This window comes from Sphingomonas donggukensis, from assembly GCF_023674425.1.
Taxonomy (GTDB): Bacteria; Pseudomonadota; Alphaproteobacteria; order Sphingomonadales; family Sphingomonadaceae; genus Sphingomonas; species Sphingomonas donggukensis.
The window spans coordinates 617,455-1,073,454 of sequence record NZ_CP098401.1 but is presented as its reverse complement, the minus strand read 5'-3'; the positions used below and the strand labels follow the sequence as shown (position 1 = coordinate 1,073,454).

425 protein-coding genes, 9 tRNA genes and 1 pseudogene (2 of these 435 cut by a window edge) are annotated in these 456,000 nt (G+C 67.9%); 195 read left to right on the top strand and 240 right to left on the bottom strand.

The window, feature by feature from the left end:
- The 4 genes from M9980_RS05235 to hflX all read left to right on the top strand — a co-directional run.
- Positions 1–799, top strand: the 3' end of a protein-coding gene (locus M9980_RS05235; protein ID WP_250754172.1) for a sensor histidine kinase NtrY-like. 1,451 nt of this gene lie to the left of the window's left edge; only the last 799 of its 2,250 coding nucleotides appear in the window; its start codon lies beyond the left edge, outside the window; the stop codon is at positions 797–799.
- A complete protein-coding gene (ntrX, locus tag M9980_RS05230) occupies positions 796–2,172 on the top strand; it encodes a nitrogen assimilation response regulator NtrX (protein WP_250754169.1) in 1,377 nt (458 codons plus the stop codon). The genes M9980_RS05235 and ntrX overlap by 4 nt, the downstream gene beginning before the upstream one ends.
- Positions 2,173–2,301: 129 nt before the next feature.
- Complete coding sequence (hfq, locus tag M9980_RS05225) at positions 2,302–2,790, top strand: RNA chaperone Hfq (protein WP_250754166.1); 489 nt, start codon at positions 2,302–2,304, stop codon at positions 2,788–2,790.
- Between the two features lies 1 nt (position 2,791).
- Positions 2,792–4,090: a GTPase HflX gene (gene hflX, locus M9980_RS05220; protein ID WP_250754162.1), complete on the top strand. Its 1,299-nt coding sequence runs from the start codon at positions 2,792–2,794 to the stop codon at positions 4,088–4,090.
- Here the strand turns inward: hflX and mazG are convergent.
- The 10 genes from mazG to M9980_RS05170 all read right to left on the bottom strand — a co-directional run bounded on the left by mazG (position 4,077) and on the right by M9980_RS05170 (position 13,216).
- Positions 4,077–4,835 (bottom strand): nucleoside triphosphate pyrophosphohydrolase, encoded by a 759-nt coding sequence (gene mazG / locus M9980_RS05215; RefSeq protein WP_250754160.1) that lies wholly within the window; start codon positions 4,833–4,835, stop codon positions 4,077–4,079. The genes hflX and mazG overlap by 14 nt on opposite strands.
- A gap of 61 nt (positions 4,836–4,896) precedes the next feature.
- A complete protein-coding gene (locus M9980_RS05210; RefSeq protein WP_250754157.1) occupies positions 4,897–5,505 on the bottom strand; it encodes a retropepsin-like aspartic protease family protein in 609 nt (202 codons plus the stop codon).
- The gene (locus M9980_RS05205; protein WP_250754154.1) at positions 5,502–6,266 is read right to left on the bottom strand and encodes an MBL fold metallo-hydrolase; all 765 of its coding nucleotides are present in this window, start codon (positions 6,264–6,266) and stop codon (positions 5,502–5,504) included. Before M9980_RS05205 ends, M9980_RS05210 begins: the two co-directional genes overlap by 4 nt.
- Entirely contained in the window at positions 6,263–7,042 is a 780-nt protein-coding gene (locus M9980_RS05200) for a TatD family hydrolase (protein WP_250754151.1), read from the bottom strand. The genes M9980_RS05205 and M9980_RS05200 overlap by 4 nt, the downstream gene beginning before the upstream one ends.
- Positions 7,039–8,571 (bottom strand): methionine--tRNA ligase, encoded by a 1,533-nt coding sequence (metG, locus tag M9980_RS05195; RefSeq protein ID WP_250754148.1) that lies wholly within the window; start codon positions 8,569–8,571, stop codon positions 7,039–7,041. The genes M9980_RS05200 and metG overlap by 4 nt, the downstream gene beginning before the upstream one ends.
- An 18-nt stretch (positions 8,572–8,589) precedes the next feature.
- Positions 8,590–9,543, bottom strand: coding sequence for a DNA polymerase III subunit delta' (locus M9980_RS05190; RefSeq protein ID WP_250754145.1), 954 nt, complete (start codon positions 9,541–9,543; stop codon positions 8,590–8,592).
- Complete coding sequence (gene tmk / locus M9980_RS05185) at positions 9,540–10,166, bottom strand: dTMP kinase (RefSeq protein WP_250754142.1); 627 nt, start codon at positions 10,164–10,166, stop codon at positions 9,540–9,542. The genes M9980_RS05190 and tmk overlap by 4 nt, the downstream gene beginning before the upstream one ends.
- Positions 10,163–11,341, bottom strand: coding sequence for a D-alanyl-D-alanine carboxypeptidase family protein (locus M9980_RS05180; protein ID WP_250754140.1), 1,179 nt, complete (start codon positions 11,339–11,341; stop codon positions 10,163–10,165). Before M9980_RS05180 ends, tmk begins: the two co-directional genes overlap by 4 nt.
- 44 nt (positions 11,342–11,385) lie before the next feature.
- Entirely contained in the window at positions 11,386–12,204 is an 819-nt protein-coding gene (locus M9980_RS05175; RefSeq protein ID WP_250754137.1) for an SPOR domain-containing protein, read from the bottom strand.
- Positions 12,188–13,216 carry a lytic murein transglycosylase gene (locus tag M9980_RS05170; protein WP_422921385.1) on the bottom strand — a complete coding sequence of 343 codons (1,029 nt, stop codon included), beginning with the start codon at positions 13,214–13,216 and terminating at the stop codon, positions 12,188–12,190. The genes M9980_RS05175 and M9980_RS05170 overlap by 17 nt, the downstream gene beginning before the upstream one ends.
- 115 nt (positions 13,217–13,331) lie before the next feature.
- Between M9980_RS05170 and M9980_RS05165 the strand changes: the two genes are divergently transcribed.
- Positions 13,332–13,421 (top strand) — tRNA-Ser (locus M9980_RS05165).
- Positions 13,422–13,425: 4 nt separating this feature from the next.
- Here M9980_RS05165 and M9980_RS05160 read toward each other — a convergent pair.
- The 15 genes from M9980_RS05160 to rpsB form a co-directional block, all read right to left on the bottom strand.
- Positions 13,426–13,809, bottom strand: coding sequence for a hypothetical protein (locus M9980_RS05160; RefSeq protein WP_250754134.1), 384 nt, complete (start codon positions 13,807–13,809; stop codon positions 13,426–13,428).
- Between the two features lie 138 nt (positions 13,810–13,947).
- A complete protein-coding gene (locus M9980_RS05155; RefSeq protein WP_250754131.1) occupies positions 13,948–14,262 on the bottom strand; it encodes a PilZ domain-containing protein in 315 nt (104 codons plus the stop codon).
- A 77-nt stretch (positions 14,263–14,339) separates the two neighbouring features.
- Positions 14,340–14,570 carry a 50S ribosomal protein L31 gene (gene rpmE / locus M9980_RS05150; protein ID WP_250754129.1) on the bottom strand — a complete coding sequence of 77 codons (231 nt, stop codon included), beginning with the start codon at positions 14,568–14,570 and terminating at the stop codon, positions 14,340–14,342.
- Positions 14,571–14,663: 93 nt separating this feature from the next.
- Positions 14,664–15,146, bottom strand: a complete 483-nt coding sequence (gene fabZ / locus M9980_RS05145; RefSeq protein ID WP_250754126.1) for a 3-hydroxyacyl-ACP dehydratase FabZ — start codon at positions 15,144–15,146, stop codon at positions 14,664–14,666.
- Positions 15,143–15,757, bottom strand: a complete 615-nt coding sequence (locus M9980_RS05140; RefSeq protein ID WP_250754123.1) for an OmpH/Skp family outer membrane protein — start codon at positions 15,755–15,757, stop codon at positions 15,143–15,145. The genes fabZ and M9980_RS05140 overlap by 4 nt, the downstream gene beginning before the upstream one ends.
- Positions 15,757–18,477, bottom strand: a complete 2,721-nt coding sequence (gene bamA, locus M9980_RS05135; RefSeq protein ID WP_250754120.1) for an outer membrane protein assembly factor BamA — start codon at positions 18,475–18,477, stop codon at positions 15,757–15,759. Before bamA ends, M9980_RS05140 begins: the two co-directional genes overlap by 1 nt.
- A 91-nt stretch (positions 18,478–18,568) precedes the next feature.
- A complete protein-coding gene (locus tag M9980_RS05130; protein WP_250754118.1) occupies positions 18,569–19,702 on the bottom strand; it encodes a M50 family metallopeptidase in 1,134 nt (377 codons plus the stop codon).
- Entirely contained in the window at positions 19,699–20,868 is a 1,170-nt protein-coding gene (locus M9980_RS05125) for a 1-deoxy-D-xylulose-5-phosphate reductoisomerase (RefSeq protein ID WP_250754115.1), read from the bottom strand. The genes M9980_RS05130 and M9980_RS05125 overlap by 4 nt, the downstream gene beginning before the upstream one ends.
- Entirely contained in the window at positions 20,865–21,632 is a 768-nt protein-coding gene (locus M9980_RS05120) for a phosphatidate cytidylyltransferase (protein ID WP_250754112.1), read from the bottom strand. Before M9980_RS05120 ends, M9980_RS05125 begins: the two co-directional genes overlap by 4 nt.
- 4 nt (positions 21,633–21,636) lie before the next feature.
- Positions 21,637–22,305, bottom strand: coding sequence for a polyprenyl diphosphate synthase (gene uppS, locus M9980_RS05115; protein ID WP_250755072.1), 669 nt, complete (start codon positions 22,303–22,305; stop codon positions 21,637–21,639).
- 106 nt (positions 22,306–22,411) lie between these two features.
- The gene (gene frr, locus M9980_RS05110; protein WP_250754110.1) at positions 22,412–22,969 is read right to left on the bottom strand and encodes a ribosome recycling factor; all 558 of its coding nucleotides are present in this window, start codon (positions 22,967–22,969) and stop codon (positions 22,412–22,414) included.
- A gap of 12 nt (positions 22,970–22,981) precedes the next feature.
- On the bottom strand, positions 22,982–23,701 hold the full coding sequence (gene pyrH / locus M9980_RS05105) for a UMP kinase (protein ID WP_250754107.1): 720 nt from the start codon (positions 23,699–23,701) through the stop codon (positions 22,982–22,984).
- Positions 23,702–23,821: 120 nt separating this feature from the next.
- A complete protein-coding gene (locus M9980_RS05100; RefSeq protein ID WP_250754104.1) occupies positions 23,822–24,379 on the bottom strand; it encodes an aspartyl/asparaginyl beta-hydroxylase domain-containing protein in 558 nt (185 codons plus the stop codon).
- 185 nt (positions 24,380–24,564) lie between these two features.
- Positions 24,565–25,500 (bottom strand): translation elongation factor Ts, encoded by a 936-nt coding sequence (gene tsf / locus M9980_RS05095; RefSeq protein ID WP_250754102.1) that lies wholly within the window; start codon positions 25,498–25,500, stop codon positions 24,565–24,567.
- 85 nt (positions 25,501–25,585) lie between these two features.
- Positions 25,586–26,467: a 30S ribosomal protein S2 gene (rpsB, locus tag M9980_RS05090; protein ID WP_250754099.1), complete on the bottom strand. Its 882-nt coding sequence runs from the start codon at positions 26,465–26,467 to the stop codon at positions 25,586–25,588.
- Positions 26,468–26,771: 304 nt separating this feature from the next.
- Between rpsB and M9980_RS05085 the strand changes: the two genes are divergently transcribed.
- Complete coding sequence (locus tag M9980_RS05085; protein ID WP_250754097.1) at positions 26,772–26,993, top strand: hypothetical protein; 222 nt, start codon at positions 26,772–26,774, stop codon at positions 26,991–26,993.
- Here the strand turns inward: M9980_RS05085 and M9980_RS05080 are convergent.
- Positions 26,944–27,690 (bottom strand): CDP-alcohol phosphatidyltransferase family protein, encoded by a 747-nt coding sequence (locus M9980_RS05080; protein WP_250754094.1) that lies wholly within the window; start codon positions 27,688–27,690, stop codon positions 26,944–26,946. The genes M9980_RS05085 and M9980_RS05080 overlap by 50 nt on opposite strands.
- A gap of 82 nt (positions 27,691–27,772) precedes the next feature.
- Positions 27,773–28,504 carry a phosphatidylserine decarboxylase gene (locus tag M9980_RS05075; RefSeq protein ID WP_250754093.1) on the bottom strand — a complete coding sequence of 244 codons (732 nt, stop codon included), beginning with the start codon at positions 28,502–28,504 and terminating at the stop codon, positions 27,773–27,775.
- Positions 28,505–28,620: 116 nt separating this feature from the next.
- Here M9980_RS05075 and M9980_RS05070 point away from each other — a divergent pair, with 116 nt between their 5' ends.
- On the top strand, positions 28,621–29,844 hold the full coding sequence (locus tag M9980_RS05070) for an NADP-dependent isocitrate dehydrogenase (RefSeq protein ID WP_250754092.1): 1,224 nt from the start codon (positions 28,621–28,623) through the stop codon (positions 29,842–29,844).
- 60 nt (positions 29,845–29,904) lie between these two features.
- Here M9980_RS05070 and M9980_RS05065 read toward each other — a convergent pair whose 3' ends face one another.
- The gene (locus M9980_RS05065) at positions 29,905–31,116 is read right to left on the bottom strand and encodes an FAD-dependent oxidoreductase (RefSeq protein WP_250754091.1); all 1,212 of its coding nucleotides are present in this window, start codon (positions 31,114–31,116) and stop codon (positions 29,905–29,907) included.
- A 32-nt stretch (positions 31,117–31,148) separates the two neighbouring features.
- Here M9980_RS05065 and M9980_RS05060 point away from each other — a divergent pair, with 32 nt between their 5' ends.
- Positions 31,149–32,921 carry a cation:proton antiporter domain-containing protein gene (locus tag M9980_RS05060; protein WP_250754090.1) on the top strand — a complete coding sequence of 591 codons (1,773 nt, stop codon included), beginning with the start codon at positions 31,149–31,151 and terminating at the stop codon, positions 32,919–32,921.
- 99 nt (positions 32,922–33,020) lie between these two features.
- A complete protein-coding gene (locus M9980_RS05055) occupies positions 33,021–33,554 on the top strand; it encodes a hypothetical protein (protein WP_250754089.1) in 534 nt (177 codons plus the stop codon).
- A 22-nt stretch (positions 33,555–33,576) separates the two neighbouring features.
- Here the strand turns inward: M9980_RS05055 and alaS are convergent, their stop codons facing one another.
- Positions 33,577–36,222 carry an alanine--tRNA ligase gene (alaS, locus tag M9980_RS05050; protein WP_250754088.1) on the bottom strand — a complete coding sequence of 882 codons (2,646 nt, stop codon included), beginning with the start codon at positions 36,220–36,222 and terminating at the stop codon, positions 33,577–33,579.
- Between the two features lie 201 nt (positions 36,223–36,423).
- Positions 36,424–37,677, bottom strand: a complete 1,254-nt coding sequence (locus M9980_RS05045) for a M24 family metallopeptidase (RefSeq protein WP_250754087.1) — start codon at positions 37,675–37,677, stop codon at positions 36,424–36,426.
- Between the two features lie 77 nt (positions 37,678–37,754).
- On the opposite strand from M9980_RS05045, the gene M9980_RS05040 reads away from it, so the two are divergent.
- Positions 37,755–39,080 carry a dicarboxylate/amino acid:cation symporter gene (locus tag M9980_RS05040; protein WP_250754085.1) on the top strand — a complete coding sequence of 442 codons (1,326 nt, stop codon included), beginning with the start codon at positions 37,755–37,757 and terminating at the stop codon, positions 39,078–39,080.
- 16 nt (positions 39,081–39,096) lie between these two features.
- Here the strand turns inward: M9980_RS05040 and M9980_RS05035 are convergent, their stop codons facing one another.
- The 27 genes from M9980_RS05035 to thiE all read right to left on the bottom strand — a co-directional run bounded on the left by M9980_RS05035 (position 39,097) and on the right by thiE (position 65,175).
- The gene (locus tag M9980_RS05035; protein WP_250754082.1) at positions 39,097–39,723 is read right to left on the bottom strand and encodes a glutathione S-transferase family protein; all 627 of its coding nucleotides are present in this window, start codon (positions 39,721–39,723) and stop codon (positions 39,097–39,099) included.
- The gene (locus M9980_RS05030) at positions 39,720–40,673 is read right to left on the bottom strand and encodes a class I SAM-dependent methyltransferase (protein WP_250754079.1); all 954 of its coding nucleotides are present in this window, start codon (positions 40,671–40,673) and stop codon (positions 39,720–39,722) included. Before M9980_RS05030 ends, M9980_RS05035 begins: the two co-directional genes overlap by 4 nt.
- Before the next feature lie 160 nt (positions 40,674–40,833).
- The gene (gene recA, locus M9980_RS05025; protein ID WP_277998315.1) at positions 40,834–41,907 is read right to left on the bottom strand and encodes a recombinase RecA; all 1,074 of its coding nucleotides are present in this window, start codon (positions 41,905–41,907) and stop codon (positions 40,834–40,836) included.
- A gap of 102 nt (positions 41,908–42,009) precedes the next feature.
- On the bottom strand, positions 42,010–42,282 hold the full coding sequence (locus tag M9980_RS05020) for a DUF1467 family protein (protein WP_250754077.1): 273 nt from the start codon (positions 42,280–42,282) through the stop codon (positions 42,010–42,012).
- Between the two features lie 251 nt (positions 42,283–42,533).
- A complete protein-coding gene (locus tag M9980_RS05015) occupies positions 42,534–44,180 on the bottom strand; it encodes a ribonuclease J (protein WP_250754074.1) in 1,647 nt (548 codons plus the stop codon).
- Positions 44,181–44,289: 109 nt separating this feature from the next.
- Complete coding sequence (locus M9980_RS05010; protein ID WP_250754071.1) at positions 44,290–45,060, bottom strand: type III pantothenate kinase; 771 nt, start codon at positions 45,058–45,060, stop codon at positions 44,290–44,292.
- Positions 45,061–45,157: 97 nt separating this feature from the next.
- A complete protein-coding gene (locus M9980_RS05005) occupies positions 45,158–45,856 on the bottom strand; it encodes a biotin--[acetyl-CoA-carboxylase] ligase (RefSeq protein WP_250755070.1) in 699 nt (232 codons plus the stop codon).
- Entirely contained in the window at positions 45,856–47,298 is a 1,443-nt protein-coding gene (gene nuoN, locus M9980_RS05000) for an NADH-quinone oxidoreductase subunit NuoN (protein WP_250754068.1), read from the bottom strand. Before nuoN ends, M9980_RS05005 begins: the two co-directional genes overlap by 1 nt.
- Positions 47,298–48,854, bottom strand: coding sequence for an NADH-quinone oxidoreductase subunit M (locus M9980_RS04995; RefSeq protein ID WP_250754065.1), 1,557 nt, complete (start codon positions 48,852–48,854; stop codon positions 47,298–47,300). The genes nuoN and M9980_RS04995 overlap by 1 nt, the downstream gene beginning before the upstream one ends.
- A 142-nt stretch (positions 48,855–48,996) precedes the next feature.
- On the bottom strand, positions 48,997–51,057 hold the full coding sequence (gene nuoL, locus M9980_RS04990; RefSeq protein ID WP_250754062.1) for an NADH-quinone oxidoreductase subunit L: 2,061 nt from the start codon (positions 51,055–51,057) through the stop codon (positions 48,997–48,999).
- A 1-nt stretch (position 51,058) separates the two neighbouring features.
- Positions 51,059–51,364, bottom strand: coding sequence for an NADH-quinone oxidoreductase subunit NuoK (gene nuoK / locus M9980_RS04985; protein ID WP_250754061.1), 306 nt, complete (start codon positions 51,362–51,364; stop codon positions 51,059–51,061).
- Positions 51,361–51,975 carry an NADH-quinone oxidoreductase subunit J gene (locus tag M9980_RS04980; protein WP_250754059.1) on the bottom strand — a complete coding sequence of 205 codons (615 nt, stop codon included), beginning with the start codon at positions 51,973–51,975 and terminating at the stop codon, positions 51,361–51,363. Before M9980_RS04980 ends, nuoK begins: the two co-directional genes overlap by 4 nt.
- A 48-nt stretch (positions 51,976–52,023) precedes the next feature.
- Complete coding sequence (gene nuoI / locus M9980_RS04975; protein ID WP_250754058.1) at positions 52,024–52,509, bottom strand: NADH-quinone oxidoreductase subunit NuoI; 486 nt, start codon at positions 52,507–52,509, stop codon at positions 52,024–52,026.
- Positions 52,506–53,558 (bottom strand): NADH-quinone oxidoreductase subunit NuoH, encoded by a 1,053-nt coding sequence (nuoH, locus tag M9980_RS04970; RefSeq protein ID WP_250754056.1) that lies wholly within the window; start codon positions 53,556–53,558, stop codon positions 52,506–52,508. The genes nuoI and nuoH overlap by 4 nt, the downstream gene beginning before the upstream one ends.
- Positions 53,555–55,561 (bottom strand): NADH-quinone oxidoreductase subunit NuoG, encoded by a 2,007-nt coding sequence (nuoG, locus tag M9980_RS04965; RefSeq protein ID WP_250754054.1) that lies wholly within the window; start codon positions 55,559–55,561, stop codon positions 53,555–53,557. Before nuoG ends, nuoH begins: the two co-directional genes overlap by 4 nt.
- Positions 55,561–56,871: an NADH-quinone oxidoreductase subunit NuoF gene (nuoF, locus tag M9980_RS04960; protein ID WP_250754052.1), complete on the bottom strand. Its 1,311-nt coding sequence runs from the start codon at positions 56,869–56,871 to the stop codon at positions 55,561–55,563. The genes nuoG and nuoF overlap by 1 nt, the downstream gene beginning before the upstream one ends.
- Positions 56,868–57,029 (bottom strand): hypothetical protein, encoded by a 162-nt coding sequence (locus tag M9980_RS04955; RefSeq protein WP_250754051.1) that lies wholly within the window; start codon positions 57,027–57,029, stop codon positions 56,868–56,870. The genes nuoF and M9980_RS04955 overlap by 4 nt, the downstream gene beginning before the upstream one ends.
- Entirely contained in the window at positions 57,026–57,697 is a 672-nt protein-coding gene (locus tag M9980_RS04950; protein ID WP_250754050.1) for a complex I 24 kDa subunit family protein, read from the bottom strand. Before M9980_RS04950 ends, M9980_RS04955 begins: the two co-directional genes overlap by 4 nt.
- A 114-nt stretch (positions 57,698–57,811) precedes the next feature.
- Positions 57,812–59,047, bottom strand: coding sequence for an NADH-quinone oxidoreductase subunit D (locus tag M9980_RS04945; protein WP_250754048.1), 1,236 nt, complete (start codon positions 59,045–59,047; stop codon positions 57,812–57,814).
- Positions 59,044–59,874, bottom strand: coding sequence for an NADH-quinone oxidoreductase subunit C (locus M9980_RS04940; RefSeq protein WP_250754045.1), 831 nt, complete (start codon positions 59,872–59,874; stop codon positions 59,044–59,046). Before M9980_RS04940 ends, M9980_RS04945 begins: the two co-directional genes overlap by 4 nt.
- Positions 59,871–60,413: a NuoB/complex I 20 kDa subunit family protein gene (locus M9980_RS04935; protein WP_277998314.1), complete on the bottom strand. Its 543-nt coding sequence runs from the start codon at positions 60,411–60,413 to the stop codon at positions 59,871–59,873. Before M9980_RS04935 ends, M9980_RS04940 begins: the two co-directional genes overlap by 4 nt.
- Entirely contained in the window at positions 60,404–60,790 is a 387-nt protein-coding gene (gene ndhC / locus M9980_RS04930) for an NADH-quinone oxidoreductase subunit A (RefSeq protein ID WP_250754042.1), read from the bottom strand. The genes M9980_RS04935 and ndhC overlap by 10 nt, the downstream gene beginning before the upstream one ends.
- Before the next feature lie 255 nt (positions 60,791–61,045).
- The gene (locus M9980_RS04925; RefSeq protein ID WP_250754039.1) at positions 61,046–61,846 is read right to left on the bottom strand and encodes an inositol monophosphatase family protein; all 801 of its coding nucleotides are present in this window, start codon (positions 61,844–61,846) and stop codon (positions 61,046–61,048) included.
- A 222-nt stretch (positions 61,847–62,068) separates the two neighbouring features.
- Positions 62,069–62,632: an elongation factor P gene (gene efp / locus M9980_RS04920; RefSeq protein ID WP_250754036.1), complete on the bottom strand. Its 564-nt coding sequence runs from the start codon at positions 62,630–62,632 to the stop codon at positions 62,069–62,071.
- Positions 62,633–62,691: 59 nt separating this feature from the next.
- Positions 62,692–63,375 carry a M23 family metallopeptidase gene (locus M9980_RS04915; RefSeq protein WP_250754033.1) on the bottom strand — a complete coding sequence of 228 codons (684 nt, stop codon included), beginning with the start codon at positions 63,373–63,375 and terminating at the stop codon, positions 62,692–62,694.
- Complete coding sequence (locus tag M9980_RS04910; RefSeq protein WP_250754030.1) at positions 63,372–64,409, bottom strand: L,D-transpeptidase family protein; 1,038 nt, start codon at positions 64,407–64,409, stop codon at positions 63,372–63,374. Before M9980_RS04910 ends, M9980_RS04915 begins: the two co-directional genes overlap by 4 nt.
- Before the next feature lie 67 nt (positions 64,410–64,476).
- Complete coding sequence (thiE, locus tag M9980_RS04905) at positions 64,477–65,175, bottom strand: thiamine phosphate synthase (protein WP_250754028.1); 699 nt, start codon at positions 65,173–65,175, stop codon at positions 64,477–64,479.
- Positions 65,176–65,259: 84 nt separating this feature from the next.
- Here thiE and M9980_RS04900 point away from each other — a divergent pair, with 84 nt between their 5' ends.
- Positions 65,260–65,637, top strand: coding sequence for a hypothetical protein (locus M9980_RS04900; RefSeq protein ID WP_250754025.1), 378 nt, complete (start codon positions 65,260–65,262; stop codon positions 65,635–65,637).
- A gap of 4 nt (positions 65,638–65,641) precedes the next feature.
- Here the strand turns inward: M9980_RS04900 and M9980_RS04895 are convergent, their stop codons facing one another.
- From M9980_RS04895 to tkt, 5 genes are all read right to left on the bottom strand, one after another.
- A complete protein-coding gene (locus M9980_RS04895; RefSeq protein WP_250754023.1) occupies positions 65,642–66,550 on the bottom strand; it encodes a class I fructose-bisphosphate aldolase in 909 nt (302 codons plus the stop codon).
- A 276-nt stretch (positions 66,551–66,826) separates the two neighbouring features.
- Positions 66,827–68,017, bottom strand: coding sequence for a phosphoglycerate kinase (locus tag M9980_RS04890; RefSeq protein ID WP_250754020.1), 1,191 nt, complete (start codon positions 68,015–68,017; stop codon positions 66,827–66,829).
- The gene (locus M9980_RS04885; protein ID WP_250755068.1) at positions 68,014–68,466 is read right to left on the bottom strand and encodes an MOSC domain-containing protein; all 453 of its coding nucleotides are present in this window, start codon (positions 68,464–68,466) and stop codon (positions 68,014–68,016) included. The genes M9980_RS04890 and M9980_RS04885 overlap by 4 nt, the downstream gene beginning before the upstream one ends.
- Positions 68,467–68,628: 162 nt before the next feature.
- A complete protein-coding gene (gene gap, locus M9980_RS04880; RefSeq protein WP_250754017.1) occupies positions 68,629–69,639 on the bottom strand; it encodes a type I glyceraldehyde-3-phosphate dehydrogenase in 1,011 nt (336 codons plus the stop codon).
- Positions 69,636–71,630, bottom strand: a complete 1,995-nt coding sequence (tkt, locus tag M9980_RS04875) for a transketolase (protein ID WP_250754014.1) — start codon at positions 71,628–71,630, stop codon at positions 69,636–69,638. Before tkt ends, gap begins: the two co-directional genes overlap by 4 nt.
- A 132-nt stretch (positions 71,631–71,762) precedes the next feature.
- Here tkt and M9980_RS04870 point away from each other — a divergent pair, with 132 nt between their 5' ends.
- From M9980_RS04870 to M9980_RS04855, 4 genes are all read left to right on the top strand, one after another.
- Positions 71,763–71,951 (top strand): hypothetical protein, encoded by a 189-nt coding sequence (locus M9980_RS04870; protein ID WP_250754011.1) that lies wholly within the window; start codon positions 71,763–71,765, stop codon positions 71,949–71,951.
- The gene (locus M9980_RS04865) at positions 71,951–72,265 is read left to right on the top strand and encodes a cell division protein ZapA (protein WP_250754009.1); all 315 of its coding nucleotides are present in this window, start codon (positions 71,951–71,953) and stop codon (positions 72,263–72,265) included. Before M9980_RS04870 ends, M9980_RS04865 begins: the two co-directional genes overlap by 1 nt.
- A 196-nt stretch (positions 72,266–72,461) precedes the next feature.
- Complete coding sequence (locus M9980_RS04860) at positions 72,462–73,004, top strand: 5-formyltetrahydrofolate cyclo-ligase (RefSeq protein ID WP_250754006.1); 543 nt, start codon at positions 72,462–72,464, stop codon at positions 73,002–73,004.
- The gene (locus tag M9980_RS04855; RefSeq protein WP_250754003.1) at positions 73,001–73,207 is read left to right on the top strand and encodes a DUF2842 domain-containing protein; all 207 of its coding nucleotides are present in this window, start codon (positions 73,001–73,003) and stop codon (positions 73,205–73,207) included. Before M9980_RS04860 ends, M9980_RS04855 begins: the two co-directional genes overlap by 4 nt.
- 63 nt (positions 73,208–73,270) lie before the next feature.
- Here the strand turns inward: M9980_RS04855 and M9980_RS04850 are convergent.
- Positions 73,271–73,347 (bottom strand) — tRNA-Asp (locus tag M9980_RS04850).
- A gap of 67 nt (positions 73,348–73,414) precedes the next feature.
- Positions 73,415–74,575 carry an AI-2E family transporter gene (locus tag M9980_RS04845; RefSeq protein WP_250755066.1) on the bottom strand — a complete coding sequence of 387 codons (1,161 nt, stop codon included), beginning with the start codon at positions 74,573–74,575 and terminating at the stop codon, positions 73,415–73,417.
- An 80-nt stretch (positions 74,576–74,655) separates the two neighbouring features.
- On the opposite strand from M9980_RS04845, the gene glpK reads away from it, so the two are divergent.
- On the top strand, positions 74,656–76,158 hold the full coding sequence (glpK, locus tag M9980_RS04840; RefSeq protein ID WP_250754001.1) for a glycerol kinase GlpK: 1,503 nt from the start codon (positions 74,656–74,658) through the stop codon (positions 76,156–76,158).
- Here glpK and M9980_RS04835 read toward each other — a convergent pair.
- Positions 76,128–76,853, bottom strand: a complete 726-nt coding sequence (locus M9980_RS04835) for a Crp/Fnr family transcriptional regulator (protein ID WP_250753999.1) — start codon at positions 76,851–76,853, stop codon at positions 76,128–76,130. The two genes, glpK and M9980_RS04835, sit on opposite strands and share 31 nt — an antisense overlap.
- A 119-nt stretch (positions 76,854–76,972) precedes the next feature.
- Here M9980_RS04835 and gntA point away from each other — a divergent pair, with 119 nt between their 5' ends.
- Both gntA and M9980_RS04825 read left to right on the top strand, forming a co-directional pair.
- On the top strand, positions 76,973–77,668 hold the full coding sequence (gene gntA / locus M9980_RS04830) for a guanitoxin biosynthesis heme-dependent pre-guanitoxin N-hydroxylase GntA (RefSeq protein ID WP_250753997.1): 696 nt from the start codon (positions 76,973–76,975) through the stop codon (positions 77,666–77,668).
- The gene (locus M9980_RS04825) at positions 77,658–78,242 is read left to right on the top strand and encodes a DUF1989 domain-containing protein (RefSeq protein ID WP_250753995.1); all 585 of its coding nucleotides are present in this window, start codon (positions 77,658–77,660) and stop codon (positions 78,240–78,242) included. Before gntA ends, M9980_RS04825 begins: the two co-directional genes overlap by 11 nt.
- Before the next feature lie 95 nt (positions 78,243–78,337).
- On the opposite strand, the gene M9980_RS04820 is transcribed toward M9980_RS04825, so the two are convergent.
- Entirely contained in the window at positions 78,338–80,038 is a 1,701-nt protein-coding gene (locus tag M9980_RS04820; protein WP_250755065.1) for a class I adenylate-forming enzyme family protein, read from the bottom strand.
- 197 nt (positions 80,039–80,235) lie between these two features.
- On the opposite strand from M9980_RS04820, the gene M9980_RS04815 reads away from it, so the two are divergent.
- The 5 genes from M9980_RS04815 to M9980_RS04795 all read left to right on the top strand — a co-directional run bounded on the left by M9980_RS04815 (position 80,236) and on the right by M9980_RS04795 (position 87,164).
- A complete protein-coding gene (locus M9980_RS04815; RefSeq protein ID WP_250753993.1) occupies positions 80,236–81,456 on the top strand; it encodes a serine hydrolase domain-containing protein in 1,221 nt (406 codons plus the stop codon).
- 108 nt (positions 81,457–81,564) lie between these two features.
- A complete protein-coding gene (locus tag M9980_RS04810) occupies positions 81,565–83,592 on the top strand; it encodes a 3-hydroxyacyl-CoA dehydrogenase NAD-binding domain-containing protein (RefSeq protein ID WP_250753991.1) in 2,028 nt (675 codons plus the stop codon).
- Between the two features lie 120 nt (positions 83,593–83,712).
- Positions 83,713–84,897, top strand: coding sequence for an acyl-CoA dehydrogenase family protein (locus M9980_RS04805; protein WP_250753988.1), 1,185 nt, complete (start codon positions 83,713–83,715; stop codon positions 84,895–84,897).
- A 91-nt stretch (positions 84,898–84,988) separates the two neighbouring features.
- Complete coding sequence (locus M9980_RS04800) at positions 84,989–86,116, top strand: acyl-CoA dehydrogenase family protein (RefSeq protein ID WP_250753985.1); 1,128 nt, start codon at positions 84,989–84,991, stop codon at positions 86,114–86,116.
- A 148-nt stretch (positions 86,117–86,264) separates the two neighbouring features.
- Positions 86,265–87,164: an acyl-CoA thioesterase gene (locus tag M9980_RS04795; protein WP_250753982.1), complete on the top strand. Its 900-nt coding sequence runs from the start codon at positions 86,265–86,267 to the stop codon at positions 87,162–87,164.
- Here M9980_RS04795 and M9980_RS04790 read toward each other — a convergent pair.
- The 5 genes from M9980_RS04790 to M9980_RS04770 form a co-directional block, all read right to left on the bottom strand.
- Positions 87,161–87,952, bottom strand: coding sequence for an SDR family NAD(P)-dependent oxidoreductase (locus M9980_RS04790; RefSeq protein ID WP_250755064.1), 792 nt, complete (start codon positions 87,950–87,952; stop codon positions 87,161–87,163). The two genes, M9980_RS04795 and M9980_RS04790, sit on opposite strands and share 4 nt — an antisense overlap.
- A complete protein-coding gene (locus tag M9980_RS04785) occupies positions 87,949–88,716 on the bottom strand; it encodes an SDR family NAD(P)-dependent oxidoreductase (protein ID WP_250753979.1) in 768 nt (255 codons plus the stop codon). Before M9980_RS04785 ends, M9980_RS04790 begins: the two co-directional genes overlap by 4 nt.
- Positions 88,713–89,768, bottom strand: a complete 1,056-nt coding sequence (locus tag M9980_RS04780; RefSeq protein ID WP_250753977.1) for a phosphotransferase family protein — start codon at positions 89,766–89,768, stop codon at positions 88,713–88,715. The genes M9980_RS04785 and M9980_RS04780 overlap by 4 nt, the downstream gene beginning before the upstream one ends.
- Positions 89,765–90,847 carry a Zn-dependent alcohol dehydrogenase gene (locus M9980_RS04775; RefSeq protein WP_250753974.1) on the bottom strand — a complete coding sequence of 361 codons (1,083 nt, stop codon included), beginning with the start codon at positions 90,845–90,847 and terminating at the stop codon, positions 89,765–89,767. The genes M9980_RS04780 and M9980_RS04775 overlap by 4 nt, the downstream gene beginning before the upstream one ends.
- A gap of 95 nt (positions 90,848–90,942) precedes the next feature.
- Entirely contained in the window at positions 90,943–92,226 is a 1,284-nt protein-coding gene (locus M9980_RS04770; RefSeq protein ID WP_250753972.1) for an acyl-CoA dehydrogenase family protein, read from the bottom strand.
- A 160-nt stretch (positions 92,227–92,386) separates the two neighbouring features.
- On the opposite strand from M9980_RS04770, the gene M9980_RS04765 reads away from it, so the two are divergent.
- Positions 92,387–93,625 carry a TetR/AcrR family transcriptional regulator gene (locus M9980_RS04765; protein WP_250753969.1) on the top strand — a complete coding sequence of 413 codons (1,239 nt, stop codon included), beginning with the start codon at positions 92,387–92,389 and terminating at the stop codon, positions 93,623–93,625.
- A 64-nt stretch (positions 93,626–93,689) separates the two neighbouring features.
- On the top strand, positions 93,690–93,833 hold the full coding sequence (locus M9980_RS04760; RefSeq protein WP_250753967.1) for a hypothetical protein: 144 nt from the start codon (positions 93,690–93,692) through the stop codon (positions 93,831–93,833).
- A 10-nt stretch (positions 93,834–93,843) separates the two neighbouring features.
- Here M9980_RS04760 and M9980_RS04755 read toward each other — a convergent pair whose 3' ends face one another.
- The 3 genes from M9980_RS04755 to M9980_RS04745 all read right to left on the bottom strand — a co-directional run bounded on the left by M9980_RS04755 (position 93,844) and on the right by M9980_RS04745 (position 97,628).
- Positions 93,844–95,166 (bottom strand): spinster family MFS transporter, encoded by a 1,323-nt coding sequence (locus tag M9980_RS04755; protein ID WP_250753964.1) that lies wholly within the window; start codon positions 95,164–95,166, stop codon positions 93,844–93,846.
- A 22-nt stretch (positions 95,167–95,188) separates the two neighbouring features.
- Positions 95,189–96,259, bottom strand: a complete 1,071-nt coding sequence (locus tag M9980_RS04750; protein ID WP_250753961.1) for an acyl-CoA dehydrogenase family protein — start codon at positions 96,257–96,259, stop codon at positions 95,189–95,191.
- A 151-nt stretch (positions 96,260–96,410) separates the two neighbouring features.
- On the bottom strand, positions 96,411–97,628 hold the full coding sequence (locus tag M9980_RS04745) for an acyl-CoA dehydrogenase family protein (protein WP_250753958.1): 1,218 nt from the start codon (positions 97,626–97,628) through the stop codon (positions 96,411–96,413).
- A gap of 92 nt (positions 97,629–97,720) precedes the next feature.
- Here M9980_RS04745 and M9980_RS04740 point away from each other — a divergent pair, with 92 nt between their 5' ends.
- Together M9980_RS04740 and M9980_RS04735 are read left to right on the top strand one after the other, a co-directional pair.
- Positions 97,721–98,950, top strand: a complete 1,230-nt coding sequence (locus tag M9980_RS04740) for an MFS transporter (protein WP_250753955.1) — start codon at positions 97,721–97,723, stop codon at positions 98,948–98,950.
- Positions 98,947–99,639 carry a glutathione S-transferase N-terminal domain-containing protein gene (locus M9980_RS04735; RefSeq protein WP_250753952.1) on the top strand — a complete coding sequence of 231 codons (693 nt, stop codon included), beginning with the start codon at positions 98,947–98,949 and terminating at the stop codon, positions 99,637–99,639. Before M9980_RS04740 ends, M9980_RS04735 begins: the two co-directional genes overlap by 4 nt.
- Here the strand turns inward: M9980_RS04735 and M9980_RS04730 are convergent.
- Both M9980_RS04730 and M9980_RS04725 read right to left on the bottom strand, forming a co-directional pair.
- Positions 99,636–100,421 carry an SDR family NAD(P)-dependent oxidoreductase gene (locus M9980_RS04730; RefSeq protein WP_250753949.1) on the bottom strand — a complete coding sequence of 262 codons (786 nt, stop codon included), beginning with the start codon at positions 100,419–100,421 and terminating at the stop codon, positions 99,636–99,638. The two genes, M9980_RS04735 and M9980_RS04730, sit on opposite strands and share 4 nt — an antisense overlap.
- Positions 100,418–101,032: a glutathione S-transferase family protein gene (locus M9980_RS04725; RefSeq protein WP_250753946.1), complete on the bottom strand. Its 615-nt coding sequence runs from the start codon at positions 101,030–101,032 to the stop codon at positions 100,418–100,420. Before M9980_RS04725 ends, M9980_RS04730 begins: the two co-directional genes overlap by 4 nt.
- 86 nt (positions 101,033–101,118) lie before the next feature.
- On the opposite strand from M9980_RS04725, the gene M9980_RS04720 reads away from it, so the two are divergent.
- From M9980_RS04720 to M9980_RS04640, 17 genes are all read left to right on the top strand, one after another.
- A complete protein-coding gene (locus M9980_RS04720) occupies positions 101,119–102,639 on the top strand; it encodes a class I adenylate-forming enzyme family protein (RefSeq protein WP_250753943.1) in 1,521 nt (506 codons plus the stop codon).
- The gene (locus tag M9980_RS04715; protein ID WP_250753940.1) at positions 102,636–103,409 is read left to right on the top strand and encodes a thioesterase family protein; all 774 of its coding nucleotides are present in this window, start codon (positions 102,636–102,638) and stop codon (positions 103,407–103,409) included. Before M9980_RS04720 ends, M9980_RS04715 begins: the two co-directional genes overlap by 4 nt.
- A 118-nt stretch (positions 103,410–103,527) precedes the next feature.
- The gene (locus M9980_RS04710; RefSeq protein WP_250753937.1) at positions 103,528–104,229 is read left to right on the top strand and encodes an EF-hand domain-containing protein; all 702 of its coding nucleotides are present in this window, start codon (positions 103,528–103,530) and stop codon (positions 104,227–104,229) included.
- A 75-nt stretch (positions 104,230–104,304) separates the two neighbouring features.
- Positions 104,305–105,033 (top strand): response regulator, encoded by a 729-nt coding sequence (locus M9980_RS04705; protein ID WP_250753934.1) that lies wholly within the window; start codon positions 104,305–104,307, stop codon positions 105,031–105,033.
- 10 nt (positions 105,034–105,043) lie between these two features.
- Complete coding sequence (locus M9980_RS04700) at positions 105,044–106,381, top strand: sensor histidine kinase (protein ID WP_250753931.1); 1,338 nt, start codon at positions 105,044–105,046, stop codon at positions 106,379–106,381.
- 52 nt (positions 106,382–106,433) lie between these two features.
- A complete protein-coding gene (locus M9980_RS04695; protein ID WP_250753928.1) occupies positions 106,434–106,622 on the top strand; it encodes a hypothetical protein in 189 nt (62 codons plus the stop codon).
- A gap of 10 nt (positions 106,623–106,632) precedes the next feature.
- Positions 106,633–107,346, top strand: a complete 714-nt coding sequence (locus M9980_RS04690) for an endonuclease/exonuclease/phosphatase family protein (protein WP_250753925.1) — start codon at positions 106,633–106,635, stop codon at positions 107,344–107,346.
- A gap of 20 nt (positions 107,347–107,366) precedes the next feature.
- Positions 107,367–109,661 carry a patatin-like protein gene (locus M9980_RS04685; RefSeq protein WP_250753922.1) on the top strand — a complete coding sequence of 765 codons (2,295 nt, stop codon included), beginning with the start codon at positions 107,367–107,369 and terminating at the stop codon, positions 109,659–109,661.
- A 41-nt stretch (positions 109,662–109,702) separates the two neighbouring features.
- Entirely contained in the window at positions 109,703–110,068 is a 366-nt protein-coding gene (locus M9980_RS04680) for a LapA family protein (protein WP_250753917.1), read from the top strand.
- The gene (pyrF, locus tag M9980_RS04675; protein ID WP_250753915.1) at positions 110,065–110,739 is read left to right on the top strand and encodes an orotidine-5'-phosphate decarboxylase; all 675 of its coding nucleotides are present in this window, start codon (positions 110,065–110,067) and stop codon (positions 110,737–110,739) included. Before M9980_RS04680 ends, pyrF begins: the two co-directional genes overlap by 4 nt.
- 10 nt (positions 110,740–110,749) lie before the next feature.
- A complete protein-coding gene (locus M9980_RS04670; protein WP_250753912.1) occupies positions 110,750–111,259 on the top strand; it encodes a GNAT family N-acetyltransferase in 510 nt (169 codons plus the stop codon).
- 16 nt (positions 111,260–111,275) lie between these two features.
- Positions 111,276–111,914 (top strand): phosphoribosylanthranilate isomerase, encoded by a 639-nt coding sequence (locus tag M9980_RS04665; protein ID WP_250753909.1) that lies wholly within the window; start codon positions 111,276–111,278, stop codon positions 111,912–111,914.
- Complete coding sequence (gene trpB, locus M9980_RS04660) at positions 111,911–113,140, top strand: tryptophan synthase subunit beta (RefSeq protein WP_250753906.1); 1,230 nt, start codon at positions 111,911–111,913, stop codon at positions 113,138–113,140. Before M9980_RS04665 ends, trpB begins: the two co-directional genes overlap by 4 nt.
- A gap of 214 nt (positions 113,141–113,354) precedes the next feature.
- Positions 113,355–114,161 (top strand): tryptophan synthase subunit alpha, encoded by an 807-nt coding sequence (trpA, locus tag M9980_RS04655; RefSeq protein ID WP_250753903.1) that lies wholly within the window; start codon positions 113,355–113,357, stop codon positions 114,159–114,161.
- Positions 114,158–115,012, top strand: coding sequence for an acetyl-CoA carboxylase, carboxyltransferase subunit beta (accD, locus tag M9980_RS04650; RefSeq protein WP_250753900.1), 855 nt, complete (start codon positions 114,158–114,160; stop codon positions 115,010–115,012). The genes trpA and accD overlap by 4 nt, the downstream gene beginning before the upstream one ends.
- A gap of 123 nt (positions 115,013–115,135) precedes the next feature.
- The gene (locus M9980_RS04645) at positions 115,136–116,440 is read left to right on the top strand and encodes a bifunctional folylpolyglutamate synthase/dihydrofolate synthase (RefSeq protein ID WP_250753898.1); all 1,305 of its coding nucleotides are present in this window, start codon (positions 115,136–115,138) and stop codon (positions 116,438–116,440) included.
- A gap of 99 nt (positions 116,441–116,539) precedes the next feature.
- Positions 116,540–116,935, top strand: coding sequence for a DUF6628 family protein (locus M9980_RS04640; protein ID WP_250753896.1), 396 nt, complete (start codon positions 116,540–116,542; stop codon positions 116,933–116,935).
- On the opposite strand, the gene M9980_RS04635 is transcribed toward M9980_RS04640, so the two are convergent.
- The gene (locus M9980_RS04635) at positions 116,932–117,684 is read right to left on the bottom strand and encodes a tetratricopeptide repeat protein (protein WP_250753893.1); all 753 of its coding nucleotides are present in this window, start codon (positions 117,682–117,684) and stop codon (positions 116,932–116,934) included. The two genes, M9980_RS04640 and M9980_RS04635, sit on opposite strands and share 4 nt — an antisense overlap.
- Positions 117,681–119,024 carry an AmpG family muropeptide MFS transporter gene (locus M9980_RS04630; RefSeq protein ID WP_250753890.1) on the bottom strand — a complete coding sequence of 448 codons (1,344 nt, stop codon included), beginning with the start codon at positions 119,022–119,024 and terminating at the stop codon, positions 117,681–117,683. The genes M9980_RS04635 and M9980_RS04630 overlap by 4 nt, the downstream gene beginning before the upstream one ends.
- Positions 119,025–119,080: 56 nt before the next feature.
- On the opposite strand from M9980_RS04630, the gene M9980_RS04625 reads away from it, so the two are divergent.
- Positions 119,081–120,244, top strand: coding sequence for an aromatic ring-hydroxylating oxygenase subunit alpha (locus tag M9980_RS04625; RefSeq protein WP_250753887.1), 1,164 nt, complete (start codon positions 119,081–119,083; stop codon positions 120,242–120,244).
- Here M9980_RS04625 and M9980_RS04620 read toward each other — a convergent pair.
- Positions 120,219–120,650 (bottom strand): response regulator, encoded by a 432-nt coding sequence (locus M9980_RS04620; RefSeq protein ID WP_250753884.1) that lies wholly within the window; start codon positions 120,648–120,650, stop codon positions 120,219–120,221. The genes M9980_RS04625 and M9980_RS04620 overlap by 26 nt on opposite strands.
- A 106-nt stretch (positions 120,651–120,756) precedes the next feature.
- Here M9980_RS04620 and M9980_RS04615 point away from each other — a divergent pair, with 106 nt between their 5' ends.
- Both M9980_RS04615 and rsmD read left to right on the top strand, forming a co-directional pair.
- Positions 120,757–122,151 (top strand): pseudouridine synthase, encoded by a 1,395-nt coding sequence (locus tag M9980_RS04615; RefSeq protein WP_340689114.1) that lies wholly within the window; start codon positions 120,757–120,759, stop codon positions 122,149–122,151.
- Between the two features lie 11 nt (positions 122,152–122,162).
- Positions 122,163–122,702, top strand: a complete 540-nt coding sequence (gene rsmD / locus M9980_RS04610; RefSeq protein ID WP_250755062.1) for a 16S rRNA (guanine(966)-N(2))-methyltransferase RsmD — start codon at positions 122,163–122,165, stop codon at positions 122,700–122,702.
- 233 nt (positions 122,703–122,935) lie between these two features.
- Here the strand turns inward: rsmD and M9980_RS04605 are convergent, their stop codons facing one another.
- The 3 genes from M9980_RS04605 to M9980_RS04595 form a co-directional block, all read right to left on the bottom strand.
- Positions 122,936–124,231, bottom strand: coding sequence for an amidohydrolase (locus M9980_RS04605; protein ID WP_250753881.1), 1,296 nt, complete (start codon positions 124,229–124,231; stop codon positions 122,936–122,938).
- A 3-nt stretch (positions 124,232–124,234) separates the two neighbouring features.
- On the bottom strand, positions 124,235–125,515 hold the full coding sequence (locus tag M9980_RS04600) for an MFS transporter (protein WP_250753878.1): 1,281 nt from the start codon (positions 125,513–125,515) through the stop codon (positions 124,235–124,237).
- A 90-nt stretch (positions 125,516–125,605) separates the two neighbouring features.
- Positions 125,606–126,757 (bottom strand): pepsin/retropepsin-like aspartic protease family protein, encoded by a 1,152-nt coding sequence (locus M9980_RS04595; RefSeq protein WP_250753876.1) that lies wholly within the window; start codon positions 126,755–126,757, stop codon positions 125,606–125,608.
- Between the two features lie 59 nt (positions 126,758–126,816).
- On the opposite strand from M9980_RS04595, the gene M9980_RS04590 reads away from it, so the two are divergent.
- The 4 genes from M9980_RS04590 (at position 126,817) to M9980_RS04575 (ending at position 130,871) form a co-directional block, all read left to right on the top strand.
- The gene (locus tag M9980_RS04590) at positions 126,817–129,138 is read left to right on the top strand and encodes an ATP-dependent helicase (RefSeq protein ID WP_250753873.1); all 2,322 of its coding nucleotides are present in this window, start codon (positions 126,817–126,819) and stop codon (positions 129,136–129,138) included.
- A gap of 172 nt (positions 129,139–129,310) precedes the next feature.
- Positions 129,311–129,868, top strand: a complete 558-nt coding sequence (gene purN, locus M9980_RS04585; protein ID WP_250753871.1) for a phosphoribosylglycinamide formyltransferase — start codon at positions 129,311–129,313, stop codon at positions 129,866–129,868.
- On the top strand, positions 129,865–130,242 hold the full coding sequence (locus M9980_RS04580; RefSeq protein WP_250753869.1) for an MmcQ/YjbR family DNA-binding protein: 378 nt from the start codon (positions 129,865–129,867) through the stop codon (positions 130,240–130,242). The genes purN and M9980_RS04580 overlap by 4 nt, the downstream gene beginning before the upstream one ends.
- Positions 130,239–130,871, top strand: coding sequence for a hypothetical protein (locus M9980_RS04575; protein ID WP_250753866.1), 633 nt, complete (start codon positions 130,239–130,241; stop codon positions 130,869–130,871). Before M9980_RS04580 ends, M9980_RS04575 begins: the two co-directional genes overlap by 4 nt.
- 81 nt (positions 130,872–130,952) lie before the next feature.
- On the opposite strand, the gene ndk is transcribed toward M9980_RS04575, so the two are convergent.
- The 3 genes from ndk to M9980_RS04560 all read right to left on the bottom strand — a co-directional run bounded on the left by ndk (position 130,953) and on the right by M9980_RS04560 (position 133,367).
- Positions 130,953–131,375 carry a nucleoside-diphosphate kinase gene (gene ndk / locus M9980_RS04570; protein ID WP_250753863.1) on the bottom strand — a complete coding sequence of 141 codons (423 nt, stop codon included), beginning with the start codon at positions 131,373–131,375 and terminating at the stop codon, positions 130,953–130,955.
- A gap of 78 nt (positions 131,376–131,453) precedes the next feature.
- Entirely contained in the window at positions 131,454–131,894 is a 441-nt protein-coding gene (locus M9980_RS04565) for a DNA polymerase III subunit chi (RefSeq protein ID WP_250753860.1), read from the bottom strand.
- Complete coding sequence (locus M9980_RS04560; RefSeq protein ID WP_250753857.1) at positions 131,895–133,367, bottom strand: leucyl aminopeptidase; 1,473 nt, start codon at positions 133,365–133,367, stop codon at positions 131,895–131,897. It abuts the gene before it with no gap.
- Between the two features lie 151 nt (positions 133,368–133,518).
- Here M9980_RS04560 and M9980_RS04555 point away from each other — a divergent pair, with 151 nt between their 5' ends.
- From M9980_RS04555 to rsmA, 4 genes are all read left to right on the top strand, one after another.
- Complete coding sequence (locus M9980_RS04555; protein ID WP_250753854.1) at positions 133,519–135,762, top strand: LPS-assembly protein LptD; 2,244 nt, start codon at positions 133,519–133,521, stop codon at positions 135,760–135,762.
- An 80-nt stretch (positions 135,763–135,842) separates the two neighbouring features.
- Entirely contained in the window at positions 135,843–137,198 is a 1,356-nt protein-coding gene (locus M9980_RS04550) for a peptidylprolyl isomerase (RefSeq protein ID WP_250753851.1), read from the top strand.
- Positions 137,199–137,247: 49 nt separating this feature from the next.
- Positions 137,248–138,216, top strand: coding sequence for a 4-hydroxythreonine-4-phosphate dehydrogenase PdxA (pdxA, locus tag M9980_RS04545; RefSeq protein WP_250755061.1), 969 nt, complete (start codon positions 137,248–137,250; stop codon positions 138,214–138,216).
- A 5-nt stretch (positions 138,217–138,221) separates the two neighbouring features.
- Positions 138,222–139,037 carry a 16S rRNA (adenine(1518)-N(6)/adenine(1519)-N(6))-dimethyltransferase RsmA gene (rsmA, locus tag M9980_RS04540; RefSeq protein ID WP_250753848.1) on the top strand — a complete coding sequence of 272 codons (816 nt, stop codon included), beginning with the start codon at positions 138,222–138,224 and terminating at the stop codon, positions 139,035–139,037.
- A gap of 3 nt (positions 139,038–139,040) precedes the next feature.
- Here rsmA and M9980_RS04535 read toward each other — a convergent pair whose 3' ends face one another.
- The 4 genes from M9980_RS04535 to M9980_RS04520 form a co-directional block, all read right to left on the bottom strand.
- Complete coding sequence (locus M9980_RS04535; protein WP_250753845.1) at positions 139,041–139,547, bottom strand: tetratricopeptide repeat protein; 507 nt, start codon at positions 139,545–139,547, stop codon at positions 139,041–139,043.
- Between the two features lie 32 nt (positions 139,548–139,579).
- Positions 139,580–140,761, bottom strand: a complete 1,182-nt coding sequence (locus M9980_RS04530) for an RsmB/NOP family class I SAM-dependent RNA methyltransferase (RefSeq protein ID WP_250753842.1) — start codon at positions 140,759–140,761, stop codon at positions 139,580–139,582.
- A gap of 290 nt (positions 140,762–141,051) precedes the next feature.
- Complete coding sequence (guaB, locus tag M9980_RS04525; protein WP_250753838.1) at positions 141,052–142,512, bottom strand: IMP dehydrogenase; 1,461 nt, start codon at positions 142,510–142,512, stop codon at positions 141,052–141,054.
- Positions 142,513–142,747: 235 nt separating this feature from the next.
- The gene (locus M9980_RS04520) at positions 142,748–143,566 is read right to left on the bottom strand and encodes an HpcH/HpaI aldolase/citrate lyase family protein (protein ID WP_250753835.1); all 819 of its coding nucleotides are present in this window, start codon (positions 143,564–143,566) and stop codon (positions 142,748–142,750) included.
- Between the two features lie 50 nt (positions 143,567–143,616).
- Between M9980_RS04520 and M9980_RS04515 the strand changes: the two genes are divergently transcribed.
- The 3 genes from M9980_RS04515 (at position 143,617) to M9980_RS04505 (ending at position 145,541) form a co-directional block, all read left to right on the top strand.
- Complete coding sequence (locus M9980_RS04515; RefSeq protein WP_250753832.1) at positions 143,617–144,597, top strand: SPFH domain-containing protein; 981 nt, start codon at positions 143,617–143,619, stop codon at positions 144,595–144,597.
- Between the two features lie 4 nt (positions 144,598–144,601).
- Positions 144,602–145,066 carry an NfeD family protein gene (locus M9980_RS04510; RefSeq protein ID WP_250753829.1) on the top strand — a complete coding sequence of 155 codons (465 nt, stop codon included), beginning with the start codon at positions 144,602–144,604 and terminating at the stop codon, positions 145,064–145,066.
- A 67-nt stretch (positions 145,067–145,133) separates the two neighbouring features.
- Positions 145,134–145,541, top strand: coding sequence for a DUF3597 domain-containing protein (locus M9980_RS04505; protein WP_250753826.1), 408 nt, complete (start codon positions 145,134–145,136; stop codon positions 145,539–145,541).
- Between the two features lie 4 nt (positions 145,542–145,545).
- On the opposite strand, the gene M9980_RS04500 is transcribed toward M9980_RS04505, so the two are convergent.
- On the bottom strand, positions 145,546–145,989 hold the full coding sequence (locus tag M9980_RS04500; protein WP_250753823.1) for a hypothetical protein: 444 nt from the start codon (positions 145,987–145,989) through the stop codon (positions 145,546–145,548).
- Between the two features lie 49 nt (positions 145,990–146,038).
- Positions 146,039–147,643, bottom strand: coding sequence for a phosphoenolpyruvate carboxykinase (locus tag M9980_RS04495; protein WP_250753819.1), 1,605 nt, complete (start codon positions 147,641–147,643; stop codon positions 146,039–146,041).
- Between the two features lie 149 nt (positions 147,644–147,792).
- Between M9980_RS04495 and M9980_RS04490 the strand changes: the two genes are divergently transcribed.
- The 8 genes from M9980_RS04490 to M9980_RS04455 all read left to right on the top strand — a co-directional run bounded on the left by M9980_RS04490 (position 147,793) and on the right by M9980_RS04455 (position 153,887).
- The gene (locus tag M9980_RS04490) at positions 147,793–148,500 is read left to right on the top strand and encodes a response regulator transcription factor (RefSeq protein ID WP_250753817.1); all 708 of its coding nucleotides are present in this window, start codon (positions 147,793–147,795) and stop codon (positions 148,498–148,500) included.
- Entirely contained in the window at positions 148,500–150,062 is a 1,563-nt protein-coding gene (locus tag M9980_RS04485) for a sensor histidine kinase (protein ID WP_250753814.1), read from the top strand. The genes M9980_RS04490 and M9980_RS04485 overlap by 1 nt, the downstream gene beginning before the upstream one ends.
- A complete protein-coding gene (locus M9980_RS04480) occupies positions 150,059–150,496 on the top strand; it encodes an HPr kinase/phosphorylase (RefSeq protein WP_250755060.1) in 438 nt (145 codons plus the stop codon). Before M9980_RS04485 ends, M9980_RS04480 begins: the two co-directional genes overlap by 4 nt.
- Positions 150,497–150,528: 32 nt before the next feature.
- Positions 150,529–151,407 (top strand): RNase adapter RapZ, encoded by an 879-nt coding sequence (gene rapZ / locus M9980_RS04475; RefSeq protein ID WP_250755058.1) that lies wholly within the window; start codon positions 150,529–150,531, stop codon positions 151,405–151,407.
- Between the two features lie 23 nt (positions 151,408–151,430).
- Positions 151,431–151,838, top strand: coding sequence for a PTS sugar transporter subunit IIA (locus M9980_RS04470; protein WP_250755057.1), 408 nt, complete (start codon positions 151,431–151,433; stop codon positions 151,836–151,838).
- Entirely contained in the window at positions 151,835–152,104 is a 270-nt protein-coding gene (locus tag M9980_RS04465; RefSeq protein WP_250753812.1) for an HPr family phosphocarrier protein, read from the top strand. The genes M9980_RS04470 and M9980_RS04465 overlap by 4 nt, the downstream gene beginning before the upstream one ends.
- Before the next feature lie 234 nt (positions 152,105–152,338).
- The gene (locus M9980_RS04460; protein WP_250753809.1) at positions 152,339–153,136 is read left to right on the top strand and encodes a TrmH family RNA methyltransferase; all 798 of its coding nucleotides are present in this window, start codon (positions 152,339–152,341) and stop codon (positions 153,134–153,136) included.
- Between the two features lie 76 nt (positions 153,137–153,212).
- The gene (locus tag M9980_RS04455) at positions 153,213–153,887 is read left to right on the top strand and encodes an META domain-containing protein (RefSeq protein WP_250753806.1); all 675 of its coding nucleotides are present in this window, start codon (positions 153,213–153,215) and stop codon (positions 153,885–153,887) included.
- Between the two features lie 55 nt (positions 153,888–153,942).
- On the opposite strand, the gene M9980_RS04450 is transcribed toward M9980_RS04455, so the two are convergent.
- From M9980_RS04450 to recR, 3 genes are all read right to left on the bottom strand, one after another.
- The gene (locus M9980_RS04450; RefSeq protein WP_250753803.1) at positions 153,943–155,343 is read right to left on the bottom strand and encodes a DNA recombination protein RmuC; all 1,401 of its coding nucleotides are present in this window, start codon (positions 155,341–155,343) and stop codon (positions 153,943–153,945) included.
- A 108-nt stretch (positions 155,344–155,451) separates the two neighbouring features.
- The gene (def, locus tag M9980_RS04445) at positions 155,452–155,976 is read right to left on the bottom strand and encodes a peptide deformylase (RefSeq protein ID WP_250753800.1); all 525 of its coding nucleotides are present in this window, start codon (positions 155,974–155,976) and stop codon (positions 155,452–155,454) included.
- 43 nt (positions 155,977–156,019) lie between these two features.
- Positions 156,020–156,625 carry a recombination mediator RecR gene (gene recR, locus M9980_RS04440; RefSeq protein WP_250753798.1) on the bottom strand — a complete coding sequence of 202 codons (606 nt, stop codon included), beginning with the start codon at positions 156,623–156,625 and terminating at the stop codon, positions 156,020–156,022.
- Positions 156,626–156,679: 54 nt separating this feature from the next.
- On the opposite strand from recR, the gene fmt reads away from it, so the two are divergent.
- Positions 156,680–157,594 (top strand): methionyl-tRNA formyltransferase, encoded by a 915-nt coding sequence (gene fmt, locus M9980_RS04435; protein ID WP_250753795.1) that lies wholly within the window; start codon positions 156,680–156,682, stop codon positions 157,592–157,594.
- The gene (truA, locus tag M9980_RS04430) at positions 157,591–158,337 is read left to right on the top strand and encodes a tRNA pseudouridine(38-40) synthase TruA (RefSeq protein ID WP_250753792.1); all 747 of its coding nucleotides are present in this window, start codon (positions 157,591–157,593) and stop codon (positions 158,335–158,337) included. The genes fmt and truA overlap by 4 nt, the downstream gene beginning before the upstream one ends.
- Here truA and M9980_RS04425 read toward each other — a convergent pair.
- The 8 genes from M9980_RS04425 to M9980_RS04390 all read right to left on the bottom strand — a co-directional run bounded on the left by M9980_RS04425 (position 158,309) and on the right by M9980_RS04390 (position 167,942).
- On the bottom strand, positions 158,309–159,514 hold the full coding sequence (locus M9980_RS04425; protein WP_250753790.1) for a class I SAM-dependent RNA methyltransferase: 1,206 nt from the start codon (positions 159,512–159,514) through the stop codon (positions 158,309–158,311). The genes truA and M9980_RS04425 overlap by 29 nt on opposite strands.
- Complete coding sequence (locus tag M9980_RS04420; protein ID WP_250753787.1) at positions 159,505–160,878, bottom strand: NAD(P)H-hydrate dehydratase; 1,374 nt, start codon at positions 160,876–160,878, stop codon at positions 159,505–159,507. Before M9980_RS04420 ends, M9980_RS04425 begins: the two co-directional genes overlap by 10 nt.
- Positions 160,875–161,111 carry a hypothetical protein gene (locus M9980_RS04415; RefSeq protein ID WP_250753784.1) on the bottom strand — a complete coding sequence of 79 codons (237 nt, stop codon included), beginning with the start codon at positions 161,109–161,111 and terminating at the stop codon, positions 160,875–160,877. Before M9980_RS04415 ends, M9980_RS04420 begins: the two co-directional genes overlap by 4 nt.
- A 109-nt stretch (positions 161,112–161,220) precedes the next feature.
- Positions 161,221–162,942, bottom strand: a complete 1,722-nt coding sequence (ilvD, locus tag M9980_RS04410; RefSeq protein ID WP_250753782.1) for a dihydroxy-acid dehydratase — start codon at positions 162,940–162,942, stop codon at positions 161,221–161,223.
- Between the two features lie 73 nt (positions 162,943–163,015).
- Positions 163,016–163,741 (bottom strand): enoyl-CoA hydratase/isomerase family protein, encoded by a 726-nt coding sequence (locus tag M9980_RS04405; RefSeq protein WP_250753779.1) that lies wholly within the window; start codon positions 163,739–163,741, stop codon positions 163,016–163,018.
- Between the two features lie 124 nt (positions 163,742–163,865).
- Positions 163,866–164,696, bottom strand: coding sequence for a 4-(cytidine 5'-diphospho)-2-C-methyl-D-erythritol kinase (locus tag M9980_RS04400; protein ID WP_250753776.1), 831 nt, complete (start codon positions 164,694–164,696; stop codon positions 163,866–163,868).
- A 2-nt stretch (positions 164,697–164,698) separates the two neighbouring features.
- Positions 164,699–166,306 (bottom strand): tetratricopeptide repeat protein, encoded by a 1,608-nt coding sequence (locus M9980_RS04395; RefSeq protein ID WP_250753773.1) that lies wholly within the window; start codon positions 166,304–166,306, stop codon positions 164,699–164,701.
- A complete protein-coding gene (locus M9980_RS04390; protein ID WP_250753770.1) occupies positions 166,281–167,942 on the bottom strand; it encodes an electron transfer flavoprotein-ubiquinone oxidoreductase in 1,662 nt (553 codons plus the stop codon). Before M9980_RS04390 ends, M9980_RS04395 begins: the two co-directional genes overlap by 26 nt.
- A gap of 115 nt (positions 167,943–168,057) precedes the next feature.
- Between M9980_RS04390 and M9980_RS04385 the strand changes: the two genes are divergently transcribed.
- The 3 genes from M9980_RS04385 to moaB are packed head-to-tail and all read left to right on the top strand — an operon-like array spanning position 168,058 to position 171,121.
- Positions 168,058–168,765, top strand: a complete 708-nt coding sequence (locus M9980_RS04385; protein WP_250753768.1) for a uracil-DNA glycosylase — start codon at positions 168,058–168,060, stop codon at positions 168,763–168,765.
- Positions 168,765–170,588, top strand: coding sequence for a lytic transglycosylase domain-containing protein (locus tag M9980_RS04380; protein ID WP_250753765.1), 1,824 nt, complete (start codon positions 168,765–168,767; stop codon positions 170,586–170,588). The genes M9980_RS04385 and M9980_RS04380 overlap by 1 nt, the downstream gene beginning before the upstream one ends.
- 5 nt (positions 170,589–170,593) lie before the next feature.
- Positions 170,594–171,121, top strand: coding sequence for a molybdenum cofactor biosynthesis protein B (moaB, locus tag M9980_RS04375; protein WP_250753762.1), 528 nt, complete (start codon positions 170,594–170,596; stop codon positions 171,119–171,121).
- 1 nt (position 171,122) lies between these two features.
- Here moaB and M9980_RS04370 read toward each other — a convergent pair whose 3' ends face one another.
- Positions 171,123–171,638 (bottom strand): YbjN domain-containing protein, encoded by a 516-nt coding sequence (locus tag M9980_RS04370; RefSeq protein WP_250753759.1) that lies wholly within the window; start codon positions 171,636–171,638, stop codon positions 171,123–171,125.
- A 126-nt stretch (positions 171,639–171,764) separates the two neighbouring features.
- On the opposite strand from M9980_RS04370, the gene M9980_RS04365 reads away from it, so the two are divergent.
- Positions 171,765–172,841 (top strand): PA0069 family radical SAM protein, encoded by a 1,077-nt coding sequence (locus tag M9980_RS04365; RefSeq protein ID WP_250753757.1) that lies wholly within the window; start codon positions 171,765–171,767, stop codon positions 172,839–172,841.
- Here M9980_RS04365 and M9980_RS04360 read toward each other — a convergent pair.
- From M9980_RS04360 to M9980_RS04310, 11 genes are all read right to left on the bottom strand, one after another.
- Positions 172,804–173,361, bottom strand: a complete 558-nt coding sequence (locus tag M9980_RS04360) for a hypothetical protein (protein WP_250753754.1) — start codon at positions 173,359–173,361, stop codon at positions 172,804–172,806. The genes M9980_RS04365 and M9980_RS04360 overlap by 38 nt on opposite strands.
- Positions 173,362–173,379: 18 nt before the next feature.
- A complete protein-coding gene (gene rutA, locus M9980_RS04355; RefSeq protein ID WP_250753751.1) occupies positions 173,380–174,438 on the bottom strand; it encodes a pyrimidine utilization protein A in 1,059 nt (352 codons plus the stop codon).
- Between the two features lie 5 nt (positions 174,439–174,443).
- Positions 174,444–175,229 carry a pyrimidine utilization protein D gene (gene rutD, locus M9980_RS04350; protein WP_250753748.1) on the bottom strand — a complete coding sequence of 262 codons (786 nt, stop codon included), beginning with the start codon at positions 175,227–175,229 and terminating at the stop codon, positions 174,444–174,446.
- A complete protein-coding gene (gene rutC, locus M9980_RS04345) occupies positions 175,222–175,605 on the bottom strand; it encodes a pyrimidine utilization protein C (RefSeq protein WP_250753746.1) in 384 nt (127 codons plus the stop codon). Before rutC ends, rutD begins: the two co-directional genes overlap by 8 nt.
- A gap of 2 nt (positions 175,606–175,607) precedes the next feature.
- Positions 175,608–176,327, bottom strand: coding sequence for a pyrimidine utilization protein B (gene rutB / locus M9980_RS04340; RefSeq protein WP_250753743.1), 720 nt, complete (start codon positions 176,325–176,327; stop codon positions 175,608–175,610).
- Between the two features lie 89 nt (positions 176,328–176,416).
- The gene (locus tag M9980_RS04335) at positions 176,417–178,021 is read right to left on the bottom strand and encodes a long-chain fatty acid--CoA ligase (RefSeq protein WP_422921384.1); all 1,605 of its coding nucleotides are present in this window, start codon (positions 178,019–178,021) and stop codon (positions 176,417–176,419) included.
- A gap of 9 nt (positions 178,022–178,030) precedes the next feature.
- A complete protein-coding gene (dnaE, locus tag M9980_RS04330) occupies positions 178,031–181,504 on the bottom strand; it encodes a DNA polymerase III subunit alpha (RefSeq protein ID WP_250753741.1) in 3,474 nt (1,157 codons plus the stop codon).
- A gap of 61 nt (positions 181,505–181,565) precedes the next feature.
- Positions 181,566–182,045, bottom strand: coding sequence for a glutathione peroxidase (locus M9980_RS04325; protein WP_250753739.1), 480 nt, complete (start codon positions 182,043–182,045; stop codon positions 181,566–181,568).
- A complete protein-coding gene (locus M9980_RS04320; protein WP_250753737.1) occupies positions 182,042–182,770 on the bottom strand; it encodes an ABC transporter ATP-binding protein in 729 nt (242 codons plus the stop codon). Before M9980_RS04320 ends, M9980_RS04325 begins: the two co-directional genes overlap by 4 nt.
- Positions 182,763–184,013, bottom strand: a complete 1,251-nt coding sequence (locus tag M9980_RS04315) for a lipoprotein-releasing ABC transporter permease subunit (RefSeq protein ID WP_250753734.1) — start codon at positions 184,011–184,013, stop codon at positions 182,763–182,765. The genes M9980_RS04320 and M9980_RS04315 overlap by 8 nt, the downstream gene beginning before the upstream one ends.
- Positions 184,014–184,732: 719 nt before the next feature.
- Positions 184,733–187,159: a TonB-dependent receptor gene (locus tag M9980_RS04310; RefSeq protein ID WP_250753731.1), complete on the bottom strand. Its 2,427-nt coding sequence runs from the start codon at positions 187,157–187,159 to the stop codon at positions 184,733–184,735.
- 234 nt (positions 187,160–187,393) lie between these two features.
- Here M9980_RS04310 and M9980_RS04305 point away from each other — a divergent pair, with 234 nt between their 5' ends.
- Positions 187,394–189,376 (top strand): PAS domain-containing protein, encoded by a 1,983-nt coding sequence (locus M9980_RS04305; protein ID WP_250753729.1) that lies wholly within the window; start codon positions 187,394–187,396, stop codon positions 189,374–189,376.
- Between the two features lie 133 nt (positions 189,377–189,509).
- Here M9980_RS04305 and M9980_RS04300 read toward each other — a convergent pair whose 3' ends face one another.
- Together M9980_RS04300 and secG are read right to left on the bottom strand one after the other, a co-directional pair.
- The gene (locus M9980_RS04300; protein ID WP_250753727.1) at positions 189,510–191,144 is read right to left on the bottom strand and encodes a CTP synthase; all 1,635 of its coding nucleotides are present in this window, start codon (positions 191,142–191,144) and stop codon (positions 189,510–189,512) included.
- An 83-nt stretch (positions 191,145–191,227) separates the two neighbouring features.
- Positions 191,228–191,620, bottom strand: coding sequence for a preprotein translocase subunit SecG (secG, locus tag M9980_RS04295; protein ID WP_250753725.1), 393 nt, complete (start codon positions 191,618–191,620; stop codon positions 191,228–191,230).
- Between the two features lie 252 nt (positions 191,621–191,872).
- Between secG and M9980_RS04290 the strand changes: the two genes are divergently transcribed.
- The 8 genes from M9980_RS04290 to eda all read left to right on the top strand — a co-directional run bounded on the left by M9980_RS04290 (position 191,873) and on the right by eda (position 199,779).
- Positions 191,873–192,196 (top strand): MarR family transcriptional regulator, encoded by a 324-nt coding sequence (locus tag M9980_RS04290; protein WP_250755055.1) that lies wholly within the window; start codon positions 191,873–191,875, stop codon positions 192,194–192,196.
- On the top strand, positions 192,156–192,947 hold the full coding sequence (locus M9980_RS04285) for a C40 family peptidase (protein WP_250753723.1): 792 nt from the start codon (positions 192,156–192,158) through the stop codon (positions 192,945–192,947). The genes M9980_RS04290 and M9980_RS04285 overlap by 41 nt, the downstream gene beginning before the upstream one ends.
- Complete coding sequence (gene argC / locus M9980_RS04280) at positions 192,944–193,873, top strand: N-acetyl-gamma-glutamyl-phosphate reductase (RefSeq protein ID WP_250753721.1); 930 nt, start codon at positions 192,944–192,946, stop codon at positions 193,871–193,873. Before M9980_RS04285 ends, argC begins: the two co-directional genes overlap by 4 nt.
- 88 nt (positions 193,874–193,961) lie before the next feature.
- Positions 193,962–195,419, top strand: a complete 1,458-nt coding sequence (zwf, locus tag M9980_RS04275) for a glucose-6-phosphate dehydrogenase (protein ID WP_250753719.1) — start codon at positions 193,962–193,964, stop codon at positions 195,417–195,419.
- 138 nt (positions 195,420–195,557) lie between these two features.
- Complete coding sequence (gene pgl / locus M9980_RS04270; protein WP_250753717.1) at positions 195,558–196,265, top strand: 6-phosphogluconolactonase; 708 nt, start codon at positions 195,558–195,560, stop codon at positions 196,263–196,265.
- A 24-nt stretch (positions 196,266–196,289) separates the two neighbouring features.
- Positions 196,290–198,110, top strand: coding sequence for a phosphogluconate dehydratase (gene edd / locus M9980_RS04265; protein WP_250753715.1), 1,821 nt, complete (start codon positions 196,290–196,292; stop codon positions 198,108–198,110).
- A 95-nt stretch (positions 198,111–198,205) separates the two neighbouring features.
- Positions 198,206–199,174, top strand: a complete 969-nt coding sequence (gene glk / locus M9980_RS04260) for a glucokinase (RefSeq protein WP_250755054.1) — start codon at positions 198,206–198,208, stop codon at positions 199,172–199,174.
- Positions 199,171–199,779: a bifunctional 4-hydroxy-2-oxoglutarate aldolase/2-dehydro-3-deoxy-phosphogluconate aldolase gene (gene eda, locus M9980_RS04255; protein ID WP_250753713.1), complete on the top strand. Its 609-nt coding sequence runs from the start codon at positions 199,171–199,173 to the stop codon at positions 199,777–199,779. The genes glk and eda overlap by 4 nt, the downstream gene beginning before the upstream one ends.
- 180 nt (positions 199,780–199,959) lie before the next feature.
- On the opposite strand, the gene mltG is transcribed toward eda, so the two are convergent.
- The 7 genes from mltG to fabD all read right to left on the bottom strand — a co-directional run bounded on the left by mltG (position 199,960) and on the right by fabD (position 205,421).
- Positions 199,960–200,928 (bottom strand): endolytic transglycosylase MltG, encoded by a 969-nt coding sequence (gene mltG, locus M9980_RS04250; RefSeq protein WP_250753710.1) that lies wholly within the window; start codon positions 200,926–200,928, stop codon positions 199,960–199,962.
- Positions 200,929–201,014: 86 nt separating this feature from the next.
- The gene (gene fabF, locus M9980_RS04245; RefSeq protein WP_250753707.1) at positions 201,015–202,274 is read right to left on the bottom strand and encodes a beta-ketoacyl-ACP synthase II; all 1,260 of its coding nucleotides are present in this window, start codon (positions 202,272–202,274) and stop codon (positions 201,015–201,017) included.
- 150 nt (positions 202,275–202,424) lie between these two features.
- Entirely contained in the window at positions 202,425–202,661 is a 237-nt protein-coding gene (locus M9980_RS04240) for an acyl carrier protein (RefSeq protein ID WP_250753704.1), read from the bottom strand.
- Between the two features lie 84 nt (positions 202,662–202,745).
- On the bottom strand, positions 202,746–203,270 hold the full coding sequence (locus M9980_RS04235) for a hypothetical protein (protein ID WP_250753699.1): 525 nt from the start codon (positions 203,268–203,270) through the stop codon (positions 202,746–202,748).
- On the bottom strand, positions 203,267–204,007 hold the full coding sequence (gene fabG, locus M9980_RS04230) for a 3-oxoacyl-[acyl-carrier-protein] reductase (RefSeq protein WP_250753696.1): 741 nt from the start codon (positions 204,005–204,007) through the stop codon (positions 203,267–203,269). The genes M9980_RS04235 and fabG overlap by 4 nt, the downstream gene beginning before the upstream one ends.
- 29 nt (positions 204,008–204,036) lie before the next feature.
- Positions 204,037–204,444, bottom strand: coding sequence for a GxxExxY protein (locus M9980_RS04225; RefSeq protein ID WP_250753694.1), 408 nt, complete (start codon positions 204,442–204,444; stop codon positions 204,037–204,039).
- A 41-nt stretch (positions 204,445–204,485) separates the two neighbouring features.
- Complete coding sequence (gene fabD, locus M9980_RS04220) at positions 204,486–205,421, bottom strand: ACP S-malonyltransferase (RefSeq protein ID WP_250753693.1); 936 nt, start codon at positions 205,419–205,421, stop codon at positions 204,486–204,488.
- A 197-nt stretch (positions 205,422–205,618) separates the two neighbouring features.
- On the opposite strand from fabD, the gene M9980_RS04215 reads away from it, so the two are divergent.
- The 4 genes from M9980_RS04215 (at position 205,619) to rplI (ending at position 207,426) form a co-directional block, all read left to right on the top strand.
- Positions 205,619–206,008: an RcnB family protein gene (locus M9980_RS04215; protein WP_250753691.1), complete on the top strand. Its 390-nt coding sequence runs from the start codon at positions 205,619–205,621 to the stop codon at positions 206,006–206,008.
- A gap of 161 nt (positions 206,009–206,169) precedes the next feature.
- On the top strand, positions 206,170–206,592 hold the full coding sequence (gene rpsF, locus M9980_RS04210) for a 30S ribosomal protein S6 (protein WP_250753689.1): 423 nt from the start codon (positions 206,170–206,172) through the stop codon (positions 206,590–206,592).
- Positions 206,592–206,816: a 30S ribosomal protein S18 gene (rpsR, locus tag M9980_RS04205; RefSeq protein ID WP_250753687.1), complete on the top strand. Its 225-nt coding sequence runs from the start codon at positions 206,592–206,594 to the stop codon at positions 206,814–206,816. The genes rpsF and rpsR overlap by 1 nt, the downstream gene beginning before the upstream one ends.
- Before the next feature lie 10 nt (positions 206,817–206,826).
- Positions 206,827–207,426, top strand: coding sequence for a 50S ribosomal protein L9 (gene rplI / locus M9980_RS04200; protein WP_250753685.1), 600 nt, complete (start codon positions 206,827–206,829; stop codon positions 207,424–207,426).
- Positions 207,427–207,709: 283 nt separating this feature from the next.
- On the opposite strand, the gene mutL is transcribed toward rplI, so the two are convergent.
- Complete coding sequence (gene mutL, locus M9980_RS04195) at positions 207,710–209,485, bottom strand: DNA mismatch repair endonuclease MutL (RefSeq protein WP_250753683.1); 1,776 nt, start codon at positions 209,483–209,485, stop codon at positions 207,710–207,712.
- A gap of 147 nt (positions 209,486–209,632) precedes the next feature.
- Between mutL and M9980_RS04190 the strand changes: the two genes are divergently transcribed.
- The 6 genes from M9980_RS04190 to M9980_RS04165 all read left to right on the top strand — a co-directional run bounded on the left by M9980_RS04190 (position 209,633) and on the right by M9980_RS04165 (position 215,494).
- On the top strand, positions 209,633–210,676 hold the full coding sequence (locus M9980_RS04190) for a rod shape-determining protein (protein WP_250753682.1): 1,044 nt from the start codon (positions 209,633–209,635) through the stop codon (positions 210,674–210,676).
- 25 nt (positions 210,677–210,701) lie between these two features.
- Entirely contained in the window at positions 210,702–211,574 is an 873-nt protein-coding gene (locus tag M9980_RS04185; RefSeq protein ID WP_250753680.1) for a rod shape-determining protein MreC, read from the top strand.
- Positions 211,575–211,660: 86 nt separating this feature from the next.
- A complete protein-coding gene (locus tag M9980_RS04180) occupies positions 211,661–212,101 on the top strand; it encodes a rod shape-determining protein MreD (RefSeq protein ID WP_250753677.1) in 441 nt (146 codons plus the stop codon).
- Entirely contained in the window at positions 212,098–214,197 is a 2,100-nt protein-coding gene (gene mrdA / locus M9980_RS04175; protein ID WP_250753675.1) for a penicillin-binding protein 2, read from the top strand. The genes M9980_RS04180 and mrdA overlap by 4 nt, the downstream gene beginning before the upstream one ends.
- Positions 214,194–215,315, top strand: a complete 1,122-nt coding sequence (gene rodA, locus M9980_RS04170) for a rod shape-determining protein RodA (RefSeq protein WP_250753672.1) — start codon at positions 214,194–214,196, stop codon at positions 215,313–215,315. The genes mrdA and rodA overlap by 4 nt, the downstream gene beginning before the upstream one ends.
- A 103-nt stretch (positions 215,316–215,418) precedes the next feature.
- Positions 215,419–215,494 (top strand) — tRNA-Lys (locus tag M9980_RS04165).
- A 57-nt stretch (positions 215,495–215,551) separates the two neighbouring features.
- Here the strand turns inward: M9980_RS04165 and M9980_RS04160 are convergent.
- From M9980_RS04160 to M9980_RS04125, 8 genes are all read right to left on the bottom strand, one after another.
- The gene (locus M9980_RS04160) at positions 215,552–216,607 is read right to left on the bottom strand and encodes a site-specific integrase (protein WP_250753670.1); all 1,056 of its coding nucleotides are present in this window, start codon (positions 216,605–216,607) and stop codon (positions 215,552–215,554) included.
- A complete protein-coding gene (locus M9980_RS04155; RefSeq protein ID WP_250753668.1) occupies positions 216,591–216,791 on the bottom strand; it encodes a hypothetical protein in 201 nt (66 codons plus the stop codon). Before M9980_RS04155 ends, M9980_RS04160 begins: the two co-directional genes overlap by 17 nt.
- A 7-nt stretch (positions 216,792–216,798) precedes the next feature.
- Positions 216,799–217,128 (bottom strand): DUF2190 family protein, encoded by a 330-nt coding sequence (locus tag M9980_RS04150; protein WP_250753666.1) that lies wholly within the window; start codon positions 217,126–217,128, stop codon positions 216,799–216,801.
- Position 217,129: 1 nt separating this feature from the next.
- Complete coding sequence (locus M9980_RS04145; RefSeq protein WP_250753664.1) at positions 217,130–217,333, bottom strand: phage head-tail joining protein; 204 nt, start codon at positions 217,331–217,333, stop codon at positions 217,130–217,132.
- A gap of 1 nt (position 217,334) precedes the next feature.
- On the bottom strand, positions 217,335–219,086 hold the full coding sequence (locus tag M9980_RS04140) for a prohead protease/major capsid protein fusion protein (RefSeq protein ID WP_250753662.1): 1,752 nt from the start codon (positions 219,084–219,086) through the stop codon (positions 217,335–217,337).
- A complete protein-coding gene (locus M9980_RS04135) occupies positions 219,079–219,276 on the bottom strand; it encodes a hypothetical protein (protein ID WP_250753660.1) in 198 nt (65 codons plus the stop codon). Before M9980_RS04135 ends, M9980_RS04140 begins: the two co-directional genes overlap by 8 nt.
- A complete protein-coding gene (locus M9980_RS04130) occupies positions 219,269–220,444 on the bottom strand; it encodes a phage portal protein (RefSeq protein WP_250753658.1) in 1,176 nt (391 codons plus the stop codon). Before M9980_RS04130 ends, M9980_RS04135 begins: the two co-directional genes overlap by 8 nt.
- 115 nt (positions 220,445–220,559) lie before the next feature.
- Positions 220,560–221,144, bottom strand: coding sequence for a hypothetical protein (locus M9980_RS04125; RefSeq protein ID WP_250753656.1), 585 nt, complete (start codon positions 221,142–221,144; stop codon positions 220,560–220,562).
- A 415-nt stretch (positions 221,145–221,559) separates the two neighbouring features.
- Here M9980_RS04125 and M9980_RS04120 point away from each other — a divergent pair, with 415 nt between their 5' ends.
- Entirely contained in the window at positions 221,560–222,339 is a 780-nt protein-coding gene (locus M9980_RS04120) for a DUF4253 domain-containing protein (protein WP_250753653.1), read from the top strand.
- A 3-nt stretch (positions 222,340–222,342) separates the two neighbouring features.
- On the opposite strand, the gene M9980_RS04115 is transcribed toward M9980_RS04120, so the two are convergent.
- From M9980_RS04115 to M9980_RS04105, 3 genes are all read right to left on the bottom strand, one after another.
- Positions 222,343–224,115 carry a phage terminase large subunit family protein gene (locus tag M9980_RS04115; RefSeq protein ID WP_250753650.1) on the bottom strand — a complete coding sequence of 591 codons (1,773 nt, stop codon included), beginning with the start codon at positions 224,113–224,115 and terminating at the stop codon, positions 222,343–222,345.
- Entirely contained in the window at positions 224,102–224,554 is a 453-nt protein-coding gene (locus M9980_RS04110) for a terminase small subunit (protein ID WP_250753648.1), read from the bottom strand. Before M9980_RS04110 ends, M9980_RS04115 begins: the two co-directional genes overlap by 14 nt.
- A 394-nt stretch (positions 224,555–224,948) precedes the next feature.
- A complete protein-coding gene (locus M9980_RS04105; protein ID WP_250753645.1) occupies positions 224,949–227,111 on the bottom strand; it encodes a DUF5906 domain-containing protein in 2,163 nt (720 codons plus the stop codon).
- A gap of 465 nt (positions 227,112–227,576) precedes the next feature.
- Here M9980_RS04105 and M9980_RS04100 point away from each other — a divergent pair, with 465 nt between their 5' ends.
- The gene (locus tag M9980_RS04100) at positions 227,577–229,691 is read left to right on the top strand and encodes a TonB-dependent receptor (RefSeq protein WP_422921407.1); all 2,115 of its coding nucleotides are present in this window, start codon (positions 227,577–227,579) and stop codon (positions 229,689–229,691) included.
- A gap of 9 nt (positions 229,692–229,700) precedes the next feature.
- On the opposite strand, the gene M9980_RS04095 is transcribed toward M9980_RS04100, so the two are convergent.
- From M9980_RS04095 to M9980_RS04085, 3 genes are read right to left on the bottom strand one after another with little or no spacing between them, the layout of a single operon-like run.
- Positions 229,701–230,591 (bottom strand): DUF4886 domain-containing protein, encoded by an 891-nt coding sequence (locus M9980_RS04095; protein WP_250755053.1) that lies wholly within the window; start codon positions 230,589–230,591, stop codon positions 229,701–229,703.
- Between the two features lie 10 nt (positions 230,592–230,601).
- On the bottom strand, positions 230,602–233,700 hold the full coding sequence (locus tag M9980_RS04090) for a TonB-dependent receptor domain-containing protein (RefSeq protein ID WP_250753639.1): 3,099 nt from the start codon (positions 233,698–233,700) through the stop codon (positions 230,602–230,604).
- 28 nt (positions 233,701–233,728) lie between these two features.
- The gene (locus M9980_RS04085) at positions 233,729–235,078 is read right to left on the bottom strand and encodes a dicarboxylate/amino acid:cation symporter (protein WP_250753637.1); all 1,350 of its coding nucleotides are present in this window, start codon (positions 235,076–235,078) and stop codon (positions 233,729–233,731) included.
- A gap of 215 nt (positions 235,079–235,293) precedes the next feature.
- Between M9980_RS04085 and M9980_RS04080 the strand changes: the two genes are divergently transcribed.
- Genes M9980_RS04080 through M9980_RS04070 form a run of 3 tightly spaced genes read left to right on the top strand, consistent with a single transcriptional unit; the run spans position 235,294 to position 238,832 of the window.
- The gene (locus tag M9980_RS04080) at positions 235,294–237,060 is read left to right on the top strand and encodes a sensor histidine kinase (RefSeq protein ID WP_250753634.1); all 1,767 of its coding nucleotides are present in this window, start codon (positions 235,294–235,296) and stop codon (positions 237,058–237,060) included.
- Positions 237,057–238,376 carry a sigma-54-dependent transcriptional regulator gene (locus M9980_RS04075; RefSeq protein WP_250753631.1) on the top strand — a complete coding sequence of 440 codons (1,320 nt, stop codon included), beginning with the start codon at positions 237,057–237,059 and terminating at the stop codon, positions 238,374–238,376. Before M9980_RS04080 ends, M9980_RS04075 begins: the two co-directional genes overlap by 4 nt.
- A gap of 42 nt (positions 238,377–238,418) precedes the next feature.
- Complete coding sequence (locus tag M9980_RS04070; protein WP_250753628.1) at positions 238,419–238,832, top strand: acyl-CoA thioesterase; 414 nt, start codon at positions 238,419–238,421, stop codon at positions 238,830–238,832.
- On the opposite strand, the gene M9980_RS14295 is transcribed toward M9980_RS04070, so the two are convergent.
- From M9980_RS14295 to M9980_RS04045, 6 genes are read right to left on the bottom strand one after another with little or no spacing between them, the layout of a single operon-like run.
- The gene (locus M9980_RS14295) at positions 238,821–239,735 is read right to left on the bottom strand and encodes an amidohydrolase family protein (RefSeq protein ID WP_340689112.1); all 915 of its coding nucleotides are present in this window, start codon (positions 239,733–239,735) and stop codon (positions 238,821–238,823) included. The genes M9980_RS04070 and M9980_RS14295 overlap by 12 nt on opposite strands.
- 54 nt (positions 239,736–239,789) lie before the next feature.
- Positions 239,790–240,407 carry an amidohydrolase family protein gene (locus tag M9980_RS14290; RefSeq protein WP_340689111.1) on the bottom strand — a complete coding sequence of 206 codons (618 nt, stop codon included), beginning with the start codon at positions 240,405–240,407 and terminating at the stop codon, positions 239,790–239,792.
- A gap of 1 nt (position 240,408) precedes the next feature.
- A complete protein-coding gene (locus tag M9980_RS04060; protein WP_250753625.1) occupies positions 240,409–242,988 on the bottom strand; it encodes an HWE histidine kinase domain-containing protein in 2,580 nt (859 codons plus the stop codon).
- Positions 242,972–243,535: a biliverdin-producing heme oxygenase gene (locus M9980_RS04055; RefSeq protein WP_250753622.1), complete on the bottom strand. Its 564-nt coding sequence runs from the start codon at positions 243,533–243,535 to the stop codon at positions 242,972–242,974. The genes M9980_RS04060 and M9980_RS04055 overlap by 17 nt, the downstream gene beginning before the upstream one ends.
- Before the next feature lie 11 nt (positions 243,536–243,546).
- On the bottom strand, positions 243,547–244,365 hold the full coding sequence (gene fdhD / locus M9980_RS04050) for a formate dehydrogenase accessory sulfurtransferase FdhD (RefSeq protein WP_250753619.1): 819 nt from the start codon (positions 244,363–244,365) through the stop codon (positions 243,547–243,549).
- Positions 244,362–246,650, bottom strand: a complete 2,289-nt coding sequence (locus M9980_RS04045; RefSeq protein WP_250755052.1) for an FdhF/YdeP family oxidoreductase — start codon at positions 246,648–246,650, stop codon at positions 244,362–244,364. The genes fdhD and M9980_RS04045 overlap by 4 nt, the downstream gene beginning before the upstream one ends.
- 130 nt (positions 246,651–246,780) lie before the next feature.
- Between M9980_RS04045 and M9980_RS04040 the strand changes: the two genes are divergently transcribed.
- Complete coding sequence (locus M9980_RS04040; RefSeq protein WP_250753616.1) at positions 246,781–247,869, top strand: catalase family protein; 1,089 nt, start codon at positions 246,781–246,783, stop codon at positions 247,867–247,869.
- On the opposite strand, the gene mobA is transcribed toward M9980_RS04040, so the two are convergent.
- Positions 247,803–248,429 carry a molybdenum cofactor guanylyltransferase gene (mobA, locus tag M9980_RS04035; protein WP_250753613.1) on the bottom strand — a complete coding sequence of 209 codons (627 nt, stop codon included), beginning with the start codon at positions 248,427–248,429 and terminating at the stop codon, positions 247,803–247,805. The genes M9980_RS04040 and mobA overlap by 67 nt on opposite strands.
- A 155-nt stretch (positions 248,430–248,584) precedes the next feature.
- Here mobA and M9980_RS04030 point away from each other — a divergent pair, with 155 nt between their 5' ends.
- Genes M9980_RS04030 through M9980_RS04015 form a run of 4 tightly spaced genes read left to right on the top strand, consistent with a single transcriptional unit; the run spans position 248,585 to position 255,040 of the window.
- The gene (locus M9980_RS04030; RefSeq protein WP_250753610.1) at positions 248,585–249,154 is read left to right on the top strand and encodes a TetR/AcrR family transcriptional regulator; all 570 of its coding nucleotides are present in this window, start codon (positions 248,585–248,587) and stop codon (positions 249,152–249,154) included.
- A 57-nt stretch (positions 249,155–249,211) separates the two neighbouring features.
- Entirely contained in the window at positions 249,212–250,408 is a 1,197-nt protein-coding gene (locus tag M9980_RS04025) for an efflux RND transporter periplasmic adaptor subunit (RefSeq protein WP_250753607.1), read from the top strand.
- 5 nt (positions 250,409–250,413) lie between these two features.
- Complete coding sequence (locus M9980_RS04020; protein ID WP_250753604.1) at positions 250,414–253,614, top strand: multidrug efflux RND transporter permease subunit; 3,201 nt, start codon at positions 250,414–250,416, stop codon at positions 253,612–253,614.
- Positions 253,607–255,040 carry an efflux transporter outer membrane subunit gene (locus tag M9980_RS04015; protein WP_250753600.1) on the top strand — a complete coding sequence of 478 codons (1,434 nt, stop codon included), beginning with the start codon at positions 253,607–253,609 and terminating at the stop codon, positions 255,038–255,040. Before M9980_RS04020 ends, M9980_RS04015 begins: the two co-directional genes overlap by 8 nt.
- A gap of 4 nt (positions 255,041–255,044) precedes the next feature.
- Here M9980_RS04015 and M9980_RS04010 read toward each other — a convergent pair whose 3' ends face one another.
- Both M9980_RS04010 and M9980_RS04005 read right to left on the bottom strand, forming a co-directional pair.
- Positions 255,045–256,412 carry an MFS transporter gene (locus M9980_RS04010; RefSeq protein WP_250753597.1) on the bottom strand — a complete coding sequence of 456 codons (1,368 nt, stop codon included), beginning with the start codon at positions 256,410–256,412 and terminating at the stop codon, positions 255,045–255,047.
- Positions 256,413–256,451: 39 nt separating this feature from the next.
- The gene (locus tag M9980_RS04005) at positions 256,452–257,993 is read right to left on the bottom strand and encodes a sodium:solute symporter family transporter (RefSeq protein ID WP_250753594.1); all 1,542 of its coding nucleotides are present in this window, start codon (positions 257,991–257,993) and stop codon (positions 256,452–256,454) included.
- Positions 257,994–258,151: 158 nt separating this feature from the next.
- On the opposite strand from M9980_RS04005, the pseudogene M9980_RS04000 reads away from it, so the two are divergent.
- From M9980_RS04000 to M9980_RS03990, 3 genes and pseudogenes are all read left to right on the top strand, one after another.
- A pseudogene (locus M9980_RS04000) lies at positions 258,152–258,793 on the top strand (DUF47 domain-containing protein); the annotation flags it as partial.
- 13 nt (positions 258,794–258,806) lie between these two features.
- The gene (locus tag M9980_RS03995) at positions 258,807–259,814 is read left to right on the top strand and encodes an inorganic phosphate transporter (RefSeq protein WP_250753591.1); all 1,008 of its coding nucleotides are present in this window, start codon (positions 258,807–258,809) and stop codon (positions 259,812–259,814) included.
- 19 nt (positions 259,815–259,833) lie between these two features.
- A complete protein-coding gene (locus M9980_RS03990) occupies positions 259,834–260,358 on the top strand; it encodes a gamma carbonic anhydrase family protein (RefSeq protein WP_250753590.1) in 525 nt (174 codons plus the stop codon).
- A 134-nt stretch (positions 260,359–260,492) separates the two neighbouring features.
- Here the strand turns inward: M9980_RS03990 and M9980_RS03985 are convergent, their stop codons facing one another.
- Positions 260,493–263,069 carry a M1 family metallopeptidase gene (locus M9980_RS03985; protein ID WP_250753587.1) on the bottom strand — a complete coding sequence of 859 codons (2,577 nt, stop codon included), beginning with the start codon at positions 263,067–263,069 and terminating at the stop codon, positions 260,493–260,495.
- A gap of 137 nt (positions 263,070–263,206) precedes the next feature.
- Here M9980_RS03985 and M9980_RS03980 point away from each other — a divergent pair, with 137 nt between their 5' ends.
- Positions 263,207–264,166: an NAD(P)H-dependent flavin oxidoreductase gene (locus M9980_RS03980; RefSeq protein ID WP_250753584.1), complete on the top strand. Its 960-nt coding sequence runs from the start codon at positions 263,207–263,209 to the stop codon at positions 264,164–264,166.
- Positions 264,167–264,384: 218 nt separating this feature from the next.
- Here the strand turns inward: M9980_RS03980 and M9980_RS03975 are convergent, their stop codons facing one another.
- Positions 264,385–264,846 carry a DUF1465 family protein gene (locus M9980_RS03975; RefSeq protein ID WP_250753581.1) on the bottom strand — a complete coding sequence of 154 codons (462 nt, stop codon included), beginning with the start codon at positions 264,844–264,846 and terminating at the stop codon, positions 264,385–264,387.
- 117 nt (positions 264,847–264,963) lie between these two features.
- A complete protein-coding gene (locus tag M9980_RS03970) occupies positions 264,964–265,161 on the bottom strand; it encodes a YdcH family protein (RefSeq protein ID WP_250753578.1) in 198 nt (65 codons plus the stop codon).
- A gap of 135 nt (positions 265,162–265,296) precedes the next feature.
- On the opposite strand from M9980_RS03970, the gene M9980_RS03965 reads away from it, so the two are divergent.
- Positions 265,297–265,452, top strand: a complete 156-nt coding sequence (locus M9980_RS03965; RefSeq protein WP_250753576.1) for a YdcH family protein — start codon at positions 265,297–265,299, stop codon at positions 265,450–265,452.
- Between the two features lie 70 nt (positions 265,453–265,522).
- Here the strand turns inward: M9980_RS03965 and M9980_RS03960 are convergent, their stop codons facing one another.
- The gene (locus tag M9980_RS03960; RefSeq protein ID WP_250753573.1) at positions 265,523–265,891 is read right to left on the bottom strand and encodes a PilZ domain-containing protein; all 369 of its coding nucleotides are present in this window, start codon (positions 265,889–265,891) and stop codon (positions 265,523–265,525) included.
- Positions 265,892–265,999: 108 nt separating this feature from the next.
- Positions 266,000–266,467, bottom strand: a complete 468-nt coding sequence (gene dksA, locus M9980_RS03955; RefSeq protein ID WP_250753570.1) for an RNA polymerase-binding protein DksA — start codon at positions 266,465–266,467, stop codon at positions 266,000–266,002.
- Positions 266,468–266,949: 482 nt separating this feature from the next.
- Here dksA and M9980_RS03950 point away from each other — a divergent pair, with 482 nt between their 5' ends.
- Entirely contained in the window at positions 266,950–268,107 is a 1,158-nt protein-coding gene (locus M9980_RS03950; RefSeq protein ID WP_250753567.1) for a hypothetical protein, read from the top strand.
- Positions 268,108–268,183: 76 nt separating this feature from the next.
- On the opposite strand, the gene M9980_RS03945 is transcribed toward M9980_RS03950, so the two are convergent.
- Entirely contained in the window at positions 268,184–268,642 is a 459-nt protein-coding gene (locus M9980_RS03945) for a host attachment family protein (protein ID WP_250753564.1), read from the bottom strand.
- Positions 268,643–268,729: 87 nt separating this feature from the next.
- Here M9980_RS03945 and serS point away from each other — a divergent pair, with 87 nt between their 5' ends.
- The 9 genes from serS (at position 268,730) to M9980_RS03900 (ending at position 278,582) form a co-directional block, all read left to right on the top strand.
- Positions 268,730–270,004 (top strand): serine--tRNA ligase, encoded by a 1,275-nt coding sequence (gene serS, locus M9980_RS03940; protein WP_250753562.1) that lies wholly within the window; start codon positions 268,730–268,732, stop codon positions 270,002–270,004.
- Positions 270,004–270,768 (top strand): 5'/3'-nucleotidase SurE, encoded by a 765-nt coding sequence (gene surE / locus M9980_RS03935; protein WP_250753559.1) that lies wholly within the window; start codon positions 270,004–270,006, stop codon positions 270,766–270,768. Before serS ends, surE begins: the two co-directional genes overlap by 1 nt.
- A gap of 14 nt (positions 270,769–270,782) precedes the next feature.
- Entirely contained in the window at positions 270,783–271,862 is a 1,080-nt protein-coding gene (locus M9980_RS03930) for a peptidoglycan DD-metalloendopeptidase family protein (RefSeq protein ID WP_250753556.1), read from the top strand.
- Between the two features lie 19 nt (positions 271,863–271,881).
- Positions 271,882–272,886: a potassium channel family protein gene (locus M9980_RS03925; protein ID WP_250755051.1), complete on the top strand. Its 1,005-nt coding sequence runs from the start codon at positions 271,882–271,884 to the stop codon at positions 272,884–272,886.
- A complete protein-coding gene (locus tag M9980_RS03920; RefSeq protein WP_250753553.1) occupies positions 272,883–273,227 on the top strand; it encodes a DMT family protein in 345 nt (114 codons plus the stop codon). The genes M9980_RS03925 and M9980_RS03920 overlap by 4 nt, the downstream gene beginning before the upstream one ends.
- 210 nt (positions 273,228–273,437) lie before the next feature.
- On the top strand, positions 273,438–274,766 hold the full coding sequence (rimO, locus tag M9980_RS03915; RefSeq protein WP_250753551.1) for a 30S ribosomal protein S12 methylthiotransferase RimO: 1,329 nt from the start codon (positions 273,438–273,440) through the stop codon (positions 274,764–274,766).
- Positions 274,767–274,864: 98 nt separating this feature from the next.
- Positions 274,865–275,767, top strand: a complete 903-nt coding sequence (locus M9980_RS03910) for a hypothetical protein (protein WP_250753549.1) — start codon at positions 274,865–274,867, stop codon at positions 275,765–275,767.
- 38 nt (positions 275,768–275,805) lie between these two features.
- Positions 275,806–277,197, top strand: a complete 1,392-nt coding sequence (locus tag M9980_RS03905; RefSeq protein ID WP_250753546.1) for a serine hydrolase domain-containing protein — start codon at positions 275,806–275,808, stop codon at positions 277,195–277,197.
- On the top strand, positions 277,194–278,582 hold the full coding sequence (locus tag M9980_RS03900) for a leucyl aminopeptidase family protein (RefSeq protein WP_250753543.1): 1,389 nt from the start codon (positions 277,194–277,196) through the stop codon (positions 278,580–278,582). Before M9980_RS03905 ends, M9980_RS03900 begins: the two co-directional genes overlap by 4 nt.
- Positions 278,583–278,704: 122 nt before the next feature.
- On the opposite strand, the gene M9980_RS03895 is transcribed toward M9980_RS03900, so the two are convergent.
- Entirely contained in the window at positions 278,705–278,911 is a 207-nt protein-coding gene (locus M9980_RS03895; RefSeq protein ID WP_250753540.1) for a hypothetical protein, read from the bottom strand.
- A 48-nt stretch (positions 278,912–278,959) separates the two neighbouring features.
- On the bottom strand, positions 278,960–279,670 hold the full coding sequence (gene tpiA / locus M9980_RS03890) for a triose-phosphate isomerase (protein ID WP_422921405.1): 711 nt from the start codon (positions 279,668–279,670) through the stop codon (positions 278,960–278,962).
- A 164-nt stretch (positions 279,671–279,834) separates the two neighbouring features.
- Between tpiA and M9980_RS03885 the strand changes: the two genes are divergently transcribed.
- Together M9980_RS03885 and trpE are read left to right on the top strand one after the other, a co-directional pair.
- Entirely contained in the window at positions 279,835–281,775 is a 1,941-nt protein-coding gene (locus tag M9980_RS03885) for a peptidylprolyl isomerase (protein WP_250753534.1), read from the top strand.
- Between the two features lie 15 nt (positions 281,776–281,790).
- Entirely contained in the window at positions 281,791–283,266 is a 1,476-nt protein-coding gene (trpE, locus tag M9980_RS03880) for an anthranilate synthase component I (protein ID WP_250753531.1), read from the top strand.
- A gap of 164 nt (positions 283,267–283,430) precedes the next feature.
- Here the strand turns inward: trpE and M9980_RS03875 are convergent, their stop codons facing one another.
- Positions 283,431–283,823 carry a hypothetical protein gene (locus M9980_RS03875; RefSeq protein ID WP_250753528.1) on the bottom strand — a complete coding sequence of 131 codons (393 nt, stop codon included), beginning with the start codon at positions 283,821–283,823 and terminating at the stop codon, positions 283,431–283,433.
- 101 nt (positions 283,824–283,924) lie between these two features.
- Between M9980_RS03875 and M9980_RS03870 the strand changes: the two genes are divergently transcribed.
- Genes M9980_RS03870 through lexA form a run of 6 tightly spaced genes read left to right on the top strand, consistent with a single transcriptional unit; the run spans position 283,925 to position 288,664 of the window.
- On the top strand, positions 283,925–284,488 hold the full coding sequence (locus M9980_RS03870; protein WP_250753525.1) for an anthranilate synthase component II: 564 nt from the start codon (positions 283,925–283,927) through the stop codon (positions 284,486–284,488).
- Positions 284,485–285,480, top strand: a complete 996-nt coding sequence (gene trpD / locus M9980_RS03865) for an anthranilate phosphoribosyltransferase (RefSeq protein WP_250753522.1) — start codon at positions 284,485–284,487, stop codon at positions 285,478–285,480. Before M9980_RS03870 ends, trpD begins: the two co-directional genes overlap by 4 nt.
- Complete coding sequence (trpC, locus tag M9980_RS03860; RefSeq protein ID WP_250753519.1) at positions 285,477–286,253, top strand: indole-3-glycerol phosphate synthase TrpC; 777 nt, start codon at positions 285,477–285,479, stop codon at positions 286,251–286,253. Before trpD ends, trpC begins: the two co-directional genes overlap by 4 nt.
- A complete protein-coding gene (gene moaC, locus M9980_RS03855; RefSeq protein WP_250753515.1) occupies positions 286,250–286,717 on the top strand; it encodes a cyclic pyranopterin monophosphate synthase MoaC in 468 nt (155 codons plus the stop codon). The genes trpC and moaC overlap by 4 nt, the downstream gene beginning before the upstream one ends.
- A 22-nt stretch (positions 286,718–286,739) precedes the next feature.
- Positions 286,740–287,921: a molybdopterin molybdotransferase MoeA gene (locus tag M9980_RS03850; RefSeq protein WP_250753513.1), complete on the top strand. Its 1,182-nt coding sequence runs from the start codon at positions 286,740–286,742 to the stop codon at positions 287,919–287,921.
- Positions 287,922–287,977: 56 nt separating this feature from the next.
- Positions 287,978–288,664, top strand: a complete 687-nt coding sequence (lexA, locus tag M9980_RS03845) for a transcriptional repressor LexA (protein WP_250753510.1) — start codon at positions 287,978–287,980, stop codon at positions 288,662–288,664.
- Here lexA and M9980_RS03840 read toward each other — a convergent pair.
- Entirely contained in the window at positions 288,658–290,883 is a 2,226-nt protein-coding gene (locus M9980_RS03840) for a ComEC/Rec2 family competence protein (protein ID WP_250753508.1), read from the bottom strand. The two genes, lexA and M9980_RS03840, sit on opposite strands and share 7 nt — an antisense overlap.
- A gap of 116 nt (positions 290,884–290,999) precedes the next feature.
- Between M9980_RS03840 and gltX the strand changes: the two genes are divergently transcribed.
- The 3 genes from gltX to M9980_RS03825 are packed head-to-tail and all read left to right on the top strand — an operon-like array spanning position 291,000 to position 293,907.
- Positions 291,000–292,379, top strand: a complete 1,380-nt coding sequence (gene gltX / locus M9980_RS03835) for a glutamate--tRNA ligase (protein WP_250753506.1) — start codon at positions 291,000–291,002, stop codon at positions 292,377–292,379.
- 54 nt (positions 292,380–292,433) lie between these two features.
- Complete coding sequence (locus tag M9980_RS03830; protein ID WP_250753503.1) at positions 292,434–293,708, top strand: citrate synthase; 1,275 nt, start codon at positions 292,434–292,436, stop codon at positions 293,706–293,708.
- 1 nt (position 293,709) lies between these two features.
- Entirely contained in the window at positions 293,710–293,907 is a 198-nt protein-coding gene (locus M9980_RS03825; protein WP_250753500.1) for a hypothetical protein, read from the top strand.
- A gap of 2 nt (positions 293,908–293,909) precedes the next feature.
- Here M9980_RS03825 and M9980_RS03820 read toward each other — a convergent pair whose 3' ends face one another.
- The 5 genes from M9980_RS03820 to M9980_RS03800 form a co-directional block, all read right to left on the bottom strand.
- Positions 293,910–295,271, bottom strand: coding sequence for a sensor histidine kinase (locus M9980_RS03820; RefSeq protein ID WP_250753497.1), 1,362 nt, complete (start codon positions 295,269–295,271; stop codon positions 293,910–293,912).
- A complete protein-coding gene (locus M9980_RS03815) occupies positions 295,268–296,287 on the bottom strand; it encodes a DUF2336 domain-containing protein (protein WP_250753495.1) in 1,020 nt (339 codons plus the stop codon). Before M9980_RS03815 ends, M9980_RS03820 begins: the two co-directional genes overlap by 4 nt.
- Positions 296,288–296,422: 135 nt before the next feature.
- A complete protein-coding gene (locus M9980_RS03810) occupies positions 296,423–297,598 on the bottom strand; it encodes a hypothetical protein (protein WP_250753492.1) in 1,176 nt (391 codons plus the stop codon).
- A 2-nt stretch (positions 297,599–297,600) separates the two neighbouring features.
- A complete protein-coding gene (locus tag M9980_RS03805) occupies positions 297,601–298,797 on the bottom strand; it encodes an exo-beta-N-acetylmuramidase NamZ family protein (RefSeq protein ID WP_250753490.1) in 1,197 nt (398 codons plus the stop codon).
- Positions 298,794–299,231 carry a DOMON-like domain-containing protein gene (locus tag M9980_RS03800; protein ID WP_250753488.1) on the bottom strand — a complete coding sequence of 146 codons (438 nt, stop codon included), beginning with the start codon at positions 299,229–299,231 and terminating at the stop codon, positions 298,794–298,796. Before M9980_RS03800 ends, M9980_RS03805 begins: the two co-directional genes overlap by 4 nt.
- A 203-nt stretch (positions 299,232–299,434) precedes the next feature.
- On the opposite strand from M9980_RS03800, the gene tyrS reads away from it, so the two are divergent.
- Positions 299,435–300,664 (top strand): tyrosine--tRNA ligase, encoded by a 1,230-nt coding sequence (gene tyrS, locus M9980_RS03795; protein WP_250753486.1) that lies wholly within the window; start codon positions 299,435–299,437, stop codon positions 300,662–300,664.
- Between the two features lie 94 nt (positions 300,665–300,758).
- The gene (locus M9980_RS03790) at positions 300,759–301,070 is read left to right on the top strand and encodes a PilZ domain-containing protein (protein WP_250755050.1); all 312 of its coding nucleotides are present in this window, start codon (positions 300,759–300,761) and stop codon (positions 301,068–301,070) included.
- 8 nt (positions 301,071–301,078) lie between these two features.
- Here the strand turns inward: M9980_RS03790 and M9980_RS03785 are convergent, their stop codons facing one another.
- On the bottom strand, positions 301,079–301,789 hold the full coding sequence (locus M9980_RS03785) for a L,D-transpeptidase family protein (RefSeq protein WP_250753484.1): 711 nt from the start codon (positions 301,787–301,789) through the stop codon (positions 301,079–301,081).
- Positions 301,790–301,984: 195 nt separating this feature from the next.
- Between M9980_RS03785 and M9980_RS03780 the strand changes: the two genes are divergently transcribed.
- The 3 genes from M9980_RS03780 to M9980_RS03770 all read left to right on the top strand — a co-directional run bounded on the left by M9980_RS03780 (position 301,985) and on the right by M9980_RS03770 (position 306,151).
- Positions 301,985–302,683 (top strand): murein L,D-transpeptidase catalytic domain family protein, encoded by a 699-nt coding sequence (locus M9980_RS03780; protein WP_250753483.1) that lies wholly within the window; start codon positions 301,985–301,987, stop codon positions 302,681–302,683.
- A 32-nt stretch (positions 302,684–302,715) separates the two neighbouring features.
- Positions 302,716–304,773, top strand: a complete 2,058-nt coding sequence (locus M9980_RS03775) for an NAD(+) synthase (protein WP_250753481.1) — start codon at positions 302,716–302,718, stop codon at positions 304,771–304,773.
- A gap of 70 nt (positions 304,774–304,843) precedes the next feature.
- Positions 304,844–306,151: a pectate lyase family protein gene (locus M9980_RS03770; protein WP_250753479.1), complete on the top strand. Its 1,308-nt coding sequence runs from the start codon at positions 304,844–304,846 to the stop codon at positions 306,149–306,151.
- A 229-nt stretch (positions 306,152–306,380) separates the two neighbouring features.
- Here M9980_RS03770 and acs read toward each other — a convergent pair whose 3' ends face one another.
- From acs to M9980_RS03755, 3 genes are all read right to left on the bottom strand, one after another.
- A complete protein-coding gene (acs, locus tag M9980_RS03765; protein WP_250753477.1) occupies positions 306,381–308,312 on the bottom strand; it encodes an acetate--CoA ligase in 1,932 nt (643 codons plus the stop codon).
- A gap of 62 nt (positions 308,313–308,374) precedes the next feature.
- On the bottom strand, positions 308,375–309,784 hold the full coding sequence (locus M9980_RS03760; RefSeq protein ID WP_250753475.1) for a porin: 1,410 nt from the start codon (positions 309,782–309,784) through the stop codon (positions 308,375–308,377).
- Positions 309,785–309,896: 112 nt separating this feature from the next.
- Positions 309,897–310,853 (bottom strand): PQQ-dependent catabolism-associated beta-propeller protein, encoded by a 957-nt coding sequence (locus M9980_RS03755; RefSeq protein ID WP_250753473.1) that lies wholly within the window; start codon positions 310,851–310,853, stop codon positions 309,897–309,899.
- Positions 310,854–310,979: 126 nt separating this feature from the next.
- Here M9980_RS03755 and pedF point away from each other — a divergent pair, with 126 nt between their 5' ends.
- The 4 genes from pedF to M9980_RS03735 all read left to right on the top strand — a co-directional run bounded on the left by pedF (position 310,980) and on the right by M9980_RS03735 (position 314,942).
- Positions 310,980–311,432: a cytochrome c-550 PedF gene (gene pedF, locus M9980_RS03750; protein ID WP_250753471.1), complete on the top strand. Its 453-nt coding sequence runs from the start codon at positions 310,980–310,982 to the stop codon at positions 311,430–311,432.
- A gap of 14 nt (positions 311,433–311,446) precedes the next feature.
- Positions 311,447–312,292 carry a substrate-binding periplasmic protein gene (locus M9980_RS03745; RefSeq protein WP_250753469.1) on the top strand — a complete coding sequence of 282 codons (846 nt, stop codon included), beginning with the start codon at positions 311,447–311,449 and terminating at the stop codon, positions 312,290–312,292.
- 125 nt (positions 312,293–312,417) lie between these two features.
- Positions 312,418–314,202 carry a methanol/ethanol family PQQ-dependent dehydrogenase gene (locus M9980_RS03740; RefSeq protein WP_250753468.1) on the top strand — a complete coding sequence of 595 codons (1,785 nt, stop codon included), beginning with the start codon at positions 312,418–312,420 and terminating at the stop codon, positions 314,200–314,202.
- Between the two features lie 86 nt (positions 314,203–314,288).
- Positions 314,289–314,942 (top strand): response regulator, encoded by a 654-nt coding sequence (locus M9980_RS03735; protein ID WP_250753467.1) that lies wholly within the window; start codon positions 314,289–314,291, stop codon positions 314,940–314,942.
- A gap of 279 nt (positions 314,943–315,221) precedes the next feature.
- Here the strand turns inward: M9980_RS03735 and M9980_RS03730 are convergent, their stop codons facing one another.
- The 4 genes from M9980_RS03730 to adh all read right to left on the bottom strand — a co-directional run bounded on the left by M9980_RS03730 (position 315,222) and on the right by adh (position 320,642).
- Positions 315,222–317,465 (bottom strand): hybrid sensor histidine kinase/response regulator, encoded by a 2,244-nt coding sequence (locus tag M9980_RS03730; protein WP_250753466.1) that lies wholly within the window; start codon positions 317,463–317,465, stop codon positions 315,222–315,224.
- Positions 317,462–318,604 carry an FIST N-terminal domain-containing protein gene (locus M9980_RS03725; RefSeq protein ID WP_250753465.1) on the bottom strand — a complete coding sequence of 381 codons (1,143 nt, stop codon included), beginning with the start codon at positions 318,602–318,604 and terminating at the stop codon, positions 317,462–317,464. The genes M9980_RS03730 and M9980_RS03725 overlap by 4 nt, the downstream gene beginning before the upstream one ends.
- Before the next feature lie 39 nt (positions 318,605–318,643).
- Positions 318,644–319,033, bottom strand: coding sequence for a DUF779 domain-containing protein (locus M9980_RS03720; protein ID WP_250753464.1), 390 nt, complete (start codon positions 319,031–319,033; stop codon positions 318,644–318,646).
- 88 nt (positions 319,034–319,121) lie between these two features.
- Positions 319,122–320,642 carry an aldehyde dehydrogenase gene (gene adh / locus M9980_RS03715; protein WP_250753463.1) on the bottom strand — a complete coding sequence of 507 codons (1,521 nt, stop codon included), beginning with the start codon at positions 320,640–320,642 and terminating at the stop codon, positions 319,122–319,124.
- A 170-nt stretch (positions 320,643–320,812) separates the two neighbouring features.
- Here adh and M9980_RS03710 point away from each other — a divergent pair, with 170 nt between their 5' ends.
- Together M9980_RS03710 and M9980_RS03705 are read left to right on the top strand one after the other, a co-directional pair.
- Entirely contained in the window at positions 320,813–321,250 is a 438-nt protein-coding gene (locus tag M9980_RS03710) for a pseudoazurin (RefSeq protein ID WP_250753462.1), read from the top strand.
- Positions 321,247–321,549, top strand: coding sequence for an EthD family reductase (locus M9980_RS03705; protein WP_250753461.1), 303 nt, complete (start codon positions 321,247–321,249; stop codon positions 321,547–321,549). The genes M9980_RS03710 and M9980_RS03705 overlap by 4 nt, the downstream gene beginning before the upstream one ends.
- 186 nt (positions 321,550–321,735) lie before the next feature.
- On the opposite strand, the gene M9980_RS03700 is transcribed toward M9980_RS03705, so the two are convergent.
- Together M9980_RS03700 and M9980_RS03695 are read right to left on the bottom strand one after the other, a co-directional pair.
- The gene (locus M9980_RS03700; protein ID WP_250753460.1) at positions 321,736–323,805 is read right to left on the bottom strand and encodes a TonB-dependent receptor; all 2,070 of its coding nucleotides are present in this window, start codon (positions 323,803–323,805) and stop codon (positions 321,736–321,738) included.
- Positions 323,802–324,392, bottom strand: coding sequence for a rhodanese-like domain-containing protein (locus M9980_RS03695; protein WP_422921383.1), 591 nt, complete (start codon positions 324,390–324,392; stop codon positions 323,802–323,804). The genes M9980_RS03700 and M9980_RS03695 overlap by 4 nt, the downstream gene beginning before the upstream one ends.
- Before the next feature lie 37 nt (positions 324,393–324,429).
- Between M9980_RS03695 and M9980_RS03690 the strand changes: the two genes are divergently transcribed.
- Both M9980_RS03690 and M9980_RS03685 read left to right on the top strand, forming a co-directional pair.
- A complete protein-coding gene (locus M9980_RS03690) occupies positions 324,430–325,203 on the top strand; it encodes a quinoprotein dehydrogenase-associated SoxYZ-like carrier (RefSeq protein ID WP_250753458.1) in 774 nt (257 codons plus the stop codon).
- Positions 325,204–325,210: 7 nt separating this feature from the next.
- A complete protein-coding gene (locus M9980_RS03685) occupies positions 325,211–326,155 on the top strand; it encodes a quinoprotein relay system zinc metallohydrolase 1 (RefSeq protein WP_250753456.1) in 945 nt (314 codons plus the stop codon).
- A gap of 86 nt (positions 326,156–326,241) precedes the next feature.
- On the opposite strand, the gene M9980_RS03680 is transcribed toward M9980_RS03685, so the two are convergent.
- From M9980_RS03680 to M9980_RS03670, 3 genes are all read right to left on the bottom strand, one after another.
- A complete protein-coding gene (locus M9980_RS03680) occupies positions 326,242–328,671 on the bottom strand; it encodes a TonB-dependent receptor (RefSeq protein ID WP_250753453.1) in 2,430 nt (809 codons plus the stop codon).
- A gap of 86 nt (positions 328,672–328,757) precedes the next feature.
- Positions 328,758–329,447 (bottom strand): DUF1223 domain-containing protein, encoded by a 690-nt coding sequence (locus M9980_RS03675; RefSeq protein WP_250753451.1) that lies wholly within the window; start codon positions 329,445–329,447, stop codon positions 328,758–328,760.
- 149 nt (positions 329,448–329,596) lie between these two features.
- Positions 329,597–329,686 (bottom strand) — tRNA-Ser (locus M9980_RS03670).
- A gap of 154 nt (positions 329,687–329,840) precedes the next feature.
- Between M9980_RS03670 and hspQ the strand changes: the two genes are divergently transcribed.
- Positions 329,841–330,221 carry a heat shock protein HspQ gene (gene hspQ / locus M9980_RS03665; protein ID WP_250753449.1) on the top strand — a complete coding sequence of 127 codons (381 nt, stop codon included), beginning with the start codon at positions 329,841–329,843 and terminating at the stop codon, positions 330,219–330,221.
- Positions 330,222–330,476: 255 nt separating this feature from the next.
- Here the strand turns inward: hspQ and M9980_RS03660 are convergent, their stop codons facing one another.
- Entirely contained in the window at positions 330,477–333,260 is a 2,784-nt protein-coding gene (locus M9980_RS03660; RefSeq protein ID WP_250753447.1) for a TonB-dependent receptor plug domain-containing protein, read from the bottom strand.
- Between the two features lie 252 nt (positions 333,261–333,512).
- Here M9980_RS03660 and rplU point away from each other — a divergent pair, with 252 nt between their 5' ends.
- From rplU to M9980_RS03645, 3 genes are all read left to right on the top strand, one after another.
- Entirely contained in the window at positions 333,513–333,890 is a 378-nt protein-coding gene (gene rplU / locus M9980_RS03655; protein WP_250753445.1) for a 50S ribosomal protein L21, read from the top strand.
- Between the two features lie 31 nt (positions 333,891–333,921).
- Positions 333,922–334,191 carry a 50S ribosomal protein L27 gene (gene rpmA, locus M9980_RS03650; RefSeq protein ID WP_250753443.1) on the top strand — a complete coding sequence of 90 codons (270 nt, stop codon included), beginning with the start codon at positions 333,922–333,924 and terminating at the stop codon, positions 334,189–334,191.
- A gap of 172 nt (positions 334,192–334,363) precedes the next feature.
- Positions 334,364–334,912 carry a GNAT family N-acetyltransferase gene (locus M9980_RS03645; RefSeq protein WP_250753441.1) on the top strand — a complete coding sequence of 183 codons (549 nt, stop codon included), beginning with the start codon at positions 334,364–334,366 and terminating at the stop codon, positions 334,910–334,912.
- A gap of 19 nt (positions 334,913–334,931) precedes the next feature.
- Here the strand turns inward: M9980_RS03645 and M9980_RS03640 are convergent, their stop codons facing one another.
- On the bottom strand, positions 334,932–335,777 hold the full coding sequence (locus tag M9980_RS03640; RefSeq protein ID WP_250753440.1) for a metal-dependent hydrolase: 846 nt from the start codon (positions 335,775–335,777) through the stop codon (positions 334,932–334,934).
- 46 nt (positions 335,778–335,823) lie between these two features.
- On the opposite strand from M9980_RS03640, the gene M9980_RS03635 reads away from it, so the two are divergent.
- Positions 335,824–336,408: a TetR/AcrR family transcriptional regulator gene (locus M9980_RS03635; RefSeq protein ID WP_250753437.1), complete on the top strand. Its 585-nt coding sequence runs from the start codon at positions 335,824–335,826 to the stop codon at positions 336,406–336,408.
- Between the two features lie 17 nt (positions 336,409–336,425).
- On the opposite strand, the gene recG is transcribed toward M9980_RS03635, so the two are convergent.
- Positions 336,426–338,489 (bottom strand): ATP-dependent DNA helicase RecG, encoded by a 2,064-nt coding sequence (gene recG, locus M9980_RS03630; RefSeq protein WP_250753435.1) that lies wholly within the window; start codon positions 338,487–338,489, stop codon positions 336,426–336,428.
- A gap of 71 nt (positions 338,490–338,560) precedes the next feature.
- Here recG and M9980_RS03625 point away from each other — a divergent pair, with 71 nt between their 5' ends.
- The 3 genes from M9980_RS03625 (at position 338,561) to M9980_RS03615 (ending at position 343,017) form a co-directional block, all read left to right on the top strand.
- Positions 338,561–338,824, top strand: a complete 264-nt coding sequence (locus tag M9980_RS03625) for an FAD assembly factor SdhE (protein ID WP_250753433.1) — start codon at positions 338,561–338,563, stop codon at positions 338,822–338,824.
- A gap of 141 nt (positions 338,825–338,965) precedes the next feature.
- Positions 338,966–342,421, top strand: coding sequence for a transcription-repair coupling factor (gene mfd / locus M9980_RS03620; protein WP_250753430.1), 3,456 nt, complete (start codon positions 338,966–338,968; stop codon positions 342,419–342,421).
- Positions 342,422–342,498: 77 nt separating this feature from the next.
- Positions 342,499–343,017, top strand: a complete 519-nt coding sequence (locus M9980_RS03615; protein WP_250753428.1) for a GAF domain-containing protein — start codon at positions 342,499–342,501, stop codon at positions 343,015–343,017.
- On the opposite strand, the gene M9980_RS03610 is transcribed toward M9980_RS03615, so the two are convergent.
- Positions 343,014–344,564, bottom strand: coding sequence for an EAL domain-containing protein (locus M9980_RS03610; protein ID WP_250753425.1), 1,551 nt, complete (start codon positions 344,562–344,564; stop codon positions 343,014–343,016). The genes M9980_RS03615 and M9980_RS03610 overlap by 4 nt on opposite strands.
- Positions 344,565–344,610: 46 nt before the next feature.
- Between M9980_RS03610 and moaA the strand changes: the two genes are divergently transcribed.
- From moaA to M9980_RS03580, 6 genes are all read left to right on the top strand, one after another.
- Positions 344,611–345,603: a GTP 3',8-cyclase MoaA gene (gene moaA, locus M9980_RS03605; RefSeq protein ID WP_250753423.1), complete on the top strand. Its 993-nt coding sequence runs from the start codon at positions 344,611–344,613 to the stop codon at positions 345,601–345,603.
- A complete protein-coding gene (locus M9980_RS03600; protein ID WP_250753421.1) occupies positions 345,600–346,376 on the top strand; it encodes an NAD kinase in 777 nt (258 codons plus the stop codon). Before moaA ends, M9980_RS03600 begins: the two co-directional genes overlap by 4 nt.
- A gap of 131 nt (positions 346,377–346,507) precedes the next feature.
- Positions 346,508–346,582, top strand: a tRNA-Asn gene (locus M9980_RS03595).
- A 75-nt stretch (positions 346,583–346,657) separates the two neighbouring features.
- A complete protein-coding gene (locus M9980_RS03590) occupies positions 346,658–347,674 on the top strand; it encodes an adenosine deaminase (RefSeq protein WP_250753417.1) in 1,017 nt (338 codons plus the stop codon).
- On the top strand, positions 347,674–348,189 hold the full coding sequence (locus tag M9980_RS03585) for a phosphoribosyltransferase (RefSeq protein WP_250755049.1): 516 nt from the start codon (positions 347,674–347,676) through the stop codon (positions 348,187–348,189). The genes M9980_RS03590 and M9980_RS03585 overlap by 1 nt, the downstream gene beginning before the upstream one ends.
- 149 nt (positions 348,190–348,338) lie before the next feature.
- A complete protein-coding gene (locus M9980_RS03580; protein ID WP_250753414.1) occupies positions 348,339–348,938 on the top strand; it encodes a CC0125/CC1285 family lipoprotein in 600 nt (199 codons plus the stop codon).
- A gap of 69 nt (positions 348,939–349,007) precedes the next feature.
- Here M9980_RS03580 and secA read toward each other — a convergent pair whose 3' ends face one another.
- The 3 genes from secA to M9980_RS03565 form a co-directional block, all read right to left on the bottom strand.
- Positions 349,008–351,761 (bottom strand): preprotein translocase subunit SecA, encoded by a 2,754-nt coding sequence (secA, locus tag M9980_RS03575; RefSeq protein WP_250753411.1) that lies wholly within the window; start codon positions 351,759–351,761, stop codon positions 349,008–349,010.
- A 94-nt stretch (positions 351,762–351,855) separates the two neighbouring features.
- Entirely contained in the window at positions 351,856–352,104 is a 249-nt protein-coding gene (locus M9980_RS03570) for a hypothetical protein (RefSeq protein WP_250753408.1), read from the bottom strand.
- 107 nt (positions 352,105–352,211) lie between these two features.
- A complete protein-coding gene (locus M9980_RS03565) occupies positions 352,212–352,769 on the bottom strand; it encodes an energy transducer TonB (RefSeq protein WP_250753407.1) in 558 nt (185 codons plus the stop codon).
- Between the two features lie 93 nt (positions 352,770–352,862).
- Between M9980_RS03565 and argJ the strand changes: the two genes are divergently transcribed.
- Positions 352,863–354,086, top strand: a complete 1,224-nt coding sequence (gene argJ, locus M9980_RS03560) for a bifunctional glutamate N-acetyltransferase/amino-acid acetyltransferase ArgJ (RefSeq protein WP_250753405.1) — start codon at positions 352,863–352,865, stop codon at positions 354,084–354,086.
- A 106-nt stretch (positions 354,087–354,192) separates the two neighbouring features.
- Here the strand turns inward: argJ and M9980_RS03555 are convergent, their stop codons facing one another.
- From M9980_RS03555 to M9980_RS03500, 12 genes are all read right to left on the bottom strand, one after another.
- Positions 354,193–355,779, bottom strand: coding sequence for a methyl-accepting chemotaxis protein (locus M9980_RS03555; protein WP_250753403.1), 1,587 nt, complete (start codon positions 355,777–355,779; stop codon positions 354,193–354,195).
- 88 nt (positions 355,780–355,867) lie between these two features.
- Positions 355,868–356,191 carry a thioredoxin TrxA gene (gene trxA / locus M9980_RS03550; protein WP_250753401.1) on the bottom strand — a complete coding sequence of 108 codons (324 nt, stop codon included), beginning with the start codon at positions 356,189–356,191 and terminating at the stop codon, positions 355,868–355,870.
- Between the two features lie 51 nt (positions 356,192–356,242).
- Positions 356,243–359,650, bottom strand: a complete 3,408-nt coding sequence (gene addA / locus M9980_RS03545) for a double-strand break repair helicase AddA (RefSeq protein WP_250753399.1) — start codon at positions 359,648–359,650, stop codon at positions 356,243–356,245.
- The gene (gene addB / locus M9980_RS03540; RefSeq protein ID WP_250753397.1) at positions 359,637–362,567 is read right to left on the bottom strand and encodes a double-strand break repair protein AddB; all 2,931 of its coding nucleotides are present in this window, start codon (positions 362,565–362,567) and stop codon (positions 359,637–359,639) included. The genes addA and addB overlap by 14 nt, the downstream gene beginning before the upstream one ends.
- Complete coding sequence (locus tag M9980_RS03535; RefSeq protein WP_250753395.1) at positions 362,560–363,318, bottom strand: nucleotidyltransferase family protein; 759 nt, start codon at positions 363,316–363,318, stop codon at positions 362,560–362,562. Before M9980_RS03535 ends, addB begins: the two co-directional genes overlap by 8 nt.
- On the bottom strand, positions 363,315–364,292 hold the full coding sequence (locus M9980_RS03530) for an aminoglycoside phosphotransferase family protein (protein WP_250753393.1): 978 nt from the start codon (positions 364,290–364,292) through the stop codon (positions 363,315–363,317). The genes M9980_RS03535 and M9980_RS03530 overlap by 4 nt, the downstream gene beginning before the upstream one ends.
- The gene (gene tsaE / locus M9980_RS03525; protein ID WP_250753390.1) at positions 364,277–364,759 is read right to left on the bottom strand and encodes a tRNA (adenosine(37)-N6)-threonylcarbamoyltransferase complex ATPase subunit type 1 TsaE; all 483 of its coding nucleotides are present in this window, start codon (positions 364,757–364,759) and stop codon (positions 364,277–364,279) included. Before tsaE ends, M9980_RS03530 begins: the two co-directional genes overlap by 16 nt.
- The gene (locus M9980_RS03520) at positions 364,756–367,101 is read right to left on the bottom strand and encodes a sensor histidine kinase (RefSeq protein ID WP_250753387.1); all 2,346 of its coding nucleotides are present in this window, start codon (positions 367,099–367,101) and stop codon (positions 364,756–364,758) included. Before M9980_RS03520 ends, tsaE begins: the two co-directional genes overlap by 4 nt.
- A gap of 194 nt (positions 367,102–367,295) precedes the next feature.
- Complete coding sequence (gene ahcY, locus M9980_RS03515; protein ID WP_250753384.1) at positions 367,296–368,717, bottom strand: adenosylhomocysteinase; 1,422 nt, start codon at positions 368,715–368,717, stop codon at positions 367,296–367,298.
- Positions 368,718–368,921: 204 nt separating this feature from the next.
- Complete coding sequence (locus tag M9980_RS03510; protein WP_250753382.1) at positions 368,922–370,451, bottom strand: DUF4139 domain-containing protein; 1,530 nt, start codon at positions 370,449–370,451, stop codon at positions 368,922–368,924.
- On the bottom strand, positions 370,451–371,869 hold the full coding sequence (locus M9980_RS03505; RefSeq protein WP_422921382.1) for a DUF4139 domain-containing protein: 1,419 nt from the start codon (positions 371,867–371,869) through the stop codon (positions 370,451–370,453). Before M9980_RS03505 ends, M9980_RS03510 begins: the two co-directional genes overlap by 1 nt.
- 70 nt (positions 371,870–371,939) lie before the next feature.
- Positions 371,940–372,500, bottom strand: a complete 561-nt coding sequence (locus M9980_RS03500; protein WP_250753379.1) for a YqgE/AlgH family protein — start codon at positions 372,498–372,500, stop codon at positions 371,940–371,942.
- Between the two features lie 117 nt (positions 372,501–372,617).
- On the opposite strand from M9980_RS03500, the gene M9980_RS03495 reads away from it, so the two are divergent.
- The 4 genes from M9980_RS03495 (at position 372,618) to M9980_RS03480 (ending at position 375,700) form a co-directional block, all read left to right on the top strand.
- Complete coding sequence (locus M9980_RS03495; RefSeq protein WP_250753378.1) at positions 372,618–373,100, top strand: peroxiredoxin; 483 nt, start codon at positions 372,618–372,620, stop codon at positions 373,098–373,100.
- A 123-nt stretch (positions 373,101–373,223) separates the two neighbouring features.
- Positions 373,224–373,538, top strand: a complete 315-nt coding sequence (locus tag M9980_RS03490) for a hypothetical protein (protein ID WP_250753376.1) — start codon at positions 373,224–373,226, stop codon at positions 373,536–373,538.
- A 108-nt stretch (positions 373,539–373,646) separates the two neighbouring features.
- Positions 373,647–375,086, top strand: a complete 1,440-nt coding sequence (locus M9980_RS03485) for an AMP nucleosidase (protein WP_250753374.1) — start codon at positions 373,647–373,649, stop codon at positions 375,084–375,086.
- Between the two features lie 86 nt (positions 375,087–375,172).
- A complete protein-coding gene (locus tag M9980_RS03480; RefSeq protein ID WP_250753372.1) occupies positions 375,173–375,700 on the top strand; it encodes a hypothetical protein in 528 nt (175 codons plus the stop codon).
- A 304-nt stretch (positions 375,701–376,004) separates the two neighbouring features.
- Here the strand turns inward: M9980_RS03480 and M9980_RS03475 are convergent, their stop codons facing one another.
- The 3 genes from M9980_RS03475 to M9980_RS03465 form a co-directional block, all read right to left on the bottom strand.
- Entirely contained in the window at positions 376,005–377,831 is a 1,827-nt protein-coding gene (locus M9980_RS03475) for a M2 family metallopeptidase (protein ID WP_250753371.1), read from the bottom strand.
- Between the two features lie 62 nt (positions 377,832–377,893).
- Positions 377,894–378,664, bottom strand: a complete 771-nt coding sequence (locus M9980_RS03470; protein WP_250753369.1) for an alpha/beta fold hydrolase — start codon at positions 378,662–378,664, stop codon at positions 377,894–377,896.
- Positions 378,645–379,088, bottom strand: coding sequence for a GFA family protein (locus M9980_RS03465; RefSeq protein WP_250753366.1), 444 nt, complete (start codon positions 379,086–379,088; stop codon positions 378,645–378,647). Before M9980_RS03465 ends, M9980_RS03470 begins: the two co-directional genes overlap by 20 nt.
- An 83-nt stretch (positions 379,089–379,171) precedes the next feature.
- Here M9980_RS03465 and M9980_RS03460 point away from each other — a divergent pair, with 83 nt between their 5' ends.
- The 4 genes from M9980_RS03460 to M9980_RS03445 are packed head-to-tail and all read left to right on the top strand — an operon-like array spanning position 379,172 to position 383,534.
- On the top strand, positions 379,172–379,630 hold the full coding sequence (locus M9980_RS03460; RefSeq protein ID WP_250753364.1) for a MarR family winged helix-turn-helix transcriptional regulator: 459 nt from the start codon (positions 379,172–379,174) through the stop codon (positions 379,628–379,630).
- Positions 379,623–380,696, top strand: a complete 1,074-nt coding sequence (locus tag M9980_RS03455; RefSeq protein WP_250753336.1) for an HlyD family secretion protein — start codon at positions 379,623–379,625, stop codon at positions 380,694–380,696. Before M9980_RS03460 ends, M9980_RS03455 begins: the two co-directional genes overlap by 8 nt.
- Positions 380,697–380,698: 2 nt before the next feature.
- Positions 380,699–382,297 (top strand): DHA2 family efflux MFS transporter permease subunit, encoded by a 1,599-nt coding sequence (locus M9980_RS03450; RefSeq protein ID WP_340689110.1) that lies wholly within the window; start codon positions 380,699–380,701, stop codon positions 382,295–382,297.
- 49 nt (positions 382,298–382,346) lie between these two features.
- The gene (locus M9980_RS03445; protein ID WP_250753334.1) at positions 382,347–383,534 is read left to right on the top strand and encodes an acetyl-CoA C-acyltransferase; all 1,188 of its coding nucleotides are present in this window, start codon (positions 382,347–382,349) and stop codon (positions 383,532–383,534) included.
- Between the two features lie 166 nt (positions 383,535–383,700).
- On the opposite strand, the gene M9980_RS03440 is transcribed toward M9980_RS03445, so the two are convergent.
- Together M9980_RS03440 and M9980_RS03435 are read right to left on the bottom strand one after the other, a co-directional pair.
- A complete protein-coding gene (locus tag M9980_RS03440; RefSeq protein WP_250753332.1) occupies positions 383,701–384,171 on the bottom strand; it encodes a GNAT family N-acetyltransferase in 471 nt (156 codons plus the stop codon).
- Positions 384,168–384,656, bottom strand: coding sequence for an SH3 domain-containing protein (locus tag M9980_RS03435; RefSeq protein WP_250753329.1), 489 nt, complete (start codon positions 384,654–384,656; stop codon positions 384,168–384,170). Before M9980_RS03435 ends, M9980_RS03440 begins: the two co-directional genes overlap by 4 nt.
- Positions 384,657–384,753: 97 nt before the next feature.
- Between M9980_RS03435 and M9980_RS03430 the strand changes: the two genes are divergently transcribed.
- The gene (locus M9980_RS03430) at positions 384,754–385,752 is read left to right on the top strand and encodes a 2-hydroxyacid dehydrogenase (protein WP_250753327.1); all 999 of its coding nucleotides are present in this window, start codon (positions 384,754–384,756) and stop codon (positions 385,750–385,752) included.
- 19 nt (positions 385,753–385,771) lie between these two features.
- Here the strand turns inward: M9980_RS03430 and M9980_RS03425 are convergent, their stop codons facing one another.
- The 6 genes from M9980_RS03425 to M9980_RS03400 all read right to left on the bottom strand — a co-directional run bounded on the left by M9980_RS03425 (position 385,772) and on the right by M9980_RS03400 (position 391,721).
- Positions 385,772–386,038, bottom strand: a complete 267-nt coding sequence (locus M9980_RS03425; protein WP_250753326.1) for a PilZ domain-containing protein — start codon at positions 386,036–386,038, stop codon at positions 385,772–385,774.
- 147 nt (positions 386,039–386,185) lie between these two features.
- Positions 386,186–386,455: a hypothetical protein gene (locus M9980_RS03420; protein ID WP_250753325.1), complete on the bottom strand. Its 270-nt coding sequence runs from the start codon at positions 386,453–386,455 to the stop codon at positions 386,186–386,188.
- A gap of 117 nt (positions 386,456–386,572) precedes the next feature.
- Positions 386,573–387,976 carry an NAD(P)H-dependent flavin oxidoreductase gene (locus M9980_RS03415; protein ID WP_250753324.1) on the bottom strand — a complete coding sequence of 468 codons (1,404 nt, stop codon included), beginning with the start codon at positions 387,974–387,976 and terminating at the stop codon, positions 386,573–386,575.
- A 70-nt stretch (positions 387,977–388,046) separates the two neighbouring features.
- Positions 388,047–389,189: a glycosyltransferase gene (locus M9980_RS03410; RefSeq protein WP_250753323.1), complete on the bottom strand. Its 1,143-nt coding sequence runs from the start codon at positions 389,187–389,189 to the stop codon at positions 388,047–388,049.
- Positions 389,186–391,177, bottom strand: coding sequence for a potassium transporter Kup (locus M9980_RS03405; protein ID WP_422921381.1), 1,992 nt, complete (start codon positions 391,175–391,177; stop codon positions 389,186–389,188). The genes M9980_RS03410 and M9980_RS03405 overlap by 4 nt, the downstream gene beginning before the upstream one ends.
- A 55-nt stretch (positions 391,178–391,232) precedes the next feature.
- Positions 391,233–391,721, bottom strand: coding sequence for an Lrp/AsnC family transcriptional regulator (locus M9980_RS03400; protein ID WP_250753322.1), 489 nt, complete (start codon positions 391,719–391,721; stop codon positions 391,233–391,235).
- Between the two features lie 134 nt (positions 391,722–391,855).
- Here M9980_RS03400 and ald point away from each other — a divergent pair, with 134 nt between their 5' ends.
- A complete protein-coding gene (gene ald, locus M9980_RS03395; RefSeq protein ID WP_250753321.1) occupies positions 391,856–392,962 on the top strand; it encodes an alanine dehydrogenase in 1,107 nt (368 codons plus the stop codon).
- Positions 392,963–393,000: 38 nt separating this feature from the next.
- Positions 393,001–393,225, top strand: a complete 225-nt coding sequence (locus M9980_RS03390) for a DUF3072 domain-containing protein (RefSeq protein WP_250753320.1) — start codon at positions 393,001–393,003, stop codon at positions 393,223–393,225.
- A 21-nt stretch (positions 393,226–393,246) separates the two neighbouring features.
- Here the strand turns inward: M9980_RS03390 and M9980_RS03385 are convergent, their stop codons facing one another.
- From M9980_RS03385 to M9980_RS03350, 9 genes are all read right to left on the bottom strand, one after another.
- Positions 393,247–393,882: a tetratricopeptide repeat protein gene (locus M9980_RS03385; RefSeq protein WP_250753319.1), complete on the bottom strand. Its 636-nt coding sequence runs from the start codon at positions 393,880–393,882 to the stop codon at positions 393,247–393,249.
- Positions 393,882–394,289 (bottom strand): cytochrome c-type biogenesis protein, encoded by a 408-nt coding sequence (locus tag M9980_RS03380; protein ID WP_250753318.1) that lies wholly within the window; start codon positions 394,287–394,289, stop codon positions 393,882–393,884. Before M9980_RS03380 ends, M9980_RS03385 begins: the two co-directional genes overlap by 1 nt.
- Positions 394,286–394,813 (bottom strand): redoxin family protein, encoded by a 528-nt coding sequence (locus M9980_RS03375; RefSeq protein WP_250753316.1) that lies wholly within the window; start codon positions 394,811–394,813, stop codon positions 394,286–394,288. Before M9980_RS03375 ends, M9980_RS03380 begins: the two co-directional genes overlap by 4 nt.
- Positions 394,810–396,747 carry a heme lyase CcmF/NrfE family subunit gene (locus M9980_RS03370; RefSeq protein WP_250753314.1) on the bottom strand — a complete coding sequence of 646 codons (1,938 nt, stop codon included), beginning with the start codon at positions 396,745–396,747 and terminating at the stop codon, positions 394,810–394,812. Before M9980_RS03370 ends, M9980_RS03375 begins: the two co-directional genes overlap by 4 nt.
- A 217-nt stretch (positions 396,748–396,964) precedes the next feature.
- Entirely contained in the window at positions 396,965–397,399 is a 435-nt protein-coding gene (ccmE, locus tag M9980_RS03365) for a cytochrome c maturation protein CcmE (RefSeq protein ID WP_250753313.1), read from the bottom strand.
- Positions 397,396–397,524 carry a hypothetical protein gene (locus tag M9980_RS14265; RefSeq protein WP_277998313.1) on the bottom strand — a complete coding sequence of 43 codons (129 nt, stop codon included), beginning with the start codon at positions 397,522–397,524 and terminating at the stop codon, positions 397,396–397,398. The genes ccmE and M9980_RS14265 overlap by 4 nt, the downstream gene beginning before the upstream one ends.
- Entirely contained in the window at positions 397,521–398,243 is a 723-nt protein-coding gene (gene ccmC / locus M9980_RS03360) for a heme ABC transporter permease CcmC (protein ID WP_250753311.1), read from the bottom strand. Before ccmC ends, M9980_RS14265 begins: the two co-directional genes overlap by 4 nt.
- An 82-nt stretch (positions 398,244–398,325) precedes the next feature.
- A complete protein-coding gene (locus tag M9980_RS03355) occupies positions 398,326–399,378 on the bottom strand; it encodes a Leu/Phe/Val dehydrogenase (protein ID WP_250753309.1) in 1,053 nt (350 codons plus the stop codon).
- A gap of 99 nt (positions 399,379–399,477) precedes the next feature.
- Positions 399,478–399,554: transfer RNA gene (locus M9980_RS03350), tRNA-His, on the bottom strand.
- Between the two features lie 62 nt (positions 399,555–399,616).
- Between M9980_RS03350 and M9980_RS03345 the strand changes: the two genes are divergently transcribed.
- Positions 399,617–400,297, top strand: a complete 681-nt coding sequence (locus tag M9980_RS03345; protein WP_422921380.1) for a prolyl hydroxylase family protein — start codon at positions 399,617–399,619, stop codon at positions 400,295–400,297.
- Between the two features lie 124 nt (positions 400,298–400,421).
- Here M9980_RS03345 and M9980_RS03340 read toward each other — a convergent pair whose 3' ends face one another.
- From M9980_RS03340 to lon, 6 genes are all read right to left on the bottom strand, one after another.
- Entirely contained in the window at positions 400,422–403,130 is a 2,709-nt protein-coding gene (locus M9980_RS03340; protein ID WP_250753308.1) for a TonB-dependent receptor domain-containing protein, read from the bottom strand.
- Between the two features lie 75 nt (positions 403,131–403,205).
- The gene (locus tag M9980_RS03335; protein ID WP_250753306.1) at positions 403,206–404,801 is read right to left on the bottom strand and encodes a hypothetical protein; all 1,596 of its coding nucleotides are present in this window, start codon (positions 404,799–404,801) and stop codon (positions 403,206–403,208) included.
- A 202-nt stretch (positions 404,802–405,003) separates the two neighbouring features.
- Positions 405,004–405,396 (bottom strand): hypothetical protein, encoded by a 393-nt coding sequence (locus M9980_RS03330; RefSeq protein WP_250753305.1) that lies wholly within the window; start codon positions 405,394–405,396, stop codon positions 405,004–405,006.
- Between the two features lie 94 nt (positions 405,397–405,490).
- Positions 405,491–405,565: transfer RNA gene (locus M9980_RS03325), tRNA-Val, on the bottom strand.
- Positions 405,566–405,652: 87 nt separating this feature from the next.
- Positions 405,653–405,925, bottom strand: a complete 273-nt coding sequence (locus M9980_RS03320) for an HU family DNA-binding protein (protein ID WP_250753304.1) — start codon at positions 405,923–405,925, stop codon at positions 405,653–405,655.
- 146 nt (positions 405,926–406,071) lie between these two features.
- Positions 406,072–408,480 carry an endopeptidase La gene (gene lon, locus M9980_RS03315; protein ID WP_250753303.1) on the bottom strand — a complete coding sequence of 803 codons (2,409 nt, stop codon included), beginning with the start codon at positions 408,478–408,480 and terminating at the stop codon, positions 406,072–406,074.
- Positions 408,481–408,598: 118 nt separating this feature from the next.
- Between lon and M9980_RS03310 the strand changes: the two genes are divergently transcribed.
- Positions 408,599–410,302, top strand: a complete 1,704-nt coding sequence (locus M9980_RS03310; protein ID WP_250753302.1) for a M1 family metallopeptidase — start codon at positions 408,599–408,601, stop codon at positions 410,300–410,302.
- Between the two features lie 142 nt (positions 410,303–410,444).
- Here the strand turns inward: M9980_RS03310 and M9980_RS03305 are convergent, their stop codons facing one another.
- Positions 410,445–410,672, bottom strand: coding sequence for a hypothetical protein (locus M9980_RS03305; RefSeq protein ID WP_250753300.1), 228 nt, complete (start codon positions 410,670–410,672; stop codon positions 410,445–410,447).
- A 101-nt stretch (positions 410,673–410,773) separates the two neighbouring features.
- Here M9980_RS03305 and M9980_RS03300 point away from each other — a divergent pair.
- The 7 genes from M9980_RS03300 to M9980_RS03270 all read left to right on the top strand — a co-directional run bounded on the left by M9980_RS03300 (position 410,774) and on the right by M9980_RS03270 (position 417,454).
- Positions 410,774–410,858, top strand: a tRNA-Leu gene (locus M9980_RS03300).
- Between the two features lie 77 nt (positions 410,859–410,935).
- On the top strand, positions 410,936–412,552 hold the full coding sequence (gene tig / locus M9980_RS03295) for a trigger factor (RefSeq protein ID WP_250753298.1): 1,617 nt from the start codon (positions 410,936–410,938) through the stop codon (positions 412,550–412,552).
- Between the two features lie 189 nt (positions 412,553–412,741).
- Positions 412,742–413,668 (top strand): glycosyltransferase family 2 protein, encoded by a 927-nt coding sequence (locus tag M9980_RS03290; protein WP_250753297.1) that lies wholly within the window; start codon positions 412,742–412,744, stop codon positions 413,666–413,668.
- Between the two features lie 62 nt (positions 413,669–413,730).
- Positions 413,731–414,375, top strand: a complete 645-nt coding sequence (locus M9980_RS03285; RefSeq protein ID WP_277998312.1) for an ATP-dependent Clp protease proteolytic subunit — start codon at positions 413,731–413,733, stop codon at positions 414,373–414,375.
- A 106-nt stretch (positions 414,376–414,481) separates the two neighbouring features.
- Complete coding sequence (clpX, locus tag M9980_RS03280; RefSeq protein ID WP_250753294.1) at positions 414,482–415,753, top strand: ATP-dependent Clp protease ATP-binding subunit ClpX; 1,272 nt, start codon at positions 414,482–414,484, stop codon at positions 415,751–415,753.
- A 323-nt stretch (positions 415,754–416,076) separates the two neighbouring features.
- Complete coding sequence (locus tag M9980_RS03275) at positions 416,077–417,210, top strand: calcium:cation antiporter (RefSeq protein WP_250753291.1); 1,134 nt, start codon at positions 416,077–416,079, stop codon at positions 417,208–417,210.
- Between the two features lie 40 nt (positions 417,211–417,250).
- Positions 417,251–417,454 carry a hypothetical protein gene (locus M9980_RS03270; protein WP_250753288.1) on the top strand — a complete coding sequence of 68 codons (204 nt, stop codon included), beginning with the start codon at positions 417,251–417,253 and terminating at the stop codon, positions 417,452–417,454.
- Between the two features lie 17 nt (positions 417,455–417,471).
- Here M9980_RS03270 and M9980_RS03265 read toward each other — a convergent pair whose 3' ends face one another.
- From M9980_RS03265 to gatC, 5 genes are all read right to left on the bottom strand, one after another.
- Entirely contained in the window at positions 417,472–418,317 is an 846-nt protein-coding gene (locus tag M9980_RS03265) for a hypothetical protein (protein ID WP_250753286.1), read from the bottom strand.
- On the bottom strand, positions 418,314–418,934 hold the full coding sequence (locus tag M9980_RS03260; RefSeq protein ID WP_250753284.1) for a hypothetical protein: 621 nt from the start codon (positions 418,932–418,934) through the stop codon (positions 418,314–418,316). The genes M9980_RS03265 and M9980_RS03260 overlap by 4 nt, the downstream gene beginning before the upstream one ends.
- A gap of 101 nt (positions 418,935–419,035) precedes the next feature.
- Entirely contained in the window at positions 419,036–420,508 is a 1,473-nt protein-coding gene (gene gatB / locus M9980_RS03255; protein WP_250753281.1) for an Asp-tRNA(Asn)/Glu-tRNA(Gln) amidotransferase subunit GatB, read from the bottom strand.
- Positions 420,509–420,685: 177 nt separating this feature from the next.
- Positions 420,686–422,170 carry an Asp-tRNA(Asn)/Glu-tRNA(Gln) amidotransferase subunit GatA gene (gene gatA, locus M9980_RS03250; RefSeq protein WP_250753279.1) on the bottom strand — a complete coding sequence of 495 codons (1,485 nt, stop codon included), beginning with the start codon at positions 422,168–422,170 and terminating at the stop codon, positions 420,686–420,688.
- The gene (gatC, locus tag M9980_RS03245; RefSeq protein ID WP_250753276.1) at positions 422,170–422,457 is read right to left on the bottom strand and encodes an Asp-tRNA(Asn)/Glu-tRNA(Gln) amidotransferase subunit GatC; all 288 of its coding nucleotides are present in this window, start codon (positions 422,455–422,457) and stop codon (positions 422,170–422,172) included. The genes gatA and gatC overlap by 1 nt, the downstream gene beginning before the upstream one ends.
- A gap of 152 nt (positions 422,458–422,609) precedes the next feature.
- Between gatC and M9980_RS03240 the strand changes: the two genes are divergently transcribed.
- From M9980_RS03240 to M9980_RS03220, 5 genes are all read left to right on the top strand, one after another.
- The gene (locus M9980_RS03240) at positions 422,610–423,707 is read left to right on the top strand and encodes a DUF3089 domain-containing protein (protein ID WP_250753274.1); all 1,098 of its coding nucleotides are present in this window, start codon (positions 422,610–422,612) and stop codon (positions 423,705–423,707) included.
- Between the two features lie 100 nt (positions 423,708–423,807).
- A complete protein-coding gene (gene ruvX / locus M9980_RS03235; protein ID WP_250753272.1) occupies positions 423,808–424,275 on the top strand; it encodes a Holliday junction resolvase RuvX in 468 nt (155 codons plus the stop codon).
- A 55-nt stretch (positions 424,276–424,330) separates the two neighbouring features.
- A complete protein-coding gene (locus tag M9980_RS03230; protein WP_250753270.1) occupies positions 424,331–425,803 on the top strand; it encodes a S41 family peptidase in 1,473 nt (490 codons plus the stop codon).
- Between the two features lie 164 nt (positions 425,804–425,967).
- Positions 425,968–426,957, top strand: a complete 990-nt coding sequence (locus M9980_RS03225) for an aspartate carbamoyltransferase catalytic subunit (RefSeq protein ID WP_250753268.1) — start codon at positions 425,968–425,970, stop codon at positions 426,955–426,957.
- A complete protein-coding gene (locus M9980_RS03220; RefSeq protein ID WP_250753266.1) occupies positions 426,954–428,156 on the top strand; it encodes a dihydroorotase in 1,203 nt (400 codons plus the stop codon). The genes M9980_RS03225 and M9980_RS03220 overlap by 4 nt, the downstream gene beginning before the upstream one ends.
- A gap of 5 nt (positions 428,157–428,161) precedes the next feature.
- On the opposite strand, the gene M9980_RS03215 is transcribed toward M9980_RS03220, so the two are convergent.
- From M9980_RS03215 to M9980_RS03205, 3 genes are read right to left on the bottom strand one after another with little or no spacing between them, the layout of a single operon-like run.
- Positions 428,162–429,526 (bottom strand): SPOR domain-containing protein, encoded by a 1,365-nt coding sequence (locus M9980_RS03215; RefSeq protein WP_250753264.1) that lies wholly within the window; start codon positions 429,524–429,526, stop codon positions 428,162–428,164.
- Positions 429,523–430,077: a hypothetical protein gene (locus tag M9980_RS03210; RefSeq protein WP_250753262.1), complete on the bottom strand. Its 555-nt coding sequence runs from the start codon at positions 430,075–430,077 to the stop codon at positions 429,523–429,525. The genes M9980_RS03215 and M9980_RS03210 overlap by 4 nt, the downstream gene beginning before the upstream one ends.
- A gap of 15 nt (positions 430,078–430,092) precedes the next feature.
- Positions 430,093–430,806 carry a ParA family protein gene (locus M9980_RS03205; protein ID WP_250753259.1) on the bottom strand — a complete coding sequence of 238 codons (714 nt, stop codon included), beginning with the start codon at positions 430,804–430,806 and terminating at the stop codon, positions 430,093–430,095.
- A 190-nt stretch (positions 430,807–430,996) separates the two neighbouring features.
- Between M9980_RS03205 and M9980_RS03200 the strand changes: the two genes are divergently transcribed.
- Complete coding sequence (locus M9980_RS03200; RefSeq protein WP_250753256.1) at positions 430,997–431,938, top strand: SPOR domain-containing protein; 942 nt, start codon at positions 430,997–430,999, stop codon at positions 431,936–431,938.
- A gap of 4 nt (positions 431,939–431,942) precedes the next feature.
- Here M9980_RS03200 and M9980_RS03195 read toward each other — a convergent pair whose 3' ends face one another.
- Together M9980_RS03195 and serB are read right to left on the bottom strand one after the other, a co-directional pair.
- Positions 431,943–432,359 carry a hypothetical protein gene (locus M9980_RS03195; RefSeq protein ID WP_250753253.1) on the bottom strand — a complete coding sequence of 139 codons (417 nt, stop codon included), beginning with the start codon at positions 432,357–432,359 and terminating at the stop codon, positions 431,943–431,945.
- Positions 432,352–433,233 carry a phosphoserine phosphatase SerB gene (gene serB / locus M9980_RS03190; RefSeq protein ID WP_250753251.1) on the bottom strand — a complete coding sequence of 294 codons (882 nt, stop codon included), beginning with the start codon at positions 433,231–433,233 and terminating at the stop codon, positions 432,352–432,354. The genes M9980_RS03195 and serB overlap by 8 nt, the downstream gene beginning before the upstream one ends.
- Between serB and miaA the strand changes: the two genes are divergently transcribed.
- The 6 genes from miaA to M9980_RS03160 all read left to right on the top strand — a co-directional run bounded on the left by miaA (position 433,226) and on the right by M9980_RS03160 (position 439,694).
- Positions 433,226–434,158 (top strand): tRNA (adenosine(37)-N6)-dimethylallyltransferase MiaA, encoded by a 933-nt coding sequence (gene miaA / locus M9980_RS03185; RefSeq protein ID WP_250753248.1) that lies wholly within the window; start codon positions 433,226–433,228, stop codon positions 434,156–434,158. The genes serB and miaA overlap by 8 nt on opposite strands.
- An 83-nt stretch (positions 434,159–434,241) precedes the next feature.
- Positions 434,242–435,990 carry an acetolactate synthase 3 large subunit gene (locus tag M9980_RS03180; RefSeq protein WP_250753245.1) on the top strand — a complete coding sequence of 583 codons (1,749 nt, stop codon included), beginning with the start codon at positions 434,242–434,244 and terminating at the stop codon, positions 435,988–435,990.
- A gap of 141 nt (positions 435,991–436,131) precedes the next feature.
- Positions 436,132–436,647, top strand: a complete 516-nt coding sequence (gene ilvN / locus M9980_RS03175) for an acetolactate synthase small subunit (protein ID WP_250753242.1) — start codon at positions 436,132–436,134, stop codon at positions 436,645–436,647.
- 101 nt (positions 436,648–436,748) lie between these two features.
- Complete coding sequence (gene ilvC, locus M9980_RS03170) at positions 436,749–437,768, top strand: ketol-acid reductoisomerase (RefSeq protein ID WP_250753239.1); 1,020 nt, start codon at positions 436,749–436,751, stop codon at positions 437,766–437,768.
- A gap of 393 nt (positions 437,769–438,161) precedes the next feature.
- Positions 438,162–438,977 (top strand): hypothetical protein, encoded by an 816-nt coding sequence (locus M9980_RS03165; protein ID WP_250753236.1) that lies wholly within the window; start codon positions 438,162–438,164, stop codon positions 438,975–438,977.
- Positions 438,978–439,061: 84 nt separating this feature from the next.
- Entirely contained in the window at positions 439,062–439,694 is a 633-nt protein-coding gene (locus M9980_RS03160; protein ID WP_250753234.1) for a YceI family protein, read from the top strand.
- A gap of 3 nt (positions 439,695–439,697) precedes the next feature.
- On the opposite strand, the gene M9980_RS03155 is transcribed toward M9980_RS03160, so the two are convergent.
- Positions 439,698–440,090: a BLUF domain-containing protein gene (locus tag M9980_RS03155; protein ID WP_250753231.1), complete on the bottom strand. Its 393-nt coding sequence runs from the start codon at positions 440,088–440,090 to the stop codon at positions 439,698–439,700.
- Between the two features lie 321 nt (positions 440,091–440,411).
- Between M9980_RS03155 and leuA the strand changes: the two genes are divergently transcribed.
- Positions 440,412–442,073 (top strand): 2-isopropylmalate synthase, encoded by a 1,662-nt coding sequence (gene leuA / locus M9980_RS03150; protein ID WP_250753228.1) that lies wholly within the window; start codon positions 440,412–440,414, stop codon positions 442,071–442,073.
- 14 nt (positions 442,074–442,087) lie between these two features.
- On the opposite strand, the gene M9980_RS03145 is transcribed toward leuA, so the two are convergent.
- Both M9980_RS03145 and folE read right to left on the bottom strand, forming a co-directional pair.
- The gene (locus tag M9980_RS03145) at positions 442,088–442,456 is read right to left on the bottom strand and encodes a hypothetical protein (RefSeq protein WP_250753225.1); all 369 of its coding nucleotides are present in this window, start codon (positions 442,454–442,456) and stop codon (positions 442,088–442,090) included.
- 335 nt (positions 442,457–442,791) lie between these two features.
- Positions 442,792–443,415, bottom strand: a complete 624-nt coding sequence (folE, locus tag M9980_RS03140; protein WP_250753222.1) for a GTP cyclohydrolase I FolE — start codon at positions 443,413–443,415, stop codon at positions 442,792–442,794.
- Between the two features lie 229 nt (positions 443,416–443,644).
- On the opposite strand from folE, the gene M9980_RS03135 reads away from it, so the two are divergent.
- The 5 genes from M9980_RS03135 (at position 443,645) to M9980_RS03115 (ending at position 448,296) form a co-directional block, all read left to right on the top strand.
- The gene (locus M9980_RS03135) at positions 443,645–446,293 is read left to right on the top strand and encodes a TonB-dependent receptor (RefSeq protein WP_250753221.1); all 2,649 of its coding nucleotides are present in this window, start codon (positions 443,645–443,647) and stop codon (positions 446,291–446,293) included.
- Between the two features lie 152 nt (positions 446,294–446,445).
- Entirely contained in the window at positions 446,446–446,652 is a 207-nt protein-coding gene (locus tag M9980_RS03130; RefSeq protein WP_250753220.1) for a hypervirulence associated TUDOR domain-containing protein, read from the top strand.
- A 45-nt stretch (positions 446,653–446,697) separates the two neighbouring features.
- Positions 446,698–446,970, top strand: a complete 273-nt coding sequence (locus tag M9980_RS03125; RefSeq protein ID WP_250753219.1) for an SWIB/MDM2 domain-containing protein — start codon at positions 446,698–446,700, stop codon at positions 446,968–446,970.
- Between the two features lie 217 nt (positions 446,971–447,187).
- A complete protein-coding gene (locus tag M9980_RS03120) occupies positions 447,188–447,736 on the top strand; it encodes a hypothetical protein (RefSeq protein WP_250753218.1) in 549 nt (182 codons plus the stop codon).
- Between the two features lie 23 nt (positions 447,737–447,759).
- Positions 447,760–448,296, top strand: coding sequence for a DUF2846 domain-containing protein (locus M9980_RS03115; RefSeq protein WP_250753217.1), 537 nt, complete (start codon positions 447,760–447,762; stop codon positions 448,294–448,296).
- 199 nt (positions 448,297–448,495) lie between these two features.
- Here the strand turns inward: M9980_RS03115 and M9980_RS03110 are convergent, their stop codons facing one another.
- From M9980_RS03110 to M9980_RS03100, 3 genes are read right to left on the bottom strand one after another with little or no spacing between them, the layout of a single operon-like run.
- A complete protein-coding gene (locus tag M9980_RS03110; protein WP_250753216.1) occupies positions 448,496–449,821 on the bottom strand; it encodes an HlyD family type I secretion periplasmic adaptor subunit in 1,326 nt (441 codons plus the stop codon).
- A 14-nt stretch (positions 449,822–449,835) separates the two neighbouring features.
- Complete coding sequence (locus M9980_RS03105) at positions 449,836–451,581, bottom strand: type I secretion system permease/ATPase (protein ID WP_250753215.1); 1,746 nt, start codon at positions 451,579–451,581, stop codon at positions 449,836–449,838.
- The gene (locus M9980_RS03100; protein ID WP_250753213.1) at positions 451,578–453,212 is read right to left on the bottom strand and encodes a TolC family protein; all 1,635 of its coding nucleotides are present in this window, start codon (positions 453,210–453,212) and stop codon (positions 451,578–451,580) included. Before M9980_RS03100 ends, M9980_RS03105 begins: the two co-directional genes overlap by 4 nt.
- Positions 453,213–453,503: 291 nt before the next feature.
- On the opposite strand from M9980_RS03100, the gene M9980_RS03095 reads away from it, so the two are divergent.
- Both M9980_RS03095 and M9980_RS03090 read left to right on the top strand, forming a co-directional pair.
- A complete protein-coding gene (locus M9980_RS03095; RefSeq protein ID WP_250753211.1) occupies positions 453,504–454,298 on the top strand; it encodes a SapC family protein in 795 nt (264 codons plus the stop codon).
- A 104-nt stretch (positions 454,299–454,402) separates the two neighbouring features.
- Positions 454,403–454,479, top strand: a tRNA-Arg gene (locus M9980_RS03090).
- Between the two features lie 52 nt (positions 454,480–454,531).
- On the opposite strand, the gene M9980_RS03085 is transcribed toward M9980_RS03090, so the two are convergent.
- The 3 genes in view from M9980_RS03085 to grxC are tightly spaced (each overlapping or abutting the next) and all read right to left on the bottom strand, a layout consistent with a single transcriptional unit that may run on beyond the window.
- A complete protein-coding gene (locus M9980_RS03085) occupies positions 454,532–454,966 on the bottom strand; it encodes a DUF1178 family protein (RefSeq protein ID WP_250753210.1) in 435 nt (144 codons plus the stop codon).
- On the bottom strand, positions 454,963–455,787 hold the full coding sequence (locus tag M9980_RS03080; RefSeq protein WP_250753207.1) for a carbon-nitrogen hydrolase family protein: 825 nt from the start codon (positions 455,785–455,787) through the stop codon (positions 454,963–454,965). The genes M9980_RS03085 and M9980_RS03080 overlap by 4 nt, the downstream gene beginning before the upstream one ends.
- Positions 455,784–456,000, bottom strand: the 3' portion of a protein-coding gene (grxC, locus tag M9980_RS03075; protein WP_250753205.1) for a glutaredoxin 3. Its footprint extends 38 nt past the window's final position; 217 of the gene's 255 nt are visible here — the last part of the coding sequence; the start codon falls outside the window, past its right edge; its stop codon occupies positions 455,784–455,786. The genes M9980_RS03080 and grxC overlap by 4 nt, the downstream gene beginning before the upstream one ends.

The window sequence follows — 456,000 nt, the reverse complement described above, 5'->3', positions numbered from 1 at the left end:
CGACATTACCCAGCAGCTGCTCGACCAGCGTCGCGCCGCGTGGTCCGACGTCGCGCGCCGCATCGCGCACGAGATCAAGAACCCGCTGACCCCGATCCAGCTCGCCGCCGAACGCCTGCAGCGCCGCTATGGCAAGCTCGCGCCCGAGGGTGACACGACGTTCGGGCGGCTGACCGACACGATCGTCCGTCAGGTTGGCGACCTGCGCCGGATGGTCGACGAATTCTCGTCGTTCGCGCGGATGCCGAAACCGGTGTTTCGTGAGGAATCGCTGGTCGATCTCGCCCGGCAGGCGGTGTTCCTGCACGAAGTCGCCCACCCAGCGATCCGCTTCGCGCTCATCTTCCAGGATCCGCCGCCCAATCTGGTGTGCGACCGCCGCCAGATCGGCCAGGCGCTGACCAACCTCGTCAAGAACGCGGTCGAGGCGATCGAGGCGCGCACCGGCGACGCCGTTCCGGTCGGCGAGATTACGGTCGCGCTGACCGGCGACAACGGGCGCAGCGTCGGCGTCCAGATCGCCGACAATGGCATCGGCCTGCCCGTCGAGCGCGACCGCATCGTCGAACCCTATATGACCACGCGCAGCCGCGGCACGGGGCTCGGCCTCGCCATCGTCAAGAAGATCGTCGAGGAGCATTTCGGATCGATGCTGTTCGTCGATCGCCCCGGCGGGGGCACGGTGGTGACGCTGGCGTTCGATGCCGGTACGCTCGCGACCCTGGTCGATCGCGACGCGCCGGACGATGCCGCCGATCCCAGTCCTGCCATGCTTACTCGTACACGGACAACGCCATGAGCATCGATATCCTCGTCGTCGACGACGAATACGACATCCGCGAGCTGGTCGCGGGCGTCCTGGAGGACGAGGGCTATGAAACGCGCTCCGCCGCCGACAGCGATGCCGCGCTGGAGGCGATCGCCGCGCGGCGCCCGAGCCTCGTCCTGCTCGACGTGTGGCTGCAGGGTTCGCGGCTCGACGGGCTCGACCTGCTCGACGAGATCAAGAAGCGCGACCCGTCGATCCCGGTGCTGGTGATCTCCGGCCACGGCAACCTCGACACCGCGGTCGCCGCGATCCGTCGTGGGGCGTCCGACTTCATCGAAAAGCCGTTCGAGGCCGAGCGGCTGCTGCTGTTGGTCGAGCGCGCGACCGAGACCGAGCGGCTGAAGCGCGAGATCGCGTCGCTGCGCGCGACGGTCGGACGAGAGGACGATCTGACCGGCAATTCGGCGGCGATCAACATCGTCCGCGCCACGCTGAAGCGGGTCGCCTCGACCGGAAGTCGCGTGCTCATCACCGGCGGCAACGGCGCCGGCAAGGAAGTCGCGGCGCGGTTGCTCCACGGCTGGAGCGGGCGTGCGCAGGCGCCGTTCGTGATCGTCAGCGCGGCGCGGATGACGCCCGAACGCGTCGAGGAGGAATTGTTCGGGGTCGAGGAAGGGGGCGGGCTCGTCCGCTCCGGACTGCTCGAACAGGCGCATGGCGGCACGCTGTTCCTCGACGAGATCGCCGACATGCCGATAGCGACCCAGGCGCGCATCCTGCGCGTGCTTACGGATCAAAGCTTTACGCGGGTCGGCGGACAGCGCGTGGTAAAGGTCGACGTGCGCGTCGTCTCTGCCACCGCCCGCGACCTGCACGAGGAAATCGCCGAGGGCCGGTTCCGCGAAGACCTCTACTACCGGCTGAACGTCGTTCCGGTGGCCATCCCGCCGCTGACCGACCGGCGCGAGGATATTCCGGCGCTCGTCGAGCATTTCGTCGCGCATTACGCCTCCGAACGCCGCGTGCCGACGCCGGAAATCGCGCCCGATGCGATGGTTGCGCTGCAAAGCTACGAATGGCCGGGAAATGTCCGCCAGTTGCGCAACATCGTCGAGCGGACGGTCATCCTGGCGCCGGGCAACCGCATCGGACGCATCGACATCGACCTGCTGCCGCCCGAAGTGTTGGGGGCGACCGGGGACGGGGAAGGGCGGGGCGCCACCGCGATCATGGGTGCACCGCTGCGCGAGGCGCGCGAGAGCTTCGAGCGCGAGTACCTCCGCGTCCAGATCCGGCGGTTTTCGGGCAACATCAGTCGCACGGCGAGCTTCATAGGCATGGAACGCTCCGCGCTGCACCGGAAACTGAAGCTGCTGGGGATTACCGAGACGCGGGAGGACTGACGCGGTTCTGGACGTCACCCGCCCGCGTCCCTAGATTGGCGGCGCGCGGGCCGTGGTGGCGTGCGTATCGACGCCGCCTGAGCGGCGCACAGCGGGGCAAACCCCGCCAAGAGCAAAAGGATCGCCCGAATGGCCGACAAGCAGACTTCGCTCCAGGATCTGTTCCTGAATGCGCTGCGCAAATCCAAGACGCCGGTGACGATGTTCCTCGTGAAGGGCGTGAAGCTCCAGGGGATCGTCACCTGGTTCGACAATTTTTCGGTCCTGCTGCGCCGGGACGGCCAGTCGCAGCTGATCTACAAGCACGCCATTTCCACGATCATGCCGTCGGGCCCGCTCGACGTTGAGGGGATCGTCGATGCGATCGGAGAGCATCCCAGCAAGTCCCCCGGATTGCAGGAAATATTCCTGAGCGCCGTGCGTCGGCAGGATGAAACGGTGACGATGTTCCTGGTCAATGGCGTGATGTTGCAGGGCGGGATCGCCGCTTTCGATCTGTTCTGCATGCTGCTCCAGCGCGAGGGCATGTCGCAGCTGGTGTACAAACATGCTGTGTCTACGGTGCAGCCGGCCAATCCGCTGAACCTTGCCGAGGAACAGGCGCTAGGCGACGAGTGAGGTGACGACGCCCGTATCCGGCGGCTTCGACCGCGACGTCGAGGATTTCGCACGCGGCGCGCGGGCGATCGTCGTGCTGCCCGACCAGGGTGGCTCGGCTCGCGACAGCGATGCGCGCCTTGAGGAAACCGCCGGCCTGGCGCTCGCGATCGGGGTCGAGGTACGCCACAGGATCGCCTACCGCGTGCGTGCGCCGAAGCCCGCGACGCTGATCGGCAGCGGGCAGGTCGAGGCACTGGCCGCAATCGTGCGCGACGACGGTATCGGCCTGGCCGTGTTCGACGCCAGCCTGACGCCGGTGCAGCAGCGCAATCTGGAAACGCGGCTCGGTTGCAAGGTGATCGATCGCACCGGGCTGATCCTCGAAATCTTCGGCGAGCGCGCGCGAACGGCGGAGGGGCGGCTGCAGGTCGAACTCGCCCACCTCGACTATCAGGCCGGGCGACTGGTGCGCAGCTGGACCCATCTCGAGCGCCAGCGCGGCGGCTTCGGATTTTTGGGCGGCCCGGGCGAGACCCAGATCGAGGCCGACCGCCGGCTGATCCGCGATCGCATGGCCCGGCTGCGGCGCGAGCTGGAACAGGTCAGCCGCACGCGGGGCCTCCACCGCGACCGGCGCCAGCGCGCGCCTTGGCCGGTGATCGCCTTGGTTGGCTATACCAACGCCGGAAAGTCCACGCTTTTCAATCGCCTGACGGGAAGTGACGTCATGGCGGAAAACCTCTTGTTCGCGACGCTTGACCCGACGTTGCGGCAGATCGGCCTGCCCGGCATCGACAAAGCGATCCTGTCGGACACGGTGGGGTTCGTGTCCGAATTGCCGACGCAGCTCGTGGCCGCGTTCAAGGCGACGCTGGAAGAAGTGGTGTCGGCGGACCTGCTCGTCCACGTCCGCGACGTCGCTCACCCCGACAGCGCCGCCCAGCGCGCCGATGTCGAGGGCGTGCTGGCCGACATCGGCGTCGCCGAGTCGACGCCGCGGATCGAGGCTTGGAACAAGCTCGACCTGCTGATCGGCGATGCGCGCGAGGACCTGTTGGTCGAGGCCGAGCGCCGCGACGATGTGGTGGCGCTCTCCGCGCTGAGCGGGGAAGGGGTCGACGCGCTGATGCAGGCCGTCGCCGCACGGCTTACCGCCGAGCACCGACGCTACGCGATCACGCTCGACGCGGGCGACGGCGCCGCGGCAGCGTGGCTGCACGCGCATGGCGAGGTGCTGTCGCAGGAGAGCGATGCGGAAGCGATCGTCATCGACGTGCGGATGGCGCCGCGCGATTACGAGCGGTTCATGACGCGCTAGGGTCGGTCGCGGCGCGCTTGGCCCGGAGCCACAAGGCTTCCTTGGCCTCCAGCGGCAAACCCTCGAACGCGGCGCCGGCAACATCCTCCATCGTCCTGAAACGACGTTCGAATTTCTCGTTCGCGCCGCGCAGCGCCGCTTCGGGATCGACATCCAGCTTGCGCGCCCAGTTGACCACCGAGAACAGCAAGTCGCCGATTTCCTCCGCGCGGTGCGCGTCTGTCGCGGCAGCGTCGACTTCGGCCAGTTCCTCGTCGATCTTCGCACGGGCGCCGGCGGCGTCGGGCCAGTCGAAGCCGGTGCGCGCGGCGCGATTTTGCAACTTCTCCGCGCGCAGCAGTGCGGGCAGACCGAGCGCGACGCCGGCCAGTGCGCTTTTGTCGGACTTTTCGGCCCGCTCGGCGGCCTTGACGGTTTCCCACAGGTGATGGCCACCATCGGCGACGTCACCGAAGATGTGCGGGTGGCGGCGCTCCATCTTGTCGCTGATCGCCTCCACGACGTCGGGCAGCGCGAACGCACCGGCTTCCTCGGCCATGCGGCTGTGAAAGATCACCTGGAGCAGCAAGTCGCCGAGTTCGTCCTTCAGATCCGCCAGGTCGCCGCGCGCACAGGCGTCGGCGACCTCATAGGCTTCCTCGATCGTGTACGGGGCGATGCTCTCGAACGTCTGGACCGTGTCCCATTCGCAGCCCGTGTCCGGATCGCGTAGCCGCGCCATAATCGCGACGAGCCGATCCATCATGACAGGGGTGCCCCAAACGCACGATCTTCAAGACCGATAATACACATTATGTAAATAGTGGTCATGCCCGCGTCCGCTTTGGCTCTAGGATCAGCGTCTTCCCCTCTACCCGCCACGATCCCAGGCGCGACAGGAAATTCATGCCCAGCACATTGGTGTCGCCGAACGCCGGCGAGACGACGACGCCAAGATCGTGCGTGTCGAGCGACCCCAGCGTTACACGCCCGACCGACGCCCGCTGTGCGGTGATCGATCCGTTGGCCGTGTTGAGCATGACCGGAAATCCGCTGTCGCTCACCTCGATGCCGGCGGCTTTCGCCGTCGCCGGCGATACCGCCGTCAGCGTTGCGCCGCTGTCGATCAGCATCCGCTCGCTGTGGCCGTTCAGATCGACCCGCGCCCAGAAATGGCCATCCTCGCTCATCGCGATGCGGACGGTGTCGCCGACGACGGATTGCGATCCAAGGCCGATGCGATCGCCAAGCGCCGCCATCACCGGTGCGATCCGCTCCCGGTTCGAGATGACGAGGAAAGCCACCGCCGCAACCGCCGCCCAGCCGAGCAACGATCGCAACACGTCCCCGACCGATGGACGCCGCGCGACGAGCGCGGATCCCACCAGCACCAGCGCACCCAGCGTCCACAGCAATTGCGCGGTATCGTCGGTCAAACCACAACCTCCTGTCCGTCGTAGCCGGGCGCGATGCCGTCCGGTAGCGTCGCCGCAAGCGCACCATAGTCCATCGACTGGTCCATGTGGGTCAGCAGCGTGCGCCCGGCGCGTAACGCCTGCGCCCAGGCCACCGCCTGATCGAGCGTCGGGTGCGTCGGATGCGGCGCCCGGCGCAGCGCGTCGATGACCAGCACGTCGACATCCTCGTACAGGCTTTGCATCTCATCGCTCAAGATATTGAAATCCGTGGCATAGACAAGCGACTTGCCGCCCTGATCGAAGCGCAGCCCTGCGGAGGTGATCGATCCGTGCGGCTGATCGACGACGCGGATTCGAATGTCGCCGACGGTCAGGCAGTCGGGCAGAACCGCGCCATCGACCGTCGGCGGATAGCCGCCGTTGCCGGTAAAAGCATAGTCGAACCGCGTCCTCAGCGCCTCCAGCGTGGCCGCGCGGGCGTAGCCGACGACGGGCGAACGCCGGGCGTGGTAGATTTGGCGCAGGTCGTCGATGCCGTGGCAGTGATCGGCGTGGTCGTGGGTCCAGATGACGGCATCCACGTCGGCCACTTCGGCGCGCAGGAGTTGCTCGCGCAGATCGGGACCGGTGTCGACCAGGATGCGGGTCGTCGCGGTTTCGACGAGGACCGAGACGCGGGTGCGCCGGTTGCGCGGCTCGGTCGGATCGCACGCGCCCCAGTCGCCCCCGATCCGCGGCACGCCCGATGACGTCCCGCACCCGAGGATGCGCAGTTTCACGCGCGCGTCTTCGCGAACAGCGTGTGGAAATTCTCGCGGGTGCGGTCGGCCAGCATATCGGCATCCTCATCGCGCAGCTTTGCGAGGAACCGGCAGGTGTCGGCGACATAAGCGGGCTCGCCCGGCTTGCCACGATGCGGGACGGGGGCGAGGAACGGTGCGTCGGTTTCGATCAGCAACCGCTCGATCGGCAGGCGCGCCGCAGTCTCCTGCAAGTCGCGGGCGTTCTTGAACGTCACGATACCCGAGATCGAGATGTAGAAGCCCATGTCGAGCGCGGCATCGGCGAAGGCGCCGCTGGCAGTGAAACAGTGGATGACACCGGGATAGGCCCCCTTCCCCAACTCGTCCTTCAGGATCGCCAGCGTGTCTTCCTCGGCATCGCGGGTGTGGACGACGATCGGCAGGCCGGTTTCGCGACAGGCCGCCAGATGCGCGCGAAAGCTCGCTTGCTGGCGGGCGCGGTCGCTGTGGTCGTAATAATAGTCGAGTCCGCTCTCGCCGATGCCGACCACGCGCGGGTGCGCGGCGCGCTCGACCAGCTTGGCGGTGTCGATATGGGGATGCTCGTCGGCTTCGTGCGGGTGGATGCCGACGGTCGCCCAGACGTCGGGCTGGGTTTCGGCGGTGGCGAGCACGTCGTCCCACTCCCGCTCGCGTGTTGCGATGTTGAGCATGGCGACGACCCCACTCTCCCGCGCGCGCGCCAGAACGGCGGGCTGGTCCTCGGCCAAACCCTTGTAATTCAGATGGCAGTGGCTGTCGGCGAGCCTCATGCGGTGGCCAGTTCCAGCCGCGGGAATACCGGCGACGGTGGCGCGATCGTCACGCCGACGGCGCTCCAGGCGTCGGCCAGCGCGGCGTGATCGCGCGCCTGTGCCCCCAGGAAATCGAGGATCGTATCGCTCGCCGTCGGCACCACCGGGCGGATGACGATGGCGAGATCGCGGATCGCGCGGACCAGCGTTGCGAGCACGGCGTTCATCCGCTCCGGGTCGGTCTTGCGCAGCGCCCAGGGCGCCTGCACGTCGATATAGGCGTTGCAGGCGAAGACCCCGCGCATCCACGCCTCGATCGCCTGGCCGATCGCGAGGTCGCCGAAGTGGCTCACGAAGTCGGTGGCGGCTCCTGACACCTCGGCGAGCAGCGCCGCGTCGGCCCCCTCCCCGCGTCCGGCATCGGGAATGACACCGCCCAGATTCTTGGCGATGAAGGCGAGCGTGCGCTGCGCCAAATTGCCGAAGCTGTTCGACAGGTCGGCGTTGGCGCGGGTGACGATCGCCTCGTCGCTGAACGTGCCGTCCTGGCCGAAGCTCACGTCGCGCAGTAGGAAATAGCGCAGCGCATCGACGCCGTAGAGGCTGGCGAGCTCGATCGGATCGACGACGTTGCCGACCGATTTCGACATCTTCTCGCCGCGGTTGAGCAGGAAGCCGTGGCCGAACACCTGTTTCGGCAGCGGCAGCTTCGCCGACATCAGGAACGCAGGCCAGTACACCGCATGGAACCGCACGATATCCTTGCCGATCAGATGCAGGTCTGCCGGCCACCATTTTGAAAAAGCATCATTATCGTTCGGGTATCCGGCACCGGTGATGTAGTTGGTAAGCGCATCGACCCAAACGTACATCACATGCCCCGGACTGCCGGGCACCGGCACGCCCCAGTCGAAGCTGGTGCGCGATACGCTGAGGTCGGTCAGGCCGCCCTCGACGAAGCGCAGGATTTCGTTGCGGCGGCTGTCGGGCTGGATGAACTCGGGATGATCGCGGTAGAGCGCGAGCAGCGGTTCCTGATATTTCGACAGGCGGAAGAACCAGGTTTCCTCCGCGGTCCATTCGACCGGCGTCCCCTGCGGCGACAGCTTCTCGCCGTCCGCGCCCGCGACCAGTTCCTTCTCTTCGTAGAACGCTTCGTCGCGAACCGAATACCAGCCCTCGTATCGGTCGAGGTACAGGTCGCCGGCATCGGCAATCGCCTGCCAGAGCGCCTGGCTGGCGGCATAATGGTCGGCCTCGACCGTGCGGATGAAGCGATCGCACGAGATATTCAGGAGCGTCGCCATCTCCGCGAAATACCCCGACATTTCGTCGGCCAGCGCGCGCACCTCCACATCGCGCTCTCGCGCCGTCTTGACCATTTTCAGGCCATGTTCGTCGGTGCCGGTCTGGAAACGGACGTCACGGCCCGCCTGCCGCTGGAACCGCGCGATCGCGTCGGCGGCGATCATCTCATAGGCGTGGCCGATGTGCGGGCGGCCGTTGGGATAATGAATTGCGGTGGTGATGTAATAGGGGTCTGACATGCCCCGGCCCTACCGAAGTCAGCGCGACCGCGCCAGTCGCGCGACGAGGCTGCCCATCTCGAACGCGGTCGTCCCGGCATCGAGCGATTGCGCGATCGAGACGCGAGCAAGATCGGTCGCGGCGGCATAGGCATCGAGCGCGTCGCGGAGCGCCGGTCCGGTCATCACCTGCGCCCGCTCGGCGATGAAGGCGGGCACGCGTTCCAGGAATGCCTCGTAGCGCGCCTGCGCCGCCTTCAGGCCGAGCGCCTTCGAGAGGCGGACGCGCAGACGGTTGGTGGGGTCGCCATCGGTCGCGATCGCCGCCAGGTCGCCTTCGATCGCGGCAAGGTCGAGTCCGGCGAACCTCAGCGCCCGCCCCGGCGATCCCGCACCCGCCCGCACCAGCGCAGCGACTTCTGCCGCACTTGCCTGCGGCAATTGGTCGCGAAGCACGCCGGCAACCTCATGATCCGACAGCGGGTCGAACCGCAGCAGCCGGCACCGCGACCGGATCGTCGGCAGCAGCCGCCCGGGCGCGTGGCTGACGAGCAGGAAGATAGTGCCCGCGGGCGGCTCCTCGAGGTTCTTCAGCAGGGCGTTCGACGCGCCGGGACGCTCGACGTCGTCGATCGCGTCAATAATCACCACGCGCGCGTCGGACATCGACGGCTTGGTCGCGAACATCGCCTGCAGCCCGCGGATCGCGTCGATCTTGATCGAACGCGCCAACTCGCCCTCGGGCTTGTCGGCATCCTTGGGCACGCGGCGCAGCAGGCGGTAGTCGGGGTGCGATCCCGCCGCCAGCATCGCCGCGGTGCGTTCGCTCTCCCCTGCCCCGCGGGCGAGGATACGCGCGGCGGCGTCCTTGGCGAACTGCGCCTTGCCGACACCCTCCGGCCCCGCGATCAGCCAGGCGTGATGCAGCGCCCCGCCTGACAGGGCGGCGGCGAAGGCAGCCTGTGGGGCCTCGTTGCCGATCAGCGACGTCATGGCAGCAGGTCGGCGATCTCCGCCATCAGCCGCTCGGTTACGACGTCCGGGCCGGCACCGGCGTCGATGCGCCGGACGCGGTCGGGTTCGCGCTCTGCGATGGTGCGGAAGGCGGCGGCGACTTCGGCATGGAAATCTGGGCCGCGCTGGGCGAACCGGTCCCGGGCGCCGTCGTCGCGGGCATTGGCGCGGGCGTTGCCCTCGTCAGGACCGATCTCGAGCACCAGAGTCCGGTCGGGCAGCAGCCCCTTCGATCCGAAGCCGTGCAGCGCCAGGATCGCGGCGTCGTTGATTCCCTGCGCGCCCTGATAGGCCCGCGTCGAATCGACGAAGCGGTCGCAGATCACCCAGGTGCCAACCTCGATCGCCGGTCGGATGCGCTTTTCGACGTGATCGGCACGCGCGGCGGCGAACAGCAGCGCCTCGGCGTGCGAGCTCCACCGCGTCACCGCCCCGGTCATCAGCAGGTCGCGGATCGCCTCCGCCCCCTCACTGCCGCCGGGCTCGCGCGTCGTCACGACCTCGATACCGCGCGCGGCCAGCGCCTCGGCCAGCCGGGTCACCTGCGTGGACTTGCCTGCCCCTTCCCCGCCTTCCAGCGAAATGAAGCGGCCCGGCGTCACGCGCCGAACAGCGCCATCAGACCCGCCCAGGCGCGACCGAAGAAGCCGGCCTCCGCAACATCGGCCTCGGCGACCAGCGGCAGCGTCTGCGGGCTGCCGCCCTCGGTCGTCACGACCAGGTCGGCGATATGCTGGCCGGCCTTGATCGGCGCCTTGACGGGGCCGTCATAGACCAGCCGGGCGGTCATCTTGGGGTCGGTGCCGGCGGGGATGGTGATCGACAGAGCGTTCGGCGCGACCAGGCCGACCTCGCGCGCGTCGCCCAGCTGCACGTCGGCGGTGCCCACGCGCTTGCCCTTGGCGACGATCGGCTTGGCCTTCCACGCGCGGAAGCCCCAGTCCATGAAGCGGACCGATTCCTCGATCCGCTGGTTGAAGGTGTTCAGCCCGGCGACGACCATGACCAAGCGGCGGCCGTTCTGTTCAGCCGACCCGGTGAAGCCGTAGCCAGCTTCGTCGGTGTGCCCGGTCTTCAACCCGTCCGCCCCGGCCACGCGGCCCAGCAGCGGGTCGCGGTTGGCCTGGGTGATGTCGCTGCCCGAACCGAGCGTCTTCCCCCAGGTGAAGTCGCGGCGCGAATAGAACTTCTTGTACAGCTCCGGGTGCTGCTTGATGGTCGCGTCGGCCAGATGCGCCAGGTCGCGCGCGGTGACATAGGTCACGCCGCCGTCCGGCCAGCCGTTCGACGTGCCGAAGTGGCTGTTGGTGAGGCCCAGTTCCTTCGCCTTCTGGTTCATCAGGTTGACGAACGCTTCCTCGGTCCCCGCGATCTGTTCGGCGAGCACCACGCAGGCATCGTTCCCCGACAGCACGACGATGCCGTAGATCAGGTTCTCGACGCTCACCTGCTCGCCGGCGGACAGGAACATCGTCGATCCGGCGGCGGGGCCGTGCCATTTCTTCCACGTCTCAGGCCGCACCGTGACCATCTGGTCGAGCTTCAGATCGCCCTTCTTGATGAGGTCGAATGCGACATAGGCGGTCATCATCTTCGCCATCGATGCCGGCGGCATGCGGCGGTCGGCGTCCTTCGCGTACAGCACCGCGCCGGTCGACAGATCCTCCAGATAGGCGACGGGCGCCGCGGTCTGGAACGGCGGGGTCTGGGCGACGCCCGGGACTGTGGCGGCAAGGGCGGCGGCGAGCGCGACGGGTAGGATGAGGGTCTTGGTCATGCTGGGGTCCAAACGCTGAAACGAAACGAAAGTCGAGGGGATATTCAGTGTCCCGCCACCCGCTGGCGGCGCGAGTCCGGATATCCGGCGGCGACCGCGCGGGCACGGGCGCGGTCGGCACTCGCGACATCGGCGAAGGGGCCGATCTGGACGCGGAACAGCGCGCCCGCGGGAATGACGGTGCCGCCCAGCTGACGCGCGAGTGCCTGCGCGCGGGCGGCGTTCGATAGAGCCGCGACTTGGACGACATGGGCCCCAGAAACCGATTTTGCCGGAGCCACGACGACGGGCGCGGGCTTTGGCTTGGGCGCGGGGATCGGCGCCGGCTTGAGCGCCGCCTGCCGCGGCGCCGGCGCCTGCGACTTGACGGGTGGTGCAGGCGGCAGAGCGACCGCAGTCTGCGCAGCCAGCTTGCGGCGAAGCGGCACCAGCAGCACCTCGGGCGCGTTCGACCGGGCGCTCGCCGGCTGGAGGTTGCGGAGCTGCACGCTATCCTGCGGGGACGGCACGACGCGGCGGACGCGTACCGGCACCCGTTCGCTGGTCACGCCCAGCGTCGCACGCGCCGCCGGCGACAGCACGACGATCGCGCCGGTTCCGGGGCTGCCCGCGACTACCGCGACCAGTATCGTGCGCCCGCTGTCGAGCGCGGTCACCTCGGCGTAACCGCCTGCGTCCGCTGCATCGGTGACCGCGGCGAACCCTGGTACGTCGCCGACGCCGGCATAACCGACCACGTCATAGCGCACCTCGCCCGCCGTCACCTGCGACGAACCGCGCGGCCCCTCACCCGCCGGCGGCTCCTGCGCGGCAGCCGCCGTCGCCCACAGCGCGAGCAGGGCCAGGCTAGCGTGCGATTTCATCGGCCAGCAATCCCACCGAAAGCGCGTAGAAGTTCGAGCAATTGTAATCGAGGATCACCCGGTAATTGCCGGTGAGCAGATAGGCCGTGCGCCCGGGACCGTCGGGCTCGATCAGCGAGGCCAGCACAGAATCGCCCGGCCACCCCCTCCCCTGCGGCACGACGCCGCGGGCGCGCCATTCGGCCATCGTCCGCCAGCGGCTGTGGCGATCATGCACGCGCGGGCAGCGCGGGCTGGTGGTGCGCGCCTTCAGATCGCTGCGGTCGAACCGGGCGGGCAACGTCACCGCGAATCCCCACGGCTGGCCCGCGCGCCAGCCGGCGTTGACGAAATAATTGGCGATCGACGCCAGCGTGTCGGTTTCGTTCGACCAGATATCCGCGCGACCATCGCCGTCGCCATCGCGCGCCAGCCGGAGATACACCGACGGCAGGAACTGCGGATAGCCGAAGGCGCCCGCCCAGCTGCCCTTCAACCGGTCGCGTGGGACGCCGCGGTCGATCATCTTCAGCGTGGCGATGAATTCGTCGGTGAACAGCGCGCGGCGGCGCCCTTCATAGGCTAGGCTCGCCAAGCTGCGCGGCAGGTCGAAATTGCCGGTATAGGCGCCGTAGTTCGTCTCATGCCCCCAGATCGCGACCATGATCTCCTCGGGCACGCCGGTCTCCGCCTCGATCCGGGCGAGGCGCGCGCGCGTCCGTGCATAGGCGGCGCGGCCCCGCGCGATGCGGGCGGCATCGACGTGCTGGGCCTTGTACGGTGCGAAGTTCGGGATCGCCGCGGTCGGCGACGCCTCGGGCTGCTGCCGGTCGAGCTCGACGACGCGCGGATTGTAGGTCAGCGTCGGCGCCACCGCATCGAAGGTGCCGGGTCGCACGCCCTCGCTAAGCGCGCGTCCACGGATCGACTGCAGGAACGCCTGGAACCCGGCGTCGTCTTGCGCGCATGCCGACGATGTCGTCATCGCCAGCGCCCCGACCAGAACGCCCGCTCTCCAGAACCGCCACCGCATACGCACACACCCCTGCTACCCGCCCGTGATGCCACAGGCGGCGGGGCGCATGGAACCCCTGTCGTCCCGCCACTTGCACAAATGAGCGCGTCCGCTCTAAGCGGGCGCCACCAGCGGAGAGATGGCCGAGTGGTTTAAGGCAGCGGTCTTGAAAACCGCCGTGGGTGGAAGCTCACCGTGGGTTCGAATCCCACTCTCTCCGCCAAGGGTCAGTGAAGCGCCTTGCGGACGATCCGCGGGACGCCGCCGGCAAGGTCGAGACTGGTCGCGGCGCCCGTCATCCGGAATTCGAGCTTCGCATCGAGCGGCGACGCGCGGTAGCGGCCCCGGTCGAAGCGCAGCGCGCGAACGCTCGCGAACTGGAGTGGATCGTGCAGCACCGGATTCGCCCCGATGCGCTGCGTCACGGGCAACCGGTCGCGGGTCGTCAGGACGACTGCGGCGACGGGACGCGGCACCGAATAGACGAGCGGTGCGGCGAATCGCGTGATCGGCAGCGGGGTGCGCCCGACAGCCACCGGTACGGACAGCGCGATCGTCGGCCGGACCGCGATCGCAGCCGGCCCCGCGGCGGGCCCGGCAAGCGCGCCCATCACCATCACACTCGCAAGCGAAATCCCCGGCACACGCTGCTCCCCCAAGCGCGATCGATGGCGGCGAAGCTGTAACAATTGCGCAGGCGTTGCAATCCCCGTGCGCGCGAGGATTTTTTCAGCCGCGTCGAAGCGGCCTCAGCCAGCGACGAGTTCGGCGAACGCCAAGGGATCAAGCGGGTGGCGGAACTCGCAGCCCGCCTCGAAATCGTCGGACCAGCGCACGGTGGCCGCGACGGGGCCGATGCCCGGCAGGGTCAGCCAGATCATGCTGCCCTTCTTCATCGCCGAATAGGTCTGCAGCCGGGCGCCGTGGATTGACAGGTCGGTGACCTTGCACAGCGCGCGGTCGAGTCCGCCCCGCCCGACGCGCGCGTCGAGCGACACGGGTGCGCGGGGCACCCGTCGCCGACCGAGGCTCTCGGCCGGCTCGTATTCGGATGTGAACAACACGGGTTCGGCGGAGGTCAACATCCGCCCGGGGTACGCGACGTCGGTTAACGCCGCGTTATCCCAACCCCGCGACCGGCTTACTTCTTGCCGAGCGTCAGGCCGCCGAAACGCTTGTTGAAGCGTGCCACCTGGCCGCCGCTGTCGAGCATCTGGCCGCGACCGCCGGTCCACGCCGGGTGCGCCAGCGGATCGATGTCGAGCGTCATCAGGTCGCCCTCCTTGCCCCAGGTCGAACGCGTCTCGAACACGGTCCCGTCGGTCATCTGGACCTTGATCATGTGATAGTCGGGATGCGTATCGGTCTTCATGGCAATCACTCCGGAAATGGCGGCTGGTTCCGACCAGCCAAAACGAAGCGCGCCCCTACACAGGGACGCGCCGGAATACAAGGTCGGCGGTGGTCAGCCCTGCTTGGGCGGATCGGCGATCATCGCGGTGAATTCGCACTCGGTGGCGACATCGTCACCCAGCATCGCGCGCCCTGCGAACTTGCACACGCGCGACCGCTTTTGCACGAACTCGACTTCGAGGCGCAGCAGCACGCCCGGCTCGACCGGCTTGCGGAACTTCACGCCATCGATCGACATGAAATAGACGAGCTTGCCAGATCCGGCGAGGCCGAGGCTCTCGACCGCCAGCACGCCGGCAGCCTGCGCCAGCGCCTCGACCTGCAGGACGCCGGGCATGATCGGCCTTCCGGGGAAATGCCCCTGGAAGAACTCCTCATTCATCGACACCGCCTTGATCGCGACGATGCGCTGGTCGATCACGAGCTCTTCTACCCGGTCGACCAGCAGAATCGGATAGCGATGCGGCAGCGCCGCCATCACCCGCGCGATATCGAGCGGGCCGATGGAGGTCGCTGCTGCCGTCTCCTCGCTCATCGACCGCGGCGGGGCGTCGCGGGCGTGGTCGTGGCGGGGGCCGCCGGGGTGGTCGCTGCAGGCGCCGCAGGTGCGACGGTGCTGACGCTCGGCAGCTGGGCGTTCAGCTGGGCGAGCACGGCATCGGTGATCTCGGCAGCGGGGGCGTTGAAGAACGTGTTGTTCTTGTCCACCGCCAGCGTCGCGCCGCGCGACTGCGCGACCTGCGTGATGATCGGGCCGATCTTCTGGCCGATCTGCTGGCGGACATAGGCGACGTTGCGCTCGAACGTCTGCTGCTGGGTCGCCAGCTGTTGCTGCGCGGAACGCTGGCGCGTCTCGAACGCGGTGATGCGCGTCTGCAGAGCGGCGTCGGGCGTGCCCTTGGCGGCGTTGAGCGCGGTCTGGATCGCCTGACCCTCGGTCTGCAGCGGCGTGCCGAGCGACTGCGCGCTGGTCTGGAGCTGCTGGCGCTGGGTCTGGAGCTGGGTGTTCGCGGCCTTGCAGGCGGTGCATTCGCCAAACAGACGCTCGGTATCGACGACGGCGATCTTGGCGTCGGGCACCTGCTGCGCAGCGGCCGGAGCGACGGTCGCGAGAACGGCGACCGCCGAGAGAAGGTAAGTCTTCATCAGAACTGTGTCCCTACATTGAAAGTCAGAAGTTTCGTGTCGTCGCCGGTTTCGCTCAGCAGCGCCTTCGCCAAATCGATGCGCAGCGGGCCGAACGGCGAATTCCAGTTCACGCCGACACCGATCGACAGGCGCGGCTTGGCCGAATCGCCCACGAACCGCTCGAAGAAGGGTGACGTGTCCTGGGTGAACGGGGAATTTATCTGCGAGCCGACGCACGGTCCCCCGAACGTCGCCGAGGTCCCGACCGCGCAGGTGGTATAGGCGACGGTGGAATCCGAATTGTTCACCACGTACAGCTGGCGCCCCTGGTCGTCCTTCACGAAGGTCGTCAGCGGCAGCAGCGTCGGCGAGCCGTCCTTGTTGAAGCGCAGGCTGCCGTCGGCATTGCGCGCCTGCGGGAAGGCGAGCGTCGGCAGCGGGCGGGTCACTCCGAACAGCGCGCCGGCCTGGATGAAGATCGACGGACGCAGGCCCAGCTCGCGCGCACCGGCGCCGAGCGGCAGCTCGAGCTCCAGCTTGCCGAGGTAATAGGCCCGACCGCCCAGCGCATCGTCGACGATCTGGTTGCGGTCGGTGATCAGCGCCTGGTCGTTGGTCGAGGGATCGCCGGTGTACGAGATGCGCTGTACCCGCGGGCCGACGCCGCGGATGTCGAAGCCGCGGAACTGCGGCTCGCCCAGATAGAAGCGATCGGTGATGCGGACCTTGTCGATGCCGGGACCGCGGCTCTTTTCCAGGCTGTGGATATAGCCGCCCTCGGCGGTCGCCGAGAGGATGAAGCCGCGACCGATGCCCCAGTATTTGGCGGCATTGACGTTGCCGCGGATGTATTTGACGTCGCCGCCGAGGCCCGCGAAGTCGGCGCCCAGCGTCACGCGCTGGCCCGCCGAGGGCCGCAGGCGGCTGTTGAGGCTGTCGTAGCTCAGGCTGACGCCCAGCGAGGACGTCAGGCGATTGCCGATCGCGTCGCACAGATAGCGGCCCGCCTTCACCGGATCGCAGACGCCGTTGGTGAAGAAGGTCGCCTGGTCGAGCCCGACATCGTCCTGCGTCAGGCTGTAGCGGCCCGACAGCGTCAGATATTCGGTCAGCGGTACGCCGGTCGCCAGCTGGAAACCGGTCGACACCTGCGAATAGGTCGTCTGACGTTCCTGGCCGACGTAATTGAAATTATTGTAGTCGCGACGGAAGATCGTGCCGCCCAGCGCGATGTTCTTGTCGAACAGATAGGGCTCGGTGAAGCCCAGTTCGAGCGACTTCGAATAGGTCGAGTAGTTTACCGACGCGCGCAGATCCTGGCCCTTGCCGCGGAAATTGCGCTGGCGGACCGAGGCCTGGATGATGAACCGCTCGAGGCTCGAGAAGCCCGCCGACAGCGACAGCTCGCCGGTCGCCTTTTCCTCGACATTCGCCTGGAGGACGATGCGGTCGGGCGCCGAACCCGGCTTCTGCTCGATCTCGAACTTTTCCTGGAAATAGCCGAGCGAGTTGATGCGATCGGTCGACCGCTTCACCAGGAAGGTGTTGAACGCGTCACCCTCCGCCACGCGCATCTCGCGCCGGATCACCTTGTCCTGCGTCTGCGTGTTGCCGGTGATGTCGATCTTTTCGATGTAGGTGCGGTTCGCTTCCTTGATGCGGAAGTTGATCCCCATCGTCAGCGTTTCGCGGTCGCGCTGGAACTCGGGCTCGACCTCGGAGAAGGCGTAGCCGAAGAGGCCGGCGGCCTGCTGCAGCTGATCGACCGAATCCTCGACCTTCTTCGCGTCGTACCAGTCGTCCTTCTTCATCGGCAGCGACGCGGCGAGCGTCGTGTTGTTGAAGTCCCGGATCTCGCTGTCGACGGTGACGTCGCCGAACTTGTAGCGCGGCCCTTCCTCGACGACGTAGGTGATGATGAAGTCGCGCTTGTCGGGCGTCAGCTCGGCGACCGCGGAGATGACGCGGAAATCGGCATAGCCCTCCGTCAGATAGAACTGGCGCAGCTTCTGCTGATCGTATGCCAGCCGGTCCTGGTCGTAAGACGTGTTCGACGACAGGATCGTCAGCAGCCGCGCTTCCTTGGTCGCCATCTGCTTGCGCAGCTCGCCGTCGTCGAACACCTCGTTGCCGATAATGTTGATCTGGCGGACCTTGGACTTCGGCCCCTCGCGAATCTCGAAGATCACGTCGACGCGGTTCTGGTCCAGGCTGACCTGCTTGGGCTCCACCACCGCGGCGAACCGGCCCTGGCGGCGGTACAGCTCGATGATGCGCGCGACGTCGGCGCGCACCGCGGTGCGGGTGAAGATCTGCCGCGGCTTGAGCTTCAGCTCCTTCTCGATCTTGTCGTTCTTCAGCCGCTTGTTGCCCTCCAGCACCACGCGGTTGATGATCGGGTTCTCGCGGATGCGGATGACCAGGTCGCCGGTCTCGACGCCGGCGATCGAGACGTCGGCCAGCAGGTCGGACGCCAGCAGGTCCTTGATCGCCTGATCGACGCTTTCGTTGGTGTAGGCTTGGCCGACGCGCAGGCGCGTGTAGCTGAGCACGGTTTCCGGCTCGACGCGCTGAGAACCCTCGACACGGATCGACTTGATCGTGCGCTGCTCGAGGGGCGCCGCCGCAGGCGGTGCCGCGACCTGCGGTGCAGGCGGAGGGGTCTGCGCCTGGGCAGCGAGCGGCAGGCCGGCAAGGATCGTGCCGGTCATCAGTGCCGCGGCGGCACGCGCGGACATCGTCGAGGCCTTCATCGAGTTCACCAAATCCCACCCCAACGAAAATCAGAAACACTAATAAACACGCGGCCCACGCCCTGCCCCATGCGGGTCAGCCGATCAAGCCGGCGATGCCACGCCACAGCCCGAATGCGCCGAGATCGTTGATCGTCACCAGCAGCATCAGCGCCAGGATCGCCGCGAGCCCGCCGCGAAAAGCCCATTCCTGTGCCCGCACACCGAGCGGCCGGCGCCGCACCGCCTCGACCGCGTAGAACATCAGATGCCCCCCATCGAGGATCGGGACTGGCAACAGGTTGATGAACCCCAAGTTAATCGAGATCATCGCGATCAGCGAAACGAACTCGGGCCAGCCGAGCGACAGCTGCTGTCCGGACACCTGAGCGATCCGCAGCGGCCCGCCCATTTCCTTGACCGAACGGCGTCCGGTGATGACCTGGCCGATGGTGTCTACCATCATCGAAATGATTTCGCCCGTGCGCCGGACGCCGACCACGGGAGCTTCGACCAGCGACACCTTCGACCAGACCGGTTCAGCGGGCCCGATGCCGATGCGACCGATCTGATAGGCGTTGCCCCAGCGATCCGCTTGCTTGAGCGTGCCGATGGTCAGCGGCAACGTGTTCACGCTTCCGTCGCGGACCACGTTCAGCGCGACCCTCTCACCCGGGCGCAGCGCCGCGTACATCTTCAGCTCGTCGAACCGTTCGATGCCGGTGCCGCCGATGCTGGCGATACGATCGCCCGGGCGCACCCCGGCCTTTGCCGCGGCGCTGTTCGGCTCGATCGCGCCAACCACCGGCGGGGTCGTGCTCTGGCCATAGGCGAGCGCGAAGCCTGCGAGGATCAGTACCGCCAGCGCCAGATTGATGAACGGCCCGGCGGCGACGATAATCGCGCGCTGCCACAGCGGTTTCGCTTGAAAGGTGCGCGCGCGTTCGGCAGCGGGCAGTTGCAACCAGTCGGCGGTCGGCTGGCTCGCCGGGCTCATGTCGCCGGCGAACTTCACATATCCGCCGAGCGGCAGCCACCCGAACTTCCACCGCGTGCCGCGCCGGTCGGTGAAGCCCGCGATCTCGCGCCCGAAGCCGACCGAGAATTCGTCCGCCTTCACCCCGAACCAGCGCCCGGCAAGATAATGGCCAAGCTCGTGGATGAACACCAGCGGCCCCAGCAGCAGCAGGAACGCGATGACGGTCAGGGGAATTCCGGGAGCTTCGATCACGCACTCATCCTAGCGACGCCGCCCTCTACACGATCCGCCGCTATCCGTCGTGCCCCCGCATCGACATCCAGCACCGCATCCAGGCTGTCCGGCGAACCCGGATCATAGGCGTCCAGCGTATCGGCGACGATTGCGGCAATTTCGAGGAAGCCGATGCGCCCGCCCAGGAATGCGGCCACCGCGACCTCGTTCGCCGCGTTCAGGATCGCCGGGCGCGCACCGCCCGCGACCATCGCCTGCCGCGCGAGCCGGAGCGCCGGGAAACGATCCTCGTCCGCCGCCTCGAAATCGAGCCGTCCGATGCCGGCGAGGTCGAGCGGCCCGAGCGGCGTCGCCATCCGCTCCGGCCACGCCAGCGCATGCGCAATCGGCACGCGCATGTCGGGCGGGCCGAGCTGCGCCAGTATCGATCCGTCGACATATTCGACCATCGAATGGATCACGGACTGGCGATGGACGATCACCTCCAGCTGGTCGGGGAGCACCGCGAACAGGTGGCGCGCCTCGATCAGTTCGAGCCCCTTGTTCATCATCGTCGCCGAATCGACCGAGATTTTCGCGCCCATCGACCAATTGGGATGCGCGACCGCCTGCGCGGGCGTGATGCTGTGCATCCGATCGGTCGGCCAGTCGCGGAACGGCCCGCCGCTCGCGGTCAGGACGATGCGGCGGATGCGGTCGCGATTGGCAGGCTCCAGACACTGGAAGATCGCATTGTGTTCGGAATCGACCGGCAGCAACGTCGCGCCAGCGCGCGTCGCCGCCGCCGTCATGACGTCGCCGGCGGACACCAGCGCCTCCTTGTTGGCGAGCGCGACCGCCCTGCCACCCTCGAGTGCGGCCATGACCGGCTTAAGCCCCGCGCAGCCGACGATCGCCGCCATCGTCCAGTCGGCGCCCATCGCCGCAGCGTCGCACACCGCCTGCGTGCCGCCCGCGGCCTCGATACCGGTGCCGGCTAATGCCGCCTGCAGCGCGTCGAGGCAGCCTTCGTCGGCAACGACGGCGCGTTGCGCGCGCGTGCGGATCGCCGCCTTCGCCAGCCCCTCGACGTCGCAATTGGCGGTCAGCGCGAGCACGTCGAAGGCGTCCGGCTGCCGCTCGATCAGGTCGAGCGTCGATGTCCCGACCGATCCGGTCGCGCCCAGGATGGTGACGCGCTTCACGCCAGCCACAGCGTGGCCTCCACCATCGCCGCCGCGACGATCGCCACCGGCACGAGGCCGTCGAGCCGATCGAGCACGCCGCCGTGTCCGGGCAGCAGGTTGCTCGAATCCTTCACGCCCGCGCGGCGCTTCAGCCAGCTTTCGTAGAAGTCCCCGGCTTGCGCGACGACCGCCAGCACGGGGGTCGCCATCACGAACCCGAACGGCAGCCCGGCATGGGCGTGGAGCGCGAACGCCAGCAGCGTAGCGGCGATCGCCCCGCCGATCAGCCCGGCCCAGGTCTTTTTCGGGCTGATCGACGGCGCGATCTTGGGCCCGCCGATCAGCCGGCCCGAGAAATAGGCGCCGGTGTCGGTCGCCCACACCAGCGACATCGCCCACAGCGTCAGCAGCAGTCCGCCCGGCTGCTCGCGCATCAGCACCAGCGCGAACGCCGGCAGCCCGACATAGACCGCGCCCCAGCCCAGCCCCGGCTTGCGCGTCGTCGCCGCGATGAAGAAACCTGCACCGGCGATCAGTCCGATCACCAGCGGAATCGGCCCCGCCGCCAGCGGACACAGCACCGCCAGCGGCACCGACAGCGCGAATTGCGCAAGGCGCCGCTGCGTCGCGGTCGCGCCGTGCAAATCGGCCCATTCGCCCATCATCAAAATGCCCGCGACCACCGCCAGCAACCAGAAGCCGAGGCCGCCATACCACAGCGCCAGCCCGGCGAGGACCAGCAGCACGATCGCCACCGCAGTCTTGCGAGGAAGGTCGTTCACGGCGTCACAATCCCCCGAACCGGCGCTGGCGCCCGGCGAAGGCGACGAGCGCCGACTTCAGCGCATCCGCGTCGAAATCGGGCCACAGCGTGTCGACGAACAGCAGTTCGGCATAGGCCGCCTGCCACAGCAGGAAATTGGACAACCGCTGTTCGCCCGACGTGCGGATCAGCAGGTCGACCGGCGGCAGCGTGCCGCTCGGCAAGGCGGCCTCGAACGCGGCTTCGTCGATCGCGTCGGCAGCGATCTCGCCCGTGGCCACGCGCGTTGCCAGGATGCGGGCGGCGGCGGCGATTTCTGCCTGCGAGCCATAGTTGAGCGCAATCACCAGCGTTGGGCCCGGATTGCCCGCGGTGCGCGCGACCGCGGCGTCGATCATGTCGACAAGATCGGGCGCCAGCCGGCGATACTCGCCGATGACGGCCACCTTCACGCCCTCACGATCGAATTCGTCGATATCCTCCTGGATGAAGCGCCGCAGCAGCCCCATCAGGTCGCCGACCTCGTCCGCCGGGCGGCGCCAATTCTCCGACGAAAAGGCGTAGAGCGTCAGCACCTCGATGCCGAGCGTCCGGGCAGCGCGCGCCACGCGGCGCACCGCCTCCACGCCCTTGCGATGGCCGGCGATGCGCGGCAGCAGCCGGGCCTTCGCCCAGCGACCGTTGCCGTCCATGATGATCGCGACGTGGCGGGGCGTGGTCACAGGCCCGCGGCCTCGTGAGTGCCGCGCCGGCCATGCCCCCGGCACGGCCTGAACGACGCGAAGCGCCGTTCGCGCGTCACTTGCCCAGGATTTCCTTTTCCTTGGCAGCTGCCGCGGCGTCGATGTCGGCGATGGTGGCGTCGGTCAGCTTCTGGACCTCGGTTTCGTGGCGCTTGCGCTCGTCTTCGCCGAACACGCCCTTCTTCTCGTCGGTCTTCAGATTGTCCATGCCGTCGCGGCGGACGTTGCGCGCGGCGATGCGGGCGGCTTCGGCATATTTGCCCGACAGCTTGGCGAGCTCCTTGCGGCGCTCCTCGGTCAGGTCGGGGATCGGCAGGCGCAGCGTGGTGCCATCGACGATGGGATTGAGCCCCAGCCCCGCCGAACGGATCGCCTTGTCGACCGGGCCGACATTGGTCTTGTCCCACACCTGCACCGACAGCAGCCGCGGCTCGGGCGCCGAGACGGTCGCGACCTGGTTGATCGGCATGTGCGCGCCGTACACCTCGACCGTCACCGGATCGAGCAGGTTCACCGACGCACGGCCCGTGCGCAGGCCGACCAGATCGTGCTTCAGCGCCTCGACTGCGCCCGCCATGCGGCGCTCGAGGTCGGCCTTGTCGTAAGCTGCCACTGCAAGTCTCTCCTATGCGGCCTGAACGATCGTCGCGGTCGCCTGACCGCGCAGCACGCGGGCCAGGTTACCGCGCTCGCGGATGTTGAACACGACGATCGGAATATTGTTGTCACGGCACAAGGCCACCGCGCTCGCATCCATGACCTTCAGATTGTCCGACAGGACACGGTCGTAGGTCACTGTTTCGTAACGCGTCGCAGTCGGCACCTTCTTCGGATCGGCATCATAGACGCCATCGACCGACGTCCCCTTGAACAGGGCGTCGCACTTCATCTCGGCGGCACGCAGCGCAGCACCCGAATCGGTAGTAAAGAACGGCGATCCCACCCCGGCGGCAAAGATCACGATCCGCCCCTTTTCCAGATGACGCTCGGCACGGCGGCGGATGAAGGGTTCGCATACGCTCGCCATCGGGATCGCCGACTGGACCCGCGTCTCGACACCGATCTGCTCGAGCGCGTTCTGCACGGCGAGCGCATTCATAACGGTCGCGAGCATGCCCATATAGTCGCCGGTCGCCCGGTCCATGCCGCGCGCCGCGCCCGAGATGCCGCGAAAGATGTTGCCGCCGCCGACGACGACGCAGAGTTCATACCCCTGCGCGCGGACATCGGCGATCTCTGCAGCGACGCGGGCGATGACGTCGGGATCGATCGACAACCCCCCCTCGCCCATCAGCACCTCGCCCGACAGTTTCAGCAGGATGCGCTTGAATGCAGGCGTGTTCATGGGACGGGCAAAACTCGTTGCAACAGATACGGAAGGATTGGCGCGGACCCTAGTGGCCGCGCGGCGCCTTGCCAACCCATGCTTGGGGGATCGCGCGGCCATCCTCGTGCGAGTGGCGCGCTATTCGGCGGCGACCGCCGGGGTGCGATCCTGCGCGCCCTCATACACCTCGAAGATGAAGTGGATGCGGTCCTCGGTGCCGTCGTTCTGCGCGGCGTGCGGCGCGATGTTGTTTACTTCGTAGGCGCGCCCGCGCTCGAGATGCACGATCCTGCCGCCGGCTTCCAGCATGGCCAGCGGATTCGTCACCAGCGGCACGTGGATCTTGTGGGTGCGCAAGTTGGTGCCCAGCCCGTCGCGGTGGCGGTTGATGTGACTGCCCGCGCCCAGCCGCGCGAACATCGCCTTGGCATATTCGGGCGCGGTGAAGCCGTAAGGCCGGATCGCCTGTTCCATCACCGGCAGCAGCAGGCGCTTCCACACCTGCCACATCGGCTTGTCGTGGTGGTCCCAGGGCTCGAGGTCGGAGGGCACGAAGCGGAACAGGATGTGCCGGGTGTGATGAAAGCACGCGAAGTCGTTGTCCTTCTTCGCGTCCTCCGCCGCCCAGAATCGTTCCGGGATGTTCTCGACCGCCTCCAGCAGCCGGTCGATATCGACGGCGCCCAGATCCCGCACGGAACTCGGTTTCTCGACAACTAACGCCATCCCGCGGCCCTTCCCCTCTCGCTCGCCATAGCGGTCAGCAGCCTATGGCGGGATGCGGGGTCGCACAACCTCCGGATGCGAAACGGGCCGGGCTGTCGCGGCGACAGCCCGGCCCGTCCGGAACCTTCATGCCCGCGCGCGGGCAGTCAGGCGCCTCAATTCTTGATACCGGCGGTCGCGGCGACCTCGGCTGCGAAGTCGCTCTCTTCCTTCTCGATGCCTTCGCCGAGCTGGAAGCGGACATAATCGACCAGCGTGATCGTGGTGCCGGCGTCCTTGCCTGCCTTCGCGATGACGTCACCGACCGGCGTCTTGCCGTCCATGACGAATTCCTGGGTCAGCAGGGCGTTGGCCTTCTTGAACTTCTCGATCGGGCCGTTGAGGATCTTTTCGGCGACCTCGACCGACTTGCCGACGATCTTATCGGCATTCTTCTCGCGCAGGATCGCCGCCTCGCGCTCGACGACCTCGGGGTCGAGATCGTCGATCGACAGCGCCAGCGGGAAGGCGGCGGCGACATGCATCGCGATCTGCTTGCCCAGCGGTTCGAGCACGTCGACGCCGGCGTCCGATTCCAGCGCGACGAGCACGCCGATCTTGCCCAGGCCCGGTGCCGCGGCGTTGTGGACGTACGGGATCACCGCACCCTTCGACACCGATACCGACTTCGCGCGGCGCAGCACCTGGTTCTCGCCGATCGTGGCGATGTTGTTCACCAGCACGTCGCCGACGGTGCCGCCCTGCTGCATCGTCGCGCCCTTCAGCGCCTCGACGTCATCTCCCGTCTCGAGCGCGATTACGGTGACTTCGCGGACGAAAGCCTGGAAAATCTCGTTCTTGGCGACGAAGTCGGTCTGCGAATTCACCTCGACCGCGACGCCCTTGGTGCCCGCCACGGCGACGCCGACCAGACCTTCGGCGGCAGTGCGGCTGGACTTCTTGTCGGCAGCGGCCAGACCCTTGGTGCGCAGCCAGTCGACCGCGGCGTCAATGTCGCCGCCGGTCTCGGTCAGCGCCTTCTTGCAATCCATCATGCCTGCGCCGCTCTTTTCGCGCAGATCCTTGACCATCGCTGCCGTGATATCGGCCATGTCGAAATTCCTTCTCGTTTAATACGAACGCGGCGGGACAGGACGGTTCACGCCCTGCCCCGCCGATGTTTCAGTCCGGCGACACTTACGCGTCGATCTGGCGCTCGCCCTCGGCGGCTGCTTCCGGATGCGTCTCGGCGGCGGGCGCCTCGGCATCGCCGGTCGCGGCGACTTCGGCTGCCGGGGTGGCCGGAGCCTCCTCGACGATCGGGTCACGGCTCAGCGCTTCCTCGGCGGGCGGCGTGTCCATCGAGCCGACATCGACGCCGCGGCGCTGCTGCTGCTCCTGGTTGCCACGGGTCGCGGCGATCGCGATCGCCTCGCAGTACAGGCGGATGGCGCGCGAGGCGTCGTCGTTCGCCGGCACCGGGAAAGCGATGCCGTCCGGCGACACGTTCGAATCGAGGATCGCGACGACGGGGATGCCGAGCGTATTGGCTTCCTTGATCGCCAGCTCTTCCTTGTTCGCGTCGATCACGAACATGATGTCGGGAACGCCGCCCATGTCGCGGATGCCGCCCAGGCTGAGCTCGAGCTTGTCCTTCTCGCGGGTGAGCTGGAGGACTTCCTTCTTGGTCAGGCCGGCAGTGTCACCCGACAGCTGCTCCTCGAGGGTCTTCAGGCGCTTGATCGAGCCCGAAATCGTCTTCCAGTTGGTGAGCATGCCGCCCAGCCAGCGGTGGTTGACGAAGTGCTGGCCGGCGCGACGGGCCGACTCGGCGATCGGCTCCTGGGCCTGGCGCTTGGTGCCGACGAACAGCACCTTGCCGCCTGAGGCGACGGTCGAGCTGACGAATTCGAGAGCGCGCGCGAACAGCGGCACGGTCTGCGACAGGTCGAGGATGTGGATGCCGTTGCGGTCGCCGAAGATATACGGCTTCATCTTCGGGTTCCAGCGGTGCGTCTGGTGGCCGAAGTGTGCGCCCGATTCGAGCAATGCCTGCATGGAGACGACAGGTGCCGCCATAGGATAGATCCTTTCCGGTTAAGCCTCTGGGAAGCGATGACCAAGCGGGCGTCGAGACGCCGCCGGGCACCGGGTTATGTGCTTCCCATGCGGGGTTGAGGCGGCGCGCTTAGTCGAGCCGGGGGCGGATTGCAAGCCACACGTGCGCAACGATCGCTGCTTGACATACGGAACGGATATGGAACATACAGGGTTTAGGCAAGGAACACGCTCTCTTCAGACGCGGTTTTTGGAACCTTCGACGATTGTCGAGCGTCTGCGGCGGAGAGTTTCGGGCAAGCGGTACTCACTCGAGGAGCCTGTGATGGCGGTGATTTCTTTCCTGGTCTTCGGCGCAGCGTTCGCCGCTTCGGCATGGACGCTTTGGGCGACGGTCGCCCCGCAGGCGCCGCGCATCCGCGATCTGCTTGGGAATGGCCCTGTCGCGCTGCCAAGCCAGGCCGCCTATGCCCCGGCCCGCAGCGTGATGCGCGACGTCAGGGTGCGGCGTTCGTCGGCGCCGTCGCCGCAGCGCGCTGCCGCCTGATCCGCATATAGCTGCGGGCGCTGAACGGCAGGGTTAGCAGGTACAGGACGCAAACGACGCTGAGCGTCTGCCACGGCGCTGAAATCAGCGCGGCACAAATCGCGACCGCAACCACAATCGCTTCGAAGCGGATATTCCGGCGCAGCTTGAGCGACGACCAGCTGTAGGTGGCGACGCTCGACACCATCAGCACCGCGATCAGCGCCAGCCAAGGGCCGACCAGCCACGGTGAACGCAGCACGGGCTCTCCGGTGATGAACCACAAGTACAGCGGCAGCATCGCCAGCCCTGCGCCGGCGGGCGCCGGAATGCCGGTGAGAAAGCCCGCTGACTTGTGCGGCTGCTCGGACGTATCGATCTGGGCGTTGAATCGCGCCAGACGCAGCGCGCAGAACACCGCATAGACGAGCGCGCAGATCCAGCCGAGCCGGGGCGAGGTCTGCAGCGACCAGAGATAGACGACGATCGCCGGCGACACGCCGAAGTCGATGGCGTCGGCAAGCGAATCGAGCTCCGCACCGAACCGGCTTTCGCCGCGCAACAGCCGGGCGATGCGGCCATCGATGCCGTCGAGGACACCCGCCGCCATGATGAACGCCACCGCCCGCTCCCATTCTCCGCCGATGGCGTAGCGGATGGCGGTGAGGCCGAAGCAGAGCGCCAGCGCGGTGATCGCGTTAGGTGCGACGGCGCGCAACGGAATGCCGCGCGGCGACCTTCGCAACCGGCGCGGGCGTTTGAGACCGTTGCCCGCATCTATATCGCGCTCGGGCCCGAAATCACTGAGCAATGCCGATGGCCTTCTGCACGCCGGTCCGCCCGATCACGGTTTCGCCTGCAACGGCGCGCTGGCCGAGCGCGACCTGCGGCTCGGTCCCGTCGGGCAAATACACATCGACGCGGCTGCCGAAGCGGATCAGACCGATGCGCTGCCCCACTGCGACGATGTCGCCGACCTTGGTGAAAGTAACGATGCGGCGCGCGACCAGGCCGGCGATCTGGGTGAAGCCGACCTTGCGTCCGTCGCTGCCCTCGACGACGAAATGCTGGCGCTCGTTCTCGTCGCTCGCCTTGTCGAGGTCGGCGTTCAGGAACTTGCCGGAGATATAGACGACTTGGCGGATCGTGCCCGAGATCGGCGTGCGGTTGATGTGGACGTCGAACACCGACATGAAGATCGACACGCGGACGAGCGGCGCGTCGCCCAGCCCGTTCGGGCCGGCCATCTCAGGCGGTACCGGCACGCGCTCGATCATCGTGACCAGCCCGTCGGCGGGCGAAACCACCAGCCCCTCGCCCTGCGGCGTCACGCGCACCGGATCGCGGAAGAACGCGGCGACCCAGATTGTCACGCCCAGCAGCGGCCAGAACAGCACGTTCGAGATCAGCCAGGTGAGGAGCAGCGTGATGCCGGCGGCGATCAGGACGTATTTGCGACCTTCCGGGTGGACCCCGGGAAACCGCCACTTGACCGTCGAGGTTCCGACAGCGGGCTTTTCGAGAGATGTCATGCGCCAGTGCCTAGCCGGGGTGACCTGCCCTGACAACGCCGCGAACGGTTGATCGTTCACGTGGCGCCGCTTAGGAGCCTGCGGCAACCTCCCCAGATTCTCAAGGAACAGGCAGCATGGCGACCAAGATCAAGGTGAAGACGCCCGTCGTGGAAATCGATGGCGACGAGATGACGCGCATCATCTGGGAATGGATTCGCGAGCGCCTGATCAAGCCGTACCTCGACATCGAACTCGATTATTACGACCTCGGCGTCGAGAAGCGCGACGAGACCAACGACAAGATCACGGTCGATTCGGCCGAGGCGATCAAGAAGTATGGCGTGGGCGTTAAGTGCGCCACGATCACCCCCGACGAGGCGCGCGTCGAGGAATTCGGCCTGAAGGAGATGTGGAAGTCGCCGAACGGCACGATCCGCAACATCCTGGGCGGCGTGGTCTTCCGCGAGCCGATCGTCATCAAGAACGTGCCGCGCCTGATCCCGGGGTGGACCCACCCGATCGTCGTCGGCCGCCATGCCTTCGGCGACCAGTACAAGGCGACCGATTTCAAGGTGCCGGGTGCCGGCAAGCTGACCATGAAGTGGCAGGGCAACGACGGCCAGGTCATCGAGAAGGACGTGTTCGACTTCCCCGCCGCGGGCGTGGCGATGGGCATGTACAACCTCGACGAATCGATCCGCGACTTCGCCCGCGCCTCGCTCAACTATGGCCTCGGTCGCCAGTGGCCGGTGTATCTGTCGACCAAGAACACGATTCTGAAGGCCTATGACGGTCGCTTCAAGGACATCTTCGAGGAGGTGCACGAGGCCGAATTCAAGGACCAGTTCAAGGCCGCGAATATCGTCTATGAGCACCGCCTGATCGACGACATGGTCGCCAGCGCGCTGAAGTGGCACGGCGAATTCGTGTGGGCGTGCAAGAACTACGACGGCGACGTGCAGTCGGACCAGGTCGCCCAAGGCTTCGGCTCGCTCGGCCTGATGACGTCGGTGCTGATGACCCCGGACGGCAAGACCGTCGAGGCTGAGGCCGCACACGGCACCGTCACCCGCCACTTCCGCCAGCACCAGCAGGGCAAGGCGACCTCGACCAACCCGATCGCGTCGATTTTCGCGTGGACCGGTGGCCTGAAGTTCCGCGGCAAGTTCGACGACACGCCCGAGGTTACCCGCTTTGCCGAGACGCTGGAGCGCGTCTGCATCGAGACGGTCGAGAACGGCCAGATGACGAAGGACCTCGCGATCCTGATCGGCCCGGACCAGCCGTGGATGACGACTGAGCAGTTCTTCGAAGCGGTACGCGCCAATCTCGAGAAGGAAATGGGCAGCTGGCAGTAAGCCATCGAGGATAGCGCTTTTCCGGGGCCGTCGCGATCATGTGTCGCGGCGGCCCTTCGTTTATCGGGCGGCGGGTGAGCGGATATGCTCGCGGCGGACGCCTAAGCCGAGCACGCGCGCCGGGATCCGCTGCAGCAACGGTATCCGATCGAGGAGTCGCACCGGCCACGGCGCGCTATCCACCCGCCCGCCGAGCGCCGCGCCGATCACCCGCCGATGGACCGCGCGCTGCAGCCCCTGGATCACGCGCACCGCCAGCATCCGGCGCGCCCGAATCCGCGGAAGCAGCGGGTCAGGATCATCACCGCGCGCCATTGCGGCGGCCAGGATGTTCGCTGCGGCGACGGCATCCTGCACCGCCAGGTTGATGCCGACCCCGCCGACCGGCGACATGGCGTGCGCCGCATCGCCGATCGCAAGCAGGCCGGGCCGCGACCAGCGCGTCAGGCGATCGAGCGACACGCTCAAGAGCTTGATGTCGTCCCAGTCGCGCAAGGCGCCGATCCCCGCAGCCGTCACCGGCGCCGCGCGCGACACGGCCTCCCGAAACGCCGGGAGGCCACGTGCGCGGATGCGCTCGGCACTCCCCTTCCCGATCACGCGGGCACATTGAAAATACGCGCCGCGATCGATCGCCACGACCATCTCCCCGCTCGCGATATAGCCGCGCGTGGCGTTGCCGTCGGTCGGTGCTTTGGGGACGCGAAACCAGAAGACGTCGATCGGCGCGCCCAGATCTTCAAGCGGCAGCCCCGCCGCCGCGCGCAACTTTGAGGTTCGCCCGTCGGCGATGAGCGTCAGGCGTGCACGGATCGTCTCTCCGCTCGCCGTCGTGACCCCGGCAATCCGGCCTCCGTCGTCGATCAGGCCGATGGCTTCGACATTCATCCGCAGCTCGAACCCGGAATAACGCTGCGCCTGCGCCGCTACGAAGTTCAGGAAATCCCATTGCGGCATCATCGCGATGAACTTTCCGCGGCCCGGCAGGTGGCGGAAATCGGCGACGCGATAGGATGTCCCGGCGATGACGGCGCCCACGTCTTCGACCCGGTCGTGCGGCTGTTCGAGCAGGGCGTCGAGAAGCCCCAGCTCGTCGAACAGGTCGAGAGTGGAGGGATGGACGGTATCGCCGCGGAAATCGCGCAGGAAGTCGCCGTGCTTTTCCAGGGCGATCGTGCGCAATCCCGCCCGCGCGAACAGCAATCCCGCCATCATGCCCGCCGGCCCACCACCGGCGATGACGATATCCGCATCGGGTGCCGTTTGGGTCATGACAAATCCTTCCGCCTGCCCCTAATACACGCATGGCGCTCAATCTCGGCAATCATGGCTTTTCCGACGCACTCGTAATCCTGGGCGCGGCGGGGCTGGTTATTCCCGCCTTCGCGCGGTTCCGGATCAGCCCCGTCATCGGCTTCATCCTGGTCGGCATCCTCGTCGGTCCGGCGGGGCTCGGTACGCTCGTGCCGCAGGCGCCGTGGCTCTATTACCTGACCATCAGCGACCCGCATTCGATCGAGCCGTTCGCCGAATTCGGCATCATCCTCCTGCTGTTTTCGATTGGGCTCGAACTCTCGCTGAAGCGCCTGTGGGCGATGCGCCAGCTGGTGTTCGGGCTTGGCGCGTTCGAATTGCTCGGCTCCGCGGCGATCATCGGGGTCGGGCTGCACCTGCTGGGCCAGGCGTGGGCGGGGTCGATCGGGCTCGGCCTGGCGCTGGCGCTGTCATCGACTGCGCTGGTCCTGCCGCTGGTCGGGACGGCCAGCCGGGTCGGGCGGCCGGCGTTCGCGATGCTGTTGTTCGAGGATCTGGCCCTCGTCCCGATCATCTTCGCGCTGGGGGCGATGGCGCCGACCGCGAGCGCAGCGGGCCTGGGCGGCCTGTGGACGGTGCTGTTGCGCGGCATGATCGCGGTGGCGATCCTGTTCGCGGCAGGCCGTTTCGTCCTGCCGCGCCTGTTCGCGCAGGCCGCGCGGACCAAGAGCCCCGAATTGTTCCTGGCCGCCAGCCTGCTGGTCGTCATCGTCGCGAGCCTCATCACCACCGCCGCCGGCCTGTCGCCGATCGTCGGCGCGCTGCTCGCCGGGCTGCTGATCGCCGAAACCGAATATGCCCGAGAGGTCGAGGTGATGACCGAGCCGTTCAAGGGACTGGCGCTCGGCGTGTTCCTGCTGACGGTCGGCATGCAGCTCGACCTGCGGCTGGTCGCCGCCAACTGGCCGGGGCTGCTGGCGGCGATCGTCGGGGTGATGCTGGTAAAATCGGTCGTCACCACCGCGCTGCTGAAGGTCAACGGCACCCGCACCGGCACCGCGGCGGAGGCGGGCATCCTGATGTCGAGCCCGTCCGAAACGACTTTGATCGTGCTGGGCGTCGCGACGCAGGCCGGGCTGATCTTGACGACGACGTCAGCCTTCTGGACGACGGTGACGGCGATCGGCCTGACCATCACGCCGCTGCTCGCCAAGGCGGGACAGGGCATCGCGCGGCGGATCGACCGGCAGGAGCGCATCGCCGATCCGGAGGTCGACGCCGACCGCCCCGGCACCGTCATCATCGGCTTCGGTCGGGTCGGGCGCACCGTCGCCGACATGCTGAAGGTGCACGGCAAGACGTTCGTCGCGGTCGATGCCGATATCGACGGGGTGAACGCCGCGCGGCGCGATGGATATCCGGTGATCTTCGGCGATGTCGCGCGCAGCGAACTGGTCGACCGGCTGCGGCTGGGCCATGCCGATGCGCTGATCCTCACGATGGACGATCCGGTGCTCACCGTAAATCTCGCGCGACGGGTACGCGCCTGGGTACCAAGCTTGCCGATCATCGCCCGCGCCCGCGATGCGACCCACGCCGCAGAGCTTTACAAGGCCGGCGTCACCGATGCGGTGCCGGAGACGCTGGAAAGCTCGCTGCAATTGTCGGAGGCGGTGCTGGTCGATATCGGGGTCGCGATGGGGCCGGTCATCGCCTCGATCCACGAAAAGCGCGACGAAATGCGCCAGCAGATCAAGGCCGAGGCGAGCCTCGACCGCGAACCCAGAATACGGCGTTTGCGGCGGACAGACGAGGTTTCGTGACGCGGCGTTGGCGCTACAGTACTGATTAAGGTGGGAAACCCTATGTCGGCTTAGATCGTTGTTACGACAGCATTTCAGACCATTATTGGAGAGTTTCCGATGAAGTTTCTCGTACCTGCTCTTATCATCGCGGCGACTGCGGCTCCTGCAGCCGTCGCGCAAACGGGATCGGTTGAGGTCACCCCTGCTGCACCCGCGGTCGGTGCTACCGTGGTCGATACGACCGGTGCGACCGTGGGCACGATCGAGAGCATTTCCGGCGCCGTTGCGGTCATCAACACCGGTTCGGCCAAGGTCGGCTATCCGCTGGCGTCGATGACCCCCGGACCGAAGGGGCCGATCATCGCGTTGACGAAGGCCGCGCTGGAGGCGTCCTATGCCGAGCAGGCCGCGAAGGCACAGGCCGATCTTCAGGCGAAGCTGGTCGCCGGAACCGCGGTGCGCAGCCTGAACGGCGGCACCCAGGTCGGCACGATCAAGACTGCCGACGCGGAGTTCGTCACGCTGACCACCGCCAAGGGCGACGTGCGCCTGCCCAAGTCGGGCTTCTCGCTCGACGCGCAGGGCGTCATCATCGGCATGACCGCCGAGCAGTTCAATGCGGCGATCAGCGGAGCCGCTGCCGCCAAGTAAGCGCGAAGCGACGCTCGCTGCCTCAGGCGGCGAGCGTCGCCTTCACCGCAGCGAGCGCATCCGCTGCCTTGTCGCCGTCCGGGCCACCGCCCTGCGCCATATCGGGCCGACCGCCGCCGCCCTGCCCGCCGACAGCGGCGACCGCCGCTTTCACCAGATCGACCGCGCTGAAGCGTCCGACGATGTCCTCGGTAACGCCGACCGCCACCGTCGCGCGCCCGTCGTTGACCGCCACCAGCGCGGCGACGCCCGAACCGATCCGCGCTTTCGCCTCGTCGACCGCGCCGCGCAGGCCTTTTGCCTCGAACCCTTCGAGCACTTGGCCGACGAACGTGACGTCGCCAACCTGCTCCGGCCCGGCCCCCTCGCCTTTGCTGCCGCCGCCCATCGCCAGCGCCTTCTTCGCCTCTGCCAGCTCGCGCTCCAGCCGCTTGCGGTCCTCGACCAGCGCGGCGACGCGCGCCGGCACCTCGTCGGGGGAGGATTTGAGTGCCGCCGCCGCCTCGCGCAGTTTGGCGTCGCGATCGGCGAGATATTGGCGCGCGGCTTCGCCGGTTAGCGCCTCGACACGGCGGACGCCCGAGCTGACCGCGCTTTCGCCGACGATCTTGAGCAAGCCAATTTCGCCCAGCGCGCCGACATGGGTGCCGCCGCACAGCTCGACCGAATAGGTCTGGCCGGCATCCTCGGTGCCCATCGCCACGACGCGCACCTCGTCGCCGTATTTCTCGCCGAACAGCGCCATCGCGCCCATTGCGATCGCGTCGTCGGGGGTCATGATCCGGGTGGTGACGTCAGTGTTGGCACGCACCTGCGCGTTCACGTCGCTCTCGACCAGCGCCAGATCGCCCGGTGACATCGCCGAGGGATGCGACACGTCGAAGCGCAATCGCTCAGGCGCAACCAGCGATCCCTTCTGCGCGACATGGGTGCCCAGCCGCTCGCGCAGCGCCGCGTGGAGCAGGTGCGTGGCGGAATGGTTGGCGCGGATTGCGGCGCGGCGACCGCGATCGATCGCCAGCTTCACGGTATCGCCAACCTTCAGCGTGCCGCTGTCGATGGTCGCGACATGGCCGTGGAGCTTGCCGAGATGCTTCTGGGTGTCGGTGACGGTCGCGGTCACGCTGTCGCCGGCGATCGTGCCGGCGTCGCCCACCTGCCCACCGCTTTCGCCGTAGAACGGCGTCTGATTCACCAGCACCTCGACGGTGTCGCCCGCCGCCGCGCTCTCGACGCGCGCACCGTCCTTCACCAGCGCGACGACCTGCGCCTCACCGGTGTCGGCGGCATAGCCGGTGAATTCGGTCGCGCCGGCGTCCTCGACGATGTCGAACCACACGTCGTCCGACGCCTTGGCGCCGGAGCCCTTCCACGCGGCGCGCGCCGCCGCCTTCTGCTCGGCCATCGCCGCATCGAACCCGGCGCGATCGACGGAAATGCCCTGGGGACGCAGCGCGTCCTCGGTCAGATCATAGGGGAAGCCGAACGTGTCGTAGAGCTTGAACGCGGTCGCGCCGGGCAGCGTATCGCCCTCACCCATCGCCCCGGTCGCCTCGTCGAGCAGGCGCAGGCCGTTCGACAGCGTCTGACGAAACCGAGTTTCCTCCTGCAGCAATGTCGCCTCGATCACGGGCTGCGCGCGGACGAGTTCGGGATAGGCGCCACCCATTTCGGCGACCAGCGCGGGCACCATGCGGTGCATCAGCGGCTCCTTCGCCCCCAGCAGATGCGCGTGGCGCATCGCGCGGCGCATGATCCGGCGCAGGACGTAGCCGCGGCCCTCGTTGGCGGGCAGCACGCCGTCGGCGACCAGAAAACCGGACGTGCGGATATGGTCGGCGATCACGCGGTGGCTGGCCTGGGTGTCGCCGGTCGTCGTCGTGTGGGTCAGCGCGCCGCTCTCGGCGATCAGCGCCTTGAAGGTGTCGGTGTCGTAATTGTCGTGGACGCCCTGCAGCACCGCGGCAATGCGCTCCAACCCCATGCCGGTGTCGATCGACGGCTTCGGCAGCGCGCCGATCTGCACGTCGTTCTCCTGCACGAATTGCATGAAGACGAGGTTCCAGATCTCGACGAAGCGGTCACCGTCCTCATCCGGGCTGCCGGGAGGGCCACCGGGGATATGATCGCCGTGGTCGTAGAAGATTTCCGAACACGGCCCGCATGGCCCGTCGCTGCCCATCGCCCAGAAATTATCCTTGGTGGCGATGCGGATGATGCGATCCTCGGGCAGACCCGCAATCTTGCGCCACAGGTCGAACGCCTGATCGTCGGTGTGATAGACGGTCGCGGTCAGCCGGTCGGGGTTGAGACCCCACTCCTTCGTCAGCAGCGTCCACGCATGGGTGATCGCCTGCTCCTTGAAATAATCGCCGAAGCTGAAATTTCCGAGCATTTCGAAGAAGGTATGGTGCCGCGCGGTGTAACCGACATTGTCGAGATCATTGTGCTTGCCGCCTGCGCGGACGCATTTCTGGCTGCTCGTCGCAGTGCTGTAAGGGCGCGTTTCGAGGCCGGTGAAGACGTTCTTGAACGGCACCATGCCAGCATTCACGAACATCAGCGTCGGGTCGTTCTGCGGCACCAGCGGCGCGGACGGGACGATCTGGTGCCCGGCCTTGCCGAAATAATCGAGGAAGCTGCGGCGGATGTCGTTAGTCGAGGTCATGGCCGCGACTTAGGCGAGCGGGTGCCGATGCTCAAGCGGCAGCGGGCGCGCCCCCGAAAGTTCCGCGGATCGCCGTCATAGGAGAACTTTCTGCGTCGCTCGTCGGTCGGGCGTGTGCGAATAACGATCCGGAGCGGTGCGGAAGCCATACCCTCATCAGACACATGCCGCGCCATGTAGGACAGCGAAAAGTGGCGCGCGCTACCCCAGCGGCGCATCGAGCGAGGTCGGCGGGGTGCTGAAACACTTCGGCCCGGTCGCGGTCATGTGGAAGCAATCCTCCAGCCGCACCCCGAACTTGCCGGGCAGGTAGAGCCCCGGTTCGTTCGAGAAACACATGCCCGCGGCGAGGCGCGTGGTTTCGCCATGGACCAAATTGACGGGCTCGTGGCCGTCCATGCCGATGCCGTGCCCGGTGCGGTGCGACAGACCCGGCAGGCGATAGCGTGGCCCGTAGCCCTTCGCTTCATACGCCGCGCGTACCGCGTCATCGACAGAGCCTGCGGGAGCGCCGATCCGGGCCGCCGCGAAGGCGGTCGCCTGCCCGGCGCGAACGTCGTCCCACACCTTGCGGACTTCGCGCGACGCAGATCCCTTCACGAAGGTACGCGACACGTCGGATTGATAGCCCTGCACGGTGCAGCCGCAGTCCATCAGCACGACCGATCCCGGCTTCACCACCTGCGGCCTACGGCTGCCGTGCGGCAGGGCGGCGGCTTCGTCGATCAGCACCAGTGAGAATTCGGGGCTGCCGCCGAGCTTGCGCGTGGCCGCCGACATCAGCGCGCCGACGTCGGTGTTCGCCATACCGACCTCGACCCGCGGCCATGTCCAGCGATAGGCGGCGATGGTGACGTCGGTCGCCATCTGCATCAGCGCGATCTCGGCGGGCGTCTTGACCATGCGGCATCCGCGCACGACCGGGTTGGCCGAGACGAGCCGCGCCGCCGGCAGCGCGCGGCGCAGCCCATCGACCGCGAAATAGCGCACGGTTTCCTCGATCCCGACCGGGCGGGTGGCGAGCCCGCGTTGCTTCAGAAAGGCGGCGACCAGCGCGAGGGGATCCTCATCCTCCTGCCACACGCGCACTTCCGCGGCGACACCGAGCGATTCGCGGACTGAGGGTTCCTCGAAGAACGGCGTGATGATCAGGGCCTCGCCGTGCGCGGGCAGCACCGCCGCGGTCAGCCGCTCGCTGCGGCCCCAGCGGACGCCGGTGAAATAGGTGAGACTCGAGCCGGCCTCTACCAGCACCGCGCCGATGCCACTGGCGCGCATCAGCGCCTGCGCGCGGGCGATGCGAGCGGCGCGTTCGTCTGGCCCGATCGGCACGGCGCCGCGCGTCATGTCCTTCAGGTCGGACAGATCGGGTTCGGCGGCGCTGAGGAGGCCCGGCGTGGCGAGAAGCGGCAGCGCGCCGGCGGCGGCGAGCATAGTGCGGCGGGTCAGGATCATGGTTGCATTCGATACGGTGCTTGACCGCGCCGCCGCAATCCCCTTCCCTGTCCGCGACATCTGACCACGGAGCATTCATGGCCAAGCGGCTGACCTATTACATCATCGCGGCACTGGTGCTCGGCATCGTCGGCGGCCTGATCCTGAACACGATCTTCAGCGCGCAAGGGCCCGCGGGCGCGGAGACGTTGAAGAACATCGGCTATTATCTGTCGATCGTGACGACGGTGTTCCTGCGCCTCATCAAGATGATTATCGCACCCCTCGTCTTCTCGACCCTGGTCGTCGGCATTGCGCACATGGGCGACACCGCGGCGCTGGGGCGCGTGGGCCTGCGCTCCATCCTGTGGTTTGTCGGCGCCAGCCTGATGTCGCTGACGCTCGGCCTGATCCTCGTGAACCTGTTCCAGCCCGGCGTGGGCCTGAACATTGAAATCCCCGCCGCGACCGCCGCGAGCGGCGTCGACAAGGCGGCGTTCGACCTGAAGGTCTTCATCAGTCACGTATTCCCCGCGTCGGGAATCGAGGCGATGGCCAACAACGAGATCCTGCAGATCGTCATCTTTTCGATCTTCATCGGCGTCGCGATCACCGCGGTCGGCGAGAAGGCGGCGCCGCTGGTGAAGGGGATCGAGGCGCTGGTCCAGGTGATGCTGCAGGTGACGAACTACGTCATGCGGTTCGCCCCCTTCGCGGTGTTCGCGGCGGTGACGGCCACGGTCGCCGAGCGGGGGCCGGAGATCATCGGCAACCTCGGCTATTTCATGCTGACCTTCTACATCGGCATGGGGCTGCTGTGGTGCCTGCTGATCGGCGTCTGCTTCCTGATCGTCGGCAAGCGGACGGGACAGTTGGTGCGCTACATCCGCGATCCGTTGCTGCTGGCGTTCACCACCGCGTCGTCCGAGGCGGCGTATCCGCGCACGCTGGAGGCGCTCGACAAGTTCGGGGTGCCGCCGCGCATCGCCAGCTTCGTGCTGCCGCTCGGCTATTCGTTCAACCTCGACGGGTCGATGATCTACATGACGTTCGCGACGATGTTCATCGCGCAGGCGTATGGCATCGAGATGACGCTGGGGCATCAGATCACGATGCTGCTGATCCTGATGATCACGTCCAAGGGGATCGCCGGCGTGCCGCGCGCCAGCCTCGTGGTGATCGCGGGGACGCTGGCGTTCTTCGACATTCCCGAGGCGGGGTTGTTGCTGATCCTGGGCATCGACCACTTCCTCGACATGGGGCGGTCGGCGACCAATGTGGTCGGCAATGCGGTGGCGGCGACCGTCATTGCGAAGTGGGAGGGCGACCGGCTCGATCCGATCGAGTCACCCGATATCGTCACCGCTGCGGCGCCCAGCGGACATGGGCCGGCGCGGGCGGTCGACAGCTTCGACAAGGTGTGAGCGTCAGCGCGGCCCCTCACGCATAGGCGTAGGGGCCGCCGACCTCGAGCGCCTTGCGGTACGCGGGGAGCGCGTGGACTTTTTCCAGCCAGGCGATGGTCGCGGGGCGGCTGGCGTCGAGGCCGCCGCGGCTGCGTGCGGCCTCCAGCGGGAAGCTCATCATGACATCGGCGGCGGTCATGGTGTCGCCGGCGAACCACGGCCGCTTCGCGAGCTCGCTTTCGATCCAGTCGAGGTGGACGTCGATCATCGGCTGCACCCGCTTCATCGCGCGCTTGCCGAGGAACGGGATGCGGCCGAGCACCAGCTTTAGCAGCAGCGGCGGCATGAGCGACCCTTCGGCATAATGCAGGAAATGGCGGTAGCGCAGCAGGCCGTCGCGGTGGCCGGGCGCGCCGAGGCGCCCGTCGGCCTTTTCGACCAGATATTCGACGATCGCGCCGGTTTCGGCGATGGTGCGGTCGCCGTCGGTAATGACCGGCGACTTGCCGAGCGGGTGGACCTTGCGGAGTTCCGGGGGCGCGAGCATCGTCGCGGGATTCCGCTCGTAGCGTTTCACCTCATAGGGCAGGCCGAGCTCCTCAAGCAGCCACAGCACACGTTGCGACCGCGAGTTTTCGAGGTGGTGGACGATGATGGTCACGGGCGCTCTCCTGATTGGGCGGTTGCCGACCATATCCACGCGGCGGCGGGAAAGTCGATCGTGTCGCCGTTGCGACGCGCTTCGATGACGGCGCGCAGGCGGGCGAGCATGGCCGGGCGGTCGGCGGGGTCGGCGGCGCGCAAAATGGGTGCGGCGGGGCCGATGCGCTGAAAGAAACCGAGTGCGTCTGCGACAGGGTCTTCGCCCGCCCCGGCGCGGTAGGCGAAATCGACCGGCGTGGCCTGGGCGTCGCGCCAGCCCGCGGTCGCGAGGATGGCGGCGACATGATCTCGGGCGGCGAAGGCGAACGGGCCGGCGCCGGGGACCGGCGGCTGGCCCCCGACCGCGGCGGCGAGTTCGGCGGCGAAGGCGTTTAGGGACCAGTCGCGGAAGCAGGAGAAGACAAGGCGGGCATCGGGCGCCGCGGCGGCGTGGAAGGCGGTGAAGGCGGCGACGGGGTCGTCGAAGAACATGACGCCGTGGCGGGAAACGAACAGGTCGACCGGCGCGTGGCCTGCGGCGGCTTGAGTGGCGTCGGCGGTTTGGAAGTTGAGCCGCGCTGGGTCATCCATCCCGTGTTCCCGCGCAGGCGGGAGCCCAGAGCCACAGGCGGGGTGCTCCGTTACCCTAGGCTCCCGCCGGCGCGGGAGCACGGTGGCTGTCGAGACCTCTGTCGAAACATGATCAGCGCGCCACCGCGCAACCTCGACCAGTGCTTCCGACAGATCGATGCCGATGATGGTGGCGTCCGGGCGCGCTGTTGCGAGGGCGAGGCTGGTGGCGCCCGCACCGCAGCCGATGTCGAACGCGCGGAACGGGTGTGGTGGAGCGGCGGCGAGGATCGCGACGTCGAGGTGGCGGGACAGGTCGGCGAGGCTGCGATCGGTGCGGCGCCATTCGGCGGCCCAGACGTCGCCAACCGCGCCGGTCCAGTCGGTCGATGACGTCATGCCTCTCTCCTGCAATTTCTCGAAGTTTGTGCGTGTGTGGCAGAAATACGGGAATTGCGCTGGCCCCGAAACGCGAAAAGGCCCGCCTGTCTGGGCGGGCCTTTCCGGGAGCTTGCGACACATACCCTGCGCTGGGCGATGCGCCGCGAAACGATGAGGGTCAGAGATCGTCGTCCGCATCGGGGCCGGTCATCATCTCCTCGGCGACCTTTTCGGTGCGGGTGCGGATCGCATTTTCGAGGCGATCGGCGAGTTCGGTGTTTTCCTTGAGGAAAGTCTTGGCGTTCTCACGACCCTGGCCGATGCGGACGCTGTCGTAGCTGAACCAGGCGCCCGATTTCTCGACGAGCCCGGCCTTCACGCCGAGATCGAGGACTTCGCCGATCTTGGAGATACCCTCCCCGTACATGATGTCGAATTCGACCTGCTTGAACGGCGGCGCGACCTTGTTCTTCACGACCTTCACGCGGGTGGCGTTGCCGACGATATCCTCGCGGTCCTTGATCTGGCCGGTGCGACGGATGTCGAGACGGACCGAAGCGTAGAATTTCAGCGCGTTGCCGCCGGTGGTAGTTTCCGGATTGCCGTACATGACGCCGATCTTCATGCGCAGCTGGTTGATGAAGATGACCATGCAGCGCGAGCGGCTGATCGAGCCGGTCAGCTTGCGCAGCGACTGCGACATGAGCCGCGCCTGGAGGCCGACGTGGCTGTCGCCCATCTCCCCCTCGATCTCGGCACGCGGCACCAGCGCGGCGACCGAATCGACCACCAGCACGTCGATCGCGTTCGAGCGGACGAGGGTATCGACGATCTCGAGTGCCTGTTCGCCGGTGTCGGGCTGCGACACGATCAGTTCGTCGATGTTGACGCCCAGCTTCTTGGCATAGACCGGGTCGAGCGCATGTTCGGCGTCGACGAACGCGGCGGTGCCCCCGCCCTTCTGCGCCTCTGCAATGACGTGGAGCGCGAGCGTGGTCTTGCCCGACGATTCGGGGCCGTACACCTCGATCACGCGACCGCGCGGCAGGCCGCCGACGCCGAGTGCGATGTCGAGCCCGAGCGAGCCGGTCGAGATCGCCTCGACCTGCATCGTTTCCTTCGACCCCAGCTTCATTGCCGAGCCCTTGCCGAACGCACGGTCGATCTGTGCGAGCGCGGCGTCGAGCGCCTTCTGACGATCGGTGGTGGAGGTTGCCATGTTGCTGTCGATGACCTTCAGGTTCGCTGCCAATGTGGCCTCCATCGCTAGGGCATCACGCGCCCTGGTTCAACGCTTGTGGAGGCTCATGTACCGCATCTGTTCCATAGGAACAAGAGTGGAACATAAATTATTTCAGTCGACGCCCCAGCGGGTCCAGTCGAGCATGTCGGTGGTCACCCACCCGAACACGAAGTTGAGATAAAACAGCGCAAACAGGATCGTCGCGACGATCGTCACCCGCCACGCGGTGCGCCCGGCGAGAAAGATGTGGGGGGCGCTTTCCGCCTGGCCGGGGATTTTGGCGGTCCCGGCCTCGTCGGCGGTGCGGACGCCGAAGGGCAGGACGAGGAAGACCGAGAAGGCCCAGAACAGGATGTAGATGGCGAGCGCGGAGGTCCATTTCATGGCGACCGCGTTAGCTCGAATCGTGGGCGGGAAGGAAGGGCGTCGCGCGGGAAGGCGGAATCACCAGTCCGAAAAACCTACCGTTCGTGCCGAGCGAAGTCGAGGCGCATGCCTTGATCATGTACTTCGACTTCGCTCAGTACCAACGGTGCGGGGATGATCGCGTTGGAAGCCGCGGCCGCCTCGCGCCGCGTGGAGGCAATTCGGCCCCGGCCTTCGCCGGGGCACAGGTTGGCGTCAGCGGTTTGGCCTCACACTTCGACGAGCAGGACGTCCACGACCGGCTTCTTGCCGGTCCAGCGAGTGGCGACGCGGCGGACGGACAGGCGGATGGCTTCACGGATCTTGTCGCGGTCACGCCCGGCCTTGCCACCCTTCAGCGCGGCTTCGGCGGCATCGATGGCCTCGTCGATGAAGGGATCGCGCTCCTCCTCGACCGGAATGCCCTGCAACCGGACGTCGGGATCGCCGACCAGCGCACCCGCCTTGTTGATCGCGACCGCCACCGAAATCTGGCCGAACGCGGCAAGCTTGCGGCGTTCGTTCATCGTCGGACCGTCGGCGGGCAGGATCACGTCGCCGTCAATCGCAAGACGACCGACCGTCGCCTCGCCGATCTTCTGCGGGGTGCCCGGCGCCAGGCGGATGATGTCGCCGTCCTTTTGCAGCACGGCCCCCGGCACGCCGCTGTCGATGGCGAAGCGGGCGTGTTCGGACAAATGCCGCATCTCGCCGTGAACCGGCATCACCAACTGCGGGCGAATCCACTGGTACATCTGAAGCAGCTCGGGCCGGCCGGGATGGCCCGACACGTGGACGAAGGCCTGGCGATCGGTGACGATCTCCACCCCCATCGCCGCCAGGCGGTTCTGGATGTCGCCGATGGCGCGTTCGTTGCCGGGAATCTGCTTGGACGAGAAGACGACGGTGTCGCCGCGGTCGAGTTTGATCGGGTGCGTCCCCTCCGACACGCGGTTGAGCGCGGCGCGTGCCTCGCCCTGCCCGCCCGTCGCGACGATCAGCACTTCGTGGCGCGGAAGCCGCATCGCGGTGTCCCAGTCGACCGTCTCGGGGAAGCCCTTCAGATAGCCCGCCGCCTTTGCAACACGGGTGATGCGGTCGAGCGAGCGGCCCGCGACGACCAGCTTGCGACCGGTGTCCTTGGCAACCTCGCCCAGCGTCGCGAGGCGCGCGGCGTTAGAGGCGAAGGTGGTGACGAGCACGCGGCCCTTGGCGGCAGCGACGACCTCGTCGAGGCCGGCGCGGACGTCGGTTTCGCTGCCCGAGGCTTCGGGATTGAAGACGTTGGTCGAATCGCAGACGAGCGCGAAGATGCCCTGGTCGCCGACCGCGGTCAGTTCCGCGGCGGTGGAGGCCGAGCCGTGTAGCGGCGAATCGTCGATCTTCCAGTCGCCGGTGTGCAGGATCTTGCCGTATTTCGTATCGAGCAGGATCGCATTGCCCTCAGGAATCGAATGCGCGAGCGGCACGTAGCTGATGCCGAACGGCCCCAGCTTGAAGCTCTGGTCCTCCTTGATGATGCGCAGCTTCACCTGCTTGGTGATGCCCTCCTCGTCGAGCTTCTCGCGGATCAGGCCCGCGGTGAAGGGCGAGGCGTAGATCGGCACGCCGAGTTCGGCGGCAAGATACGGCAGCGCGCCGATATGATCCTCATGCCCGTGGGTGATGACGATGCCGAGCAGATCGTCGAGGCGATCCTCGATGAAACTGAGGTCGGGCAGCAGCACGTCGATGCCGGGATAGTCCGGATCGGCAAACGAGATGCCGCAATCGATCATCAGCCATTTGCCGTCGCACCCGTAGAGGTTGACGTTCATGCCGATTTCGCCCGAGCCGCCAAGCGCGACGAAGAGCAGTTCGTTGGTAGGTTTTGTCATTATGTCCTGTACTTGCTCGCGTGTTCCGGCCCTGTCCGGGTTGCCTCCAGGGGTGGAGGGGAAACGCGCTGGATGTGTGGAGGCACCGGCGGAGCGCCGGCGCTAGACATCATATATGGGCGCGTTCCCACAGAATCGCCAGCCCGGTCAGCGTGAGATCGTGTTCGACATGGTCGAAGACGGCGGTATGCGCCTCGAACAGGACCGCCAGACCGCCGGTGGCGAGGACGGTGACGGGGCGCCCGACCTCCGCCTTCATGCGCGCGACCAGCCCCTCGATCATGGCGACATAGCCCCAGAAGATGCCGATCTGCATCTGCTGCGTGGTGTTGCGGCCGATGACGCTGGTGTCGTCGGGCGCCTCGATGGCGATGCGCGGGAGCTTGGCGGCGGCGGTGACGAGCGCGTCGAGGCTGAGGTTGATGCCGGGCGCGATGATCCCGCCCTTGTAGGCGCCCGAATAGTCGATGACGTCGAATGTGGTGGCCGTGCCGAAATCGACGACGATCAGGTCGCCGGCGTACGCATCGTGCGCGGCGATGACGTTGAGTGCGCGGTCGGCGCCGAGGCTCTGCGGCTCGTCGACGTCGAGGGTGAGCGGCCAGCCCCCCTCACCCGCCACCAGCGATTCACTGGCGAAATATTTGGTGGCGAGCATGCGCAGGTTGTGGAGCGCGCGCGGGACGACAGTGGAGATGACGACGCCGGTGATGTCGGCGCGGTCGAGCCCCTCGAGCGTCAGCAGCTGGCTCAGCCAGACGACGTACTCGTCGGCGGTGCGCCTGGGGTCGGTCGCGATGCGCCAGCGCGCCCGGACCTCGCGCCCGTCCATCACCGCGAAGACGACATTGGTGTTGCCGGCGTCGATCGCGAGCAGCATGGATCTCAATCCTTCCGTTCGTGTCGAGCGTCGTCGAGACACGGTTGTGGCGCGCCCTGCTGCGGTTTCTCGACTGCGCTCGAAACGAACGGAGCGGTCACAGCAGGAACACGTCGCCGGCGTGGATGGCACGGCTGGTGCCGTCGGCCAAGCGCAGGATGAGCGCGCCGTCGCCGTCGAGCCGGTCGAAGAGGCCGTCGAGCGCGGTGCCGTCGGGCAGGCGGACGGTCAGCGCGGTGCCTGCCGGGTGGGCGCGCTCCTGCCAGCGGTGGCGCACGGGGGCGATCCCCTCCCCGCGCCAGCGCGCGAGCCATCGGGCGAAACCCTCGGCCAGCGTCTCGACCAGCACCGCCGGGTCGACGTGGATTGCGTGGTCGGCGAGGCTGGTCGTCGCGCGGTCGGCGAGCGCGGGATGATGCGCGACGTTGACGCCGAAGCCGATCGCAATCGCGTCGCCCTGCCGCTCGAGCAGGATGCCCGACAGCTTGGCGCCGGCCAGCAGCAGGTCGTTGGGCCATTTGATCCGGGCGTCGGCGCCGTGGACGGCAATCGCCTCCTGCAGCGCGACCGCGGCGACCAGCGCGAGGGTGGCGGCGGGCGGATCGGAGGGCCGGACGCGGACGAGCGTGGTGGCGTAGAGGTTGCCGGTCGGCGACACCCAGTCGCGGCCCTGCCGCCCGCGCCCCGCGGTCTGCGCCTCGGCACGCAGCCACATGCCCTCGGGCGCGCCGGTGGCGGCGAGCGCGAGGACATCGGCGTTGGTCGATCCCGTCGCGGCGACGGTGGCGACCTCGATCAGAACAGCGACCCTGCGGCTGCCGCCGTGACCGGTGCGAGCGGTGCGATGAGCAGGTAGCCGAGCGGCGAGATGAACAGCGCGGCAAGGCCGATCAGCGCATATTCGACGGCGCTGCCGCCGCCCTTCGCGATTTCGTTGGCGGGCGCGTCGAAGTACATCGTCTTGATGATCTTCAGATAATAATAGGCGCCGACCACCGATCCCACTGCCCCTGCGACCGCGAAGCCGAACAAGCCGGCATTGGTCGCCGCCCAGAACACCGCGAGCTTCGGCCAGAAGCCGAGCAGCGGCGGGATGCCGGCGAGCGAGAACATGAACATGGCGAGCGCCGCAGCCAGCGCGGGCCGCGTGCGCGACAGGCCCGACAGGCTCGCGATCGTCTCGATCGGCTGGCCGTTGCTCCCACGCATCTGGAGCACGACCAGGAAGCTGCCGAGCGTCATCACGACATAGACCGCCATGTAGCTGAGCACCGCGGCGGCGCCCTCCGGCGTGCCGGCGCCCAGGCCGATCAGCGCGAAGCCGATGTTGTTGATCGACGAATAGGCGAGCAGCCGCTTGACGTTGGTCTGGCCGATCGCCGCGACCGCACCGAAGAAGATCGACGCGAGACTGGCGAAGATCACGATCTGGCGCCAGTCGACCGTCGCCGGACCCATTGCCTCGATCGCGACACGCACCGCGAGCGCGACCGCGGCGACCTTTGGTGCGGAGGCGAAGAAGGTGGTGACTGGGGTCGGCGCGCCTTCGTACACGTCGGGCGTCCACATGTGGAACGGCACCGCCGAAATCTTGAAGGCGAGACCGGCGAACACGAACACCAGCCCGACGGTCAAGCCGGTCGACCGCTCGGCGGCGAAGGCCGCGGCGATCTGGTCAAAACCGGTCGAGCCCGAGAAGCCGTACACCAGGCTGATGCCGTAGAGGAGGATGCCGCTGGCAAGCGCGCCGAGCACGAAATATTTGAGGCCTGCCTCCGCCGAGCGGGTGTCGCGGCGCATGAAGCTGGCGAGAACGTAGGCGGCGAGGCTCTGGAGCTCGAGCCCGACGTAGAGCGACAGCATGTCGCCCGCCGACACCATCATGCCCATGCCTACTGCCGAAAGCAGCATCAGGACGGGGTATTCGGGGCGCAGATCATCGCCGCTGGTGCGTGCGAAGAAGCCGGGGGCGATAATGATCGAGACGGCGGTGGCGCCGTAGATCAGCATCTTGGCAAACCCGGCGAAGGCATCGGCGCGGTAAAGGCCGTCGAACGCGGTCGCGCCGCTGGTGGCGGGGCCGCCCAAGCTGATCGCGGCGCCGGCGAGGACGGCGACCGCGGTCCAGCTGACCGCGCGGGTCGAAGCCTGCCCGCCCCAGGCGGCGACGAGCATCAGCACCAGCGCGCCGATCGTCAGCACCAGTTCGGGCAGGATCATCAGGAGGTTGTCGGTCATCAGTGCGCCTCCGCGTGCGCGGCAGGAGCAGCATGATGGGCCGGCGCCGCGGCGGGATTGCCGCGCGTCGGGCGCGAGTCACCGACCGGCGTCGCGCGGTCGATCCGCGCGAGCAACAGGCCGACGTCGGCGCGCATCGGTTTCAGGAAGCTTTCGGGATAGACGCCCATCCACAGCACCACCGCGGCGATCGGCGCGAGCAGCGCGATCTCGCGCGCCGACACGTCCTTCATCGCGCGGACGTCGTCATGGACAATCTCCCCGAACGCAACGCGGCGGTAGAGGTAGAGCATGTACGCCGCGCCGAGGATGATGCCGGTGGTGCAGACGAGCGTGATCCAGGTCGAGACCTGATAGGTGCCGGCAAGGCTCAGGAACTCGCCGACAAAGCCCGACGTGCCCGGCAGGCCGATCGACGCCATCGTGAACAGCAGGAACAGGACGGCGTAGCGCGGCATGGTGATGCTGACGCCGCCGTAGCGGCTGATCTCTCGGGTATGCAGCCGGTCGTAGATCACGCCGACGCACAGGAAGAGCGCGCCCGAAACCAGGCCATGCGAGAGCATGACGGTCATCGCACCCTCAATCCCCTGGCGGTTGAAGGCGAACAGGCCGATCGTGACGATCGCCATGTGCGCGACCGAGGAATAGGCGATCAGCTTCTTCATGTCCGACTGCACCAGCGCGACGAGGCTGGTATAGACCACCGCGACCGCCGACAGGCCAAGCACGAGCCAGACCAGCGCCGACGACGCCTCCGGGAACATCGGCAGCGAGAAGCGCAGGAAGCCGTAGCCGCCGAGCTTCAGCAGCACGCCCGCCAGGATCACCGACCCCGCGGTCGGCGCCTGCACGTGCGCGTCGGGCAGCCAGGTGTGCACCGGCCACATCGGCATCTTGACTGCGAACGACGCGAAGAACGCTAGCCACAGCCAGTATTGCGCGTGGACCGGGAAATCGTGGTTCATCAGCTCGGGGATCGAAGTGGTGTTGGCGCCCAGCGGGCTTGCCATCCACAGCATCGCGATGAGCATCAGCATCGAGCCGAGTAGCGTGTACAGGAAGAACTTGTACGACGCGTAGATGCGGTTCGCACCGCCCCAGATGCCGATGATGAGGTACATCGGGATCAGGCCGGCTTCGAAGAACACGTAGAACAGCAGCAGATCCTGCGCCGCGAAGGTACCGATCATGAGCACTTCGGTCAGCAGGAACGCGGCCATATACTCGGGCACACGCTCCTTGATGGCGTCCCACGACGCGCCGATGCAGATCGGCATCAGGAACACGCTGAGCATGATGAGCATCAGCGCGAAGCCGTCGATGCCCAGCGCGTAGGCGAAGCGGCCGAACAGCGGCACATATTCGACGAACTGCCACTGCGCGGCCGAGCCGGCGGTGTCGAAATTCGCCCACAGCAGGACGCCGAGCGCGAAGTCGATCAACGTGGCGCCGAGCGCCAGCCAACGCGCGGTCGCGGCGTTCACGAACAGGCACGCGATCGCCGCGAACAGCGGCACCGCGAGCATGACGGTGAGGATGGGGAAACCGGTCATTATCGTTCCCCGCCACCAAAACCGTTCGGGCTGAGCTTGTCGAAGCCCTGCCCTTCTTCCTCTAACGCATCTTTGCGAGGCACAAAGAAGGACAGCCCTTCGACACGCTCAGGGCGAACGGTTGGGGTGCAAGATAATTGGCTCATCGCGTGATCGCCCAGGTGACGGCCGCGGTCAGGCCGAGCAGCATGACGAAGGCATAGGTGTAGAGATATCCGGTCTGGACACGGCCGGCGAGGCCGCTGCCGAAGTTGACGAGCGCCGCCGAGCCGTTGGGACCGAAGCGGTCGATCGTGCCCTCGTCACCCTTCTTCCAGAAGAAGCGACCGATCGCGAAGGCAGGCTTCACGAACACGACATGGTACAGCTCGTCGAAATACCATTTGTTGAGCAGGAAACGGTACATAACGTCGAACTGCGCGGCGAACTTCGCGGGGAATTCGGGGCTGCGGATGTACGTCAGCCACGCGACCAGCAGGCCGGTCAGCATGACTGCCGTCGCCGACAGTTTCACCCACAATGGCACGCTGTGCATCGCGTGCATCAGATGCTCGTCGAACGCGAGGCTGCCCTTCCAGAAGCCGGGTCCGCCCTCGGGCTGGATGAACCAGTGATTGAACGCGAAGCCGGCGAGCACCGCCCCGACCGACAGGATGATGAGCGGCAGGCGCATCGACCACGGGCTTTCGTGCGGGTGATAGCCCGCCGTGCCGTCGTGAAGCTCGTGCGCGCCCGGAGCATGGGCGTCGGGCGCATGGCCTGCATGTTCGTCCGATGGCGCGTCATGATCGTGATGCCCGTGCGCGTCGTGGACGGCGTGCTGGATGTGCTCGCTGTTGGCCCAGCGCGGCTTGCCCCAGAAGGTCAGGAACATCAGGCGCCACGAATAGAAGCTAGTGAGCAGCGCTGCGACCATGCCGACGATCGACGCGATCTGCCCGCCGCCGCCGGCGGCCCACGCCGCCTCGATGATGGCATCCTTCGAATGATAGCCGGCGAAGCCGCCGACCTCGTAGATGCCGACGCCGGTGATGGCGAGCGTGCCCATCAGCATCGCCCAGAACGTCACCGGGATGTGCTTCCGCAAGCCCCCGTAGAAGCGCATGTCCTGTTCGTGGTGCATCGCGTGGATGACCGAGCCGGCGCCCAGGAACAGCAGCGCCTTGAAGAAAGCGTGCGTGAACAGGTGGAACATGGCGGCACTGTACGCGCCAACGCCGGCGGCGAAGAACATGTAGCCGAGCTGAGAACACGTCGAATAGGCGATGACCCGCTTGATGTCGGTCTGCACCGTGCCGACGGTGGCTGCGAACAGGCAGGTCGCGGCGCCGATGAAGGTAACGAAGCCGAGCGCCGTCGGCGAGGTTTCGAACATCGGCGACAGGCGGCACACCATGAACACGCCGGCGGTCACCATCGTCGCGGCATGGATCAGCGCCGACACCGGGGTCGGGCCTTCCATCGCGTCAGGGAGCCAGGTGTGGAGGCCGAGCTGCGCCGACTTGCCCATCGCGCCGACGAACAGCAGCAGGCACAGCACGGTCATCGTGTCGAAGCGAGCGCCAAGGAAACCGATCGTGCTGCCGGCCATGCCGGGAGCCGCGGCAAGGATTTCGGGGATCGAGACGGTGCCGAATACCAGGTACGTGCCGAAGATGCCGAGCATGAAGCCCAGATCGCCGACGCGGTTGACGACGAACGCCTTGATCGCCGCGGCATTGGCCGACGGTTTGCGGAACCAGAAGCCGATGAGCAGGTAGCTGGCCAGGCCGACGCCTTCCCACCCGAAGAACATCTGGACCAGGTTGTCGGCGGTCACCAGCATCAGCATCGCGAAGGTGAACAGCGACAGATAGGCGAAGAACCGCGGCTGGTCCGGGTCCTCGGCCATATAGCCCCAGCTGTACAGGTGGACGAGCGCGGACACCGACGTGATGACGACGAGCATCACCGCGGTCAGTGTATCGACGCGCAGCGCCCAGTCGAACGACATCGTGCCCGACGTCACCCAGTTGAACACCGGGGCGACATGCGCGGTCTGCTCGTTGAAGAGGAAGCCGAGAAAGATCGGCCACGACAGCGCGCACGACGCGAACAGCGCGCCGGTGGTGACGAGCTTCGGCAGCGCCGTGCCGAACGCGCGGTTCGACAGTCCGGCCACGACCGCCGCCAGCAGCGGCAGGAACACGATCAGCTGGATCATGTCAGCCCTTCATTCGATTGACGTCGTCGACCGATATGGTCGCGCGGCCGCGGAAATAGATGACGAGGATGGCGAGCCCGATCGCCGCTTCACCCGCGGCGACGGTCAGGACGAACATCGCGAATACCTGTCCGACGAGGTCGCCGAGATAGGCCGAGAAGGCGACGAGGTTGATGTTCACCGCCAGCAGGATCAGCTCGATCGCCATCAGGATCAGGATCAGGTTCTTGCGGTTCGCGATCAGGCCGAACACCCCGAGTCCGAACAGGATGGCGGCGACGACCAGATAATGCGTGAGCCCGATCACAGCTCGACCCCCTGCCCCACGGCCACATCCTTCACGTTGCGGGTCGCATCCTTCGAGCGACGGTTGATCTGGCTGTGGATCGACTGTTTCTTGACGCCGCCACGCTCGCGGTGGGTCAGCACGATCGCACCGATCATCGCAACCAGCAGCACCAGACCGGCGCCCTCGAACACGAACAGGTAGCGGGTATAGAGCACACGGCCGAGCGCCTCGATGTTGGGCACGTCGGCAGCGATCGGCGCGGCCTTCGCGCCCAGCTCGACCCCGCCCGCACTCCACGCACCCGCCCCGATCACGATCTCCGCGGCGATAGCTACGGCCAGCGCGACACCCAGCGGCGCGTAGCGGACGAAGCCCGCACGCAGCTCGGTAAAGTCGATGTCGAGCATCATCACGACGAACAGGAACAGCACCGCGACCGCACCGACATAGACGATGACGAGCAGCATCGCGATGAATTCGGCGCCGCACAGCACCATCAGCCCGGCGGCGTTGAAGAACGCCAGGATCAGCCACAACACCGAGTGGACCGGGTTGCGCGACGAGATCGTCAGCCCGGCGGACAGGATGACGACGCCTGCGAACAGGTAGAAGGCAATGGCCTGGATCACAGGAAGTTCAGCCCCAGCGAAATCGGAAAGTTGGATCGCATCGCGCGCTTACCGGTACGGCGCATCGGCGGCAAGATTGGCCGCGATGGTGCGTTCCCAGCGGTCACCGTTCGCAAGCAGCTTGGCCTTGTCGTAGATCAGCTCCTCGCGCGTTTCGGTCGCGAATTCGAAGTTCGGCCCCTCGACGATGGCATCGACCGGGCACGCCTCTGCACATAGCCCGCAGTAGATGCACTTGGTCATGTCGATGTCGTAGCGCGTCGTGCGGCGGCTGCCGTCCTCGCGCGGTTCGGCCTCGATCGTGATGGCGAGCGCCGGGCACACCGCCTCGCACAGCTTGCACGCGATGCAGCGTTCCTCGCCGTTGGGATAGCGGCGCAACGCATGCTCGCCGCGGAAACGGGGCGAGATCGGGTTCTTCTCGAACGGATAGTTGATCGTCGCCTTGGGCTTGAAGAAATAGCGCAGGGTCAGCGCGTGGGCCTTGATGAACTCCCACAGCGTGAACGACCGGATGACCTGGGCGAGACTCATAGCGGCACCCGCTGGAGCATGAGATATCCCGAAACGAGGAACACGAAGAACAGCGAAAGCGGCAGGAAAACTTTCCACCCCAGGCGCATCAGCTGGTCATAGCGATAGCGCGGCACGGTCGCCTTCACCCAGCTGAACACGAAGAAGAAGAACAGGATCTTGCCGAACAGCCAGATGATGCCGGGAATGTCGAACCACGGGATCAGGTCGATGTTCAGCGGGGGCAGCCATCCACCCCAGAACAGGATGGCGTTGAGCGCGCACATCAGGATAACGTTGGCATATTCGCCGAGCCAGAATAGCGCGAACGCCATCGAGCTGTATTCGGTCTGGTAGCCCGCGACGAGCTCGCTCTCCGCCTCGGTCAGGTCGAACGGCGCGCGCTGCGTCTCGGCCATCGAGGAGATCAGGAACACGACCGCCATCGGGAACAGCAGCGGGTTGAAGCCGAAGCCGTTGAGCAGACCGAAGACATGCCCGGTCTGCGCGACGACGATCGCCGACAGGTTGAAGCTGCCCGCCCACAGCACGACCGAGATCAGGATGAACCCGATCGCGACTTCGTAGCTGACCATCTGCGCCGCGGCGCGGAGTGCGGAGAAGAACGGATATTTCGAGTTCGACGCCCAGCCCGCGATGATGATGCCGTACACGCCGAGGCTCGACGCCGCGAGGACGTAGAGCAGCCCGACGTTGATGTCGGCAACGACCGCGCCGGGGCTGAACGGCACCACCGCCCACACGATCAGCGCGACCGTGAAGGTGATGATCGGCGCGATCAGGAACAAACCCCGGTTGGCTGAGGACGGAATGATGGTTTCCTGGAGAAACACTTTCAACCCGTCGGCGAACGACTGGAGCAGGCCGAACGGCCCGACCACGTTCGGTCCGCGGCGCAGCGCCATCGCCGCCCAGATCTTGCGATCGGCGTAGATGATCATGGCGACGGCCAACATCAGCGGCAGCGCGATGACGAGGATGCCGACAATCGTCGCGGTCAGCCACGCCCCCTCGTAGGATAGCCCGAGATTCTGGAAGAACGCGGTCATTCCGCTGCCTCCGCAAAGTCCTCGCCGTGGATCAGTTCGGCCGAGCAGCGCTGCATCGTGGGCGAGGCCCGGCAGATCGAATTGGTCAGGTAGAAATCCTTGATCGGATAGACGACTTCGCCCGAAGCCTGCGTGCCGAGTTTCGGCACCGACCAATCGAGCGCGACCAAGCCTTCGTTCGCAAGCGCCGGAACATCGGCATACATCGCCGCGCGCAATTCATCGAAGCTGTCGAACGGGAGCGTGCGGCCGAGCTTGTCGCTGAGCGCCCGCAGGATCGCCCAGTCCTCACGCGCATCGCCCGGCGGGAACACTGCGCGGTCGCCACGCTGGACGCGGCCCTCCAGATTTACATACGTCCCCGGCTTCTCGGCATAGCTGGCGCCCGGCAGGATCACGTCGGCGTGGTGCGCGCCATTGTCGCCGTGGTGGCCGACGAACACCTTGAAGGCGTCACCGAACGCGGCGTGGTTCACTTCGTCCGCGCCCATGAAGAACACAAGTTTCGGCTGCGCGGCGACCAGATCGGCGATGCCGCCGGCGCTGGTGAAGCCGAGCAACAGGCTGCCCATGCGCGATGCCGAGAAGTGCAGGACGTTGTAGCCGTTCCAGCCTTCCCGGACGAGGCCAAGCGTCTCGACGAGGCCGAGGCTGGCACCCTGTGCGGTGTTGAGCGGGACGCCGCCGACGATGACCATTGGGAAGTTGGCGTCCTTGAACGCCTCCAGCACCGCCTCGGGCAGCTTGCCGAGCAGCGAAAGATCGTTGCCGAGCCATTCGACCTTGTAGGTCAGGTCGGTCTCCGGCCCGATCGCGAAGACCTTTGCGCCCTTCTTGACGGCCTTGCGGATGCGCGTGTTGACCAGCGCCGCTTCCCAGCGGACGTTGGTGCCGACCATCAGGATCGCGTCGGCCTGCTCGACCCCGGCGATCGTCGAGTTGAAATTGACCGCGGCGAGGCTGGACGTGTCGTAGCTCGCGCCGGTCTGACGCCCCTCGTGCAGCGACGAGCCGAGCGCGGTCAGCAGCGCCTTGGTCGCGTAGATCGTCTCGCAATCGAGCATGTCGCCGTGGACCGCGGCGACGCTCGATCCGGCGTCCGCCGCGACGGCGGCGATGGCGGAGAACGCCTCGTCCCACGACGCGGGCACCAGCTTGCCGTCCTTGCGGATATACGGCTTGTCGAGGCGACGGCGGACAAGGCCGTCGACCGCGTGGCGCGTCTTGTCGTGCGCCCACTCCTCGTTCACGTCCTCGTTGATCCGCGGCAGCGCGCGCAGCACCTGCCGCCCGCGGCTGTCGAGGCGGATGTTGGTGCCGACGGCGTCCATCACGTCGATCGCGAGCGTCTTCTTGAGCTCCCACGGGCGCGCTTCGAACGCATAGGGCTTCGACGTGAGCGCGCCGACCGGGCAGAGATCGACGACGTTGCCCGACAGCTCCGACTGCACCGCATTCTCGAGGTAGGAGGTGATCTGCATCGCCTCCCCGCGGTAGATCGCGCCGATATCCTCGACGCCGGCGACTTCCTCGGCAAAACGGATGCAGCGCGTGCACTGGATGCAGCGGGTCATGACCGTCTTGACGATCGGACCCATGTACTTCTCGGTCACCGCGCGCTTGTTTTCGGTGTAGCGCGAATGGCCGCGGCCATAGGCGACCGACTGGTCCTGCAGGTCGCATTCGCCGCCCTGATCGCAGATCGGGCAGTCGAGCGGATGGTTGATGAGCAGGAATTCCATCACGCCTTCACGCGCGGCCTTCACCATCGCGCTGTCGGTACGGATTTCCTGATTGTCGGCAGCAGGAAGCGCGCACGACGCCTGCGGCTTCGGCGGCCCGGGCTTCACCTCGACCAGGCACATCCGGCAATTGCCGGCGATGCTGAGGCGCTCGTGATAGCAGAAGCGCGGGATTTCCTTGCCGGCAGCCTCGCACGCCTGAAGCACGGTGGCGCCGGCGGGGACTTCGACCTCGATCCCGTCAACGGTCAGTTTAGGCATTATTCAGCCGCCTCTTGCATGGGCGAGAGATCGCCGCCGCCCTGGCGCTCGACGATGCGGCGCTCCATTTCGGGGCGGAAGTGTTTGATGAGGCCCTGGATCGGCCACGCCGCGGCGTCGCCCAATGCGCAGATGGTGTGGCCTTCGACCTGCTTGGTCACCTGGTACAGCGTGTCGATCTCGGAAATGTCGGCGTCGCCGGTGCGCATCCGTTCCATCACGCGCCACATCCAGCCGGTGCCTTCGCGGCACGGCGTGCACTGGCCGCAGCTTTCGTGCTTGTAGAAGTAGCTCAGGCGGCTGATCGCGCGGACGATGTCGGTCGACTTGTCCATGACGATGATCGCCGCGGTGCCGAGGCCGGAGCCGACCGCCTTCAGCCCGTCGAAGTCCATCGCGCAGTCGATAATCTGCGCGGCGGGGACGAGCGGGACCGACGAGCCGCCGGGAATGACGGCGAGAAGGTTGTTCCAACCGCCGCGGATGCCGCCGCAATGCTTTTCGATCAGTTCGCGGAAGGGGATGCTCATCGCTTCCTCGACCACGCAAGGGCGCTCGACGTGGCCGCTGATCTGGAAGAGCTTGGTGCCCTTGTTGTTCTCTGCGCCGAAGCTCGCGAACCATTCCGGCCCGCGGCGCAGGATCGTCGGAGCGACCGCGATCGATTCGACGTTGTTGACCGTCGTCGGGCAGCCGTAGAGGCCCGCGCCCGCGGGGAACGGCGGCTTCAGGCGCGGCTGGCCCTTCTTGCCCTCCAGCGATTCGAGCATCGCGGTCTCTTCGCCGCAGATATAGGCGCCGGCGCCGCGGTGGACGAAGACGTCGAAGTCATAGCCCGAGCCGCACGCGTTCTTGCCGATGAAGCCGCGGTCGTATGCCTCGGCGACGGCGGCGAACAGCGTCTCGGCCTCGCGGATATATTCGCCGCGGATGTAGATGTAGGCGGCACGCGCACGCATCGCGAAGCCGGCGACCAGCGCGCCCTCGATCAGCAGATGCGGATCGTGGCGGATGATCTCGCGGTCCTTGCACGAACCGGGTTCGGATTCGTCGGCGTTGATGACCAGGAAGTTCGGGCGGTCAGGGCGCGGCTCCTTCGGCATGAACGACCATTTCATGCCGGTCGGGAAGCCCGCCCCGCCGCGACCGCGCAGGCCGGACGCCTTGACGCGGTCGATGATCGTGTCCGCGCCGATCTCCAGCAGCGCCTTGGTATTGTCCCACGCCCCGCGCGCGATGGCGGCATCGACGCTCCACGGCTGGAAGCCGTAGAGGTTGGTGAAGATGCGGTCCTTGTCGGCGAGGCTCACTTGCGCCCTCCCAACAGCTTCTGCCCGCCCGCCAGCACGGCGATGACGATGGCGGCGCCGATCAGGACGCCGAGCAGCTTGAAGCTGAGCTTCAGGATCCAGCCTAGCACGACGATGGCGCCGATGATCGTCAGTATGGTGACGACGGTCTTGTTCATGCCGACCACTCCGGGCGGTAATCGTGGTTTTCCTGCACCATCGCAGTCAGCGTGGTCGGGCCGCCTTCGGGGCAGCTCGTCCGGCGACCGATCGTCGATCCCGCCGGCGGCGTCTCGCCGTTCGCCAGCGCGTGCAGCACGGCGGTGGTGCGGTCGTAGTCGAGGTCTTCGTAGTTATCGTCGTTGATCTGCACCATCGGCGCGTTGGCGCAGACGCCCAGGCACTCGACCTCGGTCAGGGTGAACAGGCCGTCGGGCGTGGTCTTGCCCTTGATGAGGCCGTGGTTCTTGCACGCCGCCAGCACCTCGTCCGACCCGCGCAGCATGCACGGCGTCGTGCCGCAGACCTGCACATGGTATTTGCCGACGGGGGCGAGGTTGAACATCGTGTAGAAGGTCGCGACCTCGTACACGCGCATGTACGGTACTCCGATCTCGCGCGCGACGAACTCGATCACCGGCACGGGGAGCCAGCCCTGCGTGTTCGTCTCCGCCCCGACCTGGCGCTGGGCAAGGTCGAGCAGCGGGATCGACGCAGACTGCTGGCGCCCGGCGGGGTAGCGCCCGACGATCTCGTTGCGCTTGGTCTGGTTTTCGTCCGTCCAGGCAAACGAACCCCAGCGTGCGCGGGTTTCGGCCTCGTCGGGGATGTGGGGGGCGTCAGCCATTCTTCTGATCCTTGGACGTTGGGCGCGCGTCCACAACTGCACCGCCCGACATCAGTCCCATCAAGACGCGAAGCCATTTCGGCATCCGTTGGCTAAACCGAATGAACGACATCATCACCGGTCACACTCCCCGAACACGATGTCGAGTGCGCCGAGGATCGCGGTCGTGTCGGCCAGCATGTGGCCGCGCGACATGAAGTCCATCGCTTGCAGATGGCTGAACGCGGTCGGGCGGATCTTGCAGCGGTACGGCTTGTTGCTGCCGTCGCTGACCACATACACGCCGAACTCGCCCTTGGGGCTCTCGGTCGCGACATATACTTCGCCGGCAGGGACGTGGAAGCCCTCGGTGTACAGCTTGAAGTGGTGGATGAGCGCCTCCATCGAGCGCTTCATCTCGCCGCGTTTGGGCGGGCCGACCTTGCGATCGGTGGTCATGATCGGGCCTTCGGGCATTTCGGCCAGGCACTGTTTCATGATCCGCGCCGACTGGCGGACTTCCTCGACACGCACCATGAAGCGGTCGTAGCAATCGCCGCGGGTGCCAACCGGCACGTCGAATTCCATGCGGTCGTAGACGTCGTACGGCTGCGACTTGCGCAAATCCCACGCGATACCCGAGCCGCGGATCATCGGGCCGGAGAAGCCCCATTTCACGGCGTCGTCACGCGATACGATGGCGATGTCGACGTTGCGCTGCTTGAAGATGCGATTTTCGGCGACCAGGCTGATCGCGTCCTCGAACAGGCGTGGCAGGCGCGTGTCGAGCCAGTCGCCGATGTCGGCGAGCAGCTTCAGCGGCGCATCCTGATGCACGCCGCCGACACGGAAATAGTTGGAGTGCATCCGCGCGCCCGACACACGCTCGAAGAAATTCATGCAGTCTTCGCGGATTTCGAACAGCCACAGGTTCGGCGTCATCGCGCCGACGTCCATGACGTGGCTGCCGAGGTTCAGCATGTGGTTCGAGATGCGGGTCAGCTCGGCGAAGAACACGCGGAGATACTGGGCGCGCAGCGGCACCTCGAGGTCGAGCAGCTTCTCGACCGCCAGCACGTAGCTGTGCTCCATGCACAGCGGCGAGCAGTAATCGAGCCGGTCGAAATACGGCAGCGCCTGCTGGTAGGTCTTGTACTCGATCAGCTTCTCGGTGCCGCGGTGGAGCAGGCCGACGTGCGGGTCGAGCCGCTCGACGATCTCCCCGTCCAGCTCCATGACGAGGCGCAGCACGCCATGCGCGGCCGGGTGCTGGGGACCGAAATTGATCGTGTAGTTCTGGATCTCGACGTCGCCCGGGGTCGGGTCGGTGGCGTCGAGGTCGCGGTCGATCTGGTCGAGATACTCGCTCACTGGTTCTGCCCCTTGCCCGGCACAACATCGGGACCGGCGGGCTTCTCGCCGGCGTGTGGCGAGGCCTTGCCGGCGCCGGACTGCGCGGTGGTTTTGGTCACCTTGGGCTTGTCCACCTGAGGGGTCTTGGCGGCGGCAGCGGCGGCGTCGGCCTTTTGCAGCTGGTCGGCGGTCACCGGCGACGGCGCGCCCTTTGCCTCGGGCTGCACGCCCTTCTCGTCGCCGGGCAGGATGTATTCGGCACCCTCCCATGGGCTCATGAAGTCGAAGTTGCGGAAATCCTGCGCAAGGCTGACCGTCTGATAGACGACGCGCTTCGCTTCCTCGGAATAGCGCAGCTCGACATAGCCGGAGAGCGGGAAATCCTTGCGCTGTGGATGGCCACGGAAGCCGTAGTCGGTCAGGATGCGGCGCAGGTCGGCGTTGCCGCTGAACAGCACGCCGTACATGTCGTACACCTCGCGCTCCAGCCAGCCGGCGACGGGCCAGATGCCGGTGACCGACGGGACGGGCTGCACCTCGTCGGTCAGCACGCGGACGCGGATGCGGTGGTTGCGGGTGAGGCTGAGCAGGCAATAGACGACGTCGAACCGCTCGGGCCGCGACGGATAGTCGACGCCGGCGATCTCCATCAGCTGCTGATAGGCAAGGCCGGGCGTGTCGCGGAGCGCGATCATCGCCTCGACCAAGCGGTCGCGGGCGATCGTCAGCGACACCTCGCCGACCAGATCGGTCGCCTCGACGAGCATGTCGCCGAGCGCAGCCTTCGCCGCGTCGATCGTGCCCGGATTGAGGTCGGGCGTGTAGCGGGGCGCGGGCGCCCTCATCGCTCAATCGTCCCGCTGCGGCGGATCTTCCGCTGGAGCTGCATGATGCCGTACAGCAAAGCCTCTGCGGTGGGAGGGCAGCCGGGCACGTAGATGTCGACCGGCACGATCCGGTCGCAACCGCGCACGACGCTGTAGCTGTAATGGTAATAGCCGCCGCCGTTGGCGCACGATCCCATCGAGATCACGTATTTCGGCTCGGACATCTGGTCGTACACGCGACGCAGCGCAGGGGCCATCTTGTTGCACAGCGTGCCGGCGACGATCATCACGTCCGACTGGCGTGGGCTCGCGCGCGGGGCGGCGCCGAAGCGTTCGAGGTCGTAGCGCGGCATGTTGACGTGAATCATCTCGACCGCGCAGCACGCGAGACCGAACGTCATCCACCAGAGCGAACCGGTGCGCGCCCACTGGAACAGCTCCTCGGTCGAGGTGACCAGAAAGCCCTTGTCGTTCAGCTCGCCGTTCAGGTCGTTGAAGAACGCCTGATCGGGGAGCGTGTTAGCCGCAGGGGGCGTCGTGGTGAGCTCTACTCCCAATCGAGTGCTCCCTTCTTCCAGGCATAGACGAGGCCGAGGGCGAGTTCGGCGATGAAGATCATCATCGAGAACCATGCGGTCCAGCTGGCGCTGCCGCCCAGCTTGAACACCGAAACCGCCCACGGATAGATGAACGCGGCTTCGAGATCGAAGACGATGAAGAGGATGGCGACGAGGTAGAAGCGCACGTCGAACTGGCTGCGCGAATCCTCGAACGCGGGGAAGCCGCACTCATATTCGGTCAGCTTCTCCGGCGTCGGCTTGTGCGCGCCGGTAAAGCGCGACGCGACCATCGGCAGGACGACGAACGCCCCCGACAGGACGAGCGCGATCCCGAGGAAAATCAGGATCGGCAGATAGTGCGACAGATCGACCAAAATGCGCTCTCGCAAGTGCGAACAAAAGGATGGCGGGGCTTTAGGACGGGGTGTCCGGAGGGGCAAGGGTCTGGGGCGTGAGAATGATTCTCAAATAGGGCCTGAATCTTCTCCGGAGGGAGAAGGATACCGAAGCTTGCCCGCCTGCTGGCTAGCGCAGGTTGGATGAGGGGAGGCGCTCTCGTGAGCGGACTGCCCTCACCCTTCCCACGACCTGCGGTCGCGGTAACCTCCCTCTCCGATGGGAGAGGGAGGTTACCGCAGCGAGGTCGCGACCAGCTTGTGGAGGCGCGAGTGGAGCAGGTCGTTGGCGGCCAGCACTTCGCCCTTTTCCAGCGCGCGGTCGGTGCCGCGGTAGTCGGTGATGAACCCACCGGCTTCCTTGACCAGCAGATAGCCCGCGGCGACGTCCCAGGGCTTCAGCCCGCTTTCCCAGAACGCATCGTACCGCCCCGCGGCGACCCAGGCGAGGTCGAGCGCGGCGGAGCCGAAGCGACGGATACCGGCGACTTCGGGCGCGACCGCGCCGAAGATGCGGCTCCACTGGGTGAAGTCGCCGTGGCCGAGGAACGGGATGCCGGTCGAAACGATGCAGTCGGCGAGGTCGCGGCGCGACGACACGCGCAGGCGATTGCCCTGCACCCAGGCGCCGCGGCCCTTCTCCGCCCAGAAGCCCTCGTCGGTCATCGGCTGGTACACCATGCCGTGGGTGATGCCGTTGACCGGATCATCGACCGCGATCGAGATGGCGAAGTGCGGGATGCCGTGGAGGAAGTTGGTGGTGCCGTCGAGCGGATCGACGATCCACCGCGGCTTCGACGGGTCGCCCTTGATCTCCCCGGCTTCCTCGACCAGCAGACCCCAGTCGGGACGCGCATTGCGCAGTTCCGCGACGATCGTCTCCTCGGCCTGCTTGTCGGCCATCGACACGAAGTCGGCCGGCCCCTTGCGGCTGACCTGGAGGTTCTGGACCTCGCCGAAGTCGCGACGCAGCCGCGGCGCCGCTTTTCGGACGGCGCGTTCCATGACGGTGATGAGGCCGGAGTGGGAAACCATGTCTCTTCCTACTAACCCCTCTCCCTGTGGGAGAGGGAGGGGCCCGCCGGCAGGGCCGGTGGGAGGGTGAGGGCAGAGCAGATCGAGACCTGCCCTCACCCTGCCCTCTCCCAGCGGGAGAGGGTTTTCAAATCAGCGCCGCGGGCAAAGCCCGCGTCGTCGGTCGGGCTTCGCCCGCCGACCGAGCGGCAGACTGTGCGAAATAGCCTTAGTTATTTCGTCTCAGTCTGCACGCTTCACATAAGTCTGCTCATACACGTCCACGACAATCCGCGTGCCCGCGCCGATGTGCGGCGGGACCATCACGCGGACGCCGTTTTCGAGCACGGCGGGCTTGTAGCTGGACGAGGCGGTCTGGCCCTTCACGACGGCGTCGGCCTCGACGATGGTCGCCTCGACCGTGTCGGGTAGCTGCACGCTGATCGCTTCCTCGTCGTACAGCTCCATGACCACGTCCATCCCGTCCTGCAGGAAGGCGGCGGCGTCGCCCAGCAGGTCGCGGGGCAGCGTCACTTGGTCGTAGGTTTCCTTGTCCATGAAGACCAGGCCGTCGCCCTCGGCGAACAGGAACTGGAAATCCTTGGTGTCGAGGCGGACGCGCTCGACCGTCTCCGCCGAGCGGAAGCGCACGTTGTTCTTGCGGCCGTCGCGCAGGTTCTTCAGCTCGACCTGCATATACGCCCCGCCCTTGCCCGGCTGGGTGTGCTGGATCTTCACCGCGCGCCAGATGCCGTTCTCGTACTCGATGATGTTGCCGGGACGGATGTCCACGCCGGAGATCTTCATGGGGCTTACCTGCTGGAAAGAGCGTTTGGGGGCCGTCGCGGCCTCCGAGGGCGTCGCCCTTAGCGTGCGGTCCCCGATCCGACAAGCAGCGGATAGGGATTGAGCGGCTCGCCCTGCCACCAGCGATCACCGACGCGCATGCGCGAGATGCCGAAATGCAGGTGGTAATTGCCCGGCCCCGCATTGCCGGTATCGCCGACAAACGCGATCTGCTGCCCCGCGGCGACCTTCGCGCCCTCACGCACAGCCGGCGCATAGGCGGCGAGGTGCGCGTAATAATACATCCAGCGCCGGTCGGGCGACCGCACGTACAGCGTGTGCCCGCCCGCTGCACTGTCGAACACCTTCTCGATCGTGCCCGCCGCCGCCGCGACCACGGGCGCGCCGCCTGACGCCATGATGTCGATGCCCTGGTGGGTGCGGGCACCTCCGGCACGCGACTGGCCCCAGGTGTCGGTGAGCGCGGCGAGCTTCACCCCCGCGACGGGAAGGGTCAGGCCGGTCGGCGTGATCGCGCGGGGCGCATTGGCGCGGGCGATCACGTCCTTCACGACGGTTTCGCCGCGGCTGTCGCTTTCGCTGTTCCCGGTAAAGCGGATCATCGAGCCCGCCGCGATGGCCAGCATCGCCACAAACGCCACCGTGAACCACCCGACCCTCCGCGCGCCACGGCGGATGCGCGAGCGCGGGCGGGGCGGCGCGGGTGGCGCCCCCTCCCCGACCGCGGGCGCAGGCTCGGTCACGCCTGGAACACCGCCTTCGTGCCCGGCTTCACCATCAGGGCCAGACGCGCGACGTCCCAGTTGGTCAGGCGGATGCAGCCGTTGCTTTCGCTGCGCCCGATGTTCTGCGGCTCGGCGGTGCCGTGGATGCCGTAGTGCGGCTTCGAGAGATCGAGCCAGACGACCCCGACCGGGTTGTTCGGCCCCGGCGGCAGCACGGCTTCCTTGGCGCCGGGCTTGGTATTGGCGATCAGATCCGGATCGAAGTTCCAGTCCGGATTGTACGCCGCACCCTTGATCGTCCACGTGCCGAGCGGCAGCGGGAATTTCGCGCTGCCCATCGTCGCGCTGAACTGGGCGACCAGCGTGTTCTGGGCGTCATAGACCTTCAGCACGCCCTCCGACTTGTCGACGACGATGTGGTCGGCGGCGGGCTGGGTCGCATCGACGTTGAGCATGTCGACGGTACTGCGCCACGTCGCGTCGTCGATCGTGTAGTTGCGCGAGGTCGGCAGCGCGTTCGGCACCACGACCTTCGTACCCGCGCTCAGCATCGTTTCGCGGCTGTTCAGGTCGACCAGCGTCTGCGGGGTCGTGTGGAACATCTCGGCCAGCTTCTCGAGCGGCGAGCGATAGCCGAGCGCGGGCAGCTTCGCCTGCTCCTCGTAATCCTTGGGGATGGGATTCAGATACGGTCCGGCCAGCATCGAGGGGGTCAGCGTGATGGTCTTGGTCGGGCGCCACTGGCGATACGGGTAGAGCGCGCGCATCGTTTCGGCATCGGGCTTGCCGGTGACGGTCAGCCCGCGGCTCTCCTGGAATCCACGCAGCGCCGCCTTCAGCGATTCGCCGCCGCGCCCATCGATGACCCCGGGGCCGAAGGCGAGCTTGTCGAGGATCACCTGGACGTGCATCGTCGAGCGGTCGAGCGCGGGTTGGGACTTGGTGGCGGTCGTCGGAGCGCCTTGCGCATCAGCTTGCGGCGCGCGCGCCATGCCGAGCACAGCCGTCGTCGCGATCAGGCCGGTCAGGCCGATGATGGTCCGTGTACGCATCGATGATCCCCTCTTACGCAAATACTGGACGGGATAACGACGCGGCGGGTGAAACGATCCGGCAGCGTTACGACAGGACCTCGGCAAAGGCGCGGACGGCGGCGACCTCGTCCCCGCCCCACACCGCGTTCGACACGGCGAGGAAATCGGCGCCCGCACGCACCAGCGGCGGCGCGTTCACCGGCGTAATGCCGCCGATCGCGACGCACGGGATCTCGAACAGCGCGCCCCACCACGCCATGATCGACGGGTCCGGGCGGTGCTCGGTCGGCTTGGTGGTGGTCGGGTAGAAGGCGCCGAACGCGACATAGTCGGCCCCCGCCTCCCCCGCTTCCATCGCCAGATGGCGGCTGTCGTGGCAGGTCACGCCAATCTGGGTGTCGGCACCGAGCACGTCGCGGGCCTCGCGCGGGTCGCCGTCGCCCTGGCCCAGGTGGACGCCATCGGCGCCGAGGCGCTTTGCCAGGCTGATGCTGTCGTTGACGATGAACGCGACGTCGGCGTCGGCGCAGATGCGCTGGAGCGGCTCGGCGAGCTTCGCCGCGGCGTGCTGGTCGACGTCCTTCACGCGGAACTGGAAGGCGGCGACCGGCCCGGCATCGAGCGCGGCGCGCAGGCGGTCGGGGAAGCCGCCCGTCACGTCGAGCGGAGAAATCAGGTAGAGCTGGCACGCGCGGCGATGGTGGCCGCTCTTGTCCTCACGCGCAAACTGCTGCGCGAAGTCGGGGTCGAGCGGGCCGAGGCCGTCTTCGGTATCGTCGATCATGCCGCGCCGCCTAGCGCGTCTGTCGCGCGGACGGAAGGTCGGCGTTCACGCGGGCGCAACCATCGCCGCGCGATACCGCCTGGCATGAAGACGCCCAGCATCCTCGCCGCCGCGCTCGCTCTCTCCGCCTGCGTCGCCACCGCCGAACCGCGCGCGATCGAGGGGCCGGTGCGGATGGGCCAGATAGCCTATGTGAACGGCCCGCGCGTGCGCCCAGAGAAACTGATCGAAGACAGCCGCTGCCCGATGAACGCGCGGTGCGTCTGGGCGGGCCGCGCGATCGTGCGCGCCGCGGTCACGACTGGATCGGGCACGCGACGCATCGACCTGACGCTCGGCAAGCCCGAGCGCGTCGCTGACGGCATGCTGACGCTCGTATCCATCACACCCGAGCGCGTGGCGGGCGCGCAGCCGAAGCCCGCGCCCTACCGTTTCGCGTTCGAATTCGCCGGCGGGCTATGAGCCCTTACTGCTCGCCCTTGTAGATGCCGACCAGCTTGTCGAGCATCGCCAGTGCGTCCTCGCGGCTGCGCTGGAAGGTGTTGCGGCCGATGATCGATCCGTTGCCGCCGCCGTCGCGGATGTCGATCGCGTCCTGATAGACCGCGTCGGCGCCCTTGGCCGCGCCGCCCGAGAACACGACGATGCGGCGGCCGTTGAAGCAGCTCTGGACGACGTGTTTCACCCGGTCGGACTGTTTCGAGAAATCGTGGCCCTCATACGCCTTTTTCGCGTCGGCCTGCTCGATGTGATCGCTCGGCAGCTTCACCTTGATGATGTGCGCGCCCATCAGCGCGGCCATGTGCGCGGCATAGGCGCCGACGTCGAGGGCGAGCTCGCCCGATTTGGGTAGCGCGCCGCCGCGCGGATAGGACCACAAAACTGTCGGAATGCCGACCGACTTGGCCTCCGCCGACAGCTCCTTGATCTCCTCCATCATGTCGAACACGTCGTCCGAGCCGGGATAGATGGTGAAGCCGATCGCCGCGCAGCCGAGACGCAGGGCGTCGTCGACCCCGCCGGTCAGCGCCTGGTTGGCGCCGGTCGCCCAGCTGTTCGACGAATTGCACTTGAGGATCGTCGGAATCTGCCCGGCGAAGGTGTCGGCCCCTGCTTCGAGCATGCCGAGCGGCGCGGCATAGGCGCTGAGGCCCGCGTCGATCGCCATCTGATAGTGATAGTGCGGGTCGTAGGCGGGCGCGTTGACCGCGAAGCTGCGCGCCGGGCCGTGTTCGAAGCCCTGGTCGACCGGCAGGATCACCAGCTTGCCGGTGCCGCCCAGACGCCCCTGCATCAGGATGCGCGCCAGATTGCCCTTCACGCCGGGATTGTCGGATTCATAGTTGGCGAGAATGGCCTTCACGGTCGGCGTCATGCGGGGCTCCCGGTGATCGGTATGCGAGGGTGCATACGTATGTTGCGGCGCTGTTAGCGGGGGATGTGGTGGGCGGCAACCGGGGGGCATTCGCCCCGTCCCCAAAAACCCGTTCGCTTCGAGTAGGGATCGAGCTTGTCGAGAGCCCGTATCGAGAGGGCTCTCCTGGGGCACCCACCTCTTGATACTGCATCTCGACAAGCTCGACGCCTACTCGAGGCAAACGGATTTGGTGAGAGGCTTGGGGTGAGGGGCTGGGCGGCGAGCCGGCGTCCCCTACCCCTTCAGCGCCGCGACGCCGGGCAGGTCCTTCCCTTCCATCCACTCCAGGAAGGCGCCGCCGGCGGTCGAAACGAAAGTGAAGCTGTCAGCCACATCCGCCTGGTTCAGCGCGGCGACGGTGTCGCCTCCGCCTGCAACCGACACCAGCCCGCCCTCCTTGGTCAGCGCCGCGGCGGTGCGGGCGAGCGCGACGGTGGCGGTGTCGAAGGGGGGCGTCTCGAATGCGCCGAGCGGGCCATTCCAGACCAACGTGCGGCAATTCTTCAGGACGTCGCCCAGCGCCTCGGTCGCTGCGGGGCCGACGTCGAGGATCATCTCGTCGGCAGCGACTTCGTGGACGTTGACGGTGCGGATTGGCGGGTTGGCCCTGAATTCCTTCGCGACGACGACGTCATACGGCAGGTGGACGGTGCAGCCGGCCTTGTCGGCAGCGTCGAGAATGTCCTCGGCGGTCTGGGCAAGGTCGTGCTCGCACAGGCTCTTGCCGACATCGACGCCGCGGGCGGCGAGGAAAGTGTTGGCCATGCCGCCGCCGATGATGAGGTGGTCGACCTTCGCCACCATCTGGCGCAGCACGTCGAGCTTCGACGACACCTTCGCGCCCCCGACGACCGCGGCGACCGGGTGTTCGGGGTTGCCGAGCGCCTTGTCGAGCGCGTCGAGCTCGGCCTCCATCGCGCGGCCCGCGAAGGCCGGCAGCGCGCGGGCGAGCCCCTCGGTCGAGGCGTGTGCGCGGTGGGCGGCGGAGAAGGCGTCGTTGACGTACAGGTCGCCGAGTTCCGACATCATCGCTGTGGTTTGCGCGTCGTTCTTCTCCTCGCCTGCGAGGAAGCGCGTGTTCTCCAGCACTGCGATGTCGCCGGGCTGGAGCGTGGCGACCGCTTCCGCTGCGCCGTCCCAATCGACGAAGCGTACCGGGCGGCCCAACACCGCCTCATACGGTTTCGTAACAATTGCCAGGCTCATCGACGGGTCGCGCTGGCCCTTGGGGCGGCCGAAATGCGCGAGGATCAGGACGATCGCGCCCTTGTCGGCGAGTTCGGCGACGGTCGCCAAAGTCGCGCGAAACCGCGTGTCGTCGGTGACCTTGCCGTCGGCCATCGGCACGTTCAGATCCTCGCGGACCAGCACGCGCTTGCCCGCCACATCGCCGATGTCGTCCAGAGTCCTGAAATCGCGGCTCATTCTTCGATCCTTATCGTGTCGCCGACGGCGATGACGCCGCCCGTTATCACCATCGTACAGGCGCCCCCACGCCAGTCCGGGGTCAGCGCGGCGCGCAACCCCTCGGCCAGCGCCTCCATCCGTTCGCACGGATCGGTTTCGCGAGTGACCTCCAGCACGACATCCGCCCCGATCCGCAAGCGCACGCCCGGCGTCTGCGGCAGGTCGAGCCCATCGACGAGCAGGTTCGCGCGGCGCTGTTCCCAAGGGATCGCGTGGCCGACTTCAACCATCGCCGCGTCCCAGTCGGCGCGCTCCATCAGGGTGATCTGGCGGCGATAGGGCTTGCCCTTCATCGCGCCGCGGAAGTCGCCGACGATGCCGCCCTCGAGCGTGACGTGCGCGCGCTCGAGGGTTTCCATCGGCGCCTTGGAGCGCGGATGGCGGGCGATGCCGGCGACGGTGGCCATCACGCCCCCAATCCGTTCGCCTCGAGTAGGGATCGAGCACAGTCGAGAGCCCGTGTCGAGAGGTTCTCGCTTGGGGCAGCCCCCTCTCGATACGTCATTTCGACAAGCTCGACGACTACTCGAGGCGAACGGTTTGGGAGGGGCACGGCTACCTCGCCAAGCCTAGATAAACTTCGCCATCGCCGCCGCGGTATCGACCATGCGGTTCGAGAAGCCCCATTCATTGTCGTACCAGCTGACGACGCGCACCAGCTTGCCGTCCAGGACCGCGGTTTCCAGGCTGTCGATGGTCGAGGACGCCGGCGTGTGGACGATGTCGATCGAGACGAGCGGTTCGTCGGAATAGACGAGAACGCCCTTCAGCGGGCCTTCCTCCGACGCTTTCTTCAGGATCGCGTTCACTTCCTCGACGGTGGTGTCGCGCTTGGGCGTGAAGGTCAGGTCGATCAGGCTGCCGTCCGGCACCGGCACGCGGATCGCAGATCCGTCGAGCTTGCCCTTCAGTTCTGGCAGCACTTCGCCGACCGCTCGGGCGGCGCCGGTGGTCGTCGGGATCATGCTCATCGCCGCAGCACGGGCGCGGCGCAGGTCGGGGTGGATCTGGTCGAGGATCTTCTGGTCGTTGGTATAGGCGTGGACGGTCGTCATCAGGCCGCGCTCGATGCCGACGGTATCGTTCAGCACCTTGGCGACCGGTGCGAGGCAGTTGGTCGTGCACGACGCGTTCGAGACGATGTCGTGCCCGGCCTCCAGCTTGTCGTTGTTGACGCCGTACACGACGGTCAGGTCGACGCCCTTGGCGGGGGCGGAGATCAGCACTTTCTTGGCGCCACCCGCGATGTGCTTCTGCGCGCTTTCACGATCGGTGAAGAAGCCGGTGCATTCCAGCACGATGTCGACGCCGTGCTGCCCGTGCGGCAGGTTGGCGGGATCGCGCTCGGCGGTGACGGCGATCTTCTTGCCGTCGATCACTAGGTCATTGCCCTCGGCGCTGACGGTGCCGGGGTATTTGCCGTGGACGCTGTCGCGGCTGAACAGCCACGCGTTCGACTTGGCGTCGGCAAGGTCGTTGATGGTGACGAGCTCCAGCCCGCAATCCGGGCGCTCCAGGATCGCGCGTGCCACGAGCCGCCCGATGCGGCCGAAGCCGTTGATCGCAACCTTCACCGTCATGCCGTCTGCTCCTTCAGCTTAGCGATGACCTGCGGCGCGATGGCGTCCGCGGTCAGTCCGAAATGTTCGTAGAGATCTTCCGCGGGCGCCGACGCACCGAACCGGTCGAGGCCGAAGCGCAGGCCCTGCACCATCGTGTAGCGTTCCCAGCCGATCGTCGTGCCCGCCTCGATCGAGACGCGCAGGATCTGGGAGGGGTCGGCGAACGGCAGGACGTCCTCGCGGTACGCGGTGTCCTGCGCGTCGAAGCGCGACCAGCACGGCATCGACACGACGTCGGCACCCACACCTTCGCTCTCAAGCCGGTCGGCGACCGCGACCGCGATCTCGACCTCCGACCCGCTGGCGATCAGGATGACGCGGCGGGGCGACGACGCGGCGCGCAGGCGGTAACCGCCCTTGGCCGCGAGCATTTCGCCAGTGCCGTCACGCTGTTGCGACAGGTTCTGGCGGCTGAGTGCCAGGAGCGACGGCCCGTCCTTGCGCGCGATCGCGCAAGCCCACGCCTCCGCCGTCTCGACCGAATCGCACGGACGCCACACGTCAAGGTTGGGGATCAGGCGCAGCGACATGACGTGCTCGACCGGCTGGTGGGTCGGGCCGTCCTCGCCGAGCCCGATGGAGTCGTGCGTCATCACGAACGCGACCCGCGCGCGCTGAAGCGCGGCCAGCCGGATCGCCGGGCGGGCGTAGTCGGAGAAGACCAGGAAGGTGCCGCCATAGGGCACGATGCCGCCGTGCAGCGCCATGCCGTTCATAGCAGCCGCCATGCCGAATTCGCGGATGCCGTAGTGGATATAGCGCCCGGCATAATCGCCGGCCGTGATCGTCTCTGTCGTCGCCTTCGTCTGCGTGTTGTTCGAGGGGGTGAGATCCGCCGATCCGCCGATCAGCGCCGGATAGGCGGCGGTCAGCTTTTCGAGCGCCAGTTCGCTCGACTTGCGCGTCGCGACCTTCGCCCCGCCCCGCCCGACATCGTCGAGCGCGATCCTGCCGAGTTCGGCGAGGTCGAAGTCGCCCGCCATGCGCGCGGTGAAATCGGCGCCCTTGGCGTCGCTTGCGAGCCGGTCCTGCCACGCAGCATGAGGTTCAGCCGCCTGTCGGCCCGCCGCGCGCCACGTCTCTGCAACGTCGTCGGGCACCGTGAACAGGGCGTCGTTCAGCCCAAGCGCGACGCGCGTAGCCGCGACTTCGTCCTTGCCGAGCGGAGAGCCGTGGACCTTGTGGCTGCCCTCCTTGTTCGGGGCGCCCTTGCCGATGATCGTGCGGCAACGGACCAGCGTCGGCTTGTCCTCGACACCGATCGCCGCGTCGAAGGCTGCGGCGATGCTGGCGGTATCGTGACCGTCGCATTCGACGACGTGCCAGCCGGTCGCTTCATAACGGGCGGGAATGTCCTCGCTGGTCGAGAGCGACGTCGCGCCGTCGATGGTGATGCGGTTGTCGTCCCACAGCACGATCAGCCGCCCGAGGCCCAGATGCCCGGCAAGACCGATCGCCTCGTGGTTGATGCCCTCCATCAGGCACCCGTCGCCGGCGACGACCCAGGTACGGTGATCGACCAGCGCGTCGCCGTATTCGGCATTCAGGTGCCGCTCCGCGATCGCCATGCCGACCGCCATCGCCAGCCCCTGCCCCAGCGGGCCGGTGGTGCATTCGACACCCGGCAGCAGGAAATTCTCGGGATGGCCGGCGCACGGGCTGGTCAGCTTCCGGAAATTGCGGATGTCGTCGAGCGTCGGCTGCGCATAGCCGGTCAGATACAGCAGGCTGTAGATCAGCATCGATCCATGCCCCGCCGACAGCACGAAGCGGTCCCGGTCGGGCCATTTGGGATCGGCGGGATCGTATTTCAGATATTTCGTGAACAGGACGGTAGCGACGTCGGCCATCCCCATCGGCATGCCGGGATGGCCGGAATTGGCGGCTTCCACCGCATCCATCGACAGCGCCCGGATGGCGTTGGCGAGCTGGGCGTCGGAGGCGGCCATGAATTCTCCTGCGGGTCGCGCGGCGAACAAGTGCCGCGCGGGCCTTTGCGCATCGTCGCCCGCTCCCGTCAACCGGCCCCGGCGGCGTCCGCACCGGCTTGTTCGGCACGAAGAAGGTGCTAAGCGAACGGCATGACCGAGCAAGCGCCTGAAAACGCACTGGAGCGGATCGACCGGGCGCTGGCCCGGATCGAGGCGGCAGCGACACGCAGCAGCGCGGCGACGTCCGCGTTGCAGGCCCGCCACGACCGGCTGCGCAGCCGGATCGGCCACGCCATCGCCGAACTCGATTCGTTGATCGCAGCCGAGGATGCCGACTGATGGCCGAAGTTACGCTGAGGATCGGCGGGCGCGCCCACACGGTCGCCTGCCGCGATGGCGGAGAGGCCGATCTGGAGGCGCTGGGCCGGCGGCTCGACGCGCATGCGCAGACCGCCTCGCGCGCTGCCGGCGGGCAGAGCGGGGAGCGCACCATGCTCTACATCGCCCTATTGCTGGCCGACGAACTGGCCGAGGCCGAGCGTGCGCCCGGGACCGGCCCGTCGTCCGCCGCGCTCGCCCGCATCGCCGAACGGCTCGAATCGATTGCCGCCGGCATCGAGGACGGCCTTGAGGATCACCGCGCGAGCGCCTAGATAGACAGGCGGCGGGCACTGCCCGGTACGAGCCTTTATTATCCCTGAGGCTATTCATCATCCAATGGGGGCTGTCCCTGCTAGGATCCTGGTCCAAAGCACATGGTTCCCACCTGACGTACCGTGCGTCAGTGGATAACCCGGCATACGGCCACGGCGGTCCCGCCACCGCTTCCCTTCCTGCAGGCGATCCGCGATGAGCGATGAAAAACGCATCCTGCGCGCCCGGATGCGCGCCGAGCGCGATGCCTTTGCGATGGCGAGCGACGCGGTGATCGCGGCGCCGCCCGAATTCCTGGACGCGCTGGCCGGCGCCCGCGTAGTCGCGTCGTACATCCCGATCGGCAGCGAGGCCGATCCGTCGGGGCTGGCGGCGGCGGCGCGGGCGGCGGGGTGCGTCGTCGCCCTGCCCCATGTCGTCGACCGCGCGACGCCGATGCGCTTCCTGGCGTGGGACGAGCGCGATCCGTTGCTTCCCGGGCCGTTCGGCCTGCGCCAGCCCGCCGACAGTGCGGCGGAGGTCGCGCCCGACATCATCCTGACGCCGCTGGTCGCGTTCGACGATGCGCTCAACCGGCTGGGGCAAGGTGCGGGGCATTACGACCGCGCCTTTGCCCGCTACCCCGATGCGTGGCGGCTGGGCGTCGCCTGGGCGATGCAGCGCCTGCTGATGCTGGAAACCGAAGCGTGGGACGTGCCGCTGCACGCGGTCGCCACCGAGAAGGGACTGATTCGATGACGCCGAGCTGGCGCAAGCCGGTCGGGATGCTGGGCATCCTGGCCTATGTCACGATCTGGGTGGTGGCGATCGCCAGCTTCAGCGGGGCGATCGGATCGCTGCCGGCGCTGGTCCAGCTGCCGATCTATCTGGTGGCGGGGATCGTGTGGATCTGTCCGCTGCGACCCGCGCTCCAGTGGATGGAAACCGGCCGCTGGCGCTGAGCCGCCGCGCGCGCACATCGACGATTTTCGGGAGGATTCCGCCCTTGCCGACCCTGCGGCAAGTGGCGCGAGTGACGGGGCTCGAACCCGCGACCTCCGGCGTGACAGGCCGGCGCTCTAACCAACTGAGCTACACCCGCTGACTTGCGGAGCGGCGCTGTTACGGCTCCGATCCGGGGGTGTCAACGACCCTTTTTGCGCGATGCATCATTCTTTTGCATCGCCGCGCCGAACGCGCAGTCGCGAGCCTTCGTCGGCCTGCGACACCAGCATCCCCCGCTCGAACAGGAAGCCCGCGACATCGGGGCGGCCGGCGGCGTCGAGCACGGTCTGGATGATGATGAGGAGCGGCACCGCCAGCAGTGCGCCGGGCGTTCCCCACACCCATCCCCAGAAGCTCAGCGAGATGAGGATCATGATCGGGTTGATCGTCAGGCGGTGGCCGACGACCAGCGGGGTGATCGCGTTCGCCTCCACCAGATGCGCGCCCGCCATGATCGCGGCGGGCAGCAGCGCCCACCAGATGTCCTGGAAGGTCATCAGCCCGCCGAGCGCCAGCAGCGCCGCCGCGAGGATCGGCCCGAGATAGGGCACATAGTTGAGCAGCGCGACCAGACCGCCCCACATCAGCGGCGTCGGCATGCCGATCGCCCACAGCAGGCCCGAGACGATGAGCCCGAGGCAGATGTTGATGAGCGTGATCGTGCCGAGATAGGCCGAGGTATCGTCGACGACGTCCTGGATGACGCGCGCGGTCGCCATCGCGCCGCCGAAGCTGGTCCGCCGCGTGATCGCCGCGCGCCGCGTGCGCGTCCACCCGGCGAGGAAGAAATAGATGACGAGGATCGCGAAGAACATCTCGATGAAGGCGGACGGCGCCGACGTCGCGAACAGCTCGACGATCGATCGCGGCGGGGCGACCGGCGCGGTCTGCTGACGCTGCGGCGCGTCGGCCATCTGGCGCAGCGTCTTGTTCACGAATTTCTCGAGGTTCGAATACAGATCGATGACCGGCGACAGGTTGTGCTGGATGGTGTCGATGCGGTCGGGCAGGATCCGCACCCATTGCCACGCCGGAACGACGATCGACGCGAGCGCCACGTTGACGGCGGCAAGGAACAGCAGCACGCACAGCAGCGCGGCGAGGCCCGACGGCACGCGGCGGCGCTCCAGCCACTCCAGCATCGGCACCATCGCGATGGCGATGACGATGGCGGCGGTGGTCGGCAGGAAGAAGCTCGCCCCTTGCTGCAACGCGAAGGGCATCGCCAGCAGCAACAGCGCACCCATGATGAGCGCGATCGCCGCGAGCAGGCGGTCGCGGCGCAGGCTGGGATCCTCGACCGGTGCCTGATCCTGTTCCGCCATCTCGTCCGCCACGCCCGTCTCCTTCGCCGCGCACCCTACGCGCATTCCCTGTCCGGGGAATAGCGGATAGTCTGATCCGTATGGGAGAGACTTTGCTGGTCATCGACGAGGGCACGACCTCGACCCGGGCGATGCTGTTCGCCCCCGACGGACGCGTGCTGGGCAGCCGATCGGCGCCGCTGACGCAATCCTATCCGCGGCCCGGCTGGGTCGAGCATGACGCTGCGGAAATCTGGGAACGGTCCGCCGCGTGCGCGCAGGCGATGGTGGAACTGGCCGGCGGTCCGGACCGGGTCGCCGCGATCGGCATCACCAATCAGCGCGAGACGGTGGTGTTCTGGGACCGGACGACCGGCGAACCGTTGGCGCCGGCGATCGTGTGGCAGGACCGGCGCACCGCCGACACGTGCCGAACCCTGCGCGACGCGGGCGAGGAAGCCGGCGTGCAGGCGCGCACCGGCCTGTTGCTCGACCCCTATTTCAGCGCGACCAAGATCGCCTGGGCGCGCGAGCACTGGCCGGCAGTGCGCGACGCTAACGACCGGCTGGCGGTGGGGACGGTCGAAAGCTGGCTGGTGTGGAAGCTGACCGGGGGGGAGAACCGCGGCGGGCTGCACGTCACCGACGCCACCAACGCGTCGCGCACGCTGTTGATGGGGCTTGGCAGCGGGCAGTGGGACGACGGGCTGCTCTCACTGTTCGACGTGCCGCGAAGCATTCTGCCCGAGATCGTCGATTGCGCAGGACCGATCGGTCGGACGACGCGCTTCGGCGGATCGATTCCCATCTGCGGCATGGCGGGGGACCAACAGGCGGCGACGATCGGACAGGCGTGCCTGACGCCCGGCGAGACCAAGGCGACGTTCGGCACCGGCGCGTTCGTGCTGACCCAGTACGGCCAGCAGTTGCCGCAATCGAAGAACCGCCTGCTCGCCACCGTCGCGTGGCAGTTGGGCGGCGTGCGCGCCTATGCGCTGGAGGGGTCGGTGTTCGTCGCCGGCAGCCTGATCCAGTGGCTGCGCGACGCGGTCGGCCTGATCGGCACCGCGGCGGAGACCGAAGCGCTGGCGCGCAGCGTCGCCGACAATGGCGGCGTTTACGTGGTGCCGGCACTGTCGGGGCTCGGCGCGCCGTGGTGGGAGCCCGACGCGCGGGGCAGCATCTCCGGCCTCAGCTTCGCCGCGACCCGTGCGCACATCGTTCGCGCCGCGCTCGAATCGATGGCGCATCAGGCCCATGACCTGAAGACTGCCTTTGCCGCCGATGGAGCGGACTGGTCGCTCCTCAGGATAGACGGCGGCATGGTCGCCAACGACTGGATGGCGCAGGACCTGGCCGACATACTGGACGTGACGGTCGAGCGACCGGCGATGGCGGAGACGACGGCGCTGGGCGCGGCGATGATGGCCGGGGTCGGCTGCGGCCTGTTCGCCGGGCTGGAGCAGGCAGCGGCGATGCGCGGGCCGGTGCAGCGTTTCACCCCCGCGGGCAATGCCGTGGCGCGCGGCAGGCGGCTGAACGGATGGCGCGACGCGGTCGCCCGCGTCCGCGATCAGTCCCCCTGCGACCCGTCGTCGAGATAAAGGTAGCCGCCCTCGAATTCGGCGACGCGCGCCAGGCCGGCGAAATCGTGGATGGTGACGCGGCGATGCGCGATCGTGACCAGCCCGTCGTTGCGCAGCCGGCCGATGGTGCGGTTCGCGTGCACACTGGTGAGGCCGCACGCCTCGCCGATGTCCTGCTGGGTCAGCGGGAAATCGAAGCTGCCGTCCTTGACCAGCCCCACCACGCGCAGCCGCTCGTGCAGCTCGCACAGCAGATGCGCGACGCGGCCGAGCGCGCTCAACCGTCCGATCCGGAAGATCCATTCGCGGTGCATCGCCGCGTCGAGCAGCGTGCTGAACCACAGCAGGCGAGCAAGGTGCGGGAATTCGACGACGATCCGGAACAGCCGGTCGTGCGGCACCGTCGCCACCCGGCACGCGCTGAGCGTCCCGACATCGTGGTCGAGCCGTTCCAGGGGGAAGCCGTGGAGATCGACGAAATCGCCCGGCACCTGCAACGCGACGATCTGACGCTGGCCGTCGCGCGAATCGACGTAGCGGCACATCCACCCCTCCAGCAGCAAGGTGCTGGCGCGCAGTCGTTCGCCCCGTTCGACGATGCGGGTGCGCGCGGGGATCGCTCGGACTTCGGTCGCGGCCCCTTCCAGCGCGCGCTTTTCGACGTCGCTCAGCTCGCCGCGGCGGCGGCCACACAGGAAAAGATCGGTCAGCATCGCGGCCCCTTCTACTCGTTTCTTCACGGACGGACAGCCACCGCGAAAAATCACGCTGATCTGGATCAGGCGCCGTGCCGGAAGCGCAACGATTAGCGTGTTGCCGGGTTGTGGGCAGCATGCAAACCGTCGAATTTTCCACCGACGAACCCGTCGTCGATGCCTTCCGCGATTTCGTCGCCGATGCCAGCTTTCCCTGTGTCGGGGCGAAGTCGGCGCTGTCACGCGGTAACATGCACTTCCTGGTGGCGCGCGACATCGCATCGGCGTGGGACGACATGCGCATCTATTCGGCGCTGTACCGCTTCGTGGGCGACTATCGCGCCGATCGCTCGCTGTTCCGCTCGTTCGTGTTGCTGTTCGAAACGGCGCCGACCTCGGGAGAGGAGGAATTCGAGCGCAACCTGTGGGCGCGGCTTCAGTCGCTCAGCGACAAGGACGACTGGCTGGGGCAGCGACCCGACCCGCGCGTCAGCGGCGATCCCGACGATCCGCATTTCTCGCTGAGCTTCGCGGGCGAGGCGTTCTTCGTCGTCGGGCTGCACCCCGCCGCCAGTCGCCCGGCGCGACGCTTCCGCGCGCCGGCGCTCGTCTTCAACCTGCACGACCAGTTCGAGCAGCTGCGCAGCGACGGGCGGTACGAAAAACTGCGCAGCTCTATCCTGACCCGCGACGTCGCGCTGGCGGGGTCGGAAAATCCGATGCTGGCGCGGCACGGCAGCGTGTCGGAAGCGCGCCAGTACAGCGGGCGTGCGGTCGGCGCCGACTGGCGCTGCCCCTTCTCCGGCCGCGGGAGCAACCGCGATGCGGCATGAGATTGCGCGCCGTTCCGGCGTCGGCTTCGAACTGCGCGAGGGGCAGACGCTGACCGTCTATGATCCGCGCGGGGAGCAGGTTGCGGACCTCCTTGCGTACAACCGCGCCGACATTCGCGAGGTGATTTCGTCCGGGCGGACGCTGGATTACGCCAGCAAGCTGTTCATCGGTGTCGGCGATCCGCTCTATTCGAACCGCAGCAACGTGATGCTCGACATCGTGTCCGACAGCGTCGGGCGCCACGACTTCCTGCTGACTCCGTGTTCGAAGGACACGTTCCGGATCATCTACGGCGACGATGCGCCGCACCACGGGTGCTTCGGCAACCTCGAACGCGCGTTGGCGCCGTGGGGGGTGGAGCCGGACATGATCCCGACCGCCTTCAATTGCTTCATGAACGTCTCGGTCGATTTCGAAACCGGCGCGCTCAGCGTCGATCCGCCGCGCAGCAAAGCGGGCGACCACATTGCGTTCGTGGCGCGGATGGACCTGATTATCGGCCTGACCGCGTGTTCGGCGCTGCAATCGAACAACGGCAGCTTCAAGCCGATCGAATATGAGATTTCGGGCTAGCCCCAGTTCGTGCTGAGCCTGTCGAAGCACGTGTCGTTCGAGACACGCACTTCGACAAGCTCAGTGCGAACGGTGTTGATGGCGGTGCGCGCCCTTCAGGCCGCCGCCCGGTCGGCGAACATCTCCTTCAGATCCTTTTTCAAGATCTTGCCGTTGGCATTGCGCGGCAGGGTTTCCTCCACGAAACGGATGGCGACCGGCACCTTGAAATTGGCTAGGCGCTCGCGAACCCAAGTCTGCAATTCGCCCTCGGTCGCCTCCGTGCCGGGTGACAGATGGACGACCGCGACCGGTTCCTCGCCGAGCGTGCGGTGCGGCACGCCGATCAGCGCGCAGTCGGTGACGGCGGGGTGCGCGTAGAGCACGTCCTCGACCTCGCTCGAATAGATGTTCTCGCCGCCGCGGATCACGATATCCTTGGCGCGATCGACGATGTAGCAGAACCCCTCGTCATCGACGCGCGCCAGGTCGCCTGTGCGGACCCAGCCGTCGATGAAGGTCGCCGCGGTCGCCTCCGGCTTGTTCCAATAGCCCTTCACGACCATCGGGCCGCGCGCCCAGAGTTCGCCGACCTCTCCCACCGGCATTTCGAACACGCCGTCGACGTCCATTATCTTCAGGTCGGCGGTGGCGACCGGCGTGCCGCAGCTGGTCGGGCGGTTGAGGTAATCCTCACCCCCGTTCATCGTCACGGTCGCGGTCGTCTCGGTCATACCCCATCCGTTGGAAGGCAGCGCGCCGAACTCCTGGTAGATACGCTTGACCAGCTCGGGCGCGGACGGCGCGCCGCCGTAGGCGATCATCTCCAGGCTCGACAGGTCGTAGTTGGCGCGGTCGGGATGCTCGAGCAACTGCCACGCGATCGTCGGCACGCCGCCGGTCACCGCCACCCGCTCACGCGCGATGATCTCCATCGCCGCGACCGGATCCCATTTGCGCATGAACACCAGCGTGTTGCCCGCCGCGATCGCGCCCATCATCGTCGCCGAACAGGCGGTGACGTGGAACAGCGGGATGACGGTCAGCATCGTCTTCGGCACCGGATCGGGGATCGGTTCGCCCCGGCGCAGCAGCATCCGCGCCGCGGCATAGCCCGACGACATGATGTTGGTGACGAAATTGCGGTGGGTGCCGAGCGCCCCCTTCGGCGCGCCGGTGGTGCCGCTGGTGTAGAAGATCGTCGCGTCGTCGTCCGGGTGGATGTCGGTCTGGGGGAACGGAATGTCGGGCAGCGATGCCCAGCTGTCGGGCGTGCCGATCAGATCCTCGATCGCCCCGGCCTTCCCCTCCAGCGGGATGCGGGCCCGCGCGACGAAGACCCGTTCCAGATCGGGCAGCGCGTCATAGCATTGCGCGAGGCGGGCATGGCGCTCGGCATCGACGAACAGCATCCGCGCACCCGAATCGCGCATGCCATATTCCAGCTCGCCACCGGTCCACCAGGCGTTGAGCGGCACCGCGATCGCGCCGAGCGCCACCGTTGCGAAGAAGATCACCGGCCATTCGGGCAGGTTCCGCATGGTCAGCGCGACGCGGTCGCCCTTCCCCACGCCCATCTCGCGCATCCGGGTGGCAAGATGCGCGACGGCGCGCACCGTCGCGTCGTAGCTGATCCGCTCGCCCTCATGGACTATGAACGCGCGGTCGCCGTGGCTGCGCCCGAACTGGATCAGCAGCGACAGATTGGGCGGCGCATTCTTCCACACCCGCGTCGGCACGCCGCCGACCGACACCGTATCCATTTCGAACCGCTCGCCGGGCGCACACAGCAGCGCCTTCGCCTGCTCCTGCGTCATCCTGGGCCATGCGGGATCGAGGGCGATCAGGGGTTTTTCGGCCAAGGCGCGCTCTCCAGTTGAATATTCGGTTTGGGCGCGGACGCCGGTTCCCGACACGGTTTAGTGTTGATTCGCGCGGCGCTCAAGGCGATAGAGACGCCGCACCCGCCGGGCGGGCCGCCGGTAATGTTTCGAAACAGGGGTATGGGCCAGCCATGACAATCGCGAAGCCCGAGGATCATGGCTTCGACGCCGGTCGCCTGGCCCGGATCGATGCCTTCCTCGACGCGAATTACGTCGCCAACGGCAAGCTGCCCAACGCGCAACTGCTGATCGGTCGCGACGACGCGATCGTCCACCTGTCGTCGATGGGCGCGGCGCGGGAAGGCGGCGCGGCGGTCGATGACGCCAGCCTGTTCCGCATCGCCAGCATGACCAAGCCGGTGACGTCGGTCGCGTTCATGCAATTGGTCGAGGAGGGTCGGGTCGCGCTCGACACCCCGGTCCACCACGTCGTCCCCGAACTGAAGGGCGTCGGCGTCTACAACGGCGGCGGTGCCGGCATGGCGTTCGCGACCAAGCCAACCGCCGAGCCTATGCGGATGATCGACCTGCTGCGGCACACGTCGGGGCTCACCTACGGGTTCCAGAACCGTTCGAACATCGACGCCGCCTACCGCGAGGGCAGGATCGAAAGCTGGCACGGCAACCTCGACCTCGACGGCTTCGCCGCGGCGCTGGGGAAGCTGCCGCTCGAGTTTTCACCCGGTGAGGCGTGGAACTACTCGGTATCGACCGACCTTCTCGGGCTGGTCGTGCAGCGTGTCGCCGAAATGCCGCTGGCCGAAGTATTCCGCACCCGCATCTTCGCGCCGCTCGGCATGCACGACACCTTCTTCGAAGTGCCCGCCGACAAGATCGATCGCCTGACCGACTGCTATACGCTGGCGCCCGGCAAAGGCCGCGTGATGTACGACCAGGGAGCGGCATCGGCGTGGAGCCGGGCGCCTAAGCTGGTCTCCGGCGGCGGCGGGCTGGTCTCGACCGCGCTCGACTATCATCGGTTCTGCCGGATGCTGCTGGATGGCGGCACGCTGGACGGCGCGCGCATCCTTTCGCGCAAGTCGGTCGCGCTGATGACGATGAATCACCTGCCCGGGAGCGCCGACCTTGCCAGCATGAGCCGGTCGATGTTTTCGGAAGCGACCAACGCCGGGGTCGGCTTCGGCCTCGGCTTCGCGGTCACCATCGACGTCGCGCCGACACTGGTACCGGGATCGGTCGGCGAATTCTACTGGGGCGGGCTGTTCTCGACCGCGTTCTTCATCGATCCCGTGGAGCGCATCATCATGATCTTCATGACGCAAATGTCGCCCAGCAACACCTATCCGATCCGCCGCGAACTGAAGACGATGATCTATTCGGCGCTGAATTGACCTAATTCCCACCGTTCGTTTCGAGCGCAGTCGAGAAACGTGACCGATGCCCCGCCACCCGTTTCTCGACTTCGCTTGAAACGAACGGATGAGTTTGAAAGGAAATCCATGACCAACCCCATCACCACCCGCAAGGACGGCAACGTCTTGGTCATCACGTCGAACAACCCGCCGGTCAACGCGCTCGGCGCCGCGGTGCGTCAGGGGCTCGAGGCCGGGATCAAGGAGGGCCTGGCCGACCCGCAGGTCGAGGCGATGGTCATCCGTTGCGAAGGGCGCACGTTCTTCGCGGGTGCCGACATCACCGAATTCGGCAAGGCGATGCAGGAACCGGGCCTGCCGACGGTCGTCGACCAGATCGAGGCATCGACCAAGCCGGTCATCGCCGCGATCCACGGCACGGCGCTGGGCGGCGGGTGCGAGGTGACCCTCGGCTGCCACTACCGGATTGCGGTACCATCGGCGAAGATCGGCACGCCCGAGGTGAAGCTCGGCCTGCTGCCCGGCGCCGGCGGCACACAGCGCCTGCCACGCATCGCCGGCGTGAAACTGGCGCTGGAGATGACCGCGAAGGGCGACCCCATTCCCGCCAAGGTCGCGCAGGGCGCGGGCCTAATCGACCGGCTCGCCGGCGAGGACAGCCTGGAAGCCGATGCCATCGCCTTCGCCCGCGAAGTGATCGGCAAGCCCCTGCCCCGTGCTTCCGAGAAGTCGGTCGAGGCCGATCCCGACGCGGTCGCTGCCTTCACCAAGGAAAATGCCCGCCGCTTCCGCGGGTTCGAGGCACCCGCCGCCAACATCGCCTGCGTCGAGAAGGCTGCATCCGGCGCGAGCTTCGAGGAAGGCATCGCGTTCGAGCGCGAGCAGTTCATGAAACTGATGTTCGGCGTCCAGTCCGCCGCCCAGCGCCATATCTTCTTCGCCGAGCGCAAGGCCGCGAAGATCGACGACGTTGCCGAGGACACGAAGCTGCGCGACATCCGCAAGGTCGGCGTGATCGGCGCCGGCACGATGGGCGGCGGCATCTCGATGAACTTCCTGTCGGCCGGCATTCCCGTCACGATCGTCGAGATGCAGCAGGAGGCGCTCGACCGCGGCACCGGCACCATCCGCAAGAACTACGAAGCCAGCGCCGCCAAGGGCCGCATGAAGCCAGAGCAGGTCGAGGCCGCGATGGGCGCGCTCACCCCGACGCTGAAGATGGAAGACCTCGCCGACTGCGATCTCGTGATCGAGGCAGTGTATGAGGAGATGGGCGTCAAGAAGGACATCTTCGGCAAGCTCGACGCGATCTGCAAGCCGGGCGCGATCCTGGCGTCGAACACCTCCTACCTCGACGTGAACGAGATCGCGGCGAGCACGAAGCGTCCCGAGGACGTGGTGGGCATGCACTTCTTCTCGCCGGCCAATGTCATGAAGCTGCTCGAGGTCGTGCGCGGCGACAAGACCGCGGGCGACGTGCTGGCGACCGTCATGGCGCTGGCGAAAAAGATCAGGAAGGTCGCGGTGGTCGCCGGCGTCTGCCACGGCTTCATCGGCAACCGTATGCTGATGCCGCGCCAGGTCGAGGCGATGAAGTTGCTGATGGAGGGCGCCACGCCCGAGCAGATCGACCGCGTGCATGTCGAATTCGGGATGCCGATGGGGCCATTCCAGATGAGCGATCTGGCCGGTGTGGACATCGGCTGGCACCGCGACCCGACTCGGATCGAAAGCATCCGCGACGCGCTCGCCGCCGAGAACCGCTGGGGTCAGAAGACCAAGGCCGGCTTCTACGACTATGACGACAAGCGGAATCCGTCGGCGTCCCCTCGCGTCGCAGAAATCATCGAGGACTTCCGCAAGAAGACCGGCACCGCGCAGCACGAGGTGACCGACCAGGAGATCGTCGAGCGCACGCTGTACCCGATGGTCAACGAAGGCGCGCTGATCCTGGAGGAAGGCAAGGCGCAGCGGGCGTCGGACATCGATGTCGTGTGGATCTACGGCTACGGCTGGCCGGTCTATCGCGGCGGGCCGATGTTCTGGGCTGATACCGAGGGCCTGCCGAAGATCGTGGCGGGACTCGAGAAGCACGGTTTTGCGGTGGCGAAGCTGCTGAAGGACAAGGCCGACAAGGGCGAGCGGTTCAATTGACGATGCGGGGAGGGTCGCCCCTCCCCCGTTCGTGCTGAGCGAAGTCGAAGCACATGCCCCAAACGCATTGCCCGTGACACGTCCTTCGACAAGCTCAGGACGAACGGTGGAGTAGTTAATATGACCCAAGACCTCGAAACCTTCCGCAGCGAAACCCGCGCCTGGCTGGAGGAAAACTGCCCGCCGTCGATGCGCGAGCCCGTCCGGTCGGAGAAGGACGCATGCTGGGGCGGGCGCGACCAGTCGATGCTGACCCCGGACCAGAAGCTGTGGATGGATCGCATGGCCGCGCGCGGCTGGACGGTGCCGGACTGGCCCAAGGCCTATGGCGGCGGTGGGCTGTCGGCGGCGGAAACGAAGATCCTGCGCGAAGAAATGGCGCGGATCCGCGCACGCAATCCGCTCAATTCCTTCGGCATCTCGATGCTCGGGCCGGCGCTGCTGAAATACGGGACCGAGGAGCAGAAGCTCGATCACCTCACCAAGATCGCGCGCGGCGAAATCCGCTGGTGCCAAGGCTATTCGGAACCCAACGCCGGCTCCGACCTCGCCGGGCTGGCGGCATCCGCCGAGGACAAGGGCGACCATTTCCTGGTCAACGGGCAGAAGGTCTGGACCAGCTACGCCGACAAGGCCGACTGGATTTTCTGCCTCGTCCGCACCGACAGGACGACGAAGCAAGGCGGCATCAGCTTCGTCCTGTTCGACATGGCGTCGGAAGGCGTGTCGACGAAGCCGATCCTGCTGATCTCGGGCTATTCGCCGTTCTGCGAAACCTTCATGGACAATGTGAAGGTGCCCAAGGCAAACCTGGTCCACGAACTCAACAAGGGTTGGGACGTCGCTAAATATCTGCTCGGGCATGAGCGCGAGATGATCTCCGGCATGGGGCTGTCGTCGCCCGGCGGCAATCCGCTGATCGACGGCGCGATCGCCGCTATCGGGCTCGATCACGACGGGCGGCTCGCCGATCCGCTGCTGCGTGCCAGCCTCGCGCTGTTCGAGGTGCGCAGCAAGGCGTTCGGGATGATGTCGGAGCGTTTCATCGACGAACTGAAGGCCGGACGCTCGCACCCCGCGCAGCCGAGCATGATGAAATACTACGGCACCGAACTGAACAAGGCGCGCCACGAACTCATCATGGCCGCTGGCGGGACGGACACGCTGGAGTGGGAAAGCGACGCCTCGAACGGCGGTGCCGCTGCGCGCGCGTGGCTGCGCACCAAGGCGAATTCGATCGAAGGCGGGACGAGCGAGGTGCAGCTGAACATCATCGCCAAGCGCATCCTGGAATTGCCGTCCTGACCGTCACCCCAGCGAAAGCTGGGGTCTCCCGCAACCTAGCGCGCCCTTGCGGCGCAAGATCCCAGCTTCCGCTGGGATGACGGAGTTACAAATGCCGCTATTCCTGAACGACGAACAGACGATGCTCCGGGATACCGCGAAGGAGTATGTCGCCGAGCACGCCCCGGTCGGCCACATGCGGCGCCTGCGCGATGCCAAGGATGCGACCGGTTTCGATCGGACGCTGTGGAAATCCTTTGCCGAGATGGGCTTCACCGGCATCCTGATCCCCGAGGCCGACGGAGGCCTGGGTCTTGGCCATGTCGAGGCAGGCGTCGTGCTGGAGGAGATCGGGCGCAATCTGACGCCCTCCCCCTTCCTCACGACCGCGGTCGCTGCGGTATCGGCGCTGGGCGGCACCGCGCACGCCGCGCGCTGGTTCCCCGGCATCCTTTCGGGCGACACCGTCGCGGCGCTGGCAATCGATGAAGGCCCCAAGCACCGCACCGACATCGCCCTGAAGGCCGAGCGCGCCGGCAACGGGTTCCGGTTGAGCGGCACCAAGCGGTTCGTGACCCACGGCCATGTCGCCGACCTGCTGATCGTGGCGGCCCGCACCGCCGGCGCAGCCGGCGAGAAGGACGGCGTGACGCTGTTCGCCGTCGAAGCGGGCGCCGCGGGGCTCGCCAACGATCCGCAGCGGCTGGCCGACAGCAGCTTCGCATCGCGACTGACCTTCGATGGCGTCGAGGTCGATGCAGATGCGGTGATCGGCGAGGTCGATGGCGGATGGAGTGGCCTCACCCGCCTGCTCGCAGCCGGCCGGACCGGCGCGTCGGCGGAAATGCTCGGCGTCGGCGGCGGGGCGATGGACATGACCGTCGCCTATCTCAAGGAGCGCAAGCAATTCGGCGTGCCGATCGGCAGCTTCCAGGCGCTCCAGCACCGCGCCGCGCATCTGTATTCCGAAATGGAGGTCGCGCGGGCCGCGACGCTGAAGGCGCAGCAACTGCTCGATGCGAGCGATCCCGGCGCGGATGCCGCGGTGTCGGTCGCAAAGGCGATGACCGGCCTCGCCACTACGCTGTCGGTGCAGGAGGGCATCCAGATGCACGGCGGTATCGGCATGACCGACGAATACGACATCGGCTTCTACATGAAGCGCGCGCGGGTGCTGGCGGAGATGTTCGGCGACACCAATTTCCACACGGACCAGCTGGCGCGCGCGGCGGGATATTGACGACTGAGTTCCTCCCCGTTCACGGGGAGGGGGACCGCGGCCGAAGGACGTGGTGGAGGGGGATCGCCCCACGCGCATCGCTGGAGGCACGCCCCCTCCACCATGCTGCGCATGGTCCCCCTCCCCGTGACCGGGGAGGAACTTAAGCATGACCGACCACAATCCCCCTGCCCGCGCCGAAACGCCCGAGGCGCTGACCGCGCAGCTCATCGCCCTGCTCGACGTCGAGGAAATCGACACCGACCTCTACCGCGGGGCGCGCCAGCCCGGCGGCGTCGGGCGCGTGTTCGGTGGGCAGGTGATCGCCCAGGCGCTCCAGGCCGCGCAGCGCAGCGTGCATGACAAGGCGGCGCACTCGCTCCACGCCTATTTCATGCGCCCCGGCGACGAGAATTTCCCGATCATCTACCGCGTGGTGCGCGATTTCGACGGCGGCAGCTTCGCGACGAGGCGCGTCATCGCGATGCAGCGCGGCAAGCCGATCCTGAACATGGCGGCATCGTTCCAGCGCGCCGAGGACGGGCTGCATCATCAGGACGCGATGCCCGAGGTGCCCGGCCCCGACGCCCTGAAATCCGAGCGCGACCTGCGGCTCGAACATATCGACGACATCCCCGAGAAGCTGCGCCCGTTCTTCCTGCGCGCGCGTCCGATCGAGATGCGCCCGGTCAGCCCGCGGTCGCTGACCCGGCCGACCGCCACCGACCCCGTCTGGCACAGCTGGTTCCGCGTCGTCGCGCCCCTGCCCGACGATGCCGCGATCCATCGCGCGATGCTGGCCTATGCATCCGACATGGCGCTGCTCGGCACGGCGATGCTGCCGCATGGCAAAAGCTGGCTGACCGACCGGATGCAGACCGCCAGCCTCGACCACGCCGTCTGGCTGCACGAGCCGTTCCGCGCCGACGACTGGCTGCTCTACACCACCGACAGTCCGTGGTCCGGGCACGCCCGCGGCTTCAATCGCGGGCGCATCTTCACGCGCGACGGACGCCTGGTCGCCAGCACCGCGCAGGAGGGGCTGATCCGCCTGCGCGACAAGGCCTAGACCGCGGTCTTGCCGTATTCCTGCTTCGTTACCGGGTGGCTCGAAGACAGGCCGCCATCGACCGCGATCGCCTGGCCGTTGACGTAGCTGGCGTCGTCGCTGGCCAGGAACGCGGCGACCTTCGCCAGTTCCTCCGGCTGGGCGCCGCGGCGCAGCGGGTTCAGGCGACCGATGCGGTCGACCTTTCCGGCCTCTCGCGCATAGTCGAACGTGGGCTTGGTCATGCCCGTCTCGGTCAAGCCGGGGCAGATGGCGTTCACGCGCACGTTGCTGCCCGACAATTGCTGCGCGGCGACCGCGGCCAGATTGATGACGCCGGCCTTCGAAGCCGAATAGGCGGGCGAGCCTGCCCCCGATCGGATGCCCGCGACGCTGGCCGTCAGCACGATCGCGCCGCCGCCGCGCTCGGCGATGCGCGGGGCGGCATGCTTGATGGCCAGGAACGGCCCGATCAGGTTGACCCGCAGCACGTCGGTGATGAGCGCGACGTCGGTGTCGAAGATGTTGGCCATCCCGCCCGAAATGCCGGCGTTGGCGAACATGATGTCCAGCCCGCCGTGCGTCGCGACGGCAAGGTCGACCGCGCGGACGACGTCCTCTTCGCAACCCGCGTCCATGCGAATCGCGGTGGCGCGGTCGCCGATTTCCTCGGCGATGCGATCGGCGCCATCGTTGATGTCGGCGCAGATCACGCGCCCGCCCTCGCTGGCGAACAGCCACGCCGCGGCGCGCCCGATGCCGGAGCCCGCGCCGGTCACGATGATCGACTTGCCCTTGAACCGCATCAGATCGTCACTCCCCCATCGATCACCATCGCCTGGCCCGTCATGAAGGCGCTGGCCGGGCTCGCGAGATAGACGACCGCACCCGCGATCTCGTCCGGCGTGCCGATGCGGCGCAGCGGCACGCGGGCGTTGGTCTCGCGCTCCCGCTCCGGGTCTTCCCACAGCGCGCGGGCGAAGTCGGTCTTCACCAGCCCCGGCGCGATGCAGTTGATGCGCACGCCGTGCGGCCCCAATTCCTGCGCCATGTTGCGGGCGAGCGCCATGTCGGCGGCCTTCGAAATGCCATAGGCGCCGAGCGTCGCCGTGCCGCGGATGCCGGCGATCGACGAGACGATCACGATCGACCCCTCCCCCCGCGCGATCATCTCGGGCGCGACCATCTGGATCAGCCAGTGGTTGGAGAGGATATTGTTGTCGAGAACCTTGCGGAACTGCGCATCCTCGATGCCCGCCATCGGCCCGTAATAGGGGTTGGACGCGGCGTTGCAGACCAGCACGTCGATCCACCCGAAGGCCGCGCGGGAGCGATCGACTAAGCTCTGGAGGCCGTCCTTGTCGGAGATGTTGGCCGCGACCGCGATCGCGGTGCCGTCCCCGTGCTCCGCGTTGATCGCGGCGGCGACCTCGTCGCACGGCTCCTGCTTTCGACTGGAGATCACGACTTTGGCACCATGCTCGGCCAAGGCCTCGGCGGACGCCTTGCCGATACCCTTCGATGAGCCGGTGACGATTGCGACCTTACCGGTCAGGTCGAACAGGTTTTTCACGCCGCCCCCGCCTTCTCTGCAAAGCTCCAGCTGGCCGAAGCCAATCGATACACCTGCGCCGCGGACCGCTCAGCCTGCGCGCTTGACGCCGTGCCCTCGACGATGCGCTTCTTGATGCCCTGGACGATGCCGGTCAGGCGGAACAGGTTGTAGGCGAAATACCAGTTGAGGTCGGGCACGCCGTCGCGACCGGTGCGAGCGCAGTAGCGCGCGACCATGTCCTCGATCGTCGGGATGCCGCTGTCGCCGCCCGCTACGCCCATCACGCCGGAGCGTCCTTCGGGCTGGGTTACCCAGCTCATCAGGAAATAGCTGAAGTCGGCGAGCGGATCGCCGAGTGTGGACAGCTCCCAGTCGAGCACTGCGATCACGCGCGGCGCGTCGTGCGCGAAGATCATGTTGTCGATGCGGTAGTCGCCGTGGACGATCGACGTGCGCGTCTGTTCGGGCAGTGTCGCGGGCAGCCATGCGATCAGCCGCTCGACCTCTGCCATATGCTCGGTCTCGGACGCGCGATACTGCTTCGTCCAGCGCGCGACCTGGCGTTCGAAGTAGTTGCCGGGCTTGCCGTAATCGCCGAGCCCCGCCGCGACATAGTCCGTGTTGTGCAGGTCGGCGAGCGTGTCGCACATCGCATCGTAGATGCCGGTGCGCTCCGCCGGCGCATAATCCGGCAGCGTGCCGTCCCACAGGTTGCGCCCATCGGCCAGGCCCATGACGTAGAACATGGCACCGATGACGCCTTCGTCGGTGCATAGGCCATAAGGCCGCGCGACCGGGAAGCCGGTGGGGTGCAGCCCGGCGATCAAGCGGTATTCGCGATCGACCGCGTGCGCCGACGGCAGCAGCGGGCCGAACGGCTTGCGGCGCAGCACATAGCTGCCAGAGGCGGCGTCGATGCGATAGGTCGGGTTCGACTGGCCGCCCGCGAACTTCGCGTAAGTGAGCGGCCCGGCGAAACCCGCGACGTTCGCCTCCATCCACGCGGTCAGCGCCGCGACGTCGAGGCGGTCCCTGCCCTCCGCGGCGATGGTCTGCGGCGCCTCGCTCATTCGAAGACGACGACCGATCGGGTCGCGTCGCCCTTGCGGAGTTCTTCGAAGGCGTGGTTGATCTGCGCAAGCGGGACGCGCTCGGCGATGATGCTGTCGAGATCGAGGAGCCCGCGCAGGTAGAAATCGACGAGCCGCGGAATGTCGACCGGGAAGCGGTTTGCGCCCATCAGCCCGCCCTGTAGTTTCTTTCCCGACAGCAGGTCGAGTGCGGAGAGCCCGACCTTCTCAGCGAGCGGCATCATGCCCAGGATGGTTGCGGTGCCGCCGCGGCGCAGCACCTTCACCGCGGTCGCCGCCGATTGCGGGCGCCCGACCGCCTCGATCGCGTGGTGGACGCCGCCCTTGGTCAGCGCGACGACTTCGTCGGCGGCGGTATCGCTCAGGGCGTCGATGCTGTGGGTGGCGCCGAGCTTCTCGGCGAGCGCGCGCTTTTCGGGCACCGGATCGATCGCGATGATCCGCCCCGCACCCGCGATCTTCGCGGCATTGACCGCGGCCAGCCCGATCCCGCCGCAGCCGACCACCGCGACCATCTCGCCGGGATCGAGGTCGCAGCAGTTGAACACCGCCCCCGCCCCCGTCGTCACCGCGCACCCGATCAGCGCTGCGCGGTCCATCGGCATTTCCCGGTCGATCGCGACGCAGGCGTGTTCGTGGACCAGCATCTGTTCGGCATAGGCGCTGAGATTCAGCATCTGCGCGACCGGCGTGTCGCCCAGCATCAGCCGCGGTACCTCACCCTTGCCGCGGCGCGTGTCGGCGCCCAGGCACAGGTACATGTTGCCGGTGACGCAGAATTCGCAGTGTCCGCAGAAGGCGCTGAGGCAGGTGACGACATGGTCGCCGACCTTCACCAAGCGCACTTCGCTGCCGACTGCCTCCACCACCCCCGCCGCCTCGTGGCCGGGGATCGTCGGCATCGCGTGCGGGTAGGCGCCATCGACGAAGTGCAGGTCGGACCGGCAGACGCCGACCGCGACGGTGCGGATCAGCACCTCGTGCGGGCCGGGGTTGGCGACCTGCACGTCCTCGATCGAGAGGGGCTGCTTCGCTTCGAAAAGAACGGCTGCTTTCATTTCACCTCTCTGTGCTCCCGCGAAGGCGGGAGCCTAGGGTTACAGGCGTAACCGCGCGCGGCTCTGGGCTTCCGCCTTCGCGGGAGCACGGGAAGCTAGCGACTAACCCCAACATCTCCGCTCGACAGCGCCTCGGCCTTCCAGTCGCCGTATTTGCCGAATTCGTTGCGGGCGATGGCGCGGTTGTGGACCTCGTCAGGACCATCGGCAAAGCGCAGCGTGCGCATCGCGGCCCAATCGTGCGCCAGGCGGAAGTCTTGGCTGACGCCGCCGCCGCCATGCGCCTGGATCGCGTCGTCGAGGATCTGGAGCGCCATCGTCGGCGCCGCGACCTTGATCATCGCGATTTCGAGCTGGGCGGACTTGTTGCCCGCCTTGTCCATCATGTCCGCGGCCTTCAGGCACAGCAGGCGCGTCATCTCGATATCGATGCGCGCCTTCGCGATCCGCTGTTCCCAGATCGAATGGTCGGCAATGCGCTTGCCGAAGGCAACGCGGCTGAGCAGACGCTTGGCCATCGCCTCGATCGCGGTTTCGGCGACGCCGATCGTGCGCATGCAGTGATGGATGCGCCCCGGCCCCAGGCGTCCCTGCGCGATCTCGAATCCGCGACCCTCGCCCAGCAGCACATTCTCGACCGGAACCCGCACATCCTTCAGCACGACTTCGCCGTGGCCGTGGGGCGCATGGTCATACCCATAAACCGAAAGCATGCGTTCGATGGTGACGCCCGGAGCATCCATCGGCACCAGAATCTGGCTCTGCTGGGCGTGGCGCTTGGCATCCGGATTGGTCTTGCCCATCACGATCGCGACCGCGCAGCGCGGGTCACCGACGCCCGACGACCACCATTTGCGCCCGTTGATGACATAATGGTCGCCGTCGCGGACCATCGACGTTTCGATATTGGTGGCGTCCGACGACGCGACCGCCGGCTCGGTCATCAGGAAGGCGGAGCGGATCTCGCCGTCCATCAGCGGCTTCAGCCAGCGATCCTTCTGCGCGCGGGTGCCGTAACGGTGGAACACCTCCATGTTGCCGGTGTCGGGCGCCGAGCAGTTGAAGCATTCGCTGGCCCAGCCGATCTTGCCCATTTCCTCGGCGCACAGCGCATATTCGAGGTTGGTGAGCTGCGTGCCCTCGAATTCGAAACTGCCGTCGACATGGGTCTGGCCCGAATGCGGCGGCATGAAGAAATTCCACAGGCCTTGAGCGCGGGCGAGTTTCTTCACGTCCTCGATCACCGGCAGCACCTTCCAGCGCTCGCCATCCTTCTGCTGGGCGTAATACTCGTCCTGCCGCGGCGCGATCTCGCGGTCGATGAAGGTCTTCACCCGGTCGCGGAAATAGGTCTCGCGCTCGCTCAGCGTGAAGTCCATGTCGGCATCCTCCCAGGTACGTGTTGCGGGGAGCGGGTTAGGCCATACCGATTTTTCGGTAAACCCCGCGAGGGTGATTCTTTCGCCTCGCTGCGTCGGATTGCGCGGGCGCGCCAAAAAGCCACTATGCCTTCGAAAATGCGGTGCTAGGATCGCCGGCATGAACGCCCCGGAGAGCAAGGGATCGGGCGACGCGGGGGGGACGAAGCGGTTTCGCGCGAAGCGTGACGCGATCCTTGCCGCCGCCGCCGAAGCGATCAACGACCAGAGCGCGAAGGGCATGACCTTCGCCGACGTGGCGAGCCGTGTCGGGCTGAACACCACCAGCGTCACCTATTATTTCCGCCGCAAGGAGGATCTGGCGTCCGCCTGTTTCGAGGATACGCTCGAACGGCTGCAGGCGATGCTGGACGAGGCGATGGCCGAGGCGACGCCGGAGGCGCGGGTCGCGCGCTATCTGGCGATCAATTTCGAGCGGCTCGCGCGCATCCAGCGCGGCGAGGAAAAGGCGTTTGCCGTCCTCAGCGACCTGCGCGCGATGGACGAGCCGATGAAGGGGCGCCTGCTCGCCGGGTGGCAGCGGGTGTTCCGCAACACCCGCGCGCTGTGGGGAGACCCGAGCGACCGCGCGACGAAGGACCTGAACGGCGCACGCGCGCACGTGCTGCTGGAAAACACTTTCTGGCTATCCGCATGGCTCAGCCGCTACGACCTCGACGAATTTCCGCGGGTCGAGGACCGGCTGATGGACGTGTTCCGATCGGGGCTCGCGGTCGACGGCGATGCGTGGGCACCGCACCTGCTCGACCTGGCCCACGACGAAAGCGAGCCGGGCCGCGCCGCGTTCCTGACCGCGGCGACGACGCTCATTAACGAGCTCGGCTATCGCGGCGCATCGGTGCAGAAAATCGCGAGCGAGCTGAACGTCACCAAAGGCAGTTTCTACCACCACCTCGACGCCAAGGACGAGCTGGTGACCGAATGCTATCGCCGCAGCTTCGACACCATCGCCAGCGCGCAGGCGGTCGCGCACGCGCGGGGCGGTACGCTGTGGGCGATGCTGTCGAACGTCATGGCGACGTTGCTCGACATCCAGTTTTCCGAGCGCGGGCCCCTGCTCCGCACCACCGCGCTGTCGGGCCTGCCGCCGCGTGATCGGCAGACGATGATCGACCGGTCGAACCGTATCGCCCGGCGTTTCGCCGGCATGATCTCCGACGGCGTGGCCGAGGGGTCGGTGCGCGCGGTCGATCCGCTGGTGGCTAGCCAGGCGCTGATGTCGCTCCAGAACGCCGCCTTCGACATGCGCAAATGGGCGAGCGCCATGCCGCGCGAGCGGGCGGTGCGTTACTATGCGTCCACACTGATGTACGGACTGTTCGACAACCGCGTGCTGTAGTCCGCGGACGATTTCTTAAGAGTTTCCCGGCTAGACTGATCGGCGCTAGGGGTCGGGGGCGCGTATGAAGCTGTTCCTTGTCGCGGCGATCGTCGTACTGGTCGCCGACATGTTCGCCAATCACGGCAGGATCGTCGCAACGATGATCCTGATGCTTATGGCGTTCGGTCACGTCGCGTCCGGCATGGCTGAGGCGCTGTTGCCCTGAAATGGGCCGGTCAGCCGCCGGCCTTCGCCGCCTCCTGCCGCTTCAGCAGCACGCCCGCGCGCCAATAGTGCCAGAGCGCCCACGGGGTCGCGAGCGCGAAGGACAACATCGCCCAGCGCAACGCCTGCGCATCGCCGAGCGAGGGCTTCAGCATATCGGAGATGACGCCGATCAACGTCGGCCCCAGCCCCAGCCCGACCAGGTTGATGACCAGCAGCGTGATCGCCGCCCACAGCGCCCGCATCCTGAGCGGCGCCTGGCCCTGGATCAGCGCGAAGGTCGGGCCGAGATAGGTCGAGATCAGCAGTAGCGACGCCCAATAGAGCGGCACCGCCACCCACGGATCGCTGGAGGCGTAGAACAAGAACGACAGCGGCAGGCCGACGCATTTCAGGCCGAACACCAGCCAGCTTTGCGCATGGATGCCCCAGCGCTTCGCCGCGCGGTTGGCGAGTATCCCGCCGACGACCGCCGACAGGGTCCCGCACAAGGCCCCGACCGGGGCGACGATCGAGGCGATCTGGAGCTTGTCGAGCCCAAGCGCCCGGATCAGGAAACTCGGCCCGAACGCGGCATGGCCATATCCAATCATTGAGGTGATGGTGACGCCCATCACCAGATGCACCGCGGCGCGGTTGGCGAACAGCGACCGGAACCCGTCGCCGAGGCTCGGCATCGTGCCGCGATCCTCGCCCTCCGCGACGATCTGCACGTCGGACAGGCCGCGCTTCGGCTCGGGCACCACCAGCTTGATGACGACCGCCAGCAGGATGCCGGGCAGACCGATGGTGAACATCGCGACCCGCCATCCATAGAGGTGTGCGACGAACCCGCCGATCATCGTCCCGAATGCTGTGCCGAGCACGACGCCGAGCGAATAGATGCCCATCGCGCCCGCACGCTTTTCCGCCGGATAGAGGTCGGCGATGATCGAATGGCTGGGCGGGCTCGACCCGGCCTCACCGATGCCGACGCCGATGCGGGCGAGCAGCAGCTGTATGAAATTCTGGGCTAGACCGCACACCGCGGTCATCGCGCTCCAGATCGTCAGCGCGACCGCGATGATGTTGATGCGGTTGCCCTTGTCCGCCAGCCGCGCGACCGGAAGGCCCAGCGTCGCGTAGAAGATCGCGAAGGCGAACCCGGCGAGCAACCCGAGCTGCGTGTCGCTCAGGTGCAGTTCGGCGCGGATATCCTCCTGCAGGATCGCCAGGATCTGACGGTCCATGTAGCTGAAGAAATAGGCCGTGGTCAGCAGCGCGAGCGTCAGCCCGCGACGCCGGTACTGGATCGCGTCGGCGAGCGGCGCCGACAACGTTGGCGTTGTCGTCATCGCTCGTCCTTTTGCACGTGTATCAATAGCCGTTCAGGCGGGCGAACCGCTCGCGGTGATAGGCGGCATTGCCCCACATCGTCTCCAGCATCGCCGACCGCTTGAGGAACAGCCCGGCATCATGCTCGTCGGTCATGCCAATGCCGCCGTGCAGCTGAACCATTTCGCGGCTGACCAGTTTCGCGACGTCGCCGGCAATCGCCTTGGCAAGGCTGGCGGCCTGATCGACGTCGGAGCGCCCGCTGTCGATCGCCTCGAGCGCGCCCTCGACCGCCGAGCGCATCAGCTCGAGCTCGGTGAACATCTTGGCCATGCGGTGCTGGAGCGCCTGGAAGCTGGAGAGCAGTTGCCCGAACTGGACGCGCGTCTTCAGATAGTCGTTGGTGATCGCGAATGCCGCCTCGGCAAGGCCCAGCATCTCCGCCGCCGTTGCCACAGCCGCGCGATCGGCGACCTTGGTGGCGAGGTCGGGGTCGCCGGCCAGCTTGTCGGCGGGTGCAGCGGCAAAGGTGATCGCGGCATGGCTGCGCGCATCAGCCATCGCCCGTGTCGAGCGCGTGACGCCCGTGTCGCCCGACACCAGATAGACGCCATCGGTGGCGGAGACGATGAAAAGCTGCGCGCTGTCGCCCTCCGCCACGAACGCCTTTGTACCGGTCAGCTTGCCGTCAGTCACGCTGGTCGCCACGCGGCCAGGCGCGAAATTCGGGCCCTCGTCGAACGCCACCGTTGCGACAACCTCGCCGCTGGCGATGCGCGGCAGCCACTCCGCCTTCTGCGCATCCGACCCGCCGAGCAGGATTGCCGACGTCGCCGCCGCCGTCGCGGCCAGCGGGCTGGCGACGAGGTTGCGGCCCATTTGTTCGAGCACCAGCCCGAGCGACAGATAGCCCATGCCGACGCCGCCATGCTCCTCGGGGATTAACACGCCCGCCCACCCCATCTCGGCCTGGGTCTTCCAGACTTCGGCATCGTAGCCCGCGGGGACCCCCGCGTTGCGGGTCTTGCGCCACGCCGTCACCGGCGCTTCGTTGTCCACCCACTCGCGCGCCAAGTCGCGGAGCATCGTCTGTTCTTCGGTCAGGACTGCCATCTGCATTCTCCTAGCGGCACCCCTCTTACCGTTCGTCCTGAATAACGCCCCGTATCGAAGGACGTGCCTCAAACGGGCCGCTCCTTCGATACGCCGCTTCGACTGCGCTCAGCGGCTACTCAGGACGAGCGGATAGGGATGGGCGCCGCGATTACTGGTGATCGAGCATCCCGAGGATGCGTTTCGCGATCACATTGTTCTGGATCTCGCTCGATCCGCCGTAGATCGACACCGCTTTTCCGAACAGCCAGCCACGGGTCGCGGCAATCTCGTCCTCCGCGAAGCCCTCGCCTTCCCAGCCGAGCCCCTGCATCCCGCGGATTTCCAGCGTCAGTTCGGCGCGCTCCTGGGTGATGCGGGCGCCGACGTTCTTCATGATCGAGGTCGCCGCGGACGGCCCCTGGTTCGACTTCGCCTCCAGCGCGGCGCGACGCAGGGTGAGCGCGAAGGCGCGGCTGTCCATTTCGTGGCGAACGATCCGCATGCGCAGGTCGGCATCGCCGACGCGGCCAGCCGCATCCTCGCCACGATACTCCTTGGCGAGCTTGCCGAGCGGTACGCCGCCGAACAACCGGCTCGCCGAGCCGCCGCCCGACAGGCTGCTGCGTTCGTGCTGGAGCAGGCGCTTGCCGATCGTCCAGCCCTCACCCTCCGCGCCGACACGGTCGGATTTCGGCACCTTCACATCGGTGAAGAACGTCTCGCAAAACGGCGACTGGCCGCTGATGAGGCGGATCGGCTTCACCTCGACGCCCGGATCCTTCATGTCGATCAGGACGAAGGTGATGCCCTCATGCTTCTTCGTCTTGTCGGTGCGCACGATCGCGAAGCATTTGTCGGCCCACTGCCCGCCGCTGGTCCACGTCTTCTGCCCGTTGACGAGATAATGGTCGCCCTTGTCCTCGGCGAAAGTCTGGAGCGAGGCGAGGTCGGAGCCCGCGCCCGGTTCGGAATAGCCCTGGCACCAGCGGATCTCACCACGCGCGATCGGCGGGATATGCTCCAGCTTCTGCTCCTCGGTGCCATATTCCAGCATCGTGGGGCCGAACATCATCACGCCCATACCGCCGATCGGGTTGGTGGCGCCGGCGCGGGCCAGTTCCTCGCCGAGCACCCGCGCCTCGGCCCGCGACAGGCCGCCGCCGCCATATTGCTTCGGCCAGGTCGGCACACCCCAGCCCTTGTCGCCCATCGCCTTGCGCCAGGCTTCCTCGTCGGGCGAGGGATCGGACGGGCCCTCGACCGCCGACATGGTGTTGTCGACACCCTTCAGCGCGGGCGGGAAATTCGCCGCGATCCAGTCGCGCGCTTCCTGGCGGAAAGCGTCCAACGGGTCGCTCCGGGTGTCCCGGTCGGCAAGCGTTGCCATGATCCTCTCCTCTTCACTTTCGAAGATGCGGTATGGACCCGGTGGCGTCAAGCGCGTTTGCCGGTTTTACGACGCTCCGATATTGAGCGGCGATGCCCCGCTTCGATCATCGTGCCGTCCCCATCGTCTTGGTCGCGGTCGTGATCGACGTGATCGGCTTCGGCATCGTCATGCCGGTACTGCCGACGCTGGTGACGGAGCTCGGCCATGTCGGCCTGACGCAGGCGACACGGATTTCGGGATGGATGCTGGCGGTGTTCGCGCTGGCGCAATTCTTTGCCGGGCCGGTGCTCGGCATGCTCGGCGACCGTTATGGCCGACGCCCTGTGCTGATCGCGTCGATGGTGGCGTTCGCGATCGACTATGCATTGATGGCCGCAGCACCGACGCTCGCCTGGCTGTTCGTCGGGCGCGCGATCGCCGGCGTGGCGGGCGCGACGTTCGGCCCGGCGGGCGCGGTCATCGCCGACGTCACGAGGCCCGAGCGCCGCGCCGCGACGTTCGGGCTGATGGGCGCGGCATTCGGCGTCGGCTTCATCCTGGGGCCGGCGATAGGCGGGCTGGTATCGACGCTCGGCCCGCGCACGCCGTTCCTGGTCGCCGGCGCGCTCGCCGCGATCAATGCGACCGTCATGTATTTCGCGCTGCCCGAGACGCTGGCGGAGGCCAACCGCCGCGCGTTCCGGCTGCGCGACGCCCATGTCGTCGGCGCGTTCCGCCCGCTGTTCGACGCCGGCAACGCCACCCCGCTACTGGTGGCATGGTTCCTGTGGCAGGTCGGCGGCGTGGTCTATCCCGCGGTGTGGAGCTTCTGGGCGGCGATCCGCTTCGGCTGGGACGCGACCGCGATCGGGTGGAGTCTCGCGTGGGTCGGGCTGCTGTCGGTCATCGTTCAGTTGGGCATGACCGATCGCGCGGTACGGGTATTGGGCGAGCGACGCGCCGCGATCGTGGGACTGGCCGCAGCTACCGCGTGCCTGGCTGCCTATGCTTTCACGACGCAAGGGTGGCAGGTCTATGCCTTCTTCCTGGTCGGCGCGTTCGGAGCGTTCGCGTGGCCGGCGCTCAACGGCCTGCTGTCCCGCATGGTCGACGCGACGCGGCAGGGCGGGTTGCAGGGCGGGATCGCGAGCATGAACAGCGTCGCGCAGATCATCGGCCCGCTGGTGGCGGCCCAATCGCTGGCGGCGGGCAGCACGCGCGGGTTCGACGGGGCGGCGTTTCTGGTCGCAGCGGCGCTGATGGGTAGCGCCACCCTTATCATCGCGTTCGCGACGCCCCATCTGCCAGCCCCCGACGCGCAAACGAAGGACACGGCATGATCGACCTCTATTACTGGCCCACCCCGAACGGCCACAAGATCACGCTGTTTCTGGAGGAAGCCGGGCTCGACTATGCGATCAGGCCGATCAACATCGGCGCCGGCGACCAGTTCGCACCCGAATTCCTGGCGTTCAGCCCGAACAACCGCATGCCGGCGATCATCGACCATGATCCCGCAGGCGGGGGAGCCCCCGTTAGCGTGTTCGAAAGCGGCGCGATCCTGCTGTACCTCGCCGAAAAGACCGGGCGCTTCGGCGGCTCAGACCTGCGCCAGCGCACCGACGTCCTCCAGTGGCTGATGTGGCAGATGGGCGGATTGGGTCCGATGCTGGGGCAGAACCATCACTTCACCCGGTACGCGCCGGAGCCGGTGCCCTATGCGATCGACCGCTATGTGACGGAAACCACGCGCCTGTACGGCGTGCTCGACCGGCAGCTTGCCGAGCGCGCGTTTATCACCGGCGACGACTACACGATCGCCGACATGGCCTGCTATCCGTGGATCATGCCGCACATCCAGGGGCAGGACTTCGGCGACTTTCCGAACCTCGCGCGCTGGCACGCAGCGATCAAGGCACGGCCCGCGACCGAACGCGCCTATGCCGTCGGCAAGGCGCTACGCAACGAGGGTGCGCCGATGAGCGACGCCGAAAAGAAAATCCTCTTCGGCCAGGGCGCCCGCCCCTAGCCCTCCCGTCCGGGCCGGCGGGCGAGCCCGACGTCGAGGTGCGCGCCCGCATCGAGCCGCCACGTCTCGCCGGTCACGACGCGCGCGTCGGGGTCGAGCAGCATCACGATTGGCCCGGCGATATCGTCGGCGTTCGCCGCCATCGCCATCGGGGTCGCGCCGGCGATGCGGGCGTTGAGCGCGGCGAAGCCCTCCGGCCCCAGCCGATCCTCGAACCAGCCGGTCCCGACATAGCCCGGCGCCACCGCATTAACGCGAATCTTCGGCGCCAGCACCCGCGCCAGACTCTGCGTCATGGTGATGAGCGCCCCCTTCGACGCGGCGTAGGCGACCGACGATCCATGCCCGTGCAGCCCCGCGACCGAGGCGACGTTGACGACCGCGCTCGCCGGCCCCTCTCGCATCGCCAGAGCACAGGCGCGGATCATCTGGAAAGCGGCGACGGTATTCAGCCGGTAGATGTCGACGAAATCCTCCGCCTGCAGCGCGTCGAGATCCTCATGATTGGCGAACTTCGTCCGGCCGGCGTTGTTGACCAGCAGGTCGATGCGCCCGAACGCATCGGTCGCCGCCTGCGCCAGCGCGCGGCAGGCGGCGTCGTCGGCGATGTCGGCCTGGACAGCGATCCCCCCGACCTCCGCCGCCAGCGCCTCGGCCGCGTCGCGGCTGCTGGCGTAGTTCACCACGCACTTCACGCCGCGCGCGGCGAGCCGGCGTACCACCGCCGCGCCGATACCGGTGCCGCCGCCGGTGACGATCGCGACCATCCCCTCCATGCTCATGCGGTCGCACTCGGTCGCGAGGATGCGCGCATATGCCAGTCCTTCAGATGCGGGGTCTCGTCGGTCAGCTTGATGCCGACGAAGGTCATGAAATCGATCGTGCAGAGCAGCACGACGTCGGCAATCGAGAAGCTATCCCCCGCCAGCCACTGCGTGTCGGCCAGCCGCGTATCGAACAGCGCGAGCGCCCGCGCGATGGCGGGGCGGTTGCTGTCGCCGAATTCGCGAAACTGCTGCGGCACGATCTTCGCGGTGAAGGGGTGCGCGTGGATCCACAGCATCGCCAGCGGATTGCCGAGCCGGAACTCGACGCGCCGCATCCACATGTCGACCCGCGCGATCTCGATCGGCGTGCGCCCGAACAGCGGCGGTTCGGGGTGGAGCGCGTCGAGGTAGCGGCAGATCGCGATGCTCTCGGTCAGCACTTCGCCGTCGTCCAGCACCAGCGCGGGTGTCTGGCCGAGCGGATTGACCGCCAGGAATTCGGGCGCCTTGTGCTCGCTCTTGGCGATCTGAACCGTCACGGTCGGCAGGACGATGCCCTTCTCCGCCGCGACGATCCGCACCCGCCGCGGGTTCGGCGCCGGCAGCGGCGTGTCGTAGAACAGCATGGGCGCAACCCTCTCCTCGCTTTTCGAACTTCGCGTATGGCATTTCGCTGGCTCGCCGCCTAGCTGTCCGATCGATGGAGACGCCGATGCCGACTGCCCCGCTGCCCACTGCTGATGCTATGCTGCACTCCGATTTCGCGACCCTGCCCGATCTGATCGCGGCGCATGCGCGGGAGCGGAGAGACAAGACCGCGCTGATCCACGGTGACGACACGCTCGACTATGCGACGCTCGACGCGCGGATGGATCGGTTCGCGGCGCGACTACAGGCGGACGGCGTGGCGCAAGGTGCGGCAATTGCGATCGTGGGGCCGGTATCGATCGCCTACGCCGTCGTGTTCCTCGGCGCCTTGCGCGCCGCATGCGTACCCACCCCGATCGCACCCTCGTCCACGCCCGAGCAGATCGCGGCGATGATCGCCGATTGCGGCGCGCCCGTTGTGTTCGCCGATGCCGGGATCGCAGACGCGGTGCCGCTTGCCGATCTAGCCGCGTGGCTGGCGCCGGAGGGTGCCTGCCCGGCTCCCGTCACGATCGCGCCCGGCGACCCCTTCAACATCATCTATTCCAGCGGCACCACCGGCACGCCCAAGGGCATCGTGCAGAGCCACGCGATGCGCTGGGCCCACATCGCCCGCAACGAAACCGCCGGGTTCGACACCGCGGTCACGATGATCTCGACGCCCCTCTATTCGAACACCACGCTCGTCAGCTTCCTGCCGACGCTCGCGTGGGGCGGGACGGTGGTGCTGCTCGGCAAGTTCGATGCGCGCGCCTTTCTCGAGGCAGCGGCAGCGCACCACGCGACCCATGCGATGCTGGTGCCAGTGCAATATGCGCGGATCATGGCGGTTCCGGACTTCGACATGTTCGACCTGTCGGCGTTCCGGCTGAAGACCTGCACTTCCGCGCCCTTCTCCGCAGCGTTGAAAGCCGAGGTCGTCGCGCGCTGGCCGGGGCTGCTGGTCGAATATTACGGCATGACCGAAGGCGGCGGCACCTGCCTGCTGATCGCCAACGCCTTTCCCGACAAGCTCCACACCGTCGGCAGGCCGATCGATGGCCACGACATTCGCCTGATCGACGACGACGGCCACGAAGTTGCGCCGGGCGAAATGGGCGAGGTCGTGGGCAGGTCGCCGGCGATGATGACCGGATACCATGGGCGCAGCGACGCCACGAGCGCGGCGGAGTGGTTTGATGCGGAGGGCAACCGCTACATCCGCCACGGTGACGTCGGGCGCTTCGACGCCGATGGCTTCCTGCAACTGCTCGACCGCAAGAAGGACGTCATCATTTCAGGCGGATTCAACATCTATCCGACCGATATCGAGGGGGTGCTGAACGCCCATCCGTCGGTCGCGGACGGCACCGTCGTCGGCGTGCCGAGCGCGGCGTGGGGCGAGACGCCGGTCGGCTTCTATGTTCCGGCTCCGGGTGGCGAGGACGCAGAAGCGATCCGCGCATACGTCAACGCCCGCGTCGGCAAGAACCAGCGGCTGAGCGCGCTGGAGGCGGTCGACGAGATGCCCCGCAACGCCATCGGCAAGGTGCTGAAGCGCGAGCTTCGCGACCGCTGGGTCGCCGCGCAGGGGGTGGCGGCATGACCGCGATCGCCGATATCCTGGCCGCCGCGACTCCGGTCGAGGGCGGGTTTCGCGTCGTCATCCCCGCCGACTGGTTGCAGGGGCGCACCGCTTACGGCGGGCTGTCGAGCGCGCTCGCGCTGCACGCGGCCAAGGCCAGCGACACCGACCTGCCGCCGCTCCGCTCCGCCCTGATCGCGTTCGTCGGGCCGCTGTCGGGCGAAGTGACCGTCACCGCGCAACGCCTCCGCCGCGGGCGCAACGCAGCCTTCGTCGAGGCGACGATCGTGTCCGACGCGGGCCTCGGCTATCGCGCGACCTTCGTCTTCATGTCGGACGTGCCCTCGCAGTTCGCGCATGACACCACGGTGCCGAACGACATGCCCCCGCCCGCCGCCGACGCGAAGCTCTACACCGGCCCGGCGGAGTTCTTCACCGGCAATTTCAATTTCCTCGACGTGAAGGAGGGGCTGCACGCGACCGAGTGGCTGCGCTGGGGGCGCCTGAGGGAGCGCGAAGGCCTCGACCCCGAAACCGCGCTGATCGCGGTCGCCGATGCCCTGCCCCCCGCCGCGCTGAAGCTGAACGGCGGCAAGCCCGCACCGGTCAGCTCGCTCACCTGGATCGTCAACGTGCTGACGCCGCGTCCCGAGACGCGCGACGGATGGTGGCTGCTCCACGCGACGACCGACCGCGCCGTCGGCGGCTATTCCAGCCAGCGGATGACCATCAGCAATGCCGACGGCGTACCGGTGGTCGATGCGATGCAGGGAGTCGCGGTGTTCGCCTGATTGCGACAAATCGCGACACTTTCGCGGTGACGTGACACACCGCCACGACAGGGGCGCAGCATAACCGCAGACGTGGCGGGTGCAGTTGCCCGCCGATCCTCTTCCGGAGTGTCCGCCGATGAAGCGTTTTCTGATCGCCGCCGCCCTGATGGGCACCACCGCCGTCGGCGGCTTTGCCTATGCTGCACAGACCCCGCCTGCCTCCAAGCCGCTGAAGGGCGACACCAACGCCGACGGCCAGATCAGCCGAGCGGAATTCATAGCGCAGGCGCAGGCCAAGTTCGCCGCGATGGACACCGACAAGAACGGCGCGATCAGCCGTGAAGAGCGCCGCGCGGCACACGCCGACCGCGGCGGGCGTCACGGCAAGCGTGGCGGCATGGGCGGCCCGTTCGAGCCGGTTGCCGGCCAGGACGCGCCTGCTCCCGCAGGTCGCCCCGGTGTCGGAAAGATGCTCGAGCGCCTCGACACCAACGCCGATGGCCGCATCACGCGCGCCGAATACGCCGCGCAGGCCGGCACCCGCTTCGCGCGAATGGATGCGAACGGCGACGGCACCGTCGACAAGACCGAAATGGCGGCGATGCGCGGCGGTGGCCGTGGCATGGCGCGCATCGATGCCGACGGTAACGGTACGCTGACCCGTGCCGAGTTCGACAAGCAGTCCGAAACCCGCTTTGCCCGGATCGATTCGAACGGCGATGGCGTGATCGATGCGGCGGAGCGCGCCGCGATCGGCAACGCCATGCGCCAGGGCCGCGGCGGAAAGCCGCCCCGCATGGCCCCCACCCCTCCGCCCGCAGCGCCTACCGGCGCCTGAGGCCGGATCGCCAGCGCCGGGCGAACCCTCCTCCCCGTTCCGGCGCTGGCGGCTTTGCTCAAGTGTGATAACGCGATGGATATGTCCGCAGACCATCCGCATGTGCTGCTCGTCGACGACGAGCGTTCGATCCGCGAGCCGCTCGCGCAGTATCTCACCAAGCAGGGATTCCGCGTCACCCAGGCGGGCGATGCGGAGGGCGCGCGGGCGCGGATGACGGCCTATGCCATCGACCTCGTTGTGCTCGACATCATGATGCCGGGCGAGGACGGGCTGTCGCTGTGCCGCCATATCCGCGCGACCAGCGAGACGCCGGTGATCCTGCTGACCGCCAAGAGTGAGGAAACCGACCGCATCGTCGGGCTGGAAATGGGCGCCGACGATTACGTCGTGAAGCCGTTTTCCCCGCGCGAACTCGCCGCCCGGATCAAGGTCGTGCTGCGCCGCATGGCCGCCGGCGGCACGCGCCAGCATGCCCCCGACAGCGGCAGCTTCGCCTTCTCGGGCTGGGTACTGAAGACCGGCGAGCGCACGCTGGTGGACCGCGAAGGCGTGTCGGTGCCGCTGTCGACCGGCGAATATAATCTCCTGCTGGCGCTCGTCACCCGCCCGCGCCAGGTGCTGACCCGCGACCAGCTGCTCGACCTGACGCAGGGCCGCGAAGCCGCTGCGTTCGACCGCGCGATCGACAACCAGGTCAGCCGCCTGCGGAAGAAGGTCGAGGCGGATGCCAAGGCGCCCGAGCTCATCAAGACGGTGTGGGGCGGCGGCTACACGCTGGCATCGGAAGTCACGCGCCTGTGAGGCTGCGGCCATGAAGATGTGGCGCGGCCCGACGAGCCTTGCCGGGCAGATCGCGCTGCTGGTCGCGATCGCGCTGTTCGTGGCGCAGGCGATCAACTTCGGCCTCGCGCTGCGCGACCGCGCCAACTTCCGCCTGGCCCAGGCGACCCGTCCCGTCGCGACCCGGATTGCCGATGCGCTGGAGCGCGAGGCGGGCGGTGGCCGTGCCATCCAGGCCGACCGCGGCTATGTCCGCCGCGTCACGCTGAACCCGGTCGCGCCCTATCTGACGCGCAAGCCCGAGGTAGCGGAAGCCCTGCGCGCGCAGCTCGCGGAGCTGAACATCCCCGCCGGACGCATCGACACCGGTCTGCGCCCCGTGTCCGACGAGGAGCCGCCCCGCCGCGCCAACGGGCGCCGCGGGGAGCGGCGCATCGCGACCGTCGTCATCGCCGTCGAACAGCCGGGCCGCGGCTGGCTGAGGGTGGTCGCGCCGTGGCCGGGCTGGGAGCAGCGCATCTTCTGGCGGCTCGTCGCGCAGACGCTGATCCTCTACGGCATCGTCCTGCTCGCGGTGCTGTGGATCGGGCGCCGCATCTCGCGCCCGTTGCGCGAACTCGCCACCGCCGCCCGCGCCTTCCGCCCCGGCGAAGCGGCGCAGCCCGTGCCCGAAAGCGGCCCGGACGACGTGCGCGCGGTCATTTCCGCCTACAACACGCTCGGCACCCGCGTGACCGCGATGCTGGACGAGAAGGACCGGATGCTGGGCGCGATCGGCCACGATCTGCGCACCCCGCTCGCCGCGCTGCGCGTTCGGATCGAATCGGTCGAGGACGATACCGACCGCACCCGCATGGCCGACATCATCGACGAGATGACGCACACACTGGAAGACATATTGTCACTCGCGCGCCTCGGCCGGTCGAGCGAGCCGCCGATCGAGGTCGATCTGGCCGCCTTGGTCGATGCGGTGATCGACGATTTCCGCGATCTCGGCCATGATATCGCCGCCGACGAACCCGCGCGCCTGCCGATGCGGCTGCGGCCCGCGCTGATCCGGCGGGCGGTCCGCAACCTGATCGAGAACGCGATCAAATATGCCGGCGCCGCCGAAGTCGTCGTCACCCCCCTGCCGAACGCCGCGCGGATCGAGGTGCTCGATCGCGGGCCGGGTATCCCGCAGGATCGCATCGCCTCGGTCTTCGACGCCTTCATCCGTGTCGAAACCTCCCGCAACCGCGATACCGGCGGCATCGGCCTGGGCCTCGCGCTCGCCCGCGCCATCGTCGAGGAAGCCGGTGGCACGATCCGCATCGCCAACCGCGACGGCAGCGGCCTTGCCGCGACGATCGAATTGCCGCGGCGGTGAGGCAACAAAGCGCCAGTGTGGCCGTTATCCGATCCGGTGAGGCTGGAGCACGATGATGACGTTCGAGGAACACGCGCCGGAAGGCCGGGCCGGCGAAGCCTTTGCGGAACAGGGCGTGGTGATGCTGGACGGCCCCAACGGCGTGGCCGTCTCGCTGACCCCCGACGCGGCGGAGGCGACCGCCCGCAACCTGCATGCAGCGGCGCAGGAAGCCCGCCGCCAGCGCAGCAACGACGGCTGATCCCCGCTCGATGACCAGGACGTCACGACCGATCAAGGTCGCAAGCTACAACATGCGCAAGGCGATCGGCACCGATCGCCGCCGCAACCCCGAACGCACGCTGGAGGTGCTGCGGGAAATCGATGCCGACGTCATCGCGCTACAGGAATGCGACCGCCGCTTCGGCCAGCGAGCCGGGGTCATCCCGCTCCACCTGCTCGACGAACATTCGCCGTGGAAGGCGGTGCCCTTCGGCGTGCGCGCGCAGAGCATGGGCTGGCACGGCAACGCCCTGCTGGTGCGCAAGGACGCCAGCGTCGGCGACCGCGACATGATCCACCTGCCGACGCTCGAACCCCGCGGCGCGGTGATGGCGGACGTCAGCGTGCGCGGCGTCACGCTGCGCGCGGTCGGCATGCACCTCGACCTGTCGGGCCTCTGGCGACGGCGGCAGGCGCACGCGATCCTGTCGCACGTCGCCGCCTGCCCGACGCCGCACCCATCGGTGCTGATGGGCGACCTCAACGAATGGTCGCGCCAGGCCGGGTGCCTGCGCGATTTCCAGCGCGATTACATCAGCGCCGATACCGGCCCGAGCTTCCATGCCCGCCGCCCGGTCGCACGGCTCGACCGCATTCTTGCCTCGCGCGATCTCAGGATCACCGACTGCGGCGTCCATTCCAGCCTTGCCGCGCGCACCGCATCCGACCATCTGCCGATCTGGGCGACACTCGAAATCGCCTGAGGGGGGAGACGGTCGCGGCCATGCGCGAGAAGGAATTGCGGCTGGCGCTGGTGTGCTACGGCGGGATCAGCCTGGCGGTGTACATGCACGGCATCACGTCGGAGATCTGGCGCCTCGCGCGTGCCAGCCGCGCGCATCACGACGATGCCGATCCCGACACGGGCAGCGTCGGGGTGTACCGTGCGCTGCTCGCCGAGATCGCCGAGACGACCGACACCAACGTCCGCGTCCTGATCGATATCGTCGCGGGCGCGAGCGCGGGCGGCATCAACGGCATCTTCCTGGCGCAGGCAATGGCCAGCGGCCAGTCGCTCGACCCGCTGACCGCGATGTGGCTCGACAACGCCGATATCGAGGCGCTGCTGGATGCAGAGGCCGCCCCCGACCGCTTCTCGAAGCTCTGGGCGACGCCGCTCGCGTGGATGGTGTCCGACCGCAACCAGATCGCCGGCACCGTCGAGCCGGAAACGCGCGAGGAAGTTGGGCGCAAGCTGCGCCAGTTCATCCGCGCCCGCTGGTTCGAGCCGCCGTTCGGCGGCAAGCGCCTGACCCACATGATCCTCGACGCGTTCGATGCGATGGCGAACGGGCCCAAGGGCAAGCGCCTGCTGCCCGACGGCCAGCCGCTCGACCTGTTCGTTACCGTCACCGATTTCCGCGGCCATCCGGAGCGATTGCGGCTGAATTCCCCGGCGGAAGTGGTCGAGACCGAGCATCGCCTGGTCTTCCCCTTCTCCGATCGCGGCCACGGCGCCGGCGGCATCGGCGAGCCGATCGAACTGGCGCTCGCCGCCCGGGCGACGTCGAGCTTTCCCGGCGCCTTCCCCCCGCTGAAGGTCGCCGAGATCGACGCGGTGGCGAAGGAGCGCAAGCTGCGCTGGCCGACCCGCGACGCCTTCCTCGAACGCATGCTCCCGCGGCACGCCGCGATCGGCGGTGCCGAGGATGCGGTGCTGATCGACGGCTCGGTTCTCGCCAACGCGCCCTTCCGCCCCGCCATCGACGCGCTGCGCGACCGCCCCGCCAGGCGCCAGATCGACCGCCGCTTCGTCTATGTCGATCCGGTTCCGGGCTATCAGTTCAACCTGGGCGTCGCCGCTGCCGAAGCGCCCGGATTCTTCCAGACCATCATCGGCGCGCTGAGCGAGTTGCCGCGCCAGCAGCCGATCCGCGACAATCTGGAGGCGATCGAGGCGCGGACCGAACGGATCGAGCGGTTGCAGTCGATCCTGGCCGGCCTGCGCGGCGAAGTGGAGGCGCAGGTGATGCGCCAGTTCGGCTATACGCTGTTCCTCGATTATCCGACGCCGGCGCGCATTTCGGCGTGGCGGCGCCGCGCGCAGGTCGCCGCGGCCAAGGAGGCGGGCTTCGCCTATTCGGCCTATGCCCGGCTGAAGCTGGCCGACGTCACCGACGTCACTGTGCGCCTGTTGCAGATGGCGGGCGGCGACCTGCGCGGCGACCGCGCGCGTCGGTTGCGCGACGCGGTGCGCGCGACGCTCACTGCCCGCGGCATCGTCGCCGGGCATGCCGCCGACGTCGCCCATACATCGCCGATGGTCATATTCCTGCGCGAACACGACCTCGGCTTCCGCATCCGCCGCCTGCGCATCCTGGCGCGGCGCCTGACCGAGATGGACGAGGGCGCCGACGACGCCGCGCTCGCACCGGTGCGCTCGGCGGTGTACGAATCGCTCGCCGCCTACCTCGACCTCCAGCGGAGCGACCGCCACCTCGCGCTGCGTGCCGAGGTGCGGCGCACGAAGGACGATGCCGGCCCGCTGCTCGACGCGCTCGCCGCGGCGATGGACCTGCCGCGCATCGATGCCGAGACCGATCGCCGCCTGTCGGACGGTCTCTCCGCCCTCCCCAAGGACCAGCGCCGCCCGCTGCTGCTCGCCTATCTCGGCTTCCCCTATTTCGACATCGCCACTTTGCCCCTGCTGCAAGGCGAGGGTCTCGACGAATTCGATCCGGTGAAGGTCGACCGCATCTCCCCCGACGATGCGACCGCGATCCGCGAAGGCGGCGCTGCGGCGACGCTGAAGGGCACGCAGTTCCACAATTTCGGCGCGTTCTTCAGCCGCGCCTACCGTGAGAACGACTATCTGTGGGGGCGACTGCACGGCACCGACCGGCTGATCGACATCGTGGCATCGACGATTCCCGCCGGCACCCGCCTGAAGCCTGGGCGAATCGCGCAGATCAAGCGCGCTGCCTTCCTCGCCATCCTCGATGCGGAGGAGCCGCGGCTGACCACGATCGCCACGCTGTTCCGGACGCTCAGGGCAGAGATCGGCGGACGGCGCGGCTAGAGGATTGGCAATCCGCGCGCGACGCGCATAAGCTGCACCTCATGCAGTTTCTGAAAACGTTGCTGATCGTCTTCACCGTCGCGCTCGGCGTGGCCTTTGCCTTCAACAACTGGGACGTCGTCCCCGTGCGGCTGTGGGGCGGGATGATCGTCGATATCAACCTGCCGCTGCTGATGCTGGTCTGCTTCCTCGCCGGCCTGGTCCCGACGTGGCTTTGGCATTATGCGGTGCGCTGGCGGCTGAAGCAGCGCCTGTCGTCGAGCGAGCGCGCGGTGCAGGACTTGCGCACCGTCGCCGTCGCGCCCGCCCCGATCGCGCCCGGCCTCATCACCCCCGGCGATGCCGAGCCGGTGCCGCCGCTTGCGCCCGCCCCCGCGCCGCCGCAGATCGACGATCCCCGTCCGTGAGCAGCCCGCTCTACGTCGCGCTGGACACCCCCGACCTTGCCCGCGCCAAGTCGATCGCCGCCCGCGTCCGCAACCATGTCGGCGGGATCAAGCTCGGCCTCGAATTCTTCATGGCCAACGGTCGCGCCGGGGTGCGCGAGATGGCCGACGTCGGCCTGCCGATCTTCCTCGACCTGAAGTTCCACGACATCCCGAACACCGTCGCCAAGGCGGTGCAGGCGCTGCGCGGGCTGGAGCCTGCGATCCTGACCGTCCACGCCGCGGGTGGCCGCGCGATGATGGAGGATGCCAAGGCGGCCGCGCCCGAGGGTACGAAGGTGGTCGCGGTGACGATGCTCACCAGCCTCGACGCCAGCGACCTCGCCTCGATCGGAGTCGGATCCGATCCGCACGATCAGGTGGTGCGGCTGGCCGAGCTGGCACGCGAATCGGGCATCGACGGCATCGTGTGTTCGGGAGAGGAAGTCGCCGCCGCGCGCAAGGTCTGGCGCGACGGCTTCTTCGTCGTGCCCGGCGTGCGTCCCGCCAACGGCTCCGCTGGCGACCAGAAACGTGTCGTCACCCCCCGCGCGGCGCTCGACGCCGGTGCCTCGATCCTGGTCGTCGGTCGCCCGATCACGCTGGCCGAAGATCCCGACATGGCCGCGCGCGCGATCGAGGCGACGCTGTAACTTCCGCGCGATGTCAGACCTGACGATCCGCCCAGCGGTCCGCGACGACCTCGCGCGACTGCACCCCGTGATCGAGCGGGCGTATCGCGGCGAAGCGGCGCGTGCAGGCTGGACGCATGAGGCCGATCTCGTTCCCGGCGCGCGTACCGATCTCGCCACGCTCGAAGCAATCGTCACCGATCCGCACGCGCGCTTGCTGGTCGCGTTCGATGGCACCGACCCGGTCGGCAGCGTCCATGTCGAGAGCCGCGGCGATGGCCTCGCCTATCGCGGCCTGCTGTCGGTCGATCCGCAGCGGCAGGCGGACGGCATCGGCAGCCGCCTGATCGCCGCCGCCGAAGCCTGCGCGCGCGACACCTTCGGCGCGAACGCCATCGAAATGACCGTCATCGACGTCCGCACCGCGCTGATCGCCTATTACGAGCGCCGCGGCTACGCGCTGACCGGTGAGCGTCGCGCTTTCCCGGTCGCGGTCGAGCCGCCGCTGCATCTGACGGTACTGGTAAAGCCCCTCCCCTGACGCCTATGGCGGTGCCATGCCCGTCAGCGCAAAAATATGCGGCCTATCGACCGAAGACACGCTCGGCGCCGCCATCGCCGGTGGCGCGAGCCACGTCGGCTTCGTATTCTTCGCCCCCTCCCCGCGCGACGTCGACCCGGCCCGCGCCGCCGCGCTGGTCGCGATGGTCCCCGACCATGTCCGTGCGGTCGGCGTGTTCGTCGATCCCGACGACGCGGCGGTCGAGCGCGCGGTAAGCGTCGCCGGGATCGATACGCTCCAGCTGCACAAGACCGCTCCCTCCCGCGTCGCTGCTTTACGCGCACGGTTCGGTATCGAAACCTGGGCGGCGGTGGCGGTGAAGACCCGCGCCGACCTCGACGCCGCGCGCAGCTACGCCGGCGCCGCCGACCGCATCCTATACGACGCCAAGACACCGGACGGCGCCGCGCTGCCCGGCGGCATGGGGGTGCGCTTCGACTGGAGCCTGCTCGATGGCTTCCGCCATCCGCTGCCGTGGGCACTCTCGGGCGGGCTCGATGCCGGCAATGTGGCGGAAGCCGTCCGCCGCACCGGTGCGACGCTGGTCGACGTCTCCTCGGGCGTCGAAAGCGCGCCGGGGGTCAAGGATGTGGACAAGATCGCCGCCTTCCTCCAATCGGTCGCGCAGCTATGACCACCCCAAATTCCTTCCGCGCGCAGCCTGATGATCGCGGCCATTTCGGCGAATACGGCGGGCGCTACGTCGCCGAGACGCTGATGCCGCTCGTGCTCGACCTCGATCGCGAATATCGCGCGGCGAAGGCGGACCCGGCATTCCGGGCGCAGTTCGACGACCTGCTCGAACATTATGTCGGTCGCCCGAGCCCGCTCTATTATGCCGAGCGGTTGACCGAGATGCTTCGCGAGAGCGCCCCCGAAGGCATGGGCGCAGAGGTCTGGTTCAAGCGCGACGAGTTGAACCACACCGGCGCGCACAAGATCAACAACTGCATCGGCCAGATCCTGCTCGCGATCCGCATGGGCAAGACGCGGATTATTGCCGAGACCGGCGCCGGCCAGCACGGCGTCGCGACCGCCACCGTCTGCGCGCGGTTCGGGCTGCCCTGCGTCATCTACATGGGCGCCAAGGACGTCGAGCGTCAGGCACCGAATGTCTTCCGCATGAAGCTGCTCGGCGCCGAAGTCCGCCCTGTGACCAGCGGCGCGCACACGCTGAAGGACGCGATGAACGAGGGGATGCGCGACTGGGTCGCGAACGTCCACGACACGTTCTACATCATCGGCACCGCCGCCGGCCCGCATCCCTACCCCGAGCTGGTCCGCGATTTCCAGAGCGTGATCGGGCGCGAGGCGCGCGCGCAGATGCTGGAGCGCACCGGCAAGCTTCCCGACCTGCTCGTCGCCGCGATCGGCGGGGGCAGCAACGCGATCGGCCTGTTCCACCCCTTCCTCGACGATGCCGACGTACAGATGCTCGGCGTCGAGGCGGCGGGCGAGGGTCTCGACAAGAAGCATGCGGCGAGCCTTGCCGGTGGCTTCCCCGGCGTTCTCCACGGCAACAAGACCTATCTGCTCCAGGACGACGACGGCCAGATCACTGAGGCACACTCGATCTCCGCCGGCCTCGACTATCCCGGCATCGGCCCGGAGCACGCGTGGCTGAAGGATATCGGCCGGGTCGAATATACCGCGATCACCGACACCGAGGCGCTCGACGCCTTCCAGCTGCTGTGCCGGACGGAAGGTATCATCCCCGCCCTCGAACCCAGCCACGCCATCGCCGCGGTCGCGAATCGCGCGCGGGAGATGCGGCGCGACCAGGTGATTCTGGCGAACCTGTGCGGGCGCGGCGACAAGGACATCTTCACCGTGGCCGACGCGCTGGGAGTGGCGATGTGATCTTAATCGCGCTGAAGTGGATGTGTTGGCTCGTCTTAGCTTGCGGCCTCTTCTTCATTTTTTGGAGCGTTTTACGCGAGTTCTCAGCACTGACTGGGACTGAGATTCTTGGACAATCGCTCGCATGGATAATTGCGCTTTGGACGGCAATTCCTATTGCAACTCTCATGCAGCGGAAGGTTGCTTGGCTCAGGCCGCGCGGCGTGCGCACCTTATGACCCGCCTCTCCACCGCTTTCGCCAAGGGCCGTCCCGCGCTCGTCACCTTCGTCACCGCGGGCGATCCGACTGTGGCCACCACGCCCGCCATCCTCGACGCGCTGGTCGCCGGGGGTGCCGATGTCATCGAACTCGGCATGCCGTTCACAGACCCGATGGCCGACGGCCCCGCGATCCAGGCGGCGAACCTGCGTAGTCTCGGCGGCGGCACCACCACCGCCGACATCCTGTCGATCGCCAAGGACTTTCGTGCCCGTCATCCGGACGTGCCGCTCGTCCTGATGGGCTACGCCAATCCGATGCTGCGCCGCGGGGCGGACTGGTTTGCCGATGCCTGTGCCGACGCCGGTGTCGACGGCGTGATCTGCGTCGACATCCCGCCCGAGGAGGACGATGCGTTCGGCCCTGCGCTCCGGGCCAAGGGCGTCGCCCCGATCCGCCTCGCCACCCCGACCACCGACGCCGCGCGCCTGCCGACGGTGCTCGATGGCGCCAGCGGGTTCCTCTACTACGTGTCGGTCGCCGGGATCACCGGTCTGCAACAGGCCGCGCAGTCCTCGATCGCCGAGGCCGTCGCCCGGCTGAAGGCCGCGACCGACCTGCCCGTCGCGGTCGGCTTCGGCATCCGTACCCCCGAACAGGCCGCTGCGGTCGCCGCGGTCGCGGACGGCGTCGTCGTCGGTTCCGCGATCGTCGACCTCGTCGCCATCCACGGCGCCGATGCCGCCGAGCCGGTGCGCGCCTATATCTCCACCCTCGCCGACGCCTGTCGGCACCCGAAGAACAAGGAAGCAGCAGCATGAGCTGGCTCGACCGCGTCCGCAACGCGATCCCCTTCGTCGCCAAGCGCGAGACGCCCGACAACCTGTGGCACAAGTGCAAGGGCTGCGGGCAGATGGTGTTCGTGAAGGAGCTGGAGGACAACCAGCACGTCTGCCCGAAATGCGATCACCACGACCGCATCGGGCCATCGCTGCGCTTCGACTATCATTTCGACGAGGATAGCTGGACCGTCCTCGACAGCCCGCGTGTCGCCGAGGATCCGTTGAAGTTCCGCGATTCCAAGCGCTACATCGACCGGCTCAAAGCCGCCCGCGTCGCCACCGGCGAACAGGACGCTTTCGTCAACGCGGTCGGCACCATCGACGGCAACCGCGCCGTCATCGGCGTGCAGGACTTCGCCTTCATGGGCGGATCAATGGGCCAGGCGGTCGGCGAGGCATTCGTCGCCGGCTGCGAAGCCGCGATCGCAGAGCGTGCGCCCTACATCGTCTTCACCGCCAGCGGCGGCGCGCGGATGCAGGAGGGCATCCTCAGCCTGATGCAGATGCCGCGCAGCACCGTCGCGATCGAGATGCTGCACGACGCCGGCCTGCCCTACATCGTGGTACTGACCGACCCGACGTCGGGCGGGGTCATGGCCGCTTATGCGATGCTCGGCGACGTGCAGATCGCCGAGCCCAATGCGACGCTCGCCTTCACCGGGCGCCGCGTGATCGAGAACACGATCCGCGAAAAGCTGCCCGACGATTTCCAGACGAGCGAATATTACCGCGACCACGGCCTGATCGACATGGTCACCCACCGCCGCGACCTGAAGGAAACGCTGGGTCGGCTGGTCGCGTATCTGACGCCGGTCAAGCAGGCGGCGTAGCAAGAAGAAGCCCTCTCCCCTTGGGGAGAGGGTTGGGAGAGGGGGGAGCCTCGCAGAGACCGACGCTCGCGGCACGACCCCTCGCCGAACCTCTCCCCCGGAGGGGGGAGGGAGTAAAGACAGATGGACCACGCCACCTCCACCTCCCCCGCCGTCCAGGCACAGCTCGATCGCCTGACGATGCTGTCGCCCGGTGCCGATATCCTCGGCCTGGCCCGCATCGCGCAGCTGCTGGCGCGGCTCGGCGATCCGCATCTGCGCCTTCCGCCGGTGTTCCACGTCGCCGGAACCAACGGCAAGGGATCAACCTGCGCGTTCCTGCGCAGCGCGCTGGAGGCGGAGGGCTACCGGGTCCACGCCTACACCTCGCCGCACCTCGTCCGCTTCAATGAGCGCATCCGGGTGGCCGGACAGCTGATCGAGGACGAACCGCTGGCCACCGTCATGGCCCGCGTGCTCGACGTGGCCGAGGGGATCGGCGCGAGTTTCTTCGAAGTCTCGACCGCTGCTGCGTTCCTGATGTTCTCCGAAGTTGCCGCCGACGCCTGCGTGATAGAGGTGGGCTTGGGCGGGCGGCTCGATGCGACCAACGTCGTCGTCGATCCCGCGGTCTGCGGCATCGCCCAGCTCGGCATCGATCATCAGAGCTTCCTCGGCGACACCGCCGTCGCCATCGCTCGCGAAAAGGCCGGCATCGCCAAGCCCGGCCGCCCGCTCGTGACCCTCGCCTACACCGACGACGTCGCCCGCGCGGTGGCCGAGGTCGCCGACACCGCGGGCGCCGCCTTGCATATCGAGGGTCGCGACTGGACCGCGCTGGTCAGCGATACGCTCGCCTACGCCGACGCGCGCGGATCGTTGGACACGCCGCTCCCTGCGCTGTCGGGCGGGCACCAGGCGCGCAACCTCGCGCTCGCCACCGCGATGCTGCGCCATCAGGACCGAGTGCCCGTTTCGTCCGCGGCGCTCGCGACCGCGGCGACGACGACCCGTTGGCCGGCGCGGATGCAGCGGCTGGGCGACGGCCCGTTGGTCGCGACGCTCGCGCCGGGCTCGCGAGTCTGGCTCGACGGCGGGCACAATCCCGCTGCCGCGGATGCGGTCGCCGATGCGCTGCGGCAGGTGCTTGGCGGCGCGCGCGCGCATCTGGTCGTCGGCATGCTCGCGAACAAGGATGCGGCGGGATTCCTCGCGCCCTTCGCCTCGCTCGCGGCATCGCTGACGGCGGTCCCGATCCCGGGCCATGACCACCACGCCCCCGACCATCTCGCCGAGATCGCCCGCGGCCTTGGCGTGCCGGCCACGACGGCTGCGGACGTTTCCGCCGCGCTGAGGCCGCTGGCGGATGCGCCGGTCGATATCGCCATTCTCGGCTCGCTGTATCTCGCGGGCGAAGTGCTCCGCGACAACGACGAACTGCCCGACTGACTCTTTATTGCGATTGACTATCAATAGCGATGTGGCACACTCTGCGGACCAGCCAGTGGAGTCCCCGGATGCCCGACAGCGCCCCTCTCGCCGATACACTTGCCGCCGTCCTGCCCCGGTTGCAGCCCGACGACGCTGCTGTTCGCCTGCCGCCAGATGGGCGCCCACGGCCTTGAGGACGCTAGCGCCGCCCACGCCTTCCTCATCGCATTAGGCAAGGATTTCCGCCGCCCGCTGGTCCTGCTGCGCACGCTCATGATGGAATTGTCCGCCGCCGCGACCCGCCCGATCCGGATCGCGCCGTGGTGCTGCTGTCGCATGACCGGCAGTGAAGCGGCGTTGATCGACGTGCTGGGCAGGAGCCTGTCGAACGAGCACGCCGCCCACCTGTTGCTAGCCGACATGCTTGGCGTCCGCCACGCCGGCGGCCCGCTCGCGACCGCGACGGCCCTCGCCATCGCCATCGCCGACCAGGGCATGCCGATCGGCGGCTAATCGTTCGCCCGCAACTCCGCGAGTTTGCGCGTCGCCCAGGCGTACATGTCGGCCTCTGCCGCGCGCTGCTGCCGGTCGAGCCGCTTCATCCGCGCCTCGACCTCCTCCAGCACGCGGCGCGCGCGGCCTTCATATCCCTGCTCCAGCAAAAGGCCCGCATAGCGGCAGCGCGCTTCCTCCCCGGGCAAGCGCGTGACCACATCGGCATAGATCTCCAGCGCCTCGTCCTCGCGGCCAAGATGATCGAAGATGCGTGCCCGCAGCATTGCGCGGCGATCGGTCTCGTTCTGCCCGGTCACCGGGGCAAGGTCGTCGAGCATCGCCAGCGCCGCTGCCGCATCGCCCGTCTCGAACAGCGAGCGGGCGAGCTTCGCCCGGGTCGCCGCGTCGCCGATCGTCGTCCGCGACAACGCCTCGCGATAGGCGGCCACCGCCTCGTCATGCCGCCCTAAATCGGCCAGCGCGTCGGCGACCCGCACCCGGTTGGCCACGGTATCGGACAGGTCGAGCGCATCGCGCGCCGCGCGCAACTCGCGCTCCGGATCGATCTTCGCAAGCGCCGCCGCCTTCACCGTGCGGACGTGACGGTTGCCCTGCATGCCCGGCAGCACTTCGACCACGAAATACGCGATCGCGCTGGCGACGGGCAGGAAGAACAGCGCCATGATCCACAGCTGGTTGCGGCGATTGCGGATGACATGGACGATGCAGGCGATCTGCATCGCGATCACCGCGGCATAGGCGATCAAGCGGCGCTCTCCGTCCGCGCGTCCCCCTCGCCCTCGACGCCCGCCGACCCGATCGATCGGTCGATCAGCCCGGATCGCAGCATCAGCCAGTATATCACGATCCCCGGCACGGCGAGGGCAGTGGTGATGAGGTAGAAGTCGACATAGCCAACCGCCTCGATCACCGCGCCCGCGGTTGTGCCGGTCAGGAACCGCCCGGCGATGGCGGCAGCGGCGGAGAGCAGGGCGAACTGCGTCGCGGTGAAGCGCAGGTTGCACAGTGCCGACAGGTACGCGACGATCGACACCCCGCCGACGCCGCTTGCGAAATTCTCGAACCCGATGGTCCACGCCAGCATCGGCATCGAATGGCCGACCGCTGCAAGTCCCGCGAAACTCAGGTTAGACACTGCCATCAGCACCAGCCCGACCATGACCGCGCGCTTCATGCCCATCTTGGCGTAGATCACCCCGCCGACGAAGATCCCGACCAGCAGCGCGATGAAGCCGACCCACACGTCGCCGGCCAGGATTTCGGGCTTGGTGAAGCCCAGCTGCACCAGCAGGTCGCGGATCATCAGATTGGCAAGCGTGTCGCCGATCTTGTGAACCAGCACGAACAGCAGCACGATGACCGCGCCTTCACGCTTGAAGAAATCGGCAAGCGGGGTCCAGAATGCCGCCGCCAACGCACCCACGCCGCGGATCGGTGCCGGCTCGTTGTGGCGCGCGGGCTCGCCCATGAACATCGACGCGATCGGCGCGGCGAACACCAGCGGGATGCAGGCGTAATAGCCCCAGCTCCAGCCCGACACATTGGCGACGCCGAGCGCGATCGAGGCGGCGAAGAACGCCCCCAGCCGCCAGCCATATTGCGACATGCCCGATCCGACACCCAGCTGGCGCGGCTCCAGCGTCTCGATCCGGTAGGCGTCGATGACGATGTCGAACGTCGCGCCGGCAAAGCCGAGCAAAAGCGCGCCGACAACCACGGGTTGCAGGCTCTGCGCCGGGTCCGCGGCGCCCATCACCACGATCGCTCCGGACGCCAGCAGCGCCGCGACCCACAGCCACGACCGCCGCTGGCCGATCGCCGACGACAGCAGCGGCACGCGCAACCGATCGATCAGCGGCGCCCAGATCCATTTGAAGCTGTAGATCAACAGTGCGAGCGCGAACGCCGACACCGATTTCTTCTCGATCCCCGCCTCGGCCAGCCGGTTGGTCAGCGTTGCGGCGAGCAGGGTGAACGGCGTGCCCGACGAAATTCCCAGGAACAGCGCGGTCAGCGGTGCCGGCTCCAGATACGGCTTCACCCCGTCCCACCAGCTCGCCGCGCCCGAATCCGTCACGCTCGTCATACTTGCTCCCCGCTCCCAGGCGCGCGAGACTAGCGGAAAAGCACGGGAGAGGAAGCATGAACGCACCGACGCAGGGCCAGCTCGCCCTCGCTGCGCGGCTGGCGGCAGGCGGCGAGGGCGAGCGCCACGCGATCGCGCATGTCGATGCGTCGGCCTACACCTCGCCCGAGCGCCATGCCGCCGAACGCGCGCGCATCTTCGACCGCGTGCCGCTGGTCATCGCGCCATCGGCATTGCTGCCGGACCGCAACATGGCGGTGCCGCATAACGGCTTCGGCAAGCCGCTGCTCGTCACGCGCGACAGCGATGGGAAAGCACACGTGTTCCTCAACGTCTGCCGCCACCGCGGCACCCGGCTGGTCGAGGGGCAGGACTGCGTGAAGGCCCCGCGGCTCGTCTGCCCGTATCATGCCTGGAGCTATGCCACCGACGGTCGCCTGGTCGGCGTGCCCCGTGCGGAGGTGTTCCCCGGACTCGACAAGGCCGACTATGGCTTGCGCGAGCTACCGTCGCGAGAAGTGGGCGGACTCATCTGGTTCGCCTTCGACGAGGCCGCCGATTTCTCCGAAGCGCAGGCGTTGGCCGGCGATTTCGCCGCGTTCGACCTCGCCGAGCACTACCTGTTCCGTCGCCGCACCCATGACGTCGCCGCAAACTGGAAGCTCGTCATGGACGCCTTCCTCGAAAGCTATCACGTCGCGCGCCTGCATGCGGGCACGATCGGCCCGTTCTTCAAGGACGGCGTGTCGACCGCCGACAGCATCGGCGTGCATCAGCGTTCTGCGGTCGGGCGCGCGGCGGACGACGCCGCGCTCGCCTCGACCGACTGGTCGGTGCTGCGCCGCGCGATCACCTTCACCTATCAGATGTTCCCCGGCACGGTCCTGATCGCCAGCCCGGACTACATCAACCTGATGGTCCTGATGCCGCAGTCCGAGGGCCGCGTGCTGGTCGACGATTTCATGCTGATCCCGCAGGCGCCCGCGACCGACAAGGCGCGCGACCATTGGGAGCGCAGCTGGGACCTGCTCGACGGCGGCGTGTTCGCCAGCGAGGATTTCCGCGCCGCCGCGCTCGGGCAACAGGGGCTGGCGTCCGGCGCGATCAACCGGGTGACGCTCGGCGGACTGGAGGCCGGCATCCGCACTTTCCACGACACGGTGGAAACGATGCTCTCCCCTGCGCCGCCTGCGATCAGGCCGGTTGCAGGAACAAGGTGAAGCTCGGCGGCAGGCGCTTGGGCACCTTGCCGTCCATCACTTTCTCCAGCGCCGCAATCGCCGCGAGCAGGTCGCGCTGCGGATAGGGCTTGCCAAGGCAGCCCGCCGCCAGCGACTGCGCTTCACCGGGGCATTGGCCGGTCACGAACACGACCTTGATCCCGCGGAGATGCGCGGCGCGCGCTACCTCGACCCCGCTGCCGTCCGACAGGTTGACGTCGACCAGCACCAAGTGGATGTCTTCGGCGCTTTCGATCGTCACCAGCGCGTCGGCGACGGTGTCGAACGTGCCGACGATCTCGAAGCCTTCGCTGCCCAGGAAGTGTTCGGTATCGAACGCGACCAGCGGCTCGTCCTCGACGACGAGGACGCGGCTGATGCGGCGCTCCTTCTTACCGAACAACATGATGCCCTCCCGGTCCCGGACGCGGGACGCCAGTGTAACGCGCCAAGTCGTTTCGGGACGCAAAGTTTTTTTGTCACGTGGGTGCGCGTCGTCTAAGGCGCCATCCGTGCACCGAACCGGATCAAAAGAGCCCGCGCGCCCGCCCGAGCAGCAGCGTATCGCCAAATTGCTGGCGCGCGCCGGCGTAGCGTCGCGGCGCGAGATCGAACGGATGATCGCCGAGGGGCGGGTCGCGCTGAACGGCGTGACGCTCGACACGCCGGCGACGATCCTGACGTCGCTGACGGGCGTCACCGTCGATGGCGTCGCGGTGCGCGCGGCGGAGGCGGCGCGGCTGTTCCTGTTCCACAAGCCCTCGGGCCTTCTCACCGCGGCCAACGACCCCGCCGGGCGCCCGACCATCTATGATCGCCTGCCCCCCGACCTGCCGCGGCTGATGCCGGTCGGGCGCCTCGATCTCGCGACCGAGGGGCTGTTGCTGATGACCACCGACGGCGAACTGAAGCGCCAGCTCGAACTGCCCGCGACCGGCGTCGAGCGCGCCTACCGCGCCCGTGCCTATGGCGCGGTCACCCAGGCCCAGCTCGAGGATCTGATGGACGGTGTCGAGGTGGAGGGCGTGCGCTACGGCCCGATCGACGCCAACCTCGAACGCCGCACCGGCGCCAACGTCTGGATCGAGATGGTGTTGACGGAGGGCAAGAACCGCGAAGTCCGCCGCGTGCTGGAACACCTTGGTCTTCGCGTCAGCCGGCTCATCCGCACCCGCTACGGCCCATTCATCCTTGGCGACATGCCGGTCGGTGCGATCGGAGAAGTCCGCAGCCACGATCTCGACGCCTTCCGCGCGAGACTGAAGGGCAACAAGGCCAAGGCGACCGACGATGCCCGCGCCAACCCGATCGCGGTCAGCGTAGGCGCGAAGCCGCGCCGCTCCGCTGTGCCCGCGCCGAACCCCGACGTGCCCGCCGCGCCGCGCCGCCCGGCGACCGAGCCCGAGGGTACGCGCCGTCTCCGCCCGCCCGTGCCGCGCAAGCGCGAGGTGCGCGAGGAACTCGATACCCGCCCGCAGCGCCCGAGCCGCGCCCGGCCCGACGGCACTGCCTGGACCGAGCGTCCGCCCGCCCCCCGCGACCGCGCCGCGCCGCCGGCCGATGCCGGGGGGCGTTCTGGCCGCACCGACCGCGCCCAGCGCTCCGAACGCCCGGCACGTCCCTCCCGCGACAGCCAGGCCGCCTATGCGGCTCGCCCATCGACAGCGCCACGCGGCGAACGCCCGGTCGCCGCCCGCCCGCCCCGCTCGGCGCACGCCCCGCGACCGGACGCCGACGCGCGCGAGGACATCACTACCCGTCCCCGCCGCGCGCGCGCCGGCCCGGTGACGGCCCGCTCCGACACCGACACCACACCCACCCCGCGGCCCAAGCGCGGCGCCGGCTGGGCGAAGGCCAGGCCGAAGCCCGGCGCGAAGCCCGGCAAGCCGAGGCGCCCGCGCTCGTGAAGCGTCAGGGTATGCGCATCATCGCCGGTCAGTGGCGCGGTCGCGCCATCGTCGCGCCGCCGGGCGACGCCACCCGCCCGACCGCCGACCGCACGCGCGAGGCGCTGTTCTCGATGCTGGTCAGCCGCCTCGGCAGCTTCGACGGGCTGGCGGTCGCCGATCTGTTCGCGGGCTCGGGCGCGCTGGGGCTGGAGGCGCTGTCGCGCGGCGCCGCGACCTGCCTGTTCGTCGAACAGGATCGCCCCGCGATCGACGCGCTCAAGGCCAATATCGCGACGCTCGGCGCCAAGGGGGCGGATGTGCGCGCGACGTCGGTGTTGGCGCTCGGCCCGGCGCAAAAGCCGCTCGACCTGGTGATGCTCGACCCGCCCTATGCCAGCGGCGCCGGCAACGTCGCCCTCGACAAGCTCGCCCGCCTCGGCTGGATCGGCCCGGCGACCTGGGTCAGCGTAGAAACGATGAAGGGCGAGGCGGTCGAGGTGGCGGGCTTCGCGGTCGATGCGGAACGCGTGTACGGGAAAGCGATGCTGACGTTGTTGAGGCTAGCGTAACAGCCCCTCTCCCATCGGGAGTTTGGGGTCGGCCATGCCCCCGGCATGGCCTGAACATCACGGGGTGATGTTCACCCCAAACTGGTTGCGCAGACTTGGCAGCTTGCTGCCTAGTCGTAGCTGGGTGAGGGGATCACCCTATCGAGAGCGCGTCCCCTCATCCAACTTCCGCTAGGCAGCAAGCTGCCAAGCTCCAGTATCCTTCTCCCTCCGGAGAAGGTTTTGGTTCCCCCCTACCCCAGCAAATCCAGCACCGCCGCGGTCATCGCCGTGGCCCCCGTCACCACCGCCGCCTCCGGATCGATCTTGAACAGCGGCGAGTGATGTGTCGGCACCGCCGGCCCGCCCCGCGCCGCCGCATCCAGCGCAGCCTTGGGCGTGCCCCCGACCGAGAAATAATAGCCCGGCACCTTCAGCTCGGGCTGGACCAGATACGCGAAGTCCTCCGCCCCCATCCCGTTCTGCTCGAACGGCAGCACCGCCGGCGCGCCCAATACCGTCGTCATCGTCGCGTTCAGCCGGCGGGCGAGCGCGGCGTCGTTGATCGTCGTCGGCGTGCCTTCGCTCACCGTCACGACCGGCAGCTTGTCGGCGGGCATCCCGTTCAGCCGCCCCACACCCTCGGCGACCCGCTTGATCCCGGCAAGCAGTTCGGCGCGGGTCTTTTCGTCATTGGCGCGCACCGTCACCTGCAACGCGGCGCGATCCGAGATGATGTTGTGCTTCGTCCCGGCATGGAACGACCCCACCGTGATGACGCCCGGCGCAAGCGGCGATTTCTCGCGGGAGATCAGGCCTTGCAGCGCGATGACGAGCTGGCTCGCCATATAGACGGGGTCCTTGCCGGCGTCCGGCGACGCCCCGTGCGCGCCGATACCGGGCACGACGATATCGACCGCGTCCGACGACGAATATTGAATGCCCTCCGATGCCGAAACCGTTCCCGTCGGCTGCTGCGCGTTGACGTGGAAGGCGAGCGCATAGTCGGGCTTCGGAAAGCGCGTATAGAGCCCGTCCTTCAGCATCGCCGCCGCGCCGCCGACCCGCTCCTCGGCGGGCTGGACGATCATCACGACCGTGCCCTTCCACCGGTCCTTCATCGCCGCCAGCCGCCGCGCGGTCGCGACCATCGCGGTGATGTGGGTGTCGTGGCCGCAGGCGTGCATCACCGGCTGCTCGACGCCGTCCACGCCGACCTGCCGCGCGACCGACATGTTGGGCAACCCCGATGCTTCCTTCAACGGCAGACCGTCCATGTCGGCGCGCAGCAGCACGGTCGGCCCGGCGCCGTTGCGCATGACCGCGACGACCCCGGTGCCGCCGACCCGCTCGGTCACGGTCGCCCCCGCCGCGCGCAATTCCTTCGCCATGCGGGCGGCGGTGGCGGTTTCCTTGAACGACAGCTCCGGGTTACGGTGGAACCAGTCCCACAGCTTACCCAGATCCTTCGCGTAATCCGCCCGGATCGCGGTTTCATAGGCGGGCGGCGCGACCGGCGACGCAGCGGCGAGCAACAGCGGCAGGATCATGGGTCAGACTCCCTCGAGGACCACCGGCGCGACCGGCTTCGGTTTCAGCAGCAACAGCGCGACCAGGCTCACCGCCGTCGCCGCGCTCAGGTACAGGCCGACCGGCGCCAGCCCGCCCTTCAGTGCCAGCCCCTGCGCGATCAGCGGGGTCAGCCCGCCGCCCAGCACCCCGGCGATGTTGAAGGTCATCGACGCGCCCGTGTAGCGCACCCGCGGCGGGAACAGCCCCGGCAACCACGCGCCGAGCGGGCCATAGACGAACCCCATCGCCAGCAGCGCCAGCGCCAGGAAAACGAACGCGCCGAACAGCGAATGCTCGACCAGCGGCGCAATCACGAACCCCAGCACGATCGTCGCGACACACCCGCCCGCCAGCACCCGCCGCTCGTCGAAATGCCGGTCGGCCAGCCATGCCGCGGCATAGATGCCGACCGCCATGAACAGGATCGCGCCCAGCTGCACGCCCAGGAACGCCTGCATCGAATAGCCGAGCGTCTTGGTCCCATACCCCAGCAGGAACGCCGTCCCGACATAATAGGTCGCGAAGCACGCGATCGCTCCGACCGGGCCACCGACCAGCATCCCGCCGTGGCTGCGCACCAGCTCCGCCAGCGGCACCTTCGGCGGCGGTGCCTGCCGCAGCGACTGCGCGAACTCGGGCGTCTCGGTCAGCTTCAGGCGGATATACAGGCCCACCGCCACCAGCAGCGCGCTGATCGCGAACGGCAGGCGCCAGCCCCAGTCGCGGAACTGCTCCGGCGTCAGCAGCACGCCCAGCAGCAGGAATAGCCCGTTGGCGGCGATGAAGCCCGCGGGCGCCCCCATCTGCGGCGCCGCGCCGAACCGCGCGCGCCAGCCCGGCGGCGCGTTCTCCACCGCCAGCAACGCCGCCCCGCCCCATTCGCCGCCCAGGCCGAAGCCCTGCCCGAACCGCAGCACGCACAGCGCGATCGGCGCGATCCATCCGGCGTCGTGGTAGGTCGGCAGGAATGCGACCAGCGTCGTCGAAACCCCCATCGTCAGCAGCGACGCGACCAGCGTCGACTTGCGCCCGATCCGGTCGCCGAAATGCCCGAAGAACGCCGCCCCCACCGGTCGCGCGAAGAACGCCACCGCCAGCGTCGCGAATGCGGCCATCTGAGCGAGGCCGGGATCCTGCGCGGGAAAGAACAGCTCCCCGAACACCAGGCTCGCCGCGGTCGCGTAGATGTAGAAATCGTAGAACTCGATCCCCGTGCCCACGAAACTCGCCAGCAGCACGCGGCGATGCGTCTGCGTGCTCATGCCGGCGTCCCGTTCGTCATCCTGCCCTCCCCGTCGTCACCGCACGATAGAGCAAGGCGACCAGTGGGCAAGCGCGCGCCGGCGCCGACGTCAAAGATAGTCGACAAGCTTCAGCGTGACGTCCCGCCGCTGGCCGCCACGCTCGGCGGTGAAGGCGACTTCGCTGCCGGCGGGGCCGTTGACGCGGCGGATCAGGTCGCTCCATGCGATCCCGCCGATCCGGTCCCCGACCATCAATCCCGCCGCGGCGGCGGGACTGCCGGTGCCGACATCCGCGATCGTGATCGTATCGCCTTTGCGGTCGAACCACAGCCCCGACATCGGATAGACCTCGGCGCGGGGCGGCAGGCCGTTGGGCGCAATCCACAGCGTGCGGCTTCTCACCTGCGTGGTCAGGTGCAGCCGACCGAGCACGCCCAGCCCGATGATGCCGTCGCCCTCGTGCAGCGGGCTGCCCGGCTTCTCCAGCGCGACGATCGGGCGGTGCAGCGTCATCGGCCCCAGGTGCAGATCCTTCACGCGCACCAGACGCATCGACACCGATCCGGGGCCGAAACCGCGGCCCTCCGTCGGCGCATAGGGCCGGTCCGCCGACCACAGTCCGCTCGTCTTCGCCGCGCGTCCATCCAGCCGGACTTGCCCCGGCATCCCGGTGTCGAGCATGAATTCGCCGGCAAATCCGTCGAGCGTCGCGTCGGCAAAGATCCGGTCGCCGTTGGTGAAGCTGCCCAGGAAACGCGATTTCAACTGGCGCAGGCCGGCAAAGTCCGGGCGCCCCTCCGGATAGGCGCGCCACTCGCCCTTCACGAAATCGAGATCGCTGTCGTAGGTCGTGAACAGGCCCGACCCGAAGCTTCCGACCGCATCCTTGCCGAGCCGCGCCTTCGTCCCGTTGAACGGCATGTTCGGGATCCGCAGACCGCTCGCGAAGGTGACGTCGCGCGCATCGTAGAGCGGATATTCCGCCACCCCGCCAATGCCCTTCACCAGCGCCCGCTTCCGGATCACGTCCAGTTTCAGCGTCCGCGCCAGATCGTCGTCGATCACGCTCAGCGTCGCGCCGGTATCGACGATGAAGAAATAGGGTCCGTGCGTCCCGATCTTCGCCGCCATCCACACCCGCGTCCCGTCGAGGGCGATCGAATTGCGGTAGATTCGCCCGGTCTGGGCGCGCAACGCGGCGGTGGGGAGCGCGGCCAGGGCGGCGGCACCGGCGAGCATGCTGCGGCGATCGACGATCATCGCACGATGCTAGGCGTGCGTGGTTGCCCTCGCAAGCCACGTTCCCTAGATGTTCGCCGATGACCGCGCCTGCCCCCTCGCAAGACGACCCGCCCTATCTCCGCGGCCTGAACGCGCCCCAGCGGGAGGCGGTGCTGACCACCGACGGCCCCGTGCTGGTCCTCGCCGGCGCCGGCACCGGCAAGACCGCGGCGCTCACCGCGCGGCTCGCGCACCTGCTCTACACACGCAAGGCCTACCCATCCGAAATCCTCAGCGTCACCTTCACCAACAAGGCGGCGAAGGAAATGCGCCACCGCGTCGGTGCACTGGTCGGCGACATGGTGGAGGGGATGCCGTGGCTCGGTACCTTCCACGCGATCGGCGCGAAGATGTTGCGTCGCCATGCCGAACTGGTCGGGCTGAAATCGAACTTCACCATTCTCGACACCGACGACCAGCTGCGCCTGCTCAAAAGCCTGATCCTCGCCGCCGATATCGACGAGAAGCGGTTTCCCGCGCGCAGCCTCGCCGGAATCATCGACGGGTGGAAGAACAAGGGGCTGACTCCCAAGGACATCGATGCCGGCGAGAGCGAGCTCTACGCCAACGGCCGCGGGCAGGAAATGTACCGCGCCTATCAGGACCGGTTGAAGGCGCTGAACGCCTGCGACTTCGGCGACCTGCTGCTCCACATGCTCACCATCCTGCGCGATCACCGCGACGTGCTGGAGCAGTATCAGCAGCGGTTCCGCTACATCATGGTCGACGAGTATCAGGACACCAACAGCGTCCAGTATCTCTGGCTGCGCCTGCTCGCGCAGGAACGCCGCAACATCGCCTGCGTCGGCGACGACGATCAGTCGATCTATTCGTGGCGCGGCGCCAAGGTAGAGAACATCCTGAAGTTCGAGCGCGACTTTCCGGGCGCAAAGGTCATCCGCCTCGAACAGAATTACCGCTCCACCCCGCATATCCTCGGTGCCGCATCGGGCGTCATCGCCAACAACGGTGGGCGCCTCGGCAAGACACTCTGGACCGACATCGACGTCGGCGAGAAGGTGAAGGTCGTCGGCGTCTGGGACGGGCCGGAGGAAGCCCGCCGCGTCGCGCAGGAGATCGAGGATCGCCGTCGCGACGGCACGCCGCTCGACGACATGGCGATCCTGGTGCGCGCCCAGCACCAGACCCGCGAGTTCGAGGATCGCTTCATCGCGACCGGCATCCCCTACCGCATCGTCGGCGGTTTCCGCTTCTACGAACGCGCCGAAATCCGCGACGCGCTCGCCTATCTTCGCGTGGTCGCGCAGCCCGCCGACGACCTCGCCTTCGAACGCATCGTCAACGTCCCCAAGCGCGGCCTCGGCGACAAGGCGATCGCGCGCATCCACCAGCTGTCGCGCGCGATGGGCGTGCCGATGAGCGAGGCGGCCGCCCGCATCCTCGATACCGACGAGCTGACCGGCGCGGCCAAGCGGTCGCTCGGCAACCTCGTCGGCGACTTCGCGCGCTGGCGGATGAAGGCCGACGAACTGCCCCATGCCGAACTCGCCCGCCAGCTGCTCGACGAAAGCGGCTATACCGCGATGCTCGAGGCCGATCGCTCGGCGGAGGCCGCGGGACGGCTCGAAAACCTCGGCGAACTCGTCCGCGCGATGGAGGAATACGACAGCCTCGGCGCGTTCCTCGAACACGTCAGCCTCGTCATGGAGAACGAGGGCCGCGACACGGGGGCGAAGGTCACCATCATGACCATCCATGCCGCCAAGGGGCTGGAATACGACACCGTGTTCCTGGTCGGATGGGAGGAAGGGCTGTTCCCCTCGCAACGCTCGCTTGACGAAGGCGGCGTCGCGAGTTTGGAGGAGGAGCGCCGCCTCGCTTATGTCGCGATTACCCGCGCCCGCCGACGCGCGATCATCCTCCACGCCGCCAACCGCCGCATCTACGGCCAGTGGAATTCCTCGATCCCGTCGCGCTTCGTCGGCGAATTGCCGGGCGAACATATCGACAGCGAGACCACGATGACCGGCGGCGCCAGCCTGTGGCAGGCCAACTGGAGCGAGCGCGCCGATCCCTTTGCCGATGTCGCGCGAGGCACCGGTCGCGGGCCGGGTTGGCAGCGCGCAGCGGGCGTGAGCGCGGGCGTCGACGTCAAGAACCCGGGCGGCGCCTACACCCCGCGTAGCTTCTCGCGCGAACCCTCGCGCGTGAAGGAAGCGACGCGCAGCGCTGTCAGCCTCGGCAACAAGGGGCGCGACGACCTCTCCCGCGGCCAGCGCGTGTTTCACGAAAAATTCGGCTACGGCCTGATCGCGGAGATCGAGGGCAACAAGCTGGAGATCGACTTCGAAACCTCGGGTCGAAAGCGCGTGATGGACAGTTTCGTCAGCGTGGCGTGAGCGTCGCGATTGCGCTGGTAAAGTTGGATTTCATCTGCCAGCGACAGGACATGACCTGCACGCGACCCGCTGCTGATCCCTTGGCGCGAGGGGCGCACGGGGGTGGAAAGTTTCGATACGACCCCATTCCGCGGAACCTTTCGAGTCGGACCAGCCCACGATCGGAGGCCGCATGAAGCACCGCGTCGGCGTTCTGATCTCGGGCCGCGGATCGAACATGGCGGCGCTGGTCGCCGCGGCACGCGATCCGGCCTGCCCCTATGAAGTCGCGGTCGTCGCTTCGGACAAGGCCGATGCTGCTGGCCTCGCCCATGCCGCCGCCAATGGCATCCCGGTGTTCGTCGGGCCGCCCGGAAAGATTGCGCGAGAGGCATCGTTCGACGCGATATTCCGCGCCAACGGCGTCGATACCATCGCGCTCGCCGGCTATATGCGGCTGCTGTCAGACGAATTCGTCGCGCGCTGGCGGGGGAGCATCGTCAACATCCACCCCTCGCTCCTGCCCGCCTACAAGGGGCTCGACACGCACGCCCGCGCGATCGCAGCGGGCGACGCGCATGGCGGCTGCTCGGTGCATGTCGTGACCGAGGAGCTCGATGGCGGCGCCGTGCTCGGCCAGGCGCGCGTACCGATCCTGCCCGGCGACACGCCCGACGCGCTCGCGGAACGGGTGCTCGCCGCCGAGCATTTGCTCTATCCCAAGGTCCTTGCGGAGTTCGTGACCCGATGAGCCCCGATTACAACGCCGATCTGGAGCGCCTGCGCGCGATCGCGCTGGCCTTGCCCGAAGCCGCCGAGCGCACCTCCCACGGCTCGCCCGGTTTCCATATCGAGGGCGGCAAGTTCTTCGCCTACATCTGGCACGACCACCACGGCGACGGCGAAACCGCCGTGATGGTGAAAACCAGCGGCGCGGACGAGATGGCCGACCTGATCGATCGCGACCCCGCGCTTTACTACAAGCCACCCTATCTCGGCCCATCGGGCTGGATCGCGATCCGCACCGATGCGCCCGGCACCGACTGGGATCACATCGCCGACCGCGTCGCGCAAAGCTGGGAAATGGTCGCGCCCCGGCGCCTGCTGGAGATGGGCGGGCGATGAGCACCGACACCCCGCAGGAAAAGGCAGAGGCTGCCGCCACCCGCCGCCGCTGGATCACGCTCGCCGAAGTCGTCGGCGTCGCCGGCGTGCTGATCGCCGCGCTGTCGCTCTACCTCGGCTGGTCCGACCGCCGCGAGGATGCCGCGGCGCGTCAGGCAGAACAGTCGAGGGACGCGCGCAAGGCCACCACCGCTCGCCTGGTCGGCACGGTCGAGCGCGGCGGCGACCGGGTGGCGCTCGCCGACCCCGCCCAGCCTGCGGTCGCCAGCATAGACGTCACCTTCCCCCGCGCACTCGGCATCGCCGCCGAGCAGACGATCGTGCCGCCGCGGATCGAGGCCGGGTGGATCGACGATGCGGTGCTGAAACTGACCGATGGCGGCGCCGATGCGGTGCGCGGGCGGATGCCGGTGCTGGTCGCCGCGACCATCGCGGAGGGCGATCGCCCCGCGGTCGATCGCGCGATCTACGATGTGGTGTTTTCGACCGAGGGCCACACCTTCGGCGGCCGCACGCTCAAGCTGGAAGGGGTCGTGTTCCGCGAGCGGGTCAGGGGCGACGCCACCGCCCGCCTCGACGCGCTCTGGGCGGTCGAGGCGAAACGGTTGGCGCGGGCAGTACGCCCATAATCCGTTCGTGCTGAGCGAAGTCGAAGCACAGCGTGAGACGCATGGCCTTCGACTTCGCTCAGGCCGAACGGGGGGTTCGGATCAGCCGACGATCTCTTCGGGCTTGAAGAAGTACGCGATCTCGATCGCGGCATTCTCGTCGCTGTCCGAACCGTGGACCGAATTGGCCTCGATCGACTCGGCGATTTCCTTGCGGATCGTGCCGGCGTCGGCATTCTCGGGGTTGGTCGCGCCCATGATGTCGCGGTTGCGCTGCATGGCGTTCTCGCCCTCCAGCACCTGCACGACGACCGGGCCGGAGATCATGAAGTCGACCAGGTCGTTGAAGAACGGACGCTCCTTGTGGACCGCGTAGAAGCCTTCGGCCTGCTCGCGGGTCATCTGGATGCGCTTGGACGCGACGACGCGCAGGCCGCCGTCCTCCAGCATCTTGGTGACCGCACCGGTCAGGTTGCGGCGGGTGGCATCGGGCTTGATGATCGAAAAGGTACGGTTCGCGGCCATGACGGTCACGGGCTCCTGTGTTTGAGGCTGTGGAAAAACTGGCCGCGCTCTAGGAGTGGGCGGCGGAATTGGCAACCGTCAGGCGGCCTGTGTCCAGCGCCCGTTCTCGTCCTGCTTCCAGTAGCGCCGCTCGACGCCTTCGCGCTCGGCCAGTGCCTTCCACGCGACCCGCGCCGCGCCGACGCTGTCCTCGTCGAAGAAGTGGAACGCCCGGTCGAACGTGAGAGCCTCGTCCCGCCACACCCCATCGACGATCGCGACGTTGCGCGCGGCGTTGGTCGCGGTGGCGGTGTCGGCGATCAACACCGGCTGCTCCGCGTCGCCCTCGCCGCCCGCCTGACCGTGCGGCAGGAAGCTTTCCGGCGTGTAGGTCCACAGGAACCGGTCGACCACGCTGCGCTGCCCGGCGTCGCCCGCCACGACCACCAGCCGCCCGCCGCCCTCCACCACCTTCTCGGCGATGCGCGGCAGCACTCGCTCCAGCGGCGAGGCGACGAGGTGATAGAAATCGACCTGCATTTACTTTTCGAGCGCGTCCCGCACGAACCGGTCGAGCAGGCGCACGCCGTAGCCGGTCGCGCCCTTGCCGTAATGCGTGCCGTCCTTGTCCGACCACACCATGCCGGCGATGTCGAGATGCGCCCAGCGCACGCCCTCGTCCACGAACCGCTTGATGAACTGCGCCGCGGTGATCGACCCGGCACCGCGCGGGCCGACGTTCTTCATGTCGGCGATCGGGCTGTCGATCAGCTTGTCATAGGCATCGGCGAGCGGGAAGCGCCACAATTTGTCGCCCGATGCGGCGCTGGCGTCGAGCAGGTCGCGCGCCAGATCCTCGTCGTTGGCGAACAGCCCGCCATATTCATTGCCCAGGCTGACGATCATCGCGCCGGTCAGCGTGGCGAGGTCGACGATCGTCGCCGGCTTGTGCGTCCGCTGGACCCAGGTGACCGCGTCGCACAACACCAGCCGCCCCTCGGCATCGGTGTTGATGACCTCGATCGTCTGCCCCGACATCGACGTCACGACGTCACCGGGCCGCGTCGCCGCGCCGTCGGGCATGTTCTCGACCAGCCCCATCACGCCGATGACGTTCGCCTTCGCCTTGCGCAGCGCGAGCGTCTTCATCGCGCCCGCGACCGCGCCGGCACCGCCCATGTCCCACTTCATGTCTTCCATGCCGGCGGCGGGCTTGATCGAGATACCGCCGGTGTCGAACGTCACGCCCTTGCCGACCAGCGCGGTCGGGGCGGCATCGCCGCCGCCGTTCCACTTCAGCGCCAGCAACCGCGCCTCGCGCCGCGACCCCTGGCTGACGCACAGCAGCGATCCCATGCCGAGTGCGGTCATCGCCGCTTCGTCGAGCACCTCGACGCTCAGCCCCAGTCCTTCGACCGACGCGGTCACGCGCTCGACGAAGCTCTCCGGATAGAGGATATTCGCCGGCTCGGTGACCAACGTGCGGGTCAGCTCCATGCCCTGGTTCACCGCGTCCTGGTCGGCCCAGCCCGCCTGCGCCGCATCCGACGCGCCGACGATCGTCACCGCGGTCAGCGACGGCTTCTTCTTGTCGGCCAGCGTGGTGCGATACACGTCATAGCGCCATCCGCGCTGGACGATCGCCGCGCCGAACCGCGCCACCGAGCCCGCCGCCACATCCACGTCGCCCAGGTCGATCGCCAGCGTCGCCGGCCCGCCGACCAAGTAGCGTGCGGTCACCGCGCCGCCGGCCTTCTCCCAGTCCGCCGCCTCGCCGCCGCCGACCCCCACCAGCGCGACGCGGTTGAGGCCATCGTCGTCGCCCGGCGCGTAGAATTCCGCGATCGACCCGGCTTCGCCCTCGAACGCCGCAGCCTTCGCCGCTTCGCCCACGAAGCCGGCGGCGCGCGTGCCGAGCGACGACAGGTCGGCGTCCGCCAGCGCGCCCTTCGCGACGGGCAGCAGGACGAGCGGGCAGTCGACGGGGACGGCGGCGGCGAAGGCGAGTTTCATGGGGTCGGGAATCCTGAGCGATTGAAGCTGTCATGTAGGGCGGCTTCACGCGAACCGCAAAGCACCGATCGGCGGATTGCCGCGCGGCCCGTCCGGTGCGATAGGGCTTCGATTGGGGGCCGCGAACGGCCGTGTGGAGACGCTTACGGCCGTGACGCGCAACGCCCTTCTGACGACCGGCGCGCTCGCACTCGCCCTAACCGCGCTGCCCGCCGCGGCGCAGGATCTGCAGGATCGTCCGGTGGCGCCGCCGCCGCCGTCCGAAACTCCGCTGCCGGCAGGCGACGAACAGGTCCAGTTCACGGCCGACAGCCTGGAATATGAATATAACGCCGACATCGTTACCGCGCGCGGCGACGTGCGCATGTACCGCGGCGGCGATCGGCTGCGCGCGGGCACGGTCACGTGGAACCGCAACACCGGAAAGGTCGTCGCGAACGGCGACATCGCCGTCACCAACCCGCAGGGCGACGTAGCCTATGGCGACAGCATCGAGCTGACCGATTCGCTGAAGGACGGCGTGATCGAGAACATGCTGGTCGTGCTGGAACAGGGCGGGCGCATCGCGGCGCGGCGCGGCACCCGCAACGACGGCGGCGTCATCACCGTGGAAGACGCCGCCTACACCGCCTGCGACGTCACCACCTCGGACGGTTGCCCCAAGGAGCCGTCGTGGAAGATCAGCGCAGTCACCGTCGTCTACGATCCCGAACTTGGCCGCATCAAGTACAAGGGTGCGCGGATTTCGCTGTTCGGCATTGCCACCATCCCCTTGCCGACATTTTCGCACCCGATCGGCGGGCGCAGCGCCAACGGCTTCCTGGCGCCTGAATTCCGCCTGAGCCGCGTCAACGGGCTAGAGATCGCGGCCCCTTATGTCTTCAGCTTCGGCGACAACCGCGACCTGACGATCACCCCGCGAGTCTTCACCGGGGCGTTGCCGATGCTGCAGGTCGGCTACCGCGAGCTCAACACGCTCGGCGCGTTCAGGATCGACGCCTACGGCACCTACAGCCGCAGGAGCGACGACCTGGGCGTCGCCGGATCGTCGGTGACGACGCAGAACGACTTCCGCGGCTACATCGACAGCGTCGGCCGGTATCAGCTGAGCCCCAAATGGAGCATCAGCGAATCGATCCGCCTCGCCAGCGACCGCACGTTCCTGCGCCGCTACGACATCTCGCGCGACACCCGGCTGCGCAGCACGGTGCGGGTCGAACGGATCGACGACGACAGCTATTTCTCGATCGCCGGCTGGTCGGTGCAGACGCTGCGCCTGACCGACAACCAGGGTCTGCAACCGATCGCCCTGCCCGAGATCGACTATCGCCGCCGGTTTGACGACGGCGTGCTCGGCGGGCGTTTCTCGCTCCAGCTCAACACGCTGGCGCTGACCCGGACCGAGGGGCAGGACACGCAGCGCGCGTTCGCGTCGGTGCAATGGGATCTGCGCCGCCTGACCCGCTGGGGGCAGGAAGTGACCTTCACCGCCTTTGCGCGCGGCGACCTCTACAACGCCAACGACACGCTCGCGACGACGGTCGCCAGCTACCGCGGGGACGAGGGGTTCCAGGCGCGCGCGATCGGCGCGGTCGCGGTCGATGTGAAATGGCCGTTCATCGGCAGTTTCCTCGGCGGCACGCAACGGATCACACCCCGCGTCCAGCTGGTCGCCAGCCCGCGGGTCGCCAACCTGTCGGTCCCGAACGAGGATGCGCGCGCGGTCGAGCTGGAGGATTCGAACCTCTTCGCGCTCAATCGCTTCCCTGGATACGACCGGTTCGAGGATTCGCCGCGCGTCACCTACGGCCTCGACTATGCGATCGACCTGCCGGGCCTGTCGATCGATGCCGTCGTCGGGCAAAGCTATCGGTTGAACACGCGGCCCACGATCCTGCCCGACGGCACCGGGCTGTCGGATCGCTTCTCCGACATCGTCGGGCGCACGACCGTCCGCTTCCGCGATTTCGTCAGCCTCACCCACCGCTATCGCCTGGACAAGGACGGGCTGGCGGTGCGCCGGAACGAGGTCGATGCGACGGTCGGCACGCGCGACACCTATGCGCTGATCGGCTACCTGCGGCTCAACCGCAACATCGGCTTCGCGCTGGAGGATCTGCAGGACCGCGAGGAAGCGCGTGTGGGCGGACGGGTGCAGGTCGCGCAGTTCTGGTCGGTGTTCGGATCGGCGACCGTCGACCTGACCGATCGGTCCGAAGACCCGCTGTCGATCAGCGACGGCTTCACCCCGATCCGCCACCGCCTCGGCGTCGCCTATGAGGACGACTGTCTGCGGCTTGGCCTGACCTGGAAGCGCGACTATGAGACGACGGGCGATGCGCGGCGGGGGAACAGCTATCTGCTGACGCTATCGCTCAAGAACCTCGGTCGCTAAGCCACGGTTCAGCCTGAATTGCGCTATATGGGCCCGGACGCGCGACGAATTGCGCATGGTTAGGATTGCTGACGAACGTGATGATGACCGGAAAAATGACGCGGCTGGCCCGCAATGGCGTGGCGTTGGCAGCGGTGGCGACGGCTGGCGTTCTGATGGCGCAGGCGACGCCGGGTGCGCCGCAGGTGCGTGATCCCTCGGGCCTGAACCTGCCCGCCAACCTCCAGATCTTCGGCAAGCAGGATCCCAACGTCCGTAAGCCGACCGCGATCGTCAACGACAGCGTCATCACCGGCACCGACGTCGACCAGCGCATGAACATGACGCTGGCGCTGAACAACATGAAGATCCCCGACGCCGAGCGCGATCAGGTGCGCCTGCAGGTGCTGCGCCAGCTGATCGACGAGACGCTGCAGATCCAGGAGGCCAAGGCCAACGAGATCGCCGTCACGACCGGCGAGATGGACCAGTCGTTCGACCGCATCGCCCGCAATTTCAAGCAGACCCCGGCGCAGTTCCGGGAATACCTCCGCTCGGTCGGGTCGTCGGACCGCTCGCTGCGCCGCCAGATCGAGGGCGAGCTGGCGTGGAACCGGCTGCTCCGCAAGAAGGTGACGCCTTTCGTCAACGTCGGCGACGAGGAGGTGAAGGCCATCCTCGACCGTCTGAAGGCGTCGCAGGGCACCGAAGAATATCACATCAAGGAAATCTACCTCTCCTCGACGCCCGAGCGGTCGGGCGAGGTCGTCGCCAACGCCCGCAAGATGATCGAGCAGATGCGCGGCGGCGCACCGTTCGAATATTTCGCGCGCAATTTCTCCGAAGCGTCGACCCGCGCGGTGGACGGCGATCTCGACTGGGTGAAGCTGGCTGTGCTGCCGCCCGAGCTGCAGGACGCGGCGAGCAAGATGGGCGTCGGCCAGATCGCCGGGCCGGTCGAGATCGCGGGCGGCTATTCGATCCTGTATCTGGTCGATAAGCGCCAGGTGCTGATGGCCGATCCGCGCGACGCGAAGCTCAGCCTGCGCCAGCTGACGGTGAAATTCCCCGCCGGCACCACCCAGGCCCAGGCATCGCAGCGCGCCGCCGCCTTTGCCAAGGCGACGCAGGCGATCAACGGCTGCGGCGGCGTGTCGAAGGTCGCGACGGACATCGGGGCCGAAGTCGTCGACAATGACTCGGTCACCATCCGTCAGTTGCCGCCGCAGCTTCAGGAAATCCTGATGAAGATGCAGATCGGCCAGTCGACCCCGCCGTTCGGTTCGCCCGAGGAAGGCGTGCGCGCGCTGGTGCTGTGCGGTCGCGACGATGCGCGGGTCGCCGGCCTGCCGTCGTCGGACGCGGTGCAGGCAAAGCTCGAGGAAGATCGCGTCAACCTGCGCGCCCAGCGCATGCTGCGCGACATCCGCCGCGACGCGGTGGTCGAGTATCGTTGATCGTGGATCGGGCGGTGTCGTGACCGGAATCGCCCCCCTCGCCATTTCGATGGGCGATCCTGCGGGAATCGGCCCGGAAACCATCGGCAAGGCCTGGTCGGCACGTGCCGCCCATGCCCTGCCGCCGTTCTTCGCGATCGGCGACATGCGCGCGATCGGGCGGGTATGGGACGGGCCGCTGGTCAGGGTCGACAGCCCGGGCGCTGTCGCGGGATGCTTCGACGACGCCCTTCCCGTCCTGTCGGTCGCCGACGCGGGCGAGATCACGCCCGGCGCTCCCGACGTCGATGGCGCGCGCTGCGCGATCGAGGCGCTGGAGCTGGCGGTCGGGATCACCCGCTCGGGCTCGGCGAGCGCGCTGGTGACCGGGCCGGTCGCAAAGGCGCAGCTGTACCGCATCGGCTTCACCCATCCCGGCCAGACCGAATTCGTCGCCGAACGCTGCGGCATCGCGCGCGAGAATGCGGTGATGATGCTCGCCGGGCCGACGCTGCGCGTGGTGCCGGTGACGACGCACATCCCGCTCAGCGCAGTCTCCGCGGCGCTGTCGATCGAGCTGATCGTCGCCAAGGCGCGGGTAACGGCGCGGGGGCTGGTCCGCGATTTCGCCATCGAACGCCCGCGCCTGGCATTTGCCGGGCTCAACCCCCACGCCGGGGAGGACGGCGAGATCGGGCGTGAGGAGATCGAGACCGTCGCCCCCGCCATCGCCGAACTCGTCGCCGAGGGCATCGACGCCGTCGGGCCGTTCGCCGCCGACAGCATGTTCCACGCCCGCGCCCGCGCCGGCTACGACGCCGCGATCTGCCTGTACCACGATCAGGCACTGATCCCGCTGAAGGCGCTGCATTTCGATGAGGGCGTCAACATGACGCTGGGCCTGCCGATCGTCCGCACGTCGCCCGACCACGGCACCGCATTCGGCATCGCGGGTCAGAATCTGGCCGACCCCAGCGCCATGATCCACGCGATCCGGCTGGCCGCCGACGCCGCCGCCCGCCGCGCGCTTGCCGGCTGAGCGCGGTGGTCGCCCTGCCCCCGCTGCGCGAAGTCGTTGCGCGCCACGGCCTGACCGCGTCGAAGGCGCTCGGCCAGAATTTCCTGTTCGACGGGCAGCTGCTCGCCCGCATCGCCGCGGTGCCTAGCGAGCTGACCGATGCCGAGGTGCTGGAAATCGGACCCGGTCCCGGCGGGCTGACCCGTGCCTTGCTGGCTGCCGGAGCGCGGGTCACCGCGATCGAACGCGACCGGCGCTGCATCCCGGCGCTCGAGGAACTGGGGGCGGCCTATCCGGGCCGGCTGCGGGTGATCGAAGGCGATGCGCTCGCCATCGACGCGCCGTCGCTGTTCGCGGGCAAGCCGCATATCGTCGCCAACCTGCCCTATAACGTCGGCACTGCGCTGCTGGTCGGCTGGCTGTCGGCGGACTGGTACCCGTGGTGGCAGAGCCTGACGCTGATGTTCCAGAAAGAGGTTGCCGACCGCATCGTCGCCGACGCGGGGGACGACGCCTATGGCCGCCTGGCGATCCTGGCGCAGTGGCGATCAACCGCGCGCATCGCCATGCCGGTCCATCGTTCCGCCTTCACGCCCCCGCCGAAGGTCATGTCGGCGGTGGTCCACATCGTTCCCGCCGACGCGCCCGTGGGGGTCCGGCTGGACCGGCTGGAAGCGGTGACGGGCGCCGCCTTCGGACAGCGGCGCAAGATGCTGCGACAGAGCCTGAAGGGCGTGCCGGGCGCGCTGGCGGCACTCGAAACGCTCGGCATCGACCCCGCCCGGCGCGCCGAGACGGTCAGCGTCGCCGATTTCGTCGCGGTCGCCCGCACACTCAGCTAGGCGTCAGTTCTTCGCGGTCGTCGGCGGCTCGACCGGGGACGCAGCGGCGGCGCGCACCGGCGGACCCTTCGCGATCACCGCGGCCAGTGTCGTGCCGTCGGCGCAGGTTTTCGGGCACAGTTTCTGGATGCGGGCGAGGTTCTCGCGGGCGCGGACGACTGCGCCCTTCTGCACCAGCGCCTCACCCTGCCCGCGCAGCGCAGCGACGTCGTTGGGCTCGAGCAGCAGCGCCTCGCGGTACAGGCGGATCGCCTTGCCGGGCAGCTCCTGCGTCCGTGCGATCTCGGCGAGCGTCAGGAAGGCGCCGCGGTTGCGGGGGTCGACGACCAGCGCCGTCTCGATCAGGTCGGTCGCGCCCTGCAGGTTGCCCGCCGCCCGCGCCGCCTTGCCCTTTTCGAGCAAGGCCAGGCTGCGTGCGTCGATCTGTTCGTCGGGTCGCTGGCCGCTCAAGGACGTCGAGAGGCTCAGCAGCGTCAAGCCGACCGCCGCGGTGACCGAGAGGTAACGCATCACAATCTCCCACCGGGATACCGCCACATCGGCTAGCATGGGCGCCGCAGCCGCGCGACAAAAAAGCCGTCTGTGCCGTCGGTTGCCGGGGTCAGCCGCGCGCCGCCGCCGTGGGCCGTGCCGACCGCGGGCGCCTCGACCGTCCAGTCCGGGTGCCGCGCGGCAAACGCCGCGACTTGCTCCGCACCCTCGGCATCGAGCAGCGAGCAGACGATATAGGTGATCGCCCCGCCCGGCTTCGTCAGCGTCGCGCCGAGATCGAGCAGCATCGCCTGCGTCGTGGTCAGCCGCTCGAGCCGCCCCGAACTCAGCCGCCACCGCGCCTCGGGATTGCGGCGCCACGTGCCGGTGCCTGAACAGGGCGCATCGATCAGTACGATGTCCGCGGCGTCCTTCAGGTCGGCGAGCGGTTTCGCCTCCTCGCCCGGATCGAGCAGGCGGCTCTCGACGATCGTCACGCCCGCGCGATCGGCGCGGGGCTGCATCCGCTGGAGGCGGGTGCGGTCTGTGTCGGTGGCGATGATGCGCCCGTCATTGGCCATCGCCGCGGCGAGCGCGAGCGTCTTGCCGCCGCCGCCTGCGCACAGGTCGATGACGGTCTGGCCGGCTCGCGCGTCGGCGACCGCGGTGACGATCTGGCTGCCGGCGTCCTGGATCTCGACCAGCCCACCCTCTGCGGCGGGCGAGCGTTCGACCGGGGTGTCGGCGGGTAGGCGCAGCGCGGCGGGGGCGCCGGCGACGGTCTCCGCGCCCTCGAACAGCTCCAGCGCATCGTCGCGCGTGCCCATCAGCGTGTTGACGCGGATGTCGAGCGGGGCGCGGTCGAGCAGCGCCGCCATCTGCACCTTGTCGAGGCCGGAACGCTGGAGCGCGTCGCGGAGCCATGCGGGAGCAAGGCCGGTCAGCGCGGGGACTTCGGTTTCCCCGACGGGGGCCGGGCCATAGGTGCTGCCGTCGAAGGTCTCGAGCAGCTCGGGGCGGACCTTGGCGACCGCGAGCATCGCGGCGCGGCCCGAGGTTGGACGTTCGCCGAGCAGGCGGATCGCCTCGTACACCAAAGCGCGGACGGCACGGCGGTCCTTCGACCCGGCATAGCGGCGCGCGGCGAAATAGCGGGCGATCAGCGTATCGGCAGCGGCCCCGCCATCCCGCGCGGCGACGATGATGGCGTCGAGCAGGTCGATCGCGGACTGGGTACGGGCGGCGGGCGTCACGCGGCCACCGGCGGGCGCGAATGTTGACGAAGTTGACGCCCGATTGCGGGGGTGTCGACAGGGCCGTGGCTTGAGACGGCGTGAAGAATGGTCATGCCTTCGCGTGGAGCAAATCGGCTCCAACATTACCAGTGAAATGCGCGTGGGCGTGGTTGGGGCGGCTTCCCCGGACCGTCATTCATCTCCCCTATCGTGCTCCCGCGCAGGCGGGAGCCTAGGGCCGCTAGCGCCGCGCCCCGTAACCCTGGAATCCCGCCTGCGCGAGAGCACGGCAGCAGCCAAGTTGGCCCCTACCCGTGGGTCGGATAGTTCGGCGCTTCGCGAGTGATCGTGACGTCGTGGACGTGGCTTTCGCGCAGGCCCGCGCCGGTGATGCGGACGAAGTTAGCGCGGGACTGGAGGTCGGGAATGGTCTTCGATCCAGTATAGCCCATCGCCGCCTTCACCCCGCCGACGAGCTGGTGGATGACTTCGCGGGCCGAGCCCTTGAAGGCGACCTGACCCTCGATCCCCTCGGGCACCAGTTTCAGTTGGTCCTTGATATCGCCCTGGAAATAGCGGTCGGCGGAGCCGCGGCCCATCGCGCCGACACTTCCCATCCCGCGGTAGGATTTGTACGCACGCCCTTGATATAGAAAGGTTTCGCCGGGCGCTTCCTCGGTGCCCGCGAGCAGCGATCCGATCATCGCGGTCGAGGCGCCGGCGGCCAGTGCCTTGGCGATGTCGCCCGAGGTGCGGATGCCGCCGTCGGCGATGACGGGGACGCCGGACTTCGCGGCTTCCTCGGCGGCGTTCAGCACCGCGGTCAGCTGGGGCACGCCGACGCCCGCGACGATGCGGGTGGTGCAGATCGAGCCCGGACCGATGCCGACCTTCACCCCGTCCGCCCCGGCGCCGACCAGCGCCTTCGTCGCCTCCGCCGTGGCGACGTTGCCGGCGACGACCTGGACGCGGTTGCTCAATTTCTTCACGCGCTCGACCGCGCGGGCGACGTCCTTGTTGTGGCCGTGGGCGGTGTCGATGACGATCAGGTCGACCTCGGCATCGATCAGCGCCTCGGTCCGTTCGAACCCGCCATCGCCGACGGTGGTGGCGGCGGCGACGCACAGGCGCCCGGCTTCGTCCTTGGTCGCGTTGGGATAGGTGACCGCCTTCTCGATATCCTTGACGGTGACGAGCCCCACGCAGTGATACTCCTCGTCGACCACCAGCAGCTTCTCGATCCGGCGCTGGTGGAGCAGGCGGCGGGCCTCCTCCTGGCTGACGCCGGCGCTGACGGTGGCGAGGTTCTCGTGCGTCATCAGCTCGCGGATCGGCTGGTTGGGGTTCTCGGCAAAGCGGACGTCGCGGTTGGTGAGGATGCCGACGAGCTTACCCGACGCTTCCGTCACCGGGATGCCGCTGATGCGGTGGCGCTCCATCAGCGCGCGCGCCTCGCGCAGCGGCGCGTCGGGGGTGATGGTGATCGGGTTGACGACCATGCCGCTTTCGAAACGCTTGACCAGCTTCGCGGCGGCGACCTGCTGCTCGACGGTCAGGTTGCGGTGGAGCACGCCGATGCCGCCCAGCTGCGCCATCATGATCGCCATCGCTTCCTCGGTCACGGTGTCCATCGCCGACGACAGGATCGGGATGTTGAGCGACAGCGTGCGCGATACGCGGGTGCGGGTGTCGGCCATCGACGGAAGCACCTCCGATTCCGCCGGCAGCAGGAGCACGTCGTCGAAGGTCAGGCCGAGGGGAATGTCCATGATGTCGCCGCGTCGTTGGATGTGGCGGGCCATGTAACCAAGGTGGCGGGTCGGCGCCAGTCCTTGGGGGCCGCTCTATAAGTGGGAAGAAGAAGGTCATGGTTCAGGGAAGGCGCGAAGGCGCGAAGATGTTGCGATCGTAATTCCGCGGAGCGGCCCAAAGTCGGCATGATGAAGGCGCTGCCGCGCCGATTGCGCGACCCCTTAGCGCCTTCGCGCCTTTCCTGAACCGTTTCTACTTACCCCCTACCCGCGCTAGCACGCCCCGTGCCTGATCGACGTGCATCGCCTCGATCATGCGGTCGCCGAAGCGTTCGGCGCCGCCGGTCGCGGCGGCGATGAGGGCGCGGGCGTCGGCGATTTCGGCCTCGGTCGGGCCGAACAGCGCGTTGCAGGGATCGACCTGGCTGGGGTGGATCAGCGTCTTTCCATCGAAGCCGAGCGCGCGGCCCTCGCGCGCTTCATCGGCGAAGCCTTCGCCGTCGTCGAGGCGGTTGTACACGCCGTCAAATGCCCAGCAATCGCCGTAGCGCGCCGCCAGCACCACCATCTGGAGGCTGAGCGCGAGGCTGGCGCGGGGCGCGTCGGGCGGCAGTTTGAGCGTAGCGCGGAGGTCGTTGGTGCCCGCGATCAGGCCCGCTACGTCGGGGATCGACGCGATCTGCGGCGCGGCGAGGACGCCGCACGGGGTTTCGATCATCGCGAGCAGCGGCTTTGTGGCGCGGGCGGCGACCGTGGCGACGTCGTCGGGCACCTCCGCCTTGGGCAGGATGACATAGTCCGCGCGCGACGCAGCGACCGCGGCGACGTCCGCATCATGCCACTCCGTACCGAGCATGTTCACGCGGATCGCGACCGGACGCCCGCCGAAGCCATCCGCCGCGGCGGCGACCGCGGCGGTGCGGGCGGTCGCCTTGTCGGCGGGCTTCACTGCGTCCTCCAGGTCGAGGAAGATCATGTCGGCAGCCAGCCCCCGCGCCTTCTCGATCGCCCGCGGGTTCGATGCGGGCAGGAACAAAAGGGAACGCGGGGCGAGCGATCGGGCTATCGTCATGCCGCGGTTATGCTACGCTTGGGCCACACAGGGGAGTGGGAATCGATACGATGGAACTGACCGCCGCAGCCTTTATCCTGGTGCTCGTCGTCCTGTATCTGTTCATGTCGATCAAGATCGTCCGGCAGGGCTATCAATATACGATCGAGCATTTCGGCCGCTTTACCAGCACCGCGGCGCCTGGATTCAATTTCTATCCGGCGTTCTTCTATCGCGTGGGCCGCAAGGTCAACATGATGGAGCAGGTGATCGACATTCCGGGCCAGGAGATCATCACCAAGGACAACGCGATGATCTCGACCGACGGGGTCGTGTTCTTCCAGGTGCTGGATGCGCCGAAGGCCGCATATGAGGTGAGCGACTTGTATGTCGCGCTGCTGCAGCTGACGACGACGAACCTGCGCACCGTCATGGGATCGATGGACCTCGACGAGACGCTCAGCAAGCGCGACGAGATCAATGCGCGGCTGTTGAACGTGGTCGATCATGCGACGACGCCGTGGGGCGTGAAGATCACCCGCGTCGAGATCAAGGACATCCGCCCGCCCGCCGACATCGTCAATGCGATGGGCCGGCAGATGAAGGCCGAGCGCGAGAAGCGCGCCAACATCCTGGAGGCGGAGGGCACGCGCGCGTCCGAGATCCTGCGCGCCGAGGGCCAGAAGCAGGCCCGCATTCTGGAAGCCGAGGGGCGCAAGGAATCCGCTTTCCGCGACTCCGAAGCGCGAGAGCGTGCTGCCGAGGCCGAGGCGAAGGCGACCGAGCTGGTGTCCGACGCGATCGCCAAGGGCAGCAGCCAGAGCCTCAACTATTTCATCGCGCAGAAATATGTCGAAGCAGTCGGCAAGTTCGCGACCAGCCCCAATGCGAAGACGATCCTGTTCCCGGTCGAAGCGACGCAGCTGATCGGGACGCTGGGTGGGATCGGCGAATTGGCGAAACAGGCGATGGGCGGCGATGCCCCCTCACCCGTTGCCGCCCCGCCACCAGTGCCACGGGTCAAGGGACCGTTCGAACAGTCGCAAGGGTAAGCGCGTGGGCTTCGACAATCTCGGCGCGTGGTGGCTGATCGCGGCGGTGGTCCTCGGGGTCGCCGAACTGCTGGTACCGGGAGTGTTCCTGATATTCCTGGCGGTGGCGGCGGGAATCACGGGGGCGTTCCTGTTGCTGTTTCCCGACATGCCGGTCGCGGCGCAGCTGCTGAGCTTTGCGGCGTGGTCGGGAATCGCGGTCTGGCTGGGGCGGACCTATTATCTCGGGCGCCCGGTCGAGAGCAGCGACCCTTTGCTCAACGACCGCGTGGCGCGGCTGCTGGGGGAGACGGTGACGGTCGTGCAGGCGATCAACGGCGGATCGGGGCGGGTCCATGTCGGCGACAGCGAATGGCTGGCGCGCGGGCCGGATGCGCCGGTCGGCGCGCGGGTGCGGATCGTCGGCGCGGACGGGTCGGCGCTGCGGGTCGAGCCGGTCGAGACGTTGGGCGACGGGCGCGGAGCCTAAGCCCGCGCGGAGTGTTTTCGTACCCGTCCGGGCAGCATCCTGCTGCTGCGCGCATGGAGTATGAGCGATGGGTATCTTCTCGAAAATCAAGGACGCGATCTTCGGTCACAAGCCGGCAGCCCCCGCCCCGGCACCCACTGCGCAGCCGAAGCCCGCTCAGGCGCCGACCCAGGGTGCGCCTGCAACGCCTGCGCCCGCTCCTGCGCCTGCCGCGCAGACCGTCGATATCGAACAGGTGCTGACCGACATGCAGCGGACGTCGGGGCGCGATCTCAACTGGCGGACGTCAATCGTCGACTTGATGAAGCTGGTGGGCATGGAATCGAGCCTCGCCGAGCGGAAGGAACTGGCGCAGGAACTCGGCTACACCGGCGCGCTGGACGGCAGTGCGGAGATGAACATCTGGCTGCGCAAGCGGGTGATGGCCGAACTGGCGAAGAACGGCGGCAAGGTGCCGGCGTCGATGCTCGACTGACGCTTCACGGGAGCGGCGCAAGGTCGGGCGGAACGAACGCTCGCCGCGCCGCGACCGAGAACAGCCGTTCGGGCGAATAGAAGCGCAGCAGCCAGTCGCGGCGACCCGTCGCTGACCCCAGCAAGGCGTTGACCCGGTCGGCAAGGCCACCGCTCGGCTGCGTCTTCAGGAAAGCCCGGACGCCTGCAACCGATGCGTGGGTGATCGTGTCGTGATAGCCCTGCGTGTCGTCGTTCACCCCGCCGACGCTGGCGTTGTAGGTGCGGATGGTATCGCCGATCCGCGCATCGACGTCGATGTCGGGACGCTCGGTCAGCAGATAGAGGCACGCGGCGAGATGCGCCTCGTGCGTCCATTCGGGGCGCGGGAGCGTGCGGGCGAGCAGCCTCTCCCCGACGCGGCGCACGGCGGCGTCGTCGGCGAAGGGGCGAAACGGCAGGTCGGACATCGGAAACGGGTCTTTCGCGGCAAAGCCCGATTCCGATGAACCGGGCGGGTCAGGCGGCTTCGGCGCGGGGTGCGGATTGTCGCACCCCCTCGTCCACGTGATCCGCGAATTGCGCGAAATTCTCTACGAACTGGCGGACCAGATCGGCGGCGGTTGCGTCATAGGCGGCGGTGTCCGCCCAGGTTGCGCGCGGGTCGAGGATCTTCGCATCGACGCCCGGCACCGCGACCGGCACCATGAAGCCGAAATTGGGGTCGCGACGGAACTCGGCGTCCTTCAGGCTGCCGTCGAGCGCGGCGTTCAGCAGCGCGCGGGTCACCTTGATCGGCATGCGGCTGCCGACGCCGTATTTGCCGCCGGTCCAGCCGGTGTTGACCAGCCAGCAATCGACCCCGCCCTTGGCGATGCGCTCCTTGAGCAGGTTGCCGTAGACGCTCGGGTGACGCGGCATGAACGGCGCGCCGAAGCACGTCGAGAAGGTCGCGTCGGGCTCGGTCACGCCGATCTCGGTCCCCGCCACGCGCGCTGTATAGCCCGAGAGGAAGTGATACATCGCCTGATCCGGCGTCAGCTTCGCGATCGGCGGGAGTACGCCGTAAGCGTCCGCGGTCAGGAAGATGATGTTGCGCGGCACGCCGCCCATGTTCTTTTCCGACGAATTCGGGATGAAATCGATCGGATAGGCACCGCGGCTGTTCTCCGCGAGGCTTGCGTCGTCGAGGTCGAGCTGGCGCGTGACCGGGTCCATGACCACGTTTTCGAGCACCGTGCCGAACCGCTTGGTGGTCGCGAAGATCTCGGGCTCGGCGTCTTCGGACAGGCGGATCATCTTGGCGTAGCAGCCGCCCTCGAAATTGAAGACCGCGGTGTCGGACCAGCCATGTTCGTCGTCGCCGATCAGCGTGCGCTTGGGATCGGCGCTGAGCGTCGTCTTGCCGGTACCGGAAAGCCCGAAGAACACCGCAGTCGAGCCGTCGGCGCCCATGTTGGCCGAGCAGTGCATCGGCATGACGCCGGTCGGGGGCAGCAGATAGTTGAGCAGGCCGAACACCGACTTCTTCATCTCACCCGCATAGCGCGTGCCGCCGATCAGGATCAGTTTCTCGGTCAGGTTGACGGCGATCACCGTCTCGCTGCGTGTGCCGTGGCGCGCGGGGTTCGCGCGGAAGCTCGGCAAGTCGATGATCGTGTAGTCGGGCACGAAACCGCGCAGCTCGGACTCCTCGGGCCGGACCAGCATCGTTCGGATGAACAGGTTGTGCCACGCGAGTTCGTTGATGACGCGCACGTTGACGCGGTGTTCCGGCTGCGACCCGCCGAACAGATCCTGCACCCACAGGTCTTCCTTGCGCTGCAACGCGGTCAGGAAATCGGCCTTCAGCGCGGCGAAATGCTCAGGCGTCATGCCCTTGTTGGTCTTGCCCCACCAGACCGTGTCCTCGGTCTCGGCATCGCGGACGATGAACTTGTCCTGCGCGGAGCGACCGGTGTGCGGACCGGTCTCGACGACCAGCGGGCCGTCTGAGGACAGCTTGCCCTCGTTGCGACGCAGCGCCGCATCGACCAGGCGCGCGGTCACCAGGTTCCAGTGGATATCTGCCCGCGTCTCGATGCCCTGCGACTCGAGGTTCGCGTCCGGAACACGATCACTCACGACTGTTCTCCCAAGATGCCGGCGCTAACGCGTCCGTGCATACGTATGTGGTTATTCTGCGCGCGCTTATCGGGCGCATCCCCAAGGGTCAAACGCTGCCACCGGTGTCACGGTTGAGCGGGGCCCAAGTTTCGACTAACCCCGCACGAATGACGGCAACGATCGCGCTCGTGGATGATGATCGCAACATCCTGACCTCGGTCTCGATCGCGCTCCAGACGGAGGGTTTCCTGACCCGCGTCTATTCGGACGGGGAAGTCGCGCTGAAGGCGCTGGTCGACAATCCCCCCGACCTGGCGGTGCTGGATATTAAGATGCCGCGGATGGACGGGCTGGAGCTGCTGCGCCGCCTGCGTGAGCGGAGCGCCGTACCGGTGATCTTTCTGACGTCGAAGGACGACGAGCTGGACGAGGCGCTGGGGCTCGCGATGGGGGCGGACGATTACATCGCCAAGCCGTTCAGCCAGCGTCTGCTGATAGCCCGCATCCGCGCGATCCTGCGCCGCGCGGAGGGCGCCCTGCCCGGTGGCAATGGCGAGGACGAGGCGCCGCAACAGCCGATCGAGCGCGGTCGGCTGACGATGGACCCGGCGCGCCACCGCGTGACCTGGGCCGGCGCGCCGGTGACGCTGACCGTCACCGAATTCATGATCCTGGAAACGCTGGCGCAGCGGCCCGGCATCGTGAAGACGCGCAACCAGCTGATGGATGCGGCGTATCAGGACGACATCTACGTCGACGATCGCACCATCGACAGCCACATCAAGCGCGTGCGCCGCAAGTTCCGCGAGGCCGATCCCGAATTCGACGCGATCGAGACGCTGTACGGCGCGGGTTACCGCTTTACCGACGAATAATGGATCCGCTCGACGCGCCGGACAGCGAACGCGACCTGAATCTGGTCTGGTCGGCGAAGGTATCGCTGACCCCGCGCATTCTGGCGGTGAACATCGTCGCGCTGCTGCTGCTGGCGGGCGGGTTCTTCTACCTCGACAGTTTCCGCAGCCGTATCCTCGACAGCCGTATCGCGCAGGCGAGCCGCGAGGCGCGGCTGATCGCCGACGCCATCCGCGCGACGCCCGCGGCACGCCACGACGCGCTGCTGATGGAATATGCCCGCGATACCGGCGCACGGCTTCGACTCTACGCTCCCGACGGACGGCTGACCGCGGATACGCGCGCGATGGGATCGCGCAACGCCGTGCTGCGCGATCCCGACAAGGAGGGGTGGCAGCAGGATTCGGCGCGGTTCCTCGACGGCGCGATCGACACCGTGGTCGGCGCGGTGCGACCGCCGCTCTACCGCGAGCGTCTGGGCGACCGCGGGCTGCAATGGCCCGATGTCCGCGCCGCGCTGGACCCGACGATCGCGCGGGCGAGCGTGTGGCGCGCGCCCGATCGCACCCCGGTCATCACCGCCGCGGCATCCTATGGCGACGGCATCGTCTTCACGACCGCGAACGCGATCGATATCACCAATACCGTCCGGATCGAGCGGTTTCGCCTGACCGTGGTGCTGGCGATCGTCGCGCTCCTCTCGGTGTTGCTGTCGCTTTTCCTGGCGCGCACGATCGTGAAGCCGCTGCGCCGGCTGGCGCGCGCGGCGGTGCGGGTGCGTCTGGGACGCGCACGCGAGGTCGTAGTGCCACGCCTGCCCGATCGCCGCGACGAGATCGGGCTGCTCGCCCGCGCGCTGTCGGACATGAGCGGCGCCCTGCGCGACCGCATCGACGCGACCGAGGCGTTCGCGGCCGATGTCACGCACGAGCTGAAGAACCCGCTGGCCTCGGTGCGCTCCGCGGTCGAGGGGCTGTCGCGCGTCACCGATCCCGCCTTGCGCGCGCAGCTGCTCGGCATCGTCCGCGACGACGTGCTGCGGCTCGACCGGCTCATCACCGACATTTCGGAAGCGTCGCGGCTCGACGCGCAACTCTCGCGCGCGAAATTCGAACCGGTGGACGTCGCCGCCATGATCGACGGGCTGCTCGAACAACGCCGCGCCCGCGGAATCGACCGCGGCGTCGCCATCGATTTCGACCGCGAACCCGGCGCGCTGGTGAGCGAGGGCGAGGGCACGCGGCTGGAGCGGGTGTTTGAAAACCTGATCGACAACGCCCTGTCCTTCTCCCCCGACAACGCCCGCGTCGCCATCGCCGCGGGACGCAGCGACGACATGCTGGTCGTGTCGGTCGAGGACGAGGGCCCGGGCGTGCCCGACGACGAGCGCGAATCGGTGTTCCGCCGCTTCCATTCGGTGCGCCCCGAAAGCGAGGCGTTCGGGCGGCATTCGGGCCTGGGCCTCGCGATTGCGCGGACCATCGTCGAGGGGCATGGGGGGCAGATCATGGTCGAATCACGCGAAGACATGTCGCGCGGCGCGCGCTTCGTCGTCCACCTGCCGCTGGGAGCACGCGACTGATGGCCGAGCTGTCGTCGGAAACCATCCATGCCAGCTGCGTCGCGATCGACGGCGTGGCGGTGCTGATCGAGGGGCGTTCGGGCGCCGGCAAGTCCGACCTTGCGCTGCGCCTGATGGATCGCGGCGCGGTGCTGGTCAGCGACGATTACACGCGGCTGGTACGCCAGGGGAAAACGCTGATCGCGCGCGCGCCCGACAATCTGGCCGGCAAGATCGAAGTGCGCGGCATCGGCATCGTCGAGATGCCGCACATCGACGACGTGCCGGTCGGCCTGATCGTAGCCATTGTAGAGGCGCCGCCGCGGATGCCGGGCGCGGGTCGGCTGCGGCGGCTGGCGGGAGTCGAGCTGCGCGAGATCGCCCTGCCCTCGCTGGAACCATCGGCCCCGATCAAGGTCGAGATCGCGCTGAAGCAGCGCCGCGCGGACGCGTGACGCCGGCGAAACCCATCCTGCTGGTCACCGGCATGTCAGGCGCGGGCAAATCGACCGCGCTGAGGACGCTGGAGGATCTCGGCTGGGAGACGGTCGACAATCTGCCGCTGCTGCTGCTCGACCGGCTGCTCGCGACCGCCCTGCCCGAGGGGATGGACGGCGACGACCGACCGCTCGCGATCGGCATCGGATCGAAGACGCGCGGGTTCGACGCGGCGCGGATCGTTTCGCGGATCAAGACGCTGCGCGACGACCACGGGCTGGATATCGGGGTGTTGTTTCTCGACTGCGCTGCATCCGAGCTCGAGCGCCGCTATTCGGAGACGCGGCGCCGCCACCCGCTGGCGATGGACCGACCGGCGAGCGACGGCATCGCCCGCGAACGCGACGTGCTGATGCCGCTGAGGGACTGGGCCAACCGCGTGATCGACACGACCGCGCTGACCGCCAACGAACTGACGCAGCAGATCCGCGCGACCTTTTCGGGCGCGGGCCTGGGTGAGCCGGTGCTGTCGGTCATGTCGTTCGGTTTTGCCCGCGGGCTGCCGCGCAACGCCGACCTGGTCTTCGACATGCGGTACCTGCGCAACCCGCATTGGGTGCCCAAGCTGCGGCCCGGCACCGGCCTCGATCCCGCGGTCGCTGAGTATATCGCCGGCGACCCCGCCTATGCCGAGTCGGTGGCAGCGATCGAAGGGCTGCTCGCGCTGTTGCTGCCGCGCTACAGGGCGGAGGGGAAATCGTACGTTACCGTCGCAATCGGCTGTACCGGCGGGAGACACCGGTCGGTCCACGTCGCCACGCGCATCGCCGCGCGGTTGCAACAGGAGGGATTTTCCCCCACGGTCACCCACCGCGATCTGGGCACGGCGCCGCAGGACTCGCTTGAGGATGTGCCGAAACCACGATGACTGCTCCGCACAAGAACGACGGCATGATCGGCCTGGTGCTGGTGACGCACGGGCGGCTCGCGGAGGAATTCGTGGTCGCAATGGAGCATGTCGTCGGCAAGCAGGACCGCATCGCCACGATCTGCATCGGCCCTGAGGACGACATGGAAAGCCGCCGCGCCGACATCGGCGCCGCGATCGCCACGGTTGACGAGGGCAGCGGCGTGATCGTGCTGACCGACCTGTTCGGCGGCACGCCCTCCAACCTCGCCATCTCGCTGATGAAGCCGGGCAAGGTCGAGGTGATCGCGGGCATCAACCTGCCGATGCTGATCCGCCTGGGCGGCGCGCGCAAGGCGATGAAGGTCGTCGATGCCGTCGCCGCGGCGCGCGACGCGGGGCGCAAATACATCTCGGTCGCGTCCGAAATGCTCGGCGTGGCCGCGGCATGAGCGTCGAGCGGACCGTTCAGATCGCCAATCGTCGCGGGCTTCATGCACGCGCGAGTGCCAAGTTCGTCACCCTCGCCTCCTCGCAGCCGACCGAGCTGACGGTGCGCAAGGATGGGTCTAGTGTCACGGGTACGTCGATCATGGGGCTGATGATGCTCGGCGCGGCGATGGGGGATCATATCGTGATCTCCGCCGAGGGCGAGCATGCTGAAAGCGCGGTGTCGGCGCTGGTTGATCTGGTCGAGGCGAAGTTCGGGGAGGACTGATCGTCGCGAGGCGCAGCAGCAAAGCTGCAGCGCCGAACAGCGACGATCCGGCCGGCGGCGCGCAGCGCCGACCGACGACGCGGGCTTCGCCCGCGGCGGTGCTCTTAGGAAACGTCGCTCCCCGTATCCGGACTTGGGCAAAGCCCAAGTCGTCGGTCGCGGCTTCAAGCCGCGCCGGCCGGGCGCGTCTTGAGCCTTGCGTTAGCCCTTGGCTAACGCCTAGGCCGACGCGCCATGCGCTCGATCACCGCCTTCTCCAATCCGCTCGTCAAGGCGACCCGCCTGCTCCGCGACAAGAAGCACCGCCGCGATGCCGGGCGGTTCCTGGCGGAGGGGCTGCGCATCCTGACCGAGGCGCGCGAGGCAGGACGGCTGCCGGAGACGCTGTTCTTCGTGCCCTCCGCCACCGATCGCCCGCTGGTGAACGCCCTCGTCACCGCAACCGAGGCCGCTGGTGGCGAGGCCATCGAGACGAATGCGGACATACTTTCCAAGCTGTCGGGCAAGGATAATCCCGGTTCCGTCATCGGGGTTTACGAGGAATTCCTCACCCCGCTTGCGAGCATCGACCGCGCCGCTGCGCAGCTGTGGCTGGTCGCCGAACGGCTGCGCGATCCAGGTAATCTGGGAACGATCCTTCGCACCGCCGACGCGGTGGGCGCTGGCGGGCTGATCCTGCTCGACGATTGCGTCGATCCCTTCTCGGTCGAGGCAGTGCGGGCGAGCATGGGGGCGTTGTTCACCGTGCCGGTCGCGCGCGCGACGTGGGAGGAATTCCGGATGTGGCTGCGGAGCGGGCCGGGCCAGCTCGTCGGCCTCAGCCTCGATACCGACGCCGACTACCGCGCCGCCGACTATGCCTCCCCCACCTTCCTGCTGACCGGCAACGAGGCACAGGGAATGCCCGACCACATGGCCGCGGAATGCGATCTGCTGGTCAAAATCCCGATGCTCGGCAAGGCCGACAGCCTGAACGCCGCGGTCGCGACCGCCGTGATGGCGTACGAGGTTCTTGCCCGCCACCGCGGTTGAAGGGCGCGGCTGAACGGCGAGGCAAGGATCGGTTCAGCCCGGCGTTCGTAGGGCGTCGTGTCGAAGGAGAGCCGTGATGAAGTCCGTCCTGCTGATCGTCCCCGCGCTGCTGGCCGCCGCGCCCGCCGCTGCCCAGCCCGCCGCCCCGTATCGCGCGATCGGGACCGAGCCGTTCTGGTCTCTGTCGATCGATCGCCGCACCATCACCTATCGCCCGGCGGAGGGCCGGTCGCTGACCGTCGCCAAGCCTCGCTCGATCGTCGGGATCAACGGCGAACTCTATCGCGCGCGCGGCATGACCGTGGACATCACCCACGTGCGGTGCAGCGACGGGATGAGCGACCGCACGTACCGCGACACCGTGCGGGTGACGATCGGACGGCGCACGCTGAACGGTTGCGGGGGCGGCGTGGTCGCCAACGACACGCTGATCGCCGACACCCGCTGGACGATCGCCGCGGTCGACGGGCGCCCGGTCCGCACCGATCGCCCCGCAACGATGGCGTTCACCGCCGACCGCATCCAGGGCCGCATCTGCAACAGCTTCAACTGCGCCTACCGGTTCGACCGCGGCACCCTGACCACCGACCGCATCGTGTCGACGCGGATGGCGTGCATCGGCCCGGCAGGCGCAGTGGAGGACGCGGTGTTCCGCGCCCTCGCCCAGCCGCTGAAAGTCCATCGCGGCAGCGCCGATACGCTCGTCCTGTCGAACGGGCGAGCGAGCGTCACATTGCGGCGCGCACGCTGATCGGTCGTCCGAACGACGCAGAAATGCCGCGCGTCCGCCCGGCCCGACCGGTTCGTCACTCCGCGGCGGCTTCGGCCGCTTCGGCGGCGGGGAGCAGCGCCACGTCGCCGACGGTTGGCTTCGCCAGCGCATCGACGGTGTCGACGCTGTCGATTTCCTTCGCGCCCGTGCCCACGCTCAGGTCGCGGAAACGGCGGGCGGAGACGAGGACGCGGCCTTCGAACGACGACACGAACTTGTTGTAATTCTCCACCGCGGAATTGAGACCGCCGCCGACGCGCTTCAGGTGCGTTGCCGCGGTCGCGAGGCGTTCGTGGAGTTCCTTGCCCAGCGCATCGACCGCGCGGGCGTCGTCGATCAGCTTTTCCTGGCGCCAGATGTTCGCGATCGTCTTGGCGATGGCGACGAGGTTCGTTGGCGTCGCGAGCAGCACGCGGCGCTCGATCGCCCATTCCCACAGCCGTGGATCCTGTTCGAGCGCGGCGAACAGGAAATGCTCGCCCGGAATATACATGACGACGTAATCGGCGGCGTCGCCGAACTTGTCCCAATAGCTTTTCGAGCCGAGTTGCTGCGCGTGGGTGCGCACCGATGCGGCATGGGCGCGCAGGCCCGCCGCGCGACCCTCATCGTCGGTCGCGTCGCTCGCGTCGAGGAAGGCGTTGAGCGAGCATTTCGCGTCGATCACCAGCTTCCGCCCGCCCGGCAGGCGCACGATCACGTCGGGGCGCAGGACGCCGTCGTCGGTGGCGACGACCACCTCCTGCTGGAAGTCCGCGAACGGCGACAGCCCGGCCTGCTCGAGCACGTTGCGCAAGCTCTGCTCGCCCCAGCGCCCGCGCGCCTTGGGGCTCGTGCGCAGCGCGTTGACGAGCCGTGCCGTCTCCTCGCGGACCTGGCCCTGGCCGACGCGGACGTTCTCGATCTGCTCGCGCAAGCCCGCATAGCTGTCGACACGGTCGCGCTCGACCTTCGCCAGCCCTTCCTCATACCGCTTGAGCGTCGTCTCGACGGGCGCCAGCAGCGCCTTCATCTTGGCCTCATTGGCCTCGCCCGCCTGGCCGAAGCGTTCCTGCGCGCGCTTGAGGAAACTCTCCTGCGCCGAATCGAGCACCTTTGCACCCAGGTCGCGGAATTGCGACGCCATGACTTCGCGGTCGGCCTTGAATTCGGCGAAGCGCGATTCGAATTCGGTAGCGCGGGTGCGGAGCTCGACCGCCTCGAGCCGGGCGGAATCGCGCTCCCGCGTGGTTTCCTCCAGTGCCTCGCGCAGCTCGGGCATTTCGCGTACGCGCTCGCTAGCGACGGCGAGTTCGGAAATTGCGCGCTTGAATTCGCTCTCCCGCGCATCGCGTTCGGCACGGGCCACCGCGACGCCGCGCCCCCCGAGTAGCCAGCCCACCCCGACGCCGATCACCAGCGCCAGGACGATCAGGAGGAAGGCGGTGGATTCCATAAGGGTACGCTCGCGTCGCTGGGAACAGACGGCGAACCTATCCGCCCCGGCGCCGCACGACAAGCGCGCGCGGCGGCAGGCCCCCGGGCTTTGCGACGGAGCGAGCGATCAGGCGGCGCGGCGCGCCTTCGTCACCTTCTTCACGATCATGTCGCGCTTCAGGCGGGAGATGTGATCGATGAACAACACGCCGTTCAGATGGTCGATCTCATGCTGCATGCAGGTCGCGAGCAGGCCATCCATCTCCGCCTCCTGCGCCTGCCCGTCGCGGTCGAGCCAGGTGACGCGGCAGCGCGCGGGGCGCTCGACCTCGGCATATTGCTCTGGGATCGACAGACAGCCTTCGTTGTATTTCGAGGTTTCGTCGCTGACCCAGGTGATTTCGGGATTCACATAGGCGCGCGGGTCGCGGATCGGCTCGCCACCCTCATCCTCGCCCTCCTGCAGATCGATCACGAGCACGCGCTGCGCCACCCCGACCTGAGTGGCGGCAAGACCGATGCCGCGGGCGTCGTACATCGTCTCGAACATGTCGTCGATCAGCGTGCGGACGGCGTCATCGACAGCGGCCACGGGGGCCGCGACCTCGCGCAGGCCGGCGTCGGGGATTTCGAGAATGTGCATCACGGTCATGGCGAAAGCGGCTACGCCCTCGCCCCGCGACAGGCAAGACGGTTCAGGTGGCGGACGCGAGCGGGCGGCGCGCGCGCAAAGCCTGCGCCAGCGTCCCCTCGTCGAGATAATCGAGCTCCCCGCCGACCGGCAGGCCGTGGGCAAGCTGGGTGACGCGCACCGGATACGCCTCGATCCGCTCGGCGACGTAATGCGCGGTCGTCTGACCCTCCAGCGTCGCGTTCATCGCCAACACGACCTCGTCAATGCCGCCGTCGGAGATACGGCGGACAAGCGTGTCGATGCCGAGATCCTCGGGCCGCACCCCCTCCAGCGCGGACAGCCGCCCGCCCAGCACATGGAAGCGCCCCGGAAACAGTCGCGCGCGGTCGAGCGCCCACAGGTCGGCGACTTCCTCGACCACGCATAGCGACCGCGCGTCGCGGCGCGGATCGGTGCAGATCGCACACGGATCCGACGTGTCGACATTCCCGCAGATGCTGCAGGTCGCCAGCCGCTCGTCGACCGCCGCCAGCGCCGAGAGCAACGGGGCGAGCGCCGACTCGCGGCGCTTCAGCAGGTGGAGTACCGCGCGACGCGCCGAACGGGGGCCAAGCCCCGGAAGCCGCGACAGCGCCAGCGACAATGCCTCGATCTCGGGGGATGCCATGCGGGAACAGATAGGGGGTTGCGCGGGCGGGCGCCAGCGTGTCGAAGCGAGCGCATGCGGATCGTCTTCATGGGAACGCCCGAATTCGCGGTACCGGCGCTCGACGCGCTGGTCACGGCCGGACACGACGTCGTCGCGGCGTACAGCCAGCCCCCCCGCCCCGGCGGGCGGCGAGGGCGGGCGCTGGTGCCGTCGTCGGTGCAGGCGCGCGCCGAGGCGCTGGGCATTGCGGTGCGGACGCCGGTGTCGCTGCGCGGGGCTGAGGCGCAGGCGGAGTTTGCCGCGTGGGACGCGGACGTCGCGGTCGTCGCTGCTTACGGCCTCATCCTGCCGCAGGCGGTGCTCGACATGCCGCGCTACGGATGCCTGAACATCCACGGATCGCTGTTGCCACGGTGGCGCGGGGCGGCGCCGATCCATCGCGCGATCCTGGCCGGCGACGCCGAGACCGGGGTCGGGATCATGCAGATGGAGGCCGGGCTGGATACCGGGCCGGTGCGCGCGGAGGCGCACACGCGGTGCTCGGGCAAGACCACAGGCGATCTGACGCGGGAACTCGCAGACATGGGTGCGGCGCTGATGGTGAGCGTGCTGGCCGATCTCGATGGCCACCCGCCGGTGCCGCAGCCGGCAGAGGGCGTTACCTATGCCGCCAAGATCGACAAGGCGGAGGCGCGGATCGACTTCACCCAGTCCGCCGAGCAGATCGACCGCCAGATCGACGCGTTTCACCCGGCGCCCGGCGCGTTCTTCGAACTGTCGGGCGAGCGCATCAAGATACTGCGCGCCGATATCGAGGAGATCGATCCGCAAGCGGCGGCCCCCGGCGTCGTGCTTGACGATCGCCTGCTCATCGCATGCGGCAGCGGCGCGATCCGCCCGCACCGCTTGCAACGCGCCGGACGTGGCGAGATGGGCGTGGACGAACTGCTTCACGGGTTTCCAATTCCGCGCGGCACCCGCCTGTGACTCGCTTTGCGCTGACCATCGAATATGACGGGCGCCCGTTCATGGGGTGGCAGCGTCAGAAGCACGGGGCCAGCGTGCAAGCGGCGATCGAGGCGGCGGCGGCGGCGATGACCGGGGAGGCGGTGGTCGTCCATGCCGCGGGACGCACCGACGCCGGCGTGCATGCGCGGGGGATGCGCGCGCACCTCGATATCGCCAGGCCGGTGACCGCGTTCCGGCTGATGGAGGCGCTGAACGCGCTGCTCCGCCCCGCGCCGGTTGCGATCCTCGATTGCGTGACGGTGCCGGACGATTTTCATGCGCGTTTCTCGTGTCTTGCGCGGCATTATGAATATCATATCGTTAATCGCCGCGCGCCACCGACGTGGGAGAAGGGGCTGGCGTGGCACGTCGCCCGTCCGCTCGATGCGGCGGCGATGGCGGCGGGGGCGGTGCATCTGGTCGGGCGGCATGATTTCACCACCTTTCGATCGGCGCATTGCCAGGCCGACAGTCCACTCCGTACGCTCGACCGGCTCGACGTCGTGCAGAGTGGCGACCGTATCGTCGTTTCGGCATCGGCGCGATCATTCCTGCATCATCAGGTGCGATCGATGGTCGGTTGCCTCGCGCTGGTCGGTGAGGGGAGGTGGACGCCCGATGACATGCGCGCCGCGCTCGAAGCGCGCGATCGCGACGCGCTCGGACTGAACGCGCCGCCCGACGGGCTCTACTTCATGGCTGCGGATTATCCGGCCGACTGAAGGCCGCGGCGAGTTCGACATGCGTCGACCAGATGAATTGCCCGACAGGCTGGACCCAATCGAGCCGGTAGCCGCCTTCACACAACAGCTTCGCATCACGCGCAAAGCTGCTGGGATTACAGGAAACATAAGCGATGCGCGGCACGCGGGCGGGCGCCAGGTTGACGATCTGGTCGCGCGCGCCCGCGCGGGGCGGGTCGAGGACGACGGCCTCGAACCGGTCGAGTTCGGCGGTGGTCAGCGGGCGACGGAACAGGTCGCGATGCTCGGCGAAGACCGCGCGCCCCGCCATCGACGCCGCCGACTTCAGCGCAAGGATCGCATCGCGCGCCGCCTCTCCAGCGTACACCTTGCCCGGCAGTGACAGCGCGAAAGTGCCGAGTCCGGCGAACAGGTCGGCGGTCAGCCGCGCCGGCCCGATCGCCTCACGCACCGCGGTGAGCAGCGCGGCTTCCCCATGCGCCGTCGCCTGGAGGAACGCCGCGGGCGGCACCGCCACCGGCACGCCGCCCAGCGTGATCGTCGCGGGTTCGGGCTCCCACCGCGTTTCATAGCCCAGCCCCTCGTCGATCGATACGCGGGCCAGTCGGTGCTTGATCGCGAACTCGGTCAGTGCCTCGGCGGCAGCAAGCGTGTCGTGGGCCGGCCCGCCGATAAGCAGATCGACGCCCTGGTCGATCGCGGCGAGGTGGATATCGGTCCGCCCCTTCGCCTTCAGGACGTTGGCCAGCATCACGCGCAGCGGCGCGACGAGCGCGAACAGTTCGGGCAGCAGGACGTGACATTCGGCGATGTCGACCAGCGCGTGGCTGCCGGATTCGCTGAAGCCCAGAATGACGCGCTTCCCCACCCGCTCTGCATGCAGGGTCGCACGACGGCGGCTGCGTGGTGGGGAGATCGTCGCGGGACGGATCGCCGCATCCAGCCCCTGCGCGTGCAGCGCGTCGCGAACCCGCTGCTCGACGAAATCGGAATAGCTCGCTTCATCAAGATGTTGAAGCTGACACCCACCGCACTGTGGGAAGTGCCGGCACGGTGGCGTCTGGTGGTGCGGACCGGGGGTGATAACGTCCCCGCTGACGGTGTCGCCGGGGGCGGTGAAGGCGACATGCCGACCGCCTTCGGTCACCCCGTCGCCCCGCGCGGCCACGCGCAGGATGGTTTCGCTCACAGACATTCCTCGATCGCCCCGCCGATATGGTCGATCAACCCATCGGCGATCAGCCCCGCTCCGGCAAGCGCCGCGGCGCGGGCATGGAGCCATACGGCCTCGCTGGCGGGGTCCGCAGCGCCCGCCGCACAGCGCGCCGCGACCAGCCCGGCGAGCACGTCGCCGGTGCCGGCGCTCGCCAGCCACGTCGGCGCCGCGGCAGAGACGGTAACGCGTCCGGCCGGGTCGGCGATGACGGTATCGGCGCCCTTGTGGACGATCGTGCACCCGATGCGCGCCGCAGCGGCGATCGTGCGGTCGATCTTGCTGCCCTGCCCCACACCGAACATGCGGTCGAATTCGCCGCTGTGGGGCGTGAGGATGGCGTGCTTGCCGCGCAGCCGGGTCGCGGCGTCGGCGCCGAGCAGGCTCAGCGCGTCCCCGTCGAGGACCAAAGGGCGTTCACAGGCCAGCGCGCGGTCGAGCAGGTCGCTGGCCGCGGCATCGCGACCGAGGCCGGGGCCACAGACGAGGGCGCCTATCCGCGGATCGCCGAACAGGTCGGCGTCGGTGGTGCGGTGGACGAGCGCGTCGGGCCCGCCGCGATCCTCGCCAGCCAGTACGACGTAGCCGGCACCCGCCGCCATCGCGGCGCGCGCCGCGAGCCGGCTGGCGCCCGGCATCGCGCCGCCCAGCACGGCGACCATACCGCGGGTGAACTTGTGCGCATCGCGGGGCGGCGGTTCCAGGCTTGGTCGGGCCAGCGTGTGCCAGTGGCTCGCGACCGGGACGCCGATGTCGGCGAGCAGGACATGCCCGCTCGCTCCCGCGCCGTCGCCCAACACGTGGCCAGGCTTCAGCGCTGCGAGCGCGACCGTCACGTCGGCGCCGGCGGCCTCCAGGTCGCTGCCGTCGTCCGTGGCGATGCCGGACGGCAGATCGATGGCGATGGTGATCGCGGCGCCCCTCCGCAGCCGGGCCAGCGCGCGCGCGACGTCGGCAGCAAGCGGACGGGAGACGCCGGTACCGAACAGGCCATCGACCAGCACGACACGGGGCGCGACGGTGTCGAGATCGGTGACCTCGCCCGTCCACGCCGCCCGCATCTCGGCGGCGACACCGGTGGGCGCGCCAAGGCCAGCGACAGTGACGTCATGACCGCGCTCCGCAAGCCAGCGTGCCACGACATAGGCGTCGCCGCCGTTGTTGCCGGGTCCAGCGAGGACCAGAATGGCGCGACCTGCCGCCAATCGCGCGACCTGCACGGCGACGGCGGCGCCGGCGCGCTCCATGACTTCGCGCTGCGATTGGCCGGACGCGAACGCCGCGGCCTCCGCCGCACGCATGGCCGCGGCGGTCACGATCGGGGCATGTTCGGGCACGCGCCTCATGGCGCCGCGGTCGGCGCGCCCCCTGCCGGCAATCGGTAGCGGACATCGGCGACGCTGATGTCGATCTGTCCGTTGTCGAGGCGCACGACCTGTGCCGGCACCGCGCCGTCGGCGGCGCGATAGCGACCATCGGCGCTTACCATCAGCCGGCGAAAACCGCCGTCCGGGTGGCGGATCGTCAGCAGCGTGCCGCCGTCTGCTCTGGTGCGCTCGATCGTGCAGTCGGTGGCCAATGGGGCGGCACCCACTGCGCACGCAACGCGCTCGGTCGGCGGGGCTGGCGTAGGTTGCTCGGCGGCCCCGCACCCCGAAAGCATCACCAGTACTCCGAGCGCCAGACCGTCAGATATCCGCATAGACATGGGTTTCCTGCGCCGCCCCGGGATGGGTGACCGCGCCGGCCCATGCCGGGCCGACGTTGCGGGCATAGCGCCACAAGGCACCCGACTGATAGTCGTTCAGCCGCGGCTGCCATCGTGTCTTGCGATCGGCGAGGACCGCGTCGTCGACCAGCAGGTCGATCGTGCCGCCATCAGCATCGATGCGGATGGCGTCGCCGTCCTCCACCAGTGCGATCGGGCCACCGTCCGTCGCTTCGGGCCCGACATGGCCGATGCAGAAGCCGCGAGTCGCGCCCGAAAAGCGCCCGTCGGTGACGAGCGCGACGCTTTCGCCCATGCCCTGGCCGTAGAGCGCCGCGGTCGTGGACAGCATCTCGCGCATGCCGGGGCCACCCTTCGGCCCCTCGTAGCGGATCACGATCACCGACCCCTCGGCGATGTCGCGCGCCTCGACCGCGGCGAAGGCGTCTTCCTCGCAGTCGAAGACACGCGCTGGCCCCTCGAACTGGAGTCGTGTCATCCCCGCGACCTTGACGATCGCGCCATCCGGCGCGAGGGAGCCGCGAAGGCCGACGACACCGCCAGTCGGGCTGATCGGCGCCTTCACGTCGTAGATGACCTTCTGATCCGGGTTCCAGGTGACCTGGTCGATGTTCTCGGCCAGCGTGCGCCCGGTGACCGTCAGGCAGTTGCCGTCGAGCAGGTCGTTCGCCAGCATCGTCTTCATCAGCATGTAGATGCCACCGGCCTCGTACATGTCCTTCGCCACATATTTGCCACCGGGTTTCAGGTCGGCGATGTAAGGTGTTGAACGGAATGCCTCGGCTACGTCGAACAGGTCGAATTCCAGCCCCGCCTCGTGCGCCATCGCCGGGAGGTGCAGCGCGGCGTTGGTCGAGCCGCCGGTCGCCGCGACGATCCGGGCGGCGTTGACGAAGGCGGCGCGGGTGCAGATGTCGCGCGGGCGAATATTGGCCGCGATCAGCTCCATCACCTGCGCCCCCGCCGCCGCGGCGATTTGTTCGCGCGTGGAGTAAGGCGCCGGCACCATGTTGCTGTTCGGCAACGACAATCCGATCGCTTCACCAACGCAGGCCATCGTGTTCGCGGTGAATTGCCCGCCGCACGCTCCGTCGCCGGGGCACGCTGCCTTTTCCAGTTCCTCGAGTTCACTCAACGGGCAGGCGCCGGCGGCATATTTGCCGACGACTTCGAACACGTCGACGACGGTCACGTCCTGCCCGCGGAAGCGGCCCGGCAGGATCGATCCGCCATAGACGAAGATCGACGGGATGTTCAGGCGCAGCATCGCCATCATCATGCCGGGCAGCGACTTGTCGCAGCCCGCGAAGCCCACCAGCGCGTCGTAGCAATGGCCGCGGACGCTGAGTTCGATCGAATCGGCGATGACTTCGCGGCTGACTAGCGAGGATTTCATCCCCTGGTGCCCCATCGCGATACCGTCGGTAACGGTGATGGTATTGAACCGGCGCGGCATCCCCCCGCCCGCCTCCACCCCGGCGCGCGCGGCGTTCGCCTGCGCGTCGAGCGTGGTGTTGCATGGGGCGCTGTCGTTCCCCGCCGACGCGAGCGCCACGAACGGCCGGGCGATCTCCTCCTCGCTCAGGCCCATCGCGTAATAATAGCTGCGGTGCGGGGCGCGCTCGGGGCCGACCGAGACATGGCGGCTGGGAAGGCGGGACTTGTCGAAACGGTTCGTCATGCGCTGCCTATGTCGTCAGACGCCCTGTGGACGCAAGAGTATTGCGCGCGGTGCCAGCGCATGATCGCGCATGTTACCGCGCCCGCGCGTGAAACGCCGCCAGCCGCGTGGCGAAATCCGGCGTTCCGAACAGCGCGTCGAAGTCGAGCGCAGCGTCGGCGCGGGCGGGGTCATTCAGCGTGCGTTTCAGGCTGCGCAGCGCGGTCGGAGCGTTTGCACCGATCGCGCCGGCGAGTTGGTCGGCCTCGTCCCCGGCGTGCGTCGCGCGAACGTCCGCCAGCCCGATGCGGTGTGCTTCGTCGGCGTCGATCGGCGCGGCGGTGAGCAGCATCCGTGCCGCCTGCCCGCGCCCCACCCGCGCGATGAGGCGGGCGACATCCTCCCCCGGATAGCCGATGCCGAGCTTTGCCGGCGTGGTGGCGAAGCGCGCGGAGTCGCCGGCGATGCACAGGTCGCTGGCGAGGACCAGCGCCACCGCCGCGCCGAAACACCCGCCATCGATCGCGGCGATTACCGGCATGGGGAGCGTTGCCACCGCATCGATCGCGGCGCGCATGCGGGTGCGAAAGGTGACGCGGGCAGCGGGATCGTCGATCAGCGCGGCCATTTCGGTCAGGTCGGCACCGGCGGAAAACAACGGCGCGGCGGAGCGGAGCACGACGACCGTCGCGTCGCTGTCGGTGAGGTCGCGGGCACCGGCGGTCAAGGCGTCCCAGCCCGCGCCCGAAAAACTGTTGCCGCTACCGCCGCGGTCGATGGTGATCGTCGCGACTTCGCCGGTGCGATCGACGCGGATCATCGCGGCACGAATGTGGCGGGGGATGGCGCGCGGGCAAACCACAGGCCATCGACGGACGGTTCGCTCCCGGCGCTCGATCCGCTGAGGTCGTTATCGCCGGCAAAGATGGGCGAAGCGTTACCGCTCACGTCAGCACCGTCTCGAGGTACCACCAGCCGGGATAGGCCGCGCCGATCGCGTGCGCACCGGCGGCGCGCGTCGCGGCGTCGGCGAACAGCGCGAAACAGGTCGCCCCCGATCCCGACATGCGAACGAGCGTCGTGCCGGCGAGCTGGTCGAGCGCATCGATGACTTCGCCGATGACCGGGGCGACGGATTTGGCCGGCACGGCGAGGTCGTTGCGCCCCTCCCGCGCGATCGTCGCGGCGTCGCCAGTCGGCAGAGGACCGCGGTCGATGCCGTCCCAGGCCGCGAACACATCGCGGGTCGACACCGCCACGCCCGGATTGACCAGCAGTACCGGCGTGCCGGCGAAACCATCGAGCGCGCTCAGCCGATCGCCGCGGCCGTCGCCGATGGCGGTAACCCCGGCGAGGCAGGCCGGGACGTCGGCACCCAGCGCCGAAGCAACCGCAGTCAGGCGCGCTTCGTCCGCGCCTGTCCTTGCGATGCGGGCACAGGCACGCAGCATCGCCGCGGCATCCGCCGATCCCCCGCCGATCCCGGACGCCACCGGCAGGCGCTTGTCGAGCGTCACTGCCAGCGGGGGCAGCGACGCCACCGACTCCGCAAAGGCGCGGCGCGCGCGCAGCACCAGATTGTCGCCCTCATGCATCAGGCCGCCGGCGAACGGGCCGGTCAGCGTGAAGCTCTCGGCCTCGGCAAGCGCGACAGTCAGCACATCGCCGTCGGCGACGAAGGCAAACAGCGTCTCCAAATCGTGATAGCCGTCCTCCCGCCGCCGCCGGACGTGAAGCGCAAGGTTCAACTTGGCGGGGGCAGCCTCCACGATCATCGTCAGCGCACCGGGCCGGTCGCGAGCTTGCCGGTCAGGCGCGCGCTGTCGTCGGCATCGGCATAGACCGCCGCCGCGCGCCAGGCATAGCGCGCCTCATACCGCCGCCCGATCGACCAATAGGCGTCGCCGAGATGTTCCTGGATATCGGTGTCGGCGGGCGCGGCGCGGGCGGCGCGTTCGAGCAGCGGCACACCCTTCGCGATATCGCCGGTGCGGACATAGGCCCAGCCGAGCGAATCGGTGATGTTGGCATCCTCCGGGTCCAGCCGGGATGCACGCTCCAGCAGCGCACGGGCCGCGGCGAGGTTCTCGCCACGCTCGATCTGCGCATAGCCGAGGTAGTTGAGCGCCACCGGCTCGTGCGGGGCGAGATCGACCGCGCGGCTCAGCATCGTCCGCGCTTCGTCCCACCGGCCCGCCTCGTCCAGCGCGCCGCCGCGCTGGAGGAACAGGGTCCAGTCCGGGGCAGCCGAGGCTCGCTCGATCGCGGTGGCATAGGCGGCGGCGGCCTCGTCAAATCGCCGCGCGGCCAGCAGCAGGTCGCCGAGCCGCTGAGCATCAGTCGCGCCGGCACCGGGCGCCGCCGCCAGCGTGCGTGCGGCGGCGAGAGCGTCGCCGCTTCGGCCCGCGCGATTGAGCACCGATATGCGCAGCGATACCGCGTCGTCGGCACTCGCCCCGGCGCGGTCGACCGCGTCGAGGACGGCGATGGCACGCGCCGGCGCGCCGTCGAGCGACAATGCGTTGGCGAGCGCCAGCCGGGCGCGGTCGTCGCGTGGGTCGATCTCCAGCGCGGCGCGCGCGAGCACAATCGCCAGCGACCGCGCCTCGCCATCGGCGATGTCGCCGGCCAGCCGGTCGTAGAGGCGGGCAATCCCGAAAGCGGCGTCGGGCTTTGCCGGCGACAGCCGGTCACGCGCACCGGCGAGGGTGCGATCGGTGCCTGCGAGCAGCGCGCGTGCCTCGGCCTTCCCCTGCCCGGCCAGCAATCGCGCGGCGGCGAGGCGGAAATCGACGCTCCCTGCGCTCGCGACCAGCAGAGAGCGGACCAGCGCCAGCCCGGCATCGATGCGACCGCCGGCGATCAGCAGCAGCGCGCGATTTTCGTCGTTGAACCGACGGGACAGCGGATTGCCGCCCTCTGCCACCAGGCCCGCCGCCGGGTCGGCATCGCCGCGACCGAAGGCGATCCAGGCGGTGAGCGCCGGCGCCAGGAAATCGAGCGTACCGGTCGCAAGCCTCGCGATCGCGGCATCGGCGGCGTCCCAGCGCCGCGCCTTCACCGCATCGGCAACCGCGATCAGCGCGGTGTCGGCCGGCGCGACCCCCGCCGCCACCAGCACCGCCGCTGACGCCCGCGCCAGCCGCATGTCACCGACCGCCAGCGCCTCGCGGTAGGCGCGCGCCGCCACGACCGCGTTGGCCGGATCGGCGGCGAGCGCCCGCGCATAGCCTGCCGCCGCGACGTCGGCGCGGCCATCCGCCCCCGCCGCGCGTGCCTTCACATACGCCGACAGCGGCGTGCCGACGTCGGCCAGCGCCGGTCCCGCAGTGAGGACGCCGGCGAGCGCCAGCGCGGCGCTACATGTTCGGGTAATTCGGTCCACCGCCACCCTCGGGCACCACCCAGTTGATGTTCTGCGTCGGATCCTTGATGTCGCAGGTCTTGCAATGGACGCAGTTCTGCGCGTTGATGACGAACTTCGGGTCGCCGGTCTCTTCGCCCACGATCTCGTACACGCCCGCCGGGCAATATCGCTGCGCCGGTTCGTCGAACATCGGCAAATCGTAGGCGACCGGAATGTCTGGATCGCGGAGCGTCAGGTGGACCGGCTGGTCCTCCTCGTGATTGGTGTTCGAGAGGAACACCGAAGACAGGCGGTCGAAGGTCAGCTTGCCGTCGGGTTTCGGATAGGCAATCGGCTGGACCATGTCCTTGCGCCACAGGCTTTCGTGGTCGGGCTTGTGGTGGAGGGTAAAGGGCAGTTTCAGCCCCCAGCTTTCCAGCCACATCGTCGCCCCGGCGAGGCCCGAGCCCACCATGTCGCCGAATTTCTTGACCAGCGGCACGACGTTGCGGACCACCGACAGTTCCTTGTGGACCCAGCTCGCCTCGAACGCCTCAGGATAGGCGGCAAGCTCGTCCTGCGCGCGGCCTGCCTGAACCGCGGCGAAGGCGGCATCGGCGGCCATCATCCCCGATTTCATCGCGGTGTGCGTGCCCTTGATCCGCGGCACGTTCAGGAAACCGGCGCTGTCGCCGATCAGCGCGGCGCCGGGAAAGGCGAGCTTCGGGATCGACTGCAACCCGCCGTCGCTGATCGCGCGGGCGCCGTAGGACACGCGCTTGCCGCCTTCCAGAATCTCGGCGATCGCAGGATGGGTCTTCCACCGCTGCATCTCCTGAAACGGCGAGAGATAGGGGTTGGTGTAGTTGAGCCACGTAACGAAGCCCAAGGCGACCTGACCGTTGGCCTGATGATACAGAAACCCGCCGCCGTTCGAGCCCGCGGTTTCGCTGAGCGGCCAGCCTTGCGTATGGATCACGCGGCCGGGGACATGCTTGTCGGGCGCGATGTCCCACAATTCCTTCACGCCCAGGCCGTACACCTGTGGGTCGCTGTCCTTCGCGAGGTCGAAGGTACGGATCATCTCCTTGGTCAGGTGGCCGCGCACGCCCTCTGCGAAGAAGGTATATTTGGCGTGGAGTTCGAGGCCCGGCTGATAATCGGGCTTATGCGTGCCGTCGCGGGCAACGCCCATGTCGCCGGTCGCGACGCCCTTCACCGCGCCGTTTTCGTCGAACAGCACCTCGGCGGCGGCGAAGCCGGGGAAGATCTCGACGCCCAGACCCTCGGCCTGCTCCGCCAGCCAGCGGCACAGATTGCCGAGGCTGCCGGTGTACGTCCCCTTGTTGTGCATGAAGCCCGGTGTCACGAAATGCGGGACTGCCGATTTCTTCGTCTTCGAAAGCAGCCAGTGCTGGTTGTCGGTGACGGGCACTTGCGCCAGAGGACAGCCCTGGTCGCGCCACTCTGGCAGCAGCTCGTCGAGCGCCTTCGGATCGATCACCGCGCCCGACAGGATATGGGCGCCGACCTCCGACCCCTTTTCCAGCACGCACACGCCGATCTCGGCGCCGGCGTCGTTCGCCAGCTGCTTCAGCCGGATCGCCGCCGACAGCCCCGCCGGCCCCGCGCCGACGATGACCACGTCATAAGGCATGGATTCGCGCTCGGACATTCACCGTCTCCCAAGGGCGGCAACCGTCTGTCGTCGCGCCGCCGCACCAACTCATCCCTTCAGCGGTTCGGGCAGATTGACGGCTGCGTCAAGGCGGGAGCTTAGTCGCCGGGCTATGGGGGCAGACCAACACACCGACTGGACCGCGCTGGCGGCGAGCACGCTGGAATGGTGGCGCGACGCCGGCGTCGACACGCTGGTGGAGGATGCGCCGCGCGACTGGCTGGCGCGGGCGGTGCCGATGGCCGCAACGCCGATCGCCGATGCCGTAGCGGAAGTGGCTGCGCCCGCCCTGCCCGACACGCTCGACGCCTTTGTCGCGTGGCGGCTGGGCGACGCGGCGCCCGAGGCCGGGCGCGGTGCCGTCATCGGACCGGAAGGCGACGTGTCGTCGGGCGTCATGGTGATCGTCGATTTTCCCGAGGGCGAAACGCTGCTGGACGGCGCAGCGGGGCGGCTGTTCGACCGGATGCTCGCCGCGATCGGGCGCGACCGTGCGTCGATCTATCTCGCATCCCTCACCACCGCGCGCCCGCTGACCGCGCGGATCGCGCCCGAGGCCGAGGCGCTGCTGGCGCCGCTGATCTACCATCATGTCGCGTTGGCGACACCGCGCATCCTGCTGACACTCGGCGCGGCGGCGAGCCGTGCGATGATCGGGACGGATGCCCATGAGGGGCAAGGAAATTTGCGGGCCGTTAACCTAAACGGGGCCAGTGTTCCCGTGGTCGCGAGCTACCATCCCCGTGCGCTGATCGAGCGCCCGGCGATGAAGGCAGCGGCCTGGAAGGATCTGCAATTGCTGATGGGGGGATTGCGCTGATGCGCTCCGCGTTCGTGCTCGCTTTGCTAGCCACTGCCGTGCCGGTGGCGGCCCATGCCGCAGACGGGGCGGCTCCGCCGACCGCCGCAACTCCTGCCACCGCCGACCCGGACCAGCGTTTCCCGACCAGTTCCGCCGCGCCGCGTGGTGACGGCATCCCCGACCAGCTCGATGGCGACCAGCGCGCGGCCTACCGTGGCGTCTTCGCCAGCATCCGGGCCGGCAATTGGACCGATGCGCAGTTGCAGCTCGATGCGATGAAGCCGGGGCCGCTCCACGCCCTCGCCCGTGCCGAGATGTTCACGGCCAAGGGCTCACCCAAGGTCGCGCTGGAGCCGCTGATGGCGGTGCTGACCGAGGCACCCGAACTGCCGCAGGCGGCGCAACTGGCCAAGCTCGCCAAGTCGCGCGGTGCCGAGATGCTGCCGAGTCTGCCCGCCGAACAGCGGCTGATCTGGTATGATGGCGCTCCCAACCGCCAGCGCGCCGCCGCGATCAAGAGCGACGCCGCCTCGGCGGACCTAGCCGTGCTGATGCAGCCGCTCATCAAGGATGACCGCGGTGCCGAGGCCGAGGCGCTGGTCGAGAGCAAGGCCGCTCTGCTGACGCCCGAGGCGCTGGTCGAATGGCGTCAGCGGGTCGCGTGGATCCATTATGTCGACGGGAACGACGCCTCGGCGCGCCGGGTAGCGGCGCTGGCGCAGGCCGGCAGTGGCGAATGGGCGGCGCAGGCCGATTGGGTCGCGGGCCTCTCGGCCTGGCGTGCCAAGGATTATGCAGGCGCAGGCGCATCCTTCGCCAGCGTCGCGCGCCGTGCGTCCGACGCCGACCTGCGCGCCGCGGGGCTCTACTGGGCGTCTCGCGCCGACATGGCGTCGGGCCGTCCCGATCTCGTGCAGGCGCGGTTGCAGAATGCCGCGCAATTCCCCGAGACCTTCTACGGCCAGCTTGCGCGTCAGCAGCTGGGGGTGACCACGCCGATCACGGCGGCGGGCGAAAAGACCGTGGCCGACGACTGGCGCGATCTGGCGCGCCGCCCCAACGTCCGCGTCGCCGCCGCGCTCGTCGAGATCGGCGAGACCGATCTGGCCGACGAGGTTCTCCGCCAGCAGGCGAAGATCGGCGACCGCAGCGAATTTCCGGCACTGACCCGCCTCGCCGGTCGGCTCGACCTGCCGGCGACGCAGCTGTGGCTGTCGCACAATTGCCCGCAAGGGGCGGCACCGACGATGGCATCGCGCTACCCGACGCCGAACTGGACGCCCGACGGCGGCTGGCGCGTCGACAAGGCGCTGGTGTACGCCCACACGCTCCAGGAATCGCGCTTCCGCATCGGCGTCGTCAGCCCGGCGGGCGCCTACGGCCTGATGCAGATCATGCCGGCCGCGGCGACCGACATCGCGCGCCAGCGCGGGCTGTCCGCGATCGACCGCACCGCGCTCACGCGCCCGTCCACCAACATCGAGGTCGGGCAAAGCTATCTCGAGAAGCTGCGCGATCAGCCGGCGACGGGCGGGCTGCTGCCGAAGGTTATCGCCGCCTACAATGCCGGGCCGCTGCCGGTCAGCGTGTGGAACGCCCGCGCCCGCGACGGCGGCGATCCGCTGCTGTATATCGAGAGCATTCCCTATTGGGAGACGCGCGGATACGTGATGACGGTGCTGCGCAACTACTGGATGTACGAAGGCCAGGCCGGCAAGGCATCGACCAGCCGCGCGGCGCTGTCGCAGGGGTTGTGGCCGAAATTCCCGGGGATGACCGGCGCCGGCGCGGTGCGGATGACGGTGTCCGGCATCGCCAACGCCATCACCCGCGCGAACTGACGAGCATGCCGATCGATGAGAGCATCGCGTTCCGCGCGGTGCGCATCGCGGTGCTGACCGTGTCGGACACGCGCGGCGCCGCCGACGATCGGTCGGGTGACACGCTGGTCGAGCGGCTGACCGCGGCGGGCCACGAACTCGCCGACCGCGCGATCCTGCGCGACGACACCGACGCGATCGTCGAACAGCTTGCCACATGGATCGACGATCCCGCGGTCGACTGCGTCATTACCACCGGCGGCACCGGCGTGACGGGCCGCGACGTGACGCCCGAGGCGCTGGAGGCGGTCGCCGACAAGATGATCCCCGGCTTCGGCGAGCTCTTCCGCTGGCTCAGCTACGCGACGATCGGCACCTCGACGATACAGTCGCGCGCCGCCGCCTGCGTCGCGCGCGGCACCTATATCTTCGCGCTGCCCGGATCGACCGGCGCGGTGAAGGACGCGTGGGACGGCATCCTCGCCAGCCAGCTCGACATCCGCCACCGCCCCTGCAATTTCGTCGAGCTGATGCCGCGCCTGACCGAACGATGAGCTATTTCTTTGCGGGTGCCGGCGCCGCCTTGCCCGCCGCCGCGCGCTTCTCGGTCAGGAACTTGTCGAGCTCGCTGTCCATCACCTGATACCAGTCGACCCAGTCGGCGAAATTCGCTTGTGTCAGCTTCCCGACCGAGGTCACGTCCATCGACATCGCCAGGTCGCCGTCGGTGTCGATCCGCAGCTTAAGAAACCGCTTGGCCGCGTTCCACTCGTTGACCAGCGCCAGCGTGTAGAGCGGATCCTTCTTGTACCAGGCGTAGAACTGGAACGACGGGCACGCCTTCGCCTTCTCGCACCCGTAGAATTCGATTGTGAACGGCGATCCGTTCGCCGCGCTGTTGATATAGGGCTCGCCCTTGTCGTTGGTCTTCAGCTCGGCCTTGAACCCCGCGGTCTTCATCGCTTCGGTCAGCGTCGCCGGGTCGGTCGCGTCGAACAATTTGTCCTGCGCCAGCGCCGGTTGCGCGACCGCCGCCGCCATCGCCGCCATGCCCGCAATCACCGCCCTCACCACCGTTCGCATCGCGCTTCCCCCCGAATGTTTGCAGGAGTTTGCCGCGCAATCCTGTCGCCGTCGACGGAAATCTCGCGATCAATCGTTCTTGCTGTGTTCTCGTCGTCCCATTACAATGCGGCGATGGCAACCGCCAAGCCCCGAGCCGTCCGCGGCGCGACCGAAAATCGCGAGAGCACGCGCTTCAACCTCCCCGAGCGCGCGGTCGATGGCGACTGGCTGGACGAGCGCGCGGCGCTGGACGAAGTGCCGCCACCGCTGCGCACCACGGTGACGGTCGAACAGCCGCGCACGATCATCGCGCGCAACCAGTCGCCCGACGTACCCTTCGACCGCTCGATTAATCCGTACCGCGGCTGCGAGCACGGCTGCATCTACTGTTTCGCGCGACCGAGCCACGCCTTCCACGACCTGTCGCCAGGGCTGGATTTCGAGACGAGGCTGTTCGCCAAGCCGAGCGCGCCCGACCTGCTGCGCGCCGAACTCGCGAAGCCGGGATATGTCTGCAAGCCGATCGCGTTCGGCACCAACACCGACCCCTATCAACCGATCGAGAGCGACTGGCGGATCACGCGGGCGTGTATCGAGGTGCTGGCCGAACACGACCACCCGATCACCATCACCACCAAGTCGGACCGCGTGACGCGCGACATCGATCTGCTCGCGCCGATGGCCGCCAGGGGACTGGCCGCCGTCATGGTATCGGTGACATCGCTCGACCCCCGCGTCGCGATGACGGTCGAACCGCGCGCGCCGACGCCTGAGCGGCGGCTGGCCGCGATCCGCAAGCTGGCCGATGCGGGCATCCCTGTGCACCTGTCGATATCGCCCGTCATCCCCGCGATCACCGACCACGAACTCGAACATCTGATCGAGCGCGGTGCGGAGGCCGGCGCCTATGCCGCATCCTTCATCCCGGTGCGCCTGCCGTGGGAAGTCGCCCCGCTGTTCGAGGCGTGGCTCGACACGCATTTCCCGGATCGCAAGGCCAAGGTGATGGCAACGATTGCGTCCCTGCGCGACGGCAAGCGCAACGACCCCAATTTCTTCACGCGCATGAAAGGCAGCGGCCCCTGGGCCGACCTACTCCGCACCCGCTTCCACATCGCCTGCCGCAAGCACGGTCTGAACGGCGAACGGCAGGTACTTCGGACCGATCTGTTCAGGGCACCAAGGGGGCTGCAGGGGGAATTGTTTTAGGCGGCATCATGTATTCGACGGTCGAGCGCAGACGATCGATGGTGGTTGCGGAGGACAGTTTCTTAAGCGTGGCCAAGGAAATACTTTGTGTTGAAGGAAGGGCGCTTTCTTCAACGACGTAGAATTCCCATTGTTCGGGATCGCGGTGATCGCAGTCCTTGTCCGATAGCGGATGCCAACCAAATACAAAAATCTCCGCATTTCGCCAAATGTGCGCGGTCCACGTCGAAGCCACCCAAGATCCGGTCTTTTGCTTGATCGAGAATCGGGGTGAAGACTTGCTGAAGCCATCCCTATGCCATGTCTGAAGGGCGGCAGACTGCTTAACCTGCATACGCAGGCCAGATTCTACGTGCCGTAGATCCGATGCTCCCCAGTCATCGCCGCAGGATACCCATTCCGGCTCAAGCGCGATGGCCACCATTTCCTCAACGAGTTCACCGCGGAGATCGTTGCGAATTAGAGGTTTGTCATACAGGCGCTTGTATAGTCGCGCGACCAACTCAGCCTGCTTCGTCATCGCGCGTGCCTAAGCCGCTCAAGCCCGGCTCTTCATCAACGGCTGAATGCGCGTCCCAAAATTCTCCACCCCCTCCAGGAAATCGTCGAACGTCAGCAGGACGCCGCCGGTGTTCGGCACCTCGGCCATCTCGTCGAGCATCCGCGCGACGCTTTCGTAGCTGCCGACCAGCGTGCCCATGTTGATGTTCACCGCGCCTTCCGGAGCGGCGAGCTGGCGGACGTTGGTAGTGGCGTTGACCTTGTCGGCGGCGCCCTGGTTGGCGAGCCACGCGATCGCCTCATGGTCGACGCCGTCGTTGTACGATTTCCACTTGGCGTGAGCCTCTTCGTCGGTTTCGGCGGCGATGATCATGACCAGAACGAAGACGCTGACGTCGCGCCCGGTCTTGGCGGTGGCGGCGGCCAGGCGTTCGTTGTTGAAGGCAAACGCGGTCGGGGTGTTCACGCCCTTCCCCAGACAGAAGGCGTAGTCCGCCCATTTGGCCGAGAAGGCGAGGCCCTCGTCCGACGAGCCCGCGCAGATGATCTTCATGTCGCCTTGTGGCTGCGGGCGGACGAGGCAGTCGTCCATCTGGTAATAGTCGCCCTTCAGGTCGCTACGCCCGGTTTCCCACAGGTCGCGCAGGATGTGGGCGTATTCGTCGAGCATCTTGTAGCGGTTGCGGAAATGCTCCTCACCCGGCCACATCCCCATCTGGCTGTATTCAGGCTTCTGCCAGCCGGTGATGAGGTTGAGGCCAAAGCGCCCGTGGCTGATCGAATCGATCGTGTTGCACATGCGCGCAGCAAAGGCGGGCGGGATGACGAGCGTCGGGCACGTCGCGTAGATCTTGATCTTTTCGGTCACCGCGGCGAGCCCGGCCATGAGCGTGAAGCTTTCGAGGCCATATTCCCAGAATTCGGTCTTACCCCCGAACCCGCGCAGCTTTATCATCGACAGCAGGAAGTCGAGGCCATGCTCCTCCGCCTTCTGCGCGATCGCCTTGTTCATGTCGAAGCTCGGCTTGTACTGCGGCGCGTTCTCCGAAATCAGCCAGCCGTTGTTGTTGATGGGAACGAAGACGCCGACTTGCATGGGGTTCAACTCCTGAGGAAATCGAGGACGATCGCGTTGAAGGTCACGGGATCGGTCACGTTGCAGGCGTGACCGCCCCACGGCATATGTTCCTGCGTGATGCGTGGATTCATCTCTCCAAGCGCTTGCGTACACATCCAGGGCACAAGCATGTCGTCGCCGGTAGAGAGGGCGAGGATCGACCCACGCAACGCGAGGATCTCCTTCGAAATGTCGAACGCAGCGAGCGCGGCAATCCGCTTCTCCATCGTCGCCACACCCGGAAACGCGGCGATCTGATGCGGGAGTTCGGCATCGAGTTCGGCGGTGTGGAAACTGATCCACTCGGCCGGGTAGAGGAAGATCGGCTGCGCGCGCAGGAACGCCTCGACGCCGGAATGGCGCAGCAGGTTCAGCCGGGCCTCGAAACAGCGCAGGAAATGCGGATCGGCCTTTGCCCAGCCGTTGACCACGACCAGCCGGTCGAGGCGCTCGGGCGCCTTTGCGGCCAGCGCGAGCCCAGCGACGCCACCCGCGGCGTGGCCGACGATGCTCGCCCTCTCCCAGCCGACGGCGCCCATCAGCGCGAGCATGTCGTCGGCGAAGTCATCGACCGAGACGGTATCGGGCAGCACGCGGTCGCTGCGTCCTGTTCCGCGGTGGTCGTACACCAGCACGCGGAAATGCTCGGCGAGCGCGGGCAGGTTCGGCATCCAATAGCTCGCTGACCCGCCGAGCCCCGACGAGAGGATCAGCGGCGGCGCATCCGCCGGCCCGTGCAGCTCGTAATAAAGGCCGGCGGCTTCAGCCAATGTGCGCGACCGAGGCGATCTCGACCAGGCAATCGGGCTTCACCAGATCGCATTTGATGCAGTAGCGCGCGGGCTTCGCGCCCGGGAAATACTCGGCATAGACCTGGTTGAAGGCGGCGTAATCGGCCAGGTCCTTCAAGAAGATGTGGTTCATCGCGACGTCGGCCATCGTCGCGCCGGCGGCCTCCAGCGTCGTCTTGATGACGTCTAGGACGTGGCGAGTCTGCGCCGCGGCGTCGCCGACGTGGAGGACGCTGCCGCCTTCTCCCAGCGCCAGCACGCCCGAGACGTAGACGGTGTTGCCCGCCTTCGCGCCCGCCGAATAGGGCGCGATCGGGGTGGGGAATTGCGGCGGGTTGATCGGTTCGAAGGGCATCGTCACTCCTTGGGAAGCTGGCCGAACGATCCGCAGAAATCTGCGGTCGTACTGACCCAGCCGAAGAACTTTTCGACGTTGTAGACGGTCGCGTCCTGCATCGCCGGGGGGCCGAGATGATGGGTGGCATCCTCCAGCATCACGCCGAAATATTCGAGGTGGAAGCCGTCGCGCAGCGTGCTTTCGACGCACACGTTGGTGGCGATGCCGACGAAGACGATGTTGCGGATGCCGCGGGCGCGCAGCGTGCTGTCGAGCTGCGAATTGAAGAAGGCCGAATAGCGAGTCTTGTGGAGCGTGATGTCGCCCGGCTGCGGCTTCAGCGCGTCGACCAGGTCGTAATCCCAGCCGCCGCGCGCGAGCAGCTGCCCGGCGAGTTCGGGGCGGCGGCGCATCGTCTTCAGCGCGTTCGATTTGTGCCAGTTGGGAGAGCCGGGGCCGCCCGCCTCCAGATAGTCCGCGTCCCAGCCGTTCTGGAGGTAGATTACCTGCACCCCGGCCTGCCGGGCTGTGTCGAGCACCGTCGCGATCTTGCCGATTGTGCCCGCCGCGCCCGAAATGTCGAAGCCGGCGAGGTCGACATACCCGCCGGGCGACGCATAGGCGTTCTGCATGTCGATGACGACGACCGCGGTTTCCTCAGGGCGAAGGCGCAGTGCCTCGGGCCGCGCGGGCAGGGTCACCCCCGCCTCCCCTGCCGTTCCGGTCGCGATCGTTTCCATGAGCCTCCGGTCGAGTAAACGACCATGCTGCCCCGGTGGGCTGGGCAACGCAAGGGGGTGCAGCCCCTTGGCGGAGGCGTCGCACCTGCTCAGGCTGCGGCCAGGCGGAAGTCCTTGTATTGCTGGCGGATCGCAGTCTTCAGCAGCTTGCCGGTCGCGGTGTGGGGGAGTTCATCGACGAACAGGATCTCGTCGGGCAACCACCATTTCGCGACGTGGTGCGTCAGGTGCTGGACGATCTCGTCTGGCGTCACCGCGCTGCCCGGCTTGCGCACCACCAGCAGGATCGGGCGCTCGTCCCATTTCGGGTGATACACGCCTATCGCCGCGGCCTCCGCCACGCCGGCACAGCCGACCGCGGCGTTTTCCAGTTCGACCGAACTGATCCACTCGCCGCCCGACTTGATGACGTCCTTGGCCCGATCGGTGATCTGCATCGTGCCGTCGGGGTGGAGCGCGGCGACGTCGCCGGTGTCGAACCATCCCTCCGCATCGGTCGCGTCGGCGTCGGCCTTGAAATAGCGTTTCACGACCCACGGGCCCCGGATCTGGAGCCGGCCAGAGGCGACGCCGTCGCGCGGCAGGACGGCGTCGGCGTCATCGACGATGCGCAGTTCCACTCCGAACGGTACGCGGCCCTGCTTCACGGTCACATCGACGCGCTCGTCGAAACTCAAATCGTCCCAGTCGGGGCTGGGCGCGCCCATCGTCCCGATCGGGGAGGTTTCGGTCATGCCCCAGGCGTGGTTGACGCGGACGCCCATCCGCATGATCCGCTCGATCATCGCGCGCGGAGCGGCCGATCCGCCGATGGTAACGACGCGAAGGTGCTTCGGCGCATCGCCGGTCGCGTCCATGTGCTGGAACATGCCGAGCCACACGGTCGGCACGCCGGCGGAGTGGGTCACCTTTTCCCGGTTCATCAGGTCGCACAGCACAGCGGGTTCGTTGACCGCGGAATAGACGATCTTCACGCCCGCCGCGGCACCGGCGAAGGGCAACCCCCAGGCGGCGGCGTGGAACATCGGCACGATCGCCATGACGACCGCGGTAGAATCGAGATCGAACACCGCGGGCTGCAATTCCGCCATCGCGTGGATCATCGTCGAACGGTGGGTGTAGAGCACCCCCTTCGGATTACCGGTCGTGCCGCTGGTGTAGCAGAGCATGCACGGCTCACGCTCCGGTCCCTCGACCCAAGCGTAATCGCCGTCCTCGGCGTCCAGCAGCGCGTCGAACGCGCCGTCGTCGAAGCAGACGAAATGCTCGATCGTGGTCCACTGCGGGCGCATCCGTTCGACGATCGACGCGAAGGCGGCGTCGTAGAACAGCACGCGGTCCTCGGCATGGTTGGCGATGAAGGCGAGTTGTTCGTCGAACAGCCGCGGGTTGATGGTGTGGATCACCCCGCCCATGCCGATCGCGCCATACCACGCGATCAGGTGCGCGACGTGGTTCATGCCGAGGGTGGCGATGCGGTCGCCCGGCTTCATCCCCATGCGCTCGAGCGCCTGCGCCAGCCGCCGCGCGTCGCGATGGACGCCGCCCCAGTCGGTCCGCGTCTCACGCCCGTCGGCCCATCTGGTCACGATCTCGCGCGTGGCATGCTCGCGGGCGGCGTGGTCGATCAGCCGCGGCACGCGCAGCTCCATGTCCTGCATCGTGCTCGGCGTCGCTTCTAGCATTTCCGGCATCACCCACTCCTATCCGGCGAGCGCCAGCCTCTCTTCCTGGGCCTTGAGCGCGCAATCGCGGATACCGTGCAAATTCTCGATGGCGACGGCAAGCTCGGAGTCGAGGCGGAAGTCGCGGCCGAGCAAAACCTCGGCCTCGCCGCCGTCGAACGCGGCGCGAATCCGCACCTCCCCGCGCCCGCCGCGGTGTTTGTGAAGAAGCGTTGCCAGCGCCGCGACGCTCGCGGAATCGTCGATAGAGGCGGTCAGCATCATGCGGGTCGTCGTCGCCAGTCCTTCGAGCGGCACGATTCGGCGAACGGTTACGCGCGCGGTATCCTCGCCGGAACGGCGATCGAGCTCGACCGTCAACAGCCCGCAGCCGCCTTCCTTCGACGCCTCCTCCAGCAGCGCCGCGACGTCGTCGTCGAAGCAGGTCGCCTGGACCTGACCCGACTGATCGCTCAGCGTCATCATCATGTACCGCTTGCCGCGCGCGGAGGTGCGCCAGCGCGCATCCTCGACCAGCGCGGCGACCATCGCGCCCGATCGTGCTCCCTCGGCCACCGGCACTTCGGGCAGAGTTGCGATCGAGCGTGCGCCCTGGCCGCGGGCAAGATGCGCGTAGCGATCGAGCGGGTGGCCGGAGAAGAAGAACCCGAACGCCTCCTTCTCCGCCTCGATCCGCTGCATCAGCGACCAGCGCGCGGTCTTCGGCAACTGGATAGCGGTGCGACCGGGCTCGGCCTCTCCGAAAAGGCCGCCCTGCCCGCTTACGCGGCTTTCCTGGGTGCGCGCGGCGACCGCGAGCAGGGTTTCGGCGGCGGCGAAGACCCCGGCGCGGTTGTGGTCGATCGAATCGAACGCGCCGGCGGCGGCCAGCGTCTCGACCTGGCGCTTGTTCACAACGCGCGGGTCGATGCGGCGTGCCATGTCGTCGAGTGACGTAAAGCCGCCGTTCGCCTCACGCTCGGCGACGACCTGCTCCATCGCGCGTTCGCCGACGCCCTTCAGCGCGCCGAGACCGTAGCGGACGGCGAAATCGTCGCCGGCGGTTTCGACCGAGAATTCGGCTTCACTGGCGTTCATGTCGGGCGGCAGGCACTGGACGCCCAGCCGTTTCATGTCGTCGACAAAGATCGCGAGCTTGTCGGTCTGGTGGATGTCGAAGCACATCGAGGCGGCGAAGAACTCGTGCGGGAAATGCGCCTTCAGCCAGGCGGTCTGGTAGGCGAGCAGCGCATAGGCGGCGGCGTGCGATTTGTTGAAGCCGTAGCCGGCAAACTTGTCGATCAAATCGAACAGGCTGTTCGCCTGCACCGCGCCGATGCCGTTGACGCTCGCGCAACCCTCGACGAAGCCGGCGCGCTGGGCGTCCATCTCCGCCTTGATCTTCTTGCCCATCGCGCGCCGCAGCATGTCGGCTCCGCCAAGTGAGTAGCCGGCCAGCACCTGCGCGGCCTGCATCACCTGTTCCTGGTAAACGAAGATGCCGTAGGTTTCGGCCAGGATCGGCTCCAGCAGCGCGTGCGGATAGACGATATCCTCGCGTCCGTTCTTGCGCGCGCCGAAGCTCGGAATGTTGTCCATCGGCCCGGGCCGGTAGAGCGAAACGAGCGCGATGATGTCGCCGAAATTCGACGGACGGACGGCACTCAGGGTGCGGCGCATGCCCTCCGATTCCAGCTGGAACACGCCGACCGTATCGCCGCGCTGGAGCAGTTCGTACACCGCCGGATCGTCCCAGCGCAGCGTATCGAGATCGATGTCGATGCCCCGCGCGGCGAGCATGTCGACCGCCTTCTTCAAAACGCTCAGCGTCTTGAGGCCGAGGAAGTCGAACTTCACCAGGCCCGCGTACTCGACATATTTCATGTCGAACTGGGTGACCGGCATGTCCGATCGCGGATCGCGATACAGCGGCACCAGTTCGGCGAGCGGTCGGTCGCCGATCACGACGCCCGCCGCGTGGGTCGAGGAATGGCGGGGCAACCCCTCCAGCTTCATCGCCAGGTCGAGCAGGTGGCGGACGTCGCTGTGGTTCTTGTACTCGGCGGCCAGCTCCGACACGCCGTTCAGCGCGCGGGTCAGCGTCCACGGATCGGTCGGGTGGTTGGGGATCAGCCCGGCGAGGCGGTTGATCTGGCCGTAGCCCATCTGGAGCACGCGCCCGGTATCCTTCAGCACCGCGCGCGCCTTCATCGTGCCGAAGGTGATGATCTGCGCGACCTTGTCGCTGCCGTAGCGTTCCTGGACGTAGCGGATGACTTCGCCGCGGCGGGTTTCGCAGAAATCGATGTCGAAATCGGGCATCGACACGCGTTCGGGGTTGAGGAAGCGTTCGAACAGCAACCCCAGCTTGAGCGGGTCGAGATCGGTGATCTTGAGCGCCCAGGCGACCGCAGAGCCCGCGCCCGATCCGCGCCCCGGACCGACCGGGATGTCATGATCCTTGGCCCAGGTGATGAAGTCGGCGACGATCAGGAAATAGCCCGGAAAGCCCATCTGGATGATAACGTCGAGCTCGAATTCCAGGCGGGTGCGGTAGGTCTCGATCGCGGCGTCGTCGGCGATGCCCGCCTTGTCGAGCCGTGCGGCGAGACCGACGCGCGCTTGGTCGCGCAGCATCGCGGCTTCGCCCGCGATATCGCCGGCCAGGCTCGGCAGGATCGGCTTGCGCTTGGGCGCCGCAACCGCGCAGCGCTGGGCGACGACCAGGGTATTGGTCAGCGCTTCGGGCAGATCCTCGAACAGGCGGCGCATCTCGGTCGCCGGCTTCATCCATGCGTCGGGCGAGCTGCGCGGGCGGTCGTCGCTGGTGACGTAGGTCGAATTGGCGATGCAAAGCATCGCGTCGTGCGCTTCGTGAAAACCGCCTTCGGAGAAGCAGCACGGGTTGGTCGCGATCAGCGGCAGATCGCGAGCGTAGGCGAGGTCGATCAGCTTCGCCTCGGCCCGGCCCTCGATGGCGTCGAGGCGGCGGGTAATCTCGACGTAGAGCCGCTCGGGGAACAACGCCTGCAACCGGTCGGCATAGGCCGCCGCCGCCTCGACCTGATCGTCGGCGAGCAGGCGAGCGAGCGCCCCCTCCCCGCCCGCGGTCAGCGCGAGCAGGCCATCGGTGTGGCCGGCGAGCGTCTCCAGCGTGACGTGCGCGTCCTCCTCAGGCGGTCGCCCGAGATGCGCCATCGACACCAGCGCGCAGAGATTGTCGTAGCCGGTGGTGTCCTGCGCATAGAGCGCCAACCAGTCGATCGGCGCGGATACGCCATCCGGCACCGGGCGCTTGACCGCCAGCAGCGTGCCGATCACCGGTTGCACGCCCGCGTCCTTGCACGCATCGCCGAACGCCATCGCTGCGTAGAGCCCGTTGCGATCGGTCAGCGCGACCGCGGGAAATCCGAGTTCCTTCGCGCGCTTCGCGATCGCCTTCGGATCGATCGCGCCCTCCAGCATGGTGTAGGACGAGAAGACACGAAGCGGGACGAAAGCGGAGTGCGACACTGCGCCAAGCTAGGCGCTATCGCGCGGATTCGGAAGGGCGGGCGGATCGCTTATCCACAGGTCAAAGCAGCTTTTCGATGTCGCTTTCGATATCCGCAGGCTTTGTGGTCGGGGCGTAGCGCCCGACGACGGCGCCGGCGCGATCGACCAGGAACTTCGTGAAATTCCACTTGATCGATTCGGACCCGAGCAGCCCCGGCGCGGCCTTTTTCAGGTGGCGGAACAGCGGTGCGGCGGCGTCGCCGTTGACGTCGACCTTCGCGAACACCGGGAAAGTGACGTCATAGGTCAGCGAACAGAAATTCGCGATCTCCGCCGCGTCGCCCGGCTCCTGCGCCCCGAACTGGTTGCAGGGAAAGCCCAACACCTCGAACCCGCGAGCGCCGTATTTCCGATGCAGCGCCTCCAGACCCTCATACTGCGGCGTAAACCCGCATTTCGACGCGGTGTTGACGATGAGGAGAACCTTGCCGGCGTAAGCGGACAGATCGACTTCGGTGCCGTCGGCGGCGGTAACGGGGATCGCGGTGAGGTCGGTCATTCCAGCACTCCCTCATGCAGACGTACCACGCGGTCCATTCGCGCGGCGAGGCGTTCGTTGTGGGTGGCGACGAGGGCGGCGGAGCCCTGGTGGCGGACGAGGCGGAGGAATTCGGCGAAGACGATGTCGGCGGTCGCCTCGTCCAGATTGCCGGTGGGTTCGTCGGCCAGCACCAATGCGGGCGTGTTGGCGAGCGCGCGGGCGACGGCGACGCGCTGTTGTTCGCCGCCGGACAACTGGCTCGGGCGATGACCGAGCCGCTGGCCGAGGCCGAGCGCCGTCAGCAGCGAGTTGGCGCGGTCGAGCGCGTCCTCCCGCGTGGCGCCGAGGATCAACTGCGGCAGGATCACATTCTCCGCCGCGGTGAAATCGGGGAGCAGGTGGTGGAACTGATAGACGAACCCCAGCTGGTCGCGGCGCGTCGCGGTGCGCCCGGCGCTATCGAGCTTCGCGGCCTCGGTTCCCTGGATACGGATCGAGCCGTCGAACCCACCCTCGAGCAGGCCGACCGCCTGGAGCAGGGTCGACTTGCCCGAGCCCGACGGGCCGAGCAGCGCGACGATCTCTCCAGCGCCGACCGTCAGGTCGATGCCGCGCAGGACGTCAATGGTTACGTCGCCCTGGGTGAAGCTGCGCTTCAGACCGGTGGTCTGGAGGACGGGCACGCCGTCGGACGCGGCGAAGCCGCGCCGCCCGATCTCGCCTTCGGCTTCGATATCAGTCATAGCGCAGCACCTGAACCGGATCGGTGTTCGCCGCCTTGAACGCCGGATACAGCGTCGCGAGGAAGCTGAACGCGAACGCCATCGCGGCGATGCCGGCGACCTCCAGCGGGTCGGTCTTGGCGGGCAGCTCGGTCAGGAAACGCATCGACGGATCCCAGATCTGCTGCCCGGTTACGTAGCCGAGGCCGCTCACCACCCCCTGCCGGAAATACAGCAGGACGAAGCCGAGGATCAGCCCCGCGCCGATGCCGACCGCGCCGATCGCGGTGCCGACGGTCATGAAGATGCGCATCAGCCCGCCGCGCGTCGCGCCCATCGTGCGCAGGATCGCGATGTCGCGGGTCTTCGCGCGGACCAGCATGATGAGCGACGACAGGATGTTGAACACCGACACCATGATGAGGATCGAGAGCACGGTGAAGGTGACGAGACGGTCGACCGACAAAGCCTCGAACAATTGCGCGTTCATCTGGCGCCAGTCGGTCACCTGCCCGCGCTCCCCCACCTTGCGAGCGAGCGGGGCGGCGACCAGCTCGACGCGGTCGGGATCGTCGGTGTCGAGTTCGATCATTCCGACCGAATCACCCATCAACAACAGCGTCTGGGCGTCCTCCATTGGCATCACTACGAACGCCTTGTCGTAGTCGTACACGCCGACTTCGAAGATCGCGCCGACGGTGTAGCTGACGATCCGCGGCACGGTGCCGAAGGGCGACGCCGGCCCCTGCGGACTGATGAGCGAAATCTCGCTGCCCTCGGTCGCGCCGAGCGCCTGGGCAAGGCGTGAGCCGATCGCGATGCGTCCGCTGTAAGGCTTCAGCGAGGCGAGCGACCCGACGACGACATTGCTGTTGAGCGTCGTATTCGCGCGGATATCGGCAACGCGCATGCCGCGCACCAGCACCGCCTCGACCCGACCGTTGTAGCCGGCCATCAGCGGCTGTTCGATCAACGGCGTCGCGGACACGACGCCGGGGGTCGCGCGGGCCTGCTCGACGACGGTGCGCCAGTCGCGCAGCTGCCCGCCATAGCCTTGCACCACGACATGGCCGTTCAGCCCGACGATCTTGTCGAAGAGTTCGGCGCGGAACCCGTTCATCACGCTCATCACCACGACGAGCGCGGCGACCCCGAGCATGACCGCGACCAGGCTGATCCCCGCGACCAGCGCGATGAACGCCTCCCCCCGACCGGGCAACAGATAGCGGCGGGCGATCATCCGCTCGTAACGCGACAATAGCATGAGTGGGCTGTAGGCAGCGCCAGAACACCCGGCAAGCGCCGTGTTGCACGAATCCCACAACCGCGGCCCAATCGTCGCAAGAGTGTCGCAAGACCCGTGACAACTTAAGGGTGCTGGCCTAACGCCAAGCTACTGAAACGCAGGCAATGGCCGTGGTTCGGGGAGGCCTTTCGGCCCCGTTCATCTGGGAGGGTGAACGTGTGGGCCGGGGTCGAAATCAAAGGGGGCTGACGAGTCACATCGTCACGCAGGCGGCCGGGTCGGAAACGATCCGGCCGTTTTCGTTCGGGCGAAGGAAATCTCAGATTTCCGATGCGCAAAGCGCATCGCCCGAACCGGCCGGCGGGTCGGCGGAAAGCCGAACCCGGCCGACGGCTTTGCCGGCGGCGTTATTGGAAATACCCGCTCGCCCTCACGCCATTTATGGAAGCGCGAACCTGCACCCCCGTTCGCACTGAGCTTGTCGAAGTGCTGCCCCTTTCTTCGTGACCCAAGCGCGTGGCACGAAGAAGTACAGCACTTCGACAAGCTCGGTGCGAACGGATGGACTCACTCACGCCGCCGGCAAAGCCGTCGGCCGGGTTCGGCCTGTCGCCGACCCGCCGGCCGGTCCCGTTTCCGCGCTGCGCGCTACGGCGCTCCCGCGCCTGAAACGCGACGCGACGCCGGAGCTTCCACACTACGGCGCCGCGTCCTGCCCCCCGCTCATCACACTGGCATCAGAAGGATTTCGCCAGCGTGAACCCGTATGTCCTCGGATCGCCCGGTTGGCCGACGATCAGCCCGGTCGGTCCGCTCTGCGTGGAAAGCAACTCGAAATACTGCTTGTCGAAGACGTTCCTGACCCACGCGAACGCATTGAGCCCGCGCGCGGTGTCGCGGTAGCCGGCGCGGACGTTCGACAGCGCATAGCCGTCGATGTCGGTGTAGAGCGAACGCGACGGGTTCGACGAGAATTTCGACCGGTAGCTGCCGTCATAGCCGAGGTAGAACTCCCCCGCCCCACCGAGCGCCCGCGCGGGCAGGTTCACCTCGCCCCCGAACGACAGCGACCAGCGAGAGATGCCCGGCAGCCACTGGCCGGAGATGTCGCACACCAGCGGGCTCAATCCCGGTGTGCCCGCCGGCGCCGGGGTCGCCCCGTTCAGCGCCGGATTGCCGCCGGACAATTCGGGCGGGCACGGCGCGTTGACGAATTTCACATAGGTCGCGTCGGTGTAGGCGCCGCTGGAATAGAGGCGCAGCCGGGCGCTCGGGCGATAACTGGCGTCCCATTCGAACCCGCGCGAGCGGACCTTGCCGGCGTTGGCGAGGTAGCCGCGGATGACGGTCAGCTGGCCGTTGTTCACGGTCGCCTGGTAATCGTCGATATCGGTCCAGAACCCGGCGAGGTTGAGCGTTACGCGGCGGTCGAGGAACTGCATCTTCGCCCCCACCTCATAATGGTTCACGCGCTCCGGCTTCACCGTCTGGGTCGTGAGGTCGACCCCGGTGTTGGCAGCATTCAGCGGCAGGCCCGACAGGTTGATGCCGCCCGATTTGAACGTCCTCGCGTAGGTTGCGTACAGGTGGATGTCAGGCTGAACATCGTAGGACAGGGTGACGTCGCCCGAGACGTTCCAGTCACTGAATTCGGGCGCATAGCTTTGCGGGGCGAGCACGCCCAGCTGGTCGGCGCTCAGCGTCGTGCTGCCCGCGCCATTGGTGACGACGGCCACATAAGACCCGCTCTTGCGATCATAGTTCAGGCGCAGGCCGGGATTCAGGCGCAGGCCGGGCGCGATCTGCCAGTTGAGCTTTCCGAACACGGCGAAGCTGGTGTTGTCGAAGCTGATCGTATTGCGACTGGTCAGGCCGTTCAGCACCGCCGGGTTGCACGCCGCCGTCGTCGCGGTCGCGCAGCCGCTGGAACCGGGGGCGACATTACCCGGATTGAGCAGGTAGCGGCTGGCGGCGGCGCCCTGCACCTGCGACCCCTGCGTGTCGATCGTCTGGTGGAACAGGAAAATGCCGGCGGTGTAGTCGAGCGTGTTGCTGCCGTTCGAGGCGATGCGGAGTTCCTGCGACACCTGTTTCTGCTGCGACGGGTTCTGCGACACGGTGGTGATCGACAGGCCGATGAAGTCGCGGTCGTTGGCGGGCAGCCAGTCCCAGTAGCGCCACGCCGTCACCGATGTCAGCGTCGCCGGCCCGACATCCCAGTTGGCGGTCAGCGAGGCGCCGCCGATTTCCTGACGCGAATTCAGCTCGGCATCGAGATCGGTCACGCGGTCGAACGGATCGAAGCTGGGCGGCGTATAGCCGAACGCAGCCGCCAGCGCCGCGTACTGCCGGTTGAGCGGGCGCTGGGTCGCACCGACGCGGGCGTAGAATTGCACGCAGCATTTCGGGTTCTGGAGATTGAAGTCGCCGGTCAGCTGCAGCTCAAGTGCGTCGCTTGCCTTCCACAGCAACTGCCCACGGACGCTATAATTCTCCAGCCGGTGGAGGTCGTCACCGGTGCGGACGTTCAGCACCGTACCCTTACGACTGGACAGCGAGGTCGACAGCCGTACCGCCAGCCTGTCGGTTGCGATCGGGGCGGAGGCCGATGCCTTCAGCTGGAGATAGTCGTAGTTGCCGACGCTTACCTCCCCGCGGAATTCGGGGGTGAAGCTGGGCTTGCGGGTCGAGATGTTGATCGCACCGGCGGTCGTATTCTTGCCGTAGAGCGTACCCTGCGGCCCGCGCAGTACCTCGACCCGCTCGACATCGACGAAATCGAACGTCGAGGCGCCGACCCGGCCTACATAAACTCCGTCGAGGTAGAAGCCGACGCCCTGTTCGATGCCGTCGTTGGTCAGCCCAAACGGCGCGCCGAGGCCGCGGATGTTGATCGCGGTGTTGCGCGGATTGCTCGAATAGAATTGCAGCGCGGGCTGGAGTTGCTGGAGGCGGTTGACGTTGAACGCGCCTGCCTGCGTCAGCGCCTCGCCACCGATCACCGAAATCGCGATCGGCACGTCCTGCGCGCTTTCCTCACGCCGGCGCGCGGTGACGAGGATGTCGCCGTCGGTCGCCCGCGTCTCAGGTGGCGTCGCGGGCGCGGGCGGAGGCGCGGGCGTCGTGGATTGCAGCAGGATCGCAAGCGGCAGCATCGGCGACATGTCAGCCTCCCTGAAGACCCGGCGATAATCCTACCATCTGGCTGGGATATGGGAGGAAGAAGCACTTACACCGCGCAAAGCCGCGCTTTCCGACGCGCGATTTCAATGGCTTGCCCAACCGCCCGACGCCGAAGCGTTGCGAATTCGCGGTCGCGCGGGGACGCGCAGGCAATGACGCGGTTTATCCGGCGTCGGCGTTGTCGGCGCGATCCCTCCCCTGCTATCGAACCCGGCATGACAGCTGCCCGCCCCGGTGACACCCGCTTGCACGACTTGTTCCACCAGATGGACGAGGGGTTCTGCATCATCCAGTTCATCGACAGCGACCACGGCCCGCTGAGCGATTACGTCCATATCGAGGCCAACGCAGCCTATGCCCTGAACGCCGGTATCCCCAACGTCGTCGGACAGAAAGTGCGCGAGATGGTGCCCGACGAGGCCGATTCGTGGGTGGCGCGCTACGGCGCGGTGATGCGTACCGGGGAGTCGATCCGGTTCGAGCAGGAGCTGGTCGCGACCGGGCGGTATCTCGAGCTGTCGGCATTCCGCGTCGGTGCGCCCGAAGACCGGCAGGTAGCGGTACTGTTCAAGGACATCACTGCGCGGCGCAAGGCCGAGGCCGCGCTGAACGACCTGAACGCTACGCTGGAGCGGCGCGTCGCAGTCGCCCTGGCCGAACGGCGTACACTGGCCGAGATCGTCGAGGGCACCAACGCCTTCGTCCAGGTCGCCGACCTCGATTATCGCTGGATCGCGATCAACCGCGCGGCATCGGACGAATTCGAGCGGCTGTTCGGCGTGCGCCCGTCGGTCGGCGCGTCGATGCTCGACCTGCTGCACGACCAGCCCGAGAATCGCGCCAAGGTTCACGCGGTGTGGTCGCGCGCGGTGGCTGGCGAGGAATTCGTCGAGGTCGGCGATTTCGTCGATATCGATGGCGGGCGCACGGCGTACGAGATGCGCTTCGGCGTCTTGCGCGATCCGGACGGCAGGCAGATCGGCGCCTATCAGTTCGTCTATGACGTGACCGAGCGGCTGCGCGAGCAGGAACGGTTGAAGGAAACCGAGGAGGCGCTGCGCCAGGCGCAGAAGATGGAGGCCGTCGGCCAGCTGACCGGTGGTCTGGCGCACGACTTCAACAATCTGCTGGCCGGGATTTCGGGCGCTTTCGAGATGATCGGCATGCGCCTGAAACAGGGTCGCACCGGCGACGTCGAACGCTATCTGGCAGCAGGGCAAGGCGCCGCCCGCCGCGCCGCCGCGCTCACCCACCGCCTGCTCGCCTTTTCGCGCCGGCAGACACTGTCGCCCAAGCCGATCGTCATCAACCGGCTGATGACCGAGCTGATCGAGCTGGTGCAGCGCACCGTCGGCCCGTCGATCCGGGTCGAAACCGCCGCCGCCAGCGGATTGTGGCCGACGCTGGTCGATGCCAACCAGCTGGAAAACGCGATCCTGAACCTGTGCATCAACGCGCGCGACGCGATGCCCGGCGGCGGGCACATCACGATCGAGACCGGCAACAAGTGGCTCGACCAGCGCACCGCGCAGGATCACGGGCTGGAGGCCGGTCAATATGTGACCATCTGCGTCAGCGACACAGGCACCGGCATCGACAAGGAGACGCTGGGCCGCGTGTTCGACCCGTTCTTCACGACCAAGCCGATGGGCGAGGGCACGGGCCTTGGCCTGTCGATGGTCTATGGCTTCGCCCGCCAGAGCAATGGCCACGTCCGCATCTATTCGGAGGTCGGCCAGGGCACGATGGTGTGCCTGTACCTGCCGCGCCATCTGGGCGAGGAAGCGGCCGAGGCGGACGCCGCGACGGCGATCGCGCTGTCCAGCGCCGGCGACGCGACCGTGCTGGTGATCGACGACGAACCGACCGTGCGCATGCTGGTCGTCGATGCGCTGACCGACCGCGGCTATGCCTGTATCGAGGCGGCGGACGGCGCGGCGGGGCTCAGGCTGCTGGAGACGCAGGGGCGGATCGACCTGCTCATCACCGACGTCGGCCTGCCCGGCGGGCTGAACGGGCGCCAGGTCGCCGACGCGGCACGCGCGATGCGGCCCGACCTGAGGGTGCTGTTCATCACCGGCTATGCCGAGAACGCCGTGCTGAATCACGGCCATATCGCGCCGGGGATGGAAGTGTTGACCAAGCCCTTCGCAGTCGACGACCTAGCGGGCCGGGTGGACCGGATTTTGCAGGGGTAGGACAGCGGGGGTCTGAGGCTGCCCCGCCGTTCGTTTCGAGCGAAGTCGCGAAACCGATACCCACGCTCGGGGCGCGTTTCCCGACTTCGCTCGAAACGAACGGAGGGGCGATGCGTCCGCGGGAACCTTGCCCCTAGACCAGCCGGCTCTGCCGCACCGCCGCTTCGATGAAGCTGGCGAACAGGGGATGCGGGTCGAACGGCTTGGACTTAAGCTCCGGGTGGAACTGGACGCCGACGAACCACGGATGATCGGGCCGCTCGACGATTTCGGGCAGCGTGCCGTCGGGCGACATGCCGGAAAAGCGCAGGCCGCCGGCCTCCAGCGCGTCGCGGTAGTGCACGTTCACCTCGTAGCGGTGGCGGTGGCGCTCGCTGATCTCGGTGCCGCCGTAGATGCCCGCAACGTGGCTGTTGCCGGCCAGCGTCGCGTCATAGGCGCCCAGCCGCATCGTGCCGCCCATGTCGCCGCCCTCCTCGCGCTTCTGCAAACCCTCGGCGGTCATCCATTCGGTGATGAGGCCGACGACCGGCTCGTCGGTCGGCCCGAATTCGGTGGTCGAGGCGGTGGCGATGCCGGCAGTGTTCCGCGCGCCTTCGATGCACGCCATCTGCATGCCGAGGCAGATGCCGAAATACGGCACGCGGCGTTCGCGCGCGAAGCGGACCGCGGAAATCTTGCCCTCTGACCCGCGCTCGCCGAAGCCGCCGGGGACGAGGATCGCGTGGCACGGCTCCAGCGCGATGGCGACGTCATCGGGGGCTTGCTCGAACATCTCGGCATCGAGCCAGCGAACGTGAACCTTCACGCGGTTGGCGAGCCCGCCGTGGACCAGCGCCTCGTGCAGCGACTTGTACGCATCCTGCAGGCCGACGTATTTGCCGACCACGCCGATCGTCACCTCGCCCTCGATATTGGTCTGGCGATCGATGATGTCGTCCCAGCGCGCGAGATCGGGCGAGCCGTCGTGCGGCAGGCCGAAGGTCTTGAGCACCGCGGCGTCCAGGCCCTCGGCATGATATTGCAACGGCACGCCGTAGATCGACTTGGCGTCGAGCGCAGGGATCACGGCCTCTGGCGCGACGTTGCAGAACAGCGCGATCTTGGCGCGCTCGCTGGCGGGCAGCGGGCGTTCGCACCGGCAGACGAGGACGTCGGGCTGGATGCCCAGCGCGGTCATGTCGCGGACGCTGTGCTGGGTCGGCTTGGTCTTCAATTCGCCCGCGGCGGCGATGTAGGGCACCAGGGTCAGGTGCACGAAACAGGTGTTGGCGCGACCGATGTCGTTCCGCAGCTGGCGAATCGCCTCCATGAACGGCAGCGATTCGATGTCGCCCACGGTGCCGCCGATCTCGCACAGCACGAAATCGAGGTCGTCGACTTCATTGCGAGCGAATTCCTTGATCGCGTCGGTGACGTGCGGGATCACCTGCACCGTGGCGCCCAGATAGTCGCCGCGACGCTCCTTGGTGATGATCGTCTGGTAGATGCGGCCCGAGGTGACGTTGTCGCTCTGGCGGCTCGGCACGCCGGTGAAGCGTTCGTAATGGCCGAGGTCCAGGTCGGTCTCCGCCCCGTCGTCGGTCACATAGACTTCGCCGTGCTGATACGGGCTCATCGTGCCCGGATCGACGTTCAGATAGGGATCGAACTTGCGGATGCGGACGCGGTAGCCGCGGGCCTGCAACAGGGCTGCGAGGGAGGCCGCCATGAGGCCCTTGCCGAGCGACGAGACCACGCCGCCGGTGATAAAGATATACCGCGTCATGGGAGGATGCGCCTAGCCTTGAACATGCGTAATGGGCAAGCGCAGAAACCCGCGCTCGCGATGAAACCCGGCGAAACCGGGATTTACTGCTGCAGGGGGACGCCGCTCTGGTTGGTGGCGGCGGCACCGTTGCCGGTGGCGGCGGCCTGTGCGGCGGCGGCCTTCAGCGCGTCCTGGCTGGCGTCGCCTGCTGCGTCCTGGTTGCGGGTCGCGGGCGCGCTGCGTGCCAGGCTGGTGTCGATCGTGGTGGACTTATGGTTCGCGGCGATGAAAGCCAGCGCGATCGACATGGCAACGAAGATGGTCGCGAGCACCGCGGTCGAGCGGGTCAGGAAATCGGCGGCACCGCGCGCCGACATCAGGCCCGACGGGCTGCCGCTGGACGTCAGCCCGCCACCTTCGGACCGCTGCATGAGGATCACCGTGACCAGCAGGGCGGCGATGATCGCCTGGACGACGAGCAGGAAGGTGAACATGGGCGAGGCGCAACCGAAGCAAGAGGATGTGGGATTTCGGGATGGGCACATAGGCGACGCGCCGCCCCCGATCAACCACCGCATCGCGGCCCGAACCGACCGTACAGAGCCAAACATTTCGCGTGCGCACTGAAACCCCTCGCCGGTCAGGGCGTTAATCAATGCGAAAGGCCGGCACGCCCGGCCCCTGCACATAGAAAAGTGGATCCCGGACACGTGAATGCTATCCCGGAAAAGTCCCTGTTCTCCTGGATGCATACGCTCGTCGATTACGTGCGTTCGGGCGAACCCGATCTGACCAACCGCCAGATGGCGCTGCTAATGGTCGTGTACCTCGATGCCGGCCCCCATACCGTGCGTGGCCTGGCCCGCGCGCTGAATGTCTCGAAACCGGTCGTCACCCGTGCCTTGAACAGACTGGGTGCTCTCGGCTATCTGCGCCGCCAGCGCGACGATGCCGATAAGCGGAACATTTTCGTCGCCCGCACGCCTAAGGGGGCAGACTTTCTTGCAGAATTCGGGCAGTTCCTCTCCGGTGACGGATCACCGGCCAAAGCCAGCACAGCCCACGCGTAAGCGTTTCGCGCTTACCGGTCACAGTCATGCCTATGACCCGCGCGTCGATGCCGCGCGTGGCGATCTGGCCGACCTGCGCCTCGCCGATCGCATCTTTGCGCCGCATTATGCGAAGGCGGTCGCCCGCAACGCGGTGACGCGCGCGCCGCTGCTCGCGGCACATGGCGGCGACCCCGTGTCAGAAGTGTTGCAGGGCGAGCGGTTCGACGTGCTCGAACTGTCGCACGGCTACGCCTGGGGCATGAACGCGGTCGACGGCGCGGTCGGGTTCGTGGCGATGGACGCGCTAGGCGCACCGTTCGACGCGACGCATGTCGTATGCGCGCCGAAGGCTGCGCTGCCGATGGGCAGCCGGCTGAGCGCCGGGCAGGCGGATGGCTTCGATGCTGCCGCGATCCGTCCGCTCGAAGCGCCGGCCAAGGATTATGTCGCGCTCGCCGAGAGTCTGGTCGGGACGCCCGTCGTTGCGGGTGGCCGGTCGAGCGCCGGGATCGACGGCGCTGGGCTGGTCAGCCTCGCGCTTTCGCTCGCCGGCATCCGTGCGCCGCGATTCGCCGATATTCAGGCTGACACTCTCGGTCATGCCGTCGATGCGGACGCGCCCGTGCTGCGCGGCGACCTGCTGTTCCACGGCGGCGACGTAGCGATCGCGATCGGTGAGTCGACCGCGATCCATGCCGGCGCGGAAACGGTTGCCCGCTCGGACATCGCCGCGCTCGGGCCGATCGACGTGCGGCGGCGGCTGCCGTGAGGCGCAGCGTCTTCATCGACGGCGGCGCGGGCACGACAGGCCTGGAAATCGTCGAGCGGCTGGCCGGACGCGCCGACATCGACCTGGTCACCCTCGCCGATGACCGGCGCAAGGATCCGGCGGCGCGGCGCGCGGCGCTGAACGATGCCGATTTCGTGATCCTGTGCCTGCCCGACGACGCCGCGCGCGAAAGCGTCGCGCTGATCGACAACGACCGCACGCGCGTGATCGATGCGTCCACCGCGCACCGCACTGCAGACGGCTGGGCCTATGGCTTCCCCGAGCTCGAGCCGAGCCAGGCCGGCATCATCGCGGAAGCGGCGCGCGTCACCAACCCCGGCTGCTACCCGACCGGCTTCCTCGCGCTCGTCCGCCCGCTGGTGCGCGCCGGGCTGATCCCGGTCGACTGGACGCTCAGCGTCAACGCCGTCTCGGGCTATTCGGGCGGCGGGCGGCAGATGATCGAGGCCTATGAGGGCGGCGGCGAGACGTCGGCGTGGCGCGGCTATGCGCTGGGGCTGGACCACAAGCACGTCGCCGAGATGCAGCGCCACGCCCGGCTCGAACATCCGCCGATCTTCACCCCCGCCGTCGTACAGACCCTGCGCGGGATGGTGGTCGAGGTGCCGCTGCCCCTTCACGCCATGCCGCGGCGCCCCGGGCTGGATGCGGTGCGCGAAACGCTGGCTGCCGCTTACGAGGGGAGCCGCATAGTGCGCGTGCTCGACGACGAGCCCGCGCTGATCCGCATCGAGGATGATGCCGGCACCGACCGGCTGACGCTGCGGGTGCTGGGCAATGCCGACCGCGGCCACGCGCGGCTGGTCGCGACGCTCGACAACCTTGGCAAGGGCGCCGCCGGTGCTGCGGTCCAGAACCTGAACGTCATGGCCGGCTTCGACCCCGCCGCCGGGCTGGTGCTCTAAACCCACGCTTCGCCGCCACCATACGTATGCACCTTGCCCCCGCGCCCCGCGCCGTTAGGTAGGGCGGCGACTGAGGCAGGGAGCGTTCATGACCGAAGCCGTTGGCAAGCTGCTGCTGTTCGGGGCGACCGGCGATCTGTCGCAGCGGATGCTGATTCCGTCGCTGTACGGCCTTCATGCCGATGGGCTGCTGCCGGCCGGGCTAACGATCACCGGCGCCGCGCGGTCGGAGCATGACGATGCGGGGTTTCGCGATTTCGCCCGCGCCGCGCTCGATGAATTCCTGCCCGCCGACCGCCACGACGCAGCCTCGATCGCCAGCTTCCTCGATCGCCTGCAATATCAGCCGCTCGACGCCTCGACGCTCGACGGGTTTCCGGCGCTCGCGGACAAGATCGGCGACGTGTCGGGCGGGCTCGCCATCTTCCTGTCGACCGCGCCGTTCCTGTTCGAACCGACGATCAAGGGGCTGCAATCGGTTGGGCTCGCCGGCGACACCGTGCGGATCGGCCTCGAAAAGCCGCTCGGCCACGACCTTGCCTCCAGCCGCGAGATCAACGACGCGGTCGCCGCCGCTTTCCCCGAGGACCGGACGTTCCGGATCGATCACTATCTGGGCAAGGAAACCGTCCAGAACATCCTGGCGCTGCGCTTCGGCAATTCGCTGTTCGAGCCGGTGTGGAACGCGCGCGGCATCGATCACGTCCAGATCACCATCGCCGAGACGGTGGGACTGGAAGATCGCGCGGGCTATTACGAAACCGCCGGCGCGCTGCGCGACATGGTGCAGAACCATATCCTGCAACTGCTGGCGCTGATCGCGATGGAGCCGCCCGCGCGCTTCGACGGCACCTCAATCCGCGACGAGAAGGTCAAGGTGCTGCGATCGTTGCGCCGGATCGAGGCCGCCGAGGTGCCGCACATGACCGTCACCGGCCAGTACGGAGCGGGTGCGGTGGGCGAGAAGATCGTCGGCAGCTACGCCGACGAACTGGGCAGGCCATCGACCACCGAGACGTTCGTGGCGATCAAGGCGCATGTCGACAATTGGCGGTGGCAGGGCGTGCCCTTCTACCTGCGCACCGGCAAGCGGCTGGCGGCGCGGCAAAGCGAGATCGCGATCCAGTTCAAGCCGGTGCCGCATTCGATCTTCGCCGATCGCGGCGGGCAGTTGCAGCCGAACACCTTGGTCATCCGCCTCCAGCCCGAGGAATATGTCCGCCTGCTGGTGATGGCCAAGCAGCCGGGCCTGGACCGCGAGGGCGTGCGGCTGCGCGAGGTGCCGCTCAACCTCAGCCTCGACACCGAATTCGCCGGCACGCGGCGGCGCATCGCCTATGAGCGATTGCTGCTGGACCTGATCGAGGGCGACCCCACTCTCTTCGTGCGCCGCGACGAGGTGGAGGCGCAGTGGCAATGGATCGACGCAATCCGCGCCGGCTGGGTCGCGAACGACGTGAAGCCGAAACCCTATCCAAGCGGAAGCTGGGGCCCGTCCGCGGGCATTGCGCTGACCGAACGCGACGGGGTGACGTGGACGGAATAGGGGAGCGACCTGCTCCTCCAGCCGTTCGTGCTGAGTAGGGGCTGAGCTTGTCGAAGACCCGTATCGAAGCATCCTTCGATACGCCATTTCGACAAGCTCAATGGCTACTCAGGACGAACGGGTTTGAAGGACGATTTGATGACGACCGAAATCGAATGGTGGGACTACGACGACGCAGCCGAGATGGCGGAGGCGGTCGCGGGTGACATCGGCTTCATCATCGACAGCGCGATCGATGCGCGCGGCGCGGCGGTGATCGCGCTGGCCGGCGGCAAGACGCCGCTGCCGATCTACGAGGCACTCGCCAAGGCCAAGGTCGACTGGAAGCGGGTGACGATCGTGCCGGGCGACGAGCGGCTGGTGCCGCTGGGCGACCCGCTGTCGAACGTCACCGCGATCGGCAAGGCGTTCCTGCCGAAGGGCGCCCGGGTGATCCCGCTCGTGTCGGCGTCGGCGCCCGACTACAAGGCGGCAGGCCGCGCGGCGGATGCGATCCTGCAGGACCTGCACTGGCCGCTCGACCTGTGCCTGCTCGGCGTCGGCGGCGACGGCCATGCCGCGTCGATCTTCCCCGGCCCCGACTACGACGAGGCGTTGAACGGTCCCAAGGAACGTCGCGCGCTCGGCGTCATGCCCGATCCGCTCCCCCCGGAAGCCCCGGTCGCGCGCGTGTCGCTGTCGCGCCAGTCGATCATCACCGCCCGCGCGCTGATGATCGCGGTGACTGGCGACGCGAAACGCCAGGTGATCGAGGATGCCACGAAGGAAGGCGCGTCGTCGCCCTATCCGATCGGGCGTATCCTGGCGGACGTGGAATTGCCGGTGGATATCCACTGGGCGCCGTGAGCGAATGGTTTGAGGAATGATCGCGTGACCCAGATCCACCCCGAAGTCGCCGCCGTCACCGACCGCATCATCGAGCGGTCGAAGAAGCGGCGCGCCGCCTACCTCGGCCTGATGGGATGCGAGCGCGAGAGCGGGGTGGATCGCCCGGTCTTGGGCTGCGCCAACCTCGCCCACGGATACGCCGGGACCGACGAGGACCGCGAGGCGATGAAGACCAACGCGGCGATGAACATCGGCATCATCACCGCGTACAACGACATGCTCTCGGCCCACGCGCCTTATTATCGCTACCCCGAACAGATGAAGGTCTGGGCGCGCGAGGTCGGCGCCACCGCGCAGGTGGCAGGCGGCGTGCCGGCGATGTGCGACGGCGTGACGCAGGGCTATCCCGGCATGGAGATGTCGCTGTTCAGCCGCGACACGATCGCGATGTCGACCGCGATCGGCCTCTCCCACGGTATGTTCGAGGGCGCGGCGCTGCTCGGCATTTGCGACAAGATCGTGCCCGGCCTGCTGATCGGCGCGCTGCGGTTCGGCCACCTGCCGATGGTGATGATCCCCGGCGGGCCGATGCGATCCGGCCTGCCGAACAAGGAAAAGGCCCGCGTTCGCGAACTCTATGCGGAGGGCAAGGCCAGCCGCGAGGAACTGCTCGACGCGGAGATCGCCGCCTATCACGGCAAGGGCACCTGCACCTTCTACGGCACCGCCAATTCGAACCAGATGATGGTCGAGGCGATGGGGCTGCACATGCCGTCCGCCGCCTTCGTCAATCCGGGCACGAAGCTGCGCCAGGAACTGACCCGCGCCGCCGTCCACCGGCTGGCCGCGATCGGTTGGGACGGTGACGATTACCGCCCGCTCGGCGAATGCGTGGATGAAAAGGCGATCGTCAACGCCGCTGTCGCCCTGTTGACGACGGGCGGCTCGACCAACCACCTGATCCACCTGCCCGCCATCGCGCGGTCTGCGGGCATATTGATCGACTGGGACGATTTTGACCGGCTTTCGCGGTCGGTGCCGCTGCTGGCGCGCGTCTATCCAAACGGGTCCGCCGACGTGAACGCGTTCGAGGATGCGGGCGGGCCGGCATTCGTGATCCGCGAATGCCTGCGCGGCGGGTACATGCACGGCGACATCCTGACTGTCAGCGGCGATTTCGCCGATTACGGGCGCAAGCCCGCGGTGGAGGGCGACGCAATCGTCTGGCGCGACGTGCCGGACACGCCGGGCGACGACAGCATCGTCCGCACCTTCGAAACGCCGTTTTCGGCCGAGGGCGGCTTCCGCATCCTCGCCGGCAATCTGGGGCGGGCATGCATCAAGGTGTCGGCAGTCGAGCGTGACCGCTGGATCATCCAGGCGCCGTGCCGCGTGTTCTCCGACCAGGTGCAGGTGCAGGCCGCTTTCAAGGCTGGCGAGCTCGACCGCGATGTCGTCGTCGTGGTCCGGTTCCAAGGCCCGCGCGCGAACGGCATGCCCGAATTGCACAAGCTGACACCTCCCTTGGGAGTCCTCCAGAACCGCGGCTTCCGCGTCGCGCTGGTGACTGACGGGCGCATGTCGGGGGCGAGCGGCAAGGTGCCGTGCGCAATCCACCTCAGCCCCGAGGCGCTGCACGAGGGGCCGATCGCGAAGCTGCGCGACGGCGACATCGTGCGGCTCGATTCGGAGGCCGGCGAGCTGATTGCCTTGGTCGACGCCGCCGAATGGGCGGCGCGCGAGGCCGCCGAGCCCCCGCCACCGGCGATGGGGACGGGCCGCGAGTTGTTCGCGATGATGCGCGGCGGCAGCTCGACCGCGGAGGAAGGCGCGTCGGCGATGTTGGCGATGGCGGGGCTGTAGCGGCGCAAACAGAAAACCCCGTTCGCCCTTGAGCTTGTCGAAGGGCGTGTTCCGGGGCACGTGCTTCGACAGGCTCAGCACGAACGGAGTGGATGGTGAAGCTAGTCGCAGTCGATATCGGCGGAACCCACGCCCGCTTCGCCATCGCCGAAGTCGCCGGCGGACGCGTCGTTGCGCTCGGCGAGCCGGTCACGCTCAAGACCGCCGAGCACGGCAGTCTCCAACTCGCCTGGGAGGCGTTCGCGGTGACGCAGGGCTGCACCCTGCCCCGCGCCGCCGGGATCGCCGTCGCCGCGCCGATCGGCGGCGACGTCATCAAGCTGAGCAACAACCCGTGGATCCTGCGCCCGGCGTTGATCGAGGAGCGGCTGAACGTCGACAGCTGGACGCTGGTCAACGACTTCGGTGCGATCGGCCACGCCGTCGCGCAGGTGCCCGACAGCGACTTCATCCACCTGTGCGGCCCCGAAGGCCCCCTGCCCGACCGCGGCATGATTACCGTGTGCGGACCCGGCACGGGCCTGGGCGTCGCGGGCGTGCTGCGCCATGCCGGCGGCTATCACGTGGTCGAGACCGAGGGCGGACACGTCGATTTCGCCCCGCTCGACAAGATCGAAGACGCGCTCCTTCAACATCTCCGCAAGACGTTTACGCGGGTGTCCGTCGAGCGGATCGTCGCCGGCCCAGCGATCGTGGCCATCTACGAGACATTGGCCGCGTTGCAGGGCACGCCCGTCGCGCGGATGGACGACAAGACGATCTGGGCGAAGGCGCTGGACGGCAGCGACAGCCTGGCAACCGCGGCGCTCGACCGGTTCTGCCTGGCGCTCGGCGCGGTCGCGGGCGACCTGGCGCTCAGCCACGGGCCGAAGGGCGTCGTGATCGCGGGCGGGCTCGGCTTGCGGCTGAAGGACCACCTGCTGCGCTCCGGCTTCGGCGAACGCTTCGTCGCCAAGGGGCGGTTCCGCAACCTGATGGCGGGCGTGCCCGTCAAACTCATCACCCATCCACAGCCCGGCCTGTACGGCGCCGCGGCAGCCTATGCCCAGGAGCACGACGCATGAGCGATATCGAAACCATCATGCGGACGAGCGCGGTCATCCCGGTGCTGGTCATCGACGACGCCGCCACCGCCCGCCCGCTGGCCGAGGCGCTGGTGAAAGGCGGGTTGCGGGTGCTCGAAGTGACGATGCGCACCCCCGCCGCACTCGACGCGATCCGCGAGATGAAACAGGTGCCGGGCGCGATCGTCGGCGCGGGCACGGTGGTGAGCGTCGAGCAGTTCGGCCAGGTAATGGACGCCGGCGCCGAGTTCATCGTCTCGCCGGGTCTCACTGAGACTTTGGGCCGCCCGATCGTCGAGAGTGGCGTGCCGTATTTGCCCGGCGTCGCCAACGCCGGCGACATCATGCGCGGCTACGACCTGGGCCTGCGCCACTTCAAATTCTTTCCAGCCGAAGCGAACGGCGGGCTGAAGGCGCTGAAATCGCTCGCCGCGCCGTTCTACGAAGCGAAATTCTGCCCGACCGGCGGCATCACCGCGGCATCGGCGCCGGAGTATCTTGGGTTCGGCCCGGTGCTGTGCGTGGGCGGAAGCTGGATCACCGGCGGGTCGCTGGCGGACGTCGAGGCGAAGGCGCGGGAAGCGGCGGGGCTCGCGCAATCATGATGTGGTGGTGGACAGTCGTCGCTTTTGCGGTGGCGACCTAATGCATTGTGCGCGGCGTGATAGATCTTCGGCAGAAGCGGTATGGCTGGGCGGTAGCCGGTTTCATCTGCGCAGGAGCAATCCTTCTGACGCCCGTTCAGACGCACGCGATCAAGATAGATCTTCCCGTCTCGGAGTAACCTACATCTCCCCCCGCGCGCGCCTGATCGCATACCATTTCTGTACGTTCGCATTATGCTGTTCCAGCGTGTCGGAGAACACGTGGCCTCCAGTCCCGTCCGCCACGAAATACAGCGCGTTCGACGGGGCGGGATCGAGCACAGCGTCGATGCTCGCGCGGCCCGGGTTGGCGATCGGACCGACTGGCAGGCCCGGCATGGCGTAGGTGTTGTACCCGTTCTTCGCCTGCAATTCCGAGCGCAGGATGCGGCGACCGAGCGGGCGGCCCTTCGTGATCGGATAGATGGTGGTCGGGTCGGCCTGGAGCGGCATGCCCCTGCGCAGACGGTTCGAATAGACCGCGGCGACGGTGCGGCGCTCCGCGGCCTTGCCGGTTTCCTTCTCGACGATCGAGGCGAGGATCAGCGCCTCCTGCGGCGTCTTCGCGACCGTCGTGGGTTTGCGCTTCGCCCACGCAGCGGCGAGGTAGCGGGTCATCGCCGCCTGCATCCGCGCCAGCACCGCCGCGCGGGTGTCGTCGCGTTCGTAGCTGTAGCTGTCGGGCAGGACGCTGCCCTCCGCGGGCACGGCAACCGCGCCGGTCAACTGCGGTGCCGCCATCAGCGCGTCGTGGACTATTACCGAGGGGCGCCCCTCCGGGATCGTCACGAAGCGCTGGAGCGTGCTGCCGCCCTGCAGCATCTTGAGGATGTCGGCCTGGCTCAGCCCTTCAGGGATGCGGTATTCGCCCGCACGGATCGGGGCGTCCCCGCCGAACAGCTTCGACAGGATCAGGAAGCGGCGGGCAGACGTGATCGCCCCCGCCTTCTCCAGCTCCGCCGCCGCCCCGGTCAGCGACGCGCCCTGCGGCACCACCACGCTGAGGTTCGCCGGCGCCGGCCCGCGCCCGCCCCAGCTCTGGACGATCGCGAACACGCCGGCGATCGCCAGCAAGGCCGCGACCAGTCCCAAACATCCGAGCTTGCGCATAGCCTATCGGTTCCCCGGCGAAGGCCGGGGTCCAGGTGCGGGCCGGCCGAGACTGGACCCCGGCCTGCGCCGGGGAACAGAAAGAATCAAACCGGCTTCATCACCAGCGAGGCGTTGGTGCCGCCGAAGCCGAACGAGTTGTTCAGCACCGCGCGGATCTTGCGCTCCTTGGCGACGTGCGGGACCAGGTCGACGCCCGCGCAGCTGTCGCTCGGGTTATCGAGGTTCAGCGTCGGCGGCGCGATCTGGTCGCGCATCGCCAGGATGCAGAAGATCGATTCGACCGCGCCGGCACCGCCGAGCAGGTGGCCGATCGCCGACTTAGTCGACGACATCGACAGCGTGTCGATGTTGCTGCCGAACAGCCGCCGCACCGCGCCCAGTTCCAGCTCGTCGCCGAGCGGGGTCGAGGTGCCATGGGCGTTGATATAGTCGATGTCCGACAGCTGGAGCCCGGACTTGCGCACCGCCATCTCCATCGACCGGAAGGCGCCCGAGCCCTCGGGGTGCGGCGCGGTGACGTGATAGGCATCGCCCGACAGGCCGTAGCCGACGACCTCGGCATAGATCTTCGCTCCGCGCTTCTTCGCGCGCTCATATTCCTCAAGCACCAGCACGCCGGCGCCCTCGCCCATCACGAAGCCGTCGCGGGCGACGTCATAGGGGCGGCTCGCCTTTTCGGGCGTGTCGTTGAAGCCGGTCGATAGTGCGCGTGCCTGGGCGAAGCCGGCGATGCCGATCGGACAGATCGTCGCCTCGGCGCCGCCCGCCAGCATAACGTCGGCATCGTCCATCGCGATCATGCGCGCGGCGTCGCCGATCGAGTGCGCCCCGGTCGAGCAGGCGGTCACGACCGCGTGGTTCGGCCCCATCAGCCCGTATTTGATGCTGACCTGACCCGAGATCAGGTTGATGAGCCGCCCGTGGACGAAGTGCGGAGAGACGCGGCGCGGGCCCTTTTCGTGGAGCACCAGCGATTCGGTCTCGATCCCCGGCAATCCGCCGATGCCCGACCCGATCGAGCAGCCGGCGCGAAACCGCTCCTCCTCGGTCATGTTGGTCAGGCCGGCATCCTCGATCGCCTGGCCGGCGGCATCGATGCCGTACACGATGAAGGGATCGACCTGGCGCTGGACCTTGTGGTCGACGCGCTTGCCGGGGTCGAAGCCATAGGCATGGTCGGCGGGCTTCACCTCGCAGGCGATGCGGCAGACATAGTCGCTGGCGTCGAAGCGGGTGATGTGCCCCGCCCCGGACTTTCCGGCGATGATGTTCTGCCACGCCGTCTCGACGTCGGCGCCCAGTGGGGTCACGAGGCCAAGTCCGGTCACGACTACGCGGCGCATAACAGTCTCCGTCTCTTCAATAACGCGGGCATTTCAATAACGGCGTCCGTCCCGAAAACGCCAACGGCTCCCAGCCCCTTGGTCCGGGACGGGGAGCCGCTGTCCAGCCGACGCCCGCGCGCGTGCGCGACCACCGGCCCGTCGGGCAGATCAGCCCTTGTGCTCGTCGATGTAGGTGATCGCATCCTTGACGGTGCCGATCTTCTCGGCCGCATCGTCGGGGATTTCGACACCGAATTCTTCCTCGAACGCCATCACCAGCTCGACGATGTCGAGGCTGTCGGCACCCAGATCGTCGATGAAGCTCGCATCCTCGGTGACCTTGTCGGCCTCGACGCCCAGATGCTCTACGACGATCTTCTTAACGCGGTCGGCGGTTTCGCTCATACCCATGGTCCTTCTAGTGAAAAGTGTCTTCCTGAACGCACCTAGAACGGGCATCCGCCGCGCGCAAGGGTGCGAGACGCCGCATCAGCGCCCGCGCGCCGCGAACAGCTTGGCCAGCCGCACGGCGTTGAACACATAGGCGCCGATCAGCCGGGAGCGGGCCGCATCGTCCTTGCCCCCCGCTGCCGCCATGACGTCCTTGGCGAACGCATCGGTCTGGGCATCGCGGCGTTGCGCCAGGATCGCATCGAGCGTCATGGGCGGCGTCTTGCGCAGCTTCGCGTTGATCGCGAGCACGTTGCTGCCGCGCTGTTGCAGCGCATTCGACAGGGTTTCGGTGGCGACGCTGGCGACCACGATCTCGGCAGCGCGGGCATCGCTGGTGCCGCTGCCGGGATTGCAGACCGTGGCCCGCTCGCGCAGTGCCTTCAGGCGCCGTTCGAGGTCGGCGGTGGGCTTCGCGCCGCTGACAACGCCTGCCAGCATCCCGCCCTGGATCGCCACCACGTCGGCGCGCGGCGTGCTCTTCAGCGCGCACTGGACGACGGTGGCATCGCCGCCGCCGGCGGATTGCGCGGTGAGCGCAGCAAGCAAGAAGATCATGTTCATAGCATCGCCATCCCACCATTCACGTGCAGGGTCTGCCCGGTGACGTACCCCGCCTCCTTCGACGCCAGATAGACGACCGCGGCGCCGATGTCGCCACCGTCGCCCAGATCGCCCGCGGGAATCTTCGTGAGCAGCGCGGTCTTCTGCGCCTCGGGCAGCACGTCGGTCATCGCCGATCGGATGAAGCCGGGCGCGACGCAATTGACGGTGATGCCGCGGCTGGCGAGCTCCTGCGCCAGCGCCTTCGACATGCCGACCAGGCCAGCCTTGGACGCGGCGTAATTCGCCTGCCCCGGATTGCCGGTCGCCCCGACGACCGAGGTGATCGACACGATCCGCCCGAACCGCGCCTTCATCATCGGGCGGGCGGCGGCGCGGCAGAGCCGGAACGCGGCTTCAAGGTTGACGCGGATCACCTGATCCCACTCGTCGTCCTTCATCCGCATGGCGAGGTTGTCGCGGGTGACCCCAGCGTTGTTGACGAGGATGTCGAGCTTGCCTCCCAGCGCCTCCACCGCCTGCGGCACCAGCGCATCGACCGCAGCGCCGTCGGACAGGTTGCACGGCACCGCGACATGGTCGCCGCCCAGGCTGGCGCGAAACGCCTCCAGCTTGTCCGCATTCGACCCCGACACCGCCAAGCGAGCCCCCTGCCCGACCAGCGCGTGCGCAATCGCTGAACCAATCCCCCCCGAAGCGCCAGTCACCAGCGCGGTCATGCCTGTCAGGTCGAACATGTGTGTCTCCGAAAACAGAAAAAAACGGTTCAGGGAAGGCGCGAAGGCGCAAAGCTGTTGTGCGTGTTCACGACGCGTCGCAAACCTTCCTTGAGTGTCTCGCCTCCAAAATTAATGAGCAGCCCGAGGGGCTGCTCCATCAGACGCAAGTACGTCAGCAATTGCTTGACGTGTACCCCCGTCAGGCGCTCGACCGATTTCACCTCGACGATCATCCTCGAGCCGACGATGAGGTCCACGCGAAAGGCTGCATCGAACCGCATGCCGTTGAAAGAAAAGTCGATCGGTTGCTGCCGCAAGACCTTGTGCCCACGCCGCCCGAGTTCGGCGGCGAGCAACGTCTCGTAAACGCTTTCGAGCAAGCCCGGCCCGATCTGACGGTGTAGCAATAGCGCGGCATCGACAACGTCGGATGCGATGGCCTCAAGCTCGTCCATCTTCGCGCCTTTGCGCCTTCCCTGAACCGTTTCTGCCTTATTCAAAGCCCTTTGAGCAGCGCCTCGATGTCGTCCATCGTCACCACGCTCGTCGTGGTCGCGTCCGGGGCGGAGCGTTTTACCATCGGGCCGAGCACCTTGCCGCCCAGTTCGACGAAATCGTGCACGCCCGCCCCGAACATCGCGATCACCGATTCGCGCCAGCGGACCATGCCCGTCACCTGTTCGACCAGCAGTGCCTTGATGACGTCCGGGTCGCTGGCCGGGGCTGCGGTGACGTTGGCGAATACGGGAACCAGCGGTGCGTGGAGCGCGACCCCCTCAAGCGCGGCGGCCATCGCATCCGCGGCGGGCTGCATCAGTGGGCAGTGGAACGGTGCCGACACCGGCAGGATGACAGCACGCTTGGCGCCCATCTCCTTGGCCAGCGGCACCGCACGCTCGACGGCGGCCTTCGCGCCCGAGATCACGACCTGCGACGGATCGTTGTCGTTGGCGACGGTGCAGACTTCGCCCTCCGCCGCGGCATCGGCGATCGCCTGCGCCTTGTCGCGGTCGGCGCCCAGGATCGCCGCCATCGCGCCTTCGCCGACCGGCACCGCCGCCTGCATCGCCCGACCGCGCAGCTTGAGCAGCCGGGCCGTGGTCGCCAGGTCGAGCGCGCCCGCGGCGCACAGCGCGGTATATTCGCCGAGCGAGTGGCCCGCGACGTAATCCGCCTTTTCGGACAGCCGCACGCCGCCTTCCCGCTCCAGCACGCGCAGCACGGCGATGGCATTCGCCATGATCGCTGGCTGGGCATTCTCGGTCAGCATCAGGTCGCTTTCCGGGCCTTCGGCCATCAGCGCCGACAGTTTCTGGCCGAGCGCGTCGTCGACCTCCTGGAACACCTCGCGCGCGTACGGGCTGGCGGCGGCGAGCGCACTGCCCATGCCGACCGACTGGCTGCCCTGCCCGGGGAAGATGAAAGCGCGCATCGATTGTCTCCGAATTCCGAAGCGGGCGGACTAGGCAGGGCGGCGCGCGGTGGCAAGCTGAACGGATCGTCAGCGTTGTCCGCCCGCCTGCGACAAACTGCGACCATTTCGTGCGGACCCGGGACGGGGCTGCGACGGTTGTGCCCCACATTCCGGATCGACGCCGACGTGGCGCCCGGATGAAGAGGAGAACACTCGTGAAGAAATTCCTGATCGCAGCCCTGGCCACCAGCATGATCGCCGGCCCGATCGTCGCCGCCGCGCCCGCCGCCGCACAGGCGCGCCATACCGAGACGGTGCGCTACAAGCAGAACGGCAACGTCGTGGTGAAGAAGACGACCGTGAAGCGCCAAAACGTGCGCCAGCCGGCCCGCGTCACCTATCGCAGCAACTGGCGCAAGGGTGAGCGCTTCAACCGCGCGCAGGCCCGCAACTATCGCCAGGTGAGCAACTGGCGTGCGTATCAGAACCGCCGCCTCTATGCGCCCCAGCGCGGGCAGCAGTGGGTCCAGTCGGGCAACGACGCGATCCTGATCACGGCGGCAACCGGCGTGATCGCCGCGGTCCTGGCCGGCGCGTTCAACTAAGGCGACCCTTGCCTTTCGGGTGAAAACCCGTATGGGCACGGACACAGTCGGGGCGGATGAGCATGTCTCCTCCGCCCCTTGGCTGTTTGAGACAGACGACAGCCGGAGGGGCGTCTCGCATGGTGCGGGCGTCAGCGATCGGCCAACAGTGAGAAGAAAGCATGGCTCTTTACGAGCACGTCTTCCTTGCGCGCCAGGATCTGGCACAGGCGCAGGTGGACGCACTGGCGGAAGCCGCCACCAAGATCGTCGAGGATCACAAGGGCAAGGTCGTCAAGACCGAGACCTGGGGCCTGCGCAGCCTGGCGTATCGCATCGCCAAGAACCGCAAGGCGCATTACGTGATGCTCGAGATCGACGCCCCCGGCGACGTCGTCGCCGAGCTGGAGCGCCAGACCCAGATCAACGAAGACGTCATCCGCTACATGACCGTCAAGGTCGACGAGCTCGAGCAGGGCCCGACTGTGATGATGCGCAAGCAGGAGCGCGACCGTGAGCGCCGCGGCGAGCGTGAAGGTGGCCGTGGCGACCGTCCGGATCGTGGCGATCGTCCCCGTCGTGACGCGCAAGAGGGAGCAGAGTAATGGCCCGCGCATTTTTCCGTCGCCGCAAGAGCTGCCCCTTCTCCGCGAAGGACGCACCCCGGATCGACTATAAGGACGTCCGCCTGCTCCAGGGCTTCGTGTCCGAGCGTGGCAAGATCGTCCCGTCGCGCATCACGAGCGTGAGCGCAAAGAAGCAGCGCGAGCTGGCCCAGGCCATCAAGCGCGCGCGTCATCTGGGCCTGCTGCCCTACATCGTTAAGTAAGGAGCGCCACATGGACGTCATTCTGCTTGAGCGCGTCGAGAAGCTCGGCGCCATCGGCGACGTGGTGAAGGTGAAGGACGGGTTCGCCCGCAACTTCCTCCTCCCCAACAAGAAGGCGATGCGCGCCAACGAGGCCAACAAGAAGGTCTTCGAGGCCAACCGCGCCCGCATCGAATCGGACAACGCCAACCGCCGCGGCGAGGCCGAGAAGGAAGCCAAGACCTTCGAGGACGCAACCGTTACCCTAATCCGTCAGGCATCGAACACCGGCCAGCTGTACGGCTCGGTCGCGGTGCGCGATCTGGTCGAGGCGCTGGTCGCCGACGGTCACAAGGTCACCAAGTCGCAGGTCGTGCTGAACAAGCCGATCAAGGCGATCGGCGTGTACGAAGTCAGCGTCGCGCTGCACCCCGAAGTGTCGGTGACCGTCAAGGTCAACGTCGCCCGCTCGCCCGAAGAGGCCGAGATGCAGGCATCCGGCGTCGACGTGATGGCGGCGATGTTCGAAAAGGACGAGGCCGGCTTCATCGAGGATTACGATCCCAACGCCGAGCCGGGCGCGACCGCCGAGGTCCAGTCGGACGCGGCACCGGAGCAGGCGGAGGGCTAACGCTCACCCGCCTGACCGCGAACGAAAAAAGGGCGCCGCCTGCATCCCGCAGGCGGCGCCCTTTTCATTGATCGGGCCGATGGGGGCGAGCCGCGATCAGGGGCAGGTCACGCACGCACCGACCACGGCGGCGAGCGGGATAAGTGCAAGAACGAGCGGGAAAATCTGTTTCATGACGCGGATCCGTTGTTTGAATGCGATAATGCGCGCCGCGGGAAAAGGTTGCATAAGGATGAACGGGTGGCGTCACGAGGACGTCGGGCCAGACACATTGCGTCTCAGGTCACTTCCGTCCGAACAGCTTCTCGATATCGCCGTGCGCCAGCTTCACCCAGGTCGGGCGCCCATGATTGCACTGGCCCGAGTGCGGGGTAACTTCCATCTCGCGGAGCAGCGCGTTCATTTCCGCGACCGACAGCACCCGCCCTGCCCTGACCGAGCCGTGGCAGGCCATCGTCGCGGCGACGTGGTCGAGGCGTTCCTTCAATGAAAGCGCTTCATCGAACGCGGCGAGTTCGTCGGCGAGGTCGGTGACGAGGCCGCTGACGTCGCCCGCCCCCAGCAGCGCCGGCGTCGCGCGGACCAGCATCGCGCGCGGACCGAAGCGTTCGAGGTCGAGGCCGAAGTCGGCGAGTTCGCCGATCCGCGCCTCCAACCGGTCGCACGCCGGTTCGTCGAGCTCGACGACTTCGGGGAGCAGCAGCGCTTGGGCGGCCACCCCGCCGTCGGCGACTGCGCGGCGCATGCGCTCCAGAACCAGGCGCTCGTGCGCGGCGTGCTGGTCGACCAGCACCAGGCCGTCGGCGGCCTCGGCGACGATATAGGTCTTGGCGACCTGGCCGCGCGCGACGCCGAGCGGATAGTCGTTGGCCTCAGGGGGCGGTGCCCACGCCGGCTCGGCGCGCGCCATCGGCGGCGGGGCGAAGCTCGGGCGGTGTTCGTGGAAGCTCGCATAGCCAGCACTCGCGGGACGCTCGAGCAGGTCGAGCCCGCCCCACGGTGTTTCGATCCGCGCCGGCACGGGCTCGGCCTGCCACGCGCCGAGCGCAGCACCGTTCGGGCGTTGCGCAGCGCGGTGACCGGCGGCGTCGAGGGCGCGGCGCAGGCCGCTGACGATCAGCCCGCGGACCAGCGCGGGGTCGCGGAAGCGGACTTCGGTCTTGGCCGGGTGGACGTTCACGTCGACCACGTCGGCGGGCACGTCGAGGAACAGCGCGACGACGGCATGGCGGTCGCGCGGCATCATCTCTGCATAGGCGCCGCGGATCGCGCCGATCAGCAGGCGGTCCTTCACCGGGCGCCCATTGACGAACAGATACTGGTGGTCGGCGATCCCGCGGTGGAAGGTCGGCAGCCCGGCGACCCCGCCCAGCCGCAATCCCTCGCGCTCGAAATCGATAGCGACGCTGTTGTCGGCCAGGTCGCGGTCGGTGAGCGCCGCGACCCGCGCGGGCCGCGATTCGTCGGTCTGCACGCCCAGGCCGCGGCGGCCGTCATGCTCCAGCATGAAGGCGATGTCGGGCCGCGCCATCGCCAGCCTTCGCACCACGTCGAGGCAGGCGGCATACTCCGCGCGCGGGCTGCGCAGGAACTTGCGGCGGGCGGGCACGCGCGCGAACAGCGATTCGACGCGGACGCGGGTGCCGGGGGGCAGTGCCGCCGGCCCCTCATGCTCGACTACGCCGTTATCGACCACGCGCTGCCACCCGTCGTGGCCGCGCACCCGGCTTTCGAGCGTCAGCCGCGCAACGCTCGCGATCGAGGGCAGCGCTTCGCCGCGAAAACCGAGCGTTTCGACCGCTTCGATCGCCTCGTCGGGCAGCTTGGAGGTAGCGTGCCGTTCCAGCGCGAGCGCCATGTCGGCGGGTGCCATGCCGCAGCCATCGTCGGTCACTTCGATCAGGTCGGCGCCGCCGGCGGCCAAACGCACGACGATCCGTGCCGCGCCTGCGTCGATCGCATTTTCGACCAGTTCCTTCACCGCGGACGCGGGGCGTTCCACCACCTCCCCGGCGGCGATCCGGTTGACGAGATGCTCTGGGAGGCGCCGTATTGACATGGGGCAAGCTGTAGCCCAAGCGGCGGCATCCCGCGACCCGTATCCGCATGCATCGGAGCTGGATTTTCCGGCTGCGGCGGATGCGGGCGTCTTTTTGTGCGAACTGCCGCGGCGGGCCTGCCCGCGGCCAAGAGAACGGAAGAATTGATGGTGTTCTCGCGTTTCTTCAAATTCATGTCCCACGACATGGCGATCGACCTCGGCACCGCCAACACGGTGGTCTATGTACGGGGCCGCGGTGTCGTGCTGAACGAGCCGTCGGTCGTCGCGATCGAGACGATCAACGGCGTCAAGAAGGTCCGCGCGGTCGGTGACGACGCCAAGCTGATGATGGGCAAGACCCCCGGCTCGATCGAGGCGATCCGCCCGCTGCGCGACGGCGTCATCGCCGACATCGACGTCGCCGAGGAGATGATCAAGCACTTCATCCGCAAGGTCCACGGCGGCCGCAAGTCGATGATGCGCTGGCCCCAGATCGTGATCTGCGTGCCCTCCGGCTCGACCAGCGTCGAGCGGCGCGCGATCCGCGATGCGGCATCGAACGCGGGCGCTAGCCAGGTCTTCCTGATCGAGGAGCCGATGGCCGCCGCGATCGGCGCCGACATGCCGGTGACCGAGCCGATCGGGTCGATGGTCGTCGACATCGGCGGCGGTACCACCGAAGTCGCGGTGCTGAGCTTGCGCGGCCTTGCCTATTCCACTTCGGTGCGGGTCGGCGGCGACAAGATGGACGAAGCGATCGTCAGCTACGTCCGCCGCAACCACAATCTGCTGATCGGCGAAGCCACCGCCGAGCGGATCAAGCAGGAAGTCGGTATCGCCAAGCCGCCCGCCGACGGCATCGGCCTGACGCTGCACATCAAGGGCCGCGATCTGGTGAACGGCGTGCCGAAGGAAATCCAGATCAACCAGGGCCAGATCGCCGAGGCGCTGAGCGAACCGGTCGGCACCATCGTCGAGGGCGTCCGCATCGCGCTCGAGAATACCGCGCCCGAGCTTGCCGCCGACATCGTCGACCAGGGCATCGTCCTGACCGGTGGCGGCGCGCTCCTGCAGGGCATCGACGAAGTGCTGCGCGACGAAACCGGCCTGCCGGTGACTGTCGCCGAGGATCCGCTGACCTGCGTCGCGCTCGGCACCGGTCGCGCGCTCGAGGATCCGCAGTTCCGCGGCGTCCTGATTTCGGTCTGACGAACCAGCAGGGGGAGGCGGGACGATGGCGCCGCCACTGTCACGGCGGACGGGGTTTTCCCGGCGCGCGCAATATGGCGTGTTCATCGGCTATGTCGCGGCGGCGTCGGGCGTCGTCGTCGGCCTGATCCTCGTCCTATTGTCGTCGTTCAATCCGCCGGCGTTCGCGGCTTTCCGTTCTGGGGTGGCGGAGATCACGACGCCGGTGTCGAGCGCGCTGGCGGGCCTGCGCCGCGCGGCGACCGTGCCCGGCGGGATCACCGACTATTTCGGCGGCGCCGACAAGATCAGGGCCTTGCGCAAGCAACTGGCCGACGAACATGCGATCGTGCTGCGTGCGCGCACCATCAACCAGGAAAACCGCCGCCTGCGCGCGCTGCTCAGGGTGCGTGACGTCGGCGGCGTGACGATCACGACGGCGCGGCTGGTGAGCTCGACCGCGGCGAGCACGCGCCGCTTCGCGACTCTGAACGCCGGCAACCGTCAGGGCGTCGAGCCCGGGCAGCCGGTGCGCGGGCCCGAGGGGCTGATCGGGCGCGTGCTGGAAACCGGCCCCAACGCGGCGCGCATCCTGCTGCTGTCCGATGCCGAGAGCATCGTGCCGGTGCGCCGCACCCGCGACGGCCTGCCCGCGATCGTGTCCGGGCGGGGCGACGGCCAGCTCGACGTGCGCGCGGCGAGTGCCGCCAATGCGCCGTTCCAGGCCGGCGACCTGTTCGTCACTTCGGGCACCGGCGGACTCTATCCCCCCGACATCCCGGTCGCGCGCGTCCTCGCCAATTCCCGCGACACCGCCATCGCGCGGATGCTCGCCAATCCCGATTCGCTCGATTTCGCGACCGTGCAGCAGCCGTTCCTGCCGCCGCTGCCGCGCCCCCAGCCGCCGGCGGCCAAGTGATCCCCCGCCCCCGCCCCCGCCCCCGCTCCCCGTTCGACGCTCCGCCGTCGCCACGGCGGCGCACGGTCATCGCCTCGCTGAGCATCATGACCGCATCGCTGCTGACGATCGTGCCGGTGGTCGCCAACGTGCCGTGGATGCCGCCGTTCGGGCTGCTGATGCTGCTGGCATGGCGACTGCGCGATGCCGAGGTGTTCCCGAGCTGGGGTCCGCTCGGCCTCGGGCTGTTCGACGATCTGCTGAGCGGCCAGCCGCTGGGCAGCGCGATGGCGTTGTGGACGATCACCTTCATCGTCATCGACATCATCGACAACCGCCTGGTGTGGCGCGATTTCCCGCATGACTGGGTGGTGGCGGGCGGCGCCGTCGCCTTCTGCCTGGTCGCGGCGAGGCTGGTCGCGAGCCCGCTTCGGGCGCATGTGGATACCGTGGTCCTAATCCAGATCATCGTGTCGGTCGCCCTCTACCCGCTCGCGGCACTCGTCTGCGCGCGGCTCGATGCGCGCAGGCGGCGATACCAGCGATGATCGGGACCGGCTCCCGCATCGCCACCGACGCGGCGCAGGGCTTCACCTTCACCCGCCGCGCGATGATGTTGTCGGGCCTCCAGATCGGGGTCGGCACGCTGCTTGCCGGGCGCATGGCCTGGCTGGCGGTAGCCGAGAACGAGCATTATTCGCTCATGTCGGAAAGCAACCGCGTCAACCTGACGCTGGTGCCGCCCCGGCGCGGCTGGATCGTCGACCGGCACGGCGCGCCGATCGCCAACAACCGCACCGATTTCCGCGTCGACCTAATCCCCGACCGGGTCGAGGACAAGGACCGGGTGGTCGGCATGCTGACGCAGATCCTGGCGCTGCCCCCCGACGAACGCGGACGGATCGACGCAGAGCTGAAGAAGTCCGCCGGCTTCCGCCCCGTGCAGGTCGCCGAGAACCTAGATTGGGACCGGTTCGCCGCGGTCAGCGTGCGGCTGCCCGAGCTGCCCGGCGTTGCGCCCACCCGCGGCTTTTCGCGCAACTATCCCGCCGGCGCCGCCGTCGCGCACCTGACCGGCTATGTCGGTGCGGCGACCGCCGAACAGTATAAGGAGACGCGCGACCCGCTGTACGTCACGCCGGGGTTCAAGTTCGGCAAGGACGGGCTGGAAAGGACGCTGGAGCCGCTGCTACGCGGCAAGCCCGGGGCGAAGCGGATCGAGGTCACCGCGCGCGGCAAGCTGGTTCGCGAACTCGAGACCCGACCCGATACGCCGGGGCGCACCGTCCGCCTGACGATCGATGCGGGGCTTCAGGAATATGCCGCGCGACGCCTCGGCACCAACTCGGGCTCTGCGGTCGTGTTCGACTGCTGGACCGGGGAAATCCTGGCGATGGTGTCGATGCCCGCCTACGACCCCAACAGCTTTTCGGACGGCATCAGCCACAACGAATGGAAGATGCTGTCGGAGGACGACCACGTCCCACTGATGAACAAAGTGCTGCAGGGCCTCTACCCGCCGGGATCGACCGTGAAACCGATGAACGGCCTGGCGCTGCTCGAAGCCGGGGTGAGCCCCGCGGAGCGCGTCTATTGCTCGGGTGCGATGCGCGTCGGCAACGGCATCTTCCACTGCCACAAGAGGCGCGGCCACGGCCCGCTCGACCTGCAGGGCGCGATCGCGCAAAGCTGCGACATCTATTTCTACGAGATGATCCGCCGCCTGGGCTACGACCGCGTCGCTCCCGTCGCGCGGGCGATGGGGCTCGGCCAGAAATTCGACCTGCCCTTCACCAGCCAGCGATACGGCACGGTCCCCGACAGCGCGTGGAAGCAGAAGAAATACAAGACCGGCTGGACCGTCGCCGATTCGCTCAACGCCTCGATCGGCCAGGGCTATGTGCTCGCCAACCCGCTGCAGATGGCGGTCATGGCGGCGCGGCTCGCATCGGGGCGGATGATCCAGCCGGCGCTGCTGTCCGCCCGCGTCGATCGCAGCCCCGCGGCGTTGCCGTTCAAGCCCGAGAATCTCGCCCTGGTTCGTCAGGCGATGGCGGCGGTGGTCAGCGGCGGCACCGGCGGCGCCTCTCGGTTGCAGGTACCGGGGATCGAGATGGCAGCAAAGACCGGCACCGCGCAGGTCCGCCGCATCACGATGGCCGAGCGGCGCAGCGGCGTGCTGTCGAACGGGCAGCTGCCCTTCAAGCTGCGCGACCACGCCCATTTCATCTGCTTCGCGCCCGCCGAAAACCCGCGCTACGCCGCCGCGATCGTGCTCGAACACAACGGCCATACCGTGCGTAATCTCGACACGCCGCTGACCGGGCGCGACATCATGACCTATCTGTTCGACCGCGACCGCGCGATGAAAAGCCTGGAGGAGGTCGAGCCGACATGGGGCGGCGACATCCGCACCCGCATGTCGGCGCAGCAAACCGCGTTCAACGCGGCGAACGCGCCCGCCGCGTCCTCTCCGCTGCCGCCCGAGGATGCGGCGGCAGAGGCGAGCAACGTCGTCGATGCCGCGATCGAGGCTTCGAACGCGACCACGCCCACGACGGGGGTTGCCGAGGGCCGCACCGCCGAATTGCCGCTGGAGGACGACGCGCCCGCCGGCAACGCCCAGTCGGGCGACGCGCGATGAAGGCGCCCGTCCGCGGCTTCGTCCCCGCGCCCCTCGCCCAGCTTCCGTGGAAGATCCTGTTCCTGGTGCTCGCGATCGGGGGCTTCGGCCTTGTCGTGCTCTTCTCCGCCGCCGGCGGCCATATGACGCCGTGGGCGCTGCCCCAGGCGGTCAAGTTCGCCGCGTTCCTCGGCCTTGCCGTGCTGATGTCGCGCGTGCCGACGTCGGTGTGGAAAAGCGCCGCGTTCCCGGCCTACGGGGTGCTGCTGGTGATGCTGGTGCTCGTCGAGCTGCTCGGCGCGGTGCGCGGCGGCAGCCAGCGGTGGCTCGACCTCGGCTTCATCCGCCTGCAACCCTCCGAACTGATGAAGCCCGCGATCGTGCTGGCGATGGCGCGTTTCTACGACATGCTGCCCCCGGCGGAGACCCGGCGCCTGCCGAGCCTGATCCCTGCGGGCGTCCTGATCGGCATGCCGTTCCTGCTGGTGATGACCCAGCCCGATCTCGGCACCGGGCTGATGATCGCGATGGGCGGCGTGACGATCATGTTCCTGGCGGGCGTGCCGCTGCGGCTGTTCATCGGCGGCGCGCTGCTGTTCGCGGTGTCGGTGCCGCTCGCGATCAACTACGTCCTCCACGATTACCAGCGCAACCGCATCCTCATCTTCCTCGACCCCGAAAGCGATCCGCTCGGCACCGGCTACCACATCAGCCAGTCGAAGATCGCGATCGGATCGGGCGGACTGACCGGCAAGGGCTTCCTGAACGGCAGCCAGAGCCATCTCGACTATCTGCCCGAGGGGCACACCGACTTCGCCTTTGCGACGATGGCGGAGGAATGGGGGCTGCTGGGCGGCTTCTTCATCATCGCGGCGTTCATGATCCTGATCCGCTGGGGCGTGATGGTCGGCGTGCGCGCGAGCGGACGGTTCGAGAGGCTGGCCGCCGCGGGCCTTGCCACCACCCTGTTCTTCTACGTCGCGATCAACCTGATGATGGTCATGGGCCTGGCGCCGGTGGTCGGCATCCCGCTGCCCCTGGTCAGTTTCGGTGGATCGGCGCAGATGACGACGCTGATCTGCCTCGGCATGTTGATGTCGATCGACCGCGGCAATCGACGCCATCCGGGCGGCTGGTAGCGTTTTTCTGCGAGAAAGGGGTTGCAATCCCTAGCGCCGATGGTACCGAGCGCCCTCCCGATCGCGGGCGCGGCCTTTACCGGCTGCACCATCCTCCGGTCATGGACGCATAGCTCAGTTGGTAGAGCAGCTGACTCTTAATCAGCGGGTCCTTGGTTCGAGCCCAAGTGCGTCCACCATTGTTTTTACTGGCTTTTTTCCGGCTTTCATCGGACTCGGTCAAAGCAGTTGGGCGTTCAGTTGGGAGTTTTCCTCCCCTCCAGCTTCCGAATTGCGCTCTCCGCTAGAGCCTGATCGCGCTTCATGTAATGCGCCACGATCGTCTCCGCGTCCTTCATGGAATGGCCCGTCAGAGAAGCGATTTCCGGCACCGTGCATCCCGCTATCGCCAGCCGGGTAACAGCCGTGCCGCGTAGATCGTGGAAGGTGACGCCGGACACGCCAGCCTTTTCGCACGCCTTGCGCCACGATGCCCGGAAGCCGGATTCGGTCCATGCCGTGCCGCCCTCGGTCGCGAGGATCGTCATGGGGCGCGGCTTGCCCTCGGGGATGCTCGCCAGTGCCGGCTTGGCGGCGTCCAGCGCCTCCCGGAGCGGTTCGCCAACCGGCACCACCACGCGCACGCCCGTCTTGCCCTGCACCACCCGGATATGGGAGCCGTCATAGGCGCTCCACGTAAGCCGTAGGAGGTCGCCTTGCCGCTGCCCGGTCCAGAGCGCCAGCGTGAGGGCGAGATGTAGATGTTTCGGGGCCTTGGCATAGAAGGCCGCCGCGTCGGCGTCGGTCCACGTCTTATCAGCACGCCCGGAGCGATAGAGCCGTCCGGGGCGCTCGCACGGGTTGAGCGGCACTAGGCCGCGATCGAAACTCCACGACAGGATGCGCGCCAGAACGCTGAAACGATAATCCGCTTGGCGGCGGGACGTGACGCCGATGCGGTCGCGCCAGTCGAGGAACACGCCACGCGAGCCGCGATCCAAAAGCGCGCTGATCGGGAAGTCCCCGAACTCCGCTTCAATCGCCTTGATGTGTTTCTTGTAATCGGCCCGCGTCTTTTCGGCGAGGTCGAGGAAATCCGATGCCCGCTGGAAACGGTCTAGCACAGACTGCAATTGCCCTTCCGGCGCGACACGGCGGGTAGCAACGGCGGCGTTGTAGGCCGCGTGAAACTCGGGGGAGCCGGGCGTGCCCTCAAGTCGCGGGCCGCCCTTCCAAGCATAATAATAGGTGACGCTGGAGCCGTCCGCGAGCCGCTTGGTAATGCGGTTGATGCCTTTAAGCCGAACGCGCATCGCGCTTTGCCTTCCACTGGTCCAACGGACTCATCTGATCGGAAATCGTTTCCTTAGACTGCACCAGAACGATTTTCCCGTCAGTGTCTATTTCGACACGCGCCACGTCCAAGCCCGCCGCCCGCACGGCTTTCACCGCACGAGTCAGATCGGCTTGCCGGAACGTGGCGCGCTTCGCTGTCATCGCGGCCTCAAAAGGCCCCGTTGAGGCGCACGGCAACGCTGGCGCTCGGGTTCGGGACGGCCTCGGTCGCCACGCCCAGCTTGGTGTTGCCGCCCGCCGTCTTGGTCACAACGCCGTTGGCACTGTCCCAATAAACGACATCGCCCTGTCCAATGGCGAGCGCCGCGACCTTGGGGAGCGTGAACACGCCCACCACGTCCAGCGCGAACGTATCGCCTATTTCCGCGTCCACGTTGGAGACGCCGACGATCGCACCCTTGATGACGACATCGCCCGACGCCACGGCGGCGGCGGCAACAATGTCTAGCGTGTCGCCACGCTGCACATAGTTTCGCATCTTACATTCCTTTCCGAAAAACGATGGTGTGAGGACGGCTGTGGCCCGCAATCTCCCGATCGCAGGCGGCTATTGCCGCCGCCATCTCACGATCCGAATTGAACTCGACGCGCTCGCCGTTCTGGTCGGTGAAGGCGCGCACGCCTTGCATCCGGGCCTCGAATAGCGACGCGCGCCATGCTTGGAGTTCGGCGAGCGTCGCCACGTTACAGCGCCTCGCCGGGGTTGCGGTAAGCGCCGCGCCAGTCGATCGCACCGGCCCCGAAATCAAGGACCACGCGCCACTCACGCCCGAGAACGTCCCACCCGTCGCGGGACGCCAGTTGCGGCCCCGGCGCGCTGGACAGATACCCATAGGCGAGCGTCGGCACTTGAGCCGGGTCCGCGAAAAGATACCACGCGCCTTCCGGCAAGCCCGGCTCCACGAGGAGCGTCAGCTTCCCGGAGAACGGGTTGGCATCGTCCACCTTCGCCGCCGCCAGCGCCGCAAGCAGTTGTTCGCCCTTGGTCTCCAGATCAGCCGCGACCACCAGATACTTGGGAGCCACGCTGATCCGGGTGACGCCATCGAGTCCGGTCTGCACGCGCATGGCGAGACGTGCCGCCGACAGTTCGTCCACGTCCGGGGCGGCGGCAATGCCAAGGTTGCCGTGGTCCGCATGGAACAGCGCCTTGCCATCGCTCATCGCCGGACCCGCTCCAGCGGTTTCCAGCAGCACCGACAACAGCAACTCGCGTTCCGTTGCCGCCGCCGCGTTACCGGCATTGCGGGCAAAGTCGCCAAGCACGCCGAAACGATCATTGATGAGAACTTGGCGGGTCAGCCCAAAGATGCTGGCATAGGTGTCCAGCTTGAACTTTTCGCCGCTCTCCGGGATGGTGACGTGCTTGATCTCGCCAGCTTCCGTCACCTTTTTCAGCGTCGGCAAACCACCCGTGCGGATGGCCGTCGCTTCGCGGAAATCGGGGAGGTTGCGCTGGACGCCGATGCTCTTGAGCGGCGACTCCGCTGCCCGATAAGACGCCAGCACGATGCGGGTGCCCGCGTCGTCCAGAGTGATCGGGAAATCGGACGTGGTGCCCATCGCGCGGGTGACAAGCGCGTCCGCGCCCATCGTCTGCACGCCGGACTCGCCGCTCCGCGTAAGGCACAACCGCATGTGGTCGTGCATCCCAAGGCCCATATACTGCCGTGCGCCATCGCTCGGCTCCGCGCCCGTGTAGGTCGCTGCCAAGGCTTCCGCCTGATAGCCGCGCACGATCGCCGGGTCCTCGCTGGAGCGGCCCACGATGATGACGGGGCGGCGGGCCTGCGATGCCTCCCAAGCCGACGCCCGCGCTTCCGTGACAGTCGCGCCACGGTCGATCAGTTCGTCCGCCTGTTCGGGCGTCATGCCTGCCGCTCGGCAGATGGTGCGGATTTCGGCCCGCGTGGTGACGGCCTCATCCGGCTCGGAAATCGTTTCCGGTTCCATAGTCGTATTGCTCCTGATTGTTGCGTTTTGGTCGGCGGGAACCGGAACAAGAGAGACCTCAAGGACCTCCCACTTCGTCATCGTTCGAGTTTTCTGGCCGTTGGCGGCGTCGCGGCCATCCTTCCAAGCGCTGGCGCGATAACCGACGCTAACGCCCGTGATGTCGCCACGCTCGATTGCCGCGAGCGCCAGCGGGTCGCTAATCCGCAAGGTGGCAACGATCGCGCCGCCCTCAAAGCGGACGGCCTCAACCCGGCCCTTCACGTCGCCGATTGAGGTTTGGCGATGCGCGTCCAGCACCGGCATGTTGGCGGCAAAGGACACATGGTCCGGGCCGATCGCCAGCGACTCCACGAAACCCGCCCGGCGCACGGGAGCGCCCGTGGACAGCGTGGCAGTCACGGTCGCGGTGCCGTCATCATGGCGCTGGAGGCTGGCAGGGCTGATCGTCGCGGGAAGGCGACGGGTAAGCAGATCAGACATATTCGTTCTCCTTCCGCTGGAGCGGGGAGACACGCCAAAACGTCTGCTTGTCGGTTTCCTCCACGGCCTCCAGCATCCCGCCCTCCCGGAGAACCGGGGCGAGCGGGCCTTGATGGATCGTGTTCACTACCGTCCGCTTGGAGGTCAGTTCCTCAATGCGGACACGGTATAGCGGGGGAACATTATGCACTTGGGGCCTCCTGACTGAACGTGAGGCCAAGGCGGGTTTCTCTCTCTCGGTCGGCAAGGATTTCCGCGTCTAGGCGGGCGATGTCCCACCCCAATTCGGCGGCGGCACGGCGGCGGGAGGTAAGGCCAAGCCGCAGCATTTCGGCAGTTGCTGCAACGTCCTTCGCGGGGTCGATCCACGGCCTTGCGGGCGCGATGAACTCGCACGCTCTTGCCTCAGCCAGATCGGCGATGTTCCCGGCGAGGTATTCGCGCGTTGCGAACGCCTCCCAAGCCGGTTTGAGGAATTGCGGGACGATCGTGGCGAACTGTGCCGCCTCAACGCGCATGGAGAACTCCACCATGCCACCGCGCAAGCTGCCATAGTTGGCATCCGCCAGATTGTTGGAGACAAGGTGGGTCGGCACGCCGAACCCGGCGCTGATCCGGTGCAGTTGATGGCGTAGGAACTCCGCCGCCTGTTGCGCCTGTTGTGGCGTCGCGAACTGGACGCGCCAGCCCGCCGGAAGCACCTTCAACGTGCCCGGCTCGAGTCCGCTCTCCAGCACGCTACCGCGCGACGTGCCGTCGAACGGGAAATCGGCGGCGGCATTATTCTCATCCGTCGCGATACCGGCGAACATCGCCGCGACCTTCACGCCCATGACAAGGGCGTTCTCGGTATCGGCAAGCGTGTCGGCGGCGTTGAGGACGGCAATGCCCCACGGCGCTCCGCGTATCTGTCCGGGAAAGTCCTGCCGCCACAACCGGGCGTAGCGGTCGCGTTCGATCCGCTCCGGGGCGGCGGCGGGGTCGCGACGAATATAGATGGCGGACTCGCGCCCGTCCATGAACTCCACGCCCTCTTTGATCGTGGTGCCGTTGTCGTGATCGGTCGCGATGACGCCACGCGGCACGCGGAGCCAAGTCCAATCAGGCTGGAGGATGGCAACGCCCTCGCCGGACACCACCATGTCGCGGGCAAGGCCGCCAGTCAGAGCGTCGAAGCTGCCGCCGCCCCACACGGCGCTCCCGGCATAGGCCGTCCACGCGGTAAGCAAGTCGGGATCATGCGGCGCGAAGCCCCACCCGGACCCGGCGAGCGCGGTTGCCCACGCATCGCAGCCGTTCCGATAATAGCCGTCGCTGGCATAGTGTTGTTCGCTCAACGCGATGACGTTGGACGGCACCGTCCGGCGGTCCCCTAGCGTGTTCCAGCCGGGCTCGTCCCGCCAGCGCGTGGCCGTGGGTTCGTATGCCCGCGTGCGGAGACGATCGGGAAACAGCCAAGAGCGGAGGCCCATGTCAGTTCGCCCCGATGCGCCCGTTCACCGCGCCGACAAGCGGCATCAGCAACGGTCCGAGATGCACAAGCATCGTGACGTGCGGGAGATAGTCCGGCTGGAAATCATTTCCGGGCAGCCGGCCCTCGCCGTCATACAGCACGGCGCGAACGGCAACCTTGCCGGTCTGATCGGACTTGCGAACGTCCACGCGAAGGACCCAGAGTTCGCCGCGCTCGATACCCTCCAGCGCCGCGATAATTGGGTGCATGACAGTCGCAGTGCGATCGGGGTCCGTGAACTCGGTCCAGCCGTAGCAAGCGAGCGATGCCGCCCGGATGACATCGCGGCCTTGAGCGCCAGCGTCCGAATTGAGCGCCGACAGGATCAGCCCGGCGGCAATGTCACAGCCGCGATAGACCGCGTGCTTGACCGCGCCGTCACCGATGACGTGAGAGTGCAGCAACCCGTCGCGATTGAATGTGCGAAAGCGCGCACTGCCCTTTTCCGCGTCGTCATGCGAATATCCCAAGAGTCGATGAGACTCTAGTCCACGTGCAACTGGCGAACTATACTTGTTGTTATTGACAATCGACTTGGTTGTCACTTTACTATCTCCCGAATATCGCGGCGACTCGGCCCGATACCAGGGATATAACAAACTATCCGCAGAGTCGATACGGTTTTTAACTTGACGACATTTTGCCGCCCCTGTAGGAGCGTGATTGCCAAGGCTCACGGGATTTTGGGCTTTGGTCTCTTCGTCGTCGTGTCAGATGGTTAGCCATTCCATCTGGCAGTTCGGGGGGTCGGGCTGGCGTATCGTCAACCAGCGTTTAGTCCGACGCTTCGCCGGGCGGGCGGGTTTGTTCACTCCTCGCCCGCCCGGCATCTTTCTCGTTGCCGCTGTAATGCGGGTCTGCAATTCTAAGCCGATGACGAGTCTTTCCCGACGATCGATGCTGGGCGGGTTGACAGCGACCGCATTGACTATCTCTGGCCGGAAGTTGCACGCTCAAGGCGTGGAACGCGATCTCAGTCACCTCACGCCCGAACAGCGCGCAACCCATCAAGCGATGCATGCGCGAATGATGGCGGCCCTAACCTATGAGCGCGTCACTGTGCCGGGTGCACAGGCGCTCTCAGCTTGGCAGAAACTCCGGGACGCCGGTCGTGGCTGGCCTGTGGTAGTCGGCGATGACGAGGGCCTCGAAAGGATCGCGGATCAATTCACCATGGGCGACCCGAAAGTTTCTGGCGTAGACATGCCGGGAATGGATTTGCGGTCGCCCGCTCAAATCCTCGAAATTGCCAACAAAATACAATTTCCGGCTGATCTCCGTAAATGGTCAGGTGCTTATCAGCCGGAAGATTTGCGTGCGCCGCTCGGCGAATGGCCAAAGGAAGTTGGCGACGCGGCCCCCGGCCTAACCATTGCAACCGATCTAGTATCGGGAAAAGTTCACGACAAAGTTCATATTCTCTTGGTTCCAGCTAAGTTTAGTTGGGAAGTGCCTGCTTATTTGAGATGGGGTGATTGGAATGCGTGTCCTCCACCCGAGTACCACGTTGCCGCGCTGAGAGAATGGCATCAAAGATTTGGAACTGAACTTGTTGCGATTAACGGCGATACGATGAACTTGAAGGCAACCAGCCGCCCGAAGAATCGCGATGACGCACTTGCTTTAGCCCGCGACCAATATGGCTACTGCCCTGATATTATCGACCAAGGCGTCGGTTCCATATCGGCTCTGGCGGCGACGTTGATGCAATCGGAGTGGTGGTATCTGTGGTGGGACTGAGATTCAGTGCCCGAGCCACGCCGAACGAATAACCGGCTTCACGGCGGGCGGGACAGCCCCGACGCTCGCTAGTTCTTCCTCCCGCCGGTCCAGATTAGCCGTAACCAGCGTGCGGGCGGCATAGGCATAGACCACGCAGTCCAGCGCCTCCGCTCGCATCCCCGGCTTGCGCTCAAACCGGCGCACCGGCTGGCCCCGGACATAGCGGACCACCCGCCGTTCGGACGCAAGCTGCTCATACCACACCGGCTCCAGCGAGTCGGAAAACCGGATAGTGCGACCACGCGCCAGCCGAGTGAGGATTTGTGCTTTCAGGCCGTCCACACCGATCAGGAACAGTTTGACGCCCTTGGCTTGTGACAGAGCGGCGGGAGGCCGCGTGCCCGCCACGCCCTTGCCCGCCATGATCTTGCGGCCAAAGCGCGGACGGCAAAACGCATAGACACGCTCGGTCCAGCCGCCATCGCCGGAGTCGATGATGGCCGAGTCCAGGCGGAGCGTTCCACCGCGCGGGTGCGGCCATGTGGTGCGCAACAAATCGTCCAGTTCCGCCCATGTCGTGTCATCCCCGGGGCTTCCCCAGATGACGACATGCCCCAAGATTAGCGCGGCGTCTCGCGACCACCCCACAAAGGTTGTCTCCAGTCGATCGTCCTGCACATCCACGCCCGCCGTCACGATCAGCACGTCCGGCGGCATATTCTCCAGCCCGAACGGCTCCGCCCTCGCCTGTAGCGCGGACTCATCCACCGCTTCCGACTCTTCCCGCCAGCCTTGGGCTAGGATCGTATTGACGAACACTTGCAGGGTGTCGGGACTGCCCTTGGCCGCCAGAAACTCCGCCGCCAGCCGGGACCAGCTTGCGTTCGCATGGGGACTGACAAGCGCGTTGATGCGAAAACCCGCGTGCCCCTTCACGTCCGGGCATGTCGCACGCCAGCGGCCCGCCGCCATCATCGCCGCCTTGAACCGTTCGGAAATCGTTTCCTCGCAATGCGGGCACCGGAAGGCGGCGGTTTCGGGCTTGTCCGGCTCCCACTCGATATGTTGCCACAATATCTCGGTGAACTCGCCGCACTCCGGGCACGGGACCTCAAAAATGCGCTGATCGCTCGTCGCGTAGGACCGCAGCACATTGGAGGTTTCCTCAAGCGTCGGCGTGCTGCCCATGACGATCTTGCGGTTGGAAAAGGACATCGTGCGGCGCTCCGCCAGCACCACGGGGTTGCCTTCCGGCCCCGGCTCCATTCCATCGGCCTCATCTATCAGCAGCACGCGGACGTTGTGCCGCCGCAGATTGCGCGGGGCCTTCGCCGCCACGATTTTCAAGCTGCCACCGGGGAAGCGCCGGGATAGGAGCGTGTTGCGCCCGCCTTCGTCGGCACTCAGCAGCCCGGACAGCGCGGGCGTGGCGTCAAATATCGGCTCGATGTCCGACACGGTATAGTCGCGGCAATCGGCCTCAGTAGGCAATAGCAGCAGGATCGGGGACGGTTCGTTCGCGACGTAGGAGCCGATCGTCGCGGTAAGCAGCGTGGACAGGCCGACGCGGACACTCTTTACCAACGTCACCCGTTCAATATCCGGGTCGCTAATCGCATCGGCAATGCCGCGCTGGAACTCCCATAGCCGGACCTCGCCGGGGAGCGCGGACACGTCCTCGGGAAGCTGGAGGTTGGACTCGATCCATTGGGACAGCGGCAATCGGGGCGGCGGTCGCAATGCCCCCAGCGCCCGTTCGCGGGTGCGCCACGTCGAGGGGCTAAAGGTCGTCATCGGCGAGTTCCTTCAATGCGTCGCGTATCTCCCGGTCGATCAGGGTGAGGTCGTGCGTCGTGAGATGCGCCAAGTGTTGCTGGAGCCGGGCGGGCATGGCGAGGAACCGGGCGCGGATGAGGCGACATATCTTGTCCCACATCATCTCGACCTCGCTCGCCGGGATGAGGTCGCGCCGGGCGGCGGCGTTCTGCATCTCCAGCTTGTCGGCGCGGGCACGCGCTTCCCGTTCGCGTTCGGCGGCGAGGCCGGGGCCGCCACGTCCCATCGCGTTCTCGCGAAGGGTCCCGCAATAAGCCCGAACAGAGTTTCTTAAATCGAACTGACCATCCTCGCCGCGTTCGATCGTGCCAGCAGTGCAGAGTTGCCGAATACGGTTTTCGGAAACGCCGACTAACGCCGAAAGCTGAGTAATGCCGATGCGCTGATCTATCGACATGGGCGATAATCCTTAAGTTGAACTGAGTTGAGGCAGGCAACCCGTTCTAATTTGACTTTAGTGATTGGAATGTCGCGGCTCCGCGTCCCCGCAACGGCCACCCCATGGGAAGGACCCGCCGTGTCCCGGTGTGCCCAGAGCCGTGTCCTAGGAAAACTCCGCGTAAGTGATTGAAAATACACGCGAGTCCTAGGTGCCACGGGTGTCCCACTGAGTAATTGCCTAAAGGCTTTTTTCCAGTAGGCCCGTCCGCAGTTGCTTTGACCGCCGATGTCCCCTGCGGAGTTACTACTAGGACTCCTAGGACTCCTAGGACACAAGGTATCAACGCACTGTAATACTGCGGTTTTTCGTGTCCTAGGCGTGTCCCAGCAAAGCCGATGTGTCCTAGCGATCATTGTTCGGCCTCCCAATCCACGGGAGCGCCAAGCCATGCCGCGAACCTATCCCGAGCCGTCGCGAGAACGGGCAGCGCATAGACCCATGTGCGATCGTGCCGCCCGCCGTGGCGCTTGCGGTCCAGTTCGGGCAGCATCTCCCGCAACCGCTTCCCGAACGTCGCTGAGTCCAGCGCCTCCCCGTCATACCGGCGGGAGCGGATGAACATGACATAGGCGTCTCGCAACGCCTCGCATCCGACCGTCTGCCCGCCGTCCTCCCACTCATCATCGGCGAAATGATTTCCGACCTCGCCGCGACTAAGGACCTCGAACCACCACCTATGCACCCCCCGCAAGCTGGCGAGTTTCTGATTCCGCAGCCCCTCGGTTTCGGGGGCCTTCCGCACGTTGAAGCCGGTTAGGTCGAACGTCTGGAGGTAGTGGAGCAAAGCGGCAGGCCCGGTGCCCTCCATTTCGGCCCATAGGGCACTGAAATAGGCGTCATCGCCCTTCCGGGCGTCCGTTACCTCAAACACCGCCCAGCGGCGTTCGTCATGGCTCGCTGGCACCACCCATTCCGCGTTGGCGGAGATGAACAAGCGCAACACGCTCCGCAGATTGATGGAGTCGATGCCCTTGCGTTCGATCTCCACGAACTCGGACGTAACGAGGTATTTCAGGACCTCCTCTGCCTTGCGATCTCCCGCCCACGATCCTTCCTGCACATGGAGCAACAGCGCGTTCTCCATGCGCCGGTTGAAGCGCCCCACGATATGCTCGGAATTGGCGACAGTCGGCGCGTGGCGACGCCCGATCATCCGCGCCAGATATTCGCCAATGGTATCCTTGCCCGCGCCCTTGGGGCCTCGCAGCACGAGCGCCACGCCCGGCTTCGCTTGGGGCCGCTGGACCATGTGCGCCAGCCATCCGATGACATAGCGGGCGTGGTCCGGGTCGCCAGCGCAGACGACATTGACGATATGGCGCACGAACAGCTTGCAAGAGCCGCTGGCGTCCGGCTCCACGTTCCAGCCGCGCCACAGATTGAGCGTGCCCGCTGGAGCGCCGCCGGGCGCGAACTCCACGCCGTTCGGGAATGTGCGCCGATCAGCATGGCGCATCCACCGCGCGGAAATCGGTTCCGATCGCTTTTCGGTAACGGCCACCCGATCATTCGCATAATAGGCGTGGAGGTCGCGTTCGGTGCTGAAATCGGTGCCGCCGTCCGCCCGCTCGGTTGCGATCAACGCTTTGCCCTGCACCATCGCTAGGGCGTGACGCTCATTCAGGCGGGCAATGTCATCGTCGGTATAGCTTTCCTCCCAGCCGTGCTCCTTGGCGAGATGGTAGAGCGTGCCGATGGCGACGGGCTTGCCGCTGGACTTGCCGAACGAGTCCCACACCCGGCGCTGATCGCGGGCGTCATATTTCCCGCTCGCACGGCTCCATTCGTCCCACACATCAAAGCCATGCTCGCCGCCCCGGCTTTCCGCGTGGAGCGCCATGCCGATTGGGCGCCAGCACGCTTCGCGATCGTCGCGAGCATCGGCTGGGATGGCGTCTAGCGCCGACCCGATGCGCTCCCAATCGGGGACGTGCGGCAAGTCCTCATCATCCGCGACCGGCTGGAATGGCGACGGGTCCGCCGCGCCGGGCCTGTATGGCTTGCCATCCTTCCCGATCGCGTCGGCGTCCAGTTCCTCGGCAAGGTCCAGCGCCGTGCCGTCGATCATCCGCACGTCTGGCGCGGGTCCGCCCTCAACGCGGCCATAGAAATAGGTTTGCGACAGCGCGAAGGACTCGCCCTGTAACGCGCCCTCCAGCGCACCGTTGAGACGGGCGCACAGGCGTTCCCGGTCCTCCGGGCTATGCGAGCGCGACAACGGGCACAGCACGCGCCAGCGGGGCTTGTCCGGGCGATGCGAGGGCGTCGTGTAGATGAGGCCCGCCAGCCCGGAAGCCTCCAGCAACGCGCCAGCATCGTCCACCGTGAACGTGCCCGCGTCGTGATCGCCCTCTACGCCGTCGATCGCCAGCACGTTCGCGTTGTGGCGGAGCGAGCCTTTCGCCGACACCACGTCCCCGAACGCGCCTAGCTTGATGAGGGGCAAGCCGTCCTTCCGGGACGCCACCCGGCGCGGGATGGCATCCGCGATCTCCGCCAGCGAACGGGACATTGCGCGCTTGGTGCGCCCGGTCGTGTCGGGGAACACAGTAAGGGGAAGCCGCCTTGCGAGCGGACTGCCCGCATGGTATCCAGATACCGGCTCGGGCGTCCTTCGGAACGGTGCGTCAGGGCTGGGATATAGAACATCTCTGACGCCGCCCCGAGGGCAATGCGGGGCGGCGTTTTCAGTTGGCGGTTCTCTCGTAAGCCTTTGATCTTGCATGGGCCATTTTCTTTCCAGTTGGGAAAAAAGCCGAGCAAAATCAAAGCCCCGTTAGGGACTCTTAATCAGCGGGTCCTTGGTTCGAGCCCAAGTGCGTCCACCACCGTTTCTTTCTGGCTCCTTCCGACGGCAGCGTTGCTGCGTGCCTCGGCTGTTCGCAGTTGCGGCAGACGGCACGCTGTGCGCGGCGAACGGCGCTTGTGATGTTGTAACATGCCGCGTATCCGGTGTCCGAAACCAAGGGACACCATGATGCATTCCAGACTGTTCGGCGCGAGCCTGATCGCGCTCGCATGTGCGACGCCTGCCTTCGCTCAATCGATGGCCCCCGCCCCCACCAGCGACATCGTCGTGACTGCGCCTGTGCGCACCAGCGAGGCCGACGTGCTGCAGGGCACGTCGATCGTGAAGGGCGAGGAGCTGACCCGCGACCTGCGTCCGACACTGGGCGAGACGCTGGCGCGGCAGCCAGGCGTGTCGGCGACCTCGTTCGGGCCGAGCGCCTCGCGCCCCGTCCTCCGCGGCTTCCAAGGCGAGCGCGTGCGCGTGTTGACCGACGGCATAGGGTCGATCGACGTGTCGAACACCAGCGTCGATCACGCGGTCATCATCGATCCTCTGCTGGCCGAGCGGGTCGAGGTGCTGCGCGGGCCGTCCGCGCTGCTGTTCGGGTCGTCGGCGGTCGGCGGCGTCGTCAACGTGATCGACACGCGCATTCCGCGCACGGTGCCGGCGGACGGCTACCGGCTGAACGGCATCGCCACCTACGGTTCCGCCGCCGACGAACGCTCGATCGGGGCCGCGGGCGACGTCGGGGTCACCGACAAGATCGTGCTGCACGCGGACGGATCCTATCTGAAGGCCGACGACCTGCGCACGGGGGGCGGCTACATCCTGTCGCGTCAGGCGCGCGCTGCCGCATTGTCGCAGGTCGGCCTGCCGCAAGGCGACGACCCGATCGACTTCGCCGCCAACGCGAATCTGCGCGGTCGCCTGCCCAACACCGCCGCCGAGACGTGGACCGCGGGGGTCGGCGGCGCGATCATCACCGACACCGGATCGCTTGGGCTGTCGTACAGCCATTACGACAGCCTCTACGGCGTACCGATCCGCTATGCGACCGCTGTCGGGGGGGAGCAGGAGGCGCCGCGCCTCGACATCGTGCAGAACCGCGTCGACCTGCGCGCCGAGGTGAAGACCGGCGGCACCATCCTCGATTCGATCCGCCTGCGCGCCGGCCATGCCAGCTACCGCCATTTCGAGCTCGATCCCGCGGGAGACATCGGCACCGCCTTCTACAACAAAGGCACCGAGGGCCGCCTGGAACTGGTCCAGGCGACGCGCGGTGGGTGGCAGGGCGCGTCGGGCGTCCAGTATTTCAACCGCGCGTTCGACGTGATCGGGGATGAGGCGTTCCTGCCGCGCAGCGAGACCAACCAGACGGGGCTCTTCACGCTGCAGCAATATGCCAGCGGGCGCCTCCGGGCGGAGGGCGGCCTGCGCTACGAGCTGACCGATCACGCCGCACGCACGATCGCCGGCGACGACCGCTTCTTTCGCGGCAAGCGCCATTTCGAGACGCTGTCGGGTTCGCTCGGAGCATCGTACGAAGTGACCGACGGCGTCCGCATCGGCCTGAACGGATCACGCACCGCGCGCGCGCCGTCCGCCGAGGAGCTGTTCGCCAACGGCCCGCACGCCGGCACCCAGGCCTACGAACTCGGCAGCCCCGATTTCCGTGTCGAGCGCGCATGGGGGCTGGAAGCGACGCTCCACGCGCACGGCGACGGATTCAGCTTCGATGCGTCTGCGTATCACAGCTGGTTCAGCAACTATATCTACGAGGCGCAGACCGGACAGGCCCCTTGCGAAGCCGCGGCACTGGCGGCGGGGCGCGACGGCGTCGACCTGCCCTGCTTCCAGTTTGCCCAGGCCGATGCGCGCTATTACGGGTTCGAGGCCGATGCATCGGTGAAGCTGGCGCAGATCGGCGGCTACCGGATCAATGCCGATGTCGTCGGCGACTATGTACACGCCACTATCAAGGGCGGCGGCCCGATCCCGCGCATCCCGCCGCTGCGCATCCTCGGCGGGATCGAGGCACAGGGCGACAAGCTGACCGCGCGCGCCGAGGTCGAGCATGCCTTCGCACAGGACCGCATCGCCGCGTTCGAGACGCCGACCAACGGCTTCACGCTGGTCAACGCATCGCTGTCGATCAAGCCGTTCGCCAGCGACCGGACGACGCTGTTGCTGAGCGCCAACAACATCTTCGACGTCGAGGCCCGACGTCATGCGAGCGTGCTGAAGGACTTCGCACCGCTCGCCGGTCGGGATTTACGCGCGACGCTGCGGTTCGGGTTGTAACAAGCCGGCTTAGCGCCCCCGCTCCGCCGCCAGCGTTTCCCAGGCAATGCGTTGCAGGGCGACCGCCTGCGCATCCGACAGGCCAAGCTCGTCCGCAGCCCGCTCGTTGGCGCCGAGCGTGCGCGGATCGACCCCGGTGACCTTGCCGAACACGACCAGCGCCTCGAGGTAATAGCCCGCGACGCTCGCGTGGTAGTGGTCGTAGGCCCACAGGTTCAGCTCGCCGAAGGTCACGCCGTCATAGGGGTTCGGGTCCGCCACGCGCGCCGCGAACGCGCGGTTCCAGGCGGCGCCGACCGGGATAACGCCGTCGATATCGCGGCTGGCGGCGCGGGCGCGGCGGCTGCCGGCGTAGAGATCGTCGGCCATCTTCGCGATCGGCGTGCCGGTCCACGGGCTGCCGGGGCGATAGACCTGATCGGCGCGGCTCCACGTCGCCATCACCTCGACCTGCACGCGCGGGTTGGCGCGGGTGAGCATCGCCGCCAGCGTACCGGCGTCGCGGACATGGCTAGCCGGGTCGCCGGGGCGCTCACGGCTGAAGGTCGACAGATCCTGCAGCACGACGACGTCCCACGGGCGGTCGATCACCGCGCGCCGCTCGGCAAGATGATAGCCCAGCGTCTTGCCGCCCTGCGTCTCCAGGCTGACCTGCCAGTTGAGGCCGGCCTGCTCGGCGAACAGCTTGAATAGCGCCGGCACCCCGCCATAGCCCGCGCCGTTCAGGTCGGTGACGCTGCCCGCGCGGTAGTTACGCACCGCCGAATGCGCGCCCTGCGTGAAGCTGTTGCCCACGAACAGGATCGTGCGCGCCGGCGCCACCGCTGCCGCGCGCGGTGCGGGTGCGACCTGCGCGGCGGCGGGGACGGCAGCGAACAGCGCGGCGGCGGCGAGCAACATCGTCTTCACGTCAGAACCTCTTGCTGATGCTGGCGTACAGGTAGCGGCCATAGGGGGTGTAGAGCGAGCCAAGATACCCATCGGCAGTGATCGGCGGCTGCTTGTCGAACAGGTTGCGCGCGCCAATGCGGACCCGAGTGTCGTCAAGCGCCCCGCCCTTGAACCGGTACTGACCGTACAGGTTCACGGTCGCCTGCCCCTCGACCACATAGGGCAAGCCGTTGACGTCGAGGAAATTGGTGTCGTTCACGTCCGCCGTGTAGTTCACGAAACCGCCGATCTGGAAGCGGTGATAGCTCCAGGTAAGCGACCCCGTCAGCCGCCATTTCGGGCGCCCGCGCTGCTCGATCAGGTCGCTGGCATCGGTCAGCGGCGTGGCGGCATTGATCTGGCCCGCGGCGCGCGCATCGAACAGCGCCTGCACGCCCGGAGGCGCCTCTCGGCTGAACTTGGTCAGGTGCGCCGCGTTCAGTGCGACGTCGAACTTTCCGAAACCGGTGCGCAGATTGTAGAGCAGCGACAGGTCGATGCCCTGGACGGTCTGCGGCAGAAGGTTCGTGAACTGATCGTTGATCTGCGTCACCACACCTGCCGTGGCGAGGCCGGTGCCCGCGAACACCGGCGTGTCGTCGGCGGTCGGTGCGGCGCGGATGACGTTGGGGTTCGACGATCCCTGCTGGCGCAGCAGATAATCGAGCACCAGCGCATTCTGCGGCCCGAACTGGCCGACAATACCGACCTGCTGGATCGACCAGTAGTCGGCGGTCAGCGTCAGACGCCCGTAGGCCGGGTCGCCGAAGTCCGGCTGCACGACAACGCCGAAGGTGTAGTTGGTGCTTTCCTCCGGCTTCAGATCGGGGTTGCCCGAGATGAAGATCGAATAGCTGGTGCCGCGCGAACAGGCGTTGAAATTCGCAATGCGCCGCGCGCGCAGATCGGCCTCGCAGCGCAGGAAATCGGTGTTCGATCCCAGCCGCGAATATTGCACGACGTTGGTCTGCTCGAGGTTCGGCGCGCGGAAGCCCTTCGAATAGGAGCCGCGGAAACGGAAGCCCTCGACGATATCGAGTGCCGCGGCCACCTTCGGCTTCGCGACCGAGCCGAAGTCGCTGTAATGCTCGTATCGGCCCGCCAGCTGCAAATCGAGGCGGTGGATGAAGGGCACGTCCATCTCCGGCGATACCACCGGCACCGCGAGCTCCCCGAACGCGGAGAACACGGTGCGGCGACCGCGGGTCGTCGGCGTCGGGCTGACCGCGGCGGTGTTCGACAGGTTGCGCTCGCCTGTCACCGAATCAACGAACTGGTTGGTGCCGTTCAGATTGTCGTCGCGGATATCGGCCTGCGTTTCGCGCCGCCCCTCGACGCCGAGCGCGATGCCGAGGTTGCCGCCGGGCAGCGACAGCAGGTCGTTGCGCGACACCTTGAAATCGGCAAGCGCGAGCGTGGTCTTCGACCGGCGTTTAAGGTCGAAGCTGAAGCTGTCGATCGCGCCCTGCGACGACGGCGTGCAGTCGCCGACGCTGGGCGTGGCCGAACAGCCGCCGCTGAAGGGATTGTACGCATCCGGCGTCGACAGGGCGAGATTGGCCTGCAGCTTGGTCATGTCGATCGCGTTCGACACGTCGGTCGCCTGCGCTTCGGAATACAGCAGCGCGGTGTCGAAATCGAAGCTGCCGATCTGTCCCTTCAGCCCGCCCAGGAACCGCGACTGCCAGTTGTCGACCGTCACCACCTGCTTGCCGGCATCGACGAAGCGGTAAGTCGACAGGCGTACCGGCAGGCCGGCGACGGGCACATTGGTCAGCCCGGCGATGCGATTGGGGTTGGCGGTCCCGTTGGCGAAAGTCACCGGCCCGAACGGGTTCCAGTAGTTCGATGCCGGGATCACGATCGCGTTCAGGTTGATCGTCGGCGGCTGGATGCGTGTCGTGTCGGCGCGATAATAGCCGATCTCGGTATAGGCGGTCAGCGTGTCGCTGAAGTCGTAATGCGCGGTGAGGAAGCCGTTGTAGCGGTTGATCGACGGCGTGACGGTCGTGCCGGGGCGCGTATCGAACCGTTCGGAGCGCAGCGTCGTCGCGGTCGCGCGCGTGCCGCTGCCCAAGCACGTCTCTGCATTGACGGTCTGGAGGCAGCCGGGGTTCAGCACCGACTGGGTATGGAACGCGCCCGCCGACGAGGTGAGCGCGGTGGTCCCGCGGCGGATCGTGCCGGGGCCGTTCACCACCGCCAGGTTCGCCCAGGGCGATTGGGTGGCGCGCCCGTCGGCGTTCAGGTTGCTCGCGAACCGTGGATCGTCGGCGAAATAGCTCAGCAGATTGTCGGTCGCGGTATAGGGCTGGTCCTCGGCCAGCTGCGCGGTGCGGCGGGTGTAGTCGAGGTACAGCGATACGTTGCCGCGCTTACTGGCGAAATCGGTGCCGATCAGTCCGGTCGCCTGGAACTCGCGGCGATGCGTGCCCTCCGCTCCGCCGTAGCGCAGGTCGATCTGCGCGCCGTCGTAGTTCGATTTGGTGACGGTGTTGACCACGCCCGCGACCGCATCCGCGCCGTAGATGGCCGCGGCGCCGTCGCGCAGGATCTCCAGCCGCTCGATGCCCGCGACCGGCAGAGCGTTGGAATTGTAGCCGAGCACCGGCACGTTGCCGTCGCCGGCCTGACTGGTCGGGTGCTGGACCAGACGCCGCCCGTTCAGCAGCACCAGCGTGTTGCCGACGCCCAGATTGCGCAGGTTGATCGAATTGACGTCGCCGCGCGCCGCGTTCGACGTCTGCGGGTTGTTCGATTCGTTGAACGTGACATCGCCCGCCTGCGGGATCGCGCGGAACAAATCGTCGCCCGATACGGCGCCGGTCGCGTCGATCTGGTTCGCGTCGATGACGGTCACGGGCAGCGCCGCGGTGGTGCTGGCGCCGCGGATCTGCGAGCCGACGACGACGATGTCGGGGCCGGCGGGCGCCGTGCTCTCGTCGGTCTGCGTCGATGCAGCGATGCCGGGCACCGCCTCTGGCGCGGGCGGTTGCGCCGGCACGTCCTGCGCCGCCGCGGCCTGTGCCCAGACCATCGCGAACAGCGCACTCCCGGCGCGCCAACCCAGCTTCGTCATTCCATTCTCCCCTTGCAGTGCCCGGCCGTCAGTTGACGGTCACGAGTGCGTCGTCTTCGTCGATGGTTTCGGCGTCGCTGACGCGGCGGTTGTCGAGCACGTCGGCCAGGCGGGCGCGATCGAGCTTGCCCTCCCACCGTGCGACGACGACCGCGGCGACCGCGTTGCCGATGAAATTGGTGAGGCTGCGGCACTCGCTCATGAAGCGGTCCACGCCCAAGATCAGCGCCATCCCCGCGACCGGCACAGACGGCACGATCGACAGCGTCGCGGCGAGCGTGATGAAGCCCGCGCCGGTGACCCCGGCGGCACCCTTTGAAGACAGCATCGCGACGCCCAGCAGCGCGGCCTGCTCGCCCCAGCTGAGCTCGATCCCCGTCGCCTGCGCGATGAACAGCGCGGCGAGCGTCATGTAGATGTTGGTGCCGTCCAGGTTGAACGAATAGCCCGTCGGCACGACCAGCCCGACGACGCCCTTGTCGCAGCCGGCGCGCTCCAGCTTGCCGATCAGGCTGGGGAGTGCGGCTTCGGACGAGGACGTGCCAAGCACCAGCAGGAGTTCGGCCTTCAGATAGGCGATGAGCTTCAGGATCGAGAAGCCGTGGAGCCGCGCGACGAGCCCCAGCACCCCGAGCACGAAGATCAGCGAGGTGAGGTAGAAGGTCGCGACCAGCGCGCCGAGGTTGACCAGACTCCCCGCGCCATATTTGCCGATGGTGAACGCCATCGCCCCGAACGCCCCGATCGGCGCCGCCTTCATCAGGATGCCGACCAGGCGGAACACGACGAGCGTGACGCGCTCGAGAAAATCGAGCACCGGTTCGGCAGGCTTGCCGACCAGGCTCAGCGACACGCCGAAAAGGATCGCGACGAACAGCGTCTGAAGGATCGAGCCGTCTGTCAGCGCGGACGGCATCGTCGTCGGGATGATCGCCATAAGGAAACCGGTGAGCGTCGTTTCGGCGGCCGCGTGGGTATAATCGGCGACCGCCCCAGCGTTCAGCGTCGCGGGATCGACGTTCATCCCCGCGCCTGGCCGCACGACATTGGCGACGATCAGCCCGACGATCAGCGCGAGCGTGGAGAAGAACAGGAAATACCCGAACGCCTTCGCCGCCACGCGACCCACCGCAGCAAGTTCGCGCATTCCGGCGATGCCGGTGACCACGGTCAGGAAGATGACCGGGGCGATGACCATCTTCACCAGCTTGATGAAGCCATCGCCCAGCGGCTTCAGCGCCTCGCCGGTCGTCGGCCAGAAATGGCCGAGCAGCACGCCCGCGACGATCGCGACCAGCACCTGGACGTAGAGGTGGCGATAGAAGGGCACGCGGCGCAGTGTGGCGGTATCCGGCGTGCGGTCGGTAGCGACGATCATACATCCCCTCGTGCGACATTGGCGTCGCCGCTTCTTCTGCCAGAAGCCGTTGGGGCGCATCCTAAATCAGCGTGACGATGCCAGCACCGCCGCTGCGAACATGACCTAACACATTGAAATATATGCGACCGAGTGCTCGGACCCTTGATAGTGCGAGTTATTCTGTGCGCAATTCCGCATCGACGCGGCGCAATTTGTGTGGAATTTCGCACAAGGTGACGATTCGACTTCCTTCCCGCCTTCGCTGGCTGGTTTTGGCCACGCTCGGGCTCGCGCTCGTCGCCGGGCTGGTCGCCGACCGCTGGGCGAGCGGACGGGCGCGCGCCGTCGCCGACGATGCCGCAGCCACTGCGGCACGATCGCACGTCGGAGTGTTGCAAAGCGAATTGCAGAAATTCCGCCTGCTGCCGCTCGTCCTGACCGAATATCCCGGCGTCGCGGCGGCCCTGGCGGGCGATGCCGAGGCGGCGCGTGCGCTCGACCGGACGTTCGAGCTGCTGGCGGCGCGCACCGATGCCGCCGATCTCTACGCGATCGATGCGAGCGGTCGCACGGTGGCCGCCAGCAACTGGCGCAAGCCGACCAGCTTCGTCGGCCAGAACTACGGTTTCCGGCCCTATTTCCAGGGCGCGATGCTGCGCGGGGCGTCGGAACTGTTCGCGCTCGGCACAGTCAGCGGACGCCCCGGCCTGTACCTGGCACGGCGCGTCGAACAGCGCGGGCGGGCGCTGGGCGTCATCGTCGTGAAAGTCGAGTTCGACGGGCTGGAGGCCGGCTGGGCACGCACCAGCGGCGCGAGCTTCGTGGTCGATCCGCGCGGCGTGATTCTGGTCACCAGCGAGCCCCGCTTGCGATTCCGCACGATCGGCCCCGTCGATCCGGCACTGGTCGCGACCGCGCGCCAGACGCTGCAGTTCGGGGCGGCACCCCCGGTCCCCGCCCCGATCACGATCGTCGGCAGGGCCGCGACCGCGACGCTTGGCGGCGACACCGCGCGCTACCGCCTGAGCAGCATGCCCGCGCCGCTGACGGGTGCGCGGCTGATCCACCTTGCCCCGCTCGAACCGCCGCTGGCCGCCGCGCGCATCGCCGCGGCCCTCGTCGCGCTCGCGCTGGTGCTGGTCGCCGGCATCGTCGCGGCGCTGCTTCTGCGCGCACGCGACACCCGCCGCTTGCAGGCCGAGGCGCGCGCCGCGTTGGAGGGCGAGGTGTCGCGCCGCACCGCCGAACTGCGCGACGCAAACGTCGCGCTGCGCCGCGAATCCGAGGAGCGGCTGATCGCCGACCGTCGTTATCGCGAGGCGCGCGAGGAACTGGCGCAGGCCAATCGACTGGGCACGCTGGGCCAGGTGACCGCCGGCGTCGCGCACGAGATCAACCAGCCGGTCGCCGCGATCCGCGCCTTTGCCGAAAACGGCGCGACGTTCCTCGACCGCGGCGCACCGCAGGACGCGCGCGACAATCTGCGCCAGATCGTCGCACTCGCCGACCGCATCGGCACGATCACGGGCGAGTTGCGCAGCTTCGCCCGGCGCCGGACCCGCGGCGGCGGCACCACGCGCGTCGGCGATGCGCTCGACGGCGCGCTGCTGCTGGTCGGTGAGCGCGGACGCGGCGTGATGCTCGGCGGCGACGCGCGCGATACGGTGGTGCGCGGCGACCGCATCCGGATCGAACAGATTCTGGTCAACCTGCTGCAGAACGCGCTCGACGCCACCGCGAGCCTGCCCCACGCGCGCGTCTCGATCGACGCGCGCCGCGACGGCGACCGGGTGACGATCGCGGTGACCGATACCGGCGCCGGCATCGATGCGGCGATCGCGGACCAGCTGTTCACGCCCTTCACCACCGGCAAGACCGACGGCCTCGGCCTCGGCCTCGCCATCGCGCGCGACATCGCCCGCGACCTGGGCGGCGAGCTTTCGCACCGTCCGACCGCGACCGGCGCGGCCTTCGACCTCGAACTGGCGGTGGCGCGATGACCGTGATTTTGGTCGAGGACGACGACGCGCTGCGCATCGCCACGGCGCAGGCGCTGACGCTCGCCGGCCTCCACGTCACCGCTTACGCCGATGCGCCGAGCGCGCTGGCCGCGATCACCCCGGCATTCGAAGGCGCGGTCGTGTCCGACATCCGCATGCCGCGCATGGACGGCCTGCAGCTCCTAGCCGCGCTCCGTGGGGTCGATGCCGATATCCCGGTCATCCTCGTCACCGGCCACGGCGACGTCGCGATGGCGGTTGCGGCGTTGCATGACGGCGCTGTCGATTTTCTGACCAAGCCCTTCGCGACCGACCATCTGGCGGCCAGCGTCACCCGCGCGATCGGGCGTCGCCGGCTGGTGCTCGAGAACCGCGGCCTGCGCGCCGCCGCCGCGGCCGCGGCGAACGACGACGCCGGCCCGCTGACCGGCGACAGCCCGGCGATGGAGCGGCTGCGCGCGACCGTCCGCCAGCTGGCCGAGGCCGACATCGACGTTCTGGTCGAGGGAGAAACCGGCACCGGCAAGGAGCTGGTCGCGCTGATGCTGCACCGCCTGGGGCCGCGCCGCGCCCGGCCGTTCATCGCCGTCAACTGCGGTGCCCTGCCCGAGGGGCTGGCGGAGATCGAGCTGTTCGGCCACGCCGCCGACAGTGTCGCCCACACCCGCCTGTCCCGCGACGGGCAGATCGCGGCATCGTCTGGCGGCACATTGCTGTTCGACGAGATCGACAGCATGGCGCCGGCGATGCAGGCGAAGCTGCTGCGCGTGATCGAGGAGCGCGAGGTGCTGCCGATCGGCGCCAACCGCCCGACGCCAATCGACCTGCGGGTGGTCGCGACGTGCAAGCGCGACCTGGGGGAGGCGGTCGCCGCCGGCAGCTTTCGCGCCGACCTCTATTACCGGCTTAACACGGTGCGCGTCCGCGTGCCGCCGCTGCGCGAGCGCGAGGGCGATACGCTGCATCTGTTCGCGCGCTTCGTCGAGGAGGCGAAGGCGCAGCTGGGCCGCGACGACTTCGCCCTGACCCCCGCGATCAGCCGTCGGCTCACCGATCACGACTGGCCGGGCAATGTGCGCGAGCTGCGCAATTTCGCGTTCCAGGTGGTGCTCGGCACGGTCGATGCCGTCCCCGCCCCGCTCGCCGACCTGCCCGCGCAGGTCGCCGCGTTCGAGGCCGCAGCGATCCGCACCGCGCTGGAGCGGGCGCAGGGACGCGTGCCAGTGGCGCTCGCCGAGCTCGGCATCCCGCGCAAGACCTTCTACGACAAGGTCGCGCGCCACGGCATCGACCTGGCGACGTTCAGGGTACGCTGACACCCATGTAAATAAGCGTTCCGGAAACGCGCGGTTTCGGCTATGATCGCCCCTGTGAGCACCGCGATTCCCCACAAGTTCGCCATCCCGATCGACGTCGCCGACATCGATTTCATGGGGCATGTGAACAATGCCAGCTACCTGAAGTGGGTTCAGGAGGCGGTGTTGAGCCATTGGCGCAGCCTAGCCCCGGTCGAGGCGGTCGCCGGGCATCTCTGGGTCGCACTGAAGCACGAAATCACTTATCGCCGCCCCGCCTTCCTCGACGACGACGTCATCGCGACCGTCATCCTCGAGAAGGTCCACGGCGCCAGCGCCTTCTACGAAACCGTGATCCGTCGCGGTGAAGAGGTGCTGGCCGAGGTGAAGTCGCGCTGGTGCTGCATCGATGCCGAGACGAAACGCCCGGCCCGGCTCGCGCGGTCGGTGATCGACCGATTCTTCTCAGCCGACTGACCGCGGCGGGCAGTTCGCGGGCGTGGGTCGCAGTAACGCACGCCCCGCCCGTGCCGCGGTTGCCTGCCCGCGCTCCAAGGCGACCTGTCCGTTGACCAGCAAGGCCTCCACCCCGACCGCAAGCCGCGCCGGATCGGCATAGGTCGCGCGGGGCGCATATGCCCGCGGATCGATCACGACAACGTCGGCGAAATACCCGCGGCGCAGATAGCCGCGGCGATCGATGCGGTAGATGTCGGCAGTGGCGCCGGTCGACTGGCGGATGAACGCCGGCAGGTCGATCACTTTCCGCTCCAGCACATAGCGGCGGTATTTCTCCGGGAAGGTCGCATATTGCCGCGGATGGCCGTCGGAGCCGTCGGATCCGGTCACCACCCATGTCTGACGCATGATGGCATCGACGTCGCGATCGGCCATGTTGAACGATGCGATCGCGGTGCCCTGAAATCCTGTCGTGCCGGTAGTCAGGATGCGCAGCGCCGCATCGACCGGGTCCAGCCCCCAGCCCTTCGCCACCGCGTCGAGGCGCCGACCGCTCCACGGCTGCCCCTTCGCGGTGAACAGGATCGCGCCCGCCCCGCCGCGCCTGCGCAGATTCTCGGTCAGTTCGGCGCGGACGCGCGCGGCGGTTTCGGCGCCCGTGATCCGGGCGAGCGCCGCGCGGTATCCGCCCGCCACCACCCATCCGGGCAGCAGCGCGGCGTCGAGCGACGAACCGGAGGCGAGGTATGGATATTGGTCGGCGGTCACTGCCTTCCCCGCCGCGCGCGCCCGCTCGATCGCGGCCACGATCGCGCCCCCCTGCCCCTGCACATCGACGCCCAGCGCTTTCAGATGCGCGAAATGCACCGGTGACCCGCTCTCGCGCCCGATCCGCAGCGCCTCCGCCACCGACGCGAGCACGCCGATCGTGTAGCTCGATTCGTCGCGCTGGTGCGTGTCGTACAGCCCGCCGCGCTACCCGACCTCGCGCGCCAGCGCGATGACCTCCTCGGTCGTGGCGTAGCTTTGCGGGGCGTAGAACAGCCCGGTCGAAAACCCGCTTGCACCGTCGCACATCGCGCCCGCGACCAATGCGCGCATCCGGCCCATCTCGATCGCGTCCGGCGCGCGGGCGGCGGCGCCGAGCACCCGTCCGCGCACCGCACCGAAGCCGACGAACGGCACCATATTTGTCCCGACTCCGCGCGCCACGACGGACTTCATGTCGCGGGCGACGTCCGGACTGCCATAGCCGTCGACGCCGACGACGATCGTGCTGACACCCTGCGCCAGCCACGGCGCGTTCGCGCGCGCCGCCGGATCGGGCGACCGGATGTAGCTGTCGGGATGGGTGTGCGCGTCGATGAAGCCGGGTGCGACGACGAGCCCCTGCGCGTTGATCACCCGGCGCGCGGGCGTGCGCCGCGGCGGGCCGACATAGGCGATGCGGCCGCCGACGATCTCGACGTCGCCGACGACCGCGCGGCGGGTGCTTCCATCGTAGAGGGTACCGCCGCGGATCGCGATGTCGACCACCGGTGGCGCGCTCGCCCCGACCGCCAGCCACGCCGCGACGATCGCCAAGCGACGCATGTCAGGCGACGGCGGCGTCGGGCAGGCCGAGCAGGTCGTGCATCGCCCGCGCGACATTCTCCAGGGTGTAGGGCTTCTGTACTACCATGCGCCCGCGGTGCGGATCGGGCAGTTGCGCCTGCTCGCCGTAACCGGTCGCGAACAGGAACGGAATGCCGAGTTCGTGCAACCGGTCGGCGACCGGGAAGCTGGTGTGATCGCCCAGATTGATGTCGAGCATCGCGACACTCGGGCGCGCGCCCTCGATGATGTCGAGTGCCGCATCGATCGACGCCGCGGTCGACACCGACGCCGCGCCAAGCCGCGTCGCGATATCCTCCGCATCCAGCGCGATGATCAGGCTGTCTTCGAGCAGCAGCACGTCCTGTCCGGCGAATACCGCATCAGGCGCCGGTGCGCTGTGGCCGACGCTGGACCGCGGGAAACGGACTGCCGGACCGGCTGCCACCTTGGCGTTCGAAACATGACGGCCCGGTATCCGGAACACCGCCTCCACCCCGTCCATCGCATAGTCGATCCGCGCGTCGCCTCCCAGATCATAGGGGACCGAGCGATCGATGATCGTGGTGCCGAAGCCCTTGCGCGTCGGCGCCACGACCGGCGGGCCGCCGGTTTCGCGCCAGCGGATCGTCAGGTCGCCGCCCTCGACCCGGTCCCAGCTGATCGTGACCTTTCCTTCCGGCACCGACAGGCTGCCGTATTTCGTCGAGTTGGTGACCAGTTCGTGGATCACCAGTGCCATCGTCGAATAGGCTTGGGGATTGAGCATCACCGGCTCGCCCTCCGACACCACCCGCTCATGTTCGTCGACGAAAGCCGCTGCTTCCGCGTCGATCAGCGCCTGCATCGGCGCCGGTCCCCAGTGATCGTCGGTGATCTGGTTGTGCGCCCGCGCGAGCGCATGGATGCGCCCGTCGACCATCTTCACGAAGTCCTTCACGACCTCATCCGATGGCTGCGACTGTCGGATCAGGCCGCGGATGAGGCCCAGGATGTTGCGGACGCGGTGGTTCAGCTCGGCGATCAGCACTTCCTGCCGCGCACCTGCCTGGCGCCGCTCGGCAGACGCTTCGTCGGCCAGGCGCAGCACCACTTCGATCAGGGTCGCGCGCAGCGTCTCGGCGACGCGCAGCTCGGACGGGGTGAACGGCTCGGACTTGCCCTCCACCAGCTCCTTCCACTCGGCAAAGCTTTCGCGCGGGGTCAGGCGCGGGCCGTTCGGGCCGTATTCGACCGGCTTGTGCGGGTCGCCGGCCCAGCGCACCGATCGCACCATCTCGGAACGGAACAGCACGACGTAGTCGCGCGGCGATCGCGAAATCGGGATGGCGAGCATCCCCGCCGCGTCGGCGGCGAAGTCCTTCGCCTCCGGCACGATCGAGGCGATGTGGTCGGTCGCGAAGACCTTTCCCGCCGCGGTCGCGTTCAGCGCGCGGACGATCTTGCGAAAGCCCTCGGTCGGGGGCGTCACCCCGGAAAACGCGTAATTGCCGGCCAGCCACACCGCTACGCCGTCCGCCGGGATCGCGTGGGTCAGGATGTCGCCCAGCCAGTCGGGATCCTTCAGCAGGGCGTCGTCCGAAGCGACCGCGCCCAGCAGCTGGTCGGAAATGTCGCGCGCGCGCCGCTCATATTCGACCGTCTCCTGCCGTTCGCGGCTTTCGAGGCGCATCGAGAACATCTGCGCGAATAGCTCGCTGACCGACCGCCGCTCGAACGACGGGCAGCGCGGCGCGTAATGGTGGCAGGCGAACAGCCCCCACAGTCTTCCATCGACGATGATCGACAGCGACATCGACGCGGCGACGCCCATGTTCTTCAGATATTCGATGTGGATCGGCGACACCGACCGCAGGATCGACAGCGACAGGTCGAGCGGGCGGCCCTGCTCGTCGCGCTCCGGTACGATGCGCACCGGATCGGCATCGACGTCGGTGATGATGCGCAACAGATTGCGCTTGTAGAGTTCGCGCGCCTGTACCGGGATGTCGCTGGCCGGATAACGCAGGCCCATGAAGCTGCCGATCCCGGCCTTCACCGCCTCGGCGACCACTTCGCCCGATCCGTCCTGCGCGAAGCGGTACACCATCACACGGTCGAACCCGATCAGCGCGCGGACCTGACGCGCACCTTCGCGGAAGAAGGCGGGCAAGTTGGCGCACTGGTCCAGTCGCGCGATCATCGACCGCATCGTGCCCGTGGCGTCGCCCTGCGCGCCGCTGGCGGGTTCGGCCTCGATCACCACCGATCCGCCGCTCATGTGGATGGCGACGTCGAACCGCGGCGATCCCGGTATCAGTTCACATGCGAAGATCCGCTCGACGGCGTCGGGGCTGCGCAGCATCGTCGTGCGGTTGCGCAGGTCGTGGATCACCTTGGCGTCGACGACATCCGCGAGAGGCGTGCCGATCAGCGCCTCTGGCGAAAGACCGATGAACTCGGCGACGTTCGCCGACGTCCGCGCGACGATCCAGTCGGCGGTCAGCGCGATCAGAAACCCGATCGGCTGGATCGCGCCCAGGATATGGATCGGTTCGCGGTCGCAGTTGGTCAGGTCGACCGGATCAGATGCTGCCTTCAAGATCGTCCGCCTTCAGATATGCCGTGCCGGCGTGCTCGAACGTCCGGAACACCGCGATCGCCGCCGCGACGGCATCGTCCCGATCTTCGGGATCCGGCAGATGGATGTCGAGCAATGCCAGCAAGTCGCGCCACAATTTCGAATCGACCGAACCCAGAAACCGCTGGGGAAGTTCCGCCGGCACCCCGCGCTTCAGCATCGCACCGCCCAGCCGCGATCCTTCGAGGACATAGACGCTGCCGAGGATCTGCGCGGTTCCCGCAATCGCCGGCGCGGCCAGCAATGGGGGCGCGGCCACGCCCAGCTCGGTAAGGTCGGCGCGCAGAGCCGCCGCGCGCGTGCGACGATCCCAGTCGGGCAGGACGCCGCGCACGCCCGCCGCCTCCAGCGCAGCCTCGACCGGCAGATGCGCCGCCGCCTGCGCGCGCAGGAACGCGGCGTACCCGCTGCGCGTGCCGAGGTCCGCGCGACCGAATGCCGCTTCCACGCGGTCGTGCCACGCGGCGGTCGCCGATTTCAGGTGCGTGCGGACGTCGAACACGGGCATGACGGGCGCAGCTAGGCCATTGCCACGGCAGCGTCGACTCGTTCCGGTGCCGGCAACGCATCGGCCAGCATCGAATCCGACCGTGCCAGCACCCGCAGCTCCAGGCCCGCCGCACGCGCGCGCTCCAGCGCCAGGGCGGTCGGCGCCGATATCGCGACCAGCATCGGGCACCCCGCCAGCACCGCTTTCTCGACCAGTTCGTAGGAGCAGCGCGAGGAAACGATCGCGAAGCCGCCGTCCCAGCGATACCCGGACCGCGCCATCGCCCCGATCAGCTTGTCGAGCGCATTGTGCCGCCCGACATCCTCGCGGACCAGCCGGATCGCGCCGCGGTCTGAACACAGCGCCGCGGCGTGGACGGCGCCGGTCGCGCGGCTGAGCGGCTGGTGATCGCGCAGGGCAGCGAGCGCCGCGAACACCGCGGCGTCATCGGCCTGCGTCCGCGCCCGTACCGGCGGCAGCGGGCGCATCGCCTGCTCCAGATTCTCGATCCCGCACAATCCGCATCCTGATTCCGACGTGCGGTGCCGCACGCGGCCGTGGATGCGCGCCGAGACCCGATCGGCCAGCGTCACGCGCAGGATCGTGCCGCCGGCGGTCGCATGGCGATCGATATCGACGATGTCCCTCGTTCCGTCGGCCAGCCGTTCGGACAGCACGAAACCGTGCGCGAGATCGTCGAGGTCGACCGGCGTCGCCATCAGCACGGCATAGCCGATGCCGTTCACCTCGATCGCGACCGGCACTTCCTCCGCGACCGCACGGGTCACGTCGCGGATCGTGCCGTCCGCGCCACGCTCCGCGAAGCCGCCCGCGCGCGCGCCGGTCACGCGACCAGCCGCACCGGGACGCTCTTGGCGGCGGGCACGTGGCTTTCATCGGCATGATGCTCGACCGGCATCAGCACGTTGCACTCGGGATAATAGGCGCCCAAGCATCCGCGCGGAATGTCGTAGGCGTGAACGATCAGCCCGTCGCGCCGCCGCGCGACCCCGTCGCCGGCATCGCTTTCCAGCGCGACGATCTGCCCCTCGGCCAGCTGCATCTCGGCCATGTCCGCGCGGTTGATGAAAAGCACGTCGCGGGTGCCCTTCACGCCGCGGAACCGGTCGTGATAGCCATAGACCGTCGTGTTGAACTGATCGTTCGAGCGCAACGTCATCAGCCGGAACCGCCGATCGGCATCCGCGAATCCCGTCGCCGACAATCCCTCAGGCGCCAGGAATTCGGCCTTGCCGCTCTTCGTCAGCCAGATGCGCTCGGCGGCCTTGTTGCCCTTCCAGAAGCCGCCGGGCGTGAACATCCGCGCGTTGAAATCGGGGAATATCTCCGGATACGTTTCCTCGATCGCGTCGCGGATCAGGGCGTAATCACCGACCCACGCATCCCAGTCGATCCGCGGATTCGGCGGCAGCAACCGCTTCGCCAGCGCGCCGACGATCGCCGGTTCGGACAGCAGGTGCGGGCTGGCCGGCGACGCCTTGCCGCGCGAACCGTGGATGCAGCTGGTCGAATCCTCGACCGACACCGCCTGCTCGCCCGACGCCTGCACATCGCGCTCGATCCGGCCGAGGCAGGGCAGCAGGTACGTCACGCGCCCTGCGAACAGGTGGTTGCGATTGAGCTTCGTCGCGATCTGCACCGACACGTCGAGCTTCGGCCACGCCGCCTCCATCGCCGCAGTCTCCGGCACCGCGCGCAGGAAATTGCCGCCCAGGCCGATCACCGCCTTCACCGATCCGTCGATCACACCGCGACACGTCTCGACGGTGTCCAATCCCTTTTCAGTCGGCGGATCGAAACCGAATTGGGCCTTCAGCTTCGCGACCGGGACCAGCTCGGTCTTCTCCGTGATGCCGACCGTGCGCTGCCCCTGCACGTTGGAATGGCCGCGCACCGGCGTCGGCCCCGCGCCGGGCTTGCCGATGTTGCCGCGCATCAGCAGCAGGTTGACGAGCATGCGGACGTTCTCGACGCCCTTCACATGCTGGGTCAGGCCCATGCCGTACACCGCCATCACCGCCCGCGCCTTGGCATAGCGCCGCGCCGCCGCCTCGATCTCGGCCAGCGGCACGCCCGCCTCGGCTTCGATCGCCGGCCACTCCGCACCGCGCACCTTGGCCACGAACGCGTCGAAGCCGTGGGTATGCTCGGCGATAAAGTCGTGGTCGAGCACTGCCGGGCTGCCCGCCGTCAGCGCGGCATCGTCCCACTCGACCAGATATTTGGCGATCCCCATCATCACCGCCAGGTCGCCGCCCGCCTTCACCTGGATGAACTGGGTGGCGATGTTCGATTCCTTCAGCAGCGTCATCTCGACCGGATTCTGCGGATCGGTGAACCGCTCCAGACCACGCTCGCGCAGGGGATTGACCGCGATCACCTCGCACCCGCGCTTGCGGGCGGAACGCAACGGGTGGAGCATCCGTGGTGCGTTCGACCCGATGTTGTGACCGAAGATCATGACGAGGTCGCACACCTCGAAATCGCGCAGCTGGGTGGTGCCCACCGGCACGCCGATCGCCGCCTTCAGCCCGACCGAAGTGGACTCGTGGCACATGTTCGAACTGTCGGGCAGGTTCTGGTTGCCGAACATCCGCGCCATCAGGCCGTACATGTACGAGGTTTCGAGGCTGGCGCGTCCCGAGGCGTAGAACACCACCGATTTCGGATCGAGCGGCTTCAGCGCCGCGGCGATGGTATCGAACGCCTCGTCCCACGCACACGCGACATAGCGGTCGGTCGCCGCATCGTAGCGTAGCGGGTGCGTCAGCCGGCCATGCTGCTCCAGCGCATAGTCGCTCCAGCTGCGCAGCTCGGTCAGCGTGTGCTTCGCGAAGAATTCGGGCGTGGTGCGATAGCCGGTCAGCTCCCACGCCGTCGCCTTGGCGCCCTCTTCGCAGAATTCGGCGGGGTGGTGGTCGGCGGGCTTCGGCCACGCGCAACTGACGCAGGCGAAGCCGTCCGGCTTGTTCTGGCGCACCAGCTCGCGCACCGCCTCCGGCGACACCCGCTCGCGCGGCAGGATTTCGGCGACCGAGCGCAGCGACCCCCATCCGCCCGCCGGCCCCTTGAACGGTGTCAGATCGGGGTTGTCGAACTGTTGCTTAGCCATCTCGGTCACGTCTCCCAGCGGCTAAACGCTACGCCCCTTACCCGGTTGCGTCCATTGCGGGTGTCGCGGAACGGCGGCGGTCGGCGCGGGTTGAGCGAGTGGAAACGCCCGCCTTGCTCAAGGAGTTAACATGGATCAGCCTATCCGCTATACGCCCGCGATCGAAACGCCCGCAGCCGATGAGGCGGAGACGATCCGCGGGCTGAACGAGCAGTTCAAGATCATCCTGGACACCACATCCGCCGACACCGGCCACGGCCTGCGCGCGGTGCATGCCAAGGGTCACGGCATCGCGCGCGGCACCTTCACGGTCGCCGACAACCTGCCGCCCGAGCTGGCGCAGGGCATGTTCGCGGAGCCGGGTGAGCACGAGGCGATCCTGCGCCTGTCGACCAACGCGGGCGACATCCTGGACGACTCGATTTCGCTGCCGCGCGGGCTCGCGCTCAAGATTTTGGACGTGAAGGGCGAGCGACTGCCGGGGTCGGAGGACGCCAGCACGCAGGATTTCGTCATGGTCAACGGCCCGGCGTTCGCCGCGCCCGACCCCAAAGCGTTCCTCGGCAATCTGAAACTGCTCGCCAAGACCACCGACAAGGCCGAGGGCGCGAAGAAGCTGGTGTCGGCGCTGGCCCGCGGCGCCGAAGCCGCGCTGGAGGCGGTCGGGGGCAAATCCTCGTTCCTCCAGACGCTCGGCGGCGCGAAGCCCGTGCATCCGCTCGGCGCGACCTATTACTCGCAGACGCCGTTCCGCTACGGCGACTATATCGCGAAATTCTCGCTGGTGCCGACGTCGGCGATCAAGGATTTCGCCGACGAGACGGTCAATGCGTCGGGTCGCCCCGATGCCATCCGCGAGGCGGTGAACGAGCTGCTGATCGAACAGGGCGGCACGTGGGAGTTGCGCGTGCAGCTCTGCACGAACCTGGAGGACATGCCGATCGAGGATGCCAGCGCCGTCTGGGACGAGGAGGCGAGCCCGTTCCGCACCGTCGGCACGCTGCGCGTCGAACCCCAGATCGGGTGGCAGCATGGCGTGACCGAGACGACCGACGACGCGTTGGCGTTCAGCCCGTGGCATGGGCTTGCCGCGCACCAGCCGCTCGGCGGAGTCAATCGCGCCCGCAAGTCTCCGTACGAATTCTCGGCGGATTATCGCGGGCGGGTCAACGGCTGCCCGATGCACGAGCCTTCGCGGCTGGAAGACGTCGGCGCCTGATCCGCGCTCGGCCAGTATTCGGCTAGTTCGGCCAGATCGGCGGGGGTGTTGACGTTCGCCAGCACCCCCGCCGTCGCCACCTCGACGGCGCCGACGTGACGCGCCCATCCCCACACCGATCGGTCCTCCGCCGTTGCGAGATAGGCGTCCAGCACCTCCGCCAGTGCGACGGGCCAATAGCCTAGCAGGGGCTGCCCGGCGGCGACCGCTGGTCGTTCGTGCAGCAACCGCGCCGCCACTTCATCCGGGAGCACGGGAATGTCGCAGGCGATCGTCAGCACCCCGGCCATGTGCTGTTCCGCGGCCAAGTGGAGCGCCGCGTTGATCGCTCCGAGCGGGCCGAGACCCGGCCTCGGGCGATCCGCAACGGACGCATAGCCACCGAATTCCCGCCCGCAGACGACGACCTGCGACGCCCATTTGCCGACCGCGCGTGCGGCATGTTCGATCAGCGGGCGCCCCGCCAGCACCGCCAGCGCCTTGTCGCTGCCGAAGCGTCGCCCTGCCCCGCCGGCGAGGACGGCACCCAGAATTCGGCGTGGTTCGAGTGGCAAGGTCATGCCTCTTGCTAGCCGCTTGTCATCAGCCGGTCACGGACGACCGACATGCTGCCGCTACCAAACCGCGATGCTGCACGTGCGAAGATTGCAATTGACCTGGATCACATCCAAAGATACCGGACGGTCGGTTTCAGCATGTCAAGGCCGCTTCCCCGATGATCCCGCCCTGCGGATATGAACGTCGCAAGGATCCCAAGAAGGTCCGCGCCGCGCTGCTCGATGCAGCCGCGGTGCTGATCTGCGACCAAGGTCTGGCGCGGATGACGGTCGATGCCGTCGCGCGCGCGGCGGGCGTGACCAAGGGCGGGCTGTTCCACCATTTCGCCTCTCGTCAGGAACTGATCGACGGCGTGCTGGATGAGATGATGGCGCATGCCGGGGAGACGCTGGCCGAACTGATGGCCGCCGATCCCGATCCGCATGGCCGCTTCACCCGCGCGCTGCTCGACGGCATTTTCGGCGATCACCGCATGAACGAGACGGTGTCGTCGCGCGCGCTGTGCCTCGCCATGCTGGCCGACCCCAACCTCCAGCAACGCTGGGCAGAATGGATCGCGCGTCAGGTCGCCGAACATGCCGCGACCGACGACAATGTTCCCTGCGCGATCGTGCGGCTGGCGACCGACGGCATCTGGCTGTCGTCGCTGCATCAGGGCGAAGGCCCGCCGCCGGTCGATGCCGAGGTCCGCGCCGCACTGACTGCAATGACCCGCGCGAGCCCCTGACCGCTCGCCACTCCCGACCACAAGACCTTCCACCGGCCGCCACCCCCGGAGATTTTCGTGACTAAAACCACCCGTCTGATCCGCGGCTCGCTCGCCGTGACGCTCTCCTTCCTCCTCGTCGGTTGCGGCGGGGGCGATGCCCAGCAGGGGGGCGGCGCCGGTGGCCCGCCGGGTGCCGGACCGCCGCCGCTCGTCGTCGCGATGACCGTCCAGGCGCAGGACGTACCGAACATCGTCGAGCTGCCCGGCCGCATCGAGGCAACCCGCACGTCCGAAGTCCGCGCCCGCGCCGACGGTATCGTCGAGCGCCGGCTGTATCAGGAGGGTACCGACGTCCGCGCCGGCCAGCCGCTGTTCCAGATCGACCGGCGCGACCTGCTGCAACAGGTGGCACAGGCCCGCGCCGCGGTCGCCCGGTCGGAGGCTGCGCGCAGCAACGCCGCCTCGGTCGTCCGCCGCTACACCCCGCTCATCAAGGAGCGCGCGGTCAGCGGCCAGGAATTCGACCAGGCCAACGCCAGCCTGCGATCCGAAACCGCCAACGTCGCCGACGCCCGCGCCGCCCTCGCCCGCGCGCAATTGCAACTGGGCTACACCACCGTCCGCGCGCCGATCGCCGGCCGGGCCGGGCGCGCGCAGGTGACCGAGGGGGCGCTGGTCAGCGCGACGCAGGCGACCCTGCTGACCACAATCGAGCAGGCCGGCTCGGTCTATGCCGTGTTCACCCAGTCGAACGCCGCGATCCTCGACATGCGCACCGCCGATCGCAGCGGCGGGGGCGAGATGGCCCCGCTGTCGCAGGTCGAGGTGCGCCTGCTGCTGGCCAACGGGCGCGAATACGGCCCGGTCGGGCGGCTCGATTTCGCCGACCAGACAGTCGACCCGCAGACCGGCAGCCAGGTGCTGCGCGCGGTGTTCCCCAACGGTGAGCGACTGCTCCTCCCCGGCCAGTTCGTGCGCGGGCGCATCGCCATCGGCACGAAGCGCGGCGGCATCGTCCTCCCCTCCCGCGCGGTGCAGATCGGCGACCGCGGCGCGACCGTGTTCGTGGTCGGCGCCGACGGCAGCGCGACACCCCGTCCGGTGCAGATCGCTGGGCAAGTCGCCGGCGGCTGGTCGATCAAGTCGGGCCTGAAACCCGGCGAACGCGTCATCACCGACGGCTGGCAAAAGGTGCAGCCAGGCATGAAGGTGCAGGTCAAGGGCGATCCCGCCCCCGCCGGCCAAGCCGGTGCGCCCAAGGGCGGGCAGTAAGCGTCATGGACAGTTTCTTCGTCCACCGCCCGGTCTTCGCCTGGGTCATCGCCGCCTTCGTCGCGCTGTTCGGCGCGATGGCGCTCATCAACCTGCCGATCGAGCAATACCCCAGCGTCGCGCCGCCATCGCTCACGCTCGCCTACAACTACAACGGCGCCGATGCCGAGACGATGGACAAGAACGTCACCGCGGTCATCGAGCGCGAGCTGAACGGCGTCGATAATTTCCTCTACATGTCGTCGAGCAGCCGCGCGAACGGCACGGGCGAGATCATCGTCACCTTCGAATCCGGCACCGACCTCGACGTCGCGCGGACGCAGGTGCAGGACAGGCTGAACCGCGCCGAGCCGCGCCTGCCCGAGGACGTGCGCCGCCTGGGCATCCAGATCGCCGACAATTCCGCGGGCTTCCTGGAGGTCATCACCATCCAGTCGAAAAGCGGCAGGACACCGGCACTCGAGCTCGGCGACTTCGCCTCAACCAAGGTCGTGAACGAGCTGCGCCGCGTGTCGGGCGTCGGCAATGCCCAGCTGTTCAGTTCCGAAAAGGCGATGCGGATCTGGCTCGATCCCGACAAGCTCGCTGGCTTCAACCTGTCGCCCTCCGACGCGCTCGCCGCGGTGCAGGAGCAGAACGGCCAGACCGCGGGCGGCGGCCTCGCCGACCAGCCGACTGCGCCCGGTGCCGACTTCAACGCGAAGATCGTGACACAAAACCGTTTCCAGACGCCCGAGCAATTCGCCAACATCATCATCCGCGCCAACCCGGACGGATCGACCGTGCGGCTGGGCGACGTGGCGCGGATCGAGATCGGCGCCGACAATTACCAGTTCAAATCGACGCTGGATGGTAAGGAAGTCGCCGGCATCGCCGTCCAGCTGGCCGCGGGCGCCAACGCCATCGCCACCCGCGATGCCGTCAGCGCGCGGATGAAGGAGCTGGAACGCACCTTCCCGCAGGATATCAAATGGGCGGTATCCTACGACACCACGCCGTTCATCTCGACCTCGATCGACAACGTCATCCGCACCCTGATCGAGGCGATGCTGCTCGTCTTTCTCGTCATGTTCGTGTTCCTGCAAAGCTGGCGCGCGACCGTGATCCCGGCGATCGTCGTGCCGATCGCGCTGGCGGGCGGGTGCCTGGGGCTGTGGGCGTTCGGCTTCTCGATCAACACGCTGTCGCTGTTCGCGATGGTGGTGGCGATCGGCATCCTCGTCGACGACGCGATCGTCGTGGTTGAGAATGTCGAGCGCATCATGGCCGAGGAAGGCCTGCCGCCCGCGCAGGCAACGATCAAGGCGATGGGCCAGATCCGCGGCGCGATCATCGGCATCACGCTGGTCCTGATCGCGGTGTTCATCCCGATGGCGTTCTTTCCGGGCTCGACCGGCGGAATCTACCGCCAGTTCTCGGTCACGCTGGCGGTGTCGATCTTTTTCTCGGCGGTGTTGGCGCTCACGCTGACGCCGGCACTGTGCGCGACGCTGTTGAAGCCGCACAAGCACGCGCCCGGCGAGGAACGCGTGCCGGCAGAGGGCTGGCGCGGCTATCCGCAGCGATTCTTCAACTGGTTCAACGATTATTTCGGCCGCGCAACCGATCGCTACATCGGCGGGGTCGGCGCGATGCTGTCGCGGCCGGTGCGCTGGCTCGCGGTGTTCGCGGCGATCTTCGCGGTCACGCTGCTGCTGTTCGGGCGCCTGCCCGGCGGGTTCTTGCCCGAGGAGGACCAAGGATACTACGTCATCAGCTACGACGCGCCGGTCGGCTCCACCGCCGACAAGACCGCGGTCGCAGTCAAACAGACCGAAGCGTTCCTGATGAAGCAGCCGCAATTCTCGCAAATGTTCTCGGTCATCGGCTTCAACTTCTTCGGACAGGGCCAGTCCGCCGCGCTCTCGTTCGTGATGTTGAAGCCCTATGAGGACCGCAAGGGCGCGGAGAATTCGGTGAACGCGGTCATCGGCGCGACGTTCGGCGCGACCGCGGGCATTCCCGGCGCGACGATCTTCGCTCTCAACCCGCCGGCGATCCAGGCGCTGGGCAACGCCACCGGCTTCTCGATGAAGATCGAGGACCGCGTCGGCAACGACCCCGCGGGGCTGCAGGCTGCGATGGGCGCGATCATGGCGGAGGCGGCGAAGAATCCGGTCCTCGCCGGCGTGCGTCCCGAGGGACAGGCGCCCTCGCCGCAGTTGTACGTCGATGTCGACCGGGTGCAGGCCCGGGCGCTCGGCCTCAGCATCGCCGACGTCAACGCGACGCTCGCGATCAGCTTCGGCTCGGCCTACGCCAACGACTTCTCGAACCAGGGCACGGTCCAGCGCGTCTATCTCCAGGCGGACGCCCCCAACCGCATGACCGAGGACGACGTACTGGCGCTCCGCGTCCGCAACGCCACCGGCCAGATGGTGCCCTTCTCCGCCTTCACCCGCGTGTCGTGGACCGCGGGCGCGACGCAGGTGCAGCGCTACAATGGCTACCCGGCGCTCACCATCTCGGGTCAGGCGGCACCAGGCGAAAGCTCGGGTGCGGCGCTGACCGCGATGGAGGAGATCGCCGACCGCGTGCTGAAGCCGAACTTCGGCTACGAATGGACCGGCACCGCGTTCGAGGAGAAGCAGGCCGGCGGCCAGATCGGGCTGCTGCTCGGCCTGTCGCTGGTCGTCGTCTTCCTGCTGCTCGCCGCGCTCTACAACAGCTGGGCGATCCCGCTGTCGGTGCTGCTGGTGGTGCCGTTCGGCGTGCTCGGCGCGGTCGTCTTCACGATGCTGCGCGGGCTGTCGGCGGACGTGTATTTCAACATCGGCCTCATCACGATCATCGGCCTGGCTGCGAAGAACGCGATCCTGATCGTTGAATTCGCGATCGACGACGAGGTCGGGGACCGGTCGCCCGCCGAGGCGACGCTGGAGGCATCGCGCCAGCGGCTGCGTCCGATCCTGATGACCAGCCTGGCGTTCATCCTCGGCATGGTGCCGCTGGTGATCGCCAGCGGCGCGGGCGCGGCCAGCCGCCATGCGGTCGGCACCGGCGTGATGGGCGGCATGATTACCGCCACCGCGTTCGGCATCTTCTTCACCCCCGTCTTCTACTTCGCCGCGCGCAAGTGGCTGTCGAGCAAGAAGCCCGATCTGCATCCCGAACGCCACGGCCCCGATGCGCCCGGGGCGCCGGAAGGAACCAAGGCTCATGCGTAAGTTCGCCATCCTCGCCGGCACCGCGGCGCTCGCCGGGTGCAACCTCGCGCCCACCTATCGCCCCCCGGTCGCGCCGATCGCGCCGACGTTTCCGGACGCCACCACCGGCGCGCGGGCGGCGGCCGACATCGGCTGGCGCGAGTTCTTCGGCGATGCGCGGTTGCAGGCGCTGATCGCCGCCGCGCTCGCCAACAACCGCGACCTCGCCCAGTCGGTCGCCCGCGTCGCGCAGGCCCGCGCGCAATACCGCATCCAGGACGGCGCGCGTTTGCCGCAGATCGACGTGCAGGCGGGCGCCTCGCGCACGCGCACGCCGCTCAACTCGCTCGCCTTCCCCAGCAGCGGCACCGGCACGGGCGACACCGACTCGCCGACGTCCTTCACGCTGAACCAGTTTTCGCTGGGCGTGGCTGTCACAAGCTTCGAACTCGATTTCTGGGGCCGCGTGCGCAACCTGTCGGAGGCTGCGCGCCGCGAATATCTCGCCACGGTCGAGGCGGAACGCGCGTTCCGCCTGTCGCTGGTCGGTCAGGTCGCCGCGACCTACCTTCAGATCCGCGCTGGCGAGGAGCAGATCGCGCTCGCCGAACGCACCGTCACCGGACGGCGCGAGGGCCTGCGCATCGCGCGCAAGCGGATGGACGCGGGCGTCACCTCGACCGTCGATTTCGACCAGGCCGCGCTGCTGGTGACGCAGGCAGAGACGGAGCTGGCCGAGCTGCGCCGCACCACCGCGCAGGCCGAAAACCTGCTGACGGTGCTGGTCGGCGGGCCGATCGCCACCACCCTGCCCGCTCCGCGCCCGCTGTCGGACCCGGCGATCTACGCCAATGTCGAGCCCGGCCTGCCCTCCGCACTACTCGTCAACCGGCCCGACATCCTTCAGGCCGAACAGCGGCTGCGCGCGGCCAACGCCAACATCGGCGCGGCGCGGGCGGCGTTCCTGCCGACGATTTCGCTGACCGGACTGCTCGGCTTCATATCGCCTGCGCTCGGCAGCCTGATCTCGGGTGACTCGCTGCAATATCGCGGTGCCGTCGATATCAACCAGCCGGTGCTCACCTGGGGTCGCGGCGCCGCCGGTTTGCGGCTGACAAAGGCCCAGCGCGACGAACTTGTCGCCGCGTATCAGCGCGCCGCGCAGGAGGGGTTCCGCGAAGTCGCCGACGCGCTGGTCGCGCGGCGTCGCTATGCCGAGCAGATCGCGGCACAGGGCCGCGCGGTCGATGCGCAGCGCCGCCTCACCCGCGTCGCGCGGCTGCGCTACGACAACGGCCTGTCGATCTACCTCGAGGTGCTGGATGCCGAGCGCAACCTGTTCACCGCCGAACAGCAGCTCCTGACCCTGCGCAGCGCGCAGTTGCAGAGCGAGGTGTCGCTCTACATCGCGCTCGGCGGCGGCCTCAAGGAAACCGCCGCCGGCTGATCGATCAATGCGGGGAGACGGGTGCGTCCTCCCCGCGCCGGTGGATGACCGCACGGGTGGCGGCGACCGCGAAGGCGGCGAGTAGCGCGTAGCAGACCGCCGGCACGATGAACGCGGTGATGTTGCTGGTCGCATCCGACACCGCGCCCGCCAACGGCGGGATCGCGGCGCCGCCGACGATCGCGAAGCACAGGAAGCCCGACGTCGCTTCTTCCGATGCCGTCGAGCGTTCCAGCGTCAGCGTGAAGATGACCGGGAACATGATTGAGTTGAACAGCCCGATCGACAGCGCGATGAAGCCCGCGCTGACCCCGCCGACGCTGAAGACGTACAGGCACATCGCGCACGCCACGCTGGCGAACACCGCCATCAGCTTTCCCGCGTCGAACCGCGCCAGCAGCGCCGACCCGATCAGCCGCCCGACCATCGCGCCGCCCCAGTAGAATGCGACCGCCTTGGCCGCCTCCTGAAGCGAGACCCCGGCGACGCCGTCGCCGCCCATGAACCAGCCGAGGATCGGCACGCCGAACGCCGCGTCGGACTGGCCCCAGACGGCGTCCGAATTGAGGAACAGCGCCATCTGCGTGCCGATCGCGACCTCCGCGCCGACGTAGAGGAAGATCGCGGCGCCGCCGAGCAGCGCCCAGCGTGAGGTAATCGCTTCGGAGAACGCCGCCGTGACGCCGCGCGTCGCACTGCCCGCCGGAGCCGGGGGTGCCGCTGCGGCAACCAGCTTGCGGGAGGCGTAGAAGAACAGGATCAGCAGCGCGATCAGCCCGGCGATCCAGAAGAACGCGCGGTCGATCCCGGCCAGCGCCCCGTCACGCACCGCATCGGTGACGACGGTGCCGGCCTTCACTTCCACCCCCTTCAGGAACAGATGCGCGCCGATGATGGGGCCGAGGAAGGTACCGAGGCTGTTGAACGCCTGGCTGAAGGTCAGGCGGAAGTGCGCGCGCTCGGGCGTGCCGAGTGCTGCCGCGAGCGGATTGGCCGCGACCTGGAGGATGGTGATGCCGCTGGCCGTCACGAACAGCCCGAGCAGGACGATGCCGTAGCGCGCAAGGTTCGCGGCGACAAGCATGATGAGGCACCCGGCCAGCACCGTCGCCAGCGCGATGATGACCGTCGGCACCGATTTGCGCCGCGCGAGCAGGGCGGCGGCGGGGAAGCTCATCACGCCGTACGCGATGAAGAACGCCGACGCACTCAGCTGTGCCTGCAAATTCGAGAGGTCGAAGATCCCCTTCATCGCCGCGACCAGCGGATCGATCAGCGACGTGATGAAGCCCCATGCGAAGAACAATGTGGTCACCGTCGCGAAAGCCGCGCCGCTGCTGCCGCCGGCGATGCCGGATCGTTGTTCGGTCATGCCTGTCCTTCTCCCTGACTTTTGCCGTCGTGTAACCGGTTACGCGGGCGCCGTCCCGCCCTTTTTGCCGCGCGGCACCGCGCAAATCAGCGCGGCGACCAGTGTCCCGATGCAGAGCTGATAGGGGAAGGCGAGGCCCTTCGCCATCAGGCCCATGAACGGCTGCATGGCGAGCACGGTCGCGAAGCCGCCGATCAGCGCGGCGATCACCGACGGCGTGCTCCCACGCGTCGTGAACACCGCGACGAAATAGACGCCGAGCAAGCCGGCATAGGCGAACACCATGACCTGCAACGCGAATTCGAGCAGCGGCGTGTCCGAATAGCGCTGCCAATAATAGCTGAGCGCCGCCATGCCGAACATCGCGACACCGACGATCCCCATGCCGATCCGCCCGGCGTGGACGAAATGCCGCTCGCTCGCCCCGCCGCGCGCCTCGCGAAACGGGCGGTAGAAATCGCTGACCATTACCGACGACATCGCGTTCAGCGCCGAATTGGTCGTCGCCACCGCCGCCGCCATCACCCCGATGGTGACCAGGCCGCGCAGGCCCGACGGCACCTCGGTCAGGATATAGTGGACGAATATCGTCACCTTCTCCCCCGCGAACGTCGCCGCCGCCTGGCTGGTCGCGCCGCCCATCAGGTCGGGGCGTTCGTAGAACACGTGGAGCAGTACGCCGATCGTCAGGAACATCGCGATCAGCGGGACGCTCGCCAGCTGCGACAGGATCAGCCCGCGCGCGCCGGTCTTCGCATCGGGGCACGCCAGCAGCCGCTGGGTGGTGTCCTGGTCCAGCCCGCTGTTGCCGACGTTCAGCAGGAACAGGCCGGTGAACACCGCGATGATGCCGAACGGCTTGGTCAGGTCGGCGGTGAAGTCGAACAGTTTCAGCTTGTCGACCCCCGCCGGGGTGGGCGAGATGCCGGCGATGATCTCCGCATTGGTCGCCGGGATCGACCACCGCAAGAAGATCAGCACCGCGATCGCCGAGCCGACGTAGATCACGAACTGGATCAGGTCGTTCCAGATGACCGATCGCAATCCGCCCACGAAAGTGAACAGGAACGCCGCGATCATCACCACGCCGGCCGCCGCGATGATGCTCTGTGCCGACACCCCGCCGGTCGTCACCATCGCCAGCGCGATCGCCGCGAGATAGACACGCGATCCGCCCGCCAGCACGCGCCCCACCAGGAACATGCCGCCCGCCCAGCGCATCGCCCGCACATCGAACCGCACGGCAAGCAGCTCGTACACCGTCGTCGCGCGCATCGCGTAGAAGCGCGGGATGAGGACATGCGCGACGAAGAACGCCGCCAGGATCGGGCTGACGACCGCGCCCAAATAGGTGTAATCGTTGCGGAAGCCATAGTCCGGCCCGCCGAGATAGGTCGCGGCGGATTGCGTCGCCGACAGCACCGATATCGCCGCCAGCCACGCCGGGATGCTGCCCCCGGCCAGGAAATAATCGCGCGTGTCGGTGGTGCGGACTCGGGAGAATGCCCACCCCCCGCCGACCATCGCCAGCAGATAGGCACCGACCACGATCCAGTCGAGCGCGGCGAATTGCAACGTCATTCCGGCTTCCCCCCGGCGGCCTTGTCGCGCGCCCGGGCGGCCTTCGTCCAGTGTCTTGTCACGGAACTGTCACGGCGCGCGTCCAACGAGGGATCGATTGTCGCGCACCCGTAACCGTTGTAACCGCCGCGCGACTCGACCCCTTAGGAGAAATGCCCATGCTGGGCTGGTTCCAGAAGTTGATGCCCAGCCAGGGGCGCTTCTTCGATCAATTCGAAGCGCATGCTGCCACCCTCGTCGCCGGCGCCGACGCCATGTCGCGCCTGTTTCACGGCCAGGGCGCGATCAGCGATCACATCGCGGAGATCGTGCGCCGCGAGCATGAGGCCGACGACATCACCCGCGACGTGCTGCAGGACGTGCGCCGCGTGTTCGTGACCCCGTTCGACCGCAGCGCCATCACCGACCTGATCGGCGTCATGGACGATTCGATCGACCAGATGAACCAGACCGCCAATTCGATCGCACTGTACGAGGTCACCCAGTTCGACCCGCAGATGGTGGCGATGAGCGAGGCGATCGTGGAGGCGGCGCACGTCACCGCCGAAGCGCTGCCGCTGCTGCGCAACCTGGCGCCCAACGCCGCCAAGCTGCACGACCTGACCGAGCGGCTGGTGCGGATCGAGGGCAAGGCCGACGACATGCACGACGCGGGGCTCCGCGCGCTGTATTCGCGGACGAAGGGCGATGCGATGGCCTTCATCGTCGGGCGCGAGATCTACAGCCATCTGGAACGCGTCTGCGACCGGTTCGAGGATGTCGCGAACGAGATCCAGGGTCTCGTGATCGATCACGCCTGACGCGCGCCCGGCCATGACCATCTCCTTCACCCTGCTGGTCTTCCTGATCGTCGTCGCGCTGCTGTTCGATTTCCTGAACGGCCTGCACGACGCGGCCAACTCGATCGCCACCGTCGTCGCCACCCGCGTGCTGTCGCCGGTTGTTGCCGTCGTCTGGGCGGCATTCTTCAACTTCACGGCCTATTTCGTGTTCGGCACCGCGGTGGCGAAGACGGTGGGATCGGGGATCGTGTCCGCCGACATCATCGATCCGCGCGTCATCTTCGGCGCGCTGGTCGGCGCGATCGCGTGGAACGTCATCACCTGGATCAAGGGCATTCCGTCGTCGTCAAGCCACGCGCTGGTCGGCGGACTGCTCGGTGCCACGATCACCAAGGCCGGGCTGGACCCGATCGTGTGGCCCGGCGTCATCAAGACGGTGGCCGCGATCTTCATCTCGCCCGCGATCGGCCTGATCCTCGCGCTGCTGCTCGTGCTCGTCGTCGCATGGACCAGCCTGAAGCTGACCCCGCTCGGCGTCGACAAGCGGTTCCGCAAGCTCCAGCTCGTGTCCGCGGCGATGTATTCGCTCGGGCACGGCGGCAACGACGCGCAGAAGACGATGGGGATCATCACCGCGCTGCTGTATTCGCAGGGCATGATCGAGGGGCAGTTCGCCGTTCCCTTCTGGGTCGCGATCGCTTGCTACGTCGCCATCGCGCTCGGCACGATGTCGGGCGGGTGGCGGATCGTCCACACGATGGGGTCGAAGATCACGCGGCTGACCCCGGCGCAGGGGTTCGCCGCGGAAACCGGCGGCGCCATCACGCTGTTCGGGGCGACCCACCTCGGCATCCCGGTATCGACCACCCACACCATCACCGGTGCGATCGTCGGCGTCGGCGCGGCGCGGCGGCTGACCGCGGTGCGCTGGGCCGTCGCCAGCAACATCGTCTTCGCCTGGTTCGTCACGATCCCGGCCGCGGCGGCGATGGCGGCGGGGGGATATTGGCTGGCGGAACTGATTCCGGGGCTGCGCTGATCTGGAGGAAACGACGCCGATGCCGCTCTACGAATTCGACGGCAAGGCACCCGTGCTAGGCACCGACGCCTGGGTCGCGCCGAGCGCCGACCTGATCGGCGACGTCCACCTGGGCGGTCAGGCGAGCGTGTGGTTCGGCTCGGTGATCCGCGGGGACAACACCCCGATCCTGATCGGCGGACGCAGCAACGTGCAGGAGGGCGCGGCGCTCCACAGCGACCCTGGCGCGCCGCTGACCGTCGGTGAGGACGTGACGGTCGGCCATCACGCGATCCTTCACGGCTGTATGGTCGGCGCACGATCGCTGATCGGCATGGGCGCGATCGTCCTCAACCGCGCGGTGATCGGCGAGGATTGCATCGTCGGCGCCGGCGCATTGGTGACCGAAGGCAAGATATTTCCCGCCGGCAGCCTGATCGTCGGCAGCCCCGCGCGGGCAGTGCGGACGCTCGACGACGCGGCGAAGGCGATGCTGCTGGCTTCGGCGCGCGTCTATGTGGCGAAGGCGCGTGAGTATGCGAACGGGCTGAAGCGCGTCGGCTGACTAGAATCCTCCCCGGCACGGGGAGGTGGCAGTGCAAAGCACTGACGGAGGGGGCTGTCCACCAGCACGCCACGTGCGGCCCGCCCCCTCCACCGCCTTTGACGACTCCCCTCCCCGTTCCGGGGAGGATCGCCTCACTCAGCCCATTTCGTCACCGCCGGGCGCAGCCGGTCGGCGAAGACCGCGCGGTTGCGGATCGAGTTGATCGTTCGGTCCGCCGGCCCGCGCGATCCCGCCGGCAGGGTCTGCGCGAACTTCTGGATCTTGCCGATCATCGCCGGGTCGTTCGAGCGCCCGCCCAGCTGCACGATGAAGCTCGAGCGCGAGCTCGTCTCCAGCAGCGGGTTGATCGTCGCCGCATTGGCGCTGGCGAAATCGAAGGCCATGTCGGGATGCCGCCCCGCCACCGCCGCCAGCAGGCTGATACGCTGCGGGTCGGTGAACTCGCTTGCCTTCACCAAATCGAGCGCGCGCTGCGCCAGCATCGGATCGTTCGCGCTGCCGAGCAGGCCGATATACTGGTTGCGGATCACCGGATTGTTCTCGGCGCGGGTCGCTTTCAGCAACGCCTCCCATTCGCCGATGCTCGCATTGGCGGCGAACGTGCGCAGGATCGGTGCGCGCACCGCCGGCGGGATCTTCGCCATGTCGCTGCCGAGATTGCCGACGTAGCGTCGCGACGCCGTCAGGACGCGCGGGTCGCCCGCCGCGCCCAGTGCCGCCACCAGCGTCTCGCGCAGATTGGTGTCGACCGCCGAATCGCCGCGCTTCGGCTCCAGCCCGACGCGGTCGAGCGCAGGCGCCAGCTGTGCCAGCGTCTTCGCCTTCAGCCTCTCGCCGAGCGGCGTGCCGTCGTACAGGTCGGCCAGCCGCGCCATCTGCCCGGTCACCATCGTCCACACCAGCGAATTGGACTGCGGCGACACAGCGTCCAGCGTCTCGAAATAGCGCGCCAGGTCCTGGTCGCCGCTATAGCCCAGCGCCATGTCGTCGCCGAGCGTGCCGAGCTGGTCGGCCACTGCCAACCGCCCGAAATCGCGAACGATCGCGCTATGGCCGGCGGCGTCGTAACGGACGCGGTAATATCCCGCCTTGCCCGGATTGACGACGAGCGTGCCGCAGCCGGCGACACTGCCCGCCTGCGCGGTCGCGCCCCGGATCTCCCTCGATGCGGCCACTCCGCCCAGCACCGACATGCCGACCGGCACCCGCCACGTCTGCGGCGTCTTCGACGCGGCATCCAGGCCGAAGCGCGTCTGGGTGAAGCGCGCGGTCGTCCGCCCGCCCGCACACGCGATGTTCGCGACACTGATCAGCGGCACGCCGCCCTGCAACGTGAAGTCGTGCATGAACGGCGCGACATCGCGGCCCGATGCGGCGGACACCTCGGCCCACAGCTGGTCGGTGACGGTGTTGTTGTACTTGTACTTGGCCATGTAGCGGCGGACGCCGTCGCGGAACTTCGTCTCGCCGACGGTGCTTTCCAGCATGCCGATGACGGCCTGCCCCTTCTGGTAGGTGATCGTGTCGAACGCCTCGCCGATCTGGTCGACGGTTTCGACCTTGCGGATCACGGGATGCGTCGCCGCGGTCGCGTCGAGGCGCAGCGCGGCCTCACGCTCGCTGCCGACATTGGCGTCGGCGTACTGCCACTGCGGATTGAGGTCGCTGGTGGCCTTGCCCTCCATCCAGCTCGCGAACCCCTCGTTCAGCCACAGATCGTCCCACCAGCGCATGGTGACGAGGTCGCCGAACCACTGGTGCGCCATCTCGTGCGCGACCACCGAATAGATGCGCTGCTGGTTGCTGACCGACGCGCGCTTGGCGTCGAACAGCAGCTCGGGCTCGAAATAGAAGATCGCGCCCCAATTCTCCATCGCGCCGAAGAATTGCGACGATCCCGGCCCCGCGATCATGTCCATCTTGGGCAGCGGATACGCGACGCCGAAGTAATTGTTGTAATAGCCGAGCAGATCCTTCGCCGCCTTCAGCGCGTAATCGCCCTGGTCGACCACGCCCTTGCGGGTGATGACGCCGATCTCGGTCTTGCCGGCCATGATCGTCTTGCGCTCGACTTCCCCCATGCCGAGGTACAGGAGGTAGCTCGACATGATCGGACTCTCGGCGAACGTGTAGAGCTGCTTGTCACCGGCCAGCTTCGTCACACGCGCGGGCATGTTCGAAAACGCCAGCTGCCCCTTCGGCGCGACCGCCGCGAGCGTGAACTTCGCCTTGAACGACGGCTCGTCCCACATCGGCGCGAAGCGGCGCGCGTCGGGCGCTTCGAACTGGGTGGCGAGCATCCGCTGCTTCTTGCCATCGGGATCGGCGTAATCGATCGCGAACAGCCCGGCGGCAGAGGTGTTGATCTTGCCCGACCAGCCGAACGCCAGCCGGTGGTTGCCGACGCTGGCGGCACGCGGCAGCGTGACCGTCAGCCGCTGGGTCGCGGCATCGGTCGCGACCTTCACCTGCTGGCCGTCGAAGGTCGCCAGCGTCACGTCGAGGTCGGCGGCGTTCAGCACGATCGTCCGCGTCGGCGCGGTCACGCGCACCAGGATCGTCTCGCTGCCGGAAAACGTCATCGCCTGCGCGTTCGGTTCGACGCGGATGTCGTAGCTGACCGGCACGACCGTGCGCGGCAATTGCCCCTGGGCGAGAGCGGGCGACGAGGCGGTGAGCATCAGGGCGGCAACGGCGAGCTTCTTCATGCAGCGACTCCAGTGACTTGATTGCCGCATGTCCTGCGCCCGGACACGGTTCGACGCAACCGCGACACACTCCGTCATGTCGCCAGCCGCACGCTACCTATGCTGGACAGCCATTTCGGTTGCGCTATGAAACCAACATGGCTCTCCCTCCGCTGTTCGACCGCCTGCGCCTGCCCGTGATCGGGTCGCCGCTGTTCATCATTTCCGGGCCCGATCTGGTGATCGCGCAGTGCAAGGCGGGGATCGTCGGGTCGTTCCCGGCGCTGAACGCACGGCCACAGGCGATGCTGGACGAATGGCTGCACCGCATCACCGAGGAACTGGCGGCGTGGAACCGCGACAATCCCGACCGGCCCGCCGCGCCGTTCGCGGTCAACCAGATCGTCCACAAATCGAACGACCGGCTGGAGGCCGATCTCGCCACCTGCGCCAAGTGGCAGGTGCCGATCGTCATCACGTCGCTCGGGGCGCGCGAGGATCTGAACACCGTCGTCCACGGCTGGGGCGGGATCACGCTGCACGACGTCATCACCGACGTGCATGCCCACAAGGCGATCGAGAAAGGCGCGGACGGGCTTATCGCGGTCTGCTCTGGCGCGGGCGGGCACGCCGGGCGGCTCAACCCCTTCGCCTTCGTCCAGGAAATCCGCGAATGGTTCGACGGCCCGCTGGCGCTGTCGGGCGCGATCGCCAACGGCGGCGCGGTGCTGGCGGCACAGGCGATGGGCGCGGACCTCGCCTATATCGGCTCGCCCTTCATTGCGACGGATGAAGCGAATGCCGTCGACGCCTATAAACAGGGCATCGTCGCAGGCCGCGCGAGCGACATCGTCTATTCGAACCTCTTCACCGGGGTCCACGGCAATTACCTGCGTAGCTCGATCGAGGCGGCGGGCATGGACCCCGACAACCTGCCCGAAGGCGACCTGAAGACGATGAACTTCGGCGGCAACGAAGGCAGCAAGGCCAAGGCGTGGAAGGACATCTGGGGATCGGGCCAGGGCATCGGCGCGGTGCACCAGGTCGAGCCGGTGGCGGCGCGCGTCGATCGGCTGGAGGCGGAATATCGCGCGGCGAAGGCGCGGGTGGCGGGGTAGGGCGAGTCGGCGCTAGCGCCGTCCAATCCAAAACCCGTTCGCCTCGAGTAGGGATCGAGCGTAGTCGAGAGCCCGTATCGAGAGGGCTCTCGTGTGGCACCCACCTCGCGATACGTCGTCTCGACAAGCTCGACGACTACTCGAGGCGAACGGATTGAGGGGGCTAACCGCGGCTAACAGCTAACCGCTAGCGGCAAGCGACTGACGGCTGCGCCCCCCTAAAACGCCATCTCCAGTCGGTCCATCATCGACCGCGCCGGGCTCTGCAGCATCCGCGGGGCCGATTGCGCGCGGTCGAACCGCGCGACCCGGCGGTGGAGGTCGATGCTCGCCCCGATCAGCAGGCGCGCGCCATCGGGCAGGTGGCTGATCACGTCCTCGTCGGTGGCGGGCGCATCGCCCAGGCGGCGCGACGGGTCGAGCGCGTCGGCGACGCGCAATTCGCCGTTCGCGATCGCGCGCTGGGTCAGCAGCCAGGCGATGACGTGCATCAGCCGCGTCGTCACCTTCATCGATTCGCACGAGAACACGACGCGCGCGAGCGAATCGAGGCCCGCGCGATCGTGGCGCCCCCCTTCGTCGAAATACCCCCGCGCCTCGTCCGCCAGCAGCATCGATTCGACATACAGCGAATCGATCAGGCGGCGGTGCAGCCGCGAATGTGTGTGCGCTGGTATCATGCTCGTCCCCTGAACCTCCGCATCGTGCCATGTCGGTGCAGGGCGGGCTAGGCAGCGATTTGTAAGAATCGACGACGAGTGTCCCGGTCCGGTGCAGCCGATCGATTCGTCAACACCTCAGGCGATGATGTCGGGCACCAGCAGATCCTCGAGCTGGGCGATTTCGTCCTTCAGCGCGAGCTTGCGCTTCTTCAGCCGCGCGATCTGCAACTGGTCGGGCGAAGTGCCGGCCATCAGCGCGGCGGTCGCGGCGTCGAGGTCGCGGTGCTCGGTGCGCAGATGCTCGATCCGTTGCCTAATCTCGGCTTCGTCCACACGTCCCCCGGCGGTGCGATCGGCCCGACGCCGATTTTCGCACGGCCCACCGATTGCATCCAAAGTCGGACGCGACAAGGGGGCGGAGACGTGTTCTACTCCGTGATCCCGCAACCACAGCAGGAGAACGCTTCCATGCAGACCGCGCATCAGTCGGCCCTCGAGGCCAAGCATGCCACGCTCGATGAGAAGATCGCCGCCGAACAGGGACGGCCCGCTCCCGATCAGGGAATCATCGCCGACCTCAAGAAGCGCAAGCTGCGCGTGAAGGAAGAATTGGCGATCGGTTGATCTGCCGGCACGGCCCGGTCGCACATCGGCCGGGCGTGCCTATCGCCGGCGAAGCGACGCCGGCTTTTTCTTATAGCGGCGACAGTTTGGGGCGGACCGCCGCGCGCGGACGCACGGCGACCGGCTTGCGCGCCAGCAGCGGATCGATTGCAGTGTCGAACGCGACCCCGACGCGGCCCTCCGCCACCCAGGCGATCGAGCCCGCGACCTCGCCGACTCCGCGCAATGCGATCGTCACGGCATCGCCGGTCGTCGCAGGTCCGGCATATTCGGCCATCAGCCCGCCCGCCGACAGGTTGCGCACGCGCACCTGCACCGGTGCCGACATCGCCGGCACCGTCAGCATCGCGGTGAGCATCAGGCTGTCGCGGGGTTTTCCACGCGCGCTGGCATCGCCGGCGGTGCCGATTGCAAACTGATCCCGGGGCGGCTGGTCCATCGCGGTTACGCTACTCGAAAGAGGTCGGTCGGTGCGCGCGACTAGACCATGCATCGTTTTCGAAAGCGTTAAGCACCCAGGCGGCGTCGGCGTGAAACCGCCGTACGCTCAGTCCTCGCGAGAGACGCGCTCGTTACGCTCGTGCCGCTCCTGCGCCTCGACCGTCATCGTCGCGATCGGCCGTGCTTCCAGGCGGCCGAGCGAGATCGGCTCGCCGGTCACTTCGCAATAGCCGTATTCGCCGTCATCGATGCGGCGCAGCGCGGCGTCGATCTTGGCGATCAGCTTGCGCTGGCGGTCGCGGGTGCGCAGCTCGATCGACCAGTCGGTCTCGCTGGTGGCGCGGTCGGCCAGGTCCGATTCCCGCAACGAATCGGTCTGGAGCTGGGACAGCGTGCCCGTCGCCTCGCGGTGGATCGCATCCTTCCAGGCGTTCAGCTTGCTGCGGAAATATTCCTGCTGTCGCAGGCTCATGAACGGCTCGTCGGCGCTCGGCCGATAGCCCTCGACACTGTCGTTTGCGGGAACAGGCCAGCTGCTCCCCGGAGTGCCCGAATCGTCAAGAACCGTTGCCATCCCCACTCTCCACACCGGTCTTTCCCGAGTGCATCGACGCGCTCCGGGAGACCGCCTTTACCCCGCGCCGCCTATACTTAAGGGCAATTCGTCGCACAAGCGGACGAATCCCCAAGGCCGCGGACCTGTGACATCGATGGCACAGCATGGATTTCCCGCAGGTGAACATCCGCCCTGTCGGCCCGGAATCACTGGATATACCTAGGCTTTGCCATCACGATTCTGTCCAACAATAGTACATTAACCATTACGCCCGGCACGGAGCCGGCGATTTCTGAATATTCGTACGCAAAATGATGGTTAACGAAGTTGCACTTAACGCTTTGTTCTGCCCTTTTACCTAGGAGCGCACAGCAAGTTCGATTTGGTCGACGGCGGCCAGCGCCAGAGGGAAGAGTGACAGCATGTCGGTACGGATGGCTCTCGCAAAATTGGCGGCGTGCGCGTGCGGCGGCGCCCTTATCGGTGGCGGCGCGGTGCACGTGGCCGACCAGGTCCAGGCCAAGCGCGACTTCGCAGCGAAGCCGATGATGGCCAAGCGCGCCGTCGTGAAGCGCCGCGTCGTGCGCAAGCCGGTCGCTGTCGCCCGCGCGCCCATCAATTGCGGCCCCGGGCTGACGAAAGGCGGCGTCGTCACGACCACCCACCGCGGCGGCGCGGGTCACGGCATGGGCGCAGGTCATGGCATGGGCGCAGGTCACGGCATGGGCCCGGGCGCTCGCGCCGGCGCCGATTATGCAGAGGGCGGTCACGCCGCGGGCAGCAGCACCAGCCGCAGCTATCGCACGGTCACCGTCGGCAGCGGCGCTTCGCGTCGCACCGTGCGCTGCATCATCACCCAGACCGTCACGACCACCACCGGCGGTGGGGTCGTCGTCGAGACGGCTCAGGGCGCCCCCCTGCCCCCGCCCTATGCGGGCCCGGGCGGCGAAATGGCCATCGTCGGCGGGGGCGGCGGCGGTGCCGCGGTCGTCGGGGGCGGCGGCTTCGGCGGTAGCGGCGGGTTCTTCGCCGGCGGCTTCTTCGGCGGCGGCAGCAGCAGCGGATCGAGCGGCGTCGTGATCTCGTCCACGTCGTCCAGCACCGGCGGGTCGACCTCGACCAGCGGCGGATCGACCTCGACGTCCTCGGGCGGTTCGGGCGGCTCGTCCACCTCGACCTCGACCGGTGGCGTGTCGAGCACCTCCTCGACCGGCGGGTCGTCGACCTCGACCTCGTCGGGCGGATCGTCGGGCAACGTGTCCTCGTCCTCGAGCGGCAACGTCTCGTCCTCGTCGAGCGGCAACGTCTCCTCTTCGTCGTCGTCCTCGACCTCGTCGTCGTCCAGCGGCAACGTGTCGTCCTCGACCTCGTCGTCGGGCAATGTCTCGTCGTCGACGTCCAGCTCGTCGAACGGCTCGTCCACCTCGACCTCGTCGTCGAGCTACGGCTCGTCGTCGAAGGGCTGGAGCTCGAGCGGCCACTGCAACTTCAAATGCGGCGGCTGGTCGTCGAACGGGTCGAGCGGGTCGAGCGGCAGTTCGTCGGGCCCCGGCCCGGCCCCTGTCCCTGCCCCGCCGATGCTGCTGCTGTTCGGTGGCGCCGCAGCTGCGCTGGTCGCCCGGCGGAAGCTGGCCGGCAAGAAGGCCCGCAAGGACTGACGGTCCACGCCAAAGCAAACAAGAAACGGCCCGGCCTCGCAAGAGACCGGGCCGTTTCTTATTCGACCGTCCGAGATCACTCGGCGGCGGTCAGCGCCTTTTCGATATCGGCGATCGGGTGACCGGTCAGATCCTTGGAGAGTTCGCCGAGCAGCCGGTCGCTGACTTCCTTGTGGTAATGCTTGCGCAGTTCGCCCAGCGTTCTGGGCGGCGCGATGATGATGAGCTTCTCGAAATCATTGTCGAGAGCGCGCTTCTTCAGCATCGCGGCGGTATCGGCGGCGAAGCGATCCTCCTCCTGCTGGTGAAAATCGACCTCGCCCATCGTGCCGCCGCCCGCCGCGAAGCCGCCGCCGCCGCGGGTCGATGCCGCCCGCCCCGCCTGGTCGGTCTTCTGCTCGCCGTCGCTGGGGTTCGACTGTTCCTCGGCATGTTCGACCTGAAGGTTGGGCGCCAGCCCGTCGCCCTCGTTCCGAAGCAGCAGCAGCTTGCGACCATCGGCGACGACGACAACGGCTTTGTGCGGGATCCGCATGATGTTCTCCTGTGGGTTGCCCCTCCCTAACGCCGCGAAGGCGGTGCGGGTTGCGCGGCCCCGGTGCGGGCGGCATAGCCCGGCCCCATGCACGACATCCGTTTCCTCCGCGACGATCCCGCCGCCTTCGACGCCGGGCTCGCCCACCGCGGCCTTGCTCCGCTCTCCGCAGACCTGCTCGCCATCGACGCGCGCAGCCGCGCCCTGACGACCGAGGCGCAGACCCTGCTCGCGCGCCGCAACGACGTGTCGAAGGCGATCGGCGCGGCCAAGGCCCGTCGCGACGATCCCACCGACCTGATGGCCGAGGTCGCCGATCTGAAGGAGCAATTGCCCAAGGTCGAGGCCGAGCAGAAGGCGGTGGCCGAAACCCTCTCCGCGCAGCTGGCGACCGTGCCGAACCTGCCGCTCGCCGACGTGCCGCAGGGCGCGGACGAGAACGACAATGTGCTGGTCGCCGAACACGGCACGCCGCCCGGCTTCGCCTTCACCCCCGCCGAGCATGACGCGATCGGGCCGGCGCTTGGGCTCGACTTCGATACCGGCGTGAAGCTCGCCGGCGCGCGGTTCGCGCTGCTGCGCGGGCACGCCGCACGGCTGCACGCCGCACTCGGCCAATTCATGCTGGCGACGCTGACCGCTGAGTTCGGCTATGAACAGGTCGTGCCGCCGCTGCTGGTGCGCGACGAGGTGATGTTCGGCACCGGCCAGCTGCCGAAGTTCGCCGACGACCTGTTCAGGACGACCGACGGTCGCTGGCTAATCCCGACGGCCGAGGTGTCGCTGACCAACATCGTCCGCGACAGCATTCTGCGCGAGGAGGAATTGCCGCTCCGCTTCACCGCGCTCACTCCGTGCTTCCGCTCCGAGGCCGGCGCCGCGGGCCGCGATACCCGCGGCTTCATCCGCCAGCATCAGTTCGAGAAGGCCGAGATGGTGTCGATCGTGACGCCCGATGCGTCCGAGGCCGAACACGAGCGGATGACCGCCGCTGCCGAAGCCGTGCTGATGAAGCTTGGCCTCGCGTTCCGCCGCATTAAGCTGTGCACCGGCGACATGGGCTTTTCCGCCGCGCGGACCTACGACCTCGAAGTGTGGCTGCCCGGGCAGCAACGGTACCGCGAGATTTCGTCCTGCTCGACCTGCACCGATTTCCAGGCGCGCCGCATGAACGCCCGCTATCGCCCCGCGGGCGAAAAGGGCACGCGCTTCGTCCACACCCTCAACGGCTCGGGCCTCGCGGTGGGGCGCACGCTCGTCGCCATTATCGAGAACTACCAGCAGGAGGGCGGCGCGGTCGCCATCCCCGAAGTATTGCGCCCCTGGATGGGCGGCGCCGAGGTGCTGGAGCCGACGCGCTGATGCGCATCCTCCTCACCAACGATGACGGCATCCACGCGCATGGCCTCAAGGTGCTGGAGGCGATCGCCCGCACCCTGAGCGACGACATCACCGTGGTCGCGCCGATCGAGGAACAGTCGGGCAAGGGCCGCTCGCTGACCCTCACCGAGCCGGTCCGCCTGCGCAATTTCGGCGAGAAACGCTGGGCGGTCACCGGCACGCCTACCGATGCGGTCATGTTCGCGCTCGCCGAGGTGATGAAGGATGCGAAGCCCGACCTGATCCTGTCGGGCGTCAACCGCGGCGCCAATCTGGGGGAGGACGTCAGCTATTCGGGCACCGTCGCGGCGGCGATGGAGGGGGCGCTGGCCGGCATCCGCTCGATCGCGCTCAGCCAGCGGTACGCGCTGTCGGCACCCGGCGAGCGCGTCAGCTTCGATGCGGCGGAGCAATGGGGCGAGCGCACATTGCGCCCGGTGCTCGACATGGACTGGGCGCCGCGCACGCTGGTCAACATCAATTTCCCGCCGGTTCCCGCCGCCGATGTCGCGGGCATCAAGGTCGTGGCGCAGGGCCTGCGCGACTATGGGCGGCTTCGCCTGGACAAGCGCACCGACCCGCGCGGATTCGACTATTTCTGGATGGGGCTGGGGCGCGTCCCCTTCTCGCCCGTGATCGATACCGATCTGGAAGCGATCGAGGCGGGGTACGTTACCGTCACCCCGTTGCATCTCGACCTGACGCACCGCGAATCGCTTGATAGGATGGCGGCAGCCTACGCATGAAGGGGGGCCTTGAGATGCGCGCTGGAATCCTGACGACGATCTGCGCCGCGACGGCGCTGGGCGGCTGTATCCCGAGTGTGGAGGGGCCGCGCTACGACACGCCGCCGCCGCCGCAGCGGGACGGCTACAGCTATCCCCAGGATTACGAGCGCCGCTCGCCCGCCGATGCCGGCGTCACCGCGCTGCCCGCGCCGCCGCCTGCATGGACCGCGCGACCCGTAACGCCCGATGCCCGCACCATTCCCGCCGGCGAATATGTCGTCCAGCCGGGCGACAGCCTGCGCGCCGTCGCCGAGCGCACGGGTGCTGGATCGGAGGCGATCGCGCGCGCCAACGGCCTGACCGCGCCGTTCGTGATCCGCAGCGGCCAGCGGCTGACGATCCCGGGTGGCCGCTATCACCTGGTCCGCAGCGGGGAGACCGGCATCGCCATCGCCCGCGCCTACGGCGTGGACTGGGGCCGGATCGTGACCGCCAACGCGCTCACCGATCCGTTCATCCTGCGCGTCGGCCAGCGCGTCGTCATCCCCGGCGACGCGACCCGCCCGCCGACCGCCGCCGAGCGCGCCGCCGCGTTCCGCCTCGACATCGACGACATCATCACCGGCAGCCAGCCGACCATCGCCGAGAACCAGCGCCCCGTCCGCCCCAGCCCCACGCCCGCCCGCCCGATCCCGTCGGTCGCGCAGATCGCGACGCCGCGCGGCGCGCCGGGCCGGTTCCTGTGGCCGGTCGCCAGCGGCCCGATCGTGCGGCGCTTCGGCCCCGGCGGATCGGGCGAGCGCAACAACGGCATCAAGATCGCGGTGCCGATCGGCACCCCGATCCTGGCGGCGACCGACGGCGTCGTTGCCTATGCCGGCAGCGAAGTGGCGGCGTTCGGCGGCCTCGTCATGCTCAGCCACGGCGGCGGGCTGACCACGGTGTACGGCCATGCCAGCCAGCTGCTCGTCACCCGCGGTCAGGCGGTGAAGCGCGGGCAGACCATCGCGCTGTCGGGCAATTCGGGCTTCGCCGACCGGCCCGAGGTGCATTTCGAGATCCGCCAGGGCCGCACCCCCGTCGATCCGCTCCCGCGCCTGCCGGCGCGATGAGCGTGCCCGCGTGAAGCACATGCCCCGCGGCACGCTGAAGCGCGCGTCGACGCTGCCGGTGTGGCTGTCGATCGGGTGGCGGGTGCTCGCCGTGCTCGGCCTCGTCGCGCTGGCGATCGGGGTGCACTGGTACGACCGCGCGGGACTGCGCGACAATTACGACGGCAATGTCAGCTTCCTCGATGTCGTCTATTTCACGATGATCTCGATCACGACGACCGGTTACGGCGACATCGCCCCAGTCAGCACGACGTCGCGGATGTTCGACGCGCTGATCGTCACGCCGATCCGGGTGTTCGTGGTGCTGCTGTTCATCGGCACCGCCTATAATTTCGTCCTTAAGCGCACATGGGAGAGGTGGCGCATGGCGCTGATCCAGCGGACCCTGACGGGCCATATCCTGATCGCCGGCTATGGCGAGACCGGCAGCGAGGCGGTCGACGAGCTGCTCGCCCGCGGTGAGGATGCCGGCACGATCGTCGTCATCGACGCCAACCCCGAATCGATCGCGCGCGCCAAGGCGTGCGGCTGCATCGTGCTGGAAGGCGACGCGACCCGCGACCAGACGCTGACCGACGCCGCGATCGAGCGCGCGCGGGCGGTGATCGTGACCGCGGGGCGCGACGACACCTCGATCCTCATCACCTTGACCGCGCGGCACCTGGCGCCGGACGTCCCGATCAGCATCGTCGTGCGCAACGAGGATAACGAGTTTCCGGCCCGCGCCGCCGGGGCGACCACCGTCATCAACCCGATCAGCTTCGCCGGGCTGCTGCTGGCCAGCGCCTGCACCGGCCCGCACCTGACCGACTATCTGACCGACCTCGCCTCGATCCGGGGCAAGGTGGCGCTCCACGAACGCCCGGTCGCGCCCGCCGAAATCGGCCAGCCGCTCGCTGCGATCACGACCGGGGTCGGCCTGCGCCTGTACCGCGACGGTGAGGCTTACGGCTTCGAACAGCCCCAGGCGGACGCGCTCCAGCCCGGCGATACCGTCGTGGAGATCGTGACGACGAAGCCATGATCGATCGCGTCGCCCCGGTCCTGATGCTCGTCGTGTCGAACATCTTCATGACCTTCGCCTGGTACGGCCACCTGAAGCACAAGTCGTCGGCGCTGTGGGCGGCGGTGCTGGTCAGCTGGGGCATCGCCTTCTTCGAATATTGCCTGGCGGTGCCGGCCAACCGGATGGGCAGCAACGTCTATTCCGCCGCTCAGCTGAAGGGCATGCAGGAAGTCATCACGCTGGCGGTGTTTGCGGGGTTCAGCGTGCTGTATCTGGGTCAGCGGATCACGGTGAACCACGGCATCGGCTTCGCGCTGATCGCGGTGGGGGCGTGGTTCATTTTCAGGGCGCCGGTGTAAAATAGCCCGCGGGTCTAAAACCAAAGCCGTTCGCCTCGAGTAGGGATCGAGCTTGTCGAGAGCCCGTATCGAGAGGGCGTCTCTTGGGGCGCCGACCTCTCGATACGTCGTCTCGACACGCTCGACGACCACTCGAGGCGAACGGTTTGGGCGGGGTAGCGGAGGCCAGCTAGGAATCCCGCCCCAAATCCCCTACATGCGCGCGCACTCATGGCCACTGTTCTCCCCTCCCCGCCGCGCGTCGGCATGGTTTCGCTCGGCTGTCCCAAGAACCTGGTCGACAGCGAACGCATCCTGACCCAGCTGCGCGCCGACGGGTATCAGATGTCGGCGGACTATGCCGGCGCCGACGTCGTGCTGGTCAACACCTGCGGTTTCCTCGACAGCGCCAAGGAAGAGTCGCTCGACGCGATCGGTGAGGCGATCAAGGAGAACGGGCGCGTCATCGTGACGGGCTGCTTCGGCAAGGAGGCCGAGGTCATCCGCGCCCGCTTCCCGAACGTGCTCGCGATCACGGGCGCTCACGAGTACGAGCAGGTGGTCGAGGCGGTGCACGAAGCCGCCCCCGCCGGCATCAGCCCTTATGTCGACCTGATCCCCGACGCGGGGCTGAAGCTGACGCCGCGCCACTACAGCTATTTGAAGATTTCGGAGGGCTGCAACCACCGCTGCGCCTTCTGCATCATCCCCAGCCTGCGCGGCGATCTCGTCAGCCGACGCCCCGACGCGATCCTGCGCGAGGCCGAGAAGCTGGTCGCTGCGGGCACGAAGGAACTGCTGGTCATCAGCCAGGACACCTCGGCTTACGGCGTCGATATCCGCGGCGACGTGCGGCAGTGGAAGGGGCGCGAGGTGCGCCCGCACATGACCGATCTGGCGCGCGAGCTGGGCCAGATCGCGCCTTGGGTCCGGCTCCACTACGTCTATCCCTACCCCCACGTCGACCAGGTCATCCCGCTGATGGCCGAGGGGCTGGTGCTGCCGTATCTCGACATTCCGTTCCAGCATGCGTCGCCGAATGTCTTGCGCGCGATGAAGCGCCCCGCCAACGACGCCAAGGTGCTAGCCCGCATCAAGGGCTGGCGAGAGATCGCGCCCGACATCACCATCCGCTCGACCTTCGTCGTGGGCTTCCCCGGCGAGACCGAGGATGATTTCCGATATCTGCTCGACTGGCTGGACGAGGCGCAGCTCGACCGCGTCGGGGCGTTCCGGTTCGAGCCTGTCGAGGGCGCCAGCGCCAACGCGCTGCCCGACCAGGTGCCCGAGGAGATCAAGGAAGAACGCTACGCCCGGATCATGGAAAAGACCGCGGCGATCAGCACTGCCAAGCTCGCGGCGAAGGTCGGGCGCACGATCGAGGTGATCGTCGACGCCGTCGACGAGGAGGGCGGCGCGACCGCGCGCAGCCAGGCCGACGCGCCCGAGATCGACGGCGAGGTCTTCCTGCGCGATGCCGGCGGGCTGAAGGTCGGCGACATCACGAAGGTGGTGGTCGAGGATGCCGACGAGCACGACCTGTACGGGGTGCCGGCCTGATACTACCACGGTTCGGGCTGAGCTTGTCGAAGCCCTGCCCTTCGTCTGCGAGGAAGAAAAGGACAGTGCTTCGACAAGCTCAGCACGAACGGGGATGGGTGTTCGTCCTTCTCGCCCCCCTCCTACTCGCCGCCTATGATCCCGGCCCGGTCGTCACCACCCGCGTCGATCCGCTGACCATCGACGACGACGACTTCGCGCGTCACCGCGATCCCGCGACATGGGCCGGGCTGACCGTCCGCCAGATCGACTTCACCGAGGAACGCGCGACGTGGCGGCTATACCGCATCGCCGATCCCGAACGTCCGCACGGCCCCTTGTGGTTCGTGCCCCACGACGATGAGAACGCCGGGTTCGAGGCGGCACTCGTCGCGCTCCGCCGATACGGCGGCACGATCGTCGCGGTCGATGGCGGCGGCGGGCGGCGTAACGGCAAGGTCGCGTTCGGGCGGTCGATCGACCCCAACCGCAACTTCCACGACGGCCTGCCGCGCTATGCCCGCGCCGTGCTGGCCGACGTCAATCGCGGCGCCTGGCCGATCATCGCGCTCCACACCAATTCGGCCGGCTATGACGCCAGCCGCTCGTCATGTCCGCCGCTCGGCGACACCTCGGGTGAGGGCGTGATCTCTATCCGCTTCTGCAACGCGGTACTGACGCCGAGCGCGTCGCAGATACGCGCTTATCCGTTCGACGACGACGACACCGTCGCCTTTGCTACCTACCGCGCGACGCAGGCACCCACGGATGCCTTTTGCCGCAATGCGATGGTCGCGGCGGACTGGAACGTGGTGCAGGAGCGGGTGGTCAATTCGGACGGATCGCTGTCGAACTTCGCCGTCCTCCACGACCTCGCCTATCTCAATTTCGAGACGCTGGAGATCGGCCTCGCGCCCCCCGCCCTCGCTGCGGCGCGCGACCGGCTGACGTGGATGATCGACCGCGCGATGGCGATGTGCGGGACGCGGCCGAAGGTTACCGGGCGCATCCGCTTCCGTTGAGTGTTGCACCGCCCGCGCCGCGGTGCTTTGCTCCCGCGATGCGCTCCATGTTCATCGCAGCCCTGCTGCTCTCGACGCCTGCCGCCGCGCAGGATCTCACCCCCGCCGAAACCGCGAAGATCGACGCCGTCGTCGGCGAGGCGCTGGCGAAATCGGGGGTACCCTCTGCCTCGATTGCGGTCGTGCGCGGCGGGCGCGTGGTGCTGGCGAAGGCGTATGGCAAGGCATCGGAGGCGATACCGGTCGCGCGACCCGACCTGCCCTACCAGATCGCCTCCATCTCCAAGCAGTTCACCGCCGCGGCGATCCTGCTGCTCGAGGATCAGGGCAAGTTGAGGCTGGACGACAAGGTCGCGAAATATGTGCCGGGCGTGACCGGCGGCGACACGATCACGATCCGCCAGCTGCTCGACCACACCTCCGGGCTGCAGGATTACTGGCCGCAGGACTACAGCTTTGCGGCGATGGCGAAACCGACCACGCCGCAGGGAATCGTCGATCGCTGGGCGAAGAAGCCGCTCGATTTCGCGCCGGGCACGCAATATCAATATTCGAACACCGCCTATGTCGTCGCCGGGCTGATCGTCGAAAAGGTGTCGGGCGAGCCGCTGATCGCTTTCCTGCAGAAGCGCATCTTCACGCCGCTCGGCATGACCAGCGTGATCGATCAGGACAAGGCTATCGGGGCAAGATTCCCGCAAGGCTACAAACGGTTCGCACTCGGCCCGGTGCGCGTCGAGACACCGGCTGCCGATGGCTGGCTGTACGCCGCGGGCGAATTGTCGATGACCGCAACCGACCTCGCCCGCTGGAACATCGCCCGGATGAACCGCGCGACCCTGTCCGCCGACGATTGGACGGCGCAGGAAACCACGACGAAGCTGAACGACGGCAGCGACACCGGCTATGGCCTGGGCGTCAGCGTCGGCCAGTTCGACGGGCGCCGGATGGTCGAACATTCGGGCGAGTCGGTCGGTTTCCTCAGTGAGAACATGGTGTTCCCGGACCAGAAGACGTCGGTCACGGTGCTGACCAACAGCTGGTTCAGCAACGCGTACCGCGTGATGGCGCAGGGCATCGCGCGCACCGTCCTGCCCCCCGCCGCGGCGACCGGCACGGAGGCGATCTTTGCGATCAAGGCGCGCAAGGTGTTCGACCAGTTGCGCGCCGGGACGCTCGACCGCGCGCTGCTGACCACCGACGCCAATTATTATTTCGATGCCACCGCGCAGGCCGATTACAAGTCCAGCCTGTCCGCGCTGGGCGAGCCAACCGCGTTCGCACCCGTCGGCCAGCCGCGGCTGCGCGGGGGCTATGTCGCCCGCGCCTACCGCGTGACCTACGGCGACCGCGCGCTGTCGATCTCGACCTTCGCCGAGCCGGGTGATGCCGGGCGGTTCGAGCAATTTCTGGTGGCGCCGATCCAATGACCGATTTCGCGAAACTGCTCGGCCCCGACCGCGGCCAGCTCGCGCGCACGCTCCACGTCGTCCACCCCGACGATTGGACGACATGGCTCGCCGGTCAGCCGCCGCGCGTCCGCACGATCGTCGCCGCGCAGAAACTGGCTGGCAAGGCTGGCGACAAGGCGATCCTGCCCGGCGACGCGGCGGAGGACTGGTCGGCGCTGCTGGTGTGCAACGACGCCCCTGATTCGCCGTGGCGGATCGCGTCGCAGGGGTCGGTGCTGCCCGAGGGGACATACCGCCTGGCCGGCGGCGAGCCCGGCGCGGCCATGCTCGGCTGGGTGCTCGGCCAGCACCGCTTCACCCGCTATCGCAAGAGCGACGATGCTCAAGGCCCGCGCATGCTGCTGACCGGCGAGCCCGGGCGGATCGACGAGATCGCCCGCGTCGCGCATGCCGTCGCCACCGTCCGCGACCTCGTCGACACGCCCGCTGCCGATCTCGGTCCGGAGGAGCTGGAGCAGGCCGTCCGCACACTCGGCGATGCGCACGGGGCGACGATCACGGTCACGAAGGGCCGAGAGCTCGAAACCGGCTATCCGATGATCCACGCCGTCGGCCAGGCCGCGGCCAAGGGGCGCGAGCCACGCCTGATCGAGCTGGAATGGGGCAACCCCGCCCACCCGCGAATCGCTATCGTCGGCAAGGGCGTGGTGTTCGATTCGGGTGGGCTCGACATCAAGCCTGCCGCCGGCATGCGCCTGATGAAGAAGGACATGGGCGGCGCGGCGCACGCGCTGGCGCTCGCTGGCCTCGTGCTGCAGGCAAAGCTGCCGGTGCGGCTCCACCTGCTGATCCCCGCGGTCGAGAATGCCATCGCCGGCAACGCCTTCCGCCCCGGCGACGTGCTGGCGTCGCGCAAGGGGCTGAGCGTCGAGAACACCAATACCGATGCCGAAGGGCGGCTGGTGCTGGGCGACGCGCTGACGAAGGCGGGCGAGAGCGATCCTGAACTGATCCTCGATTTCGCGACGCTGACCGGCGCGGCGCGAGTCGCGCTCGGGCCCGATCTGCCGCCGACCTTTTCGGATGACGAGGCGCTGATCGCCGACCTGCTCGCCGCCGCCGCCGCCGAGCACGACCCGCTGTGGCGGATGCCACTGTGGAGCGGCTACGACGACATGCTGAAATCCGACATCGCCGACATGGTCAACGCCCCCGACAGCGGCTTCGCCGGCGCAATCACCGCCGCGCTGTTCCTACGCCGGTTCGTTCCGAAGGGGGTGGCGTGGGCGCACATGGACGTGTTCGCCTGGCGCCCGGCGGCGAAAGCGGCACGACCCAAGGGCGGCGATGCGTATGGATTGCGAGCGAGCTGGCGGATGTTGAAGGATCGATACGGGCGATAGGCTGACCCTTACCTCTCCTCCGTTCGTTTCGAGCGGAGTCGAGAAACTGCGACATGCGCGCGGGTGAAGGTTTCTCGTTTACGTTCGAAACGAACGGACAGGACAAGCGGGAGGAGCGAAGCTCACGCCGTCGCCAGATGCGCCAATTCCCGGATCGACACCCCGTACACCGTGCAGATGTGATCCCTCAGCGCACGCTTCGCCGCCGCCATGTCGGCATAGGCGGCTTCCTCGTCCGCCTCCGCCGACAGGTTCACGACGAACCGGTCGGGCACCAGCGCCTCCCAGCTCGATGCGTGCTTGCCTGCGGCGGCGCGCACTGCGGCCACCAGTTCATGTCCCTCGTCTCGCATCGCAGCTGAACGACCGAACCGCGATCAGGCTCCCGCCGCACCGTCGATGATCGGCACGAATTTGGCGGCGGTCAGGCTGGCGCCGCCGACCAGCGCGCCATCGACGTTCTCCACCGCCAGGATCGCCGCGGCGTTCTCGCCCGTCACCGACCCGCCGTACAGGATGCGAATGCCGTCGGCCTTCTCGCCGATCATGTGGCGCATCTTGGCGCGGGCGATGGCGTGGATCGCGGAAATCTCGTCCAGCGTCGGCGTGCGCCCCGTCCCGATCGCCCAGCGCGGTTCGTAGGCGAGCGTCAGCCAACTGCCGTCGGCGTCGTCGGGCAGCGATTTCTCGACCTGCGCCTGCACGATGCGCTCGGCGCGGCCGGCGTCGCGCTCCGCCTCGGTCTCGCCGCAGCACAGGATGACGTCCAGCCCCTGCCGGTGCGCCGCCGCCGATTTCGCCCAGGCGTCGTGGCTCGTCTCGCCCTGGTCGCCGCGGCGCTCGCTGTGGCCGACGATCACGAAGCGCGCGCCAGCTTCCTTCACCTGCGCGGCGGACACGCAGCCGGTGTGCGCGCCCTTGTCGGCCTCGTGAACATCCTGCGCGCCGATCGCCAGCGCCGGCACCCGCTCGGCGGCGCGCTCGATCAGGGTAAAGGGCACGGCCACCGCCACGTCGACCCCAGGATGCGCCGCCGCCGCCGCAGCGATGCCGTCGAGCTCGGCCAGGCTCGCGCGATCGCCGTTCATCTTCCAGTTTCCTGCCACCAGCTTGCGCCGCACCACGTCGGTCTCCCCCGCATCGTTTCTCGCTCGCGCCTCGATAGCGCGGTCGGCGCGCGGCACAACCTTGATGACCGCGGCGCACGCCCCTAAAGCGGCGGCACTCCCCCTCGCGCCAATCAAGGGCACCGATGCTCAATTCCTTCCGCCGCGCCATCAATTCGACCGTGGGCAAGATCGTTGCCCTCGGCGTCCTCGTCGTGATCGCGCTGGCCTTTGCGGCGGGCGACATCACCAACCTGCGCGGCAACAACGCCGGCTCGCTGGGCGGCGCAGTGGCCGAGGTTGGCGAGACCAAGATAGGCGAGGCCGAGCTGCGCCAGCGCACGCAGACCGCTTACAGCGCGTACCAGCAGCAGCAGCCCGGCCTCGACATGGCGAGCTTCGTGACCCAGGGCGGGATGACCGCAGTGCTCGAACGCACGATCAACGGCATCGCGCTCCAGAAATTCGCCGAGAGCATCGGCATGTCCGCCAGCAAGCGCGCGGTGGACGGCGAGATCGCGGGCATCCCGGGCTTTGCCGGGGTCGATGGCAAGTTCAGCCAGGCCAATTACGACGCCGCGCTGCGCCAGCAGGGGCTGACCGACGCCGGCCTGCGCGCCGATATCGCCCGTGACATGCTGTCGCGCCAGCTGCTCGCCCCGACCGCCGGCGCGCGTCAGGTGTCGAGCCAGCTCGCGATGCCCTATGCCTCGCTGCTGCTCGAGCGACGCCAGGGCGCGATCGGCGTGATTCCGGTGACCGCGCTTGGCGTCGGCACGCCCCCGACCGATGCCGAGCTCCAGACCTTCTACACGCGCAACCGCGGTCGCTACATGGTGCCGGAGCGGCGCGCGGTCCGCTATGCGCTGGTGAAGGCCGCCGACGTCGCCGCGGGCGCCAAGGCGACAACCGCCGACATCGCCGCGGCCTACAATGCCAACAAGGCGCGCTTCGCCCCTTCGGAAAAGCGCAACCTGACGCAGGTCGTCGTCGCCAGCCAGCAGGCTGCGACTGCGCTGGCTGCCAAGGTGAAGGGCGGCTCCAGCCTGTCCGACGCCGCCCGCGCGATCGGGCTGGAGGCGAGCACCGCCACCGGCGTCGACAAGGCCGCCTTCACCGCGCAGAGCGCCACCGCCGTCGCCGACGCCGCCTTTGCCGCCACCGCCGGCACGATCGTCGGCCCGGTGCGCTCGCCGCTCGGCTGGCATGTCGTGAAGGTCGATCAGGTCACGCCGATCGCCGGCAAGACGCTGGCGCAGGCGACGCCCGAACTGACCACCGAAATCGAGAAGACCAAGGCGGCGCAGGCCATCGCCGACGTCCACGACCGGCTGGACAGCGCCGCGGCAGAGAATGCGACGTTCGACGAACTCGTATCGGACGCAAAGCTCGTCGCCCAGACCACCGCCCCGCTCGTCGCCAGCGGCATGGACCCCGACGCGCCGGCCAAGCCCGATCCGATCGTCGCCCGCCTGGCGCAGGCCGCGTTCATCGCCGAGGACGGCGACGCGCCGCAGCTGGTGCAGACCGACGCCGACGGCAGCTTCGCGGTCGTCGCCGTCGGGCGCGTCGTGCCCGCCGCCCCCCGCCCGCTCGCACAGATCCGCGCCACCGTCGCGCGCGATTTCGTTATCGACCGGAACCTGAAGGCGGCGCGCGCGCTGGCCGTGGCGGCGGTCAACAAGGTGAACGCCGGCACCCCGCTGTCGGCGGCGCTTGCCCAGACCAGCCTCAAGCTGCCGCCGGTCGAGACCAAGAGCCTCAGCCGCGCCGAACTGGCCGCCGGGGGCACTCAGGTGCCGCCGCCGCTCGCGCTGATGTTCTCGATGGCGGCGAAGAAGGCGAAGCTGCTCGAGGCGCCGAACCGTGGCGGCTGGTACATCGTTTATCTGGACGCCATCCAGAACGGCGATGCCAGCAAGCGCCCGGAAGTCATCGCGTCGACCCGCCAGGGCCTCGGCGGGGTCGTCGGGCGCGAGCTGAGCGAGCAGTTCGCCGCCGCCGTCCGCAAGCAGGTCGGCGTCCAGCGCAACGACGCCGCGGTGGCGAAGGTGCGCGCCGAGCTGGCGCCCACCAGCGCCAACTGACGCTCCGCTAGACCGATGATCCACGGCGTCGCCGAAGCCCGCGCCGCGAACGCCGCCGGGGTGCCTGCGCTCGTGTGGCGGGCGCAGGTCGCCGATACCGAGACGCCGGTCGCCGCCGCGCTGAAGCTGATCGAGCCCGGACGCGGCGACTTCCTGCTCGAATCGGTCGAGGGCGGGTCGGTACGCGGGCGCCACAGCCTTATCGGCCTCGCGCCCGACCTGATGTTCCGTGCCCGCGGCGACGTGGCGGAGGTCAACCGCGACTGGCTGACCGACCGTGACGCTTTCGCCCCCGCCGCGGCCCCAACGCTCTCGGCCCTGCGCGACCTGGTGGCGGGGTGCCGGATGGACGTGCCCGCCGCTCTGCCCCGCGCGCTCGCCTGCCTCGTCGGCTATTTCGGGTACGAGACCGTCGGCCTGGTCGAAACGCTCGATCGCCCGCCCGCCAACCCGCTCGATCTGCCCGACATGGTCTTCGTGCGCCCGACCGTAATCCTGGTGTTCGATCGCCTGGCCGACAGCCTGTTCCTGGTCGCGCCGGTCTGGCCGGACGGATCGGTCGGTGCCGCGATCGAGCGCCTCGACGCCACCGCCGCCCGCCTCGAATCGGCGCCGGTCCCGCCCCCGGTTCGCGCCGAACACGCGCCCGTGGCGCCGACGCCGGCGCTCGCTCCCGACGCCTACCGCGCGATGGTAACCGCGGCGAAGGAGTACATCGTCGCCGGCGACATCTTCCAGGTCGTGCTCGCCCAGCGCTTCACCACGCCGTTCACGCTGCCGCCGTTCGAACTCTACCGCTCGCTGCGCCGGATCAACCCGTCGCCGTTCCTCTACCACCTCGACCTGCCGGGCTTCGCGCTGACCGGGTCTAGCCCGGAAATCCTCGTGCGCGTCCGCGACGGCCAGGTCACGGTCCGCCCGATCGCCGGCACCCGCCCGCGCGGCGCTACCGCCAGCGAGGATGCCGCCAACCGCGACAGCCTGCTCGCCGATCCCAAGGAGCGCGCCGAGCACCTCATGCTCCTCGACCTCGGTCGCAACGACGTGGGGCGGGTGGCGACGGCGGGATCGGTGACCGTCACCGACAGCTACGGCGTCGAATTCTACAGCCATGTCATGCACATCGTGTCGAACGTCGTCGGCACGCTGCGCTCCGACGCCGACGCCCTCGACGCGCTGTTTGCAGGCTTCCCGGCGGGCACCGTCAGCGGCGCGCCCAAGGTTCGCGCGTGCCAGGTCATCGCCGAACTCGAACCCGAAACCCGCGGCGCCTATGCCGGTGGGGTGGGATACTTCTCCCCCGACGGCAGCATGGACAGCTGCATCGTGCTCCGCACCGCGGTGGTGAAGGACGGGGTGATGCATGTGCAGGCGGGTGCCGGCATCGTCGCCGACAGCGTACCCGAATACGAACAGCGCGAGTGCGAGGCGAAGGCGGGCGCGCTGATGGCTGCGGCCAAGGATGCGGTGGCAAGGGCAGGCCACCAATAACCCTCTCCCACCGGGAGAGGGTCAAGCCGCGCTAGCAGCGAGGGGTGAGGGCTAGGTCGAAACGGCCCGAAACTGCCGGGACGCCTCAATCGGGCCTTTTCGACCTAGCCCTCACCCGGACGACGCTTCGCGCGTCGACCCTCTCTCAAAGGGAGAGGATCAAATTACTGCGGCTCGACCACCCCATTTGCCTTCGCGCGCTTCTCCGCCGCCCAGGCCTCCGCCGCCTTCTGCGCGCAGCCGGTCTGGCCGTTCGTCCCGATCGGCGAGCAGCTGCCCGGCAGGACGCGACGGTTATCCTCCATCACGCGGTCGGTCTTCACCGCCCAGGACGTGCTCGGCGCATCCTGCTTGGGGATGTCGCGGAACTGCTTGGGGATGCGGTAAGGCTCGACCTCGGCTGGCGCGCACACGACGATCTCGCCGTCTGCCGACTTCGGGCACACCTCGCCCTTCTGGAGCGTGATGTTGCGAATCCGCTGCGGCGGTGCGGCATCCTGCGCGACAGCGACGGCGGGCAGCGCCAGCGCGGCGGTGACGATCAGCAAACGCAACATAAGCTCAAAACTCCAGAATACGGATCGTCCCGTCCCCACCCTAACGCACCAATTGCGGCGAATGTTGCGCGCGCGTGCGGCTCCGCTATGGCGGCGGGGACATGATCCTCGTCATCGACAATTACGACAGCTTCACCTGGAACCTCGTCCATTATCTGATGGAGCTTGGCGCCGAAGTCCGCGTCGAGCGCAACGACGCATTGTCCGCCGCGGAGGCACTGGCGACCGGCGCGCGCGGCATCCTGCTGTCGCCCGGCCCCTGCACTCCCAATGAAGCCGGCGTCAGCCTTGACATCGTAGCCGCCTGCGCCGCCAGCGCGACCCCGCTGCTCGGCGTGTGCCTTGGCCACCAGTCGATCGGCCAGCATTTCGGCGGCAAGGTCGTTCGCGGCGGCATGATGCACGGCAAGACCAGCGCGCTGACCCACGACGGCACCGGAATGTTCGAAGGGCTGCCGTCGCCCTTCATCGCCACCCGCTATCACAGCCTGATTGTGCAGGATGTGCCCGACTGCCTGATCGTCAACGCGACCGCGCCCGACGCGACCGTCATGGCCTTTCGCCACCGCGACCTGCCGATCCACGGCGTCCAGTTCCACCCGGAGAGCATCGCCACCGAACACGGCCACGCGCTGCTCGCCAATTTCGTGAAGCTGGCGGCATGACGTCGTTCGCCCCCCTGCCCGATCCGTCGACCCCGCTGTCGCATGAAAGCGCGCGGCAGGCATTCGCCGACGTGCTCGACGGACGCACCACGGAGGACGCGATCGCCGCGTTCCTGATCGGCCTGACAGAACGCGGTGAAACCAGCATCGAGATTGCCGAAGCCGCCCGTGCGCTGCGCGAACGCCTGATCCCGATCGTCGCGCCCGCGGGCACCATCGACGTGTGCGGCACCGGTGGCGACGGGCACCATACGCTCAACGTCTCGACCGCGGTCAGCCTGGTGGTTGCTGCCGCCGGCGTGCCGGTCGCCAAGCACGGCAACCGCGCCGCATCGTCGAAGGCGGGGGCCGCCGACACGCTCGAGGCGCTCGGTCTCGACATGGCGCGCGCGGGCGCGATGGCCGAAGCGACGCTCGCCGATCTCGGCATCTGTTTCCTGTTCGCGGGTAACCACCACCCGGCGATGCGCCGCATCCAGCCGATCCGCCAGCGGCTGGGCCGGCGCACGATCTTCAACCTGATGGGCCCGCTCGCCAACCCGGCCCACGTCACCCGCCAGCTGATCGGCATCGCCCGCCCCGATTACGCCCCGGTCTATGCCGAGGCGATGGCGAGCCTGGGGGCGGAGGGCGCCGCCGTCGTCTCGGGCGAGGAAGGGCTGGACGAGATATCGGGCGCGGGGCCGACCGTGGCGATCTGTGTCGGCGACGTCGATTTGCCGGCGCGCATCGTTCCGGAGGATGCCGGCCTGCCCCGCTCCCCGCTCGCCGACCTGCGCGGCGGCGACCCTGCCTACAACGCGCTGGCGCTGCGCCGCCTGCTGACCGGCGAACACGGCGCGTACCGCGACGCCGTGCTGCTCAACGCCGCCGCTGCCTTCGTCATCGCACGCACGACGCCCAACCTCACCGAAGGCGCCGCACTCGCCGCCGAAACCCTCGATGCCGGCAGGGCCAACGCCCTGCTCGATGCCTGGATCGCCTATTCATGACGATGCTCGACGAAATCCTCGCGGTGAAGCGGGGCGAAGTCGCCGCCCGCAAGCCCCACTCCAGCGTGTCAGCGCTAGACGCCCGCGCGCGCGACGTCTCCGCCCCGCGCGGTTTTCGCGCCGCGCTCGATGGCAGGCCAGGCCACGCCCTGATCGCAGAGATCAAGAAAGCATCACCGTCCAAGGGATTGATTCGCGAGGATTTCGACCCGCCCGCCCACGCCCGCGCCTATGCCGCCGGCGGTGCCGCATGCCTGTCGGTGCTGACCGACGAACGCTTCTTCCAGGGCGCCGATGGCTACCTGATCGCCGCCCGCGCCGCCTGCGACCTGCCGGTGATCCGCAAGGACTTCATGGTCGATCCGTGGCAGGTCGCCGAAGCCCGTGCGCTGGGTGCCGACGCCATCCTCATCATCGTCGCCGCGCTGGACGATGGCGCGATGGCGGAGATCGAGGTCGCGGCGATCGAGCGCGGCATGGACGTGTTGGTCGAAGTCCACGACGCCGACGAGCTCGACCGCGCGCTACGCCTTCGGTCACGGCTGATCGGGGTCAACAACCGTAACCTCAAGGACTTCACGGTCGATTTTGCGCGTACGTATGAACTCGTAGCGTCAGCCCCCGCCGATTGCACCTTCGTCGCCGAGAGCGGCCTACAGACCCGCGCCGATCTCGACGCGATGGCGGAACACGGGATCCGCTGTTTCCTGGTCGGCGAGTCGCTGATGCGACAGCCCGATCTCAAGGCGGCGACGCGGGCGCTGGTGGCATGAGCGACCTCACCCACCTCGACGCCGCCGGGGCCGCGCGCATGGTCGACGTCGGCGACAAGGCCGTGACAAAGCGCCACGCGGTCGCCTCCGGTCGCATCGCCATGTCCGCGGAGGCGGCGAGTGCGATTCGTACCGGCGCGGTGAAGAAAGGCGACGTCCTCGCCGTCGCACGCATCGCCGGGATCATGGCCGCCAAGCGCACCAGCGACCTGATCCCGCTCTGCCATCCGTTGCCGCTCACCAGCGTCACGCTCGACCTCGCGCTCGACGACGTCGGCGTCACCGTGACGGCGACCGCCGCGACGGACGGCAAGACCGGCGTGGAGATGGAGGCGCTGACCGCCGCCACCGTCGCGCTGCTGACGGTGTACGACATGGCCAAGGCCATCGACCGCGGCATGACGATCGAACACGTTCGCCTGATCGAGAAATCCGGCGGCAAATCAGGCGACTGGCGCGCCTGACCGCGGCGGAGTAGCGGGGCGCATGTCCCTGCTCCCCGTTACCGAAGCCCAATCCCGCCTGCTGGCACTCGCCCCGCCGATCGCCGGGGAAAGCGTGCCGCTAGCCGACGCCGCCGGACGCTGGGCCGCCTCCGACCTCGTTGCGCTCCGCACCCAGCCCGCTGCCGACCTGTCGGCGATGGACGGCTATGCTATTCGCTTCGCCGACCGCACCGCACCGATGCGCGTAATCGGCGAAAGCGCGGCGGGGCTGCCGTTCGCCAGCCCGGTCGCGCCTGGCGAGGCAGTGCGCATCTTCACCGGGGCACAGATGCCCGCGGGCGCCGACTGCGTTCTGGTGCAGGAGGAAGTCGCGCGCGACGGCGACACGCTCACGCTCGCCGGCGAAGGCCCGCGCGGGCCCGGCGGCAACGTCCGCCGCCGCGGGCTCGACTTCGCGCAGGGCGACGTTCTGGTCGCCGCGGGCGAGCGGCTGACCCCCGCCCGGCTGGCGCTGGCCGGGGTCGCGGGCCACGCCGCGCTCCCGGTTCGCCGGCCGATCCGCGTCGCCATCGCCGCCACCGGCGACGAACTCGTGCCGCCCGGCACGCCGCTCGCCGCGGGCCAGTTGCCCGAAAGCAATTCGCTGATGATCGCGGCCCTGATCGCCGACCAACCGGTCGAAATCGTGCCGCTCGGCATCCTCCCCGATCGGCTGGACGTGCTGACCGACGCCTTCGCCGCCGTCGATGCCGACATTCTCGTCACCACCGGCGGCGCCTCGGTCGGCGACCACGACCTCGTCCGGCCCGCCCTCGAATCAGCGGGAGCGGCGCTCGATTTCTGGCGGATCGCGCTGCGCCCGGGGAAGCCGATGATGGCCGGGCGGATGCGCGACACGGTGGTCCTCGGGTTGCCCGGCAATCCGGTGTCGGCGTTCGTTACATCGACGCTGTTCCTGCGCCCCCTTATTGCGGCGATGGCAGGCGCGACGCTCCCCTTCCCCGCCAAGCTTCAGGCGCGGCTGGGCGAGCGCCTGCCCGCCAATGGAGAGCGCACCGATTATCTCCGCGCCGTGCTGGTCGAAGGGCGCGTCCATGTTGCGGCAATCCAGGACAGCTCGATGCTGCGGACCCTCGCCCGGTCCACCTGCCTCGTCGTGCGCGCGCCACATGCCCCAAAGGCGGACAGCGGCGACGTCGTGGACATCCTCATGCTCGCTTGACAGGGCGTGGAACAATACATAAACGTTCGTCGTCTGTTCCCGGCGGAGGCCATCCCATGCTCACCAAGAAGCAGCACGAACTTATCTGCTTCATCGCCGATCGCCTGAACGAAACCGGGATTTCTCCGTCGTTCGAGGAGATGAAGGACGCGCTGGAGCTGAAGTCGAAGTCGGGCGTGCATCGGCTGATTTCCGCGCTGGTGGAGCGGGGCTTCCTGCGCCGCCTCGCGAACCGCGCCCGCGCGCTAGAAGTCATCAAGATGCCCGAGCGTGCCGAGCCGAAGAAGAAGGCCGAGGCGAGGCCCGCACAACCGTCAACTTTGTCAATATTCGCGGGCAAGGCGCCGCCGGCACCGGCCAACGATGTCATCGAAATCCCGCTTCACGGTCGCATCGCCGCGGGTATGCCGATCGAGGCGATGGAGGGCGCAACGATGCTTCCCGTCCCCGCGGCTTTGCTCGGATCGGGGGAACATTACGCGCTGGAGGTGTCGGGCGATTCGATGGTTGAGAAGGGTATCCTCGACGGCGACTATGCGCTCATCAAGCGGACCGAGACGGCACGCGACGGCGATATCGTCGTGGCGCTGATCGACGAGCATGAGGCGACGCTGAAGACCTTCCACCGCGAGGGCACGATGGTCCGCCTCGACCCCGCCAACCGCAACTATGACGCCCAGCGGTACGATTCGCGCAAGGTGCGGGTGCAGGGCAAACTCGCCGGGCTGCTGCGGCGCTATTGAGGGTCTGCGGCTGCGGACTGCCCGTCGCGTCTGTGCGCCATCTGCGTTCGTGAAGCGCGGACGTCCGGAGCGACCGCTGCGGGGTGCCCGTCGCGTGAGCGACTTTTGCGCGGGGGCCGGGGCGGCAGTGGCGGCATGATGGTCGCAGGGCGCACCCAAGGGTGGTCGCCGGCCTGACCCGCGACACTGACGATCCGGGGCGGGTCGAAACTTACGGTCACGCCGCCCGATGCCTTCAGATACCCGCGGTCGAGCTTCAGCCACGCCGGCTTGCAACCCCTTGGCAAGGTCCGATCGCTGACGACGATATCGACCTTGCGGCAGAGGCGGATAAGCGGCAGCGGCTCGACGAAATATCCGCTGCGAGTCGCGAGCACCGACGCCCGCCCGGCGAAGCGCATCAGGCACAGGTCGCTGTTGCAGCGCGCGCCGGCAATGTCGTCGATCGCCGGCAACTCTCCGTCCACCCCGCCGCCCTCCGCAAGCAGGTCGCGGACATAGTCGCCCGCCCGCTCCCGCAGCAGCGCCATGCCTCCATCGCGCGTGCGGATCGCCAGATGTCGCCCGTCTCCGGTCACGATCAGGTCGGGCGGCGGGGTGGCAAAGGCCCACACCGCCCCCACGACCAGCGGCAGGACGCCGGCGAACCGCACCCGCGTCCGCCACAGGGCGATCCAAAGCCCGCCGACCGCCATCAGCCCGAACGCCCCCCGCGGCATCGCCGGCAACGCCGCGACCGCACCGGGGGCATTGGCGGTGGTGTGGGCGATCCACAGCAGCAGCGCGAGCGTCCTGCCCGCCAGCCACCAGACCGGCGCGCCCAGCCCGACCGTGTCGAGCAACAGCGCCACCACCTCCAGCGGCATCACCACGAACGTCGTCAGCGGAATCGCGACGATGTTGGCCAGCGCGCCGTACGCGCCGGCCTTGTGGAAATGGAACAGCCCGATCGGCATCAGCGCCAGCTCGACGATCAGGCCCGTCGCCAGCAACGACGCGAGGCTGCGCAGCAGGCGTCGCCCCCCGCCCTCTTCGCGTGGGGCAAACCATCCGCGCACGACCACGCTTTCATGCAGCGCCACGATGGCGGTGACCGCGGCGAACGACAGCTGGAAGCTCGCGCCCACCACCGCCTGCGGCCAGATCAGCAGCACGACGAGCGCCCCCGCCGCCACCAGCCGCAACGTCACTGCCTCCCGCCCCAGCGCCAGTGCCGCCAGCACCAGCAGTGCGGCGATGCAGCTACGCACCGTCGGCACCTCGCTCCCGGTCAGCAGCGTGTAGCCGATCGCCGCCAGCGCCCCCGCCCCCGCCGCGACCAGTGGCAATCGCCAGTGCAGCGCCGCCCACGGACTAAGCGCCAGCAACCGCAGCACGATCAGCATCGTCGCGCCGACGACCGCGGTGATGTGCAGCCCGCTCACCGACAAAAGGTGAGCCAGCCCCGAGCGCCGCATCGCCTCCGCGTCGTCGTCGGGGATGCCACCCTGATCGCCGGTGGCGAGGCTCGCGGCGATCGCACCGCCGCCGCCCGGCACCCGCGACTGAATATGCGCCGACAACCGCGCGCGCAGGTCGCCGCCCGGCGCTTCCCCTGCGCGGACGATCGTGACCGGCGCGACGCCGCGCCCGGTCGCCCCCAATCCATCGAACCATGCGACGCGCGCGAAATCATAGGCTCCCGGCACCGCGGCGCCCGGTGGCGGCATCAGCCGCGCGCGCAGGCGGACCACCGCACCGCGTGTCAGCCCCGCGGGCACGTCCTTCGTCGCCAGATTGACCCGCACCCGCCCGGGCAGTCCGACCGCCCCGACCGGCGCCAGTCTCAGCCGCACCAGATCGCGCGCCGCCAGCGCGTCGATCCGCTCGACCCTTGCAGTGAATTCCGCGATTGCCGCGCGCGCGAGCACCGGCGCCGCCACCCGCTCCGCCCGCCACCACACCAACGCACAACCCAGCGCCGCCGCCAGCCCGGCGATCAGCAGCACCCGCCCCGCCCGTCCGCCGAGCGGAAACACGACACCCGCCACCGCGACCGCGATGCCGGCGAGGACAAACGCGGTCCACGCGGCGGCATCGGGCAGGACGAACCACGCGGCGATCCCGCCGCCCAGCATCACCGGGATCCACAGCACCAGCTGATCGCGCTCGGCTTCCAGCCACCCCTCGAGCGACGGCCAGCGCCACGCGCGCGGCGTTTGAAGCCGCGAAAGGTGCATGCTAGGGCGCGCGGCGGCTGGACTGGCCATGGATTCCGCAACTCTGGGAGCATCGCCGCTTGGGCGCAACACCTGCCTCTGGCACCAATTCCGACGGCGCCGCGACGCGCCCCGTCGTGACGCGTTTCGCGCCCTCGCCGACCGGCTATCTCCACATCGGCGGCGCGCGCACCGCGCTGTTCAATCTGCTGTTCGCCCGCCATCATGGCGGCAAGTTCCTGCTGCGGATCGAGGACACCGATCGTGCGCGCTCGACCCAAGGCGCGATCGACGCGATCCTGGACGGGATGCGCTGGCTCGGCCTCGACTGGGACGGTCGGGAAATCTACCAGTTCACCCGCGCCGACCGCCACGCCGCGGTGGCGATGGAGATGCTCCAGAAGGGCGCGGCGTACCGCTGCTACCTGACGCAGGACGAGCTCGCCGCGATGCGCGAGGAGGCGATGGCGGCGAAAAAGCCGCTGCGTATCCGTTCCCCGTGGCGCGATCGTTCGCCCGACGATCCGTCCGCACCGCATGTGATCCGCCTCAAGGCCCCGACGGACGCCGGGGCCATTGCGATCGACGATCTGGTCCAGGGCACCGTGGTCGTCCAGAACAGCGAGATCGACGATCTCGTGCTGCTCCGTTCGGACGGCACGCCGACCTATATGCTCGCGGTCGTAGTCGACGATCACGACATGGGCGTGACCCACGTCATCCGCGGCGACGATCATCTGAACAACGCGTTTCGCCAGTTGCCGATCTACCGCGCAATGGGCTGGCCCGAACCCACCTATGCGCATATCTCGCTGATTCACGGTTCGGACGGCGCGAAACTCTCGAAGCGACACGGCGCGATGGGCGTCGATGCGTACCGCGACGAACTGGGCATCCTGCCCGAGGCGCTGTTTAACTACCTCCTTCGCCTCGGCTGGGGCCACGGCGACGATGAGATCATCTCGCGCGAACAGGCGATCGAGTGGTTCGACCTCGACGGGGTCGGTAAATCACCATCTCGGTTCGATACGAAGAAGCTGGAGAACCTGAACGGTCATTACATCCGCGCCGCCGACGACGCGCGGCTAGCCGATCTGGCCGCCCTGCACCTAGGGTTCGAACCTTCGGTCGAGCAGCGCGAGCTGTTGCGACGCAGCATAGCGTCGTTGAAGCCGCGTGCGGCCAACATCCTCGATCTGGCGGACGCGGCAGGCTTCCTGTTTCGCACCCGCCCACTGGAAATGGACGAAGCCGCAGCCGCTCTGCTAGAGGGTGACGCACGGGCGCTGCTGACCCGGTTGCACGCCGCGCTTGACGCCGTCGGGCACTGGGATACGGAGGCTCTCGAAACGGCGGTCCGCGAGGTTGCCGAGGCGGCGGGCGTCAAGCTCGGCGCGGTCGCGCAGCCGCTGCGCGCCGCGCTCGTCGGCCGCAAGACCTCGCCCGGGATCTTCGACGTGCTCGATCTGCTCGGGCGCGACGAGAGCCTGAGCCGGATCGCCGACCAGATGGCCTGAGCCGGTCGCACAGCGATCGCGCCGCCGGGCGACACGAACGAAAGGACGCACTGCATGACCGACACCACCCTGAAGATCGGCGATGGCGATTATCCGGTGATGTCGGGCAGCGTCGGCCCGGATGTGGTCGACATCCGCAAGCTGTATGCGAAGACGGGGATGTTCACCTACGACCCCGGCTTCACCAGCACGGCTTCCTGCGAATCGGCGCTGACCTACATCGACGGCGACGAAGGCGTGCTGCTTCACCGGGGCTATCCGATCGGCGAGCTGGCCGAGAAGTCGTCGTTCATGGAAGTCAGCCATCTGCTACTGAACGGCGAGCTGCCGACCCAGGCCGAGCTCGACAAGTTCACCCACACAATCAGCCGCCACACGATGCTGCACGAACAGCTCGCGACCTTCTACCGCGGGTTCCGGCGCGACGCGCACCCGATGGCGATCATGTGCGGCGTCGTCGGTGCGCTCTCGGCCTTCTATCACGACTCGACAGACATCACCGATCCGCGGCAGCGCATGATCGCGTCGCACCGCCTGATCGCCAAGATGCCGACGATCGCGGCGATGGCCTACAAGTACAGCGTCGGCCAGCCGTTCCTCTATCCCGACAACAACCTCAGCTACACCGGCAATTTCCTGCGCATGACGTTCGGCGTGCCGGCGGAGGAATATGTCGTCGATCCGGTGATCGAGCGGGCGATGGACCGGATCTTCATCCTCCACGCAGATCACGAGCAGAACGCATCGACCTCGACCGTGCGCCTCGCGGGATCGTCGGGGGCCAACCCGTTCGCGTGCATCGCCGCGGGCATCGCCTGCCTGTGGGGGCCGGCGCACGGCGGCGCGAACGAAGCCGCGCTCAACATGCTGCGCGAGATCGGCACGCCCGACCGGATTCCGGAATATATCGCGCGCGCCAAGGACAAGAACGACCCGTTCCGCCTGATGGGTTTCGGCCACCGCGTGTACAAGAATTACGATCCGCGCGCGACGGTCATGCAGAAGACGGTGCGCGAGGTGTTCGCGGCGATGAACGTCAGCGACCCGGTGTTCGACGTCGCGCTCCAGCTCGAGGAAATGGCGCTCAACGACCCGTATTTCGTCGAGAAGAAGCTGTTCCCGAACGTCGATTTCTATTCGGGCGTGATCCTGTCGGCGATCGGTTTCCCGACGACGATGTTCACCGTGCTGTTCGCGCTTGCCCGCACGGTCGGCTGGGTCGCGCAGTGGAACGAGATGATTTCGGATCCGGAGCAGAAGATCGGGCGTCCGCGCCAGCTCTACACCGGCCCGACCGAGCGCGCCTACACGCCGATCGGCGACCGCTGACATGCTGCGCGGCGTCGTGATCGTCGTCGGGCTGCTGATGGCCGCGATGGGGCTGCTGTGGATCGGCCAGGGGCTCGGCTACGTCCGCTGGCCGGCGTCGAGCTTCATGATCGATCAGAGTCCCTGGGTCACGCGCGGCGCGATCCTGGCGGTCGTCGGACTGGTGGTGGTGATCGCGGGGCGGCGCATCCGCCGCTGAAGTCACCGCGCCGGCAGCGTGAAGACGAAGCGCGCGCCCTGCCCGGGCGCGCTGTCGACGACGATGTCGCCGCCCATCGCGCGGGCGAGCCGGCGCGAGATGTAGAGGCCAAGGCCGCTGCCGCCCGCCTCGCCCGGATCGACCCGCCCGAATTTCTCGAAGATCATCGCCTGGTCTTCCGCGGCGATCCCCTTGCCCTGATCGGCGACGATCACGCGCGCCTCCGCCCCGTCCTGCTCGGCGCGCACCCAGACCATCCCGCCCGACGGCGAATAGCGCACGGCGTTGCCGATCAGATTGACGAGTACCTGCAAGGCGCGGCGGAATTCGCCGGTGGCGGGGACGGCTTCCTCGGTCGCGGGCCGGTCGATGCGCACGTCGCCTTCGCTCGCCCGCACCCCGAGCAACCCCGCTGCCCGGCGCGCGATATCGGCGAGGTCGATGCCCTCCACCTCGACGCTGAAGTCGGCGCGTTCGACCGCTTCCAGATCGACCAGATCGTCGACCAGCCCGAGCAGGTGACGCCCGGCGGTAGCGATGTCGTCGGCGTAATCGGTATAGACGTCGGCCAGCGGCCCCTCGACCCGAGCGCTCATGCTGCTGGCGTTGGCGACGATGCGCTGCAGCGGCCCGCGCAGCGAGCGGTCGAGCTGCACGCCGAACCCGTCGGGAAAAGCGCCATCGTCTGGTAGGCTCGCTTCCACATCGAGCATCCGAACCGCGCCCGCGAACCCTGCAAACCGCCCGCGCCCGTCGGTGCGCGGATCGGCGGACAACCGCACCCGCCGCCCGGTGCCGCGCAATTCGGCCTCCTGCCGGTCGAAGCGCATCTGCGCCGCGACCGCGCCCAGGATCGGGAAATTACCGTCGCGGTCCTCGGCGAGCGCAAACAGCGACACCAAGGGCTGCCCCAGCATCGCCGCTGCGTCGAAACCGTAGCGATGCCCGGCATCCAGCGAGATATGCGTGATGCGCAGCGCCGAATCGCTTTCCCACAGCCAGTCCGCCTCGGTCCGCAGGAACTCACCGTCGCGGTGCGGGGCGGCGATCGCCGGGCGCCACGCCGGACGCGGACGCCAGCCGCCGGCCTCGATCACCGTGCCATCAGCCACCGGTTCGACCCGCACCTGCAGCTCCAGATCGTCCTCCCCGTCCGCCACCACGATCGTCCGTGCGACCGCAATGCCCAACCGTCGTGCCAGCCGGTCGAGCGCGGCGATCTCGGGTGCCGACACCGGCTCGCCGATACCGCCCCCGCCGGCATGCGCCAGCAGATCGAGGAAGCGTGGGTCGGCCTCGACCAGTCGCCCGTCGCGATCGGTCCGGGCGATGGCGGATTGCAGGCCGGGATCGAGCGCGTTCATGCGCGTCGCCCCCCGATATCGAGCGCCATCATCGCCGCGCGGAATTCGGGATGCAGCGTCATCGGCGCGATCGCCGCCCGCGCCTCGTCGCTCGCAACCGCCATGACTCCGTCGAGCATGTCGGCGAACGCCTCGACATCGCGGCGCGGGTCGGCCTCGCTCAACAGGAAGCCGATGCGCGCGATCAGGTCGCGCGGCAGGTCGAGCGCGCGCAGCGCCAGCCACAGCCGCTCGCCCGCCGGATCGATCACCATTTCGCGCGCCAGATCATAATCGAGCCCCAGTGCCCGTGCGAGCAGGGCGGTGAACAGCAACGGTCGCCGGTCGCGCAACGCCTCCTCGACCAGCGCCGGCAGTTCGGCGGGCTGCGCGTCGATCGCCTGCGCCAGCCGCATCGCCGCCGCTTCCAGCCGCTCGGCATCCCCCTCCGCGGCGATGTTGCGGAGCGCCGCCTCGGCAATCGCGCGGTCGGCGTTCGCAATGTCGCTGCGCCCGTCGCCCGCGATCCGCTCGCGAATCGTTGCGGCGACCCACCATACCAGCCGCGCATGCAGCGGGTGCGGCAGGCCGGTTCCGGTCGTCGCCCCGCCGTCGGCGGCACTCCGGCGTGCGCTTTCGCCGGTCAGTACCGCGGCGGCAGCGGCGGCGGCAACCCGGTCGCTGCTGCGCGCCAGGCGTGCAAGCAGGCTCGGCGCCGCGCCTTCGACCGCGGTGTCGAACGGCAGCGCGGCGGCAAGCAGTTCCAGCCGCACCCGGGCCAGGCACTCGCCTGCAAAATCGACATCGCGCAGCAATCCCGCAGCGATCAGCCGGTCGGCGACGGGCGCGTCGTCCCGCCGCAGCGCATCGGCAATCGCCGCGGCGCCCCTGGCGGTCAGCAACCGCGCGGCATGGTCGCGCAATTCGCCTTCGATCGAGGATGCCAGCTGCACGATCAGCGTGCCGAACGCCGCGCGCGTGCGATCGTCCAGCCGCGCGTCGGGCGCCACGAAGGCATCGTCGATCGCGGCGGCCATCGCCGTCCGCGCACGCAGATCGGCCCCCGCGGCGCGAGCGATCAACTCGCGCGCGCCGAAGGCTGGGCCTCCGCGGGACGTGTCGGATGGGTCCGGCATGGCCTCTCGACTACGGCAACTGCGGTTAAAGCGTTCCTAAGGCTTTGCCCGCAGCGCCTCGATTGCCGACCCCAGCGTGGCGAAAGCATAGGCGAGCGCGGCGGCAAGGCCGATCGTCGCGACCCCGCCGATCGCAAAGGGCAGCAGGATCAGCGGATAGGCGGCGGGTGTCGCCCACCAGCGGCGGCGCGGCGCCGGCGCGCGCTCCGCCAATGCCGCCGTCGCGACCAGCGACACCGCAAGGGCGAGCGCGGTCGCGGTCCCTTCCGCACGCCAGCCGCCGACACCCAGCAGCAACACCGCCGCCGCCGCCAGCGCGGCGATCGCACGCTCCTGCACGCGCGCCAGGCCGTCCTCGCCGCGCAATCCGCTCAGCATCGCGCCGGTCGACAGGATCGCCGTCGTGCCCACCGCCACGCCCAGCGCCGCTGCCGGCATCGCCAGATAGAACAGCGCGAGGGTGGCGGCGACGCCCGCGCCGGCTGCCGCGATCATCCCCCATCCCGGCACCCCGCGCGCGACCAGTTGGGGCAATGTCCAGCCGGTGATCGGCGTGAACACCAGCCGGTCGATCCACGCCGTCCGCCGGTCGCCGAGCGCGGCCAGCACCGATTTCGACCGGCGCAGCAGCGATGCGGCGTTGCGCTCGACCCCGTGGCGGGTGCGCGCGGTGGCGGCGGGGAGCAGCAGTTGCACCGCCCGCGCCTGTGCCGATTGGCGCAGCAGCGTGGACTGAAAGTCGTAATCGGCGGGCATCGCCGCGACATCGGCCAGTCGCTTCGCCGGCACGCGCGCCAGCCCCGCCCAGCTGTGCGATGAATCGACGCGCTCGACGCTCTCCGCACCGTCGCCGTCGCGCGACACCAGCAGCGCCTCGTGGCTTTCGGACGCGATCCATTCGATCACGGCGTCGGTCGTCACCAGCCCGTCGGCGACGACGATGACCTGCGCCAGCGGGTGGACCTTGGCGGCGGCTTCCTCTGCGGATCGCACGACATCGACGGTCAGGCCCCGCCCCGCGATCCGGCTCGTCGCGCCGAGCAGCGCGGGCGTCACCCGCGACACCGCGACCAGCAAATGCGCGACCCCGACCGCGGACAACAATCGCGCCTGATATTCGATCAGCGTGCCGCCCCCGAACGGCAACGTCGCGGCTAGCGCATCGGGGCGATCCTCCGCATCCTCGGTCGCAAAGATCAGGCCGGCGAGCATCGTCAGTAGATCAGATACGGTGCGCGGGCTTCATGCCACGCGGCCTCGTCGGGCTGCGCCAGCGCGTCGAGCTCGGCGGGGGTCGCAGCGGCGTCGTCGACCCATTCGCGCAAGGAGGGGCCGCCGTTGATGACGTCGATCGCCAGCTTGCCGAATTCATATTCATACGGAAAGTCGCGCCACAGCGGATAATCGGGCTGAAGCGCGCGGATCGCCTTGAACGCCAGCGCCTGCACCCGCCACGGTCGGAAGGCGTGGTGGTCGTACCCGGCCCCCTCTGCATGGATATGGACGCCACGGCACAACTGGTGGACGTGCTTGTGGAAGGTCGGCTCGAAACTGATCTCGCGCAGAGCGCATCCGGCAAGCCACTGCGGCGCCAGGTCGCGCATCGTCGCTATCACCGCCCGCGCATCGATATCGGGCGCGCCAAAGATTTCGAGCGGACGGGTGGTGCCGCGTCCCTCGCTCAGCGTCGTTCCCTCCAGCATCACGGTGCCGGCATAGGCGCGCGCCATGTTGAGGTTGGGGGCATTGGGGCTGGGGTTGATCCAGATGCGGTCGTCGGGCCAGCCGAAACCGGGCCCCGCGTCGGGCGCATAGCCCGCCATCTCGATCACGCGGTACGCGACGTCGAGCTTGTAGTGATCGACGAACCAGCGGCCCAGCTCGCCCAGCGTCATGCCGTGACGCATCGGCATCGGCCCGGCACCGACGAAGCTTTCCCAGCCCGGCAGGAGCGTCGTGCCCTCGACCAGGCGACCGGCGGGATTGGGGCGATCGAGCACCCACACCTCCTTGCCGTGCTGCGCGGCGGCTTCGAGGACGTAGAGCAGCGTCGTGATGAAGGTGTAGATGCGACAGCCGAGATCCTGGAGATCGACCAGCAGCACATCGAAAGTATGCATCGACTGGCCGGTCGGTCGGCGAACCTCTCCATACAGGCTGAAGACGGGCACGCCGTGGACCGGATCGTCGAAGTCCGGCGATTCCATCATGTTATCCTGCTTGTCGCCGCGCAGCCCGTGCTGCGGCCCGAACGCCGCGGTCACCTTGACGCCGGCAGCGACCAGCGCGTCGAGGCTGTGCGTCAGGTCGGCGGTCACCGACGCCGGATGCGCGAGCAGCGCGACGCGGCGGCCCTTGAGCTGGCCAAGCAGCTCGGGGTCGGCGAGCAGGCGATCGATACCGAAATTCATGAGGATGCGACTGCCGGGAGTTCGAACGCAAAGCAATCGGGATGATGGAAATCGGGCGGCCCCGCCGGGTGGCGCAACGCCCAATAGGATTTGGTGCCGTCGATTTCCTCGATGACGGCGGAGAGGCCGATCGTCGCAGGGCCGCGAGGCACGCTCGTCAGATCGATATCGACCTCGACACCGCCGGGCACTCGCTCGATCTGGGGCGCAATTACCAGCGGCAAATCCCGCATCCGGTCACGATAGCGATCGAAGCGGTAGGCCGCCCAGCCCAGCGACGGCGACAGGTTGAACTCGACATAGGCGTCGCCCCCGTCCGGCTTCCAGAACATCTCGAAACAGGTCGTCCGCCACAGTTCGTCGGCGCGCGCTGGCGCTATCATGTCGGGCAGGCGGACCGCCTCCACGCCAATGACGACGAAGGTGAGCGACACATCGTCCTCGTCAGTTGCATTCCATTCTACCTGCACCCCGCTCACCGATCGCGCTGGCGTATCGGGATGACATATTAGTTGATGGATCACGCTAACCCCGTTCGTGCTGAGCCTGTCGAAGCACTGTCCTTTCCTTGCCCCCCGCGTAGAAGAAAGGACAGGGCTTCGACAAGCTCCACCCGAACGGTTACGGGGACGGCGCCATGACCGAAATGACCTACCAGTCCGACCTCCTCCGCCTCCTGACGACGCGCGGCTACGTCCACCAGATGACCGACGCCGCCGCGCTCGATGCGCTGGCGGCGAAGGAGGTCGTGCCCGGCTACATCGGCTTCGATCCCACCGCGCCGTCGCTTCACGTCGGCAGCCTCGTTCAGATCATGCTGCTGCGCCGCCTGCAACAGGCCGGGCACAAGCCGATCGTGCTGATGGGCGGCGGGACCGGCAAGATCGGCGATCCGTCGTTCAAGGAAGAATCGCGCCAGATGCTGACGCTGGATCGGCTGAGCGAGAATGTCGCCGCGATCCGCCGGATCTTCGAACGCTTCCTGACCTTCGGCGACGGCCCGACCGACGCGGTCATGCTCGACAATGCCGAGTGGCTCGACGCGCTCGAATACATCCCGTTCCTCCGCGAAGTCGGCCAGCATTTCAGCGTCAACCGAATGCTCAGCTTCGATTCGGTGAAGCTCAGGCTCGACCGCGAGCAGTCGCTCTCCTTCCTCGAATTCAACTACATGATCCTGCAGGCCTACGACTTCCGCGAGCTGTCGAAGCGGCAGGCATGCCGGTTGCAGATGGGCGGCAGCGACCAGTGGGGGAATATCGTCAACGGCATCGAGCTGACGCGGCGGATGGACGGGGTCGAGGTGTTCGGCGTGACCACCCCGCTCATCACCACCGCCGACGGTGGCAAGATGGGCAAGACGATGGCCGGCGCCGTCTGGCTGCACGAGGATCAGCTGCCGCACTTCGATTACTGGCAATTCTGGCGCAACACCGACGACCGCGACGTCGGGCGGTTCCTGCGGCTGTTCACCGACCTGCCGCTGGACGAGATCGCCCGGCTCGAGGCGCTCCCGGGCGCCGAGATCAACGAGGCCAAGAAGATCCTCGCGACCGAGGCGACCGCGATGTGCCGCGGGCGCGCTGCCGCCGAGGAGGCCGCCGACACCGCGCGCCGCACGTTCGAGGAAGGCGCATCGGGCGCGGCCCTCCCCACCCACATCGTCACCGGTGGCAGCATCGGCATCGTCGACGCCCTGATCGCGCTCGATTTCGCGAAATCGCGGGGCGAGGCGCGACGCCTGATCGCCGGCGGCGGCGCCCGCGTCGGGGGTGAGAAGATCGCCGACGAAGCCTTTGTGATACCGGTGTCGGGCGACGTGCGCCTGTCCGCCGGCAAGAAGCATCACGGCATCCTGCGCGGCTAACCATCGATCGATCGGTTTCGTTAAGCACCTTTCGTACAGGCATTTTTTACCGGTTGGCCGCTAACCCCGATGGCGTGACGGAGAAGTCTTGACCATGCCCATCGGCAACCTGGCCCTATCGGACGATCGGCGTGAGGATCGTGACGAGGTCCATTATCGCACCCGTGCGATCCATGCCGATGGCCGCTCGCTCCAGTTGCTGGTCGTGAACATCTCGCCCCACGGCTTTATGGCGCGGTGCGAATCGCCGCTGGCCGATGGCGACGCAGTCCGGGTGATGCTGCCCGGCCTCAACAACCGCGCCGCAAAGGTCCGCTGGGCGTTGGGCGGACGCATCGGCGCGCAGTTCGACAGCCCCGTCCCGCTTGCCCATTATTACGAGCTGCTCGCCATCCTGATGCGCTGAGCGGCGGGTCAGAACCGGCGGCCGCGTGCCGGCAGGTCGAGCAGCGCGTCGGGCACCATCCATTCGTCGCCCCGCACGCTCAGCGTCTCGCGCGGCGGGTCGATCGCGGCGAAATCCGCGGGCTGCCACGTCACTTCGGCGAAATTGCCGTTATCGAAACCGCCGACGTCGGCGATGATGATCGGGAAGCGCCGCTCCGGCAGTGCGACCGGGCGATCCTCGTCGACGATCGCCACCGCGCCGCCCATCCGCGTGACTCCGTAGAGCAGGACCGCGAACGCGCGCGGCAGCCGCACGCAGCCGTGGGAGGCCGGATAGCCGGGATTATGCCCGGCGTGCAGCGCGATGCCGTCCCACGTTAGCCGCTGCATGTACGGCATCGGCGCGTTCGAATAGAGGTTCGAACGGTGGAAGACGCGCTTCTGGAGGATGGTGAAGGCGCCGACCGGCGTGCTCTTGCCGGGCTTTCCCGTCGATACGCTGGCGATGCCGATCAGCACCTGCCCGCGCCAGACATAGGCGACCTGCGCGCTGCGGCTGATGACGATCGCGATCTCTCCGGCGGTGGGATCGTCGTCGCGCCAGTAATATTGGCCTGCGTCGAGCGACTGCGCCGCCACCTCCAGCGACACCGGCTGGCGCGGTTCGGCGGATGCCGGAACGCCGAACAGCGACGCCGCCGCCAACATCCCTAATATCGCGGCCATCCGACGTCGCATCTCGTCCCCTCGCCCGAGCCTTGTCAGCTATTTAGCGGGATCGCATGGTTAACGCGAGCCGCCTGCGTCCCGATGCGGAACAGCGCCACCACGGCCAAGCGAGCCCTATCCGCGATAGAATGCGGGAACCAAGTGGCTGAAATTGCACGGCATAGCTGCTATCTAATGCGCCAGATCAACAGTGGATCGGACTGAATGCTGCAATCGCACGACCCGGCGAGCTCGCGCCGCGCGTTTCTGAAAGGCGCCCTCGTCGTCGGTAGCGCGATCGTGATTCCGGGCTGTGCGCAGCGAGTCGCGCAGGTCGGCCACGTCCCCGCCCCGCTGCCCCCCGTCGCCGCGCCCTTGCCGGCCCAGGTCGCGGCCCGGCCGACCGCGCCGCTCGGCATCCGGCCCGAACTGTTCCGCCGCGCGCTCGCCTCGCTCGACCAGCACCGCGGGACGCTTGCGAAGCACGACCGCCTGGCCATCGCCGATTTCGCGGCATCGTCGTCCACCCCGCGCTTCCATCTGGTCGACCTGGTCGACGGCAGCAGCACGTCGCTGCTGGTCGCGCACGGCAGCGGATCCGACCCGGCGCACACCGGCTGGCTCCAGCGATTCTCGAACGACGACGGATCGAACGCCTCGTGCGAAGGCGCCTTCCTGGCGAGCGACTATTACGTCGGCAAGCATGGCCGGTCGCAGCGGCTGATCGGGCTCGATCCGACCAACAACAACGCCCTCTCGCGCGCGATCGTCGTCCACGGCGCCTGGTATTCGAATCAGGACATGCTGGCGACGCACGGCAAGCTCGGGCGCAGCCAGGGCTGTTTTGCGGTCGGCGAAACCGCGCTGCAGACCGTGTTCGATGCGCTTGGCGAGGGCCGGATGATCTACGCCGCCAAGGTGTAGCGGCTGACTGCAAAGCGCCGTAAGACCGGGCGGTGACCGAACCGCACCGCTTCCATTCGATCCACGCCCACGGCCTGATCCGCGTCGGCGCCTGCACCCCGATCGCGACCGTCGGCGATGCCGCCGCCAATGCAGAGGCGACCATCGCGCTCGCCCGGCAGGGCGACGAAGCCGGTTGCGACCTGCTCGTCTTCCCCGAACTGAACCTGACGTCCTATGCGATCGACGACCTGCATCTGCAGGACGCGCAGGTGTCGGCCAGCGCCGCGGCGGTCGCGGCAGTGGTCGCCGCCTCGGTCGATCTGCGCGCGGTGCTGCTGGTCGGCTCGGCGCTCGCGCGGAACGGTCGCCTCTACAATTGCGCGGTCGCCATCGCGCGCGGGCGGGTGCTGGGGGTGGTGCCAAAGACCTTCCTGCCCAACTACCGCGAATATTACGAGAAACGCTGGTTCGCCCCCGGCGTCGGCCTCACCGGCCTCGACATCGAAGTCGCAGGCCAGGTGGCGCCGTTCGGTACCGACCTGATCTTCGCCGCCGACGACTTGCCCGATTTCGTGTTCCATGTCGAAATCTGCGAGGATTTCTGGGCGCCCACCCCTCCCTCGACCGACGGCGCGCTGGCCGGCGCACTCATCCTCGCCAACCTGTCGGCGTCGAACATCGTGATCGGCAAGGCCCGCGAACGGGCGCTGCTCGCCGCCGCACAGTCCGCGCGCGCGGTCGCCGCCTACGTCTATTCGGCGACCGGCCCGGGCGAGAGCACCACCGACCTCGCCTGGGACGGCCAGGGGATGATCCACGAACTCGGCGAGTTGCTGGCCGAAAGCGAACGCTTCGACCTGGCGACCGAGATCGTCGTCGCCGACGTCGACGTCCAGCGGCTGCGGCTCGAGCGGATGCGCGCCGGCACCTTCAACGACGCCGCCGCAGCGCGCGGCCATCCCGAAACCCGCTTCCGCCGCGTGATGTTCGGGCATGAACCCGCGTTCGAGGACCGCGGCCTGATCCGCGACCTGCGCCGCTTCCCGTTCGTGCCGAATACCCCCGCCAAGCGCGACGCCGATTGTTACGAGGCGTTCAACATCCAGGTCGAGGGCCTGCGCAAGCGGCTGGAGGCGACCGGCGCGAAGCGGCTGGTCGTCGGCGTGTCGGGCGGACTTGATTCCACCCACGCGCTGATCGTCGCGGCCAAGGCGGTCGACCGCATGGGCCGCCCGCGCTCAGAAATCCTCGGCTACACCCTGCCCGGCTTTGCGACGAGCGAGGGGACGAAGGGCAACGCCTGGGCCCTGATGCGCGCGCTCGGCGTGTCGGCGGCGGAAATCGACATCCGCCCCGCGGCCACACAGATGCTCACCGACATCGGCCATCCCTATGCCGGCGGCGAACCGGTGTACGACGTAACGTTCGAGAATGTGCAGGCCGGCCTGCGCACCGACTATCTCTTCCGCCTTGCCAACCAGCACGGCGGCATGGTGCTCGGCACCGGCGACTTGTCGGAACTGGCGCTCGGCTGGTGCACCTATGGCGTCGGCGACCATATGAGCCATTACGGCGTCAACGCCGGCGTGCCCAAGACGCTGATCCAGTTCCTGATCCGCTGGGCGATCTCGACCGACCAGTTCGATGCCGAAACCGACCGCGTGCTGGACGCGATCCTCGCCACCGAAATCTCGCCCGAGCTGGTACCGGCGGGCGCGGACGGCGCGATGCAGAGCACGCAGGACCGCATCGGCCCGTATGAGCTCCACGATTTCTTCGCCCATTACATCATCCGCCACGGCCTGCCGCCGTCGAAGATCGCGTTCCTCGCATGGCACGCATGGCGCGATGCCGAGGCGGGTCGCTGGCCCGAGGGCATGCCCGCCGACGCCCGCAACACCTATGACCTCGCGACGATCGCGCGGTGGCTCGAGGCGTTCCTGACGCGGTTTTTCCAGACCAGCCAGTTCAAGCGGTCGGCGCTGCCCAATGGACCCAAGGTCTCCGCCGGCGGTGCGATCTCGCCGCGCGGGGACTGGCGCGCGCCCTCGGACGGCACCGCGCGGGTCTGGCTAGAGGAGTTGAAGGCCAATCTGCCGCCGCTGTAGGCAACGCGCAGCAGTTGACACCGGTTACCGCGACGACGATGCTCTCCCGGAAAGAGGAGAGGCTTTACCCATGATCCTGCTCGCGCTGCTGGCCGCACAAGCCGCCCCGGTCGTCGCCTTCCCGGGTGCGGAGGGTGCAGGGTGGCTGTCGCTCGGCGGGCGCGGCGGACGGGTGATCCACGTCACGACCCTCGCCGACGACGGCCCCGGCTCGCTGCGCGCCGCCGTGGAGGCCAAGGGGCCGCGCACGGTGATCTTCGACCTGTCGGGCACGATCGCCCTCACGCGCGAACTGAAGATTCGCGAGCCCCGCATCACCATCGCAGGCCAGACCGCGCCCGGCGACGGCATCACGCTGCGCGACCACAGCCTGGTCGTCGCCGCCGACGACGTGGTCATCCGCTACATCCGCTCCCGCCTGGGCAACGTGTCGCGAAGCCAGGAGGATGCGATCACCGTCACCGCGGGGCGGCGCATCATCCTCGATCACGTCTCGGCCAGTTGGTCGGTCGACGAAACGCTCTCCGCGTCCGCCAACTACAAGGACGCGAGCCAGGGTTGGTACGACCTGACCGTACAATGGTCGATCATCGCCAATTCGCTGCGCCGGTCGGGGCATGTGAAGGGCGACCACGGCTATGGGAGCCTGATCCGCGGCGGTCGCGGGGCGAAGGCGTCGTGGCACCACAACCTCTGGGCGAACCACGCCGCGCGCATGCCGCGCCCCGGCAATTACGACGGGCCGCAGGTCGATCCCGTCGGCGCCAGCTTCGATTTCCGCTCGAACATATTCTACAATTGGGGCGGCACGCACGCGGGCTACGACGCCGACACCGCCGCGCTGGTGCGCTACAATTTCATCGATAACGTCTATCTGCCGGGCCCGGACAGCAGGGGCCGCTACGCCTTCGACGAAAGCAACACGCTGGCGCGCGGCTATTTCGCGGGCAATAGCATGGCCGGCCAGACGCCGGCGGATCCGATGACCCTCGTCAAGGGCAGCATCGCCCCGAACTGGCGCCTCTCCGCCCCGGTCGAGGTCGCCCCGGTCACCGCCGATCCGCGACCGTTGCAGGCCGTCCTCGCGAGGGCGGGCGCATCCAGAGCGCGCGACGCGATCGACACCGCCATAATCGCCGGCGTGCGCGACGGCAGCGGGCGTATCATCGACAGCCAGGACGACATGGGCGGCTGGCCCGCCCTCGCCTCCCGCCCCGCCCCCCGCGACACCGACCGCGACGGCATGCCCGATGCGTGGGAAAAGGCACATGGCCTTGACCCCGCGAAGGACGACAGCGCCGGCGACCGAAACCGGGACGGCTACACCAATCTGGAAGACTATCTCGACGCGCTGACACGCCCGGCGGGAGCGTCCTGAGACAGGTAAGTGGCGACGCGGTCAGTCTCTTGCGTTGCAGCGATGACCTGGCCTCGACGCCTCGGCGCGTAATCTGGCACCATCCAGCCAGACGGCCTGTCTTGCAGGTTTGATTATCGACAAGATCGAAGTGTTTGCGGATCTTGGCGTGGACGCTTCAGGCACGCGGTTGTCGACGCAGCCACCCCGGTGCCGCTGGTGAGGCACCGCTAGAGGGGACAGCTGGCATTCACTGCCGCTCGGCGACCAGCGATTCCACTACCGACGGATCGGCGAGCGTGCTGATGTCGCCCAGCGACGACGTGTCGCCCTCGGCGATCTTGCGCAGGATGCGGCGCATGATCTTGCCCGAGCGGGTCTTGGGCAGGCCGGGGGCGAACTGGATGGCGTCAGGCGTGGCGATCGGACCGATTTCGGTGCGGACCCACGCTCGCAAGGTCTGGCGCAATTCATCCGACGCCGCCTCTCCGGCGTTCAGTGTGACATAGGCGTAGATGCCCTGGCCCTTCACGTCGTGCGGCATGCCGACGACTGCGGCTTCGGCGACCTTGGGGTGGAGGACCAGCGCGCTTTCGACCTCGGCGGTACCCATTCTGTGGCCGCTAACGTTGATGACGTCGTCGACCCGGCCGGTGATCCAGTAATAGCCGTCCTCGTCGCGGCGGCACCCGTCTCCGGTAAAATATTTGCCCGGATAGGTCGTAAAATAGGTCTGGAAGAAGCGGTCGTGGTCGCCCCACAACGTCCGCATCTGCCCCGGCCAGCTGTCCGCGATCACCAGATTGCCTTCGCACGCACCGCTGAGCACCTGCCCCTCGGCATCGACGATCTCGGGCAGCACGCCCGGTAGCGGCTTCGTCGCGCTGCCCGGTTTCAGGTCGGTCGCACCGGGCAGCGGTGCGATCAGCATCCCCCCGGTCTCGGTCTGCCACCAGGTATCGACGATCGGGCAGCGCCGGTCGCCCACGACGCGGTGATACCATTCCCATGCTTCGGGATTGATCGGCTCGCCGACGCTGCCGAGCAGCCGGAGCGACGCGCGTGACGACGCCGTCACCCAATCCTCGCCCTCGCGCATCAGCGCACGGATCGCGGTTGGCGCGGTGTAGAAGATCGTCACACCCAGCAGGTCGATCGTCTTCCAGAAGCGCCCGTGATCTGGATAATTGGGCACGCCGTCAAACATGACAGTCGTCGCGCCATTGGCCAGCGGGCCATAGACGACATAGCTGTGCCCGGTGACCCAGCCGACATCGGCGGTACACCAGAATATGTCGCCGTCGCGGTGATCGAACACGTCGCGGAACGTCGTCGTCACCCACACCAGATAGCCGCCGGTGGTGTGGACGACGCCCTTGGGCTTGCCGGTCGAGCCGCTGGTGTAGAGGATAAACAGCGGGTCTTCGGCGCCCATCGCCTCGGGTGCGCAATCGGGTGCGGCGGTGGCCATCTCGACATCCCACCACCGGTCGCGCCCCTCGACCATCGTCACCGCTCCGCCGGTGCGGCGGACGACGATGACATCCGAGACACCTGGGCAATTGGCGACTGCGCGGTCGACATTGGCCTTCAGCGGCACGCGCTTGCCCCCGCGGCACCCCTCGTCGGCGGTAACCACCAGCCGCACGTCGCAGTCGCGCAGCCGGTCGGCCAGGCTGTCAGGGGAAAAGCCGCCGAACACGATCGTGTGGATCGCGCCGATGCGGGTACAGGCGAGCATCGCCACCGCCGCCTCGACGATCATCGGCAGGTACAGCGCGACCCTGTCGCCGCGCCGCACGCCGCGGCCTTTCAGGACGTTGGCGAAACGGCAGACCTCGGCGTGCAACTCGCGGTAGGTGATGCGGCGCGTCTCACCCGGCTCGTCGCCCTCCCACAGGATCGCGACCTGATCGCCGCGCGTCGCGAGGTGGCGGTCCAGGCAATTGGCCGACACGTTCAGCGTTCCGTCGGCGAACCAGCGGATGCCGAAATCGCCCTCGTCGAACGACGTCGCCTTCGCGCGGGTGTACGGCGTGATCCAGTCGAGGCACTGCCCCTCCGCCATCCAGTAGCTTTCGGGATTTGCGGCGGCGCTGGCGACGCGGTGGTCGTATTCGGCGCGGTCGATGCGCGCCCGTGCCGCGACCTCGGGCGGAACGGGATAGACCGCGCCTGTCATCACATGTGCCTTTCAAGGAAACGGTCGCGCATCGCAGGGACGCGCGACCGCAAGGTGGGGGATCAGAAGAACAGGATGGCGCCGGCGGCGATCGCATCCGAATCCGCGTCGTTGCCGTTGTGCGCCTTCGACTTGGTGTGGGTATATTCGCCGATCAGCGTGACCCAGCTGGTCAGGCCGTACCGCAGCTGGCCGACATAGCTTTCGTTGCTGCGCACCAGGTTCGACACCGCCTCGCCATTGGCGCGGTCGAGGTTCGACTTGCCATAGCTGGCGCCCGCGGTGAACTTTCCGAACCCGGCGGTCCCCTGGACGTAGAAGCCATCGCTGTCGCGCTTGCGGCCCAATGCGTCGGTCGACAGCAGGAACAGGCCGATCGTGCCGACGCCGGTGCCGGTGTAGTAATAGCCGGTCAGGCCGAAGTTGGCGTAGCTGAGCTTCGCGCCGAAATCGATCGCCCGCCCCGTGTACTCGGGCAGCGCACCGACCGCGTCATGCTTCTGGACGAGCCCGCTGACCCACGCATGCGCGCCAAAACCGCCGTCCACCGGCACCATGTCGTAGGTGATCTTCGCCTGGAAACCGGGCGATCCGTTGACTTCGCTGCGGCCGATCGTGGTCAGTGGCTGGAAGATGCCCGCGGCGAACTGGAGCCCGCCGAACTTGGGGCTGGAATAGGTGATCTGCGGCTGGAAGTCAGTGTAGATATACCCAAGGCCGATCCGACCGAGCGACGTGTTCGACGGCGCGGCATTGCCAGATGCGGTGCCGACCGCCAGCAACGTGATGTCGTTCAAGATCGCATCCGACCCGAACAGGCCGATGTCGCGACCGATCTTCACTTCACCAAAATTGGGTTTGCCGAACGTCAGATAGGTCTGGCGAGCGTCGATGCCGGTCGTCTGCAACGCCTGCGGCGCGCCCGCGCCGTTGGCGCCGGAATTGCCGAGCCCGCTGTTGATCCCCGGGTACAGGCCGAAATGCGCGCCGACGTCCCAGCCGCCCTGGTTGGTCGTCACGTCGAACTTGATGAAGCCGGGCAGCAGGCCGTTGCGCACCGACGACGTCTGGTTGTCGACCGTCGCCAGCCCCCCGGCCACGGTATTGGCCGCGGTCGCCGCATCGCCGTTGTCGTGGACGTAGAAGCCGTTGACCGATCCCGACACCTTGAACGCCACGTCGCCGATCATGATGCCGACGCCCGAATCCATCGTCCGCACCTGCTTCTTGTCGTCCAGCCGCTCGGCGGCGGCCTGTTGCGGGGCCTCGGCGGAATTGGTCGCGGCGACCGTGTTCGCCTGGGTCGCCTTGCGCGCCAGCAGCGCCTCATATTCCTCGTCGCTCAGGATGCCCTTTTCCTTGAGCTTCAACAGCAGCGCGTCGGTCGCATCCTGCGCATAGGCCGGCGTCGCGGTGGCGCAGAGCAGCGCGCTCGCGGCGGCGGCGCTGAGCAGCTTGCCAAATCGCTTCATGATTTCCTCCCCTTATGGTCAGGTCCAGCGCGATGCGCGGCCGTGGCCAAAGGCTGGGGGAAGCGGGGGTGAAACGAAATTGGACTTTAGGGCCGGGGTCCGCGCGCCAGATTCACGGAGCTATGGCGACGCCCCAAGGGGCGATGCCGGCGGGAATAGTCGCCAACACCTTCGCCGCGGCGATATCGATCACCGACACGTCGTTCGAAAGTCCATTGGCCGCGAACGCGCGGGCGCCGTCCGGCGTAATGGCCAAGTGCCAGACGCGCCGTCCGACCGGGACATAAGAGGTCACCTTGCGCGTCGCGACGTCGACGATCGCGACCGTATTGGCGCGCCCCAGCGCTACGAGCGCGGTCTTCTGGTCGGGGGTGAATCGCACGCCCACGGGCAGGATCTGCGCCGCGTTCACGCCCGGCGGCGCGAAGGTGATCGTCTCCACGACCTTGCGCGTGGCGGGGTCGACGATCTGCAAGGTGCCGCCGATTTCCGCGGTGACCCACAAAGCCTTGCCATCCTTGGTGAATTCGGCGTGGCGCGGGCGGTCGTCGACTGGGGTCACGCCGACCTCCTTCTGCGCGGCGATGTCGATCCAGTGCAGCGCATTGTCGGTTTCCGCAGTCGATACCGCGAAGCGCCCGTCGGGGCTGACCGCCATGCCCTCCGGCTCGACGCCGACGACAACCTGGAAGGCGACCTTGCGCCCAACCACGTCGATCGCGGTGACGGTCGCATCACGCTCGTTGGAGGCGAACAGCAGTTTCCCGTCCGGCGACAGCGCGAACGTCTCCGGATCCTCGCCGGAGGGCAGGTCGGCGATCACCCGACCGGTCGCGCGGTCGATCACCTGCACCGCATTCTCGTCGCTGGCGCAGACGTACAGCTGCTTCCCGTCGCGCGACAGGATGATGCCGCGCGGGCGCTTGCCGACCGGCCACGTCGCCACCGTCTTCAGCGTGGCGGCATCGATGACGGTGATCGAATTGCCCTTCTCGTTCGAGACATAGACGGTTTCGGCGACAGCCGGCGTGGCGACCGCGGCGAGCAGCAGGGCGAGGGTGATGCGCATGCCGTGACGATAGCGCCAATCGTGCGGCCCCGCCCGTCATACCAAAGTTCAATAGGCCGGTCCGCGCCGCGCTCTAGGGTTTCGCTCGATGATCGCCGGGTTCCGGCTTGTGAGAGGGTGTGCCTGATGTCGAGACTTGTATCGCGGTGCGTGCTCGCCGCCTCGATCGCGCTGGCGGGGGCGTCGATCGCGTCCAATCTGCGCGCGCACGGCAACGTGACCCCGCAGGCCGTCAACACAACTGCGCTCCCTGATATCAAGCCGGGCAACGACACCTGGATCAAGGTGAACCCGTATCGCGCCGATCCCAAGGTCGCCGCGGTCGCCGCCAAGATCGGCGAAAGCGCTTACGGCGGTAACTGCGCACGCTGCCACGGGCTGGAGGCGATTTCGGGCGGGATCGCCCCCGATCTGCGCTACCTCGACAAGGGCGAGGCCGGCGATGAATGGTTCATCCAGCGGTACCAGCATGGCTCGGTTCGCGACGGCAAGGTCTATATGCCCGCGATGGGCGACACGCTGGGGCAGAAGGCCGGGTGGGCGATCCGCACCTGGCTCGACACCAAGCACGAGGAATGAGGGCAACCGACACGATGGCAACGCGGCGCGGCCTGCTCGGTGGGGCGCTCGCGTTCGCCTGTCTTCCCCTGCCCGCGCGCTCGCGCAGCTTCGAAAAGCTGAAGGCCGAGGGCATTTTGCGCGTCGCGGTGTACCGCGACTTCGAGCCGTGGTCGTGGCGTGACGCGACCGGCAAGCTGAGCGGGATCGACGTCGACCTGGCCGGCGCGATCGCGCTGCAGCTTGGCCTGAAGCTGACCGTCGTCGATTTCCTGGCCGACGAGGATGTCGGCGACGACCTGCGCAACATGGTGTGGCGCGGGTCGCTGGTCGGCGGCGACGTGTACGACGTGATGATGCACGTGCCGGTCGATCGCGCCTTCGCCAAGGAGAACGACCGCGCGGTGATCGGCGCGCCATATTACCGCGAAGGGTTCCTGATGGCGTGCGGCCTCGACACCGATTGCGAGGTGCCTCCGCCGCAGTTGAAGGGCCGAAAGCTTGCCGCGGAGCTCGACAGCATTCCCGATTTCTATCTGTCGGGCAGTTTCGGCGGCGTGCTGCGCGGCGATGTGTCGCACCTGATGAGCGGCGCCGCGGCGATCGATGCGGTCAAGCAGGGCAAGGCCGACGCCGTGCTGGCGACGCGCGCGCAGGTCGAACATGCGATGACGTCGGGCGCGGAGCGGATGAAGGTGCGCAAGGGGCCGCTGCCCGCACTCCCCAGCCCCGGCTGGGACGTCGGCGTGGCGGTGAAGGACGACGCCCGCGACCTTGCCGACCAGCTCGACCAGATGATGGCGACGTTCCGCAAGGACGGGACGGTCGATGCGATCCTGCGCCGCTACGGCGTCACCCCGCACGGGCCGCTTTCGGTCTGACGAGCGGGAGCCTCGGCCGGGCTTGATCGAAGGTCCAATTTGGCCGTGGCGACTCTCGGACTATTCTCGTGAAATAATCCGGTCAGTCCGTTCGGGCCGCGACCAAAACCAGGGGAGAGGACATCATGACATTGCGCATCACCCGCACCGCGGCCTTGTTCGCCAGCGCGGCGTTGCTGACGACGGCACCGCTGTTCGCGGCATCCGAGGAGAACACGGCCCCCGCTCCCGCCGCGCCTGCCGCCGTCACCGCCGCAGGCCCGACCGACGCCGACCTGATGAACGACGCCAACACCCCGGGCGACATCCTGACGTATGGCATGGGTCCGAAGGGCCAGCGCTTCAGCCCGCTGACCACGATCAACGCATCGAACGTCGGGCGCATGGTCCCCGCCTTCTCGGCGAGCCTCGGCGGCGAGAAGCAGCGCGGCCAGGAATCGCAGCCGATCGTGTACGACGGCATCATCTACGTCACCGGCAGCTACAGCCGCCTGTTCGCGTTCGATGCGAAGACCGGCGAGGAACTGTGGCAATATGACGCCCGCCTGCCCGACGGCATCATGCCGTGCTGCGACGTCGTCAATCGCGGCGCCGCGATCTTCGGCGACAAGATCATCTTCGGCACACTCGACGCGCACATGGTCGCGCTCAACCGCAAGACCGGCAAGGTCATCTGGAACAAGACGCTCGCCGCCTACGACGCCGGCTACAGCTTCACCGCCGCGCCGATGATCGTGAAGGGCAAGGTGATCTACGGCAACTCGGGCGGCGAATTCGGCATCGTTGGCAAGGTCGAGGCCCGCGACGTCAACACCGGCGAGCTGCTCTGGTCCCGCCCGACGATCGAGGGCCACATGGGCATGGGCGCCGACGGCAAGCCGACGACGATGACCGGCAAGCTGAACGCCTCGTGGCAGGGCGACCAGTGGAAGAACGGCGGCGGCGCGACGTGGCTCGGCGGCACCTATGATCCGGACACCAACCTGGTGTTCATCGGCACCGGCAATCCCGCGCCGTGGAACAGCCACCTGCGCCCCGGCAACAACCTCTATACCTCGTCCACGCTGGCGATCGATCCCGATACCGGCGTCATCAAATGGCATTACCAGACGACCCCGCACGACGGCTGGGACTTCGACGGGGTGAACGAATTCATCCCGTTCGACATGGGCGGGCGTAAACTCGGCGCGAAGGCCGATCGCAACGGCTATTTCTTCGTGCTCGACCGCACCAACGGCCAGTTCGTATCGGCCAACCCGTTCGTCAGCAAGACGACGTGGGCGACCGGCTTCGACAAGTCGGGCAAGCCGATGTACGACCCCGCCAACCGTCCCGGCCCGCCGAGCGCGGAAAAGGGGACGACGGTATTCTCGGCGCCATCGTTCCTGGGCGGCAAGAACTGGATGCCGATGGCCTACAGCCAGCAGACCAACATGTTCTACATCCCCAGCAACGAATGGGGCATGGACATCTGGAACGAACCGATCGCCTACAAGAAGGGCGCGGCGTATCTGGGCGCGGGCTTCACCATCAAGCCGCTGTATGACGACCATATCGGCGTGCTGCGCGCGATGGACCCCAAGACCGGCAAGATCGCCTGGGAATACAAGAACAAGGCGCCGCTGTGGGGCGGCGTCCTCGTCACTGCCGGCAACCTGGTCTTCACCGGCACGCCGGAGGGCTATCTGAAGGCGTTCGATGCCAAGACCGGCAAGGAACTGTGGAAGTTCAACACGGGGTCGGGCGTGGTCGGGTCGCCAGTCACCTGGTCCGACGGCGGCGAGCAATATGTCGCGGTCATGTCCGGCTGGGGCGGCGCAGTGCCGCTGTGGGGCGGCGAGGTCGCCAAGGCGGTGCAGCACATCAACCAGGGCGGCGCGCTCTGGGTGTTCAAGCTGCCGAAGTCGTGATCGCGGGCGGAGGGGTGTCGGCAACGGCACCCCTTCACCCTGCGGGCCATCCCGCGCTACACCCGCTGTCGGGGGAGAGCGAACGCGTGGAACGAGTCCTGATCGTCGACGATCATCCGCTGGTCCGGGACGGCCTGCGCACCGTGATCGCCGTCGCGTTCGACCGCACCGAACTGTTCGAAGCCTCCTCGATCGCGGAAGCGGTCGCCATCATCGAGCGCGAGGGCGATTTCGACATCGTCCTGCTCGACCTGAACATGCCCGACGCCGAAGGATTCTCGGGCCTGTCGATGCTCCGCGCACGTTTTCCCTCCGTCCCGATCGTGATCGTGTCGGGCGCGGTCGAAAGCGGACTGGTCTCCGCGGCTATCGCGCATGGTGCCGCCGGCTTCATCCCGAAATCGCTGAAGCGCAGCGCGATCGTCGGCGCGATCCAGTCGATTCTGGCCGGCGACATCTTCCTGCCCGACGAATTCCGCCTGTCCGATGGCGCCGGTTCCGAAACCGACGACATCGCCCGCCGCATCGAAACGCTGACCCCGCAACAGACCGTCGTGCTGGGGCTGGTGGTGGCGGGCAAGCTCAACAAGCAGATCGCCTACGACCTCGACGTGTCGATGACGACGGTGAAGGCGCATGTGTCGGCGATCCTGGCGAAGCTGAACGTCTATAGCCGGACGCAGGCGGTGATCCTGGCGAACAAGGTGCATTTTACGGGGCCGACGACGCCGCGGTCCTGACCTGAGTATAGCCGTTCGCTTCGAGTAGGGATCGAGCTTGTCGAGAGCCCGTATCGAGAAGTACCCTCCATGAGGCACCAACCTCTCGATACGTCGTCTCGACAAGCTCGACGACTACTCGAGGCGAACGGGTGTAGGTCGGTTAGCAAACCACCACACCAGCCACCCCGCGGTCTCCGGACTTGCCCACCCGTTCGTGCTGAGCGAAGTCGAAGCACTTGTGAGACAGTGAGAGCCAGCCAAGGCCCTTCGACTTCGCTCAGGGCGAGCGGACTTGAGTCACCCGCTGGTCAAGCTCGTAATCAGCGCGCGCAGCTGGGCCGGCTTGACCGGCTTCTGCAGCACATGGAACCCCCGCGCGCTCAACTGGTCGCGCAGGGCCGGCATACGATCGGCGGTGATGATGACGACGGGCACGTCGCGTCCCAGGTGACGGCGCATCCCCAGCGCCTCGGCATCGCCGAGCGCGCCGTCGCCCAGATGATAGTCGATCAGGATCAGGTCGATCGCGGCGGTCTCGTCCGCAGCAAAAGCGCGTGCGCCGGCCCCGCTGAGCGCCGTCAGCACGCGGCAACCCCAGCCGCCGAGCAGCGCCTCCATACCCTCCAGAATGGTCGGTTCGTTGTCGATCACCAGGATCGCGCGCGCGCCGATCCCGCGCCGCTTGGCCGCGCAGCGCGGCGTCGCGCTGCGGATCCCGAATGCGGCGAGTGGCGCGGTGACCGCGAAGGTCGCGCCGCTGCCCAGGGCGCTGGTCACGTCGACGCGGTGGTCGAGCATCCGCGCCGCACGCTGGACGATCGCCAGCCCAAGCCCGATCCCGGGCGTCGCAGTAGCGCCGAGCCGGCGGAATTCGTCGAATATTTCGGCGTGGTGCGCGGGGTCGATGCCCGGACCGGTATCGCTGACCGCGATCGTGACCGCGCCGCCGGCACAGCGCGCCGACATCGTGACGGTCCCGGCGACCGTGTAGCGCAACGCGTTCGACAGAAAATTCTGCAGGATACGGCGCAACAGCCGCGGGTCGGATCGTACCCAGATGTCGGTCGCCTCGACGTCCAGCACCAGTCCGAGCTGGTCGGCCAGCATCTGATATTCGGCGCTGAGCGCGTGGAACACCTCGCCCAGCGGCACGTCCATGATCTCGGGCGTCACCGCGCCGGCATCGAGCTTCGAGATTTCCAACAGCGCCTCGAGCAGGTTCTCGATCGAATCGAGCGCCGATGCGGTCTGGCCGACCAGGTCGCGTGCAGGCCCGACGATGCGCCGTTCCTGGAGCGCGGAGACGAACAGTCGCGCGGCGTTCAGCGGCTGGAGCAGGTCGTGGCTGGCCGCGGCCAGGAACCGCGTCTTGGACAGATTGGCCTGTTCGGCCGCGGTCTTGGCGGCACGCATCGCGGCCTCCGCGGCGACCCGCTCGGACACCTGCTGCTGCAATTCGGCGGTGCGTTCGTCGACTCGGCGTTCGAGCGTCTCGTTGCTCTCGCGCAGTGCTTCGGCGGCGCGCAGGCGGTCGGACACGTCGTCGAACCCCATTACCATGCCGCCGCCGGGCATCGTCTGGCGCCGCACTTCCAGCGCGCGGCCGTCGGCCAGGTTGCGGATCGCCACGTGCTCGGTCTCGCCTTCGCCCAGCCAGCCGAGCGTATCGACCGCGTCGGCGCGCGGCATAACGTGCCTGCACCAGTCGACTAGCGCGGCGTGGCTGGCGATCTCGCGCCGCGCCTCCGCCGGGGTCAGCTTCAGGAACGCGAGCAGAGGGTCGTTCCACGCCAGCAGCATTCGGTTGCGGTCGAACAGGCACACGCCCTGCGGCATCGCGTCGAGCGTACCCTGCAGCACCAGCGCGCGTTCGGCGAGTTCGCGCGCGCGGTTGCGGGCGTCCTCGGCCTTGATGTCGGTGATGTCGGTATAGATGCCGACCACACCGCCTTCGCTCGTCCGGCGCTCGTTCACCTGGATCCAGCGCCCGTCGGCGAGCGCGATGACGTGCCCGCCCTCCGCCACCTGATGCAGCGCGACGCGTTCGGACACCCAGCGATCGGGCGCGACCATCGCGCCGAGCGACGCGCGGCTCTCCCCGATCTTGCCCGCGATGTCGCTGAAGCGGACGCCGGGCACGATCTGGTCGGCGATCTCGGGCCACAGCGACAGGTAGGTCTGGTTGCACAGCACCAGCCGGTCGTCGGCATCGAAGATCGCGAACCCTTCGTTCAGCGTTTCGATCGCGTCGCTCAACCGCTGGCGGGCGGCGTCGGCACCGTCACGGGCGTGGCCCAGCGCCGCGTTGCTGGCCGCCAGCTCGTCGAGCGCACGCTCCAGGTCGGCGGTGCGTTCCTGCACCTTGCCCTCCAGCGCGATCGCGGTCTCGAATACCGAGAATGCATTGCCCTGCAGATCGGTCGACCGCTCGACCCGGCTCATCAGCGAGGCGTTGATGCGCGTCAGCTTGGCGATCTTCGCCTCAAGCGCCGACAGTCGCGTGGCCGTGTCGCGGTCGCAGTCGAGGTCGCCGGCGATCACGACGACCGCCCGATCGCCAGGCCGGTGAAGGTCTGGTTGACGTGCAACGCGTGATATTGCTCGCCATAGGTGTTGAAGCCGACGACGCCCCGCCTGGAGAATAATTCCGACACGCGGCCCCGCAGCTGGCGCTGCTCGACCTCCACCGAATTCAGCACGCAGTCGAACCCCAGGATGCGCTCGACCCCGCCGACCGCGAGGTCGAGGTCGTCGAACAGCGTCTCGAGCCCCGCCATCACATTGTCCGCCTCGCCCAGCGTCAGCACGATGCCCTCGTCGATCGCGCAGTAGAAGGTCAGGCTGCCGTCGGGATTCGCGGTCTGGATCGAGCGGACGTAATATTCGCCGCCGGCGCGCACCATCGGTGGATGCGAGGCGAATACCGTTGGCGACAGGTCGGCGACGCGCGACCCGACGAGCCGGGCATATTCCTCGACCGCGGGTTCGGCGTTGATCTCGCGAACGATACGCAACGCGGTATCGGCGGCGGTGATGACCATCTTGGTCGCGCCGGGCCGGTAATGCTGCGCGCGGAATACCTTGAGCGGGCGCGAGGTCGACAGGATCGCCACGATCGCGGCGTCGCGGCGAAACCGCCCATCGTGGAGGACGAAGGTTTCCTTGAAGTCCAGTCCGTCGCCCGACGATCCGCCGATCAGCGGCACCTCGCCCAGCGCATCCTGCAGCGTCAGCGTCAGCATCTCCTCGCGGTGCGACAGGCCGTCGACCAGAAAGATCGCGGCGTGATTGGCGGGGCCGGCGAAGCCGCGCGTCGCGGCGTTGGCCTCCGCCACCAGTGACCGGGTCGCCTGCTGCGCGTGGCCGGCATCGAACCGGTCGAGATCCTCGAAACAATAGGCCGACAAGCGGAAATCGTCGGCGGGAAAGCCTATCGCGGTGATCGTTCCCTCGTCCAGACCGTCGGGCGTGATCTCCCCCGACGAGGTGCAGCCGACGATCGTGACGCCGTCCGATCGCATCGCGATCGCCGCCGACAGCGCGCCGAGCGGATAGCGGCTGGAGCAGAACAGGATGATGCCGGACAGGGCCGGCACATCGAGCTGGCCGAACAGGTCGCGGACCGCCAGTTCGGGGTCGTCGATGCGGGTGCACGCAACGCGGATCGGCTGGACGGTCACGCCGCAACTATGTCGTGCCGTGGCCGTGGCGTCACGCGCTCATTCGCCGCGTGGCGGCTCGCCCGCGGCATCGAGGGCATCGACCTCGGCATCGCTGAACACGCGGCTGCGCACGATGAAGCGCACCCCCTCCGGCCCCTCCAGCGAAAACCCTGCGCCGCGCCCCGGCACGACGTCGATCGTGACCTGCGTGTGACGCCAATATTCGAACTGCGCCGCACCGATCCAGACGGGCACGTCCCCCGCGATACGACCGAGCAGCACGTCCTGCCCGCCGACGCGGAATTCGCCCGACGGGTAGCACATCGGCGCCGAGCCGTCGCAGCATCCCCCGGACTGGTGGAACATCAGCGGCCCGTGGAGACCGGCGAGCCGCGCGATCATGGCATCGGCGGCGGGGGTGGACAGGATGCGTGGTGGCGTCGTCATGCGCGTGGCCTTCCAACGGAAAACGGCGGACCCGAAGGCCCGCCAGTCTGCCGCAAATCCGCGAGGTCGGAGATCACCCTCGCAGCGGTCAGAAGAAGCCCAATGCCTTGGGCGAATAGCTGACCAGCAGGTTCTTGGTCTGCTGGTAGTGATCGAGCATCATCTTGTGGTTCTCGCGCCCGATGCCCGACTGCTTGTAGCCGCCGAACGCCGCGTGGGCGGGATAGTGGTGGTAGCAGTTGGTCCACACGCGCCCGGCCTGGATGCCGCGGCCCATGCGGTATGCGGTGGTGCCGTTGCGCGACCATACGCCGGCGCCCAGGCCGTAGAGCGTGTCGTTGGCGATCGCGAGCGCGTCGGCCTCGTCCTTGAACGTGGTCACCGCGACGACGGGTCCAAAGATTTCCTCCTGGAACACGCGCATCGTGTTCTTGCCCTCGAGGATCGTCGGCTGGACGTAATATCCTTCCGCGAACTCGCCGTCGTGCAGCTTGCGCTCGCCGCCGGTCAGCACCTTCGCACCCTCGGCCTTGCCGATGTCGATGTACGACAGGATCTTCTCGAGCTGGTCGTTCGACGCCTGCGCGCCGATCATCGTCGTCGCGTCGAGCGGGCTGCCCATCTTGATCGCCTCGACCCGCTTGATCGCGCGTTCGATGAACTTGTCGTAGATCGATTCCTGGATCAGCGCGCGGCTGGGGCAAGTGCAGACCTCGCCCTGGTTCAGCGCGAACATCGCAAAGCCCTCAAGGCACTTGTCGAAATAATCGTCGTCGGCGTCCATCACGTCGGCGAAGAAGATGTTGGGGCTCTTGCCGCCCAGCTCCAGCGTGACCGGGATCAGGTTCTCGGTCGCGTACTGCATGATGAGGCGGCCGGTGGTCGTCTCGCCGGTGAACGCGATCTTGGCGATGCGCTTGTTCTGCGCCAGCGGCTTGCCCGCCTCGACGCCGAAGCCGTTGACGACGTTCAGCACGCCCGGCGGCAGCAGGTCGCCGATCACGTCCATCAGGACCATGATCGACATCGGCGTCTGCTCGGCGGGCTTCAGCACCACGCAATTGCCGGCGCCGAGTGCCGGCGCGAGCTTCCACACCGCCATCAGAATCGGGAAGTTCCACGGAATGATCTGGCCGACGACGCCCAGCGGCTCATGGAAATGATAGGCGATCGTGTCGTGGTCGATCTCGGAAATGCTGCCTTCCTGCGCGCGAACGCAGCCGGCGAAGTAGCGGAAATGGTCGATCGCCAGCGGCATGTCGGCATGGGTCGTCTCGCGGATCGGCTTGCCGTTGTCGATCGTCTCGACCATCGCCAGCAGGTCGAGCTTCTCCTCCATCCGGTCGGCGATCTTGTTCAGGATGTTGGCGCGCTCCGCCGGGCTGGTCTTACCCCACGCATCCTTTGCCTTGTGCGCGGCGTCCAGCGCGAGTTCGATATCCTCGGCGGTGCCGCGCGCGACCTGGCACACGGTCTTGCCGGTCACCGGCGACGGGTTGTCGAAATACTGGCCCTTCACCGGCGCGACCCATTGGCCGCCGATGTAATTGTCGTATTTCGGCCGGATCGCGATCTGGCCCTTCAGCTGATCGAGCGCCTGTTGCAGCATGGAACCTCTCCCTAGGAACTCTGAGCGGGCGGCGGTTCGCATGCCCCGCATCATGTCACCGCCGTTTCTCCGCCTCCGCGCGCGATAGCGCCATTGCACCAAAGGCTTATTGCGCGCGCACGCCGGTGCGGGCGTTAGGATGACGGACAAATTCGTGTGTGGAGAGTGCAATGAAGTCGATCGCTTTTGCCCTGGCCGGCCTAGCCATCACCGCGGCGACGCCGGCGCTGGCGAAGGACGTCGTCGTCCAGATGAAGAACCAGGGTGCCGGCGGCGCGATGGTGTTCGAGCCCGCGTTCGTGAAGGCCAATGTAGGCGACACCGTCCGCTTCGTTCCCACCGACATGTCGCACAATGCAGAGACGATCCCGACGATGCTGCCCGCCGGCGTCGCGCCGAGCGTGGGCGGCATGAACAAGGAATTCGTGCTGACCGTGACCAAGCCCGGCCTCTACGGCATCAAGTGCAAGCCGCACTTCTCGATGGGCATGGTCGCGCTGGTGCAGGTCGGTGCCGGCCCCTCGCCCAACCTCGCCGCAGCCCGCGCGGTCAAGCTGCCGCCGTTCGCCGCCAAGCGGATGACGCCGCTGCTGGGAATGGCAAAGTGAGCGCGGCGCTGCTGGTGACGTATCCGGCGACCGCAGGCGCGCGATTCGACCATGATTACTACCGCGAAACGCACCTGCCGCTGGTCGAAAGCGCGCTCCGTCCGCACGGCCTGACCAGCGCGGTGGCGCTGCGTCCGGAGGCCGAAGCGCCGCATCTGGCCGTGGCGATCCTGACCTTCGCCGACGCAGCGACGCGCGACGCGGCGCTCGGGTCGCCCGAGGCCGGGCCGGTGTTTGCGGATATCGCGAACTTCACCGATGTGGCGCCAGTGGCGACGCCGTGCGAGGTGGTGAGGTAGCTGGCGGCGAGCAACCGCTGATTCCGTCCCACTCACTCCAAAGTCCGTTCGCTTCGAGTAGGGATCGAGCTTGTCGAGAGCCCGTATCGAGAAGTCCTCTCCATGAGGCACCCACCTCTCGATACGTCGTCTCGACAAGCTCGACGACTACTCGAGGCGAACGGCTTTTGTGGTGAAGGCACCTCCTCACCCCCCATAGCGCAACCCGATCCACACCGTCCTGGGCGTCGCCCGCTCGACGATATTCGCGCCGCTGATCCCCGTCTCCACCCGTGCGTCGCCGATATTCTCTGCCCGCGCCTCGATCGCCAGCCGCCGCGTGATCGGCAGCGCGGCATAGGCGTCGACGGTTGTCGCAGGGCGCAGCACGCGGGTGTTCTGGTCGTCGTCGAACTGGCTGGCGACGTAGCGTAGCGTCGTGGAGATCACCGCCGTCCCCTTGCGCCACCCGATCGTGCCCGAGACCTGATCGCTCGGGGTCTGCGCCGGCACCAGCCCGTCGAGCGGTGCCGCCGCGCCCGATGCCTCGACCCGCGAATTCACATGGCTCCACGAGGCGCGCGCAAAGCCCTGCCCGTGGCTGGCCTCGGCATCGACCTCGATCCCCCGCACCCGCACGCCGTCGAGGTTCTGGCGCACGCGGTACAGCCCGCCCGCCGCGACGAAGCCGACGCCGGGGAACGTCCCCGGCCCGCGGCCCGCGGTCACGTTGGCGATGGCATTGTCCAGCCGGTTGTCGAACCACGTCGCCGCCAGCCGCACGCCCGCCGCCGGGGTCAGCGTCGCGCCGAACTCGTAGCCGCTCAACCGCTCTGGCGCGAGCGCGGCGTTGGCCGCGGTCGCATCGGCGCCGACCCGGAATGGCCGGTACAGCTCGTTGAGCGTCGGCAGCCGCCACCCGCGATATGCCGCTGCACGCAGGGCAATTGGCGCGGCAACCTGCCACGCCAGCCCCATCCGCCCGGTGGCTTCGTCGCCCGACCGGTCGGCGAATTTGGTATCGGTCAGCGCCGCGCCGCCAGCGAGAGCGCGTTCGGACAGGAAACCGTCGGTGATCTCCCAATGGTCGTACCGCCCGCCAATCGCCAGCGTGACCGGCCCGAATGCGGCACTGCCATCGGCGAACACGCCGTAAGTGTTGCTGGCGCCGCCGGCCTCACGCCGCCGCGTCGGCAGGGCGGCGACATAGGTGAATAGCTCCTTCGTCCGTCCCGTCACCGCGCGCACATCGCCGCCCAGCCGCAGGTTCACATGCTCACCGACCGGTGGCGCGACCTCGAACCGTGCGCCGAGCCCGGTGGCGGGCGTGTTATACTGGTCGAGCGTCTGGGTCGCGGTGGTGCGTGCGGCGTTGATGCTGACGAAGCTCGACGCGAAGGCGCGCGTCTGGACATAGGCGAGCGCCGACCAGCCCCAGTTGCCGCGCCCGACCAGCCGGATGCTGGCGTCGGCGCCCTCGCTCTGGTTGTCGGTGAAGGCGGTGCCCCGTTCACGCGAGTCGGTGAAGGCGGCAAGGTTCGCCTGCAATTCGGTATCCGGGCCAACTCGCACCACGCCGCGCACCGCGCCCGATGCCTGTTCGTACCGCGCCGGGCGATCGACGCTCCCGCGGCTCTCCGCGACGGTCGGGATGAAGCCGTCGCCGCGTGCATAGGCGCCTGACACGGTGGCGAACCCGCCGTCGCGGACCAATGCGACCGATCCCTGCCCCTCGACCGACTCGCGGCTGCCATAGGCGGCGTGGGCGTAGAGCGTATCGAGCTGCCCCGGCGTCGCGCTCTCAAGTTCGATCGTGCCGACCAGCGCGCCCGGCCCGTAATATCCGCTGCCCCCGCCGCGGGTGACACGGACCTGCCCCAGCCGGTTGGTGGCATAGGCGGGGAAGGTCACCCACCCGCCGAACGGATCGGCCTGGGGCACGCCGTCGAGGATCAGCAGCGCGCGGCTCGACGCATTGCCGCCGATGCCGCGCAGCGACACACCCTGGCTGCTGGCGTTGGCGGAGCGCGAATCGCTGCGGCGGAATTGCTGGAGCCCGGCGACGTCGGCCAGCACGCTTTCCAGCCGCCCGCTGGCGTTGGTCGCGATCCGGTCGCGATCGAGCGTCACCACATCGACCACGCGATCAGCGGGCGATGCATCGAGTCCGCGGCCGGTGACGACGATGTCGGGACCGGACGTGGCGCGGTCCTGCGCGACGGCAGCGGCGGGCACGCCGGCGAGCGTGAGCACGGCAAGGCCGGGGATGATCTTCATGAACGCGCTTTCGACTTGGAGGACCAGGGAGTGACGGGGACGAGGGTACGACCGATATCGCGCCAGCCGTCGGCACCTTCGCCGAACCACAGCACGCGGGGGTAGCCGGCGCGAGATAGTCGCAATGCGGCGTTCCAGCTCATCCAGCAATCGGCCAGGCAGAAGACGACGATGGCGCGGCGCGGATGCGCGCGGTGCAGCGTCGCCACGCCGCCGGCGAACCAGCGCGCGATCGCCGGGTCAGGCACGCCGCGCCCGGCTTCCGGAAACCAGGCCGCGCCCGGAATGCTGACCGCGGGTCGCGCCAGCCGCCAGGTGCCGGTGGCGGCATCGCGCACGCCGCCCTCCGCCGGCACGACGTCGATCAGCAGCGCGCCGCCGCGATCGACCAGCGCCGCCACGCCCTTGGCATCGATGCGCGCCACACCCGGGGGTGGGCCGGGCACGACGCCGCGGTACCCTGAAATACGATAGCCGGTAGCGGCATCGAACGCGCCGTCGTGCGCCGACGCCGGTACCGCCGCGAGCGCAACTCCGACAATGGCGATCCCCAGCACGCGCACACGACCCTCCGACCAAGGTGTCATGGTCGATAGCGCAGATTGGGCGTACCCGTACTTTGGAATGACGAGTCTCTTGCTCATCGCCGCGGCGCTGGCACCGGTGGCGGCTACCCCGCTGCCGGCGGATCCGTTGCAGTCGCCGATGTGGGAATTCATCGCCGACCAGGTGTTCGGCGACAATGCCGTCGTGCGCTTCGACCCCCGCGTAAAGGTCAGCTTTCCCGAGATCGCCGAGAACCAGCGCGTATTCCCTGTGCAGGTCGATGCCCGCGCAATCCCCGACGTCGTGCGCGTCGTCATCATCGCCGACCTGAACCCTATCCAGCTGCCAATCGATTTCCGCCCCGCCGCCGCGGAAGCTTTCGTCGCCACCCGGATCAAGCTCGACCAGCGCACGCCGGTGCGCGGCGCGGTGCAGTTGAAGGATGGCAGTTGGCTGGTATCGGGCGGATGGATCGACGCCGCGGGCGGCGGCTGTTCCGCCCCGCCGGTCAGCCGGGTGAAGGGCGATTGGGCACAGCATCTGGGCGAGGTCCGCGGGCGGTTGTGGACGGGCGCCGATGGCGCGCGGCTGCGCCTCGCCTTTCGCCATCCGATGGACACCGGCCTCGTCGACAAAATTTCCGCTTATTACATCGACGACCTGAAACTGCGCACCGCCGACGGCCGCGCGCTCGGCGAGGTGAAGATGCAGGCGGCGGTGGCCGAGGATCCGGTACTGACCCTGATGCCGAAGGTGAGGGCGGGCGACACGGTGGTGTTTGCCGGGCGCGACACCAACGGCATCGACTATGCCGGGTCGGTCGCCGCGATCGCGGATACGACCGGCCAGTGACAGCCGCATGATCGCGCGACGGACGGTTCTGGCCGGCGGATTGGCAGCGCTTGCGGTGCCGGTTCTCGCCGCGCCGCTCACCTACCCCATCACGCCGATAGCAATCGGCGACGGCGTATGGATGGTCGCCGGGGCCGACGAGCCGATCCTGCGCGCGAACGGCGGCGCCATCGCCAACATCACGATCATCGCGACCTCTGCCGGCGCGGTGCTGGTCGATGCCGGCCCGTCGCTGCGCTATGGCGAGGCGCTGGTTGCGGTGGCGAAACAGCTGACCGGAAAGCCGGTGGCGCGGGTGTATCTGACCCACCTCCACCCCGACCACACCTACGGCGATTCGGCGTTCGACCCGGCCATCGTCGCGGCGACACCGGCGCTGACCGAGACGCTGAAGCGCGAGGGCGCCGGCTTCGCCGACGGCATGTACCGCCTGCTCGGAGACTGGATGCGCGGGACGGAAATCCACATGCCGGGCCACGCGATCACCGCGGACAGCGAGACGGTCGGCGACCGCAGCTTCCGAATGCTGCCGCTTGCCGGGCACAGCGCGTCGGACCTGGCGCTGCTCGATACGAAAACCGGCATCCTCGTTGCCGGCGACCTCGTCTTCAACAACCGCGCACCGTCCACTCCGCACGCCGACCTGCCCAAATGGCGGACGTCGCTCGACACGCTGAAGGCGCTTGGCCACCGCGCGGTCGTGCCGGGGCACGGGCCCTTCGACCCGACCCCCACCACCGCCATCGCCCAGACCCGCGAATGGATCGACTGGCTGGAGGGCGCGCTGACCAGGGCAGTCGACGACGGGCTCGACATGGTGGAGGCGGGCGCGATGCCGATCCCGCCGCGCTTCGCCGGTATGAAGGCCGCGCGCTACGAACTGCAACGCTCGGTCTCGCATCTGTACGCAGGGATCGAGGACCAGCGCCTGCCCCGCGTGGACAAGCGTTAGGAGCCCCTGTCCGTTCGTGCTGAGCGAAGTCGAAGCACCGTGGCGGGCGCATGCCCTTCGACTTCGCTCAGCACGAACGGCTTAAGTCAGAAACTCAACCGCACCCCGCCGCGGACGCTGCGCGGGGCGCCGGGGGCGTAGAAGGTCGAGGACAGCAATGGCCGCTCGCCATCGATCACCGGCCCGCTGAACGGCCGCGCCACGAAATTGCCGGTCGCATCGAACCCGGTCGGGCCGATCTGCGCCGCGGTGGCGTAGTCCTTGTCGAACACATTGTTGACCTGAACGTACAGCGCCAGCCTGCGCGTCGGGCGCACCTCGGCCCCGGCGTTGACCACGGCATAGCTGCGCGTCCGCCCCTCCCCCAGATAATAGGTACCGTCCGGTTCGTGCGCGTTGTTCTCGTTGCCCCGCGCGAAGACACCCGATGTCGCAATTAAGTCGGCGCTCAGCGTCAGCATTCGCAGGGGCGACCAGCCGACGCTCGCCTTGACCACATGGCGCGGGATCAGCGGGATGCGGTTGCCGGGCATGATATCGATGTTGCCCTCGAACCCCGGCGCGGGACCGTCGTTGTCGCTGTTGCCGGCACCTCCGACCTCCTCCGCGCTGCGATAGGTGGCGTCGAGCAATGTGTAGTGCGCGCCGAGCGTCAGCGTGCCGACCTCCCCGCTCACGTCCACGTCGATCCCCTGCCGCCGCGTCCGCCCGAAGTTACGGAAATAGCCGAAGCCGGTCGCGTCCGACGCCACGAACAGGATGTCGTCGCGCGACACGGTGCGGAACGCGCCGACCCGCGCGCGGACGCCGCGATGCTGGAACGACGCGCCACCCTCGACCGTGCGCGCGACCACCTGGCGGAGCGGCGGATCGCCGGCCAGCGCATTGGGCAGGCGGCACGGGCTTTCGGGATCGGCGCAGCCCAGCTCGATTGCCGACGGCGCGCGGCTGGTCTGCGCCACCGCTGCATCGATCGCGAAGGACAGCGTCGGCGACCAGCGCAGCGCAACGCCGGGGTTGAGCCGCCCGAACCGGTGGTCGCCATCGAGCGATCCGGTCCCCCCACCCGGCGTGATCGCATCGCGATTGTGAACGACGGTGCGGTCATAGCGCGCCGATAGCTCGACATGCAGCGTCCGGGTCAGGTCGAGCGCATCGAGCGCATAGGCGCTGAGCACGCTGGTCCGCCCGGTTAGCGCGACGCGGGCGTCGAACGCATTCTCCGTATCCTGGCTACCGTCGGCAAACGCCCCCGGCCCGCTCACCGGCACGACGCCGCGCGCCGGTGTCAGATAACCGAACTGCGCCGACTGCGCGAAGCGCGCACGCCCGTCGACATACCCCGCACCCAGCGTCAGCACATTGCCCGCCGCCCAATCGCTGCGGACGGCCAGCTCTCCGCTCACCCCCCACTCGCGCTGGCGCGTCGCCGATCGGTTGAGCAGGCCGTTGCACTTCTCATTGGGTTCGGAATTCAGCAGCACGTTGGCGATGCAGCGGAAGCGGGGGAACGGCGTGTTCGCCTGCGTCTCTCCGCTGGTCGGGAAGCCAGTGATCCCCGCCGCGGTCAGCGCCGCACGCTCGGCGGCGCTCGGCTGGTACAGATTCTCGCCCAGCGAATCGTCGTTGATGTCGCCGTTCAGCGTGTCGGTATGGATGCGCCGCCAGAATGCGGTGGCGGTCAGCCGCACGCGATCGGTGACGTCGTGCCCGCCGCTCAAATTTACCAGGATCGCGCGGTTTCGGGTGGTATCCGGCTGCGTGTAGACGCTCGCCCGGTCGGCGGAGAGCAGGCGCTGTTCCTGCAGGCCGTTGCCGTTCAGGTCGGTGTCGGCGACGCTGGCCGACAGTGCCAGATCGCTCGTACCGCCCGCGTAGCGCAGCTTCGCAAAGCCCTGCACCGCCTCCGATGGCGAGAAATCGCGCCACCCGTCCTCCGCGAAATAATCGCCGGCCGCGAACACCGACACCGTCGGCGACAGCGCCGCGCCAATCGAGCCGCGCAGGACGCGCCGATCGAACGACCCATAGCTCGCATCGGCCATGACGCCGGGATCGGACGCGCCATCCTTCGTCCGGACCGACAGCGCGCCGCCCAGCGAGTTGCGCCCGAACAGCGGGTTCGAACCCGGCACCAAAGTGATCGACCGGATCGCCGAGGTCGGGATCAGATCCCAGCTGACGACGTCGCCGAACGGCTGGTTCACGCGCACGCCGTCGACATACACCGACAACCCCTGCGGCGTGCCGAGCAGCGGCGACGCGGTGAAGCCGCGATAGTTGATGTCGGGTTGCAGGGGGTTGCCCTGCACCTCGTTCACGAACACGCCGCCGGTCATCCGCTTCAAATGGTCGGTCAGGTCGGTGGCATGGCTGGCGGTTAGTGCCTCGTCCGATATGGTCTGCGCCGGGAACGCCAGGCTGTCCTCGCCGACGTCGTGCAGCGGGGTCGCGGTGACGACGATGTCGGTGCCGCCATCGCGCGGATCGTCGGCGACCTGGGCCGTCGCCGGCATCGCCGTAAGCGCCCCGATCGCAAACGTCGTCAGCCACCCTGTCCGGGTCATCGCGCACCAGCGCCGCGCCGTTCGCGCATCGCCGTTCACTCGACGACACGCGCCGCGACGATCGCGCCGCCGTCCGCCGATTGCACCAGCACCGCTCGCCGCAGGCCCCCGCGCGGCGGCGGCAGGGGGTAGCGGATCGCCGTGCCCGACCACGCGCCGATCCGGTCGAGCCGCCGCACGACGTTGCGATGCGGCAGCGTGCGCCCGGCGTTCTCGCCCGCGCGCACCGGCACCGCGATCGTCCGCGGGTCGTAGGAGACCAGCCACACGTCGGCGCGGCGCGCGCTGCGGGCGTCGGCGGCGACCGTCAGCCAACCGTCGACGACCGCGATCGCCGGCCCGCGATCGCCGCGATCCGCGCTGTCGATCGCGCGCATCAGCACGTCGCGGTCGTTACCGACGACTGCGAACCGTCCGTTCAGCACGACTTGCGGCGTCGCAAGCTGGCGCTTGCCCACCTGCGCATAGGCCCGTTGGCGCGCGGTGAAGGCCGGCTGGGCGAACCGGTCTCGCCAGCCGAGCGAATCCCAATAGGTGACCGCGAAGGTCAGGACGATCAGATCGTCGCGCCCCGCCAGCGCATTGACCGCGGCCTGCGCCGGTGGGCACGCGGCGCACCCCTGCGCCGTGAACAGCTCGACCACGGTCGGATTTGCACGATCGGCTGCAGACGCCGGCACATTGAGCGCGGACGCGACCGTCACGCTCCCCAGAACCAGGATCATCGCGCAACTGCACCCCATCACCCCGACGCTATCAGGTCACGCGAGAGCCGGGCATGGTCCGTTGGTAGGAGACGCGTCCATGCAGCCGGTCAGGGCAGGCTTCAGCTGGTGGCGTGGCACCGCTGCGCAGGGGCGGAAGAAAAACCAAGTGGCGGAGAGGGAGGGATTCGAACCCTCGGTACCCTCGCGGGCACGCCGCATTTCGAGTGCGGTGCATTCGACCACTCTGCCACCTCTCCGCGAGGGGTCGCGTCGTGATTTCGCCCTCAGGCGAAGCGGCGCGGGTCGTTGGAGCGGCGCTGCTAGCGCATGTTTTCGAGGGCCGCAAGCGCGATGCGCGCGCCAGGCGTCTCTCTGCTTGTGGGCCGACCGCGTCACCCCTAGATTGAGGGCATGACCCGTCACCCGACCACCACCGATGCCTTTTCCCCCGCCGTGCCGCTGCCGCCGGTCGCGACCGCGCGCTTCGCGATCGGGGCGGTCGTGAAGCACCGCGTGTTCGATTTCCGCGGGGTGATCTTCGACGTCGATCCGGTCTTCGCCAACAGCGACGAATGGTATGACGCGATCCCCGAGGACATCCGCCCGCGCAAGGACCAGCCGTTCTATCACCTGCTCGCCGAGAACGCGGATTCGAGCTATGTCGCCTATGTCAGCCAGCAGAATCTGGTGTCGGACGAAAGCGACGAACCGATCGACCACCCGGCGATCCGCGACCTGTTCGAACGGTCGGACGACGGGCGGTATAATCTGAGGCCCCACCACAAGCACTGAGCGAGGCGATGGGCGGGCGGCGCTCGGTTTGCGCAAGCAAACCGACGAATCGCCACGGCGGGCAGCGGACGGGCGCAGCCCGCCCGTCTGACGGCGTGGCGTCCCCTGTGCCCGTTCGTTTCGAGCGCCGTCGAGAAACGTTGGCCCCAAGAGCCCGTTTCTCGACTTCGCTCGAAACGAACGGTCGGGTGCCGCGTTCGGCCACACACGAAAAAGGGGGCCGCGAAGCCCCCTTTCCCCGCCCTGCCCGCGCGATCAGAACTGCGCCGTGAAGCGCCCGTAGAGGAAGCGTCCGTTGAACCCGAACGGCGAGAAGCCGGTGTAGGGGATGTAATAGTTCGAGATCGGGTACTGCCCGCCGACGCTCGCCGGGCGGTTCCCCTTGGGGAACGCGGTTGGGTACACGTCGAACAGGTTGTTCGCGCCGAATGCGAAGGTCGCATGCTCCTTGAAGGTGTAGCGGACCTCGAGGTCGCTGATCCACTTCGGCTCCAGGAACAGGTCGTCGGGGCCGTAGTCGGTCAGGCTGAGCGCGTTGCTGGTCGGGGCCGCCGCACCCGGCGCAATGACCTTGCCGTAGCGTGTGGTCTTCGCCGAGATGCCGAAGTCGCCGACCGACCCGTCCGCGCTCAGCACCAGCTTGTCCTTGGGCTGCCCGTCGGTGAAGCGGATGCCCTCGACCCGCCCGAACAGGATCAGGTTCGGGATTTGGGCGAGCGGACCCAGCGCATTGATGCGCCGGTCTATCGAATTGGTATTGTGGTTGTAGGCCGCCGACAGCGACCAGTTGCCGAGCCCGCCGATGCCGAACCGATAGGTGCCGACGACGTCGAAGCCCTCGGTCGTGGTGTCGAGGCCGTTGATGAAGAACCGCGCCGCGCCGACCGACTGGAAGCCGTTGGCGTCCAGGATCGCCTTCACAGCGGTATTCACCGCCGTCGTGCCGCTACCCGCCGCCCCGAGGTTTTCGGTGAGCACGATGCGATCGTCGATCTTGATGTGATAATAATCGGCGGTCAGGTTGAAGCCGCGGAACGGGTTGGCGGTGGCGCCGAGCGAGTAGTTGAGCGACTTCTCGGGCTTCAGCGGCTGCGACCCCAGCGCGCGGGCGACCGCGCTCGACACCGGCAGCGTCGAGATGTCGACCGGCAGGCCGGCGATGAAGTTGGTCGAGGTGGTGGTGAAGAACTGCTGGTGCAGCGACGGCGCGCGGAAGCCGTTCGACACCGACCCGCGAATCGCGAAGCCGTCGACCACTTCGAAGCGCGCGGCGAGCTTGCCGTTCCAGGTATCGCCGAAATCGCTGAAATGCTCGTATCGGCCCGCCGCCGTCACCGTGAATCCGGCGAAGATGTCGGTATCGAGTTCGGCATAGCCAGCGTAGCTGTGGCGGCTGGCATCGGTCGCCGCGGAGGCAGGGAAGCCGGGGAAGCCCTGCGCACCGACCGGCGCCTGGCGGCCGGGGAAGGAGCAGATGCCGCTCGCGGTGGTGTAGACCCCGCCCTGGGTCGAGCAGTTCGCCGCCGTCGTCGTCTGTGCGGCGACGAAGAACGGACCCGCGGCGTAGGACTGCACCTCACCCGGGCGGATCTTGAAATTCTCGTCGCGATATTCGCCGCCGAAAGCCAATGTCAGCGGCTTGGCGAAGCCGACTTCGAATTCCTGGCTGAGATCGAGGTTGGCGGTCAGTTGACCGAATTGCAAACCGCCCGAATCGAACGAGCTTTTGCTGGCCGGGCCGAACGAGGCATTGAGACTGTTTTCGGTCCGATAGTCGAAGCGGTTGTTGCCGTAGACCACCGACAGATCACTTTTGAACCCGCCGATATCGCCTTTTAGTCCTACCGCGATCGAATAATCGCGCAGTTCGGACGCGATGAACGGCAAAAAGCCATCGGGACGCAACGGCACAAAGTTGGCGTTGCTGGGCGTCGCCGACGGAGCGAGGACCGAGTAATCGCGATTGTTCGGCTGCTGCCCCGAGAAACGATAATTCGCAGCCGATCGACCATCGCGGCGCGCATAGGATGCGAAGCTATAGAGTTCGAAGTCGCCGATCGGCATGCCGGCGTTGGCGAAGATCGTGTAATCCTCGGTCCGCGGATCGCCGAACTCGAAGCTCAGGCGGTTGAACGTCGCTTCACGCGGATCGAATGGCGCTGTCGTTGACGTACGATTATACTGCGGGCGGATGTCGTAGCCCGCGCGGTTGGTGTTGTCGCGGTCGCGATATTCGGCGGTGACGTTCAGGAAACCCGGCCCGATCGGCACGCCCAGATTGGCGCCGATCGTCCACAGATCGCCGTCGCGCGCCTTGCGCTCTCCGCTGTAGGTCGCGGCGAGCACGCGGGCGTCGTTGGGGTCGAGGCCCAGCGTCACCGCCGACAGCTCGGGCACGCCGTCCAGCGTGGTCACGTATTTGCCGTAGCTGACCGACGCCTTGCCGCCGTGGTTCGCGCGCTTCAGCTGGATGTTGATGACGCCGGCGATCGCGTCGGAGCCATATTGCGAGGCGGCGCCATCGCGCAACACCTCGACCCGCTCGATCGCGAGCGCGGGGATCGAGTTCAAATCGACCGCCGCCGATCCGCGGCCCACCGTGCCGTTGACGTTGATGAGAGCGGTGACGTGGCGGCGCTTGCCGTTGACCAGCACCAGCGTCTGGTCGGGAGCCAGGCCGCGCAGCGATGCCGGGCGGATGACGTCGGTGCCGTCGGCGATCGACGGCTGCGGGAAGTTGAACGAGGGGACGAGCGTATTGAGAATCTTGTTCGTCTCACCCAGGCCCGAGGTCGAGAGCTGCTCGCTGGAGATCACGTCGATCGGCACCGCGCTGTCGGCGACGGTGCGGTTCGCGGCGCGCGTGCCCGTGACGACGATCGTATTCTCGGGCGAATCGTCGGGCACGCCGTCCTGCGCGGTCGCGCCCGGAACGGGATCGGCGACGGGCGGCGTCGCCGCGGTCTGGGCATACGCCGGCACGGCCAGCGCGAGCGCCGAAACCGACAAGGTGAGCAGCGTGGCGATCGAACGGCGCATCTTGAACCCCCAAATTTGTAATTCCGGCACCCCAACGCCGGTATCCCGCGCAACCTTATTCCAATGCACAAGCGTAACAAGATAGGTCGCCGCGCGATTGCGGCTTTCGGACCGCCCTGTTGCCGCGCCGCAACACAGGCCGGCGCGCGCCACGGTGGTTGACAGTTCGCCCCTGTCTGCGTAACTGCCCGCCTTCATCCCGGCCGGCATTGCTGGTACGGGGGATTAGCTTTGGATGAGAGTTTTAACGCCATGTTCGCAATCGTGCGCACGGGCGGCAAGCAGTATCGCGTTGCCGCAGGAGACAAGATCGTCGTCGAGAAGATGGACGGCGATGCCGGCTCGTCGGTGACCCTGGGCGATGTGCTGCTCGCGGGCGAGGGTTCGGACCTGAAGTCGGTGGCCGGCCTGACCGTCGCTGCCGAGATCGTCGCACAGGCGAAGGGCGAGAAGGTCATCGTCTTCAAGAAGCGCCGCCGCCACAATTATCGCCGCAAGAACGGCCATCGCCAGAACCACACGATCCTGAAGATCGTGTCGATTGGTGCCGTCGAGGAGAAGAAGGCCAAGGCCGCTCCCAAGGCGAAGAAGGCCGATACCACGACCGAAGCCCCCGCGGCCCAGGCGTAAGTCTCCAGACGTTCGAAGAGAGTAGATACTCATGGCACATAAGAAAGCAGGCGGTTCTTCGCGCAACGGTCGCGACTCCGCGGGCCGCCGTCTCGGCGTCAAGAAGTTCGGTGGCGAAGCCGTGATCGCGGGCAACATTATCGTGCGCCAGCGCGGTACCCGCGTGTACCCGGGCGCCGGCGTCGGCATGGGCAAGGATCATACCCTGTTCGCGCTGACCGACGGCCGCGTCCTGTTCAAGGATGGCAAGCTGGGCCGAAAGTTCGTCACCGTAGAGATGATGGCCGAAGCGGCCGAATAACGGGCGACCGACCGGGTTGCCCACCAGGGCGACCCGGGGTTCCACGACGGAACCGGTACAAGGGAGACGGGTCGCCCCGGCTCCCTTTTTTCTTGCTCCCTCCCCCAACTGCGGTGTCGCCGAGCCGTCACGATCCTGTGGCAGCGGACCCGCAACGACGAGGAGAGTGGACATGTTCGCAAGAACCCCGCGGCTGACGCTCCGGCCCGGCTGGATCGAGGATGCGCCCGAGCTGGCGCGCGCGGTCGCGCATGAAAGCGTGGCGATGAAGCTCGCGCGCCTGCCCTGGCCCTACGGCCTCGCCGATGCCGAGGCGTTCCTGTCGATGCCGCATGCCGCGGGCGAAGCGGCATGCCTGATCTTCGCGCACGACATGGGCGTCGCGCCCCGGCTGATCGGCTGCGTCGGGGTTCACCACATCGATAGCGTGCCAGAAATCGGCTATTGGCTGACCCCCGACGCCTGGGGCCGCGGCTATGCGACCGAGGCGGGCCGGGCGATGCTGGGGATCGCGCGATATGCGCTCGGGCACCGGCGGCTGGGCGCGCACCATCACCTCGACAATCCGGCGTCGGGCCGGGTGCTGCGCAAGCTGGGCTTCGCGCCGACCGGCCACATCGCTCCGCGCGAAAGCCGCGCGCGCGGCGTGAGCGTGCCGAGTGCCAGCTACACGCTGGCGCTGGACGGCGACGACAGCGACATCCCGCGCATGGCGGCGTGACCGGCCCTTCGGGTTCGGCTCACGCCGCCAGACGCGCGGCAGCGAAGTCGCTATCGACCAGGCCGATCAACGCGCGGTCGTCGTAGTTCCACGGGTGGAAGCCCGGCAGGAAAAACGCGATCCACGCGCCCAGGATCTTGCGCGCCATGCCCGGCCGCCCGAACGCATAGCGAAACAGCCGCCACTTCACCCCCGCGCCGGTCAGCCCATCCTGCGCGAGAAGGTCGAGCATGCCGACCGTGCGCCCGCGGAAAAACTTGGATGTGGTCATCACCATCACGAACGACTTCACCCACCAGCGCCGGAACCGCGGCCAGTCGCGCGTCGCGTGCCGCCAGGTGTCATAGGCGACGCCCTTGTGCTCGATCTCCTCGATCGGATGCCACCGCCACAACGCGACCGCTTCCGCATCGCCGCCCTCCAGATGCGCGGGGTTCGCGACCAGCTGGTGCGCCAGCATCGCGGTGAAATGTTCGAGGCACATCGTCGCCGCCAGGCTGGCGATCGGCGGGCGCCCCTTCGTCAACGCGATCTCGCGATCGACCCGCGATTCCAGTCGCGACGTATCATAGCCTTGGTCGGTGACATGGCGGTTGAAAGCGACATGCTCCCGAGTGTGGATCACTTCCTGCTTCGTGAAGGCCGCAATCTCTCCGGCCAGGCGCGGCGGGGTGCCGTCGCGAAACTTGCGCACCGAATCGATGAAGAACCCCTCGCCCTTCGGAAACGTCACCGACAGCGCGTTGTAGAACGCGGTCGCGACGGGATCGTCGTTCAGCCACCAACGGCGATAGCGCCCGCCCCGCCCGAAGCGGACGTCGCGCGGGGTGATCGTCAGATCGGCGGGAGTCTTTGCGTCGGGCAATGTTTTCCTCCAGATACGGAGCAATGAATAGTCACTACTTACATTTATGTCAATAACGCTGCGCAGACGCCTGAGCCCCGCCGAGTCGCGCGATGCCGCGCTGGATGCCGCGCGCGCGCTGCTGGTCGAGGACGGGCCGCAGGCGGTGACGCTGAAGGCGGTGGCGGCACGGATCGGGCGGACGCACGCCAATCTGCTCCACCATTTCGGGTCGGCAGCGGGTCTCCAGCGTGCGCTGATCGCCAGCATGGCCGACCGCATCGTCGGGCGCATCGGCGAAGCGGTGCTGCGCGCCCGCGCCGGCGACCAAGATCCGCGCGAAGTGGTCGAGCTGACCTTCGACGCCTTCGACCAGGGCGGCGCCGGGGCGCTGGCGAGCTGGATGATCCTGTCAGGCAACGAAGATGCGCTCGACCCAATCCTGAATGCGATCCACGATTTGGTCGACGAGCTGGTCGAGAGCCATGATTCCAAGGACCTGCCGATCCATGAGGAAACGCTGCAACTGGTGCTGATGGCACTCGGCGACGCGCTGCTCGGCGGGCCGATGGCGAAGGCGCTGGGCCTGCCGCGGACGAAAGCGCGCGACCTGGCGATCCGGGCGCTGATGGCCGGACGCAGCCACGGCTGACGCTGCGCGGTGCGGGCTCAGCCCGACCGCAACAGCCCGACCGCCGCATCGCGTTCGAACAGGTACAGCGCCGTCCGCGCCGCCTGCCCGCGCTCGCCACGCAATCCGCCGTCACGGTCCACCAACAACCGCGCGTCGCTGTTCGCCTCTGGCAGCAGGCTCGCGATCACGTCCGGCGTCGCCAGCCGGAACACCATCTCGCCCGACTGGCGCGTGCCGAGTAGCTCGCCGCTGCCGCGCAGGCGCAGATCCTCCTCGGCGATGCGAAATCCGTCATTGCTCTCGCGCATCAGCGCCAGCCGCGCGCGCGACGTTTCGCTGAGCGTTCCCCCGCGCAGCAGCAGGCACACCGACCGACCCCCTCCCCGCCCTACGCGTCCGCGCAGCTGGTGGAGCTGGGCCAAGCCGAAACGATCAGCGTGCTCGATCACGATCAGCGTCGCGTTGGGCACGTCCACGCCGACCTCGATCACCGTCGTCGCGACCAAGACGCCCGCGTCGCCACGCGAGAAGCGCGCCATCACCGCGTCCTTGTCCGGCCCCTTCATCCGACCGTGGACCAGCGCGACGCGGTCGCCGAACCGCTGCGCCAGCGTCGCCGCCCGCGCCTCGGCGGCGGCGAGATCGCTCTTCTCGCTTTCCTCGACCAGCGGGCACACCCAATAGGCCTGCCCCCCGCCCGACAAATGGCGAGCGAGGCCGTCCACCACCTCGTCCATCCGGTCCTCGGAAATCACCCGCGTCTCGATCGGCTCGCGGCCGGGCGGCATCTCGTCCAGGCGGCTGACGTCCATCTCGCCATATTGCGCCAGCGTCAGAGTGCGCGGGATCGGCGTCGCGGTCATCACCAGCAGGTGCGGCGGACGCTGCGCCTTCGCCTGCAGCATCATCCGCTGAGCGACGCCGAAGCGGTGCTGTTCGTCGACCACCACCAGCCCCAGCCGCTTGTAGGCGACGGCCTCCTGAAAGATCGCGTGCGTCCCGATCAATATGTCGATCTCGCCCGACGCGACCCCCATCAGCGTCGATTCGCGCACCCGCCCCTTGTCCCGCCCGGTCAGGATCGCGACGCGCACGGGCAGGCCGGACAGCTGGCGCGACAGCGTTTCGTAATGCTGGCGCGCGAGGATTTCGGTCGGCGCCAGCAAAGCCCCTTGCGCGCCCGCCTCCACCGCGATCAGCAAGGCCATCAGCGCGACCAAGGTCTTGCCCGACCCGACATCGCCCTGCAGCAGCCGCAGCATCGGCTGGCCTTGCGCCATGTCGCCCTCGATCTCGCCCACCGTGCGCGACTGCGCGCCGGTCGGGGCATAGGGCAGCTTCAGCGAGTCGCGCAGCCGCCCGTCGCCGGCCAGCGGCACGCCGCGCTTGCTCCGCGCCTCGCCGCGCACCAGCAGCAGCGCGAGCTGATTGGCGAACACCTCGTCATAGGCCAGACGCGCGCGCGCCTTCGTATCGGACGGATCGGCGTGGATCGCCGTGAGTGCCGCCTTCCAGTCGGGCCAGTCGTGCTTGGCCTTCAGGCTCGGCTCGATCCATTCGGGCAGGTCGGGCGCGCGCTCGATCGCCTGTGCGGCGAGCGCGGCGATGCGTTTCGAGGTGATCCCCTCCGACATCGGATAGATCGCGTCGCGGCCCCCGCCCTCGGGCGCCTCATCGAGCGGAAGGGCATAGTCCGGGTGGACGATCTGCAATTCCTGGCCGTACTGCTCCAGCTTGCCCGACACGCGGCGCGGCTCGTTCAGCGGCAGCAGCTTCTTCACCCAGCCGCTCGCCCCGCCGAAAAAGGCGAGCGTCACGTGGTTACCCTTTTCATCGACCGCCTGCACCCGCGACGGGCTGCGCGGGCTGCCGCCCATGCGGTACGACACAGGCGTCAGGGTGATCGCGATCGTCTGCCCGACATCGGCCATGTCGAGCTCGTCGCGCGGCAGGCGATCGATCCAGCCGGTCGGCAAATGGAAGGCGACATCCACGACGCGGCGCAGCGCCAACCGCTCCAGTGGCTTTGCAAGGCCCGGCCCCACGCCCTTCAGCGACGTGACTTCGGCGAACAGCGGGTTGAGGATGTCGGGTCGCATGGCTATCTCGCCCCTCTAACCCCAGCCGACGCGCTTCCCAAGCGCCGTCGGCCAATTCCGCGTGGACGACGATGGATCGCGAAACCCGCCTGAAACGCCTGCGCTTCCGCGCGTGGCACCGCGGCACCAAGGAAGCCGACCTGATGATCGGCGGCTATGTCGATGCCCGCGCGGCGACTTGGAGCGACGCGGAGATCGCGTGGTTCGAGGAGTTCCTGGAGGAACAGGACGTCGACATCATGGCTTGGGCGATGGGCACGCAAGCCGTGCCCGCGCGTTGGCTGGGACCCATGCTGGAGGCGATGACGAAGCTGGATTTCGTACCGCGACCGTGATTGCGGAAGGCCCGTCCTTAGCCCTCTTCCCTTGGAGAGAGGGTTGAGAGAGGGGAAGGTGTCTCACCGAGACCAACGCCCGCGGAACACCCCTCTCCCAACCCTCTCCCCACCGGGGAGAGGGCTAAGACGAAGAACCTCATGCCCGACCTCAAGACCATCCTCTCCGAGACGAAACCTCTCACGCTCTCCGGCGTCGCGACCGGGTTCCAGCCAGTCCTGCTCGCCGACATCGCGCGCGCTGCCCCCGGTGGCGCCCTCTTCATCGCGCCCGACGAAGCCGCCATGCGCAGCATCCAGGCGACCGCACCGTTCTTTGCGCCCGAACTGGAGGTCGTCGCTTACCCCGCGTGGGACTGCCTGCCCTACGACCGCGCCTCGCCGACGCTGCGTGTAATGGCCGAGCGGCTGGCCGCGCTCCACCGGTTGCAGCAGCCGACGAAAGCGCCGCGCCTGCTCGTCACCACCGCCAACGCCGCCGCGCAGCGCACGCTGACGCCGTTTCGCATCCGCAACCTCGTCGCGACGCTGGCGCCGGGCGAGCGTATCTCGCGCGACAAGCTCTCCGCGCTTCTCCAGGCCAACGGCTATGTCCGCACCGAAAGCGTCGCCGATGCCGGCGAATTCGCGGTGCGCGGCGGCCTGGTCGACCTGTTCCCCTCGGGCGCGGAAGCCGGGCTGCGGCTCGACTTCTTCGGCGACGAAATCGAGACGGTTCGCACTTTCGACCCCGGCGACCAGCGCACGACCGGCAGCGTCAAGGGCTTCACCCTGCTCCCCGCCTCGGAAGCCCTGCTCGACGAGGAGAGCATCAAGCGGTTCCGCGCACGCTATCGCGAGACGTTCGGCGCGACCGCGACCGGCGACCCCCTGTACCAGGCGGTCAGCGAGGGCCGGCGGCTCGCGGGCATGGAGCATTGGCTGCCGCTGTTCGAGGAGCGGCTGGAAACGCTGTTCGATCACCTGCCCGCCGACATGGTCGTCGTCCGCGACACTGCGGTCGCGGCGGCGGCGGAGGCGCGGTTCGAGGCGGTGACAGATTACCACGCCAACCGCATGCGCGCAGCCGGGTCCGAGCCGGGCAGCTACCGCCCCCTTCCCGCCAACGCGCTGTACCTGACCGCCGGCGAATGGGCGCAGCACCTCGCCGACGCCCCTGCCCATGTCGCGACGCCGTTCCACGAGCCCGAGAGCGCGACCGTGCTCGACTTCGGCGTCGACGGCCCGCGCGATTTCGGTCCCGAGCGCAGCGGCGGCGCCAATGTATACGAGGCCGTCGTCGATCACCTGAAGCGGGTGAAGAAGGATGGGCGCAAGGCGATCCTGGCCAGCTATTCGGCGGGCTCGCGCGATCGGTTGAAGGGCCTGCTCGAGGATCACGGCCTGACCGGCCTGCGTGAAGCGGAAACATGGCAACAGGCGCTCGCGCAGGGCGATGGCGGCGTCGCGCTTGCCGTGCTGCCGCTCGACCACGGTTTCACTGCGCCGGACGTCGCGGTGCTGACCGAACAGGACATGCTGGGCGACCGGCTGGTGCGCCGTGCCAAGCGCCGCAAGTCTGCCGACGCCTTCCTCGCCGAACTCGCCACGCTGTCGCCGGGCGATCTGGTCGTGCACGTCGACCACGGCATCGGCCGTTACGAGGGGCTGACCCAGGTGCCGGTGCAGCGCGCCCCTCACGACTGCGTCGCGCTGAGCTATGCCGGCGGCGACAAACTCTACGTGCCGGTCGAAAATCTCGAAGTCCTGACCCGCTATGGCGCGGGCGAGGAAGGCGCTACGCTCGATCGTCTCGGTGGCGAGGCATGGCAGCGCCGCAAGGCGAAGATGAAGGAGCGCATCCGCGAAATCGCGGGCGACTTGATCGCCACCGCCGCCGCCCGCGCGCTGCGCCCCGCCGATATCGCCGAACCCGACGATTCGGGATTCGCCAGCTTCGTCGATCGCTTCCCGTACGAAGAGACCGAGGATCAGGCCCGCGCGATCGAGGAAGTGCTGGCCGACCTGTCCGCCGGCAAGCCGATGGACCGGCTGGTCGTCGGCGACGTCGGCTTCGGCAAGACCGAGGTGGCGCTGCGTGCCGCGTTCGTCGCGGCGATGGCGGGGTTGCAGGTCGCGATCGTATGCCCGACCACGCTGCTCGCGCGCCAGCATTTCAACAACTTCGCCGCCCGTTTCGAAGGCTTCCCGATCCGCGTCGGGCGCCTGTCCCGCCTGGTCCCCGCCGCCGAGGCGAAGGCGACGAAGGAAGGCATCGCCGACGGGCAGGTCGATGTCGTCATCGGCACCCACGCGCTGCTGGCCAAGGGCATCGGCTTCAAGCGGCTGGGGCTCGTCGTTGTCGACGAGGAACAGCGGTTCGGCGTGACCCACAAGGAACGGCTGAAGGCGCTGAAATCCGACGTCCACGTCCTGACGCTGACCGCGACGCCGATCCCGCGCACGCTCCAGATGGCGATGTCGGGCCTGCGCGAGTTGTCGGTCATCCAGACGCCTCCGGTCGATCGCCTGGCGGTGCGCACCTACGTCATGCCGTGGGATCCGGTGGTGGTGCGCGAGGCACTGTTGCGCGAACATTATCGCGGCGGGCAGAGCTTCTTCGTCACCCCGCGCGTCGCCGACCTGCCCGACGTCGAGGAATTCCTGCGCGAACAGGTGCCCGAAGTCCGCTACGTCGTCGCCCACGGCCAGATGGCGCCGACCGAGGTTGAGGAGCGCATGTCCGCCTTCTACGACAAGAAGTTCGAGGTGCTGGTGTCGACCACCATCATCGAAAGCGGCATCGATATCGCGTCCGCCAACACGATGATCATCAACCGCGCCGACCGCTTCGGCCTTGCCCAGCTCTACCAGCTGCGCGGGCGCGTCGGGCGGTCGAAGACGCGCGCCTATGCCTATCTGACGACCCCGCCCGAGCGGATGATGACCGCGGCGGCGGACAAGCGGCTGAAGGTGCTGTCCGACCTCGAGTCGCTTGGTGCCGGGTTCCAGCTCGCCAGCCACGACCTCGACATCCGCGGGGCCGGCAACATGCTGGGCGACGAACAGTCGGGACACATCAAGGAAGTCGGCTACGAACTCTACCAGTCGATGCTGGAGGAGGCGATCCTGGAGGCGCGCGCCGGCGGCAAGCTGGAGCGGGCGACCGGGTTCAGCCCGCAGATCACCGTCGATGCGCCGATCCTGATCCCGGAGGACTATGTCCCCGACCTCGACCTACGCATGGGGCTCTATCGCCGCCTGAACGACATCGACGACAAGGGCGGACTGGAGGCTTTCGCCGCCGAGATGATCGACCGCTTCGGCAAACTTCCGCAGCCGACCGACAATCTGCTGAAGCTCATGGAAATCAAGCTGAACGCCAAGTCGGCGTGCATCGCCAAGCTCGACGTCGGGCCGAAGGGCGCGCTGGTCGCGTTTCACGAGAACAACTTCCCGAATATCGATGGCCTGCTCGCCTATGTCGGCAAGCTGGGCGAGGTCGCGAAGCTGCGCCCCGACCACAAGCTGGTCATCAACCGCGCCTGGGCCGATCCGCTCGCGCGGCTGCATGGCGCGCTGCAACTGTCGCGGGGGCTGGCGAAGGCCGCGGGCTGAAACATCTGAAACGGAACCGATTCTAAGGATTTGCTTACCCGGATCAGGCTATCGTGCGACCGGCGCGAGGTGGCAGCATGTTCGAACGGTTTCGCAAACGAGAGTCGCGAGCGGCAGTCGAGGCCCTGCCCGGCGCCGAGACACCGGATTTCGCGGTGGCGGCCACCCGCGCCGACGTCATCGCCCTGCTGCACGCGGTGGCCCGCGACCTGGCCGGGGCGGACGGCATCACCGTGGTCGAACGGCGCGGTGACGAGATCGAATATCTGACCGAGGACGCGGTCGCGCCGCTGTGGTCGGGGCATCGCTTTCCGGTGCGAAGCTGCGTCACCGGCATGGCGATGATCGCCAACGCGCCGATCGTGATCCCCGACATCGCGACCGACCCGCGCGTGCCGCTGCACCTCTACCTGTCCACCTTCGTTCGGAGCATGGCGGTGTTCCCGATCGGCCATGACGCGCCGACGATGGCACTCGGGCTGTACTGGCGAACCACCGGACCCGCGAGCGACGCGGCGCTGGCGCGCATTGCCGACCTGGCGCGTGCGGCCGGGGACGCGCTGGCCCGCGTCGAAGCGAGCCCGCGCGCGGCCTAGCCCGCCACCAGCCGCGCCAGCGCCACGCTGTCGAGCGGAGGCGCGCAAAGATAGCCCTGGTACCAGGCGCACCCCTCAGCGGCGAGCGCATCGCGCTGGTCCGCGGTCTCGACCCCCTCGGCGATGATCGCCATGCCGAGCGACCGCGCCATGTCGATCACGCCGCGCACGATCACCCGGTCGCGCGGTGCCGCGACGATGCGGCGGGTCAGTGCCCGGTCGAGCTTCAGATAGTCGATGGGCAGCGCGCTGAGATACGCAAGGCTCGAATAGCCGGTGCCGAAATCGTCGATCGCGATCCGGCATCCGGCCTCGCGCAGGACGGCGAGTTCGGACGCCGCACCGGCAAGATTCTCGATCAGCGCGCCCTCGGTCACCTCGATCGTCACGCGCTCGCGGGCGAGGCCGCTGGTGTCTATCCGGTCGAGCAGCAGGTCGACGAAGCCGGGCGCGGCGATGTCCGCCGCGGCGACGTTCACCGCGACGCGCAGGTGCGCCAGCGTCGCCGGCCACCGCGCCGCCGCCGCGAACGCGCGGTTCTGGAGGTAGGAGGAAAGCGGCACCGATCGCCCGCCATGCTCCGCCGCGGCCAGCAAAGCCTCCGCCCCGACCTCCCCCAGCCGCGGGTGGTGCCAGCGCGACAGCGCCTCGACGCCGACGATCGCGCCGGTGTCCAGCGCGACCTGCGGCTGGAACAATATCTCGATCTCGCCGCGATCGAGCGCCTGCGACAAATCGCCCGCCAGCGCCGCGATCGAGCGCGACCGGCGCGGGAACACGTCGCGCAGCGCCGCGCCCGCATCGGGCACCGACCCCAAAGGCTCGACCAGCGCGTGGATGCGACCGCTGCGGGCGTCGCGCTGCAGGTGCTGGACGACGCGGCCCACGCCCGCCAGATCGTGCGCGAAGGCGGCGGTGCCATGCGCTTCGAGGCGGCGCAGCGCATCGCGCAGCAGGCCGCGCACATCGCCATCGAGCGCCGCGAGCGCCCGCCCGGGGGCGGTCCCGCCGGGCAATCCGACCGCCCCGGCCAGCGCCTGCGTCAGCTGCAGCGAGCGCGCGGCATGATCGTATCGCCAGCCGAGCGGGTCGGCGGCCGCCGCCTCGCTCACCCAGCCGCCCGACACGCGCCGCGCGTGGCGATCGGCGAAGCGCAGCGCCTGGACCAGTTCGATCTCGCGCATCGGGCTCGCCAGGAAATGGGTCGCCCCGGCGTCGTAGAAGTCGGTGAGCGCGCCGGCATCGTTGCGCGACACCAGCACCAGCATCGCGCGGCCCGCCGCCGTCACGCTGCCGCCGATCGCGCGCGCCGCCTCCAGCCCCTCCGTAACCGCGCCGCGCGCGTCGATCACGACCACCGCTGCGCCGCTCGCGGCCAGCCTGCGCTCCAGCCCCTCGCCACGCCGCGCCGCCACCGCGCGCCACCCGGCAAGCGCGACCGAAGCCGCCAGCTCGTCGCGCTGGCGGAACGACAGGATGAACACGGGGCGGGCGGCGGTTGCGGGCACGGCGCCCTTGTCGGGCAAAGTGGTGAAGAAAGACAGCATCTCCCGCGCCCTTGTTAACGGCGGTGCAAAGTCCTAGCTCTCGCGCATGTCGGAACCTGCGCCGCTCATCGACCGCCACGGCCGCACGATCCGCTATCTGCGCGTGTCGGTGACCGACCGTTGCGACCTGCGCTGCCGTTACTGCATGGCCGAGCAGATGACGTTCCTGCCGCGCGCGAAGCTGCTGGCGCTGGAGGAAATCGCTATCATCGCCGAGCGGTTCATGGCGCGCGGCGTGCGCAAGATCCGGCTGTCGGGCGGCGAGCCGCTGGTGCGCCGCGACATCGGCGATCTCGTCCGGCGGCTGGGCCGGCACGTCGGGCACGGCCTCGACGAGCTGACGATGACCACCAACGCCACCCAGCTGGCCGAGCACGCCGCCGCGCTCGCCGATGCCGGCATCCGCCGCATCAACGTCAGCCTCGACAGCCGCGACCCCGACCGGTTCCGTTTCATCACGCGCCACGGCGACGTCGATCAGGTGCTGGGCGGCATCTTCGCCGCGCGCGACGCGGGGCTGGCGGTGAAGATCAACATGGTCGCGCTCGCCGGGCTGAACGAGGACGAGATTCCGTCGATGCTCGCCTGGTGCGGCGACAACGGCTTCGACCTCAGCCTGATCGAGACGATGCCGCTGGGCGCGATCGACGAGGACCGCACCGACCGCTTCGTACCCCTGACGCGCGTGTTCGAGGCGTTGTCTGAGCAGATGACGCTGACCCGCGATTCCTACCAGAGCGGCGGGCCGGCGCGTTACTGGCGGACGCCGTGGGGCACGCGCCTCGGCGTCATCTCGCCGCTCACCGCTAATTTCTGCGACGGCTGCAACCGCGTGCGCCTGACGACCGAGGGCACGCTCTATTCCTGTCTCGGCCACGACGATCATGTCGACCTGAAGGCGGCGCTGCGCGACGGCGGGATCGACGCGCTCGACGCCGCGATCGACCGGGCGTTGGCGATCAAGCCGCGCGCGCACGACTTCCGCATCGACGCCCCCGCGCCCGCCGTCGCCCGCCACATGAGCGTCACCGGCGGATGAGCGATTTCGCGCGTCGCGCCCTCGTCGCGTCGAACACCCCGCCTGCACAGGCCGCCGCCGCCGACCTGCGCGACACCTATGACTGGGTGCCGATCGAGGAGGCGGACCTGATCGTGGCGCTGGGCGGCGACGGCTTCATGCTCGACACGCTGCACGCCATGCTCGAGACGCGGCGCAGCGTGCCGGTGTTCGGCATGAACCTCGGCACGGTCGGTTTCCTGATGAACGAGTGGCGGCTGGCCGATCTCGACCACCGGTTGGCCCGCGCGAAGCCGTTCCGCGTGTCGCCGCTGACGATGACCGCGACGACCATCGCGGGCGAGACGCGCGTGCTGCCCGCGATCAACGAAGTATCGCTGCTGCGCGAAACTCGCCAGACCGCGAAGCTGCAGGTGACGGTCAACGACCGCGTCGTCCTGCCCGAGTTGGTGTGCGACGGTATCCTCGCGGCGACCCCGGCTGGCTCCACCGCGTACAATCTGTCCGCCAACGGCCCGATCCTGCCGCTCGGCTCGGCGCTGGTCGCCCTCACCCCGATCAGCGCGTTCCGCCCGCGGCGCTGGCGCGGCGCGATCCTCCCTGAAAAGGCGCGAATCGGCATCACCGTGCTCGATTCGGAAAAGCGCCCGGTCAGCGCCGTCGCCGACCAGCGCGAAGTCCGCGACGTGGCGCAGGTCGATATCGCCATCGACCACCTGCGCGACCTGACGCTGATGTTCGATCCCGAACACGCGCTCGACGACCGCATAACGATGGAACAGTTCGTCGCGTAGCGCAGCCTGCGACACGCTGTCGCAGGACTCGCGCAAGCGCGGCCGGCGCCGGTCACGGCGTCCGACGACAAGCCCGTCTGAAGGGCTTGCAAAGCCCGCAGCCGCTGCTTATTAGCGCGCCTCCACCGAGTTCCCTGATAGCTCAGCGGTAGAGCTCTCGACTGTTAATCGAGCGGCCGTAGGTTCGAATCCTACTCAGGGAGCCAGTGGTTTTTCCCCCACATCGCCGACACCGACGCACCGTCTTGCCGCGGGGCGGCATCGCTGCAATGGTCGCGGCCATGACCGATATCGACGCCTTCATCGCGGGCCTGCCCAAGGCCGAACTCCACCTGCATATCGAGGGTAGCCTGGAGCCGGAACTGATGTTCGCGCTCGCCGAGCGGAACGGCGTCGCCATCCCCTACGCGTCGGTCGACGAGGTCCGCGCGGCCTACGACTTTTCGAACCTGCAGGACTTCCTCGACATCTATTATGCCGGGGCCGACGTCCTGCGCACGCGCCAGGATTTCCACGACCTCGCGCTTGCCTATTTCGACCGCGCCGCCGCGGACGGCGTCGTCCATGCCGAGATTTTCTTCGATCCCCAGACCCACACCGCGCGCGGAATCGCGTTCGACACGGTGATCCAGGGGTTGCTCGACGGCATGGCCGCGGCGGAGGCGAAGCATGGCCTGACGTCGAAGCTGATCCTGTGCTTCCTGCGCCATCTGTCGGAAGAGGAGGCGTTCGCGACGCTGGCCGAGGCGGAACCCTGGCTCGATCGCATCGCCGGGGTCGGGCTCGATTCGTCCGAAGTCGGCCACCCGCCCGCCAAATTCGCGCGCGTATTCGCCGCCGCGGCGGGCAAGGGGCTGAAGCGCGTCGCCCACGCCGGCGAGGAAGGCCCGCCCGAGTACGTCCACGAAGCGCTCGACCTGCTCCACATCGACCGGCTCGACCACGGCAACCGCAGCCTCGAGGATGCGGCACTCACCGCCCGCCTCGCCCGCACCGGCATGACGCTGACCGTCTGCCCGCTGTCGAACGTGAAGCTCTGCAACGTCGCATCGATGGACGTCCACCCGATCGACGCGATGCTGCGCCAGGGCCTGCGCGCGACGATCAATTCCGACGATCCCGCCTATTTCGGCGGCTACGTCGGCGAAAACTACCGCGCCGCCGCCCATGCCCGCGGCCTGTCAAAGGACGATCTGACGATGCTCGCGCGCAACAGCTTCCTCGGCTCATTCCTGCCCGATGCCGACGTCGCCGCGCATCTGGCAAAGCTCGACGCCTATGTGGAGCGCAGCCGGTGATGCCGACGCTGACGCCCTACACTCACGACGCTTTCCTCGCCGCGGTCGACACGCTGACCACGCGACTGGCGGACGACGACTGGGGCACGACCCTGCTGGTCGGGGTCGGGCGCGGCGGGCTGGTGCCGGCGGTGTTCCTCAGCCACGCGACCGGCCTGCCGATGGTGTCGATCGATTTCTCGACCCCGATCCCCGAATTCAACGCCGCGCTGATCGAGGCGCTGGCCGCGCGCACCCGCCAGGGCGAGCGGTTGCTGTTCATCGAGGATATCAACGATTCGGGCCGCACCATCGCCGCCATACGTGCGCAGCTGGATGTCGCCGGCGCCGACGCCGCCAACGCGCGCTTCGCGGTGCTGCTCGACAACGCGATCTCGGTCCAGCGGGTCGAATATGCCGCCCGCACCATCGACCGGACGGTGACGAAGGACTGGTTCGTCTTTCCATGGGAAGCGGTCGCGCCCGACACTGCGATCGTCGAGGATGCCAACGCCGTGCCCGAACGGATCGCCTGATCGGTTCAGCGTGCCGACAGCCATGATTTGTTACGGGATTTCAGAAACTTCGCATGCGAGGACACAATGGCGTGACCGCGCGTTGCAAGATCGAATGGGTGACACGGTCCGCGTGTTGCCTGCTGGAGGCAGATATGTTTGCTAAGTCCATGAAAAACAGCCGCAAGGCCTCGGTACTGACTGCAGTGGCCGGGGCAACCCTGCTGGCGGCCTGCGTCGGCCCGACCCCTTATCGCCCGGCGACCGGGCAGGGGTTCAACCGCACCGGCTTCACCGATCAGCAGATCGAGCGCGACCGCTACCGCGTCACCTTCGCCGGCAACAGCTACACCGACCGCGAGACGGTGGAACGCTATCTGCTGTTCCGCGCAGCCGAACTGACGCTGTCGCAGGGCGCCGATTATTTCGTGCTCGCCGACCGCGACATCGACAAGCAGACGCGGACGTATACGTCGCCGGGGCTCGGCGGTTTCGGTGGCCCTTATGGCGGGTTGAACGGTTTCGGCTATTGGGGTCCGTCGTGGCGCTACTATGGTCGCGGCTACGGCTGGCGCGGCTGGAATGCCTGGGGCGGCGACCCCTTCTGGGATCGCTCGGTCGATATAACGACCGTGGAGCGGTACGAGGCGTCCGCGGAAATCGTGGTCGGTCGCGGTCCGAAACCGGCGGGCAATCTGCGCGCGTTCAATGCCCGCGACGTGGTCGACCGGCTGGGCCCGACGATCCGGGTGCCCGAACAGCGCCGCTGATAGGGCAGCCCCAAACAGAAAGGGCCGGGGATCGCTCCCCGGCCCTTTTTCTTTGTGCTCGATCCGCGCTCAGACCAGCGCGCCGTGGCAGTGCTTGTACTTGTTGCCCGATCCGCATGGGCACGGCGCGTTGCGGTTCACCACGCCTTTCCAGCTTTCCGGATCCTCACCGATCGCGGTCCCGTCGGGCTGCGGGATCGACAGCGGCGGCAGCGTCTGGGTGAGCAGTCCGGCGCTGCCCGCGTCCCAATCCGCCGAATTGTCCTCGCCGGAAAACGGATCGATATGGCTGGTGATGAAGTCGGGCAGATCGGGCAGCGCGCCGAAGTCCCCGAAATCCTGCGGCTGTACGCGGAACTGCGCAAAGGCGAGCGTCCGCGTCACATCCTCGCGGATGTTGCCGAGCATGCGCTCGAACATCGCGAACGCTTCCTGCTTGTATTCGTTGAGCGGCGTCTTCTGCGCATAGGCGCGCAGGTGCACGACCTGACGCAGCGCATCGAGCATCGCCAGATGCTCTTTCCAGTGATGGTCTAGGTTCTGGAGCAGGATCGACTTTTCGATCCCCGTCCACGTCTCTGTATCCAAGTCCTTCGCTTTGGTATCGACCACCTCGTCGGCCTGCGTGCGGATGCGCTCCTCGACGATCTCGGGATCGATCGCATCCTCCAGCAGCCAGGCATCGACCTGCGGCTCGACGCCCAGGATCGTCGATGCCTTTTCCTTCAGCCCCTCGACGTCCCACTGCTCGGGATAGCTGCCGACCGGACAGGCATCGCCGACGATCGCGTTGACCGTCTCGGCACGCATGTCGACCACCACGTCGCCGACGGTGTCGGCATCCATGATGTCGGCGCGCTGCTCATAGATGACCTTGCGCTGGTCGTTCATCACGTCGTCGTATTCGACGACCTGCTTGCGGATGTCGTAGTTGCGCGCTTCGACCTTTTTCTGCGCAGTCTCGATCGCCTTGGTCAGCCACTTGCTGCCGATCGCCTCGCCATCGCCGATGTTGTTGCGCATCATCTTCGCGAACAGCGTGTCCGGCCCGAAGATCCGCAGCAGGTCGTCGTCGAGGCTGAGGTAGAAGCGGCTGAGCCCCGGATCGCCCTGACGCCCCGAGCGCCCGCGCAGCTGGTTGTCGATGCGGCGGCTTTCGTGCCGCTCGGTACCGAGCACGAACAGGCCACCGGCGGCGAGAACCTCGGCCTTTTCGGCAGCGACCTCTGCCTTGATGCGGTTGATCGCGGCCTCGCGCTCGGCGCCCTCGGGCGTCTCGGCCAGCTCGTCGTTGATGCGGAATTCGAGGTTGCCGCCCAGCTGGATGTCGGTGCCGCGGCCCGCCATGTTGGTGGCGATCGTCACCGCGCCCTTGCGTCCCGCCTGCGCGACGATGTGCGCCTCGCGCTCATGCTGGCGCGCGTTCAGCACCTCGTGCGCGACGCCCTCCTGGCGCAGGAATTCGCTCAGCATCTCGGACTTCTCGATCGAGACGGTGCCGACGAGCACCGGCTGGCCCTTCTCCGCATGCTCGCCGATCCGCTTGGCGATCGCGCGGAACTTGTCCTGCGTGTCCTTGTAGAACTCGTCCTCCTCATCGACGCGCTGCACGGGCACATTTGTGGGGATGGTGACGACGTTCATCTTGTAGATGTCGTAGAATTCCGCCGCTTCGGTCGCCGCGGTGCCGGTCATGCCGGCAAGCTTCGGATACATGCGGAAATAATTCTGGAAGGTAATCGACGCGAGCGTCTGGTTCTCGGGCTCGATATCGACGCCTTCCTTCGCCTCGACCGCCTGGTGCAGACCATCCGACCAGCGCCGCCCGTCCATCATGCGGCCGGTGAACTCGTCGATGATGATGACCTTGCCGTCCTTGACGATGTAATCGGTGTCGGCCTTGAACATCTTGTTCGCGCGCAGCGACTGGTTCAGGTGATGGACGACCTGCGTGTTCTCGAAGTCGTACAGGTTCGCGCCCTGCAGCAGGCCCGCGGCCTCCAGCATGCGTTCGACATTCTCGGTACCGTCCTCGGTCAGGATGACGGACTTCTGCTTCTCGTCCTTTTCGTAATCGCTATCGGCCAGCTGCTTCACGACGGCATCGACCTGCATGTACAGCTCGGACTTGTCGTCGGTGGGGCCCGAGATGATGAGCGGCGTGCGCGCTTCGTCGATCAGCACCGAATCGACCTCGTCGACGATCGCCATCGCGAACGGACGCTGCACCATCGCCGCACGGTCGTACTTCATGTTGTCGCGCAGATAGTCGAAGCCGAATTCGTTGTTGGTGCCGTAGGTGATGTCGGCGGCATAGGCGGCGCGGCGCTCTTCATCCGACAGGTTCGGCACGATGACGCCGACGGTCAGCCCCAGGAACTTGTAGACCTGCCCCATCCAGCCGGCGTCGCGCGCCGCCAGATAGTCGTTGACGGTGACGACATGGACGCCCTTGCCCGGCAGCGCGTTGAGATAGACCGCGAGCGTCGCGACCAGCGTCTTGCCCTCACCGGTGCGCATCTCGGCGATCTCGCCGCGGTGGAGGACGATGCCGCCCACCATCTGCACATCGAAGTGCCGCATGCCGAGCACGCGCACCGCCGCCTCGCGCACCGTCGCGAACGCCTCGGGCAGGATCGCGTCGATCTTTTCGCCATTCTCCAGCCGCTCGCGGAAGCGAAGCGTCTGCTGCGACAGGTCGTCGTCCGACAGCGCCTGCAGCTGCGGTTCGAACGCGGCAATGGCGTCGGTGACCGACTTCAGGGACTTGACGTAGCGGTCGTTGGACGAGCCGAACAGGGATTTGGCAAAGCCGCCGAGCATGTGGGAATACCTTCGGATACGGGATGCGCGGCCACGCTGTCGGGCCCGCGGAAAATGTCGAAAATGGCGTGGAGGCCCCGACGGGGCGAGGCGTCTATTCGCGCCGGCGCTCGGGCGTCACGCGCGGCGCCACGCGGCGCGCGAAGCCGAGGTCGAGCGCCAGCGGTGCCGGCGCGACATAGCCATCGGGGCGCGACACAGCGACCGGTATCACGGTGTTCGCGACGACGGTCACCGCCGCGACCGCGCGTCTCGCCTCCACCGCCGGCACGCGCGCATCGACCGGGCGCGACAGGCCCGTCAATCCGCACAGCATCGCGGTCAGGAGGAGAAACAGGTCCAAGCGCACTTTCCGTCAGTCGAGCCGCTGGCCATAAATCTGGCGAGCGCCCTCGTCTAACTATTTCGGCAGGGAAACGCTCCCGATCAAGGGCGTGGGCACCGCCGCGTTCAATCGATGAACCGCGTGGTCGTGGACGACCGCATCGTCCGGACGGCACGCACGGGCTTGCCGTTGCGGACGTGGCCGCCGTCCACCTTCTGCCCGATCGGCGCCTGGGCACAGGGGTCGAAGTCGGGCGACGGCCTCACCACGACGCGGCAGGCCTCGATCCGGCCCTCCGCATCGCTCGTCACCTCGAATTCGGTGACGCTGTCGGGGAACTTCGCGGTCGTTATCTCGATCGGCGCCGCCATGTCGGGCATTCTCCAGAGGACGCGCCGGGTGTAGCTGGTCTGCGTCTTCGCGGGTTTGAACCGGCCCCGCGTCACGATCGCCGTGCACGCCGCCCTGTCCAGCTCCTCCGTTCCGCTGCTGGACGTCACATCGCAGGCCACAGGGCGACCGTCCGTCCCGACCGTCAGGCGAACGGCGACGGTCCCTTCCGCCCCGGCCTTGATCGCGCTTGGCGGATAATCGTCCTGGGTCAGCCAGTTCGAGGCGTCGCCGTCAGGCACCGCCGTCGGCAAATTCGTGGCAACCTGAAGCGCAAGTGCAAGCAACAGCATCGTTATTCTCCCCCGCGCCGATGGCTATCGCCCAGCCACCCGTCCCGCAAGCCCGCGATTGCACGGCGAGGCCGAGGAGCTATTGAGGCAGGCATGACGCGCTCCCCCCTCGCCCCCGCCGCCCTGCCCACGCTGCCCGACATCGCCGGCGTCACCCGCCGCGTCGCGCGGGCACGCTACAAGGCGTGGGACCGCTGCGACCTGACCTATGTCACGCTCAATGAAGGCACCGCGGTCGCGGGGGTGCTGACGCAGAGCAAATGCCCCTCGCCCGAGGTCGAATGGTGCCGCCGCGCGCTGGTGCTGGGCAAGGCGCGGGCGCTGGTCGTAAATGCGGGCAATTCGAACGCCTTCACCGGCGACCGTGGGCGCGCCGCTGTGGAGGCAATCGCCGCGCGGACCGCCGCGCACCTCGGCTGCGCCCCTTCCGACGTCTTCGTCGCCTCGACCGGGGTGATCGGCGTGCCGCTGCCGATCCACAAGGCCGAGGCCGGGCTCGACGCCGCCTTTGCCGCGGAGCCGTGTTCGTGGGAGGCCGCCGCCGAGACGATCATGACCACCGACACCTTCGCGAAGGTCGCGACCACCAGCGCGATCGTCGGCGGCAGGCAGGTCGAACTGGTCGGCATCGTCAAGGGATCGGGGATGATCGCGCCCGACATGGCGACGATGCTCGGCTTCGTCTTCACCGACGCCGCCGTGTCGCCCGCCTTCCTGCAAAGGGCGCTGTCCGCCGCCAACACCAAGACCTTCTCTTGCATCACGGTCGACAGCGACACGTCCACCAGCGACACCGTCCTCGCCTTTGCGACGGGGGCTGCGGGCAACGCCGAACTGGCGGACGAGGACGACGACGGCGCCGATGCGTTCGTCGCGGCGCTGGCCGAGCTGTGCATGCAGCTCGCCCACCTGGTCGTGCGCGACGGCGAAGGCGCGCAGAAGCTGATCGCGATCACCGTCGAGGGCGCCGAAAGCGACCGTTCCGCACATGTCGTCGCGATGAGCATCGCCAATTCGCCGCTGGTGAAGACCGCGGTCGCCGGGGAGGATGCGAACTGGGGGCGCGTGGTGATGGCGGTGGGCAAGGCGGGCGAACCCGCCGAGCGCGACAAGCTGTCGATCCGCTTCGGTACGACCCAGGTCGCCGAACACGGACTGGCGGTCGTCGGCTATGACGAAGCCCCGGTCGCGGCGCATCTGAAGGGGCGCGAAGTGGAGATCGGCGTCGACCTCGGCCTCGGTGATGGCCGCGCGACCGTGTGGACCTGCGACCTGACGCACGGCTACATCAGCATCAACGCGGACTACCGGAGCTAGGCAAGGCGGAGCCACACCACTCCGTTCGTTTCGAGCGAAGTCGAGAAACTTGATCGGAGCGCCGTAGCCCGTTTCTCGACTTCGCTCGAAACGAACGGAAGGAAGGTCAGGCCGCGCGCAAATCCGCCAGGAACGCCTGAGTCTTCGCGGCCAGCGCCTCGACCTGGCTCGCCATCTCGGCGCTCGATCCTGCGACCTGCGCGGTGCGATCCCGCGTCGCCTGCGATGCGCGCGCGGCGGCATCGACGCCTGCGCAAAGCTCGGCGGTGCCGTGGGCGGCGACGCGGGCGTCGGCGTCGATCGATGCGGTGACGCGCGCCTGCTCGCTGGTCGCCTCGGCGATGGCGGCGGCCAGCGTGGAGACGGAACCGACCTGCCCCAGGATCGCGTCGATCACTTGTGCGACCGCGGTGACGCGGGCCTGCATCGTCGCGATCTGGCGGTCGATGTCGCCGGTCGCGCGCTGGGTCTGGGCGGCGAGCGACTTCACTTCGGTCGCGACCACCGCGAAGCCGCGGCCCGCTTCGCCGGCCCGCGCCGCCTCGATCGTGGCGTTGAGGGCGAGCAGATTGGTCTGGCCCGCGATCTCCCCGATCAGGGCGACGACGGTGCCGATCTCCCGCGCGTTCTCGATCAGCTCGACGATGACTCGCTCGCCCTCACGCGTGCCGTCGGAGACCGCGGCGGTCAGCGCGGCCTGGTCGGCAACGCGCGTCGCGACGTCGCCCACCGACCGCGACAGGATCTCGGCGGTATCGCGCAGCGTGTCGGCGGCGTCGCTGGTCTGGCGCGCGACGCCCGCGACGACCTGAGCCTCGCTGGCGTGGGTGGTGCTGGCTGCGGCCAGGGCGTCGGCGGACCCGCGGGTCTCCCCCGCAGCACGCACCAGCGCCGCGACGGCATCGCCGACCGAACATTCGAAGCGTTCGGCCAGTGCGACCATCTCGGCACGCCGGTCCTCGATCGCGCGTTCGCGCTGGCCCTGCTGCGCGGTCGCCTCGGCCAGCTCGGCGCGGGTGCGCTCGGCGGCGGCAAGGTGCTCCGCGATCTCGCGCTCGCGCGATGCGGCGGCCAGATCGGTGCCCGTGCGGAAATGATCGGTAAACAGCCGCGACTGCGCGAACGTCGCCTTCGCCAGCAGCACGACGAAGATCGCCAGCATCAGGAACACCGACGTCGGCAGGTCGGCAATCACGACGTCGATCGTCACCATCGCCAGCGACCCGGCCAGGAAGGCGAGGCTCGCCAGCGGTAGCGACGCGACGGTCAGCGCGCCGACCGACATGACGCCGGTGAGAACACAGGTGAACAGCAATCGCTCGCTGGTCTCGGCATCCTTCAGCGCGGACGCGATCAGCGCCCCCCAGGCGATCGACGTCGCCAGCGATTGTGCCGCCGCGAACAGGATCGCGCCCCGCGCGTCGGTCGTCTGCCACTGGCTGCGCACGTCGCGCCGCCAGCGATGGAGCGCGATCAGCGACACCGTCAGCAGCACCGCCGCCGCGGCGAGCACGTCGGCGCTGCGATCGGTGGAGGCGACGATGGCGCTGCCGGCGAGCATCGTCGCCACGAATGTCGCGGGATAGCCCTCACGCGCGGCGCGGATCTGCGCGGACACCAGCGCGGTCGGCAGGACGTCATCCCCCCGCCCGAGGCCGAGCAGGCGGATCAACGGTCGCAGTCTGTCGGACACGGAGGCCATTGCCCCCGTGTCGCACAGCTTGGCTAAGGCCGGGTTAACTTCGATTCCGAAACGGTGGCACTGCTGCCGCGCGCGGCGCTCAGGCCAGTTCGCCCTCGAGCCATGCCTTGATCCGGCCCTTGGGCTCGGCCCCGACCTTGGTTGCCGCCGGGGCACCGCCCTTGAACAGGATCATCGTCGGGATGCCGCGGACGCCATACTTGCCCGGCGCGTCGGGATTGTCGTCGATGTTCAGCTTGGCGATCGTCACCTGCTCGCCCAGCTCGTCGGAGATTTCCTCCAGGCTCGGCCCGATCATCTTGCAGGGGCCGCACCATTCGGCCCAGAAATCGACCAGCACCGGCTTGTCGGAATTCAGCACATCGTCGTTGAAGCTGGCGTCGGTGATCTGCTTGGTCGCCATCGGGAATCTCCTTGGAAGTGATGCGTGATCTAAGGTCGGTTCGCTCCCCGCTCAAGCGCGCGAGGGCAAGCTTTGCTCCGTCGCGGGCAAACCGGGCTTGTGCGCGGCGAGCGTCGCCGCCTCGATTTCGAACAGCGCGGGGCCGCTTGCGTACAGCAACGCCGCGCTGACGGCGCGGTCGGGGAAGATCACCGCGAGCGCGGCGGCATAAGCGCCCATCTGGCGCAGATGATAGGGCGGGATATCCGCCGCGGTCGCAGGCACGCGGCGTCCGGTCTTGAAATCGACCACGCGCACCGCGTCGTCGGCCACCACCAGCCGGTCGACCGTGCCCGCGATAACCGATCCGCCGACCGTCGCCGCGATCGGCGCTTCCGCAAGCGAATCCGGCCCGAACAGGTCGGCAAAGCGCGGGTCGGCGATCACGCCGCATACTGCATCGGCGATCTCCTCCCGCGCCGCCGCATCCGCCACCGCGCCCGAATGTTCGAGCCAACGCAGCGCCGCCGCCCGCCGCCGGTCGGGCGCGACCGCGGGCAGCCGCTCGAAAAGCGCATGGATCAAACGCCCGCGCTCGGCGGCGGCGCGCATCGCGGGGGTCGGTGGGGGATCGGCCACGGCATCGTCGCCGATCGCCGAGGGCGCGAGAGGACGCGGCGGGCGCGCTTCCTGCGGCGCCGGCGCGCGGGCCCAGTCGGGCAGCGGCACGGCGGCATCGGCCACCGCGCGTGGGGCGCGGGCCTTGACCGGCAAGGCGGGCGCCGAACCAACGAACTCCCGTTCTCCATCCCCGGCAACGCCGAGCGCGTCGAACGCCCGCGTCGCCGCCGCGTACCAGCTCGCCGCCGGCGCTTCGCCCGCCATCCGCGGCGAAAGCGCGCCGGTCACCACCAGCCGCTCCTCCGCGCGCGTCGCCGCGACGTAGAACAGCCGCCAATGCTCCTCCAATTCGCGCCGCTCCGCCTCCGCGACCACGGCGTCGAGCGGCGAGCCCACCCGCTCAGCCCCGCGCGGGCGGAACACCGGCAGCGCTACGCCCTCCACATCCCACTTCAATATATCGCGGCGGACGTTGGCCGGATCGGCGGTGGCGTCGGCCAGGATCACCAGCGGCGCCTGCAACCCCTTCGCCCCATGCGCGGTCATGACCCGCACCGCATCGAGCGGCGCCGACGGATCGCGCACGATCTCCACATCGCCGCGGTCGAACCAGTCGAGGAAGCGTTGCAGCGACGGCGTCGCATTGCCCTCGAACGTCAGCGCCGCGCCGAGCAGTTCCTCGATCGGATCGCGCGCCTCCTCGCCCAGCCGCGCGAGCAGCTTGCGTCGCCCGTCGAGCGGCCCCGACAGCAGATCCTCCAGAAACCGGTAGGGTGTGGTGAAATCGGCCCGCCCGAGCATGTCGGTCAGCGGTTGCAGCCGCGCCTCGTCCTGCGTCTTGCGCAGGTGCCGCCACAGGCCGCCGCGCTCACGCATCGCGGCGTGCATCAGCTCGTCCTGGGTCCACCCGATCAGCGGCGACACCAGCAGGCTGGCGAGGCTGAGGTCGTCATCGGGCTGCAACACGAAGCGCATCGCCGCCAGCAGATCCTGCACCGCCAGCGGCGCATTCAGCCGCAGGCGATCGACCCCGGCGACCGGCACCCCCTCGGCATACAATCGCGCGACGATCAGCGCGGCCAGGTCGCCGCGGCGCTTGACCAGGATCATCACATCCTCGGGTGCCAGCATCCGCCCCTTGCTGTCGAGCGGCAGCGTGCCGATCCAGCCCTTCACCGCGCTGGCGATCCGGCGGGCGTGGACGAGCGTCGCGTCGTCGACCCAGCCTTCCTCCGCATCGTCGTCGCCACCGGCGACGGTCGGGGTCCATAGCGCGACGCTACCCGGCCCCTCGATCTCGCTGGCGTGCGGTTCGCGCTCATCGACGCCCAGCCCCGGTTCGGGCAGCGCGTCGATCGCGGCGTCGACGAACTCGAGCACCGGGCGGGTCGATCGAAAGCTGCTGGTCAGCGACAGCGGGGTCAGCCGCGGCTCCTCGCGCCCATCCTCGTCGGCGGCGATGCTGGCGCGTTCGAAATGCTGATGGGCGGCGGCGAAATAGATCGGGCTGGTGCCCTGAAACCCGAAAATCGCCTGCTTGTAGTCGCCGACCGTGAACAGCGTGCGGCCCACCTCGCCACGTGCGCCTTCGCCTGCGAAGAATTCGTCGGCCAGCGCGCGGACGATGCGCCACTGGGCAGGGTTGGTGTCCTGCGCCTCGTCGATCAAAAGATGATCGGTCGCCTGGTCGAGCTTGAAGCGGATCCAGTCGCCCATGCCGGGCTGGTCGAGCAGCGCGACGGTCGCGCGGATCAGGTCGTCGAAATCGACGCCGCCCAACCGCCGCTTTGCCGCGCGGTAGGCATCGGCATAGGCGCGGCCCGCATCCAGCGCGCCGGCGAGCAGATCGGCATAAGCGGCGCGGTCGGCCAGTGCGACCAGCTCGGCGCAGCGGTCCCCCAGGTCGAGCGCCATGTCCGCATAATCGACGTTGATCGCCAGCAGCTTGGCCGATGCCTTGCGCGGTTCGCCCTTGCCGGTGCGGAACACGCTGGCGAGATCGGGCAGCGTCGCGGCGCGCTCGGCGGGTGCGGCGGCGAGCCAGCGTTCGACCGTCGCGGCATGGCCGGCGCCGGTGGCGGTACCCCAGGCGTGGTTGGCGTCGGCGACCTGGCGCAGCGATTCGACGTCGAACGCATCGTCGCTACAGCCCGCCGCGATTTCCTCCGATATGTCACCGGTCGGCAGGTCGAGCGCGCGGCGCAGCCACGGCTGCACGCCGCTCGGCAACGCCACCATCGCATCCGGTGCACGAGCGCACGCGAGCAGGAACGCCTCCGCCCCGCCCTCGCCCAGCCGCAGGCTCAGCGCGCCGACCGCGTCGACCAGCCGCGTGCGCCCGACCGCTTCCTCATCGACCAGCATCGCCGCCAGCGCCTCGCGCGCCAGCACGACTTCCTCGCGCGCGTCGAGCGGTCGGAAGCCGGGGACCAGCCCCGCCTCGACCGGGAAGCCGGCGAGCAGGCTCTGGCAGAACCCATGGATGGTCTGGATGCGCAGGCCACCGCCCGGCGCGTCGAGGACTTTCGCAAACAAGGTCCGCGCGCGCCGCTGTTCGTCGGGGCCCGACGCCTCGCCCAGCGCCTCGAGGTCGTGGAACAGCGCGGCGCTGTCCGCGCGCACCCACCGCGCCAGCGTCCCGCTGATCCGGCTCGCCATTTCCGCGGCACCCGCCTTCGTAAAGGTCAGGCACAGGATCGCGGATGGATCGACCCCGCGCAGCAGCAGGCGATAGACGCGCGCCGCCAGCACCTGCGTCTTGCCGGTGCCCGCCGACGCCGACAGCCAGACGTGGCGCGTCGGGTCGCTCGCCGCGCCCTGGTTACCGCGTAAGGGGTGGACGACGCTACTCACGGCCATACCATTCGTCGCGGCGCATCAGCTGGTCGTACTCCGAATAGGGCGCATATTCGGGCACCAGCTTGGCGGTGAACGGCGCGTTGCCCGTCAGCCAATGCGCCGCGGCCTCGCCGAAAGCGGCGGCGGCGATGCCGGTGAAGTCTGCAGTGACGATGCGGTCGCGCTTGCCCGCGGGATCGACCGGGGTCGCGACATAGCCGAAGCCGTCGCGGCCCTTGCCCAGCGACCAATATTCGAACGCGCCCGCGGTGCCGCGTACGCCGTCGAACCCGCCACGCTCGGCGATCAACCCAAGCAGTCCGAGTTGCAGGCTGAACCCTGCGCGCACCGCAGCGGCGGTGGGCGGCTTGCCCGTCTTGTAATCGACGATGGCGATGCTGCCGTCGGCAAGGCGATCGAGACGGTCGAAGGTGCCGTTGAGTGTCACGCCGGCGATCGCGATCTCGCCCCGCCGCTCGACCGCTTCGACCTCGCGGCCCTCGGCGCGTATCGCCGTGATCTCGCTGGCGATCCAGTCGATAGCCTCCAGCAACCGCGGTTGCCACAACGCGCGCATCATCGGATGCGCGTCCGCCAGCCACGCGATCGTGCGCCGACGCAGCGTGTCGGGGGCAAGGCCGTCCGCCTCCCACGCCGCCTTCAGGATCGCGTGCACCGCCGTCCCGCGCCACGCCGCGGTCGGATCGGCGTCGACGGCGTCGAGCGCGCGCAGGCGCAGCATCTTCTGGGCGTAGAAGGCGTAGGGGTCGGCCTTCAGCCGGTCGACATCGGTCACCGCGATCGTGCGCGGGCGCAGTGCAGCGGCGGGGACCGGCTCAGGCCGATCGACCGGGGTCGGCACGCCGCCATGATCGATCGCACGCGCCCATGCCGCCAGCCGATCGTCGCGCGCCCAAGCCTCCCCGGCGAGCGCCTGCAACCGCAGCCAGAACCTCGACGCAATCGTGGGCGACCGCGCATCGCGGCGCGCACGGGTCAGCAACACCTGCGGCGCGCCTAGCCCGCTCGCCAAGTCGTGCGCGGCGAGCCCGATGCGGAACTCCAGCCCGGGCAGGCCCAGCTCGGCGCGGATGCGCGGGGCGAGCCACGGGTCGGGCGACGGAATGCCCGGCCACACGCCCTCGTTCAGCCCTCCGAGGACCATCAGGTCGGCGGTCTGCAGCCGCGCTTCGAGCAGGCCGTAGATGGCGAGGCGGGGGTGCCCCCCCTGCTGCGGGCGCACCGCAGTCTCGTCCATCAACGTGCGCAACAGCGCGGGCAGCGACGCGCTCGCCACGACCGGCGGACCGAGTTCGGCGCGGTGCTCCAGATCGGCGATCAGTTCCGCGGCGGCACGCCCCTCCGCGCGCGCCCACACGCCGTCGCCGCATAGCGTCCCCGCGGCGTCGCGCAGGCAGGCGAGCATTGCAGCGAGCGAGCCCTTGCCGTCCGTGAAGCCCGCGGCGAGCGGCTCCAGCAGCGCCTGCACCCCCGGCCAAGCCTCCGCCGCCGCGCCGCCATGTGCGGCGAAATGCTCGGCAAGGCCGGCCAAGCCGATCGGCGGTCGCGGCCCACGGAGCGCAAGGTCTAGGGCACGAACCCCGGCCAGCCATGCGCCGCGATCGGCGCCAGCCGCGACCAGCGGGTGTTTCAGCAATGCCAGCAGCGGCAACGGTGCGAAATCCCCGGTCGCCGCCTCCGCCAGCGCCAGCAGCAGCGTGCCGGGCGGCATCTGTGACAGCGGCTGGCCTGCCGAATCGTCGATCGCGATCCCCCAGCGCGCGCACAGCGCACCTACCCGCCGCGCCAGCGCACGATCGGGGGTGATGAGCGCGCCCGTCCGCCCCGGCGTCTCCAGCACCTCGCGCAGTGCGAGCGCGATCGCCTGCGCTTCCTCCGCCGGTGTCGCCACCTCGATCGCGGCGACCCCACCCAGGTTGCGGTCCCCCCGCGCCAGCGCCGACCAGCCGTGGGTGAAATCCGCGGGCGCAAGTGCGGTTGCAATGGCGCGGCTGCGCGCCGGCGGCGCATCGACTTCCGACGCCGCGCGCCACGTGCGGAATTCCCCGCGCGCGACCTGCATCCGGTCGAGCAGCAGCTTCAGGTGAAACTGCGGGTGCGTGGTCTCGGCCCGCGCCCGTCGCCCGGTGACGGGGTCGGGCGCATGCGGCCCCAGCGCTTCCCACTCGGCATCGCCCATCGCCAGGCCGAGGCCGGGCAGCACGACCATGCCCTTGTCCAGCCCGGCGACGACGCGCAGCAGCCGCGCCACCGCGGGCGCGGCGGAGGTGACGCCGGCGGTGCAGACGAACCCGGCGGGCGGCACATCCCGCCACGCCGCGCCGACGCGATCGAGCAGCCGCGACCGCCGCTCGGCCAGCGCGATCCGCCCGCGTTCGCCGAGTACCTGCGGCCAGCGATCGAGCACCAGCGCGAAACTCGACAGCGCGCGCTCCCAATGCGCCGACAGCCCCTCCGCCAGCGTTACGTCGCGGAGCCGCTCGGGCGCGATTTCCTCGACCAGCAATTGGTCGAGCGTGCGCGCGAGGTCGCCGGCCAGCCGCACCGCCTCGGCTGCGTCGAGCGCCGGATCGGCCTCCTGCACCAGCCGCGCGAGCAGCATGCGGCGTTCCATCGGTTCGATCGCGGGGGGGATCGGTGCGGTATCGTCGGCGGAATCGAACAGCGCGCCGACGCTTTCGTCCAGTTCGGCATCGCCGACCGCGACGATCCGCGGCAGCAGCAGCGCGCCGCCGCTTGCGCGCACGAAGGCGTCGACGATGGCGCGGCGCGCGCGGTTGGTCGGCACGATGACGATGCCGCGCGCCAGATCGGTCGCGTCGCCCCCGAACCGGCGCAGCAATCCCGCGACCAATGCATCGGCGAACGCCCGGTGCGGCGGAATCGAATAGAGCCGAAGCCGCCGGGCCTCAGCCATCGGCCAGCATCGCCTCAGTCGCGCCAATCGCCGCGGGCGTGCCGACGTCGAACCACAGCCCCTGGTGGACAAGGCCATAGGCCCGCCCCGCCTCTATCGCGCGGTTCCAGAACAGGTTGGTGGAGAACGGCCCATCGGGCGCATCGACGATCACGCGCGGGTGGATCATCTGCACGCCGGTATAGACGAACGGCGCCAGCCGCCCCGCCCGCCGCCGCGCGGTGATGCGTCCGTGAGCGTCGAGGTGGAAATCGCCCTTGCCGCCGTGGCTGTGCGCGCGCGCCAGCGGTACGAGCAGCAGCAGCACATCCATCGCGCCGTCGTCCCACGCCGCCGCCAGCGCGCGGATCGCATCGGTCGGGCCGTCGACCCAGAGATTGTCGGAGTTCGCGCACAGGATGGGCTGGTCGCCGAGCTCCGGCAGCGCCTTCACCAGACCGCCCCCGGTTTCGAGCAGTTGCGCGCGCTCGTCCGAAACGACGATCTCGATGCCCGCGGCCCGCGCCCGCAAATGCGCTTCAAGAGCGTCGGCCATGTAATGGACGTTGACCACCGCCCGCTTGACCCCCGCCGAGCGAAGCCGGTCGAACACATGGTCGATCAGCGGCTTGCCCGCGACCTCGACCAGCGGCTTGGGACGGGTCGCGGTCAGCGGGCGCATCCGCTTGCCCAGCCCCGCGGCCATCACCATCGCCGTCTCCGGCACGCGCCCGCCGGGATCGGGCCGGATCGCGAGCGTGCGCGCGGTCATGCGCCGGCGATCACCATAGGGTCGCCGCGCAGATCCATCGGCAGGTGGGCGTCGAACCACGCCTTCACCGGCGCCAACGCCGGATGCGCGAGGTCGCGGTTCAGATAGCCCCAGACGCGCGGGCACAGCCCCGGATAGCGCGGCTTGCCGTCGCGTTGCCACAGGCGGGTGAAGATGCCGACGATCTTCGCATTCCGCTGCGCGCCGAGGACATGATAGGCCGTCACGAAATCCTCGCCCGCGCCGGTGATGCGCAGGTATCGATCGAGCAGCGCCGCCTCCAGATCGGGATGCACGTCGCGCCGCGCATCCTGCAACAGCGACACTAGGTCGTAGGCGGGATGCCCGGCCAGCGCGTCCTGGAAATCGAGCAGGCCCATGCCGCGATCGATCAGCATGAGGTTTTCGGCATGATAATCACGCAGCACCGTCACCGGCGCCTCCGCGATGGCAAGCGGCAGAACCTGGTCCCAAGCCGCGACATAGCCGGCGACATCCGCCTCCACACCGATCGCCGGGCAATACCATTCGGTCAGCAACGCGGCCTCGCGGTGCAGGTGCTCGGCGTCATAGGCGGGCACGTCGGCAGCGGGGTGGTCGCACAGCTGGATCAGTACATCGACCGCCTGCTCGTACAGGCGCAGCTCGCTCTCGGGCGCGGCATCGGCAGTCTCACGCATGCGCGCATCGCCGAAATCTTCGAGCAGGACGAGGCCGTGCTGAAGGTCGCTGCCCAGGATCGCCGGCGCACCGAAGCCGCGCTCGCCCAGCCATTCCGCGACCGCGATGAAGGGGCGCGGATCTTCGTGCGGGGGCGGCGCGTCCATCAGGATCGCGGTGCGCTCATGTCCGACCGCGCGGAAATATCGCCGGAACGACGCATCCCCGGCCAGCGGCAGGATTTCGGCATCGTCCCAGCCGAGGCGGGCGAGAAATTCGGGCGCCGCGGCGGGCGGATTCATGTCGGGGGCCATCGGTCCTCCCATGCCGCGGGCACCTGCGCTGTCAAGGCGCGCGCGCCGTCATCGGCGACGGCCAGCGTCAGCCACAAGGCGTCCCGCCAATATTCCGCGCCAAGCCGCTCGGGCCATTCGACGATCAGCACGCTGTCGTCGCGCGCGTCGTCCAGCCCCAGCTCATCGACCTCTGCCACATCGTCGATGCGGTAGAGATCGACGTGCAGCACGGGCAGCTCCGTTTCGGGCGGGGCGTAAGGCTGGACGATCGCGAAGCTCGGGCTCGGCGCCTCTCCGGCGAGGCCGAGCGCAGCCAGAAGGCCGCGCGCGATGCTGGTCTTGCCCGCCCCCAGCGGCCCCGACAGCGCGATGACGTCGCCGACCCGCGCGACCCGTGCCAATGCCGCGCCCAGAGCCTCGGACGCCTCGGGACCATGCAGGCGTAAAGGGCGCTCCGGCCCGTCCGTCGCGGCGTGTCCCGTCATCCCCGCGGCAATTCGATCGTCACCAGCGTGCCATGCCCCGGCTCACTGACCAGCGCGATCGTGCCGCCGTGCGCCTCAACGAAGCGTTTTGCGAGCGGCAGGCCCAGCCCCAGCGCGCGCTCGCTGCCGCGCGCGATGCGGGTCTGCGCGAATCGATCGAACGCGCGCGCCGCCGCGTCGGCGGTCATGCCCTCGCCGTCATCGGATACCACGATGCGTGCCGCCTTCGCCGTGCCGTCGATGTGCAGCAGAACGCGCCCGCCCGTTCGCGTCCCGTCGATCGCATGGCGCAGCAGATGCTCGACCGCCTCACGCAGCCGCTCGGGATCGCCCGCCACCGATCCCGCGCTGCCCAGCACATCGACCGCCAGTTCGACCCCGCGTGCCCGCGCGGCATGCGCGACCGTCTCGACCGCGGCACCCGCCAGCAACTCCAGGTCGACCGCCGCGCGCCGGCCCGCAGCATCGTCCTGCGTCAGGTCGAGCACGTCGTCGACCAGCACCGACAATCGCTCGACCGAAGCCAGGATCGCCTCGGCATAGGCGGTGCCGCTTTCGCTCAATTCGCCCGCATAGCCGGCGTGCAGCATCTCTGCGAAGCCCTTGATCGACGTCAGCGGGGTGCGCAGTTCGTAGCTCATGGTGGCGACGAACGCGGTCTTCACTTGGTCCGCCGCCTCCAGCGCCTCGTTACGGTCTGTCAGCGCGCGCTCGACGCGGCGGCTGGCGGTCACGTCGATCATCGTGAACAGCGCGTTGCCGTCGGGCAGCGGGACCGCGGCGAATTCGAAGTGCCGGCCATCGGCGAACACGAAGCGCCCGCCACGCTGCACCCGGTCTACCGTCGCCGATCGGATCAGGTCGCCCATCGCGCCTGCGCGCTGCGGGTTCTCCAGCCGGTCCGCCGCCGCCTTCGCCAGCGCATCGATGCGCGGGTGGGTATTGAGGAGCGCCTCGTCGAAGCCCCACAGCAGGCGGAATTTCTGGTTCCATATCTGCAGGCGCCCGTCCGCCGCGAATACGCCCAGCGCCTCGTACAGATTGTCGAACGTCGCGGTCCGCACGCGCAGCAGCGTGTCGCGGGCGCTGGCCAGTTGGACCTGCTCGGTGCGGTCCTCGAAGATGGTCAGCAGGCCGCCGTCGGGCAGCGGCTGTGCGACGACGCGCAGGTGGACGCCGCCCGACAGGTGCCACTGCTCCTCCTCGCCGCCCTCGGTCGAGACGAACCACTCGCGGCGCTCCGCCTTCCACGTCGGGAAGTCGCGGACTTCGGGCACGCGCCCCGCCTCGCGCATGCGCTCCAGCACGCGGTCGAACTCGGGGCGGTCGCGCAGCCATTCGTCCTTCATCGCGAAGATGCGCCGGAACGGCTGGTTGCAAAAGGTCAGGCTGCGGTCGGCGGAGAATTGCGCGACCCCGGCGGACAGGCGGTCGAGCATCGCGCGCTGTGCCTCGCCGAACCGCTTGATGCCGCCGCGCGCCTGCTCCAGATCCTCGATATCGACGGCATAGCCCGCAACTCCGCCGCCGGGCAGCGGCACGTCGTGGATGCGCAGCATCCGCCGCGCACCGCCGATCGTCGCCGGCACCGCCATCATCTGAGGCTGGTCGGTATCGCGCGCGATCGCGGCATTGGCGAGCGGTCCGCCCATCCCCGATCCTTCGACGAGCTCCAGCGCGCGGTCGATCGCGTCTCGGGCGTCGCGCGCCTCGACCGCCGCGACATAGGCCGAATTGACCATCGCCAGCGCCATGTCGTCGTCGCGGTACCACATCGGCATCGGCGCCGCCTCGATCAGGCCCGAGAGCGCATCGAACGCCGCGGTCGCCTCGGCGCGGTCGGCGGCCAGTCGCGCGATCACGTCCTCGCTTTCGGTCGCGTCGGCGAACCACAGCACGACCCCGCCCGGCGCCAGCGCCGCCTCGGGCGCGCGCGCGCCGGTGATCATCAGCTTGCGCGCCGATCCGCGTGCCTGCACCGCCATCTGGAACGGGCGCCCGGCGCGTTGCGCCGCCGCGACATCCTGCGCCAGCGCCTCGGCATCGGCGGGCACCAGCCCCTCGTCATGGCGAGTCAGGTCGGTCAGGTAGCGCGGCTCGACGCTCAGTCCCAGCCAGTCGATCACGCGCCGCGGCAGGTCGATGCGCCCGTCCGCGCGCACGATCGCCGCCTGCGCGGGGGCCTGCGCCAGCACCGCCGCATCGCGCGCCGCCCCCTCGCCCGCCGCCCGAGCCGCCGCCCGCGTCGTCAGCCCGACGTACAGCGCCCAGCCGGCCCCGCCGACGATCAGCGCCAGCACGGCACCGGCCAGCGCAAGCGTCACCGCCGACACGGCAATCACGCGCGCACCGCGTGCAACATCGTCGAACCGGGGACCGGGAAGGAATGGGCGCCGCTCACCGTCCGGTCTCTAGGCGATTTCCCCGACCCACGGGAAGCGCCGCGGCGGCGGCGGGCCATAAAAAAACGGCGGAGCGGCGACCTGCGTCGCGCCCCGCCGTGTTTCATCCGTTCGCCGCTCGGCGACCGGTCGGATCAGTAGCGATAATGATCCGGCTTGAACGGGCCCTCGACCGGCACGCCGATGTAGCCGGCCTGCTTCGGGGTCAGCTTGCTGAGCTTTACGCCGAGCTTTTCGAGGTGCAGCGCGGCGACCTTTTCGTCGAGGTGCTTCGGCAGGACATAGACCTGGTTCTGGTACTTCTCGCCCGCGGTCCACAGTTCGATCTGGGCGAGCGTCTGGTTGGTGAACGACGACGACATCACGAACGACGGGTGGCCGGTCGCGCAGCCCAGGTTCACCAGACGCCCCTTGGCGAGGATGATGATCTGCTTGCCGTCGGGGAACTTCACCAGGTCGGTGCCCGGCTTCACCTCGGTCCAATCGTAGTTCGACAGCGCGGCGATCTGAATCTCGCTGTCGAAGTGGCCGATGTTGCAAACGATCGACATCGGCTTCATCGCCTTCATGTGATCGGCGGTGATGACATCGGCGTTGCCGGTCGCGGTGCAGAAGATGTCAGCGCGCTCCACGGCCTCTTCCATCGTCACGACCTCGAAGCCCTCCATCGCGGCCTGCAATGCGCAGATCGGATCGACTTCGGTCACCAGGACGCGGGCGCCGCCGTTGCGGAGCGACTGGGCCGAACCCTTGCCGACGTCACCGAAGCCGGCGACGCAGGCGACCTTGCCGGCCAGCATCACGTCGGTCGCGCGACGGATCGCGTCGACCAGCGATTCCTTGCAGCCGTAGAGGTTGTCGAACTTCGACTTGGTGACGCTGTCGTTGACGTTGATCGCCGGGAACGGCAGCTCGCCCTTCTTCGCGATCTCGTACAGGCGGTGGACACCGGTGGTCGTCTCTTCCGACACGCCCTTCAGGTTCTTGACGGTCTCGGTCAGGTAGCCGGGGTACTTGGCCACGAACGCCTTCAGCGCGCGCTGGAACTCGACTTCCTCGTCGTTCTCCGGCTCGCCGAGCGTCGCGCCGGCCTCGAGCTTGGCGCCCCACAGTGCGAACATGGTGGCGTCGCCGCCGTCGTCCAGGATGATGTTGGCGGTCGTGCCATCACCATCGGCGCCCCAGTTGAAGATGTCGCCGACGTAATCCCAATATTCGGCCAGGCTCTCACCCTTCACCGCGAACACCGGCACGCCGGTCGCGGCGATGGCGGCTGCGGCGTGGTCCTGGGTCGAGAAGATGTTGCAGGTCGCCCAGCGGACGTCGGCGCCCAATGCGGTCAGCGTCTCGATCAGCACCGCGGTCTGGATCGTCATGTGCAGCGACCCGGTGATCCGCGCGCCCTTCAGCGGCTGCGATGCGCCGAATTCCTCGCGCAGCGCCATCAGGCCGGGCATCTCGGTCTCGGCGATCTCGATCTCGCGACGGCCGAATTCGGCGAGGCTGATGTCGGCGACGACATAGTCGGTCTTCTCGATGGCGGGTGCGGTGGCCACGGCAAAATTCTCCGAAAATCTGGATTGGATGCGCGGCGCCTTAGCGCCTGATCTGCGCCAGATCAAATATAAAGATATCTTTATATGTCGCGCGAGAGGCGAAGCCGCCAACACGAGCAAAGCGAAGTGTTGCAAGCGCGACCGGCCGGCGGCGCCAAAGCGCCGACCGACGAGCACGGAATTCACTTCCGTGCCGACCGCTCCTTACGAATAGGAATACGCCAGCGTCACTTCCCCGTTCGCCGGCACGGTCGCCATCCAGGTCCAGACCCCATCGACCCGTTCCACCGCGCTGGAAAAATCCTTGAGGTTGGTCGCCCCTGCCTGCCCGACCCGCACCTCGACTTTCACCGGAGATGCATTTGCATTGGTCAGCGTAACCGTCGCCCGTGCGTTCGCGTCTGCCGCCTGCGACACCATGACTTGACTGCTCGTCCCGGCGCCAAGGTTGAACTTCTGCCCCGCTGCGGTGTCACCGACCGTCCCCAGCCCGACCACCAGCCGCTCGCCACCGCGACGCTGGTAGATAGCGGACGTGCCCGCGGGCAGCGCGATGCCGAGGCCGCGGGCCGCTTCGTTGCGCATCCGCAGTTCGATCGGAACCGGGCGCGCGGCGAAGTTCGATGGCGCGACCTGCGTGCGATACACCCGCTCGTACGGCACGCCAGACTGACGCAGCAGCGCGACCTGCTTCTGCTGATTGGCCGCCACCGAGACCCGCATTGGCACGCGGTAGAGTTTCAGGTCGCCCAAGTCTTCGGGCGGTGGCGGCGGCGGCGGCGGTGCGGCCATCATCGCCGGCGGCGGCGGGGGCGGTGCGCCCTCGTAGCGCAGGCGGCTGCCGGTCACGACGATATCCTCGGCGCTTTCGAAGCTCTCGTCGGGCAGGTCGGACGTCGTCGTGCCCAGCGGAAAGCATTGCAGGCTGAGCGGCGCGGTGGCGGCGCGATAGGTCTGCACGAACCGCCGCTCCAGCCGCCCCGCGACCGCGCTGACCTCGGCATTGGCCAGCGTCTGCGCATTGCCGTTGGCCAGCGTCATCCACGCGAACAGATCGAGCGTACGGCCATCGGGCGCGATGTCGGCGACATAGCTGGCCGCCCAGTCGAAATCGCTGGTCAGGTACGACAGGGTGACGCGGGCGGTGGTCGCGCGCGGGCTGCGGGTGACGACGCTCAGCACCGGTTTCGCCGACAGCCCGGCGGGGATGCCGGCATAGACCGGCGTCTCGGGCAGGCCGGAGCAGCGCAGCGCCTCGATCCCTGCCGCGGTGCGCAGGATCACCCCCTGTGCCGGACCGGCGACGATGACCGCATCCTCCTCCCGCACCGCGCCGGTCGCGCGGTTGGTGCGGCGCAGGGTGACGTGCCGCCCGAGCGTGCCGTCGACCAGCGCCGCTGGCGACAGCAGGCGCGCGTCGCGGTTCTTTTCGATCGTCCCGCCGGGGAGGCCGCTGATGACCGCGCTGACCGGGATGATCCCCTCGGTCACGCCCTCGAACCGCACGGTCGATACCCCCGCGGGCAGGCGCACCGTACGGGTTTCGGTGACTAGCGCGAAGCCTTGCAGATATTGCAGGTCCATCGCCTGCCCCGCGCGGCGATAGGGGTTGCGATAGATGGTGACCGCGATGTTGGTCGGGGCCGAAGCTGCGATCGCGGGCGGCGGTGCATCCTGCGCACCCGCCGCCTGCGGTGTCGCCAGCACCACGGCCAGCGCGAGCCCGCGCCGCATCAGAACCGCGTGTCGAACGTCGCGGTCACCGTCGCCGTGCCGTTGGCGGGCACCGCGACATGCCACACCGCGGTATTCGAATCGCGGCGCTCGCTCTTCTGGCTTTCGGACACGATGCGATTGTCGACCCATGTCCAGTCGAGCCCCGACTGGACCAGATCGACCGTCACCGCGCGGTTGCGCGCGTTGGTCAGCGTGTAGCGCATCGCCGTGCGCCAGCGGTTGCCGCCGAGGCTCGTCCGCGTCTCGACCACCGGCAGCACCTTGACGTCGAAGGCGTCGCCGGTGCGCAGCGAGATCCGCGACCCCTGCGGCGTGTGCTCGATCGCATTCTCGCCGGTGAATTGCGGCTGGCCGCGCTGGTCGCGGACATAGACGCGGACGGTTCCCGCCGGCAGGGCATCGCCCAGGCCACCCGCGCGGGAGTTCGCAAAGCGCAGCATCGAGCCCGCGCTCACCGGCTCCTTCGCGCTGTTGAGCCACGGGTTGACGAATTCATACCCCGAACTCGCCGCCGCGCCCTTCACGTCCAGAAAGCTGACCTGCTTGGTCTGCTTGTCCGCGATCGTCGTGCGCTCGGCGAGGGGGTAGATGTAGAAGTCGCCGAGCTGCTCGCGGCCCGACGTTTCCGTCCCCCCCTGACGCAAGGGACGCGAAACCCGGCGCCGCGGCGGATAGGAGTTGTACTGGTTTTCCTGATCGACCGACGCGACCTCGCCTGCCACCAGAAGCGTCCGCGCGGCATTGAAGGTGGTACCCGTCGTGTTGCGCAGCGTCACCCACCCCTGCACGTCGATGACCCCGCTCTTCTCGTCGAACAGCGCGACATAATCCGCCTGCCACCCGAGCCCGCGAGTCAGGTACGACAGCGTGGCGGGACGGGCGCCCGCGCGCTCGCTCGCGAGCGTCACCGACAGCGTCGGGCTGGCGCGCAGGTTCGGGGGTATCTTGTCGAAGACAGCGCGCACCGGCAGGCCGTCGTCGCGCAGCACCTCGATCCGGTCGCCGATCTGCATCACGACACCGCCGTTGACCGCCAAGATCTTCGCCCGCTCACGCGTTTCCGCTCCGGTCGCGGGATTGGTACGCACCAGCGTGATCGTCTCGCCGACCGCATTCTGCATCAGACTGGTGGGGCTCAGCAGGTCGTAGTCGAAATTCTGCTCGACGATCGCGCTGCCGCCGGCGTCGAGTGATACCGTCTCGGGGCGAATCTGCGCGCTGACATCGGGGAACGACTGGCGCGAGGTTCCGGCGGGCAGGGTCAGCTGGCGAATGTCCTGCACCAGCGCGACGTCGTTGGTGTAGATGGTGACCGACAGGTCGCCCTGCGCCGACCCGGCGCCCGGCGCAGCCACCTGGGCAAGCGCCGCGCCCGGCAGCATCAGCAGGCAAGCTGTCAACGAATTCCGGATCATAGCGCGCGGTCCTCCCCGATTTTCGACCGGAGCATGGCGCACGCCGCGCCGAACCGCAACGGGCGCGGCGTCAGGCGTTGCCGGTCGTCGTCGCCAGCAACCGCGGGTCGATGCCGGCGCCGGCGAACCCCGCTTCCCAGCGATGCTCGGCCTCGGTTTCGAACAGCAGCGCGTCGTCGCCGGGCAGCGTGAACCAGCCGTGACGCGTCATCTCCTCGTCCAGCTGCCCGGCACCCCAGCCGGCGTAGCCCAGCGCCGGCAGCCACGCCGTCGGCCCCGTGCCCGCCGCGATCGCCTTCAGCACATCATGCGTTCCCGACAGCGACCAGCGCCCGGCGACGTCGATCGTGTCACCCCCGCCCCAATCGCGCGAATGCAACACAAAGCCACGTCGCGGCTCGACCGGACCGCCGTAATGCATCGGCACGTCGGGGGCGGCGCCGGGGTCGATGTCGAGCTGTTTCAGCACGTCGTGGAAGCTGATCGATTCGAGCAGGTGGCCGACGCCGATGCCCAGCGCCCCGTCCTCGTCATGGCTGCACATCGCGATCACCGATCGTTCGAACCGCGGATCGCCGATGCCGGGCATCGCCAGCAGGAACTGGCCGGTCAGAAAGCGCGTGGTCTCCATGACCGGCACCATAGTCGATCGCGAGCGCGTCGCCACCGCTTGAAAATTCTGCTGCGCCGTCCAGATGGAGCGCGAACCCGCCGCGCCACCCGTGCCGGGACAATCAGGAGCATTTCAATGACGATCAAGGTTGGCGACCGTATCCCCAGCGTCGGCTTCGCCAAGGCGACCGCCGATGGCCCGGAGGGCGTAAGCTCGGACGATTTCTTCGCCGGCCGCCGCGTCGCGCTGTTCTCGGTCCCCGGCGCCTTCACGCCGACGTGCTCGGCCAAGCACCTGCCCGGCTTCCTCGACAAGGCGGCGGACCTGAAGGCCAAGGGCGTGGACGAGATCGCCTGCACCGCGGTCAACGATGCGTTCGTGCTTGGCGCGTGGCGCGACCATAATAACGCCGGCGACGCGGTGACGATGCTGGCCGACGGCAATGGCGACTTCGCCAAGGCGACCGGCCTGACGATGGACGGGTCGAAGTTCGGCATGGGTACCCGCGGCCAGCGGTACTCGATGCTGGTGAACGACGGCGTCGTCGAGCAGCTGAACGTCGAGGCACCCGGCGAATTCAAGGTGAGCTCCGCCGAGCACATGCTCGAGCAGATGTGATCCGAACCGGTCGGGGTGGGTTCGCCAGCCCCGACCGGTACCGCGTGGCGTGGCGTGGCGACGGAACTTCGTTACGCTGCCGTTGGTTGGACGCCCGACTGTTTCGAAAGGGAGTTTCCGATCATGGCCGATTACAACACGACCACCGACACGCTGACCGCCGAGCCAAGCACGCTCGACAAGCTGACCGGCACGACCGCCGACGACCGCGACGAGATGGTCGCCGAGGCGCAGAAGACGCTCACCAGCGCCTATGAAACCGCGGTCGAGGCGGTGAAGCAGAATCCGAAGACCGCCGCCGCCATCGCCGCCGGTATCGCCGCGGCAATTGCCGGTGCAGCCTACGGCGCCAGCAAGCTCGGCAGCACCACGCCGAAGCCGCGCCGCGCGCCGGCGAAGCGTGCGCCCGCCAAGCGGACCCCGGCTGCCAAGAAGTAAATCCCGAACGGCGCCGGGCGTGATCGTCCGGCGCCGCTTTCTTGCAAGAGCCTGCGCGCAGCCCGCGGGAGTCTTGCCAGCGTAACGATGTCGCCCTACCCCCCGTAGATGACCAACGCTTCCGACATCGTCGCCGAACTCGATCGCCTTTATCTCGCCTCGGTCGCCCGCCTCAAATCGGCGCTGACCCAGTATCTGACCGACGGCACGCCGCCGCCCGCCGAAAGCCGGTTCGACGGATCGTTCGCCTACCCCGAAATCCGCCTCACTTTCCGTGCAGGCATCGACAAACCCGCGCCGCTCCGCTCTTTCGGGCGGCTGGTGACGCCGGGCGAATATGCCATCAGCGTGACGAAGCCGAGCATGTTCGCCGACTATCTGATCGAGCAGCTCGACCTGCTGATCGAGGATTACGACGTCGAGGTTCGCGCTTCCGAGGGACGTCAGGAAATCCCTTTCCCCTACGTGCTCGATCCCGGCCACGCGCTGGCGCTCGACGAAGTGTCGGCGCTCGACCTCGCGCGGCATTTCCCCGCAACCGAGCTCGCCCACATTGGGGACGAGATCGCCGACGGCAAATGGGAATCGGTCGACGGCATCCGCCCGCTGGCGCTGTTCGATGGCTTGCGCACCGACTTCAGCCTCGCGCGCCTGCGGCACTATACGGGCACGCCGCCGGAGCATTGCCAGCGATACGTGCTGTTCACGAACTACCACCGCTACGTCGATGAATTCGTCCGTTGGGGCGCGTCGCAGCTGACGCCGGGGTCGCGCTTCACCGGGCTCTCGGGCGCGGGCGGGATTGTCATCACCTCGCCCGATGAGGTCGACCGGATCGCCGGTGACAACAGCGCGTGGCGTCGGCACCAGATGCCGGCCTATCACCTGATGGCGGAGGACGGCACCGGCATCACGCTGGTCAACATCGGCGTCGGCCCCTCCAACGCCAAGACGATCTGCGACCATCTGGCCGTCATGCGGCCAGAGGCGTGGCTGATGATCGGGCATTGCGGTGGCCTGCGTCCGTCGCAGCGCATCGGCGACTACGTCCTCGCCCACGCGTACCTGCGCGACGATCATGTGCTGGACGACGTGCTGCCGCCGGAAATCCCGGTGCCCGCGATCGCCGAGGTTCAGGTCGCGATGGCGAAGGCTGCCGCGACGGTGTCGGGCCAGTCGGGCGAGGAGCTGAAACGCCGCCTGCGTACCGGTACGATTGTCACCACCGACGATCGCAACTGGGAACTGCGTTATTCGCAGTCGGCGCTGCGCTTCTCGCTCAGCCGTGCGGTCGGCATCGACATGGAATCGGCGACGATCGCCGCGCAGGGCTATCGCTTCCGCGTTCCCTACGGCACGTTGCTGTGCGTGTCGGACAAGCCGCTTCACGGCGAGTTGAAGCTGCCCGGCCAGGCCAACCGCTTCTACGAACGCGCGATCAACGAGCATATGCGAATCGGCATCGAAACCTGCGAGGAATTGCGGCGTGAGGGGCCGAAACTGCACAGCCGCAAGCTGCGCGCGTTCAGCGAGCCGCCGTTCCGGTAAGGCTTGCGGGCGGCTGATTGCGGGCGCGGCGGAACCCTTTCGCACGCCAGACGATTTGCTTGCGAAACGAATTTTCGATTCGGAGCATGACGATGGCCCAGCCGCCCAAGACGCCGACCCCGACGCCGCCCCGCCGCAAGGCCGCAACGACCCAGCGCAAATCGTCGCGCGCGACCCCGCCCAAGGCGGAGGGTGCAACGGCTCCGGCGGCGCCCGCTACGGCAAAGCCCGCGGCAACGAAGCCCGCGACGGCGCGCAAGGCTCCGGCCAAGCGCACGACGGCGGCGAAGAAGCCCGCGACCCGTGCCGCGGCGCCGAAGCGCGCGGCGCCCACGACCGCGCATTCGCTGAAGGCGACCGCGACCACCGCGCGGCGCTCGGTAGCGCAGCGCACGACCAACGCCGCCAAGGCCGTCGCCGATTCCGCGCCCGCCAAGCTGGTCAGCGACACCCGTGAGAAGATGGGCGACCGCAATTTCTTCACCGCGATCCTCGCCGGCGCCGCCGCGATCGGCGCAGCGATCGGCGGCATCCTCTACGCAGTCCGCGACGGCAATCCGGATGCGCCGGGAAAGGCGGGCGGACCGGATACGGCGTCGGAGCGCAAAGACTGATCGTTCAGGGGCGCCTGCTCCACCTTCAAGGTGCTCCCGCGGAGGCGGGAACCTAGTGCCCCAAACGTCACCGCCTGCGACCCTGGGCTCCCGCCTTCGCGGGAACACGGGGGGCGCTCTAGCAGGGGCGCCACTCGCGCTGCGTTCTTGCAGTAATGGCCGAGACAATAGCGCCCCGGCCGCCCTTGCTCCCGCGCAGGCGGGAGCCCAGAGCCCCATACGTCACCGCTCGCGACACGGCCCCCAAACCTACGCGGGCGCACGAGCGGCCAAGGGGCGAGCCGCACGCTCGCCCCCTGCACCCTCACCAGCCCTGCGGCTTGCCCTTGTTCTGCTGGTCGAGCCACGTCTTCAGCGGCGCGAAATATTCGACCAGCGCCTTGCCCGACATCTCGCGCGTGCCGGTGAACGCCTGCAGCGCATCCGGCCACGGCTTGGACTGGCCCATCTTCAGCATGGCATCCAGCTTCGCGCCGACCGCCTTGTTGCCGTAGAACGAGCAGCGGTGGAGCGGCCCCTTCCAGCCGGCCTGCTTGCACGCCGCCTGATAGAACTGGAACTGCAGCAGACGCGCCAGGAAATAGCGCGTGTAGGGCACGCCCGCCGGAATGTGGTATTTCGCGCCCGGATCGAACTTCGTCTCGTCGCGCGCGACCGGCGGCACCACGCCCTGATATTGCAGGCGCAGCGCGTTCCAGCCGGCCTCGTAATTCTCTGGCTTGATGCTGCCGTCGAAGACGCGCCAGCGCCACTTGTCCATCAGCAGGCCGAACGGCAGGAACGCGACCTTGTCCATCGCCTGCCGCAACAGCAGCCCGATATCCTTGTCCGCGCTCGGCACCTTCGCCTTGTCGAGCAGGCCGATCTGCACGAGGTAATCGGGCGTGATCGACAGCGCGACGAAATCGCCGATGGCTTCGTGGAAGCCGTCGTTGGCGCCGTTCAGATACAGATACGGCTGCGTATTGTACGCGCGCTGATAGTAATTGTGGCCGAGTTCGTGGTGGATGGTGACGAAATCGTCGCCGTTCACCTTGATGCACATCTTGATGCGCAGATCATCCTTGTTATCGACGTCCCAGGCCGAGGCATGGCACACGACTTCGCGGTCGGCAGGCTTGGTGAACTGGCTGCGCTCCCAGAAGCTCGTCGGCAGCGGCGCCATGCCGAGCGACGAGTAGAAGCCCTCGCCCGCCTTCACCATCTTGCGCGCGTCATAGCCCTTGGCGGTCAGCAGGTCGCCGGTGTCGAAGCCCAAGTCGCCCGCCCCCTTGGGCGCGACGATGTCGTAGATGTTGCCCCATTCCTGCGCCCACATGTTGCCGAGCAGGTCGGCGCGGATCGGACCGGTTTTCGCCTGAACGGCGTCACCGTACTTCTCGTTGAGCTTCCAGCGGGTGTAGGTGTGGAGCGCGAGGTAGAGCGGCTCGACCTCCTTCCAGAGCTTGTCGGTCAGCGCGGCGAATTCGGCGGGCGGCATGTCGTAGCCCGAACGCCACATCGCGCCGACGTCGCTGTAGCCCAGCTCGACCGCGCCCTTGTTGGCGATGCCGGCCATCGTCGCATAGTCCTTGCGCATCGGCGCGCCGACATTGTCGTGCCAGCTGACCCACATCTCCTTCAGCTTGGCGGGGTCGCGAGTGGTGCCCATCGCCGCTTCGATATCGCTGCCGTTGATTGGCTTGCCGTCGAGCGTGCCCTTGCCCTTGCCGTAGAGCGAGGTCATCCGCGTCGATGCCTCGGCGAGCGCAGTCGAAGCGCCGGCGGTCGTCGGTGCGGGCAGCGTGATCGATCCGCGCAGCAGGTCGAGCTTGCGCTTCGTGTCGGGCGACAGGCCCGGCGCCTTCTGGAACTTCGCGGCGTCCAGCGCATAGCGGACCTGCAGATCGGTCAGCTCCGCCGAATCCTTGGCGACAAGCGCGTCGGTGTCGTCGGTGATGTAGGTCGCGTTGACCCACTGGATGCGCGCCGAATCGACCCCGCGCACGGCCATGTATTTCTCGACGTCGGCGACGAACTTGTCGGCGTCGGCAGCGGTCGGCGCTGCGGTTTGCCTGGCGGTCTGGGCCGCGGCGGGCGACGCGGCGAGCGCGCACGCGAGCGCCGCGAGCGAGAGACGGTTGCGGATCATGGAGTTTTCCTCGGGAAAGCGAACTGTGATGACACCGAGACTGCGCTCGCCCCCGCCCCCGGTCAAGCCGCGAGAAAGTCCGCGATCGCGCGGCCAAGCTCGGGCTTCACCACCGCGCTCATGTGGTTGCCCGGCGTCTCGACATAGCGGGCATCGGGCAGCGCCTCCGCCAGCGCCGCGGCCGAGCCGTTGTCGTCGTCGTCCACGCCGTTGACGACCAGCGCCGGCTGAACGAACCCGCGCACCGTGTCGAGCGGCGTGTCGACGAACGTGTCGAGGATGCCGAGCAACGCGACCGGATCGCCGCCGGTCGTTTTCAAAAACGCCTCTGCCATCCACGCGCCCGATCCGCGTTCGTGCTGGCCGAGGTTGGTGAGGACATGCCGGAAATGCCCCGCCCGGCGCCCGGTATCCACAAGCCCGTCGAGCCCCATGCCAGAAAAGACGATCCGCCGCGGCGTCGCGCCCGTCGCCAGCATCCGCGACACCGTCCGCGCGCCGAGCGAATAGCCGCCCAGATCATAGTCGGTCAGCCCCAGATGCGCGACGAGCGCGTGGCCGTCGCGGGTCAGCGCGTCGGGCGGGTACGCGGCGGGATCGTGCGGGCGGGCGCTCGCGCCGTGCGCGCGCAAATCGGGCATGAGGACGCGGAAGCCCTTGGCGGCGATCACCGCGGCGTGGCCGTATTTGATCCAGTTGGTGTCGGCGTCGCTGAAATAGCCGTGGATCAGGACGACTGCTCGACCTTCTCCCATCTCGTAATAGGCCAGCCGCTCGCCGTCGAAACTCTCGAAGAATTGCGCGGGCGACGATTCAGTCGGGGAGCTTGCCACAGGCCTTCATCCACCTTTCGACGACATTGGGATTCTCGTCGCTTCGCATAGCGGGCAGGTCGCGCACGTCCAGCCAAGCTTCGTGCCAGCTTTCGACCGCATAATTGTGACGCGGCACGAAACGCGCGGGCTCATCGGAACTCGCCACCGTCAGGTCCATCGTGTCGCTGTCGGGAAATTCGAAGGTCAGCGTGGTCCCGCACGTGGCGCAATGTCCGCGCCGCGCGATCGGGGAAGACTCGAAATAATCGGGCGACGTCTGCCAGCAGACATCGGCCTGCTTCATGCCCTTGAACGCCAGCGAGACGTTGCCGCTGATGCGCTGGCACATGCGGCAGTGGCACAGGTAGGCGTCGTCGTCTGCCACGGTCGCCGTATAGCGTTTGGCGCCGCAGAAACACCCGCCGGTCATCGTGTCAGCCATCGTCCACCTCCTGCAATGACGATTGCACGACGCGCATGTTGGTTCCGCTGGCTATCCATAAGCATGCTTATTATATGCAGCGCATGACCGACAGCCTTGGCTTCCTCATCAGCGACGTCTCGCGCCTCATGCGGCGCCGTTTCGACGAGCGTGCGCGCCGCGTCGGCGCCACCCGCGCCCAGTGGAAGACGCTCGTCACCCTGTCCCGCCACGAGGGCATCAATCAGGGCGGGCTCGCCGAGTTGCTGGAAGTCGAGCCGATCACCCTGTGCCGCATGATCGACCGGCTGGAGGAATCGAAGCTGGTCGAGCGCCGCCGCGATCCCGCCGATCGCCGCGCGTGGCAGATCTTCCTGACGGAAGATGCGAAGCCGGTGCTCGAGAAACTGCGCAGCTATGCCGATGAGATGTTCGAGGCCGCCTTCGACGGCATCGACGCCGCGGGCCGCGCGCAACTCTTCGCCTCGCTCGAGCGTATCCGCGAAAACCTGCTCACCCCCGACACCACCCCCCATCTTGCCAACGAGACCGCGCATGGCTGACGCCGACCCCCGCATCGATACCGCGACCGCCGATCCGATCGTGGTCGAGACTGCCGCTGGAAAGAAGCCACGCCGCTGGCTTCGCCCGCTGCTGATGTTCGGCGTCCCCCTCATCATCATCGCGATGGCCGGCTATTTCTGGGCGACGTCGGGCCGGTTCGTGTCGACCGACAACGCGTATGTCTCTCAGGACAAGGTGTCGGTCGCGAGCGACGTCGCCGGACGGATCGTCGCGGTGAACGTGAAGGAAAACCAGATCGTACGCGCCGGCGACCTGCTGTTCCGCATCGATCCCGACCCCTATCGGATCGCCGTCGCCCAGGCGAATGCGCAGATCGCGGGCGCGCAGGTCGCGGTGCAGACGCTTCAGACCAGCTACCAGGGCACGGGTGCCGACATCGTCGCAGCGCGCGACCAGATCGCCGCTGCGCAGGAGGATTACGCGCGTCAGGCCGAGCTGATGAAGCGTGGCTTCACGACGCGCGCACGCCTTCAGCAGTCGCAGCATGGCCTTCAGCAGGCCCGCGCCGCGCTCCAGAGTGCAGAGGCGTCCGCTGCCGAGGCGCGCGCGAAGCTCGCGACCGGTTCCGCCGTCCCCGGACAGAACCCGCAGATCGCCGCCGCGCAGGTGGCGCGATCGAAGGCGCAGCTCGACCTGTCGCGCACCGAAGTCCGCGCGCCGGTCGGCGGCCAGATCAGCCAGGCCGATCGTCTGCAGGTCGGGCAGATGATGGTCAGCGGCCTGCCCGCGGTCACCATCGTCGCCGACAGTCGGTCTTGGGTGGAAGCGAATTTCAAGGAAACCGACCTGAACAAGATGCGCGTTGGGCAAGCCGCCGAGGTCAGCTTCGACGCTTATCCCGGGCTGCATCTGAAGGGGCACGTCGCCTCGATCGGCGCCGGCACCGGCAGCGAGTTCTCGGTCCTTCCCGCCCAGAACGCCAACGGCAACTGGGTGAAGGTGACCCAGCGCGTGCCGGTCCGCATCGCCATCGACGAGAAGAGCCCGCGCCAGCTGATCGCCGGCCTGAGCGCCGACGTGCGCGTAGACATCCGGGGGAACTGAGCGTGGCGAGCGCCGCCACGGCCCGCGGCGGTCCGCCCGCTGCGACGGCTGCCGTCCCGCACTCAGGCGTCGCGGCACTTGCAACCACCAACCGCCCGCTGCTCACGATCGGCGTCATGCTGGCGACGATCATGCAGATCCTCGACAGCACGATCGCGAACGTCGCGCTTCCGCACATGCAGACGGCGCTTGGCGCGACCGCGGATACCGTCACTTGGGTGCTGACGAGCTACATCGTCGCATCGGCCATCGCGATCCCGATCACCGGTTGGCTCGCCGACCGTATCGGCAGCCGAAACCTGTTCCTGTGGTCGGTCGCGGGGTTCGTCGTATCCTCGGCGCTGTGCGGGCTGTCGGCAAATTTGACCCAGATGGTGATCTTCCGCGTACTTCAGGGCGTCAGCGCGGCCTTCATGAATCCGCTCAGCCAGACGGTGATGCTCGACATCAATCCGCCCGAACGTCAGGGCAAGGCGATGGCGATCTGGGGCATGGGCATCATGGTCGGCCCGATCCTGGGGCCGGTCATCGGTGGCTGGCTGACCGAGAGCTACAACTGGCGCTGGGTTTTCTACGTGAACCTGCCGCTCGGCGTGTTCTGTTTCGCGGTGCTGTGGGCGCTGCTGCCGTCGCGCAAGATCACCCGCCGCAGCTTCGACCTGATCGGCTTTTCGCTGCTCGCGATCGGTATCGCCGCGCTCCAGCTGATGCTCGATCGGGGGTTGAGCGAGGACTGGTTTTCGTCGACCGAGGTCGTGATCGAGGGGCTGGTCGCGGCCATCGCGCTGTGGATGTTCGTCGTCCACCTGTTCACCGCGAAGAAGCCGATGTTCGACCGCGACCTGTTCAAGAATCGCAATCTGGTTACGGGTCTTGGCTTCATGCTGGTCGTGGGCCTGGTGATGATGGCGACGATGGCACTGTTGCCGCCGATGTTGCAGCGTATCTTCGGCTACCCCGTGCTCGACACTGGCTTGCTGCTGATGCCGCGCGGGCTTGGCGTCGTCGCCAGCATGTTCGTCGCCGCGCAGCTGACCCAGCGCGGGTTCGATCCGCGCATCCTGGTCGGTGTCGGCTTCACCATCGCCGCCTTTTCGCTGTGGGAGATGACGAGCTGGACGATCATGATGGGTGCGAACCAGTTCGTGATCTCCGGCCTGATCCAGGGCATCGGCCTCGGCCTCGTCTTCATGCCGCTGAACGCGATGGCGTTCGCGACGCTGCCGCCGCATTACCGCACCGAGGGATCGTCGCTGATGAACCTGATGCGCAACATCGGCGCGTCGGTCGGCATTTCCGGCGTCACCGCGCTGCTGGCGCGCAACGTCCAGACCAGCCATGCCGACCTGTCGCCGCACATCAATGCGGAGGCGCTGGCGGGCTACGACGTGTCGATGCTCCAGCGATTCGGGGCAGCGGCGGACACGGTGCTGTCGATGCTGGATGCCGAGGTGAACCGACAGGCGGCGATGATTGCCTATCTCGACGATTTCTGGGTGATGGCGATCATCACCGCGGCGTCGGTGCCGCTGGTGTTCTTCCTGAAACGCCCGCCCCGGCCCACTCCCGGCGAAAAGGCGCCGCCGGTCGATCTTCACTGACGCGCCGTTTCCGCATAGGGATGCGCCCAAGCATTTCAGAGGACACCGCATGACCGCCGACCCCATCGTCATCGCCAGCTATGCCCGCACGCCCATGGGCAGTTTCCAGGGCTGCCTTTCCGGCGCGTCGGCGACCGAACTGGGCGCGGCGGCGGTCGGTGCGGCGGTGGAGCGGGCAGGCCTGTCGGGCGACGACATCCAGCGCATCTACATGGGGTGCGTGCTGCCCGCCGGCCTAGGCCAGGCGCCCGCGCGCCAGGCGGCGCTAAAGGCTGGCCTGCCGCAGCATATCGAGGGCACCACCCTCAACAAGATGTGCGGATCGGGCATGCAGGCCGCGATCATGGCAAGCGAGGCATTGGCCGCGGGATCGGTGGACGTCATCGTCGCCGGCGGCATGGAGAGCATGACCAACGCGCCCTATCTGTCGATGCGCCACCGTGCCGGCGCGCGCATCGGGCATGACGTGCTGAAGGATCACATGTACCTCGACGGGCTTGAGGATGCCTATGACCCCGGCAAGCTGATGGGCAGTTTCGCCGAGGATACCGCGCGCGAATACCAGTTCACCCGCGGCGCGATGGACGACTATGCGATCGCCAGCCTGAAACGCGCGCAGAAGGCGCAGACCTCCGGCGCGTTCGATCGCGAGATCGTCCCCGTCGAGATCCAGGGCCGCAAGGGCGCGACGACAGTGGCGCTGGACGAACAGCCGGCGAAGGGCGACGTCGCCAAGATCCCGACGCTGAAACCCGCCTTTTCGAAGGACGGGACGATCACAGCGGCCAATGCCTCGTCGATCAGCGACGGCGCCGCTGCGCTCGTGCTGACGCGGGCGAGCGTCGCCGAGCGGCTGGGCCTGAACCCGGTGGCGCGGATCGTTGCGCACGGTGCCCACGCCCACGCCCCCGCGCTGTTCACGACCGCTCCGGTGTTCGCGATGCGCAAGGCACTGGAGCGCGCCGGCTGGCAGATCGGCGACGTCGACCTGTTCGAAGTGAACGAAGCATTCGCCGCGGTCGCGATGATCGCGATGCACGACCTGTCGATCCCGCACGACGTCATCAACATCCACGGCGGCGCCTGCGCGCTCGGCCATCCGATCGGCGCCAGCGGCGCGCGCATCTTGGCGACGCTGCTGTCGGCGCTCGAGACGACCGGCCAGAAGCGCGGACTCGCGTCGCTGTGCATCGGCGGCGGCGAGGCGACGGCGATGGCGGTGGAACTGCTGAACTAGGGCGGCGCCACTTCCCCCCACTTTGCATGCACCCGTTCGCTTCGAGTAGCGGTCGAGCTCGTCGAGAGGGCGTATCGAGAGGTTTATGCCCTAGGAGAGCCTCTCTCGATACGGGCTCTCGACTTCGCTCGATCGCTACTCGAGATGAACGGGTGAAAGTGACGGACTACAGCGCCCGCGAATAGCAGCGCGTGAACTCATCCGGCACATACTCTCCGAACGCCGGACATTCCGCGAACCCCGCCCGCTCGTACATCGCGCGGGCGGGCGCGAACGCCTCGTTGCCGCCGGTTTCCAGGCTCACCCGGGTCAGCCCCCCGGCCCGCGCCTCGTGCAGCAGATGCGCCAGGATCGCGGCGCCGATGCCGCGACGCAGATACGCAGGCGCGACGCGCATCGACTTGATCTCGCCGTGCCCCGCTTCGATCGTCTTGAGCGCCCCCATGCCGAGCAGCGCGCCGGACGCGCCGCGCACGCTCCAGAACCGCACGTCGGGGCGCTGCAACCCCGTCAGGTCCAGCGCATGGACCTTGCACGCCGGTGAGCTTTGATGCGCGCTCGCCAGATGGAAGCGCAGCAGGTCGATGACATCCGCGCTGTCGAAATCTCCTTCGACGAAGCGCAGGTCGGGCGTCACGACACGTCTTCGCCCGGATCGACGCCCCACAGGTGGATCGCCTCAACGAAGCCCGACCGCCCCTTCACGTCGAACCAGCACCATCCCGCGCTGCACTGGCTGATCCGCCCGATCACGCCGGGCGCCGCGCGGTACTGGACGCGACCGGCGGCGCGCGGCGTATCGCGCAGCGCGACTTCGGCGCCGGCCACCATCGCGGTGCGGCGTTCGGTCAGCAGATTCGCCTGCATCCAGCCCTCGACGCCCGCCGGGTCCTCGACCTTGCGCCATTCCTTGTAGATGCCGATCACCTTCACCGGCAGGCCGGAACGGATGTAGAGCCAGCTGGCGGGATAGTTGCGCCCCGGCCCGGTCCGCATCCGCGCCTGACCGGCGGAGATCGACGCGTAATAGGGCGTCTTGCGCGCCTGGGCGTCTGCGGGCGCATCGGGCACAATCAGCCCCACCGCCGCCATCCCGCACGCCAGCCCCGTCGTCCACCGCATCGCAAAGCCTCCCGTCAACCGCCGCCGTTGCTGTAGCGGCAGCGCGGGCCGCGCTTCAACCGTTGACTGGCCGGGCCTGCCGCTTCAAGTCGGGCGCATGGCCGACCCTGCGCGCCCTGCCCGACCCAAGGTGGTCGTCACCCGCGAGCTGCCCGATGCGGTGATGGACCGGCTAGCGGCGCTGTTCGATGCCGATCTCAATCGTCTCGACACGGTGATGGACCGCGCCGCGCTGACCGCGGCGATGGCAACGTGCGACGTGCTGGTGCCGACCGTCACCGACTCCATCGACGCAGACCTGATCGCGGGTGCGGGCGAGCGGCTGAAGCTGATCGCCAACTATGGCGCGGGGGTAAATCATATCGACCTGCCTGCGGCGCGCGCGCGGCGCATCCTGGTCACCAACACGCCGGGCGTGCTGAGCGAGGATACCGCCGACATGACGATGGCGCTGATCCTGGGCGTGCCGCGGCGGCTGGCGGAGGGGGAAAAGCTGGTGCGGTCGGGCGCGTGGACCGGCTGGTCGCCGGGCGGGATGCTCGGCCACCGCATCGGCGGCAAGGCGCTCGGCATCGTCGGTATGGGCCGCATCGGCAGCGCGGTGGCCCGCCGTGCGCGCGCGTTCGGCCTGACCATCCACTACCACAATCGCCACCGTCTGCCGAAGATGGTGGAGGCCGAGCTGCAGGCCGAATACCACCCCAACCTCGACGAGCTGCTCGGCATGGCCGACATCGTCACGCTGCACACGCCGCGCAATGCCGACAGCGAAAACCTGATCGACGCACGCCGCATCGCGCTGATGAAGCCGACCGCCCACCTCATCAACGCCAGCCGCGGCGGCATCCTCGACGAAGATGCGCTGGTCGCGGCGCTTGAGGGTGGACGGCTCGCCGGTGCCGGCCTCGACGTGTGGAAGCACGAGCCCGCGATCGATCCGCGCCTGCTCGCGCTGCCGAACGTCGTGATGCTGCCGCACATGGGGTCGGCGACCTATGAGGGTCGGCTCGCGATGGGCGAGCGCGTCATCGCCAACATCCGCGCGTGGGTCGACGGCCACCGCCCGCCGGATCAGGTGCTGGAGGGGTGGGCCTAGGCCTCGGGCACGTGCACGGTCAGGACACCAGGTGCAGGGTCATCGCCCGCATCGTCGCGCGTTCGATCGGTTCGTCGAACCGGCAACCCGCCAGACCGTCCCGACACCAAACAACGGTGGCCGAGATCGGCATGCCGCCGGCAAGCCGCAGCCACACCCGCTCGCCCGCATCATGCGGATCGGGGCACGTGATCCGACAACCGTAGATCGACAGATCCAGCAGTTCGGCGTCAACGCTTTCGGCACCCTGACGGCGCACGCTCGCACGCCGCACGATGACCCGCATTCGCGGATCACCTCGACGCTCGACCGTCGCTTGCGCGACACTGCGATACTGCGATGCTCGTGACGCCATGTTTCTCCCCGGTCTTCCGGACAGCATGCCATATCGGGAGCAAATGGCGCGTTAACGCCGCGATGGCTGTCGTGGTTGTCAGTAGCTGCTGGGACGAACCCGCATCCAGTGCGTCCGCGGCACGTCGCCCGCCAGCACCTTCGACTTGAACGCGCGGACGATCGCGGCTGCACCAACTGCATTCATCAATACGACCCGCGTGCCGCCCGACGGCAACGTCTCGATCGCGCTGATATCGGCATCATGCTTCGCGCACATCGCGACCACCTGATCGGTGGAGGCAGCAATGTTGACCGCACGCGAGATCTTCGGCGGTGACGACGTTGATGACGTAGTGTCTAGAGTCATGACTTTGCTCCGGTCTTGAGCGGGAGCAACGGCACTCTCGGTCGCGGGCTGCTCGGTTCGATGCGCCGCGATTTAGTTCATATGGGATCCTCGGTTCGCTTTCGCAACGATCCTCGTTCAATCGCCAGTCAGGATGCGATCGACCAGCTGCTTCACGGTCGGCACGAAGCCGTTCGAATAGAACGGGTCCTTCTTGAAATTATACGCGCCGTGGCCCGCAAACATCAGGTTCTGGTCGATCGGGCCGCCGTGGGCGATGTCCTGCAGCGTCTTCTGGATGCAGAAGCTACGCGGGTCGGCGAGGCGTCCCGTCGAGTTGGTGTCGGTATCCGCCCAGGACGAGAATGCGCACTGGCTGAGGCAGCCCATGCAGTCGGCCTGGTCCTTGCGGATCACGCCCTTTTCCTCGGGCGTGACGAAGACCAGCGTGTTGTCCGGCGTCTTCAGCGCATCGGTGTAGCCGAGGCCATACCATTCGCGGGCGCGCATCAGGTCGCCCAGCGTCACCCAGAAATTTCTGCCCTTTACACCCACGTCGAGCTGGTGGGTATGGTCGCCCGCCTCCTGCGTCGAAAACGCGATCTGGCGTTCCGACCGCGCTTCCAACTCGCGCAGGAACGGGTTGCGGACGGCGCTCGAATAGAAGCCGGTCGGCGAGAAACGGTGCAGCAGCACCTCCCCCGGCTCGATATCCATCAGCTTGGCCTTCCACCCCTCGGGGATCGGGCTTTCCTGCGTCAGCAGTGGGCGGGTGCCGAACTGGAAGGCGATCTTGCCAAGCTCGGGATTGTCGATCCACTCGTCCCAGTCGCGCAGGAACCAAACGCCGCCCGCCATCACGATCGGCACATCGTCGGAAATCCCGCCGGCACGCATCGTCTCTCGCAGCACTTTCACGCGGGGGTACGGGTCCTGCGGTGCCAGCGGGTCTTCGGCATTGGACAGGCCGTTGTGGCCGCCGGCCAGCCACGGATCTTCGTACACCACCGCCGCCAGCCACTCCGCGGCCTTCGAATACGCCCGCTTCCACAGCGCGCTGAACGCGCGACCCGAGCTGACGATCGGCAGGTAGCTGACGCCGTAGGACGCGGTGATCTCAGAGAGCTTGTACGGCATGCCCGCGCCGCAGGTGACGCCCGCGACCAGGCCCTTGGTCCGCTCCAGCACGCCGTGCAGGATGCGTTGGGCGCCGCCCATTTCCCACAGGACGTTGATGTTGATCGCGCCCTTGCCGCCGGCGATGTCCCAAGCGCGCTTGACTTGCTGGACGGCGCCCTCGATCGCGTATTCCACGAGCTCTTCATGGCGCTCGCGGCGGGTCAGCGCCTTGTACACCTGCGGGATGATCTTGCCTTCGGGATCGTAGCTGTCGGCGTTCACCGCCGACACGGTGCCGATGCCGCCGGCTGCGGCCCAGGCGCCCGCCGAGGCATGATTGGTCGCCGCCACGCCCTTGCCACCTTCGACGAGCGGCCAGACTTCGCGGCCGCCATAGACAATCGGGGTCAGGCCCTTGAACACATCGCCTCCAAATTCGCGCGTTTCGCCGCTGTTAGGCCGCAATCGCGCCGAACGCGAGCCTTAAGTCTTTTCAGCCCGCCAGCGCACCCGGTCTGCGCATCGCGCCCTCGTACAACGCACGATAGGCGGCAATCATCGCACTTTCGTCGAACTCGGTACGCGCGCGCACCTGGTTCTGATGACCGACATAGGCGCGCTGCTCGGCGCTTTCGGCCAGCCATTTCATGCGATCGCGCAGCGTGACTTCGTAGCGGTCGGCGGTCAGGAACGGCCGGTTTGCCTCGCTGACCATCAGCGGCACGTCGCCGACCGGCGGCGACACCACCGGCAGCCCCGCGGCCATCGCCTCCATCACCACGATCGGCTGCTGTTCGGACCGCGACGACAGCGCGAAGATGTCGAACAGGCCCATGAAGCGCGCGGGGTCGTGGAGGAAGCCGGGCATCACAACCTGGTCCTCCATGAACATGCCCTCGACCTGATCGGCGATGGCCTGCCGCTCCGGCCCCTCGCCGACGATGACCAGCCGCACCTTGCCCGGCACCCCGCCGACTGCGCGGACCAGCAGCGGCAAATCCTTCACCGCGCGCAAGCCCGCGACGGTTCCGATGACGACTTCCCCCTTGCGCCGCGCGAAGCCGGGGATCGCGCGCGGATTGGGCTTGGCGGCGTAGCGCATCGTCGGGATGCCGTTGGAGATACGGTGGACCCGCCTCTCGGGCTGTTTCCACACGCGCCGCGCGATATCTTCCAAGGCGTGGCTCGGCACCACCAGCGCGTGCGCGGCGGGCAGTGCGAAGCGGCGGTAGAAGTTGCGCTTGCGACTGAGCCGCACCGCTTCGTCCGAGTTGAACCCGTCCTCGTGATGGACCAGCGGCGGCGTGCCCTTGCCGAACACGCGCTTGGCCATCACTCCGTCGATCGCGCCCCAATTGTACGTCAGCACCAGGTCGAACCGCCGCATGTATTTCGCGATCGCCTCGTACCGCGCAACCGATGGCCCGCCGGTCAATGGCGGCGGGTTCTGCGCGATCTCGTAGCGTATGCCCGCGGCGATCGCATCGCGCGCGCCGAGCTGGTCGGGCATGGCAGAGACGATCGTGTGCCGCGCAGCCGCACCGAACGCATTCATCAGCCGCACTGCCCGCGCCTCCTTGCCCCCCAGTGAGAAGCTGGAGTGGAGGTGAAGGATGTGGATGGGTGGCCGGCTCAAATCTCGACCTGGCTCCCCAGCTCGACCACCCGGTTGGTCGGCAGGCGGAAGAATTCCATTGCGCTTTCGGCGTTGCGCAGCATCCACGCGAACAGCTTTTCGCGCCAGATCGCCATGCCCGGCTTGTCGGACGTCAGCAGCGTCTGGCGCGCCAGGAAGAAGCTGGTCTCCATCATCTTGAATTCACCGGAGCAATTCTTCGCCAGCGCCAGCGCGGCGGGAACGTCCGGCTCCTGCATGAAGCCGAACTTCAGCACCATGCGGTGGAATCCCTGGCCCAGGTCGTCCTGCTTGATCCGCATCTCGTCCTGCACGAACGGTACGTCGGCGATCTTCACGGTCAGCAGGATGACGCGTTCGTGGATCACCTTGTTGTGTTTCAGATTGTGGAGCAGCGCATGGGGCACACCGTCGGCAGCGGACGTCATGAACACCGCGGTCCCGGGCACCCGCGCGGCGGAATTGGCGGCGGAGCGGATGAACACCGCGATCGGCATCGCCGCCTCGCGCAGCCGCTCGATCATCAGCGCGCGCCCCTTTGCCCAGGTCGTCAGCATGATGAAGATGACGATGCCGACCAGCAGCGGGAACCACCCGCCGTCGGGCACCTTCGTCAGGTTCGACGCGAAATACAGGCCATCGATCAGCACGAACAGCCCGACGAACCCTGCGACCAGCCACAGCGGCCAGTTCCACACGCGGCGGAACAGCACGCCCATCATGCACGTCGTGATGAACATCGTGCCGGTCACCGCGATCCCGTAGGCGGCGGCGAGGTTCGACGATTCGCGGAAGCCGAGGATCAGCAGCAGCACCATCGTCATCAGCGCCCAGTTGATGACCGGGATGTAGATCTGACCGGCTTCGGACGCCGACGTGTGGTCGATGCGGATGCGCGGCATCAGGCCCAGCTGCACCGCCTGCTGCACCACCGAATAGGCGCCGGTGATGACCGCCTGGCTGGCGATGACGGTTGCCATCGTGGCGAGGATGACGAGTGGCAGGCGGAACTGCTCCGACGCCATCAGGAAGAACGGGTTGGAAGCAGCGGCGGGATTGTCGAGCAGCAGCGCGCCCTGCCCCAGATAATTGAGCATCAACGCCGGCAGCACCGGCACCGCCCAGGCGAGCTGGATCGGGCGGCGACCGAAGTGCCCCATGTCGGCGTACAGCGCCTCCGCCCCCGTCACGCACAATACGACCGATCCGAGCGCCAGGAACGCCAGCGTCCCGTCGTTCATCGCAAAGCGCACTGCCCAGATCGGGTTCAGCGCCATCAGCACGTCGGGCCGCGCGGCGATGTTGATGACGCCCAATACCGACAGCACGATGAAATAGGTCAGCATGATCGGGCCGAACAGCTTGCCGACCCGCGCGGTGCCGACCGACTGGATGTAGAACAGCCCGACCAGGATCGCGATCGAGATCGGCAGCACCCAGCCGTCGAAGCCGGCCTGCACCGTCGACAGCCCCTCGACCGCGGACAGCACCGATATCGCCGGCGTAATCATGCAGTCGCCGAAGAACAGCGCGGTCGCCAGCACGCCCAGGATCACCAGGCTCGCACCCCAGCGCCCGCCGCCCGACTTGCGCTGGATCAGCGCCAGCAGCGACAGCGACCCGCCCTCTCCGTTATTGTCCGCGCGCAGGATCATCAGCACGTATTTCAACGTGACGATCAGCATCAGCGACCAGAACATCAGGCTGACGACGCCGAGCACATGTAGCTGGTCGACGGTCAGCGGATGGTGGCCGACGAACACTTCCTTCATCGCGTACAGCGGCGACGTGCCGATATCGCCATAGACGACGCCGATCGCACCGAGCGCGAGCTTGGCCAGTCCCTGCTTGGCATGGGAATGGCCGGGCACGTCGCTGTCGGTGGTGGCTGCGTCGTTCGGGAGCGCGGTGCTCACCGGTCGGTCTTCCGGACCGGCGTGCCGGCGATGGCGGTCATGGTCACGACCCTCGGGTGCCCCTGTTGGCATGGAGCGGCGCGCCTAGCACTCCGCCCCGCCCCCCGCAACGGGGATGCACATGCGTTCAGGTTGCAGGTGTCCCGGCATGGCCGAAGATCGCCTCCGCCTCTCCCCGGGTCGGAACCTCGCGCAGGACGAAACTGCTGCTGATCGTCACCACGCCGGGCAGCCGCCCGAGGTGCTCGCGGTGGATACGCTCATAATCGTCGAGGTCGCGGCAGACGACCTGCAGGCGGTAATCCTGGTTGCCCGACACCAGCGCGCAGTGGATGATCCCGTCGATCGCGCCCACCGCACGCTCGAACGTCGCCAAATCTTCCTCGGCCTGTGTGCCGAGTGTGATGTCGACGATTGCGGTCACCTTGAACCCCAGCGCGCGCCGTCCGAGTCGCGCCGCATAGCCGCGGATCGCGCCGCCTGCCTCCAGCGCCTGAATGCGGCGCGTGCAGGCCGATTGCGACAGACCGACCCGCCCTGCGATCTGGCTGACCGAGGTGCGGGCGTCGCCGGCGATGACCTTCAGGATGGCGGTGTCGATTCGATCGATTTGCATGATTTACACGGTTAGCAGCGCTCTGACGCCAGTTCCATGCGTGAACGCCGCGATCTGCCCGTCAATTTGCAGGGATTGCCCGGCGGAATGGGAGTATAGCGCGATCCAACGAAAACCGGCCTGGAGAGTCCCCAATGCGCATCGGCGTTCCCAAGGAAATCAAGAACCACGAATATCGCGTCGGGCTGACCCCGCCGTCGGTCGCCGAACTCGTCGCCGCGGGCCACGAAGTGATCGTGGAGACGCAGGCCGGTTCGGGAATCGATTTCGACGACCAGGATTATGTTGACGTCGGCGCGCGCATTGTCGGTACGCCGGCGGACGTGTTCGCGCAGAGCGACATGATCGTGAAGGTGAAGGAGCCGCAGGCGAGCGAGATCGCCCTGCTCGAGCCGCGCCACGTGCTGTTCACCTACCTTCACCTCGCCGCCGACAAGCCGCAGGCCGAGGGGCTGATGAAGTCGGGCGCGACCTGCATCGCCTATGAGACGGTGACCGGCCCACGCGGCGGCCTGCCGCTGCTGAAGCCGATGTCGGAGGTCGCTGGCCGCATGTCGGTGCAGGTCGGCGCGCACTACCTCGAAAAGGAACAGGGTGGCCGCGGCGTGCTGCTCGGCGGCGTCCCCGGCGTCGCGCCGGCGAAGGTCGCGATCCTCGGCGGCGGCGTCTCCGGCGTCAACGCCGCGCAGATGGCGGTCGGGATGCGTGCCGACGTCACCATCTACGACATCTCGAACGACCGTCTCGCCGAACTCGACATGTTCTTCTCCAGCCAGATCAAGACCGCTTATGCCTCGAAGGCTGCGATCGCGGCGGCGGTGAAGAACGCGCATCTGGTCATCGGCGCGGTGCTGGTGCCGGGGGCCGCGGCGCCGAAGCTCGTCACGCGCGACATGCTGAAGACGATGAAGCGCGGGTCGGTGCTGGTCGATATCGCCATCGATCAGGGCGGTTGCTTCGAAACCAGCCATGCGACCACGCACGAGGATCCCGTCTTCGAGGTCGACGGCGTGATCCATTACTGCGTTGCCAACATGCCGGGCGCAGTCGCCCGCACGTCCGCCTTTGCGCTCAACAATGCGACGCTGCCGTTCGCGCTGAAGCTCGCCAACATGGGCGCCGAAGCCGCAATGAAGGCCGACCCGCACCTGGCGGCGGGCCTGAACGTGTACAACGGCAAGATCGCGTACAAGGCGGTCGCTGACGACCTCGACCTGCCCTACCAGAGCTGGAACGGATAAGGAACATCGGCGTTGGGCATCGTGGAAGGAATTTCACGATGTCCGACGCCCAACACGACAATCCCAAGGATCACCCGACCGGCAATGCCGAGAAGGATCCCGACGACTGGACCACCGGCGACGAGCCGATGACCGGCGCGCAGGCAAGCTATCTCAAGACCTTGTCGGAAGAAGCTGGTACCGGCTTCGAAGACGGCCTGACCAAGGCCGAAGCATCGAAGCGGATCGACGCGTTGCAGGCGGAAACCGGACGCGGTCAGTAATGCTCCCGGCAGCCGGGTGGGTCAGCGCGCGTCGCGGCCCATCGGGCTGGCCAGGAACGCATCGAGCAGCGCCAGCCGCTCGCTGATCTGTGCTCGAAAGGCGATGTCGGGCGACAGCAGGAACGCCCGCATCCACCATTTCCGCGCCTCGCGAAACTCGCCTGCCCCGATCAACGCCACCCCCAGGAAGAACGGCGGGCCCGGATCGTTCGGGGTCAGCTGCATCGCCCGATTGAACGCGAAGCGCGCCGCGGGCGAGATGGTGTTGCCGTCGTTGGCGACATAGGCGCTGCCAAGCGCGGTCCACACCGCCGAGTCGTTGGGGTTGGCGTTGGCTCCACCGATCAACAGCGCAATCGCCGTTTTGCTCGATCCCGAACGGATCAGCGCATCGGACGCGAAGAACAGCGATTCCGCCTGGGTATGGCGCCCGAACATCTCGACCCGGAGTTCGCTCAGGCCCGGATCGACCTCAACCGCATGGGCACTGGGCGACACCGATATGCCGGGCAGACCGGGCCGCGCCTGCAACGCATAGCCCGCGGCGCCGAGCATCAGCGCAGCGCCGACGAAGCTCGACAGGCTGCGCGGCACGCCGAGCACGCGCGCCAGCACGAATGCCCCTGCCCCCAGCACCGCCAGCGCGATCCAGCCCATCAGCCCTTCCTCTTCCGAAAGCTCGCCCGCGCGACCAGCAGTCCGATGCCGAGCAGCGCGATCGGCGCCAGCCACAGCGGCGCGGTCAGCGCGTTGAGCGGCGGGTCATAGGTTACGTACTCGCCGTAGCGTTCGATCAGCCAGTGACGGATCGATCCCGGCGCCTCGCCCCGCGCGATCCGCTCCCGCACCAGCGCACGCATGTCGGCGGCCATTTCGGCATCGCTGTCGGCGATCGACTGGCCCTGGCAGACCAGGCAGCGCAGCGTCTCCATCAGCGCCTTGGCCTTCGCCTCCTGCGCCGGATCGGCGAGCGCGGTGTTCGCATAGCGCGCCGGCGGCAGGTCCGAATCGGCCAGCGCCGGGGTGGCAAGCGCGAGCGCCAGCAGGAGCGCGGCGCCCTTCATTTTGCCGTCCGCACCGTCGCCAGGATGCCGGCAACCTCGTCGGCGCGGATGTCGCCGACGTGCTGCGCGACGATCCGCCCGCGGCCGTCGATCACGAATGTCTCCGGCACGCCCGACGATCCGAGCGAAAGCTGCACCGCGCTCACGCGGTCGTCGCCGATCCGCTCGTAGGGGTCGCCGAAGCGGGTCAGGAAACGGCGGACGTCGACGCCCTTGTCACGGATCGCGATGGCGTCGATGCGGACGCCGGCCCGCTTCAACGCCAGCAATTGCGGCGCCTCCGCCGCGCAGGGCACGCACCAGCTGGCGAAGACATTCAACAACCGCGGCTCGCCGCTGCGGAAGGCGGCGGCGTCTAGGCCCGGCTTGCCGGGCACGCTCGGCGGCAGCGTGAATTCGGGCAAAGTCTTGCCGACCATACCCGACCGCACGGTGCGATCGGCAGGATGCTTCAACTCCGCCGCCGCCACCCACAGCACCGCGGCGAACGCGACGAACGGCGTCCAGATCAGCCAGCGCTTCATCCGTACCGCGCCTCCTTCGCACGCACTCGTTCGACCTGGCCCGCGCGCCACACCCGCCCGAGCAGCGACAGAGCGCCGCCCAGCGCGATAAGGGCGCCGCCCAGCCAGATCAGCGTCACGAATGGCTTCCACCATATCCGAAGTTGCCACGTCCCGTCCTGCCCTTGCGCGCCGAGTACGGCGTAGAGCTGACCGTCGATCCGCGTCGCGATCGCGGCTTCGTTGGTGGTGGTCGGCGGGTTGGCGAAGAAGCGTTGCTGCGGGCGCATCGGAAACGGTGTGCCGTCCGCCCCGCGCCGTGCGACCAGTCGCCCCTCCAGTGCCGACCAGTTTGGGCCGATCGCGGGGCTGATGCCGGTGAAGGTCACCTCGAACGGCCCCGACCGCACGGTCTGGCCCGGACGTGCGGCGACCAGCGTCTCCTTCGTGAATGCGCTGTCGCTCGCCATCCCGAACAGGCTCACCGCCGCGCCCAGATGCGCGATGACCATGCCCCAGGTGAACAGCGGCGTGCGGCGCAGGTTACGACCCCACAGCGGCGCCAGGCTGCCGACGCCGACGCCGACCGCCACCACCAGCCCGGCAAACGGCAGCACGCCGATGCCGCGCGCGAACACCACCAGCAGCCCGAGCGTCAGCATCGCCGCACCGATCGGTACGATCAGCCTGCTCGCCAGCGAATCCCACGCGTCACGCCGCCAGCGGATCAGCGGCCCGGCGACCAGCACCATCATCAGCGCGAGCGCCACCGGTCCCGCCGCCTTGTTGAAGAACGGCGGCCCGATCGACAGCTGAACCCCGCCTGCCTGCGCCACGATCGGATAGAGCGTGCCGATCAGCACGACGCCGAGGATCACGGTCAGGAGAAGATTGTTGAGCACCAGCGCACCCTCGCGACTGAGCAGTTCGAACGTCGTCCCCGCCTTCACCGTGCCGACGCGCAGCGCGAACAACAGCATCGCCCCGCCGATGTAGAGCGCCAGCAGCGCGAGGATGAAGCTGCCGCGCGTCGGATCGACGGCAAAGGCGTGGACGCTGGTCAGGATGCCCGACCGCACCAGGAACGTGCCGATCATGCTCATCGAAAAGGCGACGACCGCCAGCATGATCGTCCATGCGCGGAGCCCATCGCGGGTCGCCAGCACGGTCACCGAATGCAGCAGCGCGGTCGCCGCCAGCCACGGCATCAGCGACGCGTTCTCGACCGGATCCCAGAACCACCAGCCGCCCCAGCCGAGCTCATAATAGGCCCAGTATGATCCCGCGGTGATGCCGAGCGTCAGGAATATCCACGCTGCCAGCACCCACGGCCGCATCGCGCGCGCGAACGCCGGCCCGACGTCGCGTGTCACCAGCGCACCCACCGCGAAGCTGAACGCTACCGAGAGCCCGACATAGCCGAGGTAAAGCGTCGGCGGGTGGAAGGCGAGGCCGGGGTCTTGCAGCAGCGGGTTCAGGCCGTTGCCGTCGGCCGGCGCGGGATCGACCCGAGCGAAGGGATTGGACGCAAGCAGCAGGAACGCGAAAAAGCCGAGCGCGATCGCCGCCTGCGCGCCCAGCGTCGCGACCAGCGTCCGCTCCTCCAGCCGCTTCTCCAGCAGCGCTATCGCGGCGCCGGCGATGCCCAGCACCATCACCCACAGCAGCATCGACCCCTCGTGGTTCCCCCACGCACCGGCGATCTTGTACAGCATCGGCTTGGCCGAATGGCTGTTCTCCGCGACCAGCAACACCGACATGTCGGAGCGCATGAACACCGCGACGAGGCAGAGGAACGAGACAAGCCCGAGCACGCCGCCGACCACCGCGACCGGGCGGACGGCCACGGCGACATCCGCGCGCCTCGCCCGCAAGCCGATCGAGGCCATGGCGAGCTGCAGGAGCGCCATCGCCGCGGCGAGCCACAGGGCTGCGAGGCCGGCTTCGGCGATCATTGTGGCGGCGGTCCCGCAAACACACTGGCGCTCTTGCCTAGGCGAGAGTTTGGGATAATCGACGACAGCGCCCGCAACTCTGGGCTCCCGCCTGCGCGGGAGCACGGGGGCGAATGGGGCGACGGGCTCATATCCGAGAGACTCATCGTGCTCCCGCGCAGGCGGGAGCCCAGGGTCACGCGCGATACCGCCCATCTACGCTCGCGGGTCACGCCGCTCATTTCTCCAGCGTCTCGGTCTTGTGCATCTTGCCCGCCATTTGCGGCGGCATGTAGCGTTCATCGTGCTTGGCGAGGATGGTGTCGGCGACGAAGCCGCCGTTCGCGGCCACCTGCCCTTCGGCGACCACGCCACTGCCCTCGCGGAACAGGTCGGGGACGATGCCCTTGTACACCACCGCGACCGTCCGGGCGTTGTCGGTCACGACAAAGCGCGTGGTGACGCCATCGGCCAGCTTCGCGACCGACCCGACGGCGACCATGCCGCCCAGCCGCATGCGCTGGCCTACCGGGTTGCCCGCGGCGGCAAGGTCGCTCGGCGAGTAGAAGAACGCGGCCTGATCCTTCAGTGCCGACAACGCGAGCAGCCCCGCCCCCACCACCGCGGCGAGCGCGAGGAGGACCAGGGTCAGGCGCTGATGCTTCGCTTTCACGGGCGTTTCAGCCTGTCGGCGGCGCCCTCGGCGCGACGCATCGCCATCCACGACACGAAGGCGACCGCGATGCTGGCGACCAGCGTCAGCCCCCAGGCGGCCAGGACGAACGGCCAGGCGTTCATGCCGCCATCCGCCGCATCCGCGCCTCGACGCGCTGCCCGGCCAGGATCGTCCGCATCCGCATCAGCACGACCGCGCCGAAGAACAGCGAGAAGCCCGAGAGCGTAAACCAGAGCGGCCACAGGATCGCGCTATCGATGCTCGATCCCGAAACGGTGATGCTCGGGCCTTGATGCAGCGTATTCCACCAGATGACCGAATAGCGGATGATCGGCAGCAGCACCGTCCCCGCCACCCCGAACAGCGCCGGCACGCGCCCGTCGCCGCCCCGCTCGGCATCGGCGCGAGCGAGCGCGAGATAGGCGAGGTACACGAAGAACAGCAGCAGCATCGACGTCAGCCGCCCGTCCCACTGCCACCACGTCCCCCAGGTCGGGCGCCCCCAGATCGATCCCGTGGCAAGGCACAGGAATGCGAACAGCGCCCCCGGCAGCGCGATCGCACGCGCGGCGACGTTGGCGAGCGGGTGGCGCCAGACGAGATACGAAATGCTGGCGATGGCAAGGCTCGACCAGCCGCCCATCCCGAGCCACGCGGTCGGCACATGGATATAGAGGATGCGAACGCTCTCGCCCTGGAGGTAGTCGGGCGGGGTCTGCGTCAGCCCGGCCCATGCTCCGATCGCGATCAGCGCCGCACCGAGCCAGAACAGCACGGGCGTCAGCGGCCTCGCGATCTTCAGGAAGCGGGCAGGATTGGCGAGGGCATGAAGACTTGGCACGGCTGACGATTGCTAGGCGAAGATTGCGGTGACGTCACGTGCGACGTGTGGGGGAGGACGCGCGGCACCCTCCCGCCCAGAATCAGCCCCGCCCGATCAGGCGGCGGGCGATGGCGTCGGCGACGTCGCTGGAGGGCTGGCCGGTGCGATCGGCCTCGTCCCACACTTCGACCAGGCGGTCGGGAATGCGGGCAATGCGCGCCTCGACCTCGGCACGGTCGCCGTGGCCGAGATACTCCAGGCCGACGTTGATGATGCCGCCGGCGTTGATGACATAATCCGGCGCGTAGAGGATGCCGCGTGCGGCGAGGACCGCGCCGTGACGTGCCTCGCGCAGCTGGTTGTTGGCACCACCCGCCACCGCCTTGCAATCGAGCGCGGCGATCGACGTTTCGTCGAGGATCGCGCCGAGCGCGTTGGGGCTGACGATGTCGCACGGCGTCGCGAGCACCGCGTCGGAAGCCGCGACGTCCGCGCCGAGTTCTGCCGCGAGCGCGCGGGCCTTCTCCTCGTTCACGTCGGCGATGGTCAGCTTCGCGCCGTCCGCGGCCAGCAGCCGGGCGAGCCCGCCGCCGACGCTGCCGACGCCCTGGATAGCGACGTGCACGCCCTTCATGCTCTCGGCCCCCAGCGCACGCCGGGCGGCGGCGTTGACGCCCAGATACACGCCCATCGCGGTGAACGGACCGGGGTCGCCCCCCGCCCCGCCCGCCGCAACCGGCAGGCCGGAGACGTGCTTGGTGCGCGTGGCGATGGTGCCCATCCGCGCCTCGGACATGCCGACGTCCTCGGCGGTGACATAGCGCCCGCCGAGCGACTCGACCGCATCGCCGAATGCGACCAGCTGCGCCTCGGTGATCGTCGCGCCCGGCTCGCTCGCCAGCACGACGCCCTTGCCGCCACCCAGCGGCAGGCCGGCCATCGCGTTCTTGTAGCTCATGCCACGCGACAGGCGCAGCGCGTCGGTGATCGCCGCGTCGCCGCTGGCATAATGCCAGAAGCGCACGCCGCCCGCTGCCGGCCCAAGCTTGGTCGAATGGACCGCGACGACCGCGGTCAGGCCGCTGGCCGAGTCGCGGAAATGGTGCACGCCCTCGTGCTCATCGAAATCGGGAAGGTTCCAAACCGCGCTCATCGCTACCTCGACCGGCTGATATGAAATGTCAGGGTCGCGCAATATTGTTTTAGGCGGCGTTGCGCCAGCCCAAACTTGGCTTTTCAGGCTGCGGGAAAATGGGGCGACCGACGGGACTTGAACCCGCAACATCCGGCATCACAAGCCGACGCTCTAACCAATTGAACTACGATCGCCGTGGAAGGGGCGCGCTTAGCCGGGGTTGCGTCGGCGATCAAGGCTCGGGCACAATGATTTCATGCTTGCTGCCGATACCGTAACCCAGGTCCAGCCTTCGCCCGGGTCGGGCTATCCGCCGCAGCCGGTGATCGCGCGGTTGATGGCGCATCCCGGCTTGCAACGGGTGCCCAATCCCAAGCTCAACCTGTTCATCTGCCGCAATTTTCTGGACGCGAAAACCTGCACCGAGGTGATCCGACAGATCGATGCGGAGCGCCAGCCGTCGACCGTATCAGACTATAACGGCGACGATGCCTTCCGGACCAGCGAGACCTGCCACCTGCCCGACGCCGATCCGACCGTCGCCGCGATCGACGCGCGAATCGCCGCGCTGACCGGCCTCGACATGGCGCACGGCGAACCGATGCAGGGCCAGCGCTATGCGGTGGGTCAGGAGTTCAAGGCGCACACCGACTATTTCGAACCGCGCGGCGCCGATTTCGCGAAGTTCTGCACGGTGTCGGGGCAGCGGACCTGGACCGTGATGATCTACCTGAACGCGGTCGAAGCCGGCGGCGCGACCCGGTTCAAGGCGATCGACAAGATCGTCCAGCCCGAGGTCGGCAAATTGCTCGCCTGGAACAATTTGCGACCCGACGGCAGCGTTAACCCGTCGACGCTCCACCACGGCATGAAGGTACGAGCGGGCACGAAATACGTCATCACCAAGTGGTTTCGCGAGCGCGCTTGGCCGCGATAACTCCTCCCCGGCACGGGGAGGTGGCACGCAAAGCGTGACGGAGGGGGTAGGCCGCGAGCGCAGCGTAAGCGGCCATCCCCCTCCACCAGCTGCGCTGGTCCCCCTCCCCGTACCGGGGAGGATTTTAGAACTTGGCGCTCAGGCCCAGCGAAAACACCCGGCCGATGTCGTAGGTGTTGACGTCCACGCGCTTCCCGTTGCCGAAATCCTGGAATTCCTGATAGCGGGTCTTGGTCAGGTTGCGCGCCTCGAACTTCGCCTCGAACTGGCCGCCGGCGATCTCGAAGCCCTGGCGCGCGACGATGTCGAAGCGGATGCCGGGGCGCTCCTTCAGGTCTGGCAGGCGCACGCCGCCGCCCGCCGACACCGGCCCGCGATTGGTCACGCGGTCGCTGGCGTAGTTGAACAGGAACGTCAGCTGGCTGAGCGACGCCTTGTCCTCGATCCCGAGCTGCAGGTTCACCAGGTGGTCCGACTGCCCGACCAGCGGCGCGCCATCGCGGAACAGGAGGTTCGCCGGCTGGAGCACGGGCGCGCCGTTCAGCGGCTGCAAGGGGCTGGCGACCAGCTCGGTGCCCGCCGACACCTTCGACTTAGTGTAGGTGTAATTGGCAATCGCGATGATGCGTTTCGTCGCGAAGAAATCGCTGGAAAACACGGTATCGAGCGGGAAATATTTCTGAACCTCGACTTCCGCGCCATAGAGTTTGGCGGACGGCGCATTGGAGAAGCCGGTCTGGAGGCTGTCGGTGCCCGCCGGGAAGAACGCGATCGCCTCGATCGGATTGTCGATCTTCTTGAAGAACCCGGCCAGCGTCACGCGCTGGTCGCGGGCGAAGAACCATTCGTACCGCGCCTCGGCATTGTACAGCTGCGAATCGACCAGCAGCGGGTTGCCGAAGAACTGGCGATCGCTTTCGAAATCCTGGTAGATTTGCGGCGCAAGCTCGCGGAATTGCGGGCGGGCCAGCGTCTTCGAACCGTGCAGGCGCAGCTGCTGGTCGGCGGCGAAATTCCACGTAACCGTCAGCGCGGGCAGCCAATAGCCGTTGTTCAGCCGCGTGTTGCGGGTGCCGCCGATGGTGTTGACCTGCTCGTCGGCCTTTTCATAGCGAACCCCCGCGGTGGCGCGCAGGCCGTCGAGCACCTCGCCCTCGACCTGGCCGTAGCCGGCATGGATCGTCAGCGCCGCATCATAGGCCGACGCGCCGAGCGCGGTCGATGTATTCTGCAGGATGATGCCGAACCGCTGGATAGACGAATCGGACAGCAGGAAATCGGGTCGCTGCTGCGCCGCCACCGGGTTCAGTGCGACCCCGCCCGGCAACTGGTATCGGAAGGTGTAGCGCGTCGAATCGCGGCTCGTATCGCTGTAGTAATAGCCCGCCGACAGCGACACCGGGCGGGCGGTCGGCAGCTTGTAGGTGACGTCCGCCTGGCCGGACCAGAGCGTCTCGTCCAGTTCGGAGAAGTTGACGCTCGCGCCCATCAGGCCCGACAGATTATTCACGTAATCCTTCGCGAGCGCACTGTCATACTGATAGGTGAACGCGCGTTCGTAGGGCGAATTGCGCTTCGTGTTCGCATAGCTGCCGCGCAGGTCGACCGAGAGATCGTCGAAGCGGAACTCGCCGACCAGCTGGCTGTCGAACAGCTGACGCTCGAACCAGTTGGTGTTCTGTTCGACGAACGGCTGGATGCCACCGGCCAACACGCCGATGTTGCTGGTATTGCCCCGCGCCAGCCGCCCCTGCTTGAGCGTGTCGTGGATATAGAGGTTGGTGAAGCGGATCTTGTGCTCGCCGAACTGCGCGCCCAGGCCGATCAGGCCGTTCACGATCACGCGATTGTCGGTCAGCACGGTGCGGAAATCGCGGACCAGCGCGCCCGATGCGGCGTCGGTCACCTGCTGGGTCGCGTCGCGCGTCCGCCAGCCGTTGTTGATCCCGCCCGCGCCGATGATCCCCAGCCGCACCCCGCCCACGTCCACCGACGTACCGAAGCTCATGTCGCCCGACCAGTTGGCCGGAATGTGGTTGTTGGCGAGCAGCAGTGTCGTCGGCGCGTTAGAGAGGTTGATGAGGTCCGCGGCATTGGTCACCGACGTGCCCGCCGCACCCGCCGCCTTGATGAAGCCCGGCACGGTGCGCTCGCCCGAATCGAACCCGGTCCAGTCGTGGCGTCCGCCGTCATAGACGTAGCCGAGTTCGCTGGTCGTCACCGTGTCCGCGCTGATCGCGCCGCCGATCTGAAGGAAGCTCTTTTCGGGCACCGCCAGCGTCGTCAGGTTGATGACGCCGCCGCCGAACTCGCCCGCGTAGTTGGCCGAATAGCTCTTCTGCACCAGGCTGGAGGCGATGACGTTGGTCGGGAAGATGTCGAGCGGGACGACGCGGCGCAGCGGCTCGGGGCTCGGGAGCGGCGATCCGTTCAGCAGCGACGAGGAATAGCGGTCGCCAAGCCCGCGCACGAACACGAAGCCGTTGCCGACCAGCGACAGCCCGGTCACGCGCTGAAGCGCCCCGGCGATGTCGCCCTCGCCCGTGCGCGCGATATCCGCCGCCGACAGCACCGACACCACCTGCGGCGTGGCGCGCACGACGTCGGGGATGTTGCGCCCGACGACGACGATATCCTCAAGCTCCGGCTGGCCCGGCGCCGACACTTCGATCGGTGCGTCCTGCGGCGCGGGCTGGGGCGCAGACGTGGCGTCCTGGGTCGCTTCTGCGGGCGGCGTGCTCGCGGTGGACGCGGGCGGCGTGGCAGTCTGGGCGAGCGCGGCGGGCGCCACGAACGCGGTGCTCGCAAGGCAGAGGGCGGCGAAGGTCTTCATGGGGCGACGGCTTCCGGTGTCGAGGGGGTTGGGAACCGGGGCGGCGGCTTGGGGAACGCCGCCCCGGACCGCGCATCAGCTCGGCAGGCCGGTGCAGGCGCCGCTGGTGGTGCCGAAGTTCGCGCGGTTGGAATTGCAGGTCCAGCCGCGGAACCACGTGTCGTTCGGGCCGCTGACCGCGCCGATGTAGCTGGTCTGGACGAAGAATGCCGATCCCGACGGATTGAGCGTCGCGGCATTGAACGGCGTCACCGCCAGCGTGGTGCTGGTCGGGTAGAAGCCGTTCTGCAACGCCGTCGCCGCGGTGCCGTTCGTCGTGTTGTTGCTGCCCGCAGCGACCAGCGCATCCTGTTCGGCGGTCGTCACCGTGATGCCGTTGACGGTGGTGGTCGTCGACAGGCTGCCCGTGCAGGCGAAGAACAGCGCGTTGAACACCGGCGGACCATTGTCCTGCAGCGCGCTGTTGGCGCCGCGCACCGTCGACTTGTCGGCCGACGACGTCTCGCCCGCCACGATGTTCAGGCACGGCGTGTTCGACTGGACGATGCCGTTCACCATCGTCACGTCGGCGCCGCCGCGGATGCGGATCGCGGCGTTGGTCGCGGTCGAGGTGTCGATGAAGGTGAAGTTCGCCAGACGGTAGTTCTGGCGCGGCAGCGCGTCCTCGTTGCCGTTCGAATCGATCTCGGTCGAATAATTGTCGGTCTGGGTGTTGTTCGGCTTCTGCGCCGCGATCAGGAACTGGACGAAACCCTGCCAGCCCACATCGGTATCCAGCCCGTCGTCGTCGGCGCCGGTAATCGCCAGATAGCGCATGTTCACGCGACCGCCGAACACCTCGATCCCGTCGTCGGACGAATTGTGGACCTGGACGTGGTCGATCGTCGTGCCCGAACCAACGCCGCCCAGCGTCAGCCCCTGCAGCTCGTTGTTCGGGCTGATGACGGTGCCCGAATAGCGGATCTGGACGTAGCGGAACGTGCCCGACGTGTCAGTCGGCGTGGCGCCACCGTACAGCGCGTTGCCGGTTCCCTCGACGACGTTCTCGCAATTGACCGCGCCGCCGGCGACCCCCCCGAGGTTGCAGTTCGAGATCGGCGCACGGCCGGCCAGGATCACGCCGCCCCACAGCCCCTGCGATTCGTCGGTGACGCCGCCGGTTAGGTTCTGCTGTGCGGTGAAGACGATCGGCTGGCTCTCGGTGCCCTCCGCGGCGATGCGGCTGCCGCGGTTGACGATCAGGAAGTCGTTGTCGGCATTGGTCGTGTTCGCGAAGATCAGCACGCCCGCGGCGATGTTCAGGATGCCGGTCTGGGTGCTGGCGGTGCCCGATCCGCCGGCATCGACGCCGACATCGACGCGGCCGTTGATCTCATAGGCGACGCCCGCGACCTTCGCGAGGCTGAGCGAGCCGGTGATGAGCGACGGCAGGCGGCACGCGCGGTAGTTGCCGACGACGCCGCCGTCGTTGAAGCCGCTGGGGCAGCTGGCCGCCGGGGTACCCGGGGTCGGCGTTGGCGTGCCGGTGGAACTGGGCGAGGGTGTCGGGGCTGGAATGACGACCGTTCCCTCGCCCGGCGATGCCACGCTCGACGCGCCGTCGCATGCGGAGAGCGCCAGGGCTGCGGTGCCGGCCATCAGGACGTGGCCGAGGGTCTTCAGGTTGCGCATGACGTCTCCCGTGTCGCTTTCGCGTGTCGCTGTGTGGCGGAAGGCGCGTGCCCCCCGGGACCGACTCAGGAACCCCCCTGTCGATCACGAGGGCTGCGCTAGGGACGCGATATGACGCGCGTGTGCCACTTCGGCGACGCGGGCGTGACGATGATGTTACGGGTGTGTGACGATTGCTCAGCGGCGGCTGCGGCGGACGGCGTCAGGGGGTTTCGGTAGCCTCGCGCGCACGCCAGCGGCGCTCGGCCAGTTCGATGATCGCGGCGTCGCGCGTGGCCGACAGGCAGGCGGACAGGTCGCGGCCCGTGGCGGCCCACGCCCGTCGTCGCGCCCGTTTCGACGCATCGGTTGCGGAGAGATAGCGCGGCCGGGCTTGGGAAAAGCAGGAGACGAGCGACGAACAGCCGACCGCATCGACACCGGCATCGCCGCTGGACTGTCTGATCCGGCAGGTCGGCACGTCGTCTGCGAAGACCAGCACGCCGCGCCAGTCGTCCAGCCGCCGCCCCAGCACGACGATGTCGTCGGCCGGAGCCTTGGGCCGGGGATGGGCCTGCGTCGTACCGAGCAGCGCGGCTGCGATCGCCAGCAACATGCTATCCCGCTCCCGAAGCCTCTGCCCGGCAACCGTCGCCGATCGCCGGAAACCAAAAAGCCCGCCGCCCGGTTGCGGGCTGGCGGGCTTTTAATGGTGGGCGCGACAGGGATTGAACCTGTGACCCCACCCGTGTGAAGGGTGTGCTCTACCGCTGAGCTACGCGCCCCCGAGCGTGGCCGAAGCCGTCGGGAAGCGGGCCTTTAGGCAACGCGGGACACGCTGTCCAGCCCTGCCGTCGCCCGCGCAACGCTTCTCAGTTGACCGCGTCCTTCAGGCCCTTGCCCGCCTTGAACTTCGGCTGCGTCGATGCCTTGATCGTCATCGGTTCGCCGGTGCGCGGGTTGCGGCCCGTCGATGCCTTGCGCTTCGAGATCGAGAAGGTGCCGAAGCCGACCAGGCGCACCTCGTCCCCCTTCTTCAGCGACGCGGTGATGACGTCGAACACCGCCTCCACCGCCTTGACCGCATCCCCCTTGCCCAGGCCGGACATGTCCGCGACCTGGCCGATCAATTCCTGCTTGTTCATGCGCCGAAAACCCCCGTCCTGAAACGCCACTGAATTGGAACGGCGAGTCCCCCCGCCTGGCGCGCAGTAATGCGACGCATGTCCGCCAAGTCAAAGGGATTCGGCATCCTTGCGTCGCCGTAACGACGAAAGGATGCCGTAGCGGATCAATGATGCACTGCGTCACTCACCGGCGCGACGCCGGGGGGCGGCATCGCGGCCAGCTCGTCCGCGTCGCTCCAGTCGATCGCGGTCAGCTCCTCGGTCAGCGCCAGGCGGAGCACCTCGTCAACGTGCTTGACGGGAATGATCTCCAGCCCCGCGCGGATATTGGCGGGGATTTCGGCCAGATCCTTCTCGTTCTCTTGCGGGATCAGCACGGTGGTGATGCCGCCACGCAGCGCCGCGAGCAGCTTTTCCTTCAGGCCGCCGATCGGCAGCACGCGGCCCCGGAGCGTGACCTCGCCGGTCATCGCGATCTCGCGCCGCACCGGCACGCCGGTCAGCGTCGAGACGATCGCGGTGACCAGCCCGATGCCCGCCGACGGACCGTCCTTCGGCACCGCGCCCTCGGGCAGGTGGACGTGAACGTCTTTGCGGTGGAACAGGCTCGGCTTGATCCCGTAAGACGGCGCGCGCGCCTTGATGAAGCTCATCGCGGTTTCCGCCGACTCCTTCATCACGTCGCCGAGCTTGCCGGTCAGCTTGATCGCGCCCTTGCCGGGCACGGTCACGCTTTCGATCGTCAGCAATTCGCCGCCGACTTCGGTCCAGGCGAGCCCGGTGACCGCGCCGATCTGATGTTCCTCCTCGCTGAGGCCGTGGCGGTACTTCTGGACACCGGCGAATTCGTGGAGGTTGTCGGGCGTGATCGTCACGCTCGTCACCTTCTTCTCCAGGATCTGACGCAGAACCTTGCGCGCCAGCTTGGCGATCTCGCGCTCCAGCGTGCGGACGCCCGCCTCGCGCGTGTAGTGCTGGATCAGCGCGCGCAGGCCCGCGGTCGTCAGCTCGAATTCGCCCGGCTTCAGCCCGTGCGCCTCGACCTGCTTGGCGAGCAGGTGGCGTTCGGCGATCTCGACCTTCTCGTCCTCCGTATAGCCCTCCAGCCGGATGATCTCCATGCGGTCGAGCAACGGCTGCGGCAGATTGAGCGAGTTCGCCGTCGTCACGAACATGATGTCCGACAGGTCGACGTCGACCTCGAGATAATGGTCGTTGAACTTCGCGTTCTGCTCGGGATCGAGCACCTCGAGCAGCGCCGACGCCGGATCGCCGCGGAAATCCTGGCCGAGCTTGTCGATCTCGTCGAGCAGGAACAGCGGATTCGACGTGCCGGCCTTCTTCAAATTGGTCACGATCTTGCCCGGCAGCGAGCCGATGTACGTGCGGCGATGCCCGCGAATTTCTGCTTCATCACGCACACCGCCGAGAGATTGACGGATAAATTCGCGGCCGGTGGCCTTGGCGATCGACTTGCCGAGCGAGGTCTTCCCGACGCCGGGCGGGCCGACGAGGCACAGGATCGGCCCCTTGAGCTTGTTGGTGCGGGCCTGCACCGCGAGATACTCGACAATGCGGTCCTTGACCTTTTCCAGCGCGTAATGATCCTCGTCGAGCACGCCTTGTGCCGCCGCGATGTCCTTCTTGATCTTGGATTTCTTGCCCCACGGCAGGCCGAGCAGCACGTCGAGATAGTTGCGCACGACGGTCGCCTCGGCGCTCATCGGCGCCATCGTCTTCAGCTTCTTGAGCTCCGCGGTCGCCTTGTTCCGGGCTTCCTTGGAGAGCTTCAGCGTCGCGATCTTCTGGGTCAGCTCGGCAACCTCGTCGCCCTCGCCTTCCTCGCCCTCGTTGCCGAGCTCGCGCTGGATCGCCTTCAACTGCTCGTTGAGGTAATATTCGCGCTGGGTCTTCTCCATCTGACGCTTCACGCGGCTGCGGATCTTCTTCTCGACCTGCAACACGCCGAGCTCGCCCTCCATGAAGGCGAACACCATCTCCAGCCGCTTGCGCGGGTCGTTCTCGACCAGCAGCGACTGCTTGTCGGCGACCTTAACCGAGATGTTGCCGGCGACGGCATCGGCCAGACGCGAGGCATCCTCCAGCTCGCCCAGCTGCACCGCGGTTTCGGCGGGCAGCTTGCGGTTCAGCTTCGCATAATTCTCGAACTGGTCGATGACCGAGCGCATCAGCGCCTTCAGCTCGGCGCTCTGCTCCTCGAGCGACTCGTCGCTGGCCGGCACCGCGGTCACTTCCGCGGTCAGGAAGGGGCCGCCCTCCTCCAGCGTGGCAAGCGCCGCGCGCTCCTTGCCCGCCACCAGCACGCGGACGGTGCCGTCGGGCAGCTTCAGCAACTGCATCACCTCTGCGGTGACGCCGGTATCGTACAGGTCGTCGCGACCGGGATCGTCCTCGCTCGGATCGAGCTGGGCGATGAGCAGGATTTCCTTGTCGTCGGCCATCGCCGCTTCCAGTGCGGCGACCGATTTGTCGCGACCGACGAACAGCGGCACGATCATGTGCGGGAACACGACGATGTCACGCAGGGGCAGGACGGGATAGCTGGTCTTCATGGATACTCCGGCGCCGCCCGCAGACGATGGGCGGCAGTTGACGCCTTATATGGTGAGGGTTGCGAAGGCATCAATCACCGTGCGACCACCCGCCGTTCCGGCATTCGAAGGGAAATCGATGCGTCCGCTGCTTCTCGTCACCGCGCTGCTCTGTTCGACCGCCGCTCTGGCCGAGGGGGGCAAGCCGCCGATCACCGCGCAGACCGCGAAATCGGGCGGGCCGCTCGACCCCGACCAGGCGAAGCTTTCGCTCGATACCGTCGACCTGGCGTTCGAGGTATTTCCGGCGACCGAGACGATGGCCGGCGTCGCCACGCTGAACTTCACCGCGAAGCAGGCCGTGACGCGGCTGCCGATCGACCTGGACAAGAACCTGCCCGTGTCGGCGATCAGCATCGACGGCGCGGCGCTGGCGCGATCCGCCTGGAGCAATCCCGACGGGCGGCTGATGGTCACCCTGCCCCGCCGCATCGCCGCGGGCACGAAATTCGCTGCCAGGATCGCCTATGGCGGCACGCCGCATGTGGCGGTGCGCGCGCCGTGGGACGGCGGGTTCGTCTGGTCGAAGACGAAGGACGGCCAGCCGTGGATCGCGACCGCGGTGCAGGGTGAGGGCTGCGACCTGTTCTGGCCGTGCATCGACCACCCGACCTATGAACCGACCCGCGCCGACATCCACATCACGGTGCCCAAGGGGCTGAAGGCGATCTCCAACGGCGTGCTGCGCGCGGTGGGATCGTTCCCCGATGGCCGCACGACGTGGCACTGGTCGGCCAAGCACCCGACGATCTACGGCATCGCGCTGAACATCGCGCCGTATGAGGAAGTGAAGGGCATCTACAAGAGCCGCTTCGGCAACAGCTTCCCGATGCATTACTGGTATCTGCCGGGCGAAAAGGCGCAGGCGGAGGCGCTGTTCGCCGAATTCGCGCCGACACTCGATTTCTTCGAGACATGGATCGGGCCGTTCCCCTTCGCCGACGAGAAGCTGGGCGTGGTCGAGACGCCGCACCTCGGCATGGAGCATCAGTCGATCAACGCCTACGGCAACGGCTACAAGAAAGCGCCCGAGGGGTTCGACTGGCTGTTCCAGCATGAGTTTGCGCACGAATGGTTCGCCAACCAGCTGACCGCCGCCGACTGGGACGACATGTGGCTGCACGAGGGTTACGGCAGCTACATGCAGCCGCTGTACGGCAAGTGGCGGGAGGGCGATGCGCGCTACGTCGCCATGCTGATGAAGCAGCGCGAGACGATCCTGAACAAGGCGCCGATCGTGTCGGGCCGCCCGCGCACCGAGGAGGATGTGTACGACGCCGACAAGGGCGGGCCCGGCGGCGACATCTACGTCAAGGGATCGTGGATGCTCCACACCCTGCGCGGGCTGATCGGCGATCCGGCGTTCTTCGAGGTGACGCGGCGTGCGGTCTATGGCCGGCCCGATCCGAAGCCGGGCAATTTCATTCCGCGCTACAGTTCGTCGAAGGAATATCGCGCAATCGTCGATCAGGTGACGAAGGCCGATTACGGCTGGTTCTTCGACGTGTACCTCGATTCCGCGGCGCTGCCCGACCTGGTCCAGACCCGCACCGGCAGCACGCTGTCGCTGGCGTGGAAGACGCCGAGGAACCTGCCCTTCCCGATGCCGGTCGAGGTCGACGTCGATGGCAAGCTGACCCGGCTGGCGATGACCGGCGGACGCGACACGCTGACCGTGCCCGAAGGCGCGCACGTCGTCGTCGACCCGATGGCGCGCATCCTGAAGCGGTCGACGGCGATCGAGGCGGTGCAGGCGCAGCAGGCGGCGATGCGGGCGAAGTAGGTCAGGGCGCGACCCCAGTGAACGAATGCCCTTCCCCACCGCCGTTCGTTTCGAGCGAAGTCGAGAAACTGGTGGTAGCGCCTGACCCGTTTCTCGATTTCGCTCGAAACGAACGGGTCAGGGCCGATGGATTGTCAGCCCCCTACCCCGTCGGCTGGGTCATCGGCGACGGCACGTCGATGTTCGGCATCGGTGGAGAAACCTCGGGCGGTGGCGCCTCGGGCTGAGCCGGCGAATTCGGCACCGGCGGCGTCTCGGGCGGCGTGGCGCCAGGGTTGGGGTGATCCGGCGCGGGCTGGCCCGGGGTGGGCATCGGCGGTGTTTCGGGCGGGGGCGATCCGGGTTGCGGGATCGGCGGTTCGACAGGCATCGGGGAATCTCCTTCCTGCCTCCAACGCCCCGAATCTCGGGCGGTTGCGTGAGCGTAGCGCTTTGCTATAGAGCCGCGCGCACACGGCGGGACTTCGCCGCGCGGGCGTGGCGGAACTGGTAGACGCAGCAGGTTTAGGTCCTGCCATCGCAAGATGTGGGGGTTCGAGTCCCTTCGCCCGCACCAGTTCCTCAACCACGTGATCGCGTGGGCGGCGGACCGGCGCCACCGATTGATATTTCTTGAGAAAGCAACCGCAGACCATGCAGACCGTCGAGACGCTGAACGAAGGCCTCAAGCGCGCCTACACGATGACCATCACCGCAAAGGATATCGACGCCAAGGTCGATGCCGAGGTGAAGCGCGTCGCTCCGCAGGTGCGGATGCCCGGTTTCCGTCCCGGCAAGGTGCCGGTCAACCTGGTGCGCAAGATGCACGCCGAGGCGCTGACCCAGGACGCGCTGAACGCAGCGATCCAGCAGGGCGTGCAGGACCTGATGCAGTCGAACAAGCTGCGCCCGGCGATGCAGCCTTCGGTCGCGCTGGCCGATGGCTATGCGCCCGGCAAGGACGCCGAGATCACCGTCGAGCTGGAAGTGCTGCCCGACGTCCCCACCCCCGCGATCGACGGCCTGACGCTGGAGCGGCTGACCGTTCCCGCCGACGAAACCGCGCTCGACGCCCGCATCATGGAGCTGGCGCAGGGTTCGAAGTCGTATGACGACGCCAAGAAGGGCCACAAGGCCGCGACCGGCGACCTGGTCGTCATGGACTTCGTCGGCAAGACCGAGGACGGCGTCGCCTTCGACGGCGGCACCGGCACGGACATGTCGGTCGAGATCGGCACGGGTCGCCTGATCCCCGGCTTCGAGGACCAGCTGGTCGGCGTGAAGAAGGGCGACGAGAAGACGATCTCGGTCACCTTCCCCGAGGATTACGGCGCCGCGAACCTGGCCGGCAAGCCCGCGACCTTCGACCTGAAGATCACCGACGTGCGTGTCGCCGGCGAAACCAAGGTCGATGACGCGCTCGCCAAGAACCTGGGCCTCGAGAGCCTGGAGCAGCTGCGCGGCATCCTGAAGGGCCAGGCCGAGCAGGAGCTGAACGGCCTGACGCGCACCCACATGAAGCGCAAGCTGCTCGACCAGCTCGCGGCCGGCCACGACTTCCCGGTCCCGCCGTCGATGGTCGATGCCGAATTCCAGCAGATCTGGCACCAGCTGGTCCACGAGACCGAGCATGAGGCCGATCCCGCCGCCGCGCTCGCCGAGATCGAGGCCGAGAAGGACGATTACCGCAAGATCGCCGAGCGTCGCGTGCGCCTGGGCCTGCTGCTCAGCGAAATCGGCCAGGCGAACGGCGTCGAGGTCAGCCAGCAGGAAATGAGCCAGCTGATGATGCAGGCCGCGCAGCAGTATCCGCAGGACCAGCGCCAACGGTTCCTGGAGTACATCCAGCAGGAGCCGATGGCCGCCGCCCAGTTGCGCGCGCCGCTGTATGAGGACAAGGTCGTCGATTTCCTGTTCGACAAGGCCGAGATTTCGGATCGCGAAGTGACCCGCGAGGAGCTGGAAGCCGCGATCGAGAGCGACGACGGCTTCGATACGGGTACGCACAGCCACGACCACGACAAGCCCAAGCCGCGCAAGTCGGCGAAGGCGAAGTCGGACGACGCGGCTCCGACCAAGAAGCCCGCTGCGAAGAAGGCCAAGGCAGCCGACGCCGAGCCGGCCGCGGCTGGTGACGAATTGGTCGAGGCCGAGCCGGTGAAGAAGGCAGCGACGAAGAAGGCTCCCGCCAAGAAGGCTGCCGAGCCGGCGGCGGAAGAGGCGCCCTCCAAGCCTGCCGCCAAAAAGCCGGCTGCGAAGAAGAAGGCCTGACTTGCCTTCCCTCTCCCGTCGGGAGAGGGTTGCGCAGACTTGGGTCGCGTTCTTCGCGCGGCCCTGGTCGTAGCTGGGTGAGGGGATCACCTATCGAGAGCGGCTCCCCTCATCCAACCTTCGCTAGCGAGCAGGCTCGCAAGCTACGGTATCCTTCTCCCTACGGAGAAGGCTTGGGGGGGTAGCACCGTGAACCAGCCACGCATCGCCGTCCTGCTGCCGTGCTACAACGAGGAAGCCGCGATCGCGCAGACCGTCGCGGCGTTTCGCGACGCGCTGCCCGGCGCCACGATCTACGTCTACGACAACAACAGCCGCGATCGCACCGCAGAGGTTGCCGCCGCGGCGGGCGCCGTCGTCCGGACCGAACGGATGCAGGGCAAGGGCCATGTCGTCCGCCGCATGTTCGCCGACGTCGATGCCGACATCTACGTGATGGCCGATGGCGATGCGACCTATGACGCCGGTGCCGCCCCCGGAATGGTCGCCACGCTGACCGGCGAGGGGCTCGACATGATCGTCGGTACCCGCGTGCATGAGGCCGCCGACGCCTATCGCCGCGGACATGTGCTGGGCAACAAGGCGATGACGGGGCTCCTCGCAAGCCTGTTCGGGCGCAGCTTCACCGACATCTTCTCGGGCTACCGCGTGTTCTCGCGCCGCTTCGTGAAAAGCTTCCCGGTGCTGTCGGCGGGGTTCGAGATCGAGACCGAGATCAGCGTCCACGCGCTCGAATTGAAGATGCCGACCGGCGAGGTCGAGACGGCATATTATGCGCGGCCCGAGGGCTCGGCGTCGAAGCTCAACACCTACCGCGACGGCGCGCGGATCGGGCGGACGATCCTGACGCTCTACCGGATCGAGCGGCCCCTGTGGTTCTTCGGCGCCATCGCCGCGCTGCTGACCGCGCTCGCCGTGATCCTGTCGATCCCGCTTGGCATCACCTACGTCGAAACCGGCCTCGTCCCCCGCCTGCCGACCGCGCTGCTGGCGACCGGGCTGACGATCGTCGCGGTGCTGAACCTGTTCACCGGACTTATCCTCGACACGGTGGTGCGCGGGCGGCGCGAGGTGAAGCGGCTGGCGTATCTAGCCGTGCCCGGACCGCTTGCCTGACCCCCTTGCGCGTATCGACCGCAACGCCGACATATGGCGCACCAATCAAGAGCGGGAATCCCATGCACGACCCTATGAGCGTCATCCAGAACGGCCTCGTCCCCATCGTCATCGAACAGTCGAGCCGCGGCGAGCGCAGCTTCGACATCTTCTCGCGCCTCCTGCGTGAGCGGATCGTGTTCGTGACCGGCGCGGTCGAGGATCACATGGCGTCCCTCATCACCGCCCAGTTGCTGTTCCTGGAGTCCGAGAACCCCAAGAAGGACATCTGGATGTACATCAATTCGCCGGGTGGCGTGGTGACCGCCGGCATGGCGATCCACGACACCATGCAGTACATCCGCCCGCGCGTCGGCACCGTGTGCATCGGCCAGGCCGCGTCGATGGGCAGCTTCCTGCTCGCCGCCGGTGAGCCGGGCCTGCGCGTCGCGCTGACCAACGCCCGCATCATGGTCCACCAGCCCTCGGGCGGGGCGCAGGGCATGGCCAGCGACATCGAAATCCAGGCCCGCGAGATCCTGCGCATCAAGCGCCGGATGAACGAGCTGTACGAGAAGTACACCGGCCGCACCCTCGATGAGATCGAGAAGGCGATGGACCGCGACACCTTCCTCGAGGCCGAGGAAGCCAAGGCGTTCGGGATTGTCGACGAGGTCTATGACAAGCGCCCCGGCATGCCGGACGCGGATGCGGCCCCGGCTGCTTAACCCTGATTTGCGTACACCCCGGCAAAATCAGTTTTGCCGGGTCCGGCCCGCCGTGTAGGATGGCGGGCCAATCGAAGCGCCGCGGATGCGGCGCGAAAGGTGATCGATGACGAAATTGAGCGGTGGCGACTCCAAAAGCACCCTCTACTGCTCGTTCTGCGGCAAGTCGCAGCACGAGGTCCGCAAGCTTATCGCCGGCCCGACCGTGTTCATCTGCGATGAATGCGTGGAGCTGTGCAACGACATCATCCGCGAGGAAACCAAGTCCGCGCTGGTGAGCAAGAAGGATGGCGGCGTGCCCACGCCGCAGGAAATCTGCGACGTGCTGGACGATTATGTGATCGGTCAGAAGCGCGCCAAGCGCGTCCTGTCGGTGGCGGTCCACAACCACTACAAGCGGCTGAACCACGGTGCCAAGGGTGCCGACGTCGAGCTCGCCAAGTCGAACATCCTGCTGGTCGGCCCGACCGGCTGCGGCAAGACCCTGCTCGCGCAGACGCTCGCCCGCATCCTCGACGTGCCGTTCACGATGGCCGACGCGACGACGCTGACCGAGGCCGGCTATGTCGGCGAGGACGTCGAGAACATCATCCTGAAGCTGCTCCAGGCGTCCGACTACAACGTCGAGCGGGCGCAGCGCGGCATCGTCTACATCGACGAGATCGACAAGATCAGCCGCAAGGCCGAGAACCCCTCGATCACCCGCGACGTGTCGGGCGAAGGCGTGCAGCAGGCGCTGCTGAAGCTGATGGAAGGCACCACCGCCAGCGTACCGCCGCAGGGCGGGCGCAAGCATCCGCAGCAGGAATTCCTGCAGGTGGACACGACCAACATCCTGTTCATCTGCGGGGGTGCGTTCGCAGGGCTCGAAAAGATCATCGGCGACCGGTTGCAGGGCAAGTCGATCGGTTTCGGCGCGCATGTCGCCGGGCCCGACGAGCGCAAGACCGGCGAGACGCTGAAGTCGGTCGAGCCCGAGGATCTGCTGAAGTTCGGCCTCATCCCCGAGTTCGTCGGCCGCCTGCCGGTGATCGCCACGCTCGAGGATCTCGACACGCCCGCGCTCATCAAGATCCTGACCGAGCCGAAGAATGCTTTGGTGAAACAGTATCAGAAGCTGTTCGAGATGGAGGACGTGAAGCTCGGCTTCACCGACGACGCCCTCGTCGCCACCGCCAAGCGCGCGATCGAACGCAAGACCGGTGCCCGCGGGCTGCGCTCGATCCTGGAAGGCATATTGCTCGACACCATGTTCGACCTGCCCAGCATGGACGGCGTCGACGAAGTGATGATCGACAAGGACGTCGTTGGCGGATCGAAGGAACCCGTCCGCGTCTATGCCAAGAAGGGCAAGGAAAAGGCCGGCGACGCGGCTTAGCGTTCGGAAATAGGCGGGCCGGAATGCAGCGGGTGCTACATTCCGGCCCGCTTTTTATTGGGGCGCGCTCACCTGAATAGCCGCGCGCGCCCTCCGTTCGTTTCGAGCGAAGTCGAGAAACCTTTCTCCGCGCCCGCAACCCGGATTTCGACTTCGCTAGAATCCCCGCGGATAGCGTGGCACCGCGTCGAGAAACGCTTGGACCGTCCCTCTCCAAACTTCCGGCGCCCACCCTCGGCAATGCCGCGCTCCAAAACTCGTTTCGCGGATGCAACCCTCCCCGGCCTCGGGCATTGGTTTTTGTAGATACGCCGGAGACGACATTGACCGAAGCCGCCGCCATCGACGCCATCCCTCCGCAGGCGACTAAGCGCGGACTTCTCCGCCGGAGCGGCCTCCCGCTCTGGTCGTTGCTGTTCCCGTTGCTCGGATTGCTCGCGGTAGCAGTGTCGCTGGCGAAGATGGGCGTCGTCGGCACCATCGTCGCCGCCATCGTGCTGATGGGATCGGTCCTGTCCGCGGTGCACCATGCGGAGGTCGTTGCCCACCGCGTCGGAGAACCCTTCGGCACGCTGGTGCTGGCGGTCGCGGTCACGGTGATCGAGGTGTCGCTGATCGTCAGCCTGATGCTGTCCGACGCGGGCGACGCCAGCAGCCTGGCGCGCGACACGGTGTTCGCGGCGATCATGATCATCCTGAATTTCATCGTCGGGCTCTGCCTGCTGGCCGGCGGGCTGAAGCATGGCGAGCAACGATTCACGTTGCGCGGGGTCAGTGCTGCGCTGTGCGTGCTGGCGGCGATGGTGGTGCTGTCGCTGGTGCTGCCAAACTACGTCTCCAGCGCGCCGGGGCCGACCTATGCGCCGTCGCAGCTGGTGTTCGTGGCGATCGTGTCGCTGATCCTCTACCTGACGTTCGTACTCGTGCAGACGGTGCGCCACCGCGACTATTTCCTGCCGGACGAGAAGGCGCCGAAGGACGCGCACGCCGAACCGCCGTCGAACGCGACCACCTGGACGGCGTTTGCGGTGCTGCTGGTCGCGCTTGTCGGCGTCGTCCTGCTCGCAAAGGCGCTGTCGGCGACGGTCGAAAGCGCGATCCTGGGCGCCGGCCTGCCGCTCGCCATCGTCGGGGTCGTCATCGCCGCGCTGGTGCTGGCACCCGAAAGCCTCGCCGCCTACCGCGCCGCACGCCGCAACCGGTTGCAGACCAGCCTCAATCTCGCGCTCGGCTCGGCGCTCGCGACGATCGGCCTCACCATCCCGGCGGTCGCGATCGTATCGCTGATCCTCGACCTGCCGCTCGCACTCGGGATCGGGCCGAAGGGGATCACGTTGCTGATCCTGTCGCTGTTCACGATCACGCTTACGCTCGGCACCGGCCGCACGACGATCCTCGGCGGTGCGGTTCACCTCGTCATTTTCGCGGCCTATCTCTTCACCACCGTCGTGCCCTGAACCCGGGCATCGTCGCCAAGCGTTGGCCCGGCGAAGGAGAATGATGATGACCGACCCCGACCGCCGCCAGAGCAACCCGGACGACGACCGTAGCGACATCGAACAGGCGGTCGATGCCCGCCGCGACGCTTTGGAGCGCGGCGAAGGCGGCAACGGTGACGGGCCGCTCGAACCGACCGGCATCCCAGACGGCATCGGCGGCACCGCCGGCGTCACGAAGAACCAGGGCGACGACGCCCACTAGGCGCGTCGCCCTCCCCGCTACCGAGCTGCGGCCAGATCGACGATCCGGTCGCGGTCGTAGCGTAGCACGCCGGGCATGTCCGGCACCCGCGTGATCGTCAGCCCGAAATAATTCGGCATCTTGCCCGCGGCGCGGAACGTCGCCGGCACGATTTTCGCGCTTGCCAGACGCGGGTCCATCGGCGTGTCGGCACCGGCAGGTACGAACAGCTTCTGCCCGGTCATCACCATCGGATAGCTGCTGTCGCCATCGGGCCGGTCGACCGGTTCGGCCTTTTCGATCACGCCCAGGTCGGTGATCTCCCCTGCCCGCGCGTCGAACTTCACGCTGCCCATGCAGAAGCAAGAACCCATCGCCGCGACACCCGGCGCCGCCGACAGGAAGCCGTACACGCGGTAGGTGCCCGGCGTCACTTCGTGCAGATAGGTCGAGCCGCCCTGCTTGGCGAAGCGGTTGATAGGCCCGATGCCGACCGCCGCCATCAGCGCGAACGGGGTGAATTCGAAATTCGCCTCGGTCGGCTCGACCGGCTTGTCGCCGACGCGGTAGCCGGGCGCCTTCTCCGCCGCCTTCAGGTCGCGCTCGTAGTTGGCGAGCTTTTTCTCGTATTTGCCGTGCGCCTTCACCAGCGCCTCGGCGCGCATCCTGTCGTAAGCGGCCTGATCCTCCGAGGTCGGCAGCTTCATCAGGTACATCGGCGTCTGCACTTCGCTGCGCAGCAGGACGTACGCCTTGGTGGGGTCGAGCGCGACGGTCGGCTTGTCCTTGACCGCGGCACTCTCGACGAAGACGGGATCGTCGTTCCTGGCGATGGCGGGCGTGGCGATGGCGGCGATCGCCGCTGCGAACAGGATGGTCTTCACAGGCCGAGTGCCTTCCCCTGGAGGTTGCCCGAGGCAGCGACCAGCGCCTGCTGCTTCAGAAACGCCCGCCGCTTGTCGGCATCGACGCCCGACAGGCCTTCCTCGAAATTGAACTTGTCCCACACGTCCTTGGTCAGGCCGTACCGGTCATAGCCCTTGAAATTCATGCAGGTGCGCATGTTGACGCGGCGCAGCCGGCGCTTTTCCGCCGATCCGAAGATCATCACCGCCATCGCATTGCCCAGCGCCCCGCCGATCGCGCCGCCCAGCGTCCCCGCATAGGGATAGGGCGTCTGCATATAGCCGATCCCGCTCTGGAGCCCGCGCGCGTAGCCGTCGCATTCGGAGATGTCGGCGAACGCAGTCGAGAAATCGGTGTCGGCACGGTGGAAGGCGTAATATTTGTCGAAGTTGGCAGCCTCGGTCCCGTCGCCCTTGAAGGCGAGTTCGGGCATCGTCACCGACGCGGCATCGCCGACCTCTCCGGGTGCGCCGAACGGCGAACCGCTGTCGGCCAGATAGGTCGTCCCGCTTGCTGCCTGCTGCGCGGTCGCGGGCACCTCGGCCGCGACCATTGCCACCACCGCCAGCGCGGCGGCGCCTCCCCCAAATCTCATCCATGCCCCCTTCGAAACGGCGTCGAATCATCCGCTTGTGCGCGGAAGATATCGCACGCCGTATCGAGGGCAAGTGTCCGCAGTCGGACGCGCGCGCAGGCTTAGCCGAGCGCCGCCTTCAACCGCTCGTTGACGACGCCGGGATTGGCCTTGCCGCCCATTGCCTTCATCGTCTGGCCGACGAAGAAGCCGAACAACTTGTCCTTGCCGCCGCGGTAGTCGGCGACCTTGTCGGCGTTGGCGGCCATGATCTCGGCGATCACTGCGTCGATCGCGCCGGTGTCGCTGGTCTGCTTCAGCCCGCGTTCCTCGACGATCGCTGCCGGATCCTGGCCGGTTTCCAGCATCACCTCGAACACCTGCTTGGCGAGGCTGCCCGACAGCGTGCCGTCGGCGACGAGGGCCAGCAACGCTGCGGCCTGCGCGGGCGACACGGGCGATTCCGCGATATCCTTGCCCAGCCGGTTGAGCGCGCCGAACAGTTCCGACGTCACCCAATTCGATGCCGGGCCCGCCGCGACCCCGGCCTCGAGCAGCGCGTCGAACCAGCGTGCGGTCTCCACCTCCGCGGTCAGCACCGCGGCGTTGTACAGCGTGACGCCGCCCGCGACGTAGCGCGCCCGCTTGGCATCGGGCAGCTCGGGCAGGCTCGCGCGGCATTCCTCCAGGAACGCCTCGTCCAGCTCCAGCGGCAGCAGGTCGGGATCGGGGAAGTAGCGATAGTCGTGTGCATCTTCCTTCGACCGCATCGACCGAGTGACGCCGCGATCGGGATCGTACAGCCGCGTTTCCTGCTGAATCGTGCCGCCGTCCTCCAGCACCTCGACCTGGCGGCGCGCCTCATGCTCGACCACCGCCATCACGAAGCGCACCGAATTGACGTTCTTCGTCTCGGTCCGCGTCCCGAACGGAGTTTCCTCGCCATTTGGCCCGGGCTTCCGCACGCTGACGTTCACGTCGGCGCGCATCGATCCCTGGTCCATGTTGCCGTCGCACGACCCGACGTAGCGCAGGACCGAACGCAGCTTGGCGAGGTACGCGCCAGCCTCTGCGGGAGAGCGCATGTCGGGCTTCGACACGATCTCCATCAGCGCGACGCCCGAACGGTTCAGGTCGACATAGCTCTGCGTCGGATGCTGGTCGTGCATCAGCTTGCCGGCGTCCTGCTCGACATGGATGCGCTCGACGCCGATGACCTTGGTATAGCCATCGGCCTCGATCTCGACCGAGCCTTCACCGACGATCGGGTGATAGAGCTGCGAAATCTGGTAGCCCTGCGGCAGGTCGGCGTAGAAGTAATTCTTGCGATCGAACCGCGACCAGCGGTTGATCTGCGCATCGATCGCCATGCCGGTGCGCACCGCTTGGCGGATGCACTCGCGGTTCGGGACCGGCAGCATCCCCGGCATCGCCGCGTCGACCAGCGACACCTGCGTGTTCGGCTCCGCCCCGAACGCGGTCGCCGCGCCCGAGAACAGCTTTGCCTGCGACGTGACCTGCGCGTGGACTTCCAGGCCGATCACGACCTCCCACTCGCCGGTGGCGCCCTGGATACGATAGGTGGATTCAGTCATCTTGTTTCAATCCGCGGATTGGGCGTCGCAACAGAGGGTGCTTCGCCCTAGGTTCGCTATTCGGGTTCGGCATCGGCGTCGTGCGACGTTTTGCCGGTAGGTCGTCATCACGCTTCGCTGCCCAATCAGGGATAAGGCCGGCTAGATCGCCAAGCCCGCTCACCCAATCGAGAAAGCTTACCACCATTGCTCCGCCCGCGCGGTGAAGCCCGCGCGTTGTTCGAGCGCCAGACCGGCGTTGAGGACGCCCTGTTCGTCGAGTGCCTTGCCGATGATCTGCAGACCCAGTGGCAGGCCGTGCTTGTCGACGCCCCCCGGCACGCTCATCGCGGGTAGGCCGGCGAGGCTCGACGGTACCGTAAAGACGTCATTCAAATACATCGCCAGTGGATCGGCGCTCTTCTCGCCCAACGCGAACGCCGCCGACGGTGCGGTCGGCGTCAGCAGCAGGTCGCACGTCTCCCAAGCCTTGTCGAAATCCTGCGCGATCAGCGTGCGGACCTTCGAAGCCTGTGTGAAGTATGCGTCGTAAAACCCTGCGGACAGGACATAGGTGCCGATCATGATCCGGCGCTTCACCTCGTCGCCGAAGCCGGCGGCGCGGGTCGCGGCGTACATGTCCTGCAACCCTGCCCCCGCCGGCAGGTCGCGCAGGCCGAAGCGGACGCCGTCATAGCGCGCCAGATTCGACGATGCCTCGGCAGGCGCGATGATGTAATAGGCCGGCAGCGCGTATTTGGTGTGCGGCAGGCTGACCTCGACGATCTCGGCGCCGGCGTCTTTCGCCCAGTCTATGCCCTGCTGCCACAGCGCCTCGATTTCCTCGGGCATGTTGTCGACGCGGTATTCGCGCGGGATGCCGATGCGCTTGCCGGCGAGGCTGGGGTTCAGCCCCGCCTCCCACTTAGGCACGTCGAGCTGCAGCGAGGTTGCGTCCTTCGCGTCGAAGCCCGCCATCGCCTCCAGCATGATCGCGCAATCGGTGACGTCGCGCGCCATCGGCCCGGCCTGGTCGAGCGACGAGGCGAACGCCACCGTCCCCCAGCGCGAGCAGCGGCCATAGGTCGGCTTGATACCCGCAATGCCGGTAAAGGCGGCGGGCTGGCGGATCGAGCCTCCGGTGTCCGTGCCGGTCGCCGCCGGACACAGCCGCGCCGCGATCGCCGACGACGATCCGCCTGACGATCCGCCGGGCGCCAGCGGCGCGTTGCCGCCGTCGTTGCGCCGCCACGGCGACAGGACGTTGCCGAAGAAACTCGTCTCGTTCGACGAGCCCATCGCGAACTGGTCGAGGTTCAGCTTCCCCAGCATCCCCGCGCCCGCGTCCCACAGGTTCTGCGACACGGTGCTTTCGTATTCGGGCACGAAGCCCTCGAGGATGTGGCTCGCCGCGGTCGTCTGCACGCCCTTCGTCGCGAACAGATCCTTCATGCCGATCGGCACGCCTGCCAGCGGCTTCGGCGCCTCGCCCGCAGCACGAGCCCGGTCGGCCTCGCGCGCGGCGGCAAGGGCATGGTCGGGGGTTTCGACGATGAAGGCGTTCAGCACCGACGCCGCGGCGACGCGCGCCGAAAACGCTTCGGCCACCTCGACCGCGGAAAACGCGCCCTCGCGGACGCCATCGCGAAGGGCGCGGACGCCCAGATCGGTCAGCTCGGTCATTATTCGATCACCTTGGGCACGGCGAAGAAGCCGTGTTCGGCCACCGGCGCGTTCGCCAGAACCTTGTCGCGCACGTTGCCGTCGGTGACGACGTCGTCGCGCAGGCGCAGGTGGTTGGGGATCACGGCGGTCATCGGCGCGACGCCGGCGGTGTCGACTTCGCCCAGCTGTTCGATCCAGCCGAGGATGTTGTTGAGTTCGGGCACCATGCGCGCGGCGTCGTCATCGGTGATGGCGATGCGCGCGAGGCTGGCGACCTTCTTCACGGTTGCGGTATCTACGGACATGGCCCGCGGCTAGCAGAGCCTCCGCCACGCATGCAAATGGAACCTCCGCTCACGAACGCCGCCCGCGACGATTGCGCGCGGCGCATTCCTGATGCAGGAAATTTGCGATTGTGGCGGCCCGCGCCATGTTGCACCGCACAACGAGAGACAGCTTGGCCAGGAAATTCCTTTATGTCGTCGCCGGCTTGATCGTGCTCGCGATCGCCGCAGCCTTTGCCTACCGCCTGTTCGGCATCGACCTGATGCGGCGGTACATGACGCCGAGCGTCGCGTTCGAGGCGAAGCCGGCGCTGCGCGGCGACGCCTATGCCGCCCGTCGCATGTGGCTGGCCCGCCCCGACATCGCGAACAGCCCGGCGCTGTGGGTGCCCGAGGGTCAGCAGGCCGCGGACGGCGGCGGCGCGGTCTTCTTCATCCACCCGACCTCCTACCTCGCCTCCGATCACTGGAACGCCCCGCTCGACGACCGCGAGGCGAACGACCGCGCGGCGTTGTTCCTGCGCGGCCAGGCAAGCGCGTTCAACGCGGCGGGACAGGTCTGGGCACCCCGCTATCGCCAGGCGGCGTTCGGGGCGTTCCTGACGACGCGCAAGGATGCCGAACAGGCGCTGGCGCTCGCCTACCGCGACGTCGCGGCGGCGTTCGACACGTTCCTGGCCGCCAATCCCGACCGCCCGATCATCCTGGCCGGGCACAGCCAGGGCGGCCTCCACTTGACGCGGCTGCTGCGTGAGCGCGTTGCCGGCACGCCGCTCGCGAAGCGCATCGTCGCGGCCTATGTCATTGGCTGGCCGGTATCGCGCGACACCGATCTGGCCGCGCTGGGCCTCCCCGAATGCACCCGTGCCGACCAGACCGGGTGCCTGCTGTCGTGGCAGAGTTTCGCCGAGCCGGCCGACGCGTCGCTGATCCTCGACACCTTCGATGCGACCACCGGCTTCGACGGCCGCTCGCGCAAGGGCACCGCGATGGTCTGCACCAACCCGCTGACCGGCACCGCAAACGGCAGCGCGCCGGCGTCGGCCAACCTCGGCACGCTGTTCCCCAGCAACGACCTGACGTCGGCGATGCTGGAGGCCGGTCGCGTCCCCGCGCGCTGCGACGGGCGCGGCCTGCTGATGATCGGCGAGGGCCCCGACGTCGGCAGCTACGTGCTGCCGGGCAACAATTATCACGTGTACGACGTCAGCCTGTTCTGGGGGAACGTCCGCGCCGATGCAGCGCGACGGCTGGCGGCGTTCGGGAAGTGAGCTTTCCCGTTCGTTTCGAGCGAAGTCGAGAAACGGTGATGCAGCGCCCGGGTCAGTTTCTCGACTACGCTCGAAACGAACGGATTTTTGGAGCGTCGCGATGATAACCGCCGCCCCCGCCGACTTCCGCGCCGCCCTTCCCGCCGGCGGGCGGTTGCTCGGGCTCGACGTGGGCACGAAGACGATCGGCACCGCGCTGTGCGATGCCGGGTGGAGCTTCGCGAGCCCCGCGACCCTGATCCGCCGCACGAAGTTCACCGCGGACAAGGCGTTGCTGGCGGCGATGCTTAGTCCCCAGTCGGTGCGGGGCATCGTCATCGGCCTGCCGCTCAACCTCGACGGCAGTGATTCGCCGCGGACGCAATCGACCCGCGCGTTCGCCCGCAATCTCCTCGATCTCGCGCTGCCGATTCTGCTGTGGGACGAACGCTGGTCGACCGTCGCGGTCGAGCGGGTGATGATCGAGCAGGATCTGTCGCGCGCCAAGCGCGCCGAGCGCGTCGACAACCTTGCCGCCGCGCACATCCTGCAGGCCGCGATCGACGCGCTGGTCAACGTCGCCGCCTGATCCGCTTGCGCAGGGCGCGCGGTCAGCGCATCCTCCGGCGATCACGGAGGACGCGATGCCCGGTCTGACGCGACGTTCGATGCTGGGTGCCGGCGCCGCACTCACCGGTGGGACGGCAATCCGCGCGCTTGGCGCGGTCGCGCCGCCGACGCTCACCGTTCAGGCGATGCAAGCCGACATCCGCCTGTTGCGACAGGCGTATGGCCGGCTCCATCCCGGCCTGCTCCGTTACAATACGCAGGCGCAGGTCGATGCCCGGTTCGACCAGCTGGCCGACGCGGCGCGGCGCCCGCTAACGCTCGGCGGCTTCTATGTCGCGCTGTCGCGATGCCTGGCGACGATCCGCTGCGGGCACAGCTACGCCAATTTCTACAACCAGTCGAAGGCGGTGCGCGCCGCGCTGTTCGACGCACCCACCCGCCTGCCGCTCCAGTTCGTGTGGCTGGGCGATCGGATGATCGTCACCGCCGATCCGTTCGCGACCGGCATCGCGCCCGGCAGCGAGATCCTGGCCATCGACGGTCGCCCCGCGCGCACGATCCTTTCGGCGTTGATGCAGGTCGCCCGCGCCGACGGACACAACGACGCCAAGCGGCGACAGCTGATGTCGGTGCTGGGCGAGGACGGGTACGAGAGTTTCGACGTCTTCTACGCGCTGATCTTCGGCGGGCGGACGCGCTATGCCTTGCAGATCGCCGCCCCCGATGGCCGCCGCCGCGCGGCGTTGGTCGATGCGGTGACGCTCGAGAAACGGCGATCGCAGCAGGCCATTGCCGACGCTGGGCGCGACGACGGGCCGATCTGGACGATGGCGCGACGCGGGCGCGCGGGCGTGCTGACGATGAACGGCTGGGGGCTCTACAATTCGAAATGGAACTGGCGCGGCTGGCTGGATGCGGAGGTCGATCGCCTCGTCGCCGATCGCGTGCCCGCGCTGATCGTCGATATCCGCCGCAACGAGGGTGGGGAGGATTGCGGCGACGCGCTGGTCGCGCGGCTGACCGATCGCCCGATCGTGTCCGACCCTGCCCGCCGTCTGGTGCGCTATCAGACGCTGCCCGCGGACCTGCGCCCCTATTGCGACACCTGGGACCGCGCGTTCGACACGCTCGGCGTCGGGGCGGCGCGCTACGACGATCGCTTCTACGAACTGGCCGGCGAAGAGCGCGGCGCGACCGTCATCGCGCCGAAGGGGCCGCGCTACACCGGCAAGATCGTCGTCCTGACCGGGCCGCAGAACAGCTCGGCCACGTTTGCGTTCGCGCAGATGATCCAGCGCGAACGCCTCGGCACGCTGGTCGGGGAGCCGACCGGCGGCAACCGGCGCGGGATCAACGGCGGATGCTTCTATTTCTTTCGCCTGCCAGAGACGGGTCTGGAGGCCGACCTGCCGCTGATCGGCACCTTCCCGCGCACCGCCGAGCCCGACGCCGGCATCGTTCCCGACATCATCGCCGCACGGTCACCGCAGGCGACCGCATCCGGAACCGATGTGGCGATGGACCGGGCGCTCGCAATGCTCGGCTGAAACGCCTGTCCTACACGCGCCAAATCTGCTTGGACGGGCGTGGGCGCAAATTCGCCGGAGCGAGGTCTTCGCATCGGAGGGGTGGAAAGTTCCTAGATGCCATCGTTTCGCGGAACTTTCGGAACCTTGCCGCATCGCCCGCGCCCGGCTAGGCAACCGCTTTAATGCACGCCTCAGACCACCGCCCCTCCGCGCAGCTTCATGGCCGCGCGGCGTTCCCGCATCGGCACCTGACCGGCATCGCCGGGTTACAGCCGCACGAGATCCTGTTCCTGATCGACGAGGCCGAGCAATGGGTGGACGCCAACCGCGCCCGCGCCACGCCCGACAAGCGGCTGGACGGCCTCACCCAGATCAATGCCTTCTTCGAAAACTCGACCCGCACGCTGCTGAGCTTCGAGATCGCGGGCAAGCGCCTGGGTGCCGACGTCGTCAACATGCACGCCGCGCAATCGAGCGTGAAGAAGGGCGAGACGCTGATCGACACCGCGGTGACGCTGAACGCCATGCGTGCCGACGTCATCGTCATCCGCCACATGAGTTCGGGCGCGGTGCAGTTGATCGCGGACAAGGTCGATTGCCCCGTGCTCAACGCCGGTGACGGGCGCCACGAACACCCGACCCAGGCGCTGCTCGACGCCCTCACGATCCGCCGCCGCCGCGGCAGCATCGCCGGGCAGCGCGTGGTGATCTGCGGCGACCTGCTACACAGCCGGGTCGCGCGATCGAACATCCTGGCGCTCACCGCTCTGGCGGCGGAGGTCCGCGTCTGCGCGCCCTCGACGCTGATGCCGCCGGGGATCGAGGGGTTCGGGGTCACGCCGTTCACCGATTTCGACGCCGCGCTGGAGGGGGCGGACGTGGTGATGATGCTGCGCGTGCAGAACGAGCGGATGAGCGGGGGCTTCATCCCCTCCCCGCGCGAATTCCATGCCCGCTACGGCCTGACCACGGAGCGGCTGGCGCGCGCGAAGGACGACGCGCTGGTGATGCATCCCGGCCCGATGAACCGCGGAGTGGAGATCGCCTCCGACGTCGCCGACCACCCCACCCGCTCGGCGATCACCGAGCAGGTCGAAATGGGCGTGGCGGTGCGCATGGCGTGTCTGGATGTACTGACCCGTGCCGAACGCGGCGTGGAGGGTTGGGCATGACCGGCCTGCGCTTCGTCAACGCGCGCATCGTCTGCCCGTCGGGCGGAGAGCGTGAGGGGGAATTATGCGTCGCCGGCGACACCATCGTTGCCGACGCACCCGCCGACGCCACGGTCATCGACTGCCGCGGGCGGTATCTTGCGCCCGCCATCGTCGACCTGGGCGCCTTCGCAGTCGACAAGGCGGCGTGCCGGGCGGGCGGGATCGTACGGGTCGCGCTGATGCCCGATCAGGCGCCGGTGCTCGACGACCCGGGCATCGTCCGCCGCGCGGCGACCATGGGGAAGCCCGAATTGTGGGTCCACCCGCTGGCCGCCGCGACCAGGGGGCTGGAGGGCCGCGACCTTGCCGAAATGGCGATCACCGCTGGCGCTGGCGCGCGTGCGGTCGCGACCGGACGGCGCTGGATCGGCGACGCCGGGCTGATGCGCAAGGTGCTGGCCTATGCGAAGGATTGCGGGCTGACCGTCGTCAGCCATGCCGAGGATGCGGGGCTCGCCTGCGACGCGGTCGCGACCGATGGCCTGACCGCGACGTTGCTGGGCCTCCCCTCCGCGCCCGCCATTGCCGAGGCGCTGGCGGTGGCGCGCGACCTGATGCTGGCCGAGGATACCGGTGCACAGCTGCACATCCGCCAGGTCACGACCGCGGCCGCGCTCGACCTGATCCGCGCGGCCAAGCGTCGCGGCGTCGCTGTCACCTGCGGCATCACGCCCAGCCATCTGCTGCTGAGCGACATCGCGATGAGCGACTTTCGCACCTTCGCGCATCTCTCCCCGCCGCTCCGGTCGGAGGATGATCGCCGCGCGTGCGTGGCGGCGCTGGCCGACGGCACGATCGACGTGCTGGCGTCGGGCCACGACCCGCGCGGGCCGGAGGAAAAGCGTTTGCCCTTCGCCGATTCGGCACCGGGTGCGGCTGGCGCGACGACGCTGCTGGCGCTCGCGATCGGCCTGGCGGAGACGACGGGATTTGGGCTCGATCGGCTGTTCGCGCTGCTCGCGGCCAACCCGGCGCGGATACTGGGGCTCGATACCGGCACGCTACAGGCGGGTCAGCCCGCCGACCTGCTGCTGTTCGATGCCGGCACGCCGTGGCAGATCACCGCCGCCGACGGCAACACCCCGTTTGAGGGGCTGCCGGTGCAGGGCAAGGCCCTGCGGCTATGGAAGGGGGGCACCGAAATCGGCGCCCCCTGATCCTGTCAGCGCGAGGCGAGTTGGACGCCGGCGCGCTTCCAGGCGGCGACCTGATCGCCGGCGCCGGTGCGGACGAAGCAGCGGCCTCCGCCGGCGCGGACCTTGCGGCACATCGCATCGGCATCGCCGCGCGCGAACCCGCCGACCGACAGCCGGTAGAAGCTCGCCCCGTTGGCCGAGAAATTGACGCCGTTGGGCGTGTAGCCCGACAGCACGCGGTGCCGCCGCGTCATGCGCGCCCAGGAATCCTGCGCCACCGCAGCATTTTCGAACGCGCCGAGCTGCACCACCCAGTCGCCCTTCGCCGCCGGCTTGGGCGTCACGGCGGGGGCGGTACGCACCGGCACGGCCAGCTTGAACGGCTTTGCGGCGGCGCGGATGAGCGACGGCGCGGCAGCGGCGGCAAGGCGCGGCGCGGCGACCGGAACCGCCTGCACCACCTCGGCACGCGGCGCGAACGCCACAAGGGCCGCAGCCGTCGGGGCCGCCGGCACGGCCCCGGTGAAGGTGACTTCAGCAGTCTGCTGGACCGCGGGGGCCGGGGCCGCGGCGACCGGCGTCGCGGCAGGCGCGCTGCCGGGGGCGGTTCCGGGCATGAACGTGTCGATCGGGGCGACCGTCTGCGCGACGGCGACCTGGGTCGGGCTCGAGCTGCGCAGCGCCAGCCGTTCGGGCTGGCCGCCGTCCATGACCGGAGTCACGCCCAACAGGCTCGCGACCTGATCCGACGCCGATGTCGGGCGGGCGAACGCCAGCCACTGGAGGATGCGCTTGTCGAGGTCGGCTGGCGCCACGTCGAAGGCAGCCACGGTCTTCGCTTCCTGCCACCGGCCCGACAGGCCGAGCGCGAGGGCGAGATTCTGCCGCGTCTTCGCGTCGGCACCCGGCGCGCGCGCGGCGTCGGTCAGGATGCCGACCGCGGTCGCCGGATCGCCGGCCAGCGCATAGGCAAGGCCGCGGTCGCTGGCGGGGATAGTCGATTGGTGCGTGGTCAGCGTCTCGCGCGCACCTGCCCAGTCGCCGGTGCCGATCTGCGCCAGCGCCAGATGCAGCGCCGCAACGCCGTCCGACGGATCGAGCGACAGCGCATCGTTCAGCGCGCCCACCGCCGACGGGAAGCGCCCGGCAGCGAGATATGCCTGCCCGAGAAGCGTGCGATAGCTCGCCGTGCGCGGGCTGTAGGCGACGGCATTCTCCGCCGCCGCGACGGCCTTCGCCGCCTTGTGCTTGCCGAGAGCCTTCTGCGCGGCCTGCGCTTCCGACGCGGCGCGGCGCGCGGTGCCGGTGTCGCTGGCGGCGTTCACGGCAAGGCCGCCGGCAAGGCTGGCGCCGGTCAGCAGCGCGGCAGCCAGGATCGATCTGGTGGTCATGACTTCCCCCCTGAAGTCTGCGTCGAAAGCTGGGCCGCAAGCCCCTCCACTTCCGGCAGGGATGCGATGAAGGCGTCGAGCGCCTCGATGACGAGCTGCTGTGCCGACCGGTTCCGGCTGGCCGAGGCGAGGCGCAGGCGCAGGTGGCGATCGGCGTCGAGCCGCAGCGTGAACGCCGCCTTGGACTTTGCGCTCGCGGCGTCGACGACGGGCCGTGCGGCGCGCTTTGCCGGAGCCTTGACCGGGGCGGGAGCCTTCACGACTGCCGCGACGGGTTCGGGCGCGACCGGCTCGGGCGCGATCGCCTCTTCCAGCGCCTCGCGCTCGATCAGCACCGGCGGTACCGTCGCGACCGCGGGTGCGATCGGGGCGGGCGCGGGCGCGATCGACACGACCGGCGCAGGTTCTTCACCCATGTCGTTCCAGCCGAGATCGTCGAGGCTGACAGCGGGGCCGTGGAAGCCCTGGGGACGCATCGCCGGGCGCGCCTGACCCTTGCGGGCGAGCAGGCCGGACGAAAGCGACGCGGTGGGTTTGGAGGATCCGAACATGTGCGCCCCTCCTCCTCAGCTCACCACGCGGCGGCCGAAGCCGCCACCGCTGCGCGCGCTGGCGAAGCCGTTGGCATGGTTGGGGGCCGCGAACACGGTGCGGCGGAAATTCTTCTCCAGCCGGTCGGAGATATAGGCCCACAGCGCGGTGACCTCGGCGGCAGACTTGCCGTTCGGATCGACCTCCATCACCGTGCGCCCGTCGATCATCGACGATGCGAAATCGGTGCGCTGGTGGAGCGTGACGGGGGCGACCGTGCCGTGCTGCGACAACGCGACGGCGGCCTCCGAAGTGATCCGTGCTTTCGGCGTGGCGGCGTTGACGACGAAGATCAGCGGCTTTCCGGCGCGATCGCACAGATCGACGGTGGCGCCCACGGCGCGCAGGTCGTGCGGGGATGGACGCGTCGGCACGACGATCAGCTCGGCGACCGCGATCACGCTCTGGATCGCCATCGTGATGGCCGGCGGCGTGTCGATCACCGCCATCTTGAAGCCCTGCTGACGCAGCACCTCCAGATCGGCGGCGAGCCGCGCGACCGTGGTCTGGGCAAAGGCCGGAAATTCGGTCTCGCGCTCGTTCCACCAGTCGGATAGCGACCCCTGCGGATCGATGTCGATCAGCACGACCGGGCCTGCGCCCGCCAGCTGCGCCTGCACGGCGAGGTGCCCGGACAACGTCGTCTTGCCCGATCCACCTTTCTGCGATGCCATCGCAAGTACGCGCATTTCCACCCCTGATATCGATAGTCCCGGCGAAGGGGATGACATGGCGGGCGATAAGATTGGGTTAATGCGGGCGCCGCGCGGCGCGTCGACGCCGAGCGATCGGGGCCCTTCGCGGTCGGTCACGAAATCTTTGCGATTGCATGGCTAATCGGCGTTAAACATATTTCGACAGACGGGAACGGACGAAACCATGCGCACGCGGATCTGGGCAGCGTCGATCATCCTTGCGGCATGCGCGAGCGGGCCAGCCCTTGCCGACGTGAAGGCCGGGGTCGATGCCTGGAGCCGCGGCGATTACCGCACCGCCATCGCCGAATGGCGCGGGCCGGCGACAGCAGGCGATGCCGACGCGCAGTTCAACCTGGGCCAAGCCTATAAGCTCGGGCGCGGCGTGCCGGTCGACCTGGCGATGGCGGAGGAATGGTACCGCAAGGCGGCACTCCAAGGACATCAGCAGGCCGAGGACAATTACGGCCTGGCGCTGTTCCAGAACGGTCGCCGCGACAAGGCGGTGCCGTGGCTGGAGAAATCTGCCGCCCGGGGCGAGCCGCGCGCGCAATATGTGCTCGGCACGATGTACTTCAACGCCGACGTCGTGAAGCGCGACTGGGTGCGTGCCTATGCACTGATGACGCGCGCGTCGGGCGCGGGAATCGCGCAGGCGACGACGACGCTGGCGCAGATGGACGGCTTCATCCCCCTCGCCGATCGCCAGAAGGGCACCGCGCTGGCCCGCCAGCTCGAGGTCGGGGTCGTGAAGACGCCGCCGCCGGTCGCCTATGTCGCCCGCGACACGCCACCGACCCCGCCCGTCGCGAACGTCGAAACGGCGCCGCAGCCGCGACCCGCAGCAATTCCGAAGCCGGCTGTCGTGGCCAGCAAGCCCGTCGCCGCCCCCGCTCCGCGCCCGCCCGTCGCCGCCAGCGGCGCCTACCGCGTCCAGCTCGGCGCGTTCCGCGATCCCGACGGTGCGCGCCGGATGTGGGCACAGCTGGGCAGCCGCTTCCCGGGCCGCCAGCCCTATTATGTGAAAGCCGGCGCGCTCACCCGCCTGCTGGTCGGCCCATATCCGACCCAGGCCGACGCCGCGCGCGGCTGCGGCTCGGTGCGGCCCTGCGTGCCGACCCGCTGAGCCCTTAGCGACAGGCGGCGATCGTCGCCGCCTCACGCGCCTCCAGCGTCCTGCCGGGACGGCCGAGCACCACGATGCCGGCGCCGCCGCCGCGCCGATCGACGATACCGATCAGCAGCGCGACCGGCTCGTTCAGCAGCACCCGATCGTAGCGGATATTGCGGGATGCGTCGCGCACGCCGCGCGACAGTGGCGTCAGCCGCAACCGTCCGGTCGGATTGCCAGCGAGGCAGTCGGCGAGCGCATCGGCGGTCTTTTGCGACACCAAGCGGCGCACCGGCTGCGTCGCGCGTGCAGCCACGCTTTCATACAGCCGGCGCTCCCGCTCAGACCCACTCTGCCGGGCGCCACCGAACAACAGCAGGTTGGCGGCAAGGATGGCGGCGAGCCCTCCGGCGATCGTCGCCCACCGCCTAGTCAACCACCCAGTCCTTGCGGGCGATGCCCTGCGCCCAGAGGAGCGCGTGGAGATCGCCGTGATCGATCCGCGCACCCGCCGCCGCCGCGACGATCGGCTTTGCGCGATAGGCGACGCCCAGCCCCGCCTGGCGGATCATCGCCAGGTCGTTGGCGCCGTCGCCGACCGCCAGCGTCGCCTCGCGCGCCAGTCCCCGCTCGGCCATCGCCTCGGCGAGCGCGGTCTGTTTGGTCGAAGAGTCGACGATCGGTTTCGCGACGGTGCCGTCGAGCCTGCCGTCCCTGACATTCAGCCGGTTCGCGATGACGCGGTCGAACCCGATCTCCGACGCGACCGGCTCGGCAAAGCGCGTGAAGCCGCCCGATACCAGCACCGCAAAGGCACCGCGCGCGGTCATCGTCCGCACCAGCGTGCGCGCGCCCGGCATCAGCCGCACACGCTCCGCGAGACATCGGTCGATCGCCGCCTCTTCCAGTCCTGCCAGCAACGCCACCCGGGCATCGAGCGCGGCGGCGAAATCGAGTTCGCCGCGCATCGCGCGCTCGGTGATCTCGGCGATCTTCTTCTTGATGCCGGCGTAATCGGCGAGTTCGTCGATGCACTCGACGGTAATCATCGTCGAATCCATGTCGGCGACGATCAGCGCCTTCGCGCGGCCCGCGATCGGCTGGACGACGACGTCGGTCTTCGCGAACGCACCCGCCAGCGCCTCACGAGCATCATCGGCGTGGAGGCCGAACACGATATCGGCGGCATCGCCTTCATCGATCCAGCCGCTTCCCGCCGGGGCGCAGCCCGCCGCGGCGAGCCGATCCATCGCGGCAGAAACATCGCCTGACGAAAGCCGCCCCAGTGCTATCAGCGTTGCAATGAACACACTCGACCTCCCGACGATCGCGCTCATCGCAGGGCCGACCGCGAGCGGCAAGTCCGCGCTGGCGCTCGCGCTCGCCGAGCGCAACGGCGGCGTGGTCATCAACGCCGACGCCAGCCAGGTGTACGCCGACCTGCGCGTGCTGAGCGCCCGCCCCTCGCCTGAGGAGGAGGCCCGCGCGCCGCACCGCCTGTTCGGGCATGTCGATGGCGCGGACACGACGTATTCCGCGGCCCGCTGGGCAGGCGAAGCGCGCGACGCGATCGCTGAGGCCCATGCGGCGGGCAAGCTGCCGATCCTGGTCGGCGGCACGGGTCTCTACATCCGCACGCTGATCGACGGGATCGCGCCCGTGCCCGAGATCGATCCCGCGATCCGGGCGGCGGTGCGCGCGGCGTCCGTGGCGGATAATCAGGCCGCGCTCGCCGCGCTCGACCCCGCCGCCGCCGCGCGGCTCCATCCCGCCGACACCACCCGGGTTGCCCGCGCGCTGGAGGTGATGCGGTCGACCGGGCGTCCGATCGCCGACTGGCAGGCCGACCGCGTCGGTGGCATCGGCGATGCTGTGCGGGTGGTGGCGAGCATCCTGCTGCCGGAGCGCGCATGGCTGCTCGCCCGGTGCGACGCGCGCCTGGCGCAGATGTTCGACGGCGGCGCGGTGGAGGAAGTCACGGCGCTGGTCGCCCGCACCGACGTCCCCCCGCTCGCCCCCGTCCGCCGCGCGATCGGGGTGCCCGACGTCGCCGCCTGGATCGCGGGGTCGGCGTCGCGGGAGGATGCGCTCGCCCACGCTCAGGCCGCCACCCGCCAGTACGCCAAGCGCCAGTCGACGTGGTTCCGCAACCAGCCTCCACCCGAATGGCAGCATCGGGATGCGACAGAAACGAGCGTTAACGTGGCGAAATTTGAAACAAGATTACGTTGTTGAAGGTTGACGAGTCATTTTGCTACCGTTAGCAGCGCCGATCAAGGTGTGATACTGCACCTGCGAACGGAAGAAGGGGCGATCCCGTGGCCGAGAAGAGCGGAGCCGACATCCTGGTCGAGGCGCTGGGCGATCTCGGCGTCGAGATCGTGTTCGGCTATCCCGGCGGCGCGGTGCTGCCGATCTATGACGCGCTGTTCCAGCAGACCAAGATCCGCCACATCCTGGTCCGCCACGAACAGGCTGCGACCCATGCCGCGGAGGGGTACGCCCGCTCGACCGGCAAGCCCGGCGTCGTGCTCGTCACTTCAGGCCCCGGCGCGACCAATGCGGTCACCGGCATCACCGACGCGCTGATGGATTCGATCCCGATGGTTGTCATCACCGGCCAGGTGCCCTCCACCCTGATCGGCACCGATGCCTTTCAGGAGGCCGATACCGTCGGCATCACGCGGCACTGCACCAAGCATAATTATCTGGTGAAGGATCCGGCCAAGCTGGGCGCGACGATCCATGAGGCGTTCCATATCGCCACGTCGGGCCGCCCCGGTCCGGTCGTCGTGGACATTCCGAAGGACGTGCAGGTCGCGACCGCGCGCTATGCGAAGCCGGGACCGATCCAGCACAAGACGTACCGCCCGCAGGTGAAGCCTGACATGGCCGCGATCGAGGCGGCGGTGGACATGCTCGCCGCTGCCGAGCGCCCGGTGCTGTACACCGGCGGAGGCATCATCAACGCCGGCCCCGCCGCGTCGCAGATGCTGCGCGAACTGGCGCGGATTTCGGGCGCCCCGGTCACCTCGACGCTGATGGGTCTCGGCGCCCTCCCCGCCTCCAGCCCGCAGTGGCTCGGGATGCTCGGGATGCACGGCACCTACGAGGCCAATTACGCGATGAACAAGGCCGATCTGGTCATCGCGATCGGCGCGCGCTTCGATGACCGCGTGACCGGGCGGCTGGATGCGTTCAGCCCCAACAGCCGCAAGGTCCATATCGATATCGACCGGTCGAGCGTGAACAAGACGGTGCGCATCGACCTGCCCATCATCGCCGACGCCGGCCACGCGCTGGAGGCGATGGTGAAGGTGTGGAAGGCGCGCCAGCACCCGAAGCCCGACACCGCCGAATGGTGGCGCCGGATCGAGGGGTGGCGCGCCGCCGACTGCCTCGCCTTCCCGGAGGACGGCAGCGACACGATCATGCCGCAGCGCGCGGTGAGGGCGCTGTACGCCGCGACCAAGGCGCGCGCGCCGATCGTGTCGACGGAGGTCGGCCAGCACCAGATGTGGGCCGCCCAGCATTTCGGATTCGAGGCGCCGAACAAATGGCTGACGTCCGGCGGTCTCGGCACGATGGGCTACGGCCTGCCCGCCGCGATCGGCGCGCAGCTCGGCAATCCCAATGCGCTGGTCATCGACATCGCCGGCGAAGCATCGATCCAGATGAACATCCAGGAAATGGCGACCGCGATCCAGTACCGCCTGCCGGTCAAGGTCTTCATCCTGAACAACGAGTACATGGGCATGGTCCGCCAGTGGCAGGAACTGACCTATCAATCGCGCTATTCGGAAAGCTATTCGGACAGCCTGCCCGATTTCGTGAAGCTGGCCGAGGCGTATGGCTGGAAGGGCATACGCATCGAGAAGCTGGGCGAGCTCGACGACGGCATCGCCGCGATGCTCGACCACGACGGCCCGGTGATGGTCGACTGCCGCGTGGCGAAACTCGCCAACTGCTTCCCGATGATCCCCAGCGGCGCGGCGCACACCGACATGATCCTCCAGGCCAACGAAGTCTCGGGCGAGATGGACGACGAAGCGAAGGCGCTGGTGTGATGGCGGTGTCTGGAAATCCTCCCCGGCACGGGGAGGTGTCGCGCAGCGACGGAGGGGGGGCGCCACGAGCGTGCCGCCTGCGGCCCGCCCCCACCGTCAGCCCTGCGGGCTGCCACCTTCCCGTGCCGGGGAGGATCTAGGATGCACATCAAGCAGGAAGCCGCCGAGCGGCATACGCTCGCCGTCATCGTCGACAACGAACCCGGCATCCTTGCGCGGATCGCGGGGCTGTTCACCGCGCGCGGCTATAATATCGAGAGCCTGACGGTCAGCGAGATCACGGCGGACCAGTCGGTCAGCCGGATCACGATCGTCACATCGGCATCGTCGGCAATGATCGACCAGATCCTGGCGCAGCTCGACCGGCTGGTGCCCGTCCACAAGGTCACCGACCTGACCACGCAGGGCCCGCACGTCGAGCGCGAGCTGGCGCTGGTGAAGGTCGCGGGGCATGGCGATCACCGTATCGAGGCGCTGCGCCTGGCCGACGTCTATCGCGCCCGCGTGGTCGATGCGACGACGTCCAGCTTCGTGTTCGAGGTGACGGGCGGTCGCGAGAAGATCGACACCTTCGTCACGCTGATGAAGGAAGTCGGACTGATCGAGGTCGCGCGCACCGGCATCGTCGCCATCGCACGGGGCAAGGACGCGGCGTAACTCCGATCCGTCACTCCAGCGAAGGCTGGTGTCTCGTGCCGCCAGCGCACGCCAAGTTTAGATAGATCCCAGCTTTCGCTGGGATGACGAAAGGTGAGAAAATGCGTGTCTATTACGATCGCGATGCCGACCTGAACCTGATCGCGGACAAGAAAGTCGCGATCCTCGGCTATGGGTCGCAGGGCCATGCCCACGCCCAGAATCTGCGCGATTCGGGCGTGAAGGAGGTCGCGGTCGCACTGCGCGAGGGATCGGCGACTGCGCAGAAGGCGGAGGCCGCGGGCTTCAAGGTCATGGCCAACCGCGACGCCGCCGCATGGGCCGACATCGTGATGATCCTCGCCCCCGACGAGCATCAGGCGGCGATCTATGCCGACGACCTGCACGCAAACCTGAAGCCCGGCGCGGCAATCGCGTTTGCCCACGGCCTAAACGTCCACTTCGGCCTGATCGAGCCGCGCGCCGACATCGATGTCATCATGATCGCGCCGAAAGGCCCCGGCCACACCGTGCGCAGCGAATATGTGAAGGGCGGCGGCGTGCCTTGCCTGGTCGCGGTGCATCAGGACGCGAGCGGCAACGCCCACGACATTGCTCTCGCCTATGCCAGCGGCGTCGGCGGCGGGCGCTCGGGCATCATCGAGACCAATTTTCGCGAGGAGTGCGAAACCGACCTGTTCGGCGAGCAGGCCGTTCTGTGCGGGGGTATCACCCACCTGATCCAGGCCGGGTTCGAGACACTGACGGAGGCGGGCTACGCGCCCGAGATGGCCTATTTCGAGTGCCTCCACGAGACGAAGCTCATCGTCGACCTGCTCTACGAAGGCGGCATCGCCAACATGCGCTATTCGATCAGCAACACCGCCGAATACGGCGACATCACCACCGGCCCGCGGATCATCACCGATGAAACCAAAGCCGAGATGAAGCGCGTGCTGAAGGACATCCAGTCGGGGCGCTTCGTGAAGAACTTCGTCCTCGACAACCGCGCCGGCCAGCCAGAGTTGAAAGCCGCGCGCAAGATGGCCGAGGCGCATCCGATCGAGAAGGTCGGCAGCGAGCTGCGCGCGATGATGCCGTGGATTGGGGCTAATAAGTTGGTCGACAAGGCCAAAAACTAACGCAGTTAGTTCGCACTTGTCGCCCAACCGGCCGGCCCGTCAGAGCCGGCCCATAGGGCACGGCTTTGCCGGGTCCGACGGGCTGGCGGGCCACGCAAGCAACACCTCCGCTCCCCGGCGGAGGCCGGGGCCCAGTTACGGGCCGTTGGTGATAGGGCGCCGACCATAGCGGAGCTCACCCCAAATGGACCCCGGCCTCCGCCGGGGAACGGCTCGGGTTGATCGTTCGTATCCTCCACACCGTGCTCCCGCGCAGGCGGGAGCCCAGAGCCGCGAGCGCAGCCCGCTGTAACCCTGGGCCCCCGCCTGCGCGGGGGCACGCTCGGTACTGACCGTCAGGACCGCCCACCCCCGTTGTCCCACCCCGCCCGATCCGCTAGGCGCGCGGACGTCATGCGTGCGACGTCGTACCGCCCTTCGTCGTATCGCGCGCGCCCGTCGCTGCGCAGCCGTGCGACCGCGACGTCGCTGTCGCTCGCGATCCTCGCTGCCATCATTCTCGCGCTGCTGTGGGTCAGCGCCGCGAAGCTGACCGAGCCGAAGGAAGGCAACGCACTCGCCACCTTCGACGTCGCGGCCGGGCAAAAGCAGGCCGCCGCGAACCGCGCTGCCGCTCCGCAGCCAAAGACCCGCACGACCCCGCCCCGCCCGGACGCGCAGCAACCAACCCCGACGCCGCCCATTGTCGTTCCGCCCTTCCCCGACATGATCCGCCTGTCGCGCCGCGACTTCGCCGCGAGCGACATCGGCAAGATGCCGAAATCGGCGGCGGGCGCCGGCAACGACACCGACGTCGCCGCCACGGGCAGCGGGGCGAGCTCGGCGGGCATCCCCGGCGCCGCGCCGGGCGGCGAGACGCTCTACCCGGCGGAATGGTACCGCGAACCGACCCGCGCCGAGATGGCGACGTACATGCCGCGCACCGGCGGCACCGGCTGGGGCATGATCGTATGCCGCACCATCGCCCGCTATCACGTAGAGGATTGCCGCGAACTGGGCGAAAGTCCTGGCTCGGGCCTCGCGCGCGCGATGCGCCAGGCCTCTTTTCAATTCCTCGTCCGCCCGCCGACCGTCAACGGGAAGCCGCAGACCGGCACCTGGGTGCGCATCCGCTTCGACGTGATCGTGAAGCAGGGGGAAGCGCCGCCGCCCGAGGGCGTCCGCCGTCCGCGCGCGGGGGTCGGCGCGACGGGTCCAGTGCTGAACTGAAACGGTTCATTTCCGTACGGGCGGCTTTCGTCGCCGCGTCACCTGTGGTTGATTGCCGCCACAACAATTGTCCGGAGCCGATCGATGCGCCTTGCCTATGCCGCCCTACTCGCCCTCGCCTCCACCACCGCCGTCGCGCAGCAGGCGCCGATGGCCGCGCCGGGATCGAAGAACCCCGCGGCGGTCACCGGCGGCACCTACACCGCCGATCCCGGCCATACTCTCGTCACCTGGACGCTCGATCACCTGGGCTTCTCGCCCTATACCGGCATCTTCGGTGAGGTTTCGGGCACGCTGACGCTCGACCCGAAGAATCCGAACGCGGCCAAGGTCGACGTGACGATCCCGGTGTCGAAGGTCGTGACCGCCAGCGCCGGGCTGACCGCGCATCTGACCCGCGCGGGCAAGGACGGCGGCAAGCCCGATTTCTTCGGCGCCAACGCCGCCGATGCGCGCTTCGTCTCGACGTCGGTGGTGGCGAAGGGTCAGACGGCCAAGATCACCGGCAACCTGACGCTGAACGGCGTCACCCGCCCGGTGACGCTCGACGCCAGCTTCTACGGCGCGGGCAAAGCGCCGGCGATGATGGGCGGCAAGGAAAACGTCGGCTTCCGCGCGTCGACGACGATCATGCGCAGCCAGTTCGGCCTGGGCTTCGGCGTGCCGATGGTCGGCGATGCGGTGAAGCTCGACATCGCCGCCGCGTTTCAGAAATAGGGTTCAGGCGGCGCGGCGGACTTCGGCGAAGCCGTTGAACGTCGCCTGCACGTTCGGCGATGCGCGCGCGACCAGTTCGGCGACCCGAGCGACGAAGGCTGCGCCGTCATCGCCGGGCGCGCGGTGCGCCATCGCCCAGTCGCCGAATTCGCGCGCGTCGATCTCGCGGTCGGACAGGATCACGACCGAGCGATGGCGTGCGTCGCGGGCGATCCGCGCATACGCCGCGTCGATCGCGCGCGGTTCGCCCTCCAGCGCCTGCAGGAAGCGCTTGCCGTCCGAGTACAGCAGACCTGACAGACCGTCGCGGCGGTTGTTCACCCGCGAGGTCGCGAGAATGTCGGCAATGTCTATCCGCTCGGCAGTCGCGGTGCTGACGTAAATGAACTGGCGCATGATGATTCTCGAACAGTATTTCGGGCAGGTCGGAGATGCCGTCGCCCGCGTTAAATTACTGATAAGGCTGCGTTGATCCAGGTTGCCATCGTTGCACTGCTATGGCTTCGGCAAAATTGCCGCGTATCTGGACAGCGCCTACGGCATCACGCTACCATCAACGCATGATCCGGGCGCTCCGCCTCTCGCTGCTTCGACTTACGCGCCCTTAGGCGCGACCCTCGCCGTGCGCCCCGCTTGCGGCGCCTGCGACCCGCCTAAGGGCCCATCGACCCGAACGACGACCGGCCCGGCGAGGCCGACCCAGTGAGAGCGATCCCCATGCTGCGCAACCCCGCGACCAAGTACCGTCCCTTCCCGCCGATCAACCTGCCCGACCGGCGCTGGCCCTCGCAGACGATCACCCGCGCGCCGCGCTGGCTGTCGACCGACATGCGCGACGGCAACCAGGCGCTGATCGACCCGATGGGGCCGGAGAAGAAACAACGCTTCTTCGACCTGCTGGTGCGCATCGGGATCAAGGAGATCGAGGTCGGTTTCCCCAGCGCCGGCGCAACCGAATTCGACTTCATATCCGGCCTGGTGCGCGGCGGCGGCATCCCCGACGACGTGACCGTGCAGGTGCTCACCCAGTCGCGCCGCGACCTGATCGAGACGAGCTTTGCGAGCCTGAAGGGTGCGAAGACCGCGATCGTCCACCTCTACAACGCGGTCAGCCCGGCGTGGCGGCGGATCGTCTTCGGCATGACCCGCGACGAAGTCCGTGCAATCGCGATCGAGGGCGCAAAGGTGCTGCGCGACCAGGCCGCCGTCTATCCCGACACCGACTGGCGGTTCGAATATTCGCCCGAGACTTTCTCCACGGCAGAACTCGATTTCAGCCTGGAGGTCTGCGAAAGCGTGATGGAGGTGCTCCGCCCGACGCCCGAGCGCCCGATCATCTTCAACCTGCCCGCCACCGTCGAATGCGCGACGCCCAACGTCTATGCCGACCAGGTCGAATGGTTCGGGCGCAATATCCGGAATCGCGAGAGCGTGGTCATCTCGCTCCACACCCACAACGACCGCGGCACCGGGGTCGCGGCGACCGAACTGGGGCTCATGGCCGGGGCCGACCGCGTCGAGGGGTGCCTGTTCGGCAACGGCGAGCGTACCGGCAATGTCGACCTGGTGACAGTCGCGCTCAACATGTACACGCAAGGTGTTGATCCGGGATTGGATTTCTCCAACGTCGACAGCATCATCAAGACCGTCGAATATTGTAACAACCTTCCCGTCCACCCCCGCCATCCCTATGCCGGCGACCTTGTGTTCACGGCATTCTCCGGCTCGCATCAGGATGCGATCAAGAAGGGCTTCGCGGCGCAGGCGGCGCGTAACGACCAGGTCTGGGACGTGCCCTACCTGCCGATCGACCCCAAGGATCTGGGTCGCGATTACGAAGCGGTGATCCGCGTGAACTCGCAATCGGGCAAAGGCGGCGTCGCCTGGGTGATCGAGCAGGACAAGGGGCTGAAGCTGCCCAAGCGCCTGCAGGCCGATTTCAGCCGCCACGTCCAGGCGCTGGCCGACGCCACCAGCCGCGAGCTGGACGCCGCCGATATCTGGGAACGGTTCGAAACCACCTACCTCGCCCATGCCGACGACCGGTTCCGACTGGTCGATTACGAGGAGACCGGGACCGCTGGCGACCGCATCTTCGTGGGCCGGGTGGCGGTGGACGGTGCCGAGCGATCGATCTCCGGTCGCGGCAACGGTCTGATCTCGGGCGTCGTCGCGGCGCTGGCCGGCACCACCGGCCCGACGCTGGATATCGTCGACTATAATGAACACGCCATCGGCCACGGCGCCGATGCGCAGGCGGTCGCCTATGTCGAGTGCCGTATGGCGGATGGGCGCACCGTGTTCGGGGTCGGCATCGATTCCGACATCGCGACGGCTTCGGTGCGCGCAGTGCTCAGCGCGGCAAACCGGGCTGGATGACCAGGCGGCGGTTTCTATCGCTGTGGATGGGAGGGGTCGTCAGGGTCGGCGCCCGAGGTACCAAGGCCCATCCCGACGCCACCCATGCCGCCGCCCATCCCGGCCCCGCCGACTCCGCCGCCGGTCTTTCCACCGGTACGCGTGTCGTCGCGGCCCGTCTCGCCCTTGCCCCGACCGCCGGTCCCCGCAGGACGCGTCGGGCCCTGCGCCGGAATGGTGACGCCATTGGGGATCGGCGCGAGCGCCAAGGCAGACCGGATAAAGTCGCGCAGCGACGCGACGAGCGCGCCGGTGTGGACCGGGCGGCCTGCGACCAGTTCCTGCGCGGCATGCGCCGCCAGCCGGACGTGCTCGTCGGTGCCGAGCAGGATGATATCGGACAATGCGGTTTCGACCGCGTCCGAATACGCCGGGATCGATCGGACGAGCCGGCGCCGATTGGCTCCGCCGCCTCCGCTTCGGACACTGATCGACGCTGGTCGCGCAGATGGCTGGGATCGACCGCAAGATTGCCGGTAAACGATCCGCCGAGCGTCTTGTAGGCGGCGATCAAGGTGCGAAGCCGCTCGTTGATCTGCCGGTTTTCGCGCTCGCGGCGCTGCTGGATGGTGTACATCGCGAGCAGGCGCACGCCGACGCCGATCAGCGTGATGAGCGACAGCCCGAGGATCGTCGAGACGATCGCCTGCCACGAACTGAAATCGAGGCTGCGCAAGGGTCAGCCCAGCCCCATCAGCGCCAGCACTTCCTTGCGGCTGCGTTCGTCGTGGCGGAAGACGCCCATCATGCGGCTGGTGACCATGCCGACGCCGGGCGTCCGCACGCCGCGCGCGGTCATGCAGGCGTGCGTCGCCTCGATCACCACGGCGACGCCGCGCGGCTGCAGCCCTTCCCAGATGCAGTCGGCGACCTCCGCGGTCAGACGCTCCTGCACCTGCAGGCGACGCGCATAGGCGTGGAGCACGCGCGCCAGTTTCGAGATGCCGACGACGTGGTCCTTCGGCAGATAGGCGATGTGCGCGCGGCCGATGATCGGTGCCATGTGATGTTCGCAGTGCGACTGGAAGGGGATGTCCTTCAGCAGCACGATCTCGTCATAGCCGCCGACTTCCTCGAACACGCGGGAGAGGTGTGCCTTGGGATCCTCGCCATAACCCTGGCAATATTCCTTCCACGCCCGCGCGACGCGCTTCGGCGTATCGAGCAGCCCCTCGCGCGCGGGATCGTCGCCGGCCCAGCGAATCAGCGTGGCGACCGCGGCGGCAACGTCGTCGGGGACGGGAATCTTGGGCGCCGGCGCGATCAGGTCGCCGTCCTCGGGGTCATGTCCAGCGTGGGTCATCGTCGTTTCTTCCCAAATCCTTGCGGCCTGCCGTTACGGCAAGCGCACTTTCACGGACACGCGTTGCAGCCAGCAACTGTCTCATCCCGGCAACTTCGTCTGAAAACCGCGGAAATCCGCGGATCGGTACGTTGACGGACGCGATTCGCGAGCGTTAGTCTGCCCGACCGAGGTTTTCCACTGCGCGATCCGACAAGAGACCGGACACGCACGCAAGGGAGGGGATGACATGACCAAGAAATTCCAGCTGCTCGCCGCGTCCGCCGTGGCGATGATCGCCGCCCTGCCCGCCGCCGCGCAGACCGCGCCCGCGGCGCCGTCGCCGACCGCTCCTGCCGCCGCCACGACGCAGGACGAATATGAATCGGCCAACGACATCATCGTCACCGCCACCCGCCGCAACGAAACCGTGCAGGACGTGCCGATCGCCATTACCGCGATCGGGGCCGAGCAGTTGCAGAATGCCAAGGTCACCGACGTCCGCGGGATCGAGCAGCTGGCGCCGTCGCTCCAGTCGTCGACCGGCCAGTCGTCCGCCACCGGCACCACCATCTATCTCCGCGGTATCACCACCGGCGGCGACAATCCGGGCTTCGAACCGGCGGTCGGCGTGTTCATCGACGGCGTGTTCCGCGCGCGCGCGGGCGTCGCTGTGTCGGAACTCCCCGAACTGGAGCGCGTCGAGGTGCTGCGCGGGCCGCAGGGCACGCTGTTCGGTCGCAACACGTCGGCTGGCGCGCTGTCGATCTTCACCGCGCAGCCCAAGTTCGACTTCGGTGGCTATGCGGAGGCGACCTACGGCAACTACAACGCTTATGAATTCAAGGGCGCGGTGACCGGGCCGGTCAGCGACAAGCTCGCCCTGCGCGTCGATGGCGCATACCGGAAGCGCGACGGCTATATCAAGGATGCCAACGCCGACCGCGAATTCAACAACATCGACCGCTTCCTGGTCCGCGGACAGGCGCTGTACGACACCTCGACGTTCAGCTTCCGCCTGATCGGCGACTATTACGAGACCGACGAGCAGTGCTGCGGCGCGGTGTCCGCCGTGCGCGGCAGTCTGGCGCCGGTCATCCAGGGGATCGCCGCGGCGCAGGGTCGCGTCGGCCTCTACACCGGTCCCGCGTCGGATCGCATCCAGGCCGCATCGCCCAACCGCGATTACGGCGAGCGCATCCGCGACTACGGCGTCTCGGGCGAGCTCAACTTCGATATCGGCGAGAGCAAGCTGACGTCGATCACCGCCTATCGCAACTGGCGCGCGCTCAGGAACCAGGACATCGACTTCTCGGGCATCGATCGCGCCTATCGCAACGGCTACAAGACCGAATTGCGCGACTTCACCCAGGAAGTGCGGCTGCAGGGATCGGCGTTCGCGGGCAAGCTCGACTGGCTGGTCGGCGGCTTCTACTTGAACGAGACGAACAAGCTGCGCGACACCGTGCGGCTGGGGAACGACGCCAACCTGTACGTCGACAACGTGTTCGCCGCGGCGCTGCGTCCGACGTTCGGCGCCAACCTGCAGTTCTTCGGATCGCTTCCCTCCACCCCGCTGGTCGGGCAGGCGCTGCTCGGCACGCCGACCGCGGCCTTCCCGGCGGCGCTCCAGCCGTTGGTGACGCTGTTCAAGGCGCAGGCCGGGGTCGCGCCGGTGACCGGTATCGCGGTCATCCCGGGACTTGCGGCACTGGCGACCAGCCCCCTGCCCGGCGGCGCTGCGGGCCAGGGCAACAACGACGACAATTTCCAGGTGAAGACCGACGCCTTCGCGGTCTTCACGCACAATATCATCAACTTCACCGACAAGCTCTCGCTGACGCTCGGCCTGCGCTACAATCACGAGACCAAGAACCTCTCCGCCAGCATCAACAACAACACCGGCAGCTGCGGGTTCTTCAATCAGGTTCGCGCCGGCAATGCGGCGGCGGTCGCCTACGCCAACGTGCTGCGCAACCTTGGCATCTTCAACAATCTGTTCCTGCTCGGCTGCAACCCGGCGGTGAACACCGAATTCAACGGCAACTACACCGACAAGCGGACCGAGGACGAATTCACCGGGAGCGCCAAGATCGCCTACAAGGTGACGCCCGACATCCTGACCTATGCCAGCTACGACCGCGGCTTCAAATCGGGCGGCTACAACCTTGACCAGGCGACGTTCGACTCGGTGCTGCTCGGCGGCAACGGACCGCAGGGCTCGGACCTCGCGTTCCGCGGCGAGACGGTCGACGCCTATGAGCTGGGCGTGAAGACCAGCATCTCGCGCGAATTCACGCTGAACGTCGCGGGCTTCTACCAGAAGTTCAAGAACCTCCAGTCGCTGGTGTTCAGCGGCAACAACTTCGTCGTCCAGAACGTGCCGGAGACGGTCAGCAAGGGTGTCGAGGTCGAAGCGACGCTGCGCCCGATCCGCGACCTGACGTTCCAGATGGGCTACAGCTACATCGACGCCAAATATTCGAGCAGCAACAACTTCACCGGCACCCCGCTCGCCGGACAGGAGGGCCGCCAGCTGCAGAACCAGCCCGAGAATACTATCACGATCTCAAGCACCTACACGCCGCGCCTGACCGGCGACTGGAACGCGCTGTTTCACGTCGACATGCGCTACAACAGCGAGGTCAACATCCCGTCGGCGGGCGCCAACCCGATCACGGGCCGCGCGCCGCTGTCGAACGAGGGCTATCCGCTGATTTCCGCGCGGGTCGGCATCCAGTCCGAGGATCGGCGCCGCAGCCTAGAGTTCTTCGTTGAGAACCTGACCAACCAATATTACCACATCACCGGTTTCGGCGTGCCCGAGCAGACCGGCAACTACGCGGCCTATCCCGGCCTGCCGCGCTTCTACGGCATTACCGGGCGGTTCGGCTTCTGATCGAGGCGTAGCGGCATGGTCCCTGCGGGGATTCATGCCGCTACGGCGATCGTTAGCGCGCTCTCGACACGGTCGATCCTTTCGGCCATGCAACCAACAGCGCGGCACGGCGATTGTTCTCTTCCGAGTCTCTCAGGAAGTGGACAGTCTCCATGTCGAAGCAGTTGAAGAAGGGTGACGAGGTATCGTGGAGTTCCCACGGCGGCACCGCGCACGGCAAGGTCGAGAAAAAGGTGACGTCGAGCACCCGGATCAAGGGCCACACCGTTCGCGCTACCCCGGACGATCCGCAATACGTCGTCAGGAGCGACAACGGCGGCAAGGCAGCGCACAAGCCGTCCGCGCTCCGGAAATCATGACCGCTGACGGCATCCAGCCGGGCAGCGAATAGACAGGAGAAGATCATGGCAGAAGCGAAGACAGCGGGCGCAGCTCGCGGCGGCATCTCGAAGCCGGTGACCCCGTCCCCGGAGCTCGCCGCCGTCGTCGGCAACGGCCCTCTGCCCCGCAGCGAGATCGTCAAGAAGATGTGGGATCACATCAAGGCGAACAACCTGCAGAACCCCGAGAACAAGCGCGAGATCCTGGCCGACGACAAGCTGAAGAAGGTCTTCGGCAAGGACAAGGTCACGATGTTCGAGATGAACAAGCACATCAGCGGCCACGTGAAGGGCTGATCCAGCCTCACGCACGTTGACGTAACGAACGGCCCGGCCGCGGAACCCTCCGCCGCCGGGCCGTTTTGCATTTCCGCCCGGTTCCAGGCGCAGCAGCCAAGAGTTTCCGAAGAACGCATCGAGGCGCCACCGCGACGCTTGCAAAGCCCGTGCGGCGCCCATAGTGTCGCTTCAGGGGATCCGGGGGGCTGTTTCCTTGAAATTTCACGCTTTCGTCATGGGCACCGCACTCGCGTGCAGCCTGAATGCCGCCACCGCGCTTGCGCAGGAGGCGCCGGCGACTGCGGTAGCCCCGGCGTGCGACCGGTGCACGCTGATCCCGGCGCTGACGCCGGTCACGCTTGAAGTCCTGGCGCCGCTCGGCAGCAAGACCAGCAAGAGCGGCGACACTTTCCCGATCCGGCTGGCCGAGGCGATCGTGATCGACGGCGCGGAAGCCGTGCCCGCCGGCACCACCGGTATGGGCGAGGTCGTTCATGCGAAGGCCAGCGGTGGCAGCGGTGCTGCGGGCGAGCTGGTGCTGGCGGCACGCTATCTGGAGGTCGGGGACAAGCGCCTGCGCCTGCGCAGCATGCACCTCTCGCCCAACGGAAAATCCAAGATCGACACGGTCAATACGTTGAGCGTCGCGACCGCCGCGGTCGCGCCGGCGCTCAGCGTCATCGGCTTCCTGATCCGCGGCGCGCAGACGACCGTTCCGCAGGGCACGATCGTCGAGGCGAAGACAGCCGAAGCCTTCACGCTCGCCGCCGCGCCGGCTCGATAATCCATAACAAGAAGGGGAGAAGTATGTCGTTCCACAAATATGCGCTGGCCGCCGTCGCGATGACGGTGTCTGCACCCGCGGTGGCCGCCGTCGCCGCGGACAAGGAAACCGCGGCGCCGATCGCGATCCCGGCGCCCCCGACGGGCAAGGGCCAGATCGTCTTCTATCGCCCCGGCGGCATGGGCTTCGCACTCGGCTGTTCGGTGAACGAGAAGGGCCAGAAGGTCAGCTCGCTCGGCGCGGGCAAGTATTTCATCATGGTGGCAGAGCCCGGCCGGCACGAATTCACCGTCAAGAGCGAGGCCAAGGACGTGCTGGCGCTCGAGGTCGAGGCCGACGAGACCCAGTACGCGACCTGCAAGATCAAGATGGGCATCATGGTCGGCCGTCCCGACATCCGCCCCTCGACCGAAGCCGACTTCCGCAAGTCGACGAAGCTGAAGATGGTCGATGCCGAGGACATGGGCCCCGGCGAAGGCGCGCTGCGTCCGGAGCAGGTGACCGCCGCGCTCGGCACGCCGGCCGCGACCGTCACCGCGACGGCCGGCACGCCGCAGTAAATCGAATACCGGCGGGGGCGGCGTCGTCCGCTCCCGCCCATTGCGCGCTGTCCGCGCACCTTGGGCCCGCCGACGTCGCGTAGTCCCCACCCCGTTCCAGATAATTTCGCGCGCGCAGGCCTGACGGCAGCGGCGCGATGCCCGACGCCGACCGGCGCGGTCAGCGCCTGACGACGCCTCCTGCCATCGCCCCCGCGCGCTATTCGCGCAGGGCGCGCTCCGACAGGCGGCTGATCGGGGTGAAGAGATAGCTCAGCACCGACCGCTTGTCGCCCAGCAGGTTGACGTCGACCGTCATCCCCGGCCCGATCGGCAGCGTCCGCCCGTCATGCCCCTTCAGCGACGCGGCGTTCGCGCGCACGCGCACCGTATAGTGGCTCTCGCCGGTCCGCTCGTCGAGGGTCGCGTCGGGGGAGATGGTGACGACCTCCCCATCCATCCCGCCGTACACAGCGGAATCATAGGCCGAGATGTTCAGCCGCGCGTGCTGCCCGATGCGGACGTTGGCGATGTCCTTCGGGTTCACCAGCGCCTCGACTTGGAGCAGATCCTCGCTCGGCACCAGTTCGACGATCGGCTGGCCGGCGCCGACGATGCCGCCGACCGTCGCCACCGCGACGCGGTTGATGCGTCCGCTGAGCGGCGCGACGATCGTCGTGCGCCGTGCACGGTCGGCTAGCGCCGGCAGGGCCGAGGTGCGCGCCGCATATTCGGCCTGCGCGGTCGCCAGCTCGGTCGCGGCCTGGGCGCGCCAGTCCTGCCGCTGCTGGTTGCGCGCGGCTGTCGCCTCGGCGACGCTCGCCTGCGCCCGCGCGATCGTCGCGGCGGCGGCGGCGGAGTCGCTCTGCGCGATCGTCAGATTGTTTTCCAGCTGCACAAGCGACAACCGCGGCTCGATCCCGCGATCGACCAGCGGGCGGACCATGTCGACTTGCTGCTGATAGGCTCGCGCTGCGGACGTGCGCGACTGGTACGCGGCCTGCGCCTCGGCCACCGCGCGCTGCGCCTGCTGGATGCGCGCGGCGCCGGCATTGCTGGCGCTTGCCAGGTCGGCCATGCGCGACAGGTGCAGTGCACGCTCGATCGCGATCTGCTCGCCCAGCTGCACGCTGCCGCCGGTCGTGGGATACACCGGCTCGCGCCCGCGGATCTCTGCATCCAGCCGCGCGATCTTCGCCGCCAGCGACGCCGCCTGCACCTCCCCGGTGCCGAGCTCGGCGCCCGACGCGGTGCGGTCGAGGACGACCAGCGTGTCGCCCTTCTTCACCTGGTCGCCCTGTTTCACCAGGATGCGGCTGACGATACCGCCTTCCAGGTTCGAGATCACCTGCATCCGCGATCCCGGCACGACGCGGCCAGCGGCGTGGACGGTGCGGTCGAGCCGGGTGAAGCTCGCCCACGCCAGCGCGACGACGAAGAAGCCGCCGATCGCCCATAGCAGCATGGTGGAGGCGGTCCGCGGCTGGATGCGGGTCGCCATGTCCTCGATATGATGATGCGGCGCTGGGATCGTGTCGGTGGTCATGGTCGGTCTGCTTTTCAGGCTGCGCGGGGGCGCTGGAGGGCGGCGAGCACCTGGTCGCGCGGGCCGTCGTGCGCGACGCGGCCCCCCTCGATGATGATGATGCGGTCGACCAGGCGGAGCAGCGCGTTGCGGTGCGACACCAACAGCATCGTCCGCCCGGCCAGCTCCTCCTGCAACCGGTCGATCAGCGCGGTTTCGGTCTGCGCGTCCATCGCGCTCGTCGGTTCGTCGAACAGCAGGATCGACGGATTGCCGACCAGCGCGCGGGCGATGGTGATCGACTGGCGCTGTCCGCCCGACAATCCCTCGCCCCGATCGGCCAGCTTCAGGTCGTAGCCGTTGGCGATCTGCCCCATGAAGCCGTGGCTTCCCGACAGTTCGGAAACCCGCAGCATCTCCTCGTCACCGTGGCCGGCGCGGTCGAGCAGGATGTTCTCGCGCACCGATCCGGACAGCAATACCGGATCCTGGATCGCCACGCCCATCTGGCTGCGCAGGGCGACCGGATCGAACTGGCGGATGTCGGTGCCGTCGATCATCACGAGCCCGTCCTGCGGCTCGTAGAGGCCGAGCAGCAGGCGCAGCAGCGTCGACTTGCCCGACCCGACGCGGCCAAGCAGCGCGACCTTCTCGCCCGGACGGATCGCGAAGCTGACGCCGTTCAGCGTGCGCTCGGCAGCGCCCGGATATTTGAACTCGACGCCGCGGAATTCGACCGCGCCCTGCAACCGCGCGGGGTGAAGCGCACCGCTCGTCGGCCCTTCGGGCGCGGTCTGCATCATCGTATCGATCTGCTTGTACGCAGTGCGTGTCGCCGACAGGCGGGTCAGCAGCTGCGCGATCGTGCCGAGCGGCTGGACCGCGCGCCCCGCCAGGATCGAACAGGCAATCAGCCCGCCGGTCGTCAGGTCGTGCGACGCGATCAGGAAGACGCCGACGATGACGACGCCGACATAGGCGATCGAATTGCCCGACGAAGCGATCGTCACCGCGATCGTCGACACCAGGCGCCCGCGCAGCGAGCTGTCGGCATGGTCGTCGATCGCGCGCAGCCAGCGGCGGCGGAGCAGCGGCGCGGCGTTGGCGGACTTCACCATTTCCAGGCTGCCGATCGATTCGAACAGCACCGACTGTTTCTGCTGCCCCTCGCGCATCGAACGCGCCGAGAGGCGATCCATCGCAGGCTGGGTGAAATACCCCGCGCCGACGATCAGCGGCACGACCAGCAGCGGCACCATCACCAGCCAGCCGCCGATCACCGCGATGAAGATCAGCGTGATGACGATGAACGGCACGTCGACCAGCGCGGTCATCGATGCGCTGGCGAAGAAGTCGCGCAGCGTCTCCAGCTCGCGCATCATGCCGGCGAGCGCGCCGGTCGAGCTCTTCTTCGTGTCGAGGCGGATGCGCATCAGCCGGTCGAACACGTTGCCGCCGATCTCGCGGTCGATGTCGGCGCCGGCGATATCGACGAAATAGGCACGCAGGATCCGCAGCACGAAATCGAACACCAGCACGATGCCGACGCCGATCGATAGCGCCGTCAGCGAAGAAAACGCCATGTTCGGGACGACGCGGTCGTACACCGTCATGGTGAACAGCGACACGACGAGGCCGAACAGGTTGATCATCGCCGCCGCGACCGCGACCTTCAGATAGACCGATTTGTTGCGTAGCATCGGCTCGGCGAGCCAGGCGGCAAAGCGCGGCGGGCGGACGCCGGGATGACCATCGTGGCCGTGGGTCTCGGGAAAGCTCATCGACGGTCCAGTCCAGCAGGTGCGATGCCGAAAGCATCGAGCAGTTTGCCGCGCCGCGCCAGCAGTGTGTAGCGCGCGATATCGAGTTCGGTGACCGATTCGACATAGCGGGCGGCGACGTTGAAATAATTGGCCTCGGCGCCCAGCAGATCGAACAGCGTGCCGCGCGACACCCGGAACCGCTCGGCCAGCACATCGCGCGACTGGCGGGTCGCCAGGTAATTGTCGCGGATGGCGGCTTCGGCCTCCTCCAGCGCGGCGACGTCGGCCCACGCGATCGCTGCATCGCGCACCGCGTCCTGCCGGATGCGCTCGTACGTCGCCTCCGCGCCGCGCGCACGCGCCGCCGCCTGGTCGATCCGCTGGTCGATGCCGCCGCCGACGCGCTGCGTCAGGGTGACGGTGCCGCGGATGTCATAGTCGCGATCGTTCTCGATCAGGCCGTAGCGCCCGGCGTCCACCCCCAGGCTGACGCCGGGATAGGCCGTGCTCTTCGCCGCCTTGGCATCGTAGCGCGCGGCTTCCGCCGCCGATCGTGCCGAGCGCACGCCGGGCGACGCCTCGGCATCGGCTTCGGCACGCTCGCGGCTGACGTTCACGACCGCGGCCGGCGCGCGACCGAAGCCGTCGGGGGCGGGCGCGCCGGTCAACGCCTGGTACTGCGCCTCGGCAGTCGCCAGCTGGCGGCGGTACTGGGCGAGTTGGGCCGACGCCGCGGCGATGTAGCTTTCGACCTGGGCGACGTCGCCCTGGGCAGCATAGCCCTGCTTCACGCGCTGCTCGATCGCACCGCGCAGCGCCGTCTGCCCCTCGACGAAGCCCTGGCTCAGCGACACCAACGCGCGATAGGCGAACAGCTGGTACCAGGTGGCGATGCCCCGCATCGCAACCTGCTGCGCGGTGTCGTCGATCGCCGCGATCGACGCCTCGACCCGGCGATTGCCCGCACCGATCCTATTCTTCGACAGGCCGAAATCGACCAGCGGCTGCTGGATCCTGAGCAGCGCGTCGGTCCGCTTGCGCGGGCGCGAGCGTTCGAGGACGTTCTGCGGATCGTTTGAGAAATCGCGGTCGATCACGCGGAAATGGCTGAGCGAGAGGTCAGCGACCGGATATTGCGTCGCGCGCGCCTCGTTGCGCGCGGCCACCGTCTCGTCGCGGCGGGCGTCGGCCTCTCCCGCCGCAGGATTGCGCGCGACGACCGCGCGGATCGCCGCCGAAAACGTCTGCGGATCGGCGGTGGCGATCGCCAGGCGCAGGATCGGGTCAGTCTTTGCATCGATCGCCAGCGGATTGTCGCTGGGCGAGGGCAGCCCGCCTTGCGCACGCGGTGGCAGCGGCTGGTCGGCGATCACCGGCCCCGCCTGCCCGCGCAGCGGCTGGAGCGTGATTGCCGGCCCCGCCTGAACCGGCGCAACCGGCGACGCGCTGGGCGCCGGAGCGGCAGTCGTCGTAGCGGGTGGCGTAGGCGACGGGGCGGGCGCGATCGGACGCGGGGTCGCCCCCTGCTGCGGATCGACGATCAGCGAATTGGGCGGACTGGCCACCTGCGCCATCGCGGTGCCCCCGAGCAGGGTGGCGGCGAACGGAACGACGGTGAACGGCGCAAGGCGTCGGCAACGCGAAAACAAGACGGCAACGCTCCTGCAAGACCGTCGTCGCGCGTGGATGGAACCCGCTCCCAGCCACCGCACTTCGGATGCCGCGTCCGCTGGAAAGCCCCCCGGCCCCAACTTGGCTGACGGGCAATAATCCAGTGCTTGCAGGGTGTAAAGCGATCACGGCAATCGCTTGCGTCGCGCCGCCCGCGCGCCTAGAGACGCCCCCCATCGCCCAGTGCGCGCGGGTTAATCGCGCGCGAGCGGGCGACCGCATTTCGACCCCAAGACCTTCGACCACGGTCGATCCAGGAGAGAATTCCGATGGCTACCGCGCCCGGCGCCGACGCACTTCCGCTGTTCTACAACGACCTCCGCCCGCTTTCGAGCGAGGAGCATGCCGACTGGCGCATCCAGCCTGCGAACGCGGCGCCGTTCCTGGCGAACCAGCACGCCGTGCCGCTGACGGTCGAGGAATTCCCGATGGTCGCGCGGCGCATGCCGATCGTGTTCGCGGTGGGCGACGATCCCGTGCCGCTGGCGCTGATGGGCCTGAACGAGGGCGTCAACGTGTTCCTCGACGGCGAGGGCAAGCTGCTCGATCCCGAGACCTATGTCCCGGCCTATGTCCGCCGCTATCCCTATCTGCTCGCTCGCCTGCGCCCGGATGCCGATGAGCTGTCGCTGTGCTTCGACCCGTCGTCGGACACGATCGGCGCGTTCGAGGAGGGCGAGCGCCTGTTCGAGAACGGCCAGCCGACCGAGCTGACCAAGGCGATCCTGTCGTTCGCCGAGCAGTTCGAGCAGGCCGGCCAGAAGACCGCCGCCTTCGTCAAGGAAGTGCGCGACCTGGGCCTGATGATCGACGGCGAAGTCTCGATCCAGCCCGAGGGCGCGGCGCAGCCGTTCGTGTACCGCGGCTTCCAGATGATCGACGAAGCGAAGCTGAACGAGCTGCGCGGCGACCAGCTGCGCAAGATGGCGCAGTCGGGCATGCTGCCGCTGATCTACGCGCACCTGTTCTCGCTCGCGCTGATGCGCGACGTGTTCGCGAAGCAGGCGCAGATGGGCAAGGCCCCGGCCCAGCCCTCGGCGATCGAGACGACCCCGGCCGCCTGAACCCGGGCGTTCCGGACGAGATCGCAAGGACGTCGGCGCCCGCAGCGCCGGCGTCCTTTTCCTTTTGACCCCTTGCCGCCCGCTGCCTAAACGCGTCGCCGCGTGGCCCCGTAGCTCAGCCGGATAGAGCGACGGTTTCCTAAACCGCAGGCCGGAGGTTCGAATCCTCTCGGGGCCACCACGCGGCCTCCCGACACTGACATTCCACCGATCGCGATGCAGCCTGTGCGCCGCTAGTTCACCGCCTCCGGCGGCACTATCGGCACGAGCAGCGGGGCGACGGGGACGCCGTCCTCCGCCAGCGCCCGTGCCTCGGCGCGGGTCGCCTGGCCGTGGATCGGCGCGGTGTCGCGGTCGCCGGCGTGCATCGCCCGCGCGGTATCGGCGAAGGCGGTGCCGACCCAGGTCGAGGATTCGAGCGCGGCGGCCTGCGCCTTGGCGAGCGCCGCGATCGCCGCCTTCATCGCAGCGTCCGGGCGCGGATTGGCGGTCGCCTGGTTGCCCTTGGAGGCGATATTCGGCGCCATCACCGCTTTCGCGACATCGCTGTCGCCGCAGATCGGGCAGAGCAGCAGCCCCTGCGCGCGCTGGTCGTCATAGGCCGCGCTCGATGCGAACCACGCTTCGAATATGTGAGCATGGGCGCATTTCAGGTCGAATACGATCATCCGAGCACCGTCACAGGCGGGATCGCGCGGCGGTGCGCCAGCACCGGTATTCGCGCGTGGACGTCGCTCCGGCGTGCCGGGTCGATCTCGACAAACCCGACCCCGACGCCCTCGCCCATGTCGAGCACCACCTCGCCCCACGGGTCGATGCCGAGCGAATGGCCATAGGTAGCGCGTCCGTCCTCGTGCCGGCCCCATTGCGCGGCGGCGATGACATGGGCGCCCGCCTCGATCGCCCGCGCGCGCAGCAGCACGTGCCAATGCGCTTTGCCCGTCGGCACCGTGAACGCCGCCGGGACTGCCAGCACCTCAGCCCCGGCGTCGCTCAGCGCGCGGTAGAGGTCGGGGAAGCGCAGGTCGTAGCAGACCGACAGGCCAAGCATCCCGACCGGCGTCGCCACCACCACCGCGGCCTCGCCCGGTGCATAGGCCGCCGACTCGCGCCAGCTTTCGCCCGTGGGCAGGTCGACGTCGAACAGGTGGAGCTTGTCATAGCGCGCGCGGATCGCGCCGGTGTCGTCGATCACGAAGCCGCGGTTGGCATAGCGCCCGTCGTCGCGGCGGACCGCGAGCGAGCCGAGATGCACCCAGATGCCGGCGCGCGCCGCTGCCTCGCGCACGTCCGACAGGGCGGGATCGTCCGCCTCGGCGACGATCGACGACGCCGCCCGCGCGCGGTCGCGGTCGATCAGGCCCGACATCTCGGGTGTGAACAGCATCGCCGCGCCGCCCGCCTTCGCCTCCGTCAGAGCCGTCGTCAGCGTCCGCGCATTGGCGCGCGGATCGATGCCGCCGGTCATCTGGAGGACGGCAGCCCTCATGCCGTCAGCAGCGCGTCGAGCTTTCCGGCGCGGTCCAGCGCGGCCATGTCGTCGTAGCCGCCGATATGCGCGCCATCGATGAAGATCTGCGGCATCGTCATCCGCCCCGAACGCTCGACCATCTCGGCCTTTTTCGGGCCGCCCATCGTCACGTCATATTCGGACGGGGTGACGCCCTTCTCACCGAGCAGGCGCAGCGCCCGCGAGCAATAG

Excerpts from the sequence above, each read along its gene's own strand:
- ntrX (WP_250754169.1), top strand. The coding sequence starts at position 796 with ATGAGCATCGATATCCTCGTCGTCGACGACGAATACGACATCCGCGAG.
- hfq (WP_250754166.1), top strand. The coding sequence starts at position 2,302 with ATGGCCGACAAGCAGACTTCGCTCCAGGATCTGTTCCTGAATGCGCTG.
- mazG (WP_250754160.1), bottom strand. The coding sequence starts at position 4,835 with ATGATGGATCGGCTCGTCGCGATTATGGCGCGGCTACGCGATCCGGAC.
- M9980_RS05200 (WP_250754151.1), bottom strand. The coding sequence starts at position 7,042 with ATGAGGCTCGCCGACAGCCACTGCCATCTGAATTACAAGGGTTTGGCC.
- metG (WP_250754148.1), bottom strand. The coding sequence starts at position 8,571 with ATGTCAGACCCCTATTACATCACCACCGCAATTCATTATCCCAACGGC.
- M9980_RS05190 (WP_250754145.1), bottom strand. The coding sequence starts at position 9,543 with ATGACGTCGCTGATCGGCAACGAGGCCCCACAGGCTGCCTTCGCCGCC.
- M9980_RS05180 (WP_250754140.1), bottom strand. The coding sequence starts at position 11,341 with ATGACCAAGACCCTCATCCTACCCGTCGCGCTCGCCGCCGCCCTTGCC.
- M9980_RS05175 (WP_250754137.1), bottom strand. The coding sequence starts at position 12,204 with ATGAAATCGCACGCTAGCCTGGCCCTGCTCGCGCTGTGGGCGACGGCG.
- M9980_RS05170 (WP_422921385.1), bottom strand. The coding sequence starts at position 13,216 with ATGCGGTGGCGGTTCTGGAGAGCGGGCGTTCTGGTCGGGGCGCTGGCG.
- M9980_RS05160 (WP_250754134.1), bottom strand. The coding sequence starts at position 13,809 with ATGGGCGCGCTTGCCGGGCCCGCCGCGGGGCCGGCTGCGATCGCGGTC.
- rpmE (WP_250754129.1), bottom strand. The coding sequence starts at position 14,570 with ATGAAGACCGATACGCATCCCGACTATCACATGATCAAGGTCCAGATG.
- fabZ (WP_250754126.1), bottom strand. The coding sequence starts at position 15,146 with ATGAGCGAGGAGACGGCAGCAGCGACCTCCATCGGCCCGCTCGATATC.
- M9980_RS05140 (WP_250754123.1), bottom strand. The coding sequence starts at position 15,757 with ATGAAGACTTACCTTCTCTCGGCGGTCGCCGTTCTCGCGACCGTCGCT.
- bamA (WP_250754120.1), bottom strand. The coding sequence starts at position 18,477 with ATGTCCGCGCGTGCCGCCGCGGCACTGATGACCGGCACGATCCTTGCC.
- uppS (WP_250755072.1), bottom strand. The coding sequence starts at position 22,305 with ATGGACGGCAACGGTCGCTGGGCGAAGGCCCGGCTGCTGCCGCGCATC.
- pyrH (WP_250754107.1), bottom strand. The coding sequence starts at position 23,701 with ATGAACACGCCTGCATTCAAGCGCATCCTGCTGAAACTGTCGGGCGAG.
- tsf (WP_250754102.1), bottom strand. The coding sequence starts at position 25,500 with ATGGCCGATATCACGGCAGCGATGGTCAAGGATCTGCGCGAAAAGAGC.
- rpsB (WP_250754099.1), bottom strand. The coding sequence starts at position 26,467 with ATGGCGGCACCTGTCGTCTCCATGCAGGCATTGCTCGAATCGGGCGCA.
- M9980_RS05085 (WP_250754097.1), top strand. The coding sequence starts at position 26,772 with ATGGCGGTGATTTCTTTCCTGGTCTTCGGCGCAGCGTTCGCCGCTTCG.
- M9980_RS05075 (WP_250754093.1), bottom strand. The coding sequence starts at position 28,504 with ATGACATCTCTCGAAAAGCCCGCTGTCGGAACCTCGACGGTCAAGTGG.
- M9980_RS05070 (WP_250754092.1), top strand. The coding sequence starts at position 28,621 with ATGGCGACCAAGATCAAGGTGAAGACGCCCGTCGTGGAAATCGATGGC.
- M9980_RS05065 (WP_250754091.1), bottom strand. The coding sequence starts at position 31,116 with ATGACCCAAACGGCACCCGATGCGGATATCGTCATCGCCGGTGGTGGG.
- M9980_RS05060 (WP_250754090.1), top strand. The coding sequence starts at position 31,149 with ATGGCGCTCAATCTCGGCAATCATGGCTTTTCCGACGCACTCGTAATC.
- M9980_RS05055 (WP_250754089.1), top strand. The coding sequence starts at position 33,021 with ATGAAGTTTCTCGTACCTGCTCTTATCATCGCGGCGACTGCGGCTCCT.
- alaS (WP_250754088.1), bottom strand. The coding sequence starts at position 36,222 with ATGACCTCGACTAACGACATCCGCCGCAGCTTCCTCGATTATTTCGGC.
- M9980_RS05045 (WP_250754087.1), bottom strand. The coding sequence starts at position 37,677 with ATGATCCTGACCCGCCGCACTATGCTCGCCGCCGCCGGCGCGCTGCCG.
- M9980_RS05040 (WP_250754085.1), top strand. The coding sequence starts at position 37,755 with ATGGCCAAGCGGCTGACCTATTACATCATCGCGGCACTGGTGCTCGGC.
- M9980_RS05030 (WP_250754079.1), bottom strand. The coding sequence starts at position 40,673 with ATGACGTCATCGACCGACTGGACCGGCGCGGTTGGCGACGTCTGGGCC.
- M9980_RS05020 (WP_250754077.1), bottom strand. The coding sequence starts at position 42,282 with ATGAAATGGACCTCCGCGCTCGCCATCTACATCCTGTTCTGGGCCTTC.
- M9980_RS05015 (WP_250754074.1), bottom strand. The coding sequence starts at position 44,180 with ATGACAAAACCTACCAACGAACTGCTCTTCGTCGCGCTTGGCGGCTCG.
- M9980_RS05010 (WP_250754071.1), bottom strand. The coding sequence starts at position 45,060 with ATGCTGCTCGCGATCGACGCCGGCAACACCAATGTCGTCTTCGCGGTG.
- nuoN (WP_250754068.1), bottom strand. The coding sequence starts at position 47,298 with ATGACCGACAACCTCCTGATGATCCTGCCCGAACTGGTGCTGACGATC.
- M9980_RS04995 (WP_250754065.1), bottom strand. The coding sequence starts at position 48,854 with ATGACCGGTTTCCCCATCCTCACCGTCATGCTCGCGGTGCCGCTGTTC.
- nuoL (WP_250754062.1), bottom strand. The coding sequence starts at position 51,057 with ATGATCCAGCTGATCGTGTTCCTGCCGCTGCTGGCGGCGGTCGTGGCC.
- nuoI (WP_250754058.1), bottom strand. The coding sequence starts at position 52,509 with ATGAGTCTCGCCCAGGTCATCCGGTCGTTCACGCTGTGGGAGTTCATC.
- nuoH (WP_250754056.1), bottom strand. The coding sequence starts at position 53,558 with ATGACCGCGTTCTTCCAGAATCTCGGGCTATCCTACGAGGGGGCGTGG.
- nuoG (WP_250754054.1), bottom strand. The coding sequence starts at position 55,561 with ATGCCTAAACTGACCGTTGACGGGATCGAGGTCGAAGTCCCCGCCGGC.
- M9980_RS04955 (WP_250754051.1), bottom strand. The coding sequence starts at position 57,029 with ATGAACAAGACCGTCGTCACCATACTGACGATCATCGGCGCCATCGTC.
- M9980_RS04950 (WP_250754050.1), bottom strand. The coding sequence starts at position 57,697 with ATGGCTGACGCCCCCCACATCCCCGACGAGGCCGAAACCCGCGCACGC.
- M9980_RS04940 (WP_250754045.1), bottom strand. The coding sequence starts at position 59,874 with ATGAGGGCGCCCGCGCCCCGCTACACGCCCGACCTCAATCCGGGCACG.
- M9980_RS04925 (WP_250754039.1), bottom strand. The coding sequence starts at position 61,846 with ATGGTTTCCCACTCCGGCCTCATCACCGTCATGGAACGCGCCGTCCGA.
- efp (WP_250754036.1), bottom strand. The coding sequence starts at position 62,632 with ATGAAGATCTCCGGCGTGGACATCCGTCCCGGCAACATCATCGAGTAC.
- M9980_RS04910 (WP_250754030.1), bottom strand. The coding sequence starts at position 64,409 with ATGCGTACACGGACCATCATCGGCCTGACCGGCCTGATCGCGACGACG.
- thiE (WP_250754028.1), bottom strand. The coding sequence starts at position 65,175 with ATGATCGACGATACCGAAGACGGCCTCGGCCCGCTCGACCCCGACTTC.
- M9980_RS04900 (WP_250754025.1), top strand. The coding sequence starts at position 65,260 with ATGAAGACGCCCAGCATCCTCGCCGCCGCGCTCGCTCTCTCCGCCTGC.
- M9980_RS04895 (WP_250754023.1), bottom strand. The coding sequence starts at position 66,550 with ATGACGCCGACCGTGAAGGCCATTCTCGCCAACTATGAATCCGACAAT.
- M9980_RS04890 (WP_250754020.1), bottom strand. The coding sequence starts at position 68,017 with ATGAGCCGCGATTTCAGGACTCTGGACGACATCGGCGATGTGGCGGGC.
- M9980_RS04885 (WP_250755068.1), bottom strand. The coding sequence starts at position 68,466 with ATGGCCACCGTCGCCGGCATCGCCCGCCATCCGCGCTCCAAGGCGCCG.
- gap (WP_250754017.1), bottom strand. The coding sequence starts at position 69,639 with ATGACGGTGAAGGTTGCGATCAACGGCTTCGGCCGCATCGGGCGGCTC.
- tkt (WP_250754014.1), bottom strand. The coding sequence starts at position 71,630 with ATGGCCGCCTCCGACGCCCAGCTCGCCAACGCCATCCGGGCGCTGTCG.
- M9980_RS04870 (WP_250754011.1), top strand. The coding sequence starts at position 71,763 with ATGACCGAGCAAGCGCCTGAAAACGCACTGGAGCGGATCGACCGGGCG.
- M9980_RS04865 (WP_250754009.1), top strand. The coding sequence starts at position 71,951 with ATGGCCGAAGTTACGCTGAGGATCGGCGGGCGCGCCCACACGGTCGCC.
- M9980_RS04860 (WP_250754006.1), top strand. The coding sequence starts at position 72,462 with ATGAGCGATGAAAAACGCATCCTGCGCGCCCGGATGCGCGCCGAGCGC.
- M9980_RS04855 (WP_250754003.1), top strand. The coding sequence starts at position 73,001 with ATGACGCCGAGCTGGCGCAAGCCGGTCGGGATGCTGGGCATCCTGGCC.
- M9980_RS04845 (WP_250755066.1), bottom strand. The coding sequence starts at position 74,575 with ATGGCGGAACAGGATCAGGCACCGGTCGAGGATCCCAGCCTGCGCCGC.
- glpK (WP_250754001.1), top strand. The coding sequence starts at position 74,656 with ATGGGAGAGACTTTGCTGGTCATCGACGAGGGCACGACCTCGACCCGG.
- M9980_RS04835 (WP_250753999.1), bottom strand. The coding sequence starts at position 76,853 with ATGCTGACCGATCTTTTCCTGTGTGGCCGCCGCCGCGGCGAGCTGAGC.
- gntA (WP_250753997.1), top strand. The coding sequence starts at position 76,973 with ATGCAAACCGTCGAATTTTCCACCGACGAACCCGTCGTCGATGCCTTC.
- M9980_RS04825 (WP_250753995.1), top strand. The coding sequence starts at position 77,658 with ATGCGGCATGAGATTGCGCGCCGTTCCGGCGTCGGCTTCGAACTGCGC.
- M9980_RS04820 (WP_250755065.1), bottom strand. The coding sequence starts at position 80,038 with ATGACGCAGGAGCAGGCGAAGGCGCTGCTGTGTGCGCCCGGCGAGCGG.
- M9980_RS04815 (WP_250753993.1), top strand. The coding sequence starts at position 80,236 with ATGACAATCGCGAAGCCCGAGGATCATGGCTTCGACGCCGGTCGCCTG.
- M9980_RS04810 (WP_250753991.1), top strand. The coding sequence starts at position 81,565 with ATGACCAACCCCATCACCACCCGCAAGGACGGCAACGTCTTGGTCATC.
- M9980_RS04805 (WP_250753988.1), top strand. The coding sequence starts at position 83,713 with ATGACCCAAGACCTCGAAACCTTCCGCAGCGAAACCCGCGCCTGGCTG.
- M9980_RS04800 (WP_250753985.1), top strand. The coding sequence starts at position 84,989 with ATGCCGCTATTCCTGAACGACGAACAGACGATGCTCCGGGATACCGCG.
- M9980_RS04795 (WP_250753982.1), top strand. The coding sequence starts at position 86,265 with ATGACCGACCACAATCCCCCTGCCCGCGCCGAAACGCCCGAGGCGCTG.
- M9980_RS04780 (WP_250753977.1), bottom strand. The coding sequence starts at position 89,768 with ATGAGCGAGGCGCCGCAGACCATCGCCGCGGAGGGCAGGGACCGCCTC.
- M9980_RS04775 (WP_250753974.1), bottom strand. The coding sequence starts at position 90,847 with ATGAAAGCAGCCGTTCTTTTCGAAGCGAAGCAGCCCCTCTCGATCGAG.
- M9980_RS04770 (WP_250753972.1), bottom strand. The coding sequence starts at position 92,226 with ATGGACTTCACGCTGAGCGAGCGCGAGACCTATTTCCGCGACCGGGTG.
- M9980_RS04765 (WP_250753969.1), top strand. The coding sequence starts at position 92,387 with ATGAACGCCCCGGAGAGCAAGGGATCGGGCGACGCGGGGGGGACGAAG.
- M9980_RS04760 (WP_250753967.1), top strand. The coding sequence starts at position 93,690 with ATGAAGCTGTTCCTTGTCGCGGCGATCGTCGTACTGGTCGCCGACATG.
- M9980_RS04755 (WP_250753964.1), bottom strand. The coding sequence starts at position 95,166 with ATGACGACAACGCCAACGTTGTCGGCGCCGCTCGCCGACGCGATCCAG.
- M9980_RS04750 (WP_250753961.1), bottom strand. The coding sequence starts at position 96,259 with ATGGCAGTCCTGACCGAAGAACAGACGATGCTCCGCGACTTGGCGCGC.
- M9980_RS04745 (WP_250753958.1), bottom strand. The coding sequence starts at position 97,628 with ATGGCAACGCTTGCCGACCGGGACACCCGGAGCGACCCGTTGGACGCT.
- M9980_RS04740 (WP_250753955.1), top strand. The coding sequence starts at position 97,721 with ATGCCCCGCTTCGATCATCGTGCCGTCCCCATCGTCTTGGTCGCGGTC.
- M9980_RS04735 (WP_250753952.1), top strand. The coding sequence starts at position 98,947 with ATGATCGACCTCTATTACTGGCCCACCCCGAACGGCCACAAGATCACG.
- M9980_RS04730 (WP_250753949.1), bottom strand. The coding sequence starts at position 100,421 with ATGAGCATGGAGGGGATGGTCGCGATCGTCACCGGCGGCGGCACCGGT.
- M9980_RS04725 (WP_250753946.1), bottom strand. The coding sequence starts at position 101,032 with ATGCTGTTCTACGACACGCCGCTGCCGGCGCCGAACCCGCGGCGGGTG.
- M9980_RS04720 (WP_250753943.1), top strand. The coding sequence starts at position 101,119 with ATGCCGACTGCCCCGCTGCCCACTGCTGATGCTATGCTGCACTCCGAT.
- M9980_RS04715 (WP_250753940.1), top strand. The coding sequence starts at position 102,636 with ATGACCGCGATCGCCGATATCCTGGCCGCCGCGACTCCGGTCGAGGGC.
- M9980_RS04710 (WP_250753937.1), top strand. The coding sequence starts at position 103,528 with ATGAAGCGTTTTCTGATCGCCGCCGCCCTGATGGGCACCACCGCCGTC.
- M9980_RS04705 (WP_250753934.1), top strand. The coding sequence starts at position 104,305 with ATGGATATGTCCGCAGACCATCCGCATGTGCTGCTCGTCGACGACGAG.
- M9980_RS04700 (WP_250753931.1), top strand. The coding sequence starts at position 105,044 with ATGAAGATGTGGCGCGGCCCGACGAGCCTTGCCGGGCAGATCGCGCTG.
- M9980_RS04695 (WP_250753928.1), top strand. The coding sequence starts at position 106,434 with ATGATGACGTTCGAGGAACACGCGCCGGAAGGCCGGGCCGGCGAAGCC.
- M9980_RS04690 (WP_250753925.1), top strand. The coding sequence starts at position 106,633 with ATGACCAGGACGTCACGACCGATCAAGGTCGCAAGCTACAACATGCGC.
- M9980_RS04685 (WP_250753922.1), top strand. The coding sequence starts at position 107,367 with ATGCGCGAGAAGGAATTGCGGCTGGCGCTGGTGTGCTACGGCGGGATC.
- M9980_RS04680 (WP_250753917.1), top strand. The coding sequence starts at position 109,703 with ATGCAGTTTCTGAAAACGTTGCTGATCGTCTTCACCGTCGCGCTCGGC.
- M9980_RS04670 (WP_250753912.1), top strand. The coding sequence starts at position 110,750 with ATGTCAGACCTGACGATCCGCCCAGCGGTCCGCGACGACCTCGCGCGA.
- M9980_RS04665 (WP_250753909.1), top strand. The coding sequence starts at position 111,276 with ATGCCCGTCAGCGCAAAAATATGCGGCCTATCGACCGAAGACACGCTC.
- trpB (WP_250753906.1), top strand. The coding sequence starts at position 111,911 with ATGACCACCCCAAATTCCTTCCGCGCGCAGCCTGATGATCGCGGCCAT.
- trpA (WP_250753903.1), top strand. The coding sequence starts at position 113,355 with ATGACCCGCCTCTCCACCGCTTTCGCCAAGGGCCGTCCCGCGCTCGTC.
- accD (WP_250753900.1), top strand. The coding sequence starts at position 114,158 with ATGAGCTGGCTCGACCGCGTCCGCAACGCGATCCCCTTCGTCGCCAAG.
- M9980_RS04645 (WP_250753898.1), top strand. The coding sequence starts at position 115,136 with ATGGACCACGCCACCTCCACCTCCCCCGCCGTCCAGGCACAGCTCGAT.
- M9980_RS04630 (WP_250753890.1), bottom strand. The coding sequence starts at position 119,024 with ATGACGAGCGTGACGGATTCGGGCGCGGCGAGCTGGTGGGACGGGGTG.
- M9980_RS04625 (WP_250753887.1), top strand. The coding sequence starts at position 119,081 with ATGAACGCACCGACGCAGGGCCAGCTCGCCCTCGCTGCGCGGCTGGCG.
- M9980_RS04620 (WP_250753884.1), bottom strand. The coding sequence starts at position 120,650 with ATGTTGTTCGGTAAGAAGGAGCGCCGCATCAGCCGCGTCCTCGTCGTC.
- rsmD (WP_250755062.1), top strand. The coding sequence starts at position 122,163 with ATGCGCATCATCGCCGGTCAGTGGCGCGGTCGCGCCATCGTCGCGCCG.
- M9980_RS04605 (WP_250753881.1), bottom strand. The coding sequence starts at position 124,231 with ATGATCCTGCCGCTGTTGCTCGCCGCTGCGTCGCCGGTCGCGCCGCCC.
- M9980_RS04600 (WP_250753878.1), bottom strand. The coding sequence starts at position 125,515 with ATGAGCACGCAGACGCATCGCCGCGTGCTGCTGGCGAGTTTCGTGGGC.
- M9980_RS04595 (WP_250753876.1), bottom strand. The coding sequence starts at position 126,757 with ATGATCGTCGATCGCCGCAGCATGCTCGCCGGTGCCGCCGCCCTGGCC.
- M9980_RS04590 (WP_250753873.1), top strand. The coding sequence starts at position 126,817 with ATGACCGCGCCTGCCCCCTCGCAAGACGACCCGCCCTATCTCCGCGGC.
- purN (WP_250753871.1), top strand. The coding sequence starts at position 129,311 with ATGAAGCACCGCGTCGGCGTTCTGATCTCGGGCCGCGGATCGAACATG.
- M9980_RS04580 (WP_250753869.1), top strand. The coding sequence starts at position 129,865 with ATGAGCCCCGATTACAACGCCGATCTGGAGCGCCTGCGCGCGATCGCG.
- M9980_RS04575 (WP_250753866.1), top strand. The coding sequence starts at position 130,239 with ATGAGCACCGACACCCCGCAGGAAAAGGCAGAGGCTGCCGCCACCCGC.
- ndk (WP_250753863.1), bottom strand. The coding sequence starts at position 131,375 with ATGGCCGCGAACCGTACCTTTTCGATCATCAAGCCCGATGCCACCCGC.
- M9980_RS04565 (WP_250753860.1), bottom strand. The coding sequence starts at position 131,894 with ATGCAGGTCGATTTCTATCACCTCGTCGCCTCGCCGCTGGAGCGAGTG.
- M9980_RS04560 (WP_250753857.1), bottom strand. The coding sequence starts at position 133,367 with ATGAAACTCGCCTTCGCCGCCGCCGTCCCCGTCGACTGCCCGCTCGTC.
- M9980_RS04550 (WP_250753851.1), top strand. The coding sequence starts at position 135,843 with ATGATGACCGGAAAAATGACGCGGCTGGCCCGCAATGGCGTGGCGTTG.
- pdxA (WP_250755061.1), top strand. The coding sequence starts at position 137,248 with ATGGGCGATCCTGCGGGAATCGGCCCGGAAACCATCGGCAAGGCCTGG.
- M9980_RS04535 (WP_250753845.1), bottom strand. The coding sequence starts at position 139,547 with ATGCGTTACCTCTCGGTCACCGCGGCGGTCGGCTTGACGCTGCTGAGC.
- guaB (WP_250753838.1), bottom strand. The coding sequence starts at position 142,512 with ATGGACATTCCCCTCGGCCTGACCTTCGACGACGTGCTCCTGCTGCCG.
- M9980_RS04520 (WP_250753835.1), bottom strand. The coding sequence starts at position 143,566 with ATGACGATAGCCCGATCGCTCGCCCCGCGTTCCCTTTTGTTCCTGCCC.
- M9980_RS04515 (WP_250753832.1), top strand. The coding sequence starts at position 143,617 with ATGGAACTGACCGCCGCAGCCTTTATCCTGGTGCTCGTCGTCCTGTAT.
- M9980_RS04505 (WP_250753826.1), top strand. The coding sequence starts at position 145,134 with ATGGGTATCTTCTCGAAAATCAAGGACGCGATCTTCGGTCACAAGCCG.
- M9980_RS04500 (WP_250753823.1), bottom strand. The coding sequence starts at position 145,989 with ATGTCCGACCTGCCGTTTCGCCCCTTCGCCGACGACGCCGCCGTGCGC.
- M9980_RS04490 (WP_250753817.1), top strand. The coding sequence starts at position 147,793 with ATGACGGCAACGATCGCGCTCGTGGATGATGATCGCAACATCCTGACC.
- M9980_RS04485 (WP_250753814.1), top strand. The coding sequence starts at position 148,500 with ATGGATCCGCTCGACGCGCCGGACAGCGAACGCGACCTGAATCTGGTC.
- rapZ (WP_250755058.1), top strand. The coding sequence starts at position 150,529 with ATGTCAGGCGCGGGCAAATCGACCGCGCTGAGGACGCTGGAGGATCTC.
- M9980_RS04470 (WP_250755057.1), top strand. The coding sequence starts at position 151,431 with ATGATCGGCCTGGTGCTGGTGACGCACGGGCGGCTCGCGGAGGAATTC.
- M9980_RS04465 (WP_250753812.1), top strand. The coding sequence starts at position 151,835 with ATGAGCGTCGAGCGGACCGTTCAGATCGCCAATCGTCGCGGGCTTCAT.
- M9980_RS04460 (WP_250753809.1), top strand. The coding sequence starts at position 152,339 with ATGCGCTCGATCACCGCCTTCTCCAATCCGCTCGTCAAGGCGACCCGC.
- M9980_RS04455 (WP_250753806.1), top strand. The coding sequence starts at position 153,213 with ATGAAGTCCGTCCTGCTGATCGTCCCCGCGCTGCTGGCCGCCGCGCCC.
- M9980_RS04450 (WP_250753803.1), bottom strand. The coding sequence starts at position 155,343 with ATGGAATCCACCGCCTTCCTCCTGATCGTCCTGGCGCTGGTGATCGGC.
- def (WP_250753800.1), bottom strand. The coding sequence starts at position 155,976 with ATGACCGTGATGCACATTCTCGAAATCCCCGACGCCGGCCTGCGCGAG.
- recR (WP_250753798.1), bottom strand. The coding sequence starts at position 156,625 with ATGGCATCCCCCGAGATCGAGGCATTGTCGCTGGCGCTGTCGCGGCTT.
- fmt (WP_250753795.1), top strand. The coding sequence starts at position 156,680 with ATGCGGATCGTCTTCATGGGAACGCCCGAATTCGCGGTACCGGCGCTC.
- M9980_RS04425 (WP_250753790.1), bottom strand. The coding sequence starts at position 159,514 with ATGTCTGTGAGCGAAACCATCCTGCGCGTGGCCGCGCGGGGCGACGGG.
- M9980_RS04420 (WP_250753787.1), bottom strand. The coding sequence starts at position 160,878 with ATGAGGCGCGTGCCCGAACATGCCCCGATCGTGACCGCCGCGGCCATG.
- ilvD (WP_250753782.1), bottom strand. The coding sequence starts at position 162,942 with ATGACGAACCGTTTCGACAAGTCCCGCCTTCCCAGCCGCCATGTCTCG.
- M9980_RS04405 (WP_250753779.1), bottom strand. The coding sequence starts at position 163,741 with ATGATCCGCGTCGATCGCACCGGCGAAGTCGCGACGATCACCATCGAC.
- M9980_RS04400 (WP_250753776.1), bottom strand. The coding sequence starts at position 164,696 with ATGATCGTGGAGGCTGCCCCCGCCAAGTTGAACCTTGCGCTTCACGTC.
- M9980_RS04390 (WP_250753770.1), bottom strand. The coding sequence starts at position 167,942 with ATGTCCGAGCGCGAATCCATGCCTTATGACGTGGTCATCGTCGGCGCG.
- M9980_RS04385 (WP_250753768.1), top strand. The coding sequence starts at position 168,058 with ATGGGGGCAGACCAACACACCGACTGGACCGCGCTGGCGGCGAGCACG.
- M9980_RS04380 (WP_250753765.1), top strand. The coding sequence starts at position 168,765 with ATGCGCTCCGCGTTCGTGCTCGCTTTGCTAGCCACTGCCGTGCCGGTG.
- moaB (WP_250753762.1), top strand. The coding sequence starts at position 170,594 with ATGCCGATCGATGAGAGCATCGCGTTCCGCGCGGTGCGCATCGCGGTG.
- M9980_RS04365 (WP_250753757.1), top strand. The coding sequence starts at position 171,765 with ATGGCAACCGCCAAGCCCCGAGCCGTCCGCGGCGCGACCGAAAATCGC.
- M9980_RS04360 (WP_250753754.1), bottom strand. The coding sequence starts at position 173,361 with ATGACGAAGCAGGCTGAGTTGGTCGCGCGACTATACAAGCGCCTGTAT.
- rutA (WP_250753751.1), bottom strand. The coding sequence starts at position 174,438 with ATGCAAGTCGGCGTCTTCGTTCCCATCAACAACAACGGCTGGCTGATT.
- rutC (WP_250753746.1), bottom strand. The coding sequence starts at position 175,605 with ATGCCCTTCGAACCGATCAACCCGCCGCAATTCCCCACCCCGATCGCG.
- rutB (WP_250753743.1), bottom strand. The coding sequence starts at position 176,327 with ATGGAAACGATCGCGACCGGAACGGCAGGGGAGGCGGGGGTGACCCTG.
- M9980_RS04335 (WP_422921384.1), bottom strand. The coding sequence starts at position 178,021 with ATGCCGGAAATGCTAGAAGCGACGCCGAGCACGATGCAGGACATGGAG.
- M9980_RS04325 (WP_250753739.1), bottom strand. The coding sequence starts at position 182,045 with ATGACCGACCTCACCGCGATCCCCGTTACCGCCGCCGACGGCACCGAA.
- M9980_RS04320 (WP_250753737.1), bottom strand. The coding sequence starts at position 182,770 with ATGACTGATATCGAAGCCGAAGGCGAGATCGGGCGGCGCGGCTTCGCC.
- M9980_RS04315 (WP_250753734.1), bottom strand. The coding sequence starts at position 184,013 with ATGCTATTGTCGCGTTACGAGCGGATGATCGCCCGCCGCTATCTGTTG.
- M9980_RS04310 (WP_250753731.1), bottom strand. The coding sequence starts at position 187,159 with ATGTCGCCGATGCTGCCGCTTGCGATCCTGCTGCAATCCACGACGCCC.
- M9980_RS04305 (WP_250753729.1), top strand. The coding sequence starts at position 187,394 with ATGACAGCTGCCCGCCCCGGTGACACCCGCTTGCACGACTTGTTCCAC.
- M9980_RS04300 (WP_250753727.1), bottom strand. The coding sequence starts at position 191,144 with ATGACGCGGTATATCTTTATCACCGGCGGCGTGGTCTCGTCGCTCGGC.
- secG (WP_250753725.1), bottom strand. The coding sequence starts at position 191,620 with ATGTTCACCTTCCTGCTCGTCGTCCAGGCGATCATCGCCGCCCTGCTG.
- M9980_RS04290 (WP_250755055.1), top strand. The coding sequence starts at position 191,873 with ATGCATACGCTCGTCGATTACGTGCGTTCGGGCGAACCCGATCTGACC.
- zwf (WP_250753719.1), top strand. The coding sequence starts at position 193,962 with ATGACCGAAGCCGTTGGCAAGCTGCTGCTGTTCGGGGCGACCGGCGAT.
- pgl (WP_250753717.1), top strand. The coding sequence starts at position 195,558 with ATGACGACCGAAATCGAATGGTGGGACTACGACGACGCAGCCGAGATG.
- eda (WP_250753713.1), top strand. The coding sequence starts at position 199,171 with ATGAGCGATATCGAAACCATCATGCGGACGAGCGCGGTCATCCCGGTG.
- mltG (WP_250753710.1), bottom strand. The coding sequence starts at position 200,928 with ATGCGCAAGCTCGGATGTTTGGGACTGGTCGCGGCCTTGCTGGCGATC.
- fabF (WP_250753707.1), bottom strand. The coding sequence starts at position 202,274 with ATGCGCCGCGTAGTCGTGACCGGACTTGGCCTCGTGACCCCACTGGGC.
- M9980_RS04240 (WP_250753704.1), bottom strand. The coding sequence starts at position 202,661 with ATGAGCGAAACCGCCGACCGCGTTAAGAAGATCGTCGTAGAGCATCTG.
- M9980_RS04235 (WP_250753699.1), bottom strand. The coding sequence starts at position 203,270 with ATGAACATGATCTTCTTGCTTGCTGCGCTCACCGCGCAATCCGCCGGC.
- fabG (WP_250753696.1), bottom strand. The coding sequence starts at position 204,007 with ATGTTCGACCTGACAGGCATGACCGCGCTGGTGACTGGCGCTTCGGGG.
- M9980_RS04225 (WP_250753694.1), bottom strand. The coding sequence starts at position 204,444 with ATGGACGAGCTTGAGGCCATCGCATCCGACGTTGTCGATGCCGCGCTA.
- fabD (WP_250753693.1), bottom strand. The coding sequence starts at position 205,421 with ATGCGCGCTTTCATCTTCCCCGGGCAGGGCAGCCAGTCGGTCGGCATG.
- rpsF (WP_250753689.1), top strand. The coding sequence starts at position 206,170 with ATGGCTCTTTACGAGCACGTCTTCCTTGCGCGCCAGGATCTGGCACAG.
- rpsR (WP_250753687.1), top strand. The coding sequence starts at position 206,592 with ATGGCCCGCGCATTTTTCCGTCGCCGCAAGAGCTGCCCCTTCTCCGCG.
- rplI (WP_250753685.1), top strand. The coding sequence starts at position 206,827 with ATGGACGTCATTCTGCTTGAGCGCGTCGAGAAGCTCGGCGCCATCGGC.
- mutL (WP_250753683.1), bottom strand. The coding sequence starts at position 209,485 with ATGTCAATACGGCGCCTCCCAGAGCATCTCGTCAACCGGATCGCCGCC.
- M9980_RS04190 (WP_250753682.1), top strand. The coding sequence starts at position 209,633 with ATGGTGTTCTCGCGTTTCTTCAAATTCATGTCCCACGACATGGCGATC.
- M9980_RS04185 (WP_250753680.1), top strand. The coding sequence starts at position 210,702 with ATGGCGCCGCCACTGTCACGGCGGACGGGGTTTTCCCGGCGCGCGCAA.
- M9980_RS04180 (WP_250753677.1), top strand. The coding sequence starts at position 211,661 with ATGACCGCATCGCTGCTGACGATCGTGCCGGTGGTCGCCAACGTGCCG.
- mrdA (WP_250753675.1), top strand. The coding sequence starts at position 212,098 with ATGATCGGGACCGGCTCCCGCATCGCCACCGACGCGGCGCAGGGCTTC.
- rodA (WP_250753672.1), top strand. The coding sequence starts at position 214,194 with ATGAAGGCGCCCGTCCGCGGCTTCGTCCCCGCGCCCCTCGCCCAGCTT.
- M9980_RS04160 (WP_250753670.1), bottom strand. The coding sequence starts at position 216,607 with ATGCGCGTTCGGCTTAAAGGCATCAACCGCATTACCAAGCGGCTCGCG.
- M9980_RS04155 (WP_250753668.1), bottom strand. The coding sequence starts at position 216,791 with ATGACAGCGAAGCGCGCCACGTTCCGGCAAGCCGATCTGACTCGTGCG.
- M9980_RS04150 (WP_250753666.1), bottom strand. The coding sequence starts at position 217,128 with ATGCGAAACTATGTGCAGCGTGGCGACACGCTAGACATTGTTGCCGCC.
- M9980_RS04140 (WP_250753662.1), bottom strand. The coding sequence starts at position 219,086 with ATGTCTGATCTGCTTACCCGTCGCCTTCCCGCGACGATCAGCCCTGCC.
- M9980_RS04115 (WP_250753650.1), bottom strand. The coding sequence starts at position 224,115 with ATGACGACCTTTAGCCCCTCGACGTGGCGCACCCGCGAACGGGCGCTG.
- M9980_RS04110 (WP_250753648.1), bottom strand. The coding sequence starts at position 224,554 with ATGTCGATAGATCAGCGCATCGGCATTACTCAGCTTTCGGCGTTAGTC.
- M9980_RS04105 (WP_250753645.1), bottom strand. The coding sequence starts at position 227,111 with ATGTCCCGTTCGCTGGCGGAGATCGCGGATGCCATCCCGCGCCGGGTG.
- M9980_RS04100 (WP_422921407.1), top strand. The coding sequence starts at position 227,577 with ATGCATTCCAGACTGTTCGGCGCGAGCCTGATCGCGCTCGCATGTGCG.
- M9980_RS04095 (WP_250755053.1), bottom strand. The coding sequence starts at position 230,591 with ATGTTGCTCGCCGCCGCCGCGCTGTTCGCTGCCGTCCCCGCCGCCGCG.
- M9980_RS04090 (WP_250753639.1), bottom strand. The coding sequence starts at position 233,700 with ATGACGAAGCTGGGTTGGCGCGCCGGGAGTGCGCTGTTCGCGATGGTC.
- M9980_RS04085 (WP_250753637.1), bottom strand. The coding sequence starts at position 235,078 with ATGATCGTCGCTACCGACCGCACGCCGGATACCGCCACACTGCGCCGC.
- M9980_RS04075 (WP_250753631.1), top strand. The coding sequence starts at position 237,057 with ATGACCGTGATTTTGGTCGAGGACGACGACGCGCTGCGCATCGCCACG.
- M9980_RS04070 (WP_250753628.1), top strand. The coding sequence starts at position 238,419 with ATGATCGCCCCTGTGAGCACCGCGATTCCCCACAAGTTCGCCATCCCG.
- M9980_RS14290 (WP_340689111.1), bottom strand. The coding sequence starts at position 240,407 with ATGCGTCGCTTGGCGATCGTCGCGGCGTGGCTGGCGGTCGGGGCGAGC.
- M9980_RS04055 (WP_250753622.1), bottom strand. The coding sequence starts at position 243,535 with ATGCCCGTGTTCGACGTCCGCACGCACCTGAAATCGGCGACCGCCGCG.
- M9980_RS04045 (WP_250755052.1), bottom strand. The coding sequence starts at position 246,650 with ATGGCTAAGCAACAGTTCGACAACCCCGATCTGACACCGTTCAAGGGG.
- M9980_RS04040 (WP_250753616.1), top strand. The coding sequence starts at position 246,781 with ATGGATCAGCCTATCCGCTATACGCCCGCGATCGAAACGCCCGCAGCC.
- mobA (WP_250753613.1), bottom strand. The coding sequence starts at position 248,429 with ATGACCTTGCCACTCGAACCACGCCGAATTCTGGGTGCCGTCCTCGCC.
- M9980_RS04030 (WP_250753610.1), top strand. The coding sequence starts at position 248,585 with ATGATCCCGCCCTGCGGATATGAACGTCGCAAGGATCCCAAGAAGGTC.
- M9980_RS04020 (WP_250753604.1), top strand. The coding sequence starts at position 250,414 with ATGGACAGTTTCTTCGTCCACCGCCCGGTCTTCGCCTGGGTCATCGCC.
- M9980_RS04015 (WP_250753600.1), top strand. The coding sequence starts at position 253,607 with ATGCGTAAGTTCGCCATCCTCGCCGGCACCGCGGCGCTCGCCGGGTGC.
- M9980_RS04010 (WP_250753597.1), bottom strand. The coding sequence starts at position 256,412 with ATGACCGAACAACGATCCGGCATCGCCGGCGGCAGCAGCGGCGCGGCT.
- M9980_RS04005 (WP_250753594.1), bottom strand. The coding sequence starts at position 257,993 with ATGACGTTGCAATTCGCCGCGCTCGACTGGATCGTGGTCGGTGCCTAT.
- M9980_RS03995 (WP_250753591.1), top strand. The coding sequence starts at position 258,807 with ATGACCATCTCCTTCACCCTGCTGGTCTTCCTGATCGTCGTCGCGCTG.
- M9980_RS03990 (WP_250753590.1), top strand. The coding sequence starts at position 259,834 with ATGCCGCTCTACGAATTCGACGGCAAGGCACCCGTGCTAGGCACCGAC.
- M9980_RS03985 (WP_250753587.1), bottom strand. The coding sequence starts at position 263,069 with ATGAAGAAGCTCGCCGTTGCCGCCCTGATGCTCACCGCCTCGTCGCCC.
- M9980_RS03980 (WP_250753584.1), top strand. The coding sequence starts at position 263,207 with ATGGCTCTCCCTCCGCTGTTCGACCGCCTGCGCCTGCCCGTGATCGGG.
- M9980_RS03975 (WP_250753581.1), bottom strand. The coding sequence starts at position 264,846 with ATGATACCAGCGCACACACATTCGCGGCTGCACCGCCGCCTGATCGAT.
- M9980_RS03965 (WP_250753576.1), top strand. The coding sequence starts at position 265,297 with ATGCAGACCGCGCATCAGTCGGCCCTCGAGGCCAAGCATGCCACGCTC.
- M9980_RS03960 (WP_250753573.1), bottom strand. The coding sequence starts at position 265,891 with ATGGACCAGCCGCCCCGGGATCAGTTTGCAATCGGCACCGCCGGCGAT.
- dksA (WP_250753570.1), bottom strand. The coding sequence starts at position 266,467 with ATGGCAACGGTTCTTGACGATTCGGGCACTCCGGGGAGCAGCTGGCCT.
- M9980_RS03945 (WP_250753564.1), bottom strand. The coding sequence starts at position 268,642 with ATGCGGATCCCGCACAAAGCCGTTGTCGTCGTCGCCGATGGTCGCAAG.
- serS (WP_250753562.1), top strand. The coding sequence starts at position 268,730 with ATGCACGACATCCGTTTCCTCCGCGACGATCCCGCCGCCTTCGACGCC.
- surE (WP_250753559.1), top strand. The coding sequence starts at position 270,004 with ATGCGCATCCTCCTCACCAACGATGACGGCATCCACGCGCATGGCCTC.
- M9980_RS03930 (WP_250753556.1), top strand. The coding sequence starts at position 270,783 with ATGCGCGCTGGAATCCTGACGACGATCTGCGCCGCGACGGCGCTGGGC.
- M9980_RS03925 (WP_250755051.1), top strand. The coding sequence starts at position 271,882 with ATGCCCCGCGGCACGCTGAAGCGCGCGTCGACGCTGCCGGTGTGGCTG.
- M9980_RS03920 (WP_250753553.1), top strand. The coding sequence starts at position 272,883 with ATGATCGATCGCGTCGCCCCGGTCCTGATGCTCGTCGTGTCGAACATC.
- rimO (WP_250753551.1), top strand. The coding sequence starts at position 273,438 with ATGGCCACTGTTCTCCCCTCCCCGCCGCGCGTCGGCATGGTTTCGCTC.
- M9980_RS03905 (WP_250753546.1), top strand. The coding sequence starts at position 275,806 with ATGCGCTCCATGTTCATCGCAGCCCTGCTGCTCTCGACGCCTGCCGCC.
- M9980_RS03900 (WP_250753543.1), top strand. The coding sequence starts at position 277,194 with ATGACCGATTTCGCGAAACTGCTCGGCCCCGACCGCGGCCAGCTCGCG.
- tpiA (WP_422921405.1), bottom strand. The coding sequence starts at position 279,670 with ATGAACGGCGATCGCGCGAGCCTGGCCGAGCTCGACGGCATCGCTGCG.
- M9980_RS03885 (WP_250753534.1), top strand. The coding sequence starts at position 279,835 with ATGCTCAATTCCTTCCGCCGCGCCATCAATTCGACCGTGGGCAAGATC.
- trpE (WP_250753531.1), top strand. The coding sequence starts at position 281,791 with ATGATCCACGGCGTCGCCGAAGCCCGCGCCGCGAACGCCGCCGGGGTG.
- M9980_RS03875 (WP_250753528.1), bottom strand. The coding sequence starts at position 283,823 with ATGTTGCGTTTGCTGATCGTCACCGCCGCGCTGGCGCTGCCCGCCGTC.
- M9980_RS03870 (WP_250753525.1), top strand. The coding sequence starts at position 283,925 with ATGATCCTCGTCATCGACAATTACGACAGCTTCACCTGGAACCTCGTC.
- trpD (WP_250753522.1), top strand. The coding sequence starts at position 284,485 with ATGACGTCGTTCGCCCCCCTGCCCGATCCGTCGACCCCGCTGTCGCAT.
- trpC (WP_250753519.1), top strand. The coding sequence starts at position 285,477 with ATGACGATGCTCGACGAAATCCTCGCGGTGAAGCGGGGCGAAGTCGCC.
- moaC (WP_250753515.1), top strand. The coding sequence starts at position 286,250 with ATGAGCGACCTCACCCACCTCGACGCCGCCGGGGCCGCGCGCATGGTC.
- M9980_RS03850 (WP_250753513.1), top strand. The coding sequence starts at position 286,740 with ATGTCCCTGCTCCCCGTTACCGAAGCCCAATCCCGCCTGCTGGCACTC.
- lexA (WP_250753510.1), top strand. The coding sequence starts at position 287,978 with ATGCTCACCAAGAAGCAGCACGAACTTATCTGCTTCATCGCCGATCGC.
- M9980_RS03840 (WP_250753508.1), bottom strand. The coding sequence starts at position 290,883 with ATGCACCTTTCGCGGCTTCAAACGCCGCGCGCGTGGCGCTGGCCGTCG.
- M9980_RS03830 (WP_250753503.1), top strand. The coding sequence starts at position 292,434 with ATGACCGACACCACCCTGAAGATCGGCGATGGCGATTATCCGGTGATG.
- M9980_RS03825 (WP_250753500.1), top strand. The coding sequence starts at position 293,710 with ATGCTGCGCGGCGTCGTGATCGTCGTCGGGCTGCTGATGGCCGCGATG.
- M9980_RS03820 (WP_250753497.1), bottom strand. The coding sequence starts at position 295,271 with ATGAACGCGCTCGATCCCGGCCTGCAATCCGCCATCGCCCGGACCGAT.
- M9980_RS03815 (WP_250753495.1), bottom strand. The coding sequence starts at position 296,287 with ATGGCCGCCGCGATCGACGATGCCTTCGTGGCGCCCGACGCGCGGCTG.
- M9980_RS03810 (WP_250753492.1), bottom strand. The coding sequence starts at position 297,598 with ATGCTCGCCGGCCTGATCTTTGCGACCGAGGATGCGGAGGATCGCCCC.
- M9980_RS03805 (WP_250753490.1), bottom strand. The coding sequence starts at position 298,797 with ATGAATTTCGGTATCGATCGCCTGCTCGCCGACCCCGAGCTGCTTGGC.
- tyrS (WP_250753486.1), top strand. The coding sequence starts at position 299,435 with ATGACCGAAATGACCTACCAGTCCGACCTCCTCCGCCTCCTGACGACG.
- M9980_RS03790 (WP_250755050.1), top strand. The coding sequence starts at position 300,759 with ATGCCCATCGGCAACCTGGCCCTATCGGACGATCGGCGTGAGGATCGT.
- M9980_RS03785 (WP_250753484.1), bottom strand. The coding sequence starts at position 301,789 with ATGCGACGTCGGATGGCCGCGATATTAGGGATGTTGGCGGCGGCGTCG.
- M9980_RS03780 (WP_250753483.1), top strand. The coding sequence starts at position 301,985 with ATGCTGCAATCGCACGACCCGGCGAGCTCGCGCCGCGCGTTTCTGAAA.
- M9980_RS03770 (WP_250753479.1), top strand. The coding sequence starts at position 304,844 with ATGATCCTGCTCGCGCTGCTGGCCGCACAAGCCGCCCCGGTCGTCGCC.
- acs (WP_250753477.1), bottom strand. The coding sequence starts at position 308,312 with ATGACAGGCGCGGTCTATCCCGTTCCGCCCGAGGTCGCGGCACGGGCG.
- M9980_RS03760 (WP_250753475.1), bottom strand. The coding sequence starts at position 309,784 with ATGAAGCGATTTGGCAAGCTGCTCAGCGCCGCCGCCGCGAGCGCGCTG.
- M9980_RS03755 (WP_250753473.1), bottom strand. The coding sequence starts at position 310,853 with ATGCGCATCACCCTCGCCCTGCTGCTCGCCGCGGTCGCCACGCCGGCT.
- pedF (WP_250753471.1), top strand. The coding sequence starts at position 310,980 with ATGTCGAGACTTGTATCGCGGTGCGTGCTCGCCGCCTCGATCGCGCTG.
- M9980_RS03745 (WP_250753469.1), top strand. The coding sequence starts at position 311,447 with ATGGCAACGCGGCGCGGCCTGCTCGGTGGGGCGCTCGCGTTCGCCTGT.
- M9980_RS03740 (WP_250753468.1), top strand. The coding sequence starts at position 312,418 with ATGACATTGCGCATCACCCGCACCGCGGCCTTGTTCGCCAGCGCGGCG.
- M9980_RS03720 (WP_250753464.1), bottom strand. The coding sequence starts at position 319,033 with ATGACGACGCCACCACGCATCCTGTCCACCCCCGCCGCCGATGCCATG.
- adh (WP_250753463.1), bottom strand. The coding sequence starts at position 320,642 with ATGCTGCAACAGGCGCTCGATCAGCTGAAGGGCCAGATCGCGATCCGG.
- M9980_RS03710 (WP_250753462.1), top strand. The coding sequence starts at position 320,813 with ATGAAGTCGATCGCTTTTGCCCTGGCCGGCCTAGCCATCACCGCGGCG.
- M9980_RS03700 (WP_250753460.1), bottom strand. The coding sequence starts at position 323,805 with ATGAAGATCATCCCCGGCCTTGCCGTGCTCACGCTCGCCGGCGTGCCC.
- M9980_RS03695 (WP_422921383.1), bottom strand. The coding sequence starts at position 324,392 with ATGACACCTTGGTCGGAGGGTCGTGTGCGCGTGCTGGGGATCGCCATT.
- M9980_RS03690 (WP_250753458.1), top strand. The coding sequence starts at position 324,430 with ATGACGAGTCTCTTGCTCATCGCCGCGGCGCTGGCACCGGTGGCGGCT.
- M9980_RS03685 (WP_250753456.1), top strand. The coding sequence starts at position 325,211 with ATGATCGCGCGACGGACGGTTCTGGCCGGCGGATTGGCAGCGCTTGCG.
- M9980_RS03680 (WP_250753453.1), bottom strand. The coding sequence starts at position 328,671 with ATGCCGGCGACGGCCCAGGTCGCCGACGATCCGCGCGATGGCGGCACC.
- M9980_RS03675 (WP_250753451.1), bottom strand. The coding sequence starts at position 329,447 with ATGATCCTGGTTCTGGGGAGCGTGACGGTCGCGTCCGCGCTCAATGTG.
- hspQ (WP_250753449.1), top strand. The coding sequence starts at position 329,841 with ATGACCCGTCACCCGACCACCACCGATGCCTTTTCCCCCGCCGTGCCG.
- M9980_RS03660 (WP_250753447.1), bottom strand. The coding sequence starts at position 333,260 with ATGCGCCGTTCGATCGCCACGCTGCTCACCTTGTCGGTTTCGGCGCTC.
- rplU (WP_250753445.1), top strand. The coding sequence starts at position 333,513 with ATGTTCGCAATCGTGCGCACGGGCGGCAAGCAGTATCGCGTTGCCGCA.
- rpmA (WP_250753443.1), top strand. The coding sequence starts at position 333,922 with ATGGCACATAAGAAAGCAGGCGGTTCTTCGCGCAACGGTCGCGACTCC.
- M9980_RS03645 (WP_250753441.1), top strand. The coding sequence starts at position 334,364 with ATGTTCGCAAGAACCCCGCGGCTGACGCTCCGGCCCGGCTGGATCGAG.
- M9980_RS03635 (WP_250753437.1), top strand. The coding sequence starts at position 335,824 with ATGTCAATAACGCTGCGCAGACGCCTGAGCCCCGCCGAGTCGCGCGAT.
- recG (WP_250753435.1), bottom strand. The coding sequence starts at position 338,489 with ATGCGACCCGACATCCTCAACCCGCTGTTCGCCGAAGTCACGTCGCTG.
- M9980_RS03625 (WP_250753433.1), top strand. The coding sequence starts at position 338,561 with ATGGATCGCGAAACCCGCCTGAAACGCCTGCGCTTCCGCGCGTGGCAC.
- mfd (WP_250753430.1), top strand. The coding sequence starts at position 338,966 with ATGCCCGACCTCAAGACCATCCTCTCCGAGACGAAACCTCTCACGCTC.
- M9980_RS03615 (WP_250753428.1), top strand. The coding sequence starts at position 342,499 with ATGTTCGAACGGTTTCGCAAACGAGAGTCGCGAGCGGCAGTCGAGGCC.
- M9980_RS03610 (WP_250753425.1), bottom strand. The coding sequence starts at position 344,564 with ATGCTGTCTTTCTTCACCACTTTGCCCGACAAGGGCGCCGTGCCCGCA.
- moaA (WP_250753423.1), top strand. The coding sequence starts at position 344,611 with ATGTCGGAACCTGCGCCGCTCATCGACCGCCACGGCCGCACGATCCGC.
- M9980_RS03600 (WP_250753421.1), top strand. The coding sequence starts at position 345,600 with ATGAGCGATTTCGCGCGTCGCGCCCTCGTCGCGTCGAACACCCCGCCT.
- M9980_RS03590 (WP_250753417.1), top strand. The coding sequence starts at position 346,658 with ATGACCGATATCGACGCCTTCATCGCGGGCCTGCCCAAGGCCGAACTC.
- M9980_RS03585 (WP_250755049.1), top strand. The coding sequence starts at position 347,674 with ATGCCGACGCTGACGCCCTACACTCACGACGCTTTCCTCGCCGCGGTC.
- M9980_RS03580 (WP_250753414.1), top strand. The coding sequence starts at position 348,339 with ATGAAAAACAGCCGCAAGGCCTCGGTACTGACTGCAGTGGCCGGGGCA.
- secA (WP_250753411.1), bottom strand. The coding sequence starts at position 351,761 with ATGCTCGGCGGCTTTGCCAAATCCCTGTTCGGCTCGTCCAACGACCGC.
- M9980_RS03565 (WP_250753407.1), bottom strand. The coding sequence starts at position 352,769 with ATGCTGTTGCTTGCACTTGCGCTTCAGGTTGCCACGAATTTGCCGACG.
- argJ (WP_250753405.1), top strand. The coding sequence starts at position 352,863 with ATGACGCGCTCCCCCCTCGCCCCCGCCGCCCTGCCCACGCTGCCCGAC.
- trxA (WP_250753401.1), bottom strand. The coding sequence starts at position 356,191 with ATGGCGACCAAGCAGATCACCGACGCCAGCTTCAACGACGATGTGCTG.
- addA (WP_250753399.1), bottom strand. The coding sequence starts at position 359,650 with ATGGCCGTGAGTAGCGTCGTCCACCCCTTACGCGGTAACCAGGGCGCG.
- addB (WP_250753397.1), bottom strand. The coding sequence starts at position 362,567 with ATGGCTGAGGCCCGGCGGCTTCGGCTCTATTCGATTCCGCCGCACCGG.
- M9980_RS03535 (WP_250753395.1), bottom strand. The coding sequence starts at position 363,318 with ATGACCGCGCGCACGCTCGCGATCCGGCCCGATCCCGGCGGGCGCGTG.
- M9980_RS03530 (WP_250753393.1), bottom strand. The coding sequence starts at position 364,292 with ATGGCCCCCGACATGAATCCGCCCGCCGCGGCGCCCGAATTTCTCGCC.
- tsaE (WP_250753390.1), bottom strand. The coding sequence starts at position 364,759 with ATGACGGGACACGCCGCGACGGACGGGCCGGAGCGCCCTTTACGCCTG.
- M9980_RS03510 (WP_250753382.1), bottom strand. The coding sequence starts at position 370,451 with ATGCGGCGCGGGCTCGCGCTGGCCGTGGTGCTGGCGACACCGCAGGCG.
- M9980_RS03505 (WP_422921382.1), bottom strand. The coding sequence starts at position 371,869 with ATGATCCGGAATTCGTTGACAGCTTGCCTGCTGATGCTGCCGGGCGCG.
- M9980_RS03500 (WP_250753379.1), bottom strand. The coding sequence starts at position 372,500 with ATGGAGACCACGCGCTTTCTGACCGGCCAGTTCCTGCTGGCGATGCCC.
- M9980_RS03495 (WP_250753378.1), top strand. The coding sequence starts at position 372,618 with ATGACGATCAAGGTTGGCGACCGTATCCCCAGCGTCGGCTTCGCCAAG.
- M9980_RS03490 (WP_250753376.1), top strand. The coding sequence starts at position 373,224 with ATGGCCGATTACAACACGACCACCGACACGCTGACCGCCGAGCCAAGC.
- M9980_RS03485 (WP_250753374.1), top strand. The coding sequence starts at position 373,647 with ATGACCAACGCTTCCGACATCGTCGCCGAACTCGATCGCCTTTATCTC.
- M9980_RS03480 (WP_250753372.1), top strand. The coding sequence starts at position 375,173 with ATGACGATGGCCCAGCCGCCCAAGACGCCGACCCCGACGCCGCCCCGC.
- M9980_RS03475 (WP_250753371.1), bottom strand. The coding sequence starts at position 377,831 with ATGATCCGCAACCGTCTCTCGCTCGCGGCGCTCGCGTGCGCGCTCGCC.
- M9980_RS03465 (WP_250753366.1), bottom strand. The coding sequence starts at position 379,088 with ATGGCTGACACGATGACCGGCGGGTGTTTCTGCGGCGCCAAACGCTAT.
- M9980_RS03460 (WP_250753364.1), top strand. The coding sequence starts at position 379,172 with ATGACCGACAGCCTTGGCTTCCTCATCAGCGACGTCTCGCGCCTCATG.
- M9980_RS03455 (WP_250753336.1), top strand. The coding sequence starts at position 379,623 with ATGGCTGACGCCGACCCCCGCATCGATACCGCGACCGCCGATCCGATC.
- M9980_RS03445 (WP_250753334.1), top strand. The coding sequence starts at position 382,347 with ATGACCGCCGACCCCATCGTCATCGCCAGCTATGCCCGCACGCCCATG.
- M9980_RS03435 (WP_250753329.1), bottom strand. The coding sequence starts at position 384,656 with ATGCGGTGGACGACGGGGCTGGCGTGCGGGATGGCGGCGGTGGGGCTG.
- M9980_RS03430 (WP_250753327.1), top strand. The coding sequence starts at position 384,754 with ATGGCCGACCCTGCGCGCCCTGCCCGACCCAAGGTGGTCGTCACCCGC.
- M9980_RS03425 (WP_250753326.1), bottom strand. The coding sequence starts at position 386,038 with ATGCGGGTCATCGTGCGGCGTGCGAGCGTGCGCCGTCAGGGTGCCGAA.
- M9980_RS03420 (WP_250753325.1), bottom strand. The coding sequence starts at position 386,455 with ATGACTCTAGACACTACGTCATCAACGTCGTCACCGCCGAAGATCTCG.
- M9980_RS03405 (WP_422921381.1), bottom strand. The coding sequence starts at position 391,177 with ATGCCAACAGGGGCACCCGAGGGTCGTGACCATGACCGCCATCGCCGG.
- M9980_RS03400 (WP_250753322.1), bottom strand. The coding sequence starts at position 391,721 with ATGCAAATCGATCGAATCGACACCGCCATCCTGAAGGTCATCGCCGGC.
- ald (WP_250753321.1), top strand. The coding sequence starts at position 391,856 with ATGCGCATCGGCGTTCCCAAGGAAATCAAGAACCACGAATATCGCGTC.
- M9980_RS03390 (WP_250753320.1), top strand. The coding sequence starts at position 393,001 with ATGTCCGACGCCCAACACGACAATCCCAAGGATCACCCGACCGGCAAT.
- M9980_RS03385 (WP_250753319.1), bottom strand. The coding sequence starts at position 393,882 with ATGGGCTGGATCGCGCTGGCGGTGCTGGGGGCAGGGGCATTCGTGCTG.
- M9980_RS03380 (WP_250753318.1), bottom strand. The coding sequence starts at position 394,289 with ATGAAGGGCGCCGCGCTCCTGCTGGCGCTCGCGCTTGCCACCCCGGCG.
- M9980_RS03375 (WP_250753316.1), bottom strand. The coding sequence starts at position 394,813 with ATGAAGCGCTGGCTGATCTGGACGCCGTTCGTCGCGTTCGCCGCGGTG.
- M9980_RS03370 (WP_250753314.1), bottom strand. The coding sequence starts at position 396,747 with ATGATCGCCGAAGCCGGCCTCGCAGCCCTGTGGCTCGCCGCGGCGATG.
- M9980_RS14265 (WP_277998313.1), bottom strand. The coding sequence starts at position 397,524 with ATGAACGCCTGGCCGTTCGTCCTGGCCGCCTGGGGGCTGACGCTGGTC.
- M9980_RS03355 (WP_250753309.1), bottom strand. The coding sequence starts at position 399,378 with ATGAGCGCGGTTTGGAACCTTCCCGATTTCGATGAGCACGAGGGCGTG.
- M9980_RS03345 (WP_422921380.1), top strand. The coding sequence starts at position 399,617 with ATGCTTGCTGCCGATACCGTAACCCAGGTCCAGCCTTCGCCCGGGTCG.
- M9980_RS03340 (WP_250753308.1), bottom strand. The coding sequence starts at position 403,130 with ATGAAGACCTTCGCCGCCCTCTGCCTTGCGAGCACCGCGTTCGTGGCG.
- M9980_RS03335 (WP_250753306.1), bottom strand. The coding sequence starts at position 404,801 with ATGCGCAACCTGAAGACCCTCGGCCACGTCCTGATGGCCGGCACCGCA.
- M9980_RS03330 (WP_250753305.1), bottom strand. The coding sequence starts at position 405,396 with ATGTTGCTGGCGATCGCAGCCGCGCTGCTCGGTACGACGCAGGCCCAT.
- M9980_RS03320 (WP_250753304.1), bottom strand. The coding sequence starts at position 405,925 with ATGAACAAGCAGGAATTGATCGGCCAGGTCGCGGACATGTCCGGCCTG.
- lon (WP_250753303.1), bottom strand. The coding sequence starts at position 408,480 with ATGAAGACCAGCTATCCCGTCCTGCCCCTGCGTGACATCGTCGTGTTC.
- M9980_RS03310 (WP_250753302.1), top strand. The coding sequence starts at position 408,599 with ATGCGTCCGCTGCTTCTCGTCACCGCGCTGCTCTGTTCGACCGCCGCT.
- M9980_RS03305 (WP_250753300.1), bottom strand. The coding sequence starts at position 410,672 with ATGCCTGTCGAACCGCCGATCCCGCAACCCGGATCGCCCCCGCCCGAA.
- tig (WP_250753298.1), top strand. The coding sequence starts at position 410,936 with ATGCAGACCGTCGAGACGCTGAACGAAGGCCTCAAGCGCGCCTACACG.
- M9980_RS03285 (WP_277998312.1), top strand. The coding sequence starts at position 413,731 with ATGCACGACCCTATGAGCGTCATCCAGAACGGCCTCGTCCCCATCGTC.
- clpX (WP_250753294.1), top strand. The coding sequence starts at position 414,482 with ATGACGAAATTGAGCGGTGGCGACTCCAAAAGCACCCTCTACTGCTCG.
- M9980_RS03270 (WP_250753288.1), top strand. The coding sequence starts at position 417,251 with ATGATGATGACCGACCCCGACCGCCGCCAGAGCAACCCGGACGACGAC.
- M9980_RS03260 (WP_250753284.1), bottom strand. The coding sequence starts at position 418,934 with ATGAGATTTGGGGGAGGCGCCGCCGCGCTGGCGGTGGTGGCAATGGTC.
- gatB (WP_250753281.1), bottom strand. The coding sequence starts at position 420,508 with ATGACTGAATCCACCTATCGTATCCAGGGCGCCACCGGCGAGTGGGAG.
- gatA (WP_250753279.1), bottom strand. The coding sequence starts at position 422,170 with ATGACCGAGCTGACCGATCTGGGCGTCCGCGCCCTTCGCGATGGCGTC.
- gatC (WP_250753276.1), bottom strand. The coding sequence starts at position 422,457 with ATGTCCGTAGATACCGCAACCGTGAAGAAGGTCGCCAGCCTCGCGCGC.
- ruvX (WP_250753272.1), top strand. The coding sequence starts at position 423,808 with ATGATAACCGCCGCCCCCGCCGACTTCCGCGCCGCCCTTCCCGCCGGC.
- M9980_RS03230 (WP_250753270.1), top strand. The coding sequence starts at position 424,331 with ATGCCCGGTCTGACGCGACGTTCGATGCTGGGTGCCGGCGCCGCACTC.
- M9980_RS03225 (WP_250753268.1), top strand. The coding sequence starts at position 425,968 with ATGCACGCCTCAGACCACCGCCCCTCCGCGCAGCTTCATGGCCGCGCG.
- M9980_RS03220 (WP_250753266.1), top strand. The coding sequence starts at position 426,954 with ATGACCGGCCTGCGCTTCGTCAACGCGCGCATCGTCTGCCCGTCGGGC.
- M9980_RS03215 (WP_250753264.1), bottom strand. The coding sequence starts at position 429,526 with ATGACCACCAGATCGATCCTGGCTGCCGCGCTGCTGACCGGCGCCAGC.
- M9980_RS03210 (WP_250753262.1), bottom strand. The coding sequence starts at position 430,077 with ATGTTCGGATCCTCCAAACCCACCGCGTCGCTTTCGTCCGGCCTGCTC.
- M9980_RS03205 (WP_250753259.1), bottom strand. The coding sequence starts at position 430,806 with ATGCGCGTACTTGCGATGGCATCGCAGAAAGGTGGATCGGGCAAGACG.
- M9980_RS03200 (WP_250753256.1), top strand. The coding sequence starts at position 430,997 with ATGCGCACGCGGATCTGGGCAGCGTCGATCATCCTTGCGGCATGCGCG.
- miaA (WP_250753248.1), top strand. The coding sequence starts at position 433,226 with ATGAACACACTCGACCTCCCGACGATCGCGCTCATCGCAGGGCCGACC.
- ilvN (WP_250753242.1), top strand. The coding sequence starts at position 436,132 with ATGCACATCAAGCAGGAAGCCGCCGAGCGGCATACGCTCGCCGTCATC.
- ilvC (WP_250753239.1), top strand. The coding sequence starts at position 436,749 with ATGCGTGTCTATTACGATCGCGATGCCGACCTGAACCTGATCGCGGAC.
- M9980_RS03165 (WP_250753236.1), top strand. The coding sequence starts at position 438,162 with ATGCGTGCGACGTCGTACCGCCCTTCGTCGTATCGCGCGCGCCCGTCG.
- M9980_RS03160 (WP_250753234.1), top strand. The coding sequence starts at position 439,062 with ATGCGCCTTGCCTATGCCGCCCTACTCGCCCTCGCCTCCACCACCGCC.
- M9980_RS03155 (WP_250753231.1), bottom strand. The coding sequence starts at position 440,090 with ATGCGCCAGTTCATTTACGTCAGCACCGCGACTGCCGAGCGGATAGAC.
- leuA (WP_250753228.1), top strand. The coding sequence starts at position 440,412 with ATGCTGCGCAACCCCGCGACCAAGTACCGTCCCTTCCCGCCGATCAAC.
- folE (WP_250753222.1), bottom strand. The coding sequence starts at position 443,415 with ATGACCCACGCTGGACATGACCCCGAGGACGGCGACCTGATCGCGCCG.
- M9980_RS03135 (WP_250753221.1), top strand. The coding sequence starts at position 443,645 with ATGACCAAGAAATTCCAGCTGCTCGCCGCGTCCGCCGTGGCGATGATC.
- M9980_RS03130 (WP_250753220.1), top strand. The coding sequence starts at position 446,446 with ATGTCGAAGCAGTTGAAGAAGGGTGACGAGGTATCGTGGAGTTCCCAC.
- M9980_RS03125 (WP_250753219.1), top strand. The coding sequence starts at position 446,698 with ATGGCAGAAGCGAAGACAGCGGGCGCAGCTCGCGGCGGCATCTCGAAG.
- M9980_RS03120 (WP_250753218.1), top strand. The coding sequence starts at position 447,188 with ATGGGCACCGCACTCGCGTGCAGCCTGAATGCCGCCACCGCGCTTGCG.
- M9980_RS03115 (WP_250753217.1), top strand. The coding sequence starts at position 447,760 with ATGTCGTTCCACAAATATGCGCTGGCCGCCGTCGCGATGACGGTGTCT.
- M9980_RS03110 (WP_250753216.1), bottom strand. The coding sequence starts at position 449,821 with ATGACCACCGACACGATCCCAGCGCCGCATCATCATATCGAGGACATG.
- M9980_RS03105 (WP_250753215.1), bottom strand. The coding sequence starts at position 451,581 with ATGAGCTTTCCCGAGACCCACGGCCACGATGGTCATCCCGGCGTCCGC.
- M9980_RS03095 (WP_250753211.1), top strand. The coding sequence starts at position 453,504 with ATGGCTACCGCGCCCGGCGCCGACGCACTTCCGCTGTTCTACAACGAC.
- M9980_RS03085 (WP_250753210.1), bottom strand. The coding sequence starts at position 454,966 with ATGATCGTATTCGACCTGAAATGCGCCCATGCTCACATATTCGAAGCG.
- M9980_RS03080 (WP_250753207.1), bottom strand. The coding sequence starts at position 455,787 with ATGAGGGCTGCCGTCCTCCAGATGACCGGCGGCATCGATCCGCGCGCC.